Consider the following 461373-nt stretch of genomic DNA (forward strand, 5'->3'; position numbering starts at 1 on the left):
TCCCGGCAAAGCCACGGAAGTCGAGGTCAGGCCGGTTGACCCATTGCACCGGCAGCCGGAACGGACCCGCCGCGGCGCGATCGCTGTCGACGGGAATCGCCTCCAGGTGTGGCAGCAGCGCCGGGCCGCGATACCACGGCATGGCATCCGACCGGGTCGTGATATTGGCGCCGGTCAGGCCCGACAGCGGAATGGCGGTGAACGCGTCGATCCCGATCCCGCGTGCGAAGTCGGCATAGTCCGCCACGATCGCGTCGAACGTCGCCTGATCGTGGCCGACCAGATCCATCTTGTTCACCGCGAGCACGATCTGGCGGATGCCGATCAGGTGCGCCAGGAACGAATGCCGCCGCGTCTGCGTCAGCACGCCCTTGCGCGCATCGATCAGGATCACCGCGCAATCGGCGGTCGATGCGCCCGTCACCATGTTGCGCGTATATTGTTCGTGCCCCGGCGTATCGGCGACGATGAACTTGCGCTTCTCGGTCGCGAAGAAGCGGTAGGCGACGTCGATCGTAATGCCCTGCTCGCGCTCGGCGGCAAGCCCGTCGACCAAGAGCGCGAAGTCGATATTCTGCCCCTGCGTACCGACGCGTTTGCTGTCTGCCTCCAGCTGGCTCAGCTGATCCTCGAAGATCGTCTTCGAATCGTACAGCAGTCGCCCGATCAGCGTCGACTTGCCGTCATCCACCGACCCGCAGGTGATGAAGCGCAGCATCGACTTGGTCTGATGCGTGTCGAGATAGGCATGGATATCCGCCGCGATCAGCGCATCCGGTGTGTAAGCGGTCATGCGAACACATCCTCCCTCGCGCAGCGGGGGAGGGGGACCGCCCGCCAAAGGCGGGTGGTGGAGGGGGCCTCGCCGCACACGCGCGCCTCGCCGTATCCTCCCCCTCCGTCACGGCTCCGCCGCGCCACCTCCCCCTGGCGGGGGAGGACCGGAGAGAGTGCGAGCATCGGAAATATCCTGTCTGTAGACATGGTCACGCCGCAAAATCCTCCCTCGCGTCAGCGGGGGAGGGGGACCGCCGCAAAGCGGTGGTGGAGGGGGCGTTTCCGCCTACGCCGAAGCCGCCGCTGTCCTCCCCCTCTGTCCGCTTCGCTGCCACCTTCCCCTCGCGGGGGAGGAATGTCGTGACGGCAGCCATCAGAAATACCCCTCGCGCTTCTTCTTCTCCATGCTCGCGGCCTGATCGTGGTCGATCGCGCGGCCCTGGCGTTCGCTGGTCGTGGTCAGCAGCATTTCCTGAATCACCTGCGGCAGCGTCGCCGCCTCGCTCTCCACCGCCCCGGTCAGCGGATAGCAGCCCAAGGTGCGGAAGCGGATCGAGCGTTCGACCGGCACTTCGCCGGGCGCCAGGCGAAAGCGATCGTCGTCCACCATCAGCAGCATGCCGTCACGCTCCACCGTCGGGCGTGGCGCGGCGAAATAGAGCGGTACGATCTCGATCCCCTCGCGCAGGATATATTGCCAGATGTCGAGCTCGGTCCAGTTGGACAGCGGGAAGACGCGGATGCTCTCGCCGCGATGGATGCGGGCATTGTACAAATTCCACAGCTCGGGCCGCTGCGCCTTGGGATCCCAGCCCTGGCTCGCCGAGCGGAAGGAAAAGATGCGCTCCTTCGCGCGCGACTTTTCCTCGTCGCGCCGCGCCCCGCCGAAGGCGGCGTCATAGCCGCCCGCCTTCAGCGCCTGCTTCAGCCCTTCGGTCTTCCACAGATCGGTATGCCGGCTGCCATGGTCGAATGGGTTGATCCCCGCGGCCTCCGCCTCCGGGTTCTTGTGCACGATCAGCTCCATCCCCGCATCCGCGGCCGCCTTGTCGCGCAGCGCGTACATCGCGCGGAACTTCCACGTCGTATCGACATGCAGCAGCGGGAAGGGCGGTCGCGCCGGAAAGAACGCCTTCTTGGCCAGGTGCAGCATCACCGCCGAATCCTTGCCGACCGAGTACAGCATCACCGGCCGCTCCGCCTCGGCGACGACCTCTCGCATGATGTGGATGCTCTCGGCTTCCAGCCGCTGCAAATGGGTAAGCCCGCTCATGGGGCTTTCAGATAAGCCCCCGTTCGCGCGATGCGACCAACTTATCCTTGGGGCGCCCCTATTCCGGCTGGCCCCATTCCTCGCGCCGCCGCTCGACCGAATCGATCAGCACTCCGCCGACCATGAACACCGCGATCGGGCAGCAGCAGAACAGCATCCACCCCTGCCAGCCGGGATATTGCTGCAGGTAATGCATGCCGCGCTCCACCGCCCCCATGGCGAGGCCATAGATGATGACGAACGCCTCGAATTTGGTCTTGATGGTGAAGAGGCGTCTGATGCGGGTCCACATGCCAAAAGGTTAAGCAAGCCGCGCGCCAATGGCGGATTTCCGTCGGTCGCGGGTTAAGAGCCGTGGTTAACCGTCAAGTAACCCGACAGGTCGAGCGCCTCCAGCAGCCGTTCGTGCGCGCTTTCGACGTCTCGGACCAGCGCCGCATCCCCCAGCGCGGCCGGATCGATCGCCTCCGGCCACCAGCGCCGCACCACCGCTTCGATCGCATCCAGCTTTGCCGCATCGACCAGGAAGTGCGGATCGACCGTCGCCGGGTCGGCGACCACGCGCAATCGCAGGCATGCCGGCCCGCCGCCGTTCGCCATCGACTGCGTGACGTCGACCGTCTCGACCCGACGGATCGGCCCGTTGCCGGCCTGATGCCGCTCCAGCCAGCCCCAGACCGCGGCATTGGCGCGCGCCTCCATCGGCACGACCAGCGTCGGCCCGTCCGCCGTCGTGACGAGCTGGGCGTTGAACAGATAGGAAGCGATGGCATCGGCCAGGCTCACCTCGCTGGCCGGCACCTCGACGATCTCCACCTCGGGCAGCAGGCGGCGCAGGTCGGCGTAAAAGCCGTCCTTGTCGGCAAAGGCGAGTTCGTGCGCGAACAGCACGCGTTCGTTGGCGACCGCGACGACGTCGTTGTGGAACGCGCCCGCCGTCACCGCCTCGGCGGACTGTTGCACGAACAGCGTCCGCTCGCGCGACAGCCCGTGTGCGCGCGCGATCGTCTCGCTGGCCGTCGGATGCTGGCGCGCGGGGAAGGGGCCGCCGGGCAGCGTGTAAACGAACACCTCGACGCCCGGCGCGTCCTGGCTCGCGCACAGTCGCATATGGTTGGCCGCGCCCTCGTCGCCGAACGGCGCGGGCACGGGTCCATGCACCGCAAAGGCGTCGTGCGCGAAGGCGGTGCGCAGTTGCGCCAGCGTCTCGGGCCATTCATGGCTGCGATGCGGCATCGTCATCAAATTGGCGACCGACAGATGGCAGCGTCCATCCGCCGTATCCGGCGCAGGCGAGACGGTCGCGGCATTGGCTGCCCACATCGCCGACGCCGACATCGCCTGCGCCTGCAACAGGGCAGATGCGCCCGCATAATCGGTCGACAGGCTCGCGAGCCAGCGATGGTCCGGCCGGCGATGCGGCAGCAGCACGCCCTGGCGAAGGCCCAGCGCCAGATTGCGCCGCATCTTGTCGAGGCCCTGCAAGGCCGCCGCGCGCGGCTGCGACACCTGACCCGCATGCGCGGTCGCGGCGAGATTGCCTGCCGACAGGCCGGCGTAATTGTGGCTCGGCCCGACGATCCCGTCGAAGTTGATTTCGGTCAGCATGCTCACCACCGCGATGCGAACAGGACGCGATCGTCGGGCTGCACGCCCAGCACCTTGGCGCAGTCGGACGACAGCACCACGCCATCGCCAACCATGCGGACATGCCCGAAGGCGCAGCGGAAGTCCTGCAGCCGGCCCGTGGCGACCAGCGCCTCGTCCCCGCCATCGTCGTCGATCGCGATCACCGGGCAGTCGCGTGCGCTCTCGATCGTGCGCACCCGGTCGGTCCGCGCCGTCATCGTCGGTCCGCCATCGAAGATGTCGATGTAGTTTTCATAATGAAAACCCTCATTCTCCAGCATGCGCATCGCCGCCCGGCCGCTCGGATGCGGCAGGCCGATCACCGCGCGCGCCGCTTCGGAGAGCATCGCGGTGTAGATCGGATGCTTGGGCATCAGGTCGGCGATGAACTGGTGGCCGTGCGTCGCATTGAACTGGTCGGCGTCCTGGAAATTCATGCCGAAGAAGCGACCTGCCAGACCGTCCCAGAACGGGGATCCACCCGCCTCGTCGATGATGCCGCGCAATTCGGCGAGGATACGATCGGCGAAGCGTGCCCGGTGCGCGCGGATGAACAGATAGCGGCTGCGCGCCAGCAATAGGCCCAGCCCGCCCGCGCGCTCCCCCGGATGCAGGAACAGCCCACCGACCTCGCACGCGCCCTCCAGATCGGTGGTCAGCGCCAGCATTTCCGCGCGAAACGTGCGCTCCAGCTCCTTGCTGTGCTGCGTCAGCGTGCCCAGACGATAGCTGTAGAAGGGGTGTTTCTGCCCCACCTGCGTGAACAACTGACAGGTGCCGCGCACCTCGCCCGTCTCGCCATTCTCCAGCATCAGCACGAACAGCTCGTCGGTGATCGCCCCCTTGTCGCGCGCGAACGCCTCGTCGCTGCGGTCCAGCTTCGTGCGCAGCGCCTTGCGGTCTGGCGGCAGGTTGGTGAACCCCCCGCCGGTCAGCTTCGCCATTTCATACAGATGCTGCAAGTCGTCGGCGCGTGCGGCCCGAATGCGAAAGGTCATGGCCGTCCCCGCTGTACGATGCGACTGATGGTGAGCGCCGACAGTGCCGCGCGCTCGGCGAGGCTGTCGACGATCATGAATTCGTCCGCCGAATGGATCGCGCCGCCGCGCACGCCCATCGTGTCGACCACGGGTACGCCGGCCGCGGCTATGTTGTTGCCGTCGCACACGCCCCCGGTCGCGCGCCAACCGATGCTGAGGCCCAGATCCGCGCCGGCGTCCGCGACACAGGCGAACAGGCGTTCGGCACCGGCGTCGATCGGCTTGGGCGGGCGATTGAAGCGGCCATGCACCTCGATCCGTACGTCATGCGCTGCGGCGACGGCGGCGACGCTGTCGTCGATCGCCGCCTGCGCCCGTGCGATCGCATCCGCGGCGGCGGGGCGGAAGTTGACGCGCAGGATGGCGAGGTCCGGCACCACGTTGTTCGGTCCGCCGCCATCGATCCGCGCCGGGTTGACCGACAGGCCCGGCCCACCGGCCTCCGCCAGCCGTACCGCCAGCGCGGCGGCGGCGACGATCGCATTGCGCCCCTCTTCGGGGTTGCGCCCCGCATGCGCACTCCGCCCGCGGATCACGATGGAAAAATTGCCCGTGCCACCACGCGCGCCCGCCAGCGTCCCGTCGGCGAGCGCCGGCTCGTAGGTCAGCGCTGCAACCGCCCCCCGTGCCGCCCTCGCGAGCAACCCTGCGGACGAGAGCGAGCCCGTCTCCTCGTCCGAATTGATGACGACGTCATAGCCGAAGCCATCGGCGCCCTGCGCCTCCACAGCGGTCAGCGCGGCGAGCATCACGGCAAGCCCGCCCTTCATATCCGCCGTGCCCGGCCCGTTGATCGTGCCGTCGTCGCGGTGGGTCAGCGTCTGGAACGGATGGTCGACGGGATAGACCGTATCCATATGCCCGGTGAAGAGCATACGGACGGGTGCCTCGGGCCGGACCCGCAGGTGCAGGTGGTGGCCATGTGCCAGCGCGGCGACCGAGCCGTCCGCCGCCACCGCCTCGACCGGCTCCGGCTCGACCATCGCGATCTCGCCGGGCAGCACCGCAAAGGCATCGGCAAGCAGTGCGGCCATCTGCCCGACGCCGGCCAGGTTGCGCGTGCCGCTATTCACCGCCGCCCAGCGCTCGACCTGCGCCAGCATCGCCGCCTGATCGATCCGCTCGACCAAGGCGCGTTCGTCGTTCGACATACCTCTCATACCCGGGAGGCTAGTCGAATATGGTCTCCGATGAAACCAGGTTCAGAACGTATAGACCAGCGACGCCCGGCCGATCGTGTCGGTGTTCTTGGATTTCACCGGCGGTTCGCTTTCATATTGGACATTATACGAAAACGCCGCGGACAGCGGCCCGATCAGCTTCGCATTCAGCGCGCTGGTGCCGCTCAGCGTCGAATTGGCGCTCTGCACGTAGGCGGAGGCATTCTGCGTCACCGACAGCCCGGGCAGCACGCGCCAGTTGAACGCCAGCGTCCCGCGCGCGGCGATATTGCTCTGCCGGGTTTCGTCGGTGAAATGCGTTTGCCGGAACGCCGGGCCGAGCTCGACGTCGAGCCGCACCTTGGGGCTCTTGATCGCGCTATAGCCTGCACCCGCCGACGCCGAATAGCGGTTGTAATAGCCCAGGAACCGATCCGATTCATATTGCGCGGCGCCATAAGCATACAGGCGGTCGTTGATCTTGTAGTTCGGCTCGTAGCTCGCGAGGTAATGTTCGCGCGTCGTGATGTTAGCGTTTTCCTGATAATCCGCCTGCACGTGGAACTTGTGGCGCCATTGCAGCCCTTCGCGCGTCAGGTCGAGGATCGCCGACCCGCCCTTGCTGTCGGTATTGCCGGTAGTGATGTAACCGCCCAGTTCCGCCCGGCCACTCCACAGGTCGAATATGCTCGCCTGCCTGATCGTGGTCTGTCGCGCCTGCGCCCGATCGTTGCGCCACTTCTGCGCGATGGCGAGCACCGCATCGGCGCTCGCCGGATCGGCCAGCCGCGCATATTTGACCACCACCGACACGTCACCGTCGTTGCCGCTTTCGATCGCGGCATCCAGCATCGATCGGATCGCGGCGGGGATCGGCACCTTGGTGTCGTCCGGCTGACCGCCATCGGCGACCGGCGCATTGGCGATCAGCAGGGGAGCAAGGCACAGCGAGAGGAGCAAGGTAGCGCGCACATCCGGCGCTCTAGCCGTTCGTCGCGCGCCTGACACCCCCCAACGCAGGTCAGCGTGGGCCCGCTGCGGCGAGATGAGGCGCGAATGCGGCGAGCACGTCCTCGTACAGCGCGCGCTTAAACGGCACGATCATCGTCGGCAGGTCGGCGGGGTCGCTCCAGCGCCAGGCGCGAAACTCCTGATGCTCGGTCGCGATATCGATGTCGCCGTCCTCGCCCAGGAAGCGGAACAGGAACCAGCGCTGCCGCTGCCCGCGCCACTTGCCCTTCCACACCTTGCCGATCATGTCGGGCGGCAGATCGTACAGAAAGTCCCGCGGCGCTTCGACGATCAGCTCGACATGGTGGGGGGCGACGCCGGTTTCCTCGCCCAGTTCGCGCACCGCGGCGTCATAGGCCTCTTCGCCCGGATCGATCCCGCCCTGCGGCATCTGCCACGCCTCCAGCGTCGTATCGATCCGCTGCCCGACGAAGACCTTGCCCTCGCGGTTCAGCAGCATCACGCCGGCGCAGGGGCGATAGGGCAGGGTGCTGGGATCGGTCATCGTGCGGCCTCCTGTCCTGCGGCCTGCGCCATGACGCGCGCTGCCTCCGCCTCGACAATCACGTCCTTCAGCGCCGCGAGATAGCCGGCGACGTCGCCCTGGCTCGACGGGATCGCCTTGCGCAGCGTGATGAAGCCATGGACGGTCCCCACCGCCTCGCGGAACACCACGGGTATGCCGGCCTGCGCCAGTGCGGCGGCATAAGCGCGGCCCTGGTCGCGGATCGGGTCCAGGCTGGCAGTGACGATCACCGCCGGTGGCAGGCCCTCCAGTCGGCCGAGCAGCGGCGATCCGCGGCTATGCGCGATATCGGCCGCATAGGCATCGACGAACCACAGCATCGTATCGCGCGTCAGCAGATAGCCGTCGGCGAACTGGTCGAACGACGGATAGGGCCGCGACGAATCGGCTGCCGGATAGATCGGCGCCTGAACGATCACCGGCACCGCCGCCGGCCGGTCGCGCAGGTCCATCGCCGCGACGATCGTCAGCGTGCCACCCGCGCTGTCGCCGCACAGGATCAGCCCGGTGACGCTGCGGCCCAATTCCGCTGGGCTCTCCGCCACCCAGCGCGCCGCCGCCTCGCAATCGTCGGGTGCGGCGGGCCAGCGATGTTCGGGCGCCAGCCGATAGTCGACCGAGACGACCGGCACGTCGAGCACGCGCGCCATCTCGGCGCAAAAGCCCGCATGCGTGTCGATATTGCCGATCACGAAGCCGCCACCATGGTAGAAGACCAGCGCCGGCCCCGGCTGGCGGGTCTCGCGCGCGTCGAACAGCCGCGCCGGGATGGTGCCGCCGGGTCCGGGGATCGACAGGTCGCGGATCACCGCCAGTTCGCCCACCGGCAGATCGGCGACGTCCTTCATCGCCGTGAACACCTGCCGGGCCGCCTCAGGCGTCATCTGGTGGGTGCGTGGCCCCGGCATCGCGTTCAGATAGTCCAGGAATCCGCGCACGTCCGGCCGGACGTAGGGAGTAGGGTCGGCGGGAGTAGGGTCGGCGGTCGCTTCGGTCATTCGGCTCTCTCCGGCGGGCACCGCTTGGGGCGGCGCTCGATCGCTCCTACCTAGGCAGCGTGATCGCCGTCGTCCATCATCCCGCCTATGTCGCGCCCGCACCGGCGCGCTCCACCTACCGCTGGAACAAGAACGGCCTGATCCGCGACCTGCTGCGCGAGGCGGGCGATCGCGTGACGTGGCACGAACCCGAAGCGATGCCCCGCCACTGGCTGGAGGCGGTCCACGATCCCGAATATGTCGCCGAGGTGCTGGAAGCGCGCGTCCCCGCGCCCAAGGCCCGACGCATCGGCTTCCCGATCACCCCCGAAGTCGCGGCGCGTGCAGCGGCGGTGCCCGGCGGCACCTGGCTCGCCGCGCAGCTTGCGCTCCGCCTTGGCTTTGCCGCCAATACCGCGGGCGGCAGCCACCATGCGCTCGCCGATACAGGTGCCGGCTATTGCGTGTTCAACGATCTCGCGCTCGCCGCGGTGCGGCTGATCGACGAGGGCACGGTCGATCGCCTCGTCGTGGTCGACTGCGACGTGCATCAAGGCGACGGCACCGCGGCCTTGCTCGCCGGGCGACCAGGGATCGCCACCTATTCGATCCATGCCGAAAAGAATTTCCCCGCCCGAAAGGCGCGCTCGACGCTCGACGTGCCGCTCGCCGATGGCGTGGACGACGCCGACTATCTTGCGACGCTGGAGGCGACGCTCGCGCCCTTCCTTGCCGAGCACCGGCCGCAGCTGATCCTGTACCAGGCAGGCGTCGATCCGTTCGTCGGCGACCGGCTCGGGCGCCTGTCGCTCAGCCTCGATGGGCTGGTCGCGCGCGAACGGCTGATCGCCCAGCTTGCGGGCGACGTGCCGCTCGCGAGCACCGTCGGTGGCGGCTATGGCGACGACGCGATGGAGATCGCCCGCCGCCACGTGACCGCGATCCTGACGCTGGGCGAGGCGATGGCGCGCGACGCCGCGATCGCCTGACCCCCTTTCCACTGCGGCCAAGCTGCGGCATGAGCGCGCCCGACATGCCCGGGGACACATTTCAGCAACGCCTTTTCGCGCCCGCATTTCACCGCTTTCTCGACCGGATCGACACCGGGCTGGTGCGCGGTGGGATCGAGGCGCGGCTGCCCGATGGCACGCATCGGTTGCTCGGCGGGCGCAAGCCGGGGCCGGTGCCGCTTGTCACCATTCACCGCTGGCGCGCGCTCGTGCGCCTCGCCACGGGCGGTTCGGTGGGCTGGTATGAAGCCTGGGCGGATGGCGACTGGTCCAGCCCTGATCCGGTGCCGCTGTTCGATCTGTTCATGCGCAACCGCGTGCCGCTCGCCAATGTCGCGCGCGCCGGGGGTATCCCGAAGCTGCTGCTACGCGGCTGGCACGCGCTACGGCGCAACGACCGCAAGGGCTCGCGCCGCAATATCGCCGACCATTACGACCTCGGCAACGATTTCTACCGCGAATGGCTCGACCCCAGCCTCACCTATTCCAGCGGCATCTACGGTTCGGGCGATACGCTGGAGCAGGCCCAGCGCCGCAAGCTCACGGCGATCCTCGACCGCACCGGCACCGCGCCCGGCGACACCATTCTAGAAATCGGCTGCGGCTGGGGATCGTTCGCGGCTACGGCATCGGCGGCAGGCCGCCGTGTCCATGGCCTCACCCTCTCGACCGAGCAGAAGGCGGAGGTGGATGCCCGCGCGCTTCCCGGCGTCACCGTCTCGCTCACTGACTATCGCGACGTCACCGGCACCTATGACGCGGTCGCCAGCATCGAGATGGTCGAGGCGGTGGGCCAGGCTTATTGGCCCGCCTATTGCGACACGCTCGCCCGCGTCCTGAAACCCGGCGGGCGCGCCGCGATCCAATATATCAGCATCGCCGACGACGTGTTCGAACGCTACGCCTCCAGCGTCGATTTCATCCAGCGCTACGTCTTCCCCGGTGGCATGCTGCTGTCCGACAGCCGCTTCCGCGCCTTGTGCGAAGCGCGCGGCCTCGCCTGGACCGATCACCACGCCTTCGGCCTCGATTATGCGCAGACGTTGCGCCACTGGCGCGAACGGTTCGACAATGCCGACAAGGCGGGCCGCCTGCCCGAACGGCTCGATGCCCGCTTCCGCGACCTGTGGCGCTATTACCTGATGTATTGCGAAGGCGGCTTCCGCGGCGGCGGCATCGACGTCGCGCAGGTCACGCTGGTCAAGCAGAACTAGGCCGCGCGAATTAAAGTCCTCCCCCGCCAGGGGGAGGTGGCATGCCGCAGGCATGACGGAGGGGGAGGTCAGGGTATCGCCCTGTCACGAAAAACCTGCTGTCCGCCCTCCGTCACCGCCTCCGCCCCCTGTCAGTGGAGGAATAATGCGCTGTCCAGACTGTCGATCAGCCCGACCCAAAGCTCGGGCCAACCCTCAGGCGTCTTCCACCTCGCGCGCCACGGGCGGATGCAGCCGCAGGCGATGGATACGCCGTTCGTCCGAATCGAGCACCTCGAACTTCCAGCCCGACGGGTGATCCACGCACTCGCCGACGTGCGGCACATGCCCCGCCAGCACTGCCGCAAGGCCGCCCAGCGTATCGACGTCGCTCTCGGCTTCGCCCAAGCGAGGGTCGATCAATTCGGCCGCATCCTCCAGCTCGGCGCGGGCATCCGCGTCCCACGCGCCGCCGTCGATCGGCACGAGCAGCGCGCTCGGGGCCTCGTCATGCTCGTCTTCGATCTCGCCGACGATCTCCTCGATCAGATCCTCGATCGTCACCAGGCCTTCGGTGCCCGAATATTCGTCGAGCACGATGGCGAGGTGGACATGCCGCTGGCGCATGTCGGCGAGCAGGTCCAGCGCGCCGCGGCTCATCGGCACGTACAGCGGCTCGCGGATCAGTCCGGCGATGCTCGTCGGATGGTCGGCGCCGGTCGCCAGGATGTTAAAGACATCCTTGATGTGGACCATGCCGATGATCGTATCCAGTTGCCCGCGATAGACCGGCAGGCGGCTGTGCCCCGCCTCCGCGAAGATTTGCACCAGATGCGCGAAGGTCGTATTTTCCTCGACCGCGATGATGTCCGCACGCGGCACGCCGACATCGCCCGCGTCGCGCTCGCCGAAATGCAGCAGGTTGCGCACCATCTGCCGTTCCAGCGGCGTTAGGTCGCCCTTGGCGTCGGGGCCGGGATCGTCCTCATGCCGGTCGATCGCCTCTTCCAGCTGGTCGCGGAGCGATTCCTCCTGGCCGCCGCCGAAGATCAGCGTGCGCAGCCCGCGCCAGATACTCGATTCGTTGGAGTCGCCGTAACCGGCGCTACTTCGGTCCTCTGCCATGGCAGTCTGTGTCAGTCCTCACGCACGAGATAAGGGTCCGCGATGCCGAGCGTGGCCAGAGCCTGACGCTCGATCTCCTCCATCGCCTCGGCCTCGTCGTCCCCCATGTGATCATAGCCTAGCAGATGCAGCGTGCCATGTACCAGCAGGTGCGTGGCATGTTCCTGCACGCTAACGCCCTTTTCGGCCGCCTCGCGTTCGCATACGCCATGCGCAAGCACGATATCGCCCAGCAACAGCTCGCCATCGTCGCTATTCTGGCTGACCGTATCGATCAGATCCGGCTGCACCATCGGAAACGACAGGACGTTGGTCGGCTTGTCCTTCTGCCGATACTGACGGTTGAGCGCGTGGACTTCGTCGTCAGAAGTCAGGCGGACGCTGATCTCGACGGTCGCGGGCGTGGTGAGCAATTCGCCATGCGGCGTCCGCTCGATCGCCGCGCGCGCGGCCCGGACGGCAAGCGCGTCCCAATCGGTGGCGTCGGGCCAGGGCGTCTCATGGGCGAGTTCGATGTGGATCATGCAAGGTCCGTCTTCGAGAAATCGTCGCCCTTATACAGCAGGCGGGCGTCATTGGTCTTGGCACAGGCATAAGCGAAACAATCGCCCATGTTGAGACGGGCGGGATGGCGTGAGCCTTTGCCGTAACGCGCCGCCGCACGGATCGCTTCATCACGTTCCGGCTCGCCGATCGACACGACGCGCAAGCTGGCCTCATAGGCAAAACCGCTCACAGCTTCCGCTGCTTCGTGCAGGCTCACCTCCCGCAGACGGGCGATGGCGTGGGCCGCTTCCCACGCGCCGACCGCACAATACAAGCGGTCGTTATGCGCCTCGATCGCATCTGCGAAATCGTCGGCCTCGGGTTCGCCATAGACGATCGCGACGATCGCCGAGGCGTCGACGAAGATGGTCAATCGTCGTCCTCGTCGTTGAGCGAATCGTAGAACGCCTTGTCCGCAACGAGGCCGGTCGGGCGACCCAGCGGATGTGCCTCGCGCCAGGCTTTCATGCGCTCGCGCAGCGGCACGCCAGGGGACCGACGCTCCTGCTCCAGCTCACGCTTTCGATGAAGCAAGGCATCGTGGACCGCTGCCGTCTTGCTCGTGCCGAGCAGCTCGGCAACTTCGCGGGCCAGATCGGCAGTGTCCGCATTCTTGATATAGAGCGACGCCATCGTCACCTCCGGTATATCCCGCCACGGTGGCGAGGATATACGCGTCCGTCAAGCGGCCCCCTCATACGCCTCGACAATCCGCCCGACAATCGGATGGCGGACGACGTCGGCACTGCTGAAGCGGGTCATCGAGATACCCTCGACGCCCTCTAGCCGCATCGTCGCATCGGCCAGGCCGCTCGCCGCGACGCCGCCGGGCAGGTCGGTCTGGTTGGGATCGCCGCAGATCACCATCCGGCTGTTCTGGCCGAAGCGGGTCAGGAACATCTTCATCTGCGCGGGTGTCGTATTCTGCGCCTCGTCGAGGATGACGAAGGCATCGGCCAGCGTGCGGCCGCGCATGAAGGCGATCGGCGCGATCTCGATCTCGCCGCTCGCGATTCGCCGCTCGACCTGTTCGGCAGGCAGACAATCGTGCAGCGCATCGTAGAGCGGTCGCAGATACGGATCGACCTTGTCCTTCATGTCGCCGGGCAGGAAGCCTAGCTTCTCGCCCGCCTCGACCGCGGGGCGCGACAGGATCAGCCGCTGGACGCTGCCGGTGATCAGCTGCGACACCGCCTGCGCAACCGCGATATAGGTCTTGCCCGTACCCGCCGGCCCGAGCGCGAAGATCATGTCGTGCGTGCTCAATTCGCGCATGTAATGCGCCTGCGCCGGGGTGCGCGGCACGATCGTCTTCTTGCGCGTGCGGATCATGATCGAAGGGATCGCGGTGCGTTCGGTGCTGACGATGCCGTCGAGCGTCGGTTCGGCCGCCATCGCGATCGACGCATCGACCAGACCCGTGTCGATTTCCTCGCCGCGCTGGATGCGCTGGTACAGGTCCTGCAACACGTCGCGCGCCAGCGCGACATTCTCGGCGGCGCCCTCCAGCCCGACGCGGTTGCCGCGTGCGGTGATGTAGACGCCCAGCCGGTTTTCGAGCGCCACCAGATTTTGGTCATATTGGCCGAACAGCGTGGCGAGCAGCTGCGGCTTGTCGAACAACACCTCCGCCCGGCTGCGTTCACCGGAGCGGGCGGGGACGGGCTTGCGACTCATGCAATCCTTTCGTGCCGAAATGGCATGCACCGAATGTGGGATGCCCGCGCACGAAAGGGAAGCGGCAAACGTGCCGATCTACGCGGCCTGCTTAACCCGCACCGCGCCCGCCATCGAGACCGGGCCGGCGGACAGCAGGTCGACCGTCACGATGTCGCCGATCGCCGCGTCGGTCATCATATGCACCGATTGCAGCCAGGGCGACTTGCCGAGCATCTGCCCGGGCAGCTTGGCCTTGCGCTCGATGAGCACGTCGCACGTCCGGCCGACGCTGGCCTGGTTGAACGCCTGCTGGTCGCGGCCCAGCGCGGCTTGCAGGCGCTGCAGCCGTTCGTCCATCACTTCGGGCGGCACGGCGCCGGCCATGTCGGCGGCCGGCGTGCCGGGGCGGGGGCTGTATTTGAACGAATAGGCCTGCGCGTAGCCGACCGCATCGACCAGCGCGAGCGTCTCGGCGAACTCCGCTTCCGTCTCGCCGGGAAAGCCGACGATGAAATCGCCCGACAGCGCGATATCAGGGCGCACGGCGCGCACGCGGTCGAGCAGGCGCAGGTAGCTGTCGGAATCGTGGCTCCGGTTCATCGCCTTCAGCACGCGGTCGCTGCCCGCCTGCACCGGCAGGTGCAGGAACGGCATCAGGCTTTCGACGTCGCCGTGCGCATCGATCAGGCCCTGCGCCATGTCGTTGGGATGGCTGGTCGTATAGCGGATCCGGGCGAGGCCGGGGATGCGGTCGAGCACGCGGATTAGGTCGTGCAGGCCCCGCCCGTCATCGTCCCAGGCGTTGACGTTCTGGCCCAGTAGGGTGATCTCGCGCGCACCCGCATCCACCAGCGCCTTCGCCTCGTCGACGATCGCCGCGAACGAACGGCTCACCTCGGCACCGCGCGTATAGGGCACGACGCAATAGGTGCAGAATTTGTCGCAGCCTTCCTGCACCGTCAGGAACGCTGACGGCCCGACACGGCGCCGCGCGGGCAGGGCGCCGAATTTCGACAGCAGCGGCATGTCGGTATCTAGCCCGGGTGCGCCGCTCGCCGCCTGCGCAACGAGGCCCGGGAGGTTGTGATACGCATGCGGTCCCACCACGACATCGACGTTCGCGCGGCGGACGATCTCTTCGCCTTCCGCCTGCGCGACGCAGCCGGCGACGGCGATCATCGGCGCGGCCCGCTCAGCGAGGCGCGCGTCCTTGCGCAGTCGACCGATGTCCGAATAGACCTTCTCGGTCGCCTTTTCGCGGATATGGCAGGTGTTGAGCACGACCAGGTCGGCGTCCGCCGCGTCGGCAGCGGCGGTCATGCCTTCCGCGGTCATCAGTTCGGCCATGCGCTCGCCGTCATAGACGTTCATCTGGCAACCGAACGACTTGACGTGGAAGGTCTTGGGCGCAGGCTTGGGGCTGTCGGCGGGGGTCATGGCCGCGGGCCATACAGGAATGGGCTCGGCGTCGCTAGCGCCTCCCGCTTGACGGTCAGGCCGCGCCGATCGCCTCACGCGCCCGCGCGGCGATCGCCTTGCGGCCGCCGATCTCGGCCGGGTCGAAGGCATCGAGCATATGCAGCGTCACCGGAAACGTACCGCGCCGCCGCAGCACCCGCAGTGCATGGACCTGTCCCGGCTCGTCCCCGACCCACGCAAGCTCGGCCGTCGCCGGACCGTAATCGACCCGCACCGGCTGCACGCGGCCACCCGGCGGCGGCGGATCGAGCGCGGCGAGCAGCGCCGCCTTGAACGGCAGCAGCGTCGTGCCGTCGCTGGTCGTGCCTTCTGGAAAGATCGTCACCGCCCAGCCTTCGGCCAGCGCGTCGCGCAGCCGAGCGATCTGCGCCGACACCTGCAAGCGGTCCTCGCGCGTCACGAAGATCGTGCGGTTCAGCGTACACAGCCAGCCGACCAGCGGCGCCGCGCGCAGTTCCGCCTTGGCGACGAAGGCGCTGCCGGTCGCGCCGGCGATGGCGAGGATGTCGATCCAACTCAAATGGTTGGCCAGGAACACGACGTCGCGCTTCAGCGGCCGGCCGATCACGCGCACGCGCGCACCGACGATCCACGCGACGCTGCCCAGGAACAGTCGCGGCCAGGGCGAGGGCAGGCGAACCGCCCGCCACAGGCCGTGGATGCAGAGCGCACCGATCAGGGCGATCACCAGCGCCGCCAACCGGATCGCGAGGCGCAAGTTGGCGATCACGCGCCCGCGCTTACGCCTTGCGATCGAGGCTGACGCCGTACAATTCCATGCGATGGTCGACCAGGCGGAAGCCCAGCTTCTCGGCGATCGCCTTTTGCAGCTGCTCCAGTTCCGGATCGACGAATTCGATGACCTTGCCCGTCTCGACGTCGATCAGGTGATCGTGGTGCGCTTCCGGTGACGGCTCGTAGCGTGCGCGGCCGTCGCCGAAATCGTGGCGATCCAGGATGCCGGCCTCTTCGAACAGGCGCACGGTGCGATAGACGGTGGCGATCGAAATGCCCGGATCGATCAGCGAGGCGCGCTCATACACCTTTTCGACGTCGGGATGGTCTTCGGCTTCCGACAGGACGCGCGCGATGACGCGACGCTGTTCGGTGATGCGCAGGCCCTTCTGATTGCACAGGGCTTCGAGGTCGATCTTGCGAGGCATGAGCACCGTGTAGAACAGTGCGCTTGTTGCGAAAAGCGAAACCGACTCGCAACAGTGATCGGATGCGACGATCGGTCGAGCCCGGTCGCGTTACACCGCCCGCCGATACGTATGCGCGTCGAACGCCTCGCCGCCGCGCCCGCGATAATAGCCGCGCCGCTCACCCACCTTGGCAAAGCCCTGCTCGGTATACAGCGCCACCGCAGGATTGTTCGCCCGCACCTCCAGATGCAGATCCGCGATGCCGCTCATCTGCGCCTCGGCGATCACCGCGCGCAGCAGGGCGGTGCCGATGCCCCGCCGACGAAAGGCGGGATCGACCGCGAGCAGCAGCAGTTCCGCCTCGTCCATCACGCTGCGCACCATCGCGAACCCGGCGGGGCGATCATCGACCAGCGCCAGCGTCAGCCGCACGCCGGGCATCGCGAGCACGCCCAGACACTGATTGCGGGTCCACGCCTCGCCATAGCGGGGATCGAAGGCGGCGGTCATCAGCGCGTCGACCGTCGCGACGTCGCGCGGGTCGCCGGTGCGCAGCAGGATCTGGTGCGTCGCCATCAGGCTGCCGGCTCCGGCACGCGGCCGCCGGGCAGTTTGGCATCGGGCGCACGGCCGTAGACCGGACGCGCGGGCAGCGTCTTCAACGCCTCGGGCAGCAGCAGCGCGTCGCGCGCATCGGGCAAAGCGGGCTGGCCGCCGAGGTCGGGGGCGACCTGTTGCAGCCAGCGTACGCCGTTGCCGACCGGATAGCGTTCGCCCAAGGCGGCGATCGCTGCCTCCGGCTTCAGCGAGGCGAGCGCATCGAGCGGCACGGGTCCGGCCGCAAAGCTCTGCACGAACACCTCTCCATGCCCGCCCTCCAGCATCGCGGCGATCTGGCCCTCCCGCCCGCCGGCAAAGGCGGCGGCGGCGAGGAGCGACAGGCTCGAATAGCCGGCGACAGTGCTGCCCCAGCCGAGTGCCAGCGCCCGGGCTGCGGCGATGCCGACGCGCAGGCCGGTGAAGCTGCCGGGGCCGACATCGACCAGGATATGCCCTGCGCGTCCGCCATCGGGCAAAGCGGCGATCATCGGCAGCAGCTGTTCGGCATGGCCGCGCCCGACCTCGCGATGCTCGGCGGCGATGACCTGCCCGCCGTCGATCAGAGCGATCGAGCAGGCGGCGGTGGCGGTGTCGATGACAAGAGTGCGGGCAGTCATGATGAAGCGCCTGCTTTGCGGCAGCCCGCGCGCCGGGGCAAGATGCGAGTGGCGGTTAGCACTTGTCACACGTCACCCCGGACTTGGTCCGGGGTCCACTCTGCGGCGAAGGGAACGGCAAGAGGCTCCAGCTCCACCCCCGCGGGATGGTGGACCCCGGACCAAGTCCGGGGTGACGACGAATATGCGGAGGGACGCTCGCAATCCCCGATCGGCGAGGGTCTTACGCGATCGTGTTGAACTTTTCGAACGCCGGCCGCGGCGAGCGCGGGTGCAGGCTGGCGGGATCGCCATAGCCCAATGTCGCGATGAAGTTGCTGCGCACGCCCGGCTGGTCGGCGAAGAACGCCTTGTCCACCGCGCCCTGGTCGAAGCCGGACATCGGCCCCGTATCCAGCCCCAGCGCCCGTGCCGCCAGGATAAGATAGCCGCCCTGCAACGACGAATTGCGGAACGCCGAGGCGACGCGCAGCTCGGTATTCCCATCGAACCATGCCTTGGCGTCGGTATGCGGGAACAGTTCGGGCAGATGCTCGTGAAACTCGACGTCCATGCCGATGATGACGGTCACGGGCGCTTTCAGGATCTTGTCGCGATTGCCCTCCGATGCGCAGGCGGCGAGCTTCGCCTTGGCCTCGTCGCTGACGCACCAGACCAGCCGCGCGGGCAGCTGGTTGGCGGAGGTCGGACCCCACTTCATCAGGTCCCAGATCTGGCGCAGCTGCTCGTCGCTCACCGGGCGATCGGTATAGCCGTTGAACGTGCGCGCGGTCCGGAACAGCGTGTCCAGCGCGGCATCGGGCAGGGGAGCGGACATCAGACGGCCCTCACTTCGGTGACTTCGGGAACGTAATATTTCAGCAGCTGCTCGATGCCGTTCTTCAGCGTTGCGCTGGACGACGGGCAGCCGGCGCAGGCGCCCTGCATGCGCAGGTACACCTTCCCCTTGTCGAAACCGCGATAGACGATGTCGCCACCGTCGTTCGCCACTGCCGGGCGCACGCGCGTGTCGATCAGCTCGCGGATCTGCGCGACGATCTCGGCATCGGCGGGATCGTCGGTCGTCACCTCGTCGCTGTCGCCCGCGGGCACGCTGAACCCAGCGCTACCCTGGCGGAAAAGCGGCATGTTGGCGGCGAAATGGTCGAGCAGGATCGCGAGCACATCGGGCTTCAGGCCGACCCAGTCGACCCCCGGCGCCGCCGTCACCGACACGAAGTCGCGGCCGAAGAACACGCCGGTCACGTCGCCCAGCGCGAACAGCATCTCGGCAAGCGGGCTCGCCTCCGCTTCCTCGGGCGTCGCGAAATCGCGCGTGCCCGCGTCCATGACGATGCGGCCCGGCAGGAACTTCAGGGTCGCCGGATTGGGTGTGGCTTCGGTCTCGATCAGCATGGGGGCCATGTGGACCGCGTGCGGCTGCGGATCAAGCACAGCCGCAGAAAGGCTTTGTTTCCCGTCGCGAAGCGGGGCGCCTCAGCCCACCCGCTCGCGATGCCCCGCCGGGAAGCCCGCGATCGCCAGCGCCGCGATCCGCTCCGCCACCACTTCCGGCGGCTTCACCGACTCCGGCGCCTCGCCCGGATAGGCGCGCGCGCGCATTTTGGTCCGCGTCGCGCCGGGATCGAGGATCGCGGTGCGGATGCCGCTGATCTCGCTCGTCTCGTCGCCATAGGCACCGATCAGAGTCTCGAACGCCGCCTTGGACGCGCCATAGGCCCCCCAATAGGCGCGCGGGTTGCGCCCGACGCTGGAGGTGACGCCGATCACCTTCGCCGCAGGGGCCTTGCGCAGCATCGCATCGAATGCCTGGATCATCGCCACCTGCGCACTGACGTTCAGCGTCAGCACCTGCGCGAATTCCTTGGGGTCGATCGCCGGCACCGCCGCCAGCGTGCCCAGCATGCCGGCGTTCAGAACCAGCACGTCCAGCGCCTGCCAGCGTTCGCCGACCGCGCTCGCCAGCCGGGCGATGCTGTCGGTCTGCGTCATGTCGAGCGGGGCGATCGTCGCCGATCCGCCCCCGTCGAAGATCGTTTCTTCGACCGCCTCCAGGTCCTTCGCCGTCCGCGCGGTCAGCACGACATGCGCGCCCGCCGCCGCCAGCGCGATCGCGGTCGCGGCGCCGATGCCGCGGCTGGCGCCGGTGACGAGCGCCAGCTGATTATCGAGTGGCTTTGCCATCAGTTCACCCGCTCTTCGAGCATCGCGAACTGGTCGACGTCGGCGACATCGTCATGGTCGGTCAGCGTCGTCGGATAGTCGCCGGTGAAGCAGGCATCGCAATATTTCGGCAGACGCGACGCGCGCTGTTCCTCGCCCAGCGCCTTGTACAGGCCGTCGATCGAGACAAAGGCGAGGGTGTCGGCATGGATGAAGTCGGTCATGCCGCCGACGTCATGCTTGGCCGCGAGCAACTTGGCCCGCTCCGGCGTGTCTACGCCATAGAAGCAGCTGTGCCGCGTCGGGGGCGACGCGATGCGCATATGCACCTCGGCCGCGCCGGCATCGCGCATCATCTGCACGATCTTCAGGCTGGTCGTGCCGCGCACGATCGAATCGTCGATCAGCACGATGCGCTTGCCCTTGATCAGCGCGCGGTTGGCATTGTGCTTCAGCTTCACGCCCAGATGGCGCACCTTGTCGCCCGGCTGGATGAAGGTGCGGCCGACATAATGCGAACGGATGATGCCCAGCTCGAACGGAATGCCCGATTCCTGCGCATAGCCGATCGCGGCGGGCACGCCCGAATCGGGCACCGGGATGACGAGGTCGGCCTCGACCGGCGCCTCGATCGCCAGCTGCGCACCGATCGCCTTGCGCACCGAATAGACCGATTGGTCGCCCGCGATCGAATCGGGGCGGCTGAAATACACCCATTCGAAGATGCACGGCCGCGGCGCCACCGCTTCGAACGGCTTGATCGATCGGATGTCCGTGCCCTGCACGATCACCAGCTCGCCCGGCTCGACCTGCCGTTCGAAGGTCGCGCCGCACACGTCGAGCGCCACGGTTTCGGATGCGAAGATCACCGCGCCGTCCAGGCGCCCCATCACAAGCGGTCGAATCCCCAGCGGATCGCGGCAGGCGATCATGCCTTCGGGGGTCATCACGACCAGGCTATAGGCACCCTCCACCTGCTTCAGCGCGTCGATGAACCGGTCGAGGAGCGTACGGTAGTTCGACGTCGCGACGAGGTGGATGATCGTCTCGGTGTCGCTGGTCGACTGGAAGATCGATCCGCGCCGCACCAATTCGCGGCGCAGCTTCATCGCGTTGGAAATATTGCCGTTGTGCGCGACGGCGAAGCCGCCGGTCGACAGGTCGGCGTACAGCGGCTGGACGTTGCGCAGCGCCGTCTCGCCCGTCGTCGAATAGCGGACGTGGCCGACCGCGGTGGTGCCGGGCAGCGCGCGGATCACGTCGTCCCGATCAAAATTGCCCGCGACATGGCCCATCGCGCGATGCGTGTGGAACAGCGTACCGTCGAAGCTGCTGATCCCGGCGGCTTCCTGTCCGCGATGCTGCAGGGCGTGCAGCCCCAGCGCGACCAGCGCTGCGGCACTATCGCTGCCGGACACGCCGAACACGCCGCATTCCTCGCGCAGCGTATCGCCGTCTTCGGTCGTGGTTTCGAACGGATTGGTAGTCAGCATGGGGAGGGGGCTCACATGACGGCGGGTGGCCATATAGGAGCGCAATCCGGCTTTGTCGCGCATTTGTCATGACCGATCGAACCGTTTCCCCTGCCTGCTCGTTGTGGCGCTTTCGGGAGTGGAGTCGGACGATGGCGAAGGATCACGGCGCTCAGATCAAGGACGACGGCCTGTACGAAGAGCTGCGCAAACAGGGCAATTCGAAGGAAAAGGCTGCGCGCATCGCCAATGCCAAGGCAAACGGATCGCTCGACCACAAGGCGACGCACCTTGAAGATCGCACCAAGGCCGACCTGATGAAGGAAGCGCGCGAGATCGGCATCGAAGGCCGATCAAAGATGGACAAGCCCGCGCTGATCAAGGCGATCCGCGGGCATCAGTGAGGGTAAATGCCAGAGGCGCGCGAACCTCGCCCCACTTCACCCGTCACCCCGGACTTGTTCCGGGGTCCACTCCGCGGCTGGGGGGATGCCAAGAGGCTCTAGCCGACCCCCCGCGGCCCAGTGGACCCCGGACCAAGTCCGGGGTGACGGGGGGGCTATCACGCGCCCGCTACGTTCCCCTTACGCCGCAAGCCGCCCAGATCTTCCGGCCCCTTCGCCACGGGAACCAGCACCCACACTGCCGTCCTCGCACCCAATGGCACCGCGCCCTGCAAGGCCTGCTAGTTCATGCACTGCGGCTGCCCCACCACTCCCCGTCACCCCGGACTCGTTCCGGGGTCCACTCCGCGGCTGGGGGGATGGCAAGAGGCTCTAGTCGACCCCCGGCGGCCCGGTGGACCCCGGACCAAGTCCGGGGTGACGGCGCGTTTGCGGATGCCTACCGGCCGCCCGACACGGCCTCACCTTTACGCCGCACACCGCCTAGGTCTTCCGGCCCCTTCACGGCTGGAACAGGCGTAGACGTTGCCGCAGCCACCGGCACGGCGCTAAGCAACACCTGCTGCTTCATACACTGCCGCCGGTCCGCGCGTTTCGTCAGCGCACAATTCCACAACGGACGCTCGATCCCCGCATCCCGATCGCGCCAGTAGCTGAACGCCATCGCCGCCACCTGTTCCGTCGTCAGCGGCGTCGCGGCGGGCGTGGCGGCGGCTTCGGTCCAGCCCGAAAAACGGCACGTCTTGCGCTCGCCGCAGGCCTTCATCGCCACCGCGGGATACAGGTCCGACATCACGCCCTTGGGCAGCGTCGCGAGGATCGTCTCGTTCGTCCCGTCCGCCACCGGCGTCGTCGCTGCGATCGTCGCGGCCGCACCATCGTCGCCCAGCATCCCCAACGCCTCCGCCGCATCGAGCAGCGCGGTATCCGCCTCGGCGAGCTCCGCGCCGGTCTTGTGCGCATCGGACACGGGGGCGAGCTGGGCGATCACCGGCTCCGCGGAACTCACCTGCCGGTTGAACGCGGGCGGCGTGCCCCACCATCCCGTCCAGCGGAAGAACAGATGGCTATGCACCGCGACCACCTTGTCCAGGCTCGCCTGCCAATAGGGGACGACCCAGTCGGTGTGGTAATGTGTCGCATAGCCGACCGGGCGATAGACCGCGCCCGACAAGGCCGCGTCCGCCACGCCGCGCGCGCGCCGCCACTGGTCTGCGGTCGGAGTCCAGCGGGTGAGCGCATGGTCGCAGGCGAAGCTGAACTGGCAGCCCGTGCTGCGCTCCTGCCCTTCGAAGATCACGCCGCAGATCGTCTTCGGAAACGCCGGATGCCGCAGCCGGTTGAGCACCACCTGCGCGACCGCGCGCTCGCCCTCGGCATCGTCGCCCGCCTCGTACAGCACCCCCGCCGCCATGCAGTCGAGCGCCCGCGCCCGGTCTTCCGCGCCCCCGGCGAAGCGGAACGGCCGCGCGGCGGGATTGGGCAGGGTGGAGAAGGGGATCGCGTCATTGTACGCCTTGGCATCCTCGGCCGACAGGTCGACGAACGCGACCGGCTCGACGTCCGGCACTTCGGCGGCGGGTACGACGTGGCGCGGGGGAAGCCGGACCGCCTTACGCACTTTCGGGATCGCCGGCGGGTGCGCCACTACCCACGCCGGCACGCCGATCGCCAGCAAGGAGGTGACGGCCAGCACGGGGCGCAGCCAAAGGGAGTAGGGGGCCGCACCGCCGTGATTCGCCGAAGTCATTACGGCTGTGTGTGGTTGCGATTGCCGCATTAGGCAATCCGGCTCCCCCTTGTCCGTCATCCCCACGAACGCGGGGATCCAGACACGCTACCGCGGCGGATCTTGCCGACAGGCCAGCCAGTCTGGATGTCCGCCTGCGCGGAATAACGGGGAGAGCTTACTGCTCCGGCAAGAAATCCGGCACCGACAGATAGCGCTCGCCCGTATCGTAATTGAACCCGAGCACCCGCACGTTATCCGGCAAGTCCGGCAGCTTCTGCAGGATCGCCGCCAGTGTCGCGCCCGACGAAATACCGACCAGAATGCCCTCTTCGCGCGCCGAGCGTCGCGCCATGTCCTTGGCGACCGCGGCATCCACCTCGATCACCCCGTCCAGCGCCTGGGTGTGCAGGTTGCGCGGGATGAAGCCCGCGCCGATGCCCTGGATCGGGTGTGGCCCCGGCTGGCCACCCGCGATCACCGGCGATGCCGCTGGCTCGACCGCGAAGACCTTCAGGTTCGGCCATGCCTTCTTCAGTGTCTCGGCGACGCCGGTGATATGGCCGCCGGTGCCGACGCCGGTGATGATCACATCGATCGGCGAATCGCGGAAGTCGTTCAGGATTTCCTGCGCCGTCGTGCGAACATGGACGTCGACGTTCGCCCCGTTTTCGAACTGCTGCGGCATCCACGCACCCGGCGTCGCATGGACCAGCTCGATCGCGCGCTCGATCGCGCCTTTCATGCCCTTCTCGCGCGGGGTGAGGTCGAACGTCGCGCCATAGGCGAGCATCAGCCGCCGCCGCTCCAGCGACATCGATTCGGGCATGACGAGGATCAGCTTATAGCCCTTCACCGCCGCGACCATGGCAAGGCCGACGCCGGTGTTGCCGCTGGTCGGTTCGATGATCGTGCCGCCGGGCTTCAGGTCGCCGTTCGCCTCCGCCGCCTCGACCATGGCGAGCGCGATCCGGTCCTTGATCGATCCGCCGGGGTTCGACCGTTCCGATTTGATCCAGACCTCCGAATCGGGGAACAGCTTCGACACGCGGATGTGCGGCGTGTTGCCGATCGTTTCCAGGATGGTGTTGGCCTTCATGGCTTGGCGTCTCCGTGGCTAGGTTCGGTTTGCAGGATCTCTGGCGGGTCAAAGGTTCGCGCGGCGCCGAGTTCCGGAAACAGCCGCGCCCACAGCAAGGTCACACCGATCGCGCCCAACCCGCCGAACACGACCGCGCCCACCGGGCCGAGCAGCGAGGCCATCACCCCGCTCTCGAATTCGCCCAGTTCGTTGGACGCCGAAATGGTCAGCTGCGACACCGCGCTCACCCGCCCGCGCATCGCATCGGGGGTGTGGAGCTGGATCAGCGACTGGCGGACGTAGACCGACACCATGTCGGCGCCGCCCGCGACGATCAGCGCGACGAGGCTGAGCAGGAAGGCGGGGTGGACAAAGACCGCGAGTCCGCCGAGCTGAACCGTCCGCGTCGCCAGGCCGAGCGCGCCCGTGACATGGCTCGCGATGCCGAAGGTCAGGATGGACAGGCCGAACACAACGACCGCGGCGAGCATCTTGACGCCGACATTGGTGCTCATCGGCTTGAACGAGAACCAGATCGCGGTGGTCGCCGCGCCGATCCCCATGCCCGCGGCCAGCATGCCCAGCCCCTGCGACCCGACATGCAGGATGTCGCGCGCATAGACGGGCAACAGCGAGGTCGCACCGGCGAGCAGCACCGCAAACAGGTCGAGCGTGATCGCCGCCTGTACCAGCCGGTTGCGGCGGACGTAGGAAAAGCCCTCGGCGATTCGCGCCAGCGGCCGGTGGTCGGGCTGCGACGGCGGCTGCGGCACGGGGCCGATTAGGAACATGAAGGTCAGCGCGACCGCGAACAGCGCGGTGGCGACGCCGTACGCGACCTCGGGGTGGATGGCGTAGAGCAGCCCGCCGACGCTCGGCCCGGCGATCGTTCCCACCTGCCACGCGATCGAGCTGACCGCGATCGCGGTCGGCAGGCTTTCGCGCGGCACCAGATTGGGCGCGAGCGCCGAATAGGCGGGTCCGGAAAAGGCGCGCGCGATCCCGAACGCCACCGCCGCCGCGAACAGCGCGATGAGCGTCAGGTGCCCCGACCAGGTCAAGAACCACAGCATGCCCGCCGTCGCGACCAGCAGCGCCGTCGTGCTGCGGACGATCCAGCGCCGGTCGACGCTGTCGGCGACCAGGCCCGTGACTGGGGTCAGCAGGAACAGCGGCACGAATTGCGCAAAGCCGATCATGCCCAGCATGAATGCCGCCTGCCGCACGTCCATCGTCACACGCGCCAGATTGTAGACCTGCCAGCCGATGACGATCGACATCGCGGATACGGCGATCGTCCCGCTGAACCGCGACAGCCAATAGGCGCGGAAGTTGGCGATGCGGAACGGATGGACGGGGCGCGTGCTCATGTCGGACGAGCTTTGGCGCGGGCCGAGGGGAAGGGCAACATAGTTGCGCTTTGGTGCCCCTCGTGTTCTGCCCACTCTTTGTCATCCCGGCGCACGCCGGGATCCATGGTTGCGGGCGGCTGATGGTGACGCGCCATCGCGGGCGTCGCGTGTCCGTGGATCCCGGCGTGCGCCGGGATGACGAAAGAAGCCACCAGAAACGCTACGTCACAGCCATCTTACCCCAGGGAATTGATGTTCCCCGTGAACCCGGCCTATAGGCTCGGTCACATCCCCAGGACCGTTGAGGTAATACGTGGCCAAATCGCCTGCTCCTCCCGCCGTACCGCTCAGCAATCGCGAGCGTCCCGCCGATCCCAAGCCGTTCGAGGCGACGAAGGAGCAACTGCTCGACTTCTACAAGCAGATGCTGCTGATCCGCCGGTTCGAGGAAAAGGCGGGCCAGCTCTATGGCTTGGGCTTCATCGGCGGCTTCTGCCACCTGTACATCGGCCAGGAAGCGGTCGCGGTCGGCCTGCAGTCTGCGCTGGACGGCGACAAGGATTCGGTGATCACCGGCTATCGCGACCACGGCCACATGCTCGCCTATGGCATCGATCCCAAGGTGATCATGGCCGAACTGACCGGCCGTGCGGCCGGCATCAGCCGCGGCAAGGGCGGCTCGATGCACATGTTCTCGACCGAACATAAGTTCTACGGCGGCCACGGCATCGTCGGCGCGCAGGTGTCGCTCGGCACCGGCCTCGCCTTCGGCCACAAGTACAGCAACGACGGCGGCGTCTGCCTCGCCTATTTCGGTGACGGCGCGGCCAACCAGGGCCAGGTCTACGAAAGCTTCAACATGGCGGAGCTGTGGAAGCTCCCGATCATCTTCGTGATCGAGAACAACCAATACGCCATGGGCACCAGCGTCAACCGCGCCTCGTCGGAAGACCAGCTCTATCGCCGCGGCGAAAGCTTCCGCATCCCCGGCATCCAGGTCGACGGCATGGACGTGCTCGCCTGCCGCGGTGCCGCCGAGGAAGCGCTCGCCTGGGTGCGCGCGGGCAAGGGGCCGGTCATCCTCGAGATGAAGACCTATCGCTACCGCGGCCACTCGATGTCCGACCCCGCCAAGTATCGCAGCCGCGAGGAAGTGCAGGGCGTTCGCGACAAGTCCGACCCCATTGACCACGTCAAGAAGCTGCTTGAGGGCCACGGTGTGACCGAGGCCGATCTCAAGACGCTCGAACAGGATATCCGCAAGATCGTGAACGAAGCCGCCGATTTCGCCGAAAGCACGCCCGAGCCCGAAGAGGCCGAGCTGTATACCGACGTGCTGGTGGAGACCTACTGAGATGGCGATCGAGATTAAGATGCCGGCGCTGTCGCCGACGATGGAAGAGGGCACGCTCGCCAAGTGGCTCGTCAAGGAAGGCGACACGGTGAAGTCCGGCGACATCATGGCCGAGATCGAAACCGACAAGGCGACGATGGAATTCGAAGCCGTCGACGAAGGCACGATCGGCAAGATCGTCGTCGCCGAAGGCACCGATAATGTGAAGGTCGGCGAAGTCATCGCCGTGCTGCTCGAAGACGGCGAGAGCGCCGATTCGGTCGCCACGACGAAGAGCGACAGCCCCAAGGCGGACGAGGCCAAGCCGGCGGACAAGGTCGAGGATTCGGCTCACCCCGCGCAGGAAAAGGTCGAGACCGGCACGCGCCAGATGTTCGAAGCGGCCGAGAACGAGGGCAAGCAGGACCCGGCGATCCCTGAAGGCACCGAGATGGTGAAGACCACCGTCCGCGAGGCTTTGCGCGACGCGATGGCCGAGGAAATGCGCCGCGACGAGCGCGTGTTCGTGATGGGCGAGGAAGTCGCCCAGTATCAGGGCGCGTACAAAGTCACCCAAGGGCTGCTCGACGAATTCGGCGACAAGCGCGTCATCGACACGCCGATCACCGAATATGGCTTCGCCGGCGTCGGCACCGGTGCGGCGATGGGCGGCCTGCGCCCGATCATCGAATTCATGACGTTCAACTTCGCCATGCAGGCGATCGACCACATCATCAATTCGGCGGCCAAGACCAACTATATGTCCGGCGGCCAGATGCGCTGCCCGATCGTGTTCCGCGGTCCGAACGGCGCAGCGAGCCGCGTCGGCGCTCAGCACAGCCAGAACTACGGTCCGTGGTACGCATCCGTCCCCGGCCTGATCGTCATCGCGCCCTATGACGCGGCCGATGCCAAGGGCCTGCTGAAGGCCGCGATCCGCAGCGAAGACCCCGTCGTCTTCCTCGAAAACGAGCTGATGTACGGCCGCTCGTTCGACGTGCCGAAGCTGGACGATCACGTCCTGCCGATCGGCAAGGCGCGGATCATGCGCGAAGGCAAGCACGTCACGCTCGTCAGCTATTCGATCGGCGTCGGCCTGGCGCTCGAAGCCGCCGAGACGCTGGCGAAGGACGGCGTCGAGGCGGAGGTCATCGACCTGCGCACGCTGCGTCCGCTCGACACCAAGACGGTGCTGAAGAGCCTCGCCAAGACCAACCGCCTCGTCGTGGTCGAGGAAGGCTGGCCGACCTGCTCGATCGCCAGCGAGATCGCCGCGGTGGTGATGGAACAGGGCTTCGACGACCTCGACGCGCCGGTGCTGCGCGTCACCAACGAGGACGTGCCGCTGCCGTATGCCGCGAACCTCGAAAAGAAGGCGCTGATCGACGCCGCCAAGATCGTCGCGACCGTCAAGAAGATCGTCTGATACGGACGGGAAGGGGGCGGCTGCGCCGTCCCCTTCGACCGCTTACGCCGCGAACAGGTCGCAGGTCGACGGCTGGGCCGAATTGAGCGGATTGTAGATCTGCCGGAAGTCGCGATTGTTGCGGACGATCATCGACGCGACGTAATGCATGCGGAACGGCTTCGCGAGCCACGCGCTGACCAGCGGCTGATACTGGTAATTCACCTCGACGAAGATGACGCCCGTATCCGCGGGCGCGCTGACCATGCGGCCGGGATCGCCCATGCCGTTGGGGGCCAAGGTGCCGGCGTCCGACGACGTCGCGGTCGATCCGGCGGTCGCCGACGTCGTGCCATAGCTCGATTCATATCCCGGCCCGCGCTTCATCCCCATGCATCGCTGCCAGTGGATGCGCTGCACCCGCGCGCTGTCATAGCTTTGCTGGATATATTCCAGGCTGGAGATCGTGACCCGGCCGTACGTCCCGAGCTTCAGCGGCGCACCCTGCAACCGCGCCGCCTGCAGCACGTCGTTCATGTCCCCGTCGCGCATCTGCTCGATGTTGTTCGCCCCCATCTGCCCCATGCGGGAGGCATTGTCGGCGAGGGCGAGCGTGATCTGGCTGATCCGCATATGCGTCAGCGCCTGATTGCCCATCTCCGCGCCATACAGGCCCAGCGCCAGCACGACCGGCCCGGCGAAGGCGAATTCGATCATCGCCACGCCGCGGCGGTTGCGCGCCAGCCGCCGCCACAGGGTCTGGTATTGGGGGGTCAATTGCATAGACGATTCACCGTCGGCGCCGCCTGCGTCGCATAGGGCTGGTTCTTCAGCAGCGTCTCGGCGGTCACCGTCTGATAGGGCGAGGCGCCGATCAGCGGCGCGACCGGAAAGATCCGCGGATAGGTGATACGGATCCGATACAGCGTCACGTCGTTCGCGCCGCCTTGGCCGGTCGTGCCCGGCTCCGCATCCCAGCTGCCGTTACCGTTGATGTCGCGATAGCATTCGCCCGGATCGCGCTGGTTGTTGCCGTTGGTATCCTCGAACGGTTCGGGGCCGACCGCGCTGAACGTCGCGTAGCTGAGCCGCGTCGAGCAATAGGTTCCCGGCATCGGCGTGGTGGCGCAGGACGCGGTCGGCATCGCCATGACGCCCGTCATCATCTGTAGCACGCGTGCGTCGATGGTCGCGGTCTGCTGCGCGCCGCCCTGGATCCCCGAATCGCGCGCCGCCTTTTGGATCGCGCCGTACAGCAGCTGCTTGACGTACATCTGGTACAGCATGTCGCCGAGGCCCATCATCATCAGCGCCATCACCGGAAAGATGATCGCGAATTCGACGAGGGTGACACCGCGCTGGTCGCGGCTCAGCCGCGACAGCAGCCCGCGGCCGATCCTCATTTCGACACCCGCAGCAGCGCCACCTGATTCGCGATCCGGCGGAAGGCCGCGTCGAGCGACGCATTGTCGCTGGCGTAGAAGGCTTGGCCGGGCGAGGCGCATTGCGTCAGCTGCGGTGTCAGCGTCTGGCCGAAGCCGATGACGAATACGGTGATGTTGCGCGCCTTGGCCGCGGTACATTCCGCAAGGAAGCGCGCGTTGTGGTAGGGGATCAGGCCGCTGGCATCCGTACCGGTGCTCGCGACCCGGCCGTCATAAGTTTGCAGCCCGTACATGCCGTAGATCATCGGATTGGGCGCCATGTCGCCGTCGGTCATGAACACGATATACCGATTGGGCGCCTGACGCCCCGGCCAGGCGGCGGTATCGGTCGCGAACAGGCCGGTCGGCGACAGCAGCCGCGTGCCCCAGATCATGCCCGTGTCGTGATAGGTGCCGCCCTGCGCCTTGAAATCGACAGCGTTGACGTAATCGGACACGTCGCTGCGGGTCATCACGCCGAGCCGGCGCACGGGCTTGCCGCACGACACATAGGCCGCCCGCAGGTTCGCGGTGTAGGCGAGCGACGTCCAGGTCGCCGTGGCGTTGGTCGTCGTGGTCGACACGTCGCCGTACACGAAGGGCGAAGTCGGCGAATAGGGCCGCGCGGTATTGCCGGCATTGGGGTTCGACGTCGAGCCGCGATAATAGACGACCTCCGGCCACATCGGCCGCCAGCGCGTCGCATCGCTGGCCGCGACGGCATCGGGATCGAGGTCGGGCGGCAGGTTGCCCTGGTCGAAGCTCAGCGCACCGTAGGTGGTATTGCGCTCCTCCAGGCACCCCTGCCATTTGGCGGTCTGCCCGGTGACCTTGCTGGGATCGGGCACCGCATTGCCCAGCTTGAATTGGCTGACGTCATACGACACCGGCTGATATTGCCAGACCGGCATCTTGGGATCGGTGGTGACGGTGCAGGTGCCGCCGGAATAACTAGACCAGCTCGACGTGACATATTCCGCGGTGCCGTCGGCGCGGAACACGTACGTCGCGACCGATCCGTCGGGGTTGATTACGTTCTGCGGCGAACGTCCCGTCGCGCGGTTGTTGCAGTTTCTCTGCGAGACATTGTAGCTGGTGCTCGACGTATCATCGCCATTGTTGGTTTCGCCGACGATCCGCCGCGACTGATAGGTCCAACTGTCGACGATCGCGCTCGATGGCAGCGCGAACCCGGCATTGACTGTCGACGTATAGGTGACGAAGCCATAGCGCACGTGCGTCGACGTATCCGCATTCGCCGTCATCGTGTCGTAGAAGCTGAGCACCGCCGATCGTAGGCCTGAAATCTTGGATCCATCCGCCTCGACCGCATAATAACCGGTCGTCCCATCGGGACGGGTGTAGGTACTGGTCTGGTTCGTGCAGCTGTTGGCGGGCGTGCAGGCCATCGACCCGGTCGTGTCGAGCACGAACATGACGTCCGAATCGGCGACGTCGAAGCGCGCTTCGCAGTTCACCGTCATCGTCCGCGCCGACATGCCGAACATCTTCATCACCGTCGTCGGCACCCGGACGGAGGCGGTGCCGGCGACCTGATTGTCGCTCGTCTTGGTCGGCGTGAAGGGCACGGTCGCGCTGGTATAGGCCGGCGTCCCCATGATCCCGCTGGGAAAATTGTTGGCGAAGAACGTCTTCGCCGTCGCCGCCGCGGCCGCGTCCAGCGTACTGCTGCTGCTGTCGGCCATCGCCTTGCGACCGGCCAGCGCGCCCGCGTCGCACGCCTGCTGCAACCGCACCTTCACCAGATACATGCGCCCGAAATCGACCGCCGATCCGGTGAGCGCGGACATCGGGATCAGGAAAGCGGCGAGCATCGCGAGCGTATTGCCGCCCTTCGCTCGGGCGAAGCGGGACATGAACGAAGGCTGGCCGTGGGTATCCGTCAGTTGCCGATCGATCGTCACGCCGCGCGAGCCCTGTCCATAATCGACTGATATTCTAAGCGCTTAATGCTGACGATTACGTAAATGCCGTGTCCGGTCTGGCCCTATCGCGTCGTCCAGTCGACGCGGACGCGGGGCTTGCAAGTCGCGGGGCGGACGGGCAGCGATCCACCATGCCCGCTCCTTCCGCCGCCCCGCCGCCCGATCGCGAACTGATGCTCGCCGCCGCCCCGCATGCGGCGCGGGATGCGCTGCGCGCGCTGTTCGATCTCGACGATCGGCTCGCGGGAATCGTCCGGACGACGCGCGAACCGATGGTTGGCCAGATGCGACTCGTCTGGTGGCACGATGCGCTGGAGCGGCTCGACACCGCCGCGCCCCCGGCCGAACCCCTGCTCCAGGACATCGCACGCCTGCTGCTGCCGCGGGGCGTGAGCGGGGCGGCGCTCGCGGCGATGACGGACGGCTGGGAAGAGCTGGTCGTCACCGATCCGCTCAATGATCAGGCGCTGGTGCGGCATGCCGACTCGCGCGGGGGCACGCTGTTCGTGCTGGCAGGACGATTGCTGGGCGCCGAGCCGGCTGCGCTACTGATCGCGGGGCAGGGCTGGGCCTATGCCGATCTCGCCCGCCATCTTACCGTCGCCGCGCTGGCCGATCATGCGTCGGCGCAGGCCCGCGCCACGCTTTCCCAAGCCTTCACCGCGACATGGCCGTCGCCCGCGCGAGCCGTCGGCGTGCTCGCGCTGCTCGCATCGCTCGAGTTGGAGGGGGGCACGCCGCTCGGCAAGGCGTGGCGCGTCGCGCGCTTCCGCTTCACCGGGCGATAGCGGCATTGCCTGCGCTGCATCGCATGATAGCCTCCCGCCGCAATCGGGAGGGCGGGCGATGTGGCGATATCTGGCGGGTGGCGGAGCGTTGGCGGCGGCGGTCGGGGCAGGGGTGCTGATCGCCGCGCATCGCGGTCAGCCCGACCTGCTACCCGCGCAACCGCTCGTCCAGCAGGCCGCCGCGCAGACCACCACCGACGCCGAAGACGCGCCCGTTCCGGAGGCCGCACCCGCCACGCGCGAACAGAAACGCTTCAACCGCTACGACAAGGATCGCGACGGACGCATCACCCGCGACGAATATCTCGCCGCCCGCCGCAAGGCCTTCGCCAAGCTCGACACCAACGGCGACGGCCGGCTCAGCTTCGACGAATGGGCGATTAAGGCGACGACCAAATTCGCCACCGCCGACAAGGACGCCTCCGGCGCGATGACCGCAGCCGAATTCGCCACCACCGCCGTCAAGCGGAAGGCACCGTCTCGCGCGAAATGTCCGCCGCCGCAGCAGGCTCCGTCGGAAGAGAGCTGAGCCACGGTTCGAACGCGGCGCGCGCGCGGTCGGTGTACATCCGCTTGCGATCCGCCTTCTTGGTGCGGCCGGGGATCGGCGGCATTAGCCCGAAATTGACGTTCATCGGCTGATACGTCTCCGCCTCCGCCCCGCCGGTGATATGCCCAAGCAGCGCGCCGAGCGCGGTCGTCACCGGCGGGGGGCTGAGCGTCTCGCCCCGCAATTCGGCCGCGGCGAAGCGCCCGGCGAGCAGGCCGATCGCCGCGCTCTCGATATAGCCCTCGCACCCCGTGATCTGCCCGGCGAAGCGCAGGTTCGGCCGATTCTTCAGCCGCAGCGTCTCATCCAGCAGTTCGGGCGAGCGGATGAAGGTGTTGCGGTGCAGGCCGCCCAGCCGCGCGAACTCGGCGTTCTGCAAGCCCGGGATCGTCCGGAACAATCGCACCTGCTCGGCATGCTTCAGCTTGGTCTGGAAGCCGACAATATTCCACAACGTGCCCTGTCGATTGTCCTGGCGCAGCTGCACGACGGCATAAGGCCAGCGCCCGGTGCGCGGATTGTCGAGGCCCACCGGCTTCATCGGCCCATAGCGCAGCGTATCGATCCCGCGTTCCGCCATTACCTCGATCGGCATGCAGCCGTCGAAGTACGGCGTGTCCTTCTCCCATTCCTTAAACTCGGTCTTCTCGCCTGCCAGCAGCGCGGCGTGGAAGGCGAGATACTGCTCCTTGTCCATCGGGCAGTTGATGTAATCCGCCTCGCCCTTGTCCCAGCGCGACGCCTTCCACGCGATATCCATGTCGATCGTGTCGAAGTGGACGATCGGGGCGAGCGCGTCGAAGAACGCCAGCGCCTCCGCCCCCGTTGCCCCGCCGATCTCCTGTGCCAGAGACGCCGCGGTCAGCGGCCCGGTCGCCAGGATCGCCGGCCCGTCCGGCAAGGCATCCACTCGCTCGCGCACCAAAGTGACGTTGGGATGATGGGCAAGCGCCTGCGTCACTCCATCCGAATAGCCGTCGCGATCCACCGCCAGCGCCGACCCCGCCGGCACGCGATGCGCATCGGCCTGGGCCATGATCAGCGATCCCAGCCGCCGCATCTCCTGATGCAGCAGCCCCACCGCATTCGCCTCCGCATCGTCGGACCGGAAGCTGTTCGAACAGACGAGTTCGGCCAGGCCATCGGTCTGGTGCGCCGGCGTGCGCTCGCCGCTGCCGCGCATCTCGGATAGGCGCACGCGGAACCCCGCCTCGGCCAGCTGCCACGCCGCTTCCGATCCGGCGAGCCCGCCGCCGACGATATGGATGTCATGAGTCATGCGTCATGCCTCTAGGCGGCATCACCCCTGTAGGACAACCGGGTCGCGCCATCGCACGTAGCGCCGTGCGATGGCCGCAACCAACGCCCCCGCGATCGCCCCGGCCGCAAGGTTTCCCAGCCGGGTGACGTCGAGCAGCGGACCGGCCAAGGTCCCGCCGACGCCGCCGACCGCCCACCAGATGACCGGGCGCCGCCAGATGGCCCAGCGTGCGCCCAGCCAACCGCCGATGACGATCATCATGCCGATCGGCGCTGCCGCCAAGACGAGGCCGAGACACACGGCAAGCGGCAAAATGAAAACAAGCCCCACAGGCATCTGTGCATTGGCTCGCACCAAGGCAGACCCCAGCACGATCATGGCGTAGACAGGCCCCGCCGCCAACGCCGCGGCGATCCAACCGATCGCACGTCCTTCGGTGAATGATCTGGATTGCATCGGCGTGCTTCCATCCCATGTCTTCACGATGACGACGATCTACACCATCGGCTACGAAGCGACCACTATGGCCGACTTCCTCGCCGCGCTCACCAAGGCGGGGGTCAAGCGCGTCATCGACGTCCGCGCTTTGCCGCTATCCCGCCGCCCCGGCTTCTCCAAATCCTCGCTCGCCGCCAGCCTGAAAGAGGCCGGCATCGACTATGTCCACCTGAAAGCGCTCGGCACCCCCAAGCGCGGCCGCGACGCCGCCAAGAAGGGCGACGTCGCAACCCTCACCGCCGTCTACGACCACCAGCTCGCGCTCCCCGAGGCCCAGGCAGCGGCAGCTCAGATGCTCGACCTCGCCCAGGACACGCCCAGCGCCCTCCTCTGCTACGAACGCGAACCGACCCACTGCCACCGCAAACTGCTGCTGGACGCGGTGGGCGAGGGGGTAGAGGTGGTCGATTTGTACGCTTGAGGCTACGTCGCCTCCCGCAGCCGTTTCACCCGCCGTATGCGCGGTTCGCGGTCGATCTCCGCTTCGGCCTTGATCGACTGGCGCAGTTCGTCGCGCTTTTCGTGGATCGAGGCGATCACCGGGCCCATCGCGACGCCCAGATCGACCAGCACCGCCTCCGACAATTGCAGCGAGCTTTCGAGCGTTTCCGGCACCGCATCGGTCACACCGGCGCGGTACAATTCCGCCGCATGCTGCGGATCGCGCGCGCGGGCGATGATCGGCAGCTCGGGGGCAAGCGCGCGCATGCGCCGCGCCAGCCGCACGGTCAGCACCGGATCGTCCATCGTCAGGATGAGCGCGCGCGCGCGGGCGAGGTCCAGCCGGTCGATCAGCTCGGCGCGCGCGACGTCGCCGAACAGCACCGGATGCCCCGCCCGCCGCGCATCGGCGACATTGTCAATGTCGGCATCCACCGCGAGATAGCGCTGGCCGTGGATCTTCAGCATGTCCGCAACCATCCGCCCGACGCGCCCGAAGCCGATCACCACCGTCCCCGGCCCCTCGCCATCGTCGATCGGTCCCGCGTCGATCGGCGCGCGATCGATGCCGCGCGACAGGCGCTGCCCCGCCTTGGCGAGCAAGGGCGTGATCGTCAGGCCGATCGCGGTGACGGTCTGCCAGAAGGCGGCGGTGGAGGGCAGGATCAGCTGCGCCTGCGCCGCGGTGGCGAGCACGATCAGTGTTGTCTCCGACGGGCTGCCCATCAGCAGCCCCGTTTCGGCGGCGATCCCACGCCCGGTCTGCGCGACGCGCAGCAGTAGGAAGGTGACCACCGCCTTCACCCCCACCACCGCCACGACCGCGGTCAGCAGCGCCGGCCAATTGTCGAGCACCTCGCGCAGGTTCACGCTCATGCCGACGGTGATCAGGAACACACCGAGCGCCAGCCCCTTGAACGGCGCGGTCATCACCTCGACCTCGGTGTGATATTCCGTCTCGGCGATCAGCAGCCCGGCGAGCAGCGCGCCGACGATCGGCGACAGCCCCGCCGCGGTCGTCGCGACGCTGGCGACGATGACGACCAGCAGCGATGCCGCGAGGAACAGCTCCGGGCTCTTCGTCCGCGCCGCCTGCGCGAACAAGCGCGGCAGCACCAGCCGCCCGCCAAGGTACATCACGACCACCGTCGCCGCCCCGCGCAGCGCGACGCCGGCGATGCCGACCCAGCCTTCGTCGCTCGCGGTCGGCGCCATCGCGCCGAGGGCAAAGATGATCGGGACCAGCGCCAGATCCTCGAACAAGAGCATCGCGAACGCGCCGCGCCCGACTGGGCTCGTCGTCCCCACCAGCGGCAGCACGAGCGCGGTCGACGATAGTGCCAGCGCGAGGCCCAGCCCCGCCGCGCCCGCCCAATCCTGCCCCAGCAGATGCACCGCGATCGCGATCAGCACCGCCGATCCGATCAGCTCGGCCGGCCCGGTGCCGAACACCTGCGCGCGCATCGCCCACAGCCGCTTGAACGACAGCTCCAGCCCGATCGAGAACAGCAGCAGGATGATGCCGAATTCCGCGAACGGTTCGATCGAATGCGGGTTGGATATGGTGAGATAATAGAGCCACGGCGCCTGTGTGGTCAGCTGTCCCAGCCCGAACGGCCCGACCAGCATCCCCACCAGAATGAAGCCGATGACGGGGCTCACCCGAAATCGCGCAAAGGCAGGGATCACAAGCCCCGCCGCCCCCAGGATCACCAGCGCGTCGCTGAACCCCGCATTATCCAGTCCGATCGCCATGAGGGCGACTGTAGGGACCTTAGGCCATTTGTCAGCCCCTCGATGGCGTTTCTACCCTCTGGCAACATATCGTCATTCCCGCGCTGCGCCCCTCGCAAGAAAGCCGTCATTCCCGCGAAGGCGGGAATCCAGACTGGCTGGCCGTGCGGCTCCATCGCTGCCGTCAGCGGTTATGGATTCCCGCCTTCGCGGGAATGACGGTTGGGGGAGGGCAGGAGGCCACTCCCCCTCATTCGTCATCCCGGCGAACGCCGGGATCCATGGACACGATGACGCCGGGGTAGCGCGCATCGTCGGCCGCCCAGCTCCATCGATCCCGGCATTCGCCGGGATGACGGGGAGGGCGTCTCACGCCGCCAGCTTGAAATCCTTGAACTGCTCCCGCAGCGCCGTCTTCAGCAGCTTGCCCGTCGCAGTGTGCGGCAGGCTGTCGACGAACACCACCGCGTCGGGCAGCCACCATTTCGCCACCGCGCCCTTCAGATGCTCGACGATCTCGCGCTCGCTCACCTCGCTGCCCGGCTTGCGGACCACCACCAGCAGCGGGCGTTCGTCCCACTTCGGATGCGCGATGCCGATCGCCGCCGCCTCGGCCACGCCCGGACAGCCGACCGCGGCATTTTCCAGCTCGACCGAGCTGATCCATTCGCCACCCGACTTGATCACGTCCTTCGACCGATCGGTGATCTGCATCGTGCCGTCCGGATGCAGCACCGCGACGTCGCCGGTGTCGAACCAGCCGTCCGCGTCGATCGCATCCGTCTCCGCACCGTAATAGCGTTTCACCACCCACGGCCCGCGGATGTGCAGCCGACCGGCGCTGGTGCCGTCGCGCGGCAGGTGCCGCCCCTCGTCATCGATCACCGCCAGTTCGACGCCATAGGGGATGCGGCCCTGCTTGGTCAGCACGTCGAGCTTCGCATCCTCCGACCAGTCGTTCCAGTCGGGCGGCGGCGCCGCGGCGGTCGCGACGGGCGAGGTTTCGGTCATGCCCCATAGATGCTTGACGTCGACGCCCATGCCCATCAGCCGCGCGATCATGGCGCGCGGCGCCGCGGACCCGCCGATCGTCGCCATGCGCAGATGGCGCGGGCTCTCGCCGGTCGCATCGGCATAAGCGAACATCGCCAGCCACACTGTCGGCACGCCCGACGATATCGTCACGCGCTCCTCGTTCATCAGGCTGCACAGCACCTTGGGGTCGTTGACCGCGGAGAAGACCAGCTTCGTCCCCGCCATCGGCGCCGCGAACGGCGTGCCCCAGGCGGCGGCATGGAACAGCGGCACCACCGGCAGCAGCACGTCGGCCGACGACAATCCCAGCACCGCCGGCGACGACGCCAGCATCGCATGCAGCACGGTCGAGCGATGTTCGTACAGCACGCCCTTGGGGTTACCCGTCGTGCCGCTGGTATAGCAGAGCATGCACGGGTCGCGTTCCGATCCGGTTGCCCAGGCATAGTCGTCGTCTTCCGCGGCGATCAGCGCGGCGAAACTGTCCGGACCGTCGCCATCCATCACCACATAATGCTCGATCGTCGGCCATTGCCCGCGCAGCCGGTCGACGATCGGCTGGAAGGCGCGATCGTAGAACAGCACCCGGTCCTCGGCATGGTTGGCGATATAGACCAGCTGGTCGTCGAACAGCCGCGGGTTGATCGTATGGACGACGCCGCCCATGCCGATCGTGCCGTACCAGGCGATCAGGTGGTGTGCATGGTTCATCGCCAGCGTCGCGATCCGGTCACCCGCGCGCATGCCCAGCCGTTCCAGCGCCCGCGCCAACCGCCGCGAATCGCGCGCGACGCCCTGCCAGTCGGTCCGCGTCTGGCTGCCGTCCGCCCAATGCGTCACGATTTCGCGCGTGGGATGTTCGCTCGCCGCGTGATCGAGCAGCGTCGATACCCTGAGTTCGAAATCCTGCATGCCGCCCAGCATCCGTGGCTCCTCTCAGTCCGTGCACATCCGTGCGCCTCTTGCCGAAGCGGACCATACCCGAGACAGGAGCGAGGGCAAGATGGCCGATGTGACGAAGAATTGCCGGCGGCGGGTGGGGGAGGCTGGCAGGGGCGGCTGATTGCCACGCCTCTCCGTCACCCCGGACTTGATCCGGGGTCCCGCTAAGACCGTTTTTCAAAGCGGGATGCCCGCCTAGGCAGAGGTGACGGGGCATAGCCGCGGCCAAGGCATCGCAAGTCTGACCCGGTCCGGGGGACCGTACGGCATCAGTCGAATGGAGGGACGGGAACGACATACTCCCTAACCGAGCGCACCGCGTACCGCCCCCTCCGTCACCGCTTCGCGGCGCCACCTCCCCCTGGCGGGGGAGGACTTGGAGGAGCTTGATTCTCAGGGACCACCGCCGATCGCGATGACACACGCCCGGTTACCGTCATCGTCGATCAGCCGAAGGTCGCGAAGGGGGCAATTCCTCCCCCGCTAGGGGGGGGGACCGTTCGGCGCCAGCCGAATGGTGGAGGGGGAGGGCACGGCACGCGCCCTTACTGAACGCACCGCTCACCGCCCCCTCCGTCACCGCTAACGCTGCGCCACCTCCCCCTTGCGGGGGAGGATTTGGACGCCCCTAATTCCCCGACACCGTCGTCGACTGCGGCGACACGCGCCCGTTCACCGCGATCGCCGTCGCGGGCCGTGCGTTCATCCGCACCGCCGCGGCGCCCGGCAGGCCGGGAAAGCGCGGCCACATGCCCTGTGCCAGCGCAGACCGGCTCACCGACGCCTTGCGACCGCCCTGCGCCTCATACATCCAGTAATTGCGCAGCACGGTGGTCACGTATCCGCGCGTCTCCCAATAGGGGATGCTCTCGATATAGAGCAGCGGATCGCCGTTATCGTGGACGATCGCATTCCAGTCGCCCACCGGGCGCGGACCCGCGTTATAGGCGGCGATCACCTTGGGCAGCAGCCCGCCCGTCACGCCCGCCATGTCGCGCAGCCGCTCCAGATGGCGCTGGCCGATGTCCATATTCGTCGCCGGCTTGGTCAGCGCGCTTTTGTCGACGGTATAGCCGCTCTCGCGCATGTAATCGGTCGCGGCGGCGGGCATGATCTGCATCAGGCCATAGGCGCCGGCGGGGCTGACGACCTTGTTGCGGAAGCCGCTTTCCTCCAGCGTATGGGCATAGACCAGCGCCTTGTCGACGCGCCAGCCGCTGGTCGGCGTCCAGTTCGGCGTTGGATAGCGTGCCTCGGCGGCGGCGACGACGCCCTGCGGGCAGTTATGCGCCAGCCACACGGTGGTGGCCGGCAGGCTCAGCGCTTCCGCCACGCGCACTAGGCTGCCGAACTCGGACGGATCGCCGATCCGCGCCTGCTGGCGCACGACGCTGTCGGCCAGGTCGGTTTCGCCGATCTCGGTCAGCGCGGCGGCGACGCGGAGGTTGGGCCGCTTGTCGAGCCGCGCCCAGTCGGCGGCGACCACCTGCGTCTGCGGTCGGCCCTTGTCGCGGATCAGCAGCGCCTGTCGCGCCAGCTGGCCATAGAAGCTTTCGGAATATTGCGCGGCATTCTGCAGGCGCGGCTGCACCTTGTCGGGTCGTCCGCACACCATGTCGGCGCGCGATGCCCAATAGAGCGCGGCGGCACGCAGGTCGACGTCGGTCGCACGCGCGGCGACGCCTTCGAAGCCGGTGCCCGCTGCGGCGCAGTCGTTCTGCCGCCACGCCGACAGCGCCCCCATCCAGCGACCCTGCACCGCCCAGTCGCCCACGCCGTTCGCGGCCTTCGTCGCCATCGCCCGCGTGTTCAGGTCGTCGCCGGTCAGGAAATACATCCAGGCGATCTTCGCCTGCCATTCGGTCTGCGCCTCGGGCGTCAGGCCCGGGGTCGATTCGAGCAGCACCTGCGCCTCGGCGCCCTGATCGCCCTTGATATAGGGCTGCATCTTCACCGCCAGCTCCGCGGCGATTTCGTCGCTGCGGGTCGTCTTGGCGCGGACGCGACGCGGCGCGCCATCCTGCCAGATCAGTCGTTGCGCGACGGGCAGCGGCGGCAGCTCGCTCGCGCCGCGTACCTTGGCCAGCCGTGCCAGATCGGCGGCTTCGGGCAGCTCGGGCGCTTCGTTGAGCAGCGCGACCAGCGGCTCCAATTCGACCTTGGGCGATCCCTTGGCGGTATAGAGTTCGGCGCGGGCGATGGCGTGGAGCGGACCCGGCTTCATCGCGTCGAGGCCCATCTGCGCATCCTGCCAGCGGCCGTCGCGGATCGCTTGGAACACGGCGCGATACCCCTCGCGCTGCGCGCTATCCAGCTGGTCGGGAATGCGATCGTTGCGGCTGGCGGCGGTGATCCGGGCGTCGCCGCCTGCGGATGTACCGGGCTCGGCGGCGGAAGCGGCCTGCGGCACGGTCAGCGCGACGATCGCGGCCATCCCCAGTGCCGCTAGTCCTGGCGCCAGCATACGGGTCATGCGGACAAATTCCCCATCAGCAATTGCAGGTCCTTCCAGGCCTCGGCCTTCGCCGCGGGCTTCTCGATCAGGAAGCGCGGATGAAAGCTGGCGACCACGCCTGTCTTTCCCCGTCTATGGTTAAACGCGTGTAAAGACCCGCGCGTCCCGGGCATTTCCGCCCCCAAAATCGCACGGCTCGCCGCATTGCCCATCAGCAGCAGCCGTTTCGGCGCGACGAGGCCGATGTGGTGCTTGGCGATATCGGCCAGTTGCGTTTCCACCTCGCGCGGCATCCGCCCCGCCACGGGCCGCTTCGCGCACACCGAGGCTAGGTGGATCGTCTCGCGCGACAGGCCGATCGCGGCGAGCATGCGGTCGAACAGCCGCCCCGTCTCGCCGCTCATCAGTATGCCGGCGGCATCGTCGTCCTTGTCGGGGCAATCGACCAGCACCATCACCGCGGCATCCGCCGGGCCGGTCGCCGCGATCGACACGCCGCGCCATGCCACTTCGGGCACGGCATCGCCGCCGCGCCATGCGATGAAGTCGGCCAGTTCGGCGGGCATCGCCGGGGCCAGCTCCACCGGCGCGGCGGGGGAGGGCGCCCGCGCGAAGACCGGCGCGACCATCGGCTGGGTCAGCCAGTCGCGCGGATCCGCCTCGACGAGCGTGTCGACGCCCGCCTCCTGCCACCAGTCGAGCGCGCTCGCGAGGCTCTCATTCCAACTGTGATGCTGATCGGCCCCCACGTTTCTCTCTTTCTGTAGGTTGACGTTTTCGTCAACTTGTCCGATCGCGGTTCAGAGACGAGACGTTGTCGGCCTGCGCCTGACCGCTATCCCCCGGCGCCGACAACCGCAACCGTATCCGGGAGTGGATTGAAGATGACCCAGCGTGAATCGATGCCTTACGACGTGGTGATCGTCGGCGCCGGCCCGGCGGGCCTGTCGGCGGCGATCCGGTTCAAACAGGTGGCGGCCGAAAAGGGCGCGGACCTCAGCGTCTGCGTGCTCGAAAAGGGCTCGGAAGTCGGCGCGCATATTCTTTCGGGGGCGGTGATCGATCCGCGCAGCCTCGACGAACTGCTGCCCGACTGGCGCCAGGACTGCCCGCTCGCCGAAGTGCCGGTAACCGAAAACCTCCACTGGGTGCTGACGGAAAAGAAGAAGTCGATCCTGCCGCACGCGCTGACGCCGCCCTTCCTGCACAACAAGGGCACCTATACCGGCAGCCTCGGCAACCTGTGCCGCTGGCTCGCGGGCAAGGCCGAGGAACTCGGCGTCGAAATCTTCCCCGGCTTCGCCGCCGCCGAAATCCTGTTCGACGATCAGGGCCGGGTGATGGGCGTCGCGACCGGAGACATGGGCGTCGCGCGCGACGGCACGCACAAGCCCGATTATCAGCCCGGCCTCGAACTCCACGCCAAATATACCTTCTTCGCAGAGGGTTGCCGCGGACACCTCACAAAGGAAGTGATCCGTACCTTCGAGCTTGCGAAGGATAGCGACCCGCAGGTCTATGGCCTGGGCGTCAAGGAATTGTGGGATATCGACCCGGAGCTCCATCAGCCCGGCCGCGTCATCCACACGCAGGGCTGGCCCCTGGGCGACGACGCCAATGGCGGTGGCTGGCTGTACCATCAGGCGAACGGCCAGGTCAGCCTCGGCTTCGTCACCTGGCTCAACTATTCCAACCCCTACATCTCGCCCTTCCAGGAGATGCAGAAGTGGAAGACCCATCCGGAGATCGCCGCGATCCTGAAGGGCGCCAAGCGCGTCAGCTACGGCGCGCGCGCGATCAGCGACGGCGGGCTCCAGTCGATCCCGAAGCTCGTCTTCCCAGGCGGCGCGCTGATCGGCGACAGCGCCGGCTTCCTCAACGTGCCGCGCATCAAGGGCACGCATACCGCGATGAAGAGCGGCATGATGGCTGCCGAAGCCGCGGCCGACGCGATCCTGTCGCAGCGTCAGCATGACGAACTGGCCGCCTACCCCGAAGCGTTCGAGCACAGCTGGGTGAAGAAGGAGCTGTCGATCGTCCGCAACGTCGTGCCGCTGGTCAAGAAGTTCGGCGATTTCCTGGGGTCGGGCCTCGCCGGCATCACGATGTGGCTCGAACATTTCGGCCTCAAGATGCCCTTCACCCTGAAGCATCACCCCGATCACGAGACGCTGTGGCGTAAGGATCTGGTGAAGGCTCCGGTCTACCCGAAGCCCGATGGCGTCCTGACCTTCGACCGCCTGTCGTCGGTGTTCCTGTCGAACACCAACCACGAGGAGGACCAGCCTATCCATTTGACGCTGAAGGACCCCAACGTCCCTGTCGAATACGATCTGCCGCTCTACGACGAGCCCGCGCAACGCTATTGCCCGGCCGGCGTTTACGAGATCGTCGGGCAGGAGACGGGCGATCCCAAGTTCGTCATCAACGCGCAGAATTGCGTCCACTGCAAGACGTGCGACATCAAGGACCCCACGCAGAACATCAACTGGGTGGTGCCAGAGGGCGGTGGAGGCCCCAATTATCCCAATATGTAAGCGTCTGTTCCTCGCATCGGTTCTGAGCATCGCGGTCGCCGCGCCGGCTCAGGCCGATGCGGCACGCCGCGCCGATCCGGTCGCGGACTATATGCAGGCCCGCGTCGCCGATGCTGACGGTGATGTGGCGACGGCGATCGCCGGCTATGCCCGCGCGCTCGCCGCCCGGCCGACCGATACGACGGTGGCGCTAAGGGCGTATCGCGAAGCGCTCGCGGCCGGCGATATCCCGCTCGCCACGCGCGCCGCCGCGGTGCTGCGCAATCAGCCCGGCGCCCCTGCCGACCTCGCGCTGCTCCCCCTCGCGCTCGCCGCCGCGCGCAACGATGCGGCAGGCGCCGAGGCCGCCACACAGGCGCTCGCCCGCACGCCGCTGTCGGTGATGGTCCCGGCGCTTCGGGCGTGGATCGCCTACAGCCGCGGCGGAAATCCGAGCGGCCCGATCGTCGCCGCCAATGTCGGCAGCACGCCCGTCGCCCAGCGCCTCGCGGCCGAGACTGCGGCCTTGCTCCAGATCGCGATGGGCGACGTGCAGGGCGGCCTGCGCGGGGTGCAGGCGCTCCGCGAAACCGGATCGCCCGTCGATCTGCGCCTGTCTGCCGCGCAATTGCTGTTCGGCACCGGCCATCCCGACGAAGCGCGCGCGCTGCTCGCCGGTGACGACCCCGCGCTCGCCGCCCTCCGTCAGGGTTCCCCCGCCAAGCCGACGCTCGCTTATGGCGTCTCGCGCCTCCTCGCCCGCGTCGCCGGCGACCTCGTCGATCAGGACGTCGCGCCGCTGTCGATCGCGCTCACCCGCACTGCGCTCATCGCCTCGCCCGCCAACGATCGCGCCCGCCTGCTGCTCGCCCAGGCGCTGGCGGGGGAGGATGCGACCGATCAGGCGCTGGCGACGCTCGACGCCGTGCCCGCGTCCAGCCCCTTCGCCTCCACCGCCATCGCGGCGCGCATATCGATCCTCGCCCGCGCCGATCGCACCGCCGACGCGCTGGCACTCGCGCGCCGCGACGCCGAGCGCGCCGACGCCGGCCCCGCCGCCTGGCAGCTCTACGCCGACCAACTCACCACCGCCGGCAACAACGCCGAAGCCGCCCGCTGGTATCGCCGCATCGCCGAGGCGCAGCCCGCCGCGTGGAACGCCTGGCTGCAATATGGCGGCGCGCTGGAGCAGGCGGGCGATTGGCCCACCGCCCGCGCCGCGCTGCAAAAGGCGGTGGCGCTCGCGCCCGCCGAGCCGCTCGCGCTCAACTACCTCGGCTATGCGCAGGCCGAACGCCGCGTCGACGTTCCCGCCTCGATCGCGATGCTGCAACGCGCGCACGCCGCCAAGCCCGACGATGCCTCGATCGCCGATTCGCTTGGCTGGGCGCTGTTCATCAATGGCGACACCGCGCGCGCGCTGCCGCTGATCGAGCGCGCCGCCGAGGCGGAGCCGACGAATGCCGAAATCGCCGAACATCTCGGCGACGTCTATTGGGCGCTGGGCCGCCGCTACGAAGCCCGCTACGCGTGGCGCGCCGCGGCGTTGACCGCTCCGGCCCAGGATGCCGCGGCGCTCGCCACCCGGATTGCACAAGGCCCGCCCGCCCGATGATCGTCGAAGCTGCCCCCGCCAAGATCAACCTTGCGCTCCACGTCCGCCATCGCCGGCCGGACGGCTATCACGAGCTGGAAACGCTGTTCGCCTTCGCGGCCGATGGCGACACGGTGACCGTCGTACCCGCAGACACCGATAGCTTCGCCATCACCGGCCCGTTCGCCGCGGCGCTCGAGACGGCATCCGGCCCGAACCTCGTGGAAAAGGCCGCCGGCGCCTTCCGCGAGACGTTCGGCATCGCCGGGCATCACGCGATCACGCTCGACAAGCATCTCCCCATCGCCTCAGGGATAGGCGGCGGATCGGCCGACGCCGCCGCGACGCTGCGCGCGCTCGCCCGGCTCCACGCTATCGCCCGGCAGGACCCGCGCCTGTTCGTCCTCGCCGAAACGCTCGGCGCCGACGTGCCCGCCTGCCTTGATGGCCGCACCACCCTGGGCACGGGCAAGGGCGAGGCGCTGATCCCCATCGCCGGCCTCGCCGGCACGCCGCTGCTGCTCGTCAACCCCGGCGTCGCGGTCAGCACCGCCGCGGTCTTCGCCCGCTGGGACGGCACCGACCGCGGCGGTATCGCCGGGGAGGGCGACCTCCTCACCCGCGCCATCGCCGGCCGCAACGACCTGCAACCCGCCGCGCTCGCACTCGCCCCAGAGATCGCCGACGTCCTGTCGCTCCTCGAAGGAGCAGATGGCGTCCATCTGGCGCGCATGTCCGGCAGCGGCGCCACCTGCTTCGCCCTGTTCGCGGACGAAGCGGCACGAGACACCGCCCGCGACGCGGCCGCAGCCAAAGGCTGGTGGACCCTCGCCACGACCCTTACCTAAAAGGGCTATCCCTCCCGCTCTCCAACCGTCATCCCAGCGCAGGCTGGGATCTTATGTTTACAGCGCGCCACCATCGCCGAGAAAGACGCAAGCCTCCGCTGGGGTGACGCCAAAGGCTGCGAAAAGCCGCCGCTGGCACAAGCGCAACCCCTCCGCGTCCTCCGCGCCTCCGCGCGCAAAACCTCTTCGCGTCTTCGCGTCTTCGCGCGAACCATATCCACCAACCTTATGGCCCAGAACCAAAGTTCCCCTCTTGTTCTTATGGAACAAACATCGTACATACAGAACAGACGCGTTGCTCATGCCGCGCGCTTGCTCTAGCGAGGAACCCTCCCGATGGCCGCCAATCTGAAAGTGATCGACACCGGCATGGCAACCGCAAACGCAGATCGTCAAAAGGCGCTCGACGCCGCTCTCGCGCAGATTGACCGCGCCTTCGGCAAGGGCAGCGCGATGAAGCTCGGTCAGAAGGAAACGATGCAGGTCGAGGCGATCTCGACCGGCAGCCTCGGCCTCGACATTGCGCTCGGCGTCGGCGGCCTGCCGCGCGGCCGCGTGATCGAAGTCTATGGCCCTGAATCGTCGGGCAAGACGACGCTCGCGCTGCATGTCATCGCCGAAGCGCAGAAGAACGGCGGCACCGCTGCCTTCGTCGACGCCGAACATGCGCTCGATCCCGTCTATGCCAAGAAGCTGGGCGTCAACATCGACGAACTGATCGTGTCGCAGCCCGACACCGGCGAACAGGCGCTCGAAATCACCGACACGCTCGTCCGCTCGAACGCGATCGACGTGTTGGTGGTCGATTCGGTCGCCGCGCTGGTCCCCCGCGCCGAAATCGAGGGCGAGATGGGCGACAGCCACGTCGGCCTGCAGGCGCGCCTGATGTCGCAGTCGCTGCGCAAGCTCACCGGCTCGATCAGCCGCTCGCGCTGCATGGTGATCTTCATCAACCAGCTGCGCATGAAGATCGGCGTGATGTACGGCAACCCGGAAACCACGACGGGCGGCAACGCGCTGAAATTCTACGCCTCCGTCCGCCTCGACATCCGCCGCACCGGCGCGATCAAGGATCGCGAGGAAGTCACCGGCAACACCACGCGCGTGAAGGTGGTGAAGAACAAGGTCGCGCCGCCGTTCAAGCAGGTCGAATTCGACATCATGTACGGCGAGGGCATTTCGAAGATCGGCGAGATCCTCGACCTCGGCGTGAAGGCGGGCCTCGTCGAAAAGTCGGGCAGCTGGTTCTCCTATGATTCGGTGCGGATCGGGCAGGGGCGTGAGAACGCCAAGAATTACCTGCGCGAAAACCCCGAAATGGCCGACCGCCTCGAAAAGGCGATCCGCCAGCGCACCGAGAAGGTCGCCGAGGAAATGATGGCCGGCCCGGAAGCCGACGACGATCTGTGATCGCTGCGCCATCCGATCGGATGCTACGAGGGGGCTCGCCGGCAACGGCGGGCCCCTTTCGCATGGAGGTGCTCCGGACGATGACGTATCCTCCACTTCGTCCACTTCCACGCTCGTTTTGGCGGAAAATGGATTGGGGGCGTAATCAGTATCCCTCCTCACGCCTTGCACGCAGCCGGATGGGCGTGGCGGGTGTCGTTCCTGTCCGATCCGCATTCACCACGTCACCCCGGACTTGTTCCGGGGTCCACCGTGCGGCACGGGAAAGGTTGGAGGCTCAGGCCTCGCCCCCGCGGCTGGGTGGACCCCGGAACACGTCCTGGGTGACGCGGAGCAAGGGGCAGACGTGCGCCCACCCCATCACAACCGGACCCACCCCATGACCACCGCCGCAGACTGGACCGGCCGCGTCGGCCGCACCTGGGCCGCCGAATGGCAGCGCACCGACCGTTCCTTCGCCAACCTGTCCCCGCATCTCGACGCCGCGATCCGCAGCGCCGCTCCCGCCGGCCCCTTCCGCGCGATCGACATCGGCTGCGGCGCCGGCAACACCAGTCTCGCGCTCGCCGACGCCCGCCCCGACGCCACCGTGACCGGCCTGGACCTGTCCGCCGACCTGATCCGGATGGCGCGCACCCGCGCCGGCGACCGTGGCACCGTCACCTTCCATCATGGCGATGCCATTGCGATGGCCCCGCAACTCCCACCCGCCGACCTCATCGTCTCGCGCCACGGCGTCATGTTCTTCGCCGATCCCGTCGCCGCCTTCACTACGCTCCACGCTGCAGCCGCGCCGGGCGCCCGCCTCGTCTTCTCCTGCTTCCGCGACCGCAGCGACAATGTCTGGGCGTCCGATCTGATCGAGCAGGTCACCGGCACCCGCCCACAGCCCTCCGAAGGCTACGCCCCCGGACCCTTCGGGTTCGCCGACCGGACCGCCACCGCCGCGATCCTGACCCAGGCGGGCTGGACAGTCGACAGCGCCACCCGCATCGACTTTGCCTATATCGCCGGGGCCGGCCCCGATCCGGTCGCCGATGCTGCCGATTTCTTCCACCACATCGGCCCGCTCGCCTCGGCGCTCAAGGACGCCGCCGATCCATCGCTCGACGATCGGCTCAAATCGGCATTGCAGCGTTATACAGCCGACGGCATCGTCGCGCTCCCGGCCTCCGCCTGGATCTGGCGCGCGACCGCAACAGGGGAACAGCCATGATCATCGTCCACCATCTCGAAAACAGCCGGTCGCAGCGCGTGCTGTGGATGCTCGAGGAACTGGGCCTGCCCTATCAGGTCAAGCGCTACGAGCGGAACAAGACGACGATGCTCGCGCCGCCCGAGCTGAAGCAGGTCCACCCCTTGGGCAAGTCGCCCGTCATCGAGGATACGGACGGCGGCCACGTCATCGCCGAAACCGGTGCGATCGTCGAATATCTGGTCGAGAAGGCGGACGGCCGTCTGGGCGCGCCCGCGCACCGCGATTCGGCGCTCCGCTACCGCTTCTGGCTTCATTATGCCGAAGGCTCGCTGATGCCGCCGCTGCTGCTGAAGCTCGTCCTCAGCAAGGTGCCCCTGATGGGAAAGCCGGCAATGAAGCGCATCAAGCCGATGATCGACGTCCATCTCGACTATGTCGAATCGGAGCTGAAGCAGCGCCCGTGGTTCGCCGGCGACGCGATGACCGCCGCCGACATCATGATGAGCTTCCCGCTGGAAGCCGCGCGCAGCCGCGCCGGCCTCGATACCGCACGCCCGGCGACGATCGCCTGGCTGGAAAAGGTGCATGCCCGCCCGGCCTACCAGGCCGCGCTGGCGCAGGGCGGGCCCTACGCCTACGCCTGATCCCGGCTTTTAGTGCCTGAAGCTGGTGGCCGGCGGCAGCGCCGGCCCCTCCGCCACCGCCGGGTCGATCTCGGCCGGCTCGCGCGGATCGAAGCCGCCCTCCCACTTGGCGACGACGGAGGCCGCCACCGCATTGCCGATCACGTTGGTCGCGGTGCGGCCCATGTCGAGGAAATGGTCGATGGCCAGGATCAGCAGCAGCCCCGCCTCCGGAATGTCGAACACCGGCAGCACCGCGGCGATCACCACCAGGCTGGCCCGCGGCACGCCCGCAATGCCCTTGGACGAGATCATCAGGAACAGCAGCATCGCCACCTGCGTCCCCAGCGGCATGTCGATTCCATAGGCCTGGGCGATGAACAGCGACGCGAACGTCATGTAGATCATCGACCCGTCGAGGTTGAACGAATAGCCCAGCGGCAGGACGAAACTCGCGATCCGCGGCGGCACCCCGAACTTGTCGAGCGCCTCCAGCATCCGCGGATAGGCGGCTTCCGACGAGGCGGTGGTGAAGGCGACCAGCAGCGGCTCGCGAACGTAGCGGATCAGATCCTTGATCCGCGGCCCGATGACCAGGAACCCGACGCCGAGCAGCACCGCCCACAGGCACAGGAGCGCGAAATAGAAACTGCCCATGAAGAAGGCGAGCTGCCCGATCACCCCCGCACCGCGCTCGGCGAGCGTTGCGGTCACGGCGCAGAACACCGCCACCGGCGCGACACGCATCACATAGTCGGTGATCCGCAGCATGACGGCGACGAGGCCGTCGACCGCCCGCACCAGCGGCGCGCCACGCTCGCCGACCGCGGTCAGCGCGACGCCGACGAAGATCGAAAAGACGACGATCTGCAGGATCTCGTTGGTCGCCATCGCCTCGATCATCGATGCGGGGACGATATGCGTGATGAACTTGTCGAGGCTGAACGCCGCGGTCGCGACACCCGCATCGGTGCCGGCCGGCGGCAGCGCCAGGTTGATGCCGACGCCCGGATGGATCGCATTGACCAGCACCAGGCCGAGGCCGAGCGACACCAGGCTCGCGCCGATAAACCAGCCGATCGCCTTCGCCCCGACGCGCCCCAGCGCCGCGGTATCGCCCATCTGCGCAATGCCGCTGACCAGGGTCGCGAAGACGAGCGGCGCGATGATCATCTTGATCAGTCGCAGGAACACCGTCGTGCCGATGGTAAAATAGCCGGCGATCGCCTTCAGCCGCGCTGCGGCCTCCGGCGTACCGTCGTCCAGCCAGCCGTTCAGAATCAGGCCGGTAACGATGCCGAGCAACAGGCCGATAACAATAAACACAGTCAGCCGCTTGGCCATTCATTCCCTCCCGGATTCGCGCTTAAGGGAAGGGGATTGCGAGCGCCGGGTCAAGCGCCGTATCGTTTCGCGATGCCCTTCACCCCCTCGCGCCGCACGTTTCTCGCCGCGGCCGCCGCCACGCCGCTGCTGTCGTCGGCCATCCTCCGCGCTGCCGAACCCGACCTGTCGGCCCTCCGCGACATCACCACCGGCGCCCAGCCGATCGGTCCCGCCGAACACGCCCGCCGCCTGGCCCGCGCTCAGGCGCTGATGGCGCAGAACGACATCGGCGCCGTCCTGATCGAGCCGGGATCGTCGATGATCTACTTCACCGGCGTGCGCTGGGGGCGCAGCGAACGCCCTACGCTCGCCATCCTGCCCCGCGAAGGCCAGCCGCTGATCGTTACGCCGTTCTTCGAGGAACCTTCCGTCCGTCAGACGCTCGCCGTCCCCGCGGAGGTGCGCGTCTGGCAGGAAGACGGCAACGCGCTCGCCATCGTCGCCGGCTGGCTGAAGGAGCGCGGCCTCACCAACACCAAGATCGGCATCGAGGAAACCGTCCGCAGCTTCATCCCCGCCGACCTCGCCCGCTTCGCACCCGCCGCACGGCAAGTCAGCGCCAATCCGATCGTCCGCGGTTGCCGCATGGTGAAGACCCCGGCCGAACTCGCGCTGATGCAGACTGCGACCGACGTCACGCTGGCCGCCTATCGCTGGCTCGCGCCCCGGGTCGAAACCGGCATGACCGGTGCGGAGATCGGCGCACTGATGAACGCCGCGACGCGAAAGCTGGGCGGCGATCCCGAATTCGCCCTCGCTCTAATCGGCCCCGCCGCCGCACTGCCCCACGGCAGCCGCGAGGTATATCGCGTCACGCCGGGCGAAATCCTGCTGATGGACTGCGGTTGCACCGTGCAGGGCTATCAGTCCGACGTCTCGCGCACCTGGGTGCCGAAGGGCGCGCCCAGCGCAGACCACCGCAAGGTCTGGGATCAGGTCGCCCGCGGCCAGCAGGTCGCCTTCGCCGCCGCGAAGCTCGGCGCTACTGCGGGCAGCGTCGACGACGCCGTCCGCCGCTATTACACCGGCCTCGGCTACGGCCCCGACTATAAGCTCCCCGGCCTGTCGCACCGCACCGGTCACGGCATCGGCATGGACGGCCACGAGCCCGTCAATCTGGTCCACGGCGAAACGACTCGCCTCGCACCCGGCATGTGCTTCTCCAATGAACCGGGCCTCTACCTTCCCGGGAAGTTCGGCGTCCGCCTGGAAGACTGCTTTCACATGACATCCGACGGCCCCCGCTGGTTCAGCACGCCACCCCGTTCGATCGATCGGCCGTTCGGATGACACACGAACGACGCTTGAGGGGAGGGGCGCTCTCGCCTAAGTCACGACGCCTATGATCTCGACCAACGATATTCGCCGCGGCTTCCTCGATTACTTCGCGTCGCAGGGCCACACCATCGTACCCTCCGCGCCGTTGGTGCCGCAGAACGACCCGACGTTGATGTTCGTCAACGCCGGCATGGTGCCGTTCAAGAATGTGTTCACGGGGTTGGAAACCCGGCCCTACGTCACGGCGACCAGCAGCCAGAAGTCGGTACGCGCCGGCGGTAAGCACAACGATCTCGACAATGTCGGCTATACCGCGCGCCACCACACCTTCTTCGAAATGCTCGGCAACTTCTCGTTCGGCGACTATTTCAAGGAACAGGCGATCCACAACGCCTGGACGCTGCTGACGAGCGTCTGGGGCATTCCGGCCGAAAAGCTCACCGCCACCGTCTATCACACCGACGACGAGGCGTACGGCCTCTGGACCAAGTATCTACCCGAAGAGCGGATCATCCGCATTGCCACCAAGGACAATTTCTGGGCGATGGGCGACAGCGGGCCGTGCGGCCCGTGCTCGGAAATCTTCTACGATCACGGCGATCATATCTTCGGCGGCCCTCCCGGCAGCCCGGATGAGGACGGCGATCGGTTCGTCGAAATCTGGAACCTCGTGTTCATGCAATATGAGCAGGAGGCCAATGAGATCGTCGGCGAATTGCCCAAGAAGTCGATCGATACCGGCATGGGGCTGGAGCGCATCGCCGCCGTCTTGCAGGGCGTCCACGACAATTACGATACGGATACGTTCAAGGCGCTGATCGCCGCATCGACCTCGCTGACCGGCACCGATGCCGAGGGCGAGCGGCGCGCGTCGCATCGCGTCATCGCGGATCACCTGCGCTCGTCGGGCTTCCTCGTCGCCGACGGCGTGCTACCGGCGAACGAAGGTCGCGGCTACGTGCTGCGCCGGATCATGCGCCGCGCGATGCGCCACGCACATCTGCTGGGTGCCAAAGAGCCGTTGATGCACCGGCTGGTCCCGGCGCTGGTCGCCGAAATGGGCGCGGCCTACCCCGAGCTCGTCCGTGCCCAGCCGCTGATCGAAGCGACGTTGCGCCAGGAAGAGACGCAGTTCCGCAAGACGCTCGACAAGGGGCTGAAGCTGCTCGACGAGGCGACCGCGGGCATGGGCGACGGCGATACGCTGGCCGGTGAAACGGCGTTCAAGCTCTACGACACTTATGGCTTCCCTTACGACCTGACCGAGGACGCACTGCGCACGCAGGGCCTGCATGTCGATCGCGCGGGCTTCGACGCGGCGATGGCGGAACAGAAGCGTGCGGCGCGGGCGGCATGGAAGGGCTCTGGCGCCAAGGCGTCGGACGATCTGTGGTTCGACATCGCTGAGGAAACCGGGTCGACCGAATTCAGCGGCTATTCGGCCGATATCGGCGAGGCGGAAGTCGTTGCGCTGGTCAAGGACGGCGCACGCGTCGACACGGCGACTGCGGGCGACACCGTCGCGATCATCGTCAATCAGACGCCCTTCTACGGCGAGAGCGGCGGCCAGGTCGGCGACAGCGGTACGATCTCGACCGACGCGGGGCTGCGCGCCACCGTCAACGAAACGTCGAAGCAGTTGGGGCGGATCTTCGTCCATCATGCGGTGGTCGAGGCCGGGTCGATCACGGTCGGCGATGCGGTGAAGCTCCAGATCGACGTTGCCCGTCGCGCCGCGATCCGGGCCAACCATTCGGCGACGCACTTGCTGCACGAGGCACTGCGTCAGCGTCTCGGCACGCATGTCGCGCAGAAGGGCTCGCTGGTCGCGCCGGAACGCCTGCGCTTCGACGTGTCGCACCCGGTCGCGATGACCCCGGCCGAACTCGCCGACGCCGAAGCCGCGGTCAACGCGCAGATCCGCGGCAACGGCACCGTCACCACCCGGCTGATGACCCCGGACGAGGCGATCGCCGAAGGCGCGATGGCGCTGTTCGGCGAGAAATATGGCGATGAAGTCCGCGTCGTGTCGATGGGCGCCGAGGATGGCGGCAAGACCTATTCGATCGAGCTGTGCGGCGGCACCCATGTCAACGCGCTCGGCGACATCGGCCTGTTCAAGGTGGTGGGCGAGGGCGCAGTGTCGTCCGGCGTCCGCCGTGTCGAGGCGCTGACCGGCGAGGCGGCGCGCGCCTATCTGGTCGGCCGCGACGAACGCCTGCGTGAGGCGGCGGCGACGCTCAAGACGACGCCAGACGAGGTGCCCGCCCGCGTTGCAGCCCTGCTCGACGAACGACGGCGGTTGGAGCGTGAGCTGGCCGAGGCGAAGAAGGCGCTCGCCATGGGCGGCGGTGCCGGTGGCCCGGCGGGGCCGGAGCAGGTCGGCGGTGTCGCCTTCATCGGCCAGGTGCTCGACGGCTTCGATGCCAAGGGGCTGCGCGGCGCAGTCGACGAGGCCAAGCAGCGGCTCGGCGGGTCGGGCGTCGCGGTGATGGTCGCGGTGAACGATGGCCGCGCCTCGATCGCGGTCGGCGTGACCGACGATCTGGTTGGGCGTGTCAGCGCGGTCGACCTGCTGCGCAAGGCGGTGGCAGTGCTCGGCGGGCAGGGCGGCGGTGGCCGTCCCGACATGGCGCAGGGCGGTGGCCCCGATGGCAGCAAGGCCGCCGACGCGGTCGATGCGATCCGCGCGGCGCTGGCCGAGGCTCCGGTCGCAGCCTAGGCTTTCGGGACGGCGCCGGGCAGGTTCTGCTGGCGCCGTCCTGATCCTGATCAACTAGAAAAACCTATATCGCGCCGAGACTTAGGTGGTGTCCGGCCGTTGTTCGATCGTCCCCTTCAACGATCGAAAGACAGCACGCCATGACAGCCCAGCCGGACCGCCTGCGCGACCTCTTCATCGTCGGCCTGCGCAATGCGCACGCCGTGGAAAAGCAAGCGCTGTCGATCATGACGCCGCAGGTCAGCCGCATCGAACATTATCCCGAAGTCGCCGACCAGCTCCGCCGCCATATCGAGGAAACCAACCAGCAGATCGCCCGGCTCGACGAACTGCTCGAAGGGTTCGACACCAGCGGTTCGCTGTTCAAGGAGGCGGCGCTCAGCCTGTCGGGCACCATGGCGGCAATCGCCCACGTCCCGGCGGGCGACGAGATTTTGAAGAACAGCTTCGCCAACTACGCCTTCGAGCATTTCGAAATCGCGGCGTACAAATCGCTGCTGACCCTCGCAGACGACGGCGGGTTCAGCTCTGCCACGACGTTGTTGTCGCAATCGCTCGGCGAGGAAGAGCGGATGGCGGCATGGATCGACGACGCCTTGCCAACGATCACCCGCCGCTATGCCACTCTCTACGCCGAAGGCGGGTCGAGCGCCGCCAAGGTGTAAGCCGCCTTACGACCCCAGGAACGCAGCGGTTCGCGCCGCTGCGGCTTCCCAATGGACACCATGGGCGCTGAGCCATGCATCGTCATAATAGGTGCAGCCGTACCGCTCGCCCCCGTCGCACAGCAATGTGACGACGCTGCCGGTGCGGCCCGCCGCCGCCATGTCGTCGATCAGCGTCATGCAGGCGATCAGGTTGGTGCCGGTGGACCCGCCGACCCGCCGCCCCAGCCGATCCGACAGCGCACGCATCGCGCCGATACTGTCCGCATCCTCGACCGCGATCATGCGATCGATCACGCTCGGCACGAAGCTCGGCTCGACGCGGGGTCGGCCGATGCCTTCGATCCGCGAACCGCAGCCTTCCGGCAAGGCAGTTACCGTGGCATCCTCGAAATGGCGGTGGAAGACCGAATGCACGGGGTCGGCAACGCACAATTCGCTGTCATAGCGACAATAGCGAATGAAGCGCCCGATCGTCGCCGACGTGCCGCCGGTTCCCGCGCCGCACACCACCCAGGACGGCACCGGATGCTCCTCCGCCGCCATCTGCGCGAAGATCGATTCGGCGATGTTGTTGTTGCCACGCCAGTCGGTCGCGCGCTCGGCATAGGTGAACTGGTCGATGAAATGCCCGCCGGTTTCCGCAGCGAGCCGATGCGATGCCTCGTAAATCGCACGTGGATCATCGACCGTATGAATTTCGCCGCCATGGAAGCGGATCGCGTCGAGCTTGGGCGCCGCGGTGCTGGCGGGCACCACCGCGATGAACCGCAGCCCCAGCATCCTTGCGAAATACGCCTCGCTCACCGCGGTCGAGCCCGAAGACGCCTCGATCACGCACGTATCGGGCCCGATCCACTCGTTGCACAAGGCGTAGAGGAATAGCGAGCGCGCCAGCCGGTGCTTCAGGCTGCCGGTCGGATGCGAGCTTTCGTCCTTCAGATAGAGCGTGATGCCCGGAAAGCGCGGGAGGTCGACGCGGATCAGATGCGTGTCGGCGGAGCGGTTGAAGTCCGCTTCGATCCGCCGCACCGCCTCGGCCAGCCAGGTTCGGTCGGTCCGCGTCCGCATCATTGCAGGCCGTGCCGCACCAGCATCGCGACCGGATCGGGGTCGCGACCACGGAACGCACGGAAGCTGTCCGCGGCCGGCCGTGTCGCGCCACGCGCCAGCACTTCCTCGCGGAACAGGTCGCCGGTCGCGCGGTCGACGAGGCCCGCCTCACGAAAGCGGTCGAAGCCGTCGGCGGCCAGCAGTTCCGCCCACAGATAGCTGTAATAGCCCGAGGCATAGCCCCCTGCGAAGATATGGCTGAACGCATGCGGAAAGCGATTCCAGGCCGGCGGCCGGATCACCGCCACCTCGTCGCGCACCGCCTCGATCACTTCGATCGGGTCGGACCCCATCGTTCCGAGGTGAAGCAGCAGATCGAACAACGCGAATTCCACCTGGCGGACGATGAACAGCCCCGCCTGGAAATGCCGCGCCTTCACCATGCGATCGAACAGGTCTTGCGGCAGGCGCTCGCCAGTTGAAACATGGCCGGACATGCCGGTGAGGAGATCGGCATCCCAAGCGAAATCTTCCATCAACTGGCTCGGCAGTTCGATCGCGTCCCATTCGAACCCGTTGGTGCCGGCGATGCTCGGCCGGTTCACCCGCGTGAACAGCAGATGGAGGACGTGGCCCGTTTCGTGCAGCAAGGTGGTGACGTCATTGTGGCTCAGCAGCGCCGGCGACCCCGCGCTCGCCGGCGGGAAGTTGCATACCAGATAGGCCACCGGATTGGCGATCGTATTGCCGTCATGCAGCCGCGGTCGAGCCTCGCTCATCCAGGCGCCACCCCGCTTGCCGGCGCGGGCGTGAAGGTCGAGGTACATCCCCGCCAGCACCGTGCCGCCCTCGTCGATCACGTCGAAATAGCGCGCATCCGGGTGATAGAGCGACACGTCATGACGCTCGACCAGCGTGACGCCGAACAGCCGGGTCAGCAGCGCCTGCCACCCCGCCACGACGCGTTCGACCGGGAAATAGGCGCGCACCAATTGCTCGTCGACCGCGTAGCGCGACTGGCGCAACTTGTTCGAGGCGAAGCCGACGTCCCAGGGCTGCAGATCGGCGATGCCCAACTCCGCGGCGGCAAATGCCCTCAACTCGGCCAAGTCCCGCTCTGCGGCCGGCTTGGCCCGGCGCGCCAGGTCGCGCAGGAAAGCGAGCACCTCGCCCGCATTGGGTGCCATCTTGGTGGCAAGCGACCATTCGACCGGATCGGCAAAGCCCAGCAGCCGGGCGGCCTCATGCCGCAACTCCAGGATGCGGGAGATGCGCGGCGAATTATCGAACTTTCCGGCATCCGGCCCCTGATCCGAAGCGCGCGTCGCCGACGCGCGGTAGACGCGCGCGCGCAGATCGCGGTTCGTCGCGAAGGTCAGGATGGCGTTGACGCTGGGTTGCTGCAGCGTGACCAGCCAGCCGTCGAGCCCCTTGGCCTTTGCGGCGGCGGCAAACATCGTCCTGTCCGCGTCCGACACGCCATCGAGCAGCGCCGCGTCGGTGACGTGCTCGCTCCAGCTTTCGGTCGCATCCAGCACCGCGCTGCCGAAGGCGTTGGACAGCGCCGACAATTCGACCGAGATGTCGCGAAAGCGGTCGCGATCCCCGGCATCCAGCGCCACGCCCGACAAGCGGAAATCGCGCACCGCATGCTCTACCGCGACACGATCGGCCACCGGCAGGGCGGCGAAATCGGGCGATGTCGTCAGGCCGACGAGGATGTCATAGAAGTCTCGGTCCTGCCCGACGGCGATGCTATGTTCGGTCAGCCGACGCTGCGCTTCGGCGTGCGCCGCGCGAATGTCGGGCGTGTCGGCGACGCCGTGCAGGTGCGACACCGCAGACCAGATCGCGTCGATGCGCGTGTTCGCCCGCTCATAGGGGAGCCATACGGACGCGAAATCGGTGGGCTTCGCCGCCTTGATTGCGGCGACCGTCGCTTGATGCTCGGCCAGCGCGACGTCCAGCGCAGGCGCGATCATTTCGGGCGTGATCTCGGCGAAACGGGGCAGCGCATCGGTATCGAGCAGCGGATTGGTCGTCGAAGTATCCATCGCGCCGATAAAGCCGCTCGCGCCACCAATCGCAAATCCGAATTGACGATAGGGCCATCAATCGTGCGAATGACGGGATGGCGGACCGGCGTTCAGGACACCGGTATCTCGAACGCCCCGACCGGCAGCCCGGCATCGTCGGTCAGGTTGGTGATCGCACTGTCCCCCCATGCGTAGCGCACGCGCGTGACGGGCTTGCCGTCGCCCGACAGCATCACGCCGTCGTTACCCACCGTGCCCGCGGCAAAGCGACACGTGCCCGGGCCAGCGTCACACAGTTCAAAGCCGATCGCCTGCGCGGCGCCCCGCGCATGCAGCGCCCCGGTCACGCCAGTGAACCGCAACGCCATGCCGGTGCCACTCGCACGGGCCGTCGCGATGGCTGGCCCGGACGCGCCGATCGCGTCCTTGTAGACGATGGCGCGCATGACGCGGGCGAGCCGCTGCCCCACGGCATGCTTCTCGCCGGGGTGGATATCGAGCGGATCGCCGATATCGTGCGATACCGCGATGCCCGCACGTCCGTCGCGCTCGGCAACCACGCGTTGCGCATTGCGCACCTCACCCCAGCCGCTCTCGCTCGGCGCGCTAGGGACCGCGCCGTAGGACGACAACTGCACGACGCCCCATGCCGCCTGCGGGCTGCCCAGCCGCGTGCGCCAGTCGGCAAACAGGGCGGCAAGGCGCCGGTCGTATCCCGGAATGCCGGTATCCGATTCACCCTGATACCAGGCGATGCCCGCGACGTGCGTCTGCCCCAACGGCGCGATCATTGCGTTGTACAGCGTGCCCGCACCGTTGATGTCGTCCCAGGGCACGCGCGGCGCCGCACCGTTCAATCGCTTGGCGATCGCGTAACGCCACCCAGAGCCCAGCGGAATGCTACTGCCATCGGCAAAGGTGATCCGCATCGCCTCGGTCGGGCCGGTCATCCCGCCGAGCGCATAGACGTCGTCGTCATTGACGGTGATGACGTTGCGTCCAGCGGCCAGCGTACCGGCGGGCAAGGCGTAGACCCGCATCTGCGATGCCAGGCTGCTACCGCCAACTCCCTTGCCATTCACCCAGGTCCGATCCGCATCGTCGATCGCGCCCAGCGTCAGCGTCGCCGCGCCCCGCGCTTGCTCGGCCGAGACGTCGATGTCGCGGCTATACCAGAGCATGCCGTTATAATCGGCGAGTTCGGGCACCCCCCAATGTTCGAAGTTGGTCATCGACGGCACCGACCGCCAGTCGAGCCGCGCCCCCGGCTGCCAAGGCTCGTGTCCTGCGGCATCGCCCGATCCCTTCCGCCACCACGCCTCCCACGCAGCCATCGCGCGCGCATTGGCCGCGGCGGAATCGCGCGCGTACAGCGCCAGCAGATCGGCAGCATCCGCCATGCCGGCACGGCGCAGCGCGGCGTCGCTCATCCACGCGCTGATCCGCGACCCGCCCCAGCTCGAATGGATCGCGCCGATCGGCACGTCGGCAGTGCGGCGCAGCGCCTGCACCATGTAATAGCAGGCGGCCGAGAAGCCGGGTACGCTTTCGGGCGTCGCCGCGACCCAGCGGGGCTGGTCGGCAAAGCGGGCCAGAGGCGTCGCGGAAGACACCTTCGCTACGGTGAGTAGCCGCAGTCTGTCGTCGGCGGGGGCATGCGCGTCGGCGATCATGTCCTGCGCGCTCGAAACCGTCATCTCCATGTTGCTCTGCCCCGAACAGAGGAACACATCGCCCACCAGCAGGTCGCGGACCACCACGGCGCCACTCGGAGCGGCGATGGTCAGGTCATAGGGGCCGCCGGCGGGCAGCGCGGGAAGCTGCGCGGCGAAGCGGCCCTTGCGGTCGGCGCGGGCGGTGACGCTGTGCCCTGCGAGCGTCACCATCACGGTTTCGTCGGGGGCCGCATCGCCCGACAGGTCGACGGGTTGGCCGCGTTGGATCACCCCATGATCGGTCAGGACGCCATCGAGCCGCGGCGCGGCACCGGCCGCGGCACCCGTGGCGGTCAGGAGCAAGGCAAACAGCGGCTTCATGACAGACCCTCTCGATGACAAGCGCCTGTAGGTGACGCCTTTTCGGCAATGGTAACGCCATCATCGCAACGAGAAAAGGCTACAGCTAGAAGAACGGTCGCCCGCTTCCCATCGGGCGAATCTTCTGACACACCTCATGCTAACGATATCACGATGGGAGAGGGCGCATGGATCGCCGCGATTTTCTGACGAAGGGCATGTTGGGCGGCGCGGCCGGTTTGGCGACGAATGGCTTCGCGACAGTCGCGGGCGCAGACCCCATGACACCGCAAGACCTCAGCTTTCCCAAGGATTTCCTATGGGGCTGCGCCACCGCCTCGTATCAGATCGAAGGCGCGGTGAAAGAGGACGGCAGAGGGCAGACGAATTGGGACGTTTTCTCGCATACGCCGGGCAAGATCGCCAATGGCGACACCGGCGACGTCGCCTGCGATAGCTATCACCGATACAAGGACGACATCGCCCTCCTTAAGGCCCTCGGCGTGCAGGCCTATCGCCTGTCGCTCGCCTGGTCGCGTATCTTCCCCGACGGTCGTGGCAAGCCCAACCAGAAGGGCATCGACTATTACAACCACGTGATCGACGCCCTGCTGGCGGCGGGCATCCAGCCCAACGTCACCCTGTTCCACTGGGATTTGCCGCAGGCGCTGTCCGGCGGTTGGCAGAACCACGACACCGCCAAGGCCTTCGCCGACTATGCGGGCTTCATGGCGGGCAAGCTGTCCGACCGCGTCCACCGTTTCATGACGGTCAACGAGCCGCGCTGCTTCACCGATCTCGGCCATATGGTCGGTATCCACGCGCCGGGGCTGAAGCTGCCCCAGGGACAGGTCAACCAGGTCCGCCATCATGGCGTGCTGGCACATGGCCTGGGGGTGCAGGCCATTCGCGCCAGCGCGCGGGCCGGGACTGAGGTGGGCCTTGCCGACAACGCCAACATCTTCGTCCCCGTCATCGAGACGCCCGATCATATCGAGGCGGCGAAAAAGGCGCTGCGCGACGACAATGCCATGTTCCTGACCGCGATCATGGAGGGGGCCTATCCGGAGAGCTATCTGGCCTCCGCCGGGGCCGACGCGCCCAAGGTGCAGGCAGGCGACATGGCGGTGATCGGCAGTCCGATCGATTTCGTCGCGCTCAACATCTATACGCCGACCTATGTGAAGGCCGATCCGTCGGTGCCGCGCGGTTATACGCCGCTGCCGCATCTCCCCTCGTCACCGCGGATGGCATCGCCCTGGCTGTATGTGGGACCGGAGGTCGCCTATTGGGGCGTGCGGGCGGTCAGCGAATTGTGGAAGCCCAAGGCGATCTACATCAGCGAAAACGGCTGTTCGGCGGACGATCCCGTCAACGCGAGCGGGCTGGTCGATGATTCCGACCGGATCATGTACCTGCGCAATTACCTGGGCCAGTTCCGCCGCGCGGCCGCCGAAGGCTATCCGCTCAAGGGCTATTTCCTCTGGAGCCTGATGGACAATTTCGAATGGGCGGATGGCTATGGCAAGCGCTTCGGCATCCACCACGTCGACTTCGCGACGCAGAAGCGGACGCCGAAGCTGAGCGCTCTGTGGTACAAGGAACTGATCCGCCGCAACGCCTTGGTCTGACGCGTGCGCCGCCCGGTCATGTGCAGAGCGTGGCGGGCGGCAGCGGGGCGTCGGCAGGAATAGGGACCCCCTTCGCCGCCGTGGCCGCTTCCAGCGTTGGGCTGGGGCCCGGCAAAGCCAGATCGGTCGCTGCCGCGTAAAAGGAGTCCGCCTCCGCGCGTTGCAGCGTCGTGAAGGTGAAGCCCATCTCGCGATATTGCGCCAGCAGCCGCGGCATCATCCGCGCATCGAACGCCCCCAGATGCATCAGCAGGATATAGGGAATGTCGCGCCCCAGCGCGCCTCGCGACAAGGCCCGCGATCGGAGCGCTTGCGCGCGTGCGGCGGCGAGGAAGCTGGTTTCGAGGCTCGTGATGGCGGCGGCGTCGTTTTTCGCGACGCAGCGCGCATAGGCATCGTTCCAGCCGTAATCGCCAAAGCTCATCGTCACCGCGGCGATGCGATAGCCCTTGGCCCGCAACCCTGCGCGTACCGCGCCGACCTGCGCCATGTCCTTGCCCTCGCTGAGGAAGGGATAGCGGAACCAACGCCAGTCGCTGCCCTTGCCGACCGCAGCCAGCGCCGGCTCGTCGCGAACGACGTCGGCGAGGAAGGCGGGGGCGGTCGTCGTCGCCAGATTGCCGTGGCTCCAGCTGTGGTTGCCGATCGGCAGCCCGGCACGCCGCCACGCCGCGACCACCTGGGGCGCGGTCGCATCGCTGGCGAAGCCGCCGTTGTAGAAGCCGAACGCGGGCGCGCGTTCGGCCTTCAGCGCCGCGATGATGCGCTGCGCGATGCGCAGGCGGTCGTCCCCGATCGGCAACGGACCATGCGCGGGCAAGTCGTCGAAGGTCAGCGCGATCTGCGGCGACCGGGCCTGCGGCCCGACCGTGATCGGGGCGGCGGCGCCAAGGATGCGCCGCTCGGCGAAGAGCGAAAGCGGGATCGCTGCGGCCATCGCGCGATAGCCGGCTTCGTTCGGATGAAGATGGTCGCCCGTATCATACGCGGGCAGCAGCCGGTCCGGATGCGCCGGGTCGCGGACCGCCGCGTCGAAATCGACCACCGCATCGAACGTGCCGGAGGTCCGGATGAAGCGATTGATCGCCTGCCGATCCGCCTCCGTGTCAGGGCCGGCATGATAATTGGCGTTGCCGATCAGCGGCGTGATCGTACCGCCGATCAGCCGGATGCCATGCGCATGAGCCCGCGCCGCGATTTGGCGATAGGCAGCGGTGATGGCGGCAACCATCGCGCGATGGGTCGCGGCATCCACGGGTCGGTCGCGTGTCAATGTGCCGAGATCGTTGACGCCTTCCAAAACGATCGCCGCGCGCACGTTGGGCCGGTCGATCACGTCCCGATCGAAGCGTGCGAGCAGATTGGGGCCGGCGCCGTCGAGCAGCACCCGATTACCGCCGATCCCGGCGTTGACCACCGACAGGCCCGCGGTGGCGCGGTTCGCGGATAGACGGCGCGCGAGTTCGTCGGGCCAGCGCGTGTTCGCATCATCACGCACGCCGCGGCCATCGGTGATCGAATCGCCGATCGCGACGATCGTCCCCGTCGTGCCGCCGCCCCTGACTTCCACATCGGCGAGGCTCCACCAGCCGCCGATCGTCTGCGGGTCGGTCAATGTCGCCGCGGCAGTCTGGTCGCCGCGCGCGGCAAAGGTCGTCGCGCGGGCGCCGGGGTGGCCGGTGCGTGGGGCGGGCGCATCGGGGAAGAACAGGCTGATCGTCAGATCGTTACCCGCGTTGGTCGCAAGCGGCAGCGGATCCGAATAGGCTTCGGCACCCGCCGGGATGGTGACCGCACGCGCGCCTGAGAAGGTCAGCGGTGCATTGCCGCTAACGGTGGCACTGGCGGGCGCGCCCTTGCCCAGCGCAGCGGCGTCGATCCGGAGCGGCGCGGTGCCGGCGCTGTTCGACAGCCGCAGCCGCACCATCGTGCCACCGCCCGAAAGGTGGACGATCTGCCGCACCGTCACCGGCCCCAGCGCTGCCAACTTGTCCGCTTCGCCTTGGGCTGCGACCATCTGTGCCGATCCCCAGGCCGGCACCCAGTGCGGCCCCTGCGCCAAACCCGCGGCTGCCATCCCGGCGAGCAGCAGCGTGCCGCCCGTCACCATCGTCGTCTGCCGTACCCGGCCCCGCCATGCCACCCTCATCCGCCTGATCCTCTCAACCCTATGCCTAGCGCGGCATCGCCAAATACGCCGCGACCCAGACCAGTGGCGCGTTCCAGTTGATGGCGACTTCATTGTCCGCGAAGGCCCGCGAATCGTCCAGCCAGCACCGCTGCGCAACGCATCGCCCCTTCAGCGAGGCAGAGACGGGATCGGCGAAGGAGGTGTTGTTCGCTCCCCCACTCAGCACGCCCGGCGGCGGCCCCGGCAGTCGCGCGTCGAATTGATGCGCCCAAAAGCGATGGTGCGGGTGCTGCATCGGCTTCCACCCGAAGCCGGTGACATAGCTCTGATCCAGCGGATTGCGTCCCAACACGTAATCCGCGGTATCGACCACCGCATCGCGATAGCGCGTCTCACCGGTAAAGCGCGCCGCCAGGGCGAGCACGATGCCCCGGCTCAGGATCGCGCCGTTCGATCCCCAGACATAGTCGGTGGTTGCATAGGGCAGGTGATATCCCGACCGCTCCCGCTCCGCCAGGAATGCGTCGGCGAGCGCCACGAGCTTCGCCCGCGCCGCATCGCGTTCGGCCACGGGGATGCCATCGGCGGTCGCCAGCGTGATCGTCCCGAGCGTCCCGACATTGGCCCAGCCCGCTTCGCCCCACAGCGGTGCGGCATGCAGCGGCATGCGGTGCAGCGCCTCGGCCAGTTCGGGCATCTTGGTCGTCGCGTACAGCTCCGCGGTCGCCCAGTAGCGCTCGTCGTCGAGGTGCGTGTCGCCATAGCCGCCGCTGCCCTCGAAATCCTGTGCGGCAAAGATATCCGGGTTGCGCAGCGCCGCTCGATAGGCCTTGCCCGCCGCCATTAGGCAGCGATGCGCGAAGGCCTTGTCGATCGCGCGCCAGATCCGCGCGCATTGCGCGGCGGTGGCCGCCAGGTTTAGCGTGGCGGCGGTGCTCGGCGGATACAGCAAGCGCTCCTCGCGATCCTCGGCGGGGATGGTCGGCAGCGGGGTCCAGTGGCGATCGGCGACCTTGTGATGCGCCATGCCGCCGGCATCGACGCTGGTCAGGGTCATCGGCCGGCGTGACTGCGGCCCGACCGGCAGCGCCAGTTGCGTGCCATCCGGCACCTGCATCGCCAGCAGGAACCGCATCTCCCATCGGCTTTCATCGAGCAGGTCGTCGATGTCGTTGCCGGCCTCGGGCAGCATCGCGCTGCCATCGGCGAACGGCGGCGCAGCGGCATTGACCTCGTAGAGGTTCTGCAACGTCCACAGCGCGATGCCACCGTTGACCACATACTTGCCGTGGTCGCCCGCATCATACCAGCCGCCGGTCACGTCCAATGTATAGCGGCACCCGGGCCAGACCGTGCCGGCGGTATCGCGTCCGGCAAAACAGGTCGCGACCTCATGCGGATGCCCCGCCGCGCGCGCCCATTGCGGGCCACCTGCATAGCGCGCGTCGATCGCGATGCCGGCGCGGTTCTGGTAGAAGAAGTTGAGCGCCGCGCGGGCCAGCGGCGCATAGGTGTCGGCCTTGATCGTAAAGGGATGGCTGGTCACGCCATCCACCGTCAGTCGATACGTGCCGGGCACCCGCACGGCGCTCAAGTCGATCTGATGAACGTGATCGCCCGATGCCGCATCGTCGCCGAACGGCCGGGTCTTGCCCTCCGCCACCGCCTTGCCGCTTGCATCGACGACGCGCCACGGCAGCGGCGCCTTGGCATCGTCTGACAGGATCGCCCATTTCGCCGTGTCGGGGCGAAAGCCGATCTGGTTGAGATGCACCGCCGGCGGCGGTGACGCCGCGCCCGCCAGCGCCAGCGGCAACAGCAGCGCCCAGGCCTTGCTCATCGGGTCTGCCCCCAATTGGCGAGCGGGGAGGGGGCCACCATCCGCAGAAAATCGCCATGCGTCGGCAGCCGCTCGGCGGTGTCCGCATAGCCGCGCCGCATGGTCTCCATCGCCTCGGCGACCAGAGTTTCATCCAGCGCGTCCGCGGCCGGCTCCCAGGTCGATGGCACCAGCCCCTGGCCCAGGCACACCGCGACCCAGCTCGGCACGCTGAACAGATCATAGCCCTCGCGGAACAGCCGCCCCTTGCCGCGCCACAGCTCCAGCTTGCGGGTCAGGCTGTCGGGCAGCGGCATGGTGCGGACGCGATCCCAGAACGGCGTGTCGGTCCGCCGGGTCTGGGCATAATGCAGGATGATGAAGTCGCGGATATCCTCGTACAGATCGTGCAGCTGGCGATTGAATTCGTCGCGTTCGGCGGGGTCGAAGCGCGTGTCGGGGAACATCGCGACGATCCGCTGAATGCCCGCCTGGACCAGATGGATGCTGGTTGATTCGAGGGGTTCGATGAAGCCGCTCGACAGCCCCAGCGCGATGACGTTGCGGTTCCAGCTCTGCCGCCGCCGTCCCGCGGTGAAGCGCAGGCGGCGGGGATCGCCCAGCGGCTCGCCCTCGAGGCTGGCGAGAAGATCGAACTCCGCCGCCTCGTCGGACAGGAATTCGCTACAATAGACATAGCCGTTGCCCATCCGGTGCTGCAGCGGGATGCGCCACTGCCAGCCGGCCGCACGGGCGGTGGCACGGGTGTACGGATCGGGCTCCCGCGCATTGGGCAGCGCGCACGGCACCGCCACCGCGCGATCACAGGGCAGCCACTGCGCATAGCTCTCATAGCCCGTGTGCAGCGCCTCCTCGATCAACAGCCCGCGAAAGCCGGAACAGTCGATGAACAGGTCGCCCGCCACCTGCCGCCCGTCGGCGAGCGTCAGCGCCTCGACATAGCCGTCCTCGCCCCGCAGCCGGACGTCGGCGATCCGCCCCTCGATCCGCGTCACCCCGCCGCGCTCGGCATAGCCGCGCAGGTAGCGCGCATAGAGCGAGGCATCGAAGTGATAGGCGTAGAACAGCTCGCGCACCGGCGAGCGCGCATCCTCGCGCGCCCGGCCGAACCGCCCGCGCGCCGCCGCCTGCGCGCTCATCGACCAGGCGGTAATGTCCGGTATCGTCCGACGGCTGCGCTCGCGCAGCCACAGCTGGTGGAAGGCTATGCCCTGCAAATCCTGCCCGAACGTGCCGAACGGATGGATGTAGCGATCGCCGATCGCGCCCCAGTCGCGAAACTCGATGCCCAGCTTGAACGTGCCTGCGGTCGCCGCGAGGAATTCGTTTTCGTCGATCCCCAGCATGCGGTTGAAATTCAGCAGCGGCGGGATGGTCGCCTCGCCGACGCCGACCGTACCGATCTCTTCCGATTCGATCAGCGTGACGCGCGTATAGCCGGTGTTGAGCAGGCGCGAGAACGCGGCGGCGGCCATCCAGCCGGCGGTGCCGCCACCGACGATGACGATATTGCGGATGGCATGGTCGGGAACGGGCAGGGTCATCGGGCCAGACGCCTCGCTTGCGCCGCCAGCCAGGCGGCATGGGTGGGGGCATGCGGCAGCGCCGCCGCGATGGCGTCGGTGATGCCGTGCATCGCCGCATGCGCGTCGGCCAGCGGCACGGCGTCCGCCAAGGGATCGATCCGCCGCGGGCGTATCCCCTGACCGATCATCACCGCCGCCCAGCCGCCGCGCGTGAAGGTTTCCTCTTCGTAGAAGGGCAGGCGCCCGCGCTCTTCGAACTGGCGTAAGGTATGGGCCAGGCTATCCGGCGGCGCCGTGGAAGCCACCGCCCGCCACATCGGTTCCGGCCGGGCGGTCGCGCGATAATGCAGCGCCAGCATGTCGCGCACGCGTTCCGCCTCCGCCAGCGTCTGGCGATTGAAGTCCGCCGCCTCCACGGGCGCCATGTCCCGGTCGGGCAGCATCGCGATCAGGCGATCGATCGCGCTCAGCGCCAGGTGCAGGTTGCACCATTCCAGCGGATCGATCGCCGTCGCGGCGTCGCCGATCGCGACACAATTGCCACGCCATGGCTCCCGGCGCGTCCCCGGTCGGATCGTGACGGGCGCCGCGCCGGCCGTCCCCAGCAATGCCGCCGCATCGTCATCGGTCAGCCGGTCGGCCGCATAGACGATACCGCGCTGCGTGCCGCCATCCCACGACCAGCCCACCGCATGCGCGGTGACGGGCGTCAGCAGCGGCGGCTCGGCCGGCGGTCCATCGGCCAGCATCACCCGATCGCACGGCAGCCACGCGCCCCAATCGTCGCGCGCGGTGTCGATCGCATCGCGCAGCCGCGCCTCGGGCCCGGTGGCATCGACGTACAGGTCCGCTGTCAGCCTTCTCCCGTCGGCGACCGCCACCGCCTCGATCCCGCCACGGCCATCGCGCGCGATGTCGCCGATCTCTCCCGCCACCACGTCCACGCCGACGTGCGCGGCAAAGGCCCGGATCATCCGGGTGTAGCGGGGCAGGTCCAGCGTCAGCCCCGGCTGATGCCGGGCAAAAATCGTCCCCGGCGTCGGCGGCGCGTATCGCCCGGCCCGACCGAGCGCTGCGGCGGGCGCGAACGCATCGAAACGCGGCACCGCCCCCTCCCGCTCGGCGCGCAGCCAGTGGAGGTGGAACGCCGTCGCGCCGAACGCTTGGCCATAATGATCATAGGCATGGACATAGTCCGCGTCGTCGCGTCCCCACCCGACGAAGCGCGTGCCCAGCCGATAGCCGGCACCGGTCCGCACCACCGCATCCTCGTCACCGATGCCCAGATCGGCATGAAAGCCGGCGAGCGAGGGCAGGGTGCAGGCGATCCGATCGGCCAGCGCATTCGGCGACGGCGCGCTATCAAGCAGCGTCACCGCCAGAAACGGCGCGCGCCGCTTCAGTGCGGCGGCGGCCAGCCAGCCGACGATCCCGCCCCCCGCCACCAGAATGCTGCGAATGGCGCGGTCCTGCGTCACGCCGCCTCCGCCATCGGGCAATAGCCATCGATGAAGGCGCCGTGCTCCGGCCGCCGAGCCACGTCGGCGGCAATCTGTTCGGCAAGGCTGCCAACGCCATGACGCAAGTCACTGTCGGGGGCCGCATCGGCGCGCGGGTCCCAGCCCTGCGGTACGATGCCCTGTCCCATATAGACCGCGATCCACGACGCGTCCAGGAACACGCCCTCGCGATATTTCACCACCCGACCGCGCCGGCGCCACAGCTCCAGCTTCTCCGACAGGCTGTCGGGGATCGGCATCGTCCGCACGTAATCCCAGAACGGCGAATCGCTCCGCGTCGTCGCGTGATAGTGCAGGATCAGGAAGTCGCGGATCCGGTCATATTCCAGATCGATCACACGGTTGAACTCGTCGCGATCCGCGGCGCTGGTGCGCCCGTCCGGGAACAGCTCGATCAGCAACGTGATCGCCTGCTGCACCAGATAGATGGTGGTCGATTCGAGCGGCTCCAGGAACCCGCTCGCCAGCCCGATCCCGACGCAATTGTGCGACCAGCTGTGCCGGCGCCGCCCCGCCTTGAAGCGCAGCGGCCGCGGGTCGGCGAGCGCTTCGCCCTCCACCACGCCACGTAGCGCCGCGGTGGCGGCATCGTCGCTCAGGAAGTCGCTAGCATAGACATAGCCGTTGCCGGTGCGGTGTTGCAGCGGGATGCGCCAGCGCCACCCCGCCGGCATCGCGATCGCGCTGGTATAGGGCGTCACCGCCGTCTCGGTCCGGCACGGCATCGCCACCGCCCGATCGGCGGGCAGCCAGCGCGACCAGTCCTCGAACGGCTCGCCCAACGCCTCGCCCAGCAGCAGTGATCGGAAGCCGGAGCAGTCGACGAACAGGTCGCCTTCTATCCGCGTGCCATCGGCCAGCGTCACCGCGACGATATCGCCGCTCTCGCCATCGCGTTCCACGTCGACAACGATCCCTTCGCTGCGCCGTGCGCCCATCCCTTCGGCGAGACCGCGCAGATAGGGCGCGAAGAGCAGCGCATCGAACTGATAGGCATAGCCGAACGTCCCCGCGAGCGACCGCCGGTCCGTCTCCGGTATGGCGAACCGCCCCTCGCGCGCCAGCGCGCAGGCATAGGACAGCCGGTCGAGCGGCGGCAGCTCGGCGCCCTCGCACAGCAGTCGCGTATAATAATGGTGGAAATCGACCGCGCCCGATCCGGTGCCGAACGTACCGAAGGGGTGGATATAGCTGTCGCCGATCGCGCCCCAGTCGCGAAACTCGATCCCCAGCTTGAAGGTCGCGCGCGTCCGCGCCATGAACTCCGCCTCGGGGATGCCCAGCCGTTCGTTGAAGGCACGGATATGGGGCAGGGTGGCTTCGCCGACGCCGACGACGCCGATCGCCTCCGATTCGATCAAGTGGACCTCGGCGCGATGCGGCAGCAACCGCGCGATCGCCGCCGCACTCATCCAGCCCGCGGTCCCGCCGCCCACGATGACGACGCGGGTCGTCCGTTGCCGTTCCCCGGCCATCCTCATCCCTCCCCGACACCCGCATGGTGGCGCTCCCACTCATACGACGTCTTGTCTGATCAATGTCCTACAGCAGTTCCGACGAAGCGCCAATGTTGCGCGAACGTCACACTCCAGACACAAAATGGAATGCCACCAGACCGGGCGTTACCGCAACCATTGCAGTCGGAGCGTGGCTCTGCTCAGACAAATAGAACAGGAGACCCGCGGATTCGAAACCGTGCGGCTCATTGGGGAGGATAATCATGCGCCCAGCCGCGCCGTCGCATTCCACTGCCACATCGCTCGTCCGCCTCCTGCGCGGCGCCTCGGTCGGTGCCCTCTGCATCGCCAGCGTAACGGGCGTCGCCCATGCGCAGTCGGTCGAGCAGACCGAACAAACCTCCCCGACCGCGGCGAAGGCCGGCACCGGCACCGCAGGCACCGCGTCGGCCACCACGCCCGCCGCGAGCGCACAGGTCGATCCGGCCGCGACGTCGCAGGCGAGCGATTCGTCGGCATCGCCCGACGACATCGTCGTCACCGGCATTCGTCAGAGCCTCGCCAATGCGCAGAACATCAAGCGCAATTCCGATACCGTCGTCGATGCCATCACCGCGACCGACATCGGTGCGCTGCCCGATCGCTCGGTCACGGAGGCGCTGCAACGCGTGCCGGGCGTGTCGATCAGCCGATTCGCTGCGGCCAACGATCCCGACCACTTCTCGGTCGAAGGATCGGGTGTCGTCGTACGCGGTCTCAACTTCGTCCGGTCCGAATTCAACGGCCGCGACGCCTTCGCGGCGGGCATCGGCGGGCAGTCGCTCAACTTCTCGGACGTTCCCGCCGAACTGCTCGGCTCGGTCGAGGTGTACAAGAACGTCACCGCCGCCGCGATCGAGGGCGGCCTTGCGGGTACGGTCAACCTCAACACGCGCAAGCCCTTCGACAATCGCGGCTTCCACATGGGCGTCGATGCCGAGGGGAATTACGGCGATTTCCGTAAGAAGTGGACGCCGACCGGCTCGATCCTGATCAGCGACACCTTCGAAACCGGGATCGGCACGTTCGGCATCCTGGGCGATCTGTCCTATTCCCGCATCCGTAGCCGCGCCGATGGCGTGCAGATCACCAACTTCCAGACGCGCGACAACACGCAGGTGCCCTTCCAGAACGGCAATGGCGTGCTCGTCTGCCGCAACCCGTTGCCGAGCAACAGCAACACGACGACGCTGCCGCCGGCCGGATCGGCGTGCGGCACGGCATCGACCGCGGGGGCGGATGGCTTCGCCGATCTGCTGCCCAAGGCCTATGCGCCGCTCGGCGGCCAGTACCGGACGCAGGAATTCGACCGCAAGCGCGACGGCATCGCTCTCGCCGCACAGTTCGAAACGCGCGACAAGTCCTTCCTGCTGACCGCGCAATATCTGCGCTCGCACACCACCAACACGACGGATGAGCACACGTTCGAAGCGGCGCCCGATCTGTCGGAATACAGCACCTTCCCGGTCGGCTGTGTGCAGAACAACGACGGCCCGCTGTACAATGGCAATGGCACGGTGCGGGCGGAATGCCCGGTCGGCCAGTTCAAGAATTACGTCTACGATTCGAACGGGCTGTTCCAAAGCGGCTACATCACGTCGCCGGGCACCGGCTATCGCACCAGCCGCAGCGGCGCGCCGGCCACCACCTTCCTGCCGACGGGGGGTGCGCAGCTTCAGCTCGCGCGCGGGCAGACCTACGATCGCAACCTCGTCAGCGATTACGGCCTCAACGCCGAAATCCATCCGGCTGAGCGTTGGTCGATCAACCTCGATGCGGACTATACGCGGTCGGAACACAATAACTACAGCCTGAGCATCTTCGGCGCGACCTTCGCCGATCAGGAGCTGGATCTGACGGGCAAGCTGCCCAGCGTCATTTCGCACAAGCCGAACACGCTGTCGGCGAGCTGGGCGCAGCCGGCGAATACGATCCTCGCGGGCGAAACCGACGCCCAATATTTTGCTGATCCGCGCGCGCAATACTGGCGCGCCGCGATGGACCACAGCGAAGACAGCGTCGGTCAGGAATATCAGTTCAAGGCGGACGTCACCTACGACTTTGCCGAGGACAGCTTCTTCAACAAGGCCCGCTTCGGCGCACGCTATGCCGATCGCGACCAGAATGTGAAATATTCGACGTATAACTGGGGCATGCTCAGCGAAATCTGGGCGGGCAATTATCCGGTCACGCTCGACCAATACGGCGGCAACCAGGCCCAATATTACACCTTCCCCAACTTCTTCCGCGGAGCCACAAATTCGCCGCCGGGCGCCTATTTCTACAACGGCGACATGATCAACGGCTACGGCACTGCGGTGAACTTCCTGAAGCAGGTGGAAGCCGTATCGCGCAACCAGAACGGCAATACGCAGCAGCAGTGGCTGCCACTCGCCGAGCGTCCGGGCGTCGTGGCGGGCACGCCCTATCTGCCCAGCGAAATCCAGCGCGTGCATCAGCGCGATACCGCCGCTTATGCGATGATTTCGTTCAAGTCGCGCAGTGGTCTCGACTTCAGCGGCAACGCCGGCGTCCGCTATGTCCGCACGGGTCTGGACTCGTTCGGGACGACCACGGTGCCCAACCAGGCGACGCTGAACATCTCGAACCCGTACAGCTCGCGTTGCGCCATCGCGGCTCCCCCTGCCGGTGCCCCTCCCGGTGCGACGCCCAGCACGCCTGGCGGCGTCTGCAACCTGGGGCCGACGGGCTATGCGCTGCTGCAGCAGTTCGCCGGGGTGAACTCGGTCAACCTCTACAACCAAGCGAAGAACAGCTACACCTATTGGCTGCCAAGCGTGAACCTGAAGTTCGGCCTGACGCGAAACCTGATCGCGCGTCTGGCCGGATCGAAGGTGCTGACGCGACCGGATTCAGCGCTGATCCGCAACTTCCAGCAGATCACGATCGACGGCAACGGCAACTTCCTCAGCACGGTCGGCAATCCGTATCTGAAGCCGGCGACGGCATGGCAGTTCGACGCAACGGCAGAATGGTACTTCTCGAAGGTCGGGTCGCTGACCGTCGATGCCTTCTACAAGGACGTGTCCAACTTCTTCTACCAGTCGGTCGTCAGCCTGCCGCTCCAGAACAATGGCGTCACCTTCCCGCTGCTGACGCGGGGGCCGGCGAACTATAACGGTCACGGCAAGATCAAGGGCGTCGAGGTCGCCTACCAGCAGACGTTCAGCTTCCTGCCCGGCTTCCTCAACGGCTTCGGCTTCACCGGCAACTATTCGTATATCGAAAGCTCGGGCCTGCCGAACTCGTTCCTCAACGGCGGTGCGCCGGTGACGAACGTGGCCGCGCAGACGGTGCGTGGCAGCCTGCCGCTGGAGGGCCTGTCGAAGCACAACGTCAACGCGACGCTCTTCTACGAAAAGGGGCCGATCTCGCTGCGCGCCGCCTACAACTGGCGATCGAAGTATCTGCTGACCGCGGCGGACGTGATTTTCCCCTATACGTCGATCTTCCAGGACGCCTCGGGCCAGCTCGACGCGTCTGCGTTCCTGAACGTGACGAAGGCGATCAAGATCGGCGTCCAAGGCGTGAACCTGACCAACACCGTCACCAAGACATTGCAGGCGTATACGGGCGATCCCGCCCAACTCGCCCCGCGTTCTTACTTCATGAACGACCGCCGCTTCTCGTTCATCCTGCGCGGCAACTTCTGACGAAAAAGGCGGCGGGATATTCCCGCCGCCTCCACCTCGCCGGGCCGGCGCCTCGTGATCGAGGCGCCGGCCTTTGTTCGTATCCGTCAGTTATGCGGCAGCTTGGACCGATCGAACCCGGCGCCCAAATCGAGCAGGAACGCCGGCCCCACCTCGATCACCTGCTTCGCTCCGGCGAGCTGTATGCCGATCCGCGCCTTGCCCGCCGCAAACGCCTGGTTCGACACGCCCGACACGAAATAGCGCTTCCACCCCGCGCCGACGTTCACCGTCTCGCCGGTAATCTGCGGATAGGGGGCATCGGCGCCGCCGACGTTGACCGGGATCGGCACGGTCGCGCCGTCCTTGGCATCGGGCGCGCGCAGATAGACCATCACGAGCAGCGTATCGCCGGCCGCGATCGGCTTGATCGTCGGATAGGTCGCGCCGACGTCCCACACGTTCGCGCCTGCCTTGCTCACCTGCACCCGGACGGCGGCACCGCCGGGCACGTCCGTCGCCGGCACCTGCTTGGCGGTCTGGCCGGGACCATAGACGCTCCACCCGATGCCGGGCTGATTGATCGCCTTGTCGAAGATGCTCCCCTGTGCCGGCGCCGCCTGTTGTCCCGCCGCCACGGCGCTCAGCGGCACCATGGCGAGCGCCGCTGCGACCATAACCCTCATCATCGTCTCCCTGTATGGCCGGCCGGCTCCATGCCGGTCCGGAAACGGATCAGCGCGGACGCGCCGCGGCAAAGGCGTCCGCAATGGCGGTCCGCATCGGCTTCGGCCGCAGTGCGCCATCATACGGGGTCGGGCGCCGAGCGGCACGATCGGTGCGCGGCTCGAACCCCGGAATCCAGCTGTGCGCATCGCTCAGGCCCCACACCAGCACATCGCGCAGCTGCGGATAGGCGAGCGTCACGTCCAGATAGCCGCGGGTGAAGTCCGCCACCGCGCGGTCCCGCACCGCAGTGTCCGCGGGCAGGTTGTTGTCACGCACGTCGAGCTCGGTGATCAGCAACGCATAGCCCATCCCCGTCACCGCATCCAGGAAGCGCCGCCACTCGCCCTGCAACCGTGCGACATCGGCGCGGGCGTCTGCGCTCTGGGTGATGAGGTGCGATTGCACGCCCAGCGCATCCACCGGCACGCCGCGCCGCCGAAACCCTTCGAGCAGCCGCAGCACGCCTGCGCGATGCGCCTCGTTGTGCGGTTCCCAGCTCATATAGTCGTTATAGACCAGCTGCGCGCCCGGCGCGGCTGCGCGCGCGGTGTGGAAGGCGAGGTCCAGCGTCGGCTCCGCGCCACCGATCGCCTTCGACAGCGCGGTGTCGTACAGGTGGCCGTCCGCCGGATCGACCGCCTCGTTGACGACGTCATAGCTGCGGATTTTGTTGCCATACCGACCGAGCACGGTGCGGATATGCGTCGTCAGCAGCCGTTCGCCCTCGGCACGGGGGCGGCTGCCGAAATCATAGGCGTTCAGCCACTTCGGCTGCCATTTCGGCTGATGCCACAGCAGATTGTGCCCGCGCACGGCCAGGCCGTTGCGCTCCGCCCAAGCGACGATCGTGTCGAAGGGCGCGAAGTCGAACACGTCGGGCGCCGGGCGCAACCGCTGCCACTTCATCTCGTTTTCGGCGACGACCAACCCGCATTGCTGGGCGATCAGCTGCGCATAGGCCGGGTCGCGGACCGGCAGGCCCGGGGGAGAGCCGGGCTGCCACGGGATCGCCGATCCGAAGCGCAGCCCCTTGCGTGCGGCGATCGCCTCCAGACTGTCGGCGGGGTGCGCGGCCCATGCGGCCGGCGCCGCCATGCCGGCGACGGCGAGCGCGGCGCCTCCCAAAATATCGCGTCGCGACGGCGGTGCCATAATAGCCTCTCCAACTTTCGTTATCGCTATCATTGGCCTCGCCGCCGCCGCCGTCAAGGACGCAGCGCCGCTACCGCCCGATCACCATGACCAGCGGATCCAGCGCCTGCCCGGTGGGCAGCCGCCCCTCCACCGACAGCCGGCCGCGGGCATCGTCCCACACCAATGTCGCGCTGCGTCCGCCCCCCGTGCGCCACGCATTGGTCGTCCCGTCGTCGTCGTACAGCGTGAAGCGCGCGTCCCGCCCCGGATAGACGCGCACCTTGGCCAGCCCCTGCTCGCGGGCGGTGCTTTGCACCTGCTCCCCGATCGGCAGGATCGATCCGGCGCGCACGAACACCGGGATGCGGTCGATCGGCGCCGCCGCGTCGATCCACTGGCCGCCGGTGTGGCGCTTGTCCGTCCACAGATCGTACCAGTCCGTCCCGGCGGGCAGATAGACGCGACGGCTGGTCACCCCCTGTTCGGTGACGGGCGCGACCAAGAGGGCGGGGCCGAACATATATTCGTCGCCCAGCGTCTTGGCGGTCGCATCATTGGGGAAGTCCATGAACAGCGCCCTCATGAACGGTGCGCCGGTCACGCTGGTCTGGCGTCCCAGCGCATAGATGTAGGGCAGCAGCTCGTAGCGCAGCCGCAGCGAGGCGGCGAGCACCGGTTCGGCTGCCGTGCCGTAATCCCAGATCGCCGTCGCCGGCCGCTGACCATGGATGCGCAGCGTCGGCGTAAACACATTATACTGGAACCAGCGCACGAACAGCTCGGGATAGTCGCGATACGACGGCGCCATGGCGGTCGCGCCCGCCGGATCGAGGAGCACGGGGCGCTGCGCCGCCGGGCCGTTGGGCCATTGCCACCCGCCCGTATCGCTCGACCAATAGGCGATCCCGCTTGCCGTCATGCCGAGCCCCGCCGGCACCTGCCGCCGCAACGCCTCCCACGTCGATCGCACGTCCGACGACCAGAACAGACAGCCGTTCGCCTGCGTCCCCAGATACGCCGCCCGGCACAGGATCAGGTTGCGCATATCCGGCCGGTCGCGCGCCGAGCCCTCCGCAACGCTCAGCGTATGGATTAGCGGAAAGACGTTGTGATAGCGATCGCCCGTGCCGATCGCATAGTAGAAGCCGTCCGGCACCAGATCGGGTTCGGTCTCGTCCAGCCAGGCGAAGTCGAAGCCGGCGCTGAAGATATCGTCGCGGATCTTGCCCCAATACCAGGCCCGCGCGTCCGGATTGGTGCTGTCGATCAGCGCGCCCGCGCGATCCGACCGGATCGGGAGCCCGTCGACCGGCTTGCCGTCCTTGTCCTTTAGCAGCCAGCCCTTGGCGGCGAGCGTGTCGAACCAGCGGCTCTCCTTCTCGAAGCGCGGCCAGATGCTGACGATGCTGCGGACGCCCTGCGACTTCAGATGGGCGTTCATGGCGACCGGATCGGGAAACGCCGTCCGGTCGATGTCCATCTGCCCCATCCGGGTCCAGTAGAACCAGTCGAGCACGATGATGTCGAGCGGATAGCGGCGCTGCCAGTATCCGTCCGCCACCGCGGTCAGCTCCGCCTGCGTCTCGTAGCGCGCCTTGCTCTGGATCAGGCCGAAGGCCGATTTGGGCGGCAGCGGCGTCGCGCCGGTCAACCTGGCATAGCCCGCATACAGATCGTCGCTGGTCCGCCCGGCGATGACGAAGAACGACACGCGCTCGCCGACGTTGGATTGCAGATGCGTCTGGCTGTGCAGGCCGGGCGAGACGATCGTCGCCGACGGATTGTCCCACAGGATCGCATAGCCTTTGTCCGTCACCATGAACGGCACGCACACCGCTTCGCCGGCGGGGCGATCGTAATCGTGGCGGCAATCGATCGTCCGCCCGCGCAGGTCGAGCACGCCGTCCTGATATTGGCCCAGGCCGTAATAATGCGTGTCGGGCGTGTCGGCGAAGGTCGCGCCGACGCGGAACGTATGCTCGCCCGTCACGTCATGCGGCGCCATCTCCCACCCAGTCATCGCGGTCAGCGGCGTGCCGTCGGCACGGTCGAAGCGGATCGACACGGGCGGGAGGGACGGGGCGAAGTAGCGCTCCATCTGGCTCGGCGGCTTGGGCCAGGGTTGCGCCGCCACGGTCACGCGCAGGTCGCTCGAGGCGAAGACGTCGCCGCCGTCACTCCCCCGCTGTCGGCTCCAGCCCGCGGCATCGCTTTTGCCGGAAATGCCATAGCCCGGCAGGCCTTCCGCTTGGCCCCGATCCGTCGCGATCGTCACGCGTACGATCCCCGGCCCGTAGGGCTCCACCGACACCAGCGCCCCATGGCGCTCGACGGTCGCCAGCCGCTGTGCATAGGCCGGCGCGCTGCCCGCCAGCAGCGCGGCAATCAGGGCGAAACGCTTCATCGGCCCGCTCTCCGTTCACCCAGCGCTCGGCGGATCGCCGCCTCGGCCACCGGCCGCATCGCCGCATAGCCCGCCGCCGTCGGATGCACGCCGTCGCTCGCCAGCCCCGGCTTCATCGCGCCTTGCCCGTCGTCCAACACGGGATGGTAATCGACATAGGTGAACCCCTCGCGCTGGGCATATTCCCGGATCCACGCATTCAGCGCCGCGATCTGCGGCACCGGCTGCTTGTCTTTCGCCCAGGGGAAGGCGCCCGCCGGGGGCACGGAGGCGAGGATCACCCGGATGCTATGCGCGCGCGCCAGCTCCGCCATGCTCGCGATATGCCCTTCCACCGTCTCGATCGTCGCCGCACCGGTGTTGCCGGCAATGTCATTGGTGCCGATCATGATGTGGACGGCCTGCGGATGCAGGTCGATGACGTCCTGCCGGAACCGCACGAGCAGCTGCGGCGACGTTTGCCCGCCGATCCCGCGATCAATCACGCCGTTGGTGAAAAAAGCGGGATCGAAATTGATCCAATTGTCCGTGATCGAATCCCCGGCGAACACGACCCGCGGCCGTTCCGTCAGCGCGGCATTGGCGGCGCGATAGCGGCATAGCTGTCCGAAATCGCGGGTCAGAGTGTGCAGCTGCTGCTCGGTCCAGCCAACCTTGGGATGGGAAGGGCAGGGATCGGCGACGATCCCGGTCGGGTCGCTTGCAAAGGGATCCCCGGCGGCGCTGACCTGTGCCGCGGCGGGCACCGCGCCCGTCGCCAGCACCGCGGCGCCCATGACACCCAGCCAACCACTGCCCACGACATTCTCCCCTGCCTCTTGTGAGCGCTATCGTAGCCGCCCGCTCGCGCGTGTCCAACCTATCAGCCGGTCGGATTGAAAAAGGGGCTGTCCTACACGCTTCGTTCGATCTATGTTCCCGGCATAGGCCAAGGGATCGTCACGGAAAAACACCCTCTTCGGCGTGACTTTTGTGACCTTTCGAAGGGACGTTCGTGGACCAGTTGCTTGTCGTTGCCATTCTCGCGCTTGCCGCCGGCCTGCTGATCGGTTGGCTGCTGGCGGCCCGTCGCAGCGGCCGACTCGCCGCCGATCTGGCGGTCGCGCAGAGCAAGGTCGCCGACGCTGAGCTCGTCGCCCGGACGCGCGACGCGGTGGAGCGCGAACGCAACGACGCGATGCGCGAACTCGCCGGCCTGCGCGCGCAGGTGGACGACCGGATCGCCACCGCCGAAGCGCTGCGCACCGAATTGCTCGCCGTTCGCAGCGATCGCGACGCGGCGCGTGCCGATCTCGCCGCTGCGGGCGCGCAGGTCGAGGCCGCGGAGATCCGGCTTATCGATCTCCGCGCCCAGATCGATCAGAGTCTCGCCGCTGCCGACCTGCTCCGCCGCGAACTGGCGACGATCCGCGCCGATCGCGATGCCGCACGCGCCGATCTCGCCGCGATGCAGGCGCAGGGCGAAGCGTTCGAAGCCCGCCTTGCCGACATGCGCGAGGCGAAGGAGCTGATGGCGACGCAGTTCAACGATCTCGCCAACAAGGCGCTGACCGACGCGCAAAAGGCGTTCCTCGATCGCGCCGAGGCTCGTTTCCGCCAATCCGAAGAACTCGCCGGCAGCAACCTCAAGTCGCTGCTCCAGCCGGTCAACGACCGCCTAGCGCGCTATGAAGAGGGCGTCGCCAAGGTCGAGGCCGAGCGTCGCGACGCCTTCGGCGACCTAAAGGGCCAGATCGAGCAGATGCGTCTCGGCCAGGAACGCGTCTCTGGCGAAGCCGCCAAGCTCGTCAACGCACTCCGCAACGCGCCCAAGGCCCGCGGTCGCTGGGGCGAACAGCAGCTGCGCAACGTCCTCGAAACCTGCGGCCTCGCCGAGCATACCGATTTCGCGATGGAGGTCAGCGTCGCGGACGGGGAGGGCGGGCGCCTACGCCCCGACGCGATCGTCCGCGTCCCCGGCGGCAAGTCGCTCATCATCGACGCCAAGGTGTCGCTCAACGCCTATCAGGACGCATTCGGCGCGGTCGACGAGAACGAGCGCCATATCGGCCTCACCGCCCATGCCGCCTCGATGCGCGCGCATATCAATGGCCTCAGCGCCAAGGCCTATTGGTCGCAGTTCGACGATACGCCGGAATATGTCGTGATGTTCGTCCCCGGCGAACACTTCCTTTCCGCCGCGCTGGAGCATGACGCGGGGCTGTGGGACTATGCCTTCGACAAGAAGGTCCTGCTCGCCACCCCCACCAACCTCATCGCCATCGCCCGCACCGTCGCGGCAGTGTGGCGTCAGGAAAAGCTCGCCAGCGAAGCCCGTGCGATCGGCGCGCTGGGCAAGGAGCTGTACGACCGTCTCGCCAAGGCCGGCGAGGATCTGCGCAAGGTCGGCAGCGGCCTCACCACCGCGGTGAACAATTACAACAGCTTCGTGTCGAGCTTTGAGAGCCGTGCTCTGGTGTCCGCGCGGAAATTCCGCGACCTCAACATCGAACCCGGGGCACGCGAGATCGGCGTTGCGGAACCGGTCGAGGCCTTGGCGCGCTACGGCGATGACGTGCTGCGCCTTCCCGACGCAGCCGAATGAGGACCCCGCGATGAAGGGTATGCACCCCGGCGATATCGTGATGGATCAGGACGGCCGCATCGCCGGCATGGTCGCTGGCGATGTCGTCATCCGTCCCGGCTGCGACGTCCGCATCAGCGGCATGGTTGCGGGCGACGTCTATGTCGAAGAGGGCGCCCGCGCCAGGATCAGTGGCATGGTATCCGGCCGCGTCTTCAACGACGGCGGCGCGGTGCGCATCAGTGGCATGATCGGCGGATAGATGGCTTGCTCTACCCTGCGGCCTGTCTGCGGGCAGCATGGGTACAGAAACCGAAACGATCAGCCCCGATCGTTTCGGACAAAGTGTTCATATTGCTGAAAAAAACGGGCAATCACCGGCTCTGCTGAGCCAGCACCTCATAGGCCATCACCGCCGTCGCGACCGCGGCGTTCAGGCTGTCCGCCTTGCCCAGCATCGGGATCTTGACCAGCAGGTCGCACGCCGCGGCATAGTCCGCCGGCATCCCCTGCGCCTCATTGCCCGTCAGCAGGAACGTCGGCGCGGCATAATTCGCCCCGCGATAGTCGTGGGTGGTGTCAAGGCTCAGTCCCACCAGCTGTCCCGGTCCCTGCCGCAGCCAGCCGAGGAACTCCTCCCAACCGCTCCGAACCACGGGCACGGTGAACAGCGCCCCCATGCTCGCGCGGACGGCCTCGACCGAGAAAGGATCGACGCACTCGCCGATCAGGATCAGCCCGCCGGCGCCCACCGCATCGGCGGTGCGCAGGATGGTGCCGAGATTGCCCGGATCGCGCAGCCGCTCGGCGACCAGCCAGATGCCGGCACTGTTGCGGTCGAGATCGGCCAGCGTGCGATCGAACTCGTCGAACACCCCGACGACGGCCTGCGGGTTATCCTTGCCCGACAGTTTGGACAGGATGTCGGGCGTCGTCTGAATCGATTCGCCGCCTGCCATCTCGACATCGATCGACAGGGCATGGACCAGCGGATGGTCGGCATTGGCTGCCGCGTAGAACAGGATGCGGGGCAGGCGGCCTGTCTCGCGCGCTTCGGTCAGGATGCGCAGGCCCTCGGCCATGAACTGCCGCGCGCCGCGACGATGTTTCTTGTCGCGCAGTTCGCGGGCATATTTGACCAGCGGGTTGGAAAAGGCGGTAATCTCTCGGGGCATGGCGTGTCGGGCCTTCGCGCCAGCCGGAGGCTGACGCAAGGCAAAAGCGACACGCCCGGCCGGCGCGGCGAACAGCCGCGTCCGACGACGCGGCTGTTGGCCGCGGCGCTGCCCTAGACGGAACGCCACCCGAACTCCGGCGGCCGCCCCGCTCAGTCTTCGCCGAACTTCGCCTCGACCAGCTCGCACAAGGCGCTCACCGCCGCCTCGGCCCCGTCGCCCGCTGCGCTGATCGTGATCGAATCGCCCTTGGCGGCGCCCAGCATCATCAGCCCCATGATCGACGTGCCGGTCACGGCGCCGTCGTCCTTGCGCACCTGCACCTCGACCGGCTGGCTGGAGGCGAGGGTCACGAACTTGGCGCTCGCCCGCGCGTGCAGGCCGCGCTTGTTGGTGATCAGGACGGTGCGCTCGAGCCCGGCGCTCATGCCGCCGCCTCGCCCAGCACCTCGGATGCGACCGAGATATATTTGCGTCCCGCCTCGCGCGCCGCGGCGACCGCCTCGACCACCTTCATCGACTTGCGCGCCGACCCCAGCCGGATCAGCATCGGCAGATTCATCCCCGCAATCACCTCGACATGCCCGCGCGTCATCAGCGAGATGGCGAGGTTGGAGGGCGTTCCGCCGAACAGGTCAGTCAGCACGATCACGCCGCGCCCCATATCGACCGCCGCGATCGCCGCGGCGATGTCCGCGCGGCGCTCTTCCATGTCGTCGTCGGGACCGATTGAGATGGTGGCGATCCGCTCTTGCGGCCCCACGACATGTACCATGGCGGTCACGAACTCTTCGGCGAGCCGTCCGTGCGTCACCAGAACCAGGCCAATCATATCGGTTACGTTACTCATTTGCTGGCCGGCGGCCCCTCGAGCGAGTCCTGCGGTGCGGCCCCCAGGTCGCGATGCGTAATGGTGGGCGAAAAACCCGCGTCGCGCAACCGTCGAGCGAGATGTTCCGCGACATGGACCGAGCGATGCCGCCCGCCGGTGCAGCCGATCGCGACGCTGACATAGGCTTTCCCCTCAGCGCGATAGCGCGGAATCAGCAGTTCGAGCAGACTGCCGATCTGCTCCATCGCCGCGGGATAGGCGGGGTCTGCCGCAACATAAGCGGAAACGTCGGCGTCCAGACCGGTGCCCGGTCGCAGCACGGGGTCCCAGTGCGGATTGCGCAGGAAGCGCATGTCGAACACCAGATCGGCATTGCGCGGAATGCCGCGGGCGAAACCGAACGACTGGATCGACAGCACCGGGGCGTCGCTGCCCGACACAGCGAAGGTCGACCGCACCTTTTGCGCAAGCATGTTGGCGCTGAGGTCGGTCGTATCGATCAGCCGATTCGCCCATTCGCGCAGCGGTGCCAGCAGCTCGCGCTCACGAGCGATGCCGTCGCTCGCCGGCCGGTCCGGGGCAAGCGGATGGCGCCGTCGCGTTTCCGAATAGCGGCGCTCGAGCTCGGAGCCCGCGCAATCGAGGAACAGCATGCCAACGTCGAGCCCATGGCCTTCGCGCAGCGCGCGGATGCGCTCGATGATCCGTTTGGGGTCGAAGTCGCGCGTCCGCGCACCGATACCCAATGCCAGCGGCTGCGCGCCATCCGCGGCCCCCTGCGCCAGCGGCGCTTCCAACAGTCGATCGAGCAGGGCGAGCGGCAGATTGTCGACCACCTCCCATCCCAGATCTTCCAGCGTCTTCAGCACGGTCGACTTGCCCGCACCCGACAGGCCGGTGACGAGCAGAATGTCCTTGGTCATCAATACATCTCTGCGAAGCGGGCGGAGGGGAGGGGGCGTGTCACGCGGGCGTCGCCCCGGGTTGGCGGACCGCCCATTCGATCTTCAGCGGGGTCGATGCGTGATGCGCGTCGAAGGAAAGCTCGCGGACGGCGATCCCTGCGAGCAGCCGTTGTCGCCGCTCGGGCATGCGATCGGGCTCGCCGCCCAGATGCACGATCAGCGCGACGGGCCGGTCATCGACCTGCGGCATGCTCACGATGCCCAGGCCCCGCACCTCGATCCTGCCCCGGATGGTATCCGGCGCCCGCGCGAGCAGGGTGGTTCCCTGCCGCACCACCAGCGTGCGATCGTCGCTGACCAGCACTGCGCCGCGATCGATCAGACGCAGCGCTAGATCGGACTTGCCAGTGCCGGACACGCCCTGGATCAGCACGACATGCCCATCGATCGCGACACTGGTCGCGTGCAGCATTTCCGACGAAAGAATGGTCATGATGCTCAGTCCGCCGCAGATGGCGCGCCCGCGATCGGCAGGCGCACGACGAAGCGCGCGCCCGCCAGCCGGTCTTCGCGCGATTCGACGATGATGCTGCCCTGATGCGCCTCGACGATGGTTCGCGCAATGGCGAGGCCCAGGCCGCTATGCTGACCGAACGCCTCGCTCTCCGGCCGGATTGACTGGAAGCGCCGGAAGATCGCCTCGCGCGCTTCCTCGGGCACGCCAGGGCCTTCATCCTCGACGCGGACGACGACGTCTTCGTCGCTCCGTGCCGCGGCAATGGCGACGAGACCACCGTCGGGCGAGAAGGATAGAGCGTTCTCGATCAGATTTTCGAACACCCGCTCCAACCGCGCGCCCTCACCCAGCACGACCAGCGGCTGGCCATCATCGTCGACCCGCAACCGGATGTGCCGCTCCACGACGCGCTCGATGCGCTGGGCGACGAGCGCATGGATCATCGCGGCGACATCGATCGGTTCGAAATGCGCCCGGCTGAGCTGCGCGTCGAGGCGCGATGCCTCGGAAATGTCGGTAATCAGCCGATCGAGCCGATGCACGTCGTCGCGCACGATGCCGAGCAGGCGCGCTTGCAACTCCTGGTCTTTCACGCGACCCAGCCCCTCGACCGCCGACCGCAGCGAGGCGAGGGGGTTCTTCATTTCATGCGTCACGTCGGCCGCAAACGCCTCCGTCGCGTCGATCCGCGCGCGGAGTGCGAGGCTCATGTCGGACAGGGCGCGAGCGAGGCTGCCGATCTCGTCGCGCCGCGAGGGCAGGCGCGGCACCACGACCTCGCGCGCGCGCCCCAGCCGCACCCGCACCGCCGCCCGCGCCAGCCGTCGCAGCGGCCTGACGATCGTGCGTGCCAGGAACAACGACAGCAGCACCGAGACGAGCGTCACGACGAGGAGCACGATGCTCAGCCGGAACCGCTCGATCCGCACCGTTTGCGTGATGTCGCGCGCGTTGATCGTACTCATGACCACGCGCTTGCCGGGCAGAGGCGCCGCGACGGTGATGACGGGGGTGCGATCGGGCGCGCGCCAGATGCTGCCCGACACCTTGCTCTGCGCTGCCGCGACGGAAACGTCCGGCCATTCGCGTCCGTCCCCGCGCTCGCGGTACAGGGGCGGGCGGACCGCGCCGACGATCGTATCGATCGCCGCGTCAAGGAAGCGGGCGACGCTCTGGTTCCACGCCTGTTTGTCCGGGTCGAGCAGCACGGCGTTGCGGACGCCGAGGTCCCGACTGTCGGCGATCGTCCGCCCGCCACCATCGAAGATACGCAGCCGTGCGCCGGTGTCCCGCGCCAGTCGCGTGATCAGATCGTCCCGCTGCTCCGGCCCCACCATCGCCAGCGATTCGGCGATCAGCCGCCCTTCGCGGACATATTGCGCCACCCGCGCATCGAGCAGCCGGCTGCGGTACGAATCGAGGTAGAAGAACCCGCCCGCCAGCAGCAGCAACGCGAAGATGTTGACCGCCAGAATGCGACGCGTGAGCGAGATCTGGCCCGACCAGCGCAGCGCGAGGTCACTCGCCTCGCGTCGCCGGTCGCTGCCTTCACTCTTCGGAGAAGCGGTAGCCGGCGCCATACAGCGTCTCGATGGCGTCGAATTCGGGATCAACCTGTCGGAACTTGCGTCGCAGCCGCTTGATGTGGCTGTCGATCGTCCGGTCGTCGACATAGATGTCGTCCTGATAGGCGGCATCCATCAGCTGGTTGCGGGTCTTGACGATCCCGGGGCGCTGCGCAAGCGTTTCGAGAATCAGGAATTCGGTGACGGTCAGCGTGACCGGCGCATCGTCCCAGGTGGTGCGATGCCGCGCCGGGTCCATCGACAGGCGCCCGCGGATGAGCGGGGCCGCCGCCGTCGTGTCGCCCTCCTCGGCGGGGCTGGCCACCGCCTCGGTCCGGCGCAGGATCGCGCGGATGCGGGCGATCAGCAGCCGCTGACTGAAGGGCTTGGCGATATAATCGTCCGCGCCCATCGCCAAGCCGAGCGCCTCGTCCAGCTCGTCGTCCTTGCTGGTCAGGAAGATAACCGGGATCTGGCTCTTCTCGCGCAATCGCCGAAGCAGTTCGAGGCCATCCATCCGCGGCATCTTGATGTCGAAGATGGCCAAGTCGGGCGGATTGTCGGTGAGGGCCTTCAGCGCCGTCTCGCCATCCGAATAGACGCGGGTCAGGAACCCCTCCGTCTGCAGCGCGATCGAGACGGACGTCAGGATATTACGGTCGTCGTCGACCAGCGCGATCGTCGCGGTCATGCTCGGGGGCGCCTTCGATCCATAGAGTGTGGCCTAGGACAAAGCGCGCCGCGGCTCAACACCCGCCCCTGCGGCAAGTGTTTGACGTGTTAAACGCCGTGTCCTATATGATGGGACATCAGCGGCGTGCGCACAGTCCCTCCCCAGGATGTGCAGGCCGTGGCGAGTCATGGGAGGATGATTGTGACCGAGCGCATTCCGCACGCGGGTCTTGCCGTACAGGGTATCGAAACGCGGGCCGACCTGCATTGGAACCTGGTGACGGCGCGGCTGGTCGAGGCGTCCGTCGCGCGCGGCGAGGGCAAGCTCAGCGCCGACGGACCCCTGGTCGTCGAAACCGGCGCCCACACCGGCCGGTCCGCGCAGGACAAATTCATCGTTCGCGATGCCGAAACCGACGGCACCGTCTGGTGGGGCAAATCGAACAAGGCGATGGCGCCGGAGCATTTCGCCGCGCTGAAGGCCGACTTTCTGACGGCGCTGGGCAGCAAGGAACATCTGTTCGTCCAGGACCTGTACGGCGGATCGCAGCCGGAAAACCGCGTGCGCGTGCGCGTCATCAACGAACTCGCCTGGCACAATCTGTTCATCCGCACGATGCTGGTCCGCCCCGAAGAGCATGAGCTGCGCGACTTTCAGCCCGAATATACGATCATCGACCTGCCGACCTTCCGCGCCGACCCGGCGCGTCACGGCACGCGCAGCGAGACGGTGATCGCGGTCAACTTCACCGAAAAGCTGATCCTGATCGGCGGCACGCGCTACGCGGGTGAGATGAAGAAGAGTGTGTTCGGCCTGCTCAACTATCTACTGCCGACGACCGGCGTCATGCCGATGCACTGCTCGGCCAATATGGGCGCGGATGGATCGACCGCGGTGTTCTTCGGCCTGTCGGGCACCGGCAAGACGACGTTGAGCGCCGATGCCAGCCGCACGCTGATCGGCGACGACGAACACGGCTGGTCGGACACGGCCGTCTTCAATTTCGAAGGCGGCTGCTATGCCAAGATGATCCGCCTGTCGGCCGATGCCGAGCCGGAAATCTTCGCGACCACCAAGCGCTTCGGCACGGTGCTGGAAAACGTGGTGATGGACCCCGTCACGCGTCAGCTCGACCTCGACGACAACAGCCTCGCCGAAAACAGCCGCGGCGCGTATCCGATCGACTTCATCCCCAATGCCTCCGAAGAAAATATGGGGGGCGTGCCCAAGAACATCGTGATGCTGACGGCGGATGCCTATGGCGTGCTGCCGCCGATCGCGAAGCTGACGCCAGATCAGGCGATGTACCACTTCCTGTCGGGCTATACCGCCCGCGTGGCGGGGACCGAGATCGGCGTGACCGAGCCGGACGCGACCTTCTCGACCTGCTTCGGCGCGCCGTTTATGCCGCGTCACCCGTCGGTGTATGGCAATCTGCTCAAGGAGCGCATCGCCAAGGGCGGCGTCGACTGCTGGCTGGTCAACACCGGCTGGACCGGCGGCAAGTACGGCGTCGGCAACCGCATGCCCATCAAGGCGACGCGGGCGCTGCTCAACGCCGCGCTCGACGGCAGCCTGAAGGACGCGGAATTCCGCACCGATCCCAATTTCGGCTTCCAGGTGCCGGTTGCGGTGCCGGGCGTCGATGCCGCCATCCTCGATCCGCGCAGCACCTGGGCGGATAAGGACGCCTATGACGCGACCGCCGCGCGTCTGGTCGACCTGTTCGTCGAGAATTTCGCGCAATTCGCCGACCATGTCGACGAGGGCGTCCGTCAGTCCGCGCCGCAGGTGAAGGCGACCGAAGCCGCCTGACGCGCATGGCGCCGCGGGTCCGGAGCGGCTCGCGGCGCTGTCACGCGATCATCGCAGGACTTTCCCCGGCGCGTCACAATCCGCGCGCATGGCGCCGCTCGACGCATAGCCGAGGGGTGGGCAGATGACGGGTAACACGCAGAAGGCCGTGGCCGCAGCGATGCAGCGGCACGGCCATCTTTCCAAACAGGGCCTGCTGGAGCGCGCCTTCACCTGGGCGTTTCGCGGCCTCGTCTATGCGCAGATCTGGGAAGACCCTGTCGTCGATATGGCGGCGCTGGCGATCACGCCGGACTGCCACGTCGTCACCATCGCGTCGGGCGGCTGCAACGCGCTGTCGTATCTGACCGCCAATCCGGCGGCGATCACCGCGGTCGATCTCAACACCGCGCATATCGCGCTCGGCACGCTGAAGCTCGCCGCGGCCCGGCACCTGCCGGATCATGCGAGCTTCCTGCGCTTCTTCGGCCACGCCGCCAGCCGTGACAATCTCGACGCCTATCAGCGCTACATCCGCCCGCATATCGATGAGCCGACGCGCCGCTATTGGGAGGGCCGCGACCTGATCGGCCGACGCCGCATCGGCGGCTTCGCGCACGGCGTTCACAAGCGCGGTCTGCTGGGCCGGTTCATCGGCGCCGCGCATATGCTCGCCAAGCTCAACGGCGTCGATCCGCGCCTGCTGCTCGATGCGCGATCGATCGAGGAACAGCGCGCGATCTTCGATCACAAATTCGCGCCCGTCTTCGACCGGCGCTTCGTCAAGTGGCTGACCGACCAGCCGGCCTCGCTGTTTGGTCTCGGCATTCCCCCTGCGCAATTCGATGCGCTGGCCGGCGAGGAGCGTATGGCCGGCGTCCTGCGCCAGCGCCTGGAAAAGCTCGCCTGTGGTTTCGACCTCAAGGATAATTACTTCGCCTGGCAGGCCTTCGGCCGCCGGTACGGCGAAGGGCCCGCCGCGCCGCTGCCGCCCTATCTGCAAGCCGAGCATTATGACGCCATCGTCGATCGCGTCGACCGCATCGCGCTTGCCCACGCGAATCTGACCGAGCATCTGGCAAGCCTGCCCGACGCGTCGCGCGATCGCTACATTCTGCTCGATGCGCAGGACTGGATGACGGACGCGCAACTGTCCGCGCTGTGGACGCAGATCACCCGAACGGCGCGCCCCGGCGCCCGCATCCTGTTCCGCACCGCCGGGGAAGCAGACATCATCCCCGGCCGCATCCCCGATGCCGTCCTGTCGCGCTGGGCGTATCAGGCCGAGGCATCGAAATCTTTCACCGCGCAGGATCGATCGGCGATCTACGGCGGCGTCCACCTCTACATCCTGCAGGATGCGTGAGGTGGATCATGCCGCGCGGATGGACCGCATCTACGCGGGCCAGCGCCACATCTATGATCTGACGCGCAAATATTATCTGTTCGGCCGGGATCGGATGATCGATCGGCTGGATCTTCAGCCGGGTGCGACCGTGCTGGAGGTCGGCTGCGGGACGGGACGCAATCTGATCCGGGCAGCGCGGGCATGGCCGGACGCGCGTTTCTACGGCCTCGATATCTCGGCCGCGATGCTGGCGACGGCGCGGGCCAAGGTCGCGGCGGCGGGTCTGTCCAGTCGGATCACGTTGGCACAGGCCGATGCCGCAGATTTCGATCCCGTCGCGCTGTTCGGCCTCGCGCGCTTCGACCGCGTCGTCTTCAGCTATACGCTGTCGATGATCCCACCCTGGCGCGCCGCGTTGCAGCAAGGGCTGGCGGTAACGGCCGCGAACGGGCGGCTTGCGGTGATGGACTTCGGCACGCAGGGCGGCTGGCCCGCGTGGTGGCGCACGGCGTTCCTTGCCTGGCTGCGCCATTTCGACGTGACGCCGCGCGCCGATCTGGCGGAGGAGGTCGCGAGCCTCGCCACGCTCGCCAACCGACAGGCCGATACGCGGGCGTTATGGGGCGGTTACGCCTGCGAAGCGACGATCGCCTGAGTCGTCAGCGGCGTTCGACCAGACCCGTGGCGGGCAGGGGTCCTTCGCCCAGCTGAAAGAAGCGTTCGACGATATCGCGCGCGAGCCGCGCGGGCCGCAGCGTTTCCGCATCGAGGCAGCACCAGCTCGATTTCACCTCGGCAACCACCTCTTCCCCGCGGCGGATGACGGTGTCGTAGAAGGCGCGTGCGCCCTGGACCTTTTCCAGCAAGACCGTCGCGATCACGTCGTCGCCCAGGAACGTCGGCTTGCGATAGGTAATCTCATGCTTCAGCGCGACCCACAGATGGGTGGCGACGGCATCGGCGGGCGCGAGCTTCTGCCAATGGCTGACGACGGCGTCCTGCACCCACTTCAGATAGCTTGCGTTGTTGACGTGCCCCATGAAGTCGATGTCGGCCGGATCGATCGGAACCGGAAACTGATGCGGAATGCTCTGCGTCACACCTGTCGATATAGCAGTTCGCGCGCGATCCGACAGGGCCGATCGGGATGGATGCGACGAATGGCGCGATGAACGTCGGTCAGTCGCCCGCCTGTTCGACGGTAACCATGCCGCCGTCGACCGCGACGATCCGGACGCGATCCCCCACCGCCGCATGCTGCCCTCTCGCCGGCCAGCTGCCATCGCCGATCCGCACCCGGCCACCGGCCTTGCCGATCGCCACGTCGACCAGTACGAATTCGCCGATCAGGCGCGCCGCCCGGTCGTTCAGCTTGGGGTCGCTGCTCGATACGGGAAAGTCCCGATACCAGCGCCGACCGACCAGCACCGCGATGACGCTCCAGACGGCGAAGGCCGCGATCTGGGCGGGCGGCGGCAGATCCGGCACCACCAGCACGACCGCGCCGACGACCGCTGCGGCCGCCGCCAGAAAGATCGCGAACACGCCCGGGATCAGCAGTTCCGCAATGCCCAGCGCCAGCGCGGCGATAAGCCACGCGCCGCCGGCCCCGCCGATCGTGTCGAGCGTCACGCCTGCGGCAATTCGAACGGCCCGCGCTTTGGTTCGGGCTTGGCCGCGGTAGGGGCAGGGGATTTCGACAGCGCATCCTTCGCCAGTTCGCCGATGCCGCCCAGCGTGCCGATCAGCTGCGTCGCTTCCACCGGAAACAGGATCGTCTTGGCGTTGGGACTGGTCGCGAACTTGCCGACCGCCTCGACATATTTCTGCGCGACGAAATAGTTGATTGCCTGCGTCCCGCCTTGTTCGATCGCCTCCGACACGACGCGCGTCGCTTTCGCCTCGGCCTCTGCGGCGCGTTCGCGCGCTTCGGAATCGCGATAGGCCGACTCGCGCCGTCCCTCGGCTTCGAGGATCCGCGCCTGCTTCTGGCCTTCCGCCCGCAGGATCTCCGATGCGCGCGTGCCTTCGGCCTCCAGGATGTTGGCGCGCTTCTCGCGTTCGGCCTTCATCTGCCGGCCCATAGCCGCGACGATATCGGCCGGCGGGCGGATGTCCTTGATCTCGACGCGGGTGATCTTGACCCCCCAGGGCACCGTCGCATGATCGACCACCGACAGCAGTCGCGCGTTGATCTCGTCGCGTTTCGACAGCGTTTCGTCGAGGTCCATCGACCCCATCACGGTGCGCAGGTTGGTCGTCGTCAGCTGCAGCAGCGCGGTATAGAGGTTCGAAACCTCATAGGCCGCCTTGGCCGCGTCGAGCACCTGGAAGAAGACGACGCCGTCGGTCGAGATGATCGCATTGTCCTTGGTGATGATCTCCTGACCCGGAATGTCGATCACCTGCTCCATCATGTTCATCTTGCGCCCGACCCGATAGAAGAAGGCGGGGTAGAAGTTGAAGCCCGGGCTCGCCGTGGTCGTGTAACGCCCGAAATGTTCGATCGTATATTGATAGCCTTGGCGGACGATCTTGATGCTCGTCATCAGGTAGAACAGCACCAGGACGAGGGCGAAGGCGGCGATCGTGATGGCCATCGGTGTCGTATCCCCTTGCCGCGCGAATCTGCCCCGCGCTGTCGTGCGACGATAGCACAGTCCGTCGGCCATGCACGGCCCTCTAGCGCTTCTGCTGCACTGCGGTTACATGGCCCGCCACTTACTCCCCTCCCGCGAGGACATGGCACCTTGGATATCCGGCTCGGTCTCACCTTCGACGACGTATTGCTCGTACCGGGCGAGTCGGACATCCTGCCGAGCACCGCGGATACGCGCACGCAGCTGACGCGCGGCATCGCGCTCAACATCCCGATCCTCTCGTCCGCCATGGATACCGTGACGGAGGCCGACATGGCGATCGTCATGGCACAGCTGGGCGGGATCGGCGTGCTCCACCGCAATCTGTCGATCGAGGAACAGGTCGCTGCGGTGCGGCAGGTCAAGCGCTTCGAATCGGGCATGGTCGTCAACCCGATCACCATCGCCCCCACCGCGACGCTCGCCGAAGCGCAGGCGCTGATGGCGCATCACCGGATCAGCGGCATCCCGGTCGTCGAGCGCGACGGCAAGCTCGTCGGCATCCTGACCAACCGCGACGTGCGCTTCGCCGGCAATCCGAAGCAGCCCGTCGCCGAGCTGATGACGCATGAGAATCTCGCCACCGTCACCACCGACGTCGGGCAGGAAGAGGCGCGCCGCCTGCTCCACCAGCGCCGGATCGAGAAGCTGCTGGTCGTCGACGACGCCTATCGGTGCGTCGGTCTGATCACGGTGAAGGACATCGAAAAGGCGGTGACCTATCCCTCGGCGACAAAGGATGCCGCCGGTCGCCTGCGCGTCGCCTCCGCGACGACGGTCGGCGACAAGGGCTTCGAGCGGACCGAGGCGCTGGTCGACGCCGAATGCGATCTGATCGTCATCGACACCGCGCACGGCCATAACCGCGACGTCGCGCGCGCGGTCGAGCGGGTGAAGAAGCTCAGCAATTCGGTGCAGGTCGTCGCCGGCAACGTCGCGACCGGCGAAGCCACGCGCGCGCTGATCGATGCGGGGGCGGACGGGATCAAGGTCGGTATCGGCCCGGGCTCGATCTGCACCACGCGCGTCGTCGCCGGCGTGGGTGTGCCGCAGCTCACCGCCGTGATGGACTGCGCCGAGGCGGCGGCGAAGGCGGGCGTGCCGGTGATTGCGGATGGTGGCCTGCGCACTTCGGGCGACCTTGCCAAGGCGCTTGCCGCGGGCGCGTCGACCTGCATGGTGGGCTCCTTGCTCGCGGGCACCGAGGAAGCACCGGGCGAGACCTTCCTGTACCAGGGGCGCGCCTACAAATCCTACCGCGGCATGGGCTCGGTCGGCGCGATGGGCCGCGGCTCCGCCGATCGCTATTTCCAGGGCGACATCAAGGATCAGATGAAGCTGGTGCCAGAGGGCATCGAGGGGCAGGTCGCCTATAAGGGCCCGGCGAAGGACGTGATCCACCAGCTGGTCGGCGGCATCAAGGCGGCGATGGGCTATACCGGTTCGGCCACGATCCCCGACCTCCAGACGCGTGCCCAGTTCGTCCAGATCACCGGCGCGGGCCTGAAGGAAAGCCACGTCCACGACGTCACGATCACGCGCGAAGCGCCCAATTATCCGACTCGCTAAGTGACGCCCGCCGCCCGCACCCAGGCCGCGATCGAGTTGCTCGATGCGGTGATCGACGCCGCGCGCAGCGGCGGCGCGGCGGCGGACACGTTGATCGCGCGCTATTTCGCGACGCGCCGCTATGCGGGATCCAAGGACCGGCGCGCCGTACGTGACCTCGTCTATGCCGCGATCCGGCGAGCAGGGGACGTCCCGGTATCCGGCCGCGCCGCCATGCTGTCGGTCGCGGTAAGCGACGCCGCGGTCGCCGCGACGTTCGATGGCTCCGCGCACGGTCCGGCCCCGATCGCCGCGGACGAACCGATGGCCGCGAGCGGTGTCATGCCCTCGTGGCTCGCGGCCGCCTTATCAGCGTCCGGCGTCTCACCGGATCAGCAAGCCGCCCTCATCGACCGAGCGCCCCTGGACGTGCGCGTCAATCGCCTGTTCGTTGATCCGGCATCGATCGCTCAAGCTTTGGGTGGCGAACCGATCCCTGGCGTGCCCGATGCGCTTCGCCTGCCGACCGGCACCAACGTCGATGCCTATGCCGGCCAGATCGAGGTCCAGGATGCCGGCAGCCAGATCGTCAGCCTTGCCGCTCATGCGCAGCCCGGCGAGCGTATCGTCGACCTGTGCGCCGGCGGTGGTGGCAAGACGCTGGCGCTCGCCGCAGCGATGCGGAACGAGGGCCACATCCTCGCCACCGATATCGACCGGGTGCGGTTGTCCCGTCTGGCACCGCGGGCCGAAAAGGCCGGCGTGACGATCGTCGAAACCCGCCTGCTCGATCCCAAGCGCGAGGCGGTAGCGCTGACCGATTGGGCGGGTACGGCCGACACGGTGCTGATCGATGCCCCCTGTTCGGGCACCGGAACCTGGCGCCGCAACCCCGAGGCGCGGTGGCGGCTCACCGCCGACCGGCTCGCGCGTTTCGCCGAGCAGCAGCGTCATGTGCTGGATGTCGGGGCGGCGCTCGTCCGACCCGGCGGGGCATTGGTCTATATCGTCTGCTCGCTGCTCGATGCCGAAGGCGCCGGGCAGGTGGAGGCGTTCCTCGCCGATCATTCGGACTGGCGCGCCGAACCGCTCGACCTGCCGGCGGGCAGCCCGCGCGGCGCCGGTCGGCGGCTCGATCCGGCAAGCCATGGCACCGACGGATTTTTTGTCGCGCGGCTGATCCGCGCCTGCTAGTCCTCGGGGCGTGCCCCCCGTGGAGACCTTCATGCGCGTTACGTCCGTCGCCCTTGCCGCTGCGCTGACCCTCGTCTGCGTGTCCACTTCGCTCAGCGGCCAGCGTCCCGACGACCAGATCGACGCGCGGTCGTTGCAATTGCTCAGCGAAGGACGTTCCGCCAAAGCTGCCGGGAATCTCGACCAGGCGACCGACCTGCTCGAAACCGCCCTCGCGGTCGATCCGCGCAACCGTCAGGCGTTCATCACGCTGGCGCAAGTCGCCGAAACGCGTGGTCTGCCCGGCAAGGCGATCCGCCTGTATCGCGAGGCGCTGACGCTCGAGCCCAACGATGTCGCCGCGTTGCGCGGTCAGGGCGAGGCGCTGGTGATGAAGGGCGCCGTCGCGGTCGCGAAGGGCAACCTCGCCAAGATCCGCACGCTCTGCAAGGGCGCCTGCCCGGAGGCCAACGAACTCGCCGCCGTCATCGCCAAGGGCCCGCCGGTGACGACCGCTCAGAACGACGCGAAGCCGGCGACCGCCAAGCCCTAAGCGCCGGCGCCGACCTCCCGCGCGAGGGCAACGAACTCCGCGACGCTGACCGTTTCCGCCCGCCGGGTGGCGTCCAGACCGAGCCGCTCGAGCGCGGCGAGCGCGCCCGGCACGCCCTTCAGGCTTTGGCGCAACATCTTCCGGCGCTGGCCGAAGGCCGCCGCCGTTACCCGCTCCAGCACCCGGACATCGACGCCGTCCGGCGCGTCGCCGGGCACGATATGGACGACGGCCGACATCACCTTGGGCGGTGGGGTGAAGGCCGAGCGATGCACCGGCATCGCGATCCGCGCGGTCGAGCGCCACTGGCTCAGCACCGCGAGCCGGCCATAGGCATCGTCCCCGGCGTCGGCGACGATCCGGTCCGCGACCTCCTTCTGGAACATCAGCGTGCAGGACTGCCACCACGGCTGCCAGTCGCTGGTCAGCCAGCCGACCAATAGCGCGGTGCCAACGTTATAGGGCAGGTTCGAGACGATATGCGGTCGCCCGGCGAACAGCGTCGGCGCATCGATTTCCAGCGCGTCGCCCTCGATGACGCGCAATTTGCCCGGATAGGCTTCCCCGAGCTCGGCCAGCGCAGGAATACAGCGCCGGTCACGCTCGATCGCGGTCACCTGTGCGCCCGCGGCGAGCAGCGCTCGCGTCAGGCCGCCGGGACCGGGCCCGACCTCCAGCACCTCGGCGCCCGCAAGCGGACCCGGCACTGCCGCGATGCGGGCGAGCAACTGCCCATCGAACAGGAAATTCTGCCCCAGCGCCTTGCTGGCGCTCAAACCGTGCCGGGCGATGACGTCGCGCAAGGGGGGGAGGGCCGGCGCAGGCGCACCGGTCGCAGGGGCATCGCTCATGCCCGAGCGCGCCGGTCCGCCGCCTGCCCCGCCATCGCGATCGCCGCGATCATCGCACCGGGATGCGCCCGGTCGCTGCCCGCCAGATTGAACGCGGTGCCGTGATCGGGCGAGGTCCGCACGATCGGCAGGCCCAGCGTCATATTGACGCCTTCGTCGAAATGGAGCGTCTTGATCGGCACCAGCGCCTGATCGTGATAGCAGCACAGGGCCGCATCATAATGTTTGCGTGCGCGGGCATGGAACAGCGTGTCGGCCGCGAACGGCCCGGTGGCGTCGATGCCCTCGGCGCGGAGCTGCGCGATCGCAGGCTCCAGAATGTCGATCTCCTCGCGTCCGATCGTCCCGCTCTCGCCCGCATGCGGATTGAGGCCGGCAAAGGCCAGGCGCGGCGCAGCGATGCCGAAGTCGCGCCGCAGGGCGGTCGCGGTCGTCCGCGCTTTCGTCACGAGCAGATCGACCGATAGCAGCGACGGCACCGCCGCCAGCGGCACATGCGCGGTCAGCGGCACGACGCGCAGCGACGGCCCCGCCAGCATCATCACCGCATCCTCGGCCGCCACGCCGCAGCGTTCGGCGACGAATTCGGTCTGCCCCGGCTGGTTGAAGCCGATGCCGTAGAGTTGCGCCTTGGAGACCGGTCCCGTGACCAAGGCCTTCGCTGCGCCACGCTGTGCGAGCGCGATCGCGCATTCCAGCGCGCTCAGCGCGGCCCGCGCGCCGGAAATCGTGGCCGTGCCTGGCACCACGTCTCCGGCGGACTCGACCGCCAAAACCGGAAGCGCCCGATCGAACACGACGGGCGCCTCGGCGATGTCGTCGATCACTTCGATCGGGCCATCCCACACACGCGCGACGGCACCGGCGTCGCCGACCATCGCAAAGGGCGGCAGGCTGCGCAGCGTGCGCACCACCCAGCTCTTGGCGATGATCTCCGGGCCGACCCCCGCGGGGTCGCCCATCGCAATCGCCAGCGCCGCCCCGCCCGTCATATCAACGATACTCGATGACCGCGTCACGACGCAGGTCGCGCAGCTTGCTCTGCGCGCGCAGGTTGACGCGCTGCTGCTCCAGCTGGCCCTGGATCTGTGCGGCGCCCGGCACCACGGAGGCCTGCGGATCGTCACGACCGCACAGCACCAGTGCACGCACGCCCTCGGTCGGCGAACCGAACGGCGGGGTCGCCTGACCGACCTGCATCTTCAGCAAAATTTCCTGCAGCGGCGCGGGCAGGTCGCGGATGCGGATCGAATCGTTGTCGACCACTTCGGCGCCGATGCCAGCAGCAATCTTTTCCACGGTGCCGCAGCCCTGGATCGACTGGACCGTCTTGGCGAAGGTCGCGGCGCGTGCCGAGGCCTGCGCCTGCGTCGTGCCCGCCGGGAAGGCGACGGTCAGCTGCTTCAGGCTGAGCTTCGCATCGCGCGGGTCGGCCGCACCGATCGTCCGCTTGTCGGTAAGGTACAGGATCGAGAAGCCGCCCGGCGTTTCGATCGGGCCGGCGATCTGGCCGACCTGCATCTGCTGCGTTGCTTCGGCGAGCGGCTGCGGCAGCGTGACGAGGCGGATCCAGCCGAGATCGCCACCGACGCCGCGCGTCGACGCTTCGGAATAGTTGCGCGCGAACAGTTCGAAGGGCTGCTGCGCCTTCTGGATTTCGCCGATGATCTGCTTGGCTTTGGCGAACACCTGCGCGCGATTCGCGTCATTGGCGCTCAGGTAGATTTCTTTGAGGTTATATTCCTCGGTGCCGCGCGATGCCTCGATCCGCTTCTGGATCGCCGACACTTCTTCGTCGCCGACGTTGACGAACGGCTCGATCTTGCGGCGCAGGTAACGGCTCCACGCCAATTCGCCCTCGATCGCACGACGCAGCGAGCGTTCGGACGAGCCCGCCTTGCGCAACGCGACGCGCAGCTGCGGCACGGTCATATTGAACCTTTTGGCAAGGCCCGCCTCGCTCTGGTCGAGCTCGGCCTGCGTCACGGTGATCTCGGCGCTCTTCGCCTCCTGGATTTCCAGCGTCTCGTCGATCAGCTGGCGCAGAATCTGGAGCTTGAACTCGTCGATCTGGTCGGGCGGGGGCGTGCGGCCGCCATTGTTGAAGACGGTCAGCGCCAGGCGCTGGTCGACGTCGGTGCCGGTGATGACCGTGTCGTTGACGATCGCGGTCGGCTTGCGGATGTTGGGGTCGAGCTTGCCGAAGATCTGCAGGTTCGCGGGGATGTTCAGGTTCGTGTCGGGCACCTGCTGGTCGGCGACCGTCTGCGCGATCGCGCCGGTGCTGAAAGCGGCCAGCGCGGTCCAGCCGAGCAGGCGCACGGCCTTGCCGCGGAGATTGCGTCGAATGTTGTGCGTCACGTCGTTCCGTTACCCCAAAAAGCGCGGGCGCGCCGCAGCACGGCCTTGCGGCCCGTCTTGCCCCGTCGCAGCTGAACTTCGGCTTAGCGGCCGAGGTTGGTCAATGCCAGCGTCAACAGGAAGCTGTTGCCCGAGCGGGCGTCGCCCGTATCCTGATAATCGCGGCGCCACGTCGCCCCCAGCCGGATGCAATCGTCCTCGTACTGCACGCCAATACGGTGGCGGATCGGATCGAATCCGTCGGACAGCGACAACGGGTCTTCATTGCGGTCGGTCAGATCGATGACGGTCGATCCGAACGCCGACCAGAAGCGTGCGAACTGGACGCGGCCGGCAAGGCGCAATTCTTCGCGGTCCTGCAAGTCCTCGATCTCGGGGAAGATATTGCGGTTGAGCCGCAGATAGCCCGCCATGACATAGGTGGAGCGCGACCCGATCGTCGCATCCACTTCGTTGCGGCGCACGGCCAGCCCGTCCTTGTCCAGGCGGTAACGATGCGTGATCGACACGAAATCGCGGATGCGCAGCGTCGTGCGGCCGACGATGTCGGAAAAGCGATCCGACAGGCCCGTGCCGCTCGGCAGGATCGTCGGCCGTTCCGACAGGCGATAGCTCTGGCCGATCACCGCATCCAGCGTCGCGCCGGGCAGCGCGACGGACCATTCCGCGCCATAGGTCGCGCGGCTGCTGTCCTCGAACCGGTCGTACCCGGCGAAGCGATTGAGCGCGAACAGGTTCGAATCCTCGAGGTCGACGGCGCGCGCATCCTCGTTCGGCACAGCGAGGTTCGCGATCCGCGGCGCGCCGACGATCTGCACCCGCGGCGTCAGGCGCTGCGTGCCGCCCAGGAAGCTGCCGACGAACGGCCACTTCACATCCAGCGCCACCGCACCGATCGCGCGCGTCTGGAACCCTTCCAGCCCGCGATAGCTCGCGACGCTGGTCAGCTGCGTGTCCTGCGTGTTGTACGCGTCGAGCCGGGCATAGCCGGTCAGCGTCACTTCCTGGCCCCAATTGGTCAGCCGACGAAGGTCCCACTGGCCCGCGACGAACGCGCGCTGCGTATCCTGCCCGGCCGTGCGGGTGAGGGCGAGCGTGTTGGCCTGCAGCTGCAAGCGCCCGCCGGCAAGATCCATCCGCTTGCGGAAATCGAGCTCGGGGAGCGCGATCGGCTGCGTCCCCTGCGGATCGTTGACGCGCATCGACTGCACGTACCAGCCGGTCAGCGCGAAATAGGTATTGGGGTCGATCCGCTCCAGCGACGCCGTCGTGCGCAGCCGGTCGTCGCGCGAGATGTTGTAGCGGCGCAGGAACGTGCGGTCGCTCGCCAGGCGCACCGAACCGCTGACGCTCCAATAGGGCGACAGCTGATAGCGGGCGACGCCATCGATATAGCCGCGCAAGGCCCGCTCGGTATCGGTCGGGGTGATCGTGACCAGATCGTCGCTGCGCCGGCTTTCGGTGCCATAGGCGGTGATGCGGAAGGCGCCGTTGGTGCCCAGCGCCTCATATTGCGCCTCCATCATCGGCAAGACGGCCGAGAAGACGTGCGGCGTCAGCGTCAGCCCTTTGTTAGGCGCGAGCCGGAAATAATAAGGCGCCACCAGTTCGAGGCCGTTGACCCGATCGAGCTGGAAATCGGGCGCCAGCAGGCCGCTTTCCGCCTTGCCGCCGATCGGCAGCGAGAAGGCGGGCAGGGGAAGCGCGGGCAGGCCGAACAGATGGAATTGCCCGCCGCCGAAATACACGCGCTCGCGATCCGGGCGATAGGTGATGCGGATCGCCGTGATCTTCCACGACGGCTCCTTGGGGCACCCTTGCGGATTGGTGACCGTGCAGGGGGTATACGCCGCCTTGTCGAGCTGGAGCGTGCCGTCGGCGTAGCGCTGCCCGCGCTCGGCCGCCATGCGCCCGCCCTGTTCCAGCACGACGAGCATATTCTCGACGACGCCGTCCTTCATCGAATCGGTCAGCTCGATCGAATCGCCGTAGGCGACGTCACCTTCCGGATTGGTGACCGCGATATTGCCGGTGGCGACGACACGCCCGGTCTTGCGGTTCCACACCACCTTGTCGGCGCGCAGCCGATCGCCCTGCCGGAACATCCGCACGTCGGTCAGCGCGGTGACGATATCGGTGTTCGTATCATATTCCAGGCTGCCGGCGCTGAACTGCACCTGTTCGGCATCGTTGGGCTTGGCGGCAGGCGCAGACAGAGCCGGATCGCTGGAGGATGGCGGCGCGACGGGGCGGCTCTGCAGGTCCTGCGCATGCGCCGATCCGGCGAACAGGGTCGCGGCGAGCGCACAGCCGGCCAGTAGGTCGAAACGCAACACGATGATCCCGGCACCCTTTTCCGTACACCGCGGCCTCGCCCTGATCGACGCCGCACGTCTGCCGCCTATCGCACCCCTGATGTGCACCTGCAATCGTTGTGCTTCACCGCCTGCGATCCTAGATCGGGCATCAGTCATAGTCGTTGTCGGAAAGTCCAAAGATGCAGATCGCCTTCACCTCCACTGCGCCGAGCGCGCCCGCTATCCTGGCGCTTCCAATCGACAAGGATGCTGTCGGTCGCGGGCAATGGGGCGGTCTGGGGGAAGCTCATCGCGCGATCGCCGATGCCGCGGCCAAGGCGGCACGGTTCGATGGCGAGGCGGGCGCGATCGTCGAACTGTTCGTCGCGGATGACGGTCAGGCGAAGCAGCTGCTACTGGTCGGCGTCGGGTCCGGTGACGAAGCCGGCTGGAGCAAGGCGGGCGGCGCGCTGGTCGCGCGGTTGCTGACCTCGGGCGCGACCGAATTGGTCGCCGACCTGAACGGCGCGGACGCCACCCCGCAGGCGGCCGCGCGTTTCGCCGCCGCCGCCGCCCAGCGCGCATGGCGCTACGATCATTATCGCACCAAGCTGACCGACAAGCAGAAGGTGAGCCTGACCACGCTGACGATCGCCGGGGCACCCGACGGCACCGATGCCGCATGGGCGGCGCAGGACGCCGTGACGCAGGGCCTCGAACTCACCCGCAACCTCGTCGCCGCGCCGCCCAACATCCTCTACCCCGAAACCTTCGTCGAGCAGGTCCGCGAATCGGTCGAGGGACTGGGCCTCGAGATCGTCGTCCTCGGCGAGGACGAGATGCGCGAACACGGCATGGGTGCGTTGCTCGGTGTCAGCCAGGGGTCGGTGCGCGACGCACGCATCCTCGCGCTCAAGTGGAACGGCGCAGGGGAGGGCGATCCCACGCTCGCGCTGGTCGGCAAGGGCGTGACGTTCGACACCGGCGGCATCTCGCTGAAGCCCGGCGCGGGCATGGAAGACATGAAGTGGGACATGGGCGGCGCCGGTGCGGTCGCGGGCACGATGAAGGCGCTCGCCGCGCGCGAGGCCAAGGTCAACGTCGTCGGCGTGATGGGCCTCGTCGAGAACATGCCCGATGGCAACGCGCAGCGCCCCGGTGACGTCGTGACCTCCATGTCCGGCCAGACGATCGAGATCCTCAACACCGATGCCGAAGGGCGACTGGTGCTGTGCGATGCGATCACCTGGACGCAGCAGACGTTCCGGCCGAAGACCATCATCGATCTCGCCACGCTGACCGGCGCGATGATCGTCAGCCTGGGCAACGAATATGGCGGCCTGTTCTCCAACGACGACGGCCTCGCCGACAAGCTGCTCGCCGCCGGCACCGCGACCGGCGACAAATTGTGGCGTTTCCCGCTGTCGGACACGTACAACAAGCTGATCGATTCCCCGATCGCCGACATGAAGAACGTCGGCCCGCGCGGCGCCGGTTCGATCACCGCGGCGCAGTTCATCCAGCGCTTCGTCGATGAGGGCGTGCAATGGGCGCACCTCGACATCGCCGGCATGGTGTGGAGCGACAAGGCCGCCGCGACATACGACAAGGGCGCGACGGGCTATGGCGTGAAGCTGCTCGACCGCCTCGTCGCGGAGCATTTCGAAGGATAAACCTAAGCGATGCGGGGGTGGAGCCATGCCCTTCGGCAGGCTACACCCCCGGCATGCAGGTCGACTTCTACCACCTCACCGCGACGCCCCTCGACCGCGCACTGCCGCAGATCGCCGCGAAGGTGGTGGAAAGCGGCGCGCGTCTGCTGATCGTCAGCGCGCGCGACGAGCAGCGGGCCGATCTCGACCGCCTGCTGTGGACCTACCGCCCCGACAGCTTCCTGCCGCACGCGCAGGCGGGGGCAGGGGACGACAGCGTACAGCCGGTACTGCTCGCGCCCGCGGTCACGCCGACGAACGATGCTCGCCACGTCGCGCTGGTCGACGGCCAGTGGCGCGACGAGGCACTGGCCTTCGATCGCGCCTTCCACTTCTTCGAGGACGAACACATCGTCGCCGCGCGGGAGGCGTGGCGCGCGCTGGGCGGCCGCGACGGGGTGGAGCGGCGCTATTGGAAACAGTCCGATGCCGGCCGTTGGGAACAGGCCGCCTGAACCCGAAGCGGTTGCAAAGCCGCTGCCCCGCGACTAGGGCGGCGCCACTTTCAAATCCCTCCCAAATCACAGGAGCCCGTGACCATCATGGCCGCGACCCGTACCTTTTCGATCATCAAGCCCGATGCCACCCGCCGCAACCTGACCGGCGCGGTCACCAAGATGCTGGAAGACGCCGGTCTGCGCGTCGTCGCGTCGAAGCGTATCCACATGACCCGCGAGCAGGCCGAGGGCTTCTATGCGGTCCATAAGGAGCGCCCCTTCTTCAACGATCTGGTCGAGTTCATGATCTCGGGTCCGGTTGTCGTGCAGGTGCTTGAGGGCGAGAACGCGATGCAGCGTAACCGCGACATCATGGGCGCGACGAACCCGGCGAATGCCGAGGCCGGCACGATCCGCAAGGAGCTCGCCGAGTCGATCGAGGCGAACACGGTGCACGGCTCGGATTCGGACGAAAACGCCGAAATCGAGATCGCCTACTTCTTCAAGCCCGAAGAGATCGTCGGCTGATGACCGACTGGCGGCTGCGGCGTGCGTCCGTCGAGGATGCGCCCGCGGCCGCTTTGGTTGCCGGCGCCAGCTTCCTGGCGACCTTCGCCGGCATCCTCGATGGCGCCGACATCATCGCGCATGTTGCGAAAAACAGCGCGCCTGCGACCTTTGCCGCATGGATCGGCGATCCCGGCAGCGTCGTCACGCTTGCCGAACATCCGGTTGGCGCCGCCCCTGTCGGCTATAGCGTCCTGACCACGCCCGACCTGCCGGTCGCTACGCACGGCAGCGATATCGAGCTGCGCCGCATTTACACTTTGCCACTTGCCCAAGGCACCGGCCTTGGTCGCGCCCTCATGCAACGGGCCGTCGCTGACGCCATCGCGATGGGCAAAACACGCCTGTTGCTCGGCGTGTTGGGCCGCAACGCCCGTGCGCGCGCTTTTTACGAACGGCAAGGCTTTGAGGTCGTCGGCGTGCGCCAATATCGCGTCGGCAGCGCCCTGTGCGATGACGTGATCTACGCGCGTCCACTGTAAGCCCCCTCCCGATCCTGTCGGGAGAGGGCTCATTCGGGCTCAGGCCGGCGCGAACACGCCGTCGTCGTCCATCACGTGCAGCACGCCGTCGGCGATCGCGAAATAGGCGCCGCGCAGCTTCAGCGTGCCCTGCGCCTCGCGCTTCGCCACGAAGGGGAAGGTGCGGAGGTTGTTCAGGCTGACGCGCACCGCCTCATGCTCCATTTCGCGCGAAGCGTCCGGGCCGTCGCCATGCTTCGCGATCACCCGCTCGCGCGCCGCATCCAGCATCCCGACCCAGTCGGAGATGAACTTGCCCTCGCCGGCCTTCGCATCCTCGAAGCCATGGGTCAGCGCCGCCTTGCAGCCGCCGCACGACGCATGGCCCATCACGAGCACCTCGGGCACTTCGAGCTGCGTCACCGCAAACTCCAGCGCTGCGGACACGCCGTGATAGCCGCCACCGACCTCATAGGGCGGCACCAGGTTGGCGACGTTGCGCACCACGAAGATTTCGCCGGGCGACGTGTCGAAAATCTGCGACGGATCGACGCGGCTATCCGAACAGGCGATCACCATCACCTTCGGGCTCTGGCCATCCTTCAGTTCGTCCCAGCGCTCGCGCTGTTCCGACCAGCCGGTGTCGCGAAACCGATGATAGCCACCAATCATGTCGGAAAAGTCGGTCATTGTGCCTCCGTTATGGTCTAGGTCCGGTTCGGCGGGGATAACGCGTTTGCGGCCGACTGGTGCCCGCCCGGGTACGTCAGCAAAGCAACGTCACAATCGAGCGATGGTTGTTCCATCCGCCCGACATCGCTATCTCGCCCGAATGAACGAGATGACTCCGGTGGCCCGCCCCGAACGCCAGCGCAAGCCCGACTGGATCCGCGTGAAAGCGCCGACCAGCGCCGGCTTCGCCGCGACGCGTGAACTGATGCGGTCCAAGAGCCTGACGACCGTCTGCGAAGAGGCCGCCTGCCCGAACATCGGCGAATGCTGGTCGAAGAAGCATGCGACCGTCATGATCCTCGGCGATACCTGCACGCGCGCCTGTGCCTTCTGCAACGTGAAGACCGGCATGCCGCGCGCTGTCGACCCGATGGAACCGAACAACGTCGCCGACGCGGCTGCGCAGATGGGCCTCGAACATATCGTCGTCACCTCGGTCGATCGCGACGATCTGCCCGATGGCGGCGCGAAGCAATTCGTGAAGGTGATCGAGGCGATCCGCCGCGCCAATCCGAAGACGACGATCGAAATCCTCACGCCCGACTTCCGCAACAAGCACGAAGCTGCGGTCGAGGCGATCGTCGCCGCGCGGCCGGACGTCTACAATCACAATCTCGAAACCGTGCCGCGGCTGTATCCGACGATCCGGCCGGGTGCGCGCTATTATGCGTCGATCCGGCTCTTGGAGAGCGTCAAGAAGCTCGACCCGTCGATCTTTACCAAGTCGGGCGTCATGCTGGGGCTGGGCGAAGAACGGCTCGAGGTGCATCAGGTGATGGACGACATGCGCTCGGCCGACATCGATTTCCTCACCATGGGCCAGTATCTCCAGCCGACGCCGCGCCATGCGAAGGTCGCCGAATTCGTCACGCCCAAGGCGTTCGACAGCTATGCCGCGATCGCCCGGGCCAAGGGCTTCCTGCTCGTCGCGTCCTCGCCTTTGACCCGCTCCAGCTATCACGCCGGCGACGATTTCGCGAAGATGCGTGCCGCGCGTGAGGCCAAGCTCGCCGTCCATGCCTAAACATTCGGAAACGCGGCATCTGCCGTATTCGGCCGAGCAGATGTTCGACATGGTCGCCGACGTGAAGCGCTATCCGGAGTTCCTGCCCTGGGTCAGCGCGATGCGCGTACGCCAGGACAGCGACACCGCGACGCTCGCCGACATGATCGTCGGTTTCAAGGGCCTGCGCGAAACCTTCACGTCGAAGGTCGAAAAGCAGCGCCCGGGCAGCATCCACGTCGAGTATATCGACGGGCCGCTGAAGTATTTGCACAACGACTGGCGCTTCCGGCCGGAGGAGGGCGGCTGCGCGGTCGATTTCAGCGTCGACTTCCAGTTCAAGAACCGGATGTTCGAGATGCTGGCGGGGCAGGTCTTCGGCGTCGCGCTCAGGAAGATGATCGGCGCGTTCGAAGACCGCGCCCGCGTCCTTTACGGCAGCAGCAGTTCCAGCGCGACCAGCGCCGCCTGAAGGCGGATTCCTCCGCGGCCCAGGTCGCCGAACTGCTTGCGGTCGGCGTGGACGTCGGCAGGATCTCCGCCCCGTTCCGCGCGGGCGAAGACGACCGTGCCGACGGGCTTCTTCTCCGATCCGCCACCGGGACCGGCGATGCCGGTGATCGCAACCGCGACATCGGCGTCGCTATTGGCGAGCGCACCCTGTGCCATGCTCCAGGCGACGGCAATCGACACCGCGCCAAATGTTTCGAGCACGTCGGAATTGACCTTCAGCAGGCGCATCTTGGCTTCGTTCGAATAGGTGACGAAGCCAGCGCCGAAGACGTCGGACGAACCGGGAATTTCGGTCAATGCCGCCGCGACGAGCCCGCCGGTGCAGCTTTCGGCCAGCGCCACGGTCCGTCCGGCGGCGCGGTTCGCTTCCACGACACGGCGTGCGGCATTGATCAGTTCGACGGGGAGCAGGCTGTCCATCATCGCGCCTCCGAACACAGCGGCAGGTCGGGCACGTTGATCGCCTTGCCCTTCGCCTTTTCCGCCTTGAAGTAGCGCAAGGTCGTCACGATGACACCCGCGGTGTTCTGCGGGGGAAGGGGGGCGAGCTGCGTCACGAAGCGGTCGATCGTCCCGCAATCGGCGGGGTTGATCCGGCCGACCAGCAACGGCGCCAGCGCCGCCGTCAACAGCGGCCGGGCGAATTCGGATTGCAGCAGCGAATCGATCATCGGATCGGACAGTTTGACGATCGCGGCACGGGCGTTGGGCCATGCCCGATCCGCGGCGGACTGATAGCGCGCCAAAAAGTCGCTGTCCGTCCGCCGGATCAGGCTGGTTGCGGGCAGGCGCGTCGCACACACGATGCCGGTCTGCTGGATGATATCGGGCAAGGCGACCAGCGTCATCGCCTCCGCCTCGGGCGTGGTGATGCAGCGGCTCTGCGCTTCTGCAGGCGCGGCCGCGAGCAGGGCTGTGACGGCGAGCAGCGCAGTCTTCATCGCGGCAGGCTCACGGTTGCCACCGCCTGCGCGGCAATGCCCTCACCGCGGCCGGTAAAGCCCAGCCGTTCCGTCGTCGTCGCCTTGATGCTGACGCGGTCTTCGGACAGCCCGAGCAGCGCGCCGATGCGCGTGCGCATGGCCTCGCGGTGCGGGCCGATCTTCGGAACCTCGCAGATCAGCGTCAGGTCGACGAAGTCGATGCGACCGCCCTTGTCGGCGATCAACGTGGCGGCATGTTGCAGGAATTGCGCGGAGTCGGCGCCCTTCCACTGCGGGTCGCTCGGCGGGAAGTGCGTGCCGATGTCGCCCGCCGCGATCGTGCCCAGCAGCGCGTCGGTCAGCGCGTGCAGGCCGACGTCGGCATCGCTATGCCCTGACAAACCCTTGTCGTGCGGGATGAGCACGCCGCCCAGCCACAATTCCTCGCCCGCTTCCAGCCGATGAACATCGAAACCGGACGCGCTCCGCGTCTCCCAGGCGATTTTGGCTTCGGCCGCGGCGAAGTCCTGCGGATGCGTCACTTTGTCGAGCATCGCATCGCCCTGCACCAAAGCGACGCTCCCGCCAAGCCGCTGCACCATCTGCGCATCGTCGGTCGCTTCTTCGTCGGCCGGCCATCCGGCATGGGCGGCGCGGAGCGCGGGCAGGCGAAAGCCCTGCGGCGTCTGCACACGGAACAGCCCGTCGCGCGCGACGACCGAACCGTCGCGGACCAGCGTGTCCGCAACGGCAAGGCCGGGGATCGCGCCCTCATCGGTATCGAGCGCGGCCAATATGCGGTCAATCACTTGCGCCGGTACGAAGGGCCGTGCCGCATCGTGGACCAGCACCCTGTCGGCCTCGACCCCTGCTAGCCCGCGCGCGACCGACTCGCGCCGCGTTGCCCCGCCGACGATCGTACGCACCGGACCAAGCGCGGCGGCCGCCAGTGGCTCCGCCCCCGCGGCAATCACCACCACCACCTCGTCCACCGCCGGGTGGCCGGCAAAGGCGGCATAGGCGTGCGCCAGCAAGGCCTTGCCGCCGACGCGGGCATATTGTTTCGGGATGGCACCACCGGCGCGCGAGCCGCTACCCGCCGCCACGATCAGCGCGACCGTCCGCTGCTTGTGTATCATTGCCGCCGCCTAGCGCAGACCTGCCATGCTTGCCAGAGCGGGCATAGGACGGTAAGGACTGCCCGTTTTTCAGGCAGATTTATGGCCCATCTCACGCCCATTCAGATCGGTCCCATCCGGATCGAGCAGCCCGTCGTGCTGGCGCCGATGACTGGCGTCACCGACATGCCGTTCCGCAAGCTCGTGCGCCGCTATGGCTCCGGTCTCAACGTCACCGAAATGATCGCGAGCCAGGCAGCGATCCGCGAGACGCGGCAGTCGCTGCAGAAGGCCGCGTGGCACCTGTCGGAAGAGCCGGTCTCGATGCAGCTCGTCGGCTGCACCCCGTACGAAATGGGCGAGGCGGCGAAGCTCGCGGAAGATCGCGGTGCGGCGATCATCGACATCAACATGGGCTGCCCGGTCCGCAAGGTGACCAACGGCGACGCCGGCTCGGCGCTGATGCGCGACCTGAAACTCGCCGCGGCCCTGATCGATTCCGTGGTAAAAGCAGTAAAAGCCCCGGTGACATTGAAGATGCGCATGGGCTGGTGCCACGACAGCCTCAACGCGCCCGAACTGTCGCGGATCGCGCAAGATCTTGGGGTGAAGCTCATCACCGTCCACGGGCGCACCCGCAACCAGATGTACAAGGGATCGGCGGACTGGCGCTTCATCCGTTCGGTCAAGGACGCGATCGACCTGCCGGTGATCGCAAACGGTGACATCTGCACGATCGACGATGCGGTGGACGCCCTCGATCAGTCCGGCGCCGATGGCGTCATGATCGGCCGTGGCGCCTATGGGCGGCCGTGGATACTCGGGCAGGTGATGCACTATTTCGCGACCGGCGAACGGCTTCCCGACCCGTCGCTCGACGAACAATATCGCGTCATCGTCGAGCACTACGATGCCATGCTCGACCATTATGGCGAGATGACCGGCGTCAACATGGCGCGCAAGCACATCGGTTGGTACACCAAGGGGCTCACCGGATCGGCCGAGTTCCGCAACGCCGTGAACCAGGAGCCGAGCGCCGCGAAGGTAAAGGCGATGCTTGCCGATTTCTACGCGCCATACCGTGATCAGCCCCCTGCGGCCGTCCGCCAGGCCGCCTGATAGGATTGTGACGGACCGTCCGGGCTTTGCCGAGCTGTTCGCGGCGCTGCCTGTCGCCGTGCTCGTCATCGATGGGGAAGACCGCATCCAGCATGGGAATGCCCAAGCGGAGCTGCTGCTTAATTTGTCCGAACGGGTGATGCGCGGGCAGCCGCTATCGGCGATCCTGCCACGCCCTCCGGCTGGCGATCGGCAGGCGGGGCACGGCTTTGCCGTCTACGACACCGAGATCGCGACGCCGCACGGTCCCAAGATCCGTGTTGACTTTTCTGAGGCGCAGCTCGCCGATTATCCCGGCTGGCGGGCCATCACGCTGCACAGCGTCGCCGGCACGCGCAGCGTCGGCCAGCTTGGCGGACGCGGGGCCAGCGCCCGCGCGGCGAGCGGCGCTGCGGCGATGCTGGCGCATGAGATCAAGAACCCGCTGTCCGGCATCCGTGGCGCTGCGCAATTGCTCGATGCCGGCGAACTGACCACGCTGATCGTGACCGAGGTCGACCGGATCGCGGCACTGATCGATCGTATGCAGGATTTCAGCGACACGCGCCCGCTGCCGATTCAGTCGGAGAATATCTATCCGCTGATCGGCCATGCCCGCCGGCTGGCGCTCGCCGGTTTTGCCCGCGGCGTGTCGATGGAGGAGCGGTTCGATCCCTCGCTGCCGCATGCCGCGATCAATCGCGATGCCTTGCTGCAGATTTTGATCAACCTGCTCAAGAACGCCGCGGAGGCGACGCGGACCGTCGCCGATCCCCGCATTGTCATCACCACCGCCTATCGCCATGGTATGTCGGTGGCGTCGACGCGGGGCGGCCCGCGCGTGCCCTTGCCGATCGAGATCTGCGTGACCGACAATGGCCCCGGGGCCCCTGCCGACATCGCGGAATATCTCTTCGATCCGTTCATCTCGGGCCGGCCGGAGGGGCAGGGGCTTGGCCTCGCGCTGGTAGACAAGCTGATGCGCGACATGGGCGGGATCGTTCAATATGCCCGTGAAGGACTGCCCGAGATGACGACCCTGCGCCTCCTGCTGCCACGGGCCGCCCAGTGAGCCGCGTTCTGGTCGTCGACGACGACGCTGCGATCCGCACCGTCGTCGCCCAGGCGTTGCGCCGCGCCGGACACGACGTCCAGACGGCGGAGACTTTGTCGCAGGCCGATCGCGCGCTCGCGCAGCGGCTGCCGGACGTGCTGATCACCGACGTGGTGCTGCCCGACGGCGATGGCATCGTTCATGTGGCGGAGGTCAATGCGCGCCACCCTGATCTGCCGATCATCATCCTGTCAGCACAGAATACGCTGACGACGGCGGTGCGCGCGAACGAGGTTGGCGCATACGAGTATCTCCCCAAGCCTTTTGATCTCGACGATCTCACCCGCGCCGTCGCCGGTGCGCTGGTCCGCCACGCGGCAATGCCGCCGCAAGGGGAGGGGGAGGATCCCGCGCTCCCCCTGATCGGCCGCTCGCCGGCGATGCAGGACGTCTACCGGGTCATCGCCCGTGTCGTCGCCACGGACCTGACCGTGCTGATCTCGGGCGAATCGGGCACGGGCAAGGAACTGGTCGCGCGCGCGATCCACGATCTCGGGCGACGCCGGGGGGCGCCGTTCGTCGCGATCAACATGGCCGCGATCCCGCGCGAGTTGATCGAGGCGGAGTTGTTCGGGCACGAACGTGGCGCCTTCACCGGCGCGGGCCAGCGCAACGCCGGCCGCTTCGAACAGGCCGCGGGCGGCACGCTGTTCCTCGACGAGATCGGCGACATGCCGATGGACGCGCAGACGCGTTTGCTTCGGGTGCTGCAGTCGGGCGAGTTCACGACGGTCGGCGGCGCGCGGACGATGCGGGCAGACGTGCGCGTCGTGGCTGCCACCAATCGCGACCTCGCGCAGCAGGTCGCCTCGGGCCAATTCCGCGAAGACCTGTTCTATCGCCTGAACGTCGTCCCGATCGTGCTGCCCGCGCTGCGTGACCGGCGACAGGACATTCCGTTGCTCGCCCGCCACTTCCTCGATAGTGCCGCCGCCCAGGGTTTGCCGCGTCGCCAGCTCCAGCCGGAGGCGGAAGCCGCGCTCGCGGCTTATGACTGGCCGGGCAACGTCCGCGAACTCGAAAACCTGATGCGCCGGCTCGCGGTGCTGGCGCGGGATGAGCTGATCGATCCGGCGACGATCCGCGATATGATCGGTGTGCCGGGCGCCCAGATGGATTTGCCCGACGCGGGAATCGCCGAGGCGGTGCGTCACCTGATCGAACGCATCGCCCGTGAGCGCCCCGGCGCCTTGGACGATGGCACCTTGTACGACCGCGTCATCGGAGAGGTGGAACGCCCCTTGATCGAAGCGATGCTGGCCCGACACGGCGGCAATCAGCTACGCGCGGCGCGGGCGCTGGGTCTCAACCGCAATACGCTGCGCAAGCGTCTGGATACGCTTGGGATCAGCGCGAAAGGTGACGACTGACGCATAGCGGTTGAGCGGCGCGCTTGATCGTACTGTGGCCCCAAACCACCGCAATCGACAATTATGTGGTTTCCGTGCAACAATCCGCGTTGTACGGAGGGACGAATGCACGCGGCCCCCACGCCCGATTTGAATGACATGCTACCGGTTCGCCGCCGGCGGATTACGCCCGCGGTCGAAGCGCTGGTGCTGGCGATTGCGTTGGCGATCGCCGTCGCGACCTATCTCGTGTTGACGGGTGGGGCATCCGACACACGCGTAATTTCGCCTCCGTTGGTCGCGTTGCTACTCGTCGCCAATTTGGTGTCCGGCACGACGTTGATGATGCTGATCGGGCGGCGGATCGCGAGGCGGCGCGCCGTGCAGTCCCAGATTGGCGGCAACGGGCAACTGCACGTACGATTGGTCGCTTTGTTTTCGCTCGTCGCAGCGGTGCCGCTGGTGCTGGTGAATATCTTTGCGTCGCTGCTGTTCCAATACGGTGTCGAGTTTTGGTATTCGGACCGCGCTCGCGGGATGTTGGAGAATTCGACCGCACTTCTCCAGATCAATTATTATCAGGAGCTGGACCGCATCGCTGCCGAAGCGACTGCGATGCGCGTAGACCTTGCAGGGTATTTTCGAGAATATCCGATCAATAGTGAAACGTTTGCGAAGGCGCTCGTCTTTCAGCTGAAACAGCGCAACATGTCCGAAATGGCAATCTTCGTAAAAGGTGATCCCGTTCCGATTGCCTTCGTCAATCCGTACGAACGGCGGCTGGATCGTGTCGTGACCCCGGGCATGATCAGGAAGATCGATTCCGGTACGCCGAGCGTTGTTATTCAAGCTAAGGATCGCGCCGCACTGTTGATGCCGTTAAAATACGGCAAGGGTGCCTATCTTTACGTGGCGCGCGTTTTTGACCCCGGGGTGGTCGAGCAATGGAAGCGCGGCGAGAAACTCGTTGCCGACTACCGGGATATGCAATCGCGTTCGCGGGCATTGCAGTTGCGGTTCAACTCCGCATTGCTGGGCATTTCGTTGCTGATTGTGGCTCTTGCGGTGTGGATCGCGCTGGCCGTTGCCGACCGTCTCGTTCGTCCGCTGGGCGAGCTTGTAGGTGCGGCGCGACGTGTCGCGGACGGTGATCTGTCGACACGCGTACCCGATCCCCGCACCTTGGATGAGGTCGGCACGCTGGCCAATGCGTTCAACCGAATGACCGGGCGGCTGCAGGAGCAAAATCGCGCGTTGGTCACCGCAAACGATCAGCTCGACAGCCGCCGCGCCTTGATCGAGGCGGTGATGGCCGGCGTGTCGGCCGGGGTGATCGCCTCAGGCGAAGACGGCACGATCCGGATCGCCAACAATTCGGCGTCCGAACTGATCGGCACAGGCATCGACAGCGTCGTCGGGCAGCCGCTGGCCCTCATCGCGCCCGAACTCGCCGATCTGGTGGCGAGTGGCCAACGCGAGGCGATCGTTCAGGTCGTGCGCGGCGGCGAGACGCGGACGCTCGCCGTCCGGATCGCGCGGACCGATGCGGGGCCGATCCTGACCTTCGACGATATCACACAGCAGTTGCTCGATCAGCGCCGCGCGGCGTGGTCGGACGTTGCGCGCCGCATCGCGCACGAGATCAAGAATCCGCTGACCCCGATCCAGCTCGCTGCCGAGCGTTTGCAACGCCGCTACGGCAGCAAGATCGATCCCGCGGATACTACCTTCGCGCGGTTGACCGAAACGATCGTCCGGCAGGTCGGCGACCTCAGACGGATGGTCGACGAATTTTCGTCCTTCGCGCGCATGCCGAAGCCGGTGTTCCGCGAGGAATCGCTCGTCGACATCGCTCGCCAGGCGCTATTCCTGCACGAGGTCGCGCATCCCGCGATCCGCTTCGCGCTCGACCACGATTTTCCCGCCCCGCAGCTCGTCTGCGACCGGCACCAGCTTGGTCGCGCCTTCACCAACATCGTCAAGAACGCCGTCGAGGCGATTGAGAGCAAGGGGGATGGCGGTGGCGCTGTCAGCATGGGTATCCATGACGATGGTACGACGATCGTCGTCGAGGTCGCGGACACGGGCGTCGGCCTGCCGCCGGATCGCGATCGGATCGTCGAACCCTATATGACGACCCGCGCCCGCGGCACGGGCCTGGGCCTCGCGATCGTCAAGAAGATCGTCGAGGACCATTTCGGCACCATGGCCTTTGCCGATCGCGACGGCGGCGGCACCGTGGTGCGCATGACATTCGATGCCGCGGCCCTCGCGGCGCTCGATCAGGGGGCAGCCCCACCCGAACCGGTCACCGAACATGACGGTGCCGGCCAGCTTGCTGCACTCACACGCAATCGGAATTAGAGATTATGGCGCTCGACATCCTCGTCGTCGACGACGAACACGATATCCGCGAACTGGTCGCCGGCGTTCTGGAGGACGAAGGCTATGACACTCGCTCGGCCGCAGACAGCGACGCCGCGCTGGAGGCGATCGCCACTCGACGCCCGTCGCTGGTGCTGCTCGACGTCTGGCTTCAGGGCTCCCGCCTCGACGGTCTCGAGCTGCTGGACGAGATCAAGCGGCGCGATCCCTCGATCCCCGTGCTCGTCATCTCGGGCCATGGCAATCTCGACACCGCCGTCGCCGCGATCCGGCGCGGCGCCAGCGACTTCATCGAAAAGCCGTTCGAGGCGGAGCGGCTGCTGCTACTGGTCGCCCGCGCGACCGAAACCGAACGGCTGCGTCGCGAACTCGCCAGCCTGCGCGTCTCGGCCGGTCGCGAGACGGACCTCACCGGCCGCTCGGGCGCGATCAATGGCGTCCGCGCCACGCTGAAGCGCGTCGCCGCGACCGGCAGCCGCGTGCTCATCATGGGGCCGGCCGGCGTCGGCAAGGAGGTCGCCGCCCGCCTGCTCCATGGCTGGAGCAATCGCGCCGAGGCCCCCTTCGTCATCGTCAGCGCCGCGCGGATGACGCCGGAGCGCGTCGAGGAGGAACTGTTCGGCGTGGAGGAGGGGGGCGACCTCGTCCGGCCGGGCCTGCTCGAACAGGCGCATGGTGGCACGTTGTTCCTCGACGAAATTGCCGACATGCCGATCGCGACGCAGGCGCGTATCCTGCGCGTGCTGACCGACCAGAGCTTCAGCCGCATTGGTGGCACCCGCACGGTCAAGGTCGACGTCCGCGTCGTCTCCGCCACCTCGCGCGACCTGACGCAGGAGATTGCCGAGGGGCGGTTCCGCGAAGATCTCTATTACCGCCTCAACGTCGTGCCGGTGATGCTGCCGGCCCTGGCCGAGCGCCGCGAGGACATTCCGTCGCTGGTCGAGCATTTCATGGCGCATTACGCCTCCGAACGCCGCGTACCGACCCCAGAGATCGCACCCGACGCGATGGTCGCGCTGCAAAGCTATGATTGGCCCGGCAACGTCCGCCAGCTGCGCAACGTCGTGGAGCGTACGATCATCCTCGCACCGGGCGATCGCATCGGCCGTATCGACCTGGATCTCTTACCCGCCGAAGTCCTCGGCGATCAGGGCGATCTGGCCGGCGGGGGTGGCGGCGCGATCATGGGTGCGCCGTTACGCGAAGCCCGCGAGACGTTCGAGCGCGAGTATCTCCGCGTTCAGATCCGCCGGTTTTCGGGCAACATCAGCCGTACCGCCAGCTTCATCGGCATGGAGCGATCGGCGCTGCACCGTAAGCTCAAGCTGCTCGGCATTACCGACGTGCGCGAGGATTGACGCCTTTACGGCACGGGCCTTCGTTCATAGATACGGGGTCGCTGCCTATCATGGGCGGCGATCCCGACGCCGGGAAACGGCGCGATAGCGGGCGAACGTCCCGCCAATAACGGAAAAAGGCTCAAATCATGGCCGAAAAGCAAGGCTCGCTGCAGGACCTGTTCCTGAATTCGCTGCGCCGCTCCAAGACCCCGGTCACCATGTTCCTGGTGAAGGGCGTCAAGCTCCAGGGTATCGTCACCTGGTTCGACAATTTCTCCGTGCTGCTCCGCCGCGATGGTCAGTCCCAGCTGATCTACAAGCATGCCATTTCCACGATCATGCCATCGGGCCCGATGGACCTCGCCGGGATCATCGAATCCGTGGGAGAAGCACAGCGCAAGCAGCCGCTGTTGCAGGAAATTTTCCTGAACGCGGTACGCAAATCCGAAGATTCGGTAACGATGTTCCTGATCAACGGCGTGATGCTACAGGGCCAGATCGCCGGGTTCGACCTGTTCTGCATGCTGCTCCAGCGGGAAGGCATGGCGCAGCTCGTCTACAAGCATGCGGTGTCGACTATCCAGCCGTCGCGCGCGCTCAACCTCGCCGATGAGGGCGAGACGGACGAATAAGCGATGAGCACCGGCTTCAACCGTGACCGCGACGAGTTCGCCCGTGGCGGTCGCGCGCTGATCGTGCTGCCCGATCAGGGCGATGCGCATCGCGATGCCGAGGCGCGGCTGGAGGAGACCGCCGGTCTCGCCGCCGCGATCGGCCTCGTCGTCACCGACAAGGTGGCGGTGCGCGTCCGCCAGCCCAAGCCAGCGACGCTGATCGGCAGCGGTCAGGTGGAGCAGCTGGCCGTGCAGGTCCGGCAGAACGAAGCCGACCTCGTCGTCTTCGACGCCAGCCTGACGCCGGTGCAGCAGCGCAATCTGGAAACCGCGCTAGAGGCCAAGGTGATTGACCGTACCGGCCTAATCCTCGAGATCTTCGGCGAACGCGCCGCCACGGCCGAAGGGCGCTTGCAGGTCGAGCTCGCCCACCTCGATTATCAGGCCGGCCGGCTGGTGCGAAGCTGGACCCACCTCGAGCGGCAGCGTGGCGGCTTCGGCTTCCTTGGCGGTCCCGGCGAAACGCAGATCGAGGCCGACCGCCGCCTGATCCGTGATCGTATGGCACGGCTGCGGCGCGAACTCGAACAGGTCAGCCGCACGCGCGGGCTACACCGCGAACGGCGCCAGCGCGCGCCGTGGCCGGTGATCGCACTGGTCGGCTATACCAATGCCGGCAAGTCGACGCTGTTCAACCGGCTGACTGGCGCGCATGTGATGGCGGAAAACCTGCTATTCGCGACGCTCGACCCGACGCTCCGGCAGATCTCGCTACCCGGCATCGACAAGGCGATCCTGTCCGACACTGTCGGCTTTGTTTCCGACCTGCCGACGCAGTTGGTCGCGGCGTTCAAGGCGACGTTGGAAGAGGTGGTATCGGCCGATCTGCTGATCCACGTTCGTGACATCGCCCATCCGGACACCGAGGCGCAGCGCGCCGACGTCGAGGCCGTTCTCGCCGACCTCGGTGTGTCCGAAACAACGCCGCGGTTCGAGGCGTGGAACAAGCTCGATCTACTCGACGCAGACCAGCATGAGGACGTGCTGGTGGAAGCGGCGCGCCGCGACGATGTCGTCGCGCTGTCCGCACTGGATGGGGAAGGGGTGGACCAGCTTATCGCGCAGGTCGCCGCGAAGCTGACCGCCGGCCACCGCCGCTATTGGATCACGCTTCCGGCGGGAGACGGCGCGGGCGCCGCATGGCTGCACGCGCATGGCGAAGTCCTGGGGCAGGAAGAAGAGGGTGAGGGGCTGTCGACCCGCTACGAGGTTCGGCTCGCCGAACGGGACTACGAACGCTTTCTCCAGCGTTGATGGACGGGCTCAGCCGCGCTTGACCTGCTGCCAGAGCGCTTCCTTGTCATCGAGGCTCAGTGCGGCGAATGCTTCGCCGCTCAGGGCTTCCATGGCGCGGAAGCGACGCTCGAACTTGGCGTTGCCCGATCGCAAGGCGGCCTCGGGATCGACGCCCAAATGCCGTGCCCAATTGACGACGGCGAACAAAAGATCGCCGATCTCATCCTCGCGCTGATCTTCGGAAGCCGTCTTAACTTCCTCGATTTCTTCCACGATCTTCGCAATGGCGCCAGTCTGGTCGGGCCAATCGAACCCGGTTCGGGCGGCGCGCTTTTGCAGCTTTACGGCGCGCATCAGAGCGGGCAGGCCTGCCGCGACGCCGGCAAGCGCGCTGTCGTCTTGCGTCGTGCCGCGCCGCTCCGCGGCCTTTAATTCCTCCCATCCGGGGCTATGCGACGCTTCACCGAAGATGTGCGGATGGCGCCGTTCCATCTTGTCGCTGATGGCGGCGACGACATCGGGAAAGGCGAAGACACCGGCTTCCTCCGCGATCCGCGCGTGGAACACGACTTGCAGCAACAGATCGCCCAGTTCGTCCTTCAGATCGTTCGCATCGTTCCGCGCGATCGCATCGGCAACCTCATAGGCTTCTTCGATCGTATAGGGCGCGATCGTCGCCCAGGTCTGGGCCACGTCCCATTCGCAACCGCGCTGCGGATCGCGCAGGCGCGCCATGATCGCCAACAGCCGCTCAACCGCCATATAGCGCGTCCACCGTAAGATTGATAATATACATTATGTAAATTTCTGATGGTGGTGCGGTACGAGGATCAGCGTGTTCCCCTCCACCCGCCACGATTTCAATTTCGACAGGAAGTTCATGCCGAGGACGTCGGTGTCGCCAAATGCCGGTGATACGACCACAGGCAAATCGCGTGCGACGATATCGCCGAGTTTCAGGTCTCGCACCGTCGCGCTCCGCGCCTGGATGCGCCCGTTCGCCGTATTGAGTACGATCGGAATCAGGCTGTCCCTCACGTCCAGCGACGCGGCGGCCGCGGTGTCCGTCGACAATGCCGTCAGGGTCGCGCCGCTATCGACGAGCATGCGCCGGTTCACGCCATCGATCGTCACTTTCGCCCAGAAATGCCCGTCGGCGGACATTCTAATGCGCGTTTCTTCGCCGACGACATTCTGGTCGTCTAATTTCAGCAATCGCGTAACATATTGCAGATACGGGTCGAACCGTTCGCGCTCGGTGATCACTACCAGCAGCAACCCCGCTATTACCGCCCAACTGACCAGCGACAAAACGACCCGCAACACCGGCACCCGCCGTGCAATCAGCACCGAGATCGGCAGGATGAGCAGCAGCAGATAGATGACCGCCTGGCCGCCCGAGTCGAGGTTCATAGGACGAATTCTAATCCATCGTAGCCGGGTTCGACGCCGGACGGCAGATCGCGGACCAGCGTGGCGTAATCCATGCTTTGATCCATATGTATGAAGGCTGACCGTTTCGGCCGAAGCTCTGCGATCCAGTCGAGCACCTCCGGCACATGCGGATGAGTTGGATGCGGCGCATAGCGGAGCGCATCGACGATCCAGACGTCGAGCCCGGTGTAGAGCGCGCGCATCGCCGGGGTCAGTTGGTGAAAGTCGGTGGCATATCCCACCACTGCGCCACCCGCGGAAAAGCGCAGGCCGGCCGAGGTGATATGACCGTGCGGCTGATCGACGACGTCGATCGTGATCGGACCAATCGTCAGCCTATCCGGCAACACCGCGCTCTCCACCGTCGGCGGATAGCCCTGACGGCCGGCGAAGACATAGGCAAACCGGTCGCGGAGCGCCTTCAGCGTGCTTGTCCGCGCATAGCCCGGGACCGGCCGGCGCATGGCGTGAAAAATCTGGCGAACGTCATCGATGCCATGACAATGGTCTGCATGGTCGTGCGTCCACAGGATCGCGTCGACCGTCGACACATCGGCTGCAAGCAATTGCTCCCGCATGTCGGGGCCCGTGTCGACCAGGATACGCGTGTCGTCATGCTCGACGAGCAACGATACGCGCGTACGCCGGTTGCGTGGTTCGTTGGGGTCGCAGGCGCCCCAGTCGTTCCCGATCCGCGGCACACCCGATGACGTGCCCGAGCCGAGAATGCGAACCTTCACGCGCGCGCCTTATTGAACAAACTGAAGAAGTTATCCGCGGTTCGTGCCGCCAATTCTTCGATCGCTTCGCCGCGAAGCTGGGCGAGGAAGGTCGCGGTGTCCGCGACGAAAGCAGGCTCGCCCTGTTTGCCGCGATGCGGCACCGGCGCCAGAAATGGAGCGTCGGTTTCGATCAGCAGCCGTTCGATCGGCAGCCGGGCCGCCGTCTCCTGCAGGTCGCGCGCATTCTTGAACGTTACGATCCCCGAGATCGAGATGTAGAACCCGAGCTCCAGCGCCGCGTCGGCGAAGGCGCCGCTCGCGGTGAAACAGTGGATGACGCCCGTATAGGCCCCCTGCTTCATCTCATCGCGCAGGATCGCCAACGTGTCCTCTTCCGCGTCACGGGTGTGGACGATCAGCGGAAGCCCTGTTTCGCGACACGCCCCGATATGGCTACGGAAGCTTGCCTGCTGGCGGGCACGATCGGAATGATCGTAATAATAATCGAGTCCGGATTCACCGATGCCGACGATGCGCGGATGCGCCGCTCGGTCGATGAGGCGCGCGATGTCGACGTCGGGATGCTGATCGGCCTCGTGCGGATGGATGCCGATCGAGGCCCAGACGTCGGGTTCGCGCTCGGCTGTCGCGACCACCGCGTCCCATTCGCTTTCGCGCGTCGAGATGTTGAGCATCGCCCCAACCCCACGTGATCGGGCGCGGGCGAGCACCTCACCCTGCTGCTCGAACACCCCTTTGTAATTGAGGTGGCAGTGGCTGTCGGCGAACATCATGCCGCGGCGGCAGGCAGTTCGAGCCGCGGGAAGACCGGCGACGGCGGTGCGATCGTAAAGCCCGCGGCCTGCTGGCGGCCATACCAGCCATCGTCGTCGATCGCGGCATGGTCACGCTCGTCCGCGCCGAGCTGATCCAGCACCTTGCCAGCCGATTGCGGCACGACCGGCAGGATCGCGATCGCCAGCATCCGGATCGCCCGCACCAGCGTGCCCAGCACCGCATGCATCCGATCGGGATCGGTTTTGCGCAACGCCCAGGGGGCTTGCGCATCGATATACTGATTGCACGCGAAAACCCCGCGCATCCATGCCTCGATGCCCTGGCTCAGCATCAGATCGTCGAATGCCGTACGAAGTCCGGCGCAGGCGACGACCATCTCCTCGATCAGCATCGCGTCCGCCGGATCACTGCGCCCGGCATCCGGCAGCGCGCCATCCAGATTCTTGGCGATGAACGACAGCGTGCGCTGCGCCAAATTGCCGAAGCTGTTGGCGAGCTCCGCATTGACGCGCGTCACGATCGCCTCGGCCGAATAGCTGCCGTCCTGTCCGAAGCTGACCTCGCGCAGCAGGAAATAGCGGACCGCATCGACCCCGAACGCATCGGTCAGTTCGTCGGGGCTGACGACATTGCCGACCGACTTCGACATCTTCTCACCCCGGTGGAGCACGAAGCCGTGCGCGAACACCTGCTTCGGCAGCGGCAGGTTTGCCGACATCAGGAATGCCGGCCAGTAGACGGTATGGAAGCGCGTGATGTCCTTGCCGATCAGATGCAGATCGGCGGGCCAGAAGCGTGCCATCGTCTCGGCATCGTTGGGATAACCGGCGCCAGTCAAATAATTGGTCAGCGCATCGACCCACACATACATGACGTGGCCGGGGCTGTCAGGTACCGGGACCCCCCAGTCGAAGCTGGTGCGAGACACGGACAAATCCGACAAACCGCCCTCGACGAAGCGCATCACCTCGTTGCGGCGCGCCTCGGGGCGGATGAAATCGGGGTTGGCGGCGTACAGGTCGAGCAGCGGCTGCTGATATTTCGACAGGCGGAAGAACCACGTCTCTTCGGCGGTCCACTCCACGGGCGTGCCCTGAGGCGACAGCTTGGCGCCCCCTTCCCCCTCCACCAATTCCTTCTCGTCGTAGAAGGCCTCGTCGCGCACCGAATACCAGCCCTCATACCGATCAAGGTACAGGTCGCCGGCATCGCGCATCGCCTGCCAGATCGCCTGGCTGGCCGCGTAGTGATCGGGTTCGACGGTGCGGATGAATCGGTCGTATGAGATGTTGAGCGTGTCCGCCATCGCGCTGAAATACGATGACATCTCGTCGGCGAAGGCGCGCACGTCGATCCCGCGGGTGCGCGCGGTCTGCGCCATCTTTAGCCCATGTTCGTCGGTGCCGGTCTGGAAGCGCACGTCGCGCCCCGCCTGCCGCTGAAAGCGTGCGATCGCATCCGCGGCGATCATTTCATAGGCATGGCCGATGTGCGGACGGCCGTTAGGGTAATGGATTGCGGTGGTGATGTAATAGGGTTCGGCCATAGCGCGCTTCCCTAGTCGATCGATCCGGCGAGGTGAAGCGGCGTCAGCGCAACCGCGCGACGATCGCCGCCATCTCGAACACCGTCGCCTGAGCATCGAGCGACAGGCCCATCGCCGCCCCTGCAAGGTCGCGCGCAGCCGCCTGAGCGTCGAGCGCGGTTTTCAGGCGCGTCCCCGCGCGCCCACGGGCTTCTCGCGCGATGATTGCTGGCACTCGATCGAGGAACACTTCGTAACGCGCGGCATTCCCCTTCCCGGCCAGCGCCTTGGCGAGCGCCGCCCGCCGCGTGTTGATCGGGTCCCCTTCCGTGGCGATCGCGGTGATCGCGGTGTCGAGGCCGGCAACATCCAGCCCCGCATAACGGATCGCGCGCCCTGGCGAGCCCTCCCCTGCCGCGATCAATGTCCCGATCTCGTCGCTATCGGCATCGGGCAACGCCTCGTGTAGCGCACGGCGCATGTCGGCTTCGTCGAGCGCGCCGAAACGGAGGACCCGGCATCGCGATCGGATGGTGGGGAGCAATCGTCCGGGGGCATGGCTCACTAACAGGAACACCGTTCCCACCGGCGGCTCCTCCAGGTTCTTAAGCAGCGCGTTGGCCCCGTTGCGCTCGAGATCGTCGGCCGCATCGATGATAACGACCCGGCGCGCGCCCATCGACGGCGTCGTCGCGAACATCGGTTGCAGGCTGCGCACCTGTGCGATGCTGATCGACCGCGCAATATCCTGATCCGGCTTGTCGGCATCCTTGGGCAGACGGCGCAGAATGCGCAGGTCGGGATGCGACCCGGCCTCCACCAAAGCGCGCGAGGGATGATCGTCGGGCACCGTCAGTCCCGGCGCGCTCACCCCGCTCGCGCTCGCCTCGGCCAGCATGCGCAACGCAGCCATCTCGGCGAAGCGCGCCTTGCCCACGCCTTGCGGCCCGACCAGCAACCAGGCGTGATGCAGCGCACCGCTGCGCAGGGCGGCCGCGAAGGCCTCCTGCGCCTCGGCATTACCGAACAACGCGTTCATCGCGGTTGCGCGATCAACCGAAGAACGAGGTCAGCCCTGCCCAGGCGCGACCGAAGAAGCCCGCCTGACCGACGTCCTTGTCCGCGACCAGCGGCAGGCGCTGCTCGGGCAGGTCGGGCGACGTCACGACCAGGTCGGCGATATGCTGGCCCTTGGTGATCGGCGCCTTGATCGGACCTTCGTAGACGACCTTGGCGCTCATCTGCGGCACGGCGCCCGCGGGCAGCGTGACGGTCAGCTGGCGTGGTGCGACCAGACCGACGTTGCTGGAACCGCCCATCTGCACTTCCGCCGTTGACACCTGCTTGCCTGCCGCGACGACCGGCTTCGCCTGCCAGGCACGGAAGCCCCATTCCATGAAGCGCACCGATTCCTCGGCGCGATCCTTGGACGACGTCAGGCCCGCAACGACCATCACCAGACGGCGACCGTTCTGCTCGGCAGAGCCGGTGAAGCCGTAACCGGCCTCTTCGGTATGGCCGGTCTTCAGGCCATCGGCGCCGGCGACGCGGCCGAGCAAGGGATCGCGATTTGCCTGCGTGATGTCAGCCCCTGCCCCCAGCGTCTTGCCCCAGGTGAAGTTCGGCAGTGAGTAGAAGCGCTTATAGAGATCCGGGAAGTCCTGGATCGTGGCGGTGGCCAGGTGCGCCAGGTCGCGCGCGGTGACATAGGTGACGCCATTATCCGGCCAGCCGTTGGCGGTGCCGAAGTGGCTGTTGGTGAGGCCAAGGCGCTTCGCCTGCGCATTCATCCGGTCCGTAAAGGTCTGCTCCGTGCCCGAAATACCCTCGGCCAGCACGACGCAGGCATCGTTGCCCGACAGCGTGACGATGCCCTTCAGCAGGTTCTCGACGCTGACGTTTTCGTTAGGCGACAGGAACATGGTCGATCCCGCTTGCGGCCCATGCCACTTCGCCCAGGTTTCGGGGCGGACGGTGATCATCTGGTCGAGCTTCAGCTCGCCCTTTTTGATCATGTCGAAGGCGACGTAGACCGTCATCATCTTCGCCATCGACGCGGGCGGCATGCGGCGGTCGGCGTCACGCTGATACAGCACCGCGCCCGACGACAGATCCTGCATGAAGGCGATCGGCGCGATGCCCTGGAACTGCGGCGCCGCAGCGACGGAGGGCATGGCAAGCGCGACGATGGCGAAGGGAGCGGCGATCAGCGGTTTCATGACGTCGGGTTCGGCTTTCGGCAGGGTAATAGGGGTGGAATGGGTCAGGCATAGCGCCGCAACGGCGCCGCGTCAGCCCTCAACCGCGTCGGCGAGCAGCCCGACGGACAGCGCGTAGAAGTTCGAGCAATTGTAATCGAGGATCACACGGTAATTGCTGGTGAGTAGATACGCGGTGGCATTGGGGCCATCCGGCTCGATCAGGGTCGCCTGCACGCTGTCGGCGGGCCAGCCCCTGCCCTGCGGCACGAGGCCGAGCGCGCGCCATTCGGCCATCGTCCGCCACTGGCTGTGCCGCTCGAACACGCGCGGGCAGCGTGGTGAGACCATGCGCGTCGTCAGGGCGGCGCGGTCGAAGCCGGCGGGGACGCGCACCGCGATGCCCCAGGGCTGGCCCGGCCGCCAGCCGGCGTTCTCGAAATAATTGCCGATCGAGGCGAGCGTATCGGCAGGGCTCGTCCAGATATCCGCGCGCCCGTCGCCATCGCCGTCGCGGGCGAGGCGCAGGTAGACCGAGGGCAGGAATTGCGGATTCCCGGTGGCGCCTGCCCAGCTGCCCTTCAGCCGCTCGCGCGGGATGCCGCGGTCGAGGATCTTGAGGCCGGCGATGAACTCGCTCGCGAACAGCTCCCGACGTCGACCCTCATATGCCAGCGTCGCCAGGCTGCGAAGCAGATCGAAATTGCCCGTGTAGGCGCCGTAATTGGTTTCATGCCCCCAGATCGCGACCATGATCGATTCGGGCACGCCCGTCTCCCGCTCGACACGGGCGAGGCGCGCGCGTTGCGCCTGATAAGTGCTCCGCCCGCGGCCGATCCGCGCGGCATCGACGTGACTGATCCGATAGGGCGCGAACGGCGGCGTCGCGGTGCGCCCCGGATTGCCCGGCTGCGCGCGGTCGAGCTCGATCGTCCGCTCGCTGAGTGTCAGCGTCGGGAATACCTCGTCGACCGTGCGGCGCGTGACACCCTCGGCCAGCGCCTGTGCGCGCAGCGTGCCGAGATAGGACTGGAAGCCCTGCTCGTCTTGCGCCGCGACTGGCCCGGCCGAAGCCATCGCCAGGATCGTCGCCATCAAACCGGCCTTCAGTCCGCGCGTCATCGGATGCCCCCACATGCCCTCGCAGGTGCCACAGCCGGCATCCCGCGTGAACCTCCTATCGTCGCGGGGCTTGCACGGACAAGCGCGGTGCGCGTATTCGAGCGCTCCACGCGGAGGGATGGCCGAGTGGTTTAAGGCAGCGGTCTTGAAAACCGCCGTAGGTGGAAGCCTACCGTGGGTTCGAATCCCACTCCCTCCGCCAAGGCTCCCCGGCCGAAACCGGGGAGGCAGCGGCGATTATTTTGCGGGCTGCGCCGGACCCATCAGCTTCTGCGCGAAATAGGTCATCTGCAGCGCTTGCAGACGCGCACCCTGTTCGATGTCGGCATCGCCCGAATGGCCGCCGGCGGTGTCTTCGTAGAACAGATACGGCAGGCCGTATTCCTTCAGGCGCGCCGCGAACTTGCGGGCATGCTGCGGGCCGACGCGGTCGTCCTTGGTCGTCGTCCAGATATAGGGTTCGGGGTACGCCACCCCCTTCTTGATATTCTGATAGGGCGAGATCGTGCGGAGGAACGCCTTTTCTGCCGGCACGTCGACCGAGCCATATTCGTCGACCCAGGACTTACCCGCTTCGATCTGTTCGTAGCGCATCATGTCGAGCAGCGGGACCTGGATCGTCACCGCCTTCCACAGGTCAGGGTGCTGGTTGAACTCGACACCCATCAGCAGGCCCCCGTTCGAGCCGCCGTAGATGCCCAGCTCCTGCGGGCTGGTCAGTTTGCGCGCGAACAGGTCCTTCGCGACGCTGGCGAAATCGTCGTAGATGATCTGGCGCTTGGTCTTGCGACCGGCATCGTGCCAGGCGGGACCGAATTCGCCGCCGCCACGGATGTTGGCGAGCACGTAGGAGCCGCCGCGCTCCAGCCACAATTTGCCGGTGATCGCCGAATAGGCGGGCAGCATCGGCAGCTCGAAGCCGCCGTAGGCCGTCATGATCGTCGGCGTGCTGCCGTTGAGCGGAATGTCCTTATGGTGGACGATGAAATACGGGACCTTGGTGCCGTCGGTCGACGTCGCCTCATGCTGCTCGACCACCAGACCTGCCGAATCGAACTTGGGCGGCAGCGTCTTGACCGGCTTGCCGACGCTCGCCGTCGCGGCGTCGAGCGGCAGCAGCGTGGTCGGCGTCAGGAAGCCGGTGACGGTCATATAGCCGTGGTCGCTGCGATCGTCGGCACTGGCGACGCCGAGCGAGACGTTGTCCGGCAAGGCGATCGGCCGCGCGGTCCAGCCCGCCTTGCCCGGCGTGTAGACCGCCGCGCGACCGCGCACATTGTCGTTATAGATCAGGACGACATGGTCCTTGGTCGTCACCACTTCGTCCACCGATTGGCGCGGATTGGGCGCGAACAATATCGTCGGCGTCACCCGGCCGCTTTCGACCATGGCGAGCGGGGCCGAGGCGACCGAGCCGGCGGCAACGGCGCCCCAGGGATCGCTGGTTTGGAACAGCACCTGCCCGGCGACCATGCCGGCGGGGAAGGTACGCGCCGGAATGTCGAGCTTCTTCGTGCCCTCTGGCGTCCAGACATGCGTCTCGCCGCCGAAGAAGGTGGTGCGGCGTTCGATCGTGACCAGACGATGGCCCTGCCCGTCGGTCATCACGCCGGCATAGGTGCCCAGCTGATCGGTCGGCGCGCCGCGGAAGATTTCCTTGGCGGCATCCAGCGGTTGGCCGCGCTTCACCATCTTGACGACGAAGGGATAGCTCGATCCGGTCATCGTGCCGGCGCCCCAGTCGCGGCTGACGAGCAGCGTATCCTTGTCGAGCCAGCTCGCGCCCTGCTTCGACTTGGGTAGCGAGAAACCGCCGGGCACGAACTGTCCGGTCGCCAGGTCGAACTCGCGATGGCTGATCGCGTCCTCGCCGCCTTCGGACAATGCGACGAGGCAGAGGCGCTCTTCGGGATGGAGGCAGCTTGCGCCCTTCCACACCCACTTCTTGCCCTCGGCTTTCGACAGCGCGTCGAGATCGAGCGCGACGGTCCATTTGGGCTGCGGCGCTGCGTAATCCGCCTCGCTCGTCCAGCGCCAGATGCCCTGCGGGTGATCGGCGTCGCGCCAGAAATTGTAGATGCGGCCGAACAGCTGGTTCGGCATCGGAATGCGATCCTTCGCAGAGGCAATCGCCAGCGCGTCGGCGTAAAAGCCCTGGTAGCGCGGATCGTTCTGCAACCGGGGCAGCGTGCGGGCGTTTTCGGCCTCGACCCAGGCGAGCGGCTTGGCGCCGTCCTTGTCTTCCAGCCAGATATAGGGATCGGTATCGGTCACGGGCGTGCTCTGCGCGAAGGCGGAGGTCGCGGCAAGCATGGTGGAGGCGATCAGCAGCGTGCGGACGATCATCGGGGTGCAATCTCCCAGGGGTGCTACGAGCAGTGATGGACCGGTTGTGCCGGGCAATGGCCCCACGGGCAAGGCACCGGCACGCGAAAGCGGCGATGGCCTGCCCCTGCCCCGTCGCTTCGTGGCGATCGGGGCGATTTCGGCCGGCACCGCGCTGACGATCATTGATGGCGGCATCGCCACGGTCGCGCTGCCGACGATCGCGACGGACCTGCACGTCGGCAGCAGTGCGGTGGTGTCGGTGGTCACCGTCTACCAGCTGATCCTCGCGATGATGATCCTGCCCTTTGCGGGCCTCGGCGACCGGTTCGGGCTGAAGCGCACCTATCAGTTCGGGCAGCTGTTGTTCACCGTGGCGACAGTGCTGTGCTTCTTCGCCAAAAGCCTGCCGTTCCTGCTGGTGGTGCGAGCAGCGCAGGCGTTGGGCGCAGCGGCGGCGTTGAGCGTGTCGTCGGCGCTGATCCGCTCGATCTATCCCTCATCGCAGCTCGGCCGTGGCCTGGGCATCAATTCGGTCGTCGTGTCGAGTTCGGCCGCGCTGGCACCGACGTTGGGCGGTCTGGTGCTGGGGATCGCGCCATGGCCGTGGGTGTTCGCGAGCGCGGTGCCCTTCGCGATCATCAGCCTGGTCCTCGGCCGCGCCCTGCCCGCGCCGCAGCCGCGCAAGGAGCCGTTCGACGTACTCGGCGCGGTGATGTGCGCGAGCATGATCGGCCTGGTCATTTCCGGGGCGGAGAGCGCGGTACATGGCGACAGTCCGGTCGTCTCCGCCGCGATCGTCGGGGTCGGCGCGGCGATCGGCTGGGTGTTCATCCGCCGCGAGCGTGGCGAAGCCAAGCCCATCCTGCCGGTCGATCTGTTGGCGAAGCCCGTGATCGCGCTGTCGGCCATCGGCGCATACACCGCTTTCACCGCTTCGATGACGCTGCTGCTGTCGACGCCGTTCCGGCTGACGCACGGTTATGGCTGGAGCGCCGCCGCGGTGGGCGCGGCGATCGCGCCGTGGCCGCTGACCAACATGATCGTCGCGCCGCTGGCGGGCTGGCTGTCCGACCGCGTGCCCGCGGGGCTGCTCGGCGGCATCGGCATGGCGGTATCGATCGTCGCGTTGACGCTGATCGCGCTGCTGCCGGCGGACGCGACCTATGTCGATATCGCGTGGCGGATGGCGCTGTGCGGATCGGGGTTCGGACTGTTCCTGCCGCCCAATGCGCGGCTGATCATCGGATCCGCCCCGCGCGAGCGGGCGGCGGCCGCAGGCGGGCTGGTCGGCACGGTGCGGCTGGTCGGCCAGACGACCGGCGCCACGCTGGTCGCGGCCCTGCTGGCGATGGGCGTGGGGGCGACATCGACGCCGCCGTTGGTCGCTGCGGGGCTGGCGCTGGTCGCGGGTCTGTGCAGCCTTGCGCGACTGCGCCCGTCGATCCGTAATCCGCGCAGTGACGAGGCGGAGGATGAGCAGCCGGGCACGCAGGTGTCGCGGTAGTTCGTGCAGTCCTCCCCCGCCAGGTGGAGGTGGCAGCGAAGCTGACGGAGGGGGAGGATGCGGCGGGCTTAGCGATTGCGGAAACGCCCCCTCCACCATTCGCTGGCGCGAACGGTCCCCCTCCCCCACTGAAGCGAGGGAGGAATTGTAGGCTCAGAACGCGGCTTGGGTCGCGGTGGGGCATTTACCCACATTCCGTCACCCCGGCCGAAGATCCGCGGTCCCGCTGATACACCCGATGCGCGGAAGCAGGGGGGGGCGCGGGTTAAGCTCGGGGTGACGGGCGAGGTACGATCAGAACACCGCCCGGGCGGTGTCTTCGCCCATCATCTGCTGGCGGACGAGCGGGATGGCTGGGCCGCCGTAGCTGAGGAACTGATCGTGGAAGGCCTTCCACGCCTTTCGCCCGCCACGGCTGGCGGTCCAGTCGTCGCGGAGCTTGCGGATCAACAGCTTGCCCATCGTGTAATTGAGATAGGCAGGGTCGTAGGTGCCGCGCGCCGCCTGCTGGCGCGCATTGCCTTCGTCCTGATAGCATTGCTCACGGAACATCTGGAGGCTCTGCGCCTGGGTCATGCCCCGTGCGTGCAGGCCGATGGCGGACAGGAAGCGGCAGTCGCGCAGCAGGGCGTTGCTGAGCTGGCCGATGTGCGTTTCGGGCTTGCCGTTGTCGATGCCGGCCTCCCACATCATCTCTTCGGCGTAATGCGCCCACCCTTCGGCAAAGGCGTAGCCGACGAACAGGCGACCGATCGGCGATTTGGCCCGGTTCGAATGCAGGAACTGGAGGAAGTGGCCCGGCATCACCTCATGGATCGAGGTGAACAGCAGGTCCTTGCGCCCCGGCACGAATGCGTCCTGCGTTTTCTTGTCCCACGCCGGATCGGGCGGCGAGATGTAATAGACCGACGGCACGTTCTTTTCGAACGGCCCGGCGGGATCGATATAGGCGGAATTCTGACGGTTGAAGGGCGGGCTTTCCTCGACCTTCGCCTCTTCGGTCCCGGGAATGGTGACGAGGTCGTTCTTGACGACGAAGGCGCGCAGCTCGGGGATCTGGCGGCGGGCTTCGGCGACCGGGCCGTCGGGCGCCTTGTCGGCGTTCATCTTGCCGATGCACTGCGGGATCGTCTTGCCCTTGGCGTAGAGCGCGCAGGCGGCGGTAAGTGCGTCTTGGTTACGCTTCAGATCGGCGCGACCCGCGGCCTCGAGCTGGTCGAGCGAGGCGTCGACGCCTTCCGTCGCGCGGACCATTCGCTGAAAGCGATCCGCGCCGAGCGCGAAATCCTGCGTCGCGCTGCTGCGTTGCGACGCCAGCCACGTGCCGAGGCCGCGCATTGCCTCGCTGGCGGCGGCGGAGGCGGTCTTGAGCTGCTCCTGTAGCACAGGATCGTCGACATCGGCGAAGGCCTTCACTGCGTCGCCGCCGTAATAATCGGCAAAACCATTGAAGCCGGCCACCCCGTAATTCACGAACGATAGCGGCATCGGCGTCTTCAGGTTCGCGCGGATGTTGCCGACCGCCGCCGGCACGCGTTGCAGGAAGGCGATCACCGCCTTCATCCGCGTCGGTGCATCCGCGTAGGGCCGGGCGATATAGACGTTGGGGTCGAGGCCACCGCCGACATAATAGGCCGGGTTGGTGTGCGGCTGGTCGGCGTCGTCGAGCCAGAACAGCTTGCCCTCCGCAACGCGCACCAGATAGTCGCGCTCGAACCGGTCCTGCGGCGACAGATCGGCATCGCCGAACGCCTTGGCGCGATCGATCGTCTGGTGCAGGAATTCGGACTGCCGCTTCAGCCCCGCCGCGCTCCAGTCGGGCAGCTGACCATCGAAATCGTGGCGGCCTTCATACACCGCGAAGGCGGGATCGATCCGGAACCAGCTTTCGATGAAGCCATCGCGAAAGCGCACCCAGTTGCTGGGGGTGGCGACGGGCTTCGGCGCGGGCGCGGTGGCCGTCTGGTTGGCGGCGGGCGCGGCGCCACGCGAACAGCCTGCCGATACCGTCGCCGCGATCGCCATTGCCAACAGGGATGCCCTGACCCTCACCGTCATATCCGTCTCCACTCCGCCATTCCGGCGCTTGTCGCGGCCGATCCTGACAGGCCGGACCCGATGGCGCCACCCCCTTCGGCCGCCGACGGCTATCCGGGCGGTTACTCGGAAATGTGATCTAAGTTGCGGAACGGCCGCCCGATCCGCCTCGTTGGGGCAGCGCATTGCCTGAAAGGATGATCGCCATGCCCTATATCAAAACGCGCGACGGCACCGATATTTACGTCAAGGACTGGGGCTCGGGCCGGCCGGTGATCCTGATCCATGGCTGGCCGTTATCGGCGGACAGCTGGGACCCGCAGATGATGGCGCTGGCGGACGCGGGCTTTCGCGCGATCGCCTATGACCGGCGTGGGTTCGGACGGTCGGGGCAGCCGTGGAGTGGCTATGATTACGACACGCTCGCCGACGATCTCGCCGACGTGATGGCCGCCACCGGCGCGGACAGCGACGCGACGCTGGTCGGCTTCTCGATGGGGGGTGGTGAGGTCGCGCGCTACATGAGCCGTCATGGCGGCAAGGGCGTGATCGCCGCTGCGCTGGTCGGATCGGTCGTCCCCTATATGCTGAAGACCGAGGACAATCCGAATGGCGTCGCCGAGGCGGATCTGGCCGAGATCGGCGAGAACATTCAGAAGGATCGGGCGCACTTCTTCCGCAGCACCTTCTTCAAGCAGTTCTTCGGCGTGGGCGTGATCAGCCATCCGGTGAGCGATGCGGTGCTGGATGCGGCGACGGCGACCGCGATGCAGGCGGGACTGAAGCCGACGCTCGCCTGCGCCGAGGCGTTCGGCCACACCGATTTCCGCCCCGATCTCGGCGCCTTCCGCGTGCCCACGCTGATCATCCACGGTACGTCCGACGTGACGGTGCCGATCGATGCCACCGGCCGCGCCGCGGCGGAGGCGATCGCGGACAGCCAATTGGTCGAATATGACGGCGCGCCGCACGGCCTGTTCGCCACGCATGGCGACCGGCTGACCAACGATCTGCTGACCTTCCTCGGCCGCTGACGCTACGGCTGGCGCCGGGCGAGATGCATCGGTAAGCAGTGCCGCGGGCGCCCGGGAGGTGCCCGCGGTTTTGAGTTGGGGAGCGTGATGACCGATCCAGAAATCTACCCGATCACCGGCGATTGGACTAACGCCAGCCTCAACGCCAAGACCTACGCCGAGCTGTACGAGGCGGCGGCAAGCAACCCCGGCGGCTTTTGGCTGGATCAGGCGACCAAGCGCCTCGATTGGACGCGGACGCCCACGATCGCCGGCGACTGGTCGTTCGCCGAGGCCGATTTCCACATCAAATGGTTCGCCGACGGCAAATTGAACGTCGCGGCCAATTGCATCGACCGGCATCTGGCCGCGCATGGCGACACGGTGGCGATCATCTGGGAACCCGACGTGCCGACCGAAGAGGCGCGGCACATCACCTATCGCGACCTGCATGCCGAGGTCTGCCGCTTCGCCAACGTGCTGAAGAGCCAGGGTGTCGGCAGGGGCGATCGCGTTACCCTCTACATGCCGATGATCCCGGAGGCGGCCTATGCGGCGCTCGCCTGCGCGCGGATCGGCGCGATCCATTCGGTAGTGTTCGGGGGCTTTTCGGCGGACGCACTGGCGGGCCGGATCGAGGATTGCGGATCGCGCATCGTCGTCACCGCCGACGAAGGCCGACGTGGCGGCAAGCGGATCAAGCTGAAGGCCTGCGTCGACGAAGCGGCGGCGCGCGCGCCCAGCCTTGAAAAGGTCATCGTCGTCAAGGCGACGGGCGCTGATGTGCCGATGAGTGACCGTGACGTCTGGTATCACGACGCGGCGGCGGCGGTCGGCACCGACTGCCCGGCGGAGGAGATGGACGCCGAGGATCCGCTGTTCATCCTCTATACCAGCGGTTCGACCGGCAAGCCCAAGGGGGTGATGCACACCTCGGGCGGGTATCTGCTGTGGGCGAGCCTTACGCATCAGATCGCCTTCGACTACAAACCCGGCCAGATCTTCTGGTGCGCGGCCGATATCGGCTGGGTGACGGGCCACACCTACATTCTTTATGGGCCGCTCGCGAACCGGGCGACGACGGTGATGTTCGAAGGCCTGCCGACTTGGCCCGACGCCAGCCGCATCTGGCAGGTGGTCGATCGGCATAAGGTCGATACGCTGTTCACCGCCCCGACGGCGCTGCGCGCGCTGATGAAGGAGGGCGACAATTTTGTCCGCAGGACCGACCGCAGTTCGCTCAAGGTGCTGGGGTCGGTCGGCGAGCCGATCAACCCAGAGGCGTGGCGCTGGTATCACGACGTCGTCGGCGAAGGCCGGGCGCCGATCGTCGATGCCTGGTGGCAGACCGAAACGGGCGGCATCATGATCGCGCCGATCCCCGGTGCGGTGCCTATGAAGCCAGGCTCCGCCGCCAAGCCGCTGCCGGGCGTGATGCTGCAATTGGTCGACGATCAGGGCAGCCCATTGGTCGGCGAAGCGCAGGGCAACCTCTGCATCACCGAAAGCTGGCCGGGGCAGATGCGCGGCGTGTGGGGTGATGCCGAGCGGTTCTTCCAGACCTATTTCACCACCTACAAGGGCAGCTATTTCACCGGAGACGGCTGCCGCCGCGATGCGGACGGTTATTATTGGATCACCGGCCGGGTCGATGACGTCATCAATGTCAGCGGTCACCGGATGGGCACTGCCGAGGTCGAGAGCGCGCTGGTCCTGCACGAGGCGGTGGCGGAGGCCGCGGTCGTCGGCATGCCGCATGACGTTAAGGGTCAGGGCATCTACGCCTATGTGACGCTGAACGCCGGCCGCGAGGGTTCGGACGAGCTGCACAAGGCGCTGGTCGCCTGGGTGCGGCAGGAGATCGGGCCGATCGCGACGCCCGACAAGCTCCAGTTCGCGCCCGCGTTGCCCAAGACGCGATCGGGCAAGATCATGCGCCGCATCCTGCGCAAGATCGCCGAGGGCGATGTGTCGAGCCTGGGCGATACGTCGACGCTGGCGGACCCGGCGGTGGTGGACGACCTAGTGGCGAACCGGGTGGGGTGAGACGGCGCGGTCGCCGCAACATCCTCGTCATCCCGGACTTGTTCAGGGGTCCACCGGGCGGCGAGGGCAACGCTCGAGCCTTTTGTCTGCCCCTCGCCGCGGAGTGGACCCCGGAACAAGTCCGGGGTGACGGTGTGGGTGGGGCGACTGTAACGCATCATAACGCGCCTGCCGGTTGCCCCTCCTGCCCTCGCCCTCTACGCATCTCCCGCAAAGGGAGACGGGACGATGGGCATCGCTAGCAGGATCGGCTGGATCATCCTCGCACTGGTCGGGGCAGCGGCGCTGGGCGTCGTGGCGACGGCGCGGGGCGAGGCGGTGAACGCCGTCTGGATCGTCGTCGCGGCGGTCTCCGTCTATCTGATCGCCTATCGCTTCTACGCGCTCTATCTCGCCAAGATCGTCGGTATCGACCCCGCCCGTCCCACCCCGGCGGTGCGTCATCCCGACGGACTCGATTTCGTCCCCACCGATCGGCGCGTGCTGTTCGGCCATCATTTCGCGGCGATCGCCGGCGCGGGGCCGCTCGTCGGTCCGGTGCTGGCGGCGCAGATGGGCTATCTGCCGGGCATGCTGTGGCTGCTCGCCGGCGTCGTGCTGGCGGGGGCGGTGCAGGACTTCATGGTGCTGTTCCTGTCGATGCGGCGTGACGGGCGCTCTCTCGGCGAGCTGATCCGCATGGAAATGGGCGCGGTGCCGGGCACGATCGCGCTGTTCGGCGCCTTCATGATCATGGTGATCATCCTGGCGGTGCTGGCGCTGATCGTCGTGCGCGCGCTCGCCGGCAGCCCCTGGGGCCTGTTCACCGTCGCCGCCACCATCCCGCTCGCGCTGCTGATGGGCGTCTATACCCACTGGATCCGGCCGGGGCGGATCGGCGAGGTGTCGCTGTTGGGCCTGGTCGGCCTGATCCTCGCGATCGTCTATGGCCAAAACGTCGCGGAGTCGGCGACGCTGGCGCCGTGGTTCACCTATACGCCGGTTCAGCTGTGCTGGATACTGATCGGCTATGGCGCCATCGCCGCACTGCTGCCGGTGTGGCTCCTCCTCGCGCCGCGCGATTACCTGTCGACCTTCCTCAAGATCGGCGCGATCGCCGCGCTCGCAATCGGCATCGTGGTCGTCGCCCCGCCGCTACGCATGCCGGCGCTGACCCAGTTCATTGACGGCAGCGGGCCGGTTTGGTCGGGGTCGTTGTTCCCGTTCCTGTTCATCACCATCGCCTGCGGCGCGGTGTCAGGCTTCCACGCGCTGATCGCCAGCGGCACGACGCCCAAGCTGATCGCGAGCGAGGGCGATGCCCGCTTCATCGGCTATGGCGCGATGCTGATGGAAAGCTTCGTCGCGATCATGGCGCTGGTCGCGGCATCGGTGATCGATCCGGGCGTCTATTTCACGATGAACAGCCCCGCCGCGGTCGTCGGCACCGATCCCGCCAGCGCATCCGCCGCGGTCACCAAGATGGGCTTTGCCGTCAGCGCGGATACGATCGCCGCGACCGCGAAGGATGTCGGGGAAACGACGATCATCAGCCGCGCTGGCGGCGCGCCGACGCTGGCGGTCGGCATGGCGCATATCTTCAGCCGGCTGATCGGCGGGCGTGAGATGATGGCCTTCTGGTATCATTTCGCGATCCTGTTCGAGGCGCTGTTCATCCTGACCGCAGTGGACGCCGGCACCCGCGCCGGGCGCTTCATGTTGCAGGATCTGATCGGGCTGGCGGTGCCGAGCTTCCGGAATGCGACGTCCATCGTGCCGGGGCTGATCGGCACGGGTCTGTGCGTCGCGGCTTGGGGGTTCTTCCTCTATCAAGGCGTCACCGATCCCTTGGGCGGCGTGAACACGCTGTGGCCGCTGTTCGGGATTTCGAACCAGATGCTCGCGGCGGTCGCGCTGACGCTGGCGACGGTCGCGCTATTCCGCATGAAGCGGCAGCGCTACGCCTGGGTCACGATCCTGCCCGCGAGCTGGCTGGTGCTCTGCACCGTCACCGCCAGCCTGATGAAGTTGTTCGCGTCCGATCCGCGCGTGGGCTTCCTCGCCCATGCCAGCCGCTTCGCCGATGCGGCAGCGCGCGGCGAGGTGCTGGCGCCGGCGAAGTCGCTAGCCGAGATGCAGCGGATCGTGATGAACGACCGGATCGACGCCGCGCTGTGCGCGCTGTTCCTGGCGGTGGTCGTCTCGATCGTGGCATATGGCATTCGCACGTGCCTGGCGGCGCGACGGATCGATGCGCCGTCGGTCAGCGAACTTCCGGCGACCGTGGGAGCCGCGGCGTGACGATCACACGCACGCTCCAAACGCTCCGCGATGCGCTGCACCTGCTGGTGGGCATGCCGTCCTACGAGACATACCGGGCGCATATGGCGGCGGCGCATCCGGACCGGCCGGTCATGAGCAAAAGCGCGTTTTTTCGCGACCGGCAGCAAGCCCGGTACGGCGGGCGCAACGGCGGCCGTTGCTGCTGACGCGCAGCGAAGGCTTCGGCCATGACGCTGCCGGCGGTCAGCCGAGCAGCAGGAACGTCACCGCGCAGATCGAAGCCGCCATGCCGCTGGCGCAGCACAGGATTCCGAATCCGCATTGGCACAAGGTCGGTTGGTACCGGTCCATAGCACCTCTCCTGTCGATCGCGTCGTTGCGCGACGAACGGAGCGTAACACGGGCCGGATCGGAAGGAAATAGCCCGGATTGTGCGTCAGGTAGCCGGCGCCTCTTGCGCGTCGAGCTCGGCGGACAGTTTAGCGAACAGCACCGACAGCTGCGCCTGCTCGTCGTCGGTCAGCGCTCCGAACACGCTGCCGATCAGCTCCTGCCGCAGCGGTTCGGTTTCGCCCAGCACGCGCCCGCCCGCTTGGGTGATCGAGATCTGCTTGACGCGGCGATCGTGCGGATGCGGTCGCCGGACGACGAGGCCGTCGCGCTCCAGCCCGTCGATCGCCTCGGTCACCGTGCGCGGCGCCTGATCGAAGAAATCCGCGATGTCCGCCGCGCGGGACGGGCCGCGCCGGTCGAGGAACAGCAGCAATTTCGTGCGTGCCAGCGACGCACCCTGCTCCGCGAGGCGTTTGTTCATCATCCGGTGCATGCGCAGGAACAGGCTGAACAGGTCGGAGGCGAGGTTTTCGGTGCAGTCCATATATGAGGACCCTCATTAAATGGTCTTGCGCTATGCTGCAAGTGCGAGCATGTAGGCGCCTCACGCAGTCTGAAAAGATGAAGAGCATGGCAGACCACGAGCAGACGCAGGACGATCATTCCGACTCGCAGGACGATGCCGAAACGAAGAAGCCGTCCCCGCTGAAGAACCCGCGGGTGCGGATCATCCTGCTCCTGATACTCGCCGCCGCGGTGATCGGCGGCGTGCTGTGGTATGTCCGCTACCAGAGCGTGGGCAAGTTCATGCAGGCGACCGACGACGCCTATATCCAGGCGGATGCGGTCACGATCGCGCCCAAGGTGTCGGGCTATGTCGACCAGGTTTTCGTCGCTGATAATCAGGCGGTTAAGGCCGGGCAGCCGTTGCTGCGCATCGACGCCCGCGACTATCGCGCCCAGGCCGCGCAGGTCGAGGCGCAAATCGATGTCGCGCGGGCGAATGCGGAGGGCGTGCGCGCCCAGATCCGCGAACAGCAGGCGGCCATTACCAAGGCGCAGGCCGATCTGGCCGCGGCGCGCAGCGATGCCGCCTTCGCGCATGCCGAGGTGGCCCGGTATCAACCGCTCGCCGCGTCGGGTGCCGAGACCCGCGAGCGTTTGTCGCAGCTGCTAAATCAGGCGCGTCAGGCCGATTCGCAGGTCGCCGCTGCGCAGGCGGCACTGACTAGCGCCAATCGTCGCGTCGGCACGCTGCAGGCGCAAGTGCAGCAGGCGCGCGCCCAGGGCGAAGCGAGCCGGGCGCAGCTGACCGCGGCCAACGTCAACCTGGGGGCGACCGTGCTGCGCGCCAGCATCGACGGCCGCGTCGGCGACAAGACGGTGCGCGTCGGCCAGTTCGCGCAGGCCGGCACGCGCCTGATGTCGATCGTCCCCGTCAAGCAGCTGTACGTCGAGGCGAACTTCAAGGAAACGCAGCTTGGCCTGATGCGGGTCGGCCAGCCGGTGACGCTGGAGGTCGATGCGCTGCCGGGGGTCGAGATCAAGGGCCACGTGCAGAGCGTGTCGCCGGGCACCGGCGCGCAATTCTCGCTGCTGCCGCCGCAGAATGCGACGGGCAACTTCACCAAGATCGTCCAGCGCATTCCTGTTCGCATCGCGATCGATGCCGGCCCCGAAACGCGCGCCCTGCTCGTCCCGGGCATGTCTGCCGACGTGACGGTCGACACACGCTCGGCCAAGGGTGCGGTGAAGCGCATCCGCGAAGAGCAGGACCAGCATAACGAACGCCGGGCGCAATGAGCAGCGCGACGCTCCCCGCCGACACGGCGCCGCCGAAGCGGGACGCCGACGCGCCGCCGGAGCGGGCCGACCTCGGCGCGTGGCTGGCGGTCGCGGCGGGAAGCCTCGGCGCGCTGATGGCGACGCTCGACATCTCGATCGTCAATTCGGCGCTCCCCGTCATCCAGGGCGAGATCGGTGCGAGCGGGACGGAGGGGACGTGGATCGCCACATCTTACCTCGTCGCCGAGATCATCATCATTCCGCTTGCCGCCTGGCTGGAGCGGGTGCTGGGCCTGCGCACCTTCCTCCTGATCGCCTCGATCCTGTTCACCGGCTTTTCGGTCGTGTGCGGCCTGTCGACGTCGCTCGGCATGATGATCGTCGGCCGCGCCGGGCAAGGCATCACCGGCGGTGCGCTGATCCCTACCGCGATGACGATAATTGCGACCCGTCTGCCGCGATCGCAGCAGCCGATCGGCACGGCCTTGTTCGGCGTCACCGCCATTCTGGGCCCCGTGCTCGGCCCACTGATCGGCGGATACCTGACGGAAAACGTCAGCTGGCATTACGCCTTCTTCCTCAACGTGCCGGTCGGTGCGGTGTTGCTCGTGCTGCTGCTCGTCGGCCTGCCGCATCAGAAGGCGCATCTCGAAGAGCTGCTGAAGGCCGACTGGCTGGGTATCGCCGGCCTGGCGCTTGGGCTGGGCGGCCTCACGGTCGTGCTGGAAGAGGGGCAGCGCGAGCAATGGTTCCAGTCGGCGCTCATCATCAAGCTGACCGCGCTGACGGTGCTCGGCCTCGTCATGCTGATTGCAGGCCAGTTCATCGCCAAGAACCCGGTGGTGAAGCTGCGCCTGTTGCTCGACCGCCAGTTCGGCAGCGTCGCGACGATGGGCCTGGTGCTCGGCATGGTGCTGTACGGCAGCAGCTATGTGATCCCGCAGTTCCTCGCGGCGATCGCGGATTATAACGCGCTGCAATCGGGCAAGGTCGTGCTGCTGAGCGGCATCCCCAGCCTGCTGATGATGCCGCTGGTGCCGATCATGATCCGGCATCTCGACATCCGGTTGGCGGTAGCGTCGGGCCTGCTGCTGATGGCGATGAGCTGTCACCTCGACACGACGCTGACGGCGGACTCGGTGGGCAGCGCCTTCACCGATTCGCAGCTGTTGCGCGGTGTCGGCACGATCCTGGGCTTCGTATTCCTCAACCAGGCGGCGATCGCGTCGGTCAAACCATCGGAGGCGGGCGACGCCGCGGGGCTATTCAGCGCCGCGCGCAACATCGGCGGGTCGTTCGCGCTCGCGGGCATCGCGACGTTGCAGGACCAGCGCAGCTATTTGCATGCGCGTCGGATCGACGAGACGCTGAACGCCAACTCGATCGACCTGCAATCCTACCTTGCCGCCACGGGGCGGGCGCTGGGCGATCCCGCTGCGGCGCTCAGGGCGCTCGGCGGCACGATCCAGCGCGAGGCGCTGGTGATGACGTATAACGATCTGTTCTGGCTGCTGTCGGTCGGCATCTGCTGTGTCGTGCCGCTGGTCCTGTTCCTGCGCCCCCTGCCGCAAGGCAAGATGGCGGCGATGCATTGAGGCGATTGATGCGTACCCTCCCCCTCCTCGTCCCGGCGCTGCTGCTCGGCGCCTGCACCGTCGGTCCCAATTATGCGGGCCCGCCGAAGACGCTCGCCGATGCGACCGGCACCACCGGCTTCAAGCGGGCGGGGCCTGCGACCATCAACGCTGCGCCGGCCGTCGCCGACTGGTGGACGCAGCTGAACGACCCGACGCTGACCGCGCTCGAGCAACAGGCGCTGGCGGGCAATCCCACTATTGCGGTGGCGGAGGCCCGGCTGCGTCAGGCCCGCGCCGGCCTGCGGCTGCAACGCGCCAATCAGGCACCCAGCGCGAACGCCTCGGCCGTCTATGCGCATGCCCGTATCCCCGGCATTGACCTGACGGGTAAGGGCGACACCGGCGCGAGCGCGGTCGACCTGTACAACCTCGGCTTCGACGCAAGCTGGGAGGTCGATCTGTTCGGCGGCCAGCGCCGACAGGTCGAAGCGGCGCGCGCGCAGGCGCAGGCGGCGGAGGCCAATGTCGCCGATGCGCAGGTGAGCCTGACCGCCGATGTCGCCAACGCCTATGTCGCGCTGCGTGATCGGCAGCAGCGGATCGCGCTGTCGCGCCGTTCGGCCGAGATGCAGCAGCGCATGCTCGACCTCACCCGCCAGCGGTTCGATCAGGGCGCCGCCTCCGCGCTCGACGTGGAGCGGCTGACCGGGCAGCTCGAGGCGACCAATGGCCAGATCGTGCCGTTGCAGGCCGAACTCGAAAGCTACCTCAACGCGCTGGCCGTGCTGACGGGGCAGGAACCGGGCGCGCTCGACGCCCAGCTGACGGCGCCCACCCCGGTGCCGCTGCCGCCCGCCTCGGTAGCGGTCGGCGATCCCGCCGCGCTGCTGCAACGCCGCCCCGATATCCGCGCTGCCGAACGCCAGCTCGCTCAGCGCACCGCACAGGTTGGCATTGCCGATGCCGTGCGCTTCCCCCGGCTGAACATCTTGGGCCTCATCGGCCTCGGCGGCACACGCCTGTCGGACATCAGCCCGGACAAGCTGCTCGGCATCGCCGCGCCGATGCTGCAATGGAATTTCCTCGATTTCGGCCGCGGCCGGGCGCGTGTCGATCAGGCCAAGGGCCAGCGCGACGAGGCGGAGGCGCAATATCGGGGCGCGGTGCTCGGGGCGCTGCGCGATGCGGAGGATTCGCTGTCGCGCTTCGGCCGCCGTCGTGAAACGGTGGCGAGCCTGATGCGGAGCAAGGCCAGCGCCGATCGCGCGGCCGGCCTGATGCAGCAGCGGTTTCGCGCCGGCACCGCGACGCTGATCGACACGCTGGATGCAGAACGCCAGCGCGTCGCGGCAGAGCAGAATTTGTCGGCGGGCCTCGCGGCGCTCACCGGCGATTACGTCTCGCTGCAAAAGGCGCTGGGCCTCGGCTGGGCGCCGGTGCCGCCGGTCGAGAACAAGCCCGCGCGATAGCTGCGACCCCGGCCGGCGTTACCTGACAACCAGCGACACCGCGCTGCCCGTGTCGGCGAAGCGGAGGTCCAAGGCGTGCAGGTCTGCGATCGCCTTCACGAGGCTGAGCCCCAGCCCCGCGCCGCCGCCATCGGATCGAGCGCGATAGAAGCGCTGGGTCACCAAGGCGCGATCGGCGTCCGGTATCCCCTCGCCGTCGTCCGCGACGGAGACGATCGCGCCCGCGTCCAGCGGCCCGACCGAGACATGAACCGTCCCGCCCGCCGGGCCGAACTTCATCGCATTGTCGATCAGATTGGCGATCGCCTCCATCAGTAGGCTGGCGTCGCCCTCGACCGGCGGCACCGGTGCGATCGAGCAAAGCAGCGTCAGGCCGCGATCCTCCGCGGCGGGGCGATACAGATCGCAGGCATCGTCGACCAGATGCGCGAGATCGACCGGCGCGAAGCGGCTGCGGCGGGCATGATCCTCCATCTCGCGCAGGCGCAGCAGCGCGCTGACGATGCCGAGCAGCGTATCGATCTCGGCGAGCGCCTGATCCGCCACGGCGGCGAACGCCGCGGGATCGGCGGCATCGCGCAACCCCCGATCGATCCGGGCGCGCAGGCGCGTGAGGGGGGTCCGCATCTGGTGCGCGATATCGTCGCCGATCCCGCGCACGTCGCCCACCAGTTGCTGGAGCCGGTCGAGCATTGTGTTGATATGCGCGCACAGCAGCCCGAAGCTGTCGGGATAGGGGGCGACGGGCAGCCGCTGCTCCAGATCCCCCGACACGATCTGCTGGGTCAGGCGGCGGACGGTATCCACCTGCCGCGCAGCGCGGCGCCCGGCGACGAAGCCGAAGGCGACCGCGAGCAGCACGCCCGGCACCAGCCCCAGCAGCAAGGATTGCCAGATCAGTTGTAGCGCCTCTTCGGTATCGTCGAGGTCGATACCGGTCAGCAATCGCGTGCCATCGGGCATGGGGCAGACCATGACGCGCGCTTCGTCGCTATGCTTGCCGGGCAATTCCGTCGGCGCGAGGTCGGCGATGAAGGATCGGCCCTTCGACGGCGCGGTTGGAAGGCGCGCGATGTTCCCCGCGATCAGGCGCCCGCGCGCGTCGAACAGCCCCAGGAACCGATCGCGATGAATGTCGCGCGTCAGCTTCTCGCGCAATTCCTCGGGCCGCTCCTCCGCCGGGGTCAAGGCGAAGAAGGCGCAATCCTCGCCCAGCGCGTGTTCGATCGCGCGTCGATGGCTGCCGTTGGCAAGCATCCAGAAGGCGGCGGTCATCACCAGCGACTGAACAACCAGCATGGCCGCGAGCGCCCCGCCCCAGCGCCACGTCGATCGGGTGCGCGGATCAAAGCGGCGCGTCAAGGACATACCCCTGGCCGCGCACGTTGCGGATCATCGGTGTCTCGCCCTCGCCATCGATCTTGCGGCGCAGGCGGCCGAGGTGGACATCGACCACATTGGTGTCGGGTTCGAAGCTATAGCCCCAGACGTCGCGCAACAGCATCGCGCGGGTCACGATCTGTCCGGCGCGTCGGACCATATAGTCGAGCAGCTTGAGTTCGCGCGGCAGCAAGCCCAGCGGGCGTCCGGCCCGCGTCGCGGTGCCGGCCAGCAGGTCCAGTTCCAGCGGCCCGGCGATCAACCGCGTCGCGCGCGTATCGTTGGGCCGGCGCAGCAGCGCCTCGACCCGCGCGATCAGTTCGACCAGCGCGAAGGGCTTGGGCAGATAATCGTCGCCACCCGCGCGCAGGCCGCGCACCCGGTCGTCCAGGCTGCCCAGCGCGCTCAATACCAGCGCAGGCGTGCGCTGGCCGTTCCGTCGCAGGTCGGACAGCAGCTCCAGCCCTTCGCCATCGGGCAGCTGGCGATCGAGAATTAGCAGATCGAAGGGCTCGCCGGCCGACAGCGCGCGAGCCGGTTCCAGTGCGGCGACGCGCGTGACGTCATGGCCGCTCGCCGTCAGCTCGAGGCTTATCTCGTCGGCGGTGCCGTCGTCGTCTTCGATAAGCAGGATGCGCGCCATGATCGGTCTGATCGCCGGGCGGCTGGGTCGGGGTCAACTGAATAGCAATTTAGGTTTGACCCGCGTGCGCGTCGTTGAGGGCTCCCCACGCTTCGGCGGGAGAACGGACGCTCTGCGAAACATCGATCGGTCCCTGAAAATAAACCCTGATTTAGTCGACACCTGGCCGCGCCGATGCCTACCAGCCGGGCAACAGGAATCCGGAGTTTGCAATGCGGACCGTTGCGTGCGTCTGTCTGATGGTTGCGGCGTCGCCTGCGGCGGGCCAATCCACTGCGCTATCGCTCGATGCGCTGGCGCAGGACGTCGTCACCCACAATCCCGAACGGCAATTCTACCAGCGGCAGATCGAGACGGCGGGCGTGGAGCGCGATGCGGCTGGGCGCTGGGCCGATCCCGAAGCGGTGGTGGAATTCGGCCAGCGTCGCGCACAGGACGTCACCAGCGGCGCCGTCACCGGCGAAGGGCTGACCTACGCCGTGTCGGTCGTTCAGCCGATCGAGTTCGGCGGGCGTATCGCGCTGCGACGGGCGATCGCCGACCGGCAGGTGGCACTGGCACGGATCGGGTTGCAGCAGTTCGACGCGACGCTCGCCGCGCGTGCGCGTTCGCTGGGCTATGGCTTGTTCGCCGCGGACGAAAAGGCCGCTGCCGCGCGCGAGGTCGCCGGGCGGATGCGGACGCTGGCGAAGGTCATCGTCTCGCGCGATCCGGCCGGGCCGTCGCCGCAGCTGGAGGCTGCATCGCTGGTGGCGAGCGCGATCGGCGCGGAGCGCACCGCCGCGACGGCCGATGCCGAGGCCAATTCGATCCTCTACGAACTCAACCAGCTGCGCGGCGCGCCCTTCGCGGCACGCATCCGCATCGTCCGCCCCGACATGACGCTGCCGGCCCTCCCCTCCGGTCAGGTGCTCGCGAACCGCGCGTCCGAGAACAATTTCGAGCTGAAAGCGCTGCGTGCGCAATTCGAGCAGCAGGGGCTGCGCGTCGATCTGGCGAAGAAGGCGCGTATCCCGACCGTCAGCGTTGGCCCTTATTACGACCGGGCCCGATCCGACATCCGCGAAACCAATTATGGTGTCCGCCTGTCGACCAGTATTCCGCTGTGGAACCGTCAGGCGGGCGAGGTCGCGGTCGAACAGGGCCGGCAGGCGCAGGCCAATGCGACGCTGATCAATGCCGAACGCCGGATCGCGCGCGACGTCTTCGCTCAGGCGGCGCAATATGCGGCGAAGCGTGAGGCGCTGGCGCAATGGGACGGCGAAACGCCCAAGCGCTTTGCTCAGGCGGCGGTCGATGCCGATCGCAACTACCGGTTGGGCGCCATCCCGCTGACCACCTACACCCAGATGCAGCAAAGCTATGTCGAGGCGGTCAACGCGATGCTCGACACCCGGCGCGAGGCCCTGGAGGCTTTGCTGCAATTGCGCGCGCTCAACGGCGGGGAACCGCTGGCGCGATGAACCGCTGGCTGCATTACGTCACGCACCACCGGCTTGCGGTGGCGCTCGTCACCGCCCTGGTCGCCGCGGCCGGTCTGTGGTCGTTCATCAACCTGCAGATCGACGCGATCCCCGATATCACGGGTGTGCAGGTGCAGATCAACACGCAGGTGCCCGCGCTGGCGCCCGAGGAGATCGAGCGGCTGGTGACGCTGCCGATCGAGCGTGCGATGGGCGGCCAGCCGGGGCTCGACCAGACCCGTTCTCTGACCAAGACCGGGCTCAGCCAGGTCACGTTGCTCTACAAGGACGGCACCGATCAGCTGAAGGCGCGCCAGCTCGTCACCGAACGGCTGACGGCGGTGCAGAACCAATTGCCCCCCGGCAGCACACCGCAGCTCGCCCCGATCACCACCGGTCTGGGCGAAATCTATTACTACACGCTCGAATGGCGCCGCCCGCCAGCGGGCATGGACGCGCAGCGCCAGCTGATGGAGCTGTACGAGGCGCAGGAATATACCGTCCGCCCGATGCTGCGGGCGGTGCCGGGCGTTGCCGACGTCAATTCGAACGGCGGGTTGGAGGAACAGTTCGTCGTCTCGCCCGATCCGGTGCGGCTGCGGCTGCACGGCGTCACCGCCGGCGAGCTTGCCGCGGCGGTGGCGAAGAATGTCGAGAATGCGGGCGGCGGCATCATCCGGCGCGGGCCCGAACGCTTCACCATCCGCACCGACGCGCGCGTGCTGAACGCGACGCAGATCGGCGCGATCCCGGTCAAGTTCGCCGCCGGCGTCCTGCCCTTGCAGGTGCGCGACCTTGCCGATGTCGTGATCGGCGCTGCCCCGCGACAGGGTGCGGCGACGCAGAACGGGCGCGAGACGGTGCTGGGCACGGTGATGATGCTCGTCGGGCAGAACAGCCGCGAAACCGCGCTGGCGGTCGAGGACGCGCTGCCCGGCATCCGCGCCGCGCTGCCCAAGGGCATGGTGATCGATCGCCAGTATAGCCGCGCCGATCTGGTCGATCGCACCATCCACACGGTCGAGAAGAATTTGGGCGAGGGCGCGCTGCTGGTGGCGCTCGTGCTATTGCTCGTGATGGGCAATTGGCGCGCAGCGCTGATCGTGGCGCTCGTCATTCCGCTCGCCTTCCTCGTCACCGTGTCGGGCATGCATGCCATCGGCGTGTCGGGCAATCTGATGAGCCTCGGCGCACTCGACTTCGGGTTGATCGTCGATGGCGCGATCGTGGTGGTCGAAAACAGCCTGCGATTGATGGCCGTGCGCCGCCGGGAAAAGGGCAAGGCGCTGACGGCGGACGACCGCCGCGACGTCGTCGCGCATGCGGCGCAGATGGTCGCGCGCCCGACCTTCTTCGGCATCGCGATCATCGCTTTGGTCTATGTGCCGGTGCTGAGCCTCGGCGGGGTCGAGGGTAAGCTGTTCCAGCCGATGGCGCAGGCGGTGATGCTGGCGATCGTCGCCGGGCTGGCGTGGACCTTCACGATCGTTCCCGCTCTGTCGGCATGGCTGCTCCGCTCCCCCGCTGCCGATGCGGAGGACGACCATCGCAAGGGTTTCGTCGGCTTGGCGGAGCGCGTCTACACGCCCGCGCTGAACCGGGCGCTGGCGCATCCCGTGTTGCTGGTGATCGGGGCGGTGGCGCTGCTCGCTGCGACCTTCCTCGTGTTCAAGACGCTGGGATCGCAGTTCACCCCGCAGCTCGACGAAGGCGCGATCACCGCCATGGTCTATCGCCCGGTCGGCATGTCGCTGGAAGAGAGCCTGGCGATCGAACAGCGGACCGAGGCCGCGATCCGCCGTGCCTACCCCCAGGTCACGCACACCTTCTCGCGCATCGGCACCAGCGAGGTGGCGACCGATCCGATGCCGCCGAACGAGAACGACCTGTATATTTTCTACGGCCCCCAAAAGGACTGGCCGACCGGCGACGGCATGCCGCGCACGAAGCAGGAGCTGATCGCCGGGATCGAAAAGGTCGCACGCCGCGTCTACGCCGGTCAGAATTTCGAATTCGCCCAACCGATCGAAATGCGCTTCAACGAAATGTTGGAGGGCGTCCGCGCTGACGTGTCGGTCAAGATTTATGGCGACGATTACGACCGGCTGGAGCAGGCGGCGGCGAAGGCGAAGGCCATTCTGGAAAAACTGCCCGGCACCGAGGGCGTCGAGTTCGAAACGGCCGGCCGCCCGAAGAGCATTGTCGTCGACCTCGACCGCGACGCGCTGATCCGCCTCAATCTCGGCGCCGAGGAGGTCAACAACGCGATCCGCGACGCGCTCGCCGGTGCGGAGGTGGGCTTCATCCCGCATGGCCCCGCGCGCCACGCCATCGTGATCCGCATGCCCGAAAGCCTGCGCGCCGATCCGTCGGCAATCCTCGCGCTGCCCCTGCGGGTCGGCGAATATGGCATGGTGCCCTTGTCGCGGGTCGCGCGGCTGCGACAGACTCGGATCGTCGAGCCGATCCTGCATGACGACACCAACCGCCGGGCCGCGCTGATGGTCAATCTGTCGACCAGCGATCTCGAAGGTTATGTGCAGAAGGCGAAAGCCGCGATCGACGGGCAGGTGAAGCTGCCGCCGGGCTATCGCATCGAGTTCGGTGGCCAGTATCACCAGTTGGAAGCGGCGCAGAAACGCCTGTCGATCGTCGTGCCGGTGGCGCTGATCCTGATCTTCGCCTTGGTCTATGCGGCGCTCGGCAGCGTGCGCGAGGCGGCGATCGTCTACACCGGCATCCCCTTTGCCGTAACCGGCGGCGTCCTGGCGCTGTGGCTGCGCGGCATGCCCTTTTCGATCACCGCCGCGATCGGCTTCATCGCCTTGTCCGGGATCGCGATGCTGAACGGCCTGGTCCTTATCGACCATATCAACGCGCTGCGCGACGGGCGCGAGGGCGATCCGCTGCCGGTCGAGGATGCGGTGCGGCAAGGCGCGCACGATCGGTTGCGGCCGGTGCTGTCGACCGCACTGGTCGCCTCGGTCGGGTTCGTACCGATGGCGATCGCGACCGGCGCGGGGGCGGAGGTGCAGCGGCCGCTCGCCACCGTGGTGATCGGCGGGATCATCACCTCGACGATCCTGACGTTGCTGCTGCTACCCAGCCTGTATGCCTGGATCGAGCGGCGCGCGGCGCGACGCCGTAGCGACGAACAGCCGTCGGCATGATCGCAGCCGGTTGTGGAGCCGGCGTGAATGATACAAAGTCACCGCCGAGTCTCACAGCCGAGTGCGGTCATCCCCATCGACATCCTCCCCTCGCCCGTTACCCGTCGTCCCATCCGTACTGCCGCGATCGTCGCGAGCGGCCTGCTCGTCGCCTTTGCGGCGGGGGGCAGCACCGCGAAGAGCGACACGCCCGGCTATCTCAGCGCCGGGGAGTTCGACGTGACGCATGTGCTCGAACCGGCGCCGCGCAAGGGCGATCCCCGCTATGAGACCGACCGGATCATCTTCCGGGCGACACGCAAGCTGGTCGGCACGCCGCGGTGGCAGCTCGCGACGAACGACGCCGATACCTCGCGGCCGGCGCTGATGCGGGACTTCAGCTGCGCGGTCGGCGTCGCGCTGACCCCGGAAACCGCACCGCTGACGCTGCGCCTGATTTCGCGCGCCGGTGCGGATACGGCCGCGCAGACCAACACCGCCAAGAATTACTATCGCCGCGCCCGCCCCTATCACCAGGACAAGGGGCCGGTGTGCCAACCCATCGCGCAGCTTGCCGACAGTTACGATTATCCATCGGGGCATACGACATGGGGATGGACCTGGGCGCTGATCCTCACCGAGCTGGCGCCCGATCGCGCCGGGCCGATCCTGCGGCGCGGCCGGGCCTATGGCGACAGCCGCTTCGTCTGCGGCGCGCATAACGAAAGCGCGGTCGAGGGCGGCATGCTGTCGGCGAGCGCGACGATGGCGCTGGTGCGGACGAAGCCGGCATTCCAACAGGACTTGGCCGCCGCCCGCGCCGAACTCGACCGGTTGCGCGCCGATCCCGCGACGCCCCGGCCGCAGGGCTGTGCCGCGGAAGAGGCGCTGGTTGCACAACGCGTGATGCCGAAGCTCGACCGTTGAGGCCCGCATCGCTCCTGATCGCGCTGGCCGCCACGGCCGCCAGCGCACAGGACTATCAACCGCGCGAGACGTTCGCGCCGTTCGATATGGCGCAGCCGATCAACCGCTATCGCAGCGCGAACGGGCTGCCCGGCCCCGATTACTGGCAGAATCGCGCCGATTATCAATTGCGCGTGACGCTCGATCCCGTCGCCAAGACGATCGCGGGGACGGCGACGATCACCTATACCAACAACAGCCCCGATACGCTCGACGTCCTGTGGCTGCAGATCGATCAGAACCTCTACAAGCCCGGCTCGCGCGGCGGGATGGCGCGTGGCGGTGCGGCGGGTGGCCATACCGACGGGATGACGCTGGATGCGGTCGGCGTTGCGGTCGGGAGCGGCAAGGCCGTGTCGGTCACGCCGCTGGTCAGCGATACGCGAGCGCAGCTGCGGTTGCCGACCGCACTTGCGCCGCATGCGAAGGCCGTGGTCACGATCCGCTACCATTACACCATCCCGGGGGAATGGGGCGGGCGCACATCCTGGGGACGATCGCGCGACGGCGAGATTTACGATATCGCGCAATGGTATCCGCGCATGGCGGTGTACGACGACGTGCGCGGCTGGGACACAGCGCCGTATCTCGCCCAGGAATTCTACCTCGAATATGGCGACTTCGATTATTGGGTGACGCTGCCGACATCGATGCTGATGGCGGGGTCCGGCGAGTTGATGAACCCGCGCGAGGTGCTGACCCCGACGCAGGCCGCGCGGCTCGATGCGGCGCGGCGGAGCGACACAACGGTGCCGATCCGCAGCGTCGCCGAGATCGGCGACCCGGCGTCGCGGCCGCGACACACCGGCACGCTGACCTGGCATTATCGCATGCAGAATACGCGCGATGTCGCGTTTTCGGCCTCGCCCGCCTTTGCCTGGGATGCGGCCCGTATTCGCCTGCCGGACGGCAAGACTTCGCTGGCCATGTCCTATTACCCCGCCGAAAGCTCCGGCACCGCGCGCTGGGGCCGATCGACCGAATATGTGAAGGATACGGTCGAGCGCTTCTCGGCACGCTGGTATCCCTATCCCTGGCCGGCCGCGATCAATGTCGCCGGCCCGACCAGCGGAATGGAATATCCCGGCATCGTCTTCGATGCGCCCGAAGATGCGGGCAAGGAGCTATTCTGGGTCACCGCGCACGAAATCGGGCACAATTGGTTTCCGATGATCGTCGGCTTCGACGAACGGCGGCATGCGTGGATGGACGAGGGATTTAACACGTTCATCGACGTCTATCAGTCGGACGATTTCAACCGCGGCGAATATGCGCCCAAGCGCGACAGCGAATATGCCGAAGGCGGCGGCAATCCGGTCGACGAGATCCTCCACGTCCTGGCCGATCCTACCGCGCCGCCAATCCTGTCCCGCGCAGACACGGTGATCGAAAAGTGGCGGCACCCGGTCACCTATTTCAAGTCGGCGCTGGGCCTCGTCCTGCTGCGCGAACAGATCTTGGGGCCGGACCGCTTCGACCCCGCCTTCCGCCGGTTCATCGCCGCCTGGGCCTATCGCCACCCGCAGCCCGCGGACTTCTTCCGGGCGATGGAAAGTGAGGCGGGCGAGGATTTGTCCTATTGGTGGAACGGCTGGTACGCACACAATTGGCAGCTCGATCTCGCCGTGACGGGGATCGAAACGGCCAAGGACGGGACGCCGCTCGTCCGGGTCACGTCGCGCGACCGGTTGGTGATGCCCGCGACGTTACGCGTGACCTATGCGAACGGCACGACGCGCGATGTCCGCCTGCCCGCCGAGACCTGGATCCGTCAGGCATCGACCGCAGTCTCCGTGCCCGCGGGAACGGTCGTGAAGGCGGAACTCGACCCCGACCATAAGCTGCCCGACCGCGACCGGTCGAACAACGTCGCGCAACGCTGACGATCCCGTCGACCAACGCGGTCGCGAAAGCAGCCTATGACGCTTCGTTATGGGCGGGCGTCATGGTGGAATGGGTTGCGGGCACCGGTCATGCTATGCGCGCTGACATGGACGGCAGGACGATCCGCGGCGCGGTCAGAGCCCGCTTCCACCGCCTCTCGCGGGTCGGGTGGCTGGTCGCAGGGGCGGCATGTGTTGCCGCCTCGCCCGCCGGTGCGGAGGCCGCGGCCGACAGCTGTCCGATCCTCCGAGGTCCGGCGCCGAGGCCCGACACGCGGTTCGCATCGATCGACGCCGCCGTGCGCGGGGGTGTCGGCACGCTGTACCCCGGCGCGGTGCTGCTGATCGCGCATCACGGCGCGATCGTGCATCGCGCCGCCTTCGGCGATGCGCAGACGCTGACGGCGAAGCCGGAGGGCGATCTGCGCCCCCTTGCCCCGCCGCGGCCGATGACGGTCGATACGCCGTTCGACATGGCGTCGATCACCAAGGTGGAGGCGACCACCGCCGCGATCCTTCACCTCGTGGGGCGCGGCCAGGTGTCGCTCGACGATAGGCTCGGCACGCTGCTGTCCGAATTTCGCGACACTGACAAGGCCGGCGTCACCGTGCGCCAGTTGCTGACGCATCGCAGCGGATTGTGGGAATGGCAGCCGACGTGGCTGCATCGCGCACCCTCGGGAGGCGCCCTGCCCTATCTCGCGGCGCTGCCGCTGCGCTATCCGACAGGGGCGCGCTTCGCCTATTCGGACCTCGGCTTCATGATCCTGGGCGCGGTCGTCGCCAAAGTGTCGGGGATTCCGTTGGATCGCTACGTACGCGAGCAGATCTACCGGCCGCTCGGCATGACGGGCACCGGGTTCCTGCCGGACGCGGGTCAGCGCCGACGCGCCGCGGCGACGTCGCAAGGGGATGCGTATCAGCGCCGGATGGCGGAGACGGGTAAACCCTATCCGCAGGCCCCCTACCCACCGGCACAACCATTTTCCGGTTATCGAAGCCGGGTGCTGGTCGGCGAGGCGAACGACGCCAATGCCGCGCTCGGCTGGGGCGGCGTCGCGGGGCATGCCGGACTGTTCTCGACGGCGACGGACGTTGCGCGCTACGCGCAGGTGCTGAGCAACGGCGGCTGCTACGGCCGCTGGCGGCTGGCGCCGGCCGCGACGGTGTCGGCGTTCGAGCAGACGCCATACGATCCCGATCAGGCCCTTGGTTTCCACAAGACGCAGCTCGCCGGCATCGCGGCGCCCTTTTTCGGCCATTCCGGCTTTACGGGCACGTGGTTCGCCGTCTCCCCGCAATTGGGGCTGACCGTCGTCCTACTCACCAATCGCGTTCATCGTCCCGATGGCGAGCCATATCCATCGCTCGATGCGCTGCGCGAGACGGTGTTGCGTGGCGCAGTGGCGGCGTCTGGCCAATGATCCGGGACGACAGAAAGGTACGGCTATGACAGTGAACCTCGGCGTGATCGAAGGTCTGTTCGGCAAGCCGTGGAGCTGGGCCGATCGCACCACCGTCTTGCGAACGCTGGCCCCGGCCGGCTATCGTTTCTACCATTACGGGCCCAAGGCCGACGCCTTCCTCCGCCGACGCTGGCAGGAACCCCACCCGCCCGAACAGTTCGCCGCGCTGGCTGCTTTCGCCGCCGAGTGCCGGGCGCTCGGCGTTCGCTTCGGCGTGGCGCTGACCCCGGTCGGCAGCACGCATCCGTTCGATGAGGCATCGCGCGCGGCGCTGCGGCGGAAGCTCGCGCACCTCGACACGCTGGGTCTCGACGACCTCGCCATTCTGTTCGACGATCTGCCCGCCGAACTGCCCGATCTGGCGCGCAGCCAGGCGGACCTGGTCGATTTTTGCGCCAACGCCACCCGCGCCAGCCGCGTGTTCTTCTGCCCCAGTTTCTATTCGGATGATCCCATCCTCGAACGGGCCTGGGGCCGCCGCCCGCCGGCGTATCTGGCCGATCTCGGCCGGTTTCTCGACCGGCGTGTCCAGGTCTATTGGACGGGCGAAGAGGTAATTTCGCGCGAGATCGGCGTCGCGCATCTGAAGCGGGTGCAGGACGAACTCGGCCGCAAAGTGTGCCTGTGGGACAATTATCCGGTCAACGATGGTGTGCGGATGTCGCAACATCTTCACCTGCGCGCTTTCACCGGGCGACCCGCGGCGATCCGGAACCATATCAGCGGCCATGCGATCAATCCCGCCTCGCAACCTCTGCTGTCCTGCATCCCGGCGCTGACGCTGGCGGCGAGCTATCGCGAGGGGGACGGTTATGCCTATGGCCAGGCGTTTTTGACGGCGGCGACAACGGTGCTGGGACCCGATTTCGCCGCGACGCTGCGCCGGGACATCCTGCCGCTGCAGGATACGGGGCTCGACAATCTGGGGCCGCGCCATGCCGAATTGCGCGCGCGCTATGGTGCCATCGATCATCCGGCCGCGCGCGAGATCACCGACTGGCTGGACGGCCGCTTCCGCACGACGCTGGAAGAGGTGCAGACGCAATAGCGGGGGACCGGAATGACGCGTTTTTTCCTGGGCGTGGACGCCGGCGGCAGCCATTGCCGCAGCCGTCTGGTCGATGCGAGCGGTCGGATCCTGGCCGAGGCGCAGGCCGGGCCCGCCAATGCCGGATTGGGGCTGATCGCGCTCCATGCGACGCTGCGCGACGTGACCGATCGCGTGGTTCGGCAGGCGGGCCTCGATGCGGCGGATGTAGCGCAGACCAGTGCCGCGATGGGCGTGGCGGGCATTTCCCGCTCTGGCGTGCGCGCGGCGCTGGAGGGGTTCGCCTTTCCCTTCGCCTCCACGGTCTTCGAAAGTGATGCGGAGATTGCGAACCTGGGGGCGCACGGCGGTGGCGATGGCGCGATCCTGATCATCGGCACGGGGAGTATCGCGCTGGTGCGGGTGAACGGCGAGACCTTCCGCATCGGCGGCTATGGCTTCCCGATATCGGACGAGGGTAGCGGTGCCGCGCTGGGCCTGAGTGCGATGCGCCATGCGATGCGAGCGCTGGACGGCCGCACGCGCGCGACGCCGCTGAGTGCGGCCGTGACCGAACGCTTCGGGCACGATACCGCCCGCGCGATCGCGTGGATGGATCGGGCAACGCCGCGCGATTATGGCAGCTTCGCACCGCTGGTCATGGCGCATGCGGAGGCGGACGATGTAATCGCGCGGTCGATCGTCGAGGATGCCGCGGGCCACATCGAGCGCTTCATCGAAACGATCTTCGAACGCGGCGCGACCCGCTGCGCGCTGCTGGGTGGCTTGTCGCAGGCGATGCGCCCGTGGTTGCGGGCCCGAACCGTCGCGCGGCTGAGCGAGCCGTTGGGGGATGCGCTGGACGGCGCACTGTATCTGGCGGGGCTGCCCGCCTGCGCGAAGGAGGGGGTAGCATGATCGACCGCCGTAGGGTCCTCGCCGCCGTCGCGAGCGCCGGGCTCGCGCCAATCGCAGCGCCGGTGACCCGCGCTCTACCGCTGCCGCCGTCGCCCCCTCTGCTCGCATCGAGCGCGCTGGCTGCGCTGCTGGCCTAAGCCCTCGTCGCTCAATTCGCTGCGGCAACCGCTACCAAGGCGGCATCGATCGCCGCGGTCGCGTTCGCGTCCCCCGCCATGTCGTTGGCATAGGCCGAGAAGATCAGCGTCCGTCCGCTCGCTGCCGTGAGATAGCCGGACAAGGCATTGGCTGCGTTGAGCGTCCCGGTCTTGGCAGACAATCGTCCCGCGAGCGGCGTGCCGACGAAGCGACGCGTCAGCGTACCGTCGGTCGCCGCGATTGGCAGCGTCGCCCGCCACGCGCCGCCCCACGGCTGGGTCATCGCCCAGCGGAGCAAGGCCACTGTCGCCCGCGGCGTGACGCGGTTATAGTTCGACATGCCCGCCCCGTCCGCGAAGTCGAACGCCGGCGTCGCCACGCCCGCGCGAGCCAGCGTTGCGGCGACAACGGTATGACCGTCCGCGACCAACCCGCTGGGAGTCAGCCTTCGCAGCAGCAATTCGCCATGAAGGTTCTGACTCATCTTGTTGGTGCGCAGGATATCCTCGGCCAACGGCGGCGGGGTCAGCCCAGCCACCACCGGCAAAGTGGGCGTGCCGACATCTCCCGGTATTGCGGCGGAAGCGGGTGGGCGGTGCCGCACGGTAATCCGCCCCGTCACCGTCACGCCTGCCGCGCGCAACAGTTGCGCGAAGCGCCACGCGGCGTGATGCGCGGGATCGTCGATCCCGAGAGGGACGACGATCGGTGCATGGCCGGTGGGAACGCTGCCCGAGACGTGCAGGCGATCGCTCCCCGGCATGCGTTCGACCGCCAGCGTGCGCACGCTGCCAGCCGGACCGGTCGTGGCGGTGTTGTCGATCTGGAAATAGCCGTCGCCCGTTACCGTGAGCGGCGATCCCGGCGTCGTCGGCATGACCGTCAGCGGCACGGCATTGTCGTCCAGCGTCAATGCCGACACGCCGGTGCCATAGACGCTGTCCATGTTGTTCCAGCTCATGCCCTGCGGCCAGCGCTCGTCCGGGAAGGCGGTATCGTCACCGACGACATCGCCAACGATCCGGGTGCGCTGAGCCACCGCGGACGCCAGCGTCGACAGGCAATCGACCCGGCAATCCGGCGCGGAGGACAGCCGCGCATCGCCATGCCCCGCCAGGATCACCGTCGGCCGTTCCGTGCCCTCCAGCCGCACCGTCGCGCCGCCGCGCGTATCTGGCGCAGCCACGTCGAGCGTCGCAAAGGCGGCGGCGGTGGTGAACAGCTTTGTGTTCGAGGCGGGGATGAACCGCTCGTCGGGCCGGATCGCGACGATCTCCCGCCCATCGGCATCGACCACGAGCAAACCGATGCGCGTGCCGGGCGGCGCCTTCGCCAGTGCCTCCGCCACCGCAGGCGGGGGCGTGGTTGGCGCCGGCGGAGGGAATGCCGGGGCCGCCTGTCCCGCCAGCATCAGGGGTAGCAGCAGGGCCGTACCGATCATCGACGTTCGATTTCCTCGCTCAACAGGGTCAGGAACTCGGCAGCCAGCGCCGATGGCGGCCGATCGAGCAGGTGGATCGCGTGGACATCGAACGTCACCGACGGGCGCAGCGGACGCATCGACAGGCCCTGGCTGATCGACGCCGCTGCGGTGAAATTATCGACGATCGCCACGCCCACGCCCGCCTGCACCAGAGCGGCGGCGATATAGAAGGTTCGCGCAACGGCGACCTCGTTCAGTGCGAGACCCAGGCGGTCGATCTCATCGCCGAACAGCTTGCCGATCGGGCCACTGCCCTTCATCGAAATGATCGGCTGATCGACCAGTTGCGACAGCTCAATCCGGGGCGGCGCATCGGGCATGGTCTGTTCGCGATACAGCACCACGAGTTCCCCCTCGCCCAGCCAGCTACGCGACAAGGCGACTCCGCGCGGCGGTTCGCTGGCGATGGCGATGTCGCTCTCCCGCTCATACAATTTGCGCAGCAGATCGTCGTGGTGGACGGTCTGCAAATCGAAACTGACGTCGGGGTGGCGCGTCAGAAACCGCGCGACCGCATCGGGCAGGACACTGAGCGCGAGGCTGGGCAGCGCGGAAATGCGCAACGTCGTGCCTGCGCCGACGCGGAGATTGCGGCCCGCCTCGCGCAGCGCGCGGACGCGTTCCTGGATGTCGGCAACATCGGCGAACAGAGCGTGCGCGTCCTCGGTCGGCAGCAACCGGCCGTTGGAGCGTTGAAATAGCTCGAACCCCAACAGGCTTTCGGCATGCCGCAGCGTCTTCGACACCGACGGTTGCGACACGTTGAGCGCGCGCGCCGCGGCCGAGACGGAGCCGTTGACGTAGACGGCGTGGAAGATCTCGATGTGGCGCAGGTTCATGGGCAGCAGCGTAGCGAAGCCGAGGCTATTCGGCCACCGGCCCGCGGAACCGTGAGGCGTCCAACGCCCCTTCGCCGCGCGCGACCAGGGTCGCCACCGTCAGATTGGCGGAGGCGGAGGGGACGGTGCGCGTCATGTCGAGCAGGCGGTCGAACGGCAGCACCAGTCCGATCACCAGCGCCGTCTGCTCCGTACCAACCCCTACCGCCGACAGCATCGCCGCCAGCATGAACAGCGAGGCGGACGGCACGGGTGCAGTCCCGAACGCGGCCAGCGCGCCGGTCAGCAGCATCGTGACGAGCATCGTCGCGTCGGGAACGATGCCCAGCGCCTGCAACGCGAACTGGCCCAGCAGCCCGACATACATGGCCGTCCCGTCCTTGCCGATCGACGCGCCGAGCGGCAGGACCGTGGAAGCGACTGCACGCGAGACGCCCAGATTGTCCTGCGCCACCCGCAGCGCGACGGGCAGCGTCGCCGATGACGATGCGGTCGAGAAGGCGACGACCAGCGCGTCGACGATCCCCTTGAAGAACCGCGTCACCGGCAGGCGCGCGACGAAGCGGATCAGCCCGGCGTGTACCACCAGCATCTGGACGAGCGAGGCGAGCACCACGGCCAGCGCCAGCCAGCCAACATGGACGAACACCCCCGCGCCATTGGTCGCGACCGCCTGAGCGATCAGCGCCAAGACGCCGAACGGGGTCGCTTCCATCACCAATCGGACGATCTGCAACAGCACCGCCGACAAGCCCTGCAGCAGCGCCACGACCGGCTTGCCCGCCTCACCCGCCAGGATGGTCCCCGTGCCCAGCAGCACCGCGACGAAGATGATCGCCAGCATGTCGCCGCGGACCAGCGCCTCGACGATGTTGAGCGGCACGATCGACAGCAGCTGATCGGCCGGCGTCACCGCGGCGCCCAGCGCATGCGGCACGACGCCGCCCAGCGACATGGCCGCACCGGGGCGCAGGATCAGCCCTGCGGCCATCCCGATCGATACCGAAACCAGCGTGGTGGCCGCAAACAGACCTACGGTACGCAGGCCGATCGATCCCAGCCGCCGCGGGTCACCCAGCGTGGCGATCCCCGCCGCTATGGTGACCAACACCACCGGCACCACCAGCATTTTGATCAGCCGCACGAACAGATCGCCGACCAACTTGATCGCACCCGCCGCCTCGGGCCACAGCAGCCCGAGCGCGACGCCCAGGATCAACCCGCCGACCACCCGCTGCCACAGCGGAATGGCGAACCAGCCCCGGATCAGGCGCAAGCTTGCGTGCCCCAGAAGCCAGGCGCCGGTGCGGACAAGATGCCGTCGTGATCGCACGCGCCGCCGTCGCGATCCCGCGCCAGCCACAGCGGGCCGTCGAGATCGACGAAGTCCGCGCCATTCGCAACCAGCATCGCCGGCGCGATCCCCAGCGACGAACACACCATACAGCCCACCATTACCCCGAACCCCCGCTCCCGCGCCTCACCGGCCAGCGCAAGGGCTTCGGTCAAGCCGCCCGTCTTGTCGAGCTTGACGTTCACATGGCTGTAACGGCCGACCAGCCGGTCGAGATCGTCGCGGGTGTGCAACGCTTCGTCCGCGCAGATCGGGATGGCGCCGGCCAAGGCCGCCAGCCCCTCGTCGTCAATGGCCGGAACGGGCTGTTCAAGCAGATCGACCCGCTGCGCGCGCAGCAGCGGCAGATAGGCGGCGATGTCCTCCACTCGCCAGCTTTCGTTGGGATCGACGATCAGCCGGGGCGCGGGCGCAGCGGCACGGACCGCCGCGATCTGAGCTGCGGCCTCCTCGCGGTTCACCTTGATCTTCAGCAGCGGCACGTGCGCCACCGTCGTGGCGATGGCGGCCATGGCCTCGGGCGTGTCGATGCCGATCGTGATCGCGGATGGCAGCGCCGAGACGGGCGGCATGCTCGCCAGCGCTGCGACGTCGGTACGGCCGATCCGCGCCTCCAGGTCCCATAGAGCGCAGTCGACCGCGTTGCGTGCGGCGCCCGGCGGCATCGCCTGGGCGAGATCCTGCCGTGATCCGCCGGCTTCGATCAGCGCGCGGACACCGTCGATCGCGGCGATCGCGCCATCGATCGTTTCGCCATAGCGGGGATAGGGAACGCCCTCTCCCCATCCGCGTACGTCACCCTGTGCGATCGTGACCGTCACCACATCGGCCGCCGTCTTCACGCCGCGGGCGATGCGAAACGGTGCCCTCAGTGGGAAGCGGTCATGGCGAACGGTGAGGGTGCGGCGCATGATGTCTCCAGCAGCAGGTCGATGATCGCCTCCGACCCAAAGCGATAGGGGTCGGTGCAGGGCAGGCCCAGCGCATCTTCTGCCTCGCGGCACATCCGGCGGGCGGTCAGCTCGTCGAGCTTCGCCGTGTTGAGCGCCACGCCGACGCCGCGGACGTTGGGGCTGGTCAGCCGGGCAACGCGCAGGTTTGCCTCCAGGCATTCGGCAAGGCCCGGCATCGGGCAATGCGGCAGGCCGCGCATGTGCGGGCGCAACGGATCATGGCACAGCACCAGCGCCGCCGGCTGCGCGCCGTGCAGCAGCCCGGTCGACACGCCGGCGAAGGCCGGGTGGAACAGCGATCCCTGCCCTTCGATCAGGTCCCAGCCATCGTCCTCGCGTGCCGGGGCGAGCGTTTCGATCGCCCCCGCGATGAAATCAGCGACGACGGCGTCGAGCGGCACGCCATCGCCCGCGATCAGGATGCCGGTCTGGCCGGTCGCGCGGAAATCGGCAGTGACGCCGCGCGCCCGCAGGGCGTCGCGCAGGCCGAGCGTCGCGTACATCTTCCCGACCGAGCAATCCGTGCCGACGGTGAGCAAACGGTTGCCCGCACGACGACGACCATTGCCAACGGGAAGGCTCGCCGGCGCGTCGCGCACGTCGAACAATTGGACCCCCGCCGCTTTCGCTGCCTCGACCAGTTCCGGCACGTCGCGCAGCCGCTCGTGCAGGCCGCAGGCGACGTTGAGCCCGGCACGGATCGCGGCCAGCGCGTCGCCGATCATCCAGCCGGGAAAGCGTCCGCCGGGATTGGCGATGCCGAGTACCAGCGTACGCGCGCCCGCGGCACGGGCGGTGTCCGCATTCATCTGGGGTAGGCCGAGCGTGAAGGGGCAATCGCCGTGCCGCCATTCGCCGACGCAATCCGCTCCGCGAAAGGCGGCGAGCCCGCGGGAGGTTTTGAGGCCGATCTCGTCATCGGAATGGCCGAGATAGAGCAGATAGGGAGCGGGAATGGTCATGATGCCAGCATGATAGAGGGGGGATCGCCGATGGTGCCAATCGTGCTCGCGGCGCTGCCTATAACGTTCGGCTATTGGTCGCAGCCAGCGGGGCGCGGGCGGAGCAGCGCCCGCCCGGCAGCGGCGCCGGTCGCCGTGCCATCGGTCAGCGCGCGTCGGCCGTTGACGAACAATGCGACGACGCCGACGCTCGTTTCGCGGGGATGCAGATAGTCGGCCCGCGGCGCATAGCCTTTGGGGTCGAGCAACACGACGTCCGCAAAATAGCCCGGCCGCAGATAGCCGCGTTGCGGGATACGGTACATGTCCGCGGTCGCGCCGGTGGAGCGGCGGATGAACTGCCGCAGCGTGATGACCTTCCGGTCGACGACATAGGTGCGATACAGCCGGGGGAAGGTCGCATATTGCCGCGGGTGCCCGTCCGATCCATCCGACGACGTCACGACCCAGGGCTGCTTCATGATCAGGTCGACGTCACGGTCGACCATGTTGAAGCTGGCGACGTCCGACCCCGCCGGGCCGTCGCCTGCCGCATTGGGCGTGCGCAGGATGCGGATCGCCGCGTCGATCGGGGAGAGGTGCCACGTCGTCGCCATCTCGGCGAGCGTCTTACCGGTCCACGGCTGGCCCTGTGCGGTGAGCAGCAGCGCCCCCGGCCCACCCCGCCGACTCAGATTGTCCGCCATCGCCGATTTCAGCCGCGCCATCGTCGCCGGATCGTCGAAGCGCGCGAGCAGCCGCGTATAGCCACCGTCCATCGCCCAGCCCGGCACCAGCGCGGCATCGACGCTCGATCCCGAGGCGAGCCACGGATATTGGTCGGCCGTCACGGCCTGCCCCGCGCGGCGTGCCGCCTCGATCGTGGCGATCAGCGCGGGGGCCTGCCCCTGCACGGGCACACCCAGCGCCTTCAGATGCGCGAAATGCACCGGCGTGCCGGCGCTCTTCCCGATCGCGATCGCCTCGCGCGTCGAGGCGAGCAGGCCGATCGAGTAATTGGATTCGTCGCGCTGGTGCGTGTCGTACATCCCGCCGCGTTTGCCCGATTCGCTGGCGACGGCCGCCACCTCGTCGGTCTTGGCGAAGCTTTGCGGCGGATAGAACAGGCCCGTGGACAGACCATAGGCCCCTTCGCACATCCCCTTGGCGGCGAGGCGCCGTTCCTCCGCCAATTCGGCCAGAGTGGGTGCGCGGGCGTCCTGCCCCAGCACATGCGTGCGGATCGCGCCGAAGCCGACGAAGGGCGCGATATTAGTGCCGATCCCGCTCGCCTCCAGCGCGTGTGCATCCTTGGCGACCTCAAACGTGCCATAGCCGTCGACGCCGATGACGACCGTGGAGACGCCCTGCGTCAGCCACGGCAGGTTGAGGCGCGCCTTGGGATCGGGCGAACGGATGTAGCTGTCGGGATGGGTGTGGGCATCGATCAGCCCCGGCGCGACGATCATCCCCCGCGCATCGATCACCTCCCCCGCGGCGGTGCCGCGCGGTCCCCCGACATAGACGATGCGGTCGCCGGTCAGCTCGACATCGCCCACGAAGGGCGCGCCTTCGGCCCCCGTATAGATCGTGCCGCCGTGGATCACGACATCGACGCGCGGATTGCTCGCCGAGGTGGCAATGCACCAGACGAGAGCGGTCAGGGCGAGGCGCTTCATCGCGGGCTCCTTTCGGGTCGAAGGTGGGTGGTGGTGGCCGCAACCGCGTCGACCGCCGCCCGGCTGAAGGGCATGGGCAGCATCCGCCCCGCGATCCACGGGACGGCCTGATCGTCGCGATGGACGGACCGCGGATCGTTGGACTGGCCGGGCAGATTGAGCATGACCGATCGATCCCAATCGCCGACATCGATCACCTGCAGGTAGCTCGCGCCGCCACCGACCCGCCAGTCCGGCCCGTTGCCCAGCCAGCGCGCCATCACGGTAAAGCCGTCGCCACCGGACCCACCGACCTCGATCGGCGGGAAGGCCGCGGCAATGGCGGGGATACGGGCGAGCGGGTGCGCGATCCGCACGCGGTGGAGCGTATCCCACCGCCACGCGGCGGCGTTGTCGCCGAGCAGCGTCGTCGCTTTCGCCCAGCCATCGGCGAGCGCAGCGTCGATCAGCTCGGGCCGCGTGGCGGCGACGCGGATCAGCTCGGGCGGCTCGATCGCGGAGATCAGGGCGCGGGCGCGCTCAGGCACCAGTGCGGCGATCATCTTCGCATTGAGATCGCGCAGCACGATCTCGTATAGGGCCGCCGCGCCACTCGCGCCGTCGATCCGGCCGTCCCAGCGTGCCAGCATGGCCGTGGCGGCAGCAGCCCCGACGGATGGCCCGCTTGGCAGCAGCGCCTGAAAGCGCCGGGCGGGCAGCGACAGCGTGTCATGCTGGAGCGCAACACTGTCGGCAAGGCTGTGGCGCGTCTGGGCCGATAGCACCTCGGAAATCCGGTCGTAGCGCGCGGGGCTGCGAAACGAAAAGGCCGGGCTGTGGTCTATGGGCCAGCCGGCCGGCAGATTGTTCTGGTTGGCGGAGGCGAACCAGCCGGCCGGTGGATCGATGACGCCGGGCAAGGCACGGAAATCGCGCATCCCGGTCCAGTCGTAGCGGCCATCGCCCGGCACCGGCAGCAGGCCATGCCCGCGCTTGCGCTGTGGCCAGAAGCCGATCGCCTGCCAGCCATGATGGCCGCGCACGTCGGCATAATGGAAATTGGTCGGCGACGGGTGCAGCTTGAACGCCTCGCGCAAGCCGTCCCAATCCTGCGCGAGGTTGATCGCCACCATGGCGAACGCGCCCGATCCGCCGGGCTGCATTTCGACCGAGGCGAGCGCGGTGGCGCGCGACCGGGCCGGATCGTGGGCGATGACTGGCCCCTGTACGGCATAGCGCAGCCGCACGGTGCGGGGCGCGGCGTCCTTGACGGGGATCGCGACATCGACCGCCGTAAACCGCTTCCACCCGCCGTCGTGGCGGTAGCGTTCGGGGTCGGCCGGATCGAGTTCCAGGACGAACAGATCCTCCTGATCGATGTGGAAGTTGGTGCGGCCGAAGGCGAAGCGATCGGTATGGCCCTGCATGATGCCCGCGAGGCCCGGCGCGCCGCCGCCGATCACGTCCAGCCCCGGCGCGGTCAGATGCGCGACATGGCGCGGGCCGAACCCGCCGATGCCGAGGTGCGGATCGTTGGCAAGGATCGGGCGCCCGGTCGCCGTCCGGCTGCCCGCGATCGTCCAGGCATTGGAGCCGGCATTGGCGGCGTTGAGCAGCTCGTCCGGGTCCTGCGTGTGCGTTTCGCGGCCGAACGGCAGCGGACCCAGGCGCAGCACGCCCAGATCGGCCTCGCTGACCTGCGCGGGATCGAGGCCGTCGGGCACCTCGAGCGGGATCGACGGGCGCAGCGGCGCCACCAACCCATCGAGGTCGAGCAACCCTAACGCCGCCAGCTGCGCGCGGCGGATTTCGTCGTCGACATTCCCGATGCCGCCGCCCCGCGCCAGCACGAGGTCGCGCACGTCCCAGCGCAGCGGCATGACGCCCAGAATACGGTATTCGAGCGGCAGCAACGACCGGTCGCGCTCCACCTCCGCGATGCGCGCGTTGATACCGGCGATATAGCCGCGCACGCAGTCGAGCACCTCGCGCGGAATGCGCGCCAGCTCTGCGTCGAGATCGCCGCGATAGTGGAACAGTCGCGCGGCCGCGTCATGGGCGGCGAAGTCCCCGCCGAACACCTCGGCCATCTGCCCCATCTCGCGGCGATGCGCGAAGTCGATCTGGAACAGGCGGTCGCGCGCGACCACATAGCCCTGCCCGAAAAAGGCATCGGCCTTGGTCGCGGCGCGGATATGGGGAACGCCCCACAGATCGTCGACGATGGTGATCGGCTGCGACAGCCCCGGCACCGTCGCATAAGCGGGAGCGGCGGACAGCCGTGCCGCCACCCGCCAGGGTGCAAGCGCGCCGAATGCCGTGGCGCCGAGCAGGAAGGTGCGGCGAGAGACCATGGTTTCCCCTTGTTCGGCCGACCCACGATACGGCCGCGCAAGATCGGCGGCGCAACGGTCGGCGGGGCGGTTCGCGACGGAGCATAGGCCGGTGTCGGGGCCGCGCAATGCCACCATAATCGCAGGCTATGGCCCACCCAACGATCGGTGTCGGTCGACCCTTGACCTAGGTTGCATCCCGCCTGCACCATCACCGTCGCCCGGATCAGCGACAAGACCATGACCGGCCGCAGGGTGATCACGCTCAAAACGATCGTGAAGAAGGGGGATTGCAGATGACGGACGGATCATGGCGCAGGGTGATGGCGACCGGGACCGCATTGACGGCCTTGTCGATAGCGCTCGCCGCTCCCGCCTTCGCGCAGACGACGCCGGCCGCGCCGGCCGACGCCAGTTCGCCCACGCCGGAGACCAACCCCGGCGACATCGCGCCGGACGATATCATGGTCACCGGCACGCGCATCGTGCGCGACGGCTTCAAGTCGCCGACGCCGCTGACCGTGGCGACGCAGGAGGATATCCTCAACACGTCACCGACCAACAATATCGCCGACTTCGTCAACCAGCTGCCGGCGCTGGTCGGGTCCACCCGCCCCTCGAACTCGCGCCTCGCAATCAGCTCCGGTCTTGCCGGCATCAACGCGCTCAACCTGCGCGGCCTGGGTGAAATCCGTACGCTGGTACTGCTCGACGGGCGCCGCACGGTGGGATCGAGCGTCACCGGACTGGTCGACGTCAACACCTTCCCGCAGGCGCTGGTGAAGAGCGTCGAGATCGTCACCGGCGGTGCGTCGGCGGCCTATGGCTCCGACGCGGTCGCGGGCGTAGTCAACTTCGTGCTCGACAAGACGTACAAGGGCATCAAGATCCAGGCGGACAGCGGCGTCACCGAACGCGGCGACGGCGCTAATTATTCGTTCAGTGCCGCGGCGGGCCTCGCCTTCGGCAGCGACGATCGCGGGCATCTGCTGCTCAGCGGCGAATGGGCGCACCGCGACGGCATCTTCCGCGTCGATCGTGAGTGGAACGCGCGCGGCGTCGTGCGGATCACCAACCCCAATTACACCAACACCAACGGGCAGGCGCAATTCCTGATCCGCCAGCCGGTGGGTGTCGCCAACACCACGCCCGGCGGTATTATCCTCAATTCGATCGGCGGCGTCGCCAACCGGCTGCGCGGCATCTATTTCGGCCAGGGCGCCGCGGCGAGCCAGTTCCAATATGGCGCGCTCACCTTCCCTGCGGTCGGTGGCGCGACCGCGCCCTCGCTGACGCAGGGTGGTGACTGGCAGGTCAACGATCAGGGCCGCAACATCGGCCTCGACGCCGATGACGATCGCCGCGGCGCCTTCGGGCGGCTGAGCTATGAAGTCGCCACCGGCGTGACGCTCTTCGCCGAAGCCTCGTACAATTGGCAGAAGACGCTGTTCAACGCGGGGCCGCAATCGACGACCTCGATCACGCTGTCATCGGCCAACCCGTATCTGCAGAGCGCGCTCGCCAATGCGGTGTCCGCCGGCCTCATCACCGCAGCGGAGCGCGCGGCCGTAACATCGGTAACGGTCGGCAGCACCGCGGTCGACCTGCCCTATCGCAAGAACAACAGCAGCCGCGACGTGCAGCGCTATGCGATCGGTGCGGAGGGTGAGTTCCAGGCCTTCGGACACAAGGCGTTCTGGAACATTTACGGCCAATATGGCGAAACGAACGCGCACGAGCAGCTGCGCGACATCATGAACACGGCCAATATGGCCAATGCCACCGATGCGGTCGCGGCGCCGGCCGGCAACGCGTTGGGCGTGGCGGCCGGCACGGTCGTGTGCCGCTCGTCGCTGACCGCGCCGACCAACGGCTGCGTGCCGCTGAACCGGCTGGGCATCGGCGTCGCCAATCCGGCCGCTTTCGCCTATGTGCTGGGCGACCCCTATCGCGACCAGAAGCTCAAGCAGACGGTAGCGGGCGTCAACCTGTCGCTGACGCCGTTTGCGACCTGGGCGGGCGACGTCAGCGTCGCAGTGGGTGGCGAGTACCGGCGCGAATCGGTTTCGGGTTCGGTGCCGACGCAATTCCAGACCGGCTGGTCGGTGGGCAACTTCCTGCCCACCTTCGGCAGCTATAACGTCAAGGAAGCCTATCTCGAAACCGTCGTACCGCTGGGTCTCGGCTTCGAGTTCAACGGCGCGGTGCGCGGGACCGATTATTCGACCTCGGGCTATGTGACGACGTGGAAGCTCGGCGCGACGTGGCAGCCGATCCCCGACATCCGCTTCCGCGCCACCCGCTCGCGCGACATCCGCGCGCCCAACCTCAGCGAATTGTACGCGTCGGGCACGTCGCGCACCAACACGCTGACCGATCCGGCGACGGGGCGCACCACCGTAACCTTCCGCGAGACGACCACCGGAAACCCGAACCTGCGCCCCGAAAAGGCGGATTCCGTCTCGGTCGGCGTGGTGTTCCAGCCCACCTTCCTGCCGGGCTTCTCGGCGTCGGTCGACGGGTTCGACATCAAGCTGAAGGACGCGATCGGCCAGTTCTTCGCGCAGGACATCATCAACCGCTGCTTTGAGGGGCGGACCGAATTCTGCGCCGCCTATGGCCCCGATCCCACGGGCGACCGCGAGCTGTTCTTCCGCGCCAGCCCCTTCAACTTCGCCCGCCAATGGGTGCGCGGCATCGACTTCGACGCAAGCTACCGCCTGCCGCTCGCCAACATCATCCAGCGCGCGCCGGGTACGGTCACGCTGCATGGCCTTGCGACGCGTTACATCCACAACATCACCGACAGCGGCGTGCCGAACGTAATACCGGTCGACACCGTCGGCCAGCTGAGCGGCATCAGCCCGCCCAAGTGGATCTATCGCTTCAATGCCAGCTATGAGACCGACAGCTTCTCGGTGACCGGCACCGCGCGTGGTGTCAGCAGCGGCACCTATGGCAATGCCTATATCGTCTGCGACGGCAATTGCCCGACGGGTCGCCCAGCCGCCACCGTCTCGCAATTCCCGACGATCGACAACAATTCGATCTCCGGCGTCACCTATTTCGACCTCAATCTGACGACCAAGATCGAAACGCACAGCGGCGGACGCGCGGAGCTGTTCCTCAACGTTACCAACCTGTTCGACCGCGATCCTATCCTGCTGCCTGAAACCGGGCTGGCGGCGAACAGCACCTATTCGGATCTGCTCGGCCGCGCCTTCCGGGTTGGCATCCGCTTCCAGACGCGCTGAGCCGGGCGGCGACGATGACCCATCGTCGCGCAGCCCGCCCGACCCCTTGCGTCGCCATCGCCCCGCCCGGCGGTGCGGTCGCGGGGCCGAGACCAGCGTCGCCGGAATGAGCAGTTCGGCAACACGCGGGCCGGTGACGATCGCCGACGACATATGGGGCGTGCCCCATATCCGGGCAGGCTCGATCCCCGACGCCTATTTCGGCCAGGGCTATGTCGTCGCGCGGGATCGACTGTTCCAGATCGACCTGCAACTGCGCCGCGACCTTGGGCGGCTGGCGGAGAGCTTCGGGCCGCGGTTCGTGCCCTATGACCACGCCGCGCGCCTACTGCTGTTTTGCGGCGATGTCGCGGCAGAGCTCGACGCCTTGCCGCCGGACGTGGTGGCGTGCGCGTGCGCCTATGTCGACGGAATCAACGCCCGGATCGCGGAACTGGAGGCGGATCCCGCACTGCTCCCGCCCGAATATGGCGCGCTGAAGATGACGCCGCTCCGCTGGGATATCGCCGATCTGGTGCGCATCCGCAGCGGCGACATGGGCCGGCCCGATGACGAGGTGCGCCGCGCCCGGCTTGCGACGCGCGGGCTGCTCGACCTCGACCGCCTGATGACGCCCCTCGCCTGGGATTGGCAGCCCGTGGTGCCCGACGGGCTCGACGTGGCGGCGGTATCCGACGCCGACCTCGGCGTTCTCGCGCTGACCGATGGGCCGTTGCCATGGGACGCGGCGGTGCAGGCACGCTACGATCCGGTCCACGATCGGCTGGACCGCGACGCGCATGGCAGCAATGCTTGGACGATTGCTGCGGACCGCTCCGCAACCGGTCGCCCGATCCTGGCCAACGATCCCCATCTCGGCATCGGCGGCTTTTCGCCGCGCCACATCGTGCACCTGACCGCGCCGGGCTTCGACGTGATCGGCGCCGGCAGCCCGGGCATGCCCGGCATCATGCAGGGCCACACCGATCATTATGCGTTCGGGCGCACCAACTCGCACATCGACCAGGAAGACCTGTTCGTCCTCGACCTGCACCCGGACGATCTCGAAACCTATCGCCATGACGGCGTCTACAAGCGGTTCGAGACGCAGACCGAAACGATCCGGGTCAAGGACGCGGCCGACGCGACCATCACGATCCGCCAGTGCGTGTACGGCCCGGTTCTGTCGCACGACCCGTCGCGCCGACGCGCAACGGCGATGGCGTCGGTGTCGCTGCAACCGGGCGCGAACATGACCTTTGCGATCATCGCGCTGAACCTCGCCTGCGACTGGGACGCGCTGGCGCAGGCCGCCCGCCTGCATGTCGCGCCGACGAATTTGCACTATGCCGATCGCGACGGAAACACCGGCTGGCGGATGCTGGGCCATGTGCCGATCCGTAGCGCTCATCACGCCGGGCTGATGCCGGTTCCGGGCGACGGACGGTACGACTGGCAAGGCATCGTCCCAACGGAGGACATGCCGACGATGTTGAACCCGCCTGACGGCTGGTTCGCATCGGCCAACCAGCTCAATCTACCCGCCGATTGGAGCCCCGACAAACGGGTGAGCAGCTTCATCTGGAACGCGCCCTATCGCCACGATCGGATCGTTGAGGTGCTCGGACAGCAGGACAGGCATAGCCTCGCCGACAGCGTCGCGCTGCAACACGACGATCTGTCGCTTCCGGCCCGTGCGCTCGTGGCGGTGTTGCCCGACCGCCTGGACGGGACTGCGGCCAGCGCCGCCGCACTGCTCCGCGACTGGGACTGCCGTCTAGGGGTCGACAGCGCGGCGGCTGCCCTGTTCGAAATGGTATGGGTCGCGCTCGGCGAGGTCTTTCTTACCGCGATCGTGCCGGACGCAGCGCGGGACCTTATTACCTCTGTCGATCCCCGGCCGATGCTGGCGATGCTGTCCCATCCCGATGCCCGCTTCGGCCCCGAGCCCGAAGCCGCGCGCGATACGCTGCTGGCGACGGCGCTTGCCGCGGGATGGGATGCCGCCATCGCCGCCTTTGGGCCCGATCCCAATGGCTGGCGCTGGGGAGACGCGCACCGCGTCGTGCTGCGCCATCCGCTGTCCGCGCTGCCCGAGGTCGCCGCCGTCAGCCCCGCGATCGAGGGCGGCCGATCGGGCGGCGATGCCTTCACGGTGATGGCCCGCGGCTATGTCGCGGCGCGCGATTACACCGTAAGCCATGGGGCCAATTTCATGATCGTCTGTGACGTCGGCGACTGGGACGAATCGCTCGTCTGCGCGCTGCCGGGCCAGTCGATCGACCCGCGCTCGCCGCATTATTCCGATAGCTATGCCGCCTGGGTCGCGGGCGAACCGCGCCGCCTCGCCTTCAGCCGGCACGCCGTCGATGCGACCATACGGCAGATCACGGAGCTTCGACCATGAGAGGCCTCATCAGGGCAGCGGCGCTCCTGTCCGCGTTGAGCGCCGTTACGATAGCCCCCGTCCCCACCTCCGCCATCGCCGCAGAGCACGCGCCCTATTTCGACGCCGCCTTTGCGGAGGTGCAATCCTGGGTCGGCAAGGCGTTCCCCGGCGCGGTGGTGGCGGTCGGTGTGCATGGACGGCTGGTCGCGTTGAAGGCCTTCGGGCGTATATCCTCGGCTTCGAACGCGCCGCCGATGCCGCGCGACGCGATCTTCGACCTCGCGTCGCTCACCAAGGTCGTCGGCACCACGACTGCCGCGGAAATCCTCTACGACCGCGGCCTGCTCGATCTCGACCGCCCCGTCGTCGCGTATCTGCCATCCTTTGCCGGCACGCCGGGTCATGAGCGGATCACCGTACGCCACCTGCTCAGCCACAGTTCGGGCCTCTTCACCACCGACCTGTTGTGGCAACACAGCCGCAACCGGCAGGAACTGCTCGCGCTGATCGACCGGATGCCGATGGCCTGGGCGCCGGGCACGCACTACCAGTATCGCGACGAGAATATGATCCTGATGGGCGAGATCATCGAGCGTCTCTCCGGTCAGCCGCTCGACCGCTTCCTGCACGATGCGGTGTTCGCACCGCTGGGCATGACAGACACGGGCTTCAACCCGCCAGCCAGCCGAATCAATCGGATACCGCCCACCGAGCAGGACGACCTATTCCGCCATCGGCTGGTGCGGGGCGAGGTGCATGACGAAAATGCCTTCGTCCTGGGCGGGGTCGCCGGTCACGCGGGGCTGTTTTCCACCGCGCGAGACATTTCGCGCCTCGCACAGCTCTATCTCGACCATGGCCGTCACAACGGTCGCCCATTCCTGAAGCCCGGCAGCCTCGCCGCCTTCACCACCCGGACGGCCTTTCCGCCGGGGAGCTTCCGGGCGCTGGGATGGGACATGCCGGATCCGACCGGCAGCTTCGCCGGCCCCCTCGCCTCGCCCGACGCGCTGATCCACACCGGTTTTACGGGCACGTCGATCTACATCGACCGGTCACGCGACGCATTCATCATCCTGCTGACCAATCGCGTAAATCCCACCCGGACCAACAAGCAGATTGCCGAGGCCCGGATCGCGATCCACACCGCCATCCTATCCGCCATCGATGCTTCGGCGCAGCGGTCAGCCGGCGGCCAGACGCGTTCACGCTGACCGTTCGCAATGGTGCGTAAATAGCGTGATTCGCGACGCGAAACGCCCCAGTGTGCCGCCTTCAACGTGTTCGATTTGCAAGATAAAATGGTCGGGGCGACAGGATTCGAACCTGCGACCCCCACACCCCCAGTGTGATGCGCTACCAGGCTGCGCTACGCCCCGACCGAGGGACCGTGCGGCATTCGCTGCCGATCCCAGAGCGCGGGCCTTTAGGCGGCGCGGACCGGCGATGCAAGCGCTGATCGCCGCTCGGCCGATACAATGCGGTCACGTGTGCCGTTGCAGCGGCGCAACATTGCGCAAGCCGCCGTGCGATGCTAGCGCGCGGCGCTTCCAGTGCGGGGGATTTCCTCCGCCGATCAGCCATGCACGGATCAGATGTTCATCTCCCCAGCCTATGCCCAGACCGCGGGTGGCGCCGCTGAATCCGGCGGCCTTGCCTCGCTGATCAGCTTCGCACCGCTGCTTCTCATCTTCGTCGTCTTCTACTTCCTGATGATTCGCCCGCAGCAGAGCCGAATGAAGGCGTTGCAGGCCGCGATCGCGGGCGTGAAGAAGAACGATCAGGTCGTCACCGCCGGCGGGATCGTCGGCCGCGTCACCAAGGTGGAAGACGCCTTCGTCGAGGTCGAGATCGCCGCGAACACGCGCATTCGCGTGGTGAAGGCGACGCTGGCCGAAGTGACGAGCCCCAATTCGAAGCCGGCGAACGACTGATGCTGGACTTTCCGCGCTGGAAGGTAGCGACGATCTGGACGGTGCTCGCGCTGCTGTGCGCGCTCGCCATCCCGACGTTCCTGCCCGAATCGATGACCGCGAACTGGCCGTTCCATCCGCGCGTCAACAAGGGGCTGGACCTCGCCGGTGGCAGCTATCTGATGCTGGAAGCCGATACGCAGGATCTCGCCAACACGCGGATCGAGGCGATGCGCGACCAGATCCAGGGGACGATGCGCAACGGCACGCCCCGGATCGACATCGGCGATATTTCGACGCGCAACAACCAGATCAGCTTCATGCTGCGCAACCCGGCGCAGGTCGATGCGGCGCGCGAGCGCCTGCTCGGCATCACCGGCGGCGGCGCCGGCATGACCGGCCAGCGCGAATGGGACATCCAGGTCGTCGACGGCAGCCGCTTCGTGCTGACCCCGACGCAGGCGGGCCTCAACCAGGCGATCAAGACCGCGATGGAGGATGCGACCGACGTCGTGCGTCGTCGTATCGACGCGCTCGGCACGCGTGAACCGACGATCGTGCGCCAGGGCGACAACCGCATCCTGGTGCAGGTGCCAGGCCTGCAGAACCCGCAGCAGCTGAAAGACCTGCTCGGCAAGACCGCGCGCCTCGAATTCAAGCTGGTCGACACCACCGCCAATCCGGCCGATGTCGCCAAGGGCATCGCCCCGATCGGCAGCCAGATCCTGCCCTATCCCGGCAGCCGCGACGGCACGCCGGTCAGCGTCGTGAAGCGCACCGCGGTCATCACCGGCGACATGGTCGCCGACGCGCGCCAGGGCTTCGACCAGCAGACCAACGCCCCCAACGTGCAGATCACCTTCAACGGCGTCGGCGGCAATCGCTTCGCCCGCGTCACGCAGGCGAACGTCGGCAAGCCGTTCGCGGTGGTGGTCGACAATCAGGTCGTCTCGGTCGCGAACATCAACGAACCGATCCTCGGCGGATCGGCGGTCATCAATGGTGGCTTCACCGTCGAAAGCGCCAACCAGCTCGCCATCGCGCTGCGTTCAGGCAAGCTGTCGATCAACCTGAAGGTGATCGAGGAATCGACCGTCGGGCCGGAACTCGGTGCCGATTCGATCCGCGCCGGCATCCTCGCCTGCTCGGTCGCGGTCGCGCTGGTCATGGCGTTCATGTTCCTGACCTACGGCCGCTTCGGTGCCTATGCGAACCTCGCCGTCGTCATCAACGTGTTCGTCATCCTCGGCGTCCTCGCACTGATCAGCGGCACGCTGACGCTGCCCGGCATCGCGGGCTTCGTGCTCACCATCGGCACCGCGGTCGATGCGAACGTGCTGATCAACGAGCGTATCCGCGAGGAACGGCGTCGCGGGCGCAGCGTCGTGCAGGCGGTGGAGCTGGGCTACAAGGAAGCCAGCCGCACCATCTTCGAAGCGAACATGACCCACTTCATCTCGGGCGCGATCATGTTCGTGCTGGGGTCTGGTCCGGTCCGCGGCTTCGCGGTCGTTCTGCTCATCGGTATCGTCACCTCGGTCTTCACCGCCGTCACCTTCACGCGCATGCTCGTCGCGCTGTGGATCCGGCGCGAGAAGCCCAAGACGATCAACATTTGAGGCGAAAGGACACCTCATGCGCCTCCTGAAAATCGTACCAGACAACACCAACATCGACTTCGTCCGCCTGCGCGGCTGGGCATTCGGGCTGACGCTCGCGCTCAGCCTGCTCGCGGTCGGGCTGACGGTGGTGAAGGGCCTGAACTTCGGCGTCGACTTCGTCGGCGGCCTGATGATCGAAGAGAAGTTTCCGACCCAGCCCGACCAGAACAAGGTCCGCCAGGTCATCGACGGCCTGGGCGTCGGCGAAGCCGCGCTCCAGCAGTTCGGCGACCCCAAGACGCTGACCATCCGCCTGCCCGTGCAGGAAGGCGCCGACGAAGGCGCGACCAACGCCGTCGTCAAGAAGGTGGAAGGCGCATTGGGCCAGGCGTTCCCGGGCGCGACCTTCAGCCGCTACTCGACTGTGTCGAGCAAGGTGTCGGGCGAGCTGATCCGCAACGGCGTGCTCGCGGTCGTCCTCGCGATCCTCGGCATCGGCCTGTTCGCGATCGTGCGCTTCGAATGGCAGTTCGGCGTGTCGACGATCGTCGCGATCGTCCACGATCTGCTGATGACGGTCGGCTTCTTCGCGCTGTCGCGCTTCGAATTCGACCTCAACATCATCGCCGCGGTGCTGACGATCATCGGCTATTCGATCAACGACAAGATCGTAATCGACGACCGTATCCGGGAAAACATGCGCCGCTATCGCAAGATGGAGATGCGCGAGATCATCAACTTGTCGGTCAACGAAACGCTGCCGCGCACCGTCATGACCTCGGTCACGATCCTGCTCGCGCTGATCGCGATGCTGCTGCTCGGCGGCCATGTGCTGCGCGGCTTCACCGCCGCGATGATCCTTGGCATCGTCGTCGGCACCTATTCGTCGATCTACGTGTCGTCGTCGCTGCTCATCACGCTCGGCCTGCGCGCCGATCCGAATGCCGGCGAACGCACGGCAAAGGGCGGCATCAGCAATGCGGAGCGGGTCGGCCCGCGCGAGGGCTGACGCGGTGCGAATGGACCGTGAGGCCGCCGCCGGCGGCCCGATCGTGCGCGGCTTCGTCGGCTCGGGGTTCCGGGTCGACGACGAGCGGGTGTTCCGCGCGCTGTTGATGACGGTGGAGACGGCGTCCGAATGGACGCCGCCCGCGCTCGACCGGCTCGACACGGCAGCGTTGCAGCCGCTGATCGACGCGGCGCCGGAGTTCATCCTGATCGGCACGGGCGCCGGGCTGACCCGCCCGCCGGTCGCGCTGGTCCGCGCGCTGGAAGACGCGGGCATCGGCGTCGAGGCAATGGACAGCCGCGCGGCGGCGCGCGCCTGGGGCGTGCTGCGCGGCGAAGGCCGCGTGATCGGCGCGGCGCTCTACCCGCTGGACGCCTGATCCCTCTCGCGCCGGTCGACGACGAGCGCCGACAGGTGATCGACCAGCGCCGCGCTATTGGCTTGCCAGGTAAAGCGCTTCACCGTCGCAGAGACTGCGTCGGGCGCAGGCGGAGCGGCGATCAGTTCCCGTATGGCGGCGGCAAAGGCCTCCGGAGTGCGGGCGACGATCCGTCCGGCGTCCGGTGATGTCACTACCTCCGCCGCACCCCCGATCGGCGGAATGACGACAGGGGTGCCGCAGGCGAGCGCCTCGATCCACGCATTGGCCAGCCCTTCCGAACGCGAGGCCAGCGCCATGACGTCGGCCGCGGCGATCACCGTCGGCAGCGCCCGATGCGGCACGCCGCCCGCGATGCGGACGCGATCGGCAATCCCTAATGACGCGGCAAGCGCGGTCAGGCTTGCCCGCTCGGCCCCCTCGCCCACGATCATCAGCGTGACGCCGGGCAGCGCCGCCACCGCCCGCAGCACGATGTCATGGCCTTTGCGGGGGATCAGCGCGCCCAAGGACAGGACAAGCGGCCCGGTGACGCCCAGCGCGGCCTTGGCAGCGATTCGATCGACCGGATGGAAGGCCTCCGCGTCGATGCCCGTGTGATGCACGTGGATGCGGTCTACCGGCATGCCGAGCGCGATCATGTCGTCCCGCATCGCGCCGCTCACCGTGAGCAGGCCGTCCGCCCCGCGGCCGGCCTCCCGCACCTGCGCGGCCGTGGGGCCCGACCGCCCCCAAAGATGGATATCCGCGCCGCGCGCCTTGATCGAGACGGGAACGCCATAGCGCCGCCCGAGCATCACCGCGGCCGGCCCATCGGGGAAAAAGAAGGAGGTATCGATTACATCGAACGGAAAGTCGTGCCGTATCGCGTCCAGGACAGGCACCAGCGCGCGCGTGAGCATACGGGCATGCCATCGACCGGCAGTGCCCGGCATCGCGATAAAGCGCGGCCGGTACACATCGACGCCGCGCCAGGTCTCCCGCGCCGGCAGTGCCAGCCTCTCGCTTTGCCGCAAGCGCGACACCGGCCAGGGCGCGACACCCACCGGCGCGACGACCCGCACCGCGACGCCGTCCGAAGCCGCCAGTCCCTGCGTCTGCCGTTCGACGAACACGCCGAAATTCGGCCGGTTCGCATCCGGATACAGGGACGACAGGGTCAGGACGCGCAGCATCGCGGCTTGGCCTAACGGCGCCGGGTTAAGGCTTCCCCTACTCGGCGCCCACCCGCGAATCAGAGGCGCTGCGTGCCCGGATAGGCGAACAGCAGATCGGCATCGGCGCTGCTCGCGATCGTCTCGCTACCGGTGACGGTGACGCATTCGCCCGCCTTGAACGCGACACCGGCGACCTCGCCCGATCCGCGGATCGGCACCAGCCAGCCGGTCTGACCGTCCTGCAGCGTGACCTGGTGTTCGCCACCCGTCCAGCGCTCCAGCACGAACTTCGGCCCCTCGACCAGAATGTCGCGCCCCTCGCCCGCCGCACCCGGCGAGACGATAGGCTGGTACGGGGTCAGGTGCGAAACCGCGACGCCGTCGTCGAGGTGCAGTTCCCGGTCGCTGCCGTAGTCGTACAGGCGATAGGTCGTCTCGCTGTTCTGCTGCACCTCGATCAGCGTCAGGCCACCGCCGATCGCGTGGATCGTGCCGCTGGGAGCGTAGTAGAAGTCGCCGGCCTTCACCGGCACCCAGTCGAGATCGTCCTCGATGCTGCCGTCTTGTGCATCGGTGCGCAGTTGGTCGGCGGTGATCGGCTGCTTGGGGCCCAGGGCGATCGTCGAATCGGGGCGAGCCGCCAGGATCGTCCAGCATTCGTCCTTGCCGCGCGGCAGGCCGCGGGCGTGCGCCTGCTCGTCGTCCGGGTGGACCTGCACCGACAATTTGTGGTCGGTGAACAGATATTTGATCAGCAGGTCGGGCGTGCTGTCGCCCGGCTCCTGAAACCAGATTTCGCCGATCGGCTCGCCGTCCTTGGGCGCGTCCTCAAAGCCGAACCCCAGGTCATGCCGGCCCCACGGCTTTTCGACGCGGTGGGTGTGGAGCAACGTAGCAGGCATGAGGGTCCTTTCGAGTCCGTAACAGGCGCGCCAACGTGCGACGGAGGGGATTGTTCGCTGGCACGCGCTTACGCTAAGAGCCTTAGCCGATGCGTATCCCACAGTCCAAGGCGCTTGCCGCCGCGATGATCGCCGTCCTCGCGCTTCCGGTCGCCGGTTGCGCCCGTAACAAGGCGAAGTCCGACCTGCCCTATGTCGCGCGCGACGTGGGCACGCTCTATTCGACCGCGAAGACGCGGCTGGATCAGGGCCGCTACAAGGAGGCGGCGCTGCTGTTCGACGAGGTCGAGCGCCAGCACCCCTATTCGATCTGGGCCCGCCGCGCGCAGCTGATGAGCGCGTTCAGCTATTATCTCGACCGCGATTACACCGCGAGCATCCAGTCGGCGCAGCGCTTCCTGTCGGTCCACCCCGGCAACCGCGATGCCCCTTATGCCTATTATCTGATCGCGCTGAGCTATTACGAACAGATTCGCGACGTCACGCGCGACCAGAAGATTACGCTCCAGGCGCTGAGCGCGCTGGGTGAACTGACCCGCCGCTATCCCAACACCCGTTACGCCTCTGACGCCCGCCTGAAGATCGACCTCGTCAACGATCACCTCGCCGGCAAGGAGATGGAGATCGGGCGGTTCTACGAAACCCGCGGTCAGTGGCTGGGCGCCGCGCTGCGCTTCCGCACCGTGATCGACAAATATCAGACCACGACGCACACGCCCGAAGCGCTGATGCGCCTCGTCGAATGCTATCTGGAACTGGGCCTGCGCGGCGAAGCCGAGAAGGCTGCGGCGGTGCTCGGTGCCAACTATCCCGGCAGCGACTGGTACGCGCATGCGTACAAGCTGATGCAGGAGCATCCCTTCACGCCGACTGCGCCGATACCCGCCGGCCAGCCGATCATCCCGCCCAACACGCCGGGCACCAAGAAGCTCGCCGAACCTGGCGAGCTGGAGGCCGCCAAGCCCAAGGCGGAAGCCCCCACGCCGCCGACGCCGGTCGCCCCCAGCGGCGGCACGGCCGGTGCGCCGGTGCCGACCACCGAGACGCCGACCAACTGATCGGCGCCCCGGCCGTCATCGCGGCGATGAGAACATTTAAGGATCAACATCGCCGCGCGGGCGCGCTATAGCGCCTGCGATGCTGACCGCGCTGTCCATTCGCGATGTGGTGCTGATCGAGGCGCTTGACCTCGAATTCGGGGCAGGGCTCGACGTGCTGACCGGGGAAACCGGTGCGGGCAAGTCGATCCTGCTCGATGCCCTCGGGCTGGCGCTGGGGGGGCGTGGCGAATCGGGGCTGGTGCGCCACGGCGCGGCACAGGCGATCGTCACCGCGACCTTCGATCCGCCCGTCGGCGCGCTCGGCGCCCTATTGGAAGAGAATGGCGTCGAGGTGGAGCCGGGCGAACCGTTGCTCGTCCGACGCATCGTCAAGGCCGATGGCGGCAGCCGCGCGCTCGTCAACAACCAGCCGGCAGGCGTCGCGCTGCTGCGCGAGATGGCGCCGATGCTGGTCGAAATCCACGGCCAGCACGACGATCGCGGCCTGCTCAATCCCCGCGGGCATCGCGCGCTGCTCGATGCGTTCGGGCGCGTCGATCCGGGCGATACCGCACGCGCTTGGGCAAGTTTGCGAGACGCGCAGGCAAAGCTCGCCACGGCGCAGGCCGAGATCGAGACGGCCGCACGCGATCGCGAATGGCTGGAACATGCGGTGGGCGAACTCAGCGCGCTGGCCGCCGAACCGGGCGAAGAGGAAGCGCTCGCCGACAAGCGGCGTGGCATGCAGCGCGCCGAAAAGATCGCGGACGAATTGGCCGCGATCGACGACTATCTGGAAGGATCGAACGGCGGGCTAGCGCAGCTGCGCCAGGCGGCGCGGGTGCTGGGCCGCATCGCCGAGGATCATCCCGCGCTCGGCGAAGCGCTGGCGGCGATCGATCGCGCGGTGATCGAGGCGGCGGCTGCCGAGGAACAGCTGGTCGAGGCGCGCCGTGCCCTCGCCTTCGACCCACGGGCGCTGGAAGAGGATGAGGCCCGCCTGTTCGAGCTGCGCGGCATGGCGCGCAAGCATCGCGTCCAGCCCGACGATCTCGCCGCGCTGACCGAGGATTTGCGCGGCCGCCTCGAGCGGCTGGAAGCCGGCGAGGATGGGATCGCGCTGCTGGAAACGACCGTCGCCGCGGCTCGTGCCGACTACGACGCCGCCGCCGACATCCTGTCGCAACGCCGCCATGCCGCGGCGGAGCGGCTCGACGCGGCGGTCGCGGGCGAACTTGCGCCGTTGAAGCTTGACGCCGCACGCTTCCGCACGACCGTTGTGTCGGTCGGTCCCGACGGTTGGTCAGCGCACGGCAAGGACCGCGTCGAGTTTGAAATCGCGACCAACCCCGGCGCGCCCTTCGCCCCGCTCGCCAAGATCGCCAGCGGGGGCGAGCTTTCGCGCTTCATCCTGGCGCTGAAGGTTGCGCTGGCGGAGGAAGGCGGCGCGGCGACGATGATCTTCGACGAGATCGATCGCGGCGTCGGCGGTGCGGTGGCGAGCGCGATCGGCGAACGTCTCGCGCGGCTCGCCGAACACACGCAGCTGCTGGTGGTGACGCACTCGCCCCAAGTCGCGGCGCGCGGTGCCGAGCATCTGCTGATCGCCAAGAGCCACGACGGCACCGTCACCCGCACCGGCGTTCGGGTGCTCGACGAGGCCGAACGACGCGAAGAGATCGCGCGGATGCTGTCCGGCGCGACCGTCACCGACGAAGCGCGCGCACAGGCCGATCGCCTGTTGGAGACGGCCTGACCCTCCCCTCCCTCATCGGAGGGGAAACGTCAGATCGCGCCGGTGCCGCCGTTCGCGCCAAAGGCGCTGCCGGTGGTGAAGCTGTTCCCCGCCTCGGCCAGCGCAACGTACAGCCCTGCTAGTTCCGCTGGCTGACCCGCGCGGCCCAAGGGCGTATCCTGCCCAAACTCGCCCATTTTGCCCGGCAGCTGGCCGCCCGCCACCTGCAGCGGCGTCCACACCGGTCCCGGCGCGACCATGTTCACGCGGATGCCCTTCGGCCCCAGCTGTTTCGCCAGTCCCTTGGTGAAGACGAGGATCGCCGCCTTCGTCGTGGCATAATCGAGCAGCTCTTCGCCCGGGTTGACCGAATTGACCGACCCGGTGTTGATGATCGCCGCACCCCGCGGCATCAGCGGGATCGCCGCCTTGCACAGGTGAAACATCGCATAGACGTTGGTCTTCATCGTCCGATCGAACTGTTCGGTGCTGATCTCCGCGATCGACGCCTTCGACTGCTGGTACGCCGCATTGTTGACCAGGATATCGAGGCCACCCAGCTCTCGGTTGGCACGCGCGATCAGGTCGCGGCAGAATTTCTCGTCCGTGAGGTCGCCGGGGATCAGCACCACCTTGCACCCTTCGGCCCGCAGCAGCTTGGCGACGTCCTGCGCATCGGGCTCCTCGGTCGGATAGTAATTGATCGCGACATCGGCGCCCTCGCGCGCAAAGGCGATCACCGCGGCACGGCCGATGCCGGAATCGCCGCCCGTCACCAGCGCCTTGCGCCCAGCGAGCCGCCCCGACCCACGATAGCTGCGCTCGCCGCTGTCGGGCACCGGCTTCATGTCGCGTTGCAGCGCCGGCCATTTCTGGCGCTGTTCGGGAAACGGCTGGCTGGTGTAGCGCGTCTGCGGGTCGCTGAGCGCCGGCGCGCCTTGCGCGAAGGCCGGGGCCGCAGCGGCGGCGACGCCCGCGACGGCAGCGCCCTTGAACAGATCGCGGCGATTGGTCTGATCGGTCATGATGCGGCTTTCGATGGCGGATGGATGAAGACGCAATCGCCGGGGGCCGCGGTTGGTTCATCCGCGGCGGAAATTCATGCGGCGGATCAAGCATCTACCGCCGTCGATCCGGGCTATTCCACTCCCCGCTTGCCCGACCGCCTTTCTGTCCCCTAGTCGGCACCCATGACCGACCTGCCGCAGACGCCGCTCGATGCCGCCGCCGAACTGGAGGCACTCGCCGCGCAGATCGCGCACCACAACAGCCTCTACCACACACATGACGCGCCCGAGATTTCGGACGCCGCATATGACGCACTGGTCCGCCGCAACAGCGCGATCGAGGCGGCCTTCCCCGACCTGATCCGCGCCGATTCGCCCAGCCGCAAGGTCGGCGCCGCCCCCGCCGCCCATCTCGCCAAGGTGCCGCACGCCCGGCCGATGACCAGCCTCGACAATGCCTTTACCGACGAGGAGGTCGAGGAGTTCGTCGCCCGCGTCCGCCGCTATCTCAAGCTGCCCGAGGACGAACCCGTCACCCTGACCGCCGAGCCCAAGATCGACGGCCTGTCCTGTTCGCTGCGCTATGTCGACCAGCGGCTGGTCCAGGCGCTGACCCGCGGTGACGGCGCCATCGGTGAGGACGTGACCGAGAATGTCCGCACCATCGCCGACATCCCCCAGACCCTGCCCGCCGACGCGCCGACCGTGTTCGAGGTGCGCGGCGAGGTTTATATGAGCAAGGCCGATTTCGCCGCGCTCAACGCCCGACTGGCGCAGGAAGCCGCGGATGCGAACAAGGAGGCGCGCCAGTTCGCCAATCCGCGCAACGCCGCCGCCGGTTCGCTGCGCCAGAAGAACCCGGCCATCACCGCCGGGCGTCCCTTGCGCTTCCTGGCGCATGGCTGGGGCGAGGCGAGCGACGTGCCGGTCGACACCCAGTTCGACATGGTCGAGACGTGGCGCCACTGGGGCTTTCCCATCGCCGATGCCTTTGCCCGTGTGCCCGATGCCGGTGCCGCGCTGGCCATCTATCGCACCATCGAGGCGCAGCGCGCCGACCTGCCCTTCGATATCGACGGCGTCGTCTATAAGGTCGATCGCCTCGACTGGCAGGCCCGGCTGGGCATTGTCGGACGCACCCCGCGCTGGGCGATAGCGCACAAATTCCCGGCCGCGCGCGCCCAGACTACGCTGGAAAAGATCGATATCCAGGTCGGCCGCACCGGTGCGCTGACCCCCGTCGCGCGGCTGGAGCCAGTGACGGTCGGCGGTGTCGTCGTGACCAACGCCACGCTGCACAATGCCGACGAGATCGAACGACTGGGCGTCCGCCCCGGCGACCGCGTGGTCCTGCAACGCGCCGGCGACGTCATTCCGCAGATCGTCGAGAACCTGACCCGCGACGTCGCCCGAGAGCCCTTCGTCTTCCCCGACCACTGCCCTGAATGCGGCAGCCTGGCGACGCGCGAGGAGGGCGAGGTCGTCATCCGCTGCACCGGCGGTCTGATCTGCCCGGCGCAGCGCGTGGAACGCCTGATCCACTTCGTCTCGCGCCACGCCTTCGACATTACCGGTCTCGGCCTTGTCCGGGTCGAGGAGTTCTTCCGCGATGGCCTGATCGCCTCGCCCGCCGATATCTTTCGCCTGCACCAGCATCGCGAGGCGCTCATCCAGCGCGAGCGTATGTCCGAACTGGTGGTCGACAAGCTGCTCGCCGCGATCGATGCGCGGCGTGACATTTCGCTCGACCGCTTCCTCTTCGCGCTGGGCATCCGCCATGTCGGCGAGATCACCGCGCGCGACCTGGCCCGCCGCTTCGTATCGATGGCGGGCTTCCGCGCGATGATCGACGCCGCGCTTCGGGTCCGGGCCGACACCGTCCCCGCCCTGGGCGAGCCCGACCGCAAGTTCGAGCTGCGCCGCCAGCGCGCGATCGTCGCGGCGATCGACACCCCCCAGATCGGGCCCGAAGTCGCCGACGCGCTGCTCGACTTCTTCGCCGAGGCGCATAATCGCGAGGTCGTCGACGACCTGCTCAGCGAGGTCACGCCCGCCGACGTCGTCTGGGAAACCCGCGCCTCGCAGGTCAGCGGCAAGATCGTCGTCTTCACCGGCAAGCTCGAAACGCTGAGTCGCGACGAAGCCAAGGCGCAGGCCGAGGCACTGGGCGCGCGCGTGTCGGGGTCCGTGTCCGCCAAGACCGACCTCGTGGTGGCCGGGGCCGATGCGGGGTCGAAGCTCAAGAAGGCGACGGACCTTGGCGTGGCGGTCATCACCGAAGCGCAGTGGGCTGAAATCGTTGCCGAAACGGCCGCATGACGAAGCGGGGGCGTTGCCTTTTTGCAACGCAGCGGGACGAAGCGACGCGGGTCATCATCACTGCCCTTTGATTGTCACAAACTCGCAATATTGATCTCACATGGGCCGCGGCAACGGCAAAAAACACGAGCCGCGAATCCAAGAGCACCATGCTCAAAGGGGACAAGATCAGATGCGTATGACTTTCGCTTGCGGCGTTGCCTTCGCCGCGCTCATGCTGCCGGGCGCCGCCTTCGCGCAGTCGACCGGTTCGACCGAAGCCGACACCGTCGGTTCGGGTGACATCGTCGTCACCGGCGCGCGCGAACCCGGCGTCGGCGGCGTGGATATTCCGAACACGTCGAAGAACAAGCAGGTCCTCAACCAGACGTTCATCTCGCACCAGACCCCTGGCCAGACGATCAACGACATCATCAACCAGCTGCCGGGCGTCAGCTTCCAGAACAACGATCCGTTCGGTTCGGCGGGCGGTACGCTCACCATCCGCGGGTTCGACAGCAGCCGCATCAGCCAGACGTTCGACGGCATTCCGCTGAACGACACCGGCAACTATGCCATCTATTCGAACCAGCAGCTGGACCCCGAGCTGATCGAGCAGGTCAACGTCAACCTCGGCTCGACCGACCCCGACTCGCCCACCGCATCGGCTTCGGGTTCGACCGTCAACTATCGCACGCTGATCCCCACCGACGAATTCGGTGCGCGCATGGTCGGCTCGATCGGCGACTACAAATTCTTCCGCGTCTTCGGCCTGGTCAACACCGGCGTGTTCACCCCCTGGGGCACCAAGGCCTGGTTCTCGGGTTCGAGCGCGACCAATGACGTCGTGTTCAACAACTTCGGCCGCATCAACAAGCAGCAGTATAACGCTAAGATCTACCAGCCGATCGGCAGCGGCAAGGACTTCATCTCGGTTTCGGGCCACTACAACCAGAACCGCAACAACTTCTTCGGTTCGGCGCCGCTGCGGAACGAAGATTTCGTGTACACCTCGACCGGTGGAACCGGCGCGAACGCTGCCGCCCCAACGCTGGTGACCGGCGTTGCCCGCACCGCAGGCACCGGCAGCCTGAACCGCTTCCCGCGCAGCCGCGACGAGCTGCCCTATTCGGTTGCGCGCTGCCAGATTGCGGTCGGACGCGCCGGCGTCGCCGACCAGCCCGCGATCGTCAACGCGCCGGGTAACTCGAACAACGGCAGCGCCTGCGGCAGCAGCTTCGACGAGCGCTACAATCCGTCGAACACCGCTAACATTCGCGTCAATTCGCGTTTCTCGCTCAGCGACAAGCTGACGCTGTTCGTCGATCCGTCGTATCAGTACACGAAGGCCAACGGCGGCGGCACCGTGACCGCGCGTGAAGGCGGTTGGGTGCGTGGTACGTCGACGTCGGGTCTGCCCGCCGTCACGACGCCGATCTATGGCTATATCGGCAACCAGTATTATTTCGGCCGCGACCTGAACGGCGATGGTGACGTGCTCGACACCTGCACCCTGCAGACCAACGCGACGACCGGCGCCGTGTCCTGCACCAGCGCGACGTCGAGCAACGGCGTGACCCTGCTGGCCCCCAGCCAGACGATCACCAACCGCTACGGCGTGATCGCATCGCTGCGCTACAATTTCTCGGACACGCAGAGCATCCGCGTCGGCTACACGCTCGATTACGGCCGTCACAAGCAGACCGGCGAGCTGGGCTTCCTGCAGGCGAACGGCAAGCCGTTTGACGTCTTCCCGGTCAACAACGGCATCCTCGCCATCAGCGGCGGCGTCCTGCAGAAGCGCAACCGCTTCTCGAAGGCGATCCTGAACCAGGGCTTCGCACAGTACATCGGCAATTTCTTCGACAGCAAGCTGCGCGTCGAAGCGTCGGTGACCGGCAAGTGGTTCAAGCGCGACCTGACCAACTATTGCTTCACCACGTCGGCCGGCGGCAACGTCGACTGTATCGCTTCGGGTGCGCAGAATGCGGCCTATGCCGCAGCCTTCCCGTATGTCGTGGGCGGCACCACGGCGGTTCCGACCGTGACCGGCTATGCCGCGCCGCAGAACCGCATCTACAAGTATGATCGCATCCTGCCGGCAGGCGGCCTGACCTACGAAGTCACCGACGCGGTCAGCATCTTCGGCAACTATTCGAAGGGTATTCAGGTCCCGGGCACGGACAACCTGTATCAGGCGTTCTACTATCCGCAGAACACCACCCCTGCGAACCCGAAGCCAGAGACGACGGACAACTTCGACGCGGGCATCCGTTACACCTCCAGCCGCATCCAGGCGTCGCTGGGTCCGTGGTATACCCGCTTCCAGAACCGTCTGGCGAGCGCCTATGACATCGACACGCAGCAGACGATTTATCGCAACCTGGGTCGCGTCGATAAGTATGGCATCGACGGCAGCATCTCGTATCGTCCGATCCGCGAACTGCTGTTCTATGCATACGGTTCGTATCTGAAGTCGGAGATCAAGACGAACGTCGAGATCGGCCGCTGCCCGGCCACGCTGACCGCGGCGAACACGACCAACAACTGCACGGTCGCTGGCGCCCCGATCCTGGCGCAGACCGCCGGCAAGCGTGAATCGGGTGCACCGGTCTACACCTTCGGTGGTCGTATCCAGGCGACGCTGGGCCCGCTCGAACTGGGCGTCCAGGCGAAGCGCACCGGTCGTCGTTACGTCAACGACCAGAACCTGCCGAACTTCGGCTGCACCGTGTCGCTTGTGAACAACGTTTGCCCGACCGTGAACGACGTGCCCGCCACCTACACCGGCACGCGCGGTATCCTGGTCCAGACCTGGGGCGCCACGGCGCCGGGCTACACGGTCGTCGACTTCGACGCCCGTCTGGCGCTCGACTGGGTCGGCATCGGCGGCAAGAACAAGACCTACCTGCAGCTGAACGTCGTCAACGCGTTCAACAAGTTCTATGTCGGCGGCTTCCCCGGCGGTTCGACTTTGACCTACAACAACACGATCCCGTTCGTGCAGATCGGCAGCCCGCGTGCATTCATCATGTCGGTGAACACCGCCTTCTGATCGACCTGACCGAAACGGTCTGACGGACAGGGCCGTCGCTTCCTTCGGGCAGCGGCGGCCCTTCTGTTTTGCACGGCGGTGCGCACGCGTGTAGAGACGCCGGCTATATGGCGACCCTTCCCGCCCCCACCCGCCCGGCGCTCAACGTGCGCCCCTTCTTCGAGAACAAGAGCCGCGCCTTCTGGACGCTGCAGGCGGTCGGCTGGACCGGCTACCTCCTGCTGCGCGGCGCCTCGACGCTCACCAACCTGTCGCTCGACACGATCATTCCCGTGATCGTCGAGGCGATCGTCGGCTATTGCGTCACGCTGCTGCTCTCGACCTTCTATGGCTATTTCCGGCGCTTGCCGCGGGTCAGCGGGCTGATCCTGACGATCCTCGCCTTCGTCATCGCGACGATCTTCTCGACTTTCGTCGATGCCTTCACCTGGTCGCTAATCCAGAACGGCCAGCCGGGGGTCACCCTGCCACGCATGGTCGTCGCCTTCTACGTCGCCTTCACCGCGCTGTTCGGCTGGTCGGCGCTGTACTTCGGCATCAACTTCTACCTGATCGTCGAGGATCAGATCGACCAGATGCAGCATCTGGAAAGCCAGGCATCGTCGGCGCAGCTGGCGATGCTGCGCTATCAGCTCAACCCGCACTTCCTGTTCAACACGCTCAATTCGATCTCGACGTTGGTACTGCTCAAGCAGACCGAGCGGGCGAATGCGATGCTGAGCCGGCTGTCGTCCTTCCTGCGCTACACGCTGGCCAACGAGCCGACCGCGCACGTCACCGTGCTGCAAGAGGTCGAGACGCTGAAGCTGTATCTCGAGATCGAAAAGATGCGGTTCGAGGATCGCCTGCGCCCGGTGTTCGACGTCGATCCGCGCGCCGAACGCGCCCGCCTGCCCTCGCTGCTGCTGCAACCCTTGGTCGAGAATGCGATCAAATATGCGGTCAGCACGCAGGAGCAGGGGGCCGAAATCTGCATCCGCGCGCGGCTCGCCGGGGATCGCGTGCAGATCGGCGTATCCGACACGGGGCCGGGTTTGCAGGAGGGTCGTGCGATGCCAAGCCTTTCAACCGGCGTGGGTCTCCCCAATATTAGGGAGCGGCTGGTCCAGGCCTATGGCCCGGATCACCGTTTTGAGACGCGTACCGCGCCGGCTGGCGGGTTTTCGGTGGAGATCGAAATCCCCTTCCAGCTCGACGATGTGAGTAGAGAGGCCGCATGACGATCAGAACCATCCTGGTGGACGACGAACCGCTCGCGATCCAGGGATTGGAGCTCCGGCTCCAGGCGCATGAAGACATCGAGATCATTGAAAAGTGCTCGAACGGGCGCGAGGCGATCCGGGCGATCAAGACGCACAAGCCCGACCTCGTCTTCCTGGACATCCAGATGCCCGGGTTCGACGGCTTTTCGGTCGTGCAGGGCCTGATGGAGGTCGAGCCACCGCTGTTCGTGTTCGTCACCGCCTATAGCGATCATGCGCTGCGGGCGTTCGAGGCGCAGGCGGTCGATTATCTGATGAAGCCGGTCGAGGAATCGCGTCTTGCCGACACGATCGAACGGGTGCGTCAAAGGCTTAGCGAGAAGCGCGGCGTCGAGGAGGTGGAGAAGCTGAAGGAGGTGCTCGCCGAGCATGCGCCCGAGGCCGCCGCCGATATCGCCGACGCGGGCGACCTATCGGCCAATCGCTACGAGAAGCTGATCAACATCAAGGATCAGGGCCAGATCTTCCGCGTCGACGTCGACACGATCGAGCGGATCGACGCGGCGGGCGATTACATGGTGATCTACACCGGCGACCGGAACCTGATCCTGCGCGAGACGATGAAGGATCTGGAAAAGCGGCTCGATCCGCGCCGCTTCCAGCGCGTCCACCGCTCGACGATCGTCAATCTGGACCTCGTCAAACAGGTGAAGCCGCACACCAACGGCGAATGCTTCCTGGTGCTCGATTCCGGCGCCAGCGTGAAGGTCAGCCGCAGCTATCGCGACGTCGTCGCGCGCTTCGTTCACTGACGACAGCGGGGGCGGCCGGTGCCGCCCCCGATCGATCCTATAAAGCGCGGCGGCCGGTGAAGAGCTGGATCAGGCCGACGATGATCGCGATGACCAGCAGGATGTGGATCAGACCGCCGGCGATGTGGAGCGAGAAGCCCAGCAGCCACAGGATCAGCAAGATTACGGCGATCGTCCACAACATGATTGGCATCCCTCTCTTCGCCAGGCCCAGCGCGCGGCGTCAGCAACAAAACGTTACGCAGGCGATACCGGTTCCGTTGTGGCCGAAGAGTGATTGTTTGTGAGACGCTTACGACGCGCGCTCAGCGGATCGAGGCGGCCTCTGCCCGCGGCTTGATCCACGCGAGCGCCTCGTCATGGATGCCCGGTGCAGCGACCATCACGCCGAAGGCGGTCGGATCGGGCTTGTTATAGCGGAGTGGTCCCCCCAGCGCGTCGCTTACCCCCGCGCCTGCCTCTACCGCGATCACTGCCGCGGCCGCGATATCCCATTCGTTGCCCCAGCGCAGCGTCGCGACGAGGTCGGCCTCGTCCGCCGCCACCATCGCCATCCGCAGCGCGATGGAGTTGGGCTTATGGACGATCGTCAGATGACGATCGATCTTCGGCAGAGCATCGGTGGGCACGCGCGCACCGGACAAAGCGGATCGCGTACCGGCGTGCAGCGTCACACCGTTGCGCCACGCCCCCTGCCCTCGCGTCGCGGTCCAGCGTTCGCGACGCGCCGGTGCATCGAGCACCCCCAGCACCACCTCGCCGTTGCGCACCAGCGCGACCGAAACCGCCCAGCCTTCGCGCCCGCGGATATAATCACGGGTCCCGTCGATCGGATCGACGACCCACACCGCCTCGCGCGCCAACCGGTCGGTATTGTCCACCGTCTCCTCCGACAGCCAACCGGCGTCAGGCAGCAGCCCTTCGAGGCGCGCGCGCAGCATCCGATCGACGTCGAGGTCCACCTCGCACACTGGACTGCCCGGTGTTTTCTCCCAGCGGCGGAAGTCGGTCCGCCAGCGGGCAAGCGCCATCTGCCCCGCCTCGTGCGCGATCTGGGCGACGGCCGCCGTCAGGTCGAACGCCGGATCAGCCACTCGCGATCGTCATCCCGTCGATCCGCAGCGTCGGCACGTTGATGCCATAGCGGAATTCGAGGTCGCTCGCAGGCGTCAGGTTGAGGAACATGTCCTTCAGATTGCCCGCGATCGTAAATTCGGCGACCGGCCCGGCGATCGCTCCGTCGACGATCCGGAAGCCGGACGCGCCGCGACTGTAGTCGCCCGTGACGGAGTTCACACCCTGGCCGATCAGCTCCGTGATATAGATGCCATCGGCGATGTCGCCGATCAGCGTCTCGACCGGGATCACGCCGGCCTGCATGTACAGATTGCTGGGCGAGACGCCGGGCGATCCGCCGACGCCGCGCGCGGCGTGGCCGGTCGGCTCCAGCCCCAGTTGCCGCGCCGATCCGCTGTCGAGCAGCCAGGTCTCCAGCATACCGTCCGCAATGATCGCGGTCGGCGATACCGGCAGTCCTTCACCGTCGAAGGGGCGCGACCGCAGCCCGTGCGGGCGATGCGGATCGTCGCAGATGGTCACGCCGTCGGCAAACACGCGCGTCCCCAGCGCATCGAGCAGAAAGCTGGTCCGCCGTGCGATCGCCTGGCCGGCAATCGCGCCGGTGAGATGGCCGAGCAGCGACGAGCCGACGCGCGGGTCCAGCACGACCGGCACCGCACCACTGGCGAGGCGGCCGGGGTTGATCCGGGCGACGGCGCGCTCCCCGGCACGCCGGCCGATCGCCTCGGGCGTCTCGAGATGCGCCCGCTTGCGCGCCGCGTGATGCGCGTAATCGCGCTGCATGCCACTCGCGACGTCGCCCGCCAGCACGCTTGCCGACAGGCTGTAGGTGGTCGTGGCATAGGCGCCGGCAAAGCCATGGCTGGTCGCCAGGCCCCAGACGGACCGTGACGCGGCCGCACCGCCACCCTCGCTATTGCTGACGCCCGCGACACTCCGTGCCGCGTCTTCGGCCTCCTCGGCCCAGGCCCGCAGATCGGCCGGCGAAATGTCGCCGCCATCGTCGAGATCGAGCAGCGGCGGCGCCCCGTGCATCAGCCGTTCCTGCGGCGCGAGGCCCGCCCAGCGATCCTCCGGCGCCTCGCGCGCCATCGCCACCGCACGCTCCACCAGCGCGCCCAGCGCATCGGCGGACAGATCGGAGGTCGAGACGCTCGCCGAGCGCTGGCCGACGAAGACCCGCAGCCCCAGTTCTTCGCTTTCCGACCGGCCCAGATCCTCCAATGCGCCGAGCCGCACGCCGACATCGGTCGAGGCATCCGCGGCAAAGACGGCGTCCGCGGCATCCGCCCCCGCCCGAACGGCGCGGGAAACGATATCGGCGGCGCGGTCACGCGCTTGGTTGGGAGTCAGCATCGCCCCCAATTAGGGGCGGGGCGGGCGCGATGCTAGGCCCGATGGCGGCTCAGGCGGTCGATCCGACGACCAGACAGGCGAGGAACATCAGCAACCCGGCAAAGCGGTTGCTGCGAAAGCGGGCCAGCGGATTGCCGCCATCGTCCGGCACCAGGGTCGTCACCTGCCAGCCGAGGTGCAGCGCGACGGGCACCAACGCGACCAAGGCGAGCGGATCGGCATGCACCAGCCAAATCGCCCCCGCCCAGCACAGCACCGCCAGCAGGTAGAAGCCAGCCGTCCCCGATCGCACCCGCGCACCCATCCGCAGCGCCGACGAGCGCACGCCGATCAGCGCATCGTCCTCGCGATCCTGCAGCGCGTAGATCGTGTCATAGCCGATCACCCAAGCGATACACCCCGCGTAGAGAAGCCACAGCGGTGCCGACAGCGCACCCGCCACCTCCGCCCAGCCGACCAGCGCCGCCCAGGAAAACACGAGGCCCAGCCACGCCTGCGGCCACCAGGTGATCCGCTTCATGAACGGATAGGCCGCCACGGGCGCCAGGCTCGCCAACGCGACGATCTTCGCCAGCGTGCCGAGCTGGAGCAGCACCACCAGCCCGACCAGACACAGTGCGACCAGCCACACCCAGGCAAGCCGCACCGACACCAGCCCGCTCGGGATCGGCCGCGCCCGCGTGCGCGCGACCTGCGCGTCGAGGTCGCGATCGACGATGTCGTTGTACACGCAGCCCGCACCGCGCATCGCGATACTGCCGGCAAGGAACCACAGCAGCAGCGGCCAGCGCGCGATCCCGCCCCCAGCGAGCGCGATCGCCCACGCGCCCGGCCAGAACAGCAGCCACCAGCCGATCGGCCGGTCGAGCCGGGCCAGCAGCGCCAGACCCCGCGCGCGGGGCGGCAGGCGGCCGACCAGACCGCGATGTTCGCTGTCGGGGACGATATCGGTGGGGGGATGCGCGGCCATGCTTCGCCTTTGCCGCGCGACACCGCCCGCGGGCAAGGCCGTTCCCGGGCTTTTGCCTCGCTATCGCCGCGAAGATGCGGCAGATCGTCCGCGATGGACGCCACCCGCCCCTCCTGCCCCCGCCGGAACGACCGATGATCGGCCTCTCGGTCGCGGTCGGCCGCTTCGTCGAGGCGCTGTTCTGGGCGATCCTGCGCGTGGCAGGCGTGGTGACCGTCGTCGTCGTCGCGATCGCGGTGGGCGCGCTGCTCGTCGCGATCGTCGCCCGTAAAATCTGGGCGCGACAGAAGCGCCTGAAGGCCCCATCCGAGCATCGACCATGACCGCCACGCCCGCCTGGCCCCCGCAATCCACGCCGCGCCTGTTCGTCGAGCAGCCCCTCGCGCCCGGTCCGCTACGCATCGACGGGCCGGCGGCGCATTATCTCCTATCGGTGATGCGGACCGCGCCGGGCGATCCGGTGAAGCTGTTCGATGACGTCACCGGGGAATGGCTAGCGACCGCGGTACAGGTCGGTCGCCGCGATCTCACCGTCGACGTGTCGACACGTTTGCGCGAGCGCGAGCCGGTGCCCGATCTATGGCTGTGCGCCGCGCCGCTCAAGAAAGGCCGGATCGACTGGCTCGCCGAAAAGGCCTGCGAGCTTGGGGTGGACCGGCTGGTCCCCGTCGTCACCGCGCGCACCATCGTCGACAAGCTGAAGACCGATCGCCTCCGCGCGCACATGATCGAAGCGGCAGAGCAATGCGCCCGCACTGCTCTGCCGGCGGTCGACGAGCCCGTGAAGCTCGCCGCCATGCTGCGCGACTGGCCAGCGACCCGCACCTTGTTCTTCGCCGACGAGGCGGGTGGCGATCCGGCCGTCGCGGCGATGCGGGCGCATCCCGGCCCGGCCGCCATCCTGATCGGACCGGAGGGCGGCTTCACCGATGCCGAACGGGCGATGATACGCGAACATTCTCAAGCGATTGGCATCAGCCTCGGGCCCCGCATCCTGCGCGCCGACACGGCCGCGGCCGCCGCGGTCGCATTATGGATGGCGGCCGCGGGCGACTGGTAGCAAAGCTTGCTGGCGTCGCTGTTCATCCCCGCGTAAGGGCGCGCCATGACGACCAAGACCGTTATCGCCGAGGGCTCACCCCTCATCGAGTCGCGCGAGCAGCTGATCGCGAGTTTCGCCCGCGGGGAAAAGCCGCGCGAACGGTGGCGGATCGGCACCGAACATGAGAAGTTCGTTTACAGCACGACCGACCATCACGCGCCGAGCTGGGGCGAGCCCGGCGGCATCCGCGCACTCCTGACAGAGCTTCAGCAATATGGCTGGCAACCCGTTGAGGAAGGCGGAAACCTTATCGCGCTGACCGGCGCGGACGGCAGCGTCAGCTTGGAACCGGCCGGCCAGTTCGAACTGTCCGGCGCACCGCTCGACAACCTGCACCAGACCTGTGCCGAAACCGGCCGCCACCTCGATCAGGTGAAGGCGGCGGGTGAGAAGCTCGGCATCGGCTTCCTCGGCCTCGGCATGTGGCCCGACAAGACGCGCGACCAACTGCCGATCATGCCCAAGGGCCGCTATGCGATCATGCTGCGCCACATGCCGCGGGTCGGCAGCATGGGCCTCGACATGATGCTGCGCACCTGCACGATCCAGGTGAACCTCGACTATGCGTCGGAAGCCGACATGGCGAAGAAGTTCCGCGTCGGGCTGGCCCTCCAGCCGCTCGCGACCGCGCTGTTCGCCAATTCGCCCTTCACCGATGGCAAGCCCAACGGCTTTCTGTCGTATCGCAGCCATATCTGGTCGGACACCGATCCCGCCCGCACCGGCATGCTGCCCTTCGTGTTCGAAGACGGCTTCGGCTACGAACGCTACGCCGACTATATGCTCGATGTGCCGATGTACTTCGTCTACCGCGACGGTCGCTACATCGATGCCGCCGGTCTGTCGTTCCGCGACTTCCTGAAGGGCGAGCTCAGCGTCCTGCCCGGCGAAAAGCCGACGCTGGACGACTGGAACGATCATCTGTCCACCGCCTTCCCCGAAGTGCGGTTGAAGACCTTCCTCGAAATGCGCGGCGCCGATGGCGGTCCGTGGGGCCGTATCTGCGCCCTGCCCGCCTTCTGGGTCGGCCTGCTCTACGACGATGCCGCGCTCGATGCGGCGTGGGACGTGGTGAAGGACTGGAGCCTCGCCGAGCGGCAGGCGCTGCGCGACGCGGTGCCGCGGATGGCGCTCGACGCGCCGCTGCCGGGTGGCGGACGGCTGGCCGATATCGCCGGCACCGTGCTCGACATCGCCCACGCCGGCCTCGCCGCGCGCGCGCGGATCAACGGCATCGGCGAAAACGAAACCGGCTTCCTCGATCCGCTCCGCGAAGTCGTCCGGAGCGGCAAGGTGCCCGCGCAGGTGCTGCTCGATCGTTACAACGGCGCCTGGGCAGGCGACCTGTCCCGCGTGTACGATGAGGCGAGCTTCTAAAACGCCTCGACTGATTAATCCTCCCCCGCCAGGGGGAGGTGGCGCCGCGCAGCGGTGACGGAGGGGGAGGTAAGCGACACATCGGTTTCGTGTCCGCCCCCTCCGCCATGCCTATGGCATGCCACCTCCCCCTGGCGGGGGAGGAACTGCCAAGCCGGTTCAATACCGATCCGCCCCAAGAGCGCGTGCCTACCGCCTCAACGCGGCCCGCGCGACGCGCTCCAGTTCCGGATCGAGCGGCGGCGGCGTCATATCTACTGCAGCTTCAAGCTGGTCGGCCACCTCCGTCAGCGCGTGGATGCGCGCCGCCTTCTTGTCGTTGCCGTTGATCACCGTCCAGGGCGCGCCGCCCGTATCGGTGCGGGCGAACATGTCGTACATCGCGGCGAGATAGTCCTCGCGTTTGGCGCGATTACGATAATCCTCCAGCCCCGTCTTCCACCGTTTCCACGGATCGTCGAGCCGCGCCTCCAGCCGTTTGTCCTGTTCCTTTTGCGATACGTGGACGAACAGCTTGACCAAAGTCGTCCCACTCTCGGCCAGCTCCGCCTCGAACGCGTTGATCGCGTCATAGCCCGCGCGCCATTCGGTCTCGTTGGCAAAGCCCTCGACCCGCTCGACCAGCACACGGCCATACCAGCTGCGGTCGAACACGATGATGTTGCCCGGCTTGGGCAGGCGGGTCTTGAAGCGCCATAGGAAATCATGCGCCTTTTCCTCGGCCGACGGCGCCGCGATCGGATAGACCTCATAATAGCGCGGGTCCCATTCCGCGGTCAGCCGCTGGATGATGCCGCCCTTGCCCGCCGCGTCCCAGCCTTCCAGCATCACGACCGCGCGGCGGCCATGGACGATATGAGCGACGAGGATGTGCTCCAGCCGCTCCTGCAGCGTGGCGAGGTCGCGCTTGTAATGGCCCTTATAGGCCCGTTTCTTGTCGTAATCGCGCAGGTCGATCATGCGTCGGTCCGTCCTTTCGCTCCTAACCCTCATCAGGAACGTGAACGCTCCAGTCGCCGCGACGACGCAGGACGAACCAGTAATAGGCCGCAGACGCGACGATCTGCGCGCCCGTCATCAGCAGGCCGGGCCGCCCCTCGCTTGCGTCCTGCCAGCTGGTCCACACGACATAGGCAAGCGCGATCAGCGTCACGACCGGGGCAATCGGGTATAGCGGCATGCGATAGCGCGCATGCGCCGTCGCCCCGGTCCGGCGCCCGACCATCGCGGCGATCGCGATGCCGGCGTAGATCGCGACGAGGCCGGTGCCGCTCAGCACCAGCAACAGCGTCAGCGGCAGGAAGCAACAGGCGACACCCACCCCGCCGACGATCAGCGTGCCGACCCAGGGCGATCCGAAGCGCGGATGGATGCGCGTCATCCACAGATCGATCGGCCGCCCCCAGCTGCCGTCGCGCGCGGTGCCGTAGAAGAAGCGCGAACAGGCCAGGATGCAGGCGATGATCGCGTTGACGATCGCGATGACGACCCCAATCGCGGTCGCATCCGCCACCCAGCCATTGCCGCGCAGCCGCGCGATAAGCCCGAACGGGTCGCTGGCGGTGGTCAGCGCATGCAGGTCGGGCGCGCCCATCAGCACGGCGATCGTCGGGACGATCTCGAACAGCAACGTCAGGACGAGGCTTGCCAGGATCGCCCGTGCGATCAGCCGCGACGGCTCCTTCATCTCCTCGCCGAAGTACACCGCGGCACCATAGCCGTTGAGCGCGAAGATCGCGATCGAGGTGGCAAGGCCGATCCCCGCGGCCGATGCCGGCACCATCGCGCCGCCGTCCGGCATCACCGGCGCGGTCAGCAGGACGGCGAACGGCCGCACCACCTCCGACCAGCCGAGCGCGGTGACGACGAGCAGCGCCAGCACTTCGCCCGCGAGAAACAGGCCGGTGATCCACGCATTCACGCGGATCTGCAGCAGCGCGATCAGCGTCGATGCCGCGACGACCGCGATCGCGACTGGCACCGTAGGCAGGCCCGGATAGACGGTGGACAGAACCGCACTGATCCCCAGCGCCGCGGCGGGCGGAAAGAACAGATTGTTGAAGACGTTGACGCCCAGCATCACGAATCCGGACAGCGGCCCCAGCGTCTTGGCGACGGCGACATATTCGCCGCCCGCGACGGGCCAGGCGCTTGACAGCTCGGCATAGACGAAGGCCGTCGCGACACAGACGATCCCCGCCAGGATCAGCGCCCAGATCGTCCCCGTTCCCGCCGCCTGCAACATGCCCGGAATGATGACGAACACCGACGAAGCCGGCGTCGCCACCGACAAGGTCAGGAACAGGACACCCATGACACCGAGACTGCGAACGAGCGGGGCCGGCCGTGCCGGAAGCAACTGATCGTCTAACATGACCCCCCACGTCTAACCCCGGGGGCCTAGTGACATGGTTAACGGAGCGAGGGAAGCGACGGAATTGCGCAGCTGCTACTCGCATTGGATTTTGCAGGCGTGGTAGGGCGGTGCATCACCTGAAGAGGACGATGATCCATGCCCTATGAAAGTCCCTGGCAGCAGCAGCGCCGATCGAGCGTCGCGGACGAGATCGACTATGAGATCAAGGGCCAGGAATTGCAGTTCCTGGAGATCGAGCTCGACCCCGGCGAAAGCGCGGTCGCAGAGGCGGGCGCAATGGTGTGGAAGGACGCCAGCATCGCGATGACCACCGTGTTCGGCGACGGCAGCGGCGCGAGCGGCGGCGGCTTCATGGGCAAGCTGCTCGGCGCGGGGAAGCGATTGGTCACGGGCGAAAGCCTGTTTACCACGGTCTTCACGCACGAGGGGTACGGCAAGGCACGCGTCGCCTTCGCCTCGCCGACGCCGGGCTCGATCGTGCCGCTGCGCCTGTCGGACCTGGGCGGGCAGCTGATCTGCCAGAAGGATGCGTTCCTCGCCGCCGCGAAGGGCGTGCAGCTCGGCATCTATTTCCAGCGGCGGGTCATGACCGGGCTGTTCGGCGGCGAAGGCTTCGTGATGCAGTCGCTGACCGGCGATGGCTGGGTCTTCGTCCAGATGGGCGGCACCGTCGTCGAGCGCGAACTGGCACCGGGCGAGGAACTGCACGTCGACACCGGCTGCCTCGCCGCGATGACGCCGTCGGTCGAGTTCGACCTCGTGACGGTCGGGGGCGTACGCAGCGCGCTCTTCGGCGGCGAAGGCCTGTTCTTCGCGCGGCTACGCGGACCGGGCACGGTCTGGATCCAGTCGCTACCCTTCTCGCGCCTTGCGGGCCGCATGATGGCAGCGGCGAACGGCGGCGGCCAGAACCGCGGCGAAGGATCGGTGCTGGGCGGGCTCGGCGATTGGGTCGGCGGCAATGATTAGTCGAAGCCGCATCCGACGGTAAAATTCCTCCCCCGCCAGGGGGAGGTGGCGCCGCGCAGCGGTGACGGAGGGGGAGGTAAGCGACACATCGGTTTCGTGTCCGCCCCCTCCGTCATGCCTACGGCATGCCACCTCCCCCTGGCGGGGGAGGACTTGTCGTCTTTCTCCCGCCAACCTCGACCACGCCCGACCCGCCGTCGCCGGTCGACCAGTCGCGCGAAGCTTACCCCGCGCTCGGCGCCACCGCCTTGTCGACGTTGACCGTCGGCTGCGGCGGGGTCGCCTGACGGATCGACAGTTCGCGCAGCTGCTGCACCGACGCGGGCGACGGCGCCCCCATCAGCAGGTCCTCGGCACGCTGGTTCATCGGGAACAGCGACACCTCGCGCAGATTCTGCGCGCCGCACACCAGCATGACGATCCGGTCGACGCCCGCGGCCATGCCACCGTGCGGCGGCGCGCCATATTGGAACGCGCGATAGAGGCCACCAAAGCGCTCTTCTACGTCCGCCTTGCTCAGCCCCACCAGCTCGAACGCCTTGACCATCAGCTCCGGCGATTGGTTGCGAATCGATCCCGACGCGATCTCATAGCCGTTGCAGACGAGGTCGTACTGATACGCCTTGATCGTCAGCGGATCCTGGTTCTCCAGCGCATCCATGCCGCCCTGCGGCATCGAGAAGGGGTTGTGCGCGAACTCGACCTTCTTTGCGTCCTCGTCATATTCGTAGAAGGGAAAGTCGACGATCCAGCACAGGCGGAACGCGCCCTGCTCAATGAGCCCGAGCTGGTCCGCGACGCGCGTGCGCGCGGCACCGGCGAGCTTCGCCGCCGCCTCCGCCTTGCCAGCCGCGAAGAACAAGCCGTCATCGGGGCCGAGCCCGAGCGCGGCATAGATCGCCTCCATGCCTTCGGTGCCATGGTTCTTCGCGATCGGCCCACCGAACTCGCCGCTTTTGCGGGTGACGTAGCCGAGGCCCGCATGCCCTTCGGCACGCGCCCATTCGTTCATCTCGTCGAAGAACTTGCGGCTCTTGTCGGCGGTGCCCGGCGCCGGAATTGCGCGGACCACGCCGCCACCCGCGACGATCTTCTCGAACAGACCGAAGCCGCTCTGCGTGAAATGCTCCGACACGTCGGTGATGATCAGCGGGTTGCGCAGATCGGGCTTGTCGCTGCCGTACTTCAGCATCGCTTCGTCGTGCGGAATGCGCGGGAACTGGCCGCTCGGCGTCACGCTCTTGCCGTCGGCGAAGGATTCGAAGATGCCGCCGATCACCGGCTCCATCGTCTCCCACACCTCTTCCTGCGTGACGAAGCTCATTTCCAGGTCGAGCTGGTAGAACTCGCCGGGCAGGCGGTCGGCCCGCGGGTCTTCGTCGCGGAAGCAGGGCGCGATCTGGAAATAGCGATCGAAGCCCGCCACCATCAGCAGCTGCTTATACTGCTGCGGCGCCTGCGGCAGCGCGTAGAACTTGCCCGGATGGATGCGGCTCGGCACCAGGAAGTCGCGTGCGCCTTCGGGCGACGAGGCCGTCAGGATCGGCGTCGAATATTCGGTGAAGCCCACGCCTTCCATCCGGCGGCGCATTTCGGAAATCACCTTCGTCCGGCGCACGATATTGGCATGCAGCGTCTCGCGGCGCAGGTCGAGGAAGCGATAGCGCAGGCGGATGTCCTCAGGGTATTCCTGCTCGCCGGCGACCGGCATCGGCAGCTCGTCCGCCGCCGACAGCACGGTCGCGCCGCGCGCGAATACCTCGATCTCACCGGTCGCGAGGTTGGCGTTCACCGTGCCCGCGGAACGCGCCTTGACGCTGCCATCGATCGTCACGACCGATTCGACGCGCACCTGCTCCAAGATGGCGAGCGCGGGCGAATCGCTGTCGGCGACGATCTGGGTGATGCCGTAATGGTCGCGCAGGTCGACGAACAGGACGCCGCCATGGTCGCGCTTGCGATGCACCCAGCCTGACAGGCGAACGGTATCGCCGACGTTGCTCGCGGAGAGCGCGGCGCAGGTGTGGGTACGATAGGCGTGCATGATCGTGTCTTCTTCTGTCGTCACCCCGGCCTCGAGCCGGGGTCCCGCTTGCTCGCTAGGGAGAAGAAGCAGGACCCCGGCTCGAGGCCGGGGTGACGGGGATGGATGACGGATCGCATCTTCACCCATCCCCTATTTGTCAACCCGCGCGGGCGGTCTATGGAGCGTCGGATGCATATCCACCCGTTGATTACCGACAGCGCGACGCTCGCCAATCTCTGCCATCGCCTCGCCCAGGCCGACTTCATCACGGTCGACACCGAGTTCATGCGCGAAAGCACTTATTACCCCGAGCTGTGCCTGATCCAGATCGCCGACGTGAACGAGGCTGCCGCGATCGACCCGATGGCGCCGGGGCTCGACATGACGCCGCTGCTCGATCTGCTCGTGAACAACGAGGACGTGCTGAAGGTCGTCCATGCCGGCGGGCAGGATATCGAGATCATCTACAATCTGACCGGCAAGACGCCCCACCCGCTGTTCGACACGCAGGTTGCGGCAATGGCGCTGGGTCAGGGCGAACAGATCGGCTATTCGAACCTCGTCGACAGCTGGCTCGGCATTCAGGTCGACAAGGGCGCGCGCTTCACCGATTGGGCGCGCCGGCCGCTCGATGCGCGCCAGATCGAATATGCGATCGGCGACGTCACGCACCTCGCACGTATCTTCCCCAAGATGCTGGAACGGCTGCGCAAGACCGGTCGCGGCGTATGGCTGGACCAGGAAATGGAGCGGCTCGCCGATCCCGCCAATTACGCCAATGACCCCGATCAGGCGTGGAAGCGCGTGCGCATCTCGGGCCGCAAGCCCGACGTGCTGGGCCGGCTGAAGGCGCTGGCCCGCTGGCGCGAGCTTGAGGCGCAGGGCAAGGACCTGCCACGCGGCCGCATCGTCAAGGACGAGACGCTGGGCGACCTCGCCGGCCATCCGCCGCGGCGGCAGGCGGACCTTGCCAAGGTGCGCGGCCTGTCGGCGACCTGGGCGTCGAACGATATCGGCGGCCGGCTGATGGCGGCGCTGGAGAGCGCGGCACCCCTGTCCGCGGACGAACTGCCCCCGCGCGACGATCGCAAGCCGGGCCTGGGCAAGGACGGCGCGCTGGTCGCCGATCTGCTGAAGCTGCTGCTGAAGATTCGCGCCCGCGACATCGACGTCGCCTCCCGCCTGCTGGCCCGATCCGACGAGCTGGAAGCGCTCGCCGCCGGCACCCGCACCGGCCTGCCGATGTTGGAAGGCTGGCGATTCGACCAATTCGGGCGCGATGCGTTGGATCTTGTCGAAGGTCGACTGGGTTTTGCCGTACAGGGCGGCAAGCTCACGATGACGCGGACGGAGGAAGCGGGATGACGACACGGGTCTGGACGCTGGCGGCGCTGCTGCCGATCGGTCTTTCCGGCTGCATGACGATGGCGCCCCCGCCACCGCCCGCCGGCCCGTGCGTCGTGACCGAAGAAGCACGCATCCGCTACGCTGGCGTCAAGTTCCGCGAGCGCATGCGCGATGCCATCGAATATGAAACCCACTCGCGGATTTCCCGCGTGCTGCGCCCCGGCGATGCCGCGACGATGGATTTCCGGCCCGACCGCCTGAACATCCTGCTCGACGACATGAACGAGATCAGCGGCCTAAAATGCGGCTGAGCCGATAACGGCTAACTCAAAGCCCTCCCCCGCCAGGGGGAGGTGGCATGCCGCAGGCATGACGGAGGGGGAGGCAAGGGCAGCGCGTCGTTATCGGGAAACATCCCGCCCCCCCCATCACCCGCTCCAGTGAACCACCGACTTCCGCCCCAGCGCCGCAGCCAGCGCCGCATGCCGCCGCTCCACCGTCTCCGCGTAGAGCGCGCGATCCGCATCCTTCAGCGCCAGCGTCACCTGCCCGGTATCGATCGACAGCGCGGATCGCTGCAACGGTCCCGCCAGCCCACCGCTGAACCTCTGTCCCAACCGGATCGCCAGACCCCAGCGAATCGCACAGGCGATCTGCGCATCCCTCGCCAGCCCGCCGAGCAGCGGATGCGGGGTCGTGCTGCCGCCCAGGCTGGTATGCAGCGCCTGCGCCAGCATCGCGCGTTCGGACGCCTCGATCGCCACCCAATTGCCGTGCAGCGCGATCTCGAACCCGCGCTCGTCGCGAAATTCGGGGTTCGCACGCCACCCCACGTCGGCCAGCAGGCAGGCGGCGTGGCGAATGCGCGCCAGATGCGGCGGATCGGCGGCGAACAGCGGCGCGATCCAGTCGCTCAGCAGATCGCCATGTTCGGGAAAGCGTCCCAGCAGCCGCCCCTCTTCGCGCGCGGCAACGATCAGCGGATCGAGGCTGCGGGTCTGGCGGTCGAGCGCGCCGTACAACAGCCCCTCGCGCAGGCCGAAGCTCGATGCCACCGCGCTGGACGATCCCAGTTCGCGCAGCACGATGCCGAGCAAGGCGGTCGCATCGCCAAGCTGCGACGCTCGGCCTGCGGACATCCCGGGAATCTCGCGCAGCCGCTGCTTGGACATGTGCGCGATGCTGCGGCCGAGGCGTGCGACCGTCTCGGGCGCCAGCGCATAGCCATGAATGATCGGCAGCGGGAAATGCGTCAGGCTCATGTCGAGCCGCGCCAGTGCGCGCCACGATCCGCCGACCATGTACAGCGGCAGGCCCCTGCCCCGCCCGTTCCATCCGGCATCGCGGATCAGTTTCGACACATGGCGGTCGAGCCCCGGGCGGCTGCCCCGCCGCAGCGCCGCGATGCGCAGCACGCCGAGCGGGAACGAGATGCGATTGGTCACGGTGCCGGCCACCACCCGCACCAGCTCCAGGCTACCGCCGCCCAGATCGCCGACGATCCCGTCCGCATCGGGGATGGCGGACAGGACGCCGAGCCCCGCCGCATTCGCCTCCTGTTCGCCGCTCAGCAGCTCGACTTCAAGGCCAAGGTCCCGCGCGGCGGCGATGAAGTCTCCGCCGTTCGACGCATCGCGCACCGCGGCGGTCGCCACGGTGCGCACCGTCGCCTCCATCTCGCGCGCCACCGCCGCGAATCGCCGCAGCGCCCCGATTGCGAGGCTCATGCTGTCGGCGTCGATCGCCCCCGTCGCGGCCAGGCTGCGGCCGAGGCCTGCCATCACCTTTTCGTTGAACAGCGTCGCCGGCACACGCGGGTGCCCCTGATACACGACCAACCGAACCGAGTTCGATCCGATGTCGATGATGCCGGTACGGGGAAAGGCGCGGCTCATGGGCGAGCGAACCCCTCGCCCCACACCCCCGTCACCCCGGACTGGTTCCGGGGTCCACTCTGCGGCGAGGGGGACGGCACGAGGCGCGAACACCGCCCCCGCGGCCCGGTGGACCCCGGAACCAGTCCGGGGTGACGACGGATATGAGGCAAGCGCGTACGATCCATCACGCGACTGTGGCCGCTGAAGGGACGAGCAACAACCCTAACGCCGCCGCCGAAGCGCCAAAGTGGGCACCGCATTGCTTTCCGCCAGCGCCGCACCGCGTCCGGACAGCGACGGATTGTTCATGAAATAGCGATGCAGGTTGAACGGCTTGTCGCCCGGCTCGTCGCGCACGTAGCGCCCGTCCGCCTCCAGCTCCCAGCTCTGCTCGGTGTCGATCAGGTTGGCGACCATCACCTGGTCGAGCACCTGGTCATGCACCGTCGGGTTCTCGATCGGCAGCATATATTCGACGCGCCGGTCGAAGTTGCGCGGCATCCAGTCGGCGGACGAGATGAACACATGCGCATTGTCGTTGGGCAGCGCCGCGCCGTTGCCGAAGCAGAAGATGCGGCTGTGCTCCAGGAAGCGGCCGATGATCGATTTCACGCGGATGTTCTCTGACATGCCGGGCACACCGGGCCGCAGGCAGCAGATGCCGCGGATGATCAGCTCCACCGCGACGCCCGCGCCGCTCGCCTCGTACAATTTGTCGATGATGATCGGGTCGACTAGGCTGTTCATCTTCGCCCAGACCGCGCCGGGCTTGCCGCTGCGGGCATTGGCGATCTCGACGTCGATCTGTTCCAGCAGCGTCTTGCGCAGGTCGCGTGGGCTGAGCGCCAGCTTGGTAATATCGGTCGGTTCGACATATCCCGTGACGTAATTGAACATCTGCGCCGCATCCCGCCCCATCCGCGCATCCGCAGTGAAGAAGCTGAGGTCGGTGTAGATGCGCGCCGTCACCGGGTGGTAATTGCCGGTGCCAAAGTGGCAATAGGTGCGGAACTGCCCGCCCTCGCGCCGCACAACCATCGATACCTTGGCGTGCGTCTTCCACTCCAGGAAGCCGTAGACCACCTGCACGCCCGCCCGTTCCAGCGCGCTCGCCCACAGGATATTCTGCTCTTCATCGAACCGCGCGCGCAGCTCGACCACCGCCGTCACCGACTTGCCCGCCTCCGCCGCGGCGATCAGCGCATTGATGACCGCGGGCTGCTTGCCGGCGCGGTACAGCGTCTGCTTGATCGCGATCACGTCCGGGTCCGCCGCCGCCTGCTTCAGGAAGGCGAGCACCACGTCGAACGTCTCGTACGGGTGGTGGACGATGATGTCCTTCGCCCGGATCGCCGCGAAACAATCGCCGCCGAATTCGCGGATGCGCTCGGGAAAGCGCGGCACGAACGGCAGGAATTTGAGGTCCGGTCGGTCCTCGTCGATCACCATGTCGAGGTCGCCGATGCCGAGGAGGTTGCCGCTTTCGGTGACGATCGCATCCGCCCCGCCCAGTTCGTTGCGCAGCACGTCGGCGAGCGCATCGGGCATGCCCGTTTCCAGCTCCAGTCGGATCACGCGGCCGCGGCGACGGCGCTTGATCGCATTGGCGAAGTAGCGGACGAGATCCTCAGCCTCTTCATCGATCTCGATATCGCTGTCGCGCAACACGCGGAACGCCGCAGCGCCGACCAGCGTGTATCCGGGGAACAGCACATAGGCGAAGCGCTTGAGCAGCGCCTCGATCGACACATAGCGCGCAACCTCGCCCGGCAGGCGTACGAAGCGTGGCGCGCTGGCGGGGATCATCACCAGCTCGCGCACCGGCTCGCCGTCCGAATCACGGACGACATCGAACATCACCGACAGCCCCTTGTTCGGAATGAACGGAAACGGGTGCGCCGGATCGAGCGCTTGGGGCGTCAGGATCGGGAAGATCTGCTCGCGGAAATGCTGCTCCAGCCACACCGCAGCCTCGGCATCCACCTCGTCGCGGCGCAACACGTGGACGCCCGCCTCGTCGAGCGCGGTGCGCAGGTCGCCCCACACCGCCTGCTGGCTCGCCATCAGCGAATCGGCCTCCGCAGTGATCGCGGCGAGCTGCTGTGCTGGTGTCAGACCATCGGTCGAGCGGCGATCGACGTCCTTCAGCTGCTGCCCCTTGAGGCCAGCCACGCGCACCATGAAAAATTCATCGAGGTTGGTGCCCGAGATCGACAGGAAGCGCAGCCGCTCCAGCAACGGATGCGATCCGTTGCACGCCTCTTCCAGCACCCGCCGGTTGAACGCCAGCCACGACAGCTCGCGGTTGAAATAGCGATCGTTGACCTCGGGGACGAAGGGATCGTCGTCGGCGTCGGTCAGATGGGCGAGATGGGCTGGACGAGTCATGATCAGGACATAGGCAGCAACGGTTGCGGTTGCGTGACGATCCCTGCCGCGGTCAAAACCGTACGCGCCAGCGGGATCGACAACCGCTTGCGGCTTTCGAGCACCTCCTGATCCAGCGCATCGACGACGCGCTGGACGACGATATGGCTGCGCTCGATCCGCGTGCTGAGCCACGTGACGAGATCGGGCCGCGCATCCAGCCCCCGGCGCTGGAACAGATGGTCGAGCAGCGCCGCGATCAATTCGTCATCGGGCGGCTGGATCGCCGCATGCGGGCTCGCCGCAAGGCGCGATCGCAAGTCCGGCAGGCGCACCGCCCACAGCGGCGGCAAGGCGTCCGCGACGATTACCAGCGGGCGCCGCTCCGCCTGCGCCTGGTTCCACGCGTGGAAGATCTGCGCCTCGGGTACGTTCTCCGCATCGTCGATGATCGTGCCGTTGCTTTTCGCGGCGAAGATCCGTGCGAGCAGGCTGCGACCGGACTTGCGCGGGCCGGTCAGCACCGCCGCCATCACCGGCCACGTCGCCCAATGCTCCAGCGTCTGTGCGGCGCGGGCGTTGGAGGGCGTGACGAGAAAGGCGTCGTCGCGGGGGTCGGCGGGCCACCCCAACGGCAACGCGAGCTGATTGGTCATCGCGTCAGCCTGCCGGGTTGGTGTCGGCCGGCAGGTTCGGCGGCAGCAATTGCGGCGCGCGCCGGATGCGCAGCGTCTGGCCGCTGCCCGTCACCTGCAAGCCCCGCACCTCCAGCGCCGCGCGCAACGCATCGGGATCGCCGTCATAGGTCACGCGCATCAGCGACACGCCGCCCAGCGCCAGGCTGGTGGTGGAGGCGGAGCGGACGCCGGGGATGCCGCGCACCAGTCCTTCGGTATTCGCGACCGCGCTCGCGCTCGGCGTATCGAATTGCAGCGTGATCGCGATCCCCGCGCTCGCGGGCGCCGTATCGCCGACGATCTCGGCCAGCGTCTCGCCGCCCGTATCCTCGGTCGTCGGATCGACGACGGGTTCGGGCTCGGGCGGCGGCGACAGCGTGGGGTCGAGCCCCAGCGCGCCACTGCGCAGTGCTTGCTGGAACAGCCCGTCCATCCGCGTAACGCCCGCATCGAGCAATTGTGGCAGGCCCGCCGCCGTCCCGACCCGCAGCGTGAAGCTGCCGAGCAACTGATTGTCCGGCCCGTGCCGTGCCTGGAACACGCCGATAATCGGCCCGCCCGGATAGCTGCGATACAGGCGCACCACCGGGATCAGGATGTCGGACGCGCCATATTGGTCGATGATCGTCCGCCACCAGCCGCGTCCCGGCCGCCCGATCTGCCCCGCATTCAGCAGCAGCGAATCGGCCCCCGTGCCCGATGGGCGGACGTAATCGATCGTGCTGTTGCCGGTGCGGAAGCGCGCCCAGGCCTCCTGCCAGTCGTTGCGCTGTTCGAACACCGTCTCGACGCCGCCCGATATCTGGAGCGGCACGAGCAGCATCGGACGCGACCGATCGGAATAGGCGCTGATGCCCAGGATCGACGCGGCCCGGCCGCGGTCGAACAGCACGCCCAGCTTGGCGATATAGCGCGTCGGCCCCAATTGCTCGTTCTCGACGACGATGCCCGACACGATCTGGTCGAGCGCATTGTCGGAAATCAGCGCGCCATCGCCGCCCAGCCGGCGCGACAGCTGCACCCACGCCTTGCGCTGCGCCAGCCGCCAGCCACCCAGGCGCGCGGCCTCTGCCGTCTTCGCCGCAACGTCGACCGTGACGCCGCTCACCTCGAAATCACCCGAACTGTCGACCGGCGCGACCCCGCGCCCGCCCTCGATCTGCGCAAGCGCACCCGCGCCAAAGAGAAGCGCGGCACTGGCCAGCGACGAGAACAGGGTACGGACACGCATCGTGCCCGCCTTTTGGCGAAGCGCGGCCGGTAAGCCAAGCGGGATGTGATCGGGCGGCGCCTTGGGGGAGACGCAGAGGGGAGGTCCGGGCGGGGCTGCCAGCCTGCTCCTCGCCAGAACGATCGCGAAACGGGAATGACGTTCGCGAATATTGGGTTTCGAAGTCAGGCTTGACTGATCGTCGATCTTACCCAGCGGCCAACGCTACGGCGTGACTATCTTCAAACAGCCGGAAGCGAACGATCTGACCGTCCTCGACCGTAAAGTCGAAGGCGAATTCTGTCTGTATGAGTTTCCCGGTATTCCTCACCCGCGAGGCGAGCTCACCAAGCACAACGACTCTGTTTTCGTTGGCCAGCATATCCGTAATCTCGAATTTCTCGGCTATAACCTGTTGGCGAAGTTCACGATAAAAATCCGCTACGCCGGCACGACCTTCCTTACGCCCGATCCACGGGACGACGTGGACGTCGCCCGCCACGTACCAATCGACATCCTCGCGGACCAATTCGGCAATATGCTCAGGAGGATCACCGGATGCATTTCGCCGGAAGAACTCCTCAACCGTCGCCTTTGCGGAGTTGGCCATAGCGTCCTCGTTATGCTGCGTCGCATCGGAATAGCTATGTCGGCGACCCGTCAGGGTCAACGGCCTGTGCGGGTTTGCAGTCCTTTCCGATTTGGAACGGCGACCGACATCCGGTCGGGCGAATTACGTACACCTCCACTCTGCGCTGATTGGAAGCCCGATCGCGCAGTCGCATGAACGTCAGAAGTCACGCCCCCTGTCCTACACGCCAACCACTCCCTACATCCGCATCATGTGCTCGACCGGCGCCCACCTCCCCCATCGCGACGCGGGGGCAGGTGGGGTGGGCGTTTCGAACGATACGGGTCGTCCACTTCCGCGCGTGAATTTCGGCGATTCTGGCCCGTCTACCCCACCCGAATCACCTGCCCTCGCACCCGGTGCCGGTTCGGCATTGCCACCGCGCCGGACAGATCGTAGCAGGCTGGCCGGATGAGCACCGAGCCATCCTCCCCCGCCGACCAGTCTTACACCTATGCCGACGCCGGCGTATCGATTGCCGCGGGCAACGCGCTGGTCCGCGCGATCGGGCCGCTGGCCAAGGCGACGCGGCGGCCGGGCGCCGACGCCGATCTTGGCGGCTTTGGCGGCATGTTCGATTTGCGCGCGGCGGGCTTCACCGATCCGCTGCTGGTCGCGGCGAATGATGGCGTCGGCACCAAGCTGAAACTGGCGATCGAATGGGACCGGCATGAAGGCGTCGGCGTCGATCTCGTCGCGATGTGCGCCAACGACCTGATCGTCCAGGGCGCAGAACCTCTGTTCTTCCTCGACTATTACGCCACGGCGAAGCTCGACAACGGCATCGCCGAACGCGTCGTCGCCTCGATCGCGGAGGGCTGCCGCCAGGCCGGCTGCGCGCTGATCGGTGGCGAAACGGCCGAAATGCCCGGCATGTATGCTGAGGGCGATTACGATCTCGCCGGCTTCTGCGTCGGCGCGGTCGAGCGCGATGCCGTGCTGACTGGCCAGACGATCGCCGCGGGCGACGTCATCCTCGGCCTCGCCGCGTCGGGCGTCCATTCGAACGGCTTCTCGCTGGTCCGCCGCCTTGCCGCGGATCGTGGCTGGAAGCTTGATCGACCGGCGCTGTTCGACGCCGACCGGCTGCTGATCGACACGCTGATGGCGCCGACGCGCATCTATGTCGCATCGCTGCTGCCGCTGCTGCGCGAGCGCCAGATCAAGGGCCTTGCCCACATCACGGGCGGTGGCCTGCTCGAGAACATTCCGCGCGTCCTGCCCGAGGGCACCCATGCCGTGGTCGATGCCGATGCGTGGCAGCAGCCGCGCCTCATGGCGTTCCTGCAGGCGCAGGGCGCGATCGAGCCCGAGGAAATGGCGCGCACCTTCAACTGCGGCATCGGCATGGCGGTCGTCGTCGCGGCGGATCAGGCGGAAGCGGTCGCCGCAGCGCTTACCGCGGCGGGCGAAACCGTCCACACGATCGGCCGCATCGACGCCGGCCCGCGCGGCTGCACCGTGCGCGGCAGCACCGAAACGTGGAGCGCGCGCGCCGACTGGACCGCCACGCACACCCATGGCTGACGGAGTGATGAAGACCGTCGGCATCCTGATCTCGGGCCGCGGCTCGAACATGATGGCTTTGGTCGAATCGGGCGTACCGGTCGGCCTCGTCGCATCCGACAAGCCCGATGCCGCGGGCCTCGCCTGGGCGCGCGAGCGGGGGCTCAAGACCTTCGCGCTGTCGCCCAAGGGGATCGGCAAGGCGGCCTATGAAGAACATGTCCACGCCGCCCTGCGCGAAGCAGGCTGCGAGGTCGTCGCGCTCGCCGGCTATATGCGCCTGTTGTCGAACGATTTCGTTGCGCGCTGGCGCGATCGCATCGTCAACATCCACCCTTCGCTGCTACCCAAGTATAAGGGCCTCGACACGCACGCGCGGGCGATAGATGCCGGCGATGCGGTGGCGGGGTGTTCGGTGCATATCGTCACCGAGGAACTGGACGCTGGCGCCCTGCTCGGCCAGGCCGAGGTGCCGATTTTTGCCGGCGATACACCTGATACGCTCGCCGCGCGCGTTCTGGTCGCCGAACATCGCCTGTATCCGCAGGTGCTCAAGGAGTTCGCCAGCCGATGACCCCCGAATTGACCGACGCGTCTACCCCGATCGACCGCGTCCGCGCGATCGCGCTGCTGCTGCCCGAGGCGGAAGAACGCGGCGAGGGCGGCCTCCCCGTCTTCGTCGTCGATGACGTCCCCTTCGCGCAGCTGACCGACGACGAGACGGTGTGTGTCCGAACCGCCGATGCCGAGGAACAGGCCGACGCGCTGGAAAGCGATCCCGACGCCTACGAACCCGCTGACGATCTCGGCCCCGAACCGTGGATCGGCATGACGCTGGGCGGCGACCCCGACTGGACGCTGATCGAGGATCGCATCGCGCACAGCTGGGAACTGGCGGCCCCCGAACGCCTGCTGGAGGCTGGCGGACGATGAGCGGCACCGGCGGCAGCAGCGAAACGCCCGATCAGGCGCAGACGCGCCGCCGCTGGATCACGCTGGCGGAGGTGGTCGCCGTCGCCGGCGTCATCATTGCCGCGCTGACGCTGTACAACAATTGGCAGGAACGCCGCGACGCCGCCGCCGACAAGGCGGTCGAAGCGGCTAGCGCGACGCGAGACAAGACCCGCTTCGTGCTGCGCGGCACACCGTCGAAGGACAAGAGCCAGATCGTCCTCGCCAAGACAGAGGCGCATCCGCTGGGTGACGTCCGCGTCACCTTCCCGACCGCGCTCGACGTCGGTCCGCAGGATGCCGTCGATCAGACGATCGAATCGCGCTGGTTCGAAAAGGCGCTGCGCAAGGCAACCGATGGCGGCCCTGACGCGCAGAGCGGCCGTCTGCCCGTGCTGATCCGCTACACCTATTTTACCGACGACCAGCCGACGACGCGGCAGGCGGTCTACGATCTCGTGTGGGAAACGCATGGCCGCCCGCTGCGCGGCCGCGTGGTCGAACTGATCGATCTGCGCCTGCGCGAAAACGGCGGCAACCAGGCGCGGATCGACTCCTTATGGGCGAAGGATCATCCCGCCACCTGAGGCGCCTCGACCGGCGCCGGTGCAGGCGTCCCAAGCAGCCAGCGGAGGAACCGCGGCACGGCGCCATGCCGCCCCATCCAGTCGCTGTACGCGCGATAGGTCGGGTCGAGACCCAGATGCCGTTCCTCGGTCTTCGCCCGCCAATAATAGACGCCGCTCACCACGCCCATCAGCAGCGTCGCCCGGATCGCATCGACCAACGAACCCGTCGTCAACAGCGGCAGGGTCGACAGCCACCAGAACAAATTCTTCGACAGATAGGCCGGATGCCGCGACCAGGCGTAGGGCCCATGGGTCAGGATGCCGCGATGCGTGAGGTTGGAAAAGCGCAGGCCGAACGCCACCGTCGCCCAGGCATAGACTGCGGTCAGGGCGACCAGCACCGCGCCCCACAGCCACAGCAGCGCCGGATGCCCGGCGAACCAGCTGCTCCACTCCTGCGTCCCCGGATGGTAATCCAGCGGTCCGCCGGTCTCCATCATGATGAACGGCGGATAGCAGATCAGCGCCGCGGTCCACGCCGCCGCAAATGGATTGGCGCTGCGGATATGCGAATCGAGCGGCCGCAATGTCAGTACGTAGCCGACGGTCGCGAAGCTGACGTCGATGACGAACATCAGCGCGATCAGCCAGCTCGCCAGCATCACCGGATCGCTCAGCCGCGTCAGATCGCTGCGGATGAAGCTGCCGTAATTGCCCGGCACCACCGCCAGCATGAAGGCCAGGAAGAACGCTTTTACTCCCCAGCTGCGCATATGCCCCCAGATCGCCTCGCGCTCGACGCCCGCCTGCCCGGTCAGCCACGCGCCGACATGCCAGCTGCCGTCACGCGGCTGCTCCAGATAGCGATCCAGCCACAGGACATAGGGCACCGCCAGCAGTGCGACGATCGGCATGCCCCAGCTGAAGCACCACATGGCAAAGGCGAAATTGCCCTCCCAATAAAAGCGCCCCATGCCATACATGATGCCGATCGCCGCCCAGGTCGCGAGCAGGCCGGCAAGCTTGGTCAGGCTGATTTCCCGCGTCTCGGCGAACGGCCGCGGACTGCCCCAGTCGATCCCCGTCGTCGCATGGCGATGCACCTTGTCGACGACCAGCGACCACAGGATCATCGGCGCAGCGCAGGCGACCAGCGCGACCAGCGCCGCATAGGGTCCGTCCATGCCGATGCTGCCCGCAAAGACCAACCACGCGCCCAACCCAGCAAGGCCCGCCAGCCCCACGCCATGGGTGACCGCCGACGGCGGGCGATGATCGGGCGAGGACGCGCAATTAGGTACAGGGCCGATAGACATCGCCTGCGTCTACCGTGCGAACGGTAATCAAGCCATGAACCACGCTGCCGCTTGCACCGCACGAAGCGCGACGATAGATAGACCCCACGCGACGATCGCCGGGCCCCAGGCTCCGCTGCCAGCGTCATGCGGGTATAGCACAATGGTAGTGCAGCAGCCTTCCAAGCTGAATACACGGGTTCGATTCCCGTTGCCCGCTCCATCCCTCCCCACGCGCCACCCACCATGCCGGTCGTGCTCCGGCATGAAAGGCGCGAGCGTTCGTCTTTCAGTCTTTCGCCGTTCCCGGCTCGGCCATGGCGCGGTGGCGTTCCGCCAGCACGGCGTTCGGCGTGACGTTTGCGACGGCCGACTGGATCTTGTTTTTCCAGCCCGACACGACCTGTGCCTTGCCGGCCATCAGCGCGTCCCAGCCATCGCGGGCAACGTCGGCGGGGTCGCTCTTCTTGGGGTCGCTGCCGACCGAGGTGTCGAGCATATCGCCACGCGCGAAGAATTCGGTGTCGACGGGGCCCGGCATCAGATTGGTGAGCGTGACGCCGTCCGCGTCTTTGATCTCGTTCTGGATCGCGGCGACGAAGCTGTCCACGAACGCCTTGGTGCCGTTGTACACCGCCTGGAACGCGCCGGGGATGTAGCCGGCGATCGAGCCCGTCACCAGAACCTTGCCCGCGTTACGCGCGACCATGTCGGCCAGCACCTTTTGCAACAGGTAGCTCGTGCCGACGATGTTGGTGTCGACGACGCGGCGCCAATCTTCGACGCGCTGATCGAGGAAGGCGTGACCAAGCCCGCGGCCGGCATTGGCGCACAGCAAGTCTACCGGCCGCCCCTCCGCGGCCGCAAGCAGTTCATCGACACCCTGCAGGGTCGATAAATCCGCCTCCATGGAGCGTACCTCGGTGCCGAACTGGCGAAAGTCCTCCGCCGCCGCTTCGATCAACGGTTCGTCCGCGACAACCAGAATGTCATAGCCGTCTTTGGCCGCCAACGTGGCGAGCTCGAAGCCGATGCCGGTCGAGGCACCGGTAATGATTGCAAAGGGATGTGCCATGATGTCGCGTTCCTTATGAGGTGGCCGTCATGCCGGGCTTTAGCACGATCTTGGTCGTCTCGTTCTGCTGGTCCTTGAACATCTTGTAGCCCTTGGGCGCGTCCATCAGCGGCATGCGGTGCGAGATCAGGAATTCGGTGTCGATCTTGCCCTCCAGGATCGCGTTTAGGAGTGCGGGCATGTAATGCTGGACGTGGGTCTGGCCGGTCTTCAGCGTCAGCCCCTTTTCCATGAACGCGCCGAGCGGAAACTTGTCGACGAAGCCGCCGTACACCGCCGGCATCGACACGCGTCCGCCCTTGCGACAGGCGATGATCGCCTGGCGGATCGAATGCGGCCGATCGGTGCCGAGGAAGGTCGACGCTTTGATCTGATCGATGACGTTGTCGACGAACATCCCGTGCGCCTCCAAACCCACCGCATCGATCACCGCATCGGGACCGATGCCACCGGTCATTTCCATGAGCGCGTCATACGTCGCGCTATCTTCGAAATTGATCGTCTCCGCCCCGAACCACTTGGCGAGTTCCAACCGGTGCGGGAAATGATCGATCGCGATGACGCGCTCGGCACCCATCAGGAACGCCGACTGTACCGCGAACAGCCCCACCGGGCCGCAGCCCCACACCGCGACGGTGTCGCCGGGTTCGATCTGCGCATATTCGGCCGCCTGCCAGCCGGTGGGCAGGATGTCGCTGAGGAACAATACCTTGTCGTCCTCCACCCCGTCCGGGATGACGATCGGCCCGACATCGCTGAACGGCACGCGGACATACTCGGCCTGGCCGCCCGCATAGCCGCCGGTCATGTGGCTGTAACCGAACAGCGCCGACATCTCATGCCCGTACAACTCGCGTGCGATATCTTGATTGTCGGCAGGCAGACCGTTGGGACAGGCGGAATATTGGTGCTTGCCGCAATGAAAGCAGCTGCCGCAGGCAATGGTGAAGGGTACGACGACGCGCTGCCCCTTCTTCAGCGTCGATTTGGCGCCGACCTCGACCACCTCGCCCATGAACTCATGGCCCAGGACATCGCCGGCCTTCATCGTAGGAATGTAACCGTCGTACAGGTGCAGATCCGATCCGCAGATTGCGGTGGAGGTTACTTTGATGATGCAATCGCGCGGGTTGACGATTTCGGGATCGTCGACCGTGTCCATGCGGACGTCATGCTTGCCGTGCCATGCGAGCGCTTTCACAGCCCCATCTCCTCAAATTGCTTGAATGTCATGGCCGGCGTGGCGATCTCGCCCGCCTCCATCAGCTGCTTGAAGCGCGCCAGGTCGCGACGCGCCTGGATTGCGGGTTCGCGCTGGAACATCTTGGCGATGACCTTGCCGATCACCCCGCCGGGCGGATCATAAGCGATCGTCGCGGTAACGACCGTCCCGCGCGGCCCCGCATCGCGGAACGTGACACGTCCGGAATTGGGCACGTCGGCACCGGGTTCGGACGTCCAGGCGATCAGCCGATCCGGTTCGTCCTGCGTGATCCGCGCGTCCCACGACACCGTGGCCCCCGCGGGCGCCTTCACCGTCCAATGCGACGTCTTATCGTCCGTCACCTCGATCGAGATGACATTCTCCATGAAGCTCGGCAGGTTCGCGAAGTCGCGGAAGTAGGCATAGACCTCGGCCACCGGCCGATTGATCGTCACCGCCGTTGCGATCGCGGACGAGCCCTTGGCATCGATCAGCGATTCGGTCGCAGCGTCGGCGGCATCGCCGTGTTTCGACGTCGTCGGTGGCGCATCGTCGCGTGGATAGGTCATCCTCAGCTCCCTCGAGAAGAGGGGCACCAACCCGACGTAGCAACCAGCGTTCCAGTCGTTACGCCCGTAGATTCAACTAGATAAGTCTCTTTCCCGCGTGCGCCGCTTGCGCGAGGGCAGCCGCTCAAGAACGATGTCGCTATGTTGGTGAGGAGCGATCCGGCGGTGGGGATCGGCCTTCCCTGCGTCGGGAAGGATGGTGGACAGGGCTGGATTCGAACCAGCGTACGCTTGCACGGGCAGATTTACAGTCTGCTGCCTTTAACCACTCGGCCACCTGTCCAGATGGGAGCTTCGCCGAAGCGAGGCGGCCTATTGGCGTGGGGCGACGCGCCTGTCAACGCCGCTTTGCCCACAAAACTGTGCATAAGCTGCACAGCTTGCGTGCTCCGCCGTCGCGGCCTAGCAGGCCGGCGATGACTTACGCCCCCTTCCCCTCCGTGTCCGGCGGCCTGCGCTGATGGCGCGCCGCGGCCATCGCCCGTCGACGGGCACCGCCAATCGCCCCAAATTCTGGGGTCGTCACCCGGTGACGGCGGCGCTCGCCAACCCCAACCGCACCGTGCGCAAAATCTGGGGCACGCGCGAGGCGCTGTCGTCGCTCGACCTGCCGCCCGCGATGCCGGTCGTCTACGCCGACGCCGCGGACCTCGGCCGGCTGGTGCCATCGGACGCGCCGCACCAGGGCCTCGTCGCTGAGGTCGAACCGCTCGAGGAGATGTGGCTCGCCGACCTGCTGATGGAGGGCAAGGACGACAACCGCCCGCTGATCGTGCTCGACCAGGTGACCGACCCGCACAATGTCGGCGCGATCCTGCGCTCAGCAGCAGCGTTCGACGCACTCGGAATCGTCACGCAGGACCGGCACGCACCGCCCGAAAGCGGCACGGTCGCGCGCTCGGCCTCGGGTGCGCTGGAAACGGTGCCGTGGTGCCGCGTCGTCAATCTGGCACGCGCATTGGAAGAGATCGCCGAAGCCGGCTTCTGGCGCATCGGCCTGACCGGCCACGCCGATCAGACGCTGGCCGATGCGATGGGCACGCAGCGCATCTGCATCGTGCTCGGCGCGGAAGGCGAAGGCATGCGCCAGAATACCGAGGCGCATTGCGACGAGCTCGCCAAACTGCCGATCAGCGACAAGGTGGAAAGCCTGAACGTCTCGAACGCCGCGGCGATCGCATTGTATGCGGTAGCGGCGCGATAAGGCCATGTGAACATCGTCATTCCCGCGCAGGCGGGAATGACGACATTAGGATGCCGGGCCCCTCAATCCTCGCCGGCGATCGTCACCTTCAGGCCGTCGAGCGCATCGGTGAACGGCAGCTGGCACGACAGGCGCGAGGTGGCGTTGCGCTCGTCGCTCGAATCGAGCAGATCGTCCTCGTCCGGGCTCATCGCGGGCAATTGGTCGGCGAAGGCCGGGTCGACATGAACGTGGCAGGTCGCGCAGCTGCAGCAGCCGCCGCACAGCGCCAGCAGTTCGTCGATGCCGGCGTCGCGGATGACTTCCATCACCGACAAACCGGCCTCGCCGTTGATTTCGCGTTCTTCCCCCTCGCGCGTGACGACGATAAGCTTGGGCATGATAATCTCCCCTAGAGTTGCCGCGGGCCATGCCTCGCCACCGCCCCAGGATCAAGCATGGGCCTGAGCGCCGAGCAAATCCGCGCGAGTATGGACGCCCTCGCTGCCGCCGAACCCGCCTTTGCCGCCGGGCTCGCCCGCGTCGGCTATCCGCCACCGCGGCTGCGCGCGCGCGGCTACATCACGTTGCTGCGCACGATCATCGGCCAGCAGGTGAGCGTCGCATCGGCGAACGCCGTCTATCGCAAGCTCGAATCCTTGGTGGGCGATCCGGGCGATCCGCATACCATCCTGGCGGCCAGCGACGAGACGCTGCGTGCGGCGGGGCTTTCGCGCCAGAAGGCGGGGTATGCGCGCAGCCTGGCCGAGGAGGTGACGAGCGGTCGCCTGAACCTCGACGCGCTACCCGAGGATGACGAAGAGGCGATCGCGCAGCTCGTCCGCGTGAAGGGGATCGGACGCTGGTCGGCCGAAATCTATCTCCTCTTTGCCGAAGGAAGGCCCGACATCTGGCCTGCCGGCGACCTCGCCGTGCAGATCGAAGTCGGCCGTCTGCTAGGTCATGACGCCCGCCCGACCGAAAAGCAGGTCCGCGCGCTTGCCGAGGCATGGCGGCCGCATCGCGGGGCGCTCGCGATCTTCACCTGGCACCATTACGGCGCCGGGCCGGACGTCGACGCCGCTCCGGTGTAAAGGCGCTCGCTTCCGAATAAGATCGTGCGATTACATCTGATTAACACAGATCAGTGTATCGTCGTCAGAAGAGGCACGCTGCGCGAGAGGAGGCTTGATGACAACGACAGTCGATATCGCACCAGCCTCCGATCCCTTGTGGCATCGGCTGCTGTCGGGCGAGATCAAGCCGACCTATCGCTGCCTGGCCCTTCGGATTCTGATGATCCGACTCACGCATGCCTATCGCGACGGAACCGCCGACAAGGCGGACATCGTTGCCGAACTGCGCACCTTCTTCCGCGACAATGCCCGGTTCGCGGCCCCTGATTATGCCACCATCGCAGAGGCGAGCGCGCGATGACCATTAGCCTGGATCAGCCTGCCGCCGACCGTTCGCTCTACAGCGTTGACGAGGTCGGCGCGATGATCGCCGCTGGCGATGCCCTGCTGCTGGCCGGCGAGGAGCAGCTGCTCGCTGCGCTGCCGCAAGGCCGGTGGATCGGCGGCACCATCCCTTATTTCATGACGCATGAAGCCGGCGGCACGTTCGATCGCGACCGTATTTTCGTGCAACGCCTGCCAGACATGGCGGCCGTTCACGCGCAACACCTGCTGCCGGCCGATGCGCTGTCGACCCTGGCGGACGGAGGTCCCGACAACGGCTTTACCGTCATCCTGCTGCCGTCGCAGAGCCCAGCGCATCAGGCGTTTGCGCTGCGCAGCGGCGAATGGCCCGGGGTGTTCCGCCGCCCGCTGGTCGGCTGGGTCACGGGGGCCGCGCTTGATCGTCTCGACACCGATAGTCCCAAGGTCTTCGACGGCGCGACCGGGCAGATCTCCGGCACGGACGCCGTGGTCATGCACGTCGCGCTGCCCGACAGCCATTATGCCGACGTCGACATCGTCAACCTCTTCGAACCCGGCGACGGCCCCGCACTGACCTTCGGAAACGACGATGGCGCCGATACCGGTTTCACTGTCGAACATGTTCACGTCGATGGCGTACGCACGCGGCTGGTCGATTATATCGCGGACCATGGCATCGATACGCGGTTGCCGCTCGTCGCGGACTATAACGGCGCGATGATCAACGTGGCGACGGCCGGCATCGCAGCGGACACCGGCCACGTCACGTTTTTCGCTCCGGTGTTCTCCCACATCACCTATCGCTTCGCCAAGCCGATCGGGGATTATGAGACGCTGTTCGCTGAGCAGCTCGGCGAACGGCATGACACGCTGGCCTTCGCCTGCAACTGCATCCTCAACTACAATTATGCCGGTCTTGCGGGCAAACGCACCGCGGATGTCGCGGGGCCGATGTCGTTCGGCGAGATCGCTTATATGCTGCTGACCCAGACCTTGGTCTACCTCACCATCAAGGCCGTCTGACCCGACTACCAGCCGAGCGCGCAACGAAGTTTTTCGCGTCGCGTGCGACACTTGCGGTCGTGACGCGCTTGCCGCACAGACCGCGGGGATGACGCCCCCCGCCACCTCGCCCGCACCCTCGCTGATCGGCAGCCATCGCAGCGTCGCGGTGCCGACCGGTGGATCGGGCTGGCGGCGCCTGGCGGCCTTCATGGGGCCGGGCTTCCTCGTCGCCGTCGGTTACATGGACCCCGGCAATTGGGCGACCGACATCGCCGGCGGGTCGGCCTTCGGTTACACCTTGCTGTCGGTCATTCTGCTGTCGAACCTGATGGCGATCGTGTTGCAGGCGCTGTCGGCACGCCTAGGCGTCGCCTCCGGCCTCGACCTCGCACAGGCTTGCCGGGCCTATTACAGCCGGCCGGTGTCGTTCGCGCTGTGGGCGCTGGCGGAGGTCGCGATCATCGCCTGCGACCTGGCCGAAGTGCTGGGCACGGCGATCGCGCTGAAGCTGCTGTTCGGTATTCCGCTGGTCTGGGGCGTGATCCTGACCGCGCTCGACGTGTTCCTGATCCTGGCGCTGCAACGCTATGGCTTCCGCAAGATCGAGGCGTTCATCATCGCGCTGCTCGTCATCATCGCGGGCTGCTTCGCGTTCGAGCTGTTCCATGCAAAGCCGGACGTCGGCGCGATGCTCGCGGGCCTCGTCCCCAGCCCCGGCATCGTCACCGATCCAGCCAAATTGTACCTCGCCATCGGCATTCTCGGCGCGACGGTGATGCCGCACAACCTCTACCTCCATTCCTCGATCGTCCAGACCCGCGCCTTCGAACCCACCGATGCCGGAAAGGCCGAGGCGGCGCGGATGGCGACGATCGACGGCACGATCGCACTGGGCCTGGCCTTCTTCATCAACGCCGCCATCCTCGTGACGGCTGCGGCGGTGTTCCACACCGCGGGCCGCACCGAAGTCGCCGAGATCGATGAGGCCTATCGTTTGCTTGCCCCGATGATGGGCGTCGGCGCGGCGAGCGTCGTGTTCGGCATCGCGCTGCTCGCGTCCGGCCAGAACTCCACCGTCACCGGCACGCTGGCCGGGCAGATCGTGATGGAGGGCTTCCTCCAGCTCCGCCTGCCCGTCTGGCTGCGTCGCCTCGTCACGCGGCTGCTCGCGATCGTGCCGGCGGTGATCGTTGTTGGCGCGAGCGGCGACGGCGGTGCGACCCGGCTGCTGGTGCTGAGCCAGGTCATCCTCAGCTTGCAACTGCCCTTCGCCGTCGTGCCGCTGGTCCTGTTTACCGGCCAGTCGCGGGTCATGGGCCGCTTCGTCAGCCCGCGTTGGTTGCGCCTGCTCGCCTGGCTGATCGCCGCGATCATCATCGGGCTCAATCTTACGCTGCTGGTCGGCATGCTGTGATGCCACTTCGGCCATTTAGAGGGTGACTTTCGCCGGCACCTATCGTTTAGTTACGGCAGCGTATCCCTCTTCTTCCCCGGATCGATCGTGACCGAACCAGCTGCCGCATCCACCCCTGCGCAGACCCATGCGCTCGCCCCCGACCTCGCCAGCGAGATCGTCGACACCCTCGTCCATCTTATCGGCAAGGACCGACAGGCCGCCCGCCCGCACGATTGGCTCGCGGCGACGATCTTCACACTGCGGAACGAGATCATCGAACGCTGGATGCGCTCGACCAAGGAAGCGCATGCGGCGGGCGCGAAGCGCGTCTATTACCTCAGCCTCGAATTCCTCATCGGGCGGTTGCTGCGCGACGCCCTGTCGAACCTGCGGCATAACGACGAGGTCGCGCAGGCGCTGTCGTCCCTCGGGGTCGACCTTGCGGTGATCGAAGAGATTGAGCCGGACGCGGCGCTCGGGAACGGCGGCCTCGGGCGGCTGGCCGCGTGTTTCATGGAGAGCCTCGCGAGCCTCGACCTGCCGGCCTATGGCTATGGCATCCGCTACGTGAACGGCATGTTCCGCCAGCGGCTGGACGATGGCTGGCAGGTCGAGCTGCCTGAAACCTGGCTCGCGCACGGCAATCCGTGGGAGTTCGAGCGGCGGGAAAGCGCCTATTTCGTCGGTTTCGGGGGCGAGGTGACGACGCTGGCCGATGGCCGCAGCCACTGGTCGCCCGCCGAAGCGGTGGAGGCGGTCGCCTTCGACACGCCGATGGTCGGCTGGCGCGGCAAGCGCGTCAACACGCTGCGTCTGTGGAACGCCCGCGCATTCGATCCGATCAAGCTCGACCAGTTCAACGCCGGCGATTTCGAAGGCGCGCTCGCCGGGCAGCTCCGCGCCGAAACGCTGACCCGCGTCCTCTATCCCAATGACAGCACGCCCGCAGGGCAGGAGCTGCGGCTGCGGCAGGAATATTTTTTCTCGTCGGCCTCGATCCAGGACATCGTCCGCCGTCACGTCCAGTATTTCGGCGATATCCGCACGCTGCCGGACAAGGCCGCGATCCAGCTCAACGACACGCACCCGGCGGTGTCGGTCGCCGAACTGATGCGGTTGCTGAAGGATTTCCACGGCCTGACGTTCGACGAGGCGTGGGACATCACGCGACGGACGTTCGGCTACACCAACCACACGCTGCTGCCCGAGGCGCTGGAAAGCTGGCCGCTGCCGCTGTTCGAACGGCTGCTGCCGCGGCACATGCAATTGGTCTATGCGATCAATGCCAAGCTGCTGCGCGAGGCGCGCGAAAGCGGTGCCGACGATCGCGCGATCGCCGCGATCAGCCTGATCGACGAAGGCGGCGAGCGCCGCGTCCGCATGGCGAACCTCGCCTTTGCGGGCAGCCACAGCGTCAATGGCGTGGCCGCGCTGCACACCGATCTGATGAAGAAGACGGTCTTCGCCGACCTCCACCGTCTCTATCCCGATCGGATCAACAACAAGACCAACGGCATTACCCCGCGCCGCTGGCTGCAGCAGTGCAATCCCGGGCTCACCGATCTGATCGAAAGCGCGATCGGCGACGGCTTCCGCGACGATGCGCAGGCGCTGACCGCGCTGGCCCCCTTCGCTGACGACGCGGGCTTTCGCGACCGCTTCGCCGCGGTAAAGCGCGCGAACAAGGTGGCGCTCAGCCAGTATCTGCATGACACGATGGAGCTGAAGCTCGATCCCGATGCGATCTTCGACGTGCAGATCAAGCGCATCCACGAATATAAGCGCCAGCTGCTCGGCATCGTCGAGACGGTCGCGCTATACGATCAAATCCGCAGCCACCCGGAGCGCGACTGGACGCCGCGCGTCAAGCTGTTCGCCGGCAAGGCGGCGTCGAGCTACCACAACGCCAAGCTGATCATCAAATTGGCGAACGACGTCGCCAAGCGGATTAACGCCGATCCCGCGGTCGGCAATCTGTTGAAGGTCGCCTTCGTCCCCAATTACAACGTCAGCCTTGCGGAACGCATCATCCCGGCGGCCGACCTGTCCGAACAGATTTCGACCGCGGGCATGGAGGCATCGGGCACCGGCAACATGAAGTTCGCGCTGAACGGCGCGCTGACGATCGGCACGCTCGACGGTGCGAATATCGAGATCCGCGACCATGTCGGCGCCAACAACATCTTCATCTTCGGCCTGACCGCTGAGGAGGTCGCGGACAAGCGCGCCAGCGGCTATCGCGGTACGGACGCCATCGGCGCGTCGCGCGAATTGGCGCAGGCGGTGAACGCAATCGCCTCTGGGGTGTTTTCTCCGGACGATCCAAATCGTTACGGGGGACTTATGGACGGCATTCGCGATCACGACTGGTTCATGCTGGCCGCCGACTTCGACGGCTATGCCGCCGCCCAACGCATGGTCGATGCGCGCTGGAGCGATCCCGCAGCATGGGGCCGATCGGCGGTGCTCAACGTCGCCAACATGGGCTGGTTCTCGTCGGATCGGACGATCGGTGAATATGCGCGCGACATCTGGAACGTGATGTGAAGCCGCCGCGTGGCGCCATCGCTGCCCTGCTCGCCGGGCGCCACGACGATCCCTTTTCCCTGCTGGGTGTCTTCGCCGGTCCGAACGGGACGTTCGCGCGCGCACTGATTCCCGGCGCGGAAACGGCCGAAGCGTATGACCTGGCGGGCACCTCGCTCGGCCGCGTGAACCGTGTCGACGACGCCGGCCTGTTCGAAGGCGCGATCGACGGCGATCCGCAGCCGGTGAAATATCGTGCGCAAGGCTATGGCGCCGAATGGTGGGTGACGGACCCGTACAGCTTTGGCCCGGTGCTCGGCCCCACCGACGATTATCTGATCGCGGAAGGGTCGCATTTCCGCCTTTACGACAAGATGGGCGCGCATCTGATCGAGCATCAGGGCGCGAGCGGCATGCACTTCGCCGTCTGGGCCCCCAATGCACAGCGCGTGTCGGTGGTCGGCGACTTCAACGACTGGAACGACACCCGCCACGTCATGCGCCGCCGCGCCGACATCGGCGTGTGGGAAATTTTCCTGCCCGATATCGGTGCGGGCCGCAGCTACAAGTTCGCGATCCTCGGCCCGGACGGCACGCTGCAACCGCTGAAGGCGGACCCCTTCGCCTTCCAGTCCGAACTTCGCCCGAAGACCGCGTCGATCACCACCGCACAGTCCGCGCATGACTGGGGTGACGCCGCCCACCGCGACAGCTGGTCGAAGCTCGATCCGCGCCGCGTGCCGGTGAGCATCTACGAGGTGCATGCCGGCAGCTGGGATCGCGACGAAAACGGCTGGTATCTGTCGTGGGACGCGCTCGCCGACCGCCTGATCCCCTATGTCGTCGACATGGGCTTCACCCATATCGAATTCATGCCGATCAGCGAACACCCCTATGATCCGTCATGGGGTTACCAGACGACCGGACTATACGCGCCCTCCGCGCGCTTCGGCGATCCGGACGGATTTGCGCGCTTCGTCGATGGTGCGCATCAAGCAGGGATCGGCGTGCTGCTCGATTGGGTGCCTGCGCACTTCCCCGTCGACGTCCACGGCCTCGCCCGGTTCGACGGCACGGCGCTGTACGAACACGAAGACCCGCGCCTTGGCTTCCACCCCGACTGGAATACCGCGATCTACAATTTCGGGCGGCGCGAGGTGCGTAGCTTCCTGATCAACAACGCGTTGTTCTGGACCGAACGCTATCACGTCGACGGGCTGCGCGTGGATGCCGTCGCCTCGATGCTGTACCGCGACTACAGCCGCAAGGCCGGGGAATGGATCCCCAACGACGAGGGTGGCCGCGAGAACTGGGAGGCCGTGCATTTCCTGCGCGACATGAACCGCGCGGTGTACGGCAAGCGCGACGGCGTGTTCACCGTCGCCGAGGAATCGACCAGCTGGCCGGGCGTCTCCACCCCCGCCTTCGACGACGGCCCGCGCACAAACCTGGGCTTCGGCTTCAAGTGGAACATGGGCTGGATGCACGACACGCTCCAGTATTTCGCCCGCGAACCGATCCACCGGCGGCATCACCATAGCGAGATCACCTTCGGTCTGGTCTATGCCTTCGACGAGAATTTCGTGCTCCCGCTCAGCCATGACGAGGTCGTCCACGGCAAGGGGTCGCTGCTCGCCAAGATGGCCGGTGACGACTGGCAGCAATTCGCGAACCTGCGCGCCTATTACGCCTTCATGTGGGGCTATCCCGGCAAGAAGCTATTGTTCATGGGCCAGGAGTTCGCGCAGCGGCAGGAGTGGAGCGAGGATCGGGGGCTCGACTGGCATTTGCGCTGTTCGTCGTCGCACGAGGGGATTCGCAATCTGGTCCGCGACCTCAACCGCCTGTACCGCGAAACGCCCGCGCTGCATGCGCGCGACTGCGAGGGCGAGGGCTTCGAATGGCTGATCGGCGACGATGCCGCCAATTCGGTCTTCGCCTGGCTGCGCAAGGCGCCGGGCGAGAAGCCGGTGGCGGTGATCGCCAATTTGACGCCGGTCGCGCGCGCACCCTATCGCGTGCCGCTGCCGCAGGACGGGCGCTGGCGCGAGATCATCAATTCCGACGCGCACCATTATTGGGGCTCCGGCCTCGGCAATATGGGTGGCGTCGACGCGAAGGACGGCGCGGCATGGGTGACACTGCCACCACTCGCGACCATCATGCTGCAATACGACGGTTGACCGATCCAGGGGCAGGACGGTCGACGGACAGATAATAGGAGGATGCCGGTGGTAGACAGACGAGGACAGCCGCTATCGCGTGATGCGATGGCCTATGTGCTGGCGGGTGGCCGCGGCAGCCGGCTGATGGAACTGACGGACACACGCGCCAAGCCTGCGGTCTATTTCGGCGGCAAGAGCCGGATCATCGATTTCGCGCTGTCGAACGCGATCAATTCGGGCATCCGCCGCATCGGCGTCGCGACCCAGTACAAGGCGCATTCGCTGATCCGCCACTTGCAGCGCGGCTGGAACTTCCTGCGCCCCGAACGCAACGAAAGCTTCGACATCCTGCCCGCCAGCCAGCGGATCAGCGAATTCCAATGGTATGAAGGCACCGCCGACGCGGTCTACCAGAACATCGACATCATCGAGGCTTATGATGTTGAGTACATGGTGATCCTGGCCGGCGATCACATCTACAAGATGGATTACGAAGTGATGCTCCAGCAGCATTGCGACAGTGGCGCCGACGTCACCGTTGCCTGCATGGAGGTGCCACGGATGGAGGCGGTCGCGTTCGGCGTGATGCACGTCGACGAGACCGACCGGATCATCGACTTCGTCGAAAAGCCCGCCGATCCGCCGTCGATCCCGGGCCAGCCAGACATCGCGCTCGCCAGCCTTGGGATCTACGTCTTCCGCACGAAGTTCCTCATCGAGCAGTTGCGCCGTGACGCCGACACACCCGGCTCCGCCCGCGACTTCGGCAAAGACATCATCCCCTACCTCGTCCAGCACGGCAAGGCGCAGGCGCACCGCTTCTCGGCAAGCTGCGTTCGCACCAGCGAGGAACCCGCCGCCTATTGGCGCGACGTCGGCACGGTCGATGCGTATTGGGAGGCGAATATCGACCTCACCGATGTCATCCCGCAGCTCGACGTCTACGATCACGAATGGCCCATCTGGACCTATTCGGAGATCACGCCGCCTGCCAAGTTCGTCCATGATGAAGAGGGCCGGCGCGGGTCGGCCGTGTCCAGCCTGGTGTCGGGCAATTGCATCGTGTCGGGCTCGTCGATCCATCGCAGCCTGCTGTCGACCGGCGTGCGCGCGCACAGCTTTTCGGCCCTCGAGGAAGCTGTCGTGCTGCCCTATTGCCACATCGGCCGTGGCGCGCGCCTGAAGCGCGTGGTGCTCGATCGCGGGGTCGTCATCCCGGACGGGCTCATCGTCGGGGAGGACCCGGAGCTCGACAGCCGCCGCTTCCGCCGGACCGACAAGGGCATCTGCCTGATCACCCAACCGATGATCGACCGCTTGGCACTGTGACCCTGTCGGTTCTCTCGGTCGCGTCCGAAGCCTTCCCGCTGGTGAAGACCGGCGGGCTGGCGGACGTCGTCGGTGCCCTGCCCGACGCGCTCAGCCCGCATGGGATCGCAACGACCACGCTGCTCCCCGGCTACCCCGCGCTCGCCAAGGCGGTGAAGGGTGCGACGGTCGTCCACCGCTGGCCCGATCTGCTCGGCGTCGAGGCGCGGCTGCTGGCCTCGCATATCGGCGAGCATCCGCTGCTGGTGCTCGACGCGCCCGAATTGTTCGCACGGCCCGGCGGCCTCTATGGCCAGACCGACGACTGGCAGCGGTTCGCGGCGTTCGCCTTTGCTGCGGCGGAGATCGCCGCGGGCGTGGTGCCGGGTTATTGCTTCGACCTGCTGCACGCGCACGACTGGCAGGCGGCGATGGCACCCGCCTATCTCCGCTTCCTGCACGCCGATCGCCGCCCGGCGAGCGTAATGACCGTCCACAACATCGCCTTCCAGGGCCAGTTCGGCGCGGAGGTGTTCGCTGACCTCGGCCTGCCCGCGATGGCCTATGCGATCGACGGCGTCGAATATTACGGCGGTGTTGGGTTCCTGAAGGCAGGTCTCGCCGCCGCGGATGCGATTACCACCGTCAGCCCGACCTATGCGGCCGAAATCCGCGAGGGCCGCTTCGGCATGGGCCTGGAAGGCCTGATCGAAGCGCGCCGCGACCGCGTCCACGGCATCGTCAACGGCATCGACCCCGCGGTCTGGAACCCGGAAACCGACGCCGCCCTCCCCAGCCGCTACACCACGCGCGCGCTCGGCCGTCGCAAGGCGAACAAGCACGCGATTGAAAGCCTCTTCGGATTGGAAGCGGGGGACGGCCCCCTGTTTACCGTCATCAGCCGCCTGACGTGGCAGAAGGGCATGGATGTCCTGACGCAATGCCTCGACGAGCTCGTCGCGCTCGGCGGACGGCTGGCGCTGCTGGGATCGGGCGACGCGCATCTGGAGGCGGCATTCTTGGCCGCCGCCGCACGCTATCCCGGCCGGATCGGCGTGCAGATCGGCTATGACGAGCCGCTCTCGCATCTGTTGCAGGGCGGCGCCGACGCCATCCTGATCCCGTCGCGCTTCGAACCGTGCGGGCTGACCCAGCTGTACGGCCTCGCTTATGGCTGCGTGCCGATCGTCGCGCGTACGGGCGGCCTCGCCGACACGGTCATCGATGCCAACGAGGCGGCGCTCGCCGCCGGCGTCGCCACCGGTTTCCAGCATGGCGAAACCGGCTACCACACGCTCGCGCACGCGATCCGCCGCGCGATTGCCGCATATGCCCGACCCGATCTATGGTGCATCCTCCAGCGCAACGGGATGCGCGCCGATTTCTCCTGGGGCCAAAGCGGCCGCCGTTACGCCGACCTCTACAAGACCCTGACAGGACACGCATGATCCGCACCTGCCCGACCCAGCCCTACACCGACCAGAAGCCCGGCACCTCGGGCCTCCGCAAGAAGGTGACGGTGTTCCAGCAGCCCAATTACGCCGAGAATTTCGTCCAGTCGGTGTTCGACGTCATCGATGGCAAGCAGGGCGCGACGCTCGTCATCGGCGGCGACGGCCGTTTCCTCAATCGCGAGGTGATCCAGAAGGCGATCCGCATCGCCGCCGCCAACGGTTTCGGCCGGGCGGTGATCGGCCGCGGCGGCATTCTGTCGACGCCCGCCGCCAGCAACATGATCCGTATCCGCAAGGCGCTGGGCGGCCTCGTTCTGTCGGCAAGCCACAATCCCGGCGGCCCGACCGAGGATTTCGGCATCAAGTACAATATCGCCAACGGCGGCCCCGCGCCCGAAAGCGTCACCGAAGCGCTGTACCAGCGTACCAAGGTTATCGACCGCTGGCTGACCGTCGACGCGGCGGACGTCGATCTCGACACGATCGGCGAAACGCAGGTCGGCGATATGACCGTCGAGATTGTCGATCCGGTCACCGATTATGCCGCCCTGATGGAGCGGCTGTTCGACTTCGCTGCCATTCGTGCCGCGGGCCTGACCATGGCATTTGACGCGATGAGCGCCGTTACCGGCCCCTATGCGACCGAAATCCTCGAAAACCGTCTCGGCTTCGCCAAGGGTACGGTGCGCAACGGCACGCCGCTGGAGGATTTCGGCGGCCATCACCCCGACCCCAATCTCGTTCACGCGCATGCGCTGTACGAGACGATGATGGCCCCCGAAGCGCCCGATTTCGGCGCCGCGTCGGATGGCGACGGTGACCGCAATCTCATCATCGGCCGCGGTCGGTTCGTGACCCCATCCGACAGCCTCGCGATGCTCGCCGCCAATGCGCATCTTGCGCCGGGCTATGCCGCGGGGTTGAAGGGTATCGCCCGATCGATGCCGACCAGCGCCGCCGCCGATCACGTCGCGGCGGCCAAGGGGCTGCCGATCTTCGAAACGCCGACGGGATGGAAGTTTTTCGGCAATCTGCTCGACGCCGGCATGGCGACGATCTGCGGGGAGGAAAGCGCGGGCACCGGGTCCGACCACGTGCGGGAAAAGGATGGCCTGTGGGCGGTCCTGCTGTGGCTCAACATCCTCGCCGTTCGCGGCCAATCGGTCGATGCGATCGCGCGCGATCACTGGGCGACCTACGGCCGCAACTATTACGCCCGCCACGATTATGAAGGCGTGGAGAGCGATCGCGCCGATGCGCTGATGGCCGAGCTGCGCGGCAAGCTCGGCACGCTCGCAGGCAAGCAGGTAGCAGGCCTGCGCGTCGCCGAAGCCGATGATTTCGCCTATACCGATCCCACCGACGGATCGGTCAGCCGCAACCAAGGCGTGCGCATCCTGTTCGACGGTGGCAGCCGTGTCGTCTTCCGCCTGTCGGGCACGGGCACCAGCGGTGCGACATTGCGCGTCTATCTCGAACGCTACGAACCCGCCGACGGCGACCTTGACCGCGATACCGGCGAGATGCTGGCCGATATCGTCGCCGCAGCGGATGCGATCGCCGGGATCGTCCACCATACCGGCCGCACCGAGCCCGACGTCATCACGTGAGCGTGTCGCTCGGCGCGGAAGTCGTGGACGGCGGCACCCGTTTCGCCGTGCGGAGCGCGACCCCAGTCACGCTTTGCTTGTTCGACGATGCGGGCGAGCGACAGCTACCCATGACTGGCGCGGACGGCATCTGGCATGCGGAGGTCGAGGGCGCTGGCGTCGGCACGCACTACGGCTATCGCGCTGCGGCCGACTTGGCGAAACTGCTGGTCGACCCCTATGCGATCCAGCTGGACCGGCCGTTCCACTACGACCCGTGCCTCGGCGAGGCGGGCATCGACACGACTGCGCTAGTCCCGCGCGCCATCGTCACGCCGCCCACTACCGTACCTGTCGCCCCGCCCCTCTTCACCCCCGGCGGCCTGATCTACGAACTCAACGTCCGCGGCTTCACCATGCTGCACCCGGACGTACCGGAGGCGCAGCGGGGCACGATCGCCGCCCTCGCCCATCCGGCGATCATCGCGCATTTCAAGACGTTGAACGTCGCCGCGGTCGAGCTGATGCCGATCGTCGCATGGATCGACGAGCGCCACCTGTCGCCGCTCGGCCTCACCAACAGCTGGGGCTACAACCCGGTCGTCCCGATGGCGATCGACCCGCGGCTCGCCCCCGGCGGCGTCGCCGAACTGGTCGAGACGGTGGCCGCCCTCCGCAGCGCCGGGATCGGCGTGATCCTCGACCTCGTCTTCAACCACACGGGCGAGAGCGACCGCCTCGGCCCGACATTGTCGCTGCGCGGGTTCGATGAGGCGCTCTATGACGCGCACGCACCCGACGGCAGCCTCGTCAACGACACCGGCACGGGCAACACGCTCGATTGCAGCCGGCCGGAGGTTCGCGCGCTGATCCTCGGCAGCCTGCGCCATTTCGCTCGGTGCGGAGTCGACGGCTTCCGGTTCGACCTCGCGACGATACTCGCCCGCGGCCCCGGGTTCGATCCGCATGCGCCGATCTTCGCCGAAATCGCCGCCGACCCGCTGCTCGCCAGCCGCATCATGATCGCCGAGCCGTGGGACATCGGCCCCGGCGGCTATCAGCTCGGCCACTTCCCCGACCATTGGCTGGAGTGGAACGACCGCTATCGCGACGACGTCCGCCGCTTCTGGCGCGGCGACGGCAGCGCAGGCGACCTGGCCACCCGCATCGCAGGATCGGAGGACCTCTTCGGTCCCCGCGACACGCGCACCGTCAACTTCCTCGCGGCGCACGATGGCTTCACGCTCGCCGATCTCGTCAGCTATGCCGAGCGCCACAACCACGCCAATGGCGAGGACAATCGCGATGGCCATGGCGACAATCTGAGCTGGAACAATGGCGTCGAGGGGCCGAGCGACGATCCCATCATCCGCCAGCGCCGCCGTGACGACCTCCGCGCGCTGCTCGCCACGCTGTTCGCCTCGCGCGGCACAATCATGCTGACCGCCGGCGACGAATTCGGCCGCACGCAGCAGGGTAACAACAACGCCTATGCGCAAGACAATGCAATCGGCTGGGTCGACTGGCAGCACCGTGACCGCGATCTCGAGGATTTCGTCGCCGCCCTCACTGCCTTTCGCAGCACCAACTGTCTGAACGCCGTGGCCCCCTACGCCGACGCCGACTGGCGCGCACTCGATGGCGAGGTCATGACGCCAGACCGCTGGCACGACGCGCCCGGTTTCGAACTTCGCCTGGGCGACGGCGACGCCCAGATCGCGCTGCGTATCGATCGCCAGACCCGGCGCGTCTCGCTGAGCCGTAGAACCATCGTGGAGAGCCGATGATGATCCGCCCGCTGCTGCTTGCCCTGACGACGCTGCTCGTCGCCGCCACGCCGCTGTCGCCTGCACAGCGCTTCGGCGAGTTGTTCCGCGCGGTGCAGATGCAGCGCGTCTTCCCCGATTCGAAGACCTTCGCCGACGCCCAGCCGCGCCGCAGCGATGCAGCCATCATGAAGGCCTATCGCCAGTGCGCCTGCAAGGATCGCGCGGCGCTCGAAGCCTTCGTGCAGGCGAACTTCACCCTGCCGATCACGCCGACCGTGCCGCCACCCTCGGCCAAACTCTCGCTCACCGCGCATATCGATGCACTGTGGCCGCAGCTCACGCGCACCTTGCCGAGCGTCGCCCCGGGTTCGTCGGCGCTGCCGTTGCCGAAGCGCTTCGTCGTCCCCGGCGGCCGGTTTCGCGAAATGTATTATTGGGACAGCTGGTTCACGATGCTGGGCCTGCAGGCCTCCAGTAGGCAGGATCTGGTCGAGGACATGATTGTCGACTTCGGCAGCCTGCTCGACCGCTACGGCCGCATTCCCAACGGCACGCGTACCTATTATCTCAGCCGCTCACAGCCGCCCTTCTTCTACCTGATCGCCGGCATGTCGAAGCGCGCCGACACGCTCGCACAGCGCACGCGCTGGCTGCGCGCCGAGCACGATTTCTGGATGCGTGGCGCCGATGGCCTGCGGGCCGGCGAGGCGAGCGCCCGCGTCGTACGCCTTCGCGACGGCAGCCTGCTCAACCGCTATTGGGACGACCGCGACGATCCCCGCGACGAAAGCTATCGCGAGGACGCGCTGCTCGCGCAGGCGAACCCCGGTCGCGACGCCAAGGTCCTTTACCGCGATCTACGCGCGGGCGCCGAGAGCGGCTGGGACTTCAGTTCGCGCTGGCTCGCCGATGGCAAGACGCTGGCGACGATCCGCACGACGCGCGTCGTCCCGGTCGATCTAAACAGCCTGCTCTACGGGCTTGAACGCAGCATCGCGACGAACTGCCGGACGCTGAAGGACGATCCCTGCGCCAGCCGCTACACCGCGGCGGCAGACGCACGCGCGGTGGCGATCAACCGCCATCTGTGGAACGCTGGCGGCTATTATGCCGATTACGACGTGGATGCGGACACGGTCGCGGGCGGGCGCACCGCCGCCATGGCCTTCCCCCTGTTCGTCGGCATCGCGACGCCCGATCGCGCCCAAGCGACCGCCAAGGCGCTGGCCCCGCTGATCGGCGAGGGCGGGCTTCGCACCACGCTGGCGGACACCGGGCAGCAATGGGACGATCCCAACGGCTGGGCGCCCTTGCAATGGGTCGCGATCACGGGGCTCGAACGCTATGGCGAAACCACCCTCGCCCGCCGGATCGCCGCCCATTGGCTGGCCAGCGTGACCCGCGAATATGATGCCAGCGGCAAGCTGCTCGAAAAGTACAACGTTGTGCAGCGCCTGCCCGGCGGCGGCGGCGAATACCCGCTGCAGGACGGGTTCGGCTGGACCAACGGCGTCACTCGGGCGCTCATCGCCAAGGGGTTTACCACAGCGCAATAGCTGCATAACATCGGTTATGGCCACCGCCGCCCCCGACCGGACGCTCCGCGCGACGGACCTTACGCCACGCGATTGGCTGGAGGCGGGGCAGTCGCTTCTGCGGCGGGGCGGCCTGCGGGCGCTGAAGCTGCGTCCGCTCGCTGCGGAGCTGAACGTTTCGACAGGCAGCTTCTATCACCATTTTACCGACTTCGACGCCTATCAGGGCCGGCTGGCGGACTATTTTGCGGGCGAACATCTCGCCAGCATCCTCGACACGATCATGAAGGCGGAGCGAAATCCCGTCGATCGCATCCGCCTGCTCGCCGAGATCGTCCGCCGGCGGGGTCTGTTCCGTCTCTCACTCGCAATGCGCGCCTGGGCCGAAAGCGATCCCCGTGCGCAGGCTGCGGTCGAACGCAACGACGCGCAAGTCCTCGCCTTCCTGTCGCACTGCCTCGAGGCGAACGGCCTCACGCCGCATCAGGCACGCGTGCGCGGCTATGCGTTGATGACGCTGGGGCTCGGCAAGGTCCACGCGCCCGATCTCGATCGGCCGGCATTGATGGAGGAGCTGATCGCGCTCCTCTGCACACCCACGGATGCGACGGTCGACAAGGCCGCGCAGGAGGAGAGAGCATGGCAGACCAAGGCTTCGACTATATCGTCATAGGCGGCGGCTCCGCCGGCTGCGTCATGGCCGCGCGCCTGTCCGAAGACCCCGCGGTCCGCGTGCTGCTGATCGAAGCCGGTGGCCACAACCGGGACCTCCTTGTCCGCATGCCGGCCGGCGTCGGCGAGCTGATCAAGACGAAGAGCAAGCACAATTGGGGCTTCTGGACCGCCCCCGAACCGCACCTCGACAACCGGCGCCTGTGGTGGCCGCGTGGCAAAGGGCTGGGCGGGAGTTCGGCGATCAACGGCATGATCTATTCGCGGGGCCATCCACGCGATTACGATCGCTGGGCGCAATCCGGCCTCTCCGGTTGGGGCTGGGACGACGTCCTCCCCTATTTCCGCAAGCTGGAGGGGCACCATCGCAGCGGACCGCTGCACGGGACCGATGGCCCGCTGCGCGTCTCGGCAGGCGAAAGCGACAGCCCGTTCAACGCCGCCTTCATCGCCGCGGGGCGACAGGCCGGCTATCCGATCACCGACGATTTCAATGGCGCGCATCCCGAAGGCTTCGGCCCCTATGACCTGACCATCGCCAACGGCCGGCGCTGGACCGCGGCGGAGGCGTATCTGTTCCCCGCCTTAGCCCGACCGAACCTGACGATCGCGACGGATGCGCGTACCACGCGTATCGAGGTGCAGGGCGGACGGGCTGTCGCGGTCGACTATGTGGTCGGGCGCGAGGCGCGCCGGGCGACCGCCTCCGGCGAAATCCTGCTGTGCACGGGCGCAGTCCAGTCACCGCAGCTGCTCCAGCTGTCGGGCATCGGCGATCCCGCGCATCTGCGCGGCGTCGGTATCAAGACCCTGCATGAGCTACCCGGTGTCGGGCGCAACCTGCAGGATCATCTCGACGTCATCATGAACTGGCGCAGCCGCGGCCTGCGCACGGTGTTCAGCGAAGTGAAGGGCCTGCGCCAACTCGGCGTCGGCCTCCGCTACGCGCTGACCGGCAAGGGCGTCGGGCGGCAGAACTTTCTCGAAGCCGGCGCCTTCATCCCCTCGCGCGAGGGCCTCGACCACCCGGACATTCAAATCCACGCGGTGCTCGCGATCATGCGCGACCACGGCAAGGTCAAGGCGACCGAAGACGGCTTCTCGCTCCACCTCTGCCAGCTTCGCCCCGAAAGCCGCGGACGTATCGGCTTGGTGTCGGACGACCCATTGGCCGATCCGCTGATCGAGGCGAATTACCTCAGCACGCCCGAAGACCGCCGCGTCCTGCGCGAGGCGGTGACGATCGGTCGCGACGTGGTGGCGCAGGTAGCGCTCGATCCCTATCGCGACGCCGAACTGGCACCTGGGCCGGACGTACGGGGCGATGCCGCGATCGACGCCTGGGTCCGCCAGACGGCCGAGACGATCTATCACCCGATCGGAACCTGCAAGATGGGGGCGGAAGGCGACCGGATGGCGGTGGTAGACGGTCAGCTGCGGGTGCGCGGCATCGCAGGCCTGCGCGTGGTGGACGCGTCGGTGATGCCGAGCCTCGTCAGCGGCAACACCAATGCCCCGACGATCATGATTGCGGAGAAAGCGGCGGATATGATCCGGGGCATCGCAAAAACCCAATTGGCGGCCTGATCGCTTACCCCACTCCCGCGCCACCCCGCTCCCCTCCCGCGCGCATCGCTCACCCCACCCACTCCGTCACCCCGTACTCGTTCCGGGGTCCACTCCGCGGCGAGGGGGACGGCAGGAGGCTCAAACGCGACCCCCGCGGCCCGGTGGACTCCGGACCAAGTCCGGAGTGACGGAGCGTGTTGGGCTCCGCTCCCCGCGCATCGCTTGCCCCAAACACCCCGTCACCCCGGACTCGTTCCGGGGTCCACTCCACGGCGAGGGGGACGGCAGGAGGCTCAAACGCGGCCCCCTCGGCCCGGTGGACTCGGGACCAAGTCGGGAGTGACGGAGCGTGTGGGGCTTCCTTTCCGCGCACGCCGCCACGCCAGCGATTGGCGGTTCAGCGCCGCAAGATCGGCCCGCCCCTCCACGACGTCGCGCCCCAACGCCACCGCCTGCGCCAGCAGCCCGCCATCGATACACCGATACGCCGGCCGTCCGGCGACCGCATCATACCACACCCCGCCGACGACCGCGTCGAGCAAAATCCGCTGGAAGCAATGATCCGCCCGCACCGGCCAGGAACGCGAACGCGCGAGACCCGGTAGGATCCCGCGCGTCAGCTCCAGCCATTCGGCCTCCAGATCGGCGCGGGAACGCTCTGCTCCCCCACCGTCCGGCATCAAATGTGGATCGGCTTGCCCGTCACCGCCATCGCCGCTTCCTTGATCGCCTCGGAATGCGTCGGGTGGGCGTGGCACGTGTAGGCGATGTCCTCGCTGGTCGCGCCGAACTCCATGGCCTGCGCTGCCTGCGCGATCATCGTGCCGGCGACGCTGGCGATCGCCCAGACGCCGACGACGCGATCGGTCTTGGCATCGGCGATGATCTTCACGAAGCCGTCGGGCTCGTGGTTGGTCTTGGCGCGGCTGTTCGCCATCATCGGGAACTTGCCGACCTTGATCTCGCCCTTGGCCTTCGCCGCTTCCTCGGTCAGGCCGACGCCGGCGAACTCGGGCATCGTGTAGACGACGCTCGGGATCACGTCGTGGTTCACGATGCCGGTCAGGCCAGCGATGTTCTCGGCGACCGCAATGCCCTCGTCCTCGGCCTTGTGCGCGAGCATCAGGCCGGGTGCGACGTCGCCGATCGCCCAGATGCCGGCTACGCTGGTCGCGAAGTCGTGGTCGATCTCCACCTGCCCACGCGCGTTGACCGACAAGCCCGCGGCTTCGAGGTTCAGGCCATCGGTGTTCGGCTTGCGACCGATCGCCAGCAGCACGGCATCGGCGGTGATCGTCTCGGCCGCGCCTCCGGCGGCGGGCTCGACGGTCAGGGTCGCGGTGTCGCCCGCCACGGTGACGCCCGTCACCTTGGTGGAAAGCTTGAACTCCATGCCCTGCTTCTTGAAGATCTTCTGCGCTTCCTTGCGCACGTCGCCATCGAAGCCCGGCAGGATCTGATCGAGATATTCGACCACCGTCACCTTCGCACCCAGGCGGCGCCACACGCTACCCAGCTCCAGGCCGATCACGCCGCCGCCGATGACGACCATATGCTCGGGCACCTTCGGCAGCTCGAGCGCGCCGGTGCTGTCGACGACCACCTTCTGATCGACCGTCACGCCCGGCAGCGGCGTGACCGACGATCCCGTCGCGATCACGATGTTCTTGGCGCGCACCGTCTGGCCCGCGACCTCGACGCTGTCCTTGCCGGTGAAGCGCGCATGGCCCTTCAGCCACGTCACCTTGTTCTTCTTGAACAGATATTCGATGCCGCCGGTCAGCTGCTTCACCGCGTCGCGGCGCTGGCCGTGCATGGCGTCCAGGTCCAGCTCGGGCGTGACCTTGATGCCCATTTTGGCCATCGCGCCATTCGCCGCCGCATCGAAATATTCCGACGCGTGCAGCATCGCCTTCGACGGAATGCAGCCGACGTTCAGGCAGGTCCCACCCAGCGTCTCGCGCGCTTCGGCGCAGGCGGTCTTCAAGCCCAGCTGCGCCGCGCGGATCGCCGCGACATAGCCGCCGGGGCCCGCACCGATCACGAGGACGTCATAGTCGTAGTCTGCCATCATTTCCTCCAACCGTCATGCCAGCGGACGCTGGCATCTCGTGCGGCAGGAAGCGATGCTCCCCGCGAAAGACCCCGACCTCCGCCGGGGTGACGTGTCTATATAGATACTTACAGGTCGATCAGAATGCGCGTCGGATCCTCGATCGCATTCTTCAGCGCGACGAGGAAGGTCACCGCCTCGCGGCCGTCGATCAGACGGTGGTCGTAGCTGAGCGCCAGATACATCATCGGGCGCACGACGACCTGACCGTTCACCACCACAGGGCGATCCTCGATCCGGTGGAGGCCCAGCACCGCCGACTGCGGCGGGTTAATGATCGGGGTCGACATCAGCGAGCCGAACACGCCGCCGTTCGAGATGGTGAAGGTGCCGCCCTTCATCTCGTCCATCTTCAGCGTGCCGTCCTTGGCGCGGCGGCCGAAATCGCCGATCGTCTTCTCGATCCCCGCGACCGACAGATCCTGCGCATCGCGGATGACCGGCACGACGAGGCCGTTCGGGGCCGAGACGGCGACCGAGATGTCGGCATAATCGTGATAGACGATCTCATCGCCCTCGATCGAGGCGTTGACCGAAGGGATATCCTTCAGCGCCATCGTCGCGGCCTTCACGAAGAAGCCCATGAAGCCCAGGCGGACGCCGTGCTTCTTCTCGAACAGGTCCTTATACTTGGCGCGCGCTTCGATCACGGCGGTCATGTCGACGTCGTTGAACGTCGTGAGCATCGCGGCGGTGTTCTGCGCTTCCTTCAGGCGCTTGGCGATCGTCTGACGCAGGCGCGTCATCTTGACGCGTTCTTCCTTGCGACCACCCGCCGGGGCGGCAGCCGGAGCAGCAGAAGCGGGCGCCTGCGCGGTCGCGGCCGGCTTAGCAGCGGCTGCAGCGGCCACGTCTTCCTTGGTGATGCGACCGTCCTTGCCGGTGCCGGTGATCGACGCGGGGTCGAGGCCGTATTCCAGCACGGCGCGACGGACCGACGGCGACAGCGCCGCCGGCGAGTCGCTCGATGCCTCAGGCGCCGCAGCCGGTGCCGCAGCGGCCGGAGCAGGCGCAGCCGGGGTGACCGCCGGAGCCGGCGCAGCGGCAGACGCCGCCGCCGCACCACCGCCCGCCTCGATCGTCGCGAGCATCGCGCCGACCTGCACGGTATCGCCGACCTGCACCGCGTGCTGACCCATCACGCCGGCGACCGGCGAGGGCACTTCCACCGACACCTTGTCGGTCTCAAGGCTCGCGATCGGCTCGTCGGCCTTCACGGGGTCGCCGGGCTGCTTCAGCCATTCGCCGACGGTAGCTTCGGTGATCGATTCGCCCAGAACGGGAACGGTGACTTCGGTTGCCATCTCTTGCATCCTTCTCCCCGGGGAGGGGGTCTTCAACGGGGAAAGTGGTTAGCTGCTCGGGGACTGGGTCGGCCGGGCGGTGGTGGTGGAGCCCTCGCTGCGGGTCCGGCGGATCTCCTCGCGCACGTTATGGCCGAGCGCATCGGCGACCAGCGCGCCCTGCTCGGCGGTGTGCCGCTTCATCAGGCCCGTGGCGGGCGACGCCGCCGCGGCGCGACCCGCATAGCGGGCACGCTTCACCGCGCACTGCGCCTGGGCTAGCGATTCCTCGATCAGCGGCTCGACGAAGAACCAGTACCCGTTGTTCTTCGGCTCTTCCTGCGCCCAAACCACGTCCTTGAGGTTCGGCATCCGCGCGATCCGGCGGGCGAGCGCATCGCCAGGGAACGGATAGAGCTGCTCGATCCGCACGATCTGTGTGCCGGTATCGCCCGCCGCGTTACGTGCCTCGATCAGGTCGTAGGCGACCTTGCCCGTACACAGCACCAGCCGCGTCGTATCGGCATCCGCCGCACCATTGGTGTCGGACAAGATGCGCTTGAAGTGGCTGTCGCCCTGGAATTCGGCCGCCGTCGACACCGCCAGCTTGTGGCGGAGCAGCGACTTCGGCGTCATCACGATCAGGGGCTTGCGGAAGTTGCGATGCATCTGCCGGCGCAGCAGGTGGAAGTAGTTGGCCGGCGTGGTGCAGTTCGCAACCTGGATATTGTCCTGCGCGCACAGCTGGAGGAACCGCTCCGGACGCGCCGAACTATGCTCTGGCCCCTGCCCTTCGTAGCCATGCGGCAGCAGCATCACCAGGCCGTTGGCGCGCAGCCACTTGGCTTCACCGCTCGCGATGAACTGGTCGATCATGATCTGCGCGCCGTTGACGAAGTCGCCGAACTGCGCCTCCCACATGACAAGCGTCTTGGGGTCCGCCAGCGCGTAGCCATATTCGAACCCGAGCACGCCATATTCGGAGAGCGGGCTGTCCAGCACCTCGAACCGGCCATGTTCCACCGTCGTCAGCGGCACGTACTTGTGCTCGTCGGTCTGGTCGACCCACACCGCGTGACGCTGGCTGAACGTGCCACGACCCGAGTCCTGACCCGACAGACGCACGCCATAGCCTTCCGACAGCAGCGAACCGAAGGCCAGCGCCTCGCCCGTCGCCCAGTCGAAATTCTCGCCGGTCTTGAACATCTGGCGCTTGGCGTCGAGCACGCGGCCCAGCGTCTTATGGATCTGGATGCCCTCCGGCACCGTCGTCAGCGTACGACCCAGCGCGTCGAACAGCTTCATCTCGATGCCGGTTTCGACGTTGCGCCGTTCAGTGCCACCATCGGTGGGCGCCGACAGGCCGGTCCAGCGACCCGCGAACCAGTCCGCCTTGTTCGGCTTGTAGCTCGCGCCCGCCTCGAACTCGCCTTCCAGCAACGTCGTGAACTGATGGACCTTCTCGTCCATCCACGCCTGGTCGATCACGCCTTCCTGGATCAGGCGCTTGCCGTAGATCTCGCTGACGCCGGGGTGCTGGCGGATCTTGTTGTACATCAGCGGCTGCGTGAAGCCCGGCTCATCGCCCTCGTTATGACCGAAGCGGCGATAGCACCACATGTCGATCACGATGTCGCGGTGGAACTTCTGGCGGAACTCGATCGCCATCTTGGTGGCGAAGGTCACGGCCTCGGGATCGTCGCCGTTGACGTGGAACACCGGCGCCTGGACGCCCTTCGCCACATCCGACGGATAGGGCGAGGAGCGCGCGAACTGCGGGCTGGTGGTGAAGCCCACCTGGTTGTTGATGATGAAGTGGACGCAGCCGCCCGTGTTGTAACCCCGGATGCCGGAGAAGCCGAGGCACTCCCAAACGATGCCCTGGCCCGCGAACGCCGCGTCGCCGTGGATCAGCACGGGCAGCGAGGCGCTGTGTTCCTTGAGGTCGTTGGCGATCGTCTGGATCGCGCGCGTCTTGCCGAGAACGACCGGGTCCGCCGCCTCGAGGTGCGACGGATTGGCGACCAGCGACATATGCACCTTGTGCCCGTCGAACTCACGGTCGGTCGAAGTGCCGAGGTGATACTTCACGTCACCCGAACCGCCGATCTCGTCGGGCTGCGCCGAACCGCCAGCGAATTCGTGGAAGATCACGCGCAGCGGCTTGGCCATGACATTGGCAAGCACGTTCAGTCGGCCGCGGTGCGCCATGCCGTACACGATCTCGCGCACGCCGGCCTGGCCGCCGTACTTGATGACGCTTTCCAGCGCCGGGATCATGCTCTCGCCGCCGTCGAGGCCGAAGCGCTTCGTCCCGACATACTTCTTGCCGAGGAACTTTTCCCACTGCTCGGCCTCGATGACCTTGCTCAGGATCGCGCGCTTGCCGTCGATGCTGAACTCGATCGCCTTGTCCTTGCCCTCCATGCGGTCCTGCAGGAAGCGGCGCTCCTCGACATCGACGATGTGCATGTACTCAAGGCCGACGTTGCCGCAGTAATTGCGGCGCAGCGTGTCGACCAGCTCGCGCACGGTCGCCCATTCGAAACCGAGCGTACCGCCGAGGTAGACCGGGCGATCGATGTCGGCGTCGGTGAAGCCGTGGTATTCGGTGCGCAGATCCTCCGGCATGTCGCGGTGCGACAGGCCGAGCGGATCGAGATTGGCGGCAAGGTGGCCGCGGACTCGATAGGTACGGACCAGCAGCTGCGCGCGGATCGCGTCGCCCGCCGCCTTGATGATGTCCTCCTTGGACGGTGCGGCGCCAGCCGCAGGCGCGGGCTTACCACCGCCCTTCGCGGGCTTGGGCGCGGGCTCCATCTGCGTCGGATCAAGCCCCGCGGTCAGGTCGTCGGTCGTGGTCAGCGGCCAGCGCTTGTTGGTCCAGCTCGGACCGCCGGTGCCGGCCTCCAGGCCCTCAAAGAAGCTGCGCCAGCCCAGATCGACCGACGACTGGTCGGCCTGATACTTGGCATAGAGCGCCTCAATGAACGCCGGGCTGACGCCCGCCGCGATATCGCCGAAATCCTGACCTTCGTAGCCCATGGTCTTCTTCCTAATCCCCTCTCCCACCGGGAGAGGGAGGGGCCCGCCGCTCGTCAGAGCGGTGGGAGGGTGAGGGTCGAGGGGAAGGCAACCGCCCTCACCCTTCCGCGGCTCTGCCGCTCCCTCCCTCTCCCGCCGGGAGAGGGAGTTTACTTGTTCAGCACCTGCAGCAGGGTCGAACCCAGCTCGCTCGGCGACGCCGCGACCTTGATGCCGGCCGCTTCCATCGCCGCGATCTTGCTTTCCGCATCGCCCTTGCCACCCGACACGATCGCGCCGGCATGGCCCATGCGACGGCCGGGAGGCGCCGTGCGGCCCGCGATGAAGCCCGCCATCGGCTTGCTACGGCCACGCTTCGCCTCGTCGATCAGGAACTGCGCCGCCTGCTCTTCCGCATCGCCGCCGATCTCGCCGATCATGATGATCGACTGGGTTTCGTCATCGGCCAGGAACAGCTCCAGCACGTCGATGAAGTTGGTGCCGTTGACGGGGTCACCGCCGATGCCGACCGCAGTCGTCTGCCCCAGGCCAGCGTTCGAGGTCTGGAACACCGCCTCATAGGTCAGCGTGCCCGAGCGCGACACGACGCCGACCGAGCCCTTCTTGAAGATCGAACCCGGCATGATGCCGATCTTGCACTCGCCCGGCGTCAGCACGCCCGGGCAGTTCGGACCGATCAGACGCGACTTGGAACCCGACAAAGCGCGCTTCACCTTGACCATGTCGAGGACCGGAATGCCCTCGGTAATCGCGACGATCAGCGGGATTTCCGCGTCGATCGCTTCCAGGATCGAATCGGCCGCGAAGGGCGGCGGCACGTAGATGACCGACGCATCCGCGCCCGTCTTCGACTTGGCTTCGGCGACGGTGTTGAAGACCGGCAGGCCGATATGCTCGGTGCCGCCCTTGCCCGGCGTCACGCCGCCGACCATCTGCGTGCCGTACGCCAGCGCCTGCTGGGTGTGGAACGTGCCGGTTTCACCCGTCATGCCCTGGGTGATGACCTTGGTGTTCTTGTTGACGAGGATGCTCATCCGTCGGTTCCGTCCTTGTCCGCCCCGGCGAAGGCCGAGGCCCAGTTGCGATAGGGTTATGGCAGTGCGATGCGATCATACAGGTCATCCCATTCGGGATTGAGCCCTTCGATCTCACGCAGCTTCCAAAGCCGCTTCCAATTCTTCATTCGCAGTTCGCGTTGCCGCGCTGCTTCCCAGCTATCATGCACTTCGTACCAGACGAGCCGATGACACTGGTTGTCCCGCGTAAACCCAGCGACCACGTCGTTGCGGTGCTCCCACACTCGCCGCGGCAGATTGGTCGTCGAGCCGATATAGATCGTCCCGTTGCGACCGCTGGCCATGATGTAGACGAAAGCTTGCGCTTCGATCACCATAGCCAGCCCAACTGGGCCCCGGCCTTCGCCGGGGCGGTGTTATTCCTTTAAATTACGCCAGGCTCTCGTCGATACCCTTGCAGGCGACGAGCAGTTCCTTGACCGCATCGACCGAGACCTGAAGGTTGGCCTTCGCCTCGTCCGACAGCTTGACCTCGACGACCTTTTCGACGCCGCCGGCACCGATCACGACGGGTACGCCGACATAGAGGTTGTCGATGCCATACTCACCCGACAGGTGCGCCGCCGCAGGCAGGATGCGCTTCTGGTCGTAGAGATAGGCTTCGGCCATCGCGATGCCGCTGGTGGCGGGCGCGTAATAGGCCGAGCCGGTCTTGAGCAGCGCGACGATCTCGCCGCCGCCGCCGCGGGTGCGCTTGACGATCTCGTCGACCTTTTCCTTGGTCGAGAAGCCCATCTCGATCAGGTCGCTGACCGGAATGCCGCTGACGGTCGAATATTCGAGCACAGGGACCATGGTGTCGCCGTGACCGCCGAGCACGAAGGTGTTCACGTCCTTCACCGACACGCCGAACTCCTCGGCGAGGAAGTGCGAGAAGCGCGCCGAGTCGAGAACGCCCGCCATGCCGACGACCTTGTTCGCAGGAAGACCCGAGAATTCGCGCAGCGCCCAGACCATCGCATCGAGCGGGTTGGTGATGCAGATCACGAAGGCGTCGGGCGCGTTGTCGCGAATGCCCTCGCCGACCGCCTTCATCACCTTCAGGTTGATGCCGAGCAGATCGTCGCGGCTCATGCCGGGCTTGCGCGCGACACCGGCGGTGACGATGATGACGTCCGCGCCCGCGATGTCGGCGTAGTCGTTGGAACCCTTGATATTCGCGTCGAAGCCTTCGACCGGGCCGCACTGCGACAGGTCGAGCGCCTTGCCCTGGGGAACACCCTCGACGACGTCGAACAGGACGATATCGCCCAGCCCCTTGAGCGCGGCGAGGTGCGCCAGCGTGCCGCCGATGTTCCCGGCGCCGATCAGCGCGATCTTCTTGCGAGCCATTCCAATCCTACTCCATTGGCCCCAACGGGGCGAGGCGTGATTGGTCATGCCGCATAGGCCTGTTACGGCAGGGGCACAACCACCTAAAACTCGCCGGCTAGATTTATCGTCGATAACGGTTCGCAATAGCGATAGGCCCAGAAATAGGCTTTCGCTGATGGCTTGTTAACCTATCTCATATAGGCGCACGGCGTGGAAATGCCGCCTCTACGATCGGATCGCGCCCTGACTGCGATCGACGTGCTCCGCTTCGTCTGTGCGGCGATGGTGGTCGGCCATCATTATGGCCTTGCGTTTCCGATGACGCCGCCACGACCGCTCGCTGGCCTCTCGGTGGCTTCCATGCCCGCGCTGTGGTCCGGCTGGGTGGGGGTGGAGCTGTTCTTCGTCATCTCGGGCTACGTCATCCTGGCGACAGCCGAACGGCGCACGGCGCGACAGTTCCTCCGCGCACGCGTGCTGCGGCTGGTGCCGGCCGTGTGGATTTGCGCCACGATTACCGCGGCGCTGCTGCTCGCCGTCCCCGGCGCGGCCAGCGGCATCGTGGCGTTGGGATGGTTCGACGCGGTGGCGTTCATGCCCGTGGGTATCCAGATCGACGGGTCCTACTGGACGCTGGCGATCGAGATCGGCTTCTACGCGGTCGTAGCTGCCGCGCTCGCCTTCGGCAGGACCGAATGCGCGGGGTGGCGTGTGATCGTGTATTTGGGCGCGATCAGCCTCGATTACTGGATGATGCAGGCCGCATTCGCCAACGATCCCGCCTTTCCCACCCGCGCCCGCATGCTGACGCTTTTGCCACACGGTGCGTTCTTCGCGCTCGGTGCGGTGTTGCGACGCCTGTCGACGGGCCGGCGGTCATGGCAGCTTACCGGCTTTGCGATTGCACTGGCTTGGGCCTGCTGCTTCGAAATCGCCGTGCGTACGGCGACGTTCGCGCGGGACTATCGGCTGGCCTACAGCCCGCAGGAGCCGATCGCGCTCTTCTTGACCGGCGTCACCGTCATCGCGCTCGCGGTTCGTTTGCAACCGGCGATGGTGCGGATCATCCCCTCCCGCGCCGCGATCCGGCTCGGCCTTGCCACCTACCCCCTATACCTGATCCACCAAGCAGCCGGGGCGGTGGTGATCGCGTGGCTGATGGCCGCGGGCCTTCCCTATTATCCGGCAGCGATCCTGGTCGCGGGGCTTGCCCTGAGGTTCGCGCTGTGGTGCGCCGCCGTCCCCGAGCTCTGGTTGCGCGCCCACCTCGCCCGCGTCAGGCTGCCCCGTGCCCTTGCGCCAGATAGTCTTCCGATCGCATCTCCTCCAATCGGCTGACGGTGCGTTGGAATTCGAAACGTCCATCGCCTTCGGGGTAGAGTGCGTCCGGTTCGGCGTCTGCGGCGGCGAGTAGCTTCACTTTGTGTTCGTACAGCGCGTCGATCAGTTGGACGAAGCGCGCCGCCTCGTTGCGGTTTTCGGGGCCAAGCTGGGGAATGCCGACGAGGATCACCGTGTGATAGCGGCGGGCGATGGCGAGATAGTCGGCCGCGCCCCGCGCTTCCCCGCACAGTTTCTTGAACGAGAAGACGGCGACGCCCTTCAGCGTCTTGGGCACGTGAAGCGTACGCCCCTGCACGGCCAGATCCTCCGAGGGGATCGGTTCGGTCACCTCATGGTCGGTCAGGCGGAAAAAGGCCGCGGACAGGTTCGCGGTCGCTTCCGGCCCGTTGGGCACCAGCCAAGTGTTCTGCTGGCCCAGCCGATCGCGGCGATAGTCGATCGGACCATTCAGCGTCACGACGTCCAGCCGCGCCTCGATCAACGCGATGAAGGGCAGGAAGTGTTCGCGATTGAGGCCGTTCTTGTAGAGATCGCCCGGCGCGCGGTTGGAGGTCGTGACCATCGTCACGCCCGCCTCGATGAGCGCGGTGAACAGGCGGCTGAGGATCATCGCGTCGGGCGAGTTGGTGACCATCATCTCGTCGAAGGCCAGCAGCCGCGTCTCTTCGGCGAGCGCCGCAGCGACGGGAGCGATCGGATCGCCGCTTTCCTTGCGCCGTTCGATCGCGATCCGCCCGTGGACCTCGAGCATGAATTCCGAGAAGTGGACCCGGCGCTTCCGGTCGACCGCCACGTTCGCGAAGAAGAGGTCCATCAGCATCGATTTGCCCCGCCCGACATCGCCGAACATATAGACGCCGCGCGGCGCGGTGCCGCCGCGGCCGGTAAGGCGGGCGAACAGGCCGGCCTTTTTCGGGGCTTCGAGTTCGACGGCCAGCGTATCGAGACGGATGGCGGCGGCCCGTTGCTCCGCATCCGGGCGCAGTTCGCCCGCGGCGATGAGCGCATCATAAGCGGCGAGGACTTTGGTCATGTCAGGCTTTCGTGATGGTCTTTGCGCGGGCCATTCGCTCCACCGTCGCGCCGGACGTATTCAAGGATGTACCGGGCCGCGGGCGTATCGCTAGAGCCTCTAGCCAATCCCCTCGCCGCGGAGTGGACCCCGGAACACGTCCGGGGTGGCGAAGAGAGAAGTACCCACGTTATAGCAAATCACCGCAACGACGGCGGCGGGGTCGATTTGCGCAGGGTGCCGGTGAAGCTCGCGACCGTCGGCCATCCGTCCTGCACCACCAGCCCGCGCAGGAACAGCATCCGACCCGTCTCGCGGAGCAGTTCGATCCGCGCCTCCAGCGGCTCGCCGATCGCGCTGCCGCCGATGAACTGCGCCGACAGATCGAGCGTCACCGCTCCGCCCGCCTGCAACACCCCCAGTCCGCGGGCCGCGGCGAAGAGCGCAATGTCGATGAACCCCAACAGCGCACCGCCATGGACGTGGTCGCGCATGTTGGAATGCTCTCGGCGCGGCGTAATCCGCACGCGCGCGATACCATCCTCCACCCGAACGTGGAGCGGATCGAATGCCGAGTTGAACCGCCCCCGGTCGCGAAGCTGCCAGCGTTTCCAGCCGGGCAGCTCCGGATCGTCGTCGAACGAGAAAACGGGGGATTCCGGCGCGTCCACGATCCTTACAGGATGCGCTCGGCTTCCATCTTCTTGACCTCGGCGATCGCCTTGGCCGGGTTGAGACCCTTGGGGCAGGTGTTCGCGCAGTTCATGATCGTGTGGCAGCGATACAGGCGGAAGGGATCTTCCAGCTGATCGAGGCGCTCGCCGGTCATTTCGTCACGGCTATCGGCTAGCCAGCGATAGGCCTGGAGCAGGATCGCAGGCCCGAGGAACTTGTCGGCATTCCACCAATAGCTGGGGCACGATGTCGAGCAGCAGGCGCACAGGATGCACTCGTACAGGCCGTCGAGCTTCGCGCGATCCTCCGGCGACTGCAGCCGCTCCTTGCCCGAGGGCGGCGGGCTGACCGTCTGCATCCACGGCTTGATCGAGCTGTACTGCGCGTAGAAGTGCGTGAAATCGGGGACGAGATCCTTGATCACGTCCATCGACGGCAGCGGGGTGATCTTCACCTCGCCCTTCACGTCCTCAATCGCCGTGGTGCAGGCGAGGCCGTTGCGACCGTCGATGTTCATCGAGCACGATCCGCAAATGCCTTCGCGGCACGAGCGGCGGAAGGTGAGCGAGCTGTCCTGCTCCGCCTTCATCTTGATCAGCGCGTCGAGCACCATCGGGCCGCATTCGTCGAGATTGATCTCGAACGTGTCGTAGCGCGGGTTCTCGCCCGTGTCGGGGTCGTAGCGGTAGACCTTGAACGTCTTGATCCGCTTGGCGTCACCGGTCGCTTTATGGACCTTGCCCTTCGCCTTGACCTTGCTGTTCTTGGGCAGGGTGAACTCGGCCATCGCCGTGACGCTCCTTCGAAATGCTGCAATTGCGGTTATGCCTGTCGGACCGCGGACGCAACCCCTTTGGCACCGTCAGATGACGTCGAGCACCAGGCCACGGCTTCGCGCCTCTTCCGCCTCGATATACCAGTTGGAGGGCGCCTTTTCGCACAGCTCCTCGAACGAGACCGACGATCCGCGCACGATCTCGCGAAACCCTTCCTCCTGAATCTTGATCGATTCCTCGATCTCATGCAGCTTCGCCTTCAGCACCGCGGGCAGCGTCGTCAACGGACCGGAAAGCTGAACGCTGCTGCTCATCAGCCGCTCGTGCAGCATCAGGCGCGTACCGCGGGTGAGAAAGCGCTTCTCGACCGGGAAGGCCGCCATGAAGGTCGCGCCCGCCGAATAGACCGCGACCTTCCCTAGAAACAGCGTCTCGCGCCCGGTATAGTCGCGCAGCAGCTGGATATCGTCACCCATCGCTCGCCCCATCTCAGGGTCGCCGCCCAGCGTGGTCAACGACACGACGAGCGGCCCGTCCACCGGCGCTTCGGCCAGCTGCGTCTTGAAGCGGGCGTACATCATGTCGTCGACCGTCCCATGCAGCTGGATATGGGGGTGGGCGAGCAAGGGATATTTGCTCGCGGCGGTCTGGCGATCCTGATCGGTCATGGCGGCGCGAACCCGTTGCGCACGGCCGGAGTTCCCGACGACCGCCAAGGAATACGCCCTTCATGACACAATGTTAACGGAACCGCGCGGGACGGGCTGGGGTTCATACGCCCCGTCAGGAGAAGATCACCGTGGCCGCCATGCCCAAACCCTTAGCCGACCAGGTGATCGTTCTGACCGGCGCAAGCTCGGGGATCGGCCTCGCCACCGCCCGGATGGCGGCCGAACAGGGTGCGCGGGTGATGTTGGTAGCGCGCGACGACGGGTCGCTGCGCGAGATCGTGCGGACGATCACCGCGGCGGGCGGCACCGCAGACTGTTACGCCGCGGACGTCACCGATGCCGACGCGGTTCGCGCCGCGGCAGCCCATGCCCAGCAACGGTTCGGTCGGATCGATACCTGGGTGAATGCGGCGGGCAGTGCGATCTACGGCAAGCTTGCCGGATTGCCGCTGGACGAACATCGCGCGCTGTTCGACACGAATTACTTCGGCGTGGTGAACGGCTGTCAGGCGGCGATCCCCTATCTGCGGGACAGCGGCGGGACCCTGATCACGATCGGATCGATCGCATCCGACCTGCCCAGCCCGATCATGGGCGCCTATGCAGCGAGCAAACATGCGATCAAAGCCTATGTCGAGGCGCTGCGGATCGAACTGGCCGCGGACGACGTGCCGATCACGGTCACGCTGGTGAAGCCATCGGGGATCGATACCCCCATCGCTCAGCATGCGGTGAACCACGAGGCGGGCGAGGCGCAGATTCCGCCGCCCGTCTACGCTCCGGAGGTCGTGGCGCGCACGATCCTGTTCTGCGCCGCCCATCCGCGGCGCGACATTACCGTCGGCGGTGCCGGACGGGCGCAGGCATTGTTCGCCGCGCATTTTCCGCGCCTGTTCGAACGTCTCGCGCCGATCGCGGCGAAGACGTTCGTCGATCCGGCCAAGTCACAGCCCGCGCCAGCCAACCTGTTCGCCTCGACCGATACCGGCCGGGTGCGGTCCGGCGAGCACCCCGCGGCACGCCAGAAGAGCACCTACACCCGAGCGGCGCTGCACCCGGCGATCACCGCGACCGCCGCCGTGGCCACAGCCGGGATCGGCGCCCTGTTCTATCGCCGCCGCCGGCGGCTTACCCCCGATGCAAGGAACGAATGATGGCCGAAGACCGCGTTACGATCGACACGGCGAGCGTGTTCGACAACACCGCCGACCGCCAGGTCGAGTTTGCCGGCGAGGCGAGCGGCGAACGCTATGCCTTCGCGTTGCGCTATGATGTGCTGGAAGCCTTGGCCGGCGATGCGACATTCGATGTGATGCCGCTGTTCCAGCGCCACCGCGCGCGAATCCAGACGCTGGCCGCCGATGCGCTGGCGCGCGATCCCGATCAGGCGCTGGTGGTGATCAGCGAGAACGATCTCGCATGAGCGGCATCGACTGGCGGATGAGCGCGGTGCTGGCCAATGTCGACCGCGGTGGATCGGAATTGGCGGAGGTGACCAGCCTGGAGCAGGCGGTTCGGGCCTGGCTGGCGCTGGACAATGGCTTGCAGAACGAAGCGGTGTTGCGGCCGGAACGCGCCGTCGTGATCGACGGCGAGACGGTCGCGGCGTTCGAGGGACAGGCGATCCGCGCATTGGCGGACCGCCTGCCGTAGATCGATCCATCCCCGCGAAGCGAGGTGGCGACGTGGGACGCTAGCGGGGAGAGGGGATGCGGCGCCCTCAGCGTGTGCGGGGACGCCCCCTCCACCATTCGGCTGGCGCCGAACGGTCCCCCTCCCCGGGCTGCGCCGAGGGAGGAATAGGACGTTACGCTGCGCGGAACATTTCGGGCGGCAGCGCCATCACGCTCTCCGCGCCGCCTTCGATCTTGCGACGCAGTGCGCCGGCGTCCGGGCAGATACGCTCGGCGAAGAAGCGTGCGGTGACCAGCTTGGCGTCGAGGAAGGCCGCATCGCCCTCACCCGCCGCCTTCTGCTCGGCGGCCGCCTTGGCCATGCGCAGCCACATCAGGCCGGTCGCGACGATGCCCATCAGGTGCATGTAGGGCACCGCGCCCGCGCCGACGTTTTCCGGGTTCTTCATGCCATTGGCCATGAACCACATCGTCGCGGCTTGTAGCTCGCCCAGCGCCTTCTTCAGCGCCGTCGCGATGCCGGCGGTCGCCTCGATACCCTCGGCCGCCGCGGTTTCCTCGGTCACGATCTTGAACAGCGCCTGCACCGCGCGACCGCCCTTGGTGGCGAGCTTGCGGCCGACGAGGTCCATCGCCTGCACGCCGTTGGTGCCTTCGTAGATCATCGCGATCCGGGCATCGCGGACGTACTGCTCCATGCCCCATTCCTGGATGTAGCCGTGACCGCCGTACACCTGCTGCGCGTTGGTCGCGATCTCATAGCCCTTGTCGGTGCCGACGCCCTTGATAACGGGGGTGAGCAGGCCGATCAGGTCGCCCGCCATCTCACGCTCTTCCTCGGTGCCGGCATTATGCTCCAGGTCGACCTGCAGCGCCCCCCACAGGCACAAAGCGCGCAGGCCTTCGGTCCAGGCCTTCGCCTCCATCAGCATGCGGCGCACGTCGGGGTGGACGAACAGCGTATCCGCCTTTTCGTTCGGCTCCTTGGGGCCGGTCAGTGCGCGGCCCTGACGGCGGTCGCCGGCGTATTGCACGGCGTTCTGATAGGCGACTTCGGCGATGGCGAGGCCCTGAAGGCCGACGCCGAGACGTGCGGCGTTCATCATGATGAACATTGCGGCCAGGCCCTTCATCTCCTCGCCGACCAGCCAGCCCTTCGCACCGTCATAGTTCATGACGCAGGTCGAATTGGCGTGGATACCCATCTTGTGCTCGATCGAGCCGCAGGTGACGGCGTTGCGCTCACCCAGGCTGCCATCCTCGTTCACCAGCACCTTGGGCACCACGAACAGCGAAATACCCTTCGAACTGTCCGGCGCACCTGGCGTCTTGGCGAGGACGAGGTGGATGATGTTGTCGGTCAAGTCGTGCTCACCGGCCGAGATGAAGATCTTGGTGCCGGTGATCGCATACGATCCGTCGGCCTGCGGCTCCGCCTTGGTGCGGATCAGGCCCAGGTCGGTGCCGCACTGCGGCTCGGTGAGGTTCATCGTGCCGCCCCATTCGCCCGACACCATCTTGGGGACGTACATCGCCTGCTGCTCGGGGCTGCCCTTGGCGATCAGCGCGGCGATCGCGCCGTGGGTGAGGCCCGGATACATGGCGAAAGCCATGTTCGACGAGATCATATATTCCTGGAACGCGATCGACACGACGTGCGGCATGCCCTGCCCGCCATGTTCGGGCAGGTTGCCCAGCGTCGCCCAGCCGCTCTCGACATATTGCTTATAGGCTTCCTTGAACCCCTTGGGCGTCGTGACGCTGCCGTCTTCGTGGCGGGTGCAGCCTTCCTGGTCGCCCGACTGGTTGATCGGGAACAGAACCTCGGCGACGAAACGGCCGCCTTCCTCCAGCACCGCCTCGACGACGTCGGGGGTGGCGGCATCGAAGCCGGGCAGGTTGCTGTAGTTCTGCAGGCCGACAACATGCTCCAGCAAGAAGCGGGTGTCGCGGACGGGGGGCGTATACTGGGGCATCCGATTATCCTTGCTGTTCGGTATTGTGGACGGCCGAAACGACCTCCACGAATTCGGTGAGTTCGGCGATGGCGGCGTCGATATCCTGCTTCTGCCGTTCGAGCAGCGCGATGCGCGCCTGGCAGCGGTCGATCGACACCTGCCGCTGCACGCGGCGACCGTCGCCCAGATCGTACAGGTCGATCATCTCGCGGATCTCGCTCAGGCTGAACCCGACGCGCTTGCCGCGCAGGATCCAGGCGAGACGCGCGCGGTCGCGGTGCGAATAGATGCGCTGCGTGCCGCGTCGCTCGGGCGCGATCAGGCCTTCATCCTCATAGAAGCGCAGCGCCCGCGCGGTGACGCCGAACTCCTCGGACAGGTCCGAGATCGTAAAATGGTCGCGATCGTGGCGATGTTCGATCATCGCATAAGCGGGAGACGAAGCCATGCGCTCCGACTACATCACGTTTACGTCAACGTCAATTGGCTGACGCGGTGGCGCACAGCAATTTTCCGCCCGGCGTCCGCAGCGTTTCCGCCTCCGCCGTCGACGTACTGAGCCGCTCGACGGTCAGCGCGGCGAGGGAGGCGCGGCCGGTACACAGGCTGTCGCAGCTCGCCGGCAGCTCCGCTGGAAAGACGATTCGGTCGCCTTCGAACCGCGCCTCGAAACGGCAGGCGCCGAAGGCCACTTGCACGCGGTCTCCGCTGCGCCGGGCGATGCCGGACGCCGCGCACCCCTGCCCCTCGCCGTAATCGACGAGCGCTCCCAGCCGCAGCATGCCTTTCGCACCTGGCACGACGCAGACGCGATCGGTGTCCAGCGCCCAGGAGCCGAGCAGATCGGCGCGTGTCGGATCATCGATCAGGCCGGTGCGGATCGCCGCCGCTTCCAGCCGCGCACCGGCCGTCGCGGCGTCGGAGGACTGCTGCGGTCGCGATCCGCAGCCCGCCAGCAGGACGGCCGCCGCCGCCAGCGCCGGCAACGCCTTCATGCGACGCGAATGAGCCGATCGCCATCGATCCGCCGGTAGAAGCAGCTCGTCGCCCCGGTGTGACACGCGGGGCCGGCCGGATCGGCGATGATCCAGAGCGCATCCTGATCGCAGTCGATCCGCATCTCAACGACGCGCAGGACGTTGCCCGAGGTTTCGCCCTTCTTCCACAGCCGGCCGCGGCTACGCGACCAGAAGGTGGCCTCGCCGCTCGATTGGGTCGCGGCCAGCGCCTCGGCGTTCATATGCGCCACCATCAGCAGCGCGCCATCGCGCGTGGTGACGACCGCGGTGATGAGGCCGGCGGCGTCGTATTTGGGATCGAGGGTCGGGTCGGTTTCGCGCGGGTCGGACATGCGATCCTCCTACCGCCCGACCGCGGCATTGGCGAGAGCCGGTCGCGCCATCCATGTCACCACACTGGACGGCGAGCGGGTTGACGGAGGAAGTGTTACCCCGCCGCCCGTTGCGCTTCCGGTTCGTGCGCATGCACGCGGGCGAGCGCCTCGCCTTCGAGCTTGGCCAATTCGCCCAAAGTCTGGTCGAGCGCATCGCGCTGCTTTTCCAGTTCCTCGATCCGCATGCGGACCCGCTCGGCCAGCGCGCGCATCTGTTCGAGATGCTGGGGGTCCGCGTCGTACAGGTCGAGGAATTCGGCGATGTCGGTCAGCGAAAACCCCAGCCGTTTGCCGCGCAGGATCAGTTGCATCCGGGCGATCTCGCGCCGACGATAGACGCGTGTCGTCCCGATGCGGCAGGGCTCGATCAGCCCCTTGTCTTCATAGAAGCGCAGGGTTCGCGGCGTGATGCCGAGCATGTCGGCCACCTCCTGAATACCCTGCAATTCGCCTCTGTCCTCGTTCACCCCTTGCACCCTCACCTGAGGCGAGCCGGCGTCTAGCGCGCCGCCTTCGCCATTTCCTCTTCGACCAGCTCCTTTTTGGAAAGCTTGCCGATCAACGTCTTGGGTAGACTGTCGCGGATTTCCACCTCGCGGGGAAGCTCGATCTTGCTGATCTTGTCGCGCAGGAAGTCACGCAGGTCGGCGCCCGTTACGCTGCCTGGTTCAGACAGGACGACGAAGGCCTTGGGCGCCTGGCCGCGATGCGCATCGGGTACGCCGATCACGACGGCTTCGACGACGGCGGGATGCTCGTACAGCGCCTCTTCGATGACGCGCGGATAGACGTTGTAGCCGCCGCACAGGATCATGTCCTTGATCCGGTCGACGATGAAGAGATAGCCGTCGTCGTCGAGATAGCCGACGTCGCCCGTCCGCAGCGCACCATCGGCGAAGGCCGCATCGGTTTCGGCAGGCTTGTGCCAATAGCCCTTCATGACCTGCGGCCCGCGCGCGCAGATTTCGCCCTTCTCGCCCTTGGGCATGATGCGCGACGGGTCTTCGCGATCGCGGATCTCGATCGTCGTGCCGGGGAAGGGCAGACCTGCCGAGCCTTCCTTGTTGACGCCGTCGAACGGATTGCAGGTGATGATCGGCGAGGCTTCGGACAGGCCATAGCCCTCGACCAGCTTCGCGCCGGTGTTCGTCTCGAACGCGTGGCGCACCTCGATCGGCAGCGGCGCGCCGCCCGAAATGCAGACCTTGATCGCGGACAGGTCGGGACGCTGCCCCTCCCCCAGATTGGCGAGCGCATTGTAGATCGTGGGCACCGCCGGGAAATAGGTTGGCCGGGTGCGCTTCAGCGTGCCGAGCAACTGCTTCATTTCAAAGCGCGGCAGCAGGATCATCTCCGCACCGACCAACGTCGAGAAGGTCAGCACGTTGGTCAGCGCGAAGACGTGGAAGAGTGGCAAGACACCGAGCACGCGATCCTGGTCGGGCGTCTCGCCGCCGACATGGACCAGCATCGCATCGGTGTTCGCGACGATATTCGCGTGGGAAAGCATCGCCGCCTTGGGCACGCCGGTGGTGCCGCCGGTATATTGCAGCACCGCCACCTCGTCCGGCGCGACCGCAACGGGAGCAGGCGTGGCGCGCTTCGCCATCAGGTCGGCGAAGAACAGATGACGCGCGTCTCGCGGGGCGCGGCCGATCTCCTGACGCTTGACCAGCTTGTAGGCGAATTTCTTGATCGTCGGCAGGGCATCGGCGATCGGGCAGGTGATGACGTGGCGCATGCCCGCTTCGCCCGCGACCTTCAGCACCCGCGCCTGAATTTCGGCGACATCGGGCGTCGCGATGATCTCCGCGCCCGAATCGTGGATCAGGTGCGCGAGCTCACGCTCGACGTAGAGCGGGTTGACGTTGACGACGATGCCGCCCGCCTTCAGCGTCGCGAAGAACAGGATCGGATAATAAGGCGTATTCGGCAGGCAGAGCGCGACGCGCGTCCCCTTCACCACGCCCAGCGCCTGCAACCCCGCCGCGGCGCGGTCGACCGCCTTGCCGAGGTCGCCCCAGCTGGTGACGGACCCCATGAAATCGATCGCCGCGCGGCCGGGAAAGCGTGCGACGGTATGGTCGAGCAGGTCGCCGAGCAGGCGCGGCCGACTCGGCAGCGGCACGCCCTGCTTGATCGCCAGCGGCGCTGCACCCTGCGCCGTCGTTCCGGCGGTGGCGGTGTCGCTCATTCCCTCATCCTCTCATGCGCATCATCGAGCATATTGTCGGCTCGATCCACTTGACGTAATGGGAAGGTATCGCACCTATACGGCATCACGCAAGTCTGCGCTTGCATCCCGATGCCTGCCAAAGAGAGGATTTCATGACCAACGTCGTCATCGCCGGTTATGCGCGCTCGCCGTTCCACCTCGCCGGCAAGGGCGCCCTCGCCCGCGTCCGTCCCGACGATCTTGCCGCGCAGACGATTCGCGGCCTGATCGAAAAGACCGGCGTCGACGCCGCCGAGATCGAGGACATCATCCTGGGCTGCGCCTTCCCCGAAGGCGAACAGGGCCTTAACGTTGCACGGATGATCGGGTTGCTCGCGGACCTGCCGTTGTCGGTCGGCGGCATGACGGTGAACCGGTTCTGCGGATCGTCGATGAGCGCGATCCACATCGCGATGGGCCAGATACAGATCGGTGCGGGCGAGGCGTTCATCTGCGCCGGCCTGGAATCGATGAGCCGCGTGCCGATGGGCGGCTACAACCCCCTGCCCAACCCCGTTCTCGCGAAGAAGAATGCGGGTGCGTACATGGGCATGGGCGACACGGCGGAGAATGTCGCGACCAAATATCAGATCACGCGCGGCGAACAGGATGCGTTCGCGGTCAAGAGCCAGCAGAAGGCCGCTGCCGCGCGCGCCGATGGCCGGCTGAGCGATGAGATCGTGCCGATCCAGACGAAGGCCGGCACGGTCAGCGAAGACGGCACGATCCGTCCCGACACCACCGTCGAAGCGCTGGGCGGCCTGAAGCCCGCGTTCAGCCAGGACGGATCGGTCACCGCCGGCACCTCGTCGCCGCTGACCGATGGCGCGAGCGCGGTCCTCGTCACCTCGGAAGAGTTCGCGAAGAAGCACGGCCTCAAGATCCTCGCCCGCATCAAGGCGGTCGGCGTGTCGGGCATCGAGCCGGAGACGATGGGCCTCGGCCCGATCAGCGCCTCGCAGAAGGCGCTGGCGCGCGCCGGCGTGTCGGTCGGCGACCTCGACGTCGTCGAGATCAACGAAGCCTTCGCCAGCCAGGCGATCGCCTGCATCCGCGACCTCGGCCTGAAGGACGAGACGATCAACCTCGACGGCGGCGCGATTGCGATCGGCCATCCGCTCGGCGCGACCGGCGCGCGCATCGTCGGCAAGGCGGCGGCGCTGCTGGAGCGCGAGGGCGGTCGCTACGCACTGGCGACCCAGTGCATCGGCGGCGGCCAGGGCATCGCCACGGTGCTGGAGCGCGCATAACATGAGCGAATCCATCAAAAAGGTGTGCGTGATCGGTGCGGGCGTCATGGGCGTCGGCATCGCCGCACAGGTCGCCAACGCCGGCATTCCCGTGCTCCTGCTCGATATCGTCCCCAAGGAGGGTGACGATCGCGACGCGGTGGCCAAGAATGCGGTCGCCAAGATGCTCAAGACCGAACCCGCGCCCTTCATGTCGAAGGGTGCGGCCAAGCTGGTCGAGACGGGCAATATCGACGACCATCTCGATCGCGTCGCCGAGTGCGACTGGATCGTCGAGGCGATCGTCGAACGGCTCGACATCAAGCAGGCGCTCTACGCCAAGCTTGAGGCGCTCAAGCGCCCCGGCACCGCGGTCAGCTCGAACACGTCGACCATTCCGCTCGGCCATCTGGTCGACGGGCGCTCGGACCAGTTCAAGGCCGACTTCCTCATCACGCACTTCTTCAATCCGCCACGCTACATGCGGCTGATCGAGATCGTGCGCGGCGAACGCACCGACGCGGCGGTGGCCGAAAAGGTCGAGGACTTCGTCGATCGCTTCATGGGCAAGCGGATCGTCCGCGCCAAGGACACGCCGGGCTTCATCGCCAACCGCATCGGCACCTATTGGCTCGCCGTCGCGATCAATGCGGCGATGGACCAGGGCCTGACCGTCGAGGAGGCCGACCAGATCGGCGGCCGCCCGGTGGGCGTGCCCAAGACGGGCATCTTCGGCCTCGTCGACCTCGTCGGCGTCGACCTGATGCCGCTGCTGTCGAAGAGCCTGTCGTCCACGCTGCCGCAGGGCGACCCCTATTTCAACACCGTCCGCCCGATGCCGCTGGTCGACAAGATGATCGCCGAGGGCTTCACGGGTCGCAAGGGCAAGGGCGGCTTCTATCGCTTCGACAAGGCGACCAAGACCAAGCTCGCGCTCGATCTGGCCACCGGCGAGTATCGCGGTGGGCAGAAGCCCGCGCCGCTGCCGCCCAAGGCGGAAAAGGATCTGGGCGCGCTGATCGCAACGCCGGGCAAGGTCGGCGACTATGCCTGGGAGATCTTGGGCAAGACCTTGTCCTATGCGGCGATGCTGGTCGGCGAAGCCGCGGACGATATCGTCGCGATCGATGATGCGATGAAGCTCGGCTATAATTGGAAGTTCGGCCCGTTCGAGCTGCTCGACCGGATCGGTGCCGCCACCTTCGCGCAGCGGCTGCGCGACGAAGGCCGCAGCGTTCCCGCGATCCTCGAGACGGCCGGCGACCGCAGCTTCTACCGCGTCGTCGAGGGCAAGCGCCAGTTCCTGGGCACGGACGGCGACTATCATGACGTCGTCCGCGGCGATGGCGTGCTGCTGCTCGAGGACATCAAGCTGCGCTCCGAGCCGCTGCTCAAGAACGCATCGGCGGCTTTGTGGGATGTCGGCGACGGCGTCGCCGCGCTCGAGTTCACCACCAAGATGAACGCGCTCGACGGCGAGATCATGAGCCTGATCCAGCAGGCCATCCCGCTGGTGCAGGATCGCTTCAAGGCGCTGGTGATCTACAACGAAGGCTCGAACTTCTCGGCCGGCGCCAACCTCGGCATGGCAATGTTCGCCGTCGCCGCGGGCATGTGGGGCGAGATCGAAAAGCTGATCGCGGGCGGGCAGCAGGCGTTGAAGGCGCTAAAATACGCTCCCTTCCCCGTCGTCGCGGCGCCGGCCGGCATGGCGCTGGGCGGCGGCTGCGAGGTCGTGCTCCACGCCGATGCGGTGCAGGCGCATGCCGAAAGCTACATCGGTCTGGTCGAGTGCGGCGTCGGCCTGCTGCCCGGCTGGGGCGGCAACGGCGAGCTGCTCGATCGCCTCGCCAAGGCGCCGATGATGCCGCGCGGGCCGATGCCCGCCGTCGCCAAGGCGTTCGAGACGATCTCGACCGCGCAGGTGTCGAAGTCGGCCGCGCTGGCGAAGGAGATGATGTTCCTCAAAGCCAGCGACGGCATCACGATGAATCGCGACCGCCTGCTCGCCGACGCCAAAGCCAAGGCGCTTAGCCTGGTCGATGGCTATAAGGCGCCGGAAAAGCCGACCTTCCGCCTGCCGGGCGAAAGCGGCCGCACCGGCATCGCCGGCGTCGTCGAAGGCTTCCGCAAGAAGGGCATGGCGACCGAATATGACGAGGTCGTCTCTGGCCGGCTCGCGACGGTGCTGACCGGCGGCGAGGCCGATCTGGTCGATACCGTGCAGGAGGATGACCTGCTGACGCTGGAGCGTGCCGCGTTCATGGAGGCCGTACGCGATCCGCGGACGCAGGCGCGCGTGCAGCAGATGCTGACCACGGGGAAGCCGCTGCGCAACTGACGCTGCCCCGGGCGGGGTTCAGGGCTTGCGCATGCGAGGCCTGGAACCGCCCGGGCGCATGGCGGTTGGCACGAGCCGATGTCGCCCGCGCAAAAAGATGCTTTAAGCACCGCGGTTTACGTCATCACCCTTGACACACCGCGCCCCGGAGTTAGGCGGGCATCAGATTGCCGTAAACGGCATCTGGCTCGCCAATAGGTCATGGCCCGGCATCGGGCGGCCTCCGCGGCGCCACAATGCGACCGTACAGATACGGCGCAAGGCTTGAACGGCTTGTTCGATGGGCGCGGCCGTTCGCGTCCATCCGGGAGAGGAGAAGGAACCATGTCCCTGATGTTGATTGGCGCGCTGCTGGCCGCGGCCCCTGCGCCCGCCCCCACCCCCGACGTCGCGCTGGGCCGGTGGAAGACCGAGACGCGCAACGGCATCGTCGAAATCCAGCGCTGCGGCGCGTCGATCTGCGGCCGGCTGATCTCGTCCGAACTGCTCCGCCAGCAGCCCGACCTGAAGGACGTCAACAATCAGGATCCGGCGCAGCGCGGCCGCCTGCTGAAGGGGCTGTTGCTGATCAGCGGCTTCACCGCCGATGGCGATGCCTGGAGCGGCGGCAAGATCTACAACCCCGACGACGGCAAGACGTACAAGGCGAAGGTGACGCCCGTCGACGCCAACACGCTGAAGGTGCGTGGCTGCGTGTTCGTGCCGCTCTGCAAGACGCAGACCTGGACGCGCGTGCGCTGATCCGACCCGTTTCGACTTACCAGTAAGCTTAAGGAAGACCGCTCATGTCCCTGCGTATCAAGACTTCGTTGCTCGCCACTGCCGTCCTCGGCTCGTTCGGTCTCGCCTCGGTGGCGCACGCCCAGGCCTTCTACCTGCAGGAGCAGTCGGCGCGTGGCGCCGGCCGCGCTTTCTCGGGTGAAGTCGCCGACACCGGCCCGCAGTCGCTGTGGTGGAACCCGGCGTCGATCGCAGGGATGGAGCGCGGCGAGGCGGCGATCAACGCGTCGGGCATCCTGCCGCGCGGCCGCGTCGTCAACAACGGCACCGTGGTGTGTCGCCCGGCCGGCGTGTCGTGCGCCAACCCCGCCAACTATCAGCCGGTCGGCGGCGCGCAGGAAGCACGCAACCCGATCGACAAGGGCCTGCTGCCGTCGGGCGCGATCGCTTTGCCGTTCGGCCCGGTCGCCTTCGGCCTCGCGGTGACGTCGCCCTACAGCTTCACCACCGACTACGACAACAACAGCTGGACCCGCTACAGCGCGACCCGCACCAAGCTGATGACGATCGACATCCAGCCGTCGATCGCCGTGGCGCTGACCGACTGGCTGCGCGTGGGCGGCGGTGCGAACGTCGAGCACGTCTACGCCAGCCTGGGCAACGCGCTGCCCAACCTGACCACCACCGCCGACGGCTCGCAGAAGCTGGAAGGCAAGGGCTGGGACATCGGCTGGACCGCGGGCGTCCAGATGCACAACGACTGGGCGACCGTCGGCATCAGCTACAAGTCGCGCATCGAGCATACGCTGACGGGTGACCTGACCGTCGCCGGCCTCGTCGGCCCGCTTGCCGGCCAGAACCGCACGCTGACCGGCGTGCAGGCGAGCTTCTACACGCCTGCGCAGACGATCGTCGGTGCGCGCATCAAGGTGACGCCGGCGCTGACGCTGAACGGCCAGGCGGTGCGCTACAATTGGAGCAAGTTCGACGCGATCCGCCTCGGCGCGCCGCTGAACACCGCGCTGCCCGAAAACTATCGCGACAGCTACAGCCTGGCCGGCGGCGTCGATTATGTCGTCTCACCCAGCCTGACGGTCCGCGCCGGCGTGCAGCGCGCGCTGACCCCGACGCAGGACGGCCTGCGCGACGCGCGCGTGCCGGATTCGAACCGTTGGAACTATGGCGTCGGCGGCACCTTCCAGGTGACTCCGAAGTTCGGCTTCGATCTCGCTGCAAACTATGTCGATTTCGAAGACACGACGATCGACCGTCAGACCGCGGCCTATGTCGGCACCGCGGCGCAGACCAACGTCCTGACCCGCGGCACCCTGCGCGATGCCCATGCGGTCGTTCTGTCGGCGGGCGCGCATATCGGGTTCTGATCCCGCCGCCTATCTGCATCAAAACGTTGCGGGTCCGGGTTCCGGTGGAACCTGGGCCCGTTTCTTTGCGTACTGATGACAAGGGTTTGCTTTGCGCTACGTCGAAACGATAAGGCCTACCCCGCCAGTGGCGTACACCGCGTCGAAAACGTCGGTATGTCAGATGCATCAAGGGGCCTTTGATGAGCGATTACGAACTGTCCATGTCTCGCCGCGGCGTGCTCGCGAGCGGGGCGATCGGTGCGGCGGCGACCGCCATGCCCACTGAGGCGGCAGCCGTGCCGCTCGACGAACGGCCCGCCCCGCCGACGATGCCGGTGACGCTGAAGGTCAATGGCCGGACCAGCCAGGTCGCGCTCGACACGCGGACGACGCTGCTCGACGCGCTGCGCGAACATTGGAAGCTGACCGGCACGAAGAAGGGCTGCGACCATGGCCAATGCGGCGCCTGCACGGTGCTGGTCGAGGGGCGGCGCATCAACAGCTGCCTCAGCCTCGCCGTGATGCACGATGGCGACGAGATCACGACGATCGAAGGCCTCGGCACGCCCGATAAGCTGCATCCGATGCAGGCGGCCTTCGTCAAGCACGACGGCTATCAGTGCGGCTATTGCACCCCCGGCCAGATCTGCTCGGCGGTCGCGGTGCTGGACGAGATCAAGCGCGGCGTTCCCAGCCATGTGCAGGACGACGTCGCCGGCGCACCTGCGCTGACGGCGGAGGAAATGCGCGAGCGGATGAGCGGCAACATCTGCCGCTGCGGAGCCTATTCGAACATCATCGACGCGATGCGGGACGTCGCGGGAGCCAAAGCATGAAGGCCTTCACCTACGAGCGCGCCGACACGCCCGCCGCCGCCGCCCAGGCGGTGGCCGCGCGTCCGGGCGCCAAGTTCATCGCGGGCGGCACCAACCTGCTCGACCTGATGAAGCTGCAGATCGAGGAGCCGGTACATCTGGTGGACGTCAACCGGCTGAAGCTCGACCGGATCGAACCAACCGACAACGGCGGCCTGCGCATCGGCGCGCTGGTGCGCAACACCGATCTCGCTGCGGACGCGCGCGTACGCCGCGACTATGGCGTCCTGACCCGCGCGATCGTCGCGGGCGCCAGCGGGCAGCTGCGCAACAAGGCGACCACCGCAGGCAACCTGTTGCAGCGCACCCGTTGCCCCTATTTCTACGACACCAACCAGCCGTGCAACAAGCGCAAGCCCGGATCGGGTTGTGCGGCGATCGGCGGCTACAGCCGGCAGCTCGGCATCATCGGCACGAGCGATGCGTGCATCGCGACCTATCCCGGCGACATGGCGGTGGCGATGCGCCTGCTCGACGCAAGCGTCGAGACGGTGCAGCCATCGGGCACGACACGCGCGATCCCGATCGCCGACTTCCACCGCTTGTGGGGCGACACGCCGCACATCGAAACGGCGCTGCAGCCGGGCGAGCTGATCACGGCGGTGACGCTGCCCAAGCCGCTCGGCGGAACGCACATCTATCACAAGGTGCGTGACCGTGCGTCCTACGCCTATGCGCTGGTGTCGGTGGCCGCGGTGATCCAGCCCGACGGCACCGGCCGCGCCGCGATCGGCGGCATTGCGCCCAAGCCGTGGCGGACGCCCGAGGCGGATGCCGCGATGCCGCAGGGGGCCAAGGCGGTGGCGAGCCGCTTGCTTGCCGGCGCTCGCCCCACCGCCGACAACGCCTTTAAGGTGCCGCTGGTCGAGCGCACGCTCGCCGGTGTGATGGCCCAAGCCAAGAGCAGGAGCGCCGCGTGAAGTTCGATCAGCCTGCGGGCACCAACCCGATCGACCAGCTGAAGGTCATCGGCAAGCCGACCGATCGTATCGACGGCAAGTACAAGGCCACCGGCACGGCGCGCTACGCCTATGAGCGTCATGACGTCGCCCCGAACGCCGCCTATGGCTATGTCGTCGGCGCCGGCATCGGCAAGGGCCGCATCAGCAGCATGGATCTCAGCGCCGCCAAGGCCGCGCCGGGCGTGCTGGCGATCGTCACCGCGGACACGGCCGGCCCGCTCGGCAAGGGCGACATGAACACCGCCAAGCTGCTCGGCGGTCCGGCGGTCGACCATTATCATCAGGCGATCGCGCTCGTCGTTGCCGAGACGTTCGAACAGGCGCGCGCCGCCGCGGGCCTGATCCGCGTCGATTATGCGCGTGGCAAGGGCCGCTTCGACCTCGACAGCGCGCTCAAGACGGCGCCACTGAAGGGCGACAGCAGCGGTGAAGGCAGTGCCGCACCGCCCGTCGACCGTGTCGGCGATTTCGACAAGGCGTTCGCCGCGGCCCCCGTGACGCTCGACGCGCGCTACGAGACGCCCGACCAGAGCCATATGATGATGGAGCCGCATGCCAGCACCGCGGCATGGAATGGCGACAGGCTGACGCTGTGGACGTCGAATCAGATGATCGCCTGGGGCAAGGGCGACGTCGCCAAGACGCTGGGCATTCCGAAACAGAATGTCCGGCTGATCTCGCCCTATATCGGCGGCGGCTTCGGCGGAAAGCTGTTCGTACGCGCCGATGCGATCCTTGCGGCGCTGGGTGCCAAGGCGGCGGGCCGGCCGGTGAAGGTCGCGCTGCAACGGCCGCTGATGGCGAACAACACCACGCACCGCCCGGCGACGCGCCAGCGCATCCGACTGGGCGCGGGCAAGGACGGCAAGCTCGTCGCGATCGCACACGAAAGCGGTTCGGGCGATCTGCCCGGCGGTGGGCCGGAAACGGCAGTGGCGCAGACCAAGCTGCTCTATGCCGGCGCCAACCGGCTGACGTCGATGCGACTCGCGGTGCTCGACCTGCCCGAAGGCAATGCGATGCGCGCACCGGGCGAAGCACCGGGGCTGATGGCGCTCGAGGTCGCGATGGACGAAATGGCGGAAAAGTTGGGCATGGACCCGGTAGCCTTCCGCATCGCGAACGACACGCAGGTCGATCCCGAAAAGCCGGAGCGCAAATTCTCGCAGCGCCAGCTGGTACAATGCCTCCAGATGGGGGCTGATCGCTTCGGCTGGAGCCGGCGTCAGGCCAAGCCGCGCGCGGTGCGGGACGGCCGCTGGCTGGTCGGCATGGGCGTCGCGTCGGGCTTCCGCAACAACATCAACATGAAGTCGGGCGCGCGCGTCGGCATTGATGCCAAGGGCATCGTCACGGTCGCGACCGACATGACCGACATCGGCACCGGCAGCTATACGATCATCGCGCAGACGGCCGCCGAGATGATGGGCGTCCCTCTCGACAAGGTTCGCGTGCTGCTCGGCGACAGCGACTTCCCCGTCGCCGCCGGATCGGGCGGACAGTGGGGCGCGAACAGCGCGACCGCGGGCGTCTATGCCGCCTGCGTCAAGCTGCGCGAGGCGGTCGCGCAGAAGCTGGGCTTCAACTCGGCCGATGTTGTGTTCGAGGACGGCAAGGTCCGCGCGGGCAATCGCAGTGTGCCGCTGGGTCAGGCCGCGGGCGACGCAGGCCTGTCCGCCGAGGACAGTATCGAGTTCGGCGACCTCGCCAAGAAGGTGCAGCAGTCGACCTTCGCGGGGCATTTCGTCGAGGTCGGCGTCGACGCCTATACCGGGGAGATCCGGGTCCGCCGTATGCTGGCGGTGTGCGCCGCCGGGCGTATCCTCAACCCGAAGTCCGCGCGGAGCCAGGTGATCGGCGCGATGACGATGGGCGTGGGCGCGGCGCTGATGGAGGAACTCGCGGTCGACAAACGGTTCGGCTTCTTCGTCAACCACGACCTTGCAAGCTACGAGGTGCCCGTTCACGCGGACATCCCGCACCAGGAGGTGGTGTTCCTCGACGAGACCGATCCGACGACGTCGCCGATGAAGGCCAAGGGCGTCGGCGAGCTCGGCCTGTGCGGCGTCGGCGCGGCGATCGCCAATGCGATCTACAATGCGACCGGCGTGCGCGTTCGCGAATATCCGATCACGCTCGACAAGATCATCGGCGGGATGGCGAAGGTGGCGTAAGGGTAGAGGGGTCGGTTCGCCGGCCCCCCACACCGTCACCACATCAAGTGCAGCTTGGTGGGCGTTATAGCCCTCTCAGCTACGGAATATTCGGACCGCGTCCGTCATGACGAACCGAGTGAGGCGAAGGCTCGCCCCACCTAGTCGCGATAACCTCGTTACTTCCCTGACTTCAACCACGTCTCCACGGCGGGGCGCAGGCGCTCCGCGGCCGCCTTGCGCACCGCGATGCCCGAGATCACGCGACGCGCCGGCGCACGCGATGTTTCGGGCAGCGTCTGCGCGAAGCTTTCGATCTTCCCCGGCATCTTGGGGTCGGACGAGCCACCGCCCAAACCGACGATGAAGCCCGACCGGCTGCTTTCCTCGATGAAGCCATCGACCAGCGTGTGGTTCGCGACCGCCCAGTCGAACGCCATATCGGGATGGCTGCCCGAGATCGCCCGCAGCAGCGCCGCCTTCTGCGGGGCGGTGAACGTGTCGGTCTTCAGCAGCGCCAGCGCGCGGGTTGCGACCGCATCGTCCTCTGCCGCGCCGAGCAGCGAGACATACCGGTTCTTGGTGACCGGATTGGTTTCCGCCTGGGTCAGCGCCAGCAGCGCATCCCAATCGGCGGGCGTCGCATAGGTGGCGAAGGTCGACAGGACCGGTGCGCGGATGGCGGGCGGGATCGCGGTCGGGTTGGTCTTGAGCTGCGCGACATAGCTGCGCGCCTGCGACAGCACCTGGCCGTCGCCCGCCGCGCCCAGGCGATAGACGAGCGATTCGCGCAGGTTCGTCACCAGCGGCGACTCGCCCGGCTGCGCCGTCATGCCGATGCTCCGCAGAACGGGCCCGAGGATCGCGACCGTGCGATTGCGCAGCGCCGTCTCCAGTGGCGTGCCCTCGTACAGCCCGGCGAGGCTGCCGAGGCGTCCCGACACCAGCTGCCATTCGAGCGGATCGGCGCCCTCGCCCACCCGGCCCATCAGCGCGAAGAAGCGCGACAGGTCCTGATAGCCCCCCGCCGCCAGCGCATAATCGTCGGCGAGGGTGCCGAGGCGGTCCTTCAGCTCCAGCCGCGTATAGTCGCGCACCAGCGCGTCGTGCGCCGGCTGGTCGTACATCACGCGCGTGTAGCTGCCCTTGCCCTGGTTCAGCACCAGCGTGCCGCAGCCCTTGACGCTGACCTTGGTCGCGGGGCCGGTGACGATGGTGCGCGTCTCACCGCCGCCGAGCGTGCCGACGACCATCGGCACCTTCCACGTCTGCGGCTTCTTCGACGCCTCATCCAGCCCGAAACGGCCCTGTACCAGCGTCGCCTGCGTCATGCCGCCGACGCACTGCGCGTTCGACAGCGTCACCAGCGGCACGCCGCCCTGCAGCGTATAGCCGTGCGCGATCTCCGCGACGGGCTGCCCCGCCGCGGCGGACAGTTCCGCCCACAGCTGTTCGGTGACGGTGTTGCCGTATTTATACTTTGCCATGTAGCGGCGGATGCCGTCGCGGAACTTGTCCGGGCCCAACGTCGATTCGAGCATGCCGATCACGGCCTGCCCCTTCATATAGGTGATGCCGTCGAACGCCTCGCCGATCTGGTCGACCGTCTCGATCTTGCGGATGATCGGATGCGTGGCCGAGGTCGCGTCGATGCTCATCGCCGCCTCGCGGTCGCTCATCACCGCACCGGCTTCCGCATTCCAGTCGGGGTTCAGATCGGCGGCGGACTTGTTCTCCATCCACGAGGCGAAGCCCTCGTTCAGCCACAGATCGTCCCACCAACGCATGGTAACGAGGTCGCCGAACCATTGGTGCGCCATTTCGTGCGCGACGACGGTGAAGATGCGCTGGCGGCCGCTTTCGGTGGCACGCTTGGGATCGAACAGCAGTTCGGGTTCGAAGTAGAAGATCGCGCCCCAATTCTCCATCGCGCCGAAGAACTGGCTGGAGCCGGGGCCGGCGATCATGTCCATCTTCGGCAGCGGATAGGGCGTGCCGAAATAGCTGTTGTAATAGCCGAGCAGCCGCTTGGCCTGCGCCAGCGCGTAATCGCCCTGGTCCGCGACGCCGCGACGCGTCACGACGCCGATCTCGACATTGCCCGCCTGCACCGTCTTGCGATCCAGATCACCCATGCCGAGGTACAGGAGGTAGCTCGACATTACCGGCGTTTCGGCGAAGCTATACAGCTGCGTGCCGTTGGCCTGCTTCGTCACCGACGTTGCCGGCATGTTGGAAATGCCGAGCTGCCCCGCCGGCACCACCGCCTTCAGCTTGAACTTCGCCTTGAACGCCGGCTCGTCCCACATCGGCGCGAAGCGGCGGGCGTCGGGGGCCTCGAACTGCGTCGCGAGCATGCGCGCCTTCGACCCGTCCTGATTGGTGTAATCGATCGCGAACAGGCCGGCGGCGGACTGGTTGATCTTGCCGCTCCATGCAAAACCGACGGTGTGACGGCCAACGGTCGCGGCGGCGGGCAGCGTCAGCACGAGCTGCTGCTTGTCCTTGTCGAGCGCGAAGCGCACAGCCTTGCCGTCGAGCGTCGCCGACGTGACGTCCAGGTCGGCGGCGTTGAGCGTGATCGTGCGGGTCGCCGCCTTCACGTCCACGGTGACCGTCTCGGTGCCGGTGAAGGTCATGGCCTGCGCATTCGGCGTCACGGCGATATCGTACAGCACGGGCACGACATCGGTCGGCAGGCTGCCTGCGGCGAGCGCAGGCGCAGAGACGGTCATCGCGAGAGCGGCGGCGACGGCGAGTTTCATGGACTGGTAACTCCGGATACAATGTTACGTCCCGTCTGACGCCTTTGCGCGCGCGCCGCAAGCGCCGTCGTGCTGGACAGGCGGATAGGTTTCGCTAGACAACCGATCATACGAAGAGGAGCCGCCCGACCATGACGACGCCCACGCTGTTCGACCGCCTGCGCCTGCCCGTGATCGGTTCGCCGCTGTTCATCATTTCCGGGCCGGAACTCGTGATCGCGCAGTGCAAGGCGGGCATCGTCGGATCGTTTCCGGCTCTCAATGCCCGGCCGCAGGCGTTGCTGGACGAATGGCTGCACCAGATCACCGAAGAGCTTGCCGCGCATAACCGTGCGCACCCGGATCGTCCCGCCGCGCCGTTCGCGGTCAATCAGATCGTCCACAAATCGAACGACCGGCTGGAAGCCGACCTTGCCACCTGCGCCAAGTGGCAGGTGCCGATCGTCGTCACCTCGCTGGGCGCGCGCGAGGACCTGAACACCGCGGTACATGGCTGGGGCGGCATCACGCTGCACGACGTCATCGACGATCGCTTCGCGCGCAAGGCGATCGAGAAGGGCGCGGACGGGCTGATCGCGGTGGCGGCCGGGGCCGGCGGCCATGCGGGGCGCCTGTCCCCCTTCGCGATCATCCAGGAAATCCGCCAGTGGTTCGATGGACCGCTGGCCTTGTCGGGCTCGATCGCGACCGGCGGTGCGATTCTGGCGGCGCAGGCGATGGGCGCCGACTTCGCCTATATCGGCTCACCCTTCATCGCCACGACCGAGGCGAATGCCGCGCCCGATTACAAAGCGTCGATCGTCGCGAGCAAGGCGGCCGACATCGTCTATTCGAACCTGTTCACCGGCGTGCATGGCAATTACCTGCGCAGCTCGATCGAGGCGGCGGGGCTGGACCCCGATCATCTGCCTGAGGGCGACCTGAAGACGATGAACTTCGGCGGCAACAACGGATCGAAGGCGAAGGCCTGGCGCGACATCTGGGGATCGGGCCAGGGCATCGGCGTGATTGATGCGGTGGAGAGCGTCGCCGACCGCGTCGATCGCTTCGCGCGCGAATATGCGGCGGCAAAGGCGCGGATCGCCGGCTGATCCGGCGTCGCGTTGCGGTCAGAAGGCCAGCGCCAGCCGATCCTGCAGGCGCTGGACCGGGCTGGGGGCGACCGCATCGACTTGCGCCGCATCCAGCAGACCGACGCGGCGGTGCAGGTTCGCGCTCGCCTCTACCAAAGCGCGGGCACGCTGCGGCAGCGCCGCGACCAAGTCCGCGTCGAACTGCGGCGCGTGGCCCAGCCGTCGGTTCCCGTCGAGCGCCTCGCGCGGCTGCATCTCCCCCGCATCGATCGCACGCTGCGTCAGCAGCCAGGCGATGACGTGCATCAGCCGCGTCGTCACCTTCAACGACTCGCACGAAAAGCCGACACGGATCAGCGGGTCGAGCGCTTCCCGCTCCAGCCGCCCCGCCTCGTCGAAATAGCTGCGCGCTTCGTCCGCCAGCAGCATCGCCTCCGTATAGAGCGAATCGATCAGGCGACGATGAATGCGTGATTCGGAACGGCTGCCAGTCATGCGTTCACCGGTGGCATAGCGCGCGCCGCCTGCCCAGCCGCCGTTGCTGTCGATCCTGTGCCAAAACGGAAAAACACCGCCGGCGGCTCAGGCGATGATGTCCGGGATCAGCTGGTCTTCGCATAAGGCGATCTCGTCGCGGAGCCGCAGCTTGCGCTTCTTCAGCCGGGCGAGCTGCAATTGGTCGGGCGTCGCGCTGGCGCCCAAGGCCGTGATCGCCGCGTCGAGATCACGGTGCTCGGTGCGCAGCTGTTCCAGGCGGGCGATGATCTGCGCGTCGTCCATGGTAAAACCCCCTGCCACCACCCTGCGGCCCGCTTTGCCCCTAGCGCAGCCGGACGACCAACCCAAGTCGTCGCATCATGCCCCTCGGCTAATCGCGTTCAACCATTTTCGGTGACGACTTTTAGGATGTTCGGTGGTTTACTCAGTCCCCCAACACGCATGCATCAGGAGGTACACCGAAATGCAGACGACGCATCAACAGGCACTGGAAACCAAGCATGCCGCGCTCGACCGCCGCATCGCCGACGAATCCCATCGCCCGATGCCCAACTCCGCGATCCTCACCGACCTGAAGCGCCAAAAGCTGAAATTGAAGGAAGAGCTTACGGGCCTGTAGAGCCTGACGCCATTCAGCCCCTCCCCAACACGGAGGGGCTTTTTGCAGGGGCGATACGTCGACGGGAAACGCCCGCCGAGAACCTTAGGCCGCAGCGACCTCGTCGCGCACCAGCGCCGGATCGATCGGGGCGTCGAACGCGATCCCCATCCGTCCTGCGGTACACCAGGCGACCTTCCCCGCGACCGTTCCCAGCCCCGGCATCTCGAGCCGCACCAGCGATCCCGGCTCCCTCAACACACCGCAATCGACCATCACCCCGCCCGGCGACAGATTGCGCATCCGAACCTCACGATCGCAATGATCGCCGTGCAACCATAGACGCGCCGGGAGCAGCAGGCTTTCGCGCGGCGGCTGGCGCGGCGGCACGATGCCGCCGTCGACAGGCCCGGCATCGTCGGATGCCGTAAGAGACGCGTGGAAGAGGCTGTCCATATCCGGTGCCCTCGTCATGATCGGCCGGGAAACTCCCACCGCATGCCGCCCCGAATCTTACCAGAACGTAAACGCCGGCGCATCGCAGCGCCCCGGCCGGCGTACGATCAATCCTCGCGCGAAATCTTTTCGTTACGCTCGTGGCGCTCCTGCGCCTCCAGCGTCATCGTCGCGATCGGCCGCGCCTCCAGCCGGCCGAGGCTGATCGGCTCGCCGGTGACTTCGCAATAGCCGTATTCGCCCTCGTCGATGCGGCGGATGGCGGCTTCGATCTTCGACACCAGCTTCCGCTGGCGATCGCGGGTGCGCAGTTCGATCGACCAGTCCGTCTCGCTCGACGCACGGTCGGTCAGATCGGCTTCGCGCAGCGAGTCGAGCTGCAGCTGGTTCAGCGTTCCGGCCGCGTCCTGCAGGATCGCGTCCTTCCAGCGGAGCAGCTTGTTGCGGAAATAGGTCTGCTGGCGAAGATTCATGAACGGCTCATCGGGGCTGGGCCGATAACCATCGTCGCTCCAGTCGCCGGCGTCATTCGCGGGCAACATGTCGGCATTCCTGTCGTGTACGCGGCTTACGTGCGTTGCCATGCCACTCTCCCTCCGGTCCCTGAACTTGAACCCGGGACCGCCCCCATATTGGTGAGGCGCCTATAATCGCGGCTGAACGGAACCACAAGCGATGCGAGTTACCGAATCGATCGCCAGCACGAACTTTTATTGCGAATGGGACCAGAACGGTTGCAAGTCAGCGACTAAGCTGCGTTACGGTCGGAACGCGATTGCGAAACCCACCGCTGTTTCACTCTGGTACGTTAACCGCGAATCAGATGGTGCAATCTCAGCGAAGCACTGCAAAAGCAGCGAATTGCTGGTTAACAAACTTGCACTTAACGGTTTGTTTTGCGTTGAATGGCATAGGCGGCACTCCGTTGCTGCGACACGACGATCCGGGCCGCAGGGACCGGCAATGAAAGAGAGACCCGATGTCCGTACGGATGGCTTTGGCGAAATTGTGCGCATGCGCCTGTGGCGGTGCGTTGATCGGCGGTGGCGCCGTCCACGTCGCCGAACGTCCCAGCCGCCCCGTCTACACCAAGCAGGTCAAGAAGCGGGTGGTCGCGCATCGGCAGGTCGCCGCGGTCCAGCGTAAGGCCGTGCGCCGTCGCGTGGTGACCACGACGACGACCGCGGCCTGCGCACCAGCCGTGGTGACGGTCGCCAGTCAGGCGGCACCCGTTCCGGTGCCCCTGCCCGCGTCCGAAGGCTTCGTAACCGGCGGCGGTGGCGGCGTGCCTGTGGTCGTCGGCGGCAGCGGCGGCTGGGGTGGCGGCGGCGGTGGCTTCTTCGGGGGCGGCTTCTTCGGCGGCGGATCGTCAGGATCGTCGGGCAGCATCGTGATTTCGTCGACGTCCAGCGGCGGGTCGAGCTCGACCAGTTCGTCCAGCAGCTCCTCGTCGTCCGGCAACGTGTCGAGCAGCTCGTCGGGGAACGTATCGAGCAGTTCGTCGACCAGCAGCTCCACGGGCGGCGCGAACGTCGTCGTCGACAATCAGAACAACAATAACAACAACAACCAGAACAATAACACGAACCAGAATTACAACGAAAACAACAACAACAATAATAACAACAACAATCAGAGCCAGAATCAGGGCCAAGGCCAGAACCAGGGTCAGGGTCAAAACCAAGGCCAGGGGCAAGGTCAGGGCCAGGGACAAGGCCAAGGTCAGGGCCAATATGGTTCGAGTTCGAAGGGCTGGAGCTCCACCGGCGGACCGCCGCCGCCCCCGCCGCCGCCGGGTTCGACCGGATCGTCGGGCGGCCCGCCCGCGCCGGTGCCCGCGCCGCCGATGGTGCTGCTGTTCGGCGCCGCTGCCGCCGCTCTGGTCGCCCGCAAGCGCTTCGCCAAGCCGCAGGCGGCCTGATCCGAAGCCCGGTTCCGGAATTCAAAAAAGGGGCTGCCGAGTGATCGCCCGGCAGCCCCTTTCTTGTTGGGTGGTTCGTCAGGCGGACCGCAGCGCCTGCTCGATATCCGGCACCGGATGGCCGGTCAGGTCCTTGGCCAGCTCGCCCGCAAGCCGGTTGCTGACCTCCTTGTGATAATGTTTGCGCAGCTCGCCCAGCGTCTTGGGCGGGGCGACGATGATCAGCGATTCGAAATCGTTGCCGAGCGCGCGGCGCTTCAGCATGTCGGCCGTCTCGGCCGCGAAGCGATCCTCCTCCTGCTGATGGAAGTCCGTTTCGCCCATCGTGCCGCCTTGCGTCGAGGAGGCCTGGCCGGCGGCATCGGTCTTCTGGTCGCGATCGGCCGGGTTCACCTTTTCCTCGGCATGCTCGACCTGAAGATTGGGATAGTCCGCATCGCCCTCGTTGCGGAAGAACAGCGCCTTGCGGCCGTCGGCGACGAGCACGAAGGCATTGTGGGGGACCTGCATCGGGGCTTCTCCTGATCGTTGCTATCCCCTGCTCAACGCAGCCGAGGCGGGCGGGTTGCCGCCTGACGCGCGGCGGGGCATAGCCGCGCCATGCACGATATCCGCGCCATCCGGGACGATCCCGCCGCCTTCGACGCCGCCTTGGCCCGCCGGGGCGCTGCCCCCCAGTCCGCCGACCTCGTCGCGCTGGATGACGCGCGCCGCGCTGCGATCGCCGCCGCCCAGGGCGCGCAGACCCGACGGAACGAGCTGTCGAAGGGCATCGGTCAGGCCAAGGCGCAAAAGGATGAAGCGCGCGCGCAGGCACTGATGGCCGAAGTCGCGGCGCTGAAAGAGGCGCTGCCCGGTCTCGAAGCCGCCGATGCCGAAGCAGGCCTCGCGCTCGAACGCGCGCTGGCCACCATCCCCAACCTGCCCGCCGCGGACGTCCCCGACGGCGAGGACGAGGCGGGCAACGTCGAACAGACGCGCTGGGGAACCCCGCGCGCGTTCGACTTTACGCCGCGCGAACATGCCGACATCGGTCCGGCGCTGGGCATGGACTTCAAGACGGGCGCCGATCTGTCGGGCGCGCGCTTCACGTTCCTGCGCGGGCCAATGGCGCGGCTGCACCGGGCGCTCGCCCAGTTCATGCTCGACCACCAGACCGCCGACAACGGCTACGTCGAGTGCAACCCGCCCGTACTGGTCAACGACCCGGCGATGTACGGCACGGACAAGCTGCCCAAGTTTGCCGAGGACTCGTTCCGCACCACCGATGGCCGCTGGCTGATCCCGACCGCCGAGGTCAGCCTGACCGCATCGGTGATGGGCCAGATCCTCGACACGCTATCCGAACCGATGCGGCTCACCGCCCATACGCTCTGCTTCCGCAGCGAGGCTGGCGCCGCCGGACGCGATACGCGCGGGTTCATCCGCCAGCACCAGTTCGAAAAGGTCGAGCTGGTCAGCATCTGCCGTCCCGAGGACAGCGACGCCGAGCATGAGCGTATGACGCGCTGTGCGGAAAGCGTGCTGGAGGCGCTGGACCTGCCCTATCGACGTATCCTGCTCTGCACGGGCGACATGGGCTTCGGCGCGCGCAAGACCTTCGACCTCGAAGTATGGCTGCCGGGCCAGCAGGCGTGGCGCGAGATTTCGTCCTGTTCGAACACTGGCGATTTCCAGGCGCGGCGGATGAACACGCGCTACCGGGCGGAGGGGGAGAAGGCCCCGCGCTTCGTTCACACGCTCAACGGGTCCGGCCTTGCGGTCGGGCGTACGCTGGTCGCGGTGCTGGAAAACTATCAGCAGGCGGACGGATCGGTCGTCGTGCCCGCGGTGCTGCGACCCTATCTGCGCGGGCTGGACCGGCTGGAACCGCAGGGCTGATCGGATGGCGCGGGGTCGGACCGTCACGGGGGTAGCGCTGGCCGGACTGATGCTGTCGGCGTGTATTCCGAGCGTCGACGACATCTCGGCCGAGGCCCCGCCCCCGCCCCGCCCCGCCTATCCCGGGGCCGCCGCCTACCCGCCGCCCGAACCTGCCGCGCGCTATCCTGAGCAGGACGCCCCGCAACCCTTGCGCGAGGAAATGCCCCCTCCCTCGCGGCAGGTGGCGATGCCCACCACCGCGCGCCCGGCATGGGAGGCGCGGCCCGTGACGCCCGACGCGCAGGTGGTCGCGACCCAGAGCTATACCGTCGCCCCGGGCGACACGTTGCGCCGAATCGCCGAGCGCACCGGCGCCAGCGCAGAGGCGATCGCGCGCGCCAACGCGCTCGAACCGCCCTTTGCGGTGCAGACGGGGCAGACACTCACCATTCCGGGCGGCCGTTATCATCTGGTGCGGCAGGGCGAGACGGGCATCGCCATCGCCCGCGCCTATGGCATCGAATGGTCGCGGATCGTGGCCGCCAATGCGCTGGAGGAACCCTATATCCTGCGGGCCGGCCAGCGTATCCTGATCCCCGGCGATCCCACGCAGGCGCCCAGCCTGGCCGAGCGCGCCGCCGCCTTCCGCCTCGACATCGACGACATCCTGACCGGCGGCGAGCCGACGCCCGCCCCCCGTCAGGCGCCCGCGCGACCCGTCGCCAACCCGCGGCGCGTGCTGCCGCCGACGGAGGTCGTCGCAGCGCCGGCGCGCCTGCAAGGTGGTTTCGTCTGGCCGGTCGACGGTCAGGTCGTCCGCCGCTTCGGCCCCGGCCGCAGTGGAGAGCGCAACGACGGTATCAAGATCGCAGTGCCGGTGGGCACAGCGATCCATGCGAGTGCCGACGGCGTCGTCGCTTATGCCGGCGACGGGATCGCGGCGCTGGGCGGCCTGATCATCATCAAGCACGGCGGCGGCTGGACCAGCGTCTATGGCCACGCCAGCAAGCTGCTTGTCCAGCGGGGCCAAAGCGTGAAGCGGGGACAGACGATCGCGCTGTCGGGCGACACCGGCCTTGCCGACCGCCCCGAGGTGCATTTCGAGCTGCGCAAGGGGCGTACGCCCGTCGATCCGCTGAGCCAGCTGTCGGGGCGGTAACGCGCGATCCCCTCGTCCTGCGCGGGATAGGCGCAGGACAGGTGACGTGCGGCCTTCGGCTTGCTAACCGCGCGCCATGACCTACCAGTCCGATCTGCTGAACACGCTCGCGACGCGCGGCTACCTCCACCAGCTCACCGATGCGTCCGCGCTCGATGCGCTTGCGGCGAAGCAGGTCGTGCCCGGCTATATCGGCTTCGATCCGACCGCACCGTCGCTGCACGTCGGCAGCCTGGTGCAGATCATGCTGCTGCGCCGGCTGCAACAGACCGGGCACAAGCCCGTCGTGCTGATGGGCGGCGGCACCGGCAAGATCGGCGACCCCAGCTTCAAGGACGAGGCCCGCAAGCTGCTCGCCGAGGACGGGATCCAGGCCAATGTCGCGTCGATCAAGCGAATCTTCGAACGCTTCCTGACCTTCGGGGACGGCCCGACGGATGCGATCATGCTCGACAATGCCGAATGGCTCGATGCGTTGGAGTACATTCCGTTCCTGCGCGACGTCGGCCAGCATTTCTCGGTCAACCGCATGCTGAGCTTCGATTCGGTGAAACTGCGGCTGGATCGCGAACAGTCGCTGTCCTTCCTCGAATTCAACTACATGATCCTGCAAGCCTATGACTTCATGGAGCTATCGCGCCGCTGCGGCGTGCGGCTACAGATGGGCGGCAGCGATCAGTGGGGCAATATCGTCAACGGGATCGAGCTTGCCCGCCGCATGGACGGCACCGAGGTGTTCGGCGTCACCACCCCGCTGCTGACGACCGCATCGGGCGAGAAGATGGGCAAGACCGTCGCTGGCGCGGTGTGGCTGCACGAGGATCAGCTGCCGCATTTCGATTACTGGCAATTCTGGCGCAACACTGACGATCGTGACGTGGGCCGGTTCCTGCGCCTGTTCACCGACCTGCCGCTGGACGAGATCGCACGGCTGGAGGCACTGGAAGGCGCCGAGATCAACGAGGCCAAGAAGGTGCTCGCCAATGAGGCAACGGCTATGTGCCGCGGTCGCGCCGCCGCCGAGGAGGCGGCCGATACCGCTCGCCGCACGTTCGAGGAAGGCTCCAGCGGCGCGGCGCTGCCCAGCGTCACGGTCGCGGGCGGATCGATCAACGTCGTCGATGCGCTGATTGCGCTCGGCTTCGCCAAGTCGAAGGGCGAGGCGCGTCGCCTGATCGCCGGTGGCGGCGCCCGCATCGGCACCGACAAGGTGAGCGACGAGGCGCTGATGATCGCTGTCGGCGAAGACCCGGTTCGCCTGTCCGCGGGCAAGAAGAACCACGGTCTGCTCGTTCGGGAACAGTAAGCAAGCGTAAACGGTTACTCTTCTATCGCTTCAGTCCGGAATGGTCACGGCCACGTCCGGGGCGTGAGGAGTACCGGCCATGTCGCAAGCCCCGTCCCACCCGATCGACGGCCGTGCCGAGCCGCGCGACGAGGTGCATCATCGATGCCGTGCCGTGCTGACCGATCGTCGGACGCTGTCGGTGCTGGCGGTGAACCTGTCGCCGCAGGGCGTGATGATCCGCAGCGATGCCGAGGTAAGCGTCGGCGAATGGCTGCGCGTGACGCTGCCCGTGGTCGGTGAGATGCAGGCGGCTGTGCGCTGGGCGCTTGGCGGCCGGATCGGCTGCCAGTTTGAAAAGGCGATACCGGCGAACCAATATCACGCGGTCCTGGGCGCGATGCAGGGCTGAGGCCCGCGCCTTTACCCCGACCGCAGCAGCGCCACGCCGGCGTCGCGATCGAACAGATACAAGGCGATCCGCGCTGCCTGTCCGCGCGGTCCCTCCAGCCCTCCGTCGCGATCGATCAGCAACCGGGCGTCGTCCTGCGCGCAGTGGAGGAGGTCGCTGAGCATCTCAGGCAGCGCCAGACGAAACGTTACCTCACCCGACTGACGCGTGCCGAGCAATTCGCCGCCGCCGCGCAGGCGCAGATCCTCTTCCGCGATGCGGAAGCCGTCGTTCGTTTCGCGCATCAGCGCGAGCCGCGCACGCGACGTCTCGCTGAGCGCCGCGCCACGCAGCAGCAGGCAGCGCGACAGGCCGCCGCCACGCCCCACCCGACCGCGCAGCTGGTGGAGCTGGGCAAGGCCGAAGCGATCGGCATGTTCGATCACGATCAGCGTGGCATTGGGCACGTCGACCCCCACCTCGATCACCGTCGTCGCGACGAGAACGGACAGGCGATTGCCGGCGAACGCCTCCATCACCGCATCCTTTTCGGGCGGCTTCATCCGGCCATGAACGACGCCGATCTTGTCCCCAAAGCGCGCGCGCAGCGATTCGGCGCGCATTTCGGCGGCGGCGAGGTCGCTCTTCTCGCTCTCCTCGACCAAGGGGCAAACCCAATAGGCCTGGCCACCGTCGGAGATATGGCGGCCGATCGCGTTGACCACCTCGTCCAGCCGATCCTCGGACACGACACGCGTTTCGATCGGTTCGCGGCCGGGCGGCATTTCGTCGAGGCGGCTGACGTCCATCTCGCCATATTGGGCCAGCGTCAGCGTGCGCGGGATCGGGGTCGCGGTCATCGCCAGCAGGTGCGGCGGCGCCTTACCCTTGGCTTGCAGCATCATCCGCTCGGCGACGCCGAACCGGTGCTGTTCGTCGACCACCACCAGCGCGAGGTCGCGATAGCCGACCGCTTCCTGGAAGATCGCGTGCGTGCCGACGAGGATGTCGATCTCGCCGCTCGCCAGCGCCATCAGCGTCGCCTCGCGCGCGCGGCCCTTGTCGCGACCGGTGAGCACGGCGATGTTCACGTCGACGCCCGACAGCAATTTGCGCAGCGTCTCGTAATGCTGGCGTGCGAGAATTTCGGTCGGCGCGAGCATCGCACCTTGCGCGCCGGCCTCGACCGCGATCAGCAGGCTCATCGCCGCGACCAGCGTCTTGCCCGACCCGACGTCGCCTTGCAGCAGGCGCAGCATCGGCGCGGTCTGCGCGAGGTCGCCCTCGATCTCGGCGATGCTGCGCGATTGCGCGCCGGTGGGACTGTAGGGCAGCCGCACTTGGTCACGCAAACGGTGGTCACCGACCAGCGCCCTGCCCCGCCGCTTGCGCGTGTCCGCCCGCACCAATGTCATCGCCAGCTGGTTGGCGAAGATCTCGTCATAGGCCAGGCGCTCGCGCGCCATCTTGTCGGCCGGGTCGGCGTGGATGCGGGCGAGCGCGTCGCGCCAGTCGGGCCAGCCGCGCTTAGCCTTCAGGCTGGGGTCGATCCATTCGGGTAGATCGGGCGCCCGCTCGATCGCCTGCGCGGCGAATCCGGCAAGGCGGCGGGACGTCATGCCTTCCGACAGCGGATAGATCGCCTCGCGTTCGCGGAACGGTTCGTCGGGCTCGCCCAGATCGGGGTGGATGATCTGCAGCGTCTCGCCATAGCTTTCCAGCTTGCCCGACACGCGGCGCGGCTCGTTCAGCGGCAGCAGCTTCTTCACCCAGCCCGACGACCCGCCGAAATAGACGAGGGAGACGTAATTGCCCTTCGCATCGGTCGCCTGCACGCGCGTCGGGCCGCGACCGGTGCTGGTGCGATAGTCGCGCGGGGTCACCGTGATCGCAATGATGCGACCGGCGTCGGCGACGTCCAGCTCTTCGCGGGGCAAGCGATCGATCCAGCCGCTCGGCAGATGAAAGGCGACGTCGACCACGCGCGCCAGCCCCAGCCGGTCGAGCGGCTTGGCGAGCGCAGGCCCCACGCCTTTCAGCGCGGTGACCTCGGCGAACAGCGGATTGAGGATGGCGGGACGCATGACTACATGACCCCTCTAGCCTACCCGACCGATGCCGTCAGCATCCGCCGGGCTATTCGTATTGGATGACCTATGGATCACGCCACCCGCTTGAAGCGCCTGAAATTCCGCGCCTGGCATCGCGGCACGAAAGAGGCGGATCTGATGATCGGCGGCTTCTTCGATGCGCATGGCGCGGGGTGGACGCCCGAACAGCTCGACTGGTTCGAGGCGCTGTTGGAGGAACAGGATGTCGATATCATGGCCTGGGCGATCGGATCGATGCCCTGCCCGCCGGAATGGGAGGGCGACATGATGATGCAGATGCGCTCGCTGAGCTACGTGCCGGTGGCGGAGTGAGAGCGGACTGAGCTCGCCCCACACCCTTCGTCACCCCGGACTCGTTCCGGGGTCCACTCCGCGGCGAGGGGAATAGCCTGAGCCTCTTGCCTTTCCCTAGCGGCCCGGTGGACCCCGGAACAAGTCCGGGGTGACGGAGTGTTTGGAGCACACGTCTGCCTCTCATCTTACCGTCTTCCAAGGACCATGATGCCCGACCTCAAGACGATCCTGTCCGCCAAGACGCCGCTGACGCTGTCGGGCGTGCCCGCCGGGTTCCAGCCGTCGCTGCTCGCCGACCTCGCTCGCGCAGCGAAGGGGCGCGCGGTGTTCGTCGCGCCGGACGATGCCGCGATGCGCGCCGTCGCGGCGACGGCGCCGTTCTTCGCGCCCGAGCTGGAGGTGATCGTCTTCCCGGCCTGGGACTGCCTGCCCTATGACCGCGCCTCGCCGACGCTGCGGATCATGGCCGAGCGGATCGCGGCGCTCTATCGGTTGCAGCGCCCGGCCAAGGGTCCGCAGCTCGTCCTGACGACCGCCAATGCGGCGACGCAGCGTGTGCTGACGCCGTTCCGCATCCGCCAGCTGGTGGCGACGCTGGAGCCGGGCGCACGGATCGATCGCGACGATCTCGCCAAGCTGCTCCAGGCGAACGGCTATGTCCGCACCGAAACCGTCCACGACCAGGGCGAATATGCCGTGCGCGGCGGCATCGTCGACCTGTACCCGAGCGGGGAAGAGCAGGCGCTGCGCCTCGACTTCTTCGGCGACGAGATCGAGACGGTACGCACCTTCAGCCCCGAGGATCAGCGCACCACCGGGCGGATCGACGGCTTCACGCTGCTGCCGGCGTCCGAGGCGCTGCTTGACGAGGAATCGATCAAGCGCTTCCGCACGCGCTATCGCGACAAGTTCGGCGCGACCGCGACCGGCGATCCGCTGTATCAGGCGATCAGCGATGGGCGGCGCCTTGCCGGCATGGAGCATTGGCTGCCGCTGTTCGAAGACAAATTGGCGACGCTGTTCGACCACCTGTCCGCCGACGACGTCATCGTGCGCGATTTCGGCGTGCCCGGCGCGGTCGAAGGGCGGATGGAGGCGGTCGCCGATTATTACGAAAACCGCCAGCGCGCCGAGGCCGCACAGCCGGGCAGCTATCGGCCGCTCGCCGCGAAGACCCTGTACCTCGACGCCAAGGAATGGGCGGCGGGGCTGGAGGCGTGCCATGCGCATCTGACCACGCCCTTCCACGAGCCCGAAAGCGCGAGCGTGCTCGACTTCGGCGTCGACGGCGCGCGCGATTTCGCGCCCGAGCGGTCTGGCGGCGCGAACGTCTACGAAGCGGTGGTCAAGCACCTCGGCGCGCTGCGCAAACAGGGCAAGAAGCCGGTCCTCGCCAGCTATTCGGTCGGCGCGCGCGAGCGGCTGGGCAATTTGCTTAAGGATCACGGCCTCAACGGCGCCAAGGCGGCGGACAGCTGGCACGAGGCGCTGGGCGTTGCCGACACGTCGAAGAGCGCCGGCGTCGCGCTGGTCGTGTTGCCGCTCGACCATGGCTTCACCGCTCCCGACGTGGCGGTGCTGACCGAGCAGGACATGCTCGGCGACCGTCTCGTCCGCCGGGCGAAGCGCAAGAAGTCGGCGGATGCCTTCCTTGCCGAACTGGCGACGCTGACGCCGGGTGATCTCGTCGTCCACGCCGATCACGGCATCGGCAAATATCTGGGGCTCACCTCGATCCCGGTCGGCCAGTCGCCGCATGATTGCGTCGCGGTCGAATATGCCGGCGGCGACAAATTGTTCGTGCCGGTCGAGAATCTCGAGGTCCTGTCGCGCTACGGCTCGTCGGAAGAGGGCGCGAGCCTGGACCGGCTCGGCGGCGAGGCGTGGCAGCGGCGCAAGTCGAAGATGAAGGAGCGCATCCGCGAGATCGCGGGTGAGCTCATCAAGACCGCCGCCGAACGCGCGCTGCATCCGGGTGACGTGCTCGAACCCGATCCTGCCGGTTATCCGAGCTTCGTCGATCGCTTCCCCTATGCCGAAACCGACGACCAGGATCGCGCGATCGAGGACGTGCTGGGCGACCTCGGCGCCGGCCGTCCGATGGACCGGCTGATTGTCGGCGACGTCGGTTTCGGCAAGACCGAGATCGCGCTGCGTGCCGCCTTCGTCGCGGCGATGGCGGGCAAGCAGGTCGCGGTCGTCTGCCCGACGACCTTGCTCGCGCGCCAGCATTTCAACAATTTCAGCGCGCGATTCGAAGGCTTTCCGATGAACATCGGCCGCCTGTCGCGCCTAGTTCCCGCGGCGGAAGCCAAGCGGGTCAAAGAGGGCCTGGCGGACGGCAGCATCGACGTCGTCATCGGCACGCACGCGCTGCTGGCGAAGGCCATCGATTTCAAGCGCCTGGGCCTCGTTATCGTCGACGAGGAACAGCGGTTTGGCGTCACGCACAAGGAGCGGCTGAAGGCGCTGCGGGCGGACGTGCATATGCTTACCCTCACCGCAACACCGATCCCGCGGACCTTGCAGATGGCGATGAGCGGCATCCGCGAACTATCGGTCATCCAGACGCCGCCGGTCGACCGCCTCGCGGTCCGCACCTATGTCATCCCCTGGGACCCGGTGGTACTGCGCGAGGCGTTGCTGCGCGAACATTATCGCGGCGGGCAGAGCTTCATCGTCACGCCGCGCGTCGCCGACCTGCCCGATCTGGAAGAGTATCTTCGCAACGAAGTGCCCGAGGTCCGCTATGTCATCGCGCACGGACAGATGAGCGCGACCGAGGTCGAGGAGCGGATGAGCGCCTTCTACGACAAGAAGTTCGAGGTGCTCGTCTCGACCACGATCATCGAAAGCGGCATCGACATCGCCTCGGCGAACACGATGATCGTCAACCGCGCCGACCGCTTCGGCCTCGCCCAGCTGTACCAGCTACGCGGCCGCGTCGGCCGGTCGAAGACGCGCGCCTATGCCTATCTGGTGACGCCGCCCGAACGGATGATGACCGACACGGCCGAGAAGCGGCTGAAGGTCCTGTCCGATCTCGACAGCCTGGGCGCAGGGTTCCAGCTCGCCAGCCACGACCTCGACATTCGCGGCGCCGGCAATCTGCTTGGCGACGAACAATCGGGGCATATCAAGGAGGTTGGCTACGAACTCTACCAATCGATGTTGGAAGAGGCGATCATGGACGCCAAGGCCGGCGGGCTGAAGAGCGACCGTCCGCGCGACTTCTCGCCGCAGATCACGGTCGACGCGCCGATCCTGATCCCCGACGATTACGTGCCCGACCTTGACCTGCGGATGGGCCTGTACCGCCGCCTCAACGAGCTGGAGGACAATCGCGAAATCGAAGCCTTTGCCGCCGAGATGATCGACCGCTTCGGTCCGCTGCCGGATGCGACCGAGAACCTCATCAAGGTGATCGAGATCAAGCTCAATGCGCGCAAGGCCTGCATCGCCAAGATGGATGTGGGGCCGCGGGGCGTGCTGGTCGGCTTCCACGACGATACGCCGCCGAACGTCGCTGGGCTGCTCGCCTATGTCGAGCGGCTCAACGGCGTCGCCAAGCTGCGCCCCGACAGCAAGCTGGTGCTGCAGCGCGCGTGGCCGGATGCCAAGTCGCGCCTGCATGGGGCGTTGCAACTGTCGAAGGGGCTGGCGAAAGCGGCGGGGTGATGGCGGCTTAAGCGGGTTTCGGGCTCAGCTGCTGTGGTCGGCGATGACCTTCCAGCCGCGGGCCTGCTTTTCGAACAGCAGCGACGTCACGCCCTTGTCGCTGCGGCCATCGGGATAGGCCAGCTGCCATTCCGCCCAGAGCATGCGGTGGGTCGTATCCACCGCCCGCGCGCCGAGGATCCGGAACGATAACGCACCGCGCTTGCTCGCGTCGGCGCCATAGCTTTTGTCATAGCGCGCCGCGATCGCCGCCTTGCCGCGGACGAGGCCATTCTTTGTCACGAACACGGCATCGTCGGCGTAGATCGCGAGGAAGCGGGCCATGTCCCCGGCGCTCCAGCCTGCCGCGCTGTCCGCCAACGCCGCCTCGATCGCCGCCTGCGCATCCTGCACCGGGGCCGGCAATGCCAGCGCCGCCACGATCGTCAGCATGTCCCGTCTCCCACCATCGCTGCCAGTGCCGCGTCATCCAGTGCGGGCGCGAGCAGGAAGCCCTGGTAGAAGGCGCAGCCCTCCGCCGCCAGCAGCTGCCGCTGGGTATCGGTTTCGATCCCCTCTGCCACGACGGCGAGGCCCAGCGAGCGCGCCAGCGTCATCACCGCGCGTACCACGCCGCGGTGGCGCCGCGTCCGTTCGATCCCCAGCGCCAGCGCCTTGTCGAGCTTGAGGTAATCGAGCGGCAGCGTGGTGAGATAGGCGAGGCTGGAATAGCCCGTGCCGAAATCGTCGAGCGCCACGCGCAGCCCCGCCGCGCGCAGATCGGTGAGGATCGCCGCCGCGCGATCGAGATTGTGGATCGCGCCACTCTCCGTCACCTCGACGGTCAGCCGATCGCACGCCACGCCGCTGGCACCGACGCGCCGCAGGAAGGAATAGGCGAAACCGGGCCGGCCGAGGTCGCCGGCGGTAATGTTGAGCGCGACACGCACATGCGACAGCGTCTCTGGCCACGCGGCGATCCGCGCCAGCACCAGCCCCTGGATATGATCAGACAGGACGAGGCCGAGATCGGCACGCTCCGCCGCGGCAAACAACACGTCAGCGCCGAGCGGTCCCAGCCGCCCATGCCGCCAGCGTGCCAGCGCCTCGACCCCGGTGATTCGCCGCGAATCGATTCGCGCCTGCGGCTGGAACAGGATGTCGATCTCGTCGCGCTCGATCGCGAAGTGGAGGTCGATGGCGAGCGAATCGATCGGCGCGGTGTGCTCGGGCCCCGCGACGCGGATCGTCGGCCCGTCGCTGGCCTTCGCCGACACCAATGCCTCCGCAGCGCGGTGGAGCAGGCTGGCGGCATCGTCGCCCGGTGCGCTCTCCGCCAGGCTCCAGCGACTGCCCAGCACCGCCTGTCGCCCCCCGACCGCAATCGGACGCGACAGGGCGCCGTCCAGCGCACGCGCGAGGCCGACCAGCGCGCCTTGCTCCGCCACCGCCGCGACGACGATATCGCCGCCGCGCGGCGCGCCGACCACCGCATCGTCGCCCAGCAGCTCGGCGGCCATCGTACGGACCTGCCGATGCGCCTCGGCGATCAGCGCATCGCCCACCGCACGGCCTCGCGCGGCATTCAGGATATCGAGCCGCGACAGTGCGATTCTGACGATGCCGACATGCCGCCCGGCTTCGAGCCAGGCCGAAATCGGTTCGCTGACGTCTTCCGGATCGGCGCGCAGCCCGAACGCCGGGCCGCGCCGCTCGCCCTGATGGCGGGTCGCGTGCCGCGCCGCAAAGCGCAGCGCGAGCTGGATATCGGCCGGATCGCCCGTCTCGCGCAGGAAATGCGTCGCGCCCGCGGCGTAGAGCTGGTCGAGCGTATCGCCGTCGTCGGTCAGCACCAGCAGCGCCGCGCCGGTCGCGGCGATCAGGCCGCCCAGCGCGCGGACCGCCGCCAGACCGGCCGCCGGCGCCTTTCGCCCATCGACCAGGATCACCGCCGCGCCGCTCGCCAGCGCCCGGGCGACCAGTTCGCGCCCGCCGGTATCGACGACCGGCGCCCAGCCGTCGTCCTGCGCCAGCGCCGCGAGCGCTGCCGCATCGTCGTCCTGCGCGACGATGAACAATCGTGTGCTGTCGGTAACGGTCCCCATTCCCTTCCTGCCTAAGCGCGCGGGGGTTAACCGACAATGCTGTGTCACGGTGAAGCGGGCTTAACGGAACGGACTTGTCGGCGGATGGTTGTCGGCCTAGCCCCATGTCATGACCAGCGCCCTTGCCCCCTCCGCCGACCCGCTGGTCGATCCGCAGGGACGGACGATCCGCTACCTGCGCATCTCCGTCACCGATCGGTGCGACCTGCGCTGCCGCTACTGCATGGCGGAGCAAATGACCTTTCTGCCCCGGGCCAAGCTGCTGACCCTCGACGAAATCGCGATCATCGCCGAACGCTTCATCGCGCGCGGCGTGACGAAGATCCGCCTGTCGGGCGGCGAGCCGCTGGTGCGCCGCGACGTCGCCGATCTGGTGCAGCGGCTGGGACGGCACGTGGGGGCGGGGCTCGACGAGCTGACGATGACGACCAACGGTACGCGGCTCGCGCAGCACGCCGATGCGCTGGTCGATGCCGGGATCCGGCGGATCAACGTCAGTCTTGACAGCCTCGACCCTGATCGCTTCCGCTACATCACGCGGCACGGCGACCTGGCGCAGGTGCTCGACGGCATCGCCGCCGCGAAGCGCGCCGGGCTGGCGGTGAAGATCAACGCCGTCGCGCTCGCGGGCCTCAATGAAGACGAAATTCCGGCGATGCTGCAATGGTGCATCGACGAAGGCCACGATTTGTCGCTGATCGAGACGATGCCGCTGGGCGCGGTGGATGAGGATCGCACCGACCGCTTCGTGCCGCTAACCCGCGTGTTCGAGGCGCTGTCGGCGCGCTTCCCCTTGTATCGCGCCACGCATCGCACCGGCGGCCCGGCGCGCTATTGGCAGGTCGAGGGCACCGCCACCCGCCTCGGCCTCATCTCTCCGCTCACCGCCAATTTTTGCGATGGTTGCAACCGCGTACGGCTGACGACCGAGGGCAAACTCTATATGTGCCTGGGGCATGACGATCAGGTCGACCTCAAGGCAGCGCTGCGCGACGGCGGGATCGATGGCCTGGATGCCGCGATCGATCGCGGTTTGCTGCGCAAGCCTGCCCGCCACGATTTCCGCATCGCGGCGGGCGCTGCACCGGCGGTGGCGCGCCATATGAGCGTGACCGGGGGATGACCGATTATCAGCGGCGGGCGCTGGTCGCCTCGCCCACGGCCCCTGCCCGCGCCGCGGCCGCCGAGCTGGCGGATGCCGCCGACTGGGTCGACCCGGCGGAGGCCGACGTCATCATCGCGCTGGGCGGCGATGGTTTCATGCTCCAGACGCTGCATGGCCTCCTAGACCGGCGCCGCCCGCCCGTGCCCGTCTTCGGGATGAACCTCGGCACGGTCGGCTTCATGATGAACGAATGGCGCCGCCACGGCATCGACGAGCGGCTGGCACGCGCCAAGCCGTTCAAGGTGTCGCCGCTCGCCGCCACCGTCACCGGCATCGACGGCCGCGTCCATCAGGCGCCGGCGATCAACGAAGTCTCGCTGTTGCGCGAAACCCGCCAGACCGCGAAGCTTGAGGTGACCGTCAACGAACGCGTCGTCATGCCGGAACTGGCGTGCGACGGCATCCTCGTCGCCACGCCGGCGGGGTCGACCGCCTATAATTTGTCCGCGCAAGGCCCCATCCTGCCGCTGGGGTCGAACATGCTGGCGCTGACGCCGATCAGCCCGTTCCGCCCGCGGCGCTGGCGCGGCGCGATCCTGCCCGACAAGGCGCGCATCTCGCTGCGCGTGCTCGATGCCGCCAAGCGCCCGGTATCCGCCGTCGCCGACCAGCGCGAATTCCGCGACGTCGCCGAAGTCAGCGTCGCGATCGACCGCGCGCGTGAGCTGACCCTGCTGTTCGACCCCGAACATGCGCTCGACGACCGCATCACGATGGAGCAATTCATCGCCTGAGCCGCCGATGCCGCACGAAGCTGTGGAAAACTCGCTTTAACGGGTTGCGCCGCAAAAATTCGTGGGTATAGACGCCCTCCACGACGCAGCGTTCCCTGATAGCTCAGCGGTAGAGCTCTCGACTGTTAATCGAGCGGCCGTAGGTTCGAATCCTACTCAGGGAGCCATTTTCACCCACATCGTCAGCGTCTTGTGCGCAGCCGGGCAGCGAAATCGCTTGCACCGGCTTCGACTCGTCCGCATCATGCCCCGATGCGAGAAGCGATCAACGCTTCCGCTGGAGAGGCTTTGCTATGATCTTTCTGGAAGTGGCGATCGGCGCCATGGCTGCCGCCCTGTTGACCGTTCCCGTACTGATGGCCGTCACCGCCAAGAAGCCCGTCGACAGCGAATAGTTTTCCGACGGATCGGGGTCGGCCGCGACGCCGCGCGTGGGCCGTCCCGCGCCCGTCGACCGCGCTCCATTTCAAACGTCCAGTGCGTAGCGCCCCCTTGGCGGCTTTCGTGCGCATTAGGAGGCAAGTAGGCAGCCACCGCTTGCCTAGGTTTTCGCGATCATCGCGAGGAAGGTCAGCATACGCGACACAGCCCGGCGCTGAAGCCGCCGTGCAGCCGATTTTGCGCGGGCATCGTCTTTATCCTTTGGCGCAGTCAGGGTCCGAACGCGGCGGCAGCGCGTTGGCAAGGGACCTCAACCGCAAGAAGGAGCCAACATGCATCAGTCGGTCGGCACGCTGACGATCCAGACGCGCCGCAAAGGATTGGTCGACATCACTGCACCCGTCCGCGAGTGGCTGACGGCGCAAGGGATCGGCGACGGCCTGCTCACGCTCTTTTGCCGGCATACCTCGGCCTCGCTGGTCATCCAGGAAAATGCCGCACCGGCCGTCCGCCGCGACATGGAGGCCTATTTCGACCGACTCGCCCCCGAAAGCGCCGCGTACGAACATGACGACGAAGGGCCGGATGATATGCCCGCACATCTGAAAGCGGCGCTGACCGGCGTTCAGCTGTCGATACCGGTTGCAGACGGCGAACCGATGCTGGGGACATGGCAGGGTATCTATCTGTTTGAGCACCGGATTGCGCCGCATCGGCGCAGCGTCGCTTTGCATGTCATCGGCGCGTGATCGCGACGAAACGTTGCCGGACGGAGCCAAGTCGTTCATCGCTCGTTCGGACGGAAGTGGATATACGCGCGGGGGTTCGCCGCACCCGCGCGCGAATGGAGTATTGGTGTCATGATGCATCTTGGCCGCAAGGCTATGGTCGCGGCGCTCGCCGCCTCCACGTTGATGGTCGCGGGCTGCGCGACCGAAACCACCTATCGTCCCGCTACCGGGCAGGGTTTCAACCGCACGGGCTATAGCGACCGTCAGATCGAACCGGGTCGCTTCCTGGTCAATTTCGCCGGCAACAGCGTGACGTCGCGCGACACGGTCGAACGCTATCTGCTGTTCCGCGCCGCGGAGCTGACGTTGCAGAACGGCTATGACTATTTCGTCATGGCGAACCGCGACACCGATCTGCAGTCGCGCACGTATACGACGCCGGGCATTGGCGGCGGCTGGGGCTATGGTGGCTTCGGCGGCTATTGGGGACCGTCGTGGCGCTATTACGGCCGCGGGTTCGGCTGGCGCACCTGGGACCCATGGTTCGGCGGTGGCTTCGGCCCCTGGGGTAACGATTTCGATATCCGCACGATCGATCGCTACGAAGCAAGCGCCGAGATCGTGATGCGCAAGGGCCCGATCCCACGCGATAACCTGCGCGCCTTCGACGCCCGTGCGGTGGTCAATAGCATCGGCCCGAGCGTGGTGCTGCCGAAGTAAGACTGCTTCAGATGTAACGAAAAGGCCGGGTCACCGCAGGGCGGCCCGGCCTTTTTCGTGTGTAGCGGCTGCCAATATCACCCGTCACTCCGGACGTGTTCCGGGATCCACCGGGCTGCCAGGGCAGCGCTGGAGGTGCATAGACCTCTCCTCGCCGCAGAGTGGACCCCGGACCAGGTCCGGAGTGACGGAGGATGTGTGGGAGGGCGCCCCTTACACCGTCACCGCGCCGTGGCAGTGCTTGTACTTGCGTCCCGAACCGCACGGGCACGGCGCGTTGCGGTTCACGCGGCCGTCCCACAGCTCCGGATTGTCGCCCAACTCGGTCGGCACATCCGGCTGCATCATCTGCATCGGCGGGATTTGCGCGGTGATGCGCCCCATCGTGCCCGCATCGATGTCGTTCGAATCGTCCTCGCCCGTGAACGGGTCGAAATGCGTGGTGATGAAATCCGGCAGTTCGGGCAGGTCGGTCGGCCGCGGCTGCAGCTGGAATTGCGCGTGCGCGATCGTCTTCGTCACGTCCTCGCGAATCGCGTCGAGCATGCGCTGGAACAGGCTGAATGCCTCCTGCTTATACTCGTTGATCGGCGTCTTCTGCGCATAGGCGCGCAGGTGAACGACCTGGCGCAGCGCGTCGAGCGTCGCCAGATGCTCCTTCCAGTGATGGTCCAGGTTCTGGAGCAGGATCGACTTTTCGACCTGCGTCCACGTCTCCGGCTCCAGCTCCGCCGACTTGGCGGCGATGGCGGCGTCGGCCGCTTCCTGCACGCGCTCTTCGACGATCTCGGGGTCGATCGCCTCTTCCTTCAGCCAGTCGTCGATCGGCAGGTCGAGGTTGAGCACATCGACCAGACCCGCCTTCATGCCCTCGATATCCCATTGCTCGGGATAGCTGTTGGGCGGGCACGCACCGCCGACGATGACGTTGACCGTCTCGGCACGCATGTCGGTGACGACGTCGCCCACCGCATCGGCATCCATGATGTCGGCACGCTGTTCGTAGATGACCTTGCGCTGGTCGTTCATCACGTCATCATATTCGACGACCTGCTTGCGGATGTCGTAGTTGCGCGCCTCGACCTTCTTCTGCGCGGTCTCGATCGCCTTTGACAGCCACTTGCTACCGATTGCCTCGCCGTCCTCGATGTTCGAGCGCATCATGCGCGCGAACAGCGTGTCCGGCCCGAAGATGCGCAGCAGATCGTCGTCCAGGCTGAGGTAGAAGCGCGACAGGCCAGGATCGCCCTGGCGGCCCGAACGGCCGCGCAGCTGGTTGTCGATGCGGCGCGATTCGTGACGCTCGGTGCCGAGCACGAACAGACCGCCTGCGGCGAGCACTTCCTGCTTCTCGACCTCGATCTCCGCGCGGATGCGCGTCGCCTCGGTTTCATATTCGGGCGTGCCCTCGACCAGGTCAGGATGCTCGTCGAGCATGCGGAATTCCAGGTTACCGCCGAGTTTGATGTCGGTGCCGCGGCCGGCCATGTTGGTTGCGATCGTGACGGCGGCCTTCCGGCCCGCCTGCGCCACGATATGCGCCTCCATCTCATGGTAACGCGCGTTCAGCACCTTATGCTCGACGCCTTCCTGCACCAGGAATTCGCTGAGCAGTTCGGACTTTTCGATCGACACGGTGCCGACCAGCACCGGCTGGCCCAGCGCGGCATGTTCGCGGATCTTCTTGGCGATCGCGCGGAACTTGTCGTTGGTATCCTTGTAGAATTCGTCTTCCTCGTCGATCCGCTGCACCGGCACGTTGGTGGGGATCGTCACGACGTTCATCTTGTAGATGTCGTAGAATTCGGCCGCCTCGGTCGCCGCGGTGCCGGTCATGCCGGCAAGCTTCGGATACATGCGGAAATAGTTCTGGAAGGTGATCGAGGCCATCGTCTGGTTCTCGGGCTCGATCGTGACGCCCTCCTTCGCCTCGACTGCCTGATGCAGGCCGTCCGACCAGCGGCGCCCGTCCATCATGCGGCCGGTGAATTCGTCGATGATGACGACCTTGCCGTCCTTGACGATGTAATCGGTGTCCGCCTTGAACATCATGTTGGCGCGCAGCGACTGATTGAGGTGATGGACGACCTGCGTGTTCTCGAAATCGTACAGGTTCGCGCCCTGCAGCAGGCCGGCCGCTTCCAGCAGACGCTCGGCGCGTTCGGTGCCGTCTTCGGTCAGGATGATTGTCTTCTGCTTCTCATCCTTCTCGTAATCGTCGGGGGTCAGCTGCTTCACGATCGCGTCGACGCTCAGGTACAGTTCCGACTTGTCGTCGGTGGGGCCCGAGATGATCAGCGGCGTGCGGGCTTCGTCGATCAGCACCGAATCGACCTCGTCGACGATCGCCATGGCAAAAGCGCGCTGCACCATGCTGCTGCGCTCGTACTTCATGTTGTCGCGCAGATAGTCGAAGCCGAACTCGTTGTTCGTGCCGTAAGTAATGTCGCTGTTATAGGCGGCGCGGCGCTGCTCGTCGGTCAGGTTCGGGATGATGACGCCGACCGTCAGGCCGAGGAAACGATACACCTGCCCCATCCACTCCGCGTCGCGCGCGGCAAGATAGTCGTTGACGGTGATGACGTGGACACCATCGCCCGGCAGCGCGTTGAGATAGGTGGCGAGCGTCGCGACCAGCGTCTTGCCTTCACCCGTGCGCATCTCGGCGATCTCGCCGCGGTGGAGCACGATGCCGCCGATCATCTGCACGTCGAAGTGACGCATGCCGAGCACGCGCACTGCCGCCTCGCGCACCGTGGCGAAGGCTTCGGGCAACAGGTCGTCGAGCTTGGTGCCGTTCGCCAGCTGCTCGCGGAACTTGGCGGTCTGGCCCGACAGTTTCTCGTCGGACAGCGCGTGGAGCTGCGGTTCGAACGCAGCGATTTTATGGACGATACTGCCCAGCGACTTCACGTAACGATCGTTGGAGGACCCGAAAATGGACTTGGCAAGGCCGCCGAACATAGGCTGATTCCTGATGATTATGCGCGCGCGCACGGACGAAGGGCGCGCAGCGTCGAGTGCATGAAAAGATGGGGTCGGCCGTGGCCGAAGCAACGCACGCGCGCGCTATTCGCGCCGGCGGCTCGCAAAAAGAGGCTCGACCGCGGGCAGCGCGAGCACGGTCGTGACGCCCAGATCGGCCAGCGCGGCCAGGCCCGGCACCCGCTGTTGCGGCCGGCTGGCCGCGCGAGCAGCCCGCACCTCGGCCTGCACGCTCGCCACGATCCCCGCCGCGGCATGCGCCGCCACCGGCGCACGCACCGCAGAGGCACCGCCGGTCAGGGCGGACAGCAGCGCGGAAAGGAGCAGCAGCAGGTTCACGGGGGCAGTCCCTATTGCAGATGCGGTCCGTCGTCCATCCGCATCCGTCCGTCGCATCTCATTCGAAACTCACGCTCGACGTCATTCGGCGATGAATGATCGCCTTGATGGGTTTGCCGGCGCGAACATACCCGACGCCCATGGGCGTACCTGGAGGGTTCTGTGCGCAGGGGTCTGTGGGCATGTACGTCGGCTTTGCCTCGATCACGCGACAACTTTCCACCCTACCATCGAACCCCACGGTGATCGCTACGTCGGCAACGTAATCTTCCATGGTGGTCGTCGCGACATCGATCGGCTTCGTGGGGGTGAAGGGCTGGCCGATCGAAACGGCGGAATCACCCTCTGGGATCGTCCAGACGATTCGACGCTCGAATGTCCGGCCGGATTGACCGGGAACGAATTGCGCGCGAGCGACCAAAGTGGCGCATGTGCCCTCATCAAGACGTGCGTACCCGCTCGAACCCACGATCTGGCAGGCCGTCACGCGGCCCGTCGAACCGACGACGAGCCGAACGGCGACCGTACCGGCTTCGCGCGCCCGCAGGGATGCCGGCGGATAATCAGCGTAGCCGATCCAGTCGGCCGGATTGGTTGCCGGTTCCGCCTTCGCGCCCGCCGCAGCATTATCTTGGCCCGGCAGAGCCGCGCCGGTCAGCGTGAGAGATGCTACCAGCACCATCGCTTTCGAAACCATCGTCCCTCCCCTTTTCTACTGTCATCGTTCCGTCGTTGAAGCCGCCACGCGAGCTTCTATAGGCTTGAGACATGACAGATCATGCCCGTTCGCCGCTAGCCCCCGCTTCTTTCCCCGCCCTGCCTGCCATTGCCGGTGTCACGCCGCATGTCGCCCGCGCGCGCTACAAGACGTGGGATCGCTGCGACCTCACCTTCGTGACGCTGACCGAGGGCACCAGCGTGGCGGGCGTGCTGACGCAAAGCAAATGCCCCTCGCCGGAAGTCGAATGGTGCCGGCAGGCGCTCACTTTGGGCCAGGCGCGTGCGCTGGTCGTCAATGCCGGCAACTCCAACGCCTTCACCGGCAGTCGCGGCCGCGCGGCGGTGGAGGCGATCGCGGCGCGCACCGCGCAGCACGTCGGCTGCCAGCCGTCGGACGTGTTCGTCGCCTCGACCGGGGTCATCGGCGTACCGCTGCCGATCGACAAGGCAGAAGCGGGCCTCGACGCCGCCTTCGCCGCGACCCCGTGCGATTGGCTGGCGGTGGCGGAGACGATCGGCACCACCGACACCTATCCGAAAGGCGCGATGACGACCGCAATCGTCGATGGCCGGACCGTCACGCTGGTCGGCATCATCAAGGGATCGGGCATGATCGCGCCGGACATGGCGACGATGCTCGGCTTCATCTTCACCGACGCCGCGGTCGCACCCGGCTTTCTGCAAGGCGCGTTGGCAGCGGCGAATGGCAAGACCTTCTCGTGCATCACGGTGGATGGCGATACGTCGACCAGCGACACGGTCCTCGCCTTCGCGACGGGCGCGGCGGGCAATGCGCCGATCGAGAGCAGCGACAGCGCGGGCGCCGATGCCTTCGCCGCTGCGCTTGCCGACCTCTGCCACCAGCTCGCGATGCTGGTGGTGCGCGATGGCGAGGGCGCAACCAAGCTGATCGAGATCGCGGTCGAGGGTGCGGAGAGCGACCGTTCCGCGCACCGCATCGCCATGTCGATCGCCAATTCGCCGCTGGTGAAGACTGCGATCGCGGGCGAAGACGCCAATTGGGGCCGCGTCGTGATGGCGGTGGGCAAGGCGGGCGAACCCGCCGAACGCGACCGTCTGTCGATCCGCTTCGGCGACACGCAGGTGGCGCAGGCCGGCCTTGCGGTCGAGGGCTATGACGAGGCGCCGGTCGCCGCGCACCTCAAGGGCCAGCATATCGAAATCGGGGTCGACATCGGCCTGGGCGATGGCACCGCCACGGTTTGGACCTGCGACCTGACGCACGGCTACATCTCGATCAACGCCGATTACAGGAGCTGACATGCACCACCCGCACCATGATGCCGTCGTCCAGCTGATGCGGCGCGTCGCGGCCGAGATCGTCCTGCCGCGCTTCCGCAACCTTGCCGCCGACGAGGTGGAGGAAAAGGCCGCGGACGACATGGTGACGATCGCCGATCGGCTGAGCGAGGAAGCGCTCACCGCCGGCCTCGTCGCGATCGACGCATCGGCGCGGGTGGTGGGTGAAGAAGCGGTGGCGGCGGATGCGACGTTGCTCGACGGCATCGACCGCGGTCGGGTGTGGATCGTCGATCCGATCGACGGCACCAACAATTACGCCAGCGGCAAGACGCCGTTCGGGATCATGATCGCGCTCGCCCAGGACGGCAAGGTACTGGCGGGCTGGATCCTCGATCCCGTCGCAGACCGACTGTGCCACACCGTCGCAGGCGGCGGCGCGTTCATCGACGATGTCGCGGTGACGACGCGTCCCCGTACGGACGAACGCCCCGTGTTGGGCGTGCCGACCTATTTCCTCGACGGTACGGAGCAGGCCGATTTGGCGGCCCGGGCGGGCGACGACTGGACGCTCCACCCGATGCCGCGCTGTGCGGCGGAGCAATATCCGCGGCTGGTGCTGGGGGTGGACGATGCCGCCATCTTCCAGCGCTCGCTGCCATGGGATCATGCCGCCGGTGCGCTGTTCCTCACCGAAGCGGGCGGTGTGGTGCGTCAATTGACTGGCAGCCCCTACCGCATCGGCGATCCCCGCGACGTGATGATCGCCGCGGCGAGCGAGGCGATGTGGGAGCGCGCGGTGGGGCTGGTCCGCGAGGACGCCTGAGGCCACCCTACCAACCCGCTCGCCGTGAGCCGGTCGAAGGGTAGCTTTCCGCAAGCGTCGCGCTCGTGGCACGCGCCCTTCGACAGGCCCAGGGCGAACGGTAGGAGCAAGAAGGGCGGACCATCAGGCCCGCCCCTCGCCGACTTACGCCAGCTCGCCCTCGAGCCAGGCCTTCAGCCGGCCCTTGGGCTCGGCCCCGACCTTGGTCGCCGCGGGCGCGCCGCCCTTGAACAGGATCATCGTCGGGATGCCGCGCACGCCATAACGGCCCGGCGCATCGGGATTGTCGTCGATGTTGAGCTTGGCGATCGTCACCTTCTCGCCCAGCTCTTCCGACAGTTCTTCGAGGCTCGGCCCGATCATCTTGCACGGTCCGCACCATTCGGCCCAAAAATCGACGAGTACGGGGCCATCGGCCTTGAGGACGTCGGCGTCGAAGCTGGCGTCGGTGATCTGTTTGGTAGCCATGGGTATCTCCTTTGCTGTCCATCTAGGATGGCGTGCCGCCCGGCTCAACCGTCAGGCCCCTAGCTTTGCTCCGGAAGGCGAAAGCGCGGCTTGTGCGCGGCGAGCGTGTCGGCGGGCAGTTCGAACAGGCGCGGCCCGCCGGTGTAGAGCAACGCCGCCTCGATCGTGCGATCGGGGAAGATCACGCGCAGCGCCGCGACATAGGCGGCCATCTGATCGAGGTGATAGGGCGGGATATCGTCGAGGCTATCCGGCACGCGGCGCCCGGTCTTGAAATCGACGAGGCGAATCGCGTCCGGCGCGATCAGCAGACGGTCGACGGTGCCCGACACGACCATGCCGTTGGCGAGCGTCGCGGCGATCGGCGCCTCGGCAAGGCTGTCGGGGCCGAACAGCGGCGCAAAGGCGGGGTTCTCGATGACTGCGAGCACGCCCGCGACGATCCGCTGCCGCTCCGCCGCATCGGCGACACCGCCCGCGGTGGCGAGCCAGCGATCCGCGCAGCCGGCGCGATGCTGCGGCTCGACCGGCGGCAGACGTTCGAACAGCGCGTGAAACAGCCGCCCGCGTTCGGCGGCGGCGCGCATCGCGGGGCCGGGCGGCGGATCGCTCACCTCATCCTCACCGAGTGCGGACGGGGTGAGCGGGCGCGACGGGCGGCTTTCGGGCGGCGCGGGCACATGTGCCCAATCGGGCAGCACCACCCGTTCGGGCGAGCGTGCCGGCGCAGCGCCGCGCGGCTTGACGGGCGGCTGGGGATCGGAGCCACTGAACACGCGCGGCCCCTCGTCCGGCACGCCCAGCTCGGTCAGCGCGCGTGCCGCCGCGGCATACCAGCTCGCGACCGGAGGCTCGCCTTGCGCGCGCGGCCCCAGCGCGCCGCCGATCACCAGCCGTTCCTCGGCCCGCGTCGCGGCGACGTAGAACAGGCGCCAATGCTCCTCCAGCTCGCGGCGCTCGACCTCGCCGATCGCTACATCCAGCGGCCCGCCACGCTCGCCCGACCGGGGCCGGAAGATCGGGATCGGCTGCGCCCCCGGTTCCGGCACCCAGCGCACCAGCGCACGCGGCGCGGCGGTGGGATCGACGGTCGCGTCCGCCAGGATCACCAGCGGCGACTGCAATCCCTTTGCGCCGTGCGCGGTCATCACGCGCACGGCGTCGAGCGGCGCCGACGGGTCGCGCACAATCTCGACATCCCCGCGATCGAACCAGTCGAGGAAGCGCTGCAGCGACGGCGTCGAGGTCGTCTCGAACGCCAGCGCGGCGTTGAGCAATTCCTCGATCGGATCGCGCGCCTCCGCCCCCAGCCGGCGCAGCAACTTGCGCCGCCCGTCGAGCGGCCCCGACAGGATCTCCTCGAGAAACTGGTAGGGCGTCGTGATATCGGCGCGCGACAGCATTGCGCGCAGCGGCGCCAAGCGCTCCTCCGACAGCGTCTGCGTCACGTGGCGCCACAGGCTGCCATGCTCCCGCGGCGCGGCATGCATCAGCTCGTCCTGCGTCCAGCCGATCAGCGGCGACACGAGCAACGCGGCGAGCGACAGGTCGTCCTCGGGCTGCAAGACGAAGCGCACCGCAGCGAGCAGGTCCTGCACCGCCAGCGGCGCGTTCAGCCGCAACCGGTCGACGCCCGCGACCGGCACACCCTCGGCATACAGACGCGCGACGATCAGCGAGGCGAGGTCGCCGCGCCGCTTGACGAGGATCATTACGTCCTCGGGCCGCAGGGCACGCCCCTTGCTCTCCAGCATCAGGCCGCCGTTCAGCCAGTCGCGCACCGCGCGTGCGATCCGCACCGCCTGTTCGCGGACGGCATCGTCGATCCACGCTTCCTCGTCCGCTTCGCTGCCGCCTGCGATCACCGGCGGCCACAGTTCGACCGTACCCGGGCCGGGCACCTCGCTGGCATGCGCCTGCATCGCGTCGATCGCGCCGAGGCCCGGCTCCCCCGCCGCGGCCACGGCGGCATCAACGAATTCCAGGATTGGCCGCGTCGACCGGAACGAATGCGTCAGCGACAGGCGCTGGAACGGCAGGCCGCGTTCCTCCTCCGGCCAGTCGTCCGCCCCCTCCACCTCTGCCGCACGACCGGCGAAATGCCCCTCCGCCCAGCGGAAGTTGATCGGGTCCGTGCCCTGGAAGCCGAAGATCGCCTGCTTGAAATCGCCGACCGTGAACAGCGTCCGGGTCGAGGGCGCATGCACACCGCGCCCGACGAAAAACTCGCCCGCCAGCGCGGTCACGATCCGCCACTGGTTGAGGTTGGTGTCCTGCGCCTCGTCAATCAGAACGTGCTCGGTGCCCTGGTCGAGCTTGTAGCGCACCCATTCGCCGATACCCGGCTGTTCGAGCAGCCGCACCGTCACGCCGATGAGATCGTCGAAATCGACCGCCCCGGTCCGCCGCTTCGCCGCGGCATAGGCGCGTGCATAGTCGCGGCCCACCTCCAGCGCGTCGGCCAGCAAATCGGCATAAGCGGCCCGCGCGGTGAGCGACAGCAGGTCGAGACAATGCTGCCCCAGCGCCGCGGCCAGCTCGGCATAATCGGGTTCGGCATCGATCAGCTTCTTCGATGCCTTGCGCGGTTCGTTCTTCCCCGTCAGCACCACGCCCGCAAGGTCGCCGAGCGTCGCGGCCCGCTCCGCCGGTGCCGCCGCGAGCCAGCGGTTGAGCGTGTAGGCATGCCCTACCCCCGTCGCCGCACCCCAGGCGGTGTTCGCCGCTGCCAGCCGCTCGACCAGATCGGTGTCGATACAGTCGCAGCCCTCGGCCAAGGCCTCGCCTATATCCCCCTGCGGCAGGTCGAGCGCGCGCCGCAACCACGGCCCGATCCCAATCGGCAGCGCCTCCAGCGCGTGCAGCGACCGTGCGCAGGCGAGCAGGAAGCTCTCCGCCCCGCCCTCACCCAGCCGCAGAGACAGCGCGCCGATCGTCTCGATCGGCCGTTCGCGCCCCTCGCGCTCGGCATCGGTCAGCAGGGTCGCCAACGTCTCGCGCGCCAGCACCGCCTCTTCGCGTGCCTCCAGCGGTCGAAAGCCGGGGGTCAGACCCGCCTCGACCGGAAACGCGGCGAGCAGGCTCTGGCAGAACCCATGGATCGTCTGAATGCGCAGGCCGCCACCCGGCGCGTCGAGCACGCCTGCGAACAGCGTGCGGGCCCGCGCCTGCAGGTCTGGCGTGCCCTTCTCGCCCAGCGCTTCCAGATCGGCGTACAATTGCGGTGCCGGCATGCGCACCCAGGCGGCGAGCCGGTTGTTGATCCGCTGCGCCATTTCGGCCGCGCCCGCCTTCGTGAAGGTCAGGCACAGGATCGCCGACGGATCGGTGCCGCGCAGCAGCAGGCGAAACACGCGCGCGGCGAGCACCTGCGTCTTGCCGGTGCCGGCCGATGCGGACAGCCAGACGTGCGCGTGCGGATCGCTCGCCGCCGCCTGCGCGCCCTTCAGCCGCGGCAGGGTCGCCAGCTCAGTCCCGGCCATACCATTCGTCCCGGCGCATCAGTTGGTCATATTCCGCATAAGGCGCATATTCGGGCACCAGCTTCGCGGTGAACGGCGCATCGCCGGTCAGCCACGTGCCGGCAGCGTCCACGAAATTGCTGACCGCGATCGTCGTGAATTCGGTCGTGACGATCTTGTCGCGCTTGCCCTCGGCGTCGACCGGCGTCTCGATATAGCCGAACTGATCCTTCTTCTTGCCAAGCGACCAATATTCGAAGCCGCCGGCCTTGCCCTTCACCTCCTGAAAGCCGCCCCGCTCCGCGATCGCGCCGAGCAACCCGAGTTGCAGGCTATACCCCGCGCGCACTGCGGCGGCGGAGGGCGGCTTGCCGGTCTTGTAATCGACGATCGCGAGCGTGCCGTCCGCCAGCCGATCGACGCGGTCGTAACGGCCCGACAACGTGACGCCGGCGATCGTCACATGGCCCTTGCCTTCCGCGGAGGCGACCGTGCGTCCTTCAGCATGCTGCGCCGTCACGGTGTCGGCGATCCAGCGCACCGCCTCCATCAACCGCGGTCGCCACAAGGCGCGCATCATCGGGTGCGTCCGCTCGTCCTCCAGCATCGCGGTGGCGCGCGCGACGAGCGCGTCCGGCGCGCAACCGTCCTGCTTCCACCATTGCTCGAGGATGTCGTGGACGGCGGTGCCGCGCCACGCCGCGCTGGGATCGGCATCGACCGGGTCGAGCGGCATCAGCCCCAGCACCCGGCGTGCGTAAAAGGCATAAGGGTCCGCCTTCAGCCGGTCGATCTCGGTGACGGAGATCGCCTTCGGCCGCAGCACCGGTCCCGGCATCGGCTCCGGCCGAACGACCGGGCGATGCTCACCGGGATCGTCCAGCGCGAGCGCCCACCCTTCCAGATCATGGGCTCGAACGAAGCGATCCCCCGCCATCGCCTGCAACCGCAGCCACAGCCGCGACGCGAGCGCGGGCGACGCCGCATCGCGCCGCGCCCGCGTCACCAGCGCGCGCGGCGCGCCGAGCGCATGGCCGAAATCGTGCGCCGCGATACCGACGCTCCGCTCCAGCCCGGCCAGCCCCAGCGCCGCCCGGATACGCGGTGCAAGCCACGGATCGGGCGCCGGCCGCCCCGGCCAAACCCCCTCGTTCAGCCCGCCCAGCACCATCAGGTCGGCGGTCTGCAACCGCGCCTCGATCGGGCCATAAATGGCGATGCGCGGATGGCCGACGCCCGATCCCGGCCGCACCGCCACCTCGTCGAGCAACCCGCGCAGCAGCGGCGGGAAACCATCGGGGGCGACGCGGGGCGGCCCGACCGCCGCCTCCGCCTCCAGCGCGTCGAGGAACTCCGCCGCGGCCCGTCCCGCCGGTCCCGACCACAGATTGTCGCCGCACAGCGCCTGCGCCGTCTCGCGCAGCACCGCCAGCAGCGCCGATAGCGGCTGCGGCCCCTGATCGCACACCAGCTCGATCGGTTTCAGCAGGCCGACTGGCTCGGCGAACCACGCCGCCGCCCGATCCCGCCGGTTGGCCAGCAGATGCCCCATGATCCCGTCGAGCCCCGCCGCCGGCCGCGGGCCCCGCAGCGCGCGATCGAGCGTGCGCGTGCCGTCCAGCCATGCGCCCCGCAGGGCGCGGTCACTGGGGTCGACCTTCACCAGCGGATGCTTGAGCAGCGCCAGCAGCGCCAGCGGCGCGAACCGCTGCGCCGCCGCCTCGGCGAGCGCGAGCAGCAGCGTGCCCGGCGGCAGGATCGACAGCGGCCGGCCCGCCGTGTCGTTCGCCTCGATCTGCCACCGCCGCAAATGCGCGCTGACCCGGCGAGCGAGCGCACGATCCGGCGTCACCAGCGCGGCGGTCTTGCCTGGTTCCTCGATCGCACCACGCAGCGCCAGCGCGATCGCCTGCGCCTCTTCCGCCGGCGTCGCGAGCTCCACGGCGGCGACCCCGGTCAGGCGCCGGTCCTCGGCCTTCAGCTCGGTCCATTTGCCGGTGAAGGCGGCCGGTGCCAAAGCATTGGCGATCGCGCGCCCGCGCAACGCACCCGCGTCCGGCCCGGCGCTGCCCGGCCAATGCGCGACTTCGCCGCGGCCGACGCCCATGCGGTCGAGGATCAGCTTCAGGTGGAATTGCGGATGCGTCTCGATCGACCGGCGGATGCGCCCGGTCACCGGATCGGGCGCGTGCGGTCCGAGCGCATCCCACTCGGCTTCGGGCATCTGCAGATCGAGCCCGGCGAACACCGTCAGCCCCTGCGGCGCCTCCGCAACGCAGCGCAACAGCCGCGCGACCGCGGGGGCCGGATCGGTCACGCCGGCCGCACAGACGAAGCCCGCGGGCGGCCGCGTCTGCCAGCGCGTCACTAACCGGTCGAGCAGTATCCGCCGCCGCGTCGCCGCGTCGATCCGCCCCAGTCGTGCGAGTTCACCCGGCCAGCGTTCCAGAACGATCCGGAAGGTCGAGAGCGCCCGCTGCCAGTGATCGGTCAGCTCGGGCGCCAGATCGAGATCGCGCAAACGCTCGGGTTCAACCTCCTCGACCAGCAACTGGTCGAGCGTATGGCAGAGTTCGCCCGCCAGCCGCACCGCCTCCGCAGCATCGACGGGCGCACCCGCCGCAGCGCGCTCCTCGAACACCAGCCGCGCCAGGATCATGCGCCGCTGCATCGGCGCGATCGCCGGTGGCGGCGGATCGGCATCGTCCACCGGGTCGAGCGCCGCGCCCACCGCCTCGCCCAGATCGGGACTGCCCAGCGTCACCAGTCGCGGCAGCAGCAGTCCGCTGCCGCTCGCCCGCACGAACGCCGCCGATACCGCGCGGGCGGCACGGTTGTTGGGCAGCAGGATCAGGCCGCGCGCCAGCGCCATCGGGTCGCCGCCCGTCCGCTTCATGAGCCCCGCGACCAGCGTGTCGGCGAACGCGCGGTGCGCCGGGATGGTGAAGAGTTGCGGGCGCTTTTTATGCTCGACGGTTCCGGCCCGCTCCCCCTCCCGGTCACCCATCAGGATACCGTGTGGGTGGCCGGGAGGGGGAGCGGGCTGGCACCGCCATCAGGACGCGCCTCAGCCATTGGCGATGATCGCCTCCGTCTTGGGGATCGCGGCGGGGGTGCCGACGTCGAACCACAGGCCCTGATGGACCTGCGCATAGGCCCGACCCTGTTCGATCGCGCGACTCCAGAACAGGTTGGTCGAGAAGGGCCCTTCCGGCCAGTCGCGGATCAGGCGCGGGTGCAAAATCTGGATGCCGGTGTAGACGAACGGCGCGGTCGCCCCTGCCTTGCGCCGTCCGACGATACGGCCATCTGCCGCGACGCGGAAATCGCCCTGCCCCTTGTGATTATGCGCGCGCGCATAGGGCACGACCAGCAGCAGCGCGTCCATCGTGGCATCGTCCCAGCGATGGCTCAGCAGCTTGATCGCGTCGACCGGCCCGTCGATCCACAGATTGTCGCTGTTGACGACGAGGATCGGGTCGTCACCCAGCTGGCCGCGGGCCTGTACCAGCCCGCCACCCGTCTCCATCAGCTGCGCGCGCTCGTCGCTGATCGCCACCTCGATCCCGTCGAACCGGTTGGTGACATGCGCCTCCAGCGTATCCGCCAGATAATGGACGTTGACGACCGCCTTCGCCACGCCCGCGTCGATCAGTCGGTCGAAGACGTGATCGATCAGCGGCTTGCCCGCTACTTCGACCAGCGGCTTGGGCCGCGTCGCGGTGAGCGGGCGCATGCGCTTGCCGATACCGGCCGCCATCACCATCGCGGTGTGCGGCACCGCGCCGCCGGGGTCGGGACGGAGCGAACGCTGACGGGTCATGCGGACAGCACCTTCGGATCGCCGCGCAATTCGGGCGGCACGTTCTCGTCGAACCAGCGCGCGACCGGCGCCAGTGCCGGCTGCGACAGGTCCCGCTCCAGATAGCTCCACACCCGCGGGCACAGCGCGGCGTAGCGCGGCTTGCCGTCGCGGCGCCACAGCCGCGTAAAGATGCCGATGATCTTCGCATTCCGCTGCGCGCCGAGCACATGATAGGCGTCCATGAAACTCTCGCCCACGCCCGTCGCCGCGCGATAGCGATCCAGCATCACGCGCTCGACCTCGGGATCGACGTCGCGTCGCGCATCCTGCAACAGCGATACGAGATCATAGGCGGGGTGGCCCGCCAATGCGTCCTGAAAATCGAGCAGGCCGAGCCCCTTCGCCGACCCGACGAGCATCAGGTTTTCGGCATGGTAATCGCGCAGCACCGTGACGGGCGCATCGGTCAGCGCATGATCGAACACCGCATCCCAGGCCGCGTGATAGCCCGCGACGTCGACATCCAGCCCGACCGCCGGGGCATACCATTCGGGCAGCAGCGCCGCCTCGCGATGCAGCACGTCATGATCGTACGGCGCGATCTCCGCCGGGGCGTGCCCGCGCAGCGCAACGAGCAGGTCGATCGCCGCCTCGTACAGCGGCAGCGCCGCCGCGGCGTCGGCATCCGCCGCCTCGCGCAGCCGCGCATCGCCGAAATCCTCGAGCAGGACGAGGCCCTGGTCGAGGTCCGCGGCATGGATCGCAGGCGCTGCAAAACCGCGTTCGCGCAGCCATTGCGCGATCGCGATAAAGGGCCGCGGGTCCTCGTGCGGCGGCGGCGCATCCATCAGGATTGCGGTGCGATTCGCTTGGGTTACGCGGAAATACCGGCGGAACGACGCATCCCCCGCCACCGGGCTGATCGTGCCCGACCAGCCATGGATCGCGAGGAAGGCGGGCGCACCGGCGGGCGGGGTCATATCGGCCATCGCGGCTTCCATGACGCCGGGACGTCGGCTGTCAAGATTCGTCCGCCGTCCGGTGCCGGCGCCAGGGTCAGCCGCAACGCATGCGGCCAGTATCCCGGCGCCCGCTCCGGCCATTCGACCAGCAGCACCGCATCGGACAGCGCCTCATCGAGACCCAGTTCCTCGAGTTCGTCCGGGTCCTCGATCCGATACAGGTCCACGTGCAGGACCGGCAGTCGCACCTCCGGCGGATCATAGGGCTGGACGATCGCGAAACTGGGGCTGGGCGCCTCGCCCGCCAGCCCGAGGGCGGCGAGCAACCCGCGCGCGATGCTCGTCTTCCCCATGCCGAGGTCGCCGCTCAGCGCGATGACGTCGCCGGGCTGGACGCGGTCGGCAAGGCGCGCCCCGAACGCCTCCGTCGCCGTCGCGTCTGGGAGCAAGATCGACGTCACCGCCCCCACTCCGTCACCCCGGACTTGGTCCGGGGTCCACCGATCCGCAAGGGGACGGCACACGCCTCAAGCCACCCCCCTCGCCGCGGGGTGGACCCCGGACCAAGTCCGGGGTGACGGAGTGCGCGATACACCCTCACCGCCGCGGCAGCTCGACCGTCACCAGCGTCCCCTCGCCCGGCTGCGACACCAGGTCGATCCGCCCGCCATGCGCCTCGACGAACTGCTTTGCGAGCGGCAGGCCCAGCCCCAGCGCGCGTTCGCCGGTCGGCTGCATGCCGGGCTCGCCAAACCGGTCGAACGCCTTGGCGACGCTTTCCGCATCCATGCCGAAGCCGTCGTCCGATACGACGATCCGCGCCCCCGTCGCGCTGCCATCGGCGTGCAGCAGGATCCGCCCTCCCTCCGGCGTCGCCGCGACGGCGTGGCGCAACAGATGCTCGATCACTTCCTTCAACCGCTTGGGGTCACCCGTCACCCGCCCCGCCGAGCGCGCGACCTCGACCGCGAAGTCGAGCTTGCGCCGCTTCGCCGCCGGCATGATCGTGTCCGCCGCAGCTCGCGCGACCACTGCCAGATCGACGTCGACCCGCTCGATCTCGGCATCGTCGCCCCCCTGCGTCAGGTCGAGCACGTCGTCGATCAGCAGCCCCAGCCGCTCGACCGATTGCAGGATCGCCTCGACATAGGTGTCCGCATCCTTGCTGAGCTTCCCCGCATAGCCGCCGTGCAGCATCTCGGCGAACCCGCTGATCGAGGTCAGCGGCGTACGCAATTCGTAGCTCATATTGGCGACGAACTGCGTCTTCACCCGGTCCGCGGCCTCCAGCGCATTGGCGCGCTCGCGCAGCGCCTGTTCGGCGCGACGGCTGTCGGTGATGTCGAGCATTGTCAGCAACGCATTGCCGTCGGGCAGTGGAACGGCGGCAAATTCGAAATGCCGCCCGTCGGCGAAGGCGACGCGGCCACCACGCTGCTGCCGCTCGACCGTCGCCGATCGCACCAGTTCGGGGATCAGCGCGGCGCGATTGGGCGTCGCGAGCTTGGGCGCCGCAGCCTCGGCAAAGGTATCGACGCGCGGATGGCCGGCGAGGAATTCCTCCTCGAACCCCCATACCGCGCGCATCCGGTTGTTCCACAATTGCAGCTTGCCGTCGCCGGCGAACACCGCCAGCGCCTCGAACAGATTGTCGAACGTCGCGGTCCGCACCCGCAGCAGCGTGTCACGCGCGGAGGCGAGCTGCACCTGCTCGGTCCGATCCTCGAAAATGACCAGCAAGCCGCCATCGGGCAACGGCTGCGCGACCACCCGCAGATGCGTGCCCCCAGGCAGATGCCAATTTTCCTCCGCCGCATCCTCGCCGGGTACGAACCACGCGCGCCGCTCCGCCTTCCACGACGGGAAGTCGCGCACTTCAGGCAACCGGTTCGCCTCGCGCATCCGCTCCAGCACGCGGTCGAATTCCGGCCGGTCGGACAGCCATTCGGTGCGCATCGCAAACATGCGGCGAAACGGCTGATTGCAGAAGACGAGGCCGCGGTCCGCACCGAATTGCGCAACGCCGGCCGACAGGCGGTCGAGCATCGCGCGCTGCGCCTCGGCGAAGCGCTTGGCTCCGGCACGCGACTGCTCCAGATCCTCGACGTCGACCGCGAAGCTCGCGACACCGCCCGTCGGCAGCGGCACGTCATGCACTTCCAGGCTGCGGCGCTCGCCATCGATCGTGGCGGGCAGGATTTCGCGCTGCGGCTTGCCGTTGATCCGCGCCGCCTGCGCGCCCGCGCGCGGACCGCCCCGGCCCGAACCCTCGACCAGTTCCAGCTCGCGCGCGATCACATCGGCGGCATCGGCACCCTCGACGGCGCGGACATAGGCGCTGTTGACCATGGCAAGCCGCAGGTCCGACCCGCGATACCACATCGGTAGCGGGGCCGCCTCGATCAGCCCGGACAGCGCGTCGAACGCGGTCGACAGGTCATCGACCTCAGTCTGCAACCGGCCGATCTCGCTCTCGCTGTCGGTCGCGTCCATCGTCCACAGCACGACCGCGCCCGTCGCGCCCAATTCGCCCGGCGCGCGGCTGCCCCGCACGGTGATCGCTCGTCCCGACCCCTGCGGGTGGAGCGCCCGGACGAATGCCCGCCCGGATCGCTGCGCCGCCTTCACCTCATTCGCCAGCGCCGTCGCCTCGTCAGCGGGCAGGCCCGCGCCATCGGCCGACAGATCCTGCAGGAAGCGGGGCGCGACGGCGAGACCCAGCCAATCGACCAACCGCGGCGGCATTTCGACCCGGCCATCCGCGCGCACCAGCATGGGCAGCGCGGGTGAGACGCTCCGCAGCGCCTCGCCCTCGCGGACCCGCGCGCTCGCGTCGTCGGCCTCCGCCGCCAGCCGCCGGCCGACGAACAGCGCGTAGCCCGCACCGCCGACGAGCAGCGCGAGCACCGCGCCGCAAACGACCGCCGTCATCACCGAAAGCTGGATCAACGCTCACCCCTCATCACGCCGCTCCGGCGGGCGTGGCGTCCGACGTGTAGAACGGAAAACGGGGCAGCGGCAATGTCATTGATCCGCCGCGCGATCCCATCGAGACCACGCGGCGCGCATCACACCTTTTCGGGGATCGTATTCTCGTCGGCGATGCCGGCCTGGAACGAGGCGGAGGCGTCCTCGCCGTCCGGCGCGTGCGCCTTGCGGCCCGCGTCCTTGTCCTTCGGCGTGCTGCCTCGCAGCGTCAGCAACGCGGCGGCCGCGGCGGCGCCCACGGCCGCGACACCGGCACCGACGGCGGCGACGCCCCATTTACCGCCGAGCAGATCGCCGCTTTTGCCCGTCGTCTTCGTCGCGGGCTTCTTGGTCGCCGGGCGCGGCGCGGCGCGCTTGGTCGACCGCGGCTTGACCGCCTTGGCGGCCGACGCGACGGCGCCCTCCGCCTTGGTCACCGCCGTGCGGGCGCGACGCGTCGTCTTGGTGGCCGCATCGCTGATCGCAGTCTCGACCTTCTCGACAGTCGATGGCGCCGGGGCCTTCCGCGGCGCGCGCGGCTTCGTCGTGCCGGTCTTCGCAGCGGTGGTGCGCGTCGTGCTCGCCTTGCGCGGCGCGCGGCGGCGTGGCGTGGCGGCGGGGGTGTCGGTCTTGGGCGTGTCGGTGTCGTCGGCCACGATACGGCTCCCTGATTGATTCGGAGGCGTAACGCACGTGCGGCGGATCGTTTCCCGGCCCGCCGCACGTCGACGTTATTTCAATAGCTTAGCGGAAGGGCGGTTCATCGAACGCGCGCAGCTTGCGACTGTGCAGGCGATCGCCCTCCAGCCGCAACTGCTCGCACGCCTCGATGCCGATCCGCATATGCTCGCTGATCGCCCGTTCGTAGAAGCGATTGGCCTGGCCGGGCAGCTTCAGCTCGCCATGCAGCGGCTTGTCGGACACGCACAGCAACGTCCCGTACGGCACGCGGAAGCGATAGCCCTGCGCCGCGATCGTCGCCGATTCCATATCGATGCCGACCGCACGACTGAGCGAGAAGCGCAGCGCCGACGCCGAATAGCGCAATTCCCAATTGCGATCGTCGGTGGTGACGATCGTGCCCGTCCGCAGGCGCCGCTTCAATTCCTCGCCCGACTGGCCGGAAATGATCTCGGACGCCTTGGCCAGCGCCTGCTGCACTTCGGCGATCGCCGGCACCGGAATTTCAGGCGGCAGCACGTCGTCGAGCACATGATCGTCGCGCAGATAGGCGTGAGCGAGCACATAGTCGCCGATCCGCTGGCTGGGGCGCAGGCCGCCGCAATGGCCGATCATCAGCCACGCTTCGGGCCGCATCACCGCGAGGTGGTCGCAAATCGTCTTCGCATTCGACGGTCCAACGCCGATGTTGACCAGCGTGATGCCGGTCCGATCGTCCGCCATCAGGTGATAAGCCGGCATCTGATGCCGCCGCCACGCGCTGTCGTTGACCAGCTTGTCGACGTCGCCGGGCTTGTCGATCACGATATTGCCGGCGCCCGACAGCGCCGTGAAGCGCGAACCCTCACCCAGCTGAGACGCACCCCAGCGAACGAATTCATCGACATAGCGGTGATAGTTCGTAAACAATACGAACCGCTGCGTATGCTCCGATGGCGTCCCCATATAGTGACGCAGGCGCGCGAGGCTGAAATCGGTGCGCAACGCATCGAACAGCGCCAGCGGACGGCTGCCGCCTTCGGCAATCCACAGGCCGTCCGCGATCTCGTCGCCGATATGCGCAAGTTCGGTCGCCGGGAAATGCCGCGCCAGCTCGGTCGCGGACACGGTGTCGAGGCTCAGCGCATGACCCGGATCGAGCACATAGGGGAACGGGATTTCCTGCCGCCCCGGCACCGCCTCGACCTCGACGTCATAATCCTCGATCAGCAGCGTCAGCTGCTCGGTCAGATAATCCGCGAAGAGTGCGGGCTTGGTGACGCTGATCGTATAGTCGCCGGGCGACACCAGCCGTCCGAATGATCGCGGCGGCGCAGGCCGGTCGCTCGTCGCGGCATAGCGCAGGCGGATGACGGGATAGGCGAACGAGCCGTCGAGGCGGCTTTGCGGCGACGGCGGCGTGCCATCGGTCAGATAGGTGTTGAGGGCCGCTTGCAGGCGGTCGACGGAAGCGCGGTAGAGGCGGTCGAGTTCGGAAACGATCTGGGAAGCTTTGGTCATCCCCGATGGCTACGCAAAGCCCGTGACGGTGGCAAGTCAGGCGGGACACGCGAGATGTGCGGCAGGCCGCCACGCCCTGCCCCGCCGCCGACCTCAGCGCATCTGTGCGGTAATCTTGGCGATCTCACGCGCGACCATCGTCTCGACCATCTCGGGCAGATGCGTGTCGAGCCAGCTGCGCAGCATCGGGCGCAGCATCTCGCGGACCAGCCCCTCCAGCGTACCGTCGCTCTCCGGCTCGGGCTTGACCAGCAGCTTGCTCAGCGTTTCGAGCGACCCCAGGCTCGCCGCGGCGGCGCGCTGGGACAAAATGGGTTCGTCCGACATTGCAGGCTCAACGGGCGCGGGCCGCGGAGGTTGCGCCGGCTGCGGCGCAGGTTCGGGCTCCGGTGCGTAATGGTGGGGCGCGGGTTGCGTGACAGGCTGGGGCGCGGGCTGCGCGACAGGCTGGGGCGGCGCGACGGGCTGGGGCGCCGGCTGGGCGACCGGCTGCGGCGCAGCGACGCGCGCCATCTCGCGCTCCACACGCGGCTGTTCCACCCGCGCCGGCTCCATCCGCGACTGCGGCATCGGATCGCTCAGCTCCAGCACCTCTTCGGGTTCCGGCTCGATCGGCTGCGGTGCGGCACGCGCCCGGCGGGCACGCGCCTGCGTCCCCTCGCCCTCTTCGGCGATGATCCGTTTGATCGACGAAAGGATCTCTTCCATCGACGGTTCGGCGCTCATGTCCCCCATTGCCCTCTTGTGTCCCTGCCCCGAGTTCTTACCGCCGTTACTGGCGGTTCGGCGAGGACGCACCTGTGGTTAACGCCGGGCTTCTGTCAACCGGCGTATCGAGCATCGGGTCGAAGTTCCGCGCGACGGTGGCGGTCTGCGCGGGCGTCTGCGCGGTGGACGTGGCGACCGGTTCCGGCTCGCCATCGCCCGCGAAGTCGTTGATCCGGTTGCGCACGCGCTTGTAGTTGAGCACCGGGTCGTACAGCGCGCCGCCCTCCAGTCCCAGATCGCGCGCCTCGGCATGGCCCATCGCCGCCAGCAATGCGAAGCCGGCGACATAGGCATCGCGCCGCGCACTCACCAGCGTCACCTGGCTGTTGAGCAGTTCCTGCTCGGCGTTCAGGATTTCGAGCACGGTGCGCGTGCCGACGCTATTCTCGGCGCGCACGCCCTCCAGGCTCAGCTTGTTGGCGTTGACCGCGGTTTCGGACGAGGCGATCACTTGCTGCGAGGATTGCCACACCGCATAGGCCGATCGCGCCTGCGCGATCACATTGCGCTCGGTCGCGGTCACCGCCTCCAGCGCCTGACTGCGCTGCGCCTCCGCCTGCCGCACCTGTGCGGCGGGACGCCCGCCCTGGAAGATCGGTAACGAGAATTGCAGCCCGGCGGTCGCGGCGGTGCCGGAATTGGGCACGCCCTGCGCCACCGATGCCGGGGGCAGCGAACCCAGATAGGTGAAATAGGTCCCGCCCGTCACCGCCGACAGCTTGGGCAGGCGGTTCGCGCGCGCGACGTTGATGTCGTAGCGCGTCGCATCGGCCTGACGCCGCGCGGCGATCAGATTGGGGTTGAGGTTCAGCGCCTCACTCACCGCCTCGTTGGGCGATGCGGGCAGCTTCGGCAGCGCCGGCGGCTGCTCCAGCGCGACCGGCGGAGTGCCCACCACCGCGACATAATTCTCGCGGCTGGAGATCAGCTGCGCCTCGGCCTGCTGCAATTGCGCCCGCGCCAGCGCCAGTCGCGCCTCGGACTGGGCGACGTCGGTGCGGGTCAGGTCGCCGACCTGGAAGCGATCCTTGCTCGCCTGCAGGTTCACCTCCAGCACGCGGACATTCTGCTGGTTGAGCGAGGTGATCGCCTCGTCGCGGATGACGTTCATGTACGCCGCGACGACGTTGGTGAAGGTCGACGCCTCCACGCCGCGCAACGTCGCCCGCCCCGCATCGACACGCGTTTCCGCCGCGCGCACCGCATTCTTCACCGCGCCGCCCTGGAAGAGCGGCACGGACAGGTTGAGCGCGCCGTTGCCGCTGCGCTCGGGATTGAGGAAGTTGTTGTTCGCCTGCAGGATGTTGTCGGTGACGGAGCCGGTGGCGGCGACGCCCGGCAGCCCGCTCGCCCGTGCGATCGGCACATTCTCGTCCGTCGCGCGCTGTGCGGCGCGCTGGCCGGTCAACGTGGGGTTCGACGCATAGGCCTTGGCGAGCGCATCGCGCAGTGTCTCTGCCTCCGCCGGCATCGCCGACATCGCCAGTCCGACCAGCGCCACGCTCCCCAGCAGCAATCCTCGCATCATCCCCCCACTAACTTATTCTAGAATGTAAATGCCTTAGGCTTTGCAAAGCCCGGCAGCACCACGCAATCGCAATCGAGGAACGGCGACAGGCCGAACCCGCCATCGGTCTTGCGACCCGTCGCCAGCCGCGTAACGCCGCGATCGACGATGCCGGTGACGACGCGGCCGCCGGTCGCGACCTGATTGACCAGCGCGTCGGGCAGATGCTCCACCGCACCGTCGACGATCAGCACGTCATACGGCGCACCCGAGGCATGGCCCTGGGCCAGCGCGCCTTCGATCAGCGTGACGTTCGGCGTGCCCGCCAGCGCGTCCTTCGCCAGCCCGGCAAGGCCTGCATCCTCTTCGACCGCCACCACCTCGGCGACGATCTGCGCCAGGATCGCGGCGGTATAGCCACCCGCGGCGCCGATCAGCAGCACGCGGTCGCCCTTTTGCAGATAGGCTTCGGTCAGCAGCCGGCCGGTGACCATCGGCAGGTTGATCGCCCGGCCGCCGGCGACCGGCAGCGCCGTATCGCGATAGGCGATGGCGCGCGCCTCGGCGGGCACGAAGGCCTCGCGCGGCAGCGTGTTCATCGCGACCAGCACGCGCTGATCGTTCACCGCATTGGTCCGCAACTGGCTGGCAACCATCGCATGGCGCATCGCCTCCGATGCCGCCGCGTTACCCAGACCGTTATCGATGCTGACGTTCATGATGACCCCTCTCGCACAACCGTATTAGCTGCGCAATACACTTCGTGACAGTCCGGCTTGTATCGCGCGCAATCCGTCGCGCCAAGCGGCGGATGCGTGTGGAGGGCGCAATCGTCCGCGGATGGTCAGCACGGCCGCAAGGCCGTATGGGCGCGCCATGATCCCGGAACTCTATCACAAATTCATCGACTGGATCGGCGACGGCACCGGCCTGCCCGACACCATCCTGCACATCCATGCCGGCATGGCGGTGCTGATGGTCGCGCGCATCGTCACACGGCGATCGCTGGGCAGCTTCGTCCCCTGGTCGTTCGTCGCCGCGGCGGAGGCGTTCAACGAGATCATGGACCGGCTGAATTTCGGGTCGTGGCGCTGGGCCGACACGACGTCGGATATCGCCAACACCCTGTTCTGGCCGACGGTGATCTGCCTGGGCATCCGTCTGCGCCCGATGCTGCTGGCGCGCGACGCCGCGCGCGTGAAGATGCCGGACGAGGACTGAGGCCCCGTCCTGACATCTGGTCCCGGCATCTGGAGGCGCGACCGGGAATCGAACCCGGGTGCAAGGATTTGCAGTCCTCTGCGTCACCACTCCGCCATCGCGCCTCGATGCGGGAGGGCGGCTGATGATCGGTTTTCCCCGTGGCGTCAACCGCCGATTGCATCGTTTCCGGTCAACCAGCGCTCCAGCATCGCCACCAGCGGAACGTCGGCGGGCGGCATCGGCAAATCCCGCATCGCCGCAGGCGTCACCCACGCCAGCTCGGTCGCCTCCAGCGCCTGCGGATCACCCTGCCAGTCGCGAATCACGTATAGCAGCAGCAGCAAATGCCGCCCGCCCAGCGGCGCGCTGGCGAACGTCAGCGGAACGCAGCCCTCCTGATCGACGACGATGCCGAGCTCCTCGGCCAGTTCGCGCACCAGCGCCGCCTCCGGCCATTCGCCCGGATCGATCTTGCCGCCGGGAAATTCCCATAGATCCGCCATCTGCTTGCCCGGCGGGCGCCGCTGCAGCAGCACGCGTCCCTCACCATCCAGCATCGCCGCCGCCACGACCGGCAACAGGGTGACGGCCTCGCCGGCGATATCGTTACACCTGTCGACCATTTCTTAAGCGCTTTCCCCTATCGCCGACGCCATGACAGCGCGTGCGTACCTTCGTCGTCTCGTCCGGCGGCTCGCTCCGGCCCTGCGCAACGCGCGCGGCGCGACGGCGGTCGAATACGGACTGATTCTCGCGCTCGTCGTGCTGGTCATGATCGTCGCGCTACGCGGGGTCGCGGGCGTCACGGTCAATATGTGGACCAACGTGTCCGACCAGGTCAGCAAGGCTGGCTAACCAGCCGCAGAAATCCGCCGTTTTGAGCAATACCTTAGCCGCTCGTCTTAAACCTTTGGCAACCTCACCCCCGTACACCCGTCCCCGCTGCTCCGGACTTCCGGTTCAGCCGGGTGACTGAAGTTCGAACATGGAGACCGGAATGCTAGCGATTCGTAAGTTCATCAAGAACAGCAAGGGCGCCACCGCCATCGAGTACGGCCTGATCGCCGCACTGATCGCCGTCGCCGCCATTGCTGCGATGAAGGGGCTGGGCACCAAGCTGACCACGACCTTCAACAACGTCTCGTCGAACATGAGCGCCACCTAAGCGCTACCGTTCGATCGAACGAAACAGGGCGGCGGACCTCACGGGTTCGCCGCCCTTTTTGCTTTTGCAAAGTACGCGAGGCGGAAGCGACCGCCCCGCACCGGGAGTTGGCTGTGTCTTACAGCCGCCCCATCGCCAGGAACTTCTCGCGCCGCTCGCGCCGCAGCGTCGCGGCATCGCGACCCGACAGTGAGGCCAGCGCATCGCGCAGAGCATCGCCCAGCAGGCGGATCGCCTCGGCGGGATCGCGATGCGCGCCGCCCAGCGGCTCGGGCACGATCGTGTCAATCACGCCGAAGGTCTTGAGGTCCTGCGCCGTCACACGCATCGCCTCGGCCGCCTCCGCCGCCTTGTCCGCAGTGCGCCACAGGATCGACGCGCAGCCTTCGGGGCTGATCACCGAATAGATGGCATGTTCGAACATCAACACGCGATTGCCCGCCGCCAGCGCGATCGCGCCGCCCGATCCGCCCTCGCCGACGATCGCAGCGACCACGGGAACGCCTGCGGCCAGGCACGCCTCGGTCGAGCGCGCGATCGCCTCGGCCTGGCCGCGCTCTTCCGCCTCGATGCCGGGGAAGGCGCCCATTGTGTCGACCAACGTCACCACCGGCAGGCCGAACCGGTCGGCCATCTCGACCAGCCGGATCGCCTTGCGATAGCCTTCAGGTTTGCCCATGCCGAAATTGTGGCGCAGGCGGGTGGCGGTGTCGGAGCCCTTTTCGTGGCCGATCACCATCACCTTCGTGCCGCGGAACGTCGCGAAGCCGCCCATGATCGCCTGGTCGTCGGCAAAGGCCCGGTCGCCGGCCAGAGGCACGAACTCGTCGAACAGCCCGGCGACATAATCCTTGAAATGCGGGCGCTCGGGATGCCGGGCGACCTGCGTCTTCTGCCACGGGGTCAGCTTTGCGAACGTGTCGCGCAGCAGCTTGTCCGACTTGCCCTGCAGCCGCACGAGATCGGCAGCGATGTCCACGGTGCCATCCGCCGCGGTCGCCCGCAGTTCGTCGATCCGGCCCTGCAGTTCGGCAATCGGTTTTTCAAATTCGAGGAAGCTCGCCATAGTGCCGCCGGTTACGGGCCACAGCCCGTCGCGTCAACGCGTGCCGCTGTCGCGTCGTTCGGGGTCCGCCAGCGGATGACGCGTGTTGACCAGCGCGACGAGGCGGCTGGCGTCGACATGCGTGTAGATTTCGGTCGTCGCGATATCGGCATGGCCCAGCATCGCCTGCAACGCGCGCAAATCCGCACCACCGGCCAGCAGATGCGTCGCAAAGGCATGGCGCAGCACGTGGGGGCTGACCCGTTCGGGCGGAATGCCCGCGTCCGCCGCCAGCGCCTTCACCAGCTGATACAGGCGCACCCGCGTCAGATGCCCCTTGCCCGACGGAAACAGCCACGCGCGATCCGGCGCGACATGCACCCGCCACGCCGCCACCGCGGCGCGGGCGCGGTCGGATATCGGGACCAGCCGCTCGCGACCGCCCTTGCCCTTCAGGATGAGGAACGGCCGGTCGGGGTGGATGGCATTGCGCGGCAGGCTGACCAGCTCGGTCGCGCGCAGCCCCAATCCGTAGAGCAGCTCGATCAACGCCGCGAGCCGGAGGTCGGCACGCGTCGGCATCGCCGCAGCCAGCCGATCGCCGATCACCCCGAACAACGCATCGACGTCGTGCACGCTCAGCACCTTGGGCAGCGGCCGCGCCGTCCCCGGCCGAGGCAACGCCGCCCCCGGATCGTCCGCGCGATGCCCCTCGTCGACCAGAAAGGCATAGAAACGCCGCAACGCCGCCGATTTGCGCGCCACGCTGCTCTTCGCCAGCGCGCGCCATGCCTCCGCCAGCCGCTGCAACGCCGCCGCATCCGCCTGCACCAGCCCGCCGCCCAACACCTCGGACGCCAGCGACAGGTCGCTGCGATAGGCCGCGATCGTGTTCGCCGCGGCCCCGGCTTCGGCGGCCAGCATCTCGAGGAACCGCTCGATCAGCGCGCGGTCGGTGGCCATGATCCCGGCGATCAGGCCCGCGCCAGCGCCTCGGCCGCGATCATCCGCGCCTCGCCCTCCAGCCCGACGGCGCGCAGCGCACCGACGATGCGGTAGAGCATCGCAGGCGGCACGCCGTCCCAGCGCGGCGTCTGCATGCCGATCGCGGCGAGCACCACGACCATGCCCTGCTGCCCGTCGGCCGCCGCACGGTCGATCGCCCGCGTCCACGTGTTCTCGGCCCCGATCCGCACGTCCAGCGCCTTGGCCGCCCGCTCGATATCGTCGGCGGACAGCCGCCCCAGGCCGGCGACGCCCGCGAAGAACAAGCGCTGCTTCAGCGCCGCATCGCCGCGCCCGACGTAGGAGGACAGCTGACGATAGGTCAATTGCCCCGTCATATCCGGATCGGCGAGCGCGATCATCGCCCAGGCGTCGCCGCCTTCTTCCACCGCCGGGCGCCAGCGCGTCGCGGTGCGATCGAGCCCCGCGGTCAGCATCGACGCAACGAGGTAGCGTGCATCCGCGACGCCCAGCCGCGCCGGCAAGCGCCCCGCCGCGCGCGCGGTCAGCACCAATCGCGCATAGGACGGCTCGGCGCCCTTATCGTCGCCACCCCAAAGCCGCCGCATCGCGGCCAACCGCGTATCCACGTCATTGCCGACATAGGCGGCACGCAGATCGTTCGCCGCCGCCGCGGCACCGCTCGGCATATCGTTCGCGGCATCCACCGCGCCATACAGATCGACCAACGCCGCCGACGACAGCACGCCCTGTCCCGCCGCCGCCTCGGCATAGGGCACACGATCGCCCAGCGGCACGCTCGGCGACAGCGCATACCAATAGCGCGCCTGCTGCCCGGTGGTCGCGAACAGCGTATCGGGCACGGTCACGCCGGTCGCAATCGCGAGGCCGAAGCGCCACGCGGTCAGTACGTCGACGCCCGCCCATTCGATCGTCACCGCCTGCCCGCCATCGGGACCAGCGCCGACCACCTTCTGTGCCAGCTGATAGTCGATGCCGCTCGCGACGTTGCGCCGCTTCGCCGCAGTGAGCAGCGTCTTGGCGCGGCCGGGCTCGGCGGCAAGCGCCGCGCACATCGCCTGCGCCATCGTCCAGCCGCGCTCGTGCGTCGCGGCCAGGCCCGCATCGGCGATCCCGCACAGCTCGCCCGGATCACCCGTCGCGAGCGCGGTATTCATCGCGACCTGATACAGTTTCGGCGTGTAGTTCGCATTGTCGACGCTCTGCGCCACGGCTCGCGCCGCGACCGATTCGCCCATCCGCAGCAACAGCCACGCACGCTCGGCGGCAAAGTCCGCGCCATCGACATTCTCGGGCGTGTCGAGCTGCGCCGCCAGCGTCCGCCGCAGCAGGATCGACAGCCAGCGCGACGGCAGCGGTGCGGCCACCCGCCGCATCAACGCCTCGGCAAAGCGCCCGTCCGCACCGGCAAAGGCATTCGCCTCCAGCCCGCCCTCGCGCACGCCCGCCGGGCCGACACGGTCGAGCGACCGCCGGGCAAAGGCCGGCATCTCATATTGCGCCAGCACCGACGGATCGATCGTCGCCACCGGCGTGGGCGTCGCGCTGGCGACGGGCGTCGGCGTATCGCTGGGCAAGGGCTGCACCATACCCGCGCCGGCCGCCTGGCCGGACGCCGGTGTACCGCTCGCGGCCGGGGCAGGCACGGCGGACGCACCCGTGCGCGCCGGTGTCGGCCGCGCGGCCGGCTGCGACGCCGGCTCGCCAAAGCCCGGCGGCAGGATCGATTCGGGACGCTCCTGCCCGATGGCGGAGGTGAACGCCGGCACCGCCGCGATCGCGATCGCGGTCAGCGCGGCACCCCGGGCCAGCAGGCGGACGCGCGTCCTAGCTGAGGTTGGCAAGCGTCACGGCCTTCTCGACATGGGTCTGCGGCCGTTCGGAGGCCCGACCGGCGAGCAGGAACAGGCCACCGACGATCACCACGAGAACGACGATGACGGAAAGGACGAAGCGGGACATACCGTACCTTGCAACACGTAAACGCAAACCGGAGCTGTTGCCCCGTCCTGACCCGCTGTATAGCGCCGAGACCGATGTTGCAAAGCGCTGTTCCCCCGTCCGAAGATCATGCCCCCGCGAAACCGCCACGCGCGATCGTGCTCGTCGGGTTGATGGGGGTCGGCAAGTCGACCGTGGGGCGCCGCCTGGCCGCCCGCCTGCGCCTGCCCTTCGTCGACGCCGACCACGCGATCGAGGAGGCGGCGGGCATGACCGTCGCCGAGATCTTCGAACGCTTCGGCGAGGCCTATTTCCGCGATGGCGAACGCCGCGTCATCGCGCGGCTGATCGACGGCACGCCAAAGGTGATCGCGACCGGCGGCGGCGCCTTCATCAATCCCGATACGCGCGCGCTGATCCTCGAATCGTCGACCGCCATCTGGCTGCACGCCAACCCGGACGTGCTCGCCGAGCGCGTCGGCCGGCGCGACACCCGCCCTCTGCTGCGCGGCAAGAACCCGCGCGCGGTGCTGGCCGAGCTCGCCGCGATCCGCAACCCGATCTATGCCGAGGCGCATATCCACATCACCAGCAACAAGTCGCCGCACGAAACCACGGTCAATGCGATCCTGAAGGCGATCCGTCAGCCGGGGCAGGCGGCATGAGCGCGCGCATCACGGTCGAATTGGGCGACCGCAGCTACCCCATATTGATCGAGGACGGCCTGCTCGCCCGCGCCGCAGAACATCTGGCCCCGCTCGCCCGCGGCCGCACCATGGCGATCGTCACCGACGATCACGTCCTGCCCCATGCCGACACCGTGCGCGACAGTCTCGCCGCGGCCGGTGTCGCCAGCGAGACGATCGTCCTGCCGCCGGGTGAGGGCACCAAGAGCTGGCCGCCCCTCAGCGCGCTGTGCGATCGGCTGCTCGGCCTCGGTGTCGAGCGCGGCGACCATGTGATCGCGATCGGTGGCGGCGTGATCGGCGACCTCGTCGGCTTCGCCTGTGCCATCCTGAAGCGCGGCTGCAATTTCGTGCAGGTGCCCACCACGTTGCTCGCGCAGGTCGACAGTTCGGTCGGCGGCAAGACCGCGATCAACACCGCCGCCGGCAAGAACCTCATCGGTGCCTTCCACCAGCCCGCGTTGGTGCTGATCGACCCGACCGTCCTCGACACGCTGCCCTTGCGCGAAGTCCGCGCCGGCTATGCGGAGGTCGTCAAATACGGCCTGATCGACGATCCTGCCTTCTTCGCCTGGTGCGAAGCCAATGGCGCCGCTTTGCTCGCCGGCGACCCCGCCGCGCGCCACTATGCCATCGCGCATGCCGTCGCCGCCAAGGCGCGCATCGTCGCCGCTGACGAGCATGAAAACAACGGCACGCGCGCGCTGCTCAACCTCGGTCACACCTTCGGCCATGCGCTGGAAGCGGAAGCTGGCTTCGACGGCAGCCTGATCCATGGCGAGGGCGTCGCCGCCGGCTGCGCGCTCGCCTTCGCCTATTCCGCCGCGCACGGCCTGTGCCCGCCCGACGACGCCGCCCGCGTCGCCGCGCACATGCGCGCCGTCGGCCTGCCCGATGGCCTCGCCGCCGCCGGCATCGCCGCCAGCGGCGCGCGCCTGGTCGACCATATGCGCCACGACAAGAAGATGGCGGCCGGCACCCTGCCCTTCCTGCTCGCTCGCGGCATCGGCCAGACCTACCTCGACAAGACTGTCGATTTAGCCGACGTCGAGGCGTTCCTAGACCGGCAGCCGCGCTGATGCCCAACGGCACCGCCAAGCGCGACCTGCCGACCAAGGTCTGCCCCGCCTGCAACCGCCCCTTCACGTGGCGCAAGAAATGGGCGCGCGACTGGGACAACGTCATCTATTGCTCTGACGCCTGCCGCAAGAAGCGGTAACGCGGCCGCGGGTCGTCCCACCATCCGCACCACTCTCACCGTCACCCCGGACTCGTTCCGGGGTCCACCGGGCCCCCAGGGGACGGCAAGAGGCTCGAACCACCCCCCTCGCCGCAGAGTGGACCCCGGAACCAGTCCGGGGTGACGGAACGTGTGGGACAACCGCCACCTCACACCCCCCACCCGTAAGCCACTTGTCAGCTTCCCCCTCTACCCTCCCCCAACACACATATGGGGGGAACGGCACATGGCGCGGCACATCACGGCATCTGCGATCGCCGCCACCCTGCTCGCCGCCACCGCTGTCGCCCCCGCCCAGGCCGCCACCTGCAAGGCGGGCATCCTCGCCAATCTGCCGATCACCATGCAGGGCTGGCGCCCGATCGTGCAGACCACGATCGACGGCAAGCCCGCCCCCTTCATCCTCGATAGCGGCGCCTCGTACAGCATGATGCCCGCACCCGTCGCCAAGGCGTTCGGCCTCCATCTGCAGCCTGCACCCGTCGGCCTGCGCATGAAGGGGATCGGCGGCGAATCGAACGTCGATCTCACGACCGTCCGCCACTTCGGCCTCGCCGGTGCGGATATTCCGCAGGTCCAGTTCCTCGTCGGCGGCACCGACGTCGGCCAGACCGGCCTGCTCGGCCAGAACGTCCTCAGCATCGGCGATGTCGAATACGATCTGCCCGGCGGCGCCGTCCGCCTGTTCCGCGCGCAGGGCTGCGGCAAGCTCGCCATGGCCTATTGGACGCAAGGCAAGCCGTTCTTCGAAATCCCCATCGAAGCGCGCCAGAACGCCCTATCGCACACCGTCGGCACCACCGAATTGAACGGCGCGAAGCTCCGGACCGTCTTCGACACCGGCGCCGCGCAGACCGTGCTGACGCTCAAGGCCGCCGCGCGCGCGGGCGTCCACCCCGGCGATCCGGGCGTCGAGGCTTCGGGCTGGGAAACCGGCATCGGCCGCCACGTCACGCAAGGGTGGATCGGCCATTTCGCGCTGCTGAAGATCGGCAACGAGGAATTGCACAACATCCGCCTGCATTTCGCGGATCTCGGCCCGTCGTTCGACAACGACATGCTGCTCGGCGCCGACTGGTTCGTCTCGCACCGGCTGTATGTGTCGAACGTGCAGCACCGCATCTATTTCACCTACACCGGCGGCCGGCTGTTCGACACGAAATCGCACATCGATGCGGCCAGCGAGATCGCCGCGGTCGGCGGCGTCGACGCCGCCGCGCCGACGACGGCAGAGGGCTATAGCCAGCGCGGTGCGATGCTCCAGACGCAGCATGACCTGTCGGGCGCGATCGACGCCTTCAGCCACGCCGTCACGCTCGCGCCCAAGGAAGCGCGCTACGTTCGCCAGCGCGCGCTCGCCTATATCGCCGATCGCCGCCCCGTGCTGGCGATGGACGATCTCGGCACGACGCTCGCGCTCGATCCAACCGATGTCCGTGCCCGCTTGCTGCGCGCCGAACTCAGAATGCGTGCGCGTAACGACGCCGGCGCGATCAGCGACCTCGACGATGCCGCCGGCCGCCTGCCCAAGGAGGACAATCAGCGGCTTTGGATGGGGCAGCTCTACCTCGAATCCGACGCCTTCGACGCGGCGATCGGCCAATACGACCTGTGGCTCGCCAGCCATCGCGAGGACGCCCGCCGGCCCGAAGCGCAGAATGGCCGCTGCTGGGCGCGCCTGTTGCCGAACAAGGATATCGATGCGGCGAAGGCCGACTGCGCCGCCGCGGTGCGCGCCGTGCCCACGGACGCGAATTATCTCGACGGCCGCGGCCTCGTCGCCTTCCGCCAGGGTGCCTATGCCGACGCGGTGGCGGACTTCACCGCGGCGCTGGCGATCAATCCCAAACTGGTCTGGGCGCTGTACGGCCGCGGCCTCGCGGAACGCCATCTCGGCCGCACCGCCGACGGCGATCGCGACATCGCCACGGCGCAGGGTTTGAGCAAGACGATCGCCGCACGAGCGAAACGCTACGGGTTCGTCTGAAACCCGCCTCCACCGTCATCGCGAGTGTAGCGAAGCAATGACGGCCTCCCTAAGCCCCCCGCAAACTCCAGGCGAACCACAACCACCCGATAATCAGCAGCGTGCCGCCAATCGGCGTCACCGCCCCCAGCCAGCGCGGCGCCCCGAGTGCCATTAGGTACAGCGTGCCTGCAAAGATCGCCGACCCGGCAACGAACAGCCACGCCGGCCCGCGCGCCTCGAACCGCAGCGCGACCAGCGCCGCCACCGCATGGATCAGCTGATATTGCCCCCCGGTCTTCAACCACTCGACCGCCGGGCCGCTCGCGCCATGCGCCCCGAACGCGCCGGCAGCGACGGCGATCGCGCCCGACAGCGCGGCAAGCAGGCCAAGGATCATCGTGGGTCATTCCCCCAGGGTTGCTGTTCGGCGACCAGCGCCCGCGCCGCGCGCAGGTCGCCCGCCTCGATCTGGATGCGCAGCCGTTCTTTGTCGCGGCTGCGGTACATGTCCTCCGCCCGATCGATATCCGCCTGCCCGATGCCCAGGTCGCGCATCGCGACCCGCGCCATCTTGATCGCCGATTCCAGCACCTCGCGCACGACGTACACCGCCGAACTCTTCTTCAGCCGCACCAGCGCCCGCCGGTCGAATGCGCGGACGTAGATCGCCGCTTTCGGGAAGGCTTCGTGGATGCCCTCCAGCATCTCCGCATCGATCTGGTCGCCGTCCATGCAGAACAGGATCAACTCGGCTTCTGCCGCGCCTGCCTGTCGCAACAAGTCGATCCGCGTGCCGTCGCCGTAATAGACCTTGGCGCCGAACTCGCCGGCGATGTCGATCATCTCGATATCGGTGTCGATCAGCGTGACGGGAATATCCTGCGCCAGCAGCATCTGCCCCACCGTTTGGCCGAAGCGCCCATAGCCGACGATGATCGCATTGGCGCCGTCCGCCGTCGGACCGTCGCGCGGTTCGTCCTTGGCGATCGGCTCCTCGCGGAACCGCTTGGTCGCCGCCATCAGGAACGGCGTCGTCGCCATCGACAGCGTGATGATCGCACCGAACAGGCTCGCCGCCTCGGGCGCGATCAGGAAGCCCGACTGCGCCTGCGCGAACAGCACGAAGCCGAACTCGCCGCCCTGGCTCAGCAGCAGCCCCAGCGCCAGCGCGCTGCGCCACGTCATCTTGAACGCCATGCCGATCCCGGTGATGACCGCCGTCTTGGTGACGATCAGCGCCGCAGCCATCGCCGCGACGAACAGCGGCCGCTCGGCGATCGCCTGTAGGTCGAGCATCATGCCCACCGCCAGGAAGAACAGGCCGAGCAGGATCGACCGGAACGGCTCGACATCCGCCTCCAACTCGTGCCGGTACGGGCTGTCCGCCAGCATCACGCCCGCGATGAACGCGCCCAGCGCGGTGGACAGGCCCAGCGCCTCCATCAGCGCGGCGCTGGCGATGACGGTGAACAGCGCCGCGAACACGAACATCTCGCGCTCGCCCAGATTGCCGATCAGGCGGAACAGCGGCCGCAGCAGGAACCGACCCGCCAGGATCAGCCCAACGACCGCCCCGACCGTGTAAAGCGCCAGCAGCCACCCCGGCGGCCCGCCCGCGTCGGCGGGGTTGCGGCTCATCGCCGCGACGATCGTGATCAGCGGCACGATCGACAGGTCCTGGAACAGCAGGATCGAAAACGCCCGCTCGCCGAACGGCGTGCGCAGGCGGCCCGACGATTGCAGCATCGGCAGCACCTGCGCCGTCGACGACAGAGCCAGCGGCAGGCCGAGTGCCAATGATGCGGGGACGGAGAAATGCGCGAACGCCCAGATCACGCCGGTGACGGCAAGACCGCAGGCGACGACCTGCAACAGCCCCAGCCCAAAAATCTCCTGCTTCATCCGCCACAGCCGCGACGGGTTCAGCTCCAGCCCCACGACGAACAGCAGCAGCGTAATGCCGAGTTCGGCGATCCCCATCTTCGATTCGGCATCGCCGACCAGGCCCAGCACATGCGGCCCGACGACCGCGCCCGCGACCAGGAAGCCCAGCGTCGCACCCAGGCCGATCCGGCGGAACAGCAGCACGAACCCCAGGCCGAAGCCCAGCAGGATCATCCCGTCGCGCAGCATCGACACGCCCTCTGCCGCCTCATGCATCGGCCGTCTCCGCGCGTGCCGCAAACGCGGCCTCCGCCGCCGCCTCGAATGCCAGCCGGATCGAGGGGTGCCGTGCGGTATAATCGAGCGCGGGCGTGAACACGTCGATCCCTGGCCAGTCGGGCGCATCCCCCTCCCGCGCCAGCCACGCGGTCAGCGCATCGCGCGCCGCGGCCAGCTCCTCGGGCGTCTTGCCGACGATGTCCGCCGCCAGCAACGACGACGATGCCTGGCCCAGCGCGCAGGCGCGTACCAGCAGCCCGACCTCCGCCACTCGGCCGTCATCGCTCAGCCCCACGTCCACCGTCACCCGGCTGCCACAGATCGGCGATCGCTTTTCCACGGTCGCCTGCGCATGCGCCAGCCGCTCATGGTGCGGGATCGACGCCGCCAGCCGCAGGATTTCGGCATTGTACAAGGGGGCGTTCATCGCGCGTCACTTCCATTGTCGGTCTGGCCCGCCTCGCGATCCAGCATCGCGCGCGATCCGAACACGGGCAGCCCGCGACGGCGACGATCGACGAAATCGGCGATCCCCGCGCTCGTCGCGTTGAGCAGATTGTAGCATTTCGACTGGGTCATCCAGTCCGGCCGCCGCGCCGGCCCGCCACGCGCGGTATCGACCAGCAACGCCGCGAGCAGGAAGGCGAGGCTCGCGAGGATCAGCCCCTTCAGCGCGCCGAAGCCGAATCCCAGCGCGCGGTCGACCGGCCCCAGGATCGACGTGCGTGTCCGCTTGCCGATCGCATTGGCAACCAGCTTGCCGCCCAGATAGGTGCCGCCCGCGATGATCGCGAACGCCGCCACCGCCGCGCCCGACGGCGTGCCGACCGTCCCCGCCAGCTTGGCCGCGAGCGCGACGTGGAACAGCTTCAGCATCGCGACGATCGCCACCCAGGCGAACATCGACAACACCTCCGCGACGAACCCCCGCCGCGCGCCGAGCAGCGCCGCGCCCCCGACGAGCAGCAGGACGATGATATCGAGTGCGGTAAGACCCATAGACCCCCGGGAATAAGGACGCGGAACGCCCGCGGCTAGTCCTGCATCGGACGAACTGCGATACGTGGCGGAGAACGTGACGCCGCTACGCCGCTAGCGCCGTCCCTGACGTTTGATCGCTGCCCCTACTGAATCGCTATGACCCGCATCTGGCACCCCGCGTTTGCCGCGCCGCCTTCCCCACCCACCGCCGTCATTCCCGCGCAGGCGGGAATCCAGACGCGCTCCCGTTGGCGAAAGAATCGCAACGTCAGAGGTTATGGATTCCCGCCTTCGCGGGAATGACGGCGGTGACGGGACGACGGCAAAAGCGAGCCACGGGCGGGGCCAGGCAACGGCCCCGTCTCTCCCTGCGAACCCGCCGAAGCCCCTCACCCCCGCCCTAGCATATAGTCCACGAACTGCCCCAGCGTCCGGAACCCCGTCAGCCGCAACGCGCTGTCGTCCTTGGCCAGCGCGATCGGCACCATCGCGCGTTCGAAGCCGAGCTTGCCCGCCTCCTTCAGCCGCAGCGCGCCATGCGCCACCGGGCGCAACTCGCCCGACAGCGCGACCTCGCCGAACGCCACCGCATCGACCGGCACCGGCCGCTCCGACAGCGCCGACACCAGCGCCGCCGCGACCGCCATGTCCGCCGCAGGGTCCTGCACGCGATAGCCGCCCGCGATGTTGAGATAGACTTCCGCCGTCGCAAAGCTCAGCCCACACCGCGCCTCCAGCACCGCCAGGATCATAGCCAGCCGCCCGCTGTCCCAGCCGACCACCGCACGCCGCGGCGTCGCGCCGCTGGCGAGGCGCACCACCAGCGCCTGGATCTCGACCAGCACCGGTCGCGTCCCCTCCAGCGCCGGGAAGACGGTCGTCCCGCTCACTCCCTCGTCACGCTGCGTCAGGAACAGCGCCGACGGATTGGCGACCTCGGCCAACCCCTCGCTCTGCATCGAAAAGACGCCGATCTCGTCCGTCCCGCCGAAGCGGTTCTTGATCGACCGCAGGATGCGATATTGGTGGCTGCGCTCGCCCTCGAACGCCAGCACCGTGTCGACCATGTGCTCCAGAACGCGCGGGCCCGCGATCGACCCGTCCTTGGTGACGTGGCCGACCAGCACCAGCGCGGTCCCGCGTTCCTTGGCGAAGCGGATCAGCTCCTGCGCCGAGGCGCGCACCTGGCTCACCGTGCCCGGCGCGCCCTCGATCAGGTCGCTGTGCATCGTCTGGATCGAATCGATCACCAGCAGCGCCGGCGGCGCGCCGATCGACAGCGTCGTCAGGATATCGCGCACCGAGGTCGCCGCGGCGAGCTGCACCGGCGCGCTTCCCAGCCCTAGCCGCCGCGCACGCAGCCGCACCTGATCCGCCGCTTCCTCGCCCGACACATAGGCGACCGACCGCCCGGCGAGCGCGAACTTCGCCGCCGCCTGTAGCAGCAGCGTCGACTTGCCGATCCCCGGGTCGCCACCGATCAGCGTTGCCGAGCCTTCGACGAAGCCGCCGCCCAGCGCCCGGTCCAGCTCGGCGATTCCCGTCGCCATCCGTTCGGGCAGCGCGATCTCGGCATCCAGCCCGACCAGCTGCACCGTCCGCCCGCCGGTGTGCAGATTATGCTTGGCCTGGAACGGCGTAACGACCGCGCCCGCCTCTTCGACCAGCGTGTTCCATTCGGCGCAATCGCCGCACTGCCCCGCCCAGCGATGCGAAACCGATCCGCACGCCTGGCACACATATCGTTTCTGCGGTTTCGCCATGGCCACGGATGTAGCGGAACGAGAACGATAAGGGAACAGATTTCGGGCTATCGGTAGCCCCTAATCCCCCGTCACCCCGGACTTGTTCCGGGGTCCACCGGGCGGCAGGGGGACGGCTGGAGGCTCGGGACTCCCCCGTGCGGACGAGTGGACCCCGGAACAAGTCCGGGGTGACGGTGTGAAGGCGCGACGACCACGCCCAAGCGACATAGTCACGCCGCAATCGCAACGCTATGGCCGGCGCCATCATGCACCCGTCGGACCTTCGTGTCGCGCTCTTCAGCGGCAATTACAATTACACCCGCGACGGCGCCAACCAGGCGCTGAACCTGCTCGTGCGCCACTTGCTCGACCGCGGCGTGCAGGTCCGCATCTATTCACCGACGATCGATCCGCCCGCCTTCCCGCCCACCGGCGACCTCGTGTCGGTGCCGGCGATCCCGATGCCCGGCGGCCGTGCCGAATATCGCCTGGGCCGCTATCTGCCCAAGGCGACGCGTGAGGATCTGGAGGCGTTCGCGCCCAACATCGTCCACGTCTCTGCGCCCGAATTCCTCAATCACGGTGCGGTCACCTGGGCACGCCGCCACGGCGTTCCCTCGGTCGCCTCGTTCCACACGCGCTTCGAAACCTATTTCCGCTATTATCGGATCGGCTTCATCGAACCGATGATCAAGGCAATCATGACGCGCTTCTACAACCGCGTCGATCGCGTCATGCCGCCCAGCCCGAGCATGGGCGAAGCGCTTCGCGAATGGGGCGTCACCACGCCGATCACCATCTGGTCGCGCGGCATCGACCATGACCGCTTCACGCCGGACCGCCGCGATTGCGCCTGGCGCCGCAGCCTCGGCATCGCCGATCGTGAGGTCGCGATCGGCTTCCTCGGCCGACTGGTGAAGGAAAAGGGCCTCGACGTCTTTGCCGAGGTGGTGAAAGAGCTCACCCGACGCGGCGTGCCGCACAAGGTGCTCGTCGTCGGCAAGGGCCCGGCGGAAGACTGGTTCGCCGCCCAGGCCCCGCACGCAATCTTCGCCGGCTTCCAGTCGGGCGACGACCTTGGCCGTGCGGTCGCGTCGATGGACGTCTTCTTCAACCCCTCGATCACCGAAACCTTCGGCAACGTCACCACCGAAGCCATGGCCGCCGGCGTCCCCGTCGTCGCCGCCCGCGCGACGGGCGCGGTCGATCTGGTCGAGGACGGCGTCACCGGCTTCCTCGTCGATCCGAAGGACATTGCGGGCTATGCCGATGCCATCGAACGCATCGTCGCCGACCCCGCACTGAAGGCCAGCATGGGCGAAGCCGGCCACGCCAAGGCTGCGCGATACCGCTGGGACACGGCGAACCAGGCGGTGCTCGACACGTACCTGGAACTGCACGACGGATCGCACGCCATTCCGAGCCACTGAGCCATCGTCTCGGATTGCGCCACGCCCGCGACGATAAGCCTTCGGTAAAGGCCACGCCGCCCACCCCAAGCGATCGTCACCCCGGACTTGGTCCGGGGTCCACTCCGCGGCGAGGGGAACGGCTACAAGCTCCATCGCTGCCCCTGAGGCCCGGTGGACCCCGGAACAAGTCCGGGGTGACGGATCGCGTGCGGGTAGCGATCAAACCTCCACAAAGGCCCTACCAGCGCAGTCGCTCACAGCCCGCGCCCAAAACCCAAACAGGTCATTCCCGCGAAGGCGGGAATCCAGACACGCTAACGTCTGCGATGGAAGCGAAACGTCAGAGGTTATGGATTCCCGCCTCCGCGGGAATGACGGACGGTGGGATTAGAGGATTCCTGCCGGCCTTTCGATCGAAGACAGCGACGATCCCTCTTCCTCGCCGCGCCTCGGCGTCACCCGATCTTCTTTCTACGCCGCGTCTTCGCGCGAACGCTCCCCCTTCGCGCGAATGACGAACCGAACGCGTCACTCCCCCTCCCGCCAATCGAACGTCAGCGGCGCCTCGCGAAACGCGAACCGGTCGAGGTGGCTTGCCACCACCTCGCGCATCCGGCCCGTATCCTCGCCCGCAGGCACGGTCAGCACCAGATCCAGGCTCTCGCTGTCGGCCTGCATCGCCAGCACCGATCCGTTGGGAAAGGTGATCGTCCCCTCTTCCTGGGTGAAGGCCACCGTCATCTTGTGGCTCCAATGCTTGGCCAGTTGCTGGAGATAGCGGCTCGCCGAATGCGTCGGCACGCGGACGACGGAGATGTGGGGCGCGCCGCTCACTTCAGCCGCTCGATCTTGCGCACGACCTCGTCGATCAGCTCGGCCACGTCATGCCCCGCCTCTTCGGACAGATCGCCCGCCTCCAGCCGGTTCTGCAGCACCGTGCGCAGGTTGCGCATCGCCCGCCGGATCGGCGCCCGATCGGCCCGCGCGCGATGCTCGCCGACGTCGGTCAGCCGCGCGATCAGCGCCGCGACCAGCTCCGCATTCTCGGCGAGGTGCGCGGCACCCGCCTCGGTGATCGCATAGCGCTTGCGCGTCGTCTCCGACGCCTGCTCCGCGATCGACTCCATGTCGGCGAGCATCGTCAGCGCGGGATAGACCATCCCCGGCGACGGCGCATAGGCGCCCCCGGTCAGTTCCTCGACCGCCTTGATCAACTCATAGCCGTGGCGCGGTTCATCGGCGATCAGCTTCAGCAGCACCAGCCGCAATTCGCTGCCATCGAACATCCGGCGACTCCGCCCGCCGCCGCCGCGCCCTTCGCCGAACACCTCGGCAAAACGCTGGTCGAGCTTCTCGCCCCACTGCTCCCAGCCCCCGCGCGGCCCGAAACCGTGATCGCGTGCGTGCCGATATCCACCCCCATGGCGATGTTCATGTCCATGACCAAACATCATGCGTCCTTTTTGTATCTCGATGCAGTCAAGATATATCACAGTGCGCAGAGTACAAGCCCGATCAAGATATATTTTGGTCGACGGCGGCGGTTCGGGCAGATCGACATTCGCGAAGGCCCGAAGTCTTCCCCGCCAGGGGGAGGTGGCATGCCGCAGGCATGACGGAGGGGGAGGTAAGGGTAGCGCCTCGTTATTAGGGACGTTCCTGTCCGCCCCCTCCGTCACCGCCTTCGGCGGCGCCACCTCCCCCTGGCGGGCGAGGACTTACACCTGCGTCGGAGTTTAGTCGGTCCCGGTGCTCGTTGGATCGCAAATAGCGCAACGCCTTGACCACAGAAACAAAACCTACGGATGCTGCCCTACACCGCACGCCATGCTACGCCCACGCCATGCCCCGCGCGCTCGTCCGTCGTCATCCGGTGCTACCAGAACCGAAACGATCGGCCTCAATCGTTTCGCGTAAGGTGTTCATGTTATCCATGCCGCGCAAAACGGCGGACCGCCCCCCCGATCACGACGGGGGTGACGCCCCACCCCCCACGCCTTATCTGACCGTCATGGCAGACCTGCTCACCGGCCTGGAACCGGAGCCGACCCCCACCCCAGCGGCCCCAGACGCCCCGCTCGCCGACCGCCTGCGCCCGCAGACGCTCGCCGATGTCGTCGGGCAGGAGCACCTCACCGGCCCTGAAGGCGCGATCGGTCGCATGGTCGCCGCCGGGCGCCTCTCCTCGATGATCCTCTGGGGCCCGCCCGGCACCGGCAAGACGACGATCGCCCGCCTGCTCGCCGACGCGGTGGGCCTGCGCTTCCTCGCCATCTCCGCGGTCTTCTCCGGCGTCGCCGACCTCAAGAAGGCGTTCGCCGAAGCACGCGACCACGCCCGGCTCGGCAAGCGCACGCTTCTGTTCGTGGACGAAATCCACCGCTTCAACCGCGCGCAGCAGGATGGCTTCCTGCCGTACGTCGAGGACGGCACGGTGACGCTCGTCGGCGCGACCACCGAAAACCCCTCGTTCGAACTCAACGCCGCCGTGCTCAGCCGCGCGCAGGTGCTGATCCTCCACCGCCTCGGGGCCGAAGCGCTCGGCAAGCTCCTGACTCGCGCCGAGCAGCTGGAGGATCGCCCGCTCCCCCTCACGCCCGATGCCCGCGCCGCGATGATCGCGCAGGCCGATGGCGACGGCCGCTTCCTGCTCAACCAGGCCGAAACCCTGTTCTCGGTCGACCTGCCCGAACCGCTTGATCCGGCCGGCCTCTCCGCCTTCCTCCAGCGCCGCGTGCCGGTCTACGACAAGGATCGCGAGGGTCATTACAACCTCATCAGCGCGCTCCACAAATCGATCCGCGGCTCCGATCCCCAGGCGGCGCTCTATTATCTCGCCCGCATGCTGACCGCGGGCGAGGAACCGCTTTACGTCCTCAGGCGCCTCACCCGCGCCGCGGTTGAAGATATCGGCCTCGCCGACCCGCAGGCGCTGGTCCAGTGCATCGCGGCGAAGGACACCTACGACTTCCTCGGCAGCCCCGAAGGCGAACTCGCCATCGCGCAGGCGTGCCTCTACCTCGCCACCGCCCCCAAATCGAACGCCGCCTACAAGGCACAAAAGGCGGCGTGGCGCAGCGCGAAGGAAACCGGCAGCCTGATGCCCCCCGCCAATATCCTCAACGCGCCCACCAAGCTGATGAAGCAGATCGGATACGGTGCGAACTACGCCTACGACCATGATGCCGAGGACGGCTTTTCGGGTGCCAACTACTGGCCCGATGAGCTGCCGCCGCAGACCTTCTACGAACCCACCGGCCGCGGCTTCGAAGCGCGCCTGCAGGAACGCCTCGCGCACTGGAACGGCCTGCGTGCGAAGCGGCGGTGACGCACGCCCTCTGGACTATGGCGCGCGCCTGTCGCATGGGGCGTGCCGCGCCGGGTTAGCTCAGCTGGTAGAGCAGCGGTTTTGTAAACCGAAGGTCGCGGGTTCGATCCCTGCACTCGGCACCATAACGGCACCAAATGCGCGCGGCGGCGTTACGCCTCCGCAATGGTTTCTCGTCCCCTGAAGGTTGCCAGCTACAATATCCACAAAGGGATCGGCCTCGACCGCCGGCGCAACCCCGAACGCGTGCTGGAAGTGCTGCGCGAGGTAGATGCCGACGTCATCGCCCTGCAAGAGGCCGACCGCCGCTTCGGCACCCGCGAATCGGTGCTGCCGCTTCACCTGCTCGACGAACACAGCGACTGGAAGCCCGTGCCCTTCGGCATGCGCGCGCTGTCGATGGGCTGGCACGGCAACGTCATCTTCGTCCGCAAGAGCGCAGAGATCGTCCACCACACCCCCATCCATCTGCCCGCGCTCGAACCCCGTGGCGCAGTGATGGCCGACATTGCCACGGCGGCCGGCGTGTTCCGCGTCGTCGGCATGCACCTCGACCTGTCCGGCCTGTGGCGCCGGCGGCAGGCCGCTGCGATCTGCGCGCATGTCGACGGATGCAGCGAGCGGCGCCCAACCGTGCTGATGGGCGACCTTAACGAATGGACCGCCGCCGCCGGGTGCCTGCGCGACTTCGGCCGCGATTATCGCATGGCGGCGACCGGCCCCAGCTTCCATTCACGCCGCCCGGTGGGGCGGCTCGACCGGATCATGGTGTCGCGCGACCTGACCGTCACCGACTGCGGCGTCCACGCCAGCGCCGCCGCGCGCAAGACGTCGGACCATCTGCCCATCTGGGCAACGCTGGCCGTGGCACCCTGATGCGCGAAAAGGAGCTCCGCCTCGCGCTCGTCTGCTACGGCGGCATCAGCCTCGCGGTCTACATGCACGGCATCACCAAAGAGGTGTGGCGCATGGTCCGCGCCAGCCGCGCCGCCCACGCCGGCGAACCGCCAGCCGACGGCACGCAGGGCGTTTATCGCGCACTGATCGAGGAGATGGAAGCGCTCGCCGGCATCCGTTTCCGCGTCCTTGCGGACATCATCGCCGGCGCGTCGGCGGGCGGCATCAACGGCATCTTCCTCGCGCAGGCGATCACGACCGGCCAGAGCCTGGAACCGCTGACCGACCTTTGGCTCACCTCGGCGGACGTCGAGGCGCTGATCGATCCCGAGGCCGCGCCAGCCAGTCGCTTTTCGAAGATGTGGGCGCTGCCGCTCGCCTGGGTCGCCGCCGGCCGCAGCGCCGACTCGGTCGCCGCACTCGATGACGCCACACGCGATGAGGTGCGCACCAAGCTGTCGCATTTCGTCCGCTCGCGCTGGTTCGAACCACCGTTCGGCGGCGCCACCTTCACCGGCCTGCTGCTCGACGCCTTCGATGCCATGGCGCGCAGCGAAGCCGGCCCGCGCCTGCTGCCCGACAGCCAGCCGCTCGACCTGTTCGTCACCTGCACCGACTTCACGGGCCACCCCGAACGGTTGAAGCTCAACTCGCCGCCCGAGGTGCTCGAAACCGAACATCGCATTGTGCTGGGCTTTTCGGATCACGGCGCCACCGGCACGATCGGCGCCATCCCCGAACTCGCCTTCGCCGCACGTGCGACGTCCAGCTTCCCCGGCGCCTTCCCGCCCTTCACCGTCGGCGAGCTGGACGGCGTGCTCGCCGAGCGCGACGTGGCATGGCCCGGTCGCGAGGACTTCCTGCGCCGCTCGCTGCCGCGCCAATATGCCGCGCGGCAGGTCGAAAAGGCCGTGCTGATCGACGGGTCGGTCCTCGCCAACGCGCCCTTCCGCCCCGCGATCGACGCGCTGAAGGAACGCCCCGCCCGCCGCGAAATCGACCGCCGCTTCGTCTACATAGATCCCTCGCCCGGCATCAAGATCCGCCTCGGCACGCCCGGCGAGGCGCCCGGCTTCTTCCAGACCATCCTCGGGGCGCTGAGCGACCTGCCCCGCCAGCAGCCGATCCGCGACAATCTCGACGCCATCGCCGCCCGCTCTCAACGGATCGATCGGATGCGTGGCATCGTCACCGCCTTGCGCCCGGCGGTGGACGAAGAGATCGAAGCCCTGTTCGGCCATACGCTGTTCCTCGACCGACCGACGCCCGCGCGCCTCGTCGCCTGGCGCCGCCGCGCGCAAACCGCCGCCGCCACGCGCGCCGGCTACAGCTACGCCGCTTATGGCCATCTGAAGCTTAGCGACGTCGTCGCGACGATCACCGCGCTGCTCTACCGCGTCGGCGGCGAATTGGGGCAACAGCGCTGGCAGGGGATCCGCTCCGCGATCGAAGCGGCCATCGCCGAACGCGGCTTCGGCGGCGCGGCGCCCAGCTTCTCCGGCAAGGAAAGCGCCGCGACGATCGATTTCCTGCGCACCTTCGACATCGGCTTCCGCATCCGGCGCTTGCGGCTGATGGCGCGGCGGCTCGGCGAGATCGATGGCGAAGCGGAGGATGCCAGCGGCACAGCTGCGATGCGCGAGGCGATCTATGCCTCGCTGGCGACCTATCTCGATCGCCAGCGTGCCGACGACCACCTGCACCTGGGCATGCTGGTCCGGCAGATGCGCGGGCAGGATGCCGCGCCGCTGCTCGATGCACTCGCACAGGCGCTCGACCTGACCGCGCTCGATGCCGCCACCGACGAACGACTGGCCGAGGCACTGGCGACGGTCGACAAGACCACCCGCCGCTCACTGCTGCTCACCTATTTGGGCTTCCCCTATTTCGACACCGCGACGCTGCCGCTGCTTCAGGGCGAGGGGCTCGACGAATTCGATCCGATCAAGGTCGATCGCATCGCCCCCGACGATGCCGTCGCGATCCGCTCCGGCGGCGCGGAGGCGACGTTGAAGGGCATTCAGTTCAACAGCTTCGGCGCCTTTTTCAGCCGCGCCTATCGCGAAAACGACTATCTGTGGGGCCGCCTGCACGGCGCCGAGCGGATGATCGACATCTGCGTCTCCACGCTGCCCGCCACCGTCCGGATGAAGGCCGGCCGCGTCGCCGCGATCAAGCGTGCCGCCTTCCGCGCGATCCTTGACGAAGAGGAACCGCGCCTCACCGCCATCCCCGCCTTGTTCGCCAGCCTGCGTGTCGAAATCGGATAGGCTGGCCTTCCTCCGCCTCTGCGGCTACCCTCCGGCGCACCTCAGGAGTGTTGCATGCAGTTCCTCAAGATCCTGTTCTGGTTCCTGCTCGCGTTCGTCGCGGCGCTGTTCACCTATGGCAATTGGACGCGGGTCCAGATCAATCTGTGGAGCGGCCTGATCGCCGACGTGAACCTGCCGCTGCTGCTGCTGGTGACGTTCCTGATCGGCTTCATGCCGACCTACCTGTATCTCGGCACGGTCCGCTGGCGGCTGCGCCAGCGCCTGACGACCTACGAGCGCATGCTCGCCGACGCTCGCGCCCTGCCGGTCGCGACGCCCGTCGCGACGCCGACCATCGCCGAAGAGCCTGTCGCATGAGCCCGATCTACGTCGCGATCGACACGCCCGACCTCGCCCGCGCCAAGGCGATCGCTACCCGCACCCGCACCCATGTCGGTGGCATCAAGCTCGGCCTCGAATTCTTCTGCGCTCATGGGCAGCACGGCGTCCACGAGATGGCCAAGCTTGGCCTGCCGATCTTCCTCGACCTGAAATTGCACGACATTCCCAACACCGTCGCCAAGGCAATCCAGGCGCTGGGGCCGCTCGAACCGGCAATCCTGACCGTCCACGCCAGCGGCGGCCGCGCGATGCTGGAGGATGCGAAGGCCGCCGCCCCGCTCAACACGAAGGTGGTCGCGGTCACGATGCTGACCAGCCTCGACGCCGACGATCTCACCGCCACCGGCATCACCGGTAACGCGCACGATCAGGTGCTGCGCCTCACCGATCTCGCACACGAAGCCGGCATCGACGGCATCGTCTGTTCGGGCGAAGAGGTGCGCGCGGCCAAGACGGCCTGGCCCAAGGGCTTCTTCGTCGTCCCCGGCGTCCGTCCCGCCAATGGCAGCGCCGGCGACCAGAAGCGCGTCGTCACCCCCCGCGCCGCGCTTGATGCCGGCGCCTCGATCCTCGTCATTGGCCGCCCCATTACCCAGGCCGAAGACCCCGACGCCGCGGCCCGCGCGATCGGCGCGACGCTGTAGCGGCGCGCGGGGCAGATCGTAGCGCCGCTACGGCAAGCCAGCCCCGTCATTGCGAGCGCAGCGAAGCAATCCAGGGCGTCCTGGTCCCGCTCTGGATTGCTTCGCTGCGCTCGCAATGACGCGAGGGAGGAGTGATATCCGAGCCGGCCCCTTCCTCCCCGCGCTTACCGCGGTATAGCGGGCCAATGCCCGTCCTGACCAAAATCTGCGGCCTGACGACCCCCGACACGTTGGGCGCCGCCCTCGCAGGCGGTGCGAGCCACGTCGGCTTCGTCTTCTTCGCACCCTCGCCACGCGACCTCGCCTTCGACCGTGCAGCTGGCCTCGCCGGACAGGTCCCCTCCACCGTGTCCCGCGTCGGCGTGTTCGTCGACCCCGACGACGCACTGCTCGACGCCGCGATCAACGCCGGCCGGCTCAACGCGCTCCAACTTCACAAGACCGCCCCCGCCCGCGTCGCCGCGATCCGCGCCCGCTTCGGTCGCGAGACCTGGGCAGCGGTCGCGGTGAAGACCCGCGCAGACCTCGACGCCGCGCTCGACTTCGCCGGCGCCGCCGACCGCATCCTCTACGACGCCAAGACTCCGGACGGTGCCGCGCTGCCAGGCGGCATGGGCCTGCGCTTCGACTGGAGCCTGCTCGACGGCGTCCGTCACCCCTTGCCCTGGGCGCTTTCGGGCGGTCTCGATCCCGCCAACGTGGCCGAGGCGATCCGCCGCACCGGCGCGCCGCTGGTCGACGTATCCTCCGGCGTCGAAAGCGCGCCGGGGGTCAAGGATGTGGACAAGATCGCAGCCTTCCTTAAAGCGGCGCAGCTATGAACGCCCCCAACTCCTTCCGCGCGCAGCCCGACGATCGCGGTCACTTCGGGCAGTTCGGCGGCCGCTACGTCGCCGAAACGCTGATGCCGCTGATCCTCGACCTGGAGCGTGAATATCGCGCCGCCAAGGCGGACCCGGCCTTCGCCGCGCAGTTCGACGATCTGATGACGCATTACGTCGGCCGCCCCAGCCCGATGTATCATGCCGAACGCCTCAGCGAAGCGCTGCGGGAGGGTACCGAGCCGGGCATGGGCGCGCAGGTCTGGTTCAAGCGCGACGAGCTGAACCACACCGGCGCGCACAAGATCAACAATTGCATCGGCCAGATCCTGCTCGCGATCCGCATGGGCAAGACGCGGATCATCGCCGAAACCGGCGCAGGCCAGCATGGCGTCGCCACCGCGGCAGTCTGTGCCCGCTTCGGTCTGCCCTGCGTCATCTACATGGGCGCCAAGGACGTCGAGCGGCAGCAGCCCAACGTCTTCCGCATGAAGCTGCTCGGCGCCGAAGTCCGCCCCGTCACCAGCGGCGCGCAGACGCTGTCGGACGCGATGAACGAAGGCCTGCGCGACTGGGTCGCGAACGTCCACGACACCTTTTACATCATCGGCACCGCCGCCGGCCCGCACCCCTACCCGGAGCTGGTGCGCGACTTCCAGAGCATCATCGGCCGTGAAGCGCGCGCGCAGCTGCTCGAGCGCACGGGCAAGCTCCCCGACCTGCTCGTCGCCGCGATCGGCGGCGGGTCGAACGCGATCGGCCTGTTCCACCCGTTCCTCGACGATCCCGATGTCGGCATGCTCGGCGTCGAGGCGGCGGGCCATGGCCTGGAGGGCAGCGAGCATGCCGCCAGCCTAGCGGGCGGTTTCCCCGGCGTGCTCCACGGCAACAAGACCTATCTGTTGCAGGACGAAGACGGCCAGATCGCCGAGGGCCATTCGATCTCGGCGGGCCTCGACTATCCCGGCATCGGTCCCGAACACGCGTGGCTGCGCGACATCGGCCGCGTCGAATATACGAATGCCACCGACGTCGAGGCGCTCGACGCCTTCCAGCTGCTCTGCCGGACCGAGGGCATCATTCCCGCACTCGAACCCGCCCACGCGATCGCCGCCGTTGCGAAGCGCGCGAAGACGATGCGCAGCGACCAGATCATCCTCGCGAACCTGTGCGGCCGCGGCGACAAGGACATCTTCACCGTCGCTAACGCGCTGGGGGTGGCTATATGACCCTCGACTGGCGACAGGGGCTGACCAGCATCGTCGTGGCGGCGGCCGTAGCGGGTTTCGCGAGCCTCGTCCTGCGCGGCTATGATCGCAACACGCGTCTGGTGTCTGCGCTGGCCATCGGCCTCGGCATCGGCGCCTCGCGGCTGGTACAGGGAGGAAAGCGTCCGTGAGCCGCCTGTCAGACGCCCTCGCCAAGGGCCATCCCGCGCTCGTGACCTTCGTCACCGCCGGCGATCCCACGCCTGACGCCACCGGCGCAATCCTCGACGCGCTCGTCGCGGGCGGCGCGGACGTGATCGAACTGGGCATGCCCTTCACCGATCCGATGGCGGACGGCCCCGCGATCCAGGCCGCCAACATCCGCAGCCTGGCCGCGGGCACGCGCACCGCCGACATCCTCTCGATCGCCGCCGCCTTCCGCGCGCGCCATCCCGATGTGCCGCTGGTGCTGATGGGCTATGCCAACCCGATGCTCCGCCGCGGCGCCGACTGGTTCGCCGAGGCTGCGGCACAGGCCGGCGTCGATGGCGTCATCTGCGTCGATATTCCGCCCGAGGAAGACGATGCGCTCGGGCCGGCACTGCGCGCCAAGGGCATCGACCCGATCCGCCTCGCGACGCCAACCACCGACGCCGCACGTCTGCCGCAGGTGCTCGATGGCGCCAGCGGCTTCCTCTATTATGTCTCCGTCGCCGGCATCACCGGGCTGCAACAGGCGGCACAAGGCTCGATCGACCAGGCCGTCGCGCGCCTGAAGGCGTCGACCGACCTGCCGATCGCGGTCGGCTTCGGCGTCCGCACGCCTGCGCAGGCCGCGGCGATCGGCGCCGTGGCCGACGGCGTCGTCGTCGGCTCCGCGATCGTCGAGATCGTGGCGCAGCACGGCGCCGATGCGCCCGACGCCGTCCGCACCTATGTTCAATCGCTGAGCGAGGCACTGGCCTCTGCGCGAAAGGTAAATTCATGAGCTGGATCACCAGCGTCCGCAACGCCCTGCCCTTCGGCACCAAGCGCGAAACGTCGGAGGAAAACCTCTGGCACAAGTGCAAGGGCTGCGGGCAGATGATTTTCACCCGCGAGCTGGAGGAAAACCTCTACGTTTGCCCGAAGTGCGATCACCATGAGCGCATCGGGCCGAAGGAGCGGTTCAAGCAGATTCTGGACGAAGGCAGCTGCAGCGAACTGCCTGCACCGCGCGTGCCGGAAGATCCGCTCAAGTTCCGCGATTCGAAGCGCTACACCGATCGCCTGAAAGCGGCACGCACGTCCGCGCAGGAGCAGGACGCGCTCATCAACGCGCGCGGCACGATTCTGGGCAATCGCGTCGTGATGGGCGTACAGGACTTCGGCTTCATGGGCGGATCGATGGGTCTCGCAGTCGGCGAAGCCTTCGTCCGCGGCGTCGAAGCGGCGATCGCCGACAAGGCCCCGTACGTCATCTTCACCGCTGCCGGCGGCGCGCGCATGCAGGAAGGCATCCTCAGCCTCATGCAGATGCCGCGTAGCACCGTGGCGATCCAGATGCTGCACGACGCCGGCCTGCCCTATATCGTCGTGCTGACCGATCCGACGACGGGCGGCGTCACCGCCAGCTACGCGATGCTGGGCGACGTGCAGATTTCGGAACCCAATGCACTCATCGGTTTCGCCGGTCAGCGCGTGATCGAGAATACGATCCGCGAAAAGCTGCCCGAAGGTTTCCAGCGCGCCGAATATCTGCTGGATCACGGCATGCTCGACATGGTCGTTCACCGGAAGGATCTGCGCGACCAGCTCGCGACGGTGATCGGCTATCTGACGGCCGCCCGCGCCGCCTGACGCCGACCAGCCGCAGCGGGGCGCCACCGTGCCGGATCACGCCATCTCGACCGATCCCGCCGTGCAGGCACAGCTCGACCGGCTCTGGGCATTGTCGCCCGGGGCCGACGTGCTGGGTCTGGAGCGGATCACGCGATTGCTCGATCGGCTCGGCAACCCGCAGGACGCGTTGCCGCCGGTGTTTCACGTCGCCGGCACCAATGGCAAAGGCTCCACCTGCGCCTTTCTCCGCGCCGCGATCGAGGCGGCGGGGCATGACGTCCACGTCTTCTCCAGCCCGCATCTGGTGCGGTTCAACGAACGCATCCGGATCGCGGGCAAGCTGATCGACGACGCATCGCTCGCCGCGTTGCTGGCCGAAGTGCTCGATCATGCGGACGGGATCGGGGCCAGTTTCTTCGAGATCACGACCGCCGCCGCCTTCCTCGCCTTCGCCCGCACGCCTGCCGCCGCGACGATCGTTGAGGTCGGCCTGGGCGGTCGGCTCGATGCGACCAACGTTATCCGCCGCCCAGCCGTCACCGGCATTGCAGCGCTCGGGATGGACCACGAGGCATTCCTCGGCAACCGCCTGGTCGACATCGCCGGTGAGAAGGCGGGAATCGCCAAGGCCGGCGTGCCGCTCGTCACGATGAACTATTCCGCCGCCTGCACCGCCCGCATCGCCGCGGTAGCGGACGCGGCGGGGGCACCCGTCATCGCCCGCAATGCGGCGTGGTGGAGCGACACCAGCCGCAACTCCGTCCGCTACCGCGACACCGGCTTCACCCTCGTCAGCACGCGCCCGCGCCTCGTCGGCGCGCACCAGACGCGCAACCTCGCGCTCGCCTTCGCCATGCTGCGGCATCAGGGCGCGATCAACGTCCCCGAAGCCGCAATGCGCGCGGCCGCGGAATGGGCGCGATGGCCAGCGCGTATGCAGCGGCTCGGCCACGGCCCGCTCCACGCCCGCCTTCCCGACGGCAGCGATTTGTGGCTCGACGGCGCGCATAATCCTTCCGCAGCCCGCCCGGTCGCCCAGAGCCTGGGCCGGATCGCCGATGGCCGCCCCGTCACGCTCGTTCTCGGCATGCTGTCGAACAAGGATGCGGAGGGTGTGCTGCGGCTGCTCGCGCCGATGGTGTCACGTGTCGTTGCGGTACCCGTGCCGAATCACGCCTGCCATGCGCCAGCAGACCTCGCCGCGGTGGGCCAGCGGCTCGGCGTCGCCGCCACCTCCGCCGACAGCCTGGAAACGGCGCTGGAGAGCTTGGCGTCCGAGCCGCCGCACGTCGTGCTGATTGCCGGTTCGCTCTACCTCGCCGGTGAGGCGCTCGCCCGCAACGACGAGGCGCCCGACTGACTGATTAATTGCGATTGACTTGCAATAGCTGATTTAAGACTGTCGGCGGCGAACGAAGGAGTCGCCGCATGTCCGAAATCACCACGACCGTCGCTGCATTGCCACATGCGCTACCCGCCTGCCCCAATGCGCGCATCGCGCTGTTCGCGCTGCGCCGCATGGGCGCGCATGGGCTGCATGACGCGCGCGCCACGCATGCGCTGTTCACGATGTTCGGTGAGGGCTTTCGCCGCCCGCTCGTACTGATGCGCGCGCTGATGACGGATCTGGCCTCGACCGCTGCGGATACGATCGCGATCGCGCCATGCTGCTGCGCGCGCATGACCGCCGCCGAGCGCGCCTTGCTGACCGTGATCGCGCGCATCGAAACCGCGCCCGACACCGCCCGGCTGTTGATGAGCGATCTGCTCGGCGTGCGCCGCGTCGATCCGGTGCTAGCGAGCCTCGCCGCGGTCAGTGCGGCATGGGCCGACGACGGTCGGCCAATCTGCGTCTAGCGCCAGTTCGCCCGCCGCGCGGCGTCTTCCTGCGCGCGGTCGAGCGGCTCACCGGCGATCATCCCCATGATCGCCGTCGCCCGGGCGCCGTCGGTCCCCGCCATGCGATAATCGGTGGCGGGCGCCGATCCGGGCGCGGTGTAGCGCATCTGCCAGTTCGTGCCTGCGCGGCAGGCGACCCCGGACAGCGTTTCCCCCGTGAAGCTGCGGCAATATTGCCCGTTCCTGTCGCGGAACGACAAAGCGACCCGCACCGGCCCCGCATCGCCCGACAATTGATCGTTGAGCGCGACGGCCACCGGCGCCGGCACGTCGCCACCGGGCGACCCGCCCCGATCCTGCAGGACGAACAGACCGACCACCAGGCTCGCCGCGATGGCGCCACCCGCCGCCCAGCGCCGCCAGCCGTGACTGCGCACCGGCGCCGCTTTCGCCGCCCGCCGCGCCCGCACGTCGGCGAGCGAAACCACTTCTGCCGGCGGCCGCGCCAAGGGATCGAAGGCTGCGGCAAAGCGCGCCTTCATCCGACGGTGCCGGTCGGCGAGCGCACGCCAGTCGGCATCGTTCGCCACCGCAGCCTCGACCCGTACCGCCTCCGCCCCGGTCAGTTCGCCGTCGACCCAGGCGATGATCGCCGCTTCGTCCACCGGATCAGCACCCATCGCTCAAGCCTCCACCGCCGCCATCAATGACTGCCGCCCGCGCACCAGCCGGCTGGTCAGCGTGCCCATCGGCACCTCGAGCACCTCCGCCGCTTCGGCGTAGCTCTTGCCCTCGATCATCACCAGCACCACCGCCTCGCGCTGCTCGTCCGGCAGGCGGTCCAGCGCCCGCATCAGATAGGACAGTTCGACCCGCGCCTCGGCATCGCCCGCCACGCCGACCTGCATCCCCTGTTCCTCGGGCGCATGCACCGCCTCGCGGCGCTGGCGGGATCGCGCCGTATCGATCCACAGATTGCGGACCACGCGATAGGCCCAGGCTTCGAAATGCGTGCCCGGCTGCCACTGATCGCGCGCCTTCAGCATGCGTTCCGCCGCCGCCTGCACGAGATCGTCGGCATCGGGGCCGCTGCGCGCCAGGCCATGGGCAAAACGCCTCAGCCGCGGCAACAGACTTGCCAAACGTCGCTCGACTTCGTCCAAAGTGGCCCAGTCCTTCGTCCATGCGGATGAAACGTCACCCGGCGGTCGTTTCATCCATGGAGCGAGCCAAAAAAGGAAGACAAAGATGAAGCGATGGGCGCTGATGCTGACGATCGGTCTGGCCAGCCCGGCTGCGGCGCAGCTGCTGGGCGGTGGCCTGCCGGCAGGCGGATTGGGGACGCCGCTCGGCGGGGTGACCAACACCGTGCAGCGTGCCGCGGGCAGCATGCTCGGATCACGCCAGCAGGCGTCCGACGCGCTGTCGCAGGGCGTCGCGTCCGGTCTCGGCGGGCCGCTGCTGATGGCCGACGGCGCGTTGCGTGTGCTCAGCCCCCGCGACCTGCTGGCGCTGCGCAAGGAACGCCTGCGCGCGCTAGTCCGCGAAAACCGCGCGACGCTGGACGTGGATGATGACGGCAATCCCGTGCAGCGCGACGTGATCCTCGCGCTGGCCCTGTCTCCCGACACGCTCGAAAAGGCGAAGGCCGCGGGCTTTACGCTAACCCGCGTCGAGACGATCGACGGTCTCGATGTCAGCACCTCCGTACTCGCACCTCCGCGCGGCAAGCCGGTGCGCAAGGCAATCGAGGCGCTGCGCGCGCTCGATCCGGGTGGCACCTACGCGCTCGACGCGATCTACGAACCCGCGCACGCGCCACTGGCGGCGATGGCCGGCGCGCTGGCGGGCGACGGCGGTGCGGCAAGCGGCAGCGCCCCGTTGCGCATGGGCCTGATTGATGGCGGGGTCGGCCGCCATCCCGCCTTCGCGGGCATCGCCATCGAGCAGCGCGGCTTTGCGGGGGAGGCCAAGCCAAGCGGCCATGGCACCGCCGTCGCGTCGTTGATGGTGGGCCGCAGCGGCGCCTTCCATGGCGCGATGCCCGGAGCCGGATTACTCGTCGCCGACGTCTATGGCGGATCGGCAAGCAACGGCTCGGCCGTCGCCATCGTCCGCGCCATGGCCTGGCTCGCCCAGAATGGGGCGAAGGTGGTCAACATCAGCCTGGTCGGCCCGCCCAACCCGCTACTCGCGGCGGGAATTCGCGCGCTGACCGCCAAGGGCATCCGTGTCGTCGCTGCAGTCGGCAACGACGGCCCTGCCGCCCCGCCGCAATATCCCGCGTCCTACCCCGATGTGATCGCCGTCACCGGCGTCGATGCCAAGGGCAAGGCGTTGATGGAGGCGGGCAAGCCGCTCCATCTCGATTACGCGGCACCCGGCGCGGACATGGTCGGGGCAGTGCCCGGCGGCGGGTGGGAGGTGCTGCGCGGCACCAGCTTCGCCGCCCCCCTCGTCGCCGCGACACTCGCCCGCGTTGGAACGCCCGCCGCCCTTGCCGCAGAGGCCAAGCCCGGTAGCGGCCGCATCGGCCGCGGGATCGTCTGCGACACGTGCCGCACGCCCCCGAAGGCGGTCGGCCTGAAATAATTTTCGCGATGCCGGGATTAAACCGAAAAGGTCCATCGTTGTCCTTTTCGGAAGCCGGGCAGTCCCCCACGCCGGCTCGGACGAAAGGAGATTTCTCATGACCCCCACGATCCGTTTCGCCCTGATCGCGACGACCATGCTGATGACGGCCCCCGCTTCGGCGCAGCTGCTGGGCGGTGGCGGCGTCGGCGGCATGCTGGGCGGTGCCGGCAACCTCGGCGGCGCCGTGTCGGGCACGCTGAACGGCGCCGGCCAGCTCGGCTCGACCGTCGGGCAGACCAGCGGCCGCGTGTCGAACACCGTCAACGGTGTGGCACGGGCGCACGGCAGCCGCTCGATCGACACCCGCTCGGGCCGCGCCAGCGCCGATGGCGGCCTCGCCGGTAGCGTCAGCCGCAGCACCGACGGCGCCCTCGGCGCGACCGGCCCACGGGGCGGCGCGCTCAACGGCGCGCTGAGCCAGAGCGGCTCGGCCAGCGGCAGCGCGAACGGCGGCGTCGACGCCCAGCTGGTCGGCACCGATCAGGTCGCCAGCACCGTACGCGGCGCCCGCGACGGCGCGGCGGCAACGGCCGGTGCCGCGCGTGACCGCGCCACGACCACCGCGACGGCAGCCCGCAACCGGGCGACCTCGACCGCGGGCGCGGTGCGCGATCGCGCCGCCGCCACCGCGGCGACCGCCCGCGACCGCACCACGACGGCGGCCAATGCGACCCGCAACCGGGTGAACGAAGGCGCCCTCGCCGCCGGAGGCGCCGCTAACGGCGCGGCCAACGGCACGCGCGGATCGCTTGCCGGTTCGGGCTCGGCGAATGGCAGCGGCTCCGCGAGCGCGGGCAACCGCTCGGCCTCGGCCAGCGGCAGCGCGTCGGGCAGCGGTAGCCTGAGCATCAACTGACCCGCGGCAGGTCGTAGCGACAGGAAGGGGGCATCGCCGGCAACGGCGGTGCCCCTTTTCCGTTGCGGCGTTTTCGCCGTGTGTTTCGAGGCGGATGGGGTTAGGTGCTCCGCAAACGGCCGTTCCATGAACGACCCGGCATGGCTCTCACCGAGCCGAACGCCGGACGGGACACCGCCATCGAACCAGGTGAGGATCACGATCGAAGCGGGTCGGCGCATGCCGCCGCGCCCGGCGAAGGAGCATGAACGAACGACATGCGGTGGAGACGACGTAACCTCGCTTCGATGAGCGCCGATGTCGGCGATGGCCTGGCGCCCGCGGTCGAAGCCGTCACCAGCGGCGCGGCCCGACCGCCCGCTTCCACCCGCAGCTATCGCGTCATCGCGCTGGTCGTCGCCTCCGCGCTGTTCATGCAGCAACTCGACGGGACCGTGCTGACCGTCGCCTTGCCCACCATGGCCCGCGATCTCGGCACGCCCGCCACCAGCCTCAGTCTCGCGCTCACCAGCTATCTGCTGGCGCTCGCCCTGTTCATCCCGGCAAGCGGCACGCTGGCCGACCGCTTCGGATCGCGCAGCATCTTCTGCTGGGCGATCGTCGTCTTCCTGCTCGGTTCGATCGCCTGCGCGCAGGCCGGGTCGCTGCCGACGCTGGTCGCCGCCCGCTTCGTCCAGGGGATTGGCGGCGCGATGATGGTGCCGGTCGGCCGCCTCGTCCTGCTGCGCAGCGTCGCCAAGGAGGACATGGTCCAGGCCTTGTCCTGGCTGGTCATGCCCGCGCTCGCCGGGCCGATCCTGGGGCCACCGATCGGCGGCTTCATCGTCACCTGGCTCGACTGGCGCTGGATCTTCTACCTCAACATCCCCTTCGGTGTGATGGGGATCATCGGTGCGTTGCTGCTGGTGCCGGAGGTGCGCGGCGATGCGCGCGCCCGTTTCGATCTGGTCGGTTTCATCCTGTCGGGCGTGTCGCTCGGCTGCCTGTTGTTCGGCTTCGAGCTGGCGAGCCGCCCCGGCACCGGGTTGGTCGCGCTGATCCTGCTGGTCGCGGGCCTCGGCGTGGGCGTCGCCTATTTCCGCCATGCCCGTCACGTGGCCGATCCGATCCTCGACCCCGCGCTGATGCGTGTACCCACGTTCCGCCTGTCGGTGATCGCCGGATCGCTGACCCGCATCACGCAGGGCGCGCAGCCGTTCCTGCTGCCGCTGATGCTGCAGCTCGGCTTCGGCCTCACCGCAGCGAAGACCGGTACGATAACGATGGCGGGCGCGATCGGCGCGCTGGCGATGAAGGCGCTCGCTCCGCGCGTGCTGCGTCGCTGGGGGTTCCGCCGCAGCCTGATCGTTTCGGGGATCGCCAGCAGCCTGGGCTATGCGACCTGCGCGCTGTTCCGCCCCGATTGGTCGACCGCCGCGATCGTGCTGGTGCTTGGCATTTCGGGCTTCTTCACGTCATTCCAGTTCACCGGCTACAACGCCATCGCCTATGCCGACACCGCCAAGGCGCAGATGAGCGCGGCAACCAGCTTCTACGCGACCTTTCAACAGCTGACGCTGTCGCTCGGCATCTGCACCGCTGCGACGGTGCTGGAGATCGGTACGGTCATCGAGGGCACCCGTCAGCCGACGCTATTCACCTTCTCGCTCGCCTTCGTCGTCGTCGCCACCATCTCCGCATCGGCGGTCATCTGGAACCGCCGGTTCGCGGCCGACGCCGGTGCCGAGATGAGTGGCCACGCCGCCCGCTAGGCGCGCCCGATCGCTGCGGCGGCAAGCCCGCGCACATCCACCCGCGCCTTCAGCCGCGCGGCGAGCAGCGCCGTGCCGCTGACCTTGCGTTGCACGAACAGCGTTTCGACATGCGGTACGTGCCAGGTGTCGCGATCGGCGATCATTGCCTTCGCCTCCTCACGCACCACCGGCACGAAGGCGCGGTCGCCGAAGTCAAACGCACCGGGCCGGTTGAGAGCAGCGTCGATCGCCGCGATGATCCGGTCGACCGCCCCACGGTGCGCCCGCGCGGCCTCGACCCCGATAAAGCCTGTCTCCACCGCCACCTCGCGGATCATGTCGCGGTCGCGCGCCAGCCCCGCCTCGATCAACCGACGATAGGCATCCGCCGTCTCCGCCGGCACCGCGCGCGTCGCCCCGAAATCGAGCAGCACCAGCGCGCCGCTATCCGCCTGCCAGCGGTAGTTGGCGAAATTGGGATCGGTCTGCATCGCGCCGAACTCAAACAATTCACGCAACACCAACGTCACCAGCGCGGTCATCGCGGCGTCGCGCGCCTCTTGCGAGGCACCCTCCAGCGTTTCGATCGCCTGCCCCTCGACGAAGCTCATCGCCAACACGTTTCGCGTCGTCAGGTCCGGCTCCAGCGTCGGCACGACATAGCGCGCGTCCCCATCCAGCCGCGCGGCATAAGCGCGCATCTGCTCGCCTTCGCGCGTATAATCAGCTTCCTCGGCCAACTGCCGCTTCGCCTCGTCGAGCAGCGGCGCGATATCCAGCCCGCGCGGCAGCAGCCCTGATACGCGCAGCAACGTCGCGACATTGTCGACGTCGGAATCGATGCTCTCCGCAACACCCGGATATTGCACCTTGATCGCCAGCCGCCGCCCATCGGGCAGGGTCGCGCGATGCACCTGGCCGATCGAGGCCGCCGCGACCGGCGCGGCCTCGAAATGCCGAAACCGGCGCCGCCAGTCCCGTCCCCATTCGCGCGCCAGCACCTGGTCGAGCTGCTGCGGCGGCATGCGATAGCCCTGGTTGCGCAGCCGCGCGAGGATCGCCGACAATTCGGGCGGCAGCACGTCACCCGCATCCATCGAGATCATCTGCCCCAGCTTCATCGCCGCGCCGCGCAGGTGCGACAGCCGGTCAGCGACACGCGCCGCATTCGCCGGGGTCAGCACCAGATCGCCCATCCGTGGCCGCTCGCCCTGCGCCAGCCGCCGCGCGCCCTCGGCCAGCATGCCGCCCGCCACACCGCCGGCAAGCCGCCCGAACCCGCCTAGCCGCGCAAGCCTGCCCGTCGGCACCGCGCGATGCCGTGCCTCGAATCGATCGTCATCCATGCCCGCACAACGTCGCGGACGCCCGCGAAGGTCCGCCCTATCGTTCGGTCAGGCGCGGCATCAGCTCGACGAAGTTGCAGGGCCGATGCCGGCTGTCCAACTGATCGGCAAGGATGCCGTCCCACCCATCCTTCACCGCCCCGGTCGAACCCGGCAGCGCGAAGACATAGGTCCCCCGCGCAACACAGGCGCAGGCGCGCGACTGGACGGTCGACGTGCCGATCTTGGCGAAGCTCAGATATCGGAACAGTTCGCCGAACCCCGGAATCATCTTCGTCGCGACCCGCTCGACCGCCTCCGGCGTCACGTCGCGTCCCGTCACGCCGGTGCCGCCCGTCGTGATGACGCAATCGATCGCGGGATCATCGATCCACCGCTCCAGTTGCGCGATGATGGCCTCGATGTCGTCGCGCAGGATGACGCGATCGGCGAGGCGGTGCCCCGCGCCCTCCAGCCGCGCGACGAGCGTATCGCCCGACCGATCCTCGGCGAGCCCTCGCGTGTCTGATACGGTCAGCACCGCGATATTGATCGCGCGGAACGGCAGATCGGGATCGATCGGCATCAGCCCACCGCCCGCAGCTGCGAAGCGACCCGGTCGAGCGCCACGTTGCTGATCCCCGGGATCGCCTGGATCGCCTCGACCAGTTCGAGGTCGAGCAGGAAATCGCGCCCGAGCAGGACGACCGCCTCGCCATCACCTGCCGGAATGCGCGCGCGCACTTCGCCGCGCGCACCGCGCGCCTCACCCAGCAAGGTCGCCAACGCCGCGAACGCCTCCGCCGTCGCCACCCGCGCCTCGATCGTGAAGCGCGCCATCGACGCCAGCCCCTCGAACGGCTGGATGCGCTTGACCGACACGCGCGGTGTCTCTTCGCCCGGCCGCCGATCGAGTTCCACCGTGATCAGGCCGCACCCGCCGCAGCGTGCCGCCTCTTCCAGTTCCGCCGCGACGCCATCGTCGAAACAGGTCGCGACGAACTGGCCGCTCGCATCCGACAGCGTCGCCATCATGTAGCGCTTGCCGCGGGCCGAGGTGCGCCAGCGCGCATCCTCGACCAGCACCGCCATCGTCGCCCCCGCGCGTGTGCCGTCCTCCGGAATGCGCAACTCGGTCAGCGCGACATATTGCCGCGCGCCATGCATCTTGGCGAGATGCGCGTGTCGATCGACGGGATGCGCGGAGAAATAGAAGCCGAAGGCGTCCTTTTCCTGCTCCATCGCCTGCGCCATCGTCCAGCGCAGCCCCTGCGGCAGCCGGATCGTATCGCCGGCAACCTCATCTCCACCAAACAGGCCGCCCTGACCGCTCGTCCGCCCGGCATGCGTCGAAGCGGCGAGGCCCAGGATCGTCTCGGCGACGGCATGAACCGCAGCGCGGTTCGGCTCGATCGCGTCGAACGCCCCCGCCGCGGCCAGCGTTTCGAGCTGCCGCTTGTTGATCAGTCGCGGATCGACGCGATTGGCGAGGTCGTCGAGGCTCTTGAAGGGCCCGGCCGCGACCCGCTCGACTATCAGTTTCTCCATCGCACCTTCGCCGACGGACTTCAGCGCGCCAAGCGCATAGCGAACCGCGAGGCGGCGTTCCTCGCCCTCCCCGACCGTCTGCACGTCGAACTCGGCATCGCTCTGATTGATGTCGGGCCCGACGATGTCGACGCCGAGGCGCCGCATGTCGTCGACGAAGATGCAGAGCTTGTCGGTCTGCGCCATGTCGTAACACATCGATGCGGCGAAGAATTCGTGCGGGTGGTGCGCCTTCAGCCACGCAGTCTGATAGGCGAGCAGCGCATAGGCCGCGGCGTGGCTCTTGTTGAAGCCGTAGCCCGCGAACTTGTCGATCAAGTCGAACAGCTGGTTGGCGTAATCCGCCTTGATGCCGTTATGCTCGGCGCAACCGGCGACGAAGGTCGCGCGCTGCGCGTCCATCTCCGCCTTGATCTTCTTGCCCATCGCGCGGCGCAGCAAATCGGCGCCGCCCAGGCTGTAGCCTGCCAGGATCTGCGCGGCCTGCATCACCTGTTCCTGGTAGACGAAGATCCCGTAGGTCTCCTTCAGGATCGGTTCCAGCAGCGGGTGCGGGTAGAGGATCTCCTCGGACCCCTGCTTGCGCCGCCCGAAGCTCGGGATGTTGTCCATCGGGCCGGGGCGATACAGCGACACGAGCGCAATGATGTCGCCGAAATTAGTCGGGCGGACGGCGCTGAGCGTGCGCCGCATCCCCTCCGATTCCAGCTGGAACACGCCGACCGTGTCGCCCTTCTGGAGCAGCTTGTACGTCGCCTCGTCGTCCCAGGGCAGCGCATCCAGGTCGATCGAAATGTCGCGCTTGCCAAGCAGTTGTACGGCCTTCTTCAGAACCGACAGCGTCTTCAGGCCGAGGAAGTCGAACTTCACCAGCCCCGCGCCCTCGACATATTTCATGTCGAACTGCGTCACCGGCATGTCCGACCGCGGATCGCGATAGAGGGGGACGAGCTGGCTCAGCGGCCGGTCGCCGATGACCACGCCCGCGGCGTGCGTCGACGAATGGCGCGGCAGGCCCTCCAGCTTGGTCGCGAGGTCGAGCAGGCGGCGGACCTGATTGTCGTTGGCATATTCCTTCGCCAACTCGGGCACGCCATTCAGCGCGCGCTTCAGGTCCCAGGGATCGGTCGGATGGTTGGGCACCAGCTTGGCGAGGCGGTCGACCTGGCCATAGCTCATCTGGAGCACGCGGCCGGTGTCCTTCAACACCGCGCGCGCCTTCAGCTTACCGAAGGTGATGATCTGCGCGACCTGATCGCGGCCGTATTTTTCCTGCACGTAGCGGATGACCTCGCCACGCCGGGTTTCGCAAAAGTCGATGTCGAAGTCGGGCATCGACACGCGTTCCGGGTTCAAGAATCGCTCGAACAGCAGGCCCAGCTTCATCGGATCAAGGTCGGTGATCGTCAGCGCCCAAGCGACGACCGAGCCCGCGCCCGAACCACGACCCGGCCCCACCGGAATATCGTGATCCTTCGCCCATTTGATGAAGTCGCCGACGATCAGGAAGTATCCGGGGAAACCCATCTGGACGATGACGTTCACCTCGAACGCCAGCCGCTCGCGATACGCATCCCGCCAATTGGGATCGTCGGGCTGCGCACCCAGTTCCTCGATCCGGTCGAGCCGCGCTTCCAGTCCCGCTGCCGCCTGATCGCGCAGCATCGCCGCCTCGCCGTCGCGATCGCCCGCCAGGCTGGGCAGGATCGGCTTGCGATAGGGCGCCATTACCGCGCAGCGCTGCGCCACGACCAGCGTATTGTCGATCGCTTCGGGCAGATCGGCGAACAGCTGCTTCATCACCTCGGCGGGTTTCAGCCATGCATCGGGGCACGAACGGACACGATCCTCGCTTTCGACATAGGTCGAATGCGCGATGCACAGCATGGCGTCGTGCGCATCGAGGAAGCCGCTGTCGGAAAAGCAGCACGGATTGGTCGCGACCAGCGGCAGGTCGCGATCATAGGCAAGGTCGATCAGCGCCTGCTCGGCCGCTTCCTCCACCGCGTCGCCGCGGCGGACGAGTTCGACGTACAACCGGTCGGGGAACAGCGCCTGCAACCGGTCGCAATAGGCACGCGCGCGGTCAGGCTGATCCTCGTGGAACAGGCGCGCCAATCCGCCTTCGGCCCCCGCGGTCAACGCGATCAGGCCATCGGTCCGGCCTTCCAATGCGGCGAAATCGACATGCGCCGGCAATTCGATCGGCCGGTCGAGATGCGCCATGCTCACCAGCGCGCACAGATTGTCGTAGCCCGTCGTATCCTGCGCATAGAGCGCGATCCAGTCGAGCGGCGCGGCGACGCCATCGGGCATATCGGGCCGCGCTACGCAGAGCATCGTCCCGATCACCGGCTGCACGCCGTCCTTCTTCGCCGCGTCCGAAAAGGCCATGGCCGCGTATAGGCCGTTGCGATCGGTCAGGCCGGCTGCCGGAAACTTCTGCGCCTTGGCCTGCTTCGCGATCGCCTTCGGATCGATCGCCCCGTCGAGCATCGTGTAGGACGAAAAAATGCGAAGCGGCACGAAACCCGAATGAGCCATGCGAACCACTTAGCGACTCCGACCCGATTCGAACAGGCGACCCGCCCGGAATGGACGGAACCAGCGGTGGATAACCTCGTTTCGCGCCCATAACGAGGAGATATCGCCATGGCCGACACGCGCACCTTCACCGATCCGCTAGCACCCACCGCCGCCGGGGCCGGATGGGCCTGGATCCTCGCTTATGGCGTGCTGTCGCTGACGCTCGGCGTCCTCGCCTTCCTCAATCCCTTCGCCGCCACCTATGCCGCGACTCTGGTGATCGGCGCCTTCTTCATCGCCGCCGGCATCGTCTCGCTCGCGGCGGGCGTGATAAGCAAGCACGAAGGGCGTGGCTATGCGATCGGCTTCGGCCTGCTGTCGCTGGTCATCGGCGTGCTGATGGCCTTCGATCCGATGTCCGGCGCGCTGTCGCTGACGCTGCTGGTCGGCGTGTGGCTCGGTATCCGCGGCGCGATGGAAATCGGCCTCGGCGCACGCTTCAAGCGTGGACGCGGGCTGATGATCGCCCTCGGCGTCGTCAACATACTGCTCGCGATCTACGTCCTCGCGACGCTGCCCTGGTCGGCGCTGACGCTGCCGGGCTTCATCCTCGGCATCAGCTTCGTCTTCGGCGGCGTGACCTCGATCCTGTCGGCGCTCCACCACAAGAAAGGCGCCAAGCCCTTCGCCGCCCCAGCGCTGTAAGGCACGCCGCTAGCCCCACCCACCCCGTCACCCCGGACTCGTTCCGGGGTCCACCGGCCCGCCAGGGAACGGCAAGAGGCTCCAGCCGTCCTCGCCGCGGAGTGGCCCCCGGAACAAGTCCGGGGTGACGCCCGTGTGGGGCGAGGCCCGCCCTACAGCAAGGCCTCGATATCTGCCGCAAGGTCTTCCGGCTTCGTCGTCGGCGCATAGCGCCGCACGACCTGGCCCGACCGATCCACCAGGAACTTCGTGAAGTTCCACTTGATCGCCTTGGAACCCAGCACGCCAGGCGCCGCCGTCTTCAGCCGCTCGAACAACGGATCGGCCGCCGCACCGTTGACGTCGATCTTGGCGAACACCGGAAACGTCACGTCATAGGTCAGCGAACAGAAATTCGCGATCTCCGCCGCATCGCCCGGCTCCTGCGCGCCGAACTGGTTGCAGGGAAAGGCCAGCACCTCGAACCCCTTGTCGGCGAACCGCCGATGCAGCGCCTCCAGCCCTTCGTACTGCGGCGTGAACCCGCATTTCGACGCGGTGTTGACGATCAGCAGCACCTGCCCCGCCCAGCCGTCCAGCGACAGCGGGTTGCCGTCCGCGCCCCGCACAGTGAGATCGGTGATGCCGCTCATGCGTACCTCGCAAGCAGATAGTCCAGATTCTGGCGCACGCCCGGCCATTCGCGGTCCAGGATCGAATAGACGACGCTGTCGCGCAGCCGCCCGCCGACGATCTGATGACCGCGCAGCACGCCATCCCGCTTCGCGCCCAACCGTTCGATCGCGCGCTGGCTGCGGATGTTGAGCGCATCGGTCCGGATCTGCACGCACTGTACGCCCATCGTGTCGAAGGCATGCGTCAACAGCAGTCGCTTCGCCTCGGTATTCACGCCGGTGCGTTGGACCCGCGTCGCATAGAAGGTGCCGCCGACCTCCAGACGCCGATGGCCTTCGTTCATCCGCATGTAGCGCGTGGTGCCGACAACTGCGCCCGCCGGATCGCATACCGCGAATACCAGCGCCCGTCCCTGCTCGACCTGCGCGAACGTGGCGGCAAACCAGCGATCCGCGTCCTTTAGTTGAGACACGCTCGCGTAGAATATATCCCACAAGTCATCCGTCGCAGCGACGGCGACCAGCGCGTCCTTGTCCTCGGCGACAAGCGGCCGCAACGTGACGTGACGGCCGACCAAGGTCGGGGTAGTCCGCCACGCATCGCTCACGACAGCACGCCCTCGTGCAGGCGCACGACGCGGTCCATCTTCTGCGCCAGCCGCTCGTTATGCGTCGCGATCAGCGCCGCCGAACCCTCGCCGCGCACCAGCCGCAGGAACTCGGCCAGCACGATATCGGCGGTATGTTCGTCGAGGTTGCCGGTCGGCTCGTCCGCCAGCACCAGCGCCGGCCGGTTGGCCAGCGCGCGCGCCACCGCGACACGCTGCTGCTCGCCGCCCGACAGCTGGCTAGGCCGGTGCGTCAGGCGATGACCCAGCCCCAGCGCGGTGAGCAACGCGACCGCGCGATCGTCCGCCGCCTTGCGTGCCGCTCCATGCACCAGCTGCGGCAGCACGACATTCTCGGTCGCGTTGAAGTCGGGCAGCAGATGGTGGAACTGATACACGAAGCCCAGATGATCGCGGCGCATCACGGTGCGCCCATGCGCGTCGAGCTTCGCCGCCTCGGTGCCGGCGATCCGGATCGAACCCTCGAACCCACCCTCCAGCAAGCCCACCGCCTGCAGCAGCGTCGACTTGCCCGAACCCGACGGCCCGACCAGCGCGACGATCTCGCCCGGCGCCACCGTCAGGTCGACGCCGCGCAGGACGTGGATCGTCTCGCCGCCCTGCGTGAAGCTGCGCGTCAGGCGGCCGGTTTCGAGGACATTATTCATAGCGAAGGACCTGTACCGGATCGGTGCTCGCCGCCTTCCACGCCGGATACAGCGTCGCGAGGAAGCTGAACACCAGCGCCATGATCGCGATCACGATGATCTCTACGGGATCGGGCTTCGACGGCAGTTCGGTGAGATAGCGGATCGACGGATCCCACAGGTTCTGCCCCGTCACCATCTGCACCAAATTCACCACCGCCTGGCGATAGAACAGGAACACGAAGCCCAAGAGCAGCCCCGCGACCGTGCCGAGCGCGCCGATCGTCGTGCCGACCACCATGAAGATGCGCATCAACCCGCCCCGCGTCGCACCCATGGTCCTGAGGATCGCGATGTCGCGCGTCTTGGCGCGCACCAGCATGATGAGGCTGGACAGAATGTTGAACACCGCGACTAGGATGATGATCGACAGCACGGTGAACATCGCCACACGCTCGACCTCCAGCGCCTGGAACAGCTGCGCATTCATGCTGCGCCAGTCGCTGATCACCGCGCCGGGCGGCAATTTGTCGCCCAGCGGCGCCAGGATCTGCCCCACCTTGTCGGCGTTGTTCGTCTCGATCTCAACCATGCCGACATTGTCGCCGAGCAGCAGCAGCGTCTGCGCGTCCTCGATCGGCATGAAGACATATTGCTTGTCGTAATCGTACAACCCGATCTCGAAGATCGCGGCGACCTTGTAGCTGACGATACGCGGCACGGTGCCGAACGGCGTCGTCTGCCCCTGCGGGCTGAACAGCGAGATGTCGCTGCCGACCGTCGCGCCCAGCGCTTCGGCCAGCCGGCTGCCGATCGCGATCCGGCCGCTGCCCGGCGTCACGCCGGCAAGCGACCCCATCACCACCTTGTTGCCGATCACCGGCGCGATATCCTGCATCCGCACGCCGCGGACCAGCACCGCCTCCGCCCGGCCGTTATACGTCGCCGCCAGCGGCTGCTCGATCATCGGCACCGCCGACGTGATGTTGGGCGTCCGCTTCGCCTCGGCCACCACCTGGCGCCAGTCGACGGGGCGGGTGGGATCGAACTGAATCACCGCATGGCCGTTCAGGCCGACGATCTTGTCGAACAGCTCGGCGCGAAAGCCGTTCATCACGCTCATGACGATGACGAGCGCCGCCACACCGAGCATCACTGCGACGAGGCTGATCGAGGCGACGAGGAAGATGAACGCCTCCCCCTTGCCCGGCAGCAGATATCGCCGCGCGATCATCCGTTCATAGGTAGAGAGGATCATGGCCGCGGCTCTAGGCGGAGAGACGGCGACAAGCAACAAATGTTGCGGATTCGACACAGGGCAGCCGCAATCGAAAGGACGGGCGACAATATCCGGTGACAAAGCCCCTGCCCCTGCCTAGCACAGACTCGTCTGAGACACAGGCAACGGCCGTGGTTCGGGGAAACAGTGTTCCGGCGACGCAGCGAAAACGCGCGATCGTTTACGACACAACCTAAGGGGGCTGACGGGTTTCTCGTCACGCAGGCGCCCGGATCGGAAACGGTCCGGGCGTTTGCTTGTCCGGACCGCCTCGACGGCGCCGGGCGAAGGGCGGGAGCTTCCAATTCACGCCCCCCGTCCGGCATCGTCTCTTATCGCAGATCAAAGCTGAACGTCGTCCGAACGCGGGGTCGTTCTCACGATCGACGCTGGTTTGGCCGGTACGCGAGGCCGCGCCCCACCCCCTGCTCCCGACCACCGCCACCCTTCAACCGTCATTCCCGCGAAGGCGGGAATCCAGATTGGCGAACGTCCGCGAATCAAGCTGGGAGCCTAGCGCGTCTGGATTCCCGCCTCCGCGGGAATGACGAAGAGCGTATACCGCCGCACTCTTCGTCATCCTGGCTTATGCCAAGACGACGGGGGGAAACCCCTAGAACCGCGTCGACAGCGTCACACCATAGGTCCGCGGATCGCCCGGCTGCCCCACGATCAACCCTGTGCTGCCCGACTGGGTCGAGAGCAGCTCGAAATACTGCTTGTCGAACACGTTGCGCACCCAACCGAACACGTTGATACCGCCCTCGCGATAGCCGGCGCGGACGTTGGACAGCGAATAACCCTCGATCCAGGTATAGGCCGACGGTGACGGGTTGGACGAAAAGCGTGAACGGTAATTGCCGTCATAGCCGACATAGGCTTCGCCGCCCTTACTCCCCACCGGTACGTTATATTCGCCGCCGAACGAGAACGACCATTTCGAGATGCCGGGCAGCCGCTGACCGGAGATGTCGCATTGGGCCGGGCTGTACGATGGCTGGGTGGAACTGCCGGCCTGCCCTGCCGGACTCGCCGGATTCGTGGCACTGGCCGCAGAGCCACCCGACAATTCCGGCGGGCAGGGCGCATTGGCAAAGCGGACGTATTTTGCGTCGGTGAAGGCGCCGTTGACGTACAGGTTCAGCCGGCTGCTCGGCCGAAAGCTCGTATCGAATTCGAACCCGCGCGACCGCACCTGACCCGCATTGGCAAGATAGCCACGGATCACGTTGATCGCATTGTTGTTCACCGTAGCCTGATAATCGAACACATCGGTCCAGTATCCGGCAAGGTTCAGCGTCAGCCGCCGGTTGAGGAACTGCGTCTTCAACCCGATCTCGTAATTGTTGACCTTCTCGGGCTTCACGGTCTGCGTCGACAGGTCGACGCCGGTGCTGGTGGAATTGAGCGGCAGGCCCGACAGGTTGATACCGCCCGATTTGAAGCTGCGGGCATAGGTCGCATAGGCGTGGATGTCGGGACTGACGTCATACGACACGGTGATGTCGCCCGAAGTGTTCCACGCGCTGAACCGCGGGCTATAGCGCTGCGGCGCCAGCGTGTTGATCTGGTTCTGAAACGTCGTGCGCGCCGCCGCAGTCGGCTGCGATGCCAGCAGAGCGGCCACGTTGTCCGCCGTCGCGGTGAAGGCATATTGCGCGTTACGGATGCTGACGACCGATTCGTAGAAGCCCGACTTGCGATCGTAATTGACGCGCAGGCCCGGCTGGATGTGCAGCGCATCGGTCAGCGCCCAGTTCAGCTTGCCGAACACCGCGAAGCTGGTGTTGTCGAAGTTGATCGTGTTCGTCGACGTCAGGCCGTTCAGCACATTGGGATTGTTCGCGTCATTGCCCGACAGCAGGAACCGGCTCGCCGCCGATCCCTGCACTTGCGAGCCCTGCGTATTGATCGTCTGGTGAAAGAAGAAGGCGCCGACCGTATAGTCCAGCCGGTTGGTGCCATTGGAGGCGAGGCGCAGCTCCTGCGACACCTGTTTCTGCTGCGACGGGTTCTGCGACACCGTCGTGATCGGCAGGCCGATGAAATCGCGATCGTTCTGCGGCTGCCAATCCCAGTAGCGCCACGCGCTGACCGAGGTCAGCGTCGCCGGCCCCAGATCCCAATTGCCGACCAGCGAGACACCGCCGATCTCCTGCCGCGAATTGATCGGCGCATCCAGGTCGGTCACGCGATCGAACGGATTGGTGCTGGGCGGCCGATAAGTGAACGCCGCGGCAAGCGCCGCATATTGCCGCGCGATCGGCCGCTGCGTGGTGCCGACTCGGGCGTAATATTGCACGCAGCAGAGCGGATTCTGCACGTTGTAATCGCCCGACAGCGTGAAATTCAGGCTGTCGCTCGCATTCCACAGCAACTGTCCCCGCACGCCATTGTTGTCGAGCCGGTGCAGGTTGCGCCCCGATGTGACGTCATAGATCGTGCCCTGGCGCTGCGTCGACGACGCGGACAGGCGCAGCGCGACCCGATCCGACAGCGGGCCCGATACCGACGCCTTGGCCTGGACGAATTCGTAATTACCGGCGGTCAGCTCGATCCGCGCCTCGGGGGTGAAGCTCGGCGGCCGGGTCGTGATGTTCAGCGCCCCCGACGTCGTATTCTTACCGTACAGCGTGCCCTGCGGTCCGCGCAGCACCTCCACGCGCTCGACATCGACGAAGTCGAAGGTCGAGGCGCCGATCCGCCCGATGTACACGCCATCGACGTAGAAGCCGACGCCCTGTTCGATCCCGTCGTTGGTCAGGCCGAATGGTGCGCCGAGCCCGCGAATGTTGATCGCCGAATTGCGCGGGTTGCTCGAGTAGAACTGCAGAGAGGGCTGCTGCTGTTGCAAGCGGTTGACGTTGAACGCGCCCGTCTTGTCGAGCTCGGCGCCGCCGATCACCGAGATGGCGATTGGCACCCGCTGCACCGATTCGGCGCGGCGCCGTGCGGTGACGACGATGTCGCCGGCACCCGCCGGGGCGGGGGCACCCTGCGCCGCGCTCGCGTCGTCCTGTGTGGCCGCGCTTTCGGGTGTCGGCACGGGCTCGGGCGTAGGCTGCAACACGGTCTGGCCGGCAAGCAGCATGGCAAGCGTCAGCGACATCGAAAGCTCCCTTTTATCGTTGCCATCAAACTCCCCCGAATCGCTGGGATTACAAAGATGGAGAAGCTTGGGGCTGCGATAGCCGGGCTTCGTGGTCTGAATTCACTTACGATTTTTCCGGCCTACCCCCTCTTGAAGCCGATACGGACCTTCCCAAATTCAGTCACGCATGGCGCCATGATGGGCCATGCGCCGGCATCGCACCGTTGTGGATGCCGTCGTTCAACTCGCTTCATTCGGAGGATTTGACATGCGACTCGACCTGACCCCCTATCGCCGCTCGACCATCGGTTTCGACCGTCTGTTCGATATGCTGGAAAGCAACGCGCGCGCCGCGACGGCGGAAAACTACCCGCCGTTCAACCTCGAACGGATCGCTGACGACCGTTACCGGATCACGCTCGCCGTCGCCGGATTCAGCCGCGACGAGATCGAGATCACGGCGCAGCAGAACCTGCTGCTCGTCGCTGGCAAGAAGGACGACAAGGCGGCCAACACCAACTTCCTGCACATTGGCATCGCCAACCGCAGCTTCGAGCGTCGCTTCGAACTCGCCGACTTCGTGTTCGTCGAGGATGCGCGGCTTAACGATGGCCTGCTCGTGATCGATCTGGTCCGCGAAGTGCCGGAAGCGATGAAGCCGAAGAGCATCGCGATTAAGACCGGTGCGCCGCTGGCCGCCGTCGACACAAACGCGGACGCCGCCAAGGCTGCGTAAGCCGACGTAGCACTTCCTTAGAGGTGATCAGGGGCGCTCGGATCGTACGGTCCGGGCGCCTTGTTTATGCTGCGAACCGATTTGCCCGACGGCGTCGATCCACGGCAACGCCGTCACCCGGTGATCGGCTAACCGGTTGGATGGCCGACGATCGCAACGCCGCTTCAGTTCGTCACTTTGGACCGTCTGAAACGGCCCCAGAATCAACAAGGGGAGCCGAAGCCCCCCTTGCCTTTAAAGTCATGTCGATCGGCGAGCGTCTTGGGAACTCCGCCGGATCGTCAGAAACTCTTAATTGCTGTCGCCGCTGTCAGCGACGATCACGATGCCGGCAACGACGGCAGCCGCCGCGACCAGGGCAACGATCAGACCGCCACCGGCCAGTTCGTTCTTCTTCGCCGACGCCGAACCGGTGCGGACCGACTTGGCAACCGACAGGCTCGCGGCGGGGTTCGACGGAGCGGCCGCAGCGGGGGCCACGGCGAGAGCGGCTGCAGCGACAGCCATCAGATACTTGGCAACCATGATGGTCCCCTCTTTGGTAGGTTGAGATGCTCCAATGACAAATAATTCATCGAATTCAAGGTAAAATCGCCGCATCGCCCAAAAGGCAGGCGCCAGTGTTGCAAATGTACCAAGCAAGTCGGCAGCATCTGCTCTAGTGTTACTGTCTCGTGACGGCGAGCGTTATCCCAGCGAATGATGACCGCGCATCGTCCTATTTGCATGTGCGCGCATCTGGCCGAACAAGCCGCACCGGACGTTTATCGGCGTCGATGTCGGGCGTACCCAGTCTTCGGTTTTGCCCCTGTCACCGCAAATCCGCCTGCAATACGCCCCCTGCGGCGCGTCATACCTGGCCGTCGGCAGCCGCCAACATCGCCTCCAGCGTCGTCGGTCTCACCTCGAGCGCATCCAGTTCGGCGAACATCCGATCCCACCAATGCCAAAACCGGTCGAGATCGCGAGCATCGCGCACATAGGGCGTGTGCCCCGGTTCCAGCGACGGCGAATGGAAGGAGAAGGTGAGCAGCCGCTGCCCCTCGTCGCGCACCGCGATCCGCACCGCGGCCAAGGCCTGCTCGATCGGCATGTCCTCCGGCGTCAGCGCGACTCGCTGCAACAACCCACTTCGTGCCGCGATGCCGCGCCCGTGCGGCACCCGCCCCAGCACCGGATAAAGCCCAGCGCCGTGATCGCGCAGCGCGCCGGTGAACACGCTGGTCAACGGCACCTCGATCAACGATCCCAATCGATAGGCCTCGCTGCCGATCCGGCTGAAATCCGGCCCGCCATCCGCCGAATAGTCATAGCGCGCACGGATCGACGTTTCGACGCGATAGCCCCGCTCGGCCAACAGCTCTGCCGTATCCGGGCCGATGCCGTACCGACCCGCACGATAGACGATCGGCGCAGCACCGAACGCCGCGCCCAGCACATTGGTCAACACATCCAGCTTCGCCGCCTGTGCGGCCCGCGGCAAATTGCCCGGATAGCTGTCGCCCGGCGATGGCACACCAAATGGCGGCGTGACCCAGGAATGCAGCTGCGCTCCGATCGTCGATCGCCCGTCCGCCACGACGTCCCGCAGGATCGCCACCGCCTCGGTATCGCTCGCCACCGGATGGTCGACGAGGCAGACCAGCCCCACGCCCCGATCCGCAAAGCGCGCATGCGCCGCCGGCAGCGCCCGCATCGCCGTCACCGACCGATGCCGCGCCTCCAGCGGAGCGGACCAGTCGAACTCCTCCTCGACGTCGACGAACACGAGGAACCGAGTGCCGAAGCTCTCCGGCCAGCGAATCAGCGTGTCGACCGTCGGGGCGGGCGGCCGGTACGGCGGGATAGTGCCTCGTCGCACGGGTCAGTTGGCCGCCTGCTCCATCCCCTCTTGTACGGCGGCAGGCAGGCGCAGTGTCAACAGATGGTCACCGAAGATCAACGCGCCGCCCATCTCGCTCGCCAGGTTGCGCGCCAGCCGCAGCGCGAAGCCCGCGCCCAGCAGCGGCGCGCCCTCCTCTCCGGCATCGGCATCGATGCTGAGCAACGCGTCTTCACCGCCGGTGCCCAGCGCGTGCGGGCGCGCGAAGCACAGCGCCACCTGCCCTGCCGGCGCGGGCGCTTCGGCGATATCGATCCGTTCCCCGGCAACGGCGGCAGAGGTCAAGGTGGCGAGCAAGCGCGACAGCAGCCGCTCCATCGCCCGATCGTCGGCGAGCGCGGCATGATCGCCCATCGGATGGATGTCGAGCGCCGTCCCGCGCAGCGCCGCCAGCGGCGCCAGATCGGTCGCGATCCGTTCCAGCAGCGGCTCGATCGCGACGGCCCGCGGGCGCAGTTCCAGCGCGCGGCCTTCGATCCGCGCCGCGGTATCCAGATCCTCGATCGCCGCGATCAGCCCATCGGCGTGGCGGCGGATCGTCGCGGCGTGGTCGCGATAGACGGGCGATACCGGCCCCAGCAGCTGCGCCTCGATCAGCTCGGCAAAGCCCGAAATCGCGTTGGTCGGCGTCCGCAATTCATGCACCAGCTGGCGCAGCGAATCGGACGCGCCGCTACCCTGCACAGGCCGTCCCGCGTCCTCGTCGCTGCGCGGTCGGCGGGCGATCGCGGCATAGCCGGTGAAGCGGCCCGTCGCGGCATCGAATTGCGGCTCGCCCGTCACCCGCCATGCGCCGCCCGCGTCCGACGATCCTCCGACGTCGAGCCGCACGTCCGCGAAGCGCTGCCGCTGGCGGAACGCGCCGTTGATGCCGGCATCGATGCGGACCACGCCCTGCGGTGCCCCCACCGCCAACGACACGCCGATCAGCGGCCCGCGCGTCACGCCGTCCACCGCACAGATCACGCCGGCACTGTCGGTATCGAAGCGGAAGCAAGTGGCAGGCGCCTGCTCCACTGCCTCGGCGGGTGCCGCCAGCGGTTCGCGCTGGCGCTGGAAGGCATCGATGCGCGCGACGACGTCGGCAATCTGAAACCCGCCGGCCGCGATCGGCCGCGGCTCCGGCGGCGCAAAGGCGACCGTCGGCATCGCGACCACGCGGGGAGCGACAACGATCGGCTCGGCTTCGACCGGCGCAGGGAGCGGCGCGGTTACGACGGGCTTGGGCTTCGGCGCGTCCACCACGGGCGTCGGCGCGGCCGCCGGCTCCACCTCAGCGGGCCCAACATCCGACGCGACCGGCGTCGGTGGGACATCGGCCGCCGCATCGGTCAGAACGAAATCGACCGATCCGAAGCTCTCGAGCGCCCGCTCCACCGCAGCGGGCAGGTCACGCCGATGGCGCAGCAACGCCCGCCCCTGCGGCGACAGGCGCGACAGCAGTGCAATCCACGTATCCGCGTCCAGCGTCACCGTGCGCAGCAACGGCGCCGCGACCGCAAAGGCATCTTCCGCGAACAGCCCGACAAGCGCCGCCGGCGGCGTCGCAAAGGCGAGCGCCCGCGCACTGGCAGAGCGCACCGCCAGCGGCACCGCCTGCCGCAACAGGCGCAGCCGCGCCAGGCCCGGCTCGTCCGCCGCGATCCGTCCGCGCCCCATCAGGTCGACGAGCTGCCGCCACGCCGACTGCGCGCCGAAGCCGCTGTCCATGTCGGCGGAAAGCACCGTCTTGAGGCTGTCGTCGAAGCGCACGCTCACTCCCGGAAGGCGTTACGCCAGCGGGGCGCAACACCGATTCCTTAACGAGCCGGAGTCGCAGGGGAAACAGGTGATTTTTCGACTGTCGGCAGGCCGTCGCAAAGTGGGACAATTGCGTTGCGCCGCAATTTTCTTATGCTTAGAGGAAATCGCCGATATCGTTCGGCGCGTCTTAGGAGTGGCTCACGCAATGTCGTTCGATCGGATCGATCGTCAAATCCTCGCTCATCTGCAACAGGATGGGCGCATGACCAACGTCGAGCTCGCCGAACGCGTCGGCCTCACCGCGCCGCCCTGCCTGCGCCGCGTCCGCGCGCTGGAGGAAGCGGGTGTGATCCGCGGCTATCACGCCGATCTCGATCCCGCCAGCCTCGGATTCCCGATCACCGTCTTTGCGATGGTGTCGCTGCGCAGCCAAGCGGAGCACGACCTCGCCGCCTTCGAAACGCATGTCGCCGACATTCCCGAAGTGCGCGAATGCCATATGCTCAACGGCGAAATCGACTTCATCCTGAAGATCGTCGCCAGTGATCTCAAGAGCTTCCAGGAAATCCTGACCACCCACCTGACGCCGGCACCCAATGTCGCCAGCGTCAAGACCTCGCTGACGATCCGCACCGCCAAATCGACCTCCGGCATTCCCGTCTCGGTCGACTGATCCTCCCGCGATGAGGGGGTGACGCCTCGCATCCTGAGCGCCCCGCGTCCTCCCGATCCGCCATCCCAGCGCAGGCTGGGATCTCCCCGTTGGCGCACGAACCAGGCGCCGCGAAAGACCCCAGCCTGCGCCGAGGTCACGAAGGTCCCGAAGCGAAGGCGACGGTCACCGCCGCCACCACCCGCAACGAAAAAGGGCGGCCCGTCGCCGGACCGCCCCCTCTCATTCCATCGCCGCCGCGATCACGCCGCCGGAGCGGGCGCCGAACCCACCTGCGTCCAGGTGTTCCACAGCGCCGCGATGCCCGCGCGGGGCTGACCCGTCACCGCACCGAAGGCCGCCTGTGCGCCGGCCTTGTCGCCCGACTTGGCGAGCGCGATGCCGAGGCGCGTGTTCACCTCGTTCGCATCGACGCCACCCTTCGACAGCGCCGCACGATACAGCTCCGCCGCCTTGGCATAGTTGTTCTGGCCCAGATAGGCATCGGCGGTCGCCGAGGCGATCTTGCCGTCCTTCGACGCCAACGCGGTCTTCTCGCTCGACGCCAGCGAACCGTCGCGCTGGATCGCGGTGTTCGCCGCGGCCAGCTGGCTCTTTGCATAGGTGCTGCTCGCCGGGATCTTGCCCGACGCCATGCCTTCCTTCAGCACGGCAGCCGCTTCGTACGGATTGCCGCGGTCGCTGACCATGCGGGCATAATCCTCATAGCTCGACTGGTCCGGCATCGCGCCGGCCGCGCGCAGCAGGCGGTACAGATCCAGCGTCTGCGCCTTGTCGGGCGTCGCGATGCTGTTCTGCGCGAAGGCATATTGCAGGATCACGTCGCGCCACGTCTTCGCATTCGGGAAGGCGGCGGCGTACTTCTGCATCCACGCCAGCGTCTCCGGCGCCATCTTCTTGTTGTTCGCGGTCGCGATCGCAAAGCGATAATAGGATTCCGGCACGGCCTGACCCGCCGCCTTCTGCGCGGTGATATAGCGGTCGAGGTCGGCCAGGCCGCCCGCGACGTCACCCGCCTGCACCTTCACCTTGGCGAGCTGCAGATCGAAATCGGGGCTGTTGAAGCCCGCTTCCTTCGCCTTGGTGAAATATTGCGACGCGACCGCATACTGGCCGCCGTTGAACGCGAGCTGCCCGCGGCGGAACAGATATTTGCCGCGATCGGCCGCCGGCGTGTTTGCCGCCGCGATCAGCGCGTCGAGCGGCTTGGCGAGCGCGGTCTCATTCAGCGGCGCATTCGGGTTCGCCTGCTGCGCCAGCACCAGCTTGGTGTTTTCCAGGTCGTAGCGCAGCGCTGCGGCCACATACTTGTCGTCGTCGGTGGTGGCGGCCGCCTCGATCTGCGCGACCAGCGGCTCGGCCGTCGCAACGTCCTTCGCCTTCACGGCCTGCTGCGCATTGTAGGCGATCGCCTGCACCGGCTTGCTGAGCTTGAAGCCCGGCGCCTGCTGCTCTTCCTTCTTGGCCATCGCCGGGGCGACGAACGCGAAGCCACTCACACCGGTAGCGAGCACCGCGGCCAGCGCGAGCTTCGAAAGGGTCTTCATGCTAACTCTCTCTCCGACAATTGGGGCATCGCTGCCGCTAACGTACGCGCGGCCTGTAACCGGCCGCCGCAGCGGGTACAAGCGACGCCGGGGACTGATCCCGCAGTGGCTTGAAGCCCGTGAACGGGAATTGAACGGTGGCCGAAGGCGCAGTACCGGACCAGCATGATCGCCGTCCTTTCCCCCGCCAAGACCCTCGATTACGAGACGCCGCTGCCCGATTTGGGTTCCACGCGGCCCCGCTTTGATTCCGAAGCGGCCACGCTCGCCGCCGCCGCGTCGCACCTGACGCAGAAACGCCTGTCGGACCTGATGAAGATCTCGCCCGCGCTGGCGAAGCTCAATGCCGACCGTTTTCGCGATTTTCCCGAGGCGCCCGAGCGGCCGGCGATGTTCGCCTTCGCCGGCGACGTCTACACCGGCCTCGACGCGCAGACGCTGGAGCCGGAGGCGGTGACGTTCGCGCAAGACCATCTGCGCCTGCTGTCGGGCCTGTACGGCTTGCTACGCCCGCTCGACGCGATGCGCCCCTACCGGCTGGAAATGGGCACCCGCTGGGCGCCACGGAAGCCCAAGCTGACCGACTGGTGGGGGGACCGCATCGCCCAGGCGCTGGCCGAGGACGTGACGGCGGAAGAGACCGGCGTCGTCCTCAATCTCGCCAGCCAGGAATATTGGGCGGCGGTCGCCGGGCGCCTCCCCGCCGGCATCCGCGTCGTCGCGGTCGATTTCCGCGAGGGCGACCGCTTCGTCAGCTTCCACGCCAAGAAGGCTCGCGGGCTGATGGCGCGCTGGATGATCGAACACCGCATCACCGATATCGACGCGATTCGCGGCTTCGACAGCGACGGCTATGCCTTCGATGCGGCGGCCAGCACCGACGATCAGTGGCGCTTCACCCGATGAGCGCCAGGGGCACCAGCGCCGTCGTCATCGGCGCCAGCGGCGGCATCGGCGCCGCGCTGGTCGAGGCCTTGCGCGACGAGGGGACGTATGACGTCGTCCACGCGCTCTCGCGCTCCGGCAGCGATCCGATCGATATCGAGGACGAAGCCAGCATCGCCGCCGCCGCTGCGCGCATTACCGCCGGACCCACGCCGGTGCTGGTGATCGTCGCCACCGGCCTGCTGCATCAGGGCGACCGCCTGCCCGAAAAGAGCTATCGCGAGCTCGATCCCGACTGGCTTGCCGCCAATCTGCGCGTCAACGCCATCGGTCCGGCGCTGATCGCCAAGCATATCCTGCCGATCATGCCCAAACAGGGCCGCACAGTCTTCGCGATCCTGTCGGCGCGGATCGGCAGCATCTCCGACAACCGTCTCGGCGGCTGGTACGGCTATCGCATGGCGAAGGCGGCGGCGAACCAGCTCGTCCGCACGCTCAGTATCGAGGACAAGCGCCGCAACGATCGCAGCATCATCGTCGGCCTCCACCCCGGCACGGTCGACACCGCTCTGTCCAAGCCGTTCCAGGCCAACGTCCGCCCCGGCACGCTCTTCACCCCCGACCGCGCCGCCTCGCAATTGCTCGACGTGATCGACGGACTGAAGGCCCCCGACACCGGCCGCCTGTTCGACTTCGAATGCAAGGAAATCGCGCCCTAGCGGGGACGACGCTCCACCAACCCACCGTCACCCCGGACTTGATCCGGGGTCCCGCTCCTTCTTCTACTACGCCCAACAAAAGCGGGCCCCGGATCCAGTCCGGGGTGACGAGCCGCGAAGTGCCCACCCCCAACATGACGAAAACGTCATGATGCGGCCATCCCGTTGTTATTCCACGGGGCGCATCCCCTGCATCACGACGCCATCCCGTTGCGTCCGTTCAAGGTGGAGAGGAACCCCATGAAGACGTCCCTGCCCTTCGTCCTGCTTGCGACCGCCTCGCTCTGCTGCGGCTCCGCGGCGATGGCCACCGGCGCGCAGATGCAGGCCAAGACCCAGGCCAAGACGGTCGCCACCAGCAAGACGACCACCACCACCAAGCCTGCGGTCGGCAAGCCCACTGCCACCACCCGGACGACGACCAAGACCGCCGTCGCCGCCAACGGCCGCATGGTCACCACCAAGACCAGCACGGGCAAGACGATCACCTACAATTGCAGCAAGGCCGGCAACGCCAACAAGGCCGCCTGCAAAAAGTAACGCTCTATAGGCCCGCGCGCGTACGCGTGTGCGTACGCGCGCGTGACTTTCGGTACGGATGCCCCTAAACCGGGGCCATACATCTGTAACAATCCGAAAGCGTCACACCTTGGCCGACGAGACCACCCTCGCCGAACCCCCCGCCCATCCCGAGGGCATTTCGACGATCTCGATCGTCGACGAGATGAAGTCGAGCTATCTCGACTATGCGATGAGCGTCATCGTCGCGCGCGCGCTGCCCGACGTGCGCGACGGCCTGAAGCCGGTCCACCGCCGCATCCTGTTCTCCGCGCAGGAAAGCGGCTTCTTCTTCAACCGGCCCTACCGCAAATCCGCCCGCATCGTCGGTGACGTGATCGGTAAATATCACCCGCACGGCGACACCGCGATCTACGACGCCTTGGCGCGCATGACGCAGGACTGGTCGATGCGGCTGCCGCTGATCGACGGCCAGGGCAACTTCGGCTCGATGGACCCCGATCCGCCCGCCGCGATGCGCTACACCGAAGCGCGCCTCGCCCGCGCCGCCAATTACCTGATGGAGGATCTCGACAAGGATACCGTCGATTTCCAGCCGAACTACGACGCGTCGGAACGCGAGCCGCAGGTCCTGCCGGCGCGCTTCCCCAACCTGCTCGTCAACGGCGCCGGCGGCATCGCGGTCGGCATGGCCACCAACATCCCGCCGCACAACCTCGGCGAAGTCGTCGATGCCTGCCTCGCCTATATCGACAAGACGATGGCCGGCGAATCGATCAGCATCGACGAGCTGATCGAGATCGTCCCAGGCCCCGATTTCCCCACCGGCGCGATCATCCTCGGCAAGGCCGGCGCCCGTTCGGCCTATCACACCGGCCGTGGCTCGATCATCGTCCGCTCGCGCCACGTGATCGAGGAAGGCCGCGGCGACCGCCGGTCCATCGTCCTCACCGCCATCCCGTTCCAGCAAGGCAAGAACGCGCTCGTCGAAAAGATCGCAGAGGCGGCGAGGGACAAGCGGATCGAGGGCGTCAGCGACATCCGCGACGAATCGAACCGCGAAGGCGTGCGCATCGTCATCGACCTGAAGCGCGATGCGACCCCCGAAGTCGTCCTCAACCAGCTGTGGCGCCACACGCCGGCGCAAGGGTCCTTCCCCGCCAACATGCTCGCGATCCGCGGCGGTCGGCCGGAGACGCTGAACCTCAAGGACATCATCCAGGCGTTCGTCCAGTTCCGCGAACAGGTCATCACCCGCCGCTCGAAGTTCGAGCTGAACAAGGCACGCGACCGCGCCCATATCCTGCTTGGCCTGGTGATCGCGGTCACCAACCTCGATGAGGTCGTCCGCATCATCCGCGGCTCGTCCAGCCCCGCCGAGGCGCGCGCCGCGCTGCTCGCGCGCGAATGGCCGATCTCAGAGATCGCGCCCTACCTCAGCCTCGTCGAGGCGGTCGAAGGCGAGCAGGTCGGCGACGGCTACAAGCTCAGCGATACGCAGGTCCGGGCGATCCTCGACCTGCGCCTCCACCGCCTGACCGCGCTCGGCCGCGACGAGATCGGCGACGAGCTGAAGGGCCTCGCCGAATCGATCGCCGCGCTGCTTGAAATCCTCGGAAACCGCGCCCGCCTGTACGAGGTGATGCGCGAGGAGCTGGTCGACGTCCGCTCGATCTTCGCGACCCCGCGCCGCACGGAGATCGCCGCCGCCGCCGACGGCATCGACGACGAAGACCTGATCGAACGCGAAGAGATGGTCGTCACCGTCACCGTGCAGGGCTATATCAAGCGCACCCCCCTCGACGCCTTCCGCGCGCAGAAGCGTGGCGGCAAGGGCCGCGCCGGCATGGCGACCAAGGATGAGGATGCGATCACCAACCTGTTCGTGACGAGCACGCACACGCCGGTGCTGTTCTTCTCGACCGCCGGCAAGGTGTATCGCATGAAGGTGTGGCGCCTGCCCGAAGGCGGGCCGGCGACGCGCGGCCGCCCGATGATCAACCTGCTGCCGCTGGCGCCGGGCGAGACGATCTCCACCGTCCTGCCGCTGCCTGAGGACGAAGGCCGCTGGGGCGACCTGCACGTCATGTTCGCGACCGCCAACGGCACCGTGCGCCGCAACGCGATGGACGCCTTCGCCAACATCCCCTCGAACGGCAAGCTCGCCATGCGCTTCGACGAGGGCAGCGAGGACCGGCTGATCGGCGTCGCCGTGCTCACCGAAAGCGACGACGTCCTGCTCGCGACCAAGGCGGGCAAAGCGATCCGCTTCGCCGCCACCGACGTGCGCGAATTCCAGAGCCGCACCTCCACCGGCGTCCGCGGCGTCAGCCTCGCCGAGGGCGATGCGGTCATCAGCCTGTCGATCCTGCGCGGCTTCGCGGCGACGACCGAAGAGCGCGAGGCCTATCTGAAGGCCGCCCCGTGGAAGGAAGGCGAGCGCGAGATGTCGCTCAGTCCCGAACGCATGGCCGAATTCGAAGCGGCGGAAGAGTTCATCCTCACCGTCACCCAGAACGGCTATGGCAAGCGTACCTCGGCCTTCGAATATCGCCGCACCAACCGTGGCGGCCAGGGCATCACCAACATCGTGTCGGCGGGTCGCAACGGCCCCGTCGTCGCCAGCTTCCCCGCGCATTCTGGCGAGCAGCTGATGCTGGTGACCGATCAGGCGAAGCTCATTCGCATGTCGGTCGGCGACGTCCGCGTTACGGGCCGTAACACGCAGGGCGTGACGCTGTTCAGCGTGGCGAAGGACGAGCATGTCGTCTCCGCCGCCCGGATCGACGAGGAGGAAGAGCCCGAGAACGAGGCGGAGGCGATCGTCGCCGACGAGATCGGCGACGCGCCTGCGACCTCCGCCGATGACGCCTTGGTCGTCGACGACGGCACCGGCCCGGCGACGATGGACGAACGCGTCGACGAGAGCGACGATGGCGAGGAGGGCGCATGAGCGCCCTCCCCCTCGTCGCCTATAAGGTGCTGACCGCGGAGCAGATGGCCGCGCTGGAACGGGACGGCAGTTTCGCCGGCGCGCCGGTCGACCTGGCGGATGGCTACATCCACATGTCGACCGCTGCGCAGCTGACCGAGACGGTCGACAAGCATTTCGCCGGGCAAAGCGACCTGCACGTCGCCGCGGTCGACCTCGGCAGCTTCGGCGCATCGTTGAAGTGGGAGGAAGCCCGCGGTGGCCAGCTGTTCCCGCACCTCTACGGTCCGCTGCCGCTGGAGGCCGTCTTGGGCTACGGTCCGCTGAAGCGTGCCGAAGACGGGACGGTTCGTCTGCCCATAACCAGTTGATCCGAAAGGACACTCGCCTCGCCGCCAAAAACGGGCGGAACCGCATCCGAAATCCCATCGTTACTTTGTCACAACGAGCAACAATGGAGACACTCGATGCGTACCTTGGCCCTGACGATCGGCACCCTGATGCTGATGCCCGCCGCGGCTGTGGCACAACAGGCTCCGGCCGCCGGCGCGACCGCGCAGGCCGGTGCCAGCGCGACCGCGACCACCCCGACGGTCGGCGCCACGATCTATGACAGCGCGGGCGTCTCGCTGGGCACCGTCGCCAGCGTCACGCCGCAGGCGATCGTCCTCAACACCGGCACCGCGCAGGTGCCCGTGCCGCCGGCCTCGATCGGCAAGACCGAGAAGGGCTTCGCCATGGCGATGACCAAGGCGCAACTCGACGCGGCGATCGCCAGCTCGCAGGCGCAGGCCCAGGCCGCGGTGAAGGCGAAGCTCGTCCCCGGCACCGCCGTGACCGGCCTCGGCGGCGCGGCACTCGGCACGATCAAGTCGGCCGACGCCGAATTCGTGACGCTCAATACCGCCAAGGGTGAGGTGAAGCTGCCGATCAACGGCTTCAGCGCCGACGCCAGCGGCAAGGTGATCGTCGGCATCACCGCCGCGCAGCTTGCCGCCGCAACCGCCGCCTCGGCAACCGGCGCCGCCACCAGCAGCGCCGCGCCGAAGTAAGGCCTTGGGGGCGGGCCACCGCCCCCATCGGTCCGGCGCAAGCCCGCGGACTATTCGTAGCTCCCGCAGGCCGATCGACATTCAGCGTGTTGACAAAAAATCCTCCCCCGCAAGGGGGAGGTGGCATGCCGCAGGCATGACGGAGGGGGAGGTCAGGGTAGCGTCCTGTTTGGAAACACTCCCGTGTCCGCCCCCTCCGTCACCGCCTCCGGCGGCGCCACCTCCCCCTGGCGGGGGAGGAATTACGCGTATTCCCAGCGAAGGTCGGGATCTCCCCGTTAAGGGGCATTGCAAGAGCCGCTGCAAGCACTAGCCTACACTGGGGTGACGGCGGGGACATACCAGACAACAAAAAAGGGGCGGCACCTCGCGGTGTCGCCCCTCTTCGTATCCGCAGCACCCGATACCGGGCGCCGTCCGGATCAGTAGCGGTAATGATCCGGCTTGAACGGACCTTCCACCGGCACGCCGATGTACGCCGCCTGCTTCTCGCTCAGCTTCGACAGCTGGACGCCCAGCTTTTCGAGGTGGAGCGCAGCGACCTTCTCGTCGAGGTGCTTCGGCAGGACGTACACTTCGTTCTTGTAGTTCTCGCCCTTGGTCCACAGCTCGATCTGAGCGAGCGTCTGGTTGGTGAACGAGGCCGACATCACGAACGACGGGTGGCCGGTCGCGCAGCCCAGGTTCACCAGGCGGCCCTTGGCCAGCACGATGATCTGCTTGCCGTCCGGGAATTCGACCAGGTCGGTGCCGGGCTTCACTTCGGTCCACTTGTAGTTCGACAGCGCCGCGATCTGGATCTCGCTGTCGAAGTGGCCGATGTTGCAGACGATCGACATGGGCTTCATCGCCTTCATGTGATCGGCGGTGATGACGTCGGCGTTGCCGGTGGCGGTGACGAAGATGTCGGCGCGCTTCACGGCCTCATCCATGGTCACGACCTCGAAGCCCTCCATCGCCGCCTGCAGGGCGCAGATCGGGTCGATTTCGGTCACGAGCACGCGCGCACCGCCGTTGCGGAGCGACTGGGCCGAGCCCTTGCCCACGTCGCCGAAACCGGCGACCGCGGCGACCTTGCCCGCCAGCATGACGTCGGTGGCGCGACGGATCGCGTCGACCAGCGATTCCTTGCAACCGTACAGGTTGTCGAACTTCGACTTGGTGACCGAGTCGTTGACGTTGATCGCCGGGAAAGGCAGCTCGCCCTTCTTGGCGATCTCGTACAGGCGGTGAACGCCGGTCGTCGTCTCTTCGCTGACGCCCTTCAGGTTCTTGACGGTCTCGGTCAGATAGCCCGGCTTCTTGGCGATGAACGCCTTCACCGAACGCTGGAACTCGACTTCCTCTTCATTCTCCGGCTCGCCGAAGGTCTGGCCGGCTTCGAGCTTCGCGCCCCACAGCGCGAACATGGTCGCATCGCCGCCGTCGTCCAGGATGATGTTGGCGGTCTGGCCCTCGACGTCGCCGTCCCAGGTGAAGATGTCGCCGACATAATCCCAATATTCGGCCAGGCTCTCACCCTTCACCGCGAACACCGGCACGCCCGTCGCGGCGATCGCGGCGGCGGCATGGTCCTGCGTCGAGAAGATGTTGCACGTCGCCCAGCGCACGTCGGCGCCGAGCGCGGTCAGCGTCTCGATCAGCACGGCGGTCTGGATCGTCATGTGCAGCGAACCGGTGATGCGCGCGCCCTTCAGCGGCTGAGCAGCGCCGAATTCGTCGCGCAGCGCCATCAGGCCGGGCATCTCGGTTTCGGCGATCTTGATTTCGGCGCGGCCAAAATCGGCGAGGCCGATGTCCTTGATGACGTAATCGGTGTTCGTGCCGTTGGGCGCGAGCGCAGTAGCCACGTGGCATGCTCCTGAAGAGGTTTGGATGGGTTGCCCCTAGCCGCTCCGCCCCTACAGATCAAATATAAAGATATCTTTATATCTCGCGTCAGGCGGTTCCCGTGCCCACCACCAGCAGTCGCGGGTCGATCCCCGCCTTGGCGAAGGCGCTGCTCCACCGCTGCGGCGCCGGCGTGTCGAACAGCAGCGCATCGTCGCCCGCGACATGGAACCACCCCGGCTGCGACAGCTCCGCGTCGAGCTGCCCGGCCGACCAACCCGCATAGCCCAGCGCGGCGACGTAGCGCGACGGCCCCGTCCCGTCGGCGATCGCACGCAGCACGTCGATCGTGCCCGACAGCGCCCATCGCCCGGCCACCTCGACGGTGTCCTGTCCCGCCCAATCCAGCGCATGCAGCACGAAGCCGCGGCGCGGCTCGACCGGCCCCCCGAAGTGTACCGGCGCGGGTGGTGCCGCGCCGTGTGCGATCTCGAACTGGTCGAGCAGGTCGTGCAGCGTCAGCCCATCGATCGTCGCGCCGAGGCCCACGCCCAGTGCGCCGCCCGCGTCATGCGCGCACATCGCGATCACCGCATGGTCGAAACTGGGATCGGCCATGCCCGGCATCGCGAGCAGGAACTGGCCGGACAGATAAACGGGACCTTCCATAACCTTGCCACCATAACCGTCCCGCCGGACGGCGCCATGCTTGAATTCGGCGGCGATGTGGCCGACGGTCCCGCGCGCAACCTTTCTACCCGGAGACCCCTAATGACGATCACCGTCGGCGATACCATCCCCAGCGCCACCCTGACCAAGGTCACGCCAGACGGCCCAGATCAGGTCTCTACCGATGATTTCTTCCGCGGTCGCACCGTCGCGCTCTTCGCTGTGCCCGGCGCCTTCACGCCGACCTGCTCCGCCCGCCACCTGCCCGGCTTCGTCGAGAAGCGCGACGCGCTCGCCGCCAAGGGCGTGGACGAAATCGCCTGCACCTCGGTCAACGACGCCTTCGTCATGGGCGCCTGGGCCAAGTCGCAGGAGGCCGAGGGCATCACGATGCTCGCCGACGGCAATGGCGATTTCGCCAAGGCGGTCGGCCTGACGATGGACGGCAGCAAGTTCGGCATGGGCCTGCGCAGCCAGCGCTACGCGATGCTGGTCGAAGACGGCGTCGTGAAGCAACTCCACGTCGAAGCCCCCGGCGAATTCAAGGTCAGCAGCGCCGAACACCTGCTCGACGCACTCTGATGCGAAGGGGGTGGGCGACGCGCTCCGCTCAGCCCACCCACTCCGTCACCCCGGACTTGGTCCGGGGTCCACCGGGCCGCACGGGGTGGGCAAAAGGCTCAAGCCGCCCCCTCAACGCGGCATAGACCCCGGACCAAGTCCGGGGTGACGCGGCATTCGGGGCAATCGCCCCGAACACCCCACCCCATCACCAGCCCTGCGGCTTGCCCTTGTTCTGCTGGTCCAGCCACGTCTTCAGCGGCGCGAAATACTCGACCAGCGCCTTGCCCGACATCTGCCGCGTGCCGGTCATCACCTGCAGCGCATCCGGCCACGGCTTCGACTGGCCCATGCTCAGCATCGCATTCAGCTTCTCGCCGACCGCCTTGTTGCCGTAGAACGAGCAGCGGTGCAGCGGCCCCTTCCAGCCTGCCTGCTCGCAGGCCGCTTTGTAGAATTGGAACTGCAGCACCCGCGCCAGGAAATAGCGCGCATAGGGCACCGTCCCCGGAATGTGATACTTGGCGCCCGCGTCGAACTTGGTCTCGTCGCGCGCCACCGGCGGCACGATCCCCTGATATTTCAGGCGCAGCGCGTCCCAGCCCTGCTGGTACTGGCCCGGCGCGATCTTGCCCGAAAAGACGTCCCAGCGCCATTTGTCGACCAGCAGGCCGAACGGCAGGAACGCCACCTTGTCCATCGCCTGGCGCAGCAGCAGGCCGATGTCCTTGTCCGCGGCGGGCACCTGCGCCGGCTGCAACAGCCCGATCTTCACCAGATAATCTGGCGTGATCGACAGCGCGACCGTATCGCCGATCGCCTCGTGGAAGCCGTCGTTGGCGCCGTTCTTGTACAGATACGGCTGGTTCTTATACGCCCGCTGGTAGTAATTGTGGCCCAGCTCATGGTGGATCGTGACGAAATCGTCGCCGTTCACTTTGGTACACATCTTGATGCGGATATCGTCCATATTGTCGATATCCCATGCCGACGCATGGCAGATCACCTCGCGATCGGCCGGCTTCACGATCTGCGAACGCTGCCAGAACGTCTCGGGCAACGGCGCGAAGCCGATCGACGAGTAAAAGGCCTCGCCCTGTTTCACCATGCGAACCGGGTCATAGCCCTTGGCCTTCAGCAGATCGCCGGTGTCATAGCCCAGGTCGCCCGCCCCCTTGGGCGCGACGAGATCGTAGATATTGCCCCATTCCTGCGCCCACATATTGCCGAGCAGGTCGCTGCGGATCGGCCCGGTCTTGGGCTGCACGGCATCGCCATATTTCTCGTTCAACTTCCAGCGCACATAGGTGTGCAGCGACAAATAGAGCGGCTCCACCTCCTTCCAGATCTGGTCGGTCAGCGCCTCGAACTGCTGCGGCGTCATGTCATAGCCGGACCGCCACATCGCGCCGACGTCCGCGAAGCCCAGCTCCTTCGCGCCCGCGTTCGAGATCGCGGTCATCCGCGTGTAATCAGCCCGCATCGGCGCGCCGACATTGTCGTTCCAGCTGACCCACATCTCCTTCAGCTTGGCGGGATCGCGCGTCGTCCCCATCGCTGCCTCGATGTCCGATCCGTTGATCGGCTTGCCGTCCAGCGTGCCCTTGCCCTTGCCGTAGCGCGACGACATGCGCGTCGTCAGCGTCGCGAGCTCCGTCGCCGCGCCGGGCGTCGTCGGCGCAGGCAGGCCGACGCCGTTCTTCAGCAGGTCGAGCTTGCGCTTGGTGTCATAGGACAGGCCGGTCACGCCGTTGAAGCGCGCCGCGCCCTTGGCCCATTGCACCGCCTTTTCGGTCAGCTCCGCGCCCGATTTCGCCGCCAGTGCATCGGTATCGTCGGTAATATAGGTCGCGTTGACCCAGGCGGTCTGCTGCGCGGGCACCGACAGATCGGCGGCTTCCTTCTCGACCGCGGCGACATAGGCGTCGGCCTCGGCCGCGGTCGGCTTCGCCGGCGCGGCCTGGCCAGCCGGCGCGGTCTGCGCCGCGACGGGCGCGGCAAACAGCGCCGCTGCAAGCGCGGCGGTGGAAACGAGACGCATGAAAACAATCCCCTACTGACTTCTTGTCGTTGCCGACACGATGCGCGGGGGCGCCCCTTTTGGTCAAGCGCCTGCGGTCAGGCGCTCAGGAAGTCGGCCATCGTTTGGCCCAGCTCCGGCTTGGTGACCGCGCTCATGTGATTGCCGGGAATCTCGCGGAAGATCGCCTGCGGCAGCACGTCGGCCAGCGCCGCACCCGATCCATTGTCGTCGTCGTCGATCCCCGCGACGATCAGCGTCGGCACGTCGATCGCCTCGACCGCCTCGATCGGCGTATCGACGAATGTCTCGAGCACGTTGAGCAACGCGACCGGATCGCCCCCGGTCGTCTTCAGGAACGCCTCGGTCATCCATTCGCCCGACCCGCGCTCAAAACTGCCGAGGTTGGTCAGCACGTGCCGGAAGTAGCCACCGCGCCCCGCCGTGCTGACGATGCCGGTCAGCCCCATGCCCGCAATGACCGCGCGGCGCGGCCTCGCCCCGTTGGCGAGCATCCGCATCGTCGTCCGCCCCCCCAACGAATAACCGCCGAGGTCGTAATCGGTCAGCCCCAGATGCGCGATCAGCGCCATCCCGTCGCGCATCAGCGCATCCGCCGGATAGGCGGCAAGGTCATGCGGCTTGTCCGACGCCCCATGGCCGCGCAGATCCGGCATGATGACGCGAAAGCCCTTGGCCGCAATCGCGGCGGCATGGCCGTATTTGATCCAATTGACCTCCGCCGTGGAGAAATAGCCGTGGATCAAGACGACAGGCCGCCCCTCGCCCAGCTCGCGATAGGCGATGCGGGTGCCATCGAAGCTGGCGAAATACTGCGGATCGGTGGGGGAAAGGGCCAAGGGTCGTCATCCATCGGTTGCGAGCGCCACCCCACGTGGGTCGTGATCGTCCGCCTGTCCAGCACCGATCGTCCAACGGCGGTGTGGCAGCGAACCCCCACCCCAACCGTCACCCCGGACTTGATCCGGGGTCCCGCTTTAGGGCGGGCGGGGAATAGCGGGACCCCGGATCAAGTCCGGGGTGACGGAACGAGGCTATCTCAATTCGGCGTCACGAACCCCGATCCACACCCAACACAAAGCCCATCCCCAAACCTCCGCCTGCCCCTTCCCAACCTCCAAAAAAGGGCATACTCTCCCTTCAAAAGAAGCAAGGAGAGCGATGATGGACCTGCATCGGACTGGCACGGGCGACGAGAGCCTCGTGATCCTGCAAAGCCTGTTGTGCCTGTTGCGCGAAAAGAACGTGCTCAGCCGTGCCGATATCGAGGAACTCACTGAACGCGTCGCGATGCGCGCCGCCCAGGCCGAACGCGATCCCCTGCCCTGCTGCACCGAAGCCACCCGCGCCGCCGCCACCGAAATGGCCCGCATCGGGCAATATGTCGGCCAGCATTACGGCGGCAAACACCGGCGGGTGTGAGGGGGGGATCGACGTCAACCGATCAGTTCAACGTACCCGGCTAATCCCACTCGTTTTGCCGCCCGGGCCATGCCGGCATCGGCCGTCAAGACGATCGCATCAGTTCTGACAGCCAGCACAAGGTACAGGCAGTCATACACCGCATGACCTGACTGCATAGACAATGCGAAGGCCTCGTCGAGTAACGATAGCGTAGCGACCGTATCGGTCAGCAGGTCGGGCGCAGCGGTCAGACCCGCCGCCGCTGCGGCTTCGGACAGGCCATCATTCCGCACTTTTTTGGCCAGCGCGTTCGCTACTTCCACGTGGAACCAGTCGGGTGCGATCCGCTCCACCTCCCCGACTACCCGGATCAATACGGCCTCTGCACCCGGTTCGCGCGTAACCAACTTGATCGCGACGCTCGCGTCGAGAACGATCATCCCGCGTCCCGGGCCTCGCGAATATACGGGGTGCTATCGACCGCTGCCGTCTCGGGTGGAGTCATCGCCCACAGACTGTGGACCAGCGTTCGGAGTGCATCGCCATCCAACCGCACCTTAGGCCGAGCCTGTGCGAGCGCTTCGCGCAACTCGGCTTCCAAAGATCGGCCATTGGCCTTGGCGACGCGCCGGAAGTCGGCGATCAGCGCGTCGTCGAGATTGCGGATCAGCACCTGTCCCATGGGACAGATGCTATCACTCCGCTATCAGCCGCTCAACCGCCCTTCTGCAGGTGCCGCCGGCCCAGCAGTTCGGCGATCTGCACCGCGTTCAGTGCCGCACCCTTGCGCAGATTGTCGCTGACGCACCACAGCGCCAGCCCGTTCTCCACCGTCGGGTCCTCGCGCACCCGGCTGACATAGGTCGCGTCGTCGCCCGCCGCCTCGATCGGCGTGGCGTACCCACCGTCCTCATGCTTGTCGATCAGCATGATGCCCGGCGCCTCCCGCAGGATACGCTTGGCGTCCTCGGCGGAAATCTCGTTTTCGAACTCGATGTTCAGCGCCTCGGAATGGCCGACGAACACGGGCACGCGCACGCAGGTCGCGGTCACCTTGATCTTGGGATCGAGGATCTTCTTCGTCTCGACCACCATCTTCCACTCTTCCTTGGTCGATCCGTCGTCCAGGAAGCTGTCGATGTGCGGGATCACATTGAACGCGATCTGCTTGGTGAACTTCTTGGGTTCGGCCGGATCGCCGACGAAGATGTTGCGGCTCTGTTCGAACAATTCGTCCATGCCGACCTTGCCCGCACCCGACACCGACTGGTAGGTCGCAACGACGACGCGCGTGATCTTCGCCGCGTCATGCAGCGGCTTCAGCGCGACGACCATCTGCGCGGTCGAGCAATTGGGGTTGGCGATGATGTTCTTGGCGCGATAGCCGTCGATCGCATCGGCATTCACTTCCGGCACGATCAGCGGCACGTCCGGGTCCATCCGGTACAGCGACGAATTGTCGATCACGGTGCAGCCAGCGGCGGCGAACTTGGGCGCATAGACCTTGGTCGCCTCGCTGCCGATCGCGAACAGCGCCATGTCCCAGCCGGTGGGATCGAAATATTCGATATTCTGGACCTTGAGCATGCGACCGGTGTCACCATACTCGATCTCGTCGCCTTGGCTGCGGCTCGACGCCAGCACCGCGATCTCGTCCGCGGGGAAGTCGCGTTCGGCGAGGATGTTGACCATCTCGCGCCCGACATTGCCCGTCGCGCCCGCGACCACCACCCGATAACCCATCACGTCCTCCAATTCAGTGTGCGCCGCCTAATACGGTTGCGCGGAAACGTCCACCGACTTTCCTAATCGTGCGTGCTCAGCTGCCATGTCGCGTGGTCGATCCCATGCACGCGGCCCAGATGCTCGACCAATGCGTCGAGCTCCGCATCCACCACGCCGCTGCCCACCAGCGTCGCGACCAGCGCGACATGCTCGTCGTCGCGCACCTGCGTGTCGAGGTCGGCGACGGGCAATCCCGCCTCCTCGAGATGCCCGACCAGCACATCGCCCATCGGTCCCGCCGCAGCGACCGGCACGGTGATCGTCACGCTATACGTCGCCTCCACCGTGCCGCCGGCGATCGGGATCCGGTTGATCGCATCGACCAGCGGCCGCAGCGCAGTGTTGGCGAACAGCACCACGCCGGTCAGCAGCGCGGCCTCGGCGATCATGTCCGATCCGGCGATCGATCCCACCGCCGCGGAACACCAGAGCGTCGCCGCGGTGTTGAGCCCGCGGACGTTCATCCCCTCCTTCATGATCACGCCCGCACCGAGGAAGCCGATCCCCGACACGACATAAGCGATCACCCGGATCGACTCGACGTCGCCACCCAGCCGCTGACCCAGATCGACGAACGCCGCCGCCCCGATCGCGACGAGCGCATTGGTCCGCAGCCCCGCGGTCCGCTGCCGATACTGCCGCTCCGCCCCGATCGCTGTGCCGAGCACGAAGGCGGTGAGATAGCTGACGACCGTGTCGAGAAACGGCCAGAGGTGGAAGGCGGCGACGAAGTGCATGGGGTGGCGCCTTAGCGGCACCGCATGACGAAATCACGGCTCTCTCACATTCCTCCCCTGCCAGGGGGAGGTGGCGCCGCGCAGCGGTGACGGAGGGGGAGGATACGGCCGACCTCACCGTTTGCGGCACCGCCCCCTCCACCACCCGGCTCCGCCGGGCGGTCCCCCTCCCCCGCTGAAGCGAGGGAGGAATTGGCGGCCTTACTTCTTGTTCTTCACATTCCGATCGAGGAAATCGAGGATCGCCCCCCACAGATGCTGGCTCACCATCGGCCCGCCCACCCGGTGCGTGTAGCCCGGGTAGAACATCATCTCGAACGGCGTCGCCGTCGCCTGCATCTTCGCCGCAACCTTGGTCGAATTGTCGAGGAAGACGTTGTCGTCCGCCATGCCGTGGATCAGCAGCAGCGGGTCCTTGATCTTTGGCGAATCCTCGACCGCCTGCGACGTCGCATAGCTCTTGGGGTCCTTGGCCGGATCGCCCAGATAGCGTTCGGTATAATGTGTGTCGTACAACTGCCAGTCGGTCACCGGCGCGCCCGACACCGCCGCCGCATAGACGCCCGGCGTCTTCTCCAGCATCTTCAGCGACATGTATCCGCCATAGGACCAGCCATAGGTCGCGATCTTGTTACCATCCACGAACGGCAGCGACTTCAAGTAATTGGCGCCGGCCAGCTGGTCCTCGACCTCTACCGTGCCCATCGCGTGATAGATCTGGTCCTCGAACGCCTTGCCGCGGTTGTACGAGCCGCGATTGTCGATCTTGAAATAGACCCAGCCCTGGCTGACCAGATATTGCGGCAGCGCCCCCTGCCAGCCGCGCGTCACCTGCTGCCCGGTGCCCGGACCGCCATAATGTTCGAAGAACACCGGATATGTCTTCCCCGGCACCAGCGGCGGCGTGATCATCTCCCAGTACAGCGTGCTGCCGTCCTTGGCCTTGATCGTCCCGAACTTGGTCGGCTGATGGCTGGCGAGATAGGGGTAATAGGGATGCCCCGGCCGGATCGCATTCTCGTTGATCCACTCCAGCCGCTTGCCGGTCGCATCCGCCAGATAGACCTGCGTCGGCTGCCCCGCATTGGAACGCGAGATGATGAAGCGGCTGGCCGCGCCGTCCATCGACGCGCTGTTGGTCCACCCCCGCTCGGTCAGCCGCGTCAGCACCTCCGGCCGCGCGATATCGACCGCGTAGAGGTGCTGCTCGAGCACATCGTCCTTCGTGCCGGTCAGATAAATGCGCCCCTTCGCCTCGTCCACGCCGACCAGGCCCGTCACGACCCACGGCCCCTTGGTCAGCTGCGTCCACTTGCCCGCCGGGCTGCGCAGGTACAAATGGCCATAGCCGTCCCGCTCCGACCGCCAGATCAGGCTGCCGTCCTTCAGCACGCGATAATCGTCGCTGAGGTTGATCCAGCTCCGCGCGCCCGACTTCTCGGTGAATAACACCTTCGCCTTGCCCGTCGTGGGATCGACGGCGAGCATGTCGAGCGTCTTCTGGTCGCGGCTCTCGCGCTGCACCAGCAGCGTCTTGCCGTCAGGCGTCCAGTCGACGCGCGCCAGATAGATGTCCGGGTCGCTGCCCAGATCGACCTTCACCTGCCCCGACCCGTCCGGCCGCATCACATACAGGTCGACCAGCACGTTGGGCGTCCCCGCCGCGGGATAGCGCTGTTCATAGGTCTTGGTCCCCGCCGCACCGATCGACGCACGGGTGAAGACGCGCACCGGCGCCTCGTCGAACCGCTCGACCGCCACATAACGTTCGTCCGGCGACCACCAATAGCCGGTGCGTCGATCCATTTCCTCCTGCGCGACGAATTCCGCCTCGCCGAAATGCACCGTGCCACCGCCACCGGTGGTCAGCGCGCGCGCCTCGCCCCCGCTCAGCGGCTGCGCGAACAGATTCTGGTCGCGCACGAAGCTGACGTAATTGCCCTTTGGCGAGATGATCGGGTTAAGCTCACCACCCGGCGTCGCGGTCAGCCGGCGGACCTTGCCGTCCAGCGTCGCGAGGTACAGATCGCCATCCAGCGGCACCAGGATCGACCGGCCATCGGGCGCGAAGTCATAGGCGACGATGCCCTTCGACCCGCCGATGCGCGCGCGCTCGCGCTGCATCTTTTCCGCCTCGGTCAATTCGGCGCCGGTGCCCACCTTCTTGCTGTCGACCAGCATCCGCTCCGCACCGGTGCGCGTGTCGCGCGCCCACAGATCGGTGCGCTCCTTTTCGTCGGCGCGCGGGCGCAGGAAGGTGAGCAGCGTGCCGTCCGGCGACAGCCGTACGCCGCGCGGCTGCGATCCCGACAAATCGGGGCTGCCAAAGACGCGCGCCAGCGTCAGCGTATCCGCTTGCGGCGCCGCAACCGTCTGCGCGCCCGCCTCAGCGCCTATCGCCATCGCGCCCACCGATGCCAGCGCCAGCCCCAACCACCATGTCCGCATCACCTACTCCAACTCCAACGTATCGCCGTTCTTAGGGCACGATCCGCCGACGTAAAGCGGGATTGCGGCAGGGTTACCGGCGCATCAACCGTGTCTTTACGTGGTTCGGTATAGGTACGGGGCGACAAGGGTGGCGTGTCGCACCGGATCGGCGGTCGGCATCAGTAAATGTCCCGGAGTGATATGTTGAACACCGTACAGACGGCCTGGTCGCCAAGCGCATGGGACATGGTTGCCCGATTGGGGGCCGTCGACGGCAGCGCGGCGCATCCGCATTTCGCCCGCCTCGTCTCGCCACGCGCCTCGGCGCGGGACGTATCCGATGCCGTGCATGCGCTCTGTGCAGTCCATGGCGTCCACCCCGGCCTCGCCGCCGCCGCGCGCAGCCAGTCCGCGCAGCCCGACGCCTGCGACTGGCTCGATCGGATCGCCGACGCCTTTGCCGTCGAGCGCGCCTATATCGCCCATCTCGCCGCTGCCGCCGGCCCGCTGCCCTCCACCCCCGGCCAGGCGGATAGCGAGACCGCGCTCACCACCAGCCGCCACACGCTCGAAACGCTTGGCGCCTCCGAACGCCGCGGCTGCGCGACCGGCGCGGTCGCCGCGCTGGTCCATGACTGGGGCATGATCCGCCGCCTGCTCGACGCCGCCGCGCTCCGCTTCGGCGTGGAGCCAGCCCCTCGCGCCTTCCCGCCGCATCTGGAAACGGGCGCCAGCATCGACGCCCTCGGCGGCACCCCCGCGACCGAACGCGCCATCGGCTTCGGCGCCCAGCAATTGTTCGCGCAACACCGAGCGATCTGGGACCTGCTGGAGGCAAGGGCCAGCGCGCGGGAGGGATAAGGCGACTATTGGACTGTGCCGCGGCCACCCGTTGCCGCGTGACGACCGCCCGTCAGCAGGGCCGTCATGTCACCTCGCGTCTGGATGCTGAGTAGCAGAAGATACGGCAGCAGAAATCCGGCGCCGCCGAAGAACGCCAAGATCGCGAGACCGAGGCCGACGGGGGTGAAGTGATGACGCCAAGCGGTCCACAGTGCGGACAACAACAGGAAGCATGAGAAGTCTGCATTGAACTGGCCGGACCACGTCATGCGTGCGATATCCCCGAAAAAGATCGGGAGCAGATCCATGCCATGCCTGGCGATCACAAGCCCCGTATAGATCGCCAGCGCAGTCCAGGCAGCGATCAGCAGCGCACGAAACGCGATCATCATATTGTCTCCCCTGACACCTCGTCGATCATGGATCAGGCCGGTAGGGACAGCAATCGGTTGCGCGCACACCCCACCACCCCCGCTTGCGCTCCGCCCCGCGATCCGGCAACGACGTACCCGATATTCAATATCCGGGATCCGGCCATGAAGCGCTTCGAAGGCACGCAGAATTACGTCGCGACCGACGACCTGAAGGTCGCGGTCAACGCCGCGGTCACGCTGCGCCGTCCGCTGCTGGTGAAGGGCGAACCCGGCACCGGCAAGACGGTGCTCGCGCATGAGATCGCCAAGGCGACCGGTGCCGAGTTGATCGAATGGAACGTCAAATCGACCACCAAGGCGCAGCAAGGCCTATACGAATATGACGCCGTCGCCCGCCTCCGCGACGGCCAGCTGGGCGACGAACGCGTCCACGACATCGCCAATTACATCCGCCGCGGCAAATTGTGGGAGGCCTTCACCCGGCCCACGCCGCCCGTCCTGCTGATCGACGAGATCGACAAGGCCGATATCGAATTTCCGAACGACCTGTTGCAGGAACTCGATCGCATGGAATTCCATGTCTACGAGACGAAGGAAACCGTGCGCGCCACCGAACGCCCTATCGTCGTCATCACCAGCAACAACGAAAAGGAGCTGCCCGACGCCTTCCTGCGCCGCTGCTTCTTCCACTATATCAAATTCCCCGATCGCGACACGATGCAGGCGATCGTCGACGTCCACTTCCCCGGCATCCAGAAGATCCTGGTCAGCAAGGCGATGGACATCTTCTACGACGTCCGCGAAGTCCCCGGCCTCAAGAAGAAGCCCAGCACCAGCGAACTGCTCGACTGGCTGAAGCTGCTGCTCCACGAAGACATGCCGCTCGACGTCCTCCAGAACCGCGACCCCACCAAGGCGATCCCCCCGCTCCACGGCGCGCTGCTGAAGAACGAACAGGACATCATGCTGTTCGAACGCTTGGCCTTCATGGCGAAGCGCCAGGGCCGTTAAGCGCCCCCACCGTCACCCCGGACGTGATCCGGGGTCCCGCTTGCCGCCGCGGCGAAACAAGAAGCGGGATCCCGGCTCAAGGCCGGAATGACGGAAAAGGGCACCGTGCCCAGCGCCCGATCCGGCAAAGTCCTCCCCCGCCAGGGGGAGGTGGCACCGCGCAGCGGTGACGGAGGGGGAGGTCAGCAATGCCCTCTCTCCAAACAAACCGATCCCCCCACGCAGACCACAAACGGCTGCACCCAAAACATAACAGCAGCAATCCCCCACCGCCCCTCACCCCACCTCCATCGTCATCCCGGCCTTGAGCCGGGATCCCGCTTCTTCTTTCGCGGCGGCGGAAAGCGGGACCCCGGATCAAGTCCGGGGTGACGGCTAGGTTGCACCACGCGTACCTGAGACCCACCGGCATGCCGGCCCCAGCCACAAAAAAATCACCACCCAACCGGAACAAAATCACTCATTTCAGCAACGAAACGACCGGCAATATTTTGCCGCATTACCGTTTCTTAACCACGAATCCCAACCAAACGGTCACCGCCCCTTCCCTAAAACTCATCGGATGCAGGGCATTCTTCGCAAGTGCGGCATGATCGCCGCGGCAATCGGAGCGGCAACGCAGCTTGCCGCCCCGGCAAACGCAGCGGGCGGCAATCTGCTCGATTACGTCGGCCAGTGCGTCCCCTTCGCGCGCGAGGCATCGGGCATCCAGATCTACGGCGACGCCTGGACCTGGTGGTCGAAGGCAGACGGCCATTACGATCGCGGCCACGATCCCCGCGTCGGCTCGGTCATCGTCTTCGCCAAGAGCGGCCGCCTGCCGCTCGGCCATGTCGCCGTCGTCAGCCGGGTCGTCGAACGCCGCGTGCTGATGCTCACCCACGCCAATTGGTCGCGCTTCAACGGCGAACGCGGCCATGCCGAACGCGACGTCACCCTCTACGACGTGTCGCCCGACAACGACTGGAGCGAGGTGAAGGTCTGGTTCCGCGATTCCGAGGGGCTGGGCAGCAGCATCTATCCGGTGAAGGGCTTCATCTACGGCGGCCGCCCCTCGCCGCAGATCACTACCCGCAACCCGGATTACGTCGGCGCGCTGATCGACGCCTACGCCGCACGCTGACCCCCGGCCGAAACCCGATCTTCAAAAAGGGGCTGTCCTACACGGCCGAATGCTCCTAGCGTCGGTGGCAGGCCATGACCGATCCGTTCGCCCCGACGCTGTTCCCCGCCCTGCCGACGCCCCTGCACGCCGCCGCATTCGGGACGGTACGTACCGTCCACTTCGTCCACTTCCACGCTCGAAATGGCGGAAGTCGACCATGTTCCTGACCTTCCTCGACGAACTGCGACTCGCCGGCATTCCGGCCAGCCTGAAGGAGCATCTGGTGCTTCTGGAGGCGCTCGACGCCGAAGTGATCGACCGCACGCCGGAAGCATTCTACTATCTCGCCCGCGCCACCTACGTGAAAGACGAGGGGCTGCTCGACCGGTTCGACCAGGTGTTCGCCAAGGTCTTTCGCGGGATCGCGACGACCTACGGCACCCAGCCGACCGAGATTCCCGCCGATTGGCTGAAGGCCGTTGCCGAGAAATATCTGACGCCCGAGGAAATGGAGCAGATCAAGTCCCTAGGATCGTGGGACGAGATCATGGAGACGCTGAAACAGCGCCTCGCCGAACAGGAAGGGCGTCACCAGGGCGGCAACAAATGGATCGGCACCGGCGGCACCAGCCCCTACGGCAATTCGGGCTATAATCCAGAAGGCGTGCGGATCGGCGGGGAGAGCAAGCACGGTCGCGCGCTCAAGGTCTGGGACCAGCGCGAATTCAAGAACCTCGACAACACCCGCGAACTCGGCACGCGCAACATCAAGGTCGCGCTACGCCGCCTGCGCCGTTTCGCGCGCGAAGGCGCCGCCGACGAACTCGATATCGACGGCACGATCGACAGCACCGCAAGGGCGGGCTGGCTCGACGTGCGCATGCGGCCCGAGCGACGCAATGCCGTGAAATTGCTGCTGTTTCTGGACGTCGGCGGGTCGATGGACCCGTGGATCAAACTGTGCGAAGAGCTGTTCAGCGCCGCGACGTCCGAATTCAAGAATCTCGAATTCTTCTACTTCCACAATTGCCCGTATGAAGGCGTGTGGAAGGACAATCGCCGCCGCTTCGCCGAACGCACGCCGTTGTGGGACGTGCTTCATAAATTCGGCCATGATTACAAGCTGGTACTGGTCGGCGACGCGTCGATGAGCCCCTATGAGATCACCCATCCGGGCGGCTCGGTCGAGCATTTCAACGAGGAAGCGGGCGCCGTCTGGATGCAGCGCCTGACGACAACCTACCCGGCCGCGGTCTGGCTCAATCCGATGCCCAAGGACCAATGGGGCTACAGCCAGTCGATCCGCATCCTGCGCGAATTGATGGCCGACCGCATGTACCCGCTCACCCTCGCCGGCCTTGATGACGCGATGCGCGAGCTCACCAGAAAACGCTGACTTACCAGACGGTTGACACCCCGATCCGCACATTGCGGGGGCGCAGCGGCGTCGTCTCGTTCCGCCCCGGCAGGCCGAACGGGTTGCCGAAAGCGAACCGGTTGGAGGCGGTATTGGTCAGATTCTCGACGCCCAACCCCACGTCGATCCCCCGCCAGCGCAGTCCGGCGGTCAGGCCGATTGTCAGATACTTGCCCTGGCTCACGTCCAGAAGGTCCCCGGTCCCCAGCACCGACCGCCCGACATAATCGGCGCTCGCCGCGATCCGCGGCGTCACCCGCCCCTCCGGCCAGCGATAGGCGACCCCGCCATGTGCCGCGAACGGCGGCGTCTGCGGTAGGCGCCGGTTGTTCAGCCGCGATTGGTCGGCGATGGCGCCGTAGACGATATTGTGGGTGTACAGCGCCGACCCGTCGATCGTCAGTCGCGTCGTCGGCGTCCAGTCGAACGACGCCTCCACCGTCTGGATCCGGGCATCGCCCAGATTGGTCGTATAGGGCTGGCCGCGCCGGTTGATCAGGTCCGCCTGGATGTTGCTCCACGCCGCGGTCGACCCGCTGATTGCAAAGCTGACGCCCCGCACCCCGCTGCGCAGCCGCCGCAAGCCGATCTCGGCAAAGCGGATCGAATCGGGATCGTAATTGGCGACGCGCCCGATACCCTGCGCCACCGCCAGACCACCGGTGCGAAAGCCCGTCTGATAGCGGGCGAACGCCGCCAGCTCCGGTGCGATGCGATAGGACAGCGCGATCGTCGGATCGAACCGCTGCGTCGATCGCCCCTTGATGTAATTGCCCGGCCGCCGCGTGCTCGACGGTTCGCCATCGACCCGCGCCGTCGTGACGCGGCCGCCCAACGTCACCGACAGATCCCGCCACAGACGCGCCGTCACCTCGCCAAAACCGGACGCCGACCGCGTGACGTTGGTGACACCGACGATATCGATCGCCGCACCGCCCAGTCCCACCGATCGCGTCAGGATCGACCGATCGCTCAGCAGGCTTACGCCCGCCAGCCAAGACCGCCCACCTTCCAACGATCGCGACAGCCGCAGTTCCTGCGACACCAGCAGCTTGTCGTTGTCGAGGTCGTACCGCGCCGCCCCTCGCGACACCGGCGCCGCAAATCCCGTCGCATCGAACGTCTCGACCGTCCGGTAATCGGCGATGCCGGTCGCGGACACCAGCCGCAGCCCGCTCTCCCAATCCTTGGCGATCGTCACCCGCCCGAACAGCAAGCGCCCGAAGAACGGCTGCGCGATATAATTGCGCTGTGCAAAGGGCGATCGCCTCACATCGCCATATTGGCCGTCCGCCGATTCGACCCGCTGTGCCGCCCCGCTCGCATCGATCTGCCAGCCGCTCCCCGGATCGACCCGCAACGCCAGCCGCGCCCCCGTCGTGTCGCTATGGTTGGCGTCGACCACACGCCGCCGTGCCGCGTCGATATACCCGCCGTCGCGCACCTGATAGGCAACACCCCGCAGCGCCGCCTTACCCGCAACGAGTGGCACGTTCGCCATCAGCGCCACATCGTACCCCGGCGCGCCGCCCTGCGTCAGCGTTGTGCCCGCACTCGCGCTACCGGCGAGACCGTCCAGCACCGGTGCGCGCGTCGTCAGCCGCAACAGCCCACCGATCGCACCCGCCCCGTAAAGCGTACCCTGCGGTCCTTCCAGGATCTCGACCGCCTGCATATCGTACAGGCGCAACGCCGGATCGGGGCCGGAGGCGTTAAGCTGCACATCGTCCAGATAGACACTCGCGGTCGACTGGGTCGTACCATTGAAGCTGCTGTCCGCGATCCCGCGAATGAACACCTTGTTGCGGCCAAGCCCCAGTTGCGTGCTTTGCAGGATCGGGAGTTGTCCCGCGATCTGGCTGAGGTCTGCCGTCGCCCCATTGGCGCGCCGCGGCACGCCGCTCACCAGCGTAAGGCTGCCCGGATAGCGGAGCAGCGGCACGCGCTGCTTGCTGGCGGTCACGACGATATCCGCCGGCGCCGGTTCCGGGGGTGGGGGCGCTGCCGAGCGGGCGACCGGCCGCGGCGGTGGCGCCGGCGGCGCGACGACGATGCGATAGCTGCCGGGGCCGCTCGCCACGGCGCGAAAGCCGCTGCCCGCCAGCAGGCGATCGAGCGCCTGCTTTACCGTCAGCGTGCCGCGCAGCTCCGCCGTCCGCACGGCGTGCAATCCGCGCTCCGTACTGACGATATCGACCCCAGCAGCGCGCGCGAGCGCGATCACCGCACGGTCGAGTGTCATGGGCGCGATGGCAAGGGCGACGCGCCGCTGCGGCGGACTGGCCGATGCGGTGGCGGGCAGGCTCAGCGAACAGGCGGCGAGAAACCAGCCGGCACCCCGTCGGGATCGCCGCTTACCGCTCCGCCAACACCCAATCCGCCCCGTCACGCCGCCAAGTTGCCCCGATCAGATCGGCCAGATGCGGAATGTCGCGATCGGCTTCCCCCGTAAGGTGGATTATGCCGGTGAACGGACGCGTGGACAAGCCGCTCGCGATCCGCAGGCGGAATCCGTGTAGTCGCCGCAGGCTTGCCGCAACCTCGGCGACCGATGCCGCATCGAAGCTGAGCACACCCTGGCGCCAGCCACCCACGCTGTCCGCCGGAATCGTGCTGCGCACGATCCGGCCGGTCGCCCCGTCGCGGGTGAGAGCGTCCCCGGCCCGCAGTGTCACCGCGGCGCCGTCCGGCTCGAACATCACCGATCCCTCGCCGACCGCGACCGACAGATCGCCGCCGTCGCGCGTGACGTCGAAGGTCGTGCCCATGTCGCGGATGACTTGATCGCCAGCGTGCAGCGTAAACGGATGCGCCGCGTCATGGACGACGTGCAGCGCCACCTCGCCCCGATCCATCGCGATCGTCCGCGGATCGGCAGGGTCGAACCGCAGCACCGTCCCGCCGTTCATCGCGATCTGCGTCCCGTCCGCCATGCGGATATCGCGCCGTTCGCCATCGCGGGTGGCAATCACCTCGCTCATGCCAGCCTGGGGCGACGGTTTGAACAACACGCCCGGCACCAGCCATAGCGCCAGCGCGGCGGCGATCGCCGCCCCCGCGGTGCCGGCAAGCGGCCAGCGCCGGCGGAACACGCGCTCGTCGTCGTTCGCCGCCACCGGCGTTGCCGGCGCGTCTGGAAAATGCGCTTCGGCAATCAGCGCATCCTGCAGGGCGATCGCGTCATAGGCGCGCGCATGCTCGGCATCCGCTTCCAGCCAAAATACGAATTGCTCCCATTCGTCGGCCGACATGTCCGCCTGACGAACGTGCCACAGCGCGGCCTGATCGACGATCGCTGCCATGGCCGCGCTCATCGATCCTGCTCCATGCCAATCACGGGCATCGCGCCATTCACCTCGGCGAGGCGCGCGTGCAGGATGCGATAGGCGCGCTGCAGAAGCTTTTCGACGCCGCTCACGCTGATGCCCAATTCATCGGCGATGGCGCGCTGACTGCGCCCTTCGATACGGAACAGACGGAGCGCTCGCCCCATCCGCTCGGGCATGGCATCGATCGCCTGCTCGACGACGCGCAGGGCATCGCGCGCGACGAGCGCCCGTTCTGCGTCCGGCATGTCGTCGGCCGCGGGCTGCGACGCGAGCCACGCGCCGTCGCGTGCATCGCGCCGAGCGCCGGCGATGCGCCGATCGGTCGCGAGATTGCTGGCGACGCGGTATAAGAAGGCAGCAGGTTGGGCGATGGGCGTTGTGCCGAGTTGGTCGAGCCGCAGCCACAGATCGTGGAGCGCGTCTTCGGCTTCCTCCCGCGAACCAAGGCGCGCGACGAACAGGCGCAGGAGCATCGCGCGCTGCGCAAGGAAGACGGCATGCAGCCCCCCATCCGCCGTGCTCCCGTCAGCCAATCTGCGCCCAAGCTCCTCATGTCAGGCCGGAAAGGCCAGACCCTCAGCCGCTGCCATGTCGGCAATCGACCAAGTACGCAAGGCATCGGCTTCACGCGGACGCGCTGCCGCGATCGCATCGCCGGGTCGTTTACCCGCTCCGGGATGGCACATCACGAGATGCATGCTCGCCGCCTTGCGTAGAAACCGTGGGAATAATCCCCGATAATCGGTTGAGAAATCGTAGTGCCCCGCGAAACTGTCGTTGCAACGCAGGCCGTAACGCGCGGCGTCCCGTTTCAGGCCCCGCGAATGGAAGGCACTGCCGATCGCTTTGCCCGCAAATGGCCGCCGCAGCATCGCGCCGACACGGTCGACGCAGTCGCGCACCCAGGCGTTCGGCGCGCGATGGGCGGTTTCGAACAACACGATGTCGCGGATCCCGGGCAGCGCGTGCGAGTGCTGGTGGCCGTCGACGAAGTCCGGCGCCCGGCCCATCGCCGCGACGAAGGCGTCGAACTGCGCGGCCACTTCACCGGCGATCTCGTCGAGCGGCAGCTCGCGACGCGCCGCCGAACGGGTCAGCGGATCGATTTCCGGCATCACGCCGTCGGGCGCGAATTGCGGCATATCGGTCAGCGGGCGCTCACCGGTCAGCGTCAGGTGCAGGCCGATCTCGACATGGCGCGGCAGGTCGCGCAGCAGCGCGGCATCGGTCGCCCAGCCCGGCATCAGCGTCATGCAGCTGGTCGCGTTGAGCTTCCCCTCGCGCGCCAGGCCGGCGATCGTCTCGCTGACATCGCGCGAAAAGGCGAAATCGTCAGCGCACAGGATGAGACGCGGCACGGATCGGTCCTCCATGGTTTGACGGGACGGGCAAATGGGCAAAGCTGGTGACGGTCTGGAACGCGCGCTCGCGGATCTGCACGCTCATCAGGCGCCGGCGCTGCAACCGGCGGGCCAGGAAATGGTAGAAGAACCAGTCGCCAGCCCAGGGCGCCGCCGCGGTGTAGACGAGCCGTTCGAACAGCGTCCAACGGATCGAGGCGCGATCCCGCTCGCGCGGCGACGGCATGCACCACAGGTCCTTCGAATACCGCATATCGCCTTGCGACATGGTGCGGTGGATCACCTCGTGATCCTCAAGGATATAACCCCACAGCGCCGCATCGAAGCCGCCGACCGCCCGCAGCGCCGCCACGTCGAAGCACTGGCCCGCCCCGCCGGCATGGCATTGACGCGGCAGCATGCGTGCGGCGGTCAGGATCCGGCGTGCTTCGGCGTCGAGCGCGCTCTGATCCGCACCCGGATCGACGAAATAGGCGCCCGCAACGACGCAGCCGTCCTGCGCCAACAGCGCCTCCGCTTCGGCCAGATAATGCGGCGGGTACAGCGTATCGGCATCGCAGGTGGCGACATAGCGGGTCCGTACGCGCCCCAGGCCCGTGCGCAGCGCGCTGACCTTGCCCGGCACGGTCTCGCTGATGATCGTCGCATCCAGGCCATGCGCGCCGATCGCCGCGCGGGCGATCGCAACGCTGTCGTCGGTCGAACCGTTGTCGACCAGCAGCAGCTGGAACGGCACCGTCTGCGTGGCGAGACTAGCGATTGTCTGACCCAGGAACGCCGCTTCGTTGAAGAACGGGATCAGCACGGTCCACAGCGGCGTCGCGCGCCGCTCCGGGCCGAACATGGCGGCCGACAGCGGCGAACCGCCCGTCTCCATCCGATCCTGATCGACAACAAGATACATTCCAACGCCCCCCACGAGCCACGCTTCAGCCGGCCATGCGACACGCACGCCCGTTCCTTGCTGACAGGACGACGCCGATGGTCCGGACCCGCACCGCGGCGGCGAAATTAATTTCGGGCATGACGCCGCGGGCGGCACTGCTATGAGCGCGCGCCATGGCCCACAGCGCATCGTCCGCCCCTGACACACGGCTGTCGTCGACCGGATGGGTGGCGTTCGCGCTGCTGCTGCTCTGGGCAATCGCCCTGCGTGCGCATGATTTCGGCAACCCGATCATCCATGTCGACGAGCAATATTATCTGCTCGTCGGCGACCGGATGCTGCACGGCGCCGTGCCCTATGTCGATCTGTGGGACCGCAAGCCCGTCGGCCTGTTCCTGATCTTCGCCGCGATCCGGCTGCTGCCCGGCGATGGCATCCTCGCCTACCAGCTGGTCGCGACGCTGTTCGCCGCCGCCACGGCGTGGCTGGTGGCACGCGGCGGGCGGATGCTGGGCGCGCGACCTGCGGCGGCCCTGTTTGCGGGAGCCGCCTATATCCTGTGGCTGTCGCTGCTCAGCGGCCGCGGAGGGCAGTCGCCCGTCTTCTACAACCTCTTCACCGCCGGCGCCGCGGTACTGACGCTGCGTCTGCCCGTGCTGGCCGAGGTTCGTGCGACGCGCGCGATCGTCCTCAACGGCGCGGCCGCCTGCCTGCTCGCTGGCCTCGCGATCCAGACCAAATACACGCCCGTCGTCGAAGGCGCGTTCTTCGGCGCGACCCACCTCTGGTATCTGCACCGCGCGGGCGCCACGCTCCGGCTCTGCATCGGCGCGGCGCTGCTGTGGATGCTGCTCGGCATCCTGCCGACGGGGCTGGTCGTCGCGGACTACTGGCGCCGCGGCCCGGCGGTCTTCGACGCCTTCTGGTTCTCCAATTTCGCCTCCGTCTCGCTGCGCAAGGGCTATCCCGCCGCCAAGATCGCCGCGCGGCTCGCCGGCACGGGCGCCCAGTTGCTCCCCTTCATCGTCTGTACGGTAATCGCCCTTCGTCAGCGCCCGATGGCGCCCGAGCGGTGGATCGCCTTCGGCTGGCTCGCCGCCGCCCTGATCGCCTTCGCGATGATCGGGGCCTTCTTCGATCATTATGCGCTGCCGCTGATGCTGCCGCTCGCCATGATCGCCGCGCCGGTGCTGGATCGGCACCGCGCCGCGCCGGTCGCGCTCATCGGCTACGGCCTGATCCTGTTCGTCGCCCGCGTGCTGCTGCAGCCCACCGACGCCAGCTCCGCCCGAGCGGTCGCACAGGTGATGAAAGCCAACGATCGCGGCGGCTGCCCCTATGTCTTCGCGGGCGATTCGGTGCTGTACCTGCTCGCCAACGCCTGCATCCCCACGCGCTACGCCTTCCCCTCGACGCTCGCCTACGATGCCGAGCGCGGCGCATCCGGGGCTGACGAGGTCGCCGAGCTGCACCGCATCCTCGCCACTCGCCCGCCGGTAATCGTGACGATGGACGAGCCGATGGCGCCGTGGAATCCCGCGACCCAGAGCATCATGACCGGCACGCTCGCCCGCTCCTATCGGCAGGTCCTCACCGTTCCGCGTGAAGACGCCCACCTGCTCGTCTATCTCCGCCGCGATCTGCCCCTTCGTCGATAAAGCCGTACCGCTGGAGGCTTGGCGGCATCGCTCGGCCCGCGCTATGGCCCCGCGCATGACGCCGATGACGCTGTACAACAGCCTGACCCGAGCCGCGGAGCCGTTCCAGCCCGCCGACCCCGCCAACGTCCGCATCTATTCGTGCGGGCCGACGGTGTATCACTACGCCCATATCGGCAATTTGCGCGCGTACCTCTTCACCGACACGCTCGGCCGGACGCTGACGTGGAAGGGCTATGGCCTCACGCATATCATCAACATCACCGACGTCGGCCATCTGACCAGCGACGCCGATGCCGGCGACGACAAGATGGAGGCCGCCGCGAAGAAGAGTGGCCAGGATATCTGGGGGATCGCAGACCATTACACGCAGGCGTTCAAAGCCAATCTGAAGGACCTCAACGTCCGCGACCCCGCCCGCTTCCCGCTGGCAACCGACCATATCGACGGCATGATCGCCTTCGGACAGGCGATCGCCGACAAGCATTGCTACCGCCTGCCCGATGGCCTTTATTTCGACACCACCACCGTCCCCGATTACGGCCGCCTTGCCGGCACGCGCGATGAGGGTCCGGTCGAGGGCCGCATCGACAGCGTCGAGGGCAAGCGCCACCCCGCCGACTTCGCGATCTGGCGCACCAGCGCGCCGGGCGAGAACCGCCAGATGGAGTGGGACAGCCCCTGGGGTCGTGGCGCGCCGGGCTGGCACCTCGAATGCTCGGTGATGAGCCGGCAGTATCTGGGTGATCATTTCGATATCCACACCGGCGGCATCGATCATCGCGAGATCCACCACCCCAATGAGATCGCGCAGAACCAGGCGATCAGCGGCACCGCCGATACCGGTGCGACGCTCTGGATGCACAACAACTTTCTTGTCGATCGTACGGGAAAGATGTCGAAATCCTCGGGCGAGTTCCTCACTTTGCCCGCGCTCGTCGCCCGCGGCTTCCACCCGCTCGCCTATCGGCTGATGTGCCTTCAGGCGCATTATCGCAGCGAGTTGGAGTTTTCGTGGGAGAATCTCGCCGCCGCGCAGACGCGCCTCAAGCGCCTGATCCAAACCGTCGCCGCTCTGCGCGCCCGCGGCGAGGCCAAGGGTGCCGCGTCCGCGGCGCCCTATGCCGAACGCCTCGACGCCGCGCTGTCGGACGACCTCAACACGCCCAAGGCCCTGCCCGTGCTCGACGAACTGCTCGCCGACAAGCGCGTCAGTCCGGCCGACCGCCTCGCCGCACTCGAAGACTTCGACGCGGTGCTTGGCCTCGACCTCCTCACCCTCTCCCGCGAAGACCTGCGCGTCCGCCCCGCCAGTGCGACGATCGACGAAGCCGGCATCGCCGCCGCGCTCGCCGAGCGCCGTGAGGCCCGCGCCGCCAAGGACTTCGCCCGCTCGGACGCGCTGCGCGACGAACTCGCCTCGGCCGGTGTCGAGGTGATGGATGGTGATCCGTTGGGCTGGGACTGGAGACTGTCGCTGTGAAGGCCGTCCTGCCCGCCATCGCCCGTGGCCTGCTCGAACCGCACCTCCCCGCCGAAGTCGAGCCTATGTGGTTCACCACACCGGCCGAAGCGGGAACGATGATCGCCGACGCCACGATCGCCTGGGTCGACATGCAGCCGACCCACCTCACCGAACAGGCGATCCGCGCGGCGGGGCCGAAGCTGCAATGGGTTTCGACGCTCTACGCGGGCCTCGACGCCTTCCCGCTCGATCTGCTGCGCGATCGCCGCGTCACCGTCACCAATGGCGCCGGGATCAATGCGGTCGCCGTCGCCGAATATGCGGTGCTCGGCATCCTCGCCGCCGCGAAGCGCTATGATGAGGTTGTTCGCATGGCGGATCGCCGCGAATGGCCGATGGTCTCGCCGGGCCGCATCGAACTCGTCGACACGCGCGCGCTCATCGTCGGCTATGGCACGATCGGTCGCCTGATCGGCGAGCGTCTCACCGCTTTCGGCGTGGACGTCACCGGCGTTACCCGCTCCGGCCGCGACGGCACGCTCGCTCCCGATCAATGGCAGGGGCAGATCGGCGAATACGACTGGATCGTCCTTGCCGCCCCCTCGACCGATGCGACCCGCACGATGATCGGGGCGGAGCAGCTCGCGGCGATGAAGCGCAGCGCGTGGCTCATCAACATCGCCCGCGGCGACATGATCGACCAGGACGCGCTAGTCTCAGCGCTGACCGACGGGACGATCGCCGGCGCTTTCCTCGATCCCACCACGCCGGAGCCGCTCCCCGCGGATCATCCGCTGTGGAGCGAGCCCAATTGCCTCATATCGATGCATCTGTCGGGTCGCAGCCAGAACACGATGTTCCAGCGTGCCGCCGCGCTCTTCCTTGAAAACGTGCAGGCCTTCGTCGCCGGCGAACCGATGCGCAACGTCGCCGACCTCGACGCGGGTTACTGAAGCGGCCGATCCGCCTCCGCCGCCAGCGGGGGCGCGTAAAAGCCATGGCCCGCGGGCATTGTGGCGATCGCCGCCTCCAGCGCCTTCGCGCGCGCCGAGGATGACGGATGCGTCCGGCTGCGGAACAGGCCGCCGTCGACATCCCCCCCATGCTCGCGCCAGAACCGCACCGCAATCTGCGGATCATATCCCGCATTGCGCAGCAGATAGGCGCCCAGCAGATCGGCCTGATCCTCGGTCAGCCGGAACAGCCGGCCGTTGCGCCCCACTTCGGACAGCAGGCCACGCTTGACGCCTGCCGCCTCCAGCCGCGCGGCGTGGCGCAGGATATTGTGCGACAGCTCATGCGCGACCACGACCGCCACCTCGTCATCAGTATAGCGTTCGAAGAAGCGGACCCCGATCTGGACGATCCGCCCATCGGCAGACGCGGTCATGCCCGGCCCCAGCAGCACCTCGAACGCGCTCCGGCAGCCCGGCGAGGCGGGGATCGTCACGGTCCGGGTGCGCCCCTCGCGCATCAGCTCGACCGCCAAAGGCCGATCGGCCGGCAGCCCCGCGATCCGCTCCACCGCCGCATCACGCGCGGAACTGCTCGCGTCCTTACCGGGCGCGCCGCTACCGATCGGCCGACCATCGACCGACACGATCGAATCGCCGGCTCGAACCCCCGCCTTGGCCGCCGCGGATCCGGGCACCACCGCCTCGACCGCGATCGGCGTTTCGAACCCGAAGCTCGCCCGCGCTTGGTCGCGCAGCGCCGGATCATATTGTCCCAGGCTATGGATCGCCCAGCCCGGCGTCGGCGCCAGCGAGCGACACAGCGGCGCATTGGCCGTGGTCAACCGATAGGCGATCGCCGCCATCCGGCCGTCGACCTGCCGCAACGCATCGAACGTCGCCGCGGTGTCCGGGTCCGCCGCCACCGCCGGAGCAGCGACCGCCACGGCCGCTGCGACCGCCCACGAAATCCCATAGCGCATGCCGACCATCCTTACGCTTACTCGACCCCGCTCCTTACGGCAGCGCGCGACGCAGCGGAACCGGCCGTCGCACTATTTCAACGCCTTCGCATCGAGCGTGATCGTCTTGCCGACCGCCCTGCCCTGCACCTTGCCCTGCGACACCATTGCCCACACCTGCTTGGGCTGCGGCATCGCGCTGAACGAGGGCAGGACCGACGTCGATCCATCGACGTCGGTCAGCGAGACGCTGTACGTGCCTGTCTTATCGATCTGCCCCATGATCGAGGGGAACACGCTCACCGAGCGCCCGCCGTCGTACAGAGCCATCGTGTAGCCCTGATCGGCTCGCATATTGCGATAGACGCCATATTCGGTGCGACCTTCGCCGTCCCGACACCATAAAGGTGCGTCATCGGCCTTGGCAGGCGTTTTGGCCTTTTCGCTCGCAGCGAGGCTCGGGAGCATCAGGGACATCAGCAGGTCGCCCGCGCCCGCCGCCACTTGCTTCGCCTTTCCGAACACCAGCGGCGTCGCGCATGGCTTTACCAGCCTTGCCGCCGTGCCGGCCGCCACCACCTTGGGCCAGCGAATGCCCGCGATGAATTGCTGCAACTCCGCATCAAGTTTGTCCGCCGTCAGCGTCGTCGCGCTCATGCGGATCGCCACGATCCAGCCGTTCAGCGGCATGACGGCCAGCGCCGTGCTGCGATAAGCTCCACTCGCATTGGCATAGGTCTGGCGCAGCGCCGATCCCGCCGTCGCACCCGGCAGTGCGAAGCCAAGCGGATCGGCGCTCGCGGGCGCGGCATTGCGGAACTCGGCACGCGTCTCCAGCGCCGTCTGCGACCGATCGAACCACAGGCCGACGTCGGCGATCGCGGGACGAAAGATATAGACGGTCGCCGTGACGCTCTTGTCGGGCGCCCGATATTGCGCGGCGACATCGAACTCACCCTGCGTCGCGTCGGTCAGCGCCGTGCGCGTCAGTCCCGCGTTTTGCGCCATGAGGGCGACGCCCGTCTCGGCATGGCGCCAACCTTTGTCCGCCGGCACCGGCAGGTCGCGGGCCGACGCCATCGCGCCGGCCATCATCGCCGTTCCGATCAGCACCGCCGCCAGTCGTTTCCGCATCATCGCCCCCTCCCATCTGTATCGTGTACATAGCACGCCACCGGCCGATCGATACGCCCCCCAAGCGTTCCTTCATTGCGCAAAATCCGTTTTGGGCGCATGTGCCGCGACGTTTACACCCCGAAGGACGACATTATGGCCGCGAACTGGGCCCCCGACAGCTGGACCCGCGCCGAAGCCCGCCAGCTTCCCGACTATCCCGACGCCGCGGCACTGACGCGCGCGACGGACGCGCTCGCGAGCTTTCCGCCGCTCGTTTTCGCCGGCGAAGCGCGCAACCTGACCGCGGAGCTGGCCAAGGTCGCGGAGGGCAAGGCCTTCCTGCTCCAGGGCGGCGACTGCGCCGAGTCTTTCGCCGAGCATAGCGCGAACAACATCCGCGACACGTTCCGCGTGATCCTGCAAATGGCGGTCGTCCTTACCTTCGCCTCGAAGCTGCCGGTGGTGAAGCTCGGCCGCATGGCCGGCCAGTTCGCCAAGCCGCGCTCCGCCCCGACCGAGGTGATCGACGGCGTCGAGCTGCCCAGCTACCGCGGCGACAACGTCAACGACATCGCCTTCACGCCCGAAAGCCGGATCCCCGATCCGCAGCGGATGATCCGCGCCTATTCGCAATCGGCGGCGACACTCAACCTGCTGCGCGCCTTCGCGCAGGGCGGCTATGCCAACCTGCATCAGGTGCATCGCTGGACGCACGACTTCATGGGCCGCAGCCCGTGGAGCCGCAAATATGCGGAAACGGCGGACCGCATCGGCGAAGCGCTCGACTTCATGGCGGCGTGCGGCATCGATCCCGAAACCGTGCCCCAGCTGTCGCAGACGCATTTCTACACCAGCCACGAAGCGCTGCTGTTGCCGTTCGAACAGGCCTTAACACGCCAGGATTCGCTCACCGGCGACTGGTATGACACATCCGCACACTTCCTCTGGATCGGCGACCGCACCCGCTTCGAAAATTCGGCGCACGTCGAGTTCCTGCGCGGGATCGGCAACCCGATCGGCGTGAAGTGCGGCCCCAGCCTCGATCCCGACGCGCTGCTCCGCATGCTCGACACGCTCAATCCGGGTCGTGTGCCCGGTCGCATGACGCTCATCACCCGCTACGGCTATGACAAGATCGAGGCGCATCTGCCCAAGCTCGTCCGCGCCGTGACGCGCGAAGGCCATCCCGTCATCTGGTCGTGCGATCCGATGCATGGCAATACGGTGAAGGCCGCGACCGGCTACAAGACCCGCCCCTTCGACCGCATCCTCGCGGAGGTGCGCGGCTTCTTCGACGTTCACCGCGCCGAAGGCACACATGCGGGCGGCATCCATGCCGAAATGACCGGCCAGAACGTCACCGAATGCACCGGTGGCGCGATCGACGTGACCGAACAGAGCCTGGCGGATCGCTACCACACCCACTGCGACCCGCGCCTCAACGCCGGCCAGAGCCTGGAACTCGCCTTCCTGCTCGCGGAAATGCTGAACACGGAAATGGCCGAACGCCGCAAGGCCGCCGCCTGATCGCAGCCATTCGCGAAGGGGGCGTCAACAAACCCGCTTGACGCCCCCCGCCCCCAAGCCTAGACGCGCCCCTCCACCGCACACGGCCCCTTCGTCTAGCGGTCTAGGACGTCGCCCTCTCACGGCGAAAACACGGGTTCGAGTCCCGTAGGGGTCACCATCTGCGCTCAAGAGCGCAGAATCGCGCGATTACGCCATTCTTTGCCGCTCGCAGGTACAGCGAGCACTGAATGGCCCTCATGGCGACACCCTGGAAACACCCTTCGACCGGCGTTTATTACCTGCGCCGACAGATTCCCGAGAAGCTGCGCCCCGCATTCGACGGCAAGGCGCTGTGGAAGGTATCGCTGGGCACCAAGAATGGCAGCGACGCAACGGTGCTCTTCCTCCAGGCCAACGCCGCACTTGAACAGCGGTTTGAAGAGGCGCGGACCCGGCTGAAAGCGACGGGCAGCCCCTGCCCTTCCGCGCACGATCGTGCCGACGAAATGGTAGCCACCTATTTCCAAGGCCCCGACATCAAGACTGGCGGACTGGATGGAGAAGAACGGCTGCTACTGGCCAGGCTGGAACTCGATCGGGGGCTGTGGAATGCGACCCCGAACGGATGCAGTTCCCCTGCTCCACTGCGTGATCAGCAATGGTGGGGAACTGAGCAACAACGCCGCACTATTCCGCGATCATCCTGGACGCAAGCCGACTCTGGGCCATGCGCCCGGTACAATCTGGCGCTGGGGCGACGAAAGCTTCCGGCTCGATGCCAGAAACCAACAAATTGGCCGTCTCGTCAGCCAGATCGCCCGGCACAATGAGACCACCGCATCCGACCTCCCCGAGGGCATTGAGGCCGCGATCATTATCTATCTCGACGCGGTGCCGGTCGAAGCGCCCAAGGCCCGCAAGCGTCGTCCGACCTCGGGCCGCCTATGCCCCGACCTGCGCCTGATGGAGTTGTTCGCGGACTGGCAGGCGGTGATGCAGCCCTCCCTGCAGAGCGCGCACGAGTATGAGGGTGCCGCACGCGATTTCATCGATTTCATCGGCGACATCCCCGTCGAGGAGGTCGTCAACAACGACCTCCTCGATTATCGCGACGAAGCGGCTCATCTGCCCGCCTCCATGCCGCGCGCGGATCGCGAACTGAGCTTTACCGAACGCCTCGAGCGCCATCGGCATTCCGATACGCCCCGAGTCAGCCCTGCGACGCTCAAGAAAAGGGTGGGTGCGATCCAGGCACTGCTGAGCTTCGCCAAAAAGCAGAAGTGGATCAGCCGCAACGAGGGCCGCGATGTGCCGATCCTCGGCTATTCCAAGACCGGCGGCACCGCCCCTGTTGACGAGGCGGTGCCGGCCCGTGAGCCGGAAGTTGAGAACCCGCGATTAGACGAGCGCGAACGCCTTTAGGCCCGAAGACCTTGGACATACGCGTCCGCCTCCCGGCCGAAACTGGTTCGCCGGGCATTCGGCTACTAATCGCAAGGTTCTCACGCCTCGGTCCGCCTTCTGGCGAACACATCATCTCTACTCCGGGCGGGTTAACAATCTCAAGCGCTGAACTGCGGCGTTGACGCTGCCAAGCGTGACATGCTGACGAAATTATGCATCATTCGGCGGGGCGGGATGGCGGTGCAATCTCCCGCTTATAAAGAGATGAGGGCCGGATGCTGGCGAGCAAAAGACCCATACTCCGACGCTCGGGCCCCGACCCGGCTTCCCAAATTCCGCCGTTCGTTCACCGGCTAGGCGCGTGATGCTGTTCATGGGCAACGACGGCTTTACCAATCTCTCAGCCGACGGGCTGAAGCTGTTCGACGCCGCGATCGACTGGGCCATCGGATCGATGAAGGCGTGTTTCCGACGAACACGCGGGAAAAGCATCCCTTAATCCATACAGTGGACGACCGCGGAATTAGGACAGCCGAAGTAATGTTTCTCCACCCTCCCTGTCCGAATATCACGGCAGGTCCGCTTCTATAATCGAGAGGCATCGTCATCTCGCCCGCCCCCCCCCAACCACCCAGGAACCTGCCGGCAATAGCCATCATACGCTGGCTGAGATCAGCGTGATCCGGGCCAATTCCCTCAGTTGCCCATCGCACGGCTGGCTGGGACGCCTGACAATCGCGCGGACGCATCGAACTTGTGAATCCAGCCATAGCGTTCGGGGAAGCGATGCATCGCACGGTGCCGGGTCGCATCGGGAAGGCCCGCATCGGTATGGAGCGCGCGATTGGCGTCCCATGAGCTGCGCTGGATGAGGCGGGTGCGCAGCGCGCGCTCCTTCTGATAGGCGGCAAAGCGTGCGTCGCGGTTGGACGACGTCAGTCCGTCGAGCATGGTCGCCAGCGTGATGGCATCCTCGATCGTCGTATTCGCGCCCTGCCCGTGATGCGGCAGCATCGCATGGACGGCATCGCCGATCAGCACGACCGGCCCGCGATGCCAGTGGCGAAGCGGCGGCGCGACAAACAGGCCCCAGCGACGCTCCACATCGCCCGCCGCGACCATTTGCCGGACGGCCGGATGCCAGTCGGCGAAGGCCGCCACCGCTTCCCCCGGTTCGATCGGCACCGTCCCGCCGCTACCGGACCAGGCGGTGGGCCCCTCCACCACCGCGAAGAAGTTGACGTGCCCGCCATCGCTGCCGATCGCATAATGCAGCAGATGGGCATCCTGGCCGATCCAGAACTGAATCGCCTGGGGATCGGGCAAAGCGTTCAGTCGCTCGACCGGCACGATGCCGCGAAACGCGCTGGTCCCGGAATAGCGTAGCGGCTGTCCGCCGACCCATTGCCGGGTGATGGAGCGAACACCGTCGGCGCCCACGACGATATCGACCTCGACAGGATCGCGTCCGACGAAGTGAAGCGCCACCCGTTCGCCCACCGTCTCGATCCGCTCCAGCCGATGCGCCAGATGAATATGCTCCGCCCCGACCGCGCGGCCCAGCGTAGTCTGCAGATCGGCGCGGTGGATGCCCAGATAGGGCGCGCCGAACCGATCGCGATAGGCACCGCCCTTGCGCACCGCATGGGCCGCAAGGCGATCACCGGACAGCCCGTCGCGGTAGATCAGCTCGGTCGGCTCGACGCCCGTCCGCTCCAGCTGGTCGATCAGGCCCAGCCTTTGCAGCTCACGGGTGGCATTGGCCGACAGGGCGACCGCCGCGCCGATCTCGCTCAGTTCCGCCGCCTGTTCGTACAGCGTCGCCTCGATCCCCCGCGCCCGAAGCGCCAGCGCGAGGGTCAATCCGCCGATACCGGCGCCGATGATCGCGATCTTCATGGATAGCCTCCGTGGTCCTTACGCGGCCGTCGCCGTCTGGCGATACTCGGCCGGGGCATCGGCAAAATCGGCGATCGCCTCGGCCAGCCGTTCGGGCATCGAGTAATAGGGTGCATGGCTGGCCAGGAGCGACACGACCGCGACCGGACCGGGAAACTCCTTCTGCATCTGACGCTGCACGGCGATCGGAATCCCGACATCGTCCAGCGCCTCGATATAGAGGCGCGGGATCTCCAGCGCGCGGCCCTCCATCGGATTGGGCGTGCCGAAAGGCACGGTCGACTGCGTCTGGATGAACTGCTCGGCAGGCGGCATTCCCTCACCGGGATAATCGCCCATGAAGACTTCGCGGAACCGCTCCAGTCGCGAGAAATCCGCCTGTAGCCCGCGTCCCTCGTCGACCGGCTGGATCAGTTCCAGCGCGTGCGGCGTGCCCCGGTTGGGCTCGCCGGGCAGGACGAAGGTTTCCGGCGTAACACCGGGCGCGGTGAGGAACGCGGTCAGGTAGATCAGCCCGGCCACCGTGTCGGGATGGTGCTGCGCCAGCCACGAGATGGATGCACCGCCCATGCTGTGCCCCAGAAGGATCGACTGCCCCTCGGCCCGCGCCAGGATGTCTGCGACGGGGCGGGTATAATGCTCCATGTCGACGACCGACAAATGGCCGCCATCGCCGGGCGTATGGCCGGTCAGGTCGGGCGCATGGACGCGGTAGCCGCGCGCTTCGAGAAGCGGGACGACCGCGTCATAGCAGGCGCCGCGATTCCAGGCGCCATGGATCAGGATGATATCGGTAACGGTCATGACATGTCTTCCTGTTCGAGCCGAAGAGATCAGAAGCGATATTGCAGGCCGACCTGCGCGATGAGGGGATTGAGCTGGACGCGCGCCGTACCCGGCACGAAGCCGTTCGGCGTGCCGAGCCGGAAGCGGGCGTTAGTGCTGGTCCAGACCTTGCTGGCCGCGCCGAACACACCGATCCGCTCGTTGAGCGGCACATCGATGCCGCCCGTGATCGCAGGACCGACGGTATTGCTGGTGCGGAAATCCTTCAGCACGCCGTCTTCGGTCTTGAAGATGATCGTCCAGTTCAGGCCGCCGCCGATATAAGGCCGCACCCCGCCCGGACGCCCGAAATGATAACGCACGCTGTAGAGGCCGGGACCATAGGTCACCTTACCCAGCGTGCCCGCCCCCGCCAGCGTTCCCGATGCGGTCAGCGTGCTGGTCGGCGGCACGCCAACGGTCGCCGCGACCGACACGTTGGGGGTCAGAAAATAGCCGATATCGAGGCTGACGCCGTTGTTGTTCGACGCGGTGGCGTTGGCGCCCGGCAGCGGCTGCCCGGCGAGCTTCACATCGGCCTTTTCGTCGAACATGACACGCGCCGCGCCGAGCCGGACATAGAATCGCCGCTCCTTGCCGTCCGGCGACTGCTGGGCCTGCGCCACGCTCGGCAGCATCAGGCACAATCCCGCAACACCGGCGAGCACCCCGCCCTTTCGCAAGGCTCGCGTATATCCATATGGTATTGAAGCCATTTTCCGCTTCCTCTCCATCTGCCGTCGCTATCTGTCGTGCGACTTGTCCCGAAGCGATTTCGCTTTCGTGGGGGGCAGAATGTCGGGGCGCGCATCGTGCGTCCAAGACCAACTCTATATGGCGTTCATACCTGGAAGGTTGGTCGGATCAGGCTATCAGATGCTCCTCGGCGAGCAGCGCTTCGGGCACGCCATACCCCCAATCCACGTATTTGCGGGCGATGATCCTAAGGAAGGAGCAGATTTCCGGTGAGAGGTCGCCGACCCGGTGGCTCATGATGATCGGTGAATAAGCGGGCTCGATCAGATCGAGATAGCGTACATCCTCGGTCCGCGCCTTGCGCACCGACTCCGGGATCACCGCCACTCCCTCTTCCGCCGCGACCAGGCCGATCGCGATCTGCAACTCGCGCGCCTCGACGATCCGGTTCGGACTCAAGCCATTGTCGTGGAACAGCGACAGCACTTGGTCGGCATAGCTGGGGCGTGGCGCGCTGGGATAGAGAACCAGCTTTTCGCGCGCGAGCGCCGACAGCGACACCGGCGCACCGTCCCGCCCCAGCGCGCTGCCGATCGGGACCGCCGCGATCAGCGCTTCGCGGCGAAGAACGGTACGCCGCACCGCCGAATCGTCGAAACGGATGCGACCGAAACCGATATCGATCCGCCCTTCCTTCAGCGCCGCGATCTGGTCCAGCGTCGAGCTTTCGACCAGGGTCAGCTCGACATCGGGCATCTCCGCGCGAAATTCGCGGATCAAGGCCGGCAGGCGCGCATAGATGGTCGAGGCGACGAAACCGATCGTGAAGCGTCGCCGGTCGGTCGCGATCGCGGCATCCATCATCGTCCGCATGTCATCCACACGCCGCAGCACCTGCACCGCCTGATCGTGGAACAACTGCCCCATCGGGGTCAGCGACAGCGGCCGGCTCGTCCGGTCGATCAACGCCGCACCGACCTCCGCCTCCAGTTGCTGGATCGACCGGCTGAGCGGCGGCTGCGCCATATGCAACCGCTCGGCCGCGCGATTGAAGTTCCGCTCCGCCGCAACCGTGACGAAGTAACGAAGCTGACGCAGGTCCATCACCGTATACCCTCAAAGTATCGCCAGAAGACCATAATGATCTTTGCGCGTCCAGAGTGGCGGGCATAGCTGAAGAGGGAATTCGAACCAAACTGCTTAGGAAGAGGTCATGGCCACGATCGCCGAGTTCGATACCTATATCGTCGATATCCCGACGATCCGGCCACATGTGCTCGCGATGGCGACCATGTACCACCAGTCGATCGTGCTGGTGCGCCTGCGCGACTCCGACGGCGTCGAGGGGATCGGCGAAGGCACGACCATCGGTGGCCTCAGCTATGGCGAGGAGAGCCCGGAGGGGATCAAGCTCACCATCGAAACCTATATCGCTCCCGTTCTCAAGACCTGCGACCCGACGCAGGTCGGCGCCGCAATCGCCAAGGTCGGCAAGAGCGTCTTCGGCAACCACATCGCGAAATGCGCGGTCGAAACGGCCTTGCTCGACATGGCGGGCAAGCGACTGGGCGTGCCGGTCTCCACGCTGATCGGCGGCGGCGCGGTCCGCGATCGGCTGCCCATCGCCTGGACGCTGGCCAGCGGCGATACCGCGCGCGACATCGAGGAAGCAGAACGGGTTCTCGCCGAGCGGCGGCATAACATCTTCAAGCTCAAGATCGGCAAGCGCGACGTTCGCGCCGATGTCGCCCATGTCGCCGCGATCAAGCGCGCGGTGGGCGACCGGGGCAGCGTGCGCGTCGACGTCAACCAGAACTGGAGCGAGGCGCAGGCCGATCTCGGCATGAAGCTACTGGAGGAGGCGGGCGTCGATCTGGTCGAACAGCCGGTCGCGCGCCACGATCATGCCGCGATGGCGCGGCTGTCCGCCAAGCATGTCATCCCGCTGATGGCGGACGAGGCACTGCACGGGCCCGCCGACGCCTTCGCCATCGCGACATGCGGCGGGGCGCGGGTCTTCGCGGTCAAGATCGCCCAGTCCGGCGGCCTGCTCCCCGCCCATACCGTGGCGACGATCGCGCAGGCGGGCGGCGTCGGGCTCTATGGAGGTACGATGCTGGAGGGCGGGGTCGGCACCGCGGCGTCGGCGCATCTCTTCGCTACCCTGCCCTCTCTGGCCTGGGGGACCGAGTTGTTCGGCCCACTCCTGCTGACCGAAGACATATTGGCCGAGCCTCTGCACTATGCCGATTTCCACCTGAGCGTGCCGACCGGCCCCGGCCTGGGCATCGCGCTGGACGAGGACCGCGTCGCGTTCCACCGACGCGACCGTCGCTCCCCTACCCTTCATGTCGTCGCGGGAAGAGGTTGAACCATGTTGTTTCACGTCGAAATGGATGTCGACATTCCGCTCGGCTTCGATGCCGAGGAAGCGGCACGGCTCAAGGCCGCCGAGAAGGCCCGTTTCCAGGAGCTGCAACGCGCGGGCACCTGGCGCCACATCTGGCGGGTGATCGGCCAATACGCCAATGTCAGCATCTTCGATGTCGGCTCCAATGCCGAGTTGCACGACATCCTGATGAGCCTGCCGCTCTACCCCTTCATGACGATCCGCGTGACGGCGCTGTGCCGTCACCCCTCGTCCCTCCACGACGACGACCGCTGACGATCGGAACCGCACGACCGCCGACGAGCGGCCGGACAGACAGAATATAGGAGAGTGTGATGGATATCAGCTTCGTGAAAACCCCCGCCATCCAGGATCTGCTCTATCGCGTCGCGGGCACGGCCTCGGACAAGGGCGATCCGCGCGCGAAGGCGATCCTGCGCGATCTGGTGGAATCGCTGATGGTGCTGATCGTCAAGCACGACATCGACGAGAACGAAGTCTGGGGCGCGGTCAACTTCCTCCAGAACGGTGCGGGCGAGTTCGGGCTGCTGATGCCGGGCGTCGGCCTCGAACATTTCCTCGACCTCTATATGGACGCCAAGGACGCCGAGGCGGGCAAGACCGGCGGCACGCCCCGCACCATCGAGGGGCCGCTCTATGTCGAGGGCGCGCCGCTGGTCGACAATGACGCCAACCTGACCGACGATCCCGACGATACCGACACGCTCTACATGGCCGGACGGGTCACGGGACCGGACGGCGAGCCGGTCACGAACGCCATCCTCCATGTCTGGCACGCCAATTCCAAGGGCTTCTACTCGCATTTCGACCCCACCGGCGAGCAGACGCCGTTCAACAACCGCCGCCGCATCCGGCTGGGCGACGATGGGCGCTATGCGTTCCATTCCAAGATGCCCAACGGCTATAGCGTGCCACCCGGCGGTGCCTCCGATCGGTTGATGCAGGTGCTCGGCCGCCACGGCAACCGCCCGGCCCATGTCCATTTCTTCATCGAGGCACCCGGCTATCGCCAACTGACGACGCAGATCAATTTCGGCGACGACCCCTTTGCCGCCGACGACTTCGCGTTCGGCACCCGCGAGGGGTTGCTGCCGGTGCCGAACCGCCAGGGCGACACCGCGCACATCGCCTTCGATTTCCAGCTCCAGCGCGCCGACGATGCCGAGGAGGAAGCCTTCTCGCACCGCGCCCGTCTCGCCGTCGCCTGATCCCCGGAAGGATATTGTCATGACCGACCTTCGCGAACGCCTTGCCACCGCTGTCGTCGACGATCCCGCCACCGGAGCCTTCCGGTGCCGCCGCGACGTGTTCACCGACCCCGCGCTGTTCGAGCTGGAGATGCAGCACATCTTCGAGGGCAATTGGGTCTATCTGGCGCATGAAAGCCAGATCCCGGAGAATAACGACTATCTCACCACCCATATCGGTCGCCAGCCGATCATCATCACCCGCGACAAGACCGGGACGCTGAACGCTGTCATCAACGCCTGCGCGCATCGCGGCGCGATGCTGTGCCGTCGCAAGCACGGTAACAAGGGCAGCTTCACCTGCCAGTTCCATGGCTGGACCTTCAGCAATGCGGGCAAGCTGCTGAAGGTCAAGGACGGCAAGACCGGCGATTATCCCGCCGGGTTCAACACCGAGGGGTCGCACGACCTGACCCGCGTCGCCCGGTTCGAGAATTATCGCGGCTTCCTGTTCGGCAGCCTGAACGCCGACGTGCCGCCGCTCGAGGACTGGCTCGGCTCGACGCGCATGGTCATCGACCAGATGGTCGACCAGGCACCCGACGGGCTGGAGGTGCTGCGCGGCAGTTCGACCTATGTCTATGACGGCAACTGGAAGCTGCAGATCGAAAACGGTGCCGACGGCTATCATGTCAGTGCGGTCCACTGGAATTATGCGGCGACCGCCAACCGCCGCGCGGAGGACTCGATCAAGGCGGTCGATGTCGATGGCTGGTCCAAGAGCGTCGGCGGCGTTTATGCGTTCGACCACGGCCATATCCTGCTCTGGACGAAGCTGCTTAACCCCGAGGTTCGCCCGATCTATGCGCATCGCGAGGCGCTGGCGGCGCGGATCGGCGAGGAGCGCGCAGAATTCATCGTCGGGCAGACACGCAATCTGTGCCTCTATCCCAACGTCTATCTGATGGACCAGTTCTCGACCCAAATCCGCGTCGTCCGCCCGATCTCGGTCGATCGCACTGAAGTGACCATCTATTGCTTCGCGCCGAAGGGCGAGAGCGACGCCGACCGCGCCTTGCGCATCCGGCAATATGAGGATTTCTTCAACGTCAGCGGCATGGGCACACCCGACGATCTGGAGGAATTCCGCTCCTGCCAGAAAGCCTATGAGGGCGCGGGCGAACTGTGGAACGACCTGAGCCGCGGGGCGACGCGTTGGATCGCCGGACCGGACGGAAACGCGCGCGCCATGGGCATCGAACCGCTGCTCAGCGGCGAGCGCAGCGAGGACGAGGGCCTGTTCGTCCGCCAGCATGAATATTGGGCGCAGTCGCTGATCGCCGCGATCGACCGTGACGGCGGCGGGAATGGTGGTGCCAAGCTGCGCCCGGTCGACCGGCTGGAGGTAGCGGCATGAGCCTGACCTACGACCGGCTCCTCGCCTTCCTCTACCGCGAGGCACGGCTGCTCGACGATCGGCAATGGGACGAGTGGCTGGAATGCTACGCCCCGCACGCAGTCTTCTGGATGCCCGCCTGGGACGATGACGACATGCTGGTGGAAGATCCGCAGCGCGAGATTTCGCTCATCTACTATCCCGATCGCACCGGGCTGGAGGACCGCGTCTTCCGGATCAAGACCGAGCGATCGGGGGCGAGCATGCCCGAGCCGCGCACCAACCACACCGTCTCGAACGTCGAGATCCTCGGCGAGGCCGACGGGCAGATGCAGGTGCGGTTCAACTGGCACACGCTGAGCCACCGTTACAACGAGACGCTGAGCTTCTTCGGCACGTCCTTCTACACGATCGACGCGACCGGCGCGCAGCCGCTCATCACCAACAAGAAGGTCGTCCTGAAGAACGACTATATCCGCCAGGTGATCGACGTTTATCACGTCTGATGCCCGGCGCCCGGAGAGGATATCATGGGCTACCGTATCGCATTGAACTTCGAGGATGGCGCGACGCGCTTCATCACCTGCGCCCCGGGTGAGACGGTGCTGGACGCCGCGTTCCGCCAGAGGATCAACCTGCCGATGGACTGTTCCGACGGCGTGTGCGGCACCTGCAAGTGCCGCTGCGAACAGGGTGCCTATGATCTCGGCGACGACTATATCGACGAGGCGCTGACCGCCGACGAGGCGGAGGAAGGGCTGGTCCTGACCTGCCAGATGCGCGTCTCGTCCGATTGCGTCGTCGCGGTGCCCGTCCCCTCCTCCGCCTGCAAGGTGAAGCCCGCCGTGCATGAGGGCGCGGTGGCGGCGGTGGACCTGGTGTCCGACAGCACGATCCTCCTCACCCTGCGGCTGGACGATCCGGCTGCGCTCGGCTTCCTGCCCGGCCAATATGTGAATCTGGCGGTGCCGGGCACGGACCAGCACCGCGCCTATTCGTTCAGTTCCAAACCCGGCGCGGCGGAGGCCAGCTTCCTGATCCGCAACATGCCCGGCGGGCTGATGAGCGGATGGCTGACATCCATGGCCAAGCCCGGCGCGCGCATGAGCTTCGTCGGCCCGCAAGGCAGCTTCTTCCTGCGGGCGGTGGAGCGGCCGACGATCCTGCTGGCGGGTGGCACCGGCTTGGCCCCGATCCTGTCGATGTTGGAGGTGCTGGCCGATACCGGGACGGACCAGCCGCTCCACTTGATCTACGGCGTGACCCGGGACGGCGACATGGTCGAGGTCCCACGGATCGAGGCGCTGGCAGGCCGCCTCCCCTCGCTGAGCTGGACCGCGTGCGTCGCCGATCCCGAGAGCGCGCATCCGCTGAAAGGCTATGTCACCGATCATCTAACCGATACGCATCTGAACGCGGGCGATTGCGATATCTATCTGTGTGGGCCGCCGCCCATGGTCGAGGCGGTGCGGGGCTTCCTGCGCGACAAGGGCGTCGAGCCCCGGCATTTCCACTATGAAAAATTCGCGCCGAGCGAAGCGCCGGTTGCGGTGGCGGCATGACATTCGCCGGACGCTTTCGCGACAAGGTGATGGTGGTGACCGGGGCCGCCCAGGGCATCGGCCGCGGCGTGGCGCTGCGCGCCGCCGCCGAGGGTGCTGCCGTCCTGCTGGTCGACCGCGCCGACTTCGTTTCCGACGTCGCGCGGGAAGCGGGCGAGCGGGCGGCGTTTTTCGTGTGCGACCTCGAAACCCATGACGGAGCGGCCGCCGCGATGGCAGCGGCGGTGACCGCCTTTGGCCGCGTCGACATCCTCGTCAACAATGTCGGCGGCGCGATCCGCATGCGTCCCTTCGCCGCCTTCGAGCCGGAGCAGATCGAGGCGGAAATCCGCCGTTCGCTGATGCCGACGCTGTGGGGCTGTCACGCCGTCCTACCGATCATGTTGGGCCAGGGCGGCGGCACGATCGTCAACGTGTCGTCCAACGCGACGCGCGGCATCCGGCGCGTTCCCTATTCGGCGGCGAAGGGCGGGATCAACGCCCTCACCCAGGCCCTCGCAATGGAATATGGCGCGGCGGGCATCCGCGTCGTCGCGACCGCGCCCGGCGGCACGCAGGCACCGCCGCGCATCGTGCCACGCAACCCGAATGGCGACGACACCCGCGAACAGGCCTGGATGGCCGAGGCGGTGGAGCAGGTCACCAGCTCCACCTTCCTGGGGCGCTATGCCACGCTGGACGAGCAGATCGCGCCGATCCTCTTCCTGGCCTCGGACGAGGCTTCCTACATCACCGGCTCGGTCCTGCCCGTGGCCGGTGGCGATCTGGGCTGACTGGAGCGATATGAAGAGCAAGATTTACCCCTCGCCCGCCGCGGCGCTGGACGGGCTGTTGTTCGACGGCATGACGATCATGTCGGGCGGGTTCGGCCTGTCGGGCAATCCCGAGAGCCTGATCCCGGAAGTCCGCGCGAGCGGGGTCAAGGGCCTGACCGTCATTTCCAACAATGCCGGGGCGGACGGCTTCGGCCTGTGGATGCTGCTGGAAAGCCGTCAGGTCGCCAAGATGATCTCGTCCTATGTGGGCGAGAACAAGCTGTTCGAGCAGCAATATCTTTCGGGCGAGCTGGAGCTGGAATTGAACCCGCAGGGCACGCTCGCCGAGCGCATCCGTGCCGGGGGCGCGGGAATCCCGGCCTTCTACACCAAGACCGGCGTCGGCACGGTCGTCGCCGAGGGCAAGCCGGTCGAGACGTTCGAGGGGCAGGATTATGTCCGCGAGACCTGGTTGCGCGCCGACCTGTCGATCATCAAGGCGTGGAAGGCCGATCCGGCGGGCAATTTGATGTTCCGCAAGACCGCGCGCAACTTCAACCCGAACATGGCGACCGCCGGCAAGGTGACCGTGGTCGAGGTGGAGGAGATCGTCGAAGCGGGCGCGCTCGACCCCGACGCCATCCACACGCCGGGCATCTATGTCGATCGCATCGTGCTGAGCACGATCAACGAGAAGCGTATCGAGAAACTGACGACCCGCGCGCGGGAGGATGTGGCATGAGTTGGACGCGTGATGAGATGGCGGCGCGCGCCGCCCGCGAGCTTCAGGACGGTTTCTACGTCAACCTCGGCATCGGCATCCCGACGCTGGTGGCCAACCATGTCCCCGCCGGGATCGACGTAACGCTGCAGTCCGAAAACGGGCTGCTGGGCATCGGTCCTTTTCCTTACGAGGGAGAGGCGGACCCGGACCTGATCAACGCGGGCAAGCAGACGGTCACGACGCTGCCGACCTCCAGCTTCTTCTCCAGCGCCGACAGTTTCGCGATGATCCGCGGCGGCCATATCGACATGGCGGTGCTGGGCGCGATGGAAGTATCGGCGGGCGGCGACATCGCCAACTGGACCATTCCGGGCAAAATGGTGAAGGGCATGGGTGGCGCGATGGACCTGGTCGCGGGCGTCCAGCGCATCGTCGTGGTGATGGACCATGCCAGCAAGACCGGCAGCCCGAAGATCCTGTCCGAATGCACGCTGCCGCTGACCGGCAAGGCCTGTGTCGACCTGATCATCACCGACCTGTGCGTCATGGCCTGCGACAAGCCGGGGCTGCGGCTGATCGAACTGGCACCGGGCGTGACGCTCGATGAGGTCCGCGCCAAGACCGGGGCACCGTTCGCGGCGGATATGCTGGAAGGCGTCGCCTGATGCCGTTCGTCACATCCGATGGGACCTGTATCTATTGGAAGGTCGAGGGCGAAACCGATCGGCCGCGCCTCGTACTGCTCAATTCGATCGGCACCGACATGGACCTGTGGAGCCCGGTCCTGCCGCTGCTGCGCGAACACGCCACGCTGCTGAGGATCGACACCCGTGGGCATGGCGCGTCGGACGCGCCGCCGGGCGACTATAGCCTGGCCGGATTGGCCCGTGACGTCGCGGCGGTGCTGGACGCGGCCGGATGGGATAGCGCCCAGGTCGCTGGTGTGTCGCTGGGCGGCATGATCGCGATGCAGATGGCGCTGGACAGGCCGGAGCGGGTGACGGGCCTGATACCGATCTGCACCTCCGCCACGATGGACCGTGCCGCATGGACCACGCGCGTCGATACGGTCCGGCGCGACGGCATGGCGGGGATCGTCGATCTGGCCATGTCGCGTTTCCTCTCCCCCGCCTTCATCGCCGAGCGGCCCGGCCATGCGGCGACGATCCGTCGCGGACTGCTCACCATGCAGGCCGAGGGCTATGCCGGATGTGCCGCCGCGATCCGCGACATGGCCCTGGCCGATCGGTTGGGTGGGATCGCCTGTCCGACCCTGGTGATCTCGGGCGACCGCGACAGCTCGACGCCCTATGTCGGCCATGGCGAGCATCTGGTCTCGGCCATTCCCGGCGCGCGGCATGTCGCCCTTCCCGCCGCCCATCTCGCGCCGCTCGAAGCGCCCGATGCGCTGGCCGACGCTATCCTGAACCATCGGAGTTGACCCCATGACCGCCGCTTTCATCTGCGACGCCGTTCGGACCCCGATCGGGCGCCTGAACGGCGCGCTGGCCGATATCCGCGCCGACGACCTCGCCGCCGTGCCGATCCGCGCCTTGGTCGAGCGTAACCCGGGCGTCGATTGGAGCGCGGTCGACGACAGCATCCTCGGCTGCGCCAACCAGGCGGGCGAGGACAATCGCAACGTCGCGCGCATGGCCGTATTGCTGGCGGGACTGCCCGAAGCGGTGCCCGGCACGACGGTCAACAGGCTGTGCGGATCGGGCCTCAACGCGGTCGGCTGCGCGGCGCAGGCGATCCGCTCGGGCGATGCCGAGTTGATCATCGCGGGCGGTGTCGAGAGCATGACCCGCGCGCCCTATGTCATGGGCAAGGCCGCCTCCGCCTTCGACCGCGCACAGAAGATTGAGGACACGACCCTCGGCTGGCGCTTCGTCAACCCGGCGATGAAGGCGGCGTACGGCGTCGACACGATGCCGCAGACCGGCGAGAATGTCGCCGATCAATGGCGCATCTCGCGCGAGGATCAGGACCGCTTCGCGCTGGCCAGCCAGCAAAAGGCCGCCGCCGCCATCGCCAGCGGCCGGATGGCGGCCGAGATCGTCCCCGTCACCATCCCCCAGAAAAAGGGCGAGCCGCGCATCGTCACGCAGGACGAGCATCCGCGCGCGACCAGCCTTGAGGTGCTCGCCAAGCTGAAACCGGTCGTCCGCGCCGACGGCACCGTGACGGCGGGCAACGCCTCCGGACTGAACGACGGGGCGGCCGCGATGATCGTCGCGTCCGAAGCGGCGGCGGGGCGATACGGCCTGACGCCCCGCGCACGCATCCTGGGCATGGCCGCCGCCGGGATCGCACCACGCATCATGGGCGTCGGCCCCATCGAAGCGGCGCGCAAGCTGTGCCGCCTGACCGGCGTCGCGATCGACGATGTCGACGTGATCGAACTCAACGAGGCCTTTGCCAGCCAGGCGATCGCGACCCTGCGCGACCTGGGGCTGGCGCAGGACGATCCCCGCGTGAACCGCAACGGTGGCGCCATCGCGCTGGGGCATCCGCTGGGCATGTCGGGCGCGCGGATCGTCATGACCGCCGTCGAGGAACTGCACCAGACGCAAGGGCGCTATGCGCTGGCCTTCATGTGCATCGGCGTGGGCCAGGGCATTGCCCTGATGATCGAACGGGTCTGACGCCCGAGACGGGCGGGGGCACGGCGTCCCCCGCCCGCTTTGCCATCAGGCGGGCAGCCGCAAAATGGGCTTGATCGTCACGCCGCTCTCGCTGTCCGCGACCGCCTGGTTGATATCGGCGAAGTCGTAGAATTTCACCAGCCGGTCGAAGGGGAAGCGCCCCTGGGCGTGGAGCGCGATCAGCTCGGGGATGAAGACCTGCGGCACGACATCGCCCTCCACGATGCCCATGATGCGCTTGCCCGGCACCATGACCATGTTCACGTCGAAGCTCGCTTCGGTGCCCAGCTTGGGCGCGCCGACGATGCCGCAGGTCCCCATGATGGTCAGCGCGTCGATCGCCTGGCGCAGCACCTCTGGCCGACCGCTGCTCTCCAGCGTGAAGTCCGCGCCGCCGCCGGTGATCTCGCGGATCGCTTCCACCGCATCGGTCTCACGGCTGTTGACGACATGCGTGGCGCCGAGCTCCTTCGCGAGGTCGAGTCGGCTGGGCGTCACGTCGACCGCGATGATCGTGGTCGCGCCCGCGACGCGCGCCGCCATGATCGCGCTGAGCCCGACCGCGCCCGACCCGAACGCGGCGAAGCTCGCGCCCGACGGCACTTCCAGCGCGCGCAGCACGGCCCCTGCCCCGGTCTGGATACCGCAGCCGAGCGGCCCGAGCAGTTCCAGCGGCGCGTCCTTCGCGACCTTCACGATGTTGCGCTCGTGCGCCATTGCGAAACTGCCAAAGGAGGACTGACCGAAGAAGTGATCGTGCAGCGCCCCGCCATGGGCATCGCACGTGGCCGTCGAGCCGTCCTTGCGGCCACCGCCGAAGTTCAGCGCAAAGAAGTCGCCGCAATGCGCCGGGTGGCCGGTCAGGCACGGACCGCAGACGCCGCACGACGCGAAGCTGAGCACGACATGGTCGCCCGGCTCGACGGCGGTCACGCCCGGCCCCACCGCCTCGACCACGCCCGCGCCTTCATGGCCGAGGACGGCGGGCAGCGGCACCGGGTAATATTGGTCGCGCACGATGATGTCGGTGTGGCACACCCCCACCGCCACGATCCGCACGAGCACCTCGCCCCCTTGCGGTGACGCAATCTTCGCTTCCTCGATCGCAAAGGGGGCGCCCTGGTCGCGAACCACGGCGGTGGTGATGCTGCGCATCTCGGTCATTATCGTCTCCTGCATCATGATATGTGGTTGGGTGGGCGGTCAGAAGGGATAGGCGGGCGCGGCGCCCTTCACCGTCACCCACTGCCAATGGGTGAACTCCTCCCAATTGGCCGGGCCGCCGATCGCGGAGCCGTTGCCGGAAGCGCCCACCCCGCCGAAGGGGTTGACCACCTCGTCGTTCACCGTCTGGTCGTTGATGTGGAGCAGGCCCGCGCGCAGCCGTTCGCCCAGCGCCATGGCTCGGCCGACATCCTTCGAGATCACCGCCGCCGACAGGCCGTATTCGGTGTCGTTGGCGAGCGCGACCGCCTCGTCGTCCGTGTCGAACGGCACCAGCACCGCGACGGGGCCGAAAATTTCCTCCTCGAACGCCGCCATGCCCGGCTTCACCCCGTCCAGCACCGTAGGTGCCAGACACAGACCTTGAACGGTGCCGCCCGCCATCACCCGCGCCCCGGCGGCGACGCTGCGATCGAGAATGTCGAGCGCATGGTCGAGCTGCGGCTGGCTGATGAGCGGACCGACCGCCACCGTGCCCGACATCGGATCTCCAGCGGGCAGCGCCTTCGCCTTCTCGGCCAGTCGGGTAGCAAAGGCGTCGAAGATCGCACGATGCACCAGGATGCGGCCCGCCGTCATGCAGATTTGCCCCTGATGCAGCCATGCCCCCCAGGCCGCATTGCGCGTCGCGAGGTCGAGATCGGCATCGTCCAGCACGATCAGCGTGTTCTTGCCACCCAGTTCCAGCGAGACCTTCTTGAGGTGACGGCTCGCCGCCTCGCCGACCTTTCGGCCCGCCCCGGTCGAGCCGGTGAACTGGATCATCGCGACATTCGGGTCCGCGCACAAAGCCGCCCCCGCCTCGCCGCCGCCGGGCAGCACCGACAGCACGCCTGCGGGCAAACCCGCCAGCTCGAAAAGTCGCGCGATTACCAGTCCGCCGCAGATCGCGGTGCGAGGGTCGGGCTTGAGCACCACCGCATTGCCCACCGCCAGCGCGGGCGCCACCGCGCGCATCGCCAGATAGAGCGGAAAGTTGAACGGCGCGATCACCCCGACCACGCCCAGCGGACGACGGCGCGCCAGGCTCAGCCGCCCCGGCTCGCTGGGCAGGACGAGCCCCTGCGCCTGATTCGGCATCGCCGCCGCCAGCTCGATCGCCTTGATCGTGATCGCCAGCTCGAACTCCGCCTTGGCGCGCACCGAGCCGCTTTCCCGCATGGTCCAGGTCACGATCTCCTCGGCATGCGCCCTCGCCAGCGCCGCCGCCTGCACGAAAACGCCCGCCCGGACATCCGCCGTCGCCGCGGCCCAGCCCTGCTGCGCGGCGCGGGCCGCCGTCGCCGTTTTGGTGACCGTGGCGGCATCGACCGAGGCGGCCCGTGCCAAAACCGCGCCAGTCGCCGGTTCGAGGACGTCATAGCCTTGGCCGCCCTCGATCCAGTGTCCGTCGAAGAACCGGCCGTCGAGATGCGCGGCGTCGAGCAGGGATGTCATTTCGCTCTCCATCATGATCGTTCAAATATTAGATGGCGCGGTACCGAGGGCCCTCGCGCCTTTGGTCAGGCATGAACGGTAGCATGGATCAAGTGGGCCATGCGCTGGTGGCGCCCACAGCTGTCGGAGCCCTCCACCAGACCCGCCGAACATCCCCGGCGCGGCCGGCATACCGAATGCCGTCGGAATGGCATGATACCCATCATCCGCTTCCTCTCCATGGTATGTCGCATTCTGTTGTTGCGACTGGTCCGAAGCTCTCGCTTTTGTGGAGGCAAGCATGTCGGAGCCGGTGCTTTCCGTCCAACACCAACTTTATATCCTGTCGATACCTGCAAGGTTGTTGGGTGTATTTATTCCTGCCCGGTGAACAACGCGCGGGTAATGGAGAAGGCCATTAATCTTGTCCTCGCCGTCCGACACGCTAAGTTATCCCTCTCAACCGCGTTGGTACAGCAAGCAGGTACAGCGTGGCTGATCGTCAGACGCAAAAAGCTCGCAAATCCGCGCTTTTTGTCATTGTGACATCCCTCCCGTAGGGGTCACCAGCCGGTCGCTGGATTGGCGCAAATGCGTGATTCGCGGACAGGTTGGATAAACGGTAGGCAAGGCGGTTAGGCAAAGTCACGACCCGCGCTCGTCCAAAAACTGGCTGACGACCTTCGCGATAGCCGCCTCGGCAAGCTGCTCCTGCGCCGCGTCCGCTACGTAAGTCGCCACCTCGGCATCCCCTTTCCAGGCGCCCACAGCCTTCATCGCTGTTGCGTTGCCTCGACCGCGGCCATGCGCCGAGCGATGGCTTTTCGCAGGTCGTGCGCCCTGCATTGCGGCAAGCCTGCCTCGTCGCACCACTCACGCATCTTGTTACCCAGCCCCGCCACAATGAACGGCTGCCCGTAATAGTTGATCAGATAGCTCGTCAGTTCATGTCAGTTGACGACGACAGGCGGACGCCATCCGCCTGGTCCGTCGGACGACATTACCGCAAGCAAACAAGCCGCCCCGGATCGCACATCGTGACACGCGTCATCTGTAGGAGGGTGTTTATCGCATCGCCCGCAGCAGTCACGCTCAGGACTGCACGAGGCGTCCAGCGGCGAAGTCACGGGCAAGCGCGATGAAGGCTTGCAAGGCCGCCGAGGAATTGCGCCGATTGGAATAGTACAGGCACAGCGGTTCAAGCGGCGGCGTCCAGTCTTCGAGGATGCGCACGAGCCGGCCCGCCGCGATATCATCGCGAACGTCCGCTTCCATGAAATAGCCGATCCCGATGCCATTCGTCGCTGCAATCCGCGACAGTGAGGCCTCGTCGAGCGTGATCGGCCCCACGACGTCGATCTGCAGTTCCTCGCCGTCCTTCTCGAAGCGCCATTGGAACAGGGCGCCGTTCGGCAAGCGGATGCGCAGGCATGGGTAGCTCAGCAATTCCTGCGGCACCTGGGGTATCGTCCGGTTTTCGAAAAAGGCGGGTGACGCCGCGACGGCCATGCGGCGAACTTGACCCAGCGGGATGGCGATCGCGTCGCTCGGCACGAAGTCAGCGCTACGCACCCCCAGATCGAAGCCCGCTGCTACGACGTCGACCAGCCGTCCCTCGGTGACGAGATCGATATGCACCTGCGGGTAACGCCGTAGATAGGCCAAGATGAGAGGCGCCATGATTTCCCGCGCCGCGGTCGCGAAGGCGTTTATGCGTAACGTGCCTGATGGCACCTCCTGCTGCGAGCGTGCGGTGTTCATCGCCTTCTGGATGTCTTCAAGCGCGGGCTTGATCTGTCCGACGAAAATTCGCCCGGCGTGCGTGAGCGAGACGCTGCGCGTGGTGCGGTTGAACAGCCGCACCGCCAGCTCGCGTTCGAGCTTGCCCACCGCGTTGCTGATCGCGGTCGTCGACAGGCCGAGGTCGAGCGCCGCCGCACGGAACGAGCCACACCGGACAATGGCAAGCACCGCCTCGAGTTCGATCAGCGAATGACGACCCATTATCCCGATTTCCGTGACATGCTATGCCGATTTGTCTCAATTATCACGTGGAATGTCCATCGCTAGATCGGGGTCATCGCCAGCGAGGAGATGACCATGTCCATGGACTTACCCAGCCCCATCGCCGATTATGTCGAGGCGAACGCCCGTCTCGATGTCGACGGCATGTTGACGCCCTTCCAGCCCGACGCCGTCGTCATTGATAACGGCAAGCGGTTCGAAGGACGGCCGGCCATTCGGCAGCTGCTCGAAGACGACGTGATCCCGGTGAAGGCGATCTTCACGCCCGACAGCGTCCGGGAAGAGGGCGGCGCTGTCGTCGTCGAAGGTCCCGCGCACGGTGACTTCCCGGGCAGTCCGCTCCGCTTCACCTACCGCTTTCATCTGACGAACGGTGCCATCGAGACCTTGGAGATCACCGTATGAGCATCACGATCGATCCCACCGAATTTGCCGGCAAGCGTGTGCTTGTCAGCGGGGGAACCAAGGGCCTCGGCCGCGCGACCGTCAAACGCTTCCTGGCCGGCGGCGCACGGGTCATCACGGCTGCGCGGGCAATCAAGGACACGATCGATGGCGTCGACTACGTCCAGGCGGACCTGACCACGCCTGACGGCGGCGCGGCATGTGCCAGGGAAGCGCTCCAGCGGCTGGGCGGGATCGACATCCTCGCTCATGTCGTCGGTGGTTCGGCCTCGCCGGCTGGTGGCTTCACCGCCTTGACCGACAAACACTGGCTTGCCGAGCTGAACGTGAACCTATTGGCAACCGTGCGGCTCGATCGCCTGCTGATCCCGCAGATGGTCGAGCGGGGCGACGGCGTTGTGGTGCATGTCACCTCAATCCAGTCCGTTCTTCCGCTGCCAGATTCGACGACCGGTTACGCCGCCGCGAAAGCGGCACTTCGGACCTATAGCAAGTCGATCTCCAAGGAGCTTGGGCCGAAGGGTGTGCGGGTCAACGCCGTGTCGCCCGGCTGGATCATGACGGACGCCACAGGCGACTTCTCGCGAGGCTTCAGGCAGCCAATGGCGGCACGCTCGAAGACGCCCGCCGGTCCGTGCTCGACGCGCTGGGTGGGATTCCGATCGGCCGGGGAGCCGAACCTGACGAGGTGGCCGACCTGATCGCCTATCTCGCCGCCGACCGCGCCGCCGCGATCCACGGCGCAGAGTTCGTCATCGACGGCGGGACGATCCGCACCGTTTGAGCATCTGGCCGTTGCTCGCCCCGGACGGCGAGCAACGGCCTAGGCTGTCCTCGCCTTAACCCAGTTATGGTCATTCAGCTTCTTGGCGAAGCTTATGCAAAGCGGACGTTGATTCATAAGTTAGGCGGCAGCGGCGGCTCGCCATCTACCCAGCGTGTAATGAGCGAGCGCAGGTCGCGACCGCTGGCAGCTTCCACGGCACACTTCAGATCGCTGCTCGCGATTATGCTATCGGCACGGGCGGCGGGCGAGCAGTTCGGCAACGCAAAGTAAATCGCGATGGTCACCGCAGAGCCCGGCGCCGACGCGCGCGGTCGTTTCGATCGGCTGATCCTCCACGGCATCGATACGCTCGATCCGCGCAGCGACGTGTTCGGAGCATGCTTCAGGCGGCCGGCGATGACCTTCGACAGGAACGGCAAGACGATCCCCAGCTATCGCTGGATCGGTATGCCGAGAGACCCGCACCTGTGGTGCTAGGCGGCATCCCGCACGAGGCTGACTTGATTGCGGCCGGCGCGCTTGGATCGATACAGCGCTTCGTCCGCCTCGGCGAGCAGGGCGGCGAAGCCCTCGCCCGCGACACTGCCGCTGGCGACGCCGATGCTGGCGGTGACGGGCGGCAGATCGCCGAACCGGCCCCATTCGCTCCGCCGGTGGGTCAGCACCGCTTCCTCGACCGCCGCACACACCCGGTCCGCCGTCTGCGCCGCGACGGCCAGCGAGCGGCCCGGCAGGACGAGCAGGAATTCGTCACCGCCCAGCCGGGCGAAGCGCGAGCCCGGACCGCCCACCTCGCGCACCGCTGCGGCCACCAGCTGGAGCGTGCGATCGCCTTCGGCATGACCCATCCGATCGTTGAGCGCCTTGAAATGATCGAGGTCGATCAGGATCAGCCCGGCGCGCCCCGTCATCCGCGCCCGCAGCCGATCGAGGCCGGTGCGGTTCAGCGCGCCCGTCAGCGCATCCTCGGTGGCGAGGCGCAGCAGCGCGCGCTCGGCCCGCTCGGCCGCGACCAGCGTCGGCAGGTTGCCGCGCATCGGCCAGCAGGCGGCCAGTGCCATCGCCATCCAGATATTGTTGATGAAATCGAAGTGCGAATTCATGCCGAGCGCAAATGCCGCCGACAGGCTGCCGCGGCCGAAGCCGATCACGGCGGTCAGGACGAAGGTGCCGCCAAGCATCCAGGCGGTGCGCAGGCGTTCGTGCCGGGCCAGATGCAAGGCCGTCACCGCGGCCCAGATGTCCACGATCATCATCGCATAATCGATATAGGCGATGCGCTGCAGGCGATGCGCGGGATCGTGCGACAGCAGGGGCACCAGCGAGACGGCCAGCAGCGCGGCGACCAGCCGCGGCCAATGGGGAGTGCGCCCGGCCAGCAGCCGCACGCCCTGCGTCACGAGCACCGCCCCGCACAGCGACAGGATGGCGCCGGCGGAGACGCGAAAGGCGCGATCGAGGGCCGGCAGGGTGAAGACCGCCATGCCGATACCCAGCATGACATAGCCGCCGCCCCAGAAACTCCGCCAGCCCGCCGCGCCCTCCCGCGTGCCCGATGCCAGCGTGACGAGCCCTGCGACGATCGTGAACAACGCCGTCAATGCGTAGATTGTCATTTGATCGAGCGGCAATCGTCTGCTCCCATGCCTCGTCACGCACGCGTTACCCCATCCAGGTTAATCAATCCTGCGTGGGCGCGAGCGTCGCCCGGTGCGCGATCTGTTCGGATGGACGATCGGCCATCGGCGGCTTGCTTCTGGCAGCTTCCCGGCACCAGAAACCCCCAAATGGTCATCCGAAGCCTTTCGCACGCGTCTTGATATGCGACATTCCTTCAGCTTCAGGTTAGCCGCCCATGCCAGCACTCTCGCGCGCCGGCAGCATTCCAAGCCTCAAGAGTCTCGCGACGTCGAGCGGTCAAACCCCGTTGACTCTTAAATCTACATATGTTGTCATTCGACATGGCACGAAACAGGCAACCCTCGAAACAGATGCGCCTCCTCCTGGCGGCCCTGTCGACCCAGCGCAGCGAATGGCGCCACGGCTATGACCTGCTGAAGGACACGGGGTTGTCGTCGGGCACGCTCTATCCCCTCCTGATGCGGATGAGCGACAACGGGCTGGTCGAGGCCGAATGGCGCGAGCCTGCGCAACCCGGGCGCCCGCCCCGCCATGTCTATCGACTGACCGCGAACGGTTTCGCGCTGGCGATGGAACTGACCAGCGGCGACGCGGCACTTTCCGGCAAGGAGATGCTGACATGAGGATGTCATTGTCCCGCGCGATCATGGCGATCGCCACGGCGTGCATGGGTGAGGACCGTCAAACCTGGTCCCAGGCGATGAAGGCCGAATATCATGCCGCAGCCGCCGAGGGGCAGGGACTATCCTTTGCGGCGGGTTGTCTCATTGCGGCGTGGCGGGAAATGTTGGGCAGCGCGACAGGGCGGTTCGTCCTCACCAGCTATGCCGTCGCGCTGGGCATCATGGTTCCGATGGCCACGATCGAGATCGGCTGTGCGGTCTTGGGCTTCCCTTATCTCTATCCCGATCAGCATGGCCTTCCGGGTGCGCTCCTCGTCGGCGGTTCCCATGAGGCGCTGCTGCGCCCCACCTATCTGGGAGCCATTCCGGCAATGGCGTTCATTCAACTCGTGGCTGGGGCCGGGCACCTGCGGCTCGCATGGTCACTGCTGGAGCGCGATTGGTCCAGCGCGCTTCGCTGGTCGCTGTGGACGTTGGCCGGAATGACCACGCTCGTCATCTTCATGGGAGTGTTTTTCCTCGATAGTCGGCAGGCGTTGATGCAGGGCTGCGTGGTCGGGATCGAACTGGCCATCCTCCTGGTCATCATGCGTCGGCACGCCGAGCTTCACCGCTTCGCTCCAACCGAGCATCCCGGCTGATTCTCTAGCCCAAGAACGACGGACGATCGAATGCGAAGCTTCGGGGTCATGATCCCGGAGAAGATGAAGGCACGCCTGCGTGCTGCCCATCACGGCCATTGCCCACGCTGAGGCGATGCCTCGGCTATCCATGGAGAGGTTGCATGCTGCGTTTGCCTTTATATCGCTCAGCCCTATGTTTGGCGGCTGCCGCGACCATCGCGGGCCTTGCCAGTGAAGCCGTCGCCCAACCGGAGCGCGTTCGATCAGAGGCAGCAGCGCCGTCGCCTTTCATGGGGCGATGGGAACTGGACCTGACGCGCATGCCCAGCACCTACGGACCGCCTCCCAAACGGGTCGTCTACAGCTTTCAGGACATCGGTGAAGGCAAGTGGCGGATGGTCGTCGACATCACCGGTCAGGACGGCCACGTCCGGCACATGGCGGCATCTTATCGTCCGGATGGAACGATGGCGCCCAGCGAGGGAGAAACGAGCGAGGCGGACAGCGTGGCCGTCATGACGCCGACCCCCAATGTGCTCGTGCTCAATATCGCGAAGGCGAAGAGGCTGGGATCGGTGAGGGTCTACATCGTGTCGGCGAACGGCAACGAAATGACCGAGTCTGCGGCGGGCCTCACCGACAAGGGAGAGCCGTTCGTGCGCAACTTCCACTACAGGCGATTGCGCTGAAGTTCTGGCTGCGGCCCCGGCCCGACTACCCAAGTGGGCGACAGGGTCGGGATCGACGACCAGCCGTCTGAACCGCACGCCGGTTCGTCAGAGCGGCATCGATCACAATCATCCGTCTTCAGCCGCGTGCGTGCCACGCCACGGAGGCTGTCGGCCCTCATACAAAGGCAAAGCCATGAAACGATCATGGGTGCTGAACGCACTTCTGCTGTCCGCCTGTGCAACGCCCCGCACGACGCCGCATCCACCACCCGACATGGTGGTGCGCTACGCCGACCTCGCGCTCGAGACCTCGGCTGGGCGGACCGAGCTCGTGGAGCGCGTAGACCGAGCGGCTCGAGACTTCTGTGCTGCCTACGATCCGCAGGACGACACTGCGATCTTTGACCCGCATCTTGCCAGCACCCGATACTGCCCCGGTTATGCGACCCTTCTGTTCATGAACAAAGCGCCTGCGTCCGTACGCCGCGCGTATCGTGAAGGCGTCGGTAGCAATTAAACCGACACCCCCATTGAGATAGCTCAATAAAGTTTACAGATTTCAATCGGCACAATTATCGAGGGACCCAAGACTGGGACATCCTTACACCGGCTCAATATTTAATGTATTTGCGGAGTTTATTTCGGGCTATTCATTCATAAAAAATTGCGTCGAAGACGATAATCAGCATTTGTCCGATTCAATAGAATGACTAGCTTCGGATGCCATACCGATCCGTCAAGCTGCGAGCGATCCTCTTTTACGATAATCAGCCGCTAACACCAAGGACGCTCCTTCCACCTTTCATGCCGACAAACGCTGTTGCCCCTAATGGACGAAAGCCGTTTCACTGTATCGCCCATCTGAAAGTGAGCGTCCCGGTTCACGAACGTCCGGCAGACGAAGCGTCTCACGGAAATGCGGCTGAGAGCGAAATTCGCAATCCCAATCACCCTAGGTGCCTTCAAGGTCCCGCCCCGCCACCAATTTCATCGCGATACTTGACTCCATCAACTATTCCGAGCCGGCATGGCGCACGTGGAAGATGCAGACATAACCGCCATCCGCCGGTTCAACCGCTTCTACACCCAGACAATCGGCGCACTTGATGCACGGTTCCTCGGGACCGAGACGACCCTGCCCTAAGCGCGGTTGCTGTTCGAGATCGCGACGCGCGAACCCGTCACCGCGACCGTGTTGCAGGATGCGCTCGACATGGACGCGGGCTATCTGAGCCGCCTGGTTGCGCGCTTCGAGAAGCGCGGCTGGATCGCGCGCGTACGGCGAAGTGATGATGCCCGCGCGCGCGGCGGATGCGATCTACGCGGCGATCGAGGCAGAGGCCACGCCGGCACCACGCGCGGTGCTCAGGCTTGTGCATAGCGCCGAGCCGGCTTGATCTCCCCTGTTATCGAGAATGTCGCCCGCGCTCCGCATTTGCCAAGCGACACGCCGCGAAATGTGTGGAGATAGCCACCACCGCCCTTCACCGATCAGCTTGCACTACTATCCCGAGCGTCGCCGTATTGCGTCAGCGTCTGGCGGATGCTGCCCGGCCGGGCGGCCTCTCCCGCGTCGTTGACCAGATGCGCGATCGTGCCCTTGCCGCCGCCCAAAGAGATCGTCGTGACATGCGAGACACGCACGCCCGGCGTATCGGGCACCTCCACGGCGCTTGCGAGCACGATCGACGGATCGGCGGTGAAATTGGCATAGATCCCCATGCCGACCGCCTGATGCCGGCGGACGTGATCGGCGACCTTGTACGCAGCCCACCCGCGCGGCGAATCCGAACGCCAGGCGCGCTGGCTAGGCGGATCATACGGCAATTCGTTCTGATAGAAGAAAGTGCGGCCGTCCTCGCCATTCCATAGCGTCTGCCAGCCCTGGAAATGCTCGACGAACAGGCCATAGCAGGTGACGTGATCCCCGTTGACGACGAGGCCGTGCGTCGCCCGGCTCTCGTCCCAGCCGACGTGGACGCGGCCGCCGTCGCGATCGCCGTGGTCGGCGCGCCAGATCCAGAGATGATCTCCGATGACATGGTGGCTGTTGATTTCCAGACAGGTCCCTGCGTTCCCCACGGCCGCCCCGCCGACGCGGAAGAAGAGATCGGCGAGCAGTGTCGGATTGTCACGATGATGACCGTCCGCGCCGCGCGGCCCGATTTGCACCAGCACCGGTGTCGTCTGGGGCCCGGCGTCGACCAGCAGTCCGGCGATCGTCACCCCCGGCACGTCGGCGACGGTGATGGCGGCCGATCCACCTTCGGCCAGAAGGGTCGCGAGACCGAGGCCGAGGACAACCGTATCGGCCCGCACCACGCGCAATGGTTCGCGCAGGCGATACACGCCGGGCGTCAGCAGCAGATGGCGCCCGGCCGCGAGCGCGCGGTTGATGGTCGCGACCGGCGTGGTCGGATCGGCGATCAGCACGGCGTCCAGCGACACATGGCGTCCGGCAGGTGCCCGATCCCAGGACATGCCGCGCGCCTCACGGCGGAGCGCCGGGACGAAGATCGTCCATTCGCCCCCCGGCCCGACGCACAGGAACGGCTTCTCGCGCACCACTGGCACGGTCGCCACCGTCGTATAGGGTGGGGTCGGGAAGCTCGACGCGGGCGCGCCCGCGACACCCATGAACATCATGTTCCAGTTCGATCCCTCCCAGCGCTGCATGCGGCTGTTGCGGGTGAACCATTGCTGCTGCGTACCGGAGCGGATCGTCCCGTCCACCCGGCAATCCGCCATGAAGCCGCCGCTCGACCAGCCGCCATCGTCCAGGGCGAGGTCGCCGGTCAGATGGATGCGGCGATAGGGCGCAGCCTGCGACACGGCCCAGCGATCCATATCGTCGGGAGGCCGGACCGTCAGATTTTCGACGCCGCGCCAGAAATTGACCAGCGCCATGCCCTTCGCCCAATCGGCCTCGGCATGCACATGGCCAGCCACGGTGACGTCGCCCGGCATGAGCCCTAAGCCCGCGACCTGCGTGAAGAAGCCGACGTTGATGTCGAGGTGGTGGTTGCCGGGTTTGAGCAAGATCGCGCGGCGCCGGTCGGTGAAATGCGCGCGCTCCTGTTCCTTGAACCAGCGGTCGATCACCGCCTGTGCGCCCGGCTCGTCGCCGTCGACGATCAGGACGTTCGGCCCCAGGTCGGGATCGCGCCGCCTGCCGACCGGCGCCGCGTTCGCAAACGTGCCGAATCCGATCGCCGCGATACCTGCGATCAGTTCCCGACGTGTCGTTGTCTGCATCCCGCCCTCTCCTACATTTCGGTGCCGCGTCGACAGCCTTGTCCTTTTAGCCTGGCACAGACTTAAGGAGCACTGTTCATGTGAACGGACAAATTTATAAACGCGCCGGCGCGCGTGCGCTTGTGGACAGGCGCACGCATAATAGGCCGTTGCTCCTATGACGCATGATGTACGTGAACCTGCGGAAGCACCCCAATGCACATATGCTAAACGGCCCCAGCGCGGTCAGTCGCCAGGGCCTTGCCGATCCCCGGCTCCGGCTAATTATTCACCTTGCGAAATGCGGCTAGTCCATCGCCAAAAGAGATGGCTGAACGGCGGGCATCGACGAGACCAATCTACCTAGGGTCAGGACCCATTGATGTGAGCGTCGCGATCTGATCCAGGCTCCGTGAGGAGACCGGGATGAGCGACCTCTTTTGGCTGACGGACGAGCAGATCGAGCGACTGCGGCCGTTCATTCCAAAGAGCCATGGCAAGCCTCGTGTGGATGACCGGCGGGTGCTGAGCGGCATCGTCTTCGTCAACCGCGATGGGCTGCGCTGGCGAGATACACCCAGCGCCTACGGTCCTTGCAAGATGCTGTATAACCGGTGGAAGTGCTAAGGGGGTAGCGAGGCGTGTTCACGCGCGTGATGGAGGGGTTAGCTGTGGGCGATGCCGAGCCTAAGACCGTGATGATCGACGCGACCTACCTAGAGGCGCACCGTACGGCATCAAACCTGCGGGTTAAAAAGGGGATCTCGGCCGCCTGATCGGTCGGACCAAGGCGTCATGAACACCAAGCTCCATGCCGTCGCCGATGCGAACGGCCGCCCCTTGAGCTTCTTCATGACCGCCGGCTAAGTCAGCGACTACACCGGCGCGGCAGCGCTGCTGGACGACCTGCCCAAGGCGAAGTGGCTGCTCGGCGACCGCGGCTACGACGCCGACTGATTCCGCGATGCCCTCCAGGCCAAGGGCATCCAGCCCTGCATCCCGGGCCGGCGATCACGCAACGAGCCGATCAGCTACGACAAGCGTCGTTACCAGCGTCGCAGCCGCATTGAGATCATGTTCGGCCGCCTCAACGACTGGAGGCGTGTTGCCACCCGCTACGATCGCTGCCCAACCGCATTCTTTTCCGCCATCACTCTCGCTGCCACCATCATCTTCTGGCTGTGATCAACAAGTCCTGACCCTAGCGTTGGCCAATTTCCGATCATTAACATTCACAACACTACGTGCATGCCAAAGGATGAGGGCAGCCGCTGACGGGACACCCCCTTCGACGCCGCAATGAAACGGGGCAATTAGGTGACGGTGTCAGGCACCGTGACAAACATCGGCGAGGGTGCCGACGACGAGGTCGTAAACCTGAACGATACGAGCGCGGCAGCCGGTGTGGACGTCGATCAGGCGCAGCGCCACCGGGAACGGGGTTAGGGCACTGGGCGATCCTTCCGGCGGTCCGCAGGTCGCCAGCACGTACCAAGCGTTAGCGCTCACACGAATGTCATCAATTCTACGTCAAACTTACACAGGCGGCTCTTAACGCCCCCGCCGGACCGGCAAGGCAGCCGGGTGGGGACCAAATTCATGACTACATTTCGCAGCCTTTTGAAGGCATCGGTGGCGTTTACCCTGGTGACTGGCTCGGTCGCCGTCCAAGCGCAGACGAGCGCCGCGGCTGACCCTGCGCAGGACACGGCGCAAAACCCTGCGCAATCGACCGCACAGGCGTCTGATACGGCCGCCGACGGCCAGGACATCGTCGTCAACGGCACCTATGCGCGCAGCCTGGCGGCGGGCATCGAGACCAAGCGCCGCGCCGCCTACGGTGTCGACTCGATCAGCTCGACCGATATCGGCAAGTTCCCGACCCAGAACGTCGCCGAGGCGCTTCAGCTGGTTCCCGGCGTGGCGATCACCCGCCCGCGCGGTGAAGGCCTGTATGTCAGTGTCCGTGGCCTGGGTCCGCAGTTCCAGAACACACTGATGAACGGCCGCACCATCGCGCTGAACGACCTGATCGAGAATGGCGGCGCGGCCGGTCGGCAGTTCCGCTTCGAGATGCTGCCCGCCGAATTCACGTCCAGCATCGACGTGGTGAAGACCCCCACCGCCGACATGAGCGAGGGCGCGCTGGGCGGCAATATCGACGTCAAGACCTTCCACCCGCTGGAGGTCGGCAACAAGACGACCGTCAACATGCGCGGCACCTATACCAGCCAGACCAAGCAGGTCCGCCCCAACGTCACCGTGCTGACCAGCGCGAAGAACAGCGACGGCACCTTCGGCATCCTGGCGGGCGCGCAATATTGGGGCAAGACGGTCCGCAACGACCGCTTCATGAACTTCGGCTGGCTGACCGACCGCTATACCGATGCGTCGCGCGGCGGCGCGCCTGCGGGTCTCTATTCGCCGACCCGCACCCGCCCCACCGTCGAGACCGAGGATCGCAAGCGCATCTCCGGCATCGTCTCGGCCCAGTGGCAGCCAACGCCCGAATTGCAGACGACGCTGGACGTGGTCGCGACGCGCCTGGACGTCGCCTATGACGAGTTCGGCCTCGACATCTACCCCGACGACAACAACGTCACCATCGGCGGCGTCAAGCAGCTGCCGACCGTGCTCCAGCCCGGCTATACGGTCGTCGGCGACACGATCACCAAGGCGACGATCAACAATGTCCGCTTCATGGCGTCGCGCGAATACAGCCTCAATCGCCATGACCTGCTGACCATCGGCCTGAAGCAGGCATGGAACCCCGATCGCTGGCACGTCATCGCCAACGTCAACTGGTCGGCCGCACACAGCTATCACCCCGATTACCGCACCGGCACGGTGCGCAGCCGCGCCTACTTCATCGCCCCGCTGACCTATGACGCGAGCGGCGGTTACCAGTCGATCCCGACCCTGACCACGCCGGTCGACGTCACCAACCCGGCCAATTACAAGATCTACCAGTTCAACATTGCGCCCAAGGACAGCAAGGACTGGGACTTCTATTCGCGTCTCGACGTCGGCCATGATTTCGACGGTTTCCTGTCGAAGCTGCAGGCGGGCGGCGAATATCACTGGCGCAAGCGCGACTATTTCCGTCGCGATTACCTGATCGACACCGCGACCAACCAGCCGCTGACCAATCTGGGTGCGGGCGCCTATCAGCAGCTGCCCTATGACGATTTCCTGGCGGGCGTCGGCGGCAATGCCTTCCGCAACTGGCTGGTCCCGACAACGGCGGCCTATGTCGGCAACTTCTTCACCCCGGCGATCGCCGCACAGCCGCTGACCAACGGCGACCTGCGCTCCTCCTTCGTTGTGTCGGAGAAGATCGCCGCCGCCTATGTTCGCGCCGATTACCAGTTCGATGCGGGCCAAGTGCCGGTCAGCGGCAATCTAGGCGTCCGCTATGTTCATACCGATCAGGTCGCGAGCGGCACGCTGATCGTTCCTGCCAAGAATCTCGTGATCAACGGCCAGCCGATCCCGGACGGCACGCAAGTACCGCAGGCGGTCAGCTACCCCAAAACGTTCAACAACGTACTACCCAGCTTCAACCTGCGCGCCGATCTGACCCCGAAGCTGGTTGGTCGCCTGGCCGCCAGCCGGGTGCTGACCCGTCCCAACGTCACCGACACCGCGCCGCGCATCACCGTGTCGACGGACGCGCAGACCGCCAGCGGCGGCAACCCGCAGCTGGTGCCCTTCCTCGCCACCCAGTTCGACGGGTCGCTGGAATGGTATTTCGCACCGTCGGGCATGCTGTCGGGCGCCGTTTTCTACAAGGCGATGGACGATTACATCACCCAGTCGAATACCGAGATCAACATTCCGGGTCGCGGCACCGTCCGCCTCTCCAGCTCGGTCAACGGCGGCAATGCCAAGGTGTATGGCGCAGAAGCCGCATACAGCCAGGTCTTCACCTTCCTGCCCGCGCCGTTCGACGGCTTCGGCATTCAGGGGTCCTATACCATACGGAAGTGAAGGCCGACTACACGGCGGGTTCGCGCGCCATCAAGGACCAGCTGATCGGCCTGTCGAAGAACAGCTTCAACCTGGTCGGCTTCTACGACAAGGGCCCGCTGTCGGCCCGCCTCTCCTATGTCTGGCGCGACAAATATCTGTCGAGCACAGGCAGCACGGTACAGGCGCCGACCTATGTCGCGGCCTTCGGCTCGCTCGACGGCCAGCTGTCGGTGCGCGCCGCCGACAATCTGACGCTCAGCCTGGAGGGCATCAACATCGCGGGCGCGCATCAGGACACCTATAACGACAGCAAGATGCGCTTCGGCGAGATCAACTATTATGGCCGGACGATCCTGTTTGGCATTCGGGCGGAGTTCTGATGAAGGCTTTCCTCACCCTGGCGGCGGTCCTCGCGACCGCCGCTGCTCCGGCGCCGCGGGCGGCCCTTCGGATGAACGACATCCAGGTGGTCGGCTCGCACAACAGCTATAAGAAGCGGATCGCGCCTGCCGTCTTCGCCGCGCTCGAACAGCGCGATCCCAAGCTCGCCGCCGCGCTGGATTATGATCACCTGACCTTGGCGCAGCAGCTCGACCGGGGCGTGCGCCAGTTGGAGATCGACATCTTCGCCGACCCCGAAGGCGGCCGTTTCGCGCATCCCAAGGGCGAGGCGATCGCGAAGGCCGCAGGCGAGCAGACCGGTTTCGACGAAGCGGCGATGATGAAGCCCGGCTTCAAGGTCTTCCACATCCCGGAAGTCGATTACCGCTCCTGCGGCACGTTCAAGCAGTGCATCGGCCAGATCGACGCCTGGTCGCGCGCGCACCCGCGTCACCTGCCGATCATGGTGACGATCAACGCCGCCGACCGGCCGATCAACAAGCCCGGCGTCACCGACCCGCTGCCGCTGACCGCACCGTTGCTCGATGCGCTGGACGGCGAGATTCGCGATGTGCTGACGCCCAACCGGATGATCACGCCCGATGACGTGCGCGGGAATGCGAAGACCCTGCGCGAGGCGGTGACCACCAAGGGCTGGCCGACGCTGGAGCGTGCGCGCGGAAAAATCTACTTCGTGCTCGACACGCCCTCGGACGTGTCCGACATCTACCGCGCAGGGCATCCTTCGCTAAAGGGGCGCCCGATCTTCGGCTGGTACGACACCGACCAGCCCGAGGCTGCGGTCGAGATCGTCGGCGATCCGCGTACCGATGGGGCTAAGATCAAGGCGTGGGTGAAACAGGGCTTCATCGTCCGCACCCGCAGCGACGCCGACACCAAGGAAGCGCGCGACAACGATCACACGCGCCAGCAGGCCGCGATCGACAGCGGCGCACAGGCGGTGTCGACCGATTACTATCCCGGCGCGCCGACGCGGGGCTGGACCAAGGGCTTCACCGTGACCCTGCCGGGCGAGGTGATGGAGCGGTGCAACCCGATAACCCAGCCTGCCGGGTGCAAGCTGCCGAAGTGAGAGGGTCGCCGTGGGACTGGGAAAGATGCTCGACATGCCAGTCCGTGCGCTCGCACTGACGCTGGCGACCAGTCTGGTCGCCAGTCCCTGCTCGGCGCGGCCCCGCTACACGGTAGACCGGGCCGTGATGCTGATCCGCCACGGCATCCGCGCGCCCTTGGAGGGTGAAGCCGCGGCGGCTCCCCTCGCCCGCGCACCATTTCCGCAATGGGACACGTACGCCAGCCATCTGACCCCGCATGGCGCCGCGGCGCTGCGCATCCTGGCGCAGTTCGAAAGGGGTCGGCTGCTCCGGCAAGGCTTACTGCCGGCCGGGCGCTGTCCAGCCCCGAATGCCCTGACGATCTGGACGAACAGCCTCTCGCGGACGATCGCCAGCGGCCATGCCCTGGCCGAGGGCCTAGCACCGGGTTGCCCCGTTGCGGTCGATCATCGTGCCGAAGGCGACACCGACCCGTTGTTCAACGCGCTGGAAGCCCGCGCCGTCCCCTTCGACGCTACCCAAGCGGCCGCCAGCATCAACGCCGAATTGCAGGATGGGACCGCCCTGATGCGCGGCACCGCCGCGGGGTTCGCCGCAATGGAGCGGGTGCTCGGCTGTGCGTCGTCCATGCCACCCTGCACATTCGCGGCAATGCCCAACCGGATCACGCCGTCCGCCGATGGCAAGGGCATCAGCCTGTCGGGCGCGATCGATCTGACCTCCGGCACCGCGCAGGTTTTCCTGCTGCAATATGCGGAAGGCTTTCCGATGCAGCGGGTCGGCTGGGGCCGCGCATCGGCCAAGGACATTCAGGCGATGTCGCTCCTGCATGCCCGCCTCTTCGACGTCTTCGCCCGCTCGGCCTATATGGCGCCGCGTGTCGGTGGTCTGATCGCACGCGCGATCGCCACGGACCTGTCACAGCCCAAGGCACCTGCGGTCCGCGTCTATGTCGGTCACGACAACACGATCGCGGCCGTCACTGCGATCCTTGGCGTTCACTTTACAATGCCTGGTTACGGCGCTGACGACCCGCCTATCGGCGGCGGCCTCCTGTTCGAGCGCCTGACCGACCGTCGCACCCACAACCACATTATCCGGCTATCGTATATTGCCCAGACACCTTCAGCGGCACGATATCTCAGCACAGGTGGACAGCGCGGTCAGATTATCGTGCGGCATCTCCCCATCGAACGATGCGGCACGCCTTGCTCACTGCCGCACTTTCAAAGCGTCATTGAACGCGAAACAACACTACCGAAGTAATTTCGTCAGAGTTTTCCACTTGTCTCCGCAGACCGTCGATCAGGACGGCGGCACGGCCGTGGTCGGTGCGGCAGCGGTCATGCGGAGCGAGGGGAAGGACGCCGAGGTGCTCGAAGGGCGCTATGCTTGCCAGAACGTGGTGGGTCGCCAGGACGCGGCCGAAGGCGAACCGCATCGAAGCCGGCCGCACCGCGCGGCGGAACGGATGGCTGTAATCCCGAACTGACGTGCCGGCGCTGCCTTTCTTCATGGCCGACCTTGCTCGCATCATGCGGTCGCGCCGACATCGATTCCAGTCCGGCTCCCACAACGCGCGCCCTCCGAAACCGCTTTGGCTCCGTCATGATCGACAACCCATGGCTGCGACGCTGCCGGTGCCGGGACCACCGTAAAATTACGATGATTTACCGGTTGGAAACCACGCGAGGCCCCAATTCGCACGACGAACTGGAGACATCCCATGCACGACCCGGCAGCCAATGCGAAGCGCGTACAATTCTACGGTCTCGACGGACAGGATTATGCGAACTTCCCGCGCATTCTGTCCGTCGTGTCGAAAAGCGCCCCCAAGGCGCTCGACCTGTTCTACAAGAAGATCGCGGCGACGCCGGAAGTTTCAGGCTTCTTCACATCCAAGACCGTCATGGATCACGCGCGCGACAAGCAGCTCGACCATTGGTCGCAGCTGTTTTCGCGGGAGCTTGGCGCCGGCTATTTCGAAAAAGCGGAACAGATCGGCAATGTGCACGCCCGGATCGGCCTGGCACCGACATGGTATATCGGCGGCTACGCCATGGTGCTGGAGCAGGTGATCCATGCAGTCGTCGCCGCCTCCCCCATCGGTCGGCTGGCCGGCAAGCGGCTCAGCCGCGTGATCGGCACTCTAGTGAAATGCGCGCTGCTCGACATGGATATCGCGCTTTCGAGCTATTTCCGCGCCGAGGAAGGACAGAGGCTCGCCGTCATCGCGCAAGTCGGCGAGGCGCTGGAGGGGCTGGCCAAGGGAGACTTTACCGCGTCGCTGCACGACCTGCCGGAGGCGTTCCGCAAGGTGGAGCAGGATTTCGAGTTCATGCGCAGCCAGATCAGCGAAACGCTGGTGCAGGTCGCCGACACCGCGAAGAGCATCAACACTGGGTCGGTGGAAATCAGTTCTGCCTCCGACGATCTGTCAGAACGCACCGAACAGCAGGCCGCGTCGCTGGAACAGACCGCCGCCGCGATGGATCAATTGACCGGCGGCGTCCGCGAAACCGCCGAAGGCGCCGCACACGTCAACCGATCGGTCAGCGAAGCGCATGCCGACGCGACGCAGGGTGGCGCGGTCGTCAAGGAAGCGGTGGGCGCGATGGATGACATCCAGCGTTCGGCCGCCGAGATCGCGCAGATCATCAACGTCATCGACGGCATCGCCTTCCAGACCAACCTGCTGGCGTTGAACGCAGGGGTCGAGGCGGCACGCGCGGGCGATGCGGGCAAGGGCTTTGCCGTTGTGGCGAGCGAAGTGCGCGCGCTTGCCCAGCGAGCTGCGGACGCCGCCAAGCATATCAAGGACCTGATCGGCGAAAGCTCGAAACAGGTCGCGCGCGGCGTGGCGCTGGTCGGACAGTCAGGCGAAGCGCTCGACCGGATCGTCGGCAAGGTGGCCGAGATCGCGACGCTGGCCGCCAATATCTCGCAGCTCGCGCAGGTCCAATCGAACAGCCTGCAACAGGTGAATATCGCGATCGGCGAGATGGATGCGACGACGCAGCAGAATGCGGCCATGGTCGAGGAATCGACCGCCGCCGCGCGGAGCCTCGCCAGTGAAGCGGACCAGCTCACCGGCCTCGTCGCGCGCTTCACGTTGGACGACGCCATGGCACCGCCCGCTCGGCCTGCGGTCGCCAAGCCCATCGCGGTGGCCGCACCCAGGCCGCCGGTCCGCGCGGCGCGCCGCGCCGGCCGCGGCAATCTCGCACTCGCCGTCACGCCGGCGGACGATGACTGGAGCCAGTTCTGAACGGTGATCGTGCCATGACGAAGCAACTCATCACCTTCGAAATCGCGGACAAGCGCCTGGGCGTCGACATCATGGCGATCCGCGAGATCCGCGCCTGGACGCCACCGACCCCCATCCCGCATGCACCCGCCTTCGTACGCGGGATCGTCAATCTTCGCGGCACCGTGCTGCCGGTCGTCGATCTGAGCGACCGGCTGGGGTGGGACGCGATCGCCCCGTCGCCGCGGCACGTCATCATCGTCATCCAGATCGGCGAGCAGATGCACGGCCTCGTCGTCGATTCGGTCAACGACATCGTGACGATCGAACCCGCCGCGTTGCAACCGCCGCCGGACCTGGGCGGCGGTTCGTCCCGACACCTGTCCGGGCTGATCGCCGTCGACGATCGGATGGTGATGGTCCTCGACCTGCGGTGCATGGCGATCGACAGTGACGCCCTGCTCGCCGACGCGGCCTGATCGTCGTCGTCACTCCCCGCGACCATGGGATTATCGGTGATGCGACACCTGTTGATCATCGAGGATGACGACGACCTGCGGCACGAACTGGTCGAGCTGGTCGAGGCGCTGGGCGGCCATGCCATCGGCGCGCGATCCGGCCATGAGGCATTGGTCCTGCTGGACGCAACGTGTTCGGTAGATGTTATCCTTTGCGATCTAAGACTTAAGGCCGAAAGTGGCCTAGACGTCCTACGCATGTTGCGTCATCGTCGATCCACCAGCACGACGGAGCCGACGATGTACTTGATGACCGGTCATCTCGATCTCACCGCCGCGGCGCTATCCGACATCGCGACGACGACGAGCGGCCTGTTCACCAAACCCCTGCGCACCGCAACGCTACGCGCGATCGTGACGGGCCAAACCGGCAGCACCGGCGACGCCTGATGGCCGCCGGCCTGTCGTTCCCGACGCTGGCGACACGGTGGCGGGCTGTGCCCGTCGTGCCGCTCGCGCTGCTCGGCGTGGCGATCGTCCTGTCGAGCCATCGCCTGGTGGCCGCGCCGGGGTTCGAGCTGATTCTCGCGCCCTTCGCCTATCTGCCGGCGTTGCGATGGTATGGCGTTCGCATCGCGATCGCCGTCGCCATCGCGACTACGCTGCCGACCCTGGCGTGGTTCGGCCAGCCGCTGCTGATCGCCGCGGCACTCGGCCATATCGCCGTGGTCGATCGGTTTTGCCGCGGGGATCGCGGCCTGTCGACGGTGACCGTCCTCTATAGCGTCGCCATCGCCAGCGTGGCGGCCGGGCTGCTGCTGCATAATCCCTGGGGCCTCGCAGCGGAGGCCGCGCTGATCGCGTTCCTGCGCACCGTGCTGTTCACCGTCGCAGCCGCCGCGATCACCGATGCCGCCGTACTCTTCATCGCGCGCGATCCGGCAACGGGCGGCCTGATGCGTCGTCCGCTGGTGTCGCTCACCGGTGCGCTGGATGTGCTGGTGTCGCTGACGGTCGCAGGCGGCGCTATGCTGTTCCTGCTCGGCGCCATGCGATCGGTGCCGGACCAGATGCTGCGATTCGCCGATCAGGCGCGGACGGCCGCCGCGCTCGCACCGGCGGCGGACCGACCGACAGGCCAGATCCGCGCGTTGCCGATGCCCGGCCATCCCGACGCCCTCCGCATGACTCATACGCCGCAGGCCGATGCGGCGTCCGCCGCGGCGCGACTGGGCTGCCGCCGGATCGACGACGGGACCGCCGGTCCGATCGAGCGGCAGACGATCGGCTATTGGTTGACCACCTGCGTCGCGCAGCGCGCGCCCGACGGGCATATCGCGATCGTGTCTCCCCGCCCCTTCGTGCGGGCGACGATGGTCGGCGTGTTCATGGGGTTGATCCCGCTGCTGGCGTATCTGCTGCTCGCGGAACTAGGGCTCGTCGCCTTTCGTCATGCGATCCGCCGGTCGGTGGCGGTATGGGAGGATGCGCTGGCGCATTTCGACCGTCATGCCCCGATCCCGCCCGTCGACGTACCCTTCAGCGAAACGCACACGCTGTTGGACCGCTTCGTCACCATCAACAACGCCTTGCTGGCGAGCGACCACGAACGACAGCGCCTGGCCCGCGCGGTGGACGAACTACGGACCACCATGGGGTTCAAGGTGTTCAGCGACGTACGCTACGATGCGGCAAGCGGGACCCTGCGGTTCGTGAAGATCGATCCACAGCATGGCCGGCGCGAGATGAGCCTGCCCGTGCATCCGGCCGACCGCCCGACGCTGGCGAATCTCGACGCGCGCGACGATGTCATGGCGGAATTTCGCGTCGGCTCCGGCGCGGAGGCCGAATGGCACCTGCTGCTGGCGCATGATTACGACCCCATCTTCGAGCGCTGGCGGTTCGGATGCGTCGTGCGGCTGCGCACCGCCAAGGCGTTCCAGACCGAGATGCGGCACCATGCGCGCCTGATGGAGCTGGGCGGCATGGCATCGGCGCTGAGCCACGAGCTGCGGCAACCGCTGTTCACCATCGCGCTTGCCGCGGAGAACGGACGGCTTTCCCTCACCCCGTCGGAGGACGCGTCCGGACGCGCTGCACAGAAGTTCGATCGGATCATCGAACAGGTGGATCGCGCGACCGCCATCGTCGAACGTACATCGGGCTATGCACGGCTGGAGCGCGGCGGCAGCGAGCCGATCAGCATCATCGACGCGATCCAGAATGCCGGACGGTTCATGCGTCCCGTGCTGTCCGAACGCGATATCGCGCTGCGGATCACCGCGCCGGCGTCGCTCCCCATCCTGGAACTGCCACGCGTCGGGATCGAGCAGATCATCGTCAACGCCCTGCAGAACGCCGCCGATTCGATCGACACCGCCCGTGCTGCGGGCGACGCCGGACCCGCCCGTATCGCGATCGACCTCGCCCAGCGCGACAGGATGGTCGAGGTCGTCATCGACGATACCGGCACCGGGCTGGCCGACGCGGTGGCCGGGACGGCGTTCGACGCCTTTTCCACGACCAAGCCGATCGGCAAGGGCACGGGACTGGGGCTGTTCGTCTGCCGCCAGATCATGGACGAGGTGGGCGGCACGATCGCTTTGGCCAACAAGCCAGACGGACGCGGTGCGATGTTGACCCTCAGCTTTCCGATCGATGCGCGGAGGTAGCGTCGCCATGACCGCCCCCGTCCCCGACACGCCCGCCGCCCATGCCTATGTCGTGGACGACGACGCGGCCTTGCGCGCCGAGCTGGCAGACACGCTGGCGGCTGCCGGGCTTGAGGTGCGCACCTTTCCCGATGGCCGCGCCTTCCTACACGAACAGGCGATGCTCCCCGAAGGCTGCGTGGTGCTCGACGTCAACATGCCCGGATTGAGCGGTCGTGAGGTACAGGACGAGTTGCGGCGCACTGGCAGCCATCATCAGATCGTGATGCTGACCGGCGCGGCGACCGTACCGCTGGCCGTCGAGGCGCTGCATGCGGGGGCGGCGGACTTCATCGAAAAGCCGATGCGCCCCGCCACGTTGCGCCAGGCCGTGATGCGCGCGCTGGAACGGCTGCGGCAGGATCAACGCGCACGCGGCCGGACGGCCGCCGCGCAGCACTGCCTGGAACGCCTGTCCGATCGCGAGCGCGATGTCCTGGCGGGGCTGGTGCTGGGCTTGGCGAACAAGATCATCGCCTACCGGCTGGGCCTGTCGACCCGCACGGTCGAAACCTATCGCGCGCATCTGATGGACAAGCTGGAGGTGTCCAGCCTGTCGGACGCGGTGCGCCTGGCGCTCGAGGCGGGGCTGGAGCCCAAGGGCGCGATCGTGCGCGCCGACGGGCCGGGCTGAGGCGCCCGTCAGGCCGCGATCGGATAGTCGCGCGTAAAGGCAGCCGCATGCTGCTCGCTCAGTGCCGGGGCGATCAGAAATCCCTGGATGCTGTCGCAGTGCAGCCCGCGCAGCAGCGTTTCCTGCTCGCTCGCCTCCACGCCCTCCGCCACGACGCGCAGCCCCAGCCGATGCGCCAGATCGATCACGCTTTCGACGATGACGCGATCCTTGCCCCCGGCACAGATCGATTCGATGAAGCTGCGGTCGATCTTCACATGGTCGATCGGCAGCTGCCGCAGATGGGTGAGCGAGGCGAAGCCCGTGCCGAAATCGTCGAACGCGATATGCACGCCGCGGTCGTGCAGGCGATCGATCGACGGCCAGACCGTGCGCGCACCGCGATCGAGCAGCATGCCCTCGGTGATCTCGACGCACAGCTGGTCGCCGCGGATGCGGCCGGTATCGATCGCCTGGATGATGCGATCGACGAACTTCGACGAGCGGAAATCCCCCAGCGTCGCGTTGATCGCGATCGATTGGAACGGCACGCCCTGCGCGTTCCACCGGTCGATCTGGCTGAGCACCTCGGTCAGTACGAAGGCACCGATATCGGCCGCGGTCCGTTCGTCGTCGAACACGTTGGCGAAGACGGCGGGCGTCATCACCGAACCGTCCCGCACCTTCCACCGCAACAACGCCTCGAAGGCCATCGGGCGGGCAGCCTGAAGGTCGACGATCGGCTGATATTGCACGAACAATTCGTCCTCCGCCAAGGCGCGCTGGATGGCGGAGCGGATATCGGCACGCCATTCCGCCTCGCGCCGGTAGCGCCCCTCGAACACCCGGGCGCAGCCGCGGCCCGATTGCTTGGCCGCGTAGAGCGCCATGTCGGCACATTTCAGCAGATCGCGATGGTCGCTGCCGTCCTCCGGAAAGACCGCAGCGCCGATGCTCGCCTGGATGCGCCAGCCGAAGGCATTGGCCTCCGTATGGTCGCCCACCATGCCGACCAGGGTCGCGAGCTTGTCGTTCAACTGCGTCAGGTCGCCATCGAACTTCAGGATCAGCGCGAATTCGTCGCCGCCGAGGCGACCGATGACCTCGTCCGCTCCGATCGCCGACTGCAAGGCGCGCGCGACGCAGGTCAACAGGCGATCGCCGGCGTCATGGCCTGCGCTGTCGTTGACGTCCTTGAAATGATCGAGGTCGACAATGGCCGTGGCGAAGGGTTCGCACCGATTGGTCGCGGCGGCCAGCACGTCCATGAAGTTGCGGCGGTTGGGCAGATCGGTGAGCGGATCGATGTTGGCGAGCCGCCACAGGCGCTGCTCGGCCTCCTTCTGCGGCGTGACGTCGAACCGGATCGCGGTATAGCCCGACCCGTCGTGGTGCGGCACGATCGTCGTATCGACCCAATAAAGCTTCCCGCTCTTGGCCCGATTGCAGATCACGTCGTGCCAGATTTCGCCGCCGGAAATGGTGCGGTACAGATGGCGGAAGAAGTCGCGATCGTGGATGCCCGAATGGACGATGCGATGCGTCGACCCGATCAGCTCGGCTTCCGAATAGCCGCTCAGCTCGCAGAATTTGTGGTTGACCGACGTGATCCGACCGGCACGATCGGTGACAGCGACGATGGCCGCCGCATCGAGTGCCTCGCGCTGAAACGTGGCGAGGTTGGTCAGCTCGGTCAGCCGCCCTTCCTGCGTTCGCGCCCGATGCTCCAGCGATGCGATCTCGCGATCGAGCTCCAACGCGACCTGTCCGAGCACGTCGGCCGCGCCGCTGTCCGTCCGATGAATTGGGTTGTAGATCGACATGCTACCATCCCGCTGATGTGACGGCACAGGACTTCGGCCGACGCGGTTACCGAAACCTAAATTTGCGTAGTTTTACGGTAGTTGCGGTACGCGCGACGCGTTCGGCGGGCGGGTTCGCAGGGACCGCGGGAAGGCTGATCCATGGCGCGCTCACGCGGGTTTCGTCCGTCCGATCGACAGGCAGGGGCGGATCGTCTTAAGATCGGCGCTTCACCGGGACAGGGGGCCGACCTGCACGTTCTCGATACGCGCCGCGCGCTGCTTCGCACTGCGATGCTGGCACCGATGGGGGTATGGAGCGCGGCGCAGACACGTGCCATCGGTACGCCGCCGGGCGACGGCATCGGCCGCGGCATTTCGCTCGACCTTGCGCGACATCGGGCAAGGCAAATCTCCGGCGTCCGCTACGACCTGTCGCTCGATCTGACGGCAAAGGACACGGCGGCGGGCTCGGCCGTCATCCGCTTCGATCGCATGGGCGACAGCGGCGATCTGGTCCTCGACTTTCGCGGTCCGACGCTCGGCGATCTGATCGTCAACGGCCGTCCGCTGTCCAAAGCCGAGCGGATCGACGGCCACCTCATTCTGCCTGCGGCGCTGCTGAAGACGGGCGCCAACGTCGTATCCGCCCGCTTCGTGACGCCGATCGCCGCCTCGGGGGCGTCGATCATCCGCTGTCATGACGACAAGGACGGCCAGACCTATCTCTACACCCTGCTCGTCCCCTCCGACGCCAATCTGCTGTTCCCCTGCTTCGACCAGCCCGACCTCAAGGCGCGGTTCCGCTGGACGCTGACCGCGCCGAGCGGTTGGACGGTGATCGCCAACGGCCCGCTCGATGCCCAACAGCCGGTGACCGGCGGCACGCGCTGGCGCTTCGCCGAAACCGAGCCGATTTCCACCTATCTTGCCGCCTTCGCCGCGGGCCCCTGGACGCACTGGACCTCCGCGCCGGCGGGGGAGCGCCCGATCAGCCTCTACGCGCGAGCCTCGCGCCGCGCCGAGGTCGATGCCGAGGCGCAGATCGCGACCAATCGCGCCGCCGTGCGCTGGCTCAGCGACTGGTTCGGTGTCCCCTTCCCCTTCGCCAAACTCGACCTGCTGCTCGCGCCCGCCTTTCCGTTCGGCGGCATGGAGCATGTCGGCGCGGTCTTCTACAACGAGGACCGCTTCATCTTCCGCGAACCGCCGACGCTGCCGCAGCGCCTCGGCCGCGACGCCACCATCTATCATGAGATCAGCCACCAATGGTTCGGCGACCTCGTCACCATGCGCTGGTTCGACGATTTGTGGCTGAAGGAAGGGTTCGCCACCTACATGGCCGCGCGCATTCAGGCCGAGTTGCAGCCGGACAGCAACGCCTGGACCACCTTTCTCCTGTCGACCAAGACGCCCGCCTATCGCGCCGATGCGACCAGCGGCACGCAGGCACTCTGGCAGCCGCTCGACAATCTCGATGCCGCCAAGAGCAATTACGGCCCGATCGTCTACAACAAGGCACCGGCGGTCATCAAACAGCTCGCCTTCCTGGTCGGTGAAGCGGGGTTCCGCCGCGGCCTCCACCGCTTCCTGGCCGACCATGGCTATGGCAACGCCACCTGGCAGGACCTGCTCGGCGCGGTCGGCGCGGCGTCGGGCGTCGACCTGACCGCCTTCGGCAGCCAGTATATGCTGCGTGCCGGCCTGCCCCGCATTGACACGCAGCTGAAGGCGGACTGCAACACGATCGGGTCGCTGACGCTCGTGCAGCGGCCGGCGCGGTCGCTGCCCGGCGATCGCGGGGGCGCATGGCCGATGAAGGTGCGCGTGCGGCTGGGCTATACGACCCGTGCCGACGTGGTGCTCGACGCGGCATTCGACGGGACGCGCGCGATCGTCTCAGGCGCCGCTGGGCTGCCGGTGCCGGACTATGTCTGGCCGAACGACGACGATCAGGGATACGGCCTGTTCCTGCCCGATGACCGCACGGTCGCCTGGATCGTCGGGCACGTCGGCACGGTGAGGGACCCGCTGTTGCGCGCCATGCTGTGGAGCGCGGTGTGGGACACGGTCCGCGACGTCCGCTTCTCGCCGGCACGCTACATCGCGATGCTGCTCGATCACCTGCCCGGCGAAACCGACGAACAGATTTCGCGGACCATCCTGTCGCGCGGCGCCGCCGCGCTCGACGTCTATCTGCCCGATGACATCTCCGCGCCGCTGCGGCCCCAATGGGAACAGGCGCTGCTCGCGCGTATCGACGATACCAAGCTCGGCTATGGCCTGCGGAAGGATGCCCTCGATCGCCTGATCGCGACCGCGCGGACGCCGCTGGCGCTCGATCGCCTGCGCGATTTACTCGCCGGGCGCGCGACATTGGTCGGCATTCCGATCCGCCAGCCGACGCGCTGGGCGATCGTCCGCCGCCTGATCGCCGTCGGCGCGCCCGACGCCGCGACGCTCTACACAGCCGAGCAACAGCTCGACCGATCGAGCGAGGCGGTAAAGGACGCCTTCGTCGCCCATGCCGCGACACCCGACCGCGCGGTCAAGGCAGCCTATTTCACGCGCTATTTCGACGATGCGACCTTGAACGAGGCGTGGGCGAGCGAAAGTCTCGGCGCCTTCAACACGATCGAGCAAGCGCCCCTCACCCTCCCCTTCCTCCGTCCGGCGCTCGACCGGCTGGAGTGGATCCGCCAGAACCGCCGTATCTTCTTCCTGCCTGCCTGGATCGACGCCTTCATCGGCGGACAGCGCGATGCCGCGGCGCTCGATGTCGTCGATCGGTTTCTGGAGGCGCACCCGGCACTCCCTCTCGATGTGCGGCGCAAGGTGCTGACCGCGCGCGACGAACTGGCCCTGACCGTGCGGATCAGATCGGCGCGGTTTTAATCGTAGGCCGTACCATGATCGACAGCAGACGGATCGAATACGCGGTCCGTATTGACCGTACGCGCCCACCATCGCCGCAGTCCCACGACCGGCCTGAAATCGTATTGATGCAGATCATCCCCGTACCCAACCGTCCCGACGGCTCGTTTGCAGTGTCAAAGTACGAGGAGCCATCATGACCGAGACCACACCAAACGCCCCCTATTCGGGTGGCGAGCCCCATCAGTTCACCGACGATGCGCACCCGGTACTGACCACCAATCACGGTACGCCGATCGCCGACAACCAAAACCAGCTGAAGGCCGGCGCGCGTGGCCCGGTGCTGCTGGAAGACGAAATCTACCGCGAAAAGATCAACCATTTCGACCACGAGCGCATCCCCGAACGCATCGTGCATGCGCGTGGAAGCGCCGCCCACGGCTATTTCGAATGCACCGACAGCCTCGCCGACATCACCGTCGCCGACCTGTTCCAGAAGAAGGGCCAGCGGACCGAGGTGTTCACGCGGTTCTCGACCGTTGCGGGCGGCGCGGGGTCGATCGATACACCGCGCGACGTGCGCGGCTTCGCGGTCAAATTCTACACCCGTCAGGGCAATTGGGACCTCGTCGGCAACAACATTCCCGTCTTCTTCATTCAGGACGCGATCAAGTTCCCCGATCTGATCCACGCCGCCAAGATGGAGGCGGATCGCGGCTATCCGCAGGCGGCGACCGCGCACGACACCTTCTGGGATTTCATCAGCCTGATGCCCGAATCCACCCATATGGTCATGTGGGCGATGTCGGACCGCACGCTGCCGCGCACCTTCGCAAACATGGAGGGGTTCGGCGTCCACACCTTCCGCTTCATCAACAAGGAAGGGAAGAGCACCTTCGTCAAATTCCACTGGAAGCCGAAGGCGGGCCTCGCCTCGACGATCTGGGACGAGACGGTGAAGATCGCCGGCGCCGATCCCGACTTCCAGCGCCGCGACCTGTTCGAACGGATCGATCGCGGCGACTTCCCGGAATGGGAGCTGGGCGTGCAACTGTTCGACGAGGACTTCGCCAACAGCCAGCCCTATGACGTGCTCGACGCGACGAAGATCATCCCCGAAGAGGTGCTGCCGGTCCGCATCGTCGGGCGGATGGTGCTCGACCGCTATCCCGACAATTTCTTCGCCGAGACCGAACAGGCCGCATTCGTGCCGAGCCATGTCGTGCCGGGCATCGGGTTTTCGAACGATCCGCTGCTGCAGGGGCGCCTGTTCAGCTATACCGATACGCAGCTGTCGCGACTGGGATCGGTCAATTTCCACCAGCTGCCGATCAACAGTGCGAAGGGGCGCGCCGCCGCGGCGGGCTGCCCGTTCATGAACCAGCAGCGCGACGGGCACATGCAGATGGCGGTGCCCAAGGGCCGCGCCAATTACGAGCCCAACAGCCTGGCACGGGCGGGCGAGGAAGCCGGTGCGCGCGAGGACCCGGATGGCGGCTACAAGACCTTCCCGTCGGAAGAGCAGGGCCAGAAGCTGCGCATCCGCCCGGAAAGCTTCGCCGACCATTACAGCCAGGCGCGCATGTTCTTCCGGTCGATGGACCCGGCCGAACAGGCGCATATCGCCTCTGCCCTGGTGTTCGAGCTGAGCAAGGTCAGCCTGGAGCATATCCGCATCGCGATGATGGCCAATCTACGCAACGTCGATGAGGATCTGGCGCAACGCGTCGCCGATGGCCTCGCGATGGATCTGCCGCCTGCGTCGAAGACCGCCGCGCCGGTGCTCGACATGGCCCCCTCGCCCGCGCTGCGGATCATCCGTGGTCCGCTCGAAAAGCACACGCTGGAGGGGCGCACCGTCGGCATCCTGATCGCGGACGGCACCGACGCCGACGAACTGAAGGCGGTGCAGGATGCGGTGAAGGCCGCCGGTGGCACGGCGATGACGATCGCGCCCAAGGTCGGCAAGGTCCCGCTGTCCGATGGCAGCACGATCGCCGCCGACGCGCAGCTATTCGGCCAGCCGTCGGTGACGGTCGATGCCTGTGCGGTCATCCTGTCGGAGGCGGCCACTGCCAAACTCGTCAAGGAAGGCGCTGCGGTCCAATGGGTGATGGACGCCTTCGGTCATCTGAAAGCGATCGGGCATAATGCCGCGGCCAAGCCCCTGCTCGACAAGGCCGGCGTCGAGCCCGACGAGGGGATCACCGATCTGTCCGGTTTCGTCGAGGCGGCCAAGAAACGCTATTGGGACCGGGAGGCCAGCGTTCGAACCCTAGCCTGAACGTAAGCGTGGCTGGCCCCGGCGTGCGGCCAGCCACGATCCGCCCATACCGATGGACGGCTGCCGGATGTCTGCCAGCGCGCAAACCTTACGCCAGCGTGCCGGCGCCCAGAAACCAACATGGATCACAAACATTGTAAGCGGCACAACCATTTGGGACTGCCGCGGATGATTCAGGACTACACGCGGCCGAACCGGCGTCCCTCCGCATGCTGACCGGATTGATCGATCGCCTGCGTGCCCCGACCACCGATCCGGCACATGTACGCAAGGACGGCTATCTCCCGCTGGCCGGCTATGGCGCGCTCGGCGACGGGCGGTCGGTGGTGCTGTCCGGGTGCGACGGGTCGATCGACTGGTGGTGCGTGCCGAACCTCGATTCCCCGCCCTTGTTCGACCGCCTGCTCGACGCGGATCGCGGTGGCCGGTTCAGCCTGACCCCGGACGGGCCGTTTACGATCGACCGCCGCTACCGTGACGACAGCAACGTCCTCGAAACCGTGTTCACGACGGCCACGGGACGCGCCCGCCTGACCGAATCGCTCAACAGCGGCACCGCAGGCCGCCTCCCCTGGGCGGAACTGGCCCGGCGGATCGAAGGGCTGGAGGGCGAAGTCCGGTTCGCGCTGACGATGCGTCCGGGACGGCGCGGCGATACGGTCAATCCCTATCATTCGACGATCGGCGAACACACTGTGTTCCACGTCGAGCGCGTGCTCGGCTTGTTCATTTATGACGACGCGGTCGAATGCCGCTGGTCCGACGAAGGCATCACCGGTTCGGTGACGGTCGCGGCGGGCGAACAACGCACCGTGGCGATCGTCGCGGGGCGCGACGAGCCGCTGGTCGTGCCGCCGATCGCGGAAATCGATGCACGTATCGACACGTCGGATGCCGAATGGCGCGACTGGGCAGCCGGCGTCACCTATCGCGGCGCCGATCGCCCCGCCTTCCTGCGCAGTGCGCTCGCGTTGAAGCTGCTGCTCTATTCGCCGTCGGGCGCGATTGCCGCTGCCGCGACGACGTCGCTGCCCGAGGGGATCGGCGGCGAAAAGAACTACGACTATCGCTACGCCTGGGTCCGCGACGCCGGCTATACGATCAAGGCGTTCCTGACCGCGGGCGCGCAGGCCGAGGCGAAGGCGGCGTTCACCTGGCTGCTCAACCAGCTGCGCGAGACGGGGACGCGCGTCTGCTACACGCTGGGCGGCGGCGTGGTGCCGAACGTCTCCGAATGGGCGATGCCCGGCTATCGCGATAGCCAACCCGTCGTCACCGGCAATCTGGCGACCGATCAGGCACAGCATGGCGTCTATGGCGACATCTTCGAAACCGCCTCCTGCTTCGTCGCGTGCGGCAACATCCTCGACAGCGCCAGCGCCGAATTCCTCTCGCACCTCGCCGATCAATGCGCGGATCGCTGGCGCCTGCCCGATGCGGGCATGTGGGAATTGCAGGACGAACGGCATTATACGATGTCGAAGATCAGTTGCTGGCAGGCGCTCGCCCGCGCGGTCGAACTCGCCGATCAGGGCCAGCTGCCCACCACCTGCCGCGAACGCTGGCAGCGCGAACGCGACCGGATCAAGGACTGGATCGAGGCGGAATGCTGGTCGGACGAGCGCCAGGCGTTCGTCATGTACCCGGGTGCCGACGCGATCGACGCTTCGCTGGCGCTCGCGGTTCGCTTCGGCTTCGACGGGAAGGAGCGGCTGCGCCTGACGCTCGACGCGATCGACCGTGAACTGGGCGCCGGCCCCTTCCACTATCGCTACACCGGCATGCCGCGCGAAGAGGGCTGCTTCCTCGCCTGTTCGTTCTGGATGGTGGAGGCGCGCGCCCTGCTCGGCCAGCGCGATCAGGCGCGTGCGATGCTCGACGAGCTGACCGCCGCATTGTCGCATGGCCACGGCATTCTGGCCGAGATGGTCGACCCTGACACCGGCGCCTTCCTCGGCAACCTGCCGCAGGGCCTCAGCCACCTCGCGCATCTGATGGCGCTGTCCGTCCTCAACGACGAAGCCGCCTGCGACTGAGCAGGCGGCCCCCCGGCCACGCCTCAGCCGGCGATCGTGAACACCGATCCGGAGTCGACGCGGATGCCAGCGCCGTTGATGAAACTGGCGCGCTCCGAACACAGGAAGGCGACAGCCGCGGCGACTTCCTCGGGCTTACCACGCCGCTTCAGCACCATGCCGGGGCGCTCTTCCTCCAGGAAGCTGGCGATCGCCTCGTCGAACGACACGCCCTTTTCCTCGGCGCGCTTGCGCATCATCTTGTCGGTCATCGGCGTCGCGATAAAGGCGGGCGACACGGTGTTCACCAGCACGTTGTCGCAGCCATAGGCCTTGGACAGCCCCTTCGCGAGGCTGAGGATTCCGGCCTTGGATGCGCAATAGGCGAGTTCGTCGATATAGGGCTGCACCGCGTCCTCCGACGCAAACAGCACGATGCGGCCCCAGCCCTTCGTGCGCATGGCAGGGATGGCCTCACGGCACATGCGCACCGCACCCATCAGGTTGATGTCCAGCGTCTCCAGCCAGCCCGCGTCGTCCACCTCCAGGAAATCCCCGGTCGCGCCGGTGACGCCGGCGGCATTGACGTAGATGTCGGGGTCGCCCAGCTTTTCGCGCACCTGCCGCCAGATCGCCGTCACCTCGTCCACCTTGGTCACGTCGCCCGTCACCGCGACGATCTCGCCAAGCGGGGACAGCTCGCGCACCGCATCGTCCAGCGTGCCGCCCGGCTTGTCGGTGACGGCGACGCGTACGCCCGCTTCCAGCAGCAGCCGGGCGGTTTCCTTGCCCATCCCCGAATCCGCGCCGCTGATGAGTGCGATCCGTCCCGTGATACCCAGATCCATGGTCTTCTCCTTAACGTCGATTGGCGAGGAAACGGTCGGCCGTGCGCAGCGACAGCGCCATGATCGTCAGCGCCGGATTGGCGGCGAGTGCGCTCGGGAACACCGAATTGTCGCAGATGAACAGGTTCGCGATATCGAAGCTGCGACCATCGGGGTCGACCACCGCGCGATCGCCGCTGACGCCCATCCGGCACGTGCCGATCGTATGCGCGGAGCGATCCACCGCCAGAATGTCGCGGGCCCCCGCCGCTTCCCAGATCGCGGTCATCGTCGCGCGCGCATGGGCATCGATCGCACGTTCGTTTTCGCCATAGCTGAAATCGATCCGCGCCTTGCGGAGGCCATAGGCATCGGTCTCATCCGACAGCGTCAGACGATTGGCGTCGGATGGCAGGCATTCGCCGTTGATGCCGATGCCGCCCAGCCGGTTGTAATCGTCGAGCAGATCGACCAGCGCCTGCCCCCACAGGCCGGCCCCGCGCGCCAGATTGGTCGCCAGCGTGACGGGCAGCACGCCCAGGCTCTGCATCAGATACCCGCCCGCGGCATCGAGGTCTGCGGGCCGCATCATATCCTCGCTGATCAGCGACGAGGGATAGCCGCGGTTCATGCGCATATCTGCATCGAACCGACCCCACACCTGCGTCGCGACATGCGCCATGAAATTGCGCCCGACCTGCCCGCTGGAATTGGCAAGGCCGAGGTTCAGCAGCAGCCGCGGCGTTTCCACGCCGCCCGCGCACAGGAACACGGCGTCGCAACGCTGACGCAGGCGCTGTCCATGGCGATCGTAGATCACCGCCGTCACGCGGCCGCGGCCGTCACGCTCCAGATCGATCACCCGGCATTCCGCGCGCACCTGGGCACCATGCGCCACGGCGAGCGGCAGCCAGCTCGTATCCGCGCTGGCCTTGGCGGCGACGCGGCAGCCTTGGTGGCAAGTGCCGCAATTGATGCACGCTTGCCGGATGCCCCAGTGCGGTTGCGCGCGATCCTGAGACACCAGCGCTGCCGGCGCATCGGTCGCCGTAATGCCCAGCGCCGCACAGCCGCGCGCCATCGCGTCGGCGGACGCGTTGCGCAGCACGGGCGGCAATTCGTAACGCCGCGCCGGGTCCCATGGATAGCTGGCAGGACCCGACACGCCGATGCACCGCTCGACCGCCTCGATATAATGGGTCAGCTCGGCATGTGCGATCGGCCAGTCCTCGCCGTGGCCACTGAGCGAGCGTAATCGAAGGTCCCGCGCATCGGGCCGCGGGCAGAAGGCGCCCCAATGCAGCGTCGATCCGCCCACACCCATGCCGCTGTTGTTGGCGCCGAACGCGGTGGCGTCGGCACCGCCGCTCAGCCGCTCCTCCATCCAATAGATGTCGGCCGCCAGCTCGTCGGCGACATGCTCGTCCGGACGAAAGGCACGCCCCGCTTCCAGCACGACGACCGAGACGCCCGCCTGTGCCAGCCGCGCCGCCAGCGGTGCGCCGCCAGCTCCGCTGCCGATGACCACGACGTCGACCGGATCGTTGCCGGTCCCGATGGCAGCACTCACGCGCGCGCTTCCGCGAGCTGTTGCCAAGGTTCGATCGTATCCGCGGCGGCGCGGACATAGCCCTGCTTGCGCGCGCCATCGCCGCCGATCGCGAACCCATCGTAACCGATGCGCGCCATCGTCTGAGGCAGCGCCATCCATTGTCGCGCGATCTCCCCGCGCGCCTCGGCGAACCACAATTGCATCTGACGGGGTGACAGCGTTCCGCCGGTTTCGGCTGCCTCGCCCGCGGCCAAGCTCCGCAAGCAGCGCTCGCGCGCAGCAGGATCGGCATCCGCAAATCCGCCCCCCATCACGTCGAGCGTGTCGAGCGCCGCGGGCCAGCACGTGGCATCCGCGGGCAGCTCCGCACTCCGCCAGCCGTCACCCTGCCCCGCCGCCAGCACCGCATCGATCCGCCGGGCAAGCTCGCCGGGATCGCCCGCCCCCGGCAGGACGGTCTCGATCAACGCCGCCAGCGTCGCCGCCTGTCGTTCCGACAGCAGCGATATCGGGCCCGGCACGGCGTGACGCGCCGTCAAGACCGCGCGCGTGCGCGTACTGACGCGATCCGACGCCAGCAGCGCGATCATCGCCGGCGGCAATGCGCGGACAAAGGCCGCAGACACGTGGTCCCCAATCGCCGTGGCGACAGCCTCAGGCTGCTCATACGGCAGCAGATGCGCGGCCCCCTCGATCACACTTACGCGACCGGCGGGATAATGCGGCAGATTAAGGCGGCGCTGCGCATCCTCCCCCAGATCGCCGTCTTCCCCGCCTGCCATGATCAACGCGGGCACCGCAATCTGACCCGCGGCCTCCCGCCAATCCTCGCGGCTGCCGCGTTCCAGCCAGCCCGTCCAAGCCTTCCGCCCGGAACGGCGGACATCGGCGATGGCCTGGGCGCGGAGTGGTTCGGGCAATCGTGTGGCGGTGTTGTCGTCTACGAATTGCGCAGCCTCGTCCGCATCGATCGCGCCATCGGCAAACCAGTCGAGCATCAGTTTGCGGCGATCCTCGTCCATCGGCTCCGGCGCGGGTGGGGACGCCGCCAGCAGAACCACCGCGGCGAGACCAGTGAAGCGCGCATCGCCATCGCGGGCGCGCGCCGCGGCCAAGGTGGCGATCTTGCCGCCCATGCTGTGCCCGACCACCGCCCAGGACTGCGGCTGATGCCGGGCCACTTCGCCGCCGAACCAGTCGATCAGCCCTGCGACGCCGCACTCGCTGTCCGCGCTGCCACCAAAGCCCGGCAGGTTCAGCGGAATACACTCATAGTCTTCGCCGAGGGCGGCGATGACGCCATCCCATTCGCGCGCGCTCGCACCCAGCGCGTGGAGGAAAAACAAACGGGCCACGCGCGTCAACTTTCATGAAGATCAGCAACTTATATTGAAGTCGCGCGGCAAGCATTCGGTTCCAGAAACAGTCGAAATGATGCTTGCCGATCACCGGTCGCGGCCGCAGATTTTGCCCGCGGCCGCGACGGGACGATCACTCGCCGGTCGGCGATGTGGCGTTGACGGGATCGGGCACCGATACCGCCCGCAGCGTCTGCTCCTGCGCATCCGGATCGATCCGGCGCGTGCGGCCGATATGGGGCACCTTCACGGACTGGCCGGTGTCCAGCGCCTTCACGATCGCTTCGATGATCAGCAGGTCGGCGAGCCCCTCCTCGCCGTCCGGTTCCGGGCTCCGATCGTCGAGGATGCAGTCGGAAAAGTATTTCAGCTCGCCGCCGAACTGGTCCGTCGCCTTGAACGTCTCGTGGCTTTCCCTGTCCCCGATGCGGCGTCGGTGGGCAAGGCCCTGACCGAAGCCGAAGGCAGGATCCATCTGGATCGATCCCTTCGTGCCCGCGATCGTCAGAGTGTCGACCTGGTTCGCATAATAGCTGACCGTGAACTGGGCCAGGCGGCTGCCCGGCATACGCAGCGTCACCGCGAAGGTATCGTCCAGATCACCAAAGCCCGATTCCGGTTGGCGCGTCGCGACCGCAGAGACGACCTCCAGCGGCTCCGCCTCGAACAGATAGCGGATCGCATTGATCGGATAGGGCGCCATGTCGAACAGCGGCCCCGCTTCGATCCCGTTCTTCGCGCGATGGTTGGCCGGATCGACCATCTGCGTGAAGCAGGCGGTGAAGGCGATCAGGTCACCCAATTCGCCCGCACGAATGCGACGAATGGCATCCAGTGTCGCCGGTTCAAAATGCAGGCGATAGGCGGTCATCAGCTTCGCCTTGCCCTTGACCGCCGCCGCCATGATCTCGCGCGCCTTGGCCGACGACACGTCGAGCGGCTTTTCGCTGAGGACGTGGATACCCGCTTCCAGCGCCGGCACCGCGAATTCGGCATGCCGCCAGTTCGGTGTCGCCAGATAGATGGCATCGATCTCGCCCGATGCCAGCAAGGCCGGAAATTGTTCGTACCCGTACAGATGCTTGACGCCATATCGCTTGCCGAGCTTCGTCAATTTCTCAGGGTCGCCCGACACCAAGGCGGTGATCGTCGAATTGCCGGTATGCGACACGCCCGGCATCAACGCCTCCTGCGCAATGTCGCCCAGGCCTACGATAGCGTAGCGGACCTTGCGGCCACCGAGGCCGAGTGCCGAAGCGATGCTCATGCGAAACTCCTGATCGGGGAAAGTCAGGCGCAACCGCTCCAGCGCGGTATATGGTTCCCCCGACCGGACAGTGCGCACCGGCGAGATGTCGGCCGCAGTCGCCGCCTCACACTAGGTCTGGACCCCTCCCCTAAAGGTTCTTTTTGCCCATCCGGTGGTTTGGTCGAGCAGTCGAACGCAGGACAGGCCGAACGCATGAAGACTGGGAAACCCATGTATGCCGTTCTTGGAGCGGTGGCGGCGTTCGTACTCGCTGCCCTGATCGTGATCGGCTTCCTCGGCAATCGGATGCCGGAACGGCAGGACGGGAAGACCGCTCTCGGCAAACCACTGTCGGAGCAACAGCAAACGGCACGACGCCGCGCCACGATTACAGCCGTGGGCGCCGTCACCGCGATGTGAGGGAGCCGCACTTCACCATCACCTGATGCGTTGGGCATCAAACGGCGCGGCAACGTCCTCCAGTTCAATCCGAGCGCTGTAGAACTGCAAAAAACTCAAGCAGCTGAACGGTTTACCAGCCGCCGCATAGCGTCGACGATTTCGTCGCGGTTGATGGGTTTGGGGTAGAATTCGGTTCTCTCGGGCAGGTGGACGCTGTCTCGAGTGAAATAGGCGGCGGTGAGGATGATTTCGATCGGTGGCCAGCGCTTGCGGATCGCCGCCGCGATCTCGATGCCCTTGCGGCTGCGCGGCATGTCGAGATCCATATACACCAGACGGATGTCCAGCCGCTCTTCCAGCAGCCGGATCGCGTCAGCGCTGCTCATCGCCTCGACGGCTTCGAACCCCGCCTTCTCGACCATGCCGATCGCATCCATCCGCAGGATCGGTTCGTCTTCGACCACAAGGACCGGCCAACGGGTAAGAGGTTCAGACTGTCCCATGTCGTGTGCTGACGCGCTACGCCTCTTGAACCTGATAGAGCGGGGCCGTCGCAGTGACCGTCAGGCCCTGCGCCTCGTACCGGAGGTCAACGCCGCCGGAGCCGGTTAGACCCATGCGGATGAGGCGCGACCCAAATCCCTTGCGCGTCGGCTGCGTCGCTGGCGGCCCACCCCGCTCCGTCCAGCACAGATCGAGAATCTCCGTGTCGCCATCCCGGCGCACCACCCAGTCCACCGCCACCCGGCCCGCCGGCGCCGTCAGCGCACCATATTTGGCGGCGTTCGTCGCCAGTTCGTGCAGCATCAGCGACAGCGACAGCGTCGCCCTTGGCCCGATGATCACGTCGGGGCCGGACAACAGGAACCGATCCTCGCCAAAGGTCGCCAGCGCACCGATCGCGACGTCGCCCAATTTGGCCGTGGACCATTGGTCGCGCGTCAGCACGTCGTTCGCCGCGGCCAGCGCGGACAGCCGCTTGCCGAAGGCGTTGACGGCCTCCTGATCCTCGACCTTGTCGAGCGTCTGGTGCGCGATCGCCTGCACGACGCTCATCGTGTTCTTGATCCGATGCGCCAATTCCTCGTTGAGCAGCATCTGCTGCTCCGTCGCGGCATCACGGTCCCGCCTGGCAACGACTTCGGACGTGGTTTCGGTGACGACGAGGAAGATACCCGCGACCCGGCCATCCGCATCCCACAGCGGGCTGTGCGAGTGCGTGAAGAAGGCTTCCTTCGACACGCCGTCGCGATCCGGCGTGTAGCGGCCGTTTTCGACGAACACCGTTTCGCCCGCCAGCACGCGATCGAAGATCGGCGTCAGCTGGTCCCACATCTCCGACCACCATGCGCGCGCCGGCTGTCCCAGCATCCCAGGATGCTTGCGGCCAAGGATGCGCGCATAGGCATCGTTGTAGAAGGTGAACAGCTCCGCCCCCCAATGCACCATCATCGGGAAGGCTGAGGACAGCACGATCTGCACGGCGGTCTTCAAGGGGGCCGGCCAGCCGAGCGGATCGCCGAGCGGATGCGCGATCCAGTCGATCGCCCGCAACGTCGCCGCGCAATCGCCCCCCGATGCCGGGAACGGTAAGCGGGGATCGTGGACGGCAGCGATGGTCACGGAACGGGTCTAGCCATCCCGCGGCCCTTTGGCAGCGTCTTTTTTTTGGAAACCCACGCATGACGGGGCCAGCAACATCCGGCGGCACCCACCCGAATGTAATCTCTCCGCTTCGGCTCCAATAGCGGCGTATCGGCGCCAAGCATCGACTACATCGCGCCATGAGCGGAAGGCAGGGAGCGGTTGCAGGATAGCAATCGCCCATCCCATCGCGGCTCTCCGCCAAATATACATCCAGTTCAGACTATATTTCATTACATGACGAAGAGGTTTTGCCGTTTGCTTGCAATTGTCGATCAGCCCATAACCGACTTGCGGGTTAATTCGACTGATGTATATTGCCGATACGGGTCTAACGGTGAGACAAATGCCAGCTGCACATTGCGTGTCTTCACTGGAGGGGGTCATCCTTCAGGCCGACCAGGCCTTTCTTGATCTGCTCAAGCGCGAGGAGAGCGATGTCATCGGCGCCTCGTTTCGCGACATTACCGACCCGCGCGATTTGCAGCGCAGCGTCGATATGCTTGCGATGCTGGAGGACGGCGCCGCGCCGCTCCGGTTCCAGAAACGCTATCTGCGCCCGGATGGCACGACGATCGCGGCCAATCTGCTCGTCACGCGCTTCTCCGACCCCGATCGCCTGATCGCCACCTTGTTCTGGCGGGATAACGGGCGGCAATTGCCGCCGGCCCGGCTATGGGCGACCGCCCTCAGCATCCGCCATGTCCATGAGACGCGCGTCAGGCTGTTCGGACCCGATCTGAGCACGGACCCGATCGGATCGATACTGATAGGCGTCTATCTGGCGGAAGCGGAAGGGCGCAGCATCGGCATCAGCCAGATCGCCGCCTATGCCGGCATCGCCCGCTCGACCACGCAGCGCTGGGTCGCGGTGCTGCAGCAACGCGGCATCATCGAACGGGACGGAGACCCGACGATCGACCTGTTATTGACCCAATCGGGGTTGCAGCGGGTCGAAGCGATGCTCGCGACCGTTTACGATGCGCCCGACGCTGCGGTGATGGTGGCCTGAACCATCTGCATCACGTGATCGAGCTGCGCCGCCGCAGCGGTTTGCCCCTCCGCATCCAAAATGGTCATCGCGGCCTCGAGGTGATCGAACGCCTTTTGCATGCTGCATTTGTCCACGGTACACCTCAATCCTAAACACCCGTGGTCGGGTACGTTTTCGCAAGTGTACGGGACATGACCGGGCGACACCACTGTCTTCGTGCGCGACTCGTCGCGTTCGCGCCGACCGTTCCCTCCCTGAAAGCCGGTCGTCGGATCGGTCACGCCCGGCGCGACGTCGCACGGGGATGCAGCGCGTCCAGCGCGTCCGCATTGTCCCGCCCCCAGGCGTAGAGCAGTTCGACGGGCTCCACGAAGCGCCGGCCCAAGTCGGTCAGGCGATATTCGACGGCGGGTGGTATGGCGCTCTGCACGTGCCGGCTCAGCAATCCGCTCGCCTCCAGATCGCGCAGCGTCTGGGTCAGCATCTTCTTCGATATACCCGGCAGGCTGCGGTGCAGCACACCCGTGCGCGCGGCGCCGCCATGACGGGCGGACAGCGTGTGGAGCACCATGCTGGTCCACTTGGTCGCGAACAGCTCCAGCACGCGGCGCGGCGCGCAATCCTCGCGCCATTCCTCATCGGGCGTTCCCGGTTGCATGTGGTTACCTCCTGGTGCCTGGGTACGCGAATGGTGCCGTCTAGAAGCGTGTCGGGGCCGTGCCTAGCTTCCGCCTATCAAGGAGATAGCTATGACGAAGACGGCATTGGTGGTTGGCGCGAGCGGGATCGTCGGCAGCGCGACGGCGGCCTTGTTGGTCGAGCAGGGCTGGACGGTCCACGGCCTCGCCCGTCGTCCGTCCCGCCAGCCGGGCGTACAGCCGGTCGCCGCGGATCTGCTGGACGCGCGCGCCACGGCCGCGGCGCTGCGCGGCATCGCCCCCGACGCCGTCTTCATCACGACATGGTTGCGGCAGGACAGCGAGGCGGAGAACATCCGCGTCAACGCGGCCATGGTGCGCAACCTTCTCGACGGCCTCGCCAAGCCGACAGGCCCGCGCCATGTCGCGCTGGTCACCGGCCTGAAACATTATCTCGGGCCGTTCGAGGCCTATGGGCAGGGCACGCTGCCGCAAACGCCGTTCCGCGAAGAGCAGGGACGGCTCGACGTCGCAAATTTCTATTACGCGCAGGAGGACGAGGTGTTCGCCGCCGCGGCGCGCGATGGCTTCACCTGGAGCGTCCATCGCCCGCATACCGTGATCGGTCTCGCCGTCGGCAATGCCATGAACATGGGCACGACGCTCGCGGTCTATGCGACGCTGTGCCGCGAGACGGGGCGGCCGTTCACGTTTCCCGGATCGGCGGCGCAATGGTCGGGCCTCACCGACATGACCGATGCGCGGCAGCTCGCCCGCCACCTCATCTGGGCGGCGGACACTGAGGCGGCGCACGACGAGGCATTTAACGTCGTCAACGGCGACGTCTTTCGCTGGCAGTGGATGTGGCACCGCATCGCCGACTGGTTCGGCATCGCGGCGGCGCCGTTCGATGGCATCGTGCGCCCGCTGGAACAACAGATGGCGGACGACGCCGCGCTGTGGCGCGCAATCGCGACGCGCGAGGGGCTGGCCGAGCCGGACCTCAACCGTCTCGCCTCCCCCTGGCACACCGATGCCGACCTCGGCCGGCCGATCGAGGTGGTCACCGACATGAGCAAGAGTCGCCGGCTGGGGTTCATCGGATACCAGCCGACCGACGATGCCTTCTTCGCCTTGTTCGAACGCCTGCGCGCCGACCGGCTGATCCCGTAAAGCTGGATCGGCGCACGCGCTGGACACGCGACGATTCCCGGGTCGTCGCGACAGCTTTGTCGCTTGCCGCCCCTCACCGGATCGGCAGCGCAGCATGCCAAACCGCATTGCCTCTCCCGCCGTGGCACCCTGCCCTATCTTTGCGTCGCGACGGGGCGAAAGAGGGGTTGATCCTAAGCCCCGGAGGCGTATCTGGCGCCATCGATCGCGGCGGTCGCGACTCGATTCCACGGCGCGCGTCTGCGCGCCGAAGAAGGACAGCAATGAAACCTCGATCTACCCCCATGTCCAGCGAGGGCGACAGTAGGAGCTGTGCTCCGCTGATCGGCATCGCCGGACGTGACCCGGTCGGGGAGTTCGTGCCCACCGCCTGACGCGGTGCCGCGATCTCCTGGACCGGACAGCCACCGGAACCAAGGAGGTCGCCCATGACCATCTATCTCGCGCGTGTCGAACGGCACGTGGACACCACCCGCGTCGAAGCCTTCAGCCGGCGCATCCGCCTCGCCGCGTCCCGTCCCCTGCACGCGACGGACGATAACCCGCGCCGACGCGTGGCGGCGTTCCGCGCCACCTGATCTGCCACACCCCTGAAAGATTACCCGCACGCGGAGTTCGTGCCATGACCTTGCATGCCCTGGCCCTGACCGGCCCCGGCGGTGCGCGCCCGCCGCGCGCCACCGCTCATCTCGACAGCGCCCATACGGGCGACATCATCGGTGCGTTTGGCACCATCGCCGAAACCGACACCGGCGCGCGCCGTGGCTGGCCGCGCCGCCTGCTGACGCTGGCCGCGATCGTCGGCCCCGGCCTGATCGTCATGGTCGGCGACAATGATGCCGGCGCGTTCGGCACCTATACCGAAGCCGGCCAGAATTACGGCACCAGCCTGGTGTGGACGCTGCTGCTGCTCGTC

408 protein-coding genes, 8 tRNA genes and 3 pseudogenes (2 of these 419 cut by a window edge) are annotated in these 461373 nt (G+C 67.1%); 207 read left to right on the forward strand and 212 right to left on the reverse strand.

Going from position 1 to position 461373, the window contains the following annotated elements; all coding sequences use genetic code 11:
• The 9 genes from cysN to ACP7A3_RS00630 form a co-directional block, all read right to left on the reverse strand.
• Positions 1-793 carry the start of a sulfate adenylyltransferase subunit CysN gene (gene cysN / locus ACP7A3_RS00590; protein ID WP_426254587.1) on the reverse strand. 1121 nt of this gene lie to the left of the window's left edge, so the window shows 793 of its 1914 coding nt (coding positions 1-793); its start codon is at positions 791-793; its stop codon lies off the left edge, out of view.
• A 357-nt stretch (positions 794-1150) separates the two neighbouring features.
• Complete coding sequence (cysD, locus tag ACP7A3_RS00595; RefSeq protein ID WP_426254946.1) at positions 1151-2095, reverse strand: sulfate adenylyltransferase subunit CysD; 945 nt, start codon at positions 2093-2095, stop codon at positions 1151-1153.
• Positions 2096-2108: 13 nt separating this feature from the next.
• Positions 2109-2342 (reverse strand): hypothetical protein, encoded by a 234-nt coding sequence (locus ACP7A3_RS00600; protein WP_063689472.1) that lies wholly within the window; start codon positions 2340-2342, stop codon positions 2109-2111.
• Between the two features lie 53 nt (positions 2343-2395).
• Positions 2396-3658 carry an N-succinylarginine dihydrolase gene (locus ACP7A3_RS00605; protein ID WP_426254588.1) on the reverse strand — a complete coding sequence of 421 codons (1263 nt, stop codon included), beginning with the start codon at positions 3656-3658 and terminating at the stop codon, positions 2396-2398.
• Positions 3659-3660: 2 nt separating this feature from the next.
• Positions 3661-4677, reverse strand: a complete 1017-nt coding sequence (locus tag ACP7A3_RS00610; RefSeq protein WP_426254589.1) for an arginine N-succinyltransferase — start codon at positions 4675-4677, stop codon at positions 3661-3663.
• Complete coding sequence (locus tag ACP7A3_RS00615) at positions 4674-5870, reverse strand: hydrolase (protein ID WP_426254590.1); 1197 nt, start codon at positions 5868-5870, stop codon at positions 4674-4676. The genes ACP7A3_RS00610 and ACP7A3_RS00615 overlap by 4 nt, the downstream gene beginning before the upstream one ends.
• 51 nt (positions 5871-5921) lie before the next feature.
• Positions 5922-6851, reverse strand: a complete 930-nt coding sequence (locus ACP7A3_RS00620; RefSeq protein WP_294314204.1) for a DUF481 domain-containing protein — start codon at positions 6849-6851, stop codon at positions 5922-5924.
• Between the two features lie 49 nt (positions 6852-6900).
• Positions 6901-7395: an RNA pyrophosphohydrolase gene (locus tag ACP7A3_RS00625; RefSeq protein ID WP_426254591.1), complete on the reverse strand. Its 495-nt coding sequence runs from the start codon at positions 7393-7395 to the stop codon at positions 6901-6903.
• Entirely contained in the window at positions 7392-8414 is a 1023-nt protein-coding gene (locus ACP7A3_RS00630; RefSeq protein ID WP_426254592.1) for an alpha/beta hydrolase, read from the reverse strand. The genes ACP7A3_RS00625 and ACP7A3_RS00630 overlap by 4 nt, the downstream gene beginning before the upstream one ends.
• 59 nt (positions 8415-8473) lie before the next feature.
• On the opposite strand from ACP7A3_RS00630, the gene ACP7A3_RS00635 reads away from it, so the two are divergent.
• On the forward strand, positions 8474-9382 hold the full coding sequence (locus ACP7A3_RS00635; protein ID WP_426254593.1) for a histone deacetylase family protein: 909 nt from the start codon (positions 8474-8476) through the stop codon (positions 9380-9382).
• A 29-nt stretch (positions 9383-9411) separates the two neighbouring features.
• Positions 9412-10617, forward strand: coding sequence for a class I SAM-dependent methyltransferase (locus ACP7A3_RS00640; RefSeq protein ID WP_426254594.1), 1206 nt, complete (start codon positions 9412-9414; stop codon positions 10615-10617).
• Between the two features lie 195 nt (positions 10618-10812).
• Here the strand turns inward: ACP7A3_RS00640 and ACP7A3_RS00645 are convergent, their stop codons facing one another.
• The 14 genes from ACP7A3_RS00645 to purF all read right to left on the reverse strand — a co-directional run bounded on the left by ACP7A3_RS00645 (position 10813) and on the right by purF (position 21423).
• Entirely contained in the window at positions 10813-11721 is a 909-nt protein-coding gene (locus ACP7A3_RS00645) for a hemolysin family protein (protein ID WP_063689446.1), read from the reverse strand.
• Between the two features lie 11 nt (positions 11722-11732).
• A complete protein-coding gene (gene ybeY / locus ACP7A3_RS00650) occupies positions 11733-12245 on the reverse strand; it encodes an rRNA maturation RNase YbeY (protein ID WP_426254595.1) in 513 nt (170 codons plus the stop codon).
• The gene (locus ACP7A3_RS00655) at positions 12242-12640 is read right to left on the reverse strand and encodes a type II toxin-antitoxin system VapC family toxin (RefSeq protein WP_426254596.1); all 399 of its coding nucleotides are present in this window, start codon (positions 12638-12640) and stop codon (positions 12242-12244) included. The genes ybeY and ACP7A3_RS00655 overlap by 4 nt, the downstream gene beginning before the upstream one ends.
• Positions 12637-12900, reverse strand: coding sequence for a type II toxin-antitoxin system VapB family antitoxin (locus ACP7A3_RS00660; protein WP_043059260.1), 264 nt, complete (start codon positions 12898-12900; stop codon positions 12637-12639). Before ACP7A3_RS00660 ends, ACP7A3_RS00655 begins: the two co-directional genes overlap by 4 nt.
• 48 nt (positions 12901-12948) lie before the next feature.
• Entirely contained in the window at positions 12949-13944 is a 996-nt protein-coding gene (locus tag ACP7A3_RS00665) for a PhoH family protein (protein ID WP_426254597.1), read from the reverse strand.
• A 78-nt stretch (positions 13945-14022) separates the two neighbouring features.
• Positions 14023-15363 carry a tRNA (N6-isopentenyl adenosine(37)-C2)-methylthiotransferase MiaB gene (miaB, locus tag ACP7A3_RS00670; protein ID WP_426254598.1) on the reverse strand — a complete coding sequence of 447 codons (1341 nt, stop codon included), beginning with the start codon at positions 15361-15363 and terminating at the stop codon, positions 14023-14025.
• A gap of 55 nt (positions 15364-15418) precedes the next feature.
• Entirely contained in the window at positions 15419-16135 is a 717-nt protein-coding gene (locus ACP7A3_RS00675) for a lysophospholipid acyltransferase family protein (RefSeq protein ID WP_426254599.1), read from the reverse strand.
• Positions 16136-16145: 10 nt separating this feature from the next.
• On the reverse strand, positions 16146-16568 hold the full coding sequence (locus ACP7A3_RS00680; RefSeq protein ID WP_017978916.1) for a Fur family transcriptional regulator: 423 nt from the start codon (positions 16566-16568) through the stop codon (positions 16146-16148).
• A gap of 90 nt (positions 16569-16658) precedes the next feature.
• On the reverse strand, positions 16659-17126 hold the full coding sequence (gene rimI / locus ACP7A3_RS00685) for a ribosomal protein S18-alanine N-acetyltransferase (RefSeq protein WP_063689428.1): 468 nt from the start codon (positions 17124-17126) through the stop codon (positions 16659-16661).
• A complete protein-coding gene (gene tsaB / locus ACP7A3_RS00690; protein WP_426254600.1) occupies positions 17126-17767 on the reverse strand; it encodes a tRNA (adenosine(37)-N6)-threonylcarbamoyltransferase complex dimerization subunit type 1 TsaB in 642 nt (213 codons plus the stop codon). Before tsaB ends, rimI begins: the two co-directional genes overlap by 1 nt.
• Positions 17768-17990: 223 nt before the next feature.
• Positions 17991-18584 carry a malonic semialdehyde reductase gene (locus tag ACP7A3_RS00695; protein ID WP_426254601.1) on the reverse strand — a complete coding sequence of 198 codons (594 nt, stop codon included), beginning with the start codon at positions 18582-18584 and terminating at the stop codon, positions 17991-17993.
• Positions 18584-19162, reverse strand: coding sequence for a NifU family protein (locus ACP7A3_RS00700; RefSeq protein WP_024310548.1), 579 nt, complete (start codon positions 19160-19162; stop codon positions 18584-18586). The genes ACP7A3_RS00695 and ACP7A3_RS00700 overlap by 1 nt, the downstream gene beginning before the upstream one ends.
• A gap of 81 nt (positions 19163-19243) precedes the next feature.
• A complete protein-coding gene (locus ACP7A3_RS00705; RefSeq protein WP_426254602.1) occupies positions 19244-19951 on the reverse strand; it encodes an SDR family NAD(P)-dependent oxidoreductase in 708 nt (235 codons plus the stop codon).
• Positions 19951-21423 (reverse strand): amidophosphoribosyltransferase, encoded by a 1473-nt coding sequence (gene purF, locus ACP7A3_RS00710; RefSeq protein WP_043059267.1) that lies wholly within the window; start codon positions 21421-21423, stop codon positions 19951-19953. The genes ACP7A3_RS00705 and purF overlap by 1 nt, the downstream gene beginning before the upstream one ends.
• A gap of 131 nt (positions 21424-21554) precedes the next feature.
• Between purF and ACP7A3_RS00715 the strand changes: the two genes are divergently transcribed.
• Positions 21555-21806, forward strand: a complete 252-nt coding sequence (locus ACP7A3_RS00715) for a DUF7218 family protein (RefSeq protein WP_426254603.1) — start codon at positions 21555-21557, stop codon at positions 21804-21806.
• 439 nt (positions 21807-22245) lie between these two features.
• On the opposite strand, the gene ACP7A3_RS00720 is transcribed toward ACP7A3_RS00715, so the two are convergent.
• The 3 genes from ACP7A3_RS00720 to ACP7A3_RS00730 all read right to left on the reverse strand — a co-directional run bounded on the left by ACP7A3_RS00720 (position 22246) and on the right by ACP7A3_RS00730 (position 25986).
• Positions 22246-23502 carry a cell wall hydrolase gene (locus ACP7A3_RS00720; protein WP_426254604.1) on the reverse strand — a complete coding sequence of 419 codons (1257 nt, stop codon included), beginning with the start codon at positions 23500-23502 and terminating at the stop codon, positions 22246-22248.
• Positions 23503-23713: 211 nt separating this feature from the next.
• The gene (gene cysK, locus ACP7A3_RS00725; protein WP_017978907.1) at positions 23714-24634 is read right to left on the reverse strand and encodes a cysteine synthase A; all 921 of its coding nucleotides are present in this window, start codon (positions 24632-24634) and stop codon (positions 23714-23716) included.
• Positions 24631-25986 (reverse strand): MFS transporter, encoded by a 1356-nt coding sequence (locus ACP7A3_RS00730; protein WP_426254605.1) that lies wholly within the window; start codon positions 25984-25986, stop codon positions 24631-24633. Before ACP7A3_RS00730 ends, cysK begins: the two co-directional genes overlap by 4 nt.
• A gap of 295 nt (positions 25987-26281) precedes the next feature.
• Between ACP7A3_RS00730 and pdhA the strand changes: the two genes are divergently transcribed.
• Complete coding sequence (gene pdhA / locus ACP7A3_RS00735) at positions 26282-27322, forward strand: pyruvate dehydrogenase (acetyl-transferring) E1 component subunit alpha (RefSeq protein WP_017978905.1); 1041 nt, start codon at positions 26282-26284, stop codon at positions 27320-27322.
• Position 27323: 1 nt separating this feature from the next.
• Complete coding sequence (locus tag ACP7A3_RS00740; protein WP_017978904.1) at positions 27324-28727, forward strand: pyruvate dehydrogenase complex E1 component subunit beta; 1404 nt, start codon at positions 27324-27326, stop codon at positions 28725-28727.
• 42 nt (positions 28728-28769) lie between these two features.
• On the opposite strand, the gene ACP7A3_RS00745 is transcribed toward ACP7A3_RS00740, so the two are convergent.
• From ACP7A3_RS00745 to ACP7A3_RS00755, 3 genes are read right to left on the reverse strand one after another with little or no spacing between them, the layout of a single operon-like run.
• Entirely contained in the window at positions 28770-29489 is a 720-nt protein-coding gene (locus tag ACP7A3_RS00745; RefSeq protein WP_426254606.1) for a TadE/TadG family type IV pilus assembly protein, read from the reverse strand.
• Positions 29480-30109, reverse strand: a complete 630-nt coding sequence (locus ACP7A3_RS00750) for a TadE/TadG family type IV pilus assembly protein (RefSeq protein WP_426254607.1) — start codon at positions 30107-30109, stop codon at positions 29480-29482. Before ACP7A3_RS00750 ends, ACP7A3_RS00745 begins: the two co-directional genes overlap by 10 nt.
• Entirely contained in the window at positions 30106-32007 is a 1902-nt protein-coding gene (locus tag ACP7A3_RS00755; RefSeq protein ID WP_426257125.1) for a pilus assembly protein TadG-related protein, read from the reverse strand. Before ACP7A3_RS00755 ends, ACP7A3_RS00750 begins: the two co-directional genes overlap by 4 nt.
• A 200-nt stretch (positions 32008-32207) precedes the next feature.
• Between ACP7A3_RS00755 and ACP7A3_RS00760 the strand changes: the two genes are divergently transcribed.
• Positions 32208-32864 carry a squalene/phytoene synthase family protein gene (locus tag ACP7A3_RS00760; protein ID WP_426254609.1) on the forward strand — a complete coding sequence of 219 codons (657 nt, stop codon included), beginning with the start codon at positions 32208-32210 and terminating at the stop codon, positions 32862-32864.
• A gap of 58 nt (positions 32865-32922) precedes the next feature.
• A complete protein-coding gene (locus ACP7A3_RS00765) occupies positions 32923-33393 on the forward strand; it encodes an EF-hand domain-containing protein (RefSeq protein WP_426254610.1) in 471 nt (156 codons plus the stop codon).
• On the opposite strand, the gene trmFO is transcribed toward ACP7A3_RS00765, so the two are convergent.
• Both trmFO and ACP7A3_RS00775 read right to left on the reverse strand, forming a co-directional pair.
• Complete coding sequence (trmFO, locus tag ACP7A3_RS00770) at positions 33326-34693, reverse strand: methylenetetrahydrofolate--tRNA-(uracil(54)-C(5))-methyltransferase (FADH(2)-oxidizing) TrmFO (RefSeq protein ID WP_426254611.1); 1368 nt, start codon at positions 34691-34693, stop codon at positions 33326-33328. The genes ACP7A3_RS00765 and trmFO overlap by 68 nt on opposite strands.
• 21 nt (positions 34694-34714) lie before the next feature.
• On the reverse strand, positions 34715-35131 hold the full coding sequence (locus ACP7A3_RS00775) for a hypothetical protein (RefSeq protein WP_294213027.1): 417 nt from the start codon (positions 35129-35131) through the stop codon (positions 34715-34717).
• Between the two features lie 28 nt (positions 35132-35159).
• Here ACP7A3_RS00775 and ACP7A3_RS00780 point away from each other — a divergent pair, with 28 nt between their 5' ends.
• Positions 35160-35594 carry a DUF488 family protein gene (locus tag ACP7A3_RS00780; protein ID WP_241891533.1) on the forward strand — a complete coding sequence of 145 codons (435 nt, stop codon included), beginning with the start codon at positions 35160-35162 and terminating at the stop codon, positions 35592-35594.
• A gap of 2 nt (positions 35595-35596) precedes the next feature.
• On the opposite strand, the gene ACP7A3_RS00785 is transcribed toward ACP7A3_RS00780, so the two are convergent.
• The 4 genes from ACP7A3_RS00785 to ACP7A3_RS00800 all read right to left on the reverse strand — a co-directional run bounded on the left by ACP7A3_RS00785 (position 35597) and on the right by ACP7A3_RS00800 (position 42529).
• On the reverse strand, positions 35597-37369 hold the full coding sequence (locus tag ACP7A3_RS00785; protein ID WP_017978896.1) for a cation:proton antiporter: 1773 nt from the start codon (positions 37367-37369) through the stop codon (positions 35597-35599).
• Positions 37370-37717: 348 nt separating this feature from the next.
• On the reverse strand, positions 37718-39307 hold the full coding sequence (locus tag ACP7A3_RS00790; protein ID WP_426254612.1) for a long-chain fatty acid--CoA ligase: 1590 nt from the start codon (positions 39305-39307) through the stop codon (positions 37718-37720).
• A 646-nt stretch (positions 39308-39953) separates the two neighbouring features.
• Positions 39954-41759: a lytic transglycosylase domain-containing protein gene (locus tag ACP7A3_RS00795; RefSeq protein ID WP_426254947.1), complete on the reverse strand. Its 1806-nt coding sequence runs from the start codon at positions 41757-41759 to the stop codon at positions 39954-39956.
• 35 nt (positions 41760-41794) lie between these two features.
• Positions 41795-42529: a uracil-DNA glycosylase gene (locus ACP7A3_RS00800; protein ID WP_017978893.1), complete on the reverse strand. Its 735-nt coding sequence runs from the start codon at positions 42527-42529 to the stop codon at positions 41795-41797.
• A gap of 135 nt (positions 42530-42664) precedes the next feature.
• Between ACP7A3_RS00800 and ACP7A3_RS00805 the strand changes: the two genes are divergently transcribed.
• From ACP7A3_RS00805 to ACP7A3_RS00830, 6 genes are all read left to right on the forward strand, one after another.
• Positions 42665-44317, forward strand: coding sequence for an electron transfer flavoprotein-ubiquinone oxidoreductase (locus ACP7A3_RS00805; RefSeq protein WP_426254613.1), 1653 nt, complete (start codon positions 42665-42667; stop codon positions 44315-44317).
• On the forward strand, positions 44289-45911 hold the full coding sequence (locus tag ACP7A3_RS00810; RefSeq protein ID WP_426254614.1) for a tetratricopeptide repeat protein: 1623 nt from the start codon (positions 44289-44291) through the stop codon (positions 45909-45911). Before ACP7A3_RS00805 ends, ACP7A3_RS00810 begins: the two co-directional genes overlap by 29 nt.
• The gene (locus ACP7A3_RS00815; RefSeq protein WP_426254615.1) at positions 45908-46738 is read left to right on the forward strand and encodes a 4-(cytidine 5'-diphospho)-2-C-methyl-D-erythritol kinase; all 831 of its coding nucleotides are present in this window, start codon (positions 45908-45910) and stop codon (positions 46736-46738) included. The genes ACP7A3_RS00810 and ACP7A3_RS00815 overlap by 4 nt, the downstream gene beginning before the upstream one ends.
• A gap of 336 nt (positions 46739-47074) precedes the next feature.
• Positions 47075-48148, forward strand: a complete 1074-nt coding sequence (gene recA, locus ACP7A3_RS00820) for a recombinase RecA (protein ID WP_017978889.1) — start codon at positions 47075-47077, stop codon at positions 48146-48148.
• 379 nt (positions 48149-48527) lie between these two features.
• Positions 48528-49364 carry a class I SAM-dependent methyltransferase gene (locus ACP7A3_RS00825; RefSeq protein WP_426254616.1) on the forward strand — a complete coding sequence of 279 codons (837 nt, stop codon included), beginning with the start codon at positions 48528-48530 and terminating at the stop codon, positions 49362-49364.
• Positions 49361-49990, forward strand: a complete 630-nt coding sequence (locus tag ACP7A3_RS00830) for a glutathione S-transferase family protein (RefSeq protein ID WP_426254617.1) — start codon at positions 49361-49363, stop codon at positions 49988-49990. The genes ACP7A3_RS00825 and ACP7A3_RS00830 overlap by 4 nt, the downstream gene beginning before the upstream one ends.
• A 9-nt stretch (positions 49991-49999) precedes the next feature.
• Here ACP7A3_RS00830 and ACP7A3_RS00835 read toward each other — a convergent pair whose 3' ends face one another.
• Entirely contained in the window at positions 50000-51313 is a 1314-nt protein-coding gene (locus ACP7A3_RS00835; protein WP_017978886.1) for a dicarboxylate/amino acid:cation symporter, read from the reverse strand.
• Positions 51314-51385: 72 nt separating this feature from the next.
• On the opposite strand from ACP7A3_RS00835, the gene ACP7A3_RS00840 reads away from it, so the two are divergent.
• The 3 genes from ACP7A3_RS00840 (at position 51386) to ACP7A3_RS00850 (ending at position 56020) form a co-directional block, all read left to right on the forward strand.
• Positions 51386-52645 carry a M24 family metallopeptidase gene (locus ACP7A3_RS00840; RefSeq protein WP_426254618.1) on the forward strand — a complete coding sequence of 420 codons (1260 nt, stop codon included), beginning with the start codon at positions 51386-51388 and terminating at the stop codon, positions 52643-52645.
• Between the two features lie 52 nt (positions 52646-52697).
• Positions 52698-55355 (forward strand): alanine--tRNA ligase, encoded by a 2658-nt coding sequence (gene alaS, locus ACP7A3_RS00845; RefSeq protein ID WP_426254619.1) that lies wholly within the window; start codon positions 52698-52700, stop codon positions 55353-55355.
• A 140-nt stretch (positions 55356-55495) separates the two neighbouring features.
• Positions 55496-56020, forward strand: coding sequence for a ferritin-like domain-containing protein (locus ACP7A3_RS00850; protein ID WP_426254620.1), 525 nt, complete (start codon positions 55496-55498; stop codon positions 56018-56020).
• Positions 56021-56026: 6 nt separating this feature from the next.
• Here the strand turns inward: ACP7A3_RS00850 and ACP7A3_RS00855 are convergent, their stop codons facing one another.
• The 3 genes from ACP7A3_RS00855 to ACP7A3_RS00865 form a co-directional block, all read right to left on the reverse strand.
• Positions 56027-57094, reverse strand: a complete 1068-nt coding sequence (locus ACP7A3_RS00855; protein WP_017978881.1) for a PLP-dependent cysteine synthase family protein — start codon at positions 57092-57094, stop codon at positions 56027-56029.
• Positions 57091-59127 (reverse strand): M3 family metallopeptidase, encoded by a 2037-nt coding sequence (locus ACP7A3_RS00860; RefSeq protein WP_426254621.1) that lies wholly within the window; start codon positions 59125-59127, stop codon positions 57091-57093. The genes ACP7A3_RS00855 and ACP7A3_RS00860 overlap by 4 nt, the downstream gene beginning before the upstream one ends.
• A 92-nt stretch (positions 59128-59219) precedes the next feature.
• Positions 59220-61145 (reverse strand): sialate O-acetylesterase, encoded by a 1926-nt coding sequence (locus tag ACP7A3_RS00865; RefSeq protein ID WP_426254622.1) that lies wholly within the window; start codon positions 61143-61145, stop codon positions 59220-59222.
• A 167-nt stretch (positions 61146-61312) separates the two neighbouring features.
• Between ACP7A3_RS00865 and ACP7A3_RS00870 the strand changes: the two genes are divergently transcribed.
• Complete coding sequence (locus ACP7A3_RS00870; RefSeq protein WP_426254623.1) at positions 61313-62755, forward strand: GH1 family beta-glucosidase; 1443 nt, start codon at positions 61313-61315, stop codon at positions 62753-62755.
• Positions 62756-62771: 16 nt separating this feature from the next.
• Here the strand turns inward: ACP7A3_RS00870 and ACP7A3_RS00875 are convergent, their stop codons facing one another.
• The 5 genes from ACP7A3_RS00875 to ACP7A3_RS00895 are packed head-to-tail and all read right to left on the reverse strand — an operon-like array spanning position 62772 to position 71247.
• Positions 62772-64904, reverse strand: coding sequence for a GDSL-type esterase/lipase family protein (locus ACP7A3_RS00875; protein WP_426254624.1), 2133 nt, complete (start codon positions 64902-64904; stop codon positions 62772-62774).
• 25 nt (positions 64905-64929) lie between these two features.
• Entirely contained in the window at positions 64930-66726 is a 1797-nt protein-coding gene (locus ACP7A3_RS00880) for a glycoside hydrolase family 9 protein (RefSeq protein WP_426254625.1), read from the reverse strand.
• Positions 66723-68270, reverse strand: coding sequence for a tryptophan halogenase family protein (locus ACP7A3_RS00885; RefSeq protein ID WP_426254626.1), 1548 nt, complete (start codon positions 68268-68270; stop codon positions 66723-66725). Before ACP7A3_RS00885 ends, ACP7A3_RS00880 begins: the two co-directional genes overlap by 4 nt.
• Complete coding sequence (locus tag ACP7A3_RS00890; protein ID WP_426254627.1) at positions 68267-69730, reverse strand: tryptophan 7-halogenase; 1464 nt, start codon at positions 69728-69730, stop codon at positions 68267-68269. Before ACP7A3_RS00890 ends, ACP7A3_RS00885 begins: the two co-directional genes overlap by 4 nt.
• Positions 69727-71247, reverse strand: coding sequence for a tryptophan halogenase family protein (locus ACP7A3_RS00895; protein ID WP_426254628.1), 1521 nt, complete (start codon positions 71245-71247; stop codon positions 69727-69729). Before ACP7A3_RS00895 ends, ACP7A3_RS00890 begins: the two co-directional genes overlap by 4 nt.
• 245 nt (positions 71248-71492) lie before the next feature.
• Here ACP7A3_RS00895 and ACP7A3_RS00900 point away from each other — a divergent pair, with 245 nt between their 5' ends.
• On the forward strand, positions 71493-74942 hold the full coding sequence (locus ACP7A3_RS00900; RefSeq protein ID WP_426254629.1) for a TonB-dependent receptor: 3450 nt from the start codon (positions 71493-71495) through the stop codon (positions 74940-74942).
• Positions 74943-75028: 86 nt separating this feature from the next.
• Here ACP7A3_RS00900 and ACP7A3_RS00905 read toward each other — a convergent pair whose 3' ends face one another.
• The 4 genes from ACP7A3_RS00905 to ACP7A3_RS00920 form a co-directional block, all read right to left on the reverse strand.
• Entirely contained in the window at positions 75029-75607 is a 579-nt protein-coding gene (locus ACP7A3_RS00905; RefSeq protein ID WP_426254630.1) for a hypothetical protein, read from the reverse strand.
• Positions 75608-75656: 49 nt separating this feature from the next.
• Positions 75657-76802, reverse strand: coding sequence for an endo-1,4-beta-xylanase (locus ACP7A3_RS00910; protein ID WP_426254631.1), 1146 nt, complete (start codon positions 76800-76802; stop codon positions 75657-75659).
• 70 nt (positions 76803-76872) lie between these two features.
• Positions 76873-79188, reverse strand: a complete 2316-nt coding sequence (locus ACP7A3_RS00915; protein WP_426254632.1) for a TIM-barrel domain-containing protein — start codon at positions 79186-79188, stop codon at positions 76873-76875.
• The gene (locus ACP7A3_RS00920; RefSeq protein WP_426254948.1) at positions 79185-79964 is read right to left on the reverse strand and encodes an SGNH/GDSL hydrolase family protein; all 780 of its coding nucleotides are present in this window, start codon (positions 79962-79964) and stop codon (positions 79185-79187) included. The genes ACP7A3_RS00915 and ACP7A3_RS00920 overlap by 4 nt, the downstream gene beginning before the upstream one ends.
• Positions 79965-80182: 218 nt before the next feature.
• On the opposite strand from ACP7A3_RS00920, the gene rmuC reads away from it, so the two are divergent.
• Together rmuC and ACP7A3_RS00930 are read left to right on the forward strand one after the other, a co-directional pair.
• The gene (gene rmuC / locus ACP7A3_RS00925; protein WP_426254633.1) at positions 80183-81772 is read left to right on the forward strand and encodes a DNA recombination protein RmuC; all 1590 of its coding nucleotides are present in this window, start codon (positions 80183-80185) and stop codon (positions 81770-81772) included.
• 10 nt (positions 81773-81782) lie between these two features.
• Positions 81783-82013: a hypothetical protein gene (locus ACP7A3_RS00930; RefSeq protein ID WP_017978866.1), complete on the forward strand. Its 231-nt coding sequence runs from the start codon at positions 81783-81785 to the stop codon at positions 82011-82013.
• 112 nt (positions 82014-82125) lie between these two features.
• Here ACP7A3_RS00930 and ACP7A3_RS00935 read toward each other — a convergent pair whose 3' ends face one another.
• The 7 genes from ACP7A3_RS00935 to ACP7A3_RS00965 all read right to left on the reverse strand — a co-directional run bounded on the left by ACP7A3_RS00935 (position 82126) and on the right by ACP7A3_RS00965 (position 87436).
• Positions 82126-82926 (reverse strand): TrmH family RNA methyltransferase, encoded by an 801-nt coding sequence (locus ACP7A3_RS00935; RefSeq protein WP_426254634.1) that lies wholly within the window; start codon positions 82924-82926, stop codon positions 82126-82128.
• A gap of 152 nt (positions 82927-83078) precedes the next feature.
• A complete protein-coding gene (locus ACP7A3_RS00940) occupies positions 83079-83354 on the reverse strand; it encodes an HPr family phosphocarrier protein (RefSeq protein WP_426254635.1) in 276 nt (91 codons plus the stop codon).
• Entirely contained in the window at positions 83351-83758 is a 408-nt protein-coding gene (locus tag ACP7A3_RS00945; RefSeq protein ID WP_426254636.1) for a PTS sugar transporter subunit IIA, read from the reverse strand. Before ACP7A3_RS00945 ends, ACP7A3_RS00940 begins: the two co-directional genes overlap by 4 nt.
• 14 nt (positions 83759-83772) lie before the next feature.
• Positions 83773-84681: an RNase adapter RapZ gene (gene rapZ, locus ACP7A3_RS00950; protein WP_294212114.1), complete on the reverse strand. Its 909-nt coding sequence runs from the start codon at positions 84679-84681 to the stop codon at positions 83773-83775.
• A gap of 40 nt (positions 84682-84721) precedes the next feature.
• Positions 84722-85156, reverse strand: a complete 435-nt coding sequence (locus ACP7A3_RS00955; RefSeq protein WP_426254637.1) for an HPr kinase/phosphorylase — start codon at positions 85154-85156, stop codon at positions 84722-84724.
• Between the two features lie 5 nt (positions 85157-85161).
• On the reverse strand, positions 85162-86760 hold the full coding sequence (locus tag ACP7A3_RS00960; RefSeq protein WP_426254638.1) for a stimulus-sensing domain-containing protein: 1599 nt from the start codon (positions 86758-86760) through the stop codon (positions 85162-85164).
• Entirely contained in the window at positions 86729-87436 is a 708-nt protein-coding gene (locus ACP7A3_RS00965) for a response regulator transcription factor (RefSeq protein ID WP_017978859.1), read from the reverse strand. The genes ACP7A3_RS00960 and ACP7A3_RS00965 overlap by 32 nt, the downstream gene beginning before the upstream one ends.
• A 177-nt stretch (positions 87437-87613) precedes the next feature.
• Between ACP7A3_RS00965 and ACP7A3_RS00970 the strand changes: the two genes are divergently transcribed.
• The 3 genes from ACP7A3_RS00970 (at position 87614) to ACP7A3_RS00980 (ending at position 91215) form a co-directional block, all read left to right on the forward strand.
• Positions 87614-89233, forward strand: a complete 1620-nt coding sequence (locus ACP7A3_RS00970) for a phosphoenolpyruvate carboxykinase (protein ID WP_426254639.1) — start codon at positions 87614-87616, stop codon at positions 89231-89233.
• Positions 89234-89357: 124 nt separating this feature from the next.
• Positions 89358-90578: a DUF3419 family protein gene (locus tag ACP7A3_RS00975; protein ID WP_426254640.1), complete on the forward strand. Its 1221-nt coding sequence runs from the start codon at positions 89358-89360 to the stop codon at positions 90576-90578.
• Entirely contained in the window at positions 90571-91215 is a 645-nt protein-coding gene (locus tag ACP7A3_RS00980) for a class I SAM-dependent methyltransferase (protein WP_426254641.1), read from the forward strand. The genes ACP7A3_RS00975 and ACP7A3_RS00980 overlap by 8 nt, the downstream gene beginning before the upstream one ends.
• A gap of 4 nt (positions 91216-91219) precedes the next feature.
• Here ACP7A3_RS00980 and ACP7A3_RS00985 read toward each other — a convergent pair whose 3' ends face one another.
• From ACP7A3_RS00985 to ACP7A3_RS00995, 3 genes are all read right to left on the reverse strand, one after another.
• Positions 91220-91660: an acyl-CoA thioesterase gene (locus tag ACP7A3_RS00985; RefSeq protein ID WP_426254642.1), complete on the reverse strand. Its 441-nt coding sequence runs from the start codon at positions 91658-91660 to the stop codon at positions 91220-91222.
• Positions 91661-91739: 79 nt separating this feature from the next.
• A complete protein-coding gene (locus ACP7A3_RS00990) occupies positions 91740-92192 on the reverse strand; it encodes an NfeD family protein (protein ID WP_426254643.1) in 453 nt (150 codons plus the stop codon).
• Entirely contained in the window at positions 92189-93160 is a 972-nt protein-coding gene (locus ACP7A3_RS00995) for an SPFH domain-containing protein (RefSeq protein WP_426254644.1), read from the reverse strand. The genes ACP7A3_RS00990 and ACP7A3_RS00995 overlap by 4 nt, the downstream gene beginning before the upstream one ends.
• A gap of 150 nt (positions 93161-93310) precedes the next feature.
• Between ACP7A3_RS00995 and guaB the strand changes: the two genes are divergently transcribed.
• From guaB to ACP7A3_RS01010, 3 genes are read left to right on the forward strand one after another with little or no spacing between them, the layout of a single operon-like run.
• A complete protein-coding gene (gene guaB, locus ACP7A3_RS01000; RefSeq protein WP_017978852.1) occupies positions 93311-94768 on the forward strand; it encodes an IMP dehydrogenase in 1458 nt (485 codons plus the stop codon).
• Positions 94769-95941 (forward strand): RsmB/NOP family class I SAM-dependent RNA methyltransferase, encoded by a 1173-nt coding sequence (locus ACP7A3_RS01005; RefSeq protein ID WP_426254645.1) that lies wholly within the window; start codon positions 94769-94771, stop codon positions 95939-95941.
• A 31-nt stretch (positions 95942-95972) separates the two neighbouring features.
• Positions 95973-96473, forward strand: a complete 501-nt coding sequence (locus ACP7A3_RS01010) for a tetratricopeptide repeat protein (RefSeq protein ID WP_020486501.1) — start codon at positions 95973-95975, stop codon at positions 96471-96473.
• Here ACP7A3_RS01010 and rsmA read toward each other — a convergent pair.
• The 4 genes from rsmA to ACP7A3_RS01030 all read right to left on the reverse strand — a co-directional run bounded on the left by rsmA (position 96470) and on the right by ACP7A3_RS01030 (position 102021).
• Entirely contained in the window at positions 96470-97324 is an 855-nt protein-coding gene (gene rsmA / locus ACP7A3_RS01015) for a 16S rRNA (adenine(1518)-N(6)/adenine(1519)-N(6))-dimethyltransferase RsmA (protein ID WP_426254646.1), read from the reverse strand. The genes ACP7A3_RS01010 and rsmA overlap by 4 nt on opposite strands.
• On the reverse strand, positions 97321-98316 hold the full coding sequence (gene pdxA / locus ACP7A3_RS01020) for a 4-hydroxythreonine-4-phosphate dehydrogenase PdxA (RefSeq protein ID WP_426254647.1): 996 nt from the start codon (positions 98314-98316) through the stop codon (positions 97321-97323). Before pdxA ends, rsmA begins: the two co-directional genes overlap by 4 nt.
• Before the next feature lies 1 nt (position 98317).
• Positions 98318-99685: a peptidylprolyl isomerase gene (locus tag ACP7A3_RS01025; protein WP_063689291.1), complete on the reverse strand. Its 1368-nt coding sequence runs from the start codon at positions 99683-99685 to the stop codon at positions 98318-98320.
• An 83-nt stretch (positions 99686-99768) separates the two neighbouring features.
• Complete coding sequence (locus ACP7A3_RS01030) at positions 99769-102021, reverse strand: LPS-assembly protein LptD (protein ID WP_426254648.1); 2253 nt, start codon at positions 102019-102021, stop codon at positions 99769-99771.
• Positions 102022-102182: 161 nt separating this feature from the next.
• Here ACP7A3_RS01030 and ACP7A3_RS01035 point away from each other — a divergent pair, with 161 nt between their 5' ends.
• From ACP7A3_RS01035 to ACP7A3_RS01050, 4 genes are all read left to right on the forward strand, one after another.
• Positions 102183-103655, forward strand: coding sequence for a leucyl aminopeptidase (locus ACP7A3_RS01035; RefSeq protein ID WP_426254649.1), 1473 nt, complete (start codon positions 102183-102185; stop codon positions 103653-103655).
• Positions 103656-103708: 53 nt separating this feature from the next.
• Positions 103709-104149 carry a DNA polymerase III subunit chi gene (locus tag ACP7A3_RS01040; protein WP_426254650.1) on the forward strand — a complete coding sequence of 147 codons (441 nt, stop codon included), beginning with the start codon at positions 103709-103711 and terminating at the stop codon, positions 104147-104149.
• An 87-nt stretch (positions 104150-104236) separates the two neighbouring features.
• Positions 104237-104659, forward strand: a complete 423-nt coding sequence (ndk, locus tag ACP7A3_RS01045; RefSeq protein WP_017978843.1) for a nucleoside-diphosphate kinase — start codon at positions 104237-104239, stop codon at positions 104657-104659.
• Positions 104659-105180 (forward strand): GNAT family N-acetyltransferase, encoded by a 522-nt coding sequence (locus ACP7A3_RS01050; RefSeq protein ID WP_426254651.1) that lies wholly within the window; start codon positions 104659-104661, stop codon positions 105178-105180. Before ndk ends, ACP7A3_RS01050 begins: the two co-directional genes overlap by 1 nt.
• A 39-nt stretch (positions 105181-105219) precedes the next feature.
• Here the strand turns inward: ACP7A3_RS01050 and ACP7A3_RS01055 are convergent, their stop codons facing one another.
• A complete protein-coding gene (locus ACP7A3_RS01055; protein ID WP_017978841.1) occupies positions 105220-105849 on the reverse strand; it encodes a carbonic anhydrase in 630 nt (209 codons plus the stop codon).
• A gap of 142 nt (positions 105850-105991) precedes the next feature.
• Between ACP7A3_RS01055 and lipA the strand changes: the two genes are divergently transcribed.
• Both lipA and ACP7A3_RS01065 read left to right on the forward strand, forming a co-directional pair.
• The gene (lipA, locus tag ACP7A3_RS01060) at positions 105992-106915 is read left to right on the forward strand and encodes a lipoyl synthase (protein WP_017978840.1); all 924 of its coding nucleotides are present in this window, start codon (positions 105992-105994) and stop codon (positions 106913-106915) included.
• A complete protein-coding gene (locus tag ACP7A3_RS01065) occupies positions 106908-107366 on the forward strand; it encodes a type II toxin-antitoxin system RatA family toxin (RefSeq protein WP_017978839.1) in 459 nt (152 codons plus the stop codon). The genes lipA and ACP7A3_RS01065 overlap by 8 nt, the downstream gene beginning before the upstream one ends.
• On the opposite strand, the gene ACP7A3_RS01070 is transcribed toward ACP7A3_RS01065, so the two are convergent.
• Genes ACP7A3_RS01070 through ACP7A3_RS01080 form a run of 3 tightly spaced genes read right to left on the reverse strand, consistent with a single transcriptional unit; the run spans position 107327 to position 109469 of the window.
• The gene (locus ACP7A3_RS01070) at positions 107327-107830 is read right to left on the reverse strand and encodes a CinA family protein (RefSeq protein WP_426254652.1); all 504 of its coding nucleotides are present in this window, start codon (positions 107828-107830) and stop codon (positions 107327-107329) included. The genes ACP7A3_RS01065 and ACP7A3_RS01070 overlap by 40 nt on opposite strands.
• The gene (locus ACP7A3_RS01075; protein WP_147035911.1) at positions 107827-108348 is read right to left on the reverse strand and encodes a hypothetical protein; all 522 of its coding nucleotides are present in this window, start codon (positions 108346-108348) and stop codon (positions 107827-107829) included. The genes ACP7A3_RS01070 and ACP7A3_RS01075 overlap by 4 nt, the downstream gene beginning before the upstream one ends.
• Positions 108345-109469, reverse strand: a complete 1125-nt coding sequence (locus tag ACP7A3_RS01080; protein ID WP_426254653.1) for a bifunctional 2-C-methyl-D-erythritol 4-phosphate cytidylyltransferase/2-C-methyl-D-erythritol 2,4-cyclodiphosphate synthase — start codon at positions 109467-109469, stop codon at positions 108345-108347. The genes ACP7A3_RS01075 and ACP7A3_RS01080 overlap by 4 nt, the downstream gene beginning before the upstream one ends.
• An 81-nt stretch (positions 109470-109550) precedes the next feature.
• Here ACP7A3_RS01080 and dusB point away from each other — a divergent pair, with 81 nt between their 5' ends.
• The 7 genes from dusB (at position 109551) to hflX (ending at position 118665) form a co-directional block, all read left to right on the forward strand.
• Positions 109551-110567, forward strand: a complete 1017-nt coding sequence (gene dusB, locus ACP7A3_RS01085) for a tRNA dihydrouridine synthase DusB (RefSeq protein WP_426254654.1) — start codon at positions 109551-109553, stop codon at positions 110565-110567.
• 7 nt (positions 110568-110574) lie between these two features.
• Positions 110575-111618 carry a two-component system sensor histidine kinase NtrB gene (locus tag ACP7A3_RS01090; protein WP_426254655.1) on the forward strand — a complete coding sequence of 348 codons (1044 nt, stop codon included), beginning with the start codon at positions 110575-110577 and terminating at the stop codon, positions 111616-111618.
• On the forward strand, positions 111615-113030 hold the full coding sequence (gene ntrC / locus ACP7A3_RS01095) for a nitrogen regulation protein NR(I) (protein WP_426254656.1): 1416 nt from the start codon (positions 111615-111617) through the stop codon (positions 113028-113030). The genes ACP7A3_RS01090 and ntrC overlap by 4 nt, the downstream gene beginning before the upstream one ends.
• 105 nt (positions 113031-113135) lie before the next feature.
• Positions 113136-115373, forward strand: coding sequence for a sensor histidine kinase (locus tag ACP7A3_RS01100; protein ID WP_426254657.1), 2238 nt, complete (start codon positions 113136-113138; stop codon positions 115371-115373).
• 5 nt (positions 115374-115378) lie between these two features.
• Positions 115379-116755, forward strand: a complete 1377-nt coding sequence (locus tag ACP7A3_RS01105; protein WP_017978831.1) for a sigma-54-dependent transcriptional regulator — start codon at positions 115379-115381, stop codon at positions 116753-116755.
• A 128-nt stretch (positions 116756-116883) separates the two neighbouring features.
• Entirely contained in the window at positions 116884-117369 is a 486-nt protein-coding gene (gene hfq / locus ACP7A3_RS01110; protein ID WP_017978830.1) for an RNA chaperone Hfq, read from the forward strand.
• 3 nt (positions 117370-117372) lie between these two features.
• Positions 117373-118665, forward strand: coding sequence for a GTPase HflX (gene hflX, locus ACP7A3_RS01115; protein ID WP_426254658.1), 1293 nt, complete (start codon positions 117373-117375; stop codon positions 118663-118665).
• 9 nt (positions 118666-118674) lie between these two features.
• Here the strand turns inward: hflX and mazG are convergent, their stop codons facing one another.
• The 8 genes from mazG to ACP7A3_RS01155 form a co-directional block, all read right to left on the reverse strand.
• A complete protein-coding gene (mazG, locus tag ACP7A3_RS01120) occupies positions 118675-119409 on the reverse strand; it encodes a nucleoside triphosphate pyrophosphohydrolase (RefSeq protein WP_426254659.1) in 735 nt (244 codons plus the stop codon).
• A 33-nt stretch (positions 119410-119442) separates the two neighbouring features.
• The gene (locus ACP7A3_RS01125; protein ID WP_426254660.1) at positions 119443-120060 is read right to left on the reverse strand and encodes a retropepsin-like aspartic protease family protein; all 618 of its coding nucleotides are present in this window, start codon (positions 120058-120060) and stop codon (positions 119443-119445) included.
• Positions 120057-120821, reverse strand: coding sequence for an MBL fold metallo-hydrolase (locus ACP7A3_RS01130; RefSeq protein ID WP_426254661.1), 765 nt, complete (start codon positions 120819-120821; stop codon positions 120057-120059). The genes ACP7A3_RS01125 and ACP7A3_RS01130 overlap by 4 nt, the downstream gene beginning before the upstream one ends.
• Positions 120818-121594: a TatD family hydrolase gene (locus ACP7A3_RS01135; protein WP_426254949.1), complete on the reverse strand. Its 777-nt coding sequence runs from the start codon at positions 121592-121594 to the stop codon at positions 120818-120820. The genes ACP7A3_RS01130 and ACP7A3_RS01135 overlap by 4 nt, the downstream gene beginning before the upstream one ends.
• Positions 121594-123147 (reverse strand): methionine--tRNA ligase, encoded by a 1554-nt coding sequence (gene metG / locus ACP7A3_RS01140; RefSeq protein WP_426254662.1) that lies wholly within the window; start codon positions 123145-123147, stop codon positions 121594-121596. Before metG ends, ACP7A3_RS01135 begins: the two co-directional genes overlap by 1 nt.
• Before the next feature lie 43 nt (positions 123148-123190).
• On the reverse strand, positions 123191-124165 hold the full coding sequence (locus tag ACP7A3_RS01145) for a DNA polymerase III subunit delta' (protein ID WP_426254663.1): 975 nt from the start codon (positions 124163-124165) through the stop codon (positions 123191-123193).
• Between the two features lie 13 nt (positions 124166-124178).
• Positions 124179-125345, reverse strand: a complete 1167-nt coding sequence (locus ACP7A3_RS01150) for a D-alanyl-D-alanine carboxypeptidase family protein (RefSeq protein ID WP_426254664.1) — start codon at positions 125343-125345, stop codon at positions 124179-124181.
• Positions 125346-125417: 72 nt separating this feature from the next.
• Complete coding sequence (locus tag ACP7A3_RS01155) at positions 125418-126446, reverse strand: lytic murein transglycosylase (RefSeq protein WP_371859740.1); 1029 nt, start codon at positions 126444-126446, stop codon at positions 125418-125420.
• A gap of 112 nt (positions 126447-126558) precedes the next feature.
• On the opposite strand from ACP7A3_RS01155, the gene ACP7A3_RS01160 reads away from it, so the two are divergent.
• Positions 126559-126648, forward strand: a tRNA-Ser gene (locus tag ACP7A3_RS01160).
• A gap of 35 nt (positions 126649-126683) precedes the next feature.
• Here the strand turns inward: ACP7A3_RS01160 and ACP7A3_RS01165 are convergent.
• Entirely contained in the window at positions 126684-128792 is a 2109-nt protein-coding gene (locus ACP7A3_RS01165; protein ID WP_426254665.1) for a prolyl oligopeptidase family serine peptidase, read from the reverse strand.
• Positions 128793-128838: 46 nt separating this feature from the next.
• On the opposite strand from ACP7A3_RS01165, the gene ACP7A3_RS01170 reads away from it, so the two are divergent.
• Complete coding sequence (locus tag ACP7A3_RS01170) at positions 128839-130278, forward strand: MFS transporter (RefSeq protein WP_063689242.1); 1440 nt, start codon at positions 128839-128841, stop codon at positions 130276-130278.
• 294 nt (positions 130279-130572) lie between these two features.
• Here the strand turns inward: ACP7A3_RS01170 and ACP7A3_RS01175 are convergent, their stop codons facing one another.
• The gene (locus ACP7A3_RS01175; RefSeq protein WP_426254950.1) at positions 130573-132303 is read right to left on the reverse strand and encodes a DUF885 domain-containing protein; all 1731 of its coding nucleotides are present in this window, start codon (positions 132301-132303) and stop codon (positions 130573-130575) included.
• A 218-nt stretch (positions 132304-132521) separates the two neighbouring features.
• On the opposite strand from ACP7A3_RS01175, the gene ACP7A3_RS01180 reads away from it, so the two are divergent.
• The 4 genes from ACP7A3_RS01180 (at position 132522) to ACP7A3_RS01195 (ending at position 137842) form a co-directional block, all read left to right on the forward strand.
• Positions 132522-133349, forward strand: coding sequence for an alpha/beta fold hydrolase (locus ACP7A3_RS01180; RefSeq protein WP_147036614.1), 828 nt, complete (start codon positions 132522-132524; stop codon positions 133347-133349).
• Positions 133350-133436: 87 nt separating this feature from the next.
• The gene (acs, locus tag ACP7A3_RS01185; RefSeq protein WP_426254666.1) at positions 133437-135374 is read left to right on the forward strand and encodes an acetate--CoA ligase; all 1938 of its coding nucleotides are present in this window, start codon (positions 133437-133439) and stop codon (positions 135372-135374) included.
• A gap of 228 nt (positions 135375-135602) precedes the next feature.
• Positions 135603-137654 carry a carbon starvation CstA family protein gene (locus ACP7A3_RS01190; RefSeq protein ID WP_426254667.1) on the forward strand — a complete coding sequence of 684 codons (2052 nt, stop codon included), beginning with the start codon at positions 135603-135605 and terminating at the stop codon, positions 137652-137654.
• Positions 137651-137842, forward strand: coding sequence for a YbdD/YjiX family protein (locus tag ACP7A3_RS01195; RefSeq protein ID WP_426254668.1), 192 nt, complete (start codon positions 137651-137653; stop codon positions 137840-137842). Before ACP7A3_RS01190 ends, ACP7A3_RS01195 begins: the two co-directional genes overlap by 4 nt.
• A 230-nt stretch (positions 137843-138072) precedes the next feature.
• Here ACP7A3_RS01195 and ACP7A3_RS01200 read toward each other — a convergent pair whose 3' ends face one another.
• Positions 138073-138513, reverse strand: a complete 441-nt coding sequence (locus tag ACP7A3_RS01200; RefSeq protein WP_426254669.1) for a MarR family winged helix-turn-helix transcriptional regulator — start codon at positions 138511-138513, stop codon at positions 138073-138075.
• Positions 138514-138599: 86 nt separating this feature from the next.
• On the opposite strand from ACP7A3_RS01200, the gene ACP7A3_RS01205 reads away from it, so the two are divergent.
• The 3 genes from ACP7A3_RS01205 to ACP7A3_RS01215 are packed head-to-tail and all read left to right on the forward strand — an operon-like array spanning position 138600 to position 142800.
• Positions 138600-139772 carry an HlyD family secretion protein gene (locus ACP7A3_RS01205; RefSeq protein WP_426254670.1) on the forward strand — a complete coding sequence of 391 codons (1173 nt, stop codon included), beginning with the start codon at positions 138600-138602 and terminating at the stop codon, positions 139770-139772.
• Positions 139769-141349, forward strand: a complete 1581-nt coding sequence (locus tag ACP7A3_RS01210; protein ID WP_426254671.1) for an MDR family MFS transporter — start codon at positions 139769-139771, stop codon at positions 141347-141349. The genes ACP7A3_RS01205 and ACP7A3_RS01210 overlap by 4 nt, the downstream gene beginning before the upstream one ends.
• Positions 141350-141357: 8 nt before the next feature.
• Positions 141358-142800, forward strand: a complete 1443-nt coding sequence (locus tag ACP7A3_RS01215; RefSeq protein WP_426254672.1) for an efflux transporter outer membrane subunit — start codon at positions 141358-141360, stop codon at positions 142798-142800.
• 18 nt (positions 142801-142818) lie between these two features.
• Here the strand turns inward: ACP7A3_RS01215 and ACP7A3_RS01220 are convergent, their stop codons facing one another.
• Together ACP7A3_RS01220 and ACP7A3_RS01225 are read right to left on the reverse strand one after the other, a co-directional pair.
• Entirely contained in the window at positions 142819-144168 is a 1350-nt protein-coding gene (locus tag ACP7A3_RS01220; RefSeq protein ID WP_426254673.1) for a sensor histidine kinase, read from the reverse strand.
• Complete coding sequence (locus ACP7A3_RS01225) at positions 144146-144823, reverse strand: response regulator transcription factor (protein ID WP_426254674.1); 678 nt, start codon at positions 144821-144823, stop codon at positions 144146-144148. Before ACP7A3_RS01225 ends, ACP7A3_RS01220 begins: the two co-directional genes overlap by 23 nt.
• 212 nt (positions 144824-145035) lie before the next feature.
• Between ACP7A3_RS01225 and ACP7A3_RS01230 the strand changes: the two genes are divergently transcribed.
• From ACP7A3_RS01230 to ACP7A3_RS01265, 8 genes are all read left to right on the forward strand, one after another.
• The gene (locus ACP7A3_RS01230) at positions 145036-146286 is read left to right on the forward strand and encodes a TolC family protein (RefSeq protein WP_426254675.1); all 1251 of its coding nucleotides are present in this window, start codon (positions 145036-145038) and stop codon (positions 146284-146286) included.
• A complete protein-coding gene (locus tag ACP7A3_RS01235) occupies positions 146283-149456 on the forward strand; it encodes an efflux RND transporter permease subunit (RefSeq protein WP_426254676.1) in 3174 nt (1057 codons plus the stop codon). Before ACP7A3_RS01230 ends, ACP7A3_RS01235 begins: the two co-directional genes overlap by 4 nt.
• Before the next feature lie 27 nt (positions 149457-149483).
• Complete coding sequence (locus tag ACP7A3_RS01240; RefSeq protein ID WP_426254677.1) at positions 149484-150362, forward strand: acid phosphatase; 879 nt, start codon at positions 149484-149486, stop codon at positions 150360-150362.
• Entirely contained in the window at positions 150359-152284 is a 1926-nt protein-coding gene (locus ACP7A3_RS01245; RefSeq protein ID WP_426254678.1) for a M1 family metallopeptidase, read from the forward strand. Before ACP7A3_RS01240 ends, ACP7A3_RS01245 begins: the two co-directional genes overlap by 4 nt.
• 107 nt (positions 152285-152391) lie before the next feature.
• The gene (locus ACP7A3_RS01250) at positions 152392-153708 is read left to right on the forward strand and encodes a serine hydrolase domain-containing protein (protein ID WP_426254679.1); all 1317 of its coding nucleotides are present in this window, start codon (positions 152392-152394) and stop codon (positions 153706-153708) included.
• Between the two features lie 25 nt (positions 153709-153733).
• Positions 153734-154798: a beta-N-acetylglucosaminidase domain-containing protein gene (locus ACP7A3_RS01255; protein WP_426254680.1), complete on the forward strand. Its 1065-nt coding sequence runs from the start codon at positions 153734-153736 to the stop codon at positions 154796-154798.
• Positions 154799-154810: 12 nt separating this feature from the next.
• Positions 154811-155695 carry a BadF/BadG/BcrA/BcrD ATPase family protein gene (locus ACP7A3_RS01260; RefSeq protein ID WP_426254681.1) on the forward strand — a complete coding sequence of 295 codons (885 nt, stop codon included), beginning with the start codon at positions 154811-154813 and terminating at the stop codon, positions 155693-155695.
• Positions 155692-155832 (forward strand): hypothetical protein, encoded by a 141-nt coding sequence (locus ACP7A3_RS01265; RefSeq protein ID WP_426254682.1) that lies wholly within the window; start codon positions 155692-155694, stop codon positions 155830-155832. Before ACP7A3_RS01260 ends, ACP7A3_RS01265 begins: the two co-directional genes overlap by 4 nt.
• Before the next feature lie 11 nt (positions 155833-155843).
• On the opposite strand, the gene dacB is transcribed toward ACP7A3_RS01265, so the two are convergent.
• The 7 genes from dacB to ACP7A3_RS01300 form a co-directional block, all read right to left on the reverse strand.
• The gene (gene dacB / locus ACP7A3_RS01270; protein WP_426254683.1) at positions 155844-157274 is read right to left on the reverse strand and encodes a D-alanyl-D-alanine carboxypeptidase/D-alanyl-D-alanine endopeptidase; all 1431 of its coding nucleotides are present in this window, start codon (positions 157272-157274) and stop codon (positions 155844-155846) included.
• Positions 157271-158155 carry a LysR family transcriptional regulator gene (locus ACP7A3_RS01275; RefSeq protein WP_017978797.1) on the reverse strand — a complete coding sequence of 295 codons (885 nt, stop codon included), beginning with the start codon at positions 158153-158155 and terminating at the stop codon, positions 157271-157273. Before ACP7A3_RS01275 ends, dacB begins: the two co-directional genes overlap by 4 nt.
• A gap of 25 nt (positions 158156-158180) precedes the next feature.
• Positions 158181-159431, reverse strand: a complete 1251-nt coding sequence (locus ACP7A3_RS01280) for a dicarboxylate/amino acid:cation symporter (RefSeq protein WP_426254684.1) — start codon at positions 159429-159431, stop codon at positions 158181-158183.
• Entirely contained in the window at positions 159422-160420 is a 999-nt protein-coding gene (dgcA, locus tag ACP7A3_RS01285; RefSeq protein WP_426254685.1) for an N-acetyl-D-Glu racemase DgcA, read from the reverse strand. The genes ACP7A3_RS01280 and dgcA overlap by 10 nt, the downstream gene beginning before the upstream one ends.
• On the reverse strand, positions 160378-161424 hold the full coding sequence (gene dgcN / locus ACP7A3_RS01290; RefSeq protein ID WP_426254686.1) for an N-acetyltransferase DgcN: 1047 nt from the start codon (positions 161422-161424) through the stop codon (positions 160378-160380). Before dgcN ends, dgcA begins: the two co-directional genes overlap by 43 nt.
• Before the next feature lie 71 nt (positions 161425-161495).
• Positions 161496-163082, reverse strand: coding sequence for an N-acyl-D-amino-acid deacylase family protein (locus ACP7A3_RS01295; RefSeq protein WP_426254687.1), 1587 nt, complete (start codon positions 163080-163082; stop codon positions 161496-161498).
• Positions 163079-165415 carry a penicillin acylase family protein gene (locus ACP7A3_RS01300; protein ID WP_426254688.1) on the reverse strand — a complete coding sequence of 779 codons (2337 nt, stop codon included), beginning with the start codon at positions 165413-165415 and terminating at the stop codon, positions 163079-163081. The genes ACP7A3_RS01295 and ACP7A3_RS01300 overlap by 4 nt, the downstream gene beginning before the upstream one ends.
• A gap of 275 nt (positions 165416-165690) precedes the next feature.
• On the opposite strand from ACP7A3_RS01300, the gene ACP7A3_RS01305 reads away from it, so the two are divergent.
• The 3 genes from ACP7A3_RS01305 (at position 165691) to ACP7A3_RS01315 (ending at position 172230) form a co-directional block, all read left to right on the forward strand.
• A complete protein-coding gene (locus ACP7A3_RS01305) occupies positions 165691-168648 on the forward strand; it encodes a TonB-dependent receptor plug domain-containing protein (RefSeq protein ID WP_426257126.1) in 2958 nt (985 codons plus the stop codon).
• Positions 168649-168754: 106 nt separating this feature from the next.
• On the forward strand, positions 168755-171034 hold the full coding sequence (locus ACP7A3_RS01310) for a penicillin acylase family protein (protein WP_426254690.1): 2280 nt from the start codon (positions 168755-168757) through the stop codon (positions 171032-171034).
• Positions 171031-172230, forward strand: coding sequence for a serine hydrolase domain-containing protein (locus tag ACP7A3_RS01315; protein WP_426254691.1), 1200 nt, complete (start codon positions 171031-171033; stop codon positions 172228-172230). The genes ACP7A3_RS01310 and ACP7A3_RS01315 overlap by 4 nt, the downstream gene beginning before the upstream one ends.
• A gap of 88 nt (positions 172231-172318) precedes the next feature.
• On the opposite strand, the gene ACP7A3_RS01320 is transcribed toward ACP7A3_RS01315, so the two are convergent.
• Positions 172319-172395, reverse strand: a tRNA-Pro gene (locus ACP7A3_RS01320).
• A 216-nt stretch (positions 172396-172611) separates the two neighbouring features.
• Here ACP7A3_RS01320 and yajC point away from each other — a divergent pair.
• From yajC to ACP7A3_RS01340, 4 genes are read left to right on the forward strand one after another with little or no spacing between them, the layout of a single operon-like run.
• On the forward strand, positions 172612-172950 hold the full coding sequence (gene yajC, locus ACP7A3_RS01325) for a preprotein translocase subunit YajC (RefSeq protein ID WP_017978788.1): 339 nt from the start codon (positions 172612-172614) through the stop codon (positions 172948-172950).
• Positions 172950-174548 carry a protein translocase subunit SecD gene (gene secD, locus ACP7A3_RS01330; RefSeq protein ID WP_426254692.1) on the forward strand — a complete coding sequence of 533 codons (1599 nt, stop codon included), beginning with the start codon at positions 172950-172952 and terminating at the stop codon, positions 174546-174548. Before yajC ends, secD begins: the two co-directional genes overlap by 1 nt.
• Positions 174549-174564: 16 nt before the next feature.
• Positions 174565-175539, forward strand: coding sequence for a protein translocase subunit SecF (secF, locus tag ACP7A3_RS01335; RefSeq protein ID WP_018250758.1), 975 nt, complete (start codon positions 174565-174567; stop codon positions 175537-175539).
• Between the two features lie 10 nt (positions 175540-175549).
• Entirely contained in the window at positions 175550-175918 is a 369-nt protein-coding gene (locus tag ACP7A3_RS01340; protein WP_426254693.1) for an Mth938-like domain-containing protein, read from the forward strand.
• On the opposite strand, the gene ACP7A3_RS01345 is transcribed toward ACP7A3_RS01340, so the two are convergent.
• Both ACP7A3_RS01345 and ACP7A3_RS01350 read right to left on the reverse strand, forming a co-directional pair.
• Positions 175900-177093 (reverse strand): glycosyltransferase, encoded by a 1194-nt coding sequence (locus tag ACP7A3_RS01345; RefSeq protein WP_426254694.1) that lies wholly within the window; start codon positions 177091-177093, stop codon positions 175900-175902. The genes ACP7A3_RS01340 and ACP7A3_RS01345 overlap by 19 nt on opposite strands.
• Positions 177094-177152: 59 nt before the next feature.
• The gene (locus tag ACP7A3_RS01350) at positions 177153-177977 is read right to left on the reverse strand and encodes a phosphoheptose isomerase (protein WP_426254695.1); all 825 of its coding nucleotides are present in this window, start codon (positions 177975-177977) and stop codon (positions 177153-177155) included.
• Positions 177978-178066: 89 nt separating this feature from the next.
• On the opposite strand from ACP7A3_RS01350, the gene ACP7A3_RS01355 reads away from it, so the two are divergent.
• Both ACP7A3_RS01355 and recN read left to right on the forward strand, forming a co-directional pair.
• Positions 178067-179035 (forward strand): outer membrane protein assembly factor BamD, encoded by a 969-nt coding sequence (locus ACP7A3_RS01355; protein WP_017978782.1) that lies wholly within the window; start codon positions 178067-178069, stop codon positions 179033-179035.
• Between the two features lie 79 nt (positions 179036-179114).
• Entirely contained in the window at positions 179115-180773 is a 1659-nt protein-coding gene (recN, locus tag ACP7A3_RS01360; RefSeq protein WP_426254696.1) for a DNA repair protein RecN, read from the forward strand.
• 29 nt (positions 180774-180802) lie between these two features.
• Here recN and ACP7A3_RS01365 read toward each other — a convergent pair whose 3' ends face one another.
• On the reverse strand, positions 180803-181777 hold the full coding sequence (locus tag ACP7A3_RS01365; RefSeq protein WP_426254697.1) for an SDR family oxidoreductase: 975 nt from the start codon (positions 181775-181777) through the stop codon (positions 180803-180805).
• Between the two features lie 165 nt (positions 181778-181942).
• Between ACP7A3_RS01365 and ligA the strand changes: the two genes are divergently transcribed.
• The 4 genes from ligA to ACP7A3_RS01385 all read left to right on the forward strand — a co-directional run bounded on the left by ligA (position 181943) and on the right by ACP7A3_RS01385 (position 189126).
• On the forward strand, positions 181943-184078 hold the full coding sequence (gene ligA / locus ACP7A3_RS01370; RefSeq protein WP_426254698.1) for an NAD-dependent DNA ligase LigA: 2136 nt from the start codon (positions 181943-181945) through the stop codon (positions 184076-184078).
• A 178-nt stretch (positions 184079-184256) separates the two neighbouring features.
• Positions 184257-187112: a TonB-dependent receptor gene (locus ACP7A3_RS01375; protein WP_426254951.1), complete on the forward strand. Its 2856-nt coding sequence runs from the start codon at positions 184257-184259 to the stop codon at positions 187110-187112.
• Between the two features lie 107 nt (positions 187113-187219).
• Positions 187220-188332 (forward strand): sensor histidine kinase, encoded by a 1113-nt coding sequence (locus tag ACP7A3_RS01380; RefSeq protein WP_426254699.1) that lies wholly within the window; start codon positions 187220-187222, stop codon positions 188330-188332.
• Positions 188329-189126, forward strand: a complete 798-nt coding sequence (locus ACP7A3_RS01385; protein WP_017978776.1) for a LytR/AlgR family response regulator transcription factor — start codon at positions 188329-188331, stop codon at positions 189124-189126. Before ACP7A3_RS01380 ends, ACP7A3_RS01385 begins: the two co-directional genes overlap by 4 nt.
• A gap of 37 nt (positions 189127-189163) precedes the next feature.
• On the opposite strand, the gene ACP7A3_RS01390 is transcribed toward ACP7A3_RS01385, so the two are convergent.
• The 4 genes from ACP7A3_RS01390 to ubiA all read right to left on the reverse strand — a co-directional run bounded on the left by ACP7A3_RS01390 (position 189164) and on the right by ubiA (position 192532).
• Positions 189164-189310, reverse strand: coding sequence for a lmo0937 family membrane protein (locus tag ACP7A3_RS01390; protein ID WP_017978775.1), 147 nt, complete (start codon positions 189308-189310; stop codon positions 189164-189166).
• A gap of 121 nt (positions 189311-189431) precedes the next feature.
• On the reverse strand, positions 189432-190220 hold the full coding sequence (locus tag ACP7A3_RS01395; protein ID WP_426254700.1) for a 3'(2'),5'-bisphosphate nucleotidase CysQ: 789 nt from the start codon (positions 190218-190220) through the stop codon (positions 189432-189434).
• Positions 190213-191562, reverse strand: a complete 1350-nt coding sequence (locus ACP7A3_RS01400) for a TldD/PmbA family protein (RefSeq protein WP_426254701.1) — start codon at positions 191560-191562, stop codon at positions 190213-190215. The genes ACP7A3_RS01395 and ACP7A3_RS01400 overlap by 8 nt, the downstream gene beginning before the upstream one ends.
• 49 nt (positions 191563-191611) lie before the next feature.
• Complete coding sequence (ubiA, locus tag ACP7A3_RS01405) at positions 191612-192532, reverse strand: 4-hydroxybenzoate octaprenyltransferase (protein WP_426254702.1); 921 nt, start codon at positions 192530-192532, stop codon at positions 191612-191614.
• A 134-nt stretch (positions 192533-192666) separates the two neighbouring features.
• Here ubiA and ACP7A3_RS01410 point away from each other — a divergent pair, with 134 nt between their 5' ends.
• The 3 genes from ACP7A3_RS01410 to ACP7A3_RS01420 are packed head-to-tail and all read left to right on the forward strand — an operon-like array spanning position 192667 to position 195011.
• Positions 192667-192855, forward strand: coding sequence for a hypothetical protein (locus ACP7A3_RS01410; RefSeq protein ID WP_426254703.1), 189 nt, complete (start codon positions 192667-192669; stop codon positions 192853-192855).
• The gene (locus tag ACP7A3_RS01415; protein WP_426254704.1) at positions 192852-193592 is read left to right on the forward strand and encodes a 16S rRNA (uracil(1498)-N(3))-methyltransferase; all 741 of its coding nucleotides are present in this window, start codon (positions 192852-192854) and stop codon (positions 193590-193592) included. The genes ACP7A3_RS01410 and ACP7A3_RS01415 overlap by 4 nt, the downstream gene beginning before the upstream one ends.
• A gap of 45 nt (positions 193593-193637) precedes the next feature.
• Positions 193638-195011: a glutamate--cysteine ligase gene (locus ACP7A3_RS01420; protein ID WP_295562379.1), complete on the forward strand. Its 1374-nt coding sequence runs from the start codon at positions 193638-193640 to the stop codon at positions 195009-195011.
• Between the two features lie 189 nt (positions 195012-195200).
• Here ACP7A3_RS01420 and ACP7A3_RS01425 read toward each other — a convergent pair whose 3' ends face one another.
• Positions 195201-195971, reverse strand: coding sequence for a polyphosphate kinase 2 family protein (locus ACP7A3_RS01425; protein ID WP_426254705.1), 771 nt, complete (start codon positions 195969-195971; stop codon positions 195201-195203).
• A gap of 22 nt (positions 195972-195993) precedes the next feature.
• Complete coding sequence (locus ACP7A3_RS01430) at positions 195994-197325, reverse strand: APC family permease (RefSeq protein ID WP_426254706.1); 1332 nt, start codon at positions 197323-197325, stop codon at positions 195994-195996.
• A gap of 198 nt (positions 197326-197523) precedes the next feature.
• Between ACP7A3_RS01430 and ACP7A3_RS01435 the strand changes: the two genes are divergently transcribed.
• Positions 197524-198357: a TIGR00266 family protein gene (locus ACP7A3_RS01435; protein ID WP_426254707.1), complete on the forward strand. Its 834-nt coding sequence runs from the start codon at positions 197524-197526 to the stop codon at positions 198355-198357.
• Between the two features lie 223 nt (positions 198358-198580).
• Here the strand turns inward: ACP7A3_RS01435 and aspS are convergent, their stop codons facing one another.
• Positions 198581-200401 carry an aspartate--tRNA ligase gene (aspS, locus tag ACP7A3_RS01440; protein WP_295562394.1) on the reverse strand — a complete coding sequence of 607 codons (1821 nt, stop codon included), beginning with the start codon at positions 200399-200401 and terminating at the stop codon, positions 198581-198583.
• Positions 200402-200572: 171 nt separating this feature from the next.
• Here aspS and rnd point away from each other — a divergent pair, with 171 nt between their 5' ends.
• A complete protein-coding gene (gene rnd, locus ACP7A3_RS01445) occupies positions 200573-201748 on the forward strand; it encodes a ribonuclease D (protein ID WP_043059378.1) in 1176 nt (391 codons plus the stop codon).
• On the forward strand, positions 201745-202041 hold the full coding sequence (locus ACP7A3_RS01450; RefSeq protein WP_043059379.1) for an I78 family peptidase inhibitor: 297 nt from the start codon (positions 201745-201747) through the stop codon (positions 202039-202041). The genes rnd and ACP7A3_RS01450 overlap by 4 nt, the downstream gene beginning before the upstream one ends.
• 117 nt (positions 202042-202158) lie before the next feature.
• Here ACP7A3_RS01450 and ACP7A3_RS01455 read toward each other — a convergent pair whose 3' ends face one another.
• From ACP7A3_RS01455 to ACP7A3_RS01475, 5 genes are all read right to left on the reverse strand, one after another.
• Complete coding sequence (locus ACP7A3_RS01455) at positions 202159-203625, reverse strand: Ppx/GppA family phosphatase (protein ID WP_426254708.1); 1467 nt, start codon at positions 203623-203625, stop codon at positions 202159-202161.
• Between the two features lie 204 nt (positions 203626-203829).
• Positions 203830-205995: an RNA degradosome polyphosphate kinase gene (locus ACP7A3_RS01460; protein WP_017978761.1), complete on the reverse strand. Its 2166-nt coding sequence runs from the start codon at positions 205993-205995 to the stop codon at positions 203830-203832.
• Between the two features lie 2 nt (positions 205996-205997).
• Positions 205998-206630 (reverse strand): HdaA/DnaA family protein, encoded by a 633-nt coding sequence (locus tag ACP7A3_RS01465; RefSeq protein ID WP_017978760.1) that lies wholly within the window; start codon positions 206628-206630, stop codon positions 205998-206000.
• 4 nt (positions 206631-206634) lie between these two features.
• Positions 206635-207882, reverse strand: coding sequence for a heavy-metal-associated domain-containing protein (locus ACP7A3_RS01470; protein ID WP_426254709.1), 1248 nt, complete (start codon positions 207880-207882; stop codon positions 206635-206637).
• 187 nt (positions 207883-208069) lie between these two features.
• The gene (locus tag ACP7A3_RS01475) at positions 208070-208471 is read right to left on the reverse strand and encodes a nuclear transport factor 2 family protein (protein WP_331360984.1); all 402 of its coding nucleotides are present in this window, start codon (positions 208469-208471) and stop codon (positions 208070-208072) included.
• Positions 208472-208903: 432 nt separating this feature from the next.
• Here ACP7A3_RS01475 and purM point away from each other — a divergent pair, with 432 nt between their 5' ends.
• From purM to ACP7A3_RS01495, 4 genes are read left to right on the forward strand one after another with little or no spacing between them, the layout of a single operon-like run.
• On the forward strand, positions 208904-210019 hold the full coding sequence (gene purM / locus ACP7A3_RS01480) for a phosphoribosylformylglycinamidine cyclo-ligase (protein ID WP_426254710.1): 1116 nt from the start codon (positions 208904-208906) through the stop codon (positions 210017-210019).
• 7 nt (positions 210020-210026) lie between these two features.
• Entirely contained in the window at positions 210027-210572 is a 546-nt protein-coding gene (gene purN / locus ACP7A3_RS01485; RefSeq protein ID WP_426254711.1) for a phosphoribosylglycinamide formyltransferase, read from the forward strand.
• On the forward strand, positions 210569-210931 hold the full coding sequence (locus ACP7A3_RS01490) for an MmcQ/YjbR family DNA-binding protein (RefSeq protein ID WP_063689116.1): 363 nt from the start codon (positions 210569-210571) through the stop codon (positions 210929-210931). The genes purN and ACP7A3_RS01490 overlap by 4 nt, the downstream gene beginning before the upstream one ends.
• Positions 210928-211536, forward strand: a complete 609-nt coding sequence (locus ACP7A3_RS01495) for a hypothetical protein (RefSeq protein WP_426254712.1) — start codon at positions 210928-210930, stop codon at positions 211534-211536. The genes ACP7A3_RS01490 and ACP7A3_RS01495 overlap by 4 nt, the downstream gene beginning before the upstream one ends.
• On the opposite strand, the gene ACP7A3_RS01500 is transcribed toward ACP7A3_RS01495, so the two are convergent.
• Positions 211521-212834 carry a methyltransferase family protein gene (locus tag ACP7A3_RS01500; protein ID WP_426254713.1) on the reverse strand — a complete coding sequence of 438 codons (1314 nt, stop codon included), beginning with the start codon at positions 212832-212834 and terminating at the stop codon, positions 211521-211523. The two genes, ACP7A3_RS01495 and ACP7A3_RS01500, sit on opposite strands and share 16 nt — an antisense overlap.
• Before the next feature lie 128 nt (positions 212835-212962).
• Between ACP7A3_RS01500 and ACP7A3_RS01505 the strand changes: the two genes are divergently transcribed.
• Positions 212963-213036, forward strand: a tRNA-Gly gene (locus ACP7A3_RS01505).
• 66 nt (positions 213037-213102) lie between these two features.
• Here the strand turns inward: ACP7A3_RS01505 and ACP7A3_RS01510 are convergent.
• From ACP7A3_RS01510 to ACP7A3_RS01525, 4 genes are all read right to left on the reverse strand, one after another.
• A complete protein-coding gene (locus ACP7A3_RS01510; RefSeq protein WP_426254714.1) occupies positions 213103-213888 on the reverse strand; it encodes an SDR family NAD(P)-dependent oxidoreductase in 786 nt (261 codons plus the stop codon).
• Positions 213889-213901: 13 nt separating this feature from the next.
• On the reverse strand, positions 213902-215089 hold the full coding sequence (locus tag ACP7A3_RS01515; protein WP_426254715.1) for a zinc-dependent alcohol dehydrogenase: 1188 nt from the start codon (positions 215087-215089) through the stop codon (positions 213902-213904).
• Positions 215086-215661 carry an SRPBCC family protein gene (locus tag ACP7A3_RS01520; RefSeq protein WP_426254716.1) on the reverse strand — a complete coding sequence of 192 codons (576 nt, stop codon included), beginning with the start codon at positions 215659-215661 and terminating at the stop codon, positions 215086-215088. The genes ACP7A3_RS01515 and ACP7A3_RS01520 overlap by 4 nt, the downstream gene beginning before the upstream one ends.
• Before the next feature lie 197 nt (positions 215662-215858).
• Positions 215859-215944: transfer RNA gene (locus ACP7A3_RS01525), tRNA-Tyr, on the reverse strand.
• Between the two features lie 177 nt (positions 215945-216121).
• Here ACP7A3_RS01525 and rlmB point away from each other — a divergent pair.
• Entirely contained in the window at positions 216122-216865 is a 744-nt protein-coding gene (gene rlmB / locus ACP7A3_RS01530) for a 23S rRNA (guanosine(2251)-2'-O)-methyltransferase RlmB (RefSeq protein WP_426254717.1), read from the forward strand.
• 62 nt (positions 216866-216927) lie between these two features.
• Here the strand turns inward: rlmB and ACP7A3_RS01535 are convergent, their stop codons facing one another.
• The gene (locus tag ACP7A3_RS01535; RefSeq protein ID WP_043059391.1) at positions 216928-217245 is read right to left on the reverse strand and encodes a 2Fe-2S iron-sulfur cluster-binding protein; all 318 of its coding nucleotides are present in this window, start codon (positions 217243-217245) and stop codon (positions 216928-216930) included.
• 57 nt (positions 217246-217302) lie between these two features.
• On the opposite strand from ACP7A3_RS01535, the gene ACP7A3_RS01540 reads away from it, so the two are divergent.
• The 13 genes from ACP7A3_RS01540 (at position 217303) to ACP7A3_RS01600 (ending at position 235292) form a co-directional block, all read left to right on the forward strand.
• Entirely contained in the window at positions 217303-217938 is a 636-nt protein-coding gene (locus ACP7A3_RS01540; protein WP_426254718.1) for a DNA-3-methyladenine glycosylase family protein, read from the forward strand.
• A 97-nt stretch (positions 217939-218035) separates the two neighbouring features.
• Positions 218036-218281, forward strand: a complete 246-nt coding sequence (locus tag ACP7A3_RS01545) for a hypothetical protein (protein ID WP_426254719.1) — start codon at positions 218036-218038, stop codon at positions 218279-218281.
• Positions 218278-219309: a DUF6976 family protein gene (locus ACP7A3_RS01550; RefSeq protein WP_426254720.1), complete on the forward strand. Its 1032-nt coding sequence runs from the start codon at positions 218278-218280 to the stop codon at positions 219307-219309. The genes ACP7A3_RS01545 and ACP7A3_RS01550 overlap by 4 nt, the downstream gene beginning before the upstream one ends.
• Positions 219310-219397: 88 nt before the next feature.
• Entirely contained in the window at positions 219398-220705 is a 1308-nt protein-coding gene (locus tag ACP7A3_RS01555) for an Nramp family divalent metal transporter (protein WP_426254721.1), read from the forward strand.
• Positions 220706-220792: 87 nt separating this feature from the next.
• Positions 220793-223234, forward strand: a complete 2442-nt coding sequence (locus tag ACP7A3_RS01560; RefSeq protein WP_426254722.1) for a glycogen/starch/alpha-glucan phosphorylase — start codon at positions 220793-220795, stop codon at positions 223232-223234.
• Positions 223231-225396, forward strand: coding sequence for a 1,4-alpha-glucan branching protein GlgB (gene glgB, locus ACP7A3_RS01565; protein ID WP_426254723.1), 2166 nt, complete (start codon positions 223231-223233; stop codon positions 225394-225396). Before ACP7A3_RS01560 ends, glgB begins: the two co-directional genes overlap by 4 nt.
• A gap of 48 nt (positions 225397-225444) precedes the next feature.
• A complete protein-coding gene (gene glgC / locus ACP7A3_RS01570) occupies positions 225445-226707 on the forward strand; it encodes a glucose-1-phosphate adenylyltransferase (RefSeq protein WP_426254724.1) in 1263 nt (420 codons plus the stop codon).
• Positions 226704-228134 (forward strand): glycogen synthase GlgA, encoded by a 1431-nt coding sequence (gene glgA, locus ACP7A3_RS01575; protein WP_426254725.1) that lies wholly within the window; start codon positions 226704-226706, stop codon positions 228132-228134. The genes glgC and glgA overlap by 4 nt, the downstream gene beginning before the upstream one ends.
• A complete protein-coding gene (locus ACP7A3_RS01580; RefSeq protein ID WP_426254726.1) occupies positions 228131-229750 on the forward strand; it encodes an alpha-D-glucose phosphate-specific phosphoglucomutase in 1620 nt (539 codons plus the stop codon). Before glgA ends, ACP7A3_RS01580 begins: the two co-directional genes overlap by 4 nt.
• The gene (glgX, locus tag ACP7A3_RS01585; RefSeq protein ID WP_426254727.1) at positions 229747-231516 is read left to right on the forward strand and encodes a glycogen debranching protein GlgX; all 1770 of its coding nucleotides are present in this window, start codon (positions 229747-229749) and stop codon (positions 231514-231516) included. The genes ACP7A3_RS01580 and glgX overlap by 4 nt, the downstream gene beginning before the upstream one ends.
• Positions 231513-233054: an alpha,alpha-trehalase TreA gene (gene treA / locus ACP7A3_RS01590; protein WP_426254728.1), complete on the forward strand. Its 1542-nt coding sequence runs from the start codon at positions 231513-231515 to the stop codon at positions 233052-233054. The genes glgX and treA overlap by 4 nt, the downstream gene beginning before the upstream one ends.
• A gap of 16 nt (positions 233055-233070) precedes the next feature.
• The gene (locus ACP7A3_RS01595) at positions 233071-233706 is read left to right on the forward strand and encodes a TetR/AcrR family transcriptional regulator (RefSeq protein ID WP_426254729.1); all 636 of its coding nucleotides are present in this window, start codon (positions 233071-233073) and stop codon (positions 233704-233706) included.
• Positions 233673-235292, forward strand: a complete 1620-nt coding sequence (locus ACP7A3_RS01600; protein WP_426254730.1) for a choline dehydrogenase — start codon at positions 233673-233675, stop codon at positions 235290-235292. The genes ACP7A3_RS01595 and ACP7A3_RS01600 overlap by 34 nt, the downstream gene beginning before the upstream one ends.
• Positions 235293-235953: 661 nt before the next feature.
• Here the strand turns inward: ACP7A3_RS01600 and lpdA are convergent.
• The 6 genes from lpdA to mdh form a co-directional block, all read right to left on the reverse strand.
• Entirely contained in the window at positions 235954-237345 is a 1392-nt protein-coding gene (gene lpdA, locus ACP7A3_RS01605) for a dihydrolipoyl dehydrogenase (RefSeq protein ID WP_294282394.1), read from the reverse strand.
• Between the two features lie 110 nt (positions 237346-237455).
• Positions 237456-238691, reverse strand: coding sequence for a 2-oxoglutarate dehydrogenase complex dihydrolipoyllysine-residue succinyltransferase (gene odhB, locus ACP7A3_RS01610; protein WP_426254731.1), 1236 nt, complete (start codon positions 238689-238691; stop codon positions 237456-237458).
• 48 nt (positions 238692-238739) lie between these two features.
• Positions 238740-241715, reverse strand: coding sequence for a 2-oxoglutarate dehydrogenase E1 component (locus tag ACP7A3_RS01615; RefSeq protein WP_426254732.1), 2976 nt, complete (start codon positions 241713-241715; stop codon positions 238740-238742).
• 149 nt (positions 241716-241864) lie between these two features.
• Positions 241865-242749: a succinate--CoA ligase subunit alpha gene (gene sucD / locus ACP7A3_RS01620; RefSeq protein ID WP_147037432.1), complete on the reverse strand. Its 885-nt coding sequence runs from the start codon at positions 242747-242749 to the stop codon at positions 241865-241867.
• A 56-nt stretch (positions 242750-242805) separates the two neighbouring features.
• Positions 242806-243108, reverse strand: a complete 303-nt coding sequence (locus ACP7A3_RS01625; protein WP_426254733.1) for a GIY-YIG nuclease family protein — start codon at positions 243106-243108, stop codon at positions 242806-242808.
• A gap of 52 nt (positions 243109-243160) precedes the next feature.
• Positions 243161-244123: a malate dehydrogenase gene (gene mdh / locus ACP7A3_RS01630; protein WP_426254734.1), complete on the reverse strand. Its 963-nt coding sequence runs from the start codon at positions 244121-244123 to the stop codon at positions 243161-243163.
• Between the two features lie 198 nt (positions 244124-244321).
• Here mdh and ACP7A3_RS01635 point away from each other — a divergent pair, with 198 nt between their 5' ends.
• Complete coding sequence (locus tag ACP7A3_RS01635; protein ID WP_426254952.1) at positions 244322-245443, forward strand: acyltransferase family protein; 1122 nt, start codon at positions 244322-244324, stop codon at positions 245441-245443.
• On the opposite strand, the gene zapE is transcribed toward ACP7A3_RS01635, so the two are convergent.
• From zapE to ACP7A3_RS01655, 4 genes are all read right to left on the reverse strand, one after another.
• Complete coding sequence (zapE, locus tag ACP7A3_RS01640; RefSeq protein WP_426254735.1) at positions 245382-246482, reverse strand: cell division protein ZapE; 1101 nt, start codon at positions 246480-246482, stop codon at positions 245382-245384. The genes ACP7A3_RS01635 and zapE overlap by 62 nt on opposite strands.
• 179 nt (positions 246483-246661) lie before the next feature.
• Positions 246662-247132, reverse strand: coding sequence for a PaaI family thioesterase (locus tag ACP7A3_RS01645; RefSeq protein ID WP_426254736.1), 471 nt, complete (start codon positions 247130-247132; stop codon positions 246662-246664).
• A gap of 5 nt (positions 247133-247137) precedes the next feature.
• A complete protein-coding gene (locus ACP7A3_RS01650) occupies positions 247138-247923 on the reverse strand; it encodes a succinate dehydrogenase iron-sulfur subunit (protein WP_043059011.1) in 786 nt (261 codons plus the stop codon).
• Positions 247924-247998: 75 nt separating this feature from the next.
• On the reverse strand, positions 247999-248580 hold the full coding sequence (locus tag ACP7A3_RS01655; RefSeq protein WP_426254737.1) for a ClpP family protease: 582 nt from the start codon (positions 248578-248580) through the stop codon (positions 247999-248001).
• 140 nt (positions 248581-248720) lie between these two features.
• On the opposite strand from ACP7A3_RS01655, the gene ACP7A3_RS01660 reads away from it, so the two are divergent.
• From ACP7A3_RS01660 to ACP7A3_RS01670, 3 genes are read left to right on the forward strand one after another with little or no spacing between them, the layout of a single operon-like run.
• Entirely contained in the window at positions 248721-249737 is a 1017-nt protein-coding gene (locus ACP7A3_RS01660; protein WP_426254738.1) for an SDR family oxidoreductase, read from the forward strand.
• Complete coding sequence (locus tag ACP7A3_RS01665; protein WP_426254739.1) at positions 249737-250006, forward strand: DUF1488 family protein; 270 nt, start codon at positions 249737-249739, stop codon at positions 250004-250006. Before ACP7A3_RS01660 ends, ACP7A3_RS01665 begins: the two co-directional genes overlap by 1 nt.
• A complete protein-coding gene (locus ACP7A3_RS01670) occupies positions 250003-250236 on the forward strand; it encodes a hypothetical protein (RefSeq protein WP_063689056.1) in 234 nt (77 codons plus the stop codon). The genes ACP7A3_RS01665 and ACP7A3_RS01670 overlap by 4 nt, the downstream gene beginning before the upstream one ends.
• Positions 250237-250390: 154 nt before the next feature.
• Here the strand turns inward: ACP7A3_RS01670 and ACP7A3_RS01675 are convergent, their stop codons facing one another.
• The 6 genes from ACP7A3_RS01675 to ACP7A3_RS01700 form a co-directional block, all read right to left on the reverse strand.
• Positions 250391-252193, reverse strand: a complete 1803-nt coding sequence (locus ACP7A3_RS01675; protein ID WP_426254740.1) for an acyl-CoA dehydrogenase C-terminal domain-containing protein — start codon at positions 252191-252193, stop codon at positions 250391-250393.
• Between the two features lie 4 nt (positions 252194-252197).
• Entirely contained in the window at positions 252198-252623 is a 426-nt protein-coding gene (locus ACP7A3_RS01680) for a MerR family transcriptional regulator (protein ID WP_020486487.1), read from the reverse strand.
• A 31-nt stretch (positions 252624-252654) separates the two neighbouring features.
• Entirely contained in the window at positions 252655-253170 is a 516-nt protein-coding gene (locus tag ACP7A3_RS01685; RefSeq protein ID WP_426254741.1) for a hypothetical protein, read from the reverse strand.
• On the reverse strand, positions 253167-253526 hold the full coding sequence (gene hisI, locus ACP7A3_RS01690; protein WP_147035671.1) for a phosphoribosyl-AMP cyclohydrolase: 360 nt from the start codon (positions 253524-253526) through the stop codon (positions 253167-253169). Before hisI ends, ACP7A3_RS01685 begins: the two co-directional genes overlap by 4 nt.
• A 95-nt stretch (positions 253527-253621) precedes the next feature.
• Positions 253622-254035 (reverse strand): MerR family transcriptional regulator, encoded by a 414-nt coding sequence (locus ACP7A3_RS01695; protein ID WP_043059007.1) that lies wholly within the window; start codon positions 254033-254035, stop codon positions 253622-253624.
• A gap of 32 nt (positions 254036-254067) precedes the next feature.
• The gene (locus ACP7A3_RS01700; RefSeq protein ID WP_426254742.1) at positions 254068-255762 is read right to left on the reverse strand and encodes a long-chain-fatty-acid--CoA ligase; all 1695 of its coding nucleotides are present in this window, start codon (positions 255760-255762) and stop codon (positions 254068-254070) included.
• A 134-nt stretch (positions 255763-255896) separates the two neighbouring features.
• Between ACP7A3_RS01700 and ACP7A3_RS01705 the strand changes: the two genes are divergently transcribed.
• The 7 genes from ACP7A3_RS01705 (at position 255897) to paoC (ending at position 265448) form a co-directional block, all read left to right on the forward strand.
• Positions 255897-257033 carry a thiolase family protein gene (locus ACP7A3_RS01705; RefSeq protein WP_331361012.1) on the forward strand — a complete coding sequence of 379 codons (1137 nt, stop codon included), beginning with the start codon at positions 255897-255899 and terminating at the stop codon, positions 257031-257033.
• 1 nt (position 257034) lies between these two features.
• Positions 257035-259353, forward strand: coding sequence for a 3-hydroxyacyl-CoA dehydrogenase NAD-binding domain-containing protein (locus ACP7A3_RS01710; RefSeq protein WP_426254743.1), 2319 nt, complete (start codon positions 257035-257037; stop codon positions 259351-259353).
• 324 nt (positions 259354-259677) lie between these two features.
• A complete protein-coding gene (locus ACP7A3_RS01715; RefSeq protein WP_017978711.1) occupies positions 259678-260094 on the forward strand; it encodes a DUF2147 domain-containing protein in 417 nt (138 codons plus the stop codon).
• A 44-nt stretch (positions 260095-260138) separates the two neighbouring features.
• Entirely contained in the window at positions 260139-261455 is a 1317-nt protein-coding gene (locus ACP7A3_RS01720; RefSeq protein ID WP_426254744.1) for an OmpP1/FadL family transporter, read from the forward strand.
• 182 nt (positions 261456-261637) lie between these two features.
• Positions 261638-262273: an aldehyde dehydrogenase iron-sulfur subunit PaoA gene (paoA, locus tag ACP7A3_RS01725; RefSeq protein WP_426254745.1), complete on the forward strand. Its 636-nt coding sequence runs from the start codon at positions 261638-261640 to the stop codon at positions 262271-262273.
• Positions 262270-263232, forward strand: coding sequence for an FAD binding domain-containing protein (locus ACP7A3_RS01730; RefSeq protein WP_426254746.1), 963 nt, complete (start codon positions 262270-262272; stop codon positions 263230-263232). The genes paoA and ACP7A3_RS01730 overlap by 4 nt, the downstream gene beginning before the upstream one ends.
• Positions 263229-265448, forward strand: coding sequence for an aldehyde oxidoreductase molybdenum-binding subunit PaoC (gene paoC / locus ACP7A3_RS01735; RefSeq protein ID WP_426254747.1), 2220 nt, complete (start codon positions 263229-263231; stop codon positions 265446-265448). The genes ACP7A3_RS01730 and paoC overlap by 4 nt, the downstream gene beginning before the upstream one ends.
• A gap of 158 nt (positions 265449-265606) precedes the next feature.
• On the opposite strand, the gene ACP7A3_RS01740 is transcribed toward paoC, so the two are convergent.
• Complete coding sequence (locus ACP7A3_RS01740) at positions 265607-268192, reverse strand: M1 family metallopeptidase (protein ID WP_426254748.1); 2586 nt, start codon at positions 268190-268192, stop codon at positions 265607-265609.
• A gap of 131 nt (positions 268193-268323) precedes the next feature.
• Between ACP7A3_RS01740 and ACP7A3_RS01745 the strand changes: the two genes are divergently transcribed.
• Positions 268324-269283 carry an NAD(P)H-dependent flavin oxidoreductase gene (locus tag ACP7A3_RS01745; RefSeq protein WP_426254749.1) on the forward strand — a complete coding sequence of 320 codons (960 nt, stop codon included), beginning with the start codon at positions 268324-268326 and terminating at the stop codon, positions 269281-269283.
• Positions 269284-269301: 18 nt separating this feature from the next.
• Here the strand turns inward: ACP7A3_RS01745 and ACP7A3_RS01750 are convergent, their stop codons facing one another.
• A complete protein-coding gene (locus ACP7A3_RS01750) occupies positions 269302-269760 on the reverse strand; it encodes a DUF1465 family protein (protein WP_426254750.1) in 459 nt (152 codons plus the stop codon).
• Positions 269761-269847: 87 nt separating this feature from the next.
• Entirely contained in the window at positions 269848-270045 is a 198-nt protein-coding gene (locus tag ACP7A3_RS01755) for a YdcH family protein (protein ID WP_017978703.1), read from the reverse strand.
• Positions 270046-270226: 181 nt separating this feature from the next.
• On the opposite strand from ACP7A3_RS01755, the gene ACP7A3_RS01760 reads away from it, so the two are divergent.
• Positions 270227-270382 (forward strand): YdcH family protein, encoded by a 156-nt coding sequence (locus ACP7A3_RS01760; RefSeq protein WP_017978702.1) that lies wholly within the window; start codon positions 270227-270229, stop codon positions 270380-270382.
• Positions 270383-270466: 84 nt separating this feature from the next.
• On the opposite strand, the gene ACP7A3_RS01765 is transcribed toward ACP7A3_RS01760, so the two are convergent.
• Both ACP7A3_RS01765 and dksA read right to left on the reverse strand, forming a co-directional pair.
• Positions 270467-270817, reverse strand: coding sequence for a PilZ domain-containing protein (locus tag ACP7A3_RS01765; RefSeq protein ID WP_426254751.1), 351 nt, complete (start codon positions 270815-270817; stop codon positions 270467-270469).
• 107 nt (positions 270818-270924) lie between these two features.
• The gene (gene dksA, locus ACP7A3_RS01770) at positions 270925-271359 is read right to left on the reverse strand and encodes an RNA polymerase-binding protein DksA (RefSeq protein WP_017978700.1); all 435 of its coding nucleotides are present in this window, start codon (positions 271357-271359) and stop codon (positions 270925-270927) included.
• A gap of 437 nt (positions 271360-271796) precedes the next feature.
• On the opposite strand from dksA, the gene ACP7A3_RS01775 reads away from it, so the two are divergent.
• On the forward strand, positions 271797-272738 hold the full coding sequence (locus ACP7A3_RS01775; protein WP_315461129.1) for a hypothetical protein: 942 nt from the start codon (positions 271797-271799) through the stop codon (positions 272736-272738).
• Between the two features lie 78 nt (positions 272739-272816).
• Here the strand turns inward: ACP7A3_RS01775 and ACP7A3_RS01780 are convergent, their stop codons facing one another.
• Positions 272817-273248 (reverse strand): host attachment family protein, encoded by a 432-nt coding sequence (locus tag ACP7A3_RS01780; RefSeq protein WP_426254752.1) that lies wholly within the window; start codon positions 273246-273248, stop codon positions 272817-272819.
• Positions 273249-273338: 90 nt separating this feature from the next.
• Here ACP7A3_RS01780 and serS point away from each other — a divergent pair, with 90 nt between their 5' ends.
• From serS to ACP7A3_RS01800, 4 genes are all read left to right on the forward strand, one after another.
• Positions 273339-274619 (forward strand): serine--tRNA ligase, encoded by a 1281-nt coding sequence (gene serS, locus ACP7A3_RS01785; protein ID WP_426254753.1) that lies wholly within the window; start codon positions 273339-273341, stop codon positions 274617-274619.
• 4 nt (positions 274620-274623) lie between these two features.
• Entirely contained in the window at positions 274624-275760 is a 1137-nt protein-coding gene (locus ACP7A3_RS01790; RefSeq protein WP_426254754.1) for a peptidoglycan DD-metalloendopeptidase family protein, read from the forward strand.
• 76 nt (positions 275761-275836) lie between these two features.
• Positions 275837-277066, forward strand: coding sequence for a tyrosine--tRNA ligase (tyrS, locus tag ACP7A3_RS01795; protein WP_426254755.1), 1230 nt, complete (start codon positions 275837-275839; stop codon positions 277064-277066).
• 79 nt (positions 277067-277145) lie between these two features.
• A complete protein-coding gene (locus ACP7A3_RS01800) occupies positions 277146-277457 on the forward strand; it encodes a PilZ domain-containing protein (protein WP_426254756.1) in 312 nt (103 codons plus the stop codon).
• A gap of 11 nt (positions 277458-277468) precedes the next feature.
• On the opposite strand, the gene recG is transcribed toward ACP7A3_RS01800, so the two are convergent.
• Positions 277469-279520 (reverse strand): ATP-dependent DNA helicase RecG, encoded by a 2052-nt coding sequence (gene recG, locus ACP7A3_RS01805; RefSeq protein WP_426254757.1) that lies wholly within the window; start codon positions 279518-279520, stop codon positions 277469-277471.
• A gap of 72 nt (positions 279521-279592) precedes the next feature.
• On the opposite strand from recG, the gene ACP7A3_RS01810 reads away from it, so the two are divergent.
• The gene (locus ACP7A3_RS01810; protein ID WP_017978693.1) at positions 279593-279859 is read left to right on the forward strand and encodes a succinate dehydrogenase assembly factor 2; all 267 of its coding nucleotides are present in this window, start codon (positions 279593-279595) and stop codon (positions 279857-279859) included.
• A gap of 189 nt (positions 279860-280048) precedes the next feature.
• The gene (mfd, locus tag ACP7A3_RS01815) at positions 280049-283519 is read left to right on the forward strand and encodes a transcription-repair coupling factor (RefSeq protein ID WP_426254953.1); all 3471 of its coding nucleotides are present in this window, start codon (positions 280049-280051) and stop codon (positions 283517-283519) included.
• Between the two features lie 24 nt (positions 283520-283543).
• On the opposite strand, the gene ACP7A3_RS01820 is transcribed toward mfd, so the two are convergent.
• Entirely contained in the window at positions 283544-283951 is a 408-nt protein-coding gene (locus ACP7A3_RS01820) for a YybH family protein (RefSeq protein WP_426254758.1), read from the reverse strand.
• Positions 283945-285603, reverse strand: a complete 1659-nt coding sequence (locus ACP7A3_RS01825; RefSeq protein WP_147035651.1) for a GGDEF domain-containing phosphodiesterase — start codon at positions 285601-285603, stop codon at positions 283945-283947. The genes ACP7A3_RS01820 and ACP7A3_RS01825 overlap by 7 nt, the downstream gene beginning before the upstream one ends.
• 109 nt (positions 285604-285712) lie before the next feature.
• On the opposite strand from ACP7A3_RS01825, the gene moaA reads away from it, so the two are divergent.
• From moaA to ACP7A3_RS01850, 5 genes are all read left to right on the forward strand, one after another.
• Positions 285713-286726, forward strand: a complete 1014-nt coding sequence (gene moaA / locus ACP7A3_RS01830) for a GTP 3',8-cyclase MoaA (protein ID WP_426254759.1) — start codon at positions 285713-285715, stop codon at positions 286724-286726.
• The gene (locus tag ACP7A3_RS01835) at positions 286723-287502 is read left to right on the forward strand and encodes an NAD kinase (RefSeq protein ID WP_017978688.1); all 780 of its coding nucleotides are present in this window, start codon (positions 286723-286725) and stop codon (positions 287500-287502) included. The genes moaA and ACP7A3_RS01835 overlap by 4 nt, the downstream gene beginning before the upstream one ends.
• Before the next feature lie 92 nt (positions 287503-287594).
• Positions 287595-287669 (forward strand) — tRNA-Asn (locus ACP7A3_RS01840).
• A gap of 546 nt (positions 287670-288215) precedes the next feature.
• Positions 288216-288632, forward strand: a complete 417-nt coding sequence (locus ACP7A3_RS01845) for a secondary thiamine-phosphate synthase enzyme YjbQ (RefSeq protein ID WP_426254760.1) — start codon at positions 288216-288218, stop codon at positions 288630-288632.
• A 111-nt stretch (positions 288633-288743) separates the two neighbouring features.
• A complete protein-coding gene (locus ACP7A3_RS01850) occupies positions 288744-289334 on the forward strand; it encodes a CC0125/CC1285 family lipoprotein (RefSeq protein ID WP_017978685.1) in 591 nt (196 codons plus the stop codon).
• A 213-nt stretch (positions 289335-289547) separates the two neighbouring features.
• Here the strand turns inward: ACP7A3_RS01850 and secA are convergent, their stop codons facing one another.
• From secA to ACP7A3_RS01865, 3 genes are all read right to left on the reverse strand, one after another.
• A complete protein-coding gene (secA, locus tag ACP7A3_RS01855; protein ID WP_426254761.1) occupies positions 289548-292298 on the reverse strand; it encodes a preprotein translocase subunit SecA in 2751 nt (916 codons plus the stop codon).
• A gap of 105 nt (positions 292299-292403) precedes the next feature.
• Positions 292404-292658 carry a hypothetical protein gene (locus tag ACP7A3_RS01860; protein ID WP_426254762.1) on the reverse strand — a complete coding sequence of 85 codons (255 nt, stop codon included), beginning with the start codon at positions 292656-292658 and terminating at the stop codon, positions 292404-292406.
• Between the two features lie 58 nt (positions 292659-292716).
• On the reverse strand, positions 292717-293355 hold the full coding sequence (locus tag ACP7A3_RS01865; RefSeq protein WP_426254763.1) for an energy transducer TonB: 639 nt from the start codon (positions 293353-293355) through the stop codon (positions 292717-292719).
• 71 nt (positions 293356-293426) lie between these two features.
• Between ACP7A3_RS01865 and argJ the strand changes: the two genes are divergently transcribed.
• The gene (argJ, locus tag ACP7A3_RS01870; RefSeq protein WP_426254764.1) at positions 293427-294659 is read left to right on the forward strand and encodes a bifunctional glutamate N-acetyltransferase/amino-acid acetyltransferase ArgJ; all 1233 of its coding nucleotides are present in this window, start codon (positions 293427-293429) and stop codon (positions 294657-294659) included.
• 1 nt (position 294660) lies between these two features.
• Entirely contained in the window at positions 294661-295464 is an 804-nt protein-coding gene (locus ACP7A3_RS01875; protein ID WP_426254765.1) for an inositol monophosphatase family protein, read from the forward strand.
• A 144-nt stretch (positions 295465-295608) separates the two neighbouring features.
• Here the strand turns inward: ACP7A3_RS01875 and trxA are convergent, their stop codons facing one another.
• The 12 genes from trxA to ACP7A3_RS01935 form a co-directional block, all read right to left on the reverse strand.
• Positions 295609-295932 (reverse strand): thioredoxin TrxA, encoded by a 324-nt coding sequence (gene trxA, locus ACP7A3_RS01880; RefSeq protein ID WP_017978679.1) that lies wholly within the window; start codon positions 295930-295932, stop codon positions 295609-295611.
• Positions 295933-295991: 59 nt separating this feature from the next.
• A complete protein-coding gene (addA, locus tag ACP7A3_RS01885; RefSeq protein WP_426254766.1) occupies positions 295992-299414 on the reverse strand; it encodes a double-strand break repair helicase AddA in 3423 nt (1140 codons plus the stop codon).
• The gene (gene addB / locus ACP7A3_RS01890; protein ID WP_426254767.1) at positions 299401-302400 is read right to left on the reverse strand and encodes a double-strand break repair protein AddB; all 3000 of its coding nucleotides are present in this window, start codon (positions 302398-302400) and stop codon (positions 299401-299403) included. The genes addA and addB overlap by 14 nt, the downstream gene beginning before the upstream one ends.
• Positions 302401-302460: 60 nt before the next feature.
• The gene (locus ACP7A3_RS01895; RefSeq protein WP_017978676.1) at positions 302461-303216 is read right to left on the reverse strand and encodes a nucleotidyltransferase family protein; all 756 of its coding nucleotides are present in this window, start codon (positions 303214-303216) and stop codon (positions 302461-302463) included.
• A complete protein-coding gene (locus tag ACP7A3_RS01900) occupies positions 303213-304178 on the reverse strand; it encodes an aminoglycoside phosphotransferase family protein (RefSeq protein ID WP_198526623.1) in 966 nt (321 codons plus the stop codon). The genes ACP7A3_RS01895 and ACP7A3_RS01900 overlap by 4 nt, the downstream gene beginning before the upstream one ends.
• Complete coding sequence (tsaE, locus tag ACP7A3_RS01905; RefSeq protein WP_426254768.1) at positions 304175-304621, reverse strand: tRNA (adenosine(37)-N6)-threonylcarbamoyltransferase complex ATPase subunit type 1 TsaE; 447 nt, start codon at positions 304619-304621, stop codon at positions 304175-304177. Before tsaE ends, ACP7A3_RS01900 begins: the two co-directional genes overlap by 4 nt.
• A gap of 136 nt (positions 304622-304757) precedes the next feature.
• Positions 304758-307109, reverse strand: a complete 2352-nt coding sequence (locus ACP7A3_RS01910) for a PAS-domain containing protein (protein ID WP_426254769.1) — start codon at positions 307107-307109, stop codon at positions 304758-304760.
• 119 nt (positions 307110-307228) lie between these two features.
• The gene (locus ACP7A3_RS01915) at positions 307229-307783 is read right to left on the reverse strand and encodes a hypothetical protein (protein WP_426254770.1); all 555 of its coding nucleotides are present in this window, start codon (positions 307781-307783) and stop codon (positions 307229-307231) included.
• Between the two features lie 88 nt (positions 307784-307871).
• Positions 307872-309308 carry an AMP nucleosidase gene (locus ACP7A3_RS01920; RefSeq protein ID WP_017978671.1) on the reverse strand — a complete coding sequence of 479 codons (1437 nt, stop codon included), beginning with the start codon at positions 309306-309308 and terminating at the stop codon, positions 307872-307874.
• Positions 309309-309401: 93 nt separating this feature from the next.
• Positions 309402-310034 (reverse strand): DUF2497 domain-containing protein, encoded by a 633-nt coding sequence (locus ACP7A3_RS01925; RefSeq protein WP_426254771.1) that lies wholly within the window; start codon positions 310032-310034, stop codon positions 309402-309404.
• Positions 310035-310080: 46 nt separating this feature from the next.
• Complete coding sequence (locus ACP7A3_RS01930) at positions 310081-311604, reverse strand: TolC family outer membrane protein (protein WP_294211324.1); 1524 nt, start codon at positions 311602-311604, stop codon at positions 310081-310083.
• Positions 311605-311621: 17 nt separating this feature from the next.
• Entirely contained in the window at positions 311622-312302 is a 681-nt protein-coding gene (locus tag ACP7A3_RS01935; protein WP_426254772.1) for a protein-L-isoaspartate O-methyltransferase family protein, read from the reverse strand.
• 157 nt (positions 312303-312459) lie between these two features.
• On the opposite strand from ACP7A3_RS01935, the gene ACP7A3_RS01940 reads away from it, so the two are divergent.
• Positions 312460-312804 (forward strand): hypothetical protein, encoded by a 345-nt coding sequence (locus tag ACP7A3_RS01940; RefSeq protein WP_426254773.1) that lies wholly within the window; start codon positions 312460-312462, stop codon positions 312802-312804.
• A 30-nt stretch (positions 312805-312834) separates the two neighbouring features.
• On the opposite strand, the gene ACP7A3_RS01945 is transcribed toward ACP7A3_RS01940, so the two are convergent.
• A tRNA-Cys gene (locus ACP7A3_RS01945) sits at positions 312835-312908 on the reverse strand.
• Positions 312909-312950: 42 nt separating this feature from the next.
• On the reverse strand, positions 312951-313409 hold the full coding sequence (locus tag ACP7A3_RS01950; protein WP_426254774.1) for a (deoxy)nucleoside triphosphate pyrophosphohydrolase: 459 nt from the start codon (positions 313407-313409) through the stop codon (positions 312951-312953).
• 31 nt (positions 313410-313440) lie between these two features.
• Between ACP7A3_RS01950 and ACP7A3_RS01955 the strand changes: the two genes are divergently transcribed.
• Both ACP7A3_RS01955 and ACP7A3_RS01960 read left to right on the forward strand, forming a co-directional pair.
• The gene (locus tag ACP7A3_RS01955; RefSeq protein ID WP_017978665.1) at positions 313441-313641 is read left to right on the forward strand and encodes a Flp family type IVb pilin; all 201 of its coding nucleotides are present in this window, start codon (positions 313441-313443) and stop codon (positions 313639-313641) included.
• A 142-nt stretch (positions 313642-313783) separates the two neighbouring features.
• Positions 313784-313951 (forward strand): Flp family type IVb pilin, encoded by a 168-nt coding sequence (locus tag ACP7A3_RS01960; RefSeq protein WP_018250824.1) that lies wholly within the window; start codon positions 313784-313786, stop codon positions 313949-313951.
• 118 nt (positions 313952-314069) lie between these two features.
• Here ACP7A3_RS01960 and ACP7A3_RS01965 read toward each other — a convergent pair whose 3' ends face one another.
• From ACP7A3_RS01965 to ACP7A3_RS01980, 4 genes are all read right to left on the reverse strand, one after another.
• Positions 314070-315017 (reverse strand): acetyl-CoA carboxylase carboxyltransferase subunit alpha, encoded by a 948-nt coding sequence (locus ACP7A3_RS01965; RefSeq protein ID WP_063688953.1) that lies wholly within the window; start codon positions 315015-315017, stop codon positions 314070-314072.
• A 33-nt stretch (positions 315018-315050) separates the two neighbouring features.
• Positions 315051-315959, reverse strand: a complete 909-nt coding sequence (locus ACP7A3_RS01970) for a tyrosine recombinase (RefSeq protein ID WP_426254775.1) — start codon at positions 315957-315959, stop codon at positions 315051-315053.
• 11 nt (positions 315960-315970) lie between these two features.
• Positions 315971-317572: a hypothetical protein gene (locus tag ACP7A3_RS01975; RefSeq protein ID WP_426254954.1), complete on the reverse strand. Its 1602-nt coding sequence runs from the start codon at positions 317570-317572 to the stop codon at positions 315971-315973.
• 238 nt (positions 317573-317810) lie between these two features.
• Entirely contained in the window at positions 317811-317945 is a 135-nt protein-coding gene (locus tag ACP7A3_RS01980) for a hypothetical protein (RefSeq protein ID WP_018250826.1), read from the reverse strand.
• Positions 317946-318019: 74 nt separating this feature from the next.
• On the opposite strand from ACP7A3_RS01980, the gene ACP7A3_RS01985 reads away from it, so the two are divergent.
• The 4 genes from ACP7A3_RS01985 (at position 318020) to ACP7A3_RS02000 (ending at position 321837) form a co-directional block, all read left to right on the forward strand.
• A complete protein-coding gene (locus ACP7A3_RS01985) occupies positions 318020-318589 on the forward strand; it encodes a shikimate kinase (RefSeq protein WP_426254776.1) in 570 nt (189 codons plus the stop codon).
• The gene (gene aroB / locus ACP7A3_RS01990) at positions 318586-319689 is read left to right on the forward strand and encodes a 3-dehydroquinate synthase (protein ID WP_426254777.1); all 1104 of its coding nucleotides are present in this window, start codon (positions 318586-318588) and stop codon (positions 319687-319689) included. The genes ACP7A3_RS01985 and aroB overlap by 4 nt, the downstream gene beginning before the upstream one ends.
• On the forward strand, positions 319689-319829 hold the full coding sequence (locus ACP7A3_RS01995; RefSeq protein WP_426254778.1) for a DUF2256 domain-containing protein: 141 nt from the start codon (positions 319689-319691) through the stop codon (positions 319827-319829). Before aroB ends, ACP7A3_RS01995 begins: the two co-directional genes overlap by 1 nt.
• Positions 319830-320076: 247 nt before the next feature.
• Positions 320077-321837 carry an aspartyl protease family protein gene (locus ACP7A3_RS02000; RefSeq protein WP_426254779.1) on the forward strand — a complete coding sequence of 587 codons (1761 nt, stop codon included), beginning with the start codon at positions 320077-320079 and terminating at the stop codon, positions 321835-321837.
• Between the two features lie 49 nt (positions 321838-321886).
• On the opposite strand, the gene ACP7A3_RS02005 is transcribed toward ACP7A3_RS02000, so the two are convergent.
• From ACP7A3_RS02005 to radA, 5 genes are all read right to left on the reverse strand, one after another.
• Entirely contained in the window at positions 321887-322216 is a 330-nt protein-coding gene (locus ACP7A3_RS02005; protein ID WP_295562512.1) for a DUF423 domain-containing protein, read from the reverse strand.
• Positions 322213-323979 carry a cation:proton antiporter gene (locus ACP7A3_RS02010; protein WP_017978654.1) on the reverse strand — a complete coding sequence of 589 codons (1767 nt, stop codon included), beginning with the start codon at positions 323977-323979 and terminating at the stop codon, positions 322213-322215. Before ACP7A3_RS02010 ends, ACP7A3_RS02005 begins: the two co-directional genes overlap by 4 nt.
• On the reverse strand, positions 323972-324409 hold the full coding sequence (locus ACP7A3_RS02015) for an iron-sulfur cluster assembly scaffold protein (protein ID WP_426254780.1): 438 nt from the start codon (positions 324407-324409) through the stop codon (positions 323972-323974). Before ACP7A3_RS02015 ends, ACP7A3_RS02010 begins: the two co-directional genes overlap by 8 nt.
• On the reverse strand, positions 324406-324981 hold the full coding sequence (locus ACP7A3_RS02020) for a CvpA family protein (RefSeq protein ID WP_331361055.1): 576 nt from the start codon (positions 324979-324981) through the stop codon (positions 324406-324408). The genes ACP7A3_RS02015 and ACP7A3_RS02020 overlap by 4 nt, the downstream gene beginning before the upstream one ends.
• A 371-nt stretch (positions 324982-325352) precedes the next feature.
• Positions 325353-326726: a DNA repair protein RadA gene (gene radA / locus ACP7A3_RS02025; protein WP_426254781.1), complete on the reverse strand. Its 1374-nt coding sequence runs from the start codon at positions 326724-326726 to the stop codon at positions 325353-325355.
• 248 nt (positions 326727-326974) lie between these two features.
• On the opposite strand from radA, the gene ACP7A3_RS02030 reads away from it, so the two are divergent.
• Positions 326975-328138, forward strand: a complete 1164-nt coding sequence (locus tag ACP7A3_RS02030; RefSeq protein WP_426254955.1) for a glycosyltransferase family 4 protein — start codon at positions 326975-326977, stop codon at positions 328136-328138.
• Between the two features lie 510 nt (positions 328139-328648).
• On the opposite strand, the gene ACP7A3_RS02035 is transcribed toward ACP7A3_RS02030, so the two are convergent.
• Positions 328649-328954 (reverse strand): DUF2218 domain-containing protein, encoded by a 306-nt coding sequence (locus ACP7A3_RS02035; protein WP_426254782.1) that lies wholly within the window; start codon positions 328952-328954, stop codon positions 328649-328651.
• Complete coding sequence (locus ACP7A3_RS02040; RefSeq protein ID WP_426254956.1) at positions 328951-329571, reverse strand: PadR family transcriptional regulator; 621 nt, start codon at positions 329569-329571, stop codon at positions 328951-328953. Before ACP7A3_RS02040 ends, ACP7A3_RS02035 begins: the two co-directional genes overlap by 4 nt.
• A 560-nt stretch (positions 329572-330131) precedes the next feature.
• Between ACP7A3_RS02040 and ACP7A3_RS02045 the strand changes: the two genes are divergently transcribed.
• From ACP7A3_RS02045 to ACP7A3_RS02105, 13 genes are all read left to right on the forward strand, one after another.
• On the forward strand, positions 330132-331448 hold the full coding sequence (locus tag ACP7A3_RS02045; RefSeq protein ID WP_426254783.1) for a replication-associated recombination protein A: 1317 nt from the start codon (positions 330132-330134) through the stop codon (positions 331446-331448).
• Positions 331449-331497: 49 nt separating this feature from the next.
• Positions 331498-331573 (forward strand) — tRNA-Thr (locus ACP7A3_RS02050).
• 40 nt (positions 331574-331613) lie between these two features.
• Complete coding sequence (locus tag ACP7A3_RS02055; RefSeq protein ID WP_426254784.1) at positions 331614-332324, forward strand: endonuclease/exonuclease/phosphatase family protein; 711 nt, start codon at positions 331614-331616, stop codon at positions 332322-332324.
• The gene (locus ACP7A3_RS02060) at positions 332324-334615 is read left to right on the forward strand and encodes a patatin-like protein (RefSeq protein WP_426254785.1); all 2292 of its coding nucleotides are present in this window, start codon (positions 332324-332326) and stop codon (positions 334613-334615) included. Before ACP7A3_RS02055 ends, ACP7A3_RS02060 begins: the two co-directional genes overlap by 1 nt.
• Before the next feature lie 54 nt (positions 334616-334669).
• Positions 334670-334975, forward strand: a complete 306-nt coding sequence (locus tag ACP7A3_RS02065; RefSeq protein WP_426254786.1) for a lipopolysaccharide assembly protein LapA domain-containing protein — start codon at positions 334670-334672, stop codon at positions 334973-334975.
• Positions 334972-335643: an orotidine-5'-phosphate decarboxylase gene (gene pyrF, locus ACP7A3_RS02070; RefSeq protein WP_017978643.1), complete on the forward strand. Its 672-nt coding sequence runs from the start codon at positions 334972-334974 to the stop codon at positions 335641-335643. The genes ACP7A3_RS02065 and pyrF overlap by 4 nt, the downstream gene beginning before the upstream one ends.
• Positions 335644-335828: 185 nt before the next feature.
• On the forward strand, positions 335829-336464 hold the full coding sequence (locus ACP7A3_RS02075; protein WP_426254787.1) for a phosphoribosylanthranilate isomerase: 636 nt from the start codon (positions 335829-335831) through the stop codon (positions 336462-336464).
• Positions 336461-337693, forward strand: a complete 1233-nt coding sequence (gene trpB, locus ACP7A3_RS02080) for a tryptophan synthase subunit beta (protein WP_426254788.1) — start codon at positions 336461-336463, stop codon at positions 337691-337693. The genes ACP7A3_RS02075 and trpB overlap by 4 nt, the downstream gene beginning before the upstream one ends.
• Positions 337690-337863, forward strand: a complete 174-nt coding sequence (locus ACP7A3_RS02085; RefSeq protein WP_426254789.1) for a hypothetical protein — start codon at positions 337690-337692, stop codon at positions 337861-337863. The genes trpB and ACP7A3_RS02085 overlap by 4 nt, the downstream gene beginning before the upstream one ends.
• Positions 337860-338660 carry a tryptophan synthase subunit alpha gene (gene trpA / locus ACP7A3_RS02090; RefSeq protein ID WP_426254790.1) on the forward strand — a complete coding sequence of 267 codons (801 nt, stop codon included), beginning with the start codon at positions 337860-337862 and terminating at the stop codon, positions 338658-338660. The genes ACP7A3_RS02085 and trpA overlap by 4 nt, the downstream gene beginning before the upstream one ends.
• The gene (accD, locus tag ACP7A3_RS02095) at positions 338657-339511 is read left to right on the forward strand and encodes an acetyl-CoA carboxylase, carboxyltransferase subunit beta (RefSeq protein WP_017978637.1); all 855 of its coding nucleotides are present in this window, start codon (positions 338657-338659) and stop codon (positions 339509-339511) included. The genes trpA and accD overlap by 4 nt, the downstream gene beginning before the upstream one ends.
• A gap of 28 nt (positions 339512-339539) precedes the next feature.
• A complete protein-coding gene (locus ACP7A3_RS02100; RefSeq protein ID WP_426254791.1) occupies positions 339540-340853 on the forward strand; it encodes a bifunctional folylpolyglutamate synthase/dihydrofolate synthase in 1314 nt (437 codons plus the stop codon).
• 68 nt (positions 340854-340921) lie between these two features.
• On the forward strand, positions 340922-341350 hold the full coding sequence (locus ACP7A3_RS02105) for a DUF6628 family protein (protein WP_017978635.1): 429 nt from the start codon (positions 340922-340924) through the stop codon (positions 341348-341350).
• On the opposite strand, the gene ACP7A3_RS02110 is transcribed toward ACP7A3_RS02105, so the two are convergent.
• Together ACP7A3_RS02110 and ACP7A3_RS02115 are read right to left on the reverse strand one after the other, a co-directional pair.
• Positions 341347-342012 carry an anti-sigma factor family protein gene (locus tag ACP7A3_RS02110; protein ID WP_426254792.1) on the reverse strand — a complete coding sequence of 222 codons (666 nt, stop codon included), beginning with the start codon at positions 342010-342012 and terminating at the stop codon, positions 341347-341349. The genes ACP7A3_RS02105 and ACP7A3_RS02110 overlap by 4 nt on opposite strands.
• A gap of 3 nt (positions 342013-342015) precedes the next feature.
• Positions 342016-342474, reverse strand: a complete 459-nt coding sequence (locus ACP7A3_RS02115) for an RNA polymerase sigma factor (protein WP_426254793.1) — start codon at positions 342472-342474, stop codon at positions 342016-342018.
• Positions 342475-342580: 106 nt separating this feature from the next.
• Here ACP7A3_RS02115 and ACP7A3_RS02120 point away from each other — a divergent pair, with 106 nt between their 5' ends.
• The 3 genes from ACP7A3_RS02120 to ACP7A3_RS02130 all read left to right on the forward strand — a co-directional run bounded on the left by ACP7A3_RS02120 (position 342581) and on the right by ACP7A3_RS02130 (position 346573).
• Positions 342581-343924 (forward strand): S8 family serine peptidase, encoded by a 1344-nt coding sequence (locus ACP7A3_RS02120; protein ID WP_426254794.1) that lies wholly within the window; start codon positions 342581-342583, stop codon positions 343922-343924.
• Positions 343925-344021: 97 nt separating this feature from the next.
• Positions 344022-344822 carry a hypothetical protein gene (locus ACP7A3_RS02125; RefSeq protein ID WP_426254795.1) on the forward strand — a complete coding sequence of 267 codons (801 nt, stop codon included), beginning with the start codon at positions 344022-344024 and terminating at the stop codon, positions 344820-344822.
• A gap of 287 nt (positions 344823-345109) precedes the next feature.
• Positions 345110-346573 carry an MFS transporter gene (locus tag ACP7A3_RS02130; protein WP_426254796.1) on the forward strand — a complete coding sequence of 488 codons (1464 nt, stop codon included), beginning with the start codon at positions 345110-345112 and terminating at the stop codon, positions 346571-346573.
• On the opposite strand, the gene ACP7A3_RS02135 is transcribed toward ACP7A3_RS02130, so the two are convergent.
• The 3 genes from ACP7A3_RS02135 to dnaE are packed head-to-tail and all read right to left on the reverse strand — an operon-like array spanning position 346570 to position 351972.
• On the reverse strand, positions 346570-347901 hold the full coding sequence (locus tag ACP7A3_RS02135; RefSeq protein WP_426254797.1) for an ABC1 kinase family protein: 1332 nt from the start codon (positions 347899-347901) through the stop codon (positions 346570-346572). The two genes, ACP7A3_RS02130 and ACP7A3_RS02135, sit on opposite strands and share 4 nt — an antisense overlap.
• Before the next feature lie 37 nt (positions 347902-347938).
• Complete coding sequence (gene moaB, locus ACP7A3_RS02140) at positions 347939-348466, reverse strand: molybdenum cofactor biosynthesis protein B (RefSeq protein WP_426254798.1); 528 nt, start codon at positions 348464-348466, stop codon at positions 347939-347941.
• Positions 348466-351972: a DNA polymerase III subunit alpha gene (gene dnaE / locus ACP7A3_RS02145; protein WP_426254799.1), complete on the reverse strand. Its 3507-nt coding sequence runs from the start codon at positions 351970-351972 to the stop codon at positions 348466-348468. Before dnaE ends, moaB begins: the two co-directional genes overlap by 1 nt.
• 108 nt (positions 351973-352080) lie before the next feature.
• On the opposite strand from dnaE, the gene ACP7A3_RS02150 reads away from it, so the two are divergent.
• A complete protein-coding gene (locus ACP7A3_RS02150) occupies positions 352081-352659 on the forward strand; it encodes an HdeD family acid-resistance protein (protein WP_426254800.1) in 579 nt (192 codons plus the stop codon).
• Between the two features lie 152 nt (positions 352660-352811).
• Here the strand turns inward: ACP7A3_RS02150 and ACP7A3_RS02155 are convergent, their stop codons facing one another.
• The 5 genes from ACP7A3_RS02155 to ACP7A3_RS02175 all read right to left on the reverse strand — a co-directional run bounded on the left by ACP7A3_RS02155 (position 352812) and on the right by ACP7A3_RS02175 (position 358916).
• Complete coding sequence (locus ACP7A3_RS02155) at positions 352812-353291, reverse strand: glutathione peroxidase (protein ID WP_426254801.1); 480 nt, start codon at positions 353289-353291, stop codon at positions 352812-352814.
• Positions 353288-353881, reverse strand: a complete 594-nt coding sequence (locus ACP7A3_RS02160; RefSeq protein WP_426254802.1) for a GNAT family N-acetyltransferase — start codon at positions 353879-353881, stop codon at positions 353288-353290. Before ACP7A3_RS02160 ends, ACP7A3_RS02155 begins: the two co-directional genes overlap by 4 nt.
• Positions 353878-354549 carry an ABC transporter ATP-binding protein gene (locus ACP7A3_RS02165; protein WP_017978623.1) on the reverse strand — a complete coding sequence of 224 codons (672 nt, stop codon included), beginning with the start codon at positions 354547-354549 and terminating at the stop codon, positions 353878-353880. The genes ACP7A3_RS02160 and ACP7A3_RS02165 overlap by 4 nt, the downstream gene beginning before the upstream one ends.
• On the reverse strand, positions 354542-355786 hold the full coding sequence (locus tag ACP7A3_RS02170) for a lipoprotein-releasing ABC transporter permease subunit (protein ID WP_024310526.1): 1245 nt from the start codon (positions 355784-355786) through the stop codon (positions 354542-354544). Before ACP7A3_RS02170 ends, ACP7A3_RS02165 begins: the two co-directional genes overlap by 8 nt.
• A gap of 634 nt (positions 355787-356420) precedes the next feature.
• The gene (locus ACP7A3_RS02175) at positions 356421-358916 is read right to left on the reverse strand and encodes a TonB-dependent receptor (RefSeq protein ID WP_426254803.1); all 2496 of its coding nucleotides are present in this window, start codon (positions 358914-358916) and stop codon (positions 356421-356423) included.
• A gap of 250 nt (positions 358917-359166) precedes the next feature.
• Between ACP7A3_RS02175 and ACP7A3_RS02180 the strand changes: the two genes are divergently transcribed.
• The gene (locus ACP7A3_RS02180) at positions 359167-359634 is read left to right on the forward strand and encodes an Hsp20 family protein (RefSeq protein ID WP_426254804.1); all 468 of its coding nucleotides are present in this window, start codon (positions 359167-359169) and stop codon (positions 359632-359634) included.
• Between the two features lie 291 nt (positions 359635-359925).
• Here the strand turns inward: ACP7A3_RS02180 and ACP7A3_RS02185 are convergent, their stop codons facing one another.
• The 3 genes from ACP7A3_RS02185 to ACP7A3_RS02195 form a co-directional block, all read right to left on the reverse strand.
• Positions 359926-360159 (reverse strand): hypothetical protein, encoded by a 234-nt coding sequence (locus ACP7A3_RS02185; RefSeq protein ID WP_018250831.1) that lies wholly within the window; start codon positions 360157-360159, stop codon positions 359926-359928.
• 325 nt (positions 360160-360484) lie between these two features.
• On the reverse strand, positions 360485-361495 hold the full coding sequence (locus ACP7A3_RS02190) for a polysaccharide deacetylase family protein (RefSeq protein ID WP_426254805.1): 1011 nt from the start codon (positions 361493-361495) through the stop codon (positions 360485-360487).
• A gap of 3 nt (positions 361496-361498) precedes the next feature.
• Positions 361499-363268: a histidine kinase dimerization/phospho-acceptor domain-containing protein gene (locus ACP7A3_RS02195; protein ID WP_426254806.1), complete on the reverse strand. Its 1770-nt coding sequence runs from the start codon at positions 363266-363268 to the stop codon at positions 361499-361501.
• Positions 363269-363464: 196 nt separating this feature from the next.
• On the opposite strand from ACP7A3_RS02195, the gene ACP7A3_RS02200 reads away from it, so the two are divergent.
• Positions 363465-363932, forward strand: a complete 468-nt coding sequence (locus ACP7A3_RS02200; protein WP_017978616.1) for an Lrp/AsnC family transcriptional regulator — start codon at positions 363465-363467, stop codon at positions 363930-363932.
• 242 nt (positions 363933-364174) lie between these two features.
• On the opposite strand, the gene ACP7A3_RS02205 is transcribed toward ACP7A3_RS02200, so the two are convergent.
• Positions 364175-365479 carry a hypothetical protein gene (locus tag ACP7A3_RS02205; protein ID WP_426254807.1) on the reverse strand — a complete coding sequence of 435 codons (1305 nt, stop codon included), beginning with the start codon at positions 365477-365479 and terminating at the stop codon, positions 364175-364177.
• 165 nt (positions 365480-365644) lie between these two features.
• On the opposite strand from ACP7A3_RS02205, the gene yaaA reads away from it, so the two are divergent.
• The 6 genes from yaaA (at position 365645) to ACP7A3_RS02235 (ending at position 371586) form a co-directional block, all read left to right on the forward strand.
• Positions 365645-366385: a peroxide stress protein YaaA gene (yaaA, locus tag ACP7A3_RS02210; protein WP_426254808.1), complete on the forward strand. Its 741-nt coding sequence runs from the start codon at positions 365645-365647 to the stop codon at positions 366383-366385.
• A complete protein-coding gene (locus tag ACP7A3_RS02215) occupies positions 366382-367083 on the forward strand; it encodes an SDR family NAD(P)-dependent oxidoreductase (RefSeq protein ID WP_426254809.1) in 702 nt (233 codons plus the stop codon). Before yaaA ends, ACP7A3_RS02215 begins: the two co-directional genes overlap by 4 nt.
• Before the next feature lie 240 nt (positions 367084-367323).
• Positions 367324-367623 (forward strand): hypothetical protein, encoded by a 300-nt coding sequence (locus ACP7A3_RS02220; protein ID WP_147036171.1) that lies wholly within the window; start codon positions 367324-367326, stop codon positions 367621-367623.
• A 109-nt stretch (positions 367624-367732) separates the two neighbouring features.
• Positions 367733-370555 (forward strand): DNA gyrase subunit A, encoded by a 2823-nt coding sequence (gene gyrA, locus ACP7A3_RS02225; protein ID WP_426254810.1) that lies wholly within the window; start codon positions 367733-367735, stop codon positions 370553-370555.
• Entirely contained in the window at positions 370552-370905 is a 354-nt protein-coding gene (locus tag ACP7A3_RS02230) for a DUF952 domain-containing protein (RefSeq protein ID WP_426254811.1), read from the forward strand. Before gyrA ends, ACP7A3_RS02230 begins: the two co-directional genes overlap by 4 nt.
• A 96-nt stretch (positions 370906-371001) precedes the next feature.
• Positions 371002-371586, forward strand: coding sequence for a hypothetical protein (locus ACP7A3_RS02235; RefSeq protein ID WP_426254812.1), 585 nt, complete (start codon positions 371002-371004; stop codon positions 371584-371586).
• Between the two features lie 422 nt (positions 371587-372008).
• On the opposite strand, the gene ahcY is transcribed toward ACP7A3_RS02235, so the two are convergent.
• A complete protein-coding gene (gene ahcY / locus ACP7A3_RS02240; RefSeq protein ID WP_426254813.1) occupies positions 372009-373436 on the reverse strand; it encodes an adenosylhomocysteinase in 1428 nt (475 codons plus the stop codon).
• A gap of 88 nt (positions 373437-373524) precedes the next feature.
• Complete coding sequence (locus ACP7A3_RS02245; protein WP_017978607.1) at positions 373525-374085, reverse strand: YqgE/AlgH family protein; 561 nt, start codon at positions 374083-374085, stop codon at positions 373525-373527.
• 102 nt (positions 374086-374187) lie between these two features.
• Between ACP7A3_RS02245 and ACP7A3_RS02250 the strand changes: the two genes are divergently transcribed.
• Positions 374188-374667: a peroxiredoxin gene (locus tag ACP7A3_RS02250; protein ID WP_043059590.1), complete on the forward strand. Its 480-nt coding sequence runs from the start codon at positions 374188-374190 to the stop codon at positions 374665-374667.
• A 187-nt stretch (positions 374668-374854) separates the two neighbouring features.
• Here the strand turns inward: ACP7A3_RS02250 and ACP7A3_RS02255 are convergent, their stop codons facing one another.
• On the reverse strand, positions 374855-376687 hold the full coding sequence (locus ACP7A3_RS02255) for a M2 family metallopeptidase (RefSeq protein WP_426254814.1): 1833 nt from the start codon (positions 376685-376687) through the stop codon (positions 374855-374857).
• A gap of 77 nt (positions 376688-376764) precedes the next feature.
• On the reverse strand, positions 376765-377526 hold the full coding sequence (locus tag ACP7A3_RS02260; RefSeq protein WP_426254815.1) for an alpha/beta fold hydrolase: 762 nt from the start codon (positions 377524-377526) through the stop codon (positions 376765-376767).
• Between the two features lie 325 nt (positions 377527-377851).
• Between ACP7A3_RS02260 and ACP7A3_RS02265 the strand changes: the two genes are divergently transcribed.
• Complete coding sequence (locus tag ACP7A3_RS02265) at positions 377852-378109, forward strand: hypothetical protein (protein ID WP_426257127.1); 258 nt, start codon at positions 377852-377854, stop codon at positions 378107-378109.
• 14 nt (positions 378110-378123) lie between these two features.
• Here ACP7A3_RS02265 and ACP7A3_RS02270 read toward each other — a convergent pair whose 3' ends face one another.
• The 5 genes from ACP7A3_RS02270 to ACP7A3_RS02290 all read right to left on the reverse strand — a co-directional run bounded on the left by ACP7A3_RS02270 (position 378124) and on the right by ACP7A3_RS02290 (position 383061).
• Positions 378124-378531: a type II toxin-antitoxin system VapC family toxin gene (locus ACP7A3_RS02270; RefSeq protein WP_426254817.1), complete on the reverse strand. Its 408-nt coding sequence runs from the start codon at positions 378529-378531 to the stop codon at positions 378124-378126.
• On the reverse strand, positions 378528-378773 hold the full coding sequence (locus ACP7A3_RS02275; protein ID WP_426254818.1) for a FitA-like ribbon-helix-helix domain-containing protein: 246 nt from the start codon (positions 378771-378773) through the stop codon (positions 378528-378530). The genes ACP7A3_RS02270 and ACP7A3_RS02275 overlap by 4 nt, the downstream gene beginning before the upstream one ends.
• Before the next feature lie 32 nt (positions 378774-378805).
• Positions 378806-379834 (reverse strand): aspartate-semialdehyde dehydrogenase, encoded by a 1029-nt coding sequence (locus tag ACP7A3_RS02280; RefSeq protein WP_020486479.1) that lies wholly within the window; start codon positions 379832-379834, stop codon positions 378806-378808.
• A gap of 62 nt (positions 379835-379896) precedes the next feature.
• Positions 379897-380613, reverse strand: a complete 717-nt coding sequence (locus tag ACP7A3_RS02285; RefSeq protein WP_426254819.1) for an MgtC/SapB family protein — start codon at positions 380611-380613, stop codon at positions 379897-379899.
• Positions 380614-380814: 201 nt separating this feature from the next.
• Complete coding sequence (locus ACP7A3_RS02290; protein WP_426254957.1) at positions 380815-383061, reverse strand: DPP IV N-terminal domain-containing protein; 2247 nt, start codon at positions 383059-383061, stop codon at positions 380815-380817.
• Between the two features lie 228 nt (positions 383062-383289).
• Here ACP7A3_RS02290 and ACP7A3_RS02295 point away from each other — a divergent pair, with 228 nt between their 5' ends.
• On the forward strand, positions 383290-383904 hold the full coding sequence (locus ACP7A3_RS02295) for a DUF6975 family protein (RefSeq protein ID WP_426254820.1): 615 nt from the start codon (positions 383290-383292) through the stop codon (positions 383902-383904).
• 5 nt (positions 383905-383909) lie between these two features.
• On the opposite strand, the gene ACP7A3_RS02300 is transcribed toward ACP7A3_RS02295, so the two are convergent.
• Complete coding sequence (locus ACP7A3_RS02300) at positions 383910-384278, reverse strand: hypothetical protein (RefSeq protein ID WP_426254821.1); 369 nt, start codon at positions 384276-384278, stop codon at positions 383910-383912.
• Positions 384279-384422: 144 nt separating this feature from the next.
• On the opposite strand from ACP7A3_RS02300, the gene ACP7A3_RS02305 reads away from it, so the two are divergent.
• From ACP7A3_RS02305 to ACP7A3_RS02315, 3 genes are all read left to right on the forward strand, one after another.
• Positions 384423-385271: an AAA family ATPase gene (locus ACP7A3_RS02305; protein WP_017978595.1), complete on the forward strand. Its 849-nt coding sequence runs from the start codon at positions 384423-384425 to the stop codon at positions 385269-385271.
• 562 nt (positions 385272-385833) lie between these two features.
• Positions 385834-386394 (forward strand): CHAP domain-containing protein, encoded by a 561-nt coding sequence (locus ACP7A3_RS02310; RefSeq protein WP_043059575.1) that lies wholly within the window; start codon positions 385834-385836, stop codon positions 386392-386394.
• A 199-nt stretch (positions 386395-386593) separates the two neighbouring features.
• Positions 386594-387772, forward strand: coding sequence for a vWA domain-containing protein (locus ACP7A3_RS02315; protein ID WP_043059576.1), 1179 nt, complete (start codon positions 386594-386596; stop codon positions 387770-387772).
• 1 nt (position 387773) lies between these two features.
• Here ACP7A3_RS02315 and ACP7A3_RS02320 read toward each other — a convergent pair whose 3' ends face one another.
• The 5 genes from ACP7A3_RS02320 to ACP7A3_RS02340 form a co-directional block, all read right to left on the reverse strand.
• Complete coding sequence (locus tag ACP7A3_RS02320; protein WP_426254822.1) at positions 387774-390035, reverse strand: TonB-dependent receptor domain-containing protein; 2262 nt, start codon at positions 390033-390035, stop codon at positions 387774-387776.
• Between the two features lie 112 nt (positions 390036-390147).
• Positions 390148-391107 carry a FecR family protein gene (locus ACP7A3_RS02325; RefSeq protein WP_426254823.1) on the reverse strand — a complete coding sequence of 320 codons (960 nt, stop codon included), beginning with the start codon at positions 391105-391107 and terminating at the stop codon, positions 390148-390150.
• Positions 391104-391595, reverse strand: coding sequence for an RNA polymerase sigma factor (locus ACP7A3_RS02330; RefSeq protein WP_426254824.1), 492 nt, complete (start codon positions 391593-391595; stop codon positions 391104-391106). Before ACP7A3_RS02330 ends, ACP7A3_RS02325 begins: the two co-directional genes overlap by 4 nt.
• Before the next feature lie 81 nt (positions 391596-391676).
• Positions 391677-392495, reverse strand: coding sequence for a ChbG/HpnK family deacetylase (locus tag ACP7A3_RS02335; RefSeq protein WP_017978589.1), 819 nt, complete (start codon positions 392493-392495; stop codon positions 391677-391679).
• Complete coding sequence (locus ACP7A3_RS02340; RefSeq protein ID WP_426254825.1) at positions 392455-393387, reverse strand: glycosyltransferase family 2 protein; 933 nt, start codon at positions 393385-393387, stop codon at positions 392455-392457. Before ACP7A3_RS02340 ends, ACP7A3_RS02335 begins: the two co-directional genes overlap by 41 nt.
• A 155-nt stretch (positions 393388-393542) precedes the next feature.
• On the opposite strand from ACP7A3_RS02340, the gene ACP7A3_RS02345 reads away from it, so the two are divergent.
• Genes ACP7A3_RS02345 through ACP7A3_RS02355 form a run of 3 tightly spaced genes read left to right on the forward strand, consistent with a single transcriptional unit; the run spans position 393543 to position 397445 of the window.
• A complete protein-coding gene (locus tag ACP7A3_RS02345; protein ID WP_426254826.1) occupies positions 393543-395027 on the forward strand; it encodes a hypothetical protein in 1485 nt (494 codons plus the stop codon).
• Positions 395028-395082: 55 nt separating this feature from the next.
• Positions 395083-396510, forward strand: coding sequence for a cysteine--tRNA ligase (gene cysS, locus ACP7A3_RS02350; protein WP_426254827.1), 1428 nt, complete (start codon positions 395083-395085; stop codon positions 396508-396510).
• Entirely contained in the window at positions 396507-397445 is a 939-nt protein-coding gene (locus tag ACP7A3_RS02355; protein ID WP_426254828.1) for a D-2-hydroxyacid dehydrogenase, read from the forward strand. Before cysS ends, ACP7A3_RS02355 begins: the two co-directional genes overlap by 4 nt.
• Here ACP7A3_RS02355 and ACP7A3_RS02360 read toward each other — a convergent pair.
• Positions 397439-398428: a M48 family metalloprotease gene (locus tag ACP7A3_RS02360; protein ID WP_426254829.1), complete on the reverse strand. Its 990-nt coding sequence runs from the start codon at positions 398426-398428 to the stop codon at positions 397439-397441. The genes ACP7A3_RS02355 and ACP7A3_RS02360 overlap by 7 nt on opposite strands.
• Before the next feature lie 72 nt (positions 398429-398500).
• Positions 398501-399544, reverse strand: a complete 1044-nt coding sequence (locus ACP7A3_RS02365) for a hypothetical protein (RefSeq protein ID WP_426254830.1) — start codon at positions 399542-399544, stop codon at positions 398501-398503.
• A 132-nt stretch (positions 399545-399676) separates the two neighbouring features.
• Here ACP7A3_RS02365 and ACP7A3_RS02370 point away from each other — a divergent pair, with 132 nt between their 5' ends.
• The 5 genes and pseudogenes from ACP7A3_RS02370 to ACP7A3_RS02390 all read left to right on the forward strand — a co-directional run bounded on the left by ACP7A3_RS02370 (position 399677) and on the right by ACP7A3_RS02390 (position 402935).
• A complete protein-coding gene (locus ACP7A3_RS02370) occupies positions 399677-401050 on the forward strand; it encodes a class II 3-deoxy-7-phosphoheptulonate synthase (RefSeq protein WP_294215419.1) in 1374 nt (457 codons plus the stop codon).
• Positions 401051-401134: 84 nt separating this feature from the next.
• A tRNA-Glu gene (locus ACP7A3_RS02375) sits at positions 401135-401210 on the forward strand.
• A gap of 79 nt (positions 401211-401289) precedes the next feature.
• A pseudogene (locus tag ACP7A3_RS02380) lies at positions 401290-401424 on the forward strand (DUF6538 domain-containing protein); the annotation flags it as partial.
• A 163-nt stretch (positions 401425-401587) separates the two neighbouring features.
• Positions 401588-402454 (forward strand): hypothetical protein, encoded by an 867-nt coding sequence (locus ACP7A3_RS02385; RefSeq protein WP_426254963.1) that lies wholly within the window; start codon positions 401588-401590, stop codon positions 402452-402454.
• A 343-nt stretch (positions 402455-402797) separates the two neighbouring features.
• Positions 402798-402935: a hypothetical protein gene (locus ACP7A3_RS02390; RefSeq protein WP_426254831.1), complete on the forward strand. Its 138-nt coding sequence runs from the start codon at positions 402798-402800 to the stop codon at positions 402933-402935.
• Between the two features lie 197 nt (positions 402936-403132).
• Here the strand turns inward: ACP7A3_RS02390 and ACP7A3_RS02395 are convergent, their stop codons facing one another.
• The 4 genes from ACP7A3_RS02395 to ACP7A3_RS02410 all read right to left on the reverse strand — a co-directional run bounded on the left by ACP7A3_RS02395 (position 403133) and on the right by ACP7A3_RS02410 (position 406960).
• Positions 403133-404335, reverse strand: coding sequence for an FAD-dependent monooxygenase (locus tag ACP7A3_RS02395; RefSeq protein WP_294201644.1), 1203 nt, complete (start codon positions 404333-404335; stop codon positions 403133-403135).
• Between the two features lie 18 nt (positions 404336-404353).
• On the reverse strand, positions 404354-405139 hold the full coding sequence (locus ACP7A3_RS02400; protein ID WP_426254832.1) for an alpha/beta fold hydrolase: 786 nt from the start codon (positions 405137-405139) through the stop codon (positions 404354-404356).
• 29 nt (positions 405140-405168) lie between these two features.
• On the reverse strand, positions 405169-405798 hold the full coding sequence (locus ACP7A3_RS02405) for an OmpW/AlkL family protein (RefSeq protein ID WP_426254833.1): 630 nt from the start codon (positions 405796-405798) through the stop codon (positions 405169-405171).
• 226 nt (positions 405799-406024) lie between these two features.
• On the reverse strand, positions 406025-406960 hold the full coding sequence (locus tag ACP7A3_RS02410; protein WP_426254834.1) for a LysR family transcriptional regulator: 936 nt from the start codon (positions 406958-406960) through the stop codon (positions 406025-406027).
• Positions 406961-407069: 109 nt separating this feature from the next.
• Between ACP7A3_RS02410 and ACP7A3_RS02415 the strand changes: the two genes are divergently transcribed.
• From ACP7A3_RS02415 to pcaF, 11 genes are read left to right on the forward strand one after another with little or no spacing between them, the layout of a single operon-like run.
• Entirely contained in the window at positions 407070-408227 is a 1158-nt protein-coding gene (locus ACP7A3_RS02415) for a muconate/chloromuconate family cycloisomerase (protein ID WP_426254835.1), read from the forward strand.
• A 3-nt stretch (positions 408228-408230) separates the two neighbouring features.
• A complete protein-coding gene (catC, locus tag ACP7A3_RS02420; protein WP_426254836.1) occupies positions 408231-408521 on the forward strand; it encodes a muconolactone Delta-isomerase in 291 nt (96 codons plus the stop codon).
• A 59-nt stretch (positions 408522-408580) separates the two neighbouring features.
• Positions 408581-409474: a dioxygenase gene (locus ACP7A3_RS02425; protein ID WP_426254837.1), complete on the forward strand. Its 894-nt coding sequence runs from the start codon at positions 408581-408583 to the stop codon at positions 409472-409474.
• Between the two features lie 19 nt (positions 409475-409493).
• Complete coding sequence (locus ACP7A3_RS02430) at positions 409494-410870, forward strand: Rieske 2Fe-2S domain-containing protein (RefSeq protein ID WP_426254838.1); 1377 nt, start codon at positions 409494-409496, stop codon at positions 410868-410870.
• Positions 410867-411355 (forward strand): benzoate 1,2-dioxygenase small subunit, encoded by a 489-nt coding sequence (gene benB / locus ACP7A3_RS02435; RefSeq protein WP_061779862.1) that lies wholly within the window; start codon positions 410867-410869, stop codon positions 411353-411355. The genes ACP7A3_RS02430 and benB overlap by 4 nt, the downstream gene beginning before the upstream one ends.
• Before the next feature lie 24 nt (positions 411356-411379).
• Positions 411380-412411 carry a benzoate 1,2-dioxygenase electron transfer component BenC gene (gene benC, locus ACP7A3_RS02440; RefSeq protein ID WP_294305420.1) on the forward strand — a complete coding sequence of 344 codons (1032 nt, stop codon included), beginning with the start codon at positions 411380-411382 and terminating at the stop codon, positions 412409-412411.
• The gene (gene benD, locus ACP7A3_RS02445; protein ID WP_058752205.1) at positions 412408-413184 is read left to right on the forward strand and encodes a benzoate diol dehydrogenase BenD; all 777 of its coding nucleotides are present in this window, start codon (positions 412408-412410) and stop codon (positions 413182-413184) included. The genes benC and benD overlap by 4 nt, the downstream gene beginning before the upstream one ends.
• A 10-nt stretch (positions 413185-413194) precedes the next feature.
• Positions 413195-413908, forward strand: a complete 714-nt coding sequence (locus tag ACP7A3_RS02450) for a CoA transferase subunit A (protein ID WP_061779865.1) — start codon at positions 413195-413197, stop codon at positions 413906-413908.
• Positions 413905-414555, forward strand: coding sequence for a 3-oxoacid CoA-transferase subunit B (locus ACP7A3_RS02455; RefSeq protein WP_426254839.1), 651 nt, complete (start codon positions 413905-413907; stop codon positions 414553-414555). The genes ACP7A3_RS02450 and ACP7A3_RS02455 overlap by 4 nt, the downstream gene beginning before the upstream one ends.
• Positions 414555-415331, forward strand: coding sequence for a 3-oxoadipate enol-lactonase (gene pcaD, locus ACP7A3_RS02460; RefSeq protein ID WP_426254840.1), 777 nt, complete (start codon positions 414555-414557; stop codon positions 415329-415331). The genes ACP7A3_RS02455 and pcaD overlap by 1 nt, the downstream gene beginning before the upstream one ends.
• Before the next feature lie 4 nt (positions 415332-415335).
• A complete protein-coding gene (gene pcaF, locus ACP7A3_RS02465) occupies positions 415336-416538 on the forward strand; it encodes a 3-oxoadipyl-CoA thiolase (RefSeq protein ID WP_426254841.1) in 1203 nt (400 codons plus the stop codon).
• Between the two features lie 45 nt (positions 416539-416583).
• Here the strand turns inward: pcaF and ACP7A3_RS02470 are convergent, their stop codons facing one another.
• The 3 genes from ACP7A3_RS02470 to ACP7A3_RS02480 all read right to left on the reverse strand — a co-directional run bounded on the left by ACP7A3_RS02470 (position 416584) and on the right by ACP7A3_RS02480 (position 421182).
• Positions 416584-417702, reverse strand: coding sequence for an NAD(P)-dependent alcohol dehydrogenase (locus tag ACP7A3_RS02470; protein WP_153007073.1), 1119 nt, complete (start codon positions 417700-417702; stop codon positions 416584-416586).
• 39 nt (positions 417703-417741) lie between these two features.
• Entirely contained in the window at positions 417742-419199 is a 1458-nt protein-coding gene (locus ACP7A3_RS02475; RefSeq protein ID WP_426254842.1) for a benzaldehyde dehydrogenase, read from the reverse strand.
• Between the two features lie 1071 nt (positions 419200-420270).
• Positions 420271-421182 carry a LysR family transcriptional regulator gene (locus ACP7A3_RS02480; protein ID WP_426254843.1) on the reverse strand — a complete coding sequence of 304 codons (912 nt, stop codon included), beginning with the start codon at positions 421180-421182 and terminating at the stop codon, positions 420271-420273.
• Between the two features lie 96 nt (positions 421183-421278).
• Between ACP7A3_RS02480 and ACP7A3_RS02485 the strand changes: the two genes are divergently transcribed.
• The 4 genes from ACP7A3_RS02485 to ACP7A3_RS02500 all read left to right on the forward strand — a co-directional run bounded on the left by ACP7A3_RS02485 (position 421279) and on the right by ACP7A3_RS02500 (position 422872).
• On the forward strand, positions 421279-421608 hold the full coding sequence (locus ACP7A3_RS02485; RefSeq protein WP_426254844.1) for a nuclear transport factor 2 family protein: 330 nt from the start codon (positions 421279-421281) through the stop codon (positions 421606-421608).
• Positions 421605-422309 carry an SDR family oxidoreductase gene (locus ACP7A3_RS02490; protein ID WP_426254845.1) on the forward strand — a complete coding sequence of 235 codons (705 nt, stop codon included), beginning with the start codon at positions 421605-421607 and terminating at the stop codon, positions 422307-422309. The genes ACP7A3_RS02485 and ACP7A3_RS02490 overlap by 4 nt, the downstream gene beginning before the upstream one ends.
• The gene (locus ACP7A3_RS02495; protein ID WP_426254846.1) at positions 422297-422392 is read left to right on the forward strand and encodes a hypothetical protein; all 96 of its coding nucleotides are present in this window, start codon (positions 422297-422299) and stop codon (positions 422390-422392) included. The genes ACP7A3_RS02490 and ACP7A3_RS02495 overlap by 13 nt, the downstream gene beginning before the upstream one ends.
• Positions 422393-422671: 279 nt before the next feature.
• Positions 422672-422872, forward strand: a complete 201-nt coding sequence (locus tag ACP7A3_RS02500) for a hypothetical protein (RefSeq protein WP_426254847.1) — start codon at positions 422672-422674, stop codon at positions 422870-422872.
• Here the strand turns inward: ACP7A3_RS02500 and ACP7A3_RS02505 are convergent.
• Positions 422869-424026: a GGDEF domain-containing protein gene (locus tag ACP7A3_RS02505; protein WP_426254848.1), complete on the reverse strand. Its 1158-nt coding sequence runs from the start codon at positions 424024-424026 to the stop codon at positions 422869-422871. The genes ACP7A3_RS02500 and ACP7A3_RS02505 overlap by 4 nt on opposite strands.
• A 360-nt stretch (positions 424027-424386) precedes the next feature.
• Between ACP7A3_RS02505 and ACP7A3_RS02510 the strand changes: the two genes are divergently transcribed.
• The 5 genes and pseudogenes from ACP7A3_RS02510 to ACP7A3_RS02530 form a co-directional block, all read left to right on the forward strand.
• Positions 424387-424659: a PadR family transcriptional regulator gene (locus ACP7A3_RS02510; protein ID WP_294203072.1), complete on the forward strand. Its 273-nt coding sequence runs from the start codon at positions 424387-424389 to the stop codon at positions 424657-424659.
• The gene (locus ACP7A3_RS02515; protein WP_426254849.1) at positions 424656-425300 is read left to right on the forward strand and encodes a hypothetical protein; all 645 of its coding nucleotides are present in this window, start codon (positions 424656-424658) and stop codon (positions 425298-425300) included. The genes ACP7A3_RS02510 and ACP7A3_RS02515 overlap by 4 nt, the downstream gene beginning before the upstream one ends.
• Before the next feature lie 143 nt (positions 425301-425443).
• Positions 425444-425971 (forward strand): hypothetical protein, encoded by a 528-nt coding sequence (locus ACP7A3_RS02520; protein WP_426254850.1) that lies wholly within the window; start codon positions 425444-425446, stop codon positions 425969-425971.
• Positions 425972-426146: 175 nt separating this feature from the next.
• Positions 426147-426470 (forward strand): UrcA family protein, encoded by a 324-nt coding sequence (locus tag ACP7A3_RS02525; RefSeq protein WP_426254851.1) that lies wholly within the window; start codon positions 426147-426149, stop codon positions 426468-426470.
• Between the two features lie 510 nt (positions 426471-426980).
• Positions 426981-427259 (forward strand): annotated as a pseudogene (locus ACP7A3_RS02530) (MarR family winged helix-turn-helix transcriptional regulator); the annotation flags it as partial.
• A 185-nt stretch (positions 427260-427444) separates the two neighbouring features.
• On the opposite strand, the gene ACP7A3_RS02535 reads toward ACP7A3_RS02530, so the two are convergent.
• Entirely contained in the window at positions 427445-429208 is a 1764-nt protein-coding gene (locus ACP7A3_RS02535; RefSeq protein WP_426254852.1) for an adenylyl cyclase, read from the reverse strand.
• Between the two features lie 405 nt (positions 429209-429613).
• Between ACP7A3_RS02535 and ACP7A3_RS02540 the strand changes: the two are divergent.
• Positions 429614-430372: pseudogene (locus ACP7A3_RS02540) on the forward strand (IS5 family transposase).
• Positions 430373-430513: 141 nt separating this feature from the next.
• On the opposite strand, the gene ACP7A3_RS02545 reads toward ACP7A3_RS02540, so the two are convergent.
• Positions 430514-430696, reverse strand: a complete 183-nt coding sequence (locus tag ACP7A3_RS02545) for a hypothetical protein (protein WP_426254853.1) — start codon at positions 430694-430696, stop codon at positions 430514-430516.
• Between the two features lie 123 nt (positions 430697-430819).
• Here ACP7A3_RS02545 and ACP7A3_RS02550 point away from each other — a divergent pair, with 123 nt between their 5' ends.
• From ACP7A3_RS02550 to ACP7A3_RS02565, 4 genes are all read left to right on the forward strand, one after another.
• Positions 430820-433177, forward strand: a complete 2358-nt coding sequence (locus tag ACP7A3_RS02550; protein ID WP_426254854.1) for a TonB-dependent receptor — start codon at positions 430820-430822, stop codon at positions 433175-433177.
• Positions 433174-433539: a hypothetical protein gene (locus ACP7A3_RS02555; protein ID WP_426254855.1), complete on the forward strand. Its 366-nt coding sequence runs from the start codon at positions 433174-433176 to the stop codon at positions 433537-433539. Before ACP7A3_RS02550 ends, ACP7A3_RS02555 begins: the two co-directional genes overlap by 4 nt.
• Complete coding sequence (locus tag ACP7A3_RS02560; RefSeq protein WP_426254856.1) at positions 433539-434633, forward strand: phosphatidylinositol-specific phospholipase C1-like protein; 1095 nt, start codon at positions 433539-433541, stop codon at positions 434631-434633. Before ACP7A3_RS02555 ends, ACP7A3_RS02560 begins: the two co-directional genes overlap by 1 nt.
• Before the next feature lie 124 nt (positions 434634-434757).
• Positions 434758-435882, forward strand: coding sequence for a histidine-type phosphatase (locus ACP7A3_RS02565; RefSeq protein WP_426254857.1), 1125 nt, complete (start codon positions 434758-434760; stop codon positions 435880-435882).
• Here the strand turns inward: ACP7A3_RS02565 and ACP7A3_RS02570 are convergent.
• The gene (locus ACP7A3_RS02570) at positions 435851-436132 is read right to left on the reverse strand and encodes a hypothetical protein (protein WP_426254858.1); all 282 of its coding nucleotides are present in this window, start codon (positions 436130-436132) and stop codon (positions 435851-435853) included. The genes ACP7A3_RS02565 and ACP7A3_RS02570 overlap by 32 nt on opposite strands.
• Before the next feature lie 210 nt (positions 436133-436342).
• Between ACP7A3_RS02570 and ACP7A3_RS02575 the strand changes: the two genes are divergently transcribed.
• From ACP7A3_RS02575 to ACP7A3_RS02595, 5 genes are read left to right on the forward strand one after another with little or no spacing between them, the layout of a single operon-like run.
• Complete coding sequence (locus ACP7A3_RS02575) at positions 436343-437884, forward strand: methyl-accepting chemotaxis protein (protein WP_426254859.1); 1542 nt, start codon at positions 436343-436345, stop codon at positions 437882-437884.
• A gap of 14 nt (positions 437885-437898) precedes the next feature.
• The gene (locus ACP7A3_RS02580; RefSeq protein ID WP_426254860.1) at positions 437899-438342 is read left to right on the forward strand and encodes a chemotaxis protein CheW; all 444 of its coding nucleotides are present in this window, start codon (positions 437899-437901) and stop codon (positions 438340-438342) included.
• Between the two features lie 39 nt (positions 438343-438381).
• Entirely contained in the window at positions 438382-438771 is a 390-nt protein-coding gene (locus ACP7A3_RS02585) for a response regulator (RefSeq protein ID WP_426254861.1), read from the forward strand.
• Positions 438771-440993, forward strand: a complete 2223-nt coding sequence (locus tag ACP7A3_RS02590) for a sensor histidine kinase (protein ID WP_426254862.1) — start codon at positions 438771-438773, stop codon at positions 440991-440993. The genes ACP7A3_RS02585 and ACP7A3_RS02590 overlap by 1 nt, the downstream gene beginning before the upstream one ends.
• Positions 440994-441000: 7 nt before the next feature.
• Positions 441001-441666, forward strand: a complete 666-nt coding sequence (locus ACP7A3_RS02595) for a response regulator transcription factor (protein WP_426254863.1) — start codon at positions 441001-441003, stop codon at positions 441664-441666.
• Between the two features lie 8 nt (positions 441667-441674).
• Here ACP7A3_RS02595 and ACP7A3_RS02600 read toward each other — a convergent pair whose 3' ends face one another.
• Positions 441675-443468 carry a putative bifunctional diguanylate cyclase/phosphodiesterase gene (locus ACP7A3_RS02600; protein ID WP_426254864.1) on the reverse strand — a complete coding sequence of 598 codons (1794 nt, stop codon included), beginning with the start codon at positions 443466-443468 and terminating at the stop codon, positions 441675-441677.
• 141 nt (positions 443469-443609) lie between these two features.
• Between ACP7A3_RS02600 and ACP7A3_RS02605 the strand changes: the two genes are divergently transcribed.
• The 3 genes from ACP7A3_RS02605 (at position 443610) to ACP7A3_RS02615 (ending at position 450641) form a co-directional block, all read left to right on the forward strand.
• Complete coding sequence (locus tag ACP7A3_RS02605; protein ID WP_426254865.1) at positions 443610-446342, forward strand: M1 family metallopeptidase; 2733 nt, start codon at positions 443610-443612, stop codon at positions 446340-446342.
• 175 nt (positions 446343-446517) lie between these two features.
• Entirely contained in the window at positions 446518-448605 is a 2088-nt protein-coding gene (locus ACP7A3_RS02610) for a catalase (RefSeq protein ID WP_426254866.1), read from the forward strand.
• A gap of 209 nt (positions 448606-448814) precedes the next feature.
• Complete coding sequence (locus ACP7A3_RS02615) at positions 448815-450641, forward strand: glycoside hydrolase family 15 protein (protein WP_426254867.1); 1827 nt, start codon at positions 448815-448817, stop codon at positions 450639-450641.
• 23 nt (positions 450642-450664) lie between these two features.
• On the opposite strand, the gene ACP7A3_RS02620 is transcribed toward ACP7A3_RS02615, so the two are convergent.
• The 4 genes from ACP7A3_RS02620 to ACP7A3_RS02635 all read right to left on the reverse strand — a co-directional run bounded on the left by ACP7A3_RS02620 (position 450665) and on the right by ACP7A3_RS02635 (position 455624).
• Entirely contained in the window at positions 450665-451468 is an 804-nt protein-coding gene (locus tag ACP7A3_RS02620) for an SDR family NAD(P)-dependent oxidoreductase (RefSeq protein WP_043059477.1), read from the reverse strand.
• Between the two features lie 10 nt (positions 451469-451478).
• On the reverse strand, positions 451479-453017 hold the full coding sequence (locus ACP7A3_RS02625) for a GMC family oxidoreductase (RefSeq protein ID WP_426254868.1): 1539 nt from the start codon (positions 453015-453017) through the stop codon (positions 451479-451481).
• A complete protein-coding gene (locus ACP7A3_RS02630; RefSeq protein ID WP_426254869.1) occupies positions 453014-454354 on the reverse strand; it encodes an alpha/beta fold hydrolase in 1341 nt (446 codons plus the stop codon). The genes ACP7A3_RS02625 and ACP7A3_RS02630 overlap by 4 nt, the downstream gene beginning before the upstream one ends.
• Before the next feature lie 136 nt (positions 454355-454490).
• Positions 454491-455624, reverse strand: a complete 1134-nt coding sequence (locus ACP7A3_RS02635; protein ID WP_426254870.1) for a Gfo/Idh/MocA family protein — start codon at positions 455622-455624, stop codon at positions 454491-454493.
• A gap of 195 nt (positions 455625-455819) precedes the next feature.
• On the opposite strand from ACP7A3_RS02635, the gene ACP7A3_RS02640 reads away from it, so the two are divergent.
• Positions 455820-456026, forward strand: a complete 207-nt coding sequence (locus tag ACP7A3_RS02640) for a hypothetical protein (protein WP_426254871.1) — start codon at positions 455820-455822, stop codon at positions 456024-456026.
• A 95-nt stretch (positions 456027-456121) separates the two neighbouring features.
• Here the strand turns inward: ACP7A3_RS02640 and ACP7A3_RS02645 are convergent, their stop codons facing one another.
• Both ACP7A3_RS02645 and ACP7A3_RS02650 read right to left on the reverse strand, forming a co-directional pair.
• The gene (locus ACP7A3_RS02645) at positions 456122-456511 is read right to left on the reverse strand and encodes a response regulator (RefSeq protein WP_020486457.1); all 390 of its coding nucleotides are present in this window, start codon (positions 456509-456511) and stop codon (positions 456122-456124) included.
• A 16-nt stretch (positions 456512-456527) separates the two neighbouring features.
• The gene (locus ACP7A3_RS02650; protein WP_426254872.1) at positions 456528-457631 is read right to left on the reverse strand and encodes a sensor histidine kinase; all 1104 of its coding nucleotides are present in this window, start codon (positions 457629-457631) and stop codon (positions 456528-456530) included.
• 367 nt (positions 457632-457998) lie between these two features.
• Between ACP7A3_RS02650 and ACP7A3_RS02655 the strand changes: the two genes are divergently transcribed.
• On the forward strand, positions 457999-458664 hold the full coding sequence (locus ACP7A3_RS02655; protein ID WP_018251022.1) for a helix-turn-helix domain-containing protein: 666 nt from the start codon (positions 457999-458001) through the stop codon (positions 458662-458664).
• Here the strand turns inward: ACP7A3_RS02655 and ACP7A3_RS02660 are convergent.
• A complete protein-coding gene (locus ACP7A3_RS02660; RefSeq protein WP_017978454.1) occupies positions 458628-458765 on the reverse strand; it encodes a hypothetical protein in 138 nt (45 codons plus the stop codon). The two genes, ACP7A3_RS02655 and ACP7A3_RS02660, sit on opposite strands and share 37 nt — an antisense overlap.
• 158 nt (positions 458766-458923) lie before the next feature.
• On the reverse strand, positions 458924-459304 hold the full coding sequence (locus tag ACP7A3_RS02665; protein ID WP_017978453.1) for a winged helix-turn-helix transcriptional regulator: 381 nt from the start codon (positions 459302-459304) through the stop codon (positions 458924-458926).
• A gap of 91 nt (positions 459305-459395) precedes the next feature.
• On the opposite strand from ACP7A3_RS02665, the gene ACP7A3_RS02670 reads away from it, so the two are divergent.
• From ACP7A3_RS02670 to ACP7A3_RS02680, 3 genes are all read left to right on the forward strand, one after another.
• Positions 459396-460457 (forward strand): SDR family oxidoreductase, encoded by a 1062-nt coding sequence (locus ACP7A3_RS02670; protein ID WP_426254873.1) that lies wholly within the window; start codon positions 459396-459398, stop codon positions 460455-460457.
• A 428-nt stretch (positions 460458-460885) separates the two neighbouring features.
• A complete protein-coding gene (locus tag ACP7A3_RS02675; protein WP_426254874.1) occupies positions 460886-461035 on the forward strand; it encodes a hypothetical protein in 150 nt (49 codons plus the stop codon).
• Between the two features lie 44 nt (positions 461036-461079).
• On the forward strand, positions 461080-461373 hold the 5' portion of the coding sequence (locus ACP7A3_RS02680) for an NRAMP family divalent metal transporter (RefSeq protein ID WP_426254875.1). It continues 1362 nt past the right edge of the window; the window shows 294 of its 1656 coding nt (coding positions 1-294); its start codon is at positions 461080-461082; its stop codon lies beyond the right edge, outside the window.

Source organism: Sphingomonas sp. DC5200-1, from assembly GCF_049897245.1.
Lineage (GTDB): Bacteria > Pseudomonadota > Alphaproteobacteria > Sphingomonadales > Sphingomonadaceae > Sphingomonas > Sphingomonas aquatilis.

Bases quoted from the DNA above. Each gene is read 5' to 3' on its own strand.
- ACP7A3_RS00600 (WP_063689472.1), bottom strand. From the start codon at position 2,342: ATGTGGACCCGCATCAGACGCCTCTTCACCATCAAGACCAAATTCGAG.
- ACP7A3_RS00605 (WP_426254588.1), bottom strand. From the start codon at position 3,658: ATGCTGACCGAAATCAACTTCGACGGGATCGTCGGGCCGAGCCACAAT.
- ACP7A3_RS00610 (WP_426254589.1), bottom strand. From the start codon at position 4,677: ATGACCTTTCGCATTCGGGCCGCACGCGCCGACGACTTGCAGCATCTG.
- ACP7A3_RS00615 (WP_426254590.1), bottom strand. From the start codon at position 5,870: ATGTCGAACGACGAACGCGCCTTGGTCGAGCGGATCGATCAGGCGGCG.
- ACP7A3_RS00625 (WP_426254591.1), bottom strand. From the start codon at position 7,395: ATGACCGATCCCAGCACCCTGCCCTATCGCCCCTGCGCCGGCGTGATG.
- ACP7A3_RS00630 (WP_426254592.1), bottom strand. From the start codon at position 8,414: ATGACCGAAGCGACCGCCGACCCTACTCCCGCCGACCCTACTCCCTAC.
- ACP7A3_RS00640 (WP_426254594.1), top strand. From the start codon at position 9,412: ATGAGCGCGCCCGACATGCCCGGGGACACATTTCAGCAACGCCTTTTC.
- ACP7A3_RS00645 (WP_063689446.1), bottom strand. From the start codon at position 11,721: ATGGCAGAGGACCGAAGTAGCGCCGGTTACGGCGACTCCAACGAATCG.
- ybeY (WP_426254595.1), bottom strand. From the start codon at position 12,245: ATGATCCACATCGAACTCGCCCATGAGACGCCCTGGCCCGACGCCACC.
- ACP7A3_RS00660 (WP_043059260.1), bottom strand. From the start codon at position 12,900: ATGGCGTCGCTCTATATCAAGAATGCGGACACTGCCGATCTGGCCCGC.
- ACP7A3_RS00665 (WP_426254597.1), bottom strand. From the start codon at position 13,944: ATGAGTCGCAAGCCCGTCCCCGCCCGCTCCGGTGAACGCAGCCGGGCG.
- miaB (WP_426254598.1), bottom strand. From the start codon at position 15,363: ATGACCCCCGCCGACAGCCCCAAGCCTGCGCCCAAGACCTTCCACGTC.
- ACP7A3_RS00680 (WP_017978916.1), bottom strand. From the start codon at position 16,568: ATGCCTCGCAAGATCGACCTCGAAGCCCTGTGCAATCAGAAGGGCCTG.
- rimI (WP_063689428.1), bottom strand. From the start codon at position 17,126: ATGGCGACGCACCAGATCCTGCTGCGCACCGGCGACCCGCGCGACGTC.
- tsaB (WP_426254600.1), bottom strand. From the start codon at position 17,767: ATGACTGCCCGCACTCTTGTCATCGACACCGCCACCGCCGCCTGCTCG.
- ACP7A3_RS00695 (WP_426254601.1), bottom strand. From the start codon at position 18,584: ATGTCCGCTCCCCTGCCCGATGCCGCGCTGGACACGCTGTTCCGGACC.
- ACP7A3_RS00700 (WP_024310548.1), bottom strand. From the start codon at position 19,162: ATGCTGATCGAGACCGAAGCCACACCCAATCCGGCGACCCTGAAGTTC.
- ACP7A3_RS00705 (WP_426254602.1), bottom strand. From the start codon at position 19,951: ATGGCAAAGCCACTCGATAATCAGCTGGCGCTCGTCACCGGCGCCAGC.
- purF (WP_043059267.1), bottom strand. From the start codon at position 21,423: ATGCTGACTACCAATCCGTTCGAAACCACGACCGAAGACGGCGATACG.
- ACP7A3_RS00715 (WP_426254603.1), top strand. From the start codon at position 21,555: ATGGCGAAGGATCACGGCGCTCAGATCAAGGACGACGGCCTGTACGAA.
- cysK (WP_017978907.1), bottom strand. From the start codon at position 24,634: ATGAAGGCCAACACCATCCTGGAAACGATCGGCAACACGCCGCACATC.
- ACP7A3_RS00730 (WP_426254605.1), bottom strand. From the start codon at position 25,986: ATGAGCACGCGCCCCGTCCATCCGTTCCGCATCGCCAACTTCCGCGCC.
- ACP7A3_RS00740 (WP_017978904.1), top strand. From the start codon at position 27,324: ATGGCGATCGAGATTAAGATGCCGGCGCTGTCGCCGACGATGGAAGAG.
- ACP7A3_RS00745 (WP_426254606.1), bottom strand. From the start codon at position 29,489: ATGCAATTGACCCCCCAATACCAGACCCTGTGGCGGCGGCTGGCGCGC.
- ACP7A3_RS00750 (WP_426254607.1), bottom strand. From the start codon at position 30,109: ATGAGGATCGGCCGCGGGCTGCTGTCGCGGCTGAGCCGCGACCAGCGC.
- ACP7A3_RS00755 (WP_426257125.1), bottom strand. From the start codon at position 32,007: ATGTCCCGCTTCGCCCGAGCGAAGGGCGGCAATACGCTCGCGATGCTC.
- ACP7A3_RS00760 (WP_426254609.1), top strand. From the start codon at position 32,208: ATGCCCGCTCCTTCCGCCGCCCCGCCGCCCGATCGCGAACTGATGCTC.
- ACP7A3_RS00765 (WP_426254610.1), top strand. From the start codon at position 32,923: ATGTGGCGATATCTGGCGGGTGGCGGAGCGTTGGCGGCGGCGGTCGGG.
- trmFO (WP_426254611.1), bottom strand. From the start codon at position 34,693: ATGACTCATGACATCCATATCGTCGGCGGCGGGCTCGCCGGATCGGAA.
- ACP7A3_RS00775 (WP_294213027.1), bottom strand. From the start codon at position 35,131: ATGCAATCCAGATCATTCACCGAAGGACGTGCGATCGGTTGGATCGCC.
- ACP7A3_RS00780 (WP_241891533.1), top strand. From the start codon at position 35,160: ATGACGACGATCTACACCATCGGCTACGAAGCGACCACTATGGCCGAC.
- ACP7A3_RS00785 (WP_017978896.1), bottom strand. From the start codon at position 37,369: ATGGCGATCGGACTGGATAATGCGGGGTTCAGCGACGCGCTGGTGATC.
- ACP7A3_RS00790 (WP_426254612.1), bottom strand. From the start codon at position 39,307: ATGCTGGGCGGCATGCAGGATTTCGAACTCAGGGTATCGACGCTGCTC.
- ACP7A3_RS00795 (WP_426254947.1), bottom strand. From the start codon at position 41,759: ATGGCCGCGATCGTCGCGCTGACCGTGCCGCAGGCCGCTTCCGCCGCC.
- ACP7A3_RS00805 (WP_426254613.1), top strand. From the start codon at position 42,665: ATGACCCAGCGTGAATCGATGCCTTACGACGTGGTGATCGTCGGCGCC.
- ACP7A3_RS00815 (WP_426254615.1), top strand. From the start codon at position 45,908: ATGATCGTCGAAGCTGCCCCCGCCAAGATCAACCTTGCGCTCCACGTC.
- recA (WP_017978889.1), top strand. From the start codon at position 47,075: ATGGCCGCCAATCTGAAAGTGATCGACACCGGCATGGCAACCGCAAAC.
- ACP7A3_RS00825 (WP_426254616.1), top strand. From the start codon at position 48,528: ATGACCACCGCCGCAGACTGGACCGGCCGCGTCGGCCGCACCTGGGCC.
- ACP7A3_RS00830 (WP_426254617.1), top strand. From the start codon at position 49,361: ATGATCATCGTCCACCATCTCGAAAACAGCCGGTCGCAGCGCGTGCTG.
- ACP7A3_RS00835 (WP_017978886.1), bottom strand. From the start codon at position 51,313: ATGGCCAAGCGGCTGACTGTGTTTATTGTTATCGGCCTGTTGCTCGGC.
- ACP7A3_RS00840 (WP_426254618.1), top strand. From the start codon at position 51,386: ATGCCCTTCACCCCCTCGCGCCGCACGTTTCTCGCCGCGGCCGCCGCC.
- alaS (WP_426254619.1), top strand. From the start codon at position 52,698: ATGATCTCGACCAACGATATTCGCCGCGGCTTCCTCGATTACTTCGCG.
- ACP7A3_RS00850 (WP_426254620.1), top strand. From the start codon at position 55,496: ATGACAGCCCAGCCGGACCGCCTGCGCGACCTCTTCATCGTCGGCCTG.
- ACP7A3_RS00855 (WP_017978881.1), bottom strand. From the start codon at position 57,094: ATGATGCGGACGCGGACCGACCGAACCTGGCTGGCCGAGGCGGTGCGG.
- ACP7A3_RS00860 (WP_426254621.1), bottom strand. From the start codon at position 59,127: ATGGATACTTCGACGACCAATCCGCTGCTCGATACCGATGCGCTGCCC.
- ACP7A3_RS00865 (WP_426254622.1), bottom strand. From the start codon at position 61,145: ATGAAGCCGCTGTTTGCCTTGCTCCTGACCGCCACGGGTGCCGCGGCC.
- ACP7A3_RS00870 (WP_426254623.1), top strand. From the start codon at position 61,313: ATGGATCGCCGCGATTTTCTGACGAAGGGCATGTTGGGCGGCGCGGCC.
- ACP7A3_RS00875 (WP_426254624.1), bottom strand. From the start codon at position 64,904: ATGAGGGTGGCATGGCGGGGCCGGGTACGGCAGACGACGATGGTGACG.
- ACP7A3_RS00880 (WP_426254625.1), bottom strand. From the start codon at position 66,726: ATGAGCAAGGCCTGGGCGCTGCTGTTGCCGCTGGCGCTGGCGGGCGCG.
- ACP7A3_RS00885 (WP_426254626.1), bottom strand. From the start codon at position 68,270: ATGACCCTGCCCGTTCCCGACCATGCCATCCGCAATATCGTCATCGTC.
- ACP7A3_RS00895 (WP_426254628.1), bottom strand. From the start codon at position 71,247: ATGGCCGGGGAACGGCAACGGACGACCCGCGTCGTCATCGTGGGCGGC.
- ACP7A3_RS00900 (WP_426254629.1), top strand. From the start codon at position 71,493: ATGCGCCCAGCCGCGCCGTCGCATTCCACTGCCACATCGCTCGTCCGC.
- ACP7A3_RS00905 (WP_426254630.1), bottom strand. From the start codon at position 75,607: ATGAGGGTTATGGTCGCAGCGGCGCTCGCCATGGTGCCGCTGAGCGCC.
- ACP7A3_RS00910 (WP_426254631.1), bottom strand. From the start codon at position 76,802: ATGGCACCGCCGTCGCGACGCGATATTTTGGGAGGCGCCGCGCTCGCC.
- ACP7A3_RS00915 (WP_426254632.1), bottom strand. From the start codon at position 79,188: ATGAAGCGTTTCGCCCTGATTGCCGCGCTGCTGGCGGGCAGCGCGCCG.
- ACP7A3_RS00920 (WP_426254948.1), bottom strand. From the start codon at position 79,964: ATGGGCGCCGCGGTGCTGGCGACGGGCGCGGTGCCCGCCGCGGCACAG.
- ACP7A3_RS00930 (WP_017978866.1), top strand. From the start codon at position 81,783: ATGAAGGGTATGCACCCCGGCGATATCGTGATGGATCAGGACGGCCGC.
- ACP7A3_RS00935 (WP_426254634.1), bottom strand. From the start codon at position 82,926: ATGCCCCGAGAGATTACCGCCTTTTCCAACCCGCTGGTCAAATATGCC.
- ACP7A3_RS00940 (WP_426254635.1), bottom strand. From the start codon at position 83,354: ATGAGCGCCGGGCTCGAGCGCACCGTCCTGATCACCAACAAGCGCGGC.
- ACP7A3_RS00945 (WP_426254636.1), bottom strand. From the start codon at position 83,758: ATGATTGGCCTGGTTCTGGTGACGCACGGACGGCTCGCCGAAGAGTTC.
- rapZ (WP_294212114.1), bottom strand. From the start codon at position 84,681: ATGACCAAGGACATTCTGCTCGTCACCGGCCTGTCGGGTGCGGGCAAG.
- ACP7A3_RS00955 (WP_426254637.1), bottom strand. From the start codon at position 85,156: ATGACCATTCTTTCGTCGGAAATGCTGCACGCGACCAGTGTCGCGATC.
- ACP7A3_RS00960 (WP_426254638.1), bottom strand. From the start codon at position 86,760: ATGGCGCCGGCTACCGCTTCTCCGAAGAGTGAAGGCAGCGACCGGCGA.
- ACP7A3_RS00965 (WP_017978859.1), bottom strand. From the start codon at position 87,436: ATGACCGCGACGATCGCGCTGGTCGACGACGACCGTAATATCCTGACG.
- ACP7A3_RS00970 (WP_426254639.1), top strand. From the start codon at position 87,614: ATGATTGTGACCGAGCGCATTCCGCACGCGGGTCTTGCCGTACAGGGT.
- ACP7A3_RS00975 (WP_426254640.1), top strand. From the start codon at position 89,358: ATGACGGGTAACACGCAGAAGGCCGTGGCCGCAGCGATGCAGCGGCAC.
- ACP7A3_RS00980 (WP_426254641.1), top strand. From the start codon at position 90,571: ATGCGTGAGGTGGATCATGCCGCGCGGATGGACCGCATCTACGCGGGC.
- ACP7A3_RS00995 (WP_426254644.1), bottom strand. From the start codon at position 93,160: ATGGCCATCACGATCGCCGCCTTCGCCCTCGTCCTGGTGCTGTTCTAC.
- ACP7A3_RS01010 (WP_020486501.1), top strand. From the start codon at position 95,973: ATGCGCGTTACGTCCGTCGCCCTTGCCGCTGCGCTGACCCTCGTCTGC.
- rsmA (WP_426254646.1), bottom strand. From the start codon at position 97,324: ATGAGCGATGCCCCTGCGACCGGTGCGCCTGCGCCGGCCCTCCCCCCC.
- pdxA (WP_426254647.1), bottom strand. From the start codon at position 98,316: ATGACGGGCGGGGCGGCGCTGGCGATTGCGATGGGCGACCCCGCGGGG.
- ACP7A3_RS01035 (WP_426254649.1), top strand. From the start codon at position 102,183: ATGCAGATCGCCTTCACCTCCACTGCGCCGAGCGCGCCCGCTATCCTG.
- ACP7A3_RS01040 (WP_426254650.1), top strand. From the start codon at position 103,709: ATGCAGGTCGACTTCTACCACCTCACCGCGACGCCCCTCGACCGCGCA.
- ndk (WP_017978843.1), top strand. From the start codon at position 104,237: ATGGCCGCGACCCGTACCTTTTCGATCATCAAGCCCGATGCCACCCGC.
- ACP7A3_RS01050 (WP_426254651.1), top strand. From the start codon at position 104,659: ATGACCGACTGGCGGCTGCGGCGTGCGTCCGTCGAGGATGCGCCCGCG.
- ACP7A3_RS01055 (WP_017978841.1), bottom strand. From the start codon at position 105,849: ATGACCGACTTTTCCGACATGATTGGTGGCTATCATCGGTTTCGCGAC.
- lipA (WP_017978840.1), top strand. From the start codon at position 105,992: ATGAACGAGATGACTCCGGTGGCCCGCCCCGAACGCCAGCGCAAGCCC.
- ACP7A3_RS01065 (WP_017978839.1), top strand. From the start codon at position 106,908: ATGCCTAAACATTCGGAAACGCGGCATCTGCCGTATTCGGCCGAGCAG.
- ACP7A3_RS01070 (WP_426254652.1), bottom strand. From the start codon at position 107,830: ATGATGGACAGCCTGCTCCCCGTCGAACTGATCAATGCCGCACGCCGT.
- ACP7A3_RS01075 (WP_147035911.1), bottom strand. From the start codon at position 108,348: ATGAAGACTGCGCTGCTCGCCGTCACAGCCCTGCTCGCGGCCGCGCCT.
- ACP7A3_RS01080 (WP_426254653.1), bottom strand. From the start codon at position 109,469: ATGATACACAAGCAGCGGACGGTCGCGCTGATCGTGGCGGCGGGTAGC.
- dusB (WP_426254654.1), top strand. From the start codon at position 109,551: ATGGCCCATCTCACGCCCATTCAGATCGGTCCCATCCGGATCGAGCAG.
- ACP7A3_RS01100 (WP_426254657.1), top strand. From the start codon at position 113,136: ATGCACGCGGCCCCCACGCCCGATTTGAATGACATGCTACCGGTTCGC.
- ACP7A3_RS01105 (WP_017978831.1), top strand. From the start codon at position 115,379: ATGGCGCTCGACATCCTCGTCGTCGACGACGAACACGATATCCGCGAA.
- hfq (WP_017978830.1), top strand. From the start codon at position 116,884: ATGGCCGAAAAGCAAGGCTCGCTGCAGGACCTGTTCCTGAATTCGCTG.
- hflX (WP_426254658.1), top strand. From the start codon at position 117,373: ATGAGCACCGGCTTCAACCGTGACCGCGACGAGTTCGCCCGTGGCGGT.
- mazG (WP_426254659.1), bottom strand. From the start codon at position 119,409: ATGGCGGTTGAGCGGCTGTTGGCGATCATGGCGCGCCTGCGCGATCCG.
- ACP7A3_RS01125 (WP_426254660.1), bottom strand. From the start codon at position 120,060: ATGAACCTCGACTCGGGCGGCCAGGCGGTCATCTATCTGCTGCTGCTC.
- ACP7A3_RS01135 (WP_426254949.1), bottom strand. From the start codon at position 121,594: ATGTTCGCCGACAGCCACTGCCACCTCAATTACAAAGGGGTGTTCGAG.
- metG (WP_426254662.1), bottom strand. From the start codon at position 123,147: ATGGCCGAACCCTATTACATCACCACCGCAATCCATTACCCTAACGGC.
- ACP7A3_RS01145 (WP_426254663.1), bottom strand. From the start codon at position 124,165: ATGAACGCGTTGTTCGGTAATGCCGAGGCGCAGGAGGCCTTCGCGGCC.
- ACP7A3_RS01150 (WP_426254664.1), bottom strand. From the start codon at position 125,345: ATGAAACCGCTGATCGCCGCTCCCTTCGCCATCGTCGCGCTTGCCATG.
- ACP7A3_RS01155 (WP_371859740.1), bottom strand. From the start codon at position 126,446: ATGACGCGCGGACTGAAGGCCGGTTTGATGGCGACGATCCTGGCGATG.
- ACP7A3_RS01165 (WP_426254665.1), bottom strand. From the start codon at position 128,792: ATGATCGTCCGCACGCTGCTGATCGCCTCCACCATGCTTGCCGCGACC.
- ACP7A3_RS01175 (WP_426254950.1), bottom strand. From the start codon at position 132,303: ATGGCGATCGCGGCGACGGTATCGGCAGGCTGTTCGCGTGGCGCCGCG.
- ACP7A3_RS01180 (WP_147036614.1), top strand. From the start codon at position 132,522: ATGCCCTATATCAAAACGCGCGACGGCACCGATATTTACGTCAAGGAC.
- acs (WP_426254666.1), top strand. From the start codon at position 133,437: ATGACCGATCCAGAAATCTACCCGATCACCGGCGATTGGACTAACGCC.
- ACP7A3_RS01190 (WP_426254667.1), top strand. From the start codon at position 135,603: ATGGGCATCGCTAGCAGGATCGGCTGGATCATCCTCGCACTGGTCGGG.
- ACP7A3_RS01200 (WP_426254669.1), bottom strand. From the start codon at position 138,513: ATGGACTGCACCGAAAACCTCGCCTCCGACCTGTTCAGCCTGTTCCTG.
- ACP7A3_RS01205 (WP_426254670.1), top strand. From the start codon at position 138,600: ATGGCAGACCACGAGCAGACGCAGGACGATCATTCCGACTCGCAGGAC.
- ACP7A3_RS01210 (WP_426254671.1), top strand. From the start codon at position 139,769: ATGAGCAGCGCGACGCTCCCCGCCGACACGGCGCCGCCGAAGCGGGAC.
- ACP7A3_RS01215 (WP_426254672.1), top strand. From the start codon at position 141,358: ATGCGTACCCTCCCCCTCCTCGTCCCGGCGCTGCTGCTCGGCGCCTGC.
- ACP7A3_RS01220 (WP_426254673.1), bottom strand. From the start codon at position 144,168: ATGTCCTTGACGCGCCGCTTTGATCCGCGCACCCGATCGACGTGGCGC.
- ACP7A3_RS01225 (WP_426254674.1), bottom strand. From the start codon at position 144,823: ATGGCGCGCATCCTGCTTATCGAAGACGACGACGGCACCGCCGACGAG.
- ACP7A3_RS01230 (WP_426254675.1), top strand. From the start codon at position 145,036: ATGCGGACCGTTGCGTGCGTCTGTCTGATGGTTGCGGCGTCGCCTGCG.
- ACP7A3_RS01235 (WP_426254676.1), top strand. From the start codon at position 146,283: ATGAACCGCTGGCTGCATTACGTCACGCACCACCGGCTTGCGGTGGCG.
- ACP7A3_RS01240 (WP_426254677.1), top strand. From the start codon at position 149,484: ATGATACAAAGTCACCGCCGAGTCTCACAGCCGAGTGCGGTCATCCCC.
- ACP7A3_RS01250 (WP_426254679.1), top strand. From the start codon at position 152,392: ATGGACGGCAGGACGATCCGCGGCGCGGTCAGAGCCCGCTTCCACCGC.
- ACP7A3_RS01255 (WP_426254680.1), top strand. From the start codon at position 153,734: ATGACAGTGAACCTCGGCGTGATCGAAGGTCTGTTCGGCAAGCCGTGG.
- ACP7A3_RS01260 (WP_426254681.1), top strand. From the start codon at position 154,811: ATGACGCGTTTTTTCCTGGGCGTGGACGCCGGCGGCAGCCATTGCCGC.
- ACP7A3_RS01265 (WP_426254682.1), top strand. From the start codon at position 155,692: ATGATCGACCGCCGTAGGGTCCTCGCCGCCGTCGCGAGCGCCGGGCTC.
- dacB (WP_426254683.1), bottom strand. From the start codon at position 157,274: ATGATCGGTACGGCCCTGCTGCTACCCCTGATGCTGGCGGGACAGGCG.
- ACP7A3_RS01275 (WP_017978797.1), bottom strand. From the start codon at position 158,155: ATGAACCTGCGCCACATCGAGATCTTCCACGCCGTCTACGTCAACGGC.
- dgcA (WP_426254685.1), bottom strand. From the start codon at position 160,420: ATGCGCCGCACCCTCACCGTTCGCCATGACCGCTTCCCACTGAGGGCA.
- dgcN (WP_426254686.1), bottom strand. From the start codon at position 161,424: ATGACCATTCCCGCTCCCTATCTGCTCTATCTCGGCCATTCCGATGAC.
- ACP7A3_RS01295 (WP_426254687.1), bottom strand. From the start codon at position 163,082: ATGAAGCGCCTCGCCCTGACCGCTCTCGTCTGGTGCATTGCCACCTCG.
- ACP7A3_RS01300 (WP_426254688.1), bottom strand. From the start codon at position 165,415: ATGGTCTCTCGCCGCACCTTCCTGCTCGGCGCCACGGCATTCGGCGCG.
- ACP7A3_RS01305 (WP_426257126.1), top strand. From the start codon at position 165,691: ATGACGGACGGATCATGGCGCAGGGTGATGGCGACCGGGACCGCATTG.
- ACP7A3_RS01310 (WP_426254690.1), top strand. From the start codon at position 168,755: ATGAGCAGTTCGGCAACACGCGGGCCGGTGACGATCGCCGACGACATA.
- ACP7A3_RS01315 (WP_426254691.1), top strand. From the start codon at position 171,031: ATGAGAGGCCTCATCAGGGCAGCGGCGCTCCTGTCCGCGTTGAGCGCC.
- yajC (WP_017978788.1), top strand. From the start codon at position 172,612: ATGTTCATCTCCCCAGCCTATGCCCAGACCGCGGGTGGCGCCGCTGAA.
- secD (WP_426254692.1), top strand. From the start codon at position 172,950: ATGCTGGACTTTCCGCGCTGGAAGGTAGCGACGATCTGGACGGTGCTC.
- secF (WP_018250758.1), top strand. From the start codon at position 174,565: ATGCGCCTCCTGAAAATCGTACCAGACAACACCAACATCGACTTCGTC.
- ACP7A3_RS01340 (WP_426254693.1), top strand. From the start codon at position 175,550: ATGGACCGTGAGGCCGCCGCCGGCGGCCCGATCGTGCGCGGCTTCGTC.
- ACP7A3_RS01345 (WP_426254694.1), bottom strand. From the start codon at position 177,093: ATGCTGCGCGTCCTGACCCTGTCGTCCCTGTATCCGGATGCGAACCGG.
- ACP7A3_RS01350 (WP_426254695.1), bottom strand. From the start codon at position 177,977: ATGCCTGCTACGTTGCTCCACACCCACCGCGTCGAAAAGCCGTGGGGC.
- ACP7A3_RS01355 (WP_017978782.1), top strand. From the start codon at position 178,067: ATGCGTATCCCACAGTCCAAGGCGCTTGCCGCCGCGATGATCGCCGTC.
- recN (WP_426254696.1), top strand. From the start codon at position 179,115: ATGCTGACCGCGCTGTCCATTCGCGATGTGGTGCTGATCGAGGCGCTT.
- ACP7A3_RS01365 (WP_426254697.1), bottom strand. From the start codon at position 181,777: ATGACCGATCAGACCAATCGCCGCGATCTGTTCAAGGGCGCTGCCGTC.
- ligA (WP_426254698.1), top strand. From the start codon at position 181,943: ATGACCGACCTGCCGCAGACGCCGCTCGATGCCGCCGCCGAACTGGAG.
- ACP7A3_RS01375 (WP_426254951.1), top strand. From the start codon at position 184,257: ATGACTTTCGCTTGCGGCGTTGCCTTCGCCGCGCTCATGCTGCCGGGC.
- ACP7A3_RS01380 (WP_426254699.1), top strand. From the start codon at position 187,220: ATGGCGACCCTTCCCGCCCCCACCCGCCCGGCGCTCAACGTGCGCCCC.
- ACP7A3_RS01385 (WP_017978776.1), top strand. From the start codon at position 188,329: ATGACGATCAGAACCATCCTGGTGGACGACGAACCGCTCGCGATCCAG.
- ACP7A3_RS01390 (WP_017978775.1), bottom strand. From the start codon at position 189,310: ATGTTGTGGACGATCGCCGTAATCTTGCTGATCCTGTGGCTGCTGGGC.
- ACP7A3_RS01400 (WP_426254701.1), bottom strand. From the start codon at position 191,562: ATGCTGACTCCCAACCAAGCGCGTGACCGCGCCGCCGATATCGTTTCC.
- ubiA (WP_426254702.1), bottom strand. From the start codon at position 192,532: ATGGCCGCGCATCCCCCCACCGATATCGTCCCCGACAGCGAACATCGC.
- ACP7A3_RS01410 (WP_426254703.1), top strand. From the start codon at position 192,667: ATGATCGGCCTCTCGGTCGCGGTCGGCCGCTTCGTCGAGGCGCTGTTC.
- ACP7A3_RS01415 (WP_426254704.1), top strand. From the start codon at position 192,852: ATGACCGCCACGCCCGCCTGGCCCCCGCAATCCACGCCGCGCCTGTTC.
- ACP7A3_RS01420 (WP_295562379.1), top strand. From the start codon at position 193,638: ATGACGACCAAGACCGTTATCGCCGAGGGCTCACCCCTCATCGAGTCG.
- ACP7A3_RS01425 (WP_426254705.1), bottom strand. From the start codon at position 195,971: ATGATCGACCTGCGCGATTACGACAAGAAACGGGCCTATAAGGGCCAT.
- ACP7A3_RS01430 (WP_426254706.1), bottom strand. From the start codon at position 197,325: ATGGGTGTCCTGTTCCTGACCTTGTCGGTGGCGACGCCGGCTTCGTCG.
- ACP7A3_RS01435 (WP_426254707.1), top strand. From the start codon at position 197,524: ATGCCCTATGAAAGTCCCTGGCAGCAGCAGCGCCGATCGAGCGTCGCG.
- aspS (WP_295562394.1), bottom strand. From the start codon at position 200,401: ATGCACGCCTATCGTACCCACACCTGCGCCGCGCTCTCCGCGAGCAAC.
- rnd (WP_043059378.1), top strand. From the start codon at position 200,573: ATGCATATCCACCCGTTGATTACCGACAGCGCGACGCTCGCCAATCTC.
- ACP7A3_RS01450 (WP_043059379.1), top strand. From the start codon at position 201,745: ATGACGACACGGGTCTGGACGCTGGCGGCGCTGCTGCCGATCGGTCTT.
- ACP7A3_RS01455 (WP_426254708.1), bottom strand. From the start codon at position 203,625: ATGAGCCGCGCCTTTCCCCGTACCGGCATCATCGACATCGGATCGAAC.
- ACP7A3_RS01460 (WP_017978761.1), bottom strand. From the start codon at position 205,995: ATGACTCGTCCAGCCCATCTCGCCCATCTGACCGACGCCGACGACGAT.
- ACP7A3_RS01465 (WP_017978760.1), bottom strand. From the start codon at position 206,630: ATGACCAATCAGCTCGCGTTGCCGTTGGGGTGGCCCGCCGACCCCCGC.
- ACP7A3_RS01470 (WP_426254709.1), bottom strand. From the start codon at position 207,882: ATGCGTGTCCGTACCCTGTTCTCGTCGCTGGCCAGTGCCGCGCTTCTC.
- ACP7A3_RS01475 (WP_331360984.1), bottom strand. From the start codon at position 208,471: ATGGCCAACTCCGCAAAGGCGACGGTTGAGGAGTTCTTCCGGCGAAAT.
- purM (WP_426254710.1), top strand. From the start codon at position 208,904: ATGAGCACCGAGCCATCCTCCCCCGCCGACCAGTCTTACACCTATGCC.
- purN (WP_426254711.1), top strand. From the start codon at position 210,027: ATGAAGACCGTCGGCATCCTGATCTCGGGCCGCGGCTCGAACATGATG.
- ACP7A3_RS01490 (WP_063689116.1), top strand. From the start codon at position 210,569: ATGACCCCCGAATTGACCGACGCGTCTACCCCGATCGACCGCGTCCGC.
- ACP7A3_RS01495 (WP_426254712.1), top strand. From the start codon at position 210,928: ATGAGCGGCACCGGCGGCAGCAGCGAAACGCCCGATCAGGCGCAGACG.
- ACP7A3_RS01500 (WP_426254713.1), bottom strand. From the start codon at position 212,834: ATGTCTATCGGCCCTGTACCTAATTGCGCGTCCTCGCCCGATCATCGC.
- ACP7A3_RS01510 (WP_426254714.1), bottom strand. From the start codon at position 213,888: ATGGCACATCCCTTTGCAATCATTACCGGTGCCTCGACCGGCATCGGC.
- ACP7A3_RS01520 (WP_426254716.1), bottom strand. From the start codon at position 215,661: ATGACCTATCCACGCGACGATGCGCCACCGACGACGTCGAAACACGGC.
- rlmB (WP_426254717.1), top strand. From the start codon at position 216,122: ATGGCGCGCCGCGGCCATCGCCCGTCGACGGGCACCGCCAATCGCCCC.
- ACP7A3_RS01535 (WP_043059391.1), bottom strand. From the start codon at position 217,245: ATGCCCAAGCTTATCGTCGTCACGCGCGAGGGGGAAGAACGCGAAATC.
- ACP7A3_RS01540 (WP_426254718.1), top strand. From the start codon at position 217,303: ATGGGCCTGAGCGCCGAGCAAATCCGCGCGAGTATGGACGCCCTCGCT.
- ACP7A3_RS01545 (WP_426254719.1), top strand. From the start codon at position 218,036: ATGACAACGACAGTCGATATCGCACCAGCCTCCGATCCCTTGTGGCAT.
- ACP7A3_RS01550 (WP_426254720.1), top strand. From the start codon at position 218,278: ATGACCATTAGCCTGGATCAGCCTGCCGCCGACCGTTCGCTCTACAGC.
- ACP7A3_RS01555 (WP_426254721.1), top strand. From the start codon at position 219,398: ATGACGCCCCCCGCCACCTCGCCCGCACCCTCGCTGATCGGCAGCCAT.
- ACP7A3_RS01580 (WP_426254726.1), top strand. From the start codon at position 228,131: ATGATCCGCACCTGCCCGACCCAGCCCTACACCGACCAGAAGCCCGGC.
- treA (WP_426254728.1), top strand. From the start codon at position 231,513: ATGATGATCCGCCCGCTGCTGCTTGCCCTGACGACGCTGCTCGTCGCC.
- ACP7A3_RS01595 (WP_426254729.1), top strand. From the start codon at position 233,071: ATGGCCACCGCCGCCCCCGACCGGACGCTCCGCGCGACGGACCTTACG.
- ACP7A3_RS01600 (WP_426254730.1), top strand. From the start codon at position 233,673: ATGGCAGACCAAGGCTTCGACTATATCGTCATAGGCGGCGGCTCCGCC.
- lpdA (WP_294282394.1), bottom strand. From the start codon at position 237,345: ATGGCAGACTACGACTATGACGTCCTCGTGATCGGTGCGGGCCCCGGC.
- odhB (WP_426254731.1), bottom strand. From the start codon at position 238,691: ATGGCAACCGAAGTCACCGTTCCCGTTCTGGGCGAATCGATCACCGAA.
- ACP7A3_RS01615 (WP_426254732.1), bottom strand. From the start codon at position 241,715: ATGGGCTACGAAGGTCAGGATTTCGGCGATATCGCGGCGGGCGTCAGC.
- sucD (WP_147037432.1), bottom strand. From the start codon at position 242,749: ATGAGCATCCTCGTCAACAAGAACACCAAGGTCATCACCCAGGGCATG.
- ACP7A3_RS01625 (WP_426254733.1), bottom strand. From the start codon at position 243,108: ATGGTGATCGAAGCGCAAGCTTTCGTCTACATCATGGCCAGCGGTCGC.
- mdh (WP_426254734.1), bottom strand. From the start codon at position 244,123: ATGGCTCGCAAGAAGATCGCGCTGATCGGCGCCGGGAACATCGGCGGC.
- ACP7A3_RS01635 (WP_426254952.1), top strand. From the start codon at position 244,322: ATGCCGCCTCTACGATCGGATCGCGCCCTGACTGCGATCGACGTGCTC.
- zapE (WP_426254735.1), bottom strand. From the start codon at position 246,482: ATGACCAAAGTCCTCGCCGCTTATGATGCGCTCATCGCCGCGGGCGAA.
- ACP7A3_RS01650 (WP_043059011.1), bottom strand. From the start codon at position 247,923: ATGGCCGAGTTCACCCTGCCCAAGAACAGCAAGGTCAAGGCGAAGGGC.
- ACP7A3_RS01655 (WP_426254737.1), bottom strand. From the start codon at position 248,580: ATGACCGATCAGGATCGCCAGACCGCCGCGAGCAAATATCCCTTGCTC.
- ACP7A3_RS01660 (WP_426254738.1), top strand. From the start codon at position 248,721: ATGCCCAAACCCTTAGCCGACCAGGTGATCGTTCTGACCGGCGCAAGC.
- ACP7A3_RS01665 (WP_426254739.1), top strand. From the start codon at position 249,737: ATGGCCGAAGACCGCGTTACGATCGACACGGCGAGCGTGTTCGACAAC.
- ACP7A3_RS01670 (WP_063689056.1), top strand. From the start codon at position 250,003: ATGAGCGGCATCGACTGGCGGATGAGCGCGGTGCTGGCCAATGTCGAC.
- ACP7A3_RS01675 (WP_426254740.1), bottom strand. From the start codon at position 252,193: ATGCCCCAGTATACGCCCCCCGTCCGCGACACCCGCTTCTTGCTGGAG.
- ACP7A3_RS01680 (WP_020486487.1), bottom strand. From the start codon at position 252,623: ATGGCTTCGTCTCCCGCTTATGCGATGATCGAACATCGCCACGATCGC.
- ACP7A3_RS01685 (WP_426254741.1), bottom strand. From the start codon at position 253,170: ATGAAGGCGTTGCCGGCGCTGGCGGCGGCGGCCGTCCTGCTGGCGGGC.
- hisI (WP_147035671.1), bottom strand. From the start codon at position 253,526: ATGTCCGACCCGCGCGAAACCGACCCGACCCTCGATCCCAAATACGAC.
- ACP7A3_RS01700 (WP_426254742.1), bottom strand. From the start codon at position 255,762: ATGAGCGACACCGCCACCGCCGGAACGACGGCGCAGGGTGCAGCGCCG.
- ACP7A3_RS01705 (WP_331361012.1), top strand. From the start codon at position 255,897: ATGACCAACGTCGTCATCGCCGGTTATGCGCGCTCGCCGTTCCACCTC.
- ACP7A3_RS01710 (WP_426254743.1), top strand. From the start codon at position 257,035: ATGAGCGAATCCATCAAAAAGGTGTGCGTGATCGGTGCGGGCGTCATG.
- ACP7A3_RS01715 (WP_017978711.1), top strand. From the start codon at position 259,678: ATGTCCCTGATGTTGATTGGCGCGCTGCTGGCCGCGGCCCCTGCGCCC.
- ACP7A3_RS01720 (WP_426254744.1), top strand. From the start codon at position 260,139: ATGTCCCTGCGTATCAAGACTTCGTTGCTCGCCACTGCCGTCCTCGGC.
- paoA (WP_426254745.1), top strand. From the start codon at position 261,638: ATGAGCGATTACGAACTGTCCATGTCTCGCCGCGGCGTGCTCGCGAGC.
- ACP7A3_RS01730 (WP_426254746.1), top strand. From the start codon at position 262,270: ATGAAGGCCTTCACCTACGAGCGCGCCGACACGCCCGCCGCCGCCGCC.
- ACP7A3_RS01740 (WP_426254748.1), bottom strand. From the start codon at position 268,192: ATGAAACTCGCCGTCGCCGCCGCTCTCGCGATGACCGTCTCTGCGCCT.
- ACP7A3_RS01745 (WP_426254749.1), top strand. From the start codon at position 268,324: ATGACGACGCCCACGCTGTTCGACCGCCTGCGCCTGCCCGTGATCGGT.
- ACP7A3_RS01750 (WP_426254750.1), bottom strand. From the start codon at position 269,760: ATGACTGGCAGCCGTTCCGAATCACGCATTCATCGTCGCCTGATCGAT.
- ACP7A3_RS01755 (WP_017978703.1), bottom strand. From the start codon at position 270,045: ATGGACGACGCGCAGATCATCGCCCGCCTGGAACAGCTGCGCACCGAG.
- ACP7A3_RS01760 (WP_017978702.1), top strand. From the start codon at position 270,227: ATGCAGACGACGCATCAACAGGCACTGGAAACCAAGCATGCCGCGCTC.
- ACP7A3_RS01765 (WP_426254751.1), bottom strand. From the start codon at position 270,817: ATGGACAGCCTCTTCCACGCGTCTCTTACGGCATCCGACGATGCCGGG.
- dksA (WP_017978700.1), bottom strand. From the start codon at position 271,359: ATGTTGCCCGCGAATGACGCCGGCGACTGGAGCGACGATGGTTATCGG.
- ACP7A3_RS01775 (WP_315461129.1), top strand. From the start codon at position 271,797: ATGTCCGTACGGATGGCTTTGGCGAAATTGTGCGCATGCGCCTGTGGC.
- ACP7A3_RS01780 (WP_426254752.1), bottom strand. From the start codon at position 273,248: ATGCAGGTCCCCCACAATGCCTTCGTGCTCGTCGCCGACGGCCGCAAG.
- serS (WP_426254753.1), top strand. From the start codon at position 273,339: ATGCACGATATCCGCGCCATCCGGGACGATCCCGCCGCCTTCGACGCC.
- ACP7A3_RS01790 (WP_426254754.1), top strand. From the start codon at position 274,624: ATGGCGCGGGGTCGGACCGTCACGGGGGTAGCGCTGGCCGGACTGATG.
- tyrS (WP_426254755.1), top strand. From the start codon at position 275,837: ATGACCTACCAGTCCGATCTGCTGAACACGCTCGCGACGCGCGGCTAC.
- ACP7A3_RS01800 (WP_426254756.1), top strand. From the start codon at position 277,146: ATGTCGCAAGCCCCGTCCCACCCGATCGACGGCCGTGCCGAGCCGCGC.
- recG (WP_426254757.1), bottom strand. From the start codon at position 279,520: ATGCGTCCCGCCATCCTCAATCCGCTGTTCGCCGAGGTCACCGCGCTG.
- ACP7A3_RS01810 (WP_017978693.1), top strand. From the start codon at position 279,593: ATGGATCACGCCACCCGCTTGAAGCGCCTGAAATTCCGCGCCTGGCAT.
- mfd (WP_426254953.1), top strand. From the start codon at position 280,049: ATGCCCGACCTCAAGACGATCCTGTCCGCCAAGACGCCGCTGACGCTG.
- ACP7A3_RS01820 (WP_426254758.1), bottom strand. From the start codon at position 283,951: ATGCTGACGATCGTGGCGGCGCTGGCATTGCCGGCCCCGGTGCAGGAT.
- ACP7A3_RS01825 (WP_147035651.1), bottom strand. From the start codon at position 285,603: ATGGGGACCGTTACCGACAGCACACGATTGTTCATCGTCGCGCAGGAC.
- moaA (WP_426254759.1), top strand. From the start codon at position 285,713: ATGACCAGCGCCCTTGCCCCCTCCGCCGACCCGCTGGTCGATCCGCAG.
- ACP7A3_RS01835 (WP_017978688.1), top strand. From the start codon at position 286,723: ATGACCGATTATCAGCGGCGGGCGCTGGTCGCCTCGCCCACGGCCCCT.
- ACP7A3_RS01845 (WP_426254760.1), top strand. From the start codon at position 288,216: ATGCATCAGTCGGTCGGCACGCTGACGATCCAGACGCGCCGCAAAGGA.
- ACP7A3_RS01850 (WP_017978685.1), top strand. From the start codon at position 288,744: ATGATGCATCTTGGCCGCAAGGCTATGGTCGCGGCGCTCGCCGCCTCC.
- secA (WP_426254761.1), bottom strand. From the start codon at position 292,298: ATGTTCGGCGGCCTTGCCAAGTCCATTTTCGGGTCCTCCAACGATCGT.
- ACP7A3_RS01865 (WP_426254763.1), bottom strand. From the start codon at position 293,355: ATGGTTTCGAAAGCGATGGTGCTGGTAGCATCTCTCACGCTGACCGGC.
- argJ (WP_426254764.1), top strand. From the start codon at position 293,427: ATGACAGATCATGCCCGTTCGCCGCTAGCCCCCGCTTCTTTCCCCGCC.
- ACP7A3_RS01875 (WP_426254765.1), top strand. From the start codon at position 294,661: ATGCACCACCCGCACCATGATGCCGTCGTCCAGCTGATGCGGCGCGTC.
- trxA (WP_017978679.1), bottom strand. From the start codon at position 295,932: ATGGCTACCAAACAGATCACCGACGCCAGCTTCGACGCCGACGTCCTC.
- addA (WP_426254766.1), bottom strand. From the start codon at position 299,414: ATGGCCGGGACTGAGCTGGCGACCCTGCCGCGGCTGAAGGGCGCGCAG.
- addB (WP_426254767.1), bottom strand. From the start codon at position 302,400: ATGGGTGACCGGGAGGGGGAGCGGGCCGGAACCGTCGAGCATAAAAAG.
- ACP7A3_RS01895 (WP_017978676.1), bottom strand. From the start codon at position 303,216: ATGACCCGTCAGCGTTCGCTCCGTCCCGACCCCGGCGGCGCGGTGCCG.
- ACP7A3_RS01900 (WP_198526623.1), bottom strand. From the start codon at position 304,178: ATGACCCCGCCCGCCGGTGCGCCCGCCTTCCTCGCGATCCATGGCTGG.
- ACP7A3_RS01920 (WP_017978671.1), bottom strand. From the start codon at position 309,308: ATGACCAAAGCTTCCCAGATCGTTTCCGAACTCGACCGCCTCTACCGC.
- ACP7A3_RS01925 (WP_426254771.1), bottom strand. From the start codon at position 310,034: ATGAGCGCCGAACCGTCGATGGAAGAGATCCTTTCGTCGATCAAACGG.
- ACP7A3_RS01930 (WP_294211324.1), bottom strand. From the start codon at position 311,604: ATGATGCGAGGATTGCTGCTGGGGAGCGTGGCGCTGGTCGGACTGGCG.
- ACP7A3_RS01935 (WP_426254772.1), bottom strand. From the start codon at position 312,302: ATGAACGTCAGCATCGATAACGGTCTGGGTAACGCGGCGGCATCGGAG.
- ACP7A3_RS01940 (WP_426254773.1), top strand. From the start codon at position 312,460: ATGATCCCGGAACTCTATCACAAATTCATCGACTGGATCGGCGACGGC.
- ACP7A3_RS01950 (WP_426254774.1), bottom strand. From the start codon at position 313,409: ATGGTCGACAGGTGTAACGATATCGCCGGCGAGGCCGTCACCCTGTTG.
- ACP7A3_RS01955 (WP_017978665.1), top strand. From the start codon at position 313,441: ATGACAGCGCGTGCGTACCTTCGTCGTCTCGTCCGGCGGCTCGCTCCG.
- ACP7A3_RS01960 (WP_018250824.1), top strand. From the start codon at position 313,784: ATGCTAGCGATTCGTAAGTTCATCAAGAACAGCAAGGGCGCCACCGCC.
- ACP7A3_RS01965 (WP_063688953.1), bottom strand. From the start codon at position 315,017: ATGGCGAGCTTCCTCGAATTTGAAAAACCGATTGCCGAACTGCAGGGC.
- ACP7A3_RS01970 (WP_426254775.1), bottom strand. From the start codon at position 315,959: ATGGCCACCGACCGCGCGCTGATCGAGCGGTTCCTCGAGATGCTGGCC.
- ACP7A3_RS01975 (WP_426254954.1), bottom strand. From the start codon at position 317,572: ATGGTGCAGCCCTTGCCCAGCGATACGCCGACGCCCGTCGCCAGCGCG.
- ACP7A3_RS01980 (WP_018250826.1), bottom strand. From the start codon at position 317,945: ATGTCCCGCTTCGTCCTTTCCGTCATCGTCGTTCTCGTGGTGATCGTC.
- ACP7A3_RS01985 (WP_426254776.1), top strand. From the start codon at position 318,020: ATGTTGCAAAGCGCTGTTCCCCCGTCCGAAGATCATGCCCCCGCGAAA.
- aroB (WP_426254777.1), top strand. From the start codon at position 318,586: ATGAGCGCGCGCATCACGGTCGAATTGGGCGACCGCAGCTACCCCATA.
- ACP7A3_RS01995 (WP_426254778.1), top strand. From the start codon at position 319,689: ATGCCCAACGGCACCGCCAAGCGCGACCTGCCGACCAAGGTCTGCCCC.
- ACP7A3_RS02000 (WP_426254779.1), top strand. From the start codon at position 320,077: ATGGCGCGGCACATCACGGCATCTGCGATCGCCGCCACCCTGCTCGCC.
- ACP7A3_RS02005 (WP_295562512.1), bottom strand. From the start codon at position 322,216: ATGATCCTTGGCCTGCTTGCCGCGCTGTCGGGCGCGATCGCCGTCGCT.
- ACP7A3_RS02010 (WP_017978654.1), bottom strand. From the start codon at position 323,979: ATGCATGAGGCGGCAGAGGGCGTGTCGATGCTGCGCGACGGGATGATC.
- ACP7A3_RS02015 (WP_426254780.1), bottom strand. From the start codon at position 324,409: ATGAACGCCCCCTTGTACAATGCCGAAATCCTGCGGCTGGCGGCGTCG.
- ACP7A3_RS02020 (WP_331361055.1), bottom strand. From the start codon at position 324,981: ATGGGTCTTACCGCACTCGATATCATCGTCCTGCTGCTCGTCGGGGGC.
- radA (WP_426254781.1), bottom strand. From the start codon at position 326,726: ATGGCGAAACCGCAGAAACGATATGTGTGCCAGGCGTGCGGATCGGTT.
- ACP7A3_RS02030 (WP_426254955.1), top strand. From the start codon at position 326,975: ATGCACCCGTCGGACCTTCGTGTCGCGCTCTTCAGCGGCAATTACAAT.
- ACP7A3_RS02040 (WP_426254956.1), bottom strand. From the start codon at position 329,571: ATGTTTGGTCATGGACATGAACATCGCCATGGGGGTGGATATCGGCAC.
- ACP7A3_RS02045 (WP_426254783.1), top strand. From the start codon at position 330,132: ATGGCAGACCTGCTCACCGGCCTGGAACCGGAGCCGACCCCCACCCCA.
- ACP7A3_RS02055 (WP_426254784.1), top strand. From the start codon at position 331,614: ATGGTTTCTCGTCCCCTGAAGGTTGCCAGCTACAATATCCACAAAGGG.
- ACP7A3_RS02060 (WP_426254785.1), top strand. From the start codon at position 332,324: ATGCGCGAAAAGGAGCTCCGCCTCGCGCTCGTCTGCTACGGCGGCATC.
- ACP7A3_RS02065 (WP_426254786.1), top strand. From the start codon at position 334,670: ATGCAGTTCCTCAAGATCCTGTTCTGGTTCCTGCTCGCGTTCGTCGCG.
- pyrF (WP_017978643.1), top strand. From the start codon at position 334,972: ATGAGCCCGATCTACGTCGCGATCGACACGCCCGACCTCGCCCGCGCC.
- ACP7A3_RS02075 (WP_426254787.1), top strand. From the start codon at position 335,829: ATGCCCGTCCTGACCAAAATCTGCGGCCTGACGACCCCCGACACGTTG.
- trpB (WP_426254788.1), top strand. From the start codon at position 336,461: ATGAACGCCCCCAACTCCTTCCGCGCGCAGCCCGACGATCGCGGTCAC.
- ACP7A3_RS02085 (WP_426254789.1), top strand. From the start codon at position 337,690: ATGACCCTCGACTGGCGACAGGGGCTGACCAGCATCGTCGTGGCGGCG.
- accD (WP_017978637.1), top strand. From the start codon at position 338,657: ATGAGCTGGATCACCAGCGTCCGCAACGCCCTGCCCTTCGGCACCAAG.
- ACP7A3_RS02105 (WP_017978635.1), top strand. From the start codon at position 340,922: ATGTCCGAAATCACCACGACCGTCGCTGCATTGCCACATGCGCTACCC.
- ACP7A3_RS02110 (WP_426254792.1), bottom strand. From the start codon at position 342,012: ATGGGTGCTGATCCGGTGGACGAAGCGGCGATCATCGCCTGGGTCGAC.
- ACP7A3_RS02120 (WP_426254794.1), top strand. From the start codon at position 342,581: ATGAAGCGATGGGCGCTGATGCTGACGATCGGTCTGGCCAGCCCGGCT.
- ACP7A3_RS02125 (WP_426254795.1), top strand. From the start codon at position 344,022: ATGACCCCCACGATCCGTTTCGCCCTGATCGCGACGACCATGCTGATG.
- ACP7A3_RS02130 (WP_426254796.1), top strand. From the start codon at position 345,110: ATGAGCGCCGATGTCGGCGATGGCCTGGCGCCCGCGGTCGAAGCCGTC.
- ACP7A3_RS02135 (WP_426254797.1), bottom strand. From the start codon at position 347,901: ATGGATGACGATCGATTCGAGGCACGGCATCGCGCGGTGCCGACGGGC.
- moaB (WP_426254798.1), bottom strand. From the start codon at position 348,466: ATGCCGATCGATCCCGATCTGCCGTTCCGCGCGATCAATATCGCGGTG.
- dnaE (WP_426254799.1), bottom strand. From the start codon at position 351,972: ATGGCTCATTCGGGTTTCGTGCCGCTTCGCATTTTTTCGTCCTACACG.
- ACP7A3_RS02150 (WP_426254800.1), top strand. From the start codon at position 352,081: ATGGCCGACACGCGCACCTTCACCGATCCGCTAGCACCCACCGCCGCC.
- ACP7A3_RS02155 (WP_426254801.1), bottom strand. From the start codon at position 353,291: ATGAGCGGCATCACCGATCTCACTGTGCGGGGCGCGGACGGCAACCCG.
- ACP7A3_RS02165 (WP_017978623.1), bottom strand. From the start codon at position 354,549: ATGAATAATGTCCTCGAAACCGGCCGCCTGACGCGCAGCTTCACGCAG.
- ACP7A3_RS02170 (WP_024310526.1), bottom strand. From the start codon at position 355,786: ATGATCCTCTCTACCTATGAACGGATGATCGCGCGGCGATATCTGCTG.
- ACP7A3_RS02175 (WP_426254803.1), bottom strand. From the start codon at position 358,916: ATGTCGCTGACGCTTGCCATGCTGCTTGCCGGCCAGACCGTGTTGCAG.
- ACP7A3_RS02180 (WP_426254804.1), top strand. From the start codon at position 359,167: ATGCGACTCGACCTGACCCCCTATCGCCGCTCGACCATCGGTTTCGAC.
- ACP7A3_RS02185 (WP_018250831.1), bottom strand. From the start codon at position 360,159: ATGGTTGCCAAGTATCTGATGGCTGTCGCTGCAGCCGCTCTCGCCGTG.
- ACP7A3_RS02200 (WP_017978616.1), top strand. From the start codon at position 363,465: ATGTCGTTCGATCGGATCGATCGTCAAATCCTCGCTCATCTGCAACAG.
- ACP7A3_RS02205 (WP_426254807.1), bottom strand. From the start codon at position 365,479: ATGAAGACCCTTTCGAAGCTCGCGCTGGCCGCGGTGCTCGCTACCGGT.
- yaaA (WP_426254808.1), top strand. From the start codon at position 365,645: ATGATCGCCGTCCTTTCCCCCGCCAAGACCCTCGATTACGAGACGCCG.
- ACP7A3_RS02215 (WP_426254809.1), top strand. From the start codon at position 366,382: ATGAGCGCCAGGGGCACCAGCGCCGTCGTCATCGGCGCCAGCGGCGGC.
- ACP7A3_RS02220 (WP_147036171.1), top strand. From the start codon at position 367,324: ATGAAGACGTCCCTGCCCTTCGTCCTGCTTGCGACCGCCTCGCTCTGC.
- ACP7A3_RS02230 (WP_426254811.1), top strand. From the start codon at position 370,552: ATGAGCGCCCTCCCCCTCGTCGCCTATAAGGTGCTGACCGCGGAGCAG.
- ACP7A3_RS02235 (WP_426254812.1), top strand. From the start codon at position 371,002: ATGCGTACCTTGGCCCTGACGATCGGCACCCTGATGCTGATGCCCGCC.
- ACP7A3_RS02245 (WP_017978607.1), bottom strand. From the start codon at position 374,085: ATGGAAGGTCCCGTTTATCTGTCCGGCCAGTTCCTGCTCGCGATGCCG.
- ACP7A3_RS02250 (WP_043059590.1), top strand. From the start codon at position 374,188: ATGACGATCACCGTCGGCGATACCATCCCCAGCGCCACCCTGACCAAG.
- ACP7A3_RS02255 (WP_426254814.1), bottom strand. From the start codon at position 376,687: ATGCGTCTCGTTTCCACCGCCGCGCTTGCAGCGGCGCTGTTTGCCGCG.
- ACP7A3_RS02265 (WP_426257127.1), top strand. From the start codon at position 377,852: ATGGACCTGCATCGGACTGGCACGGGCGACGAGAGCCTCGTGATCCTG.
- ACP7A3_RS02270 (WP_426254817.1), bottom strand. From the start codon at position 378,531: ATGATCGTTCTCGACGCGAGCGTCGCGATCAAGTTGGTTACGCGCGAA.
- ACP7A3_RS02275 (WP_426254818.1), bottom strand. From the start codon at position 378,773: ATGGGACAGGTGCTGATCCGCAATCTCGACGACGCGCTGATCGCCGAC.
- ACP7A3_RS02280 (WP_020486479.1), bottom strand. From the start codon at position 379,834: ATGGGTTATCGGGTGGTGGTCGCGGGCGCGACGGGCAATGTCGGGCGC.
- ACP7A3_RS02285 (WP_426254819.1), bottom strand. From the start codon at position 380,613: ATGCACTTCGTCGCCGCCTTCCACCTCTGGCCGTTTCTCGACACGGTC.
- ACP7A3_RS02290 (WP_426254957.1), bottom strand. From the start codon at position 383,061: ATGCGGACATGGTGGTTGGGGCTGGCGCTGGCATCGGTGGGCGCGATG.
- ACP7A3_RS02295 (WP_426254820.1), top strand. From the start codon at position 383,290: ATGGTTGCCCGATTGGGGGCCGTCGACGGCAGCGCGGCGCATCCGCAT.
- ACP7A3_RS02300 (WP_426254821.1), bottom strand. From the start codon at position 384,278: ATGATGATCGCGTTTCGTGCGCTGCTGATCGCTGCCTGGACTGCGCTG.
- ACP7A3_RS02305 (WP_017978595.1), top strand. From the start codon at position 384,423: ATGAAGCGCTTCGAAGGCACGCAGAATTACGTCGCGACCGACGACCTG.
- ACP7A3_RS02310 (WP_043059575.1), top strand. From the start codon at position 385,834: ATGCAGGGCATTCTTCGCAAGTGCGGCATGATCGCCGCGGCAATCGGA.
- ACP7A3_RS02315 (WP_043059576.1), top strand. From the start codon at position 386,594: ATGTTCCTGACCTTCCTCGACGAACTGCGACTCGCCGGCATTCCGGCC.
- ACP7A3_RS02320 (WP_426254822.1), bottom strand. From the start codon at position 390,035: ATGACACTCGACCGTGCGGTGATCGCGCTCGCGCGCGCTGCTGGGGTC.
- ACP7A3_RS02325 (WP_426254823.1), bottom strand. From the start codon at position 391,107: ATGAGCGCGGCCATGGCAGCGATCGTCGATCAGGCCGCGCTGTGGCAC.
- ACP7A3_RS02330 (WP_426254824.1), bottom strand. From the start codon at position 391,595: ATGCTCCTGCGCCTGTTCGTCGCGCGCCTTGGTTCGCGGGAGGAAGCC.
- ACP7A3_RS02335 (WP_017978589.1), bottom strand. From the start codon at position 392,495: ATGGAGGACCGATCCGTGCCGCGTCTCATCCTGTGCGCTGACGATTTC.
- ACP7A3_RS02340 (WP_426254825.1), bottom strand. From the start codon at position 393,387: ATGTATCTTGTTGTCGATCAGGATCGGATGGAGACGGGCGGTTCGCCG.
- ACP7A3_RS02345 (WP_426254826.1), top strand. From the start codon at position 393,543: ATGGCCCACAGCGCATCGTCCGCCCCTGACACACGGCTGTCGTCGACC.
- cysS (WP_426254827.1), top strand. From the start codon at position 395,083: ATGACGCCGATGACGCTGTACAACAGCCTGACCCGAGCCGCGGAGCCG.
- ACP7A3_RS02360 (WP_426254829.1), bottom strand. From the start codon at position 398,428: ATGCGCTATGGGATTTCGTGGGCGGTCGCAGCGGCCGTGGCGGTCGCT.
- ACP7A3_RS02365 (WP_426254830.1), bottom strand. From the start codon at position 399,544: ATGATGCGGAAACGACTGGCGGCGGTGCTGATCGGAACGGCGATGATG.
- ACP7A3_RS02370 (WP_294215419.1), top strand. From the start codon at position 399,677: ATGGCCGCGAACTGGGCCCCCGACAGCTGGACCCGCGCCGAAGCCCGC.
- ACP7A3_RS02385 (WP_426254963.1), top strand. From the start codon at position 401,588: ATGGAGAAGAACGGCTGCTACTGGCCAGGCTGGAACTCGATCGGGGGC.
- ACP7A3_RS02395 (WP_294201644.1), bottom strand. From the start codon at position 404,335: ATGAAGATCGCGATCATCGGCGCCGGTATCGGCGGATTGACCCTCGCG.
- ACP7A3_RS02400 (WP_426254832.1), bottom strand. From the start codon at position 405,139: ATGACCGTTACCGATATCATCCTGATCCATGGCGCCTGGAATCGCGGC.
- ACP7A3_RS02405 (WP_426254833.1), bottom strand. From the start codon at position 405,798: ATGCTGCCGAGCGTGGCGCAGGCCCAGCAGTCGCCGGACGGCAAGGAG.
- ACP7A3_RS02410 (WP_426254834.1), bottom strand. From the start codon at position 406,960: ATGGACCTGCGTCAGCTTCGTTACTTCGTCACGGTTGCGGCGGAGCGG.
- ACP7A3_RS02415 (WP_426254835.1), top strand. From the start codon at position 407,070: ATGGCCACGATCGCCGAGTTCGATACCTATATCGTCGATATCCCGACG.
- catC (WP_426254836.1), top strand. From the start codon at position 408,231: ATGTTGTTTCACGTCGAAATGGATGTCGACATTCCGCTCGGCTTCGAT.
- ACP7A3_RS02425 (WP_426254837.1), top strand. From the start codon at position 408,581: ATGGATATCAGCTTCGTGAAAACCCCCGCCATCCAGGATCTGCTCTAT.
- ACP7A3_RS02430 (WP_426254838.1), top strand. From the start codon at position 409,494: ATGACCGACCTTCGCGAACGCCTTGCCACCGCTGTCGTCGACGATCCC.
- benB (WP_061779862.1), top strand. From the start codon at position 410,867: ATGAGCCTGACCTACGACCGGCTCCTCGCCTTCCTCTACCGCGAGGCA.
- benC (WP_294305420.1), top strand. From the start codon at position 411,380: ATGGGCTACCGTATCGCATTGAACTTCGAGGATGGCGCGACGCGCTTC.
- benD (WP_058752205.1), top strand. From the start codon at position 412,408: ATGACATTCGCCGGACGCTTTCGCGACAAGGTGATGGTGGTGACCGGG.
- ACP7A3_RS02450 (WP_061779865.1), top strand. From the start codon at position 413,195: ATGAAGAGCAAGATTTACCCCTCGCCCGCCGCGGCGCTGGACGGGCTG.
- ACP7A3_RS02455 (WP_426254839.1), top strand. From the start codon at position 413,905: ATGAGTTGGACGCGTGATGAGATGGCGGCGCGCGCCGCCCGCGAGCTT.
- pcaD (WP_426254840.1), top strand. From the start codon at position 414,555: ATGCCGTTCGTCACATCCGATGGGACCTGTATCTATTGGAAGGTCGAG.
- pcaF (WP_426254841.1), top strand. From the start codon at position 415,336: ATGACCGCCGCTTTCATCTGCGACGCCGTTCGGACCCCGATCGGGCGC.
- ACP7A3_RS02470 (WP_153007073.1), bottom strand. From the start codon at position 417,702: ATGACCGAGATGCGCAGCATCACCACCGCCGTGGTTCGCGACCAGGGC.
- ACP7A3_RS02475 (WP_426254842.1), bottom strand. From the start codon at position 419,199: ATGACATCCCTGCTCGACGCCGCGCATCTCGACGGCCGGTTCTTCGAC.
- ACP7A3_RS02480 (WP_426254843.1), bottom strand. From the start codon at position 421,182: ATGGGTCGTCATTCGCTGATCGAACTCGAGGCGGTGCTTGCCATTGTC.
- ACP7A3_RS02485 (WP_426254844.1), top strand. From the start codon at position 421,279: ATGTCCATGGACTTACCCAGCCCCATCGCCGATTATGTCGAGGCGAAC.
- ACP7A3_RS02490 (WP_426254845.1), top strand. From the start codon at position 421,605: ATGAGCATCACGATCGATCCCACCGAATTTGCCGGCAAGCGTGTGCTT.
- ACP7A3_RS02500 (WP_426254847.1), top strand. From the start codon at position 422,672: ATGGTCACCGCAGAGCCCGGCGCCGACGCGCGCGGTCGTTTCGATCGG.
- ACP7A3_RS02510 (WP_294203072.1), top strand. From the start codon at position 424,387: ATGCGCCTCCTCCTGGCGGCCCTGTCGACCCAGCGCAGCGAATGGCGC.
- ACP7A3_RS02515 (WP_426254849.1), top strand. From the start codon at position 424,656: ATGAGGATGTCATTGTCCCGCGCGATCATGGCGATCGCCACGGCGTGC.
- ACP7A3_RS02520 (WP_426254850.1), top strand. From the start codon at position 425,444: ATGCTGCGTTTGCCTTTATATCGCTCAGCCCTATGTTTGGCGGCTGCC.
- ACP7A3_RS02525 (WP_426254851.1), top strand. From the start codon at position 426,147: ATGAAACGATCATGGGTGCTGAACGCACTTCTGCTGTCCGCCTGTGCA.
- ACP7A3_RS02535 (WP_426254852.1), bottom strand. From the start codon at position 429,208: ATGCAGACAACGACACGTCGGGAACTGATCGCAGGTATCGCGGCGATC.
- ACP7A3_RS02560 (WP_426254856.1), top strand. From the start codon at position 433,539: ATGAAGGCTTTCCTCACCCTGGCGGCGGTCCTCGCGACCGCCGCTGCT.
- ACP7A3_RS02570 (WP_426254858.1), bottom strand. From the start codon at position 436,132: ATGAAGAAAGGCAGCGCCGGCACGTCAGTTCGGGATTACAGCCATCCG.
- ACP7A3_RS02575 (WP_426254859.1), top strand. From the start codon at position 436,343: ATGCACGACCCGGCAGCCAATGCGAAGCGCGTACAATTCTACGGTCTC.
- ACP7A3_RS02580 (WP_426254860.1), top strand. From the start codon at position 437,899: ATGACGAAGCAACTCATCACCTTCGAAATCGCGGACAAGCGCCTGGGC.
- ACP7A3_RS02585 (WP_426254861.1), top strand. From the start codon at position 438,382: ATGCGACACCTGTTGATCATCGAGGATGACGACGACCTGCGGCACGAA.
- ACP7A3_RS02590 (WP_426254862.1), top strand. From the start codon at position 438,771: ATGGCCGCCGGCCTGTCGTTCCCGACGCTGGCGACACGGTGGCGGGCT.
- ACP7A3_RS02595 (WP_426254863.1), top strand. From the start codon at position 441,001: ATGACCGCCCCCGTCCCCGACACGCCCGCCGCCCATGCCTATGTCGTG.
- ACP7A3_RS02600 (WP_426254864.1), bottom strand. From the start codon at position 443,468: ATGTCGATCTACAACCCAATTCATCGGACGGACAGCGGCGCGGCCGAC.
- ACP7A3_RS02605 (WP_426254865.1), top strand. From the start codon at position 443,610: ATGGCGCGCTCACGCGGGTTTCGTCCGTCCGATCGACAGGCAGGGGCG.
- ACP7A3_RS02610 (WP_426254866.1), top strand. From the start codon at position 446,518: ATGACCGAGACCACACCAAACGCCCCCTATTCGGGTGGCGAGCCCCAT.
- ACP7A3_RS02615 (WP_426254867.1), top strand. From the start codon at position 448,815: ATGCTGACCGGATTGATCGATCGCCTGCGTGCCCCGACCACCGATCCG.
- ACP7A3_RS02620 (WP_043059477.1), bottom strand. From the start codon at position 451,468: ATGGATCTGGGTATCACGGGACGGATCGCACTCATCAGCGGCGCGGAT.
- ACP7A3_RS02635 (WP_426254870.1), bottom strand. From the start codon at position 455,624: ATGAGCATCGCTTCGGCACTCGGCCTCGGTGGCCGCAAGGTCCGCTAC.
- ACP7A3_RS02640 (WP_426254871.1), top strand. From the start codon at position 455,820: ATGAAGACTGGGAAACCCATGTATGCCGTTCTTGGAGCGGTGGCGGCG.
- ACP7A3_RS02645 (WP_020486457.1), bottom strand. From the start codon at position 456,511: ATGGGACAGTCTGAACCTCTTACCCGTTGGCCGGTCCTTGTGGTCGAA.
- ACP7A3_RS02655 (WP_018251022.1), top strand. From the start codon at position 457,999: ATGCCAGCTGCACATTGCGTGTCTTCACTGGAGGGGGTCATCCTTCAG.
- ACP7A3_RS02660 (WP_017978454.1), bottom strand. From the start codon at position 458,765: ATGCAAAAGGCGTTCGATCACCTCGAGGCCGCGATGACCATTTTGGAT.
- ACP7A3_RS02665 (WP_017978453.1), bottom strand. From the start codon at position 459,304: ATGCAACCGGGAACGCCCGATGAGGAATGGCGCGAGGATTGCGCGCCG.
- ACP7A3_RS02670 (WP_426254873.1), top strand. From the start codon at position 459,396: ATGACGAAGACGGCATTGGTGGTTGGCGCGAGCGGGATCGTCGGCAGC.
- ACP7A3_RS02675 (WP_426254874.1), top strand. From the start codon at position 460,886: ATGACCATCTATCTCGCGCGTGTCGAACGGCACGTGGACACCACCCGC.